Annotated in this window: 427 protein-coding genes, 7 tRNA genes, 3 rRNA genes, 1 pseudogene and 1 riboswitch (2 of these 439 cut by a window edge); of the genes and pseudogenes, 181 read left to right on the top strand and 257 right to left on the bottom strand. The window is 32.8% G+C overall.

Annotated elements, in window-relative coordinates:
- The 4 genes from LPB248_RS15920 to LPB248_RS15905 form a co-directional block, all read left to right on the top strand.
- A protein-coding gene (locus tag LPB248_RS15920) for a phytoene/squalene synthase family protein (protein WP_177212300.1) crosses the window boundary here: on the top strand, window positions 1-103 show its 3' end. The gene continues 737 nt to the left of window position 1, outside the view; the window shows 103 of its 840 coding nt (coding positions 738-840); its start codon lies beyond the left edge, outside the window; the stop codon is at window positions 101-103.
- A gap of 258 nt (window positions 104-361) precedes the next feature.
- Window positions 362-802 carry a sterol desaturase family protein gene (locus LPB248_RS15915; RefSeq protein ID WP_177212299.1) on the top strand — a complete coding sequence of 147 codons (441 nt, stop codon included), beginning with the start codon at window positions 362-364 and terminating at the stop codon, window positions 800-802.
- A gap of 34 nt (window positions 803-836) precedes the next feature.
- On the top strand, window positions 837-1,304 hold the full coding sequence (locus LPB248_RS15910) for an SRPBCC family protein (protein WP_177212298.1): 468 nt from the start codon (window positions 837-839) through the stop codon (window positions 1,302-1,304).
- Window positions 1,305-1,370: 66 nt separating this feature from the next.
- On the top strand, window positions 1,371-2,666 hold the full coding sequence (locus tag LPB248_RS15905; protein ID WP_177212297.1) for a cryptochrome/photolyase family protein: 1,296 nt from the start codon (window positions 1,371-1,373) through the stop codon (window positions 2,664-2,666).
- 259 nt (window positions 2,667-2,925) lie between these two features.
- Here the strand turns inward: LPB248_RS15905 and LPB248_RS15900 are convergent, their stop codons facing one another.
- Both LPB248_RS15900 and LPB248_RS15895 read right to left on the bottom strand, forming a co-directional pair.
- Entirely contained in the window at window positions 2,926-4,230 is a 1,305-nt protein-coding gene (locus LPB248_RS15900) for an ABC1 kinase family protein (RefSeq protein WP_177212296.1), read from the bottom strand.
- Window positions 4,230-4,889, bottom strand: coding sequence for a TetR family transcriptional regulator C-terminal domain-containing protein (locus LPB248_RS15895; RefSeq protein WP_177212295.1), 660 nt, complete (start codon window positions 4,887-4,889; stop codon window positions 4,230-4,232). The genes LPB248_RS15900 and LPB248_RS15895 overlap by 1 nt, the downstream gene beginning before the upstream one ends.
- 98 nt (window positions 4,890-4,987) lie before the next feature.
- On the opposite strand from LPB248_RS15895, the gene LPB248_RS15890 reads away from it, so the two are divergent.
- Window positions 4,988-5,899: a TIGR01777 family oxidoreductase gene (locus LPB248_RS15890; RefSeq protein ID WP_177212294.1), complete on the top strand. Its 912-nt coding sequence runs from the start codon at window positions 4,988-4,990 to the stop codon at window positions 5,897-5,899.
- Between the two features lie 3 nt (window positions 5,900-5,902).
- On the opposite strand, the gene LPB248_RS15885 is transcribed toward LPB248_RS15890, so the two are convergent.
- The 5 genes from LPB248_RS15885 to rmuC form a co-directional block, all read right to left on the bottom strand.
- The gene (locus LPB248_RS15885) at window positions 5,903-6,469 is read right to left on the bottom strand and encodes a YceI family protein (protein WP_177212293.1); all 567 of its coding nucleotides are present in this window, start codon (window positions 6,467-6,469) and stop codon (window positions 5,903-5,905) included.
- Between the two features lie 234 nt (window positions 6,470-6,703).
- Complete coding sequence (locus LPB248_RS15880) at window positions 6,704-6,931, bottom strand: hypothetical protein (RefSeq protein ID WP_177212292.1); 228 nt, start codon at window positions 6,929-6,931, stop codon at window positions 6,704-6,706.
- Between the two features lie 235 nt (window positions 6,932-7,166).
- The gene (locus tag LPB248_RS15875) at window positions 7,167-7,562 is read right to left on the bottom strand and encodes a VOC family protein (RefSeq protein WP_177212291.1); all 396 of its coding nucleotides are present in this window, start codon (window positions 7,560-7,562) and stop codon (window positions 7,167-7,169) included.
- A 42-nt stretch (window positions 7,563-7,604) separates the two neighbouring features.
- On the bottom strand, window positions 7,605-8,153 hold the full coding sequence (locus LPB248_RS15870) for an acyl-CoA thioesterase (RefSeq protein ID WP_177212290.1): 549 nt from the start codon (window positions 8,151-8,153) through the stop codon (window positions 7,605-7,607).
- A gap of 39 nt (window positions 8,154-8,192) precedes the next feature.
- Complete coding sequence (gene rmuC / locus LPB248_RS15865; protein WP_177212289.1) at window positions 8,193-9,566, bottom strand: DNA recombination protein RmuC; 1,374 nt, start codon at window positions 9,564-9,566, stop codon at window positions 8,193-8,195.
- 187 nt (window positions 9,567-9,753) lie between these two features.
- Here rmuC and LPB248_RS15860 point away from each other — a divergent pair, with 187 nt between their 5' ends.
- From LPB248_RS15860 to LPB248_RS15840, 5 genes are all read left to right on the top strand, one after another.
- On the top strand, window positions 9,754-10,629 hold the full coding sequence (locus LPB248_RS15860; RefSeq protein ID WP_177212288.1) for a protease complex subunit PrcB family protein: 876 nt from the start codon (window positions 9,754-9,756) through the stop codon (window positions 10,627-10,629).
- 60 nt (window positions 10,630-10,689) lie between these two features.
- The gene (locus tag LPB248_RS15855) at window positions 10,690-11,040 is read left to right on the top strand and encodes a hypothetical protein (protein ID WP_255462958.1); all 351 of its coding nucleotides are present in this window, start codon (window positions 10,690-10,692) and stop codon (window positions 11,038-11,040) included.
- 87 nt (window positions 11,041-11,127) lie between these two features.
- Window positions 11,128-11,643, top strand: a complete 516-nt coding sequence (locus LPB248_RS15850; RefSeq protein ID WP_239452918.1) for an RNA polymerase sigma factor — start codon at window positions 11,128-11,130, stop codon at window positions 11,641-11,643.
- Entirely contained in the window at window positions 11,640-13,304 is a 1,665-nt protein-coding gene (locus LPB248_RS15845) for a hypothetical protein (RefSeq protein ID WP_177212286.1), read from the top strand. The genes LPB248_RS15850 and LPB248_RS15845 overlap by 4 nt, the downstream gene beginning before the upstream one ends.
- A gap of 44 nt (window positions 13,305-13,348) precedes the next feature.
- Window positions 13,349-13,858 (top strand): MepB family protein, encoded by a 510-nt coding sequence (locus tag LPB248_RS15840; protein WP_177212285.1) that lies wholly within the window; start codon window positions 13,349-13,351, stop codon window positions 13,856-13,858.
- A gap of 47 nt (window positions 13,859-13,905) precedes the next feature.
- Here the strand turns inward: LPB248_RS15840 and LPB248_RS15835 are convergent, their stop codons facing one another.
- From LPB248_RS15835 to LPB248_RS15825, 3 genes are all read right to left on the bottom strand, one after another.
- Window positions 13,906-17,358 (bottom strand): T9SS-dependent choice-of-anchor J family protein, encoded by a 3,453-nt coding sequence (locus LPB248_RS15835; RefSeq protein ID WP_177212284.1) that lies wholly within the window; start codon window positions 17,356-17,358, stop codon window positions 13,906-13,908.
- Between the two features lie 310 nt (window positions 17,359-17,668).
- Window positions 17,669-18,421 carry an SDR family NAD(P)-dependent oxidoreductase gene (locus LPB248_RS15830; RefSeq protein ID WP_111424600.1) on the bottom strand — a complete coding sequence of 251 codons (753 nt, stop codon included), beginning with the start codon at window positions 18,419-18,421 and terminating at the stop codon, window positions 17,669-17,671.
- 154 nt (window positions 18,422-18,575) lie between these two features.
- Window positions 18,576-18,950: a hypothetical protein gene (locus tag LPB248_RS15825; RefSeq protein WP_177212283.1), complete on the bottom strand. Its 375-nt coding sequence runs from the start codon at window positions 18,948-18,950 to the stop codon at window positions 18,576-18,578.
- Window positions 18,951-19,096: 146 nt separating this feature from the next.
- Here LPB248_RS15825 and LPB248_RS15820 point away from each other — a divergent pair, with 146 nt between their 5' ends.
- The 4 genes from LPB248_RS15820 to LPB248_RS15805 are packed head-to-tail and all read left to right on the top strand — an operon-like array spanning window position 19,097 to window position 21,062.
- On the top strand, window positions 19,097-19,306 hold the full coding sequence (locus tag LPB248_RS15820) for a hypothetical protein (RefSeq protein WP_177212282.1): 210 nt from the start codon (window positions 19,097-19,099) through the stop codon (window positions 19,304-19,306).
- Between the two features lie 43 nt (window positions 19,307-19,349).
- Entirely contained in the window at window positions 19,350-19,922 is a 573-nt protein-coding gene (locus LPB248_RS15815) for a pseudouridine synthase (protein WP_177212281.1), read from the top strand.
- Between the two features lie 59 nt (window positions 19,923-19,981).
- A complete protein-coding gene (locus tag LPB248_RS15810; protein WP_177212280.1) occupies window positions 19,982-20,440 on the top strand; it encodes a tRNA (cytidine(34)-2'-O)-methyltransferase in 459 nt (152 codons plus the stop codon).
- Between the two features lie 34 nt (window positions 20,441-20,474).
- Window positions 20,475-21,062, top strand: coding sequence for a hypothetical protein (locus LPB248_RS15805; RefSeq protein WP_177212279.1), 588 nt, complete (start codon window positions 20,475-20,477; stop codon window positions 21,060-21,062).
- Here LPB248_RS15805 and LPB248_RS15800 read toward each other — a convergent pair.
- The 3 genes from LPB248_RS15800 to LPB248_RS15790 form a co-directional block, all read right to left on the bottom strand.
- A complete protein-coding gene (locus LPB248_RS15800; protein ID WP_177212278.1) occupies window positions 21,049-21,825 on the bottom strand; it encodes an ABC transporter ATP-binding protein in 777 nt (258 codons plus the stop codon). The two genes, LPB248_RS15805 and LPB248_RS15800, sit on opposite strands and share 14 nt — an antisense overlap.
- Before the next feature lie 99 nt (window positions 21,826-21,924).
- Entirely contained in the window at window positions 21,925-22,950 is a 1,026-nt protein-coding gene (locus tag LPB248_RS15795; RefSeq protein ID WP_410504072.1) for a FecCD family ABC transporter permease, read from the bottom strand.
- Between the two features lies 1 nt (window position 22,951).
- Window positions 22,952-24,094 (bottom strand): ABC transporter substrate-binding protein, encoded by a 1,143-nt coding sequence (locus tag LPB248_RS15790; RefSeq protein ID WP_177212277.1) that lies wholly within the window; start codon window positions 24,092-24,094, stop codon window positions 22,952-22,954.
- A gap of 94 nt (window positions 24,095-24,188) precedes the next feature.
- Between LPB248_RS15790 and LPB248_RS15785 the strand changes: the two genes are divergently transcribed.
- The 9 genes from LPB248_RS15785 (at window position 24,189) to LPB248_RS15745 (ending at window position 33,061) form a co-directional block, all read left to right on the top strand.
- Complete coding sequence (locus LPB248_RS15785; RefSeq protein WP_177212560.1) at window positions 24,189-24,551, top strand: DUF5522 domain-containing protein; 363 nt, start codon at window positions 24,189-24,191, stop codon at window positions 24,549-24,551.
- A gap of 30 nt (window positions 24,552-24,581) precedes the next feature.
- Window positions 24,582-24,962: a four helix bundle protein gene (locus LPB248_RS15780; protein WP_177212276.1), complete on the top strand. Its 381-nt coding sequence runs from the start codon at window positions 24,582-24,584 to the stop codon at window positions 24,960-24,962.
- Window positions 24,963-24,981: 19 nt separating this feature from the next.
- On the top strand, window positions 24,982-25,491 hold the full coding sequence (gene cobU, locus LPB248_RS15775) for a bifunctional adenosylcobinamide kinase/adenosylcobinamide-phosphate guanylyltransferase (protein WP_177212275.1): 510 nt from the start codon (window positions 24,982-24,984) through the stop codon (window positions 25,489-25,491).
- A 149-nt stretch (window positions 25,492-25,640) separates the two neighbouring features.
- A complete protein-coding gene (cobT, locus tag LPB248_RS15770; protein WP_177212559.1) occupies window positions 25,641-27,320 on the top strand; it encodes a nicotinate-nucleotide--dimethylbenzimidazole phosphoribosyltransferase in 1,680 nt (559 codons plus the stop codon).
- 228 nt (window positions 27,321-27,548) lie between these two features.
- The gene (locus tag LPB248_RS15765) at window positions 27,549-28,523 is read left to right on the top strand and encodes an integrase core domain-containing protein (RefSeq protein ID WP_177212274.1); all 975 of its coding nucleotides are present in this window, start codon (window positions 27,549-27,551) and stop codon (window positions 28,521-28,523) included.
- Window positions 28,524-28,570: 47 nt separating this feature from the next.
- On the top strand, window positions 28,571-29,356 hold the full coding sequence (locus LPB248_RS15760) for an adenosylcobinamide-GDP ribazoletransferase (RefSeq protein ID WP_177212273.1): 786 nt from the start codon (window positions 28,571-28,573) through the stop codon (window positions 29,354-29,356).
- Window positions 29,341-29,874, top strand: coding sequence for an alpha-ribazole phosphatase (gene cobC, locus LPB248_RS15755; protein ID WP_177212272.1), 534 nt, complete (start codon window positions 29,341-29,343; stop codon window positions 29,872-29,874). Before LPB248_RS15760 ends, cobC begins: the two co-directional genes overlap by 16 nt.
- Before the next feature lie 65 nt (window positions 29,875-29,939).
- Window positions 29,940-30,148, top strand: a riboswitch (cobalamin riboswitch).
- A gap of 27 nt (window positions 30,149-30,175) precedes the next feature.
- Window positions 30,176-32,029 carry a TonB-dependent receptor plug domain-containing protein gene (locus LPB248_RS15750; protein WP_177212271.1) on the top strand — a complete coding sequence of 618 codons (1,854 nt, stop codon included), beginning with the start codon at window positions 30,176-30,178 and terminating at the stop codon, window positions 32,027-32,029.
- A gap of 3 nt (window positions 32,030-32,032) precedes the next feature.
- Window positions 32,033-33,061 carry a YncE family protein gene (locus tag LPB248_RS15745; RefSeq protein ID WP_177212270.1) on the top strand — a complete coding sequence of 343 codons (1,029 nt, stop codon included), beginning with the start codon at window positions 32,033-32,035 and terminating at the stop codon, window positions 33,059-33,061.
- A gap of 77 nt (window positions 33,062-33,138) precedes the next feature.
- Here the strand turns inward: LPB248_RS15745 and LPB248_RS15740 are convergent, their stop codons facing one another.
- Window positions 33,139-34,599 carry a S41 family peptidase gene (locus LPB248_RS15740; RefSeq protein WP_177212269.1) on the bottom strand — a complete coding sequence of 487 codons (1,461 nt, stop codon included), beginning with the start codon at window positions 34,597-34,599 and terminating at the stop codon, window positions 33,139-33,141.
- 171 nt (window positions 34,600-34,770) lie between these two features.
- On the opposite strand from LPB248_RS15740, the gene LPB248_RS15735 reads away from it, so the two are divergent.
- The 6 genes from LPB248_RS15735 (at window position 34,771) to LPB248_RS15710 (ending at window position 37,986) form a co-directional block, all read left to right on the top strand.
- The gene (locus LPB248_RS15735; RefSeq protein WP_177212268.1) at window positions 34,771-35,280 is read left to right on the top strand and encodes an RNA polymerase sigma factor; all 510 of its coding nucleotides are present in this window, start codon (window positions 34,771-34,773) and stop codon (window positions 35,278-35,280) included.
- On the top strand, window positions 35,267-35,728 hold the full coding sequence (locus LPB248_RS15730; RefSeq protein WP_177212267.1) for a hypothetical protein: 462 nt from the start codon (window positions 35,267-35,269) through the stop codon (window positions 35,726-35,728). The genes LPB248_RS15735 and LPB248_RS15730 overlap by 14 nt, the downstream gene beginning before the upstream one ends.
- Before the next feature lie 16 nt (window positions 35,729-35,744).
- Window positions 35,745-36,272 (top strand): DUF4252 domain-containing protein, encoded by a 528-nt coding sequence (locus LPB248_RS15725; RefSeq protein ID WP_177212266.1) that lies wholly within the window; start codon window positions 35,745-35,747, stop codon window positions 36,270-36,272.
- Window position 36,273: 1 nt separating this feature from the next.
- A complete protein-coding gene (locus LPB248_RS15720; RefSeq protein ID WP_177212265.1) occupies window positions 36,274-36,813 on the top strand; it encodes a DUF4252 domain-containing protein in 540 nt (179 codons plus the stop codon).
- A gap of 149 nt (window positions 36,814-36,962) precedes the next feature.
- On the top strand, window positions 36,963-37,361 hold the full coding sequence (yiaA, locus tag LPB248_RS15715; RefSeq protein ID WP_095929516.1) for an inner membrane protein YiaA: 399 nt from the start codon (window positions 36,963-36,965) through the stop codon (window positions 37,359-37,361).
- Between the two features lie 103 nt (window positions 37,362-37,464).
- On the top strand, window positions 37,465-37,986 hold the full coding sequence (locus LPB248_RS15710) for a hypothetical protein (RefSeq protein WP_177212264.1): 522 nt from the start codon (window positions 37,465-37,467) through the stop codon (window positions 37,984-37,986).
- 78 nt (window positions 37,987-38,064) lie between these two features.
- Here the strand turns inward: LPB248_RS15710 and carB are convergent, their stop codons facing one another.
- The gene (gene carB, locus LPB248_RS15705) at window positions 38,065-40,920 is read right to left on the bottom strand and encodes a carbamoyl-phosphate synthase large subunit (protein WP_177212263.1); all 2,856 of its coding nucleotides are present in this window, start codon (window positions 40,918-40,920) and stop codon (window positions 38,065-38,067) included.
- A gap of 145 nt (window positions 40,921-41,065) precedes the next feature.
- Window positions 41,066-41,227, bottom strand: a complete 162-nt coding sequence (gene rpmH / locus LPB248_RS15700; RefSeq protein WP_008464848.1) for a 50S ribosomal protein L34 — start codon at window positions 41,225-41,227, stop codon at window positions 41,066-41,068.
- A gap of 169 nt (window positions 41,228-41,396) precedes the next feature.
- Here rpmH and LPB248_RS15695 point away from each other — a divergent pair, with 169 nt between their 5' ends.
- Window positions 41,397-41,912 carry a DUF2892 domain-containing protein gene (locus LPB248_RS15695; protein WP_177212262.1) on the top strand — a complete coding sequence of 172 codons (516 nt, stop codon included), beginning with the start codon at window positions 41,397-41,399 and terminating at the stop codon, window positions 41,910-41,912.
- Window positions 41,913-42,147: 235 nt separating this feature from the next.
- Here the strand turns inward: LPB248_RS15695 and LPB248_RS15690 are convergent, their stop codons facing one another.
- On the bottom strand, window positions 42,148-42,807 hold the full coding sequence (locus tag LPB248_RS15690) for an alpha/beta hydrolase (protein WP_177212261.1): 660 nt from the start codon (window positions 42,805-42,807) through the stop codon (window positions 42,148-42,150).
- 291 nt (window positions 42,808-43,098) lie between these two features.
- On the opposite strand from LPB248_RS15690, the gene LPB248_RS15685 reads away from it, so the two are divergent.
- A complete protein-coding gene (locus LPB248_RS15685) occupies window positions 43,099-43,401 on the top strand; it encodes a GNAT family N-acetyltransferase (protein ID WP_255462957.1) in 303 nt (100 codons plus the stop codon).
- On the opposite strand, the gene LPB248_RS15680 is transcribed toward LPB248_RS15685, so the two are convergent.
- The 3 genes from LPB248_RS15680 to LPB248_RS15670 all read right to left on the bottom strand — a co-directional run bounded on the left by LPB248_RS15680 (window position 43,398) and on the right by LPB248_RS15670 (window position 47,873).
- The gene (locus LPB248_RS15680; protein ID WP_177212260.1) at window positions 43,398-44,828 is read right to left on the bottom strand and encodes an anion permease; all 1,431 of its coding nucleotides are present in this window, start codon (window positions 44,826-44,828) and stop codon (window positions 43,398-43,400) included. The genes LPB248_RS15685 and LPB248_RS15680 overlap by 4 nt on opposite strands.
- Window positions 44,829-44,849: 21 nt before the next feature.
- The gene (locus LPB248_RS15675; protein ID WP_177212259.1) at window positions 44,850-45,998 is read right to left on the bottom strand and encodes a porin; all 1,149 of its coding nucleotides are present in this window, start codon (window positions 45,996-45,998) and stop codon (window positions 44,850-44,852) included.
- Window positions 45,999-46,238: 240 nt separating this feature from the next.
- Window positions 46,239-47,873, bottom strand: coding sequence for an ABC-F family ATP-binding cassette domain-containing protein (locus LPB248_RS15670; protein WP_177212258.1), 1,635 nt, complete (start codon window positions 47,871-47,873; stop codon window positions 46,239-46,241).
- A 245-nt stretch (window positions 47,874-48,118) separates the two neighbouring features.
- On the opposite strand from LPB248_RS15670, the gene LPB248_RS15665 reads away from it, so the two are divergent.
- Window positions 48,119-48,562: a PepSY-like domain-containing protein gene (locus LPB248_RS15665; protein ID WP_177212257.1), complete on the top strand. Its 444-nt coding sequence runs from the start codon at window positions 48,119-48,121 to the stop codon at window positions 48,560-48,562.
- Window positions 48,563-48,685: 123 nt separating this feature from the next.
- Here LPB248_RS15665 and LPB248_RS15660 read toward each other — a convergent pair whose 3' ends face one another.
- Complete coding sequence (locus LPB248_RS15660; protein WP_177212256.1) at window positions 48,686-49,861, bottom strand: GlmU family protein; 1,176 nt, start codon at window positions 49,859-49,861, stop codon at window positions 48,686-48,688.
- Window positions 49,862-50,021: 160 nt separating this feature from the next.
- Window positions 50,022-50,276 (bottom strand): type B 50S ribosomal protein L31, encoded by a 255-nt coding sequence (locus LPB248_RS15655; RefSeq protein WP_008464817.1) that lies wholly within the window; start codon window positions 50,274-50,276, stop codon window positions 50,022-50,024.
- Between the two features lie 248 nt (window positions 50,277-50,524).
- On the opposite strand from LPB248_RS15655, the gene LPB248_RS15650 reads away from it, so the two are divergent.
- The 5 genes from LPB248_RS15650 (at window position 50,525) to LPB248_RS15630 (ending at window position 56,800) form a co-directional block, all read left to right on the top strand.
- The gene (locus LPB248_RS15650; RefSeq protein WP_177212255.1) at window positions 50,525-51,055 is read left to right on the top strand and encodes a DUF4199 domain-containing protein; all 531 of its coding nucleotides are present in this window, start codon (window positions 50,525-50,527) and stop codon (window positions 51,053-51,055) included.
- An 8-nt stretch (window positions 51,056-51,063) separates the two neighbouring features.
- Entirely contained in the window at window positions 51,064-52,020 is a 957-nt protein-coding gene (locus tag LPB248_RS15645) for a glycosyltransferase family 2 protein (RefSeq protein ID WP_111424571.1), read from the top strand.
- 121 nt (window positions 52,021-52,141) lie between these two features.
- Entirely contained in the window at window positions 52,142-53,869 is a 1,728-nt protein-coding gene (locus tag LPB248_RS15640) for a phospho-sugar mutase (protein WP_177212254.1), read from the top strand.
- A gap of 269 nt (window positions 53,870-54,138) precedes the next feature.
- Window positions 54,139-55,968, top strand: coding sequence for an ABC transporter ATP-binding protein (locus tag LPB248_RS15635; protein WP_177212253.1), 1,830 nt, complete (start codon window positions 54,139-54,141; stop codon window positions 55,966-55,968).
- A gap of 130 nt (window positions 55,969-56,098) precedes the next feature.
- The gene (locus LPB248_RS15630) at window positions 56,099-56,800 is read left to right on the top strand and encodes a hypothetical protein (RefSeq protein ID WP_177212252.1); all 702 of its coding nucleotides are present in this window, start codon (window positions 56,099-56,101) and stop codon (window positions 56,798-56,800) included.
- Window positions 56,801-57,244: 444 nt separating this feature from the next.
- On the opposite strand, the gene LPB248_RS15625 is transcribed toward LPB248_RS15630, so the two are convergent.
- The 3 genes from LPB248_RS15625 to LPB248_RS15615 form a co-directional block, all read right to left on the bottom strand.
- Complete coding sequence (locus LPB248_RS15625; protein ID WP_177212251.1) at window positions 57,245-57,964, bottom strand: hypothetical protein; 720 nt, start codon at window positions 57,962-57,964, stop codon at window positions 57,245-57,247.
- A gap of 89 nt (window positions 57,965-58,053) precedes the next feature.
- On the bottom strand, window positions 58,054-60,519 hold the full coding sequence (locus LPB248_RS15620; RefSeq protein ID WP_177212250.1) for a TonB-dependent receptor: 2,466 nt from the start codon (window positions 60,517-60,519) through the stop codon (window positions 58,054-58,056).
- A gap of 12 nt (window positions 60,520-60,531) precedes the next feature.
- Window positions 60,532-62,214, bottom strand: a complete 1,683-nt coding sequence (locus tag LPB248_RS15615; RefSeq protein WP_177212249.1) for a M23 family metallopeptidase — start codon at window positions 62,212-62,214, stop codon at window positions 60,532-60,534.
- 180 nt (window positions 62,215-62,394) lie between these two features.
- Between LPB248_RS15615 and LPB248_RS15610 the strand changes: the two genes are divergently transcribed.
- The 3 genes from LPB248_RS15610 to rny all read left to right on the top strand — a co-directional run bounded on the left by LPB248_RS15610 (window position 62,395) and on the right by rny (window position 64,752).
- Window positions 62,395-62,685 carry a hypothetical protein gene (locus tag LPB248_RS15610; RefSeq protein WP_008464802.1) on the top strand — a complete coding sequence of 97 codons (291 nt, stop codon included), beginning with the start codon at window positions 62,395-62,397 and terminating at the stop codon, window positions 62,683-62,685.
- Between the two features lie 4 nt (window positions 62,686-62,689).
- Entirely contained in the window at window positions 62,690-62,983 is a 294-nt protein-coding gene (locus LPB248_RS15605; RefSeq protein WP_008464801.1) for a cell division protein ZapA, read from the top strand.
- 209 nt (window positions 62,984-63,192) lie between these two features.
- Entirely contained in the window at window positions 63,193-64,752 is a 1,560-nt protein-coding gene (gene rny, locus LPB248_RS15600; RefSeq protein WP_177212248.1) for a ribonuclease Y, read from the top strand.
- A gap of 70 nt (window positions 64,753-64,822) precedes the next feature.
- On the opposite strand, the gene LPB248_RS15595 is transcribed toward rny, so the two are convergent.
- From LPB248_RS15595 to LPB248_RS15580, 4 genes are all read right to left on the bottom strand, one after another.
- Complete coding sequence (locus LPB248_RS15595; protein WP_177212247.1) at window positions 64,823-66,343, bottom strand: sensor histidine kinase; 1,521 nt, start codon at window positions 66,341-66,343, stop codon at window positions 64,823-64,825.
- Between the two features lie 154 nt (window positions 66,344-66,497).
- The gene (gene xerD, locus LPB248_RS15590; RefSeq protein ID WP_177212246.1) at window positions 66,498-67,394 is read right to left on the bottom strand and encodes a site-specific tyrosine recombinase XerD; all 897 of its coding nucleotides are present in this window, start codon (window positions 67,392-67,394) and stop codon (window positions 66,498-66,500) included.
- Window positions 67,395-67,470: 76 nt separating this feature from the next.
- Window positions 67,471-68,049 carry a porin family protein gene (locus LPB248_RS15585; protein WP_177212245.1) on the bottom strand — a complete coding sequence of 193 codons (579 nt, stop codon included), beginning with the start codon at window positions 68,047-68,049 and terminating at the stop codon, window positions 67,471-67,473.
- A 185-nt stretch (window positions 68,050-68,234) separates the two neighbouring features.
- Window positions 68,235-68,744 carry a hypothetical protein gene (locus LPB248_RS15580; protein WP_177212244.1) on the bottom strand — a complete coding sequence of 170 codons (510 nt, stop codon included), beginning with the start codon at window positions 68,742-68,744 and terminating at the stop codon, window positions 68,235-68,237.
- Window positions 68,745-69,034: 290 nt separating this feature from the next.
- Here LPB248_RS15580 and LPB248_RS15575 point away from each other — a divergent pair, with 290 nt between their 5' ends.
- The 3 genes from LPB248_RS15575 (at window position 69,035) to LPB248_RS15565 (ending at window position 72,773) form a co-directional block, all read left to right on the top strand.
- Window positions 69,035-69,601, top strand: a complete 567-nt coding sequence (locus LPB248_RS15575; RefSeq protein WP_177212243.1) for a porin family protein — start codon at window positions 69,035-69,037, stop codon at window positions 69,599-69,601.
- Window positions 69,602-69,722: 121 nt separating this feature from the next.
- Window positions 69,723-70,136 carry a type II 3-dehydroquinate dehydratase gene (gene aroQ, locus LPB248_RS15570; protein WP_177212557.1) on the top strand — a complete coding sequence of 138 codons (414 nt, stop codon included), beginning with the start codon at window positions 69,723-69,725 and terminating at the stop codon, window positions 70,134-70,136.
- 147 nt (window positions 70,137-70,283) lie between these two features.
- Window positions 70,284-72,773 carry a DUF5686 and carboxypeptidase regulatory-like domain-containing protein gene (locus LPB248_RS15565; protein WP_177212242.1) on the top strand — a complete coding sequence of 830 codons (2,490 nt, stop codon included), beginning with the start codon at window positions 70,284-70,286 and terminating at the stop codon, window positions 72,771-72,773.
- A gap of 206 nt (window positions 72,774-72,979) precedes the next feature.
- Here LPB248_RS15565 and LPB248_RS15560 read toward each other — a convergent pair whose 3' ends face one another.
- From LPB248_RS15560 to LPB248_RS15545, 4 genes are all read right to left on the bottom strand, one after another.
- Window positions 72,980-73,855, bottom strand: a complete 876-nt coding sequence (locus LPB248_RS15560) for a cation diffusion facilitator family transporter (RefSeq protein ID WP_177212241.1) — start codon at window positions 73,853-73,855, stop codon at window positions 72,980-72,982.
- Window positions 73,856-74,003: 148 nt separating this feature from the next.
- On the bottom strand, window positions 74,004-75,317 hold the full coding sequence (gene murA / locus LPB248_RS15555) for a UDP-N-acetylglucosamine 1-carboxyvinyltransferase (RefSeq protein WP_144338813.1): 1,314 nt from the start codon (window positions 75,315-75,317) through the stop codon (window positions 74,004-74,006).
- Window positions 75,318-75,518: 201 nt separating this feature from the next.
- Window positions 75,519-76,244 (bottom strand): DUF4290 domain-containing protein, encoded by a 726-nt coding sequence (locus LPB248_RS15550; RefSeq protein WP_177212240.1) that lies wholly within the window; start codon window positions 76,242-76,244, stop codon window positions 75,519-75,521.
- Between the two features lie 4 nt (window positions 76,245-76,248).
- The gene (locus LPB248_RS15545; protein ID WP_066033683.1) at window positions 76,249-76,545 is read right to left on the bottom strand and encodes a DUF493 family protein; all 297 of its coding nucleotides are present in this window, start codon (window positions 76,543-76,545) and stop codon (window positions 76,249-76,251) included.
- 364 nt (window positions 76,546-76,909) lie between these two features.
- Between LPB248_RS15545 and LPB248_RS15540 the strand changes: the two genes are divergently transcribed.
- From LPB248_RS15540 to LPB248_RS15510, 7 genes are all read left to right on the top strand, one after another.
- Window positions 76,910-77,824, top strand: a complete 915-nt coding sequence (locus LPB248_RS15540; RefSeq protein ID WP_177212239.1) for an alpha/beta hydrolase family protein — start codon at window positions 76,910-76,912, stop codon at window positions 77,822-77,824.
- 17 nt (window positions 77,825-77,841) lie between these two features.
- The gene (locus LPB248_RS15535; RefSeq protein ID WP_177212238.1) at window positions 77,842-78,624 is read left to right on the top strand and encodes a hypothetical protein; all 783 of its coding nucleotides are present in this window, start codon (window positions 77,842-77,844) and stop codon (window positions 78,622-78,624) included.
- Window positions 78,625-78,899: 275 nt separating this feature from the next.
- A complete protein-coding gene (locus LPB248_RS15530; protein WP_177212237.1) occupies window positions 78,900-79,433 on the top strand; it encodes an AAA family ATPase in 534 nt (177 codons plus the stop codon).
- 65 nt (window positions 79,434-79,498) lie between these two features.
- On the top strand, window positions 79,499-81,394 hold the full coding sequence (locus LPB248_RS15525) for an ATP-dependent DNA helicase RecQ (protein ID WP_177212236.1): 1,896 nt from the start codon (window positions 79,499-79,501) through the stop codon (window positions 81,392-81,394).
- Complete coding sequence (gene fmt, locus LPB248_RS15520) at window positions 81,394-82,341, top strand: methionyl-tRNA formyltransferase (protein ID WP_177212235.1); 948 nt, start codon at window positions 81,394-81,396, stop codon at window positions 82,339-82,341. Before LPB248_RS15525 ends, fmt begins: the two co-directional genes overlap by 1 nt.
- A 180-nt stretch (window positions 82,342-82,521) precedes the next feature.
- Window positions 82,522-82,794, top strand: a complete 273-nt coding sequence (locus LPB248_RS15515) for an HU family DNA-binding protein (RefSeq protein WP_008464760.1) — start codon at window positions 82,522-82,524, stop codon at window positions 82,792-82,794.
- Window positions 82,795-82,922: 128 nt separating this feature from the next.
- A complete protein-coding gene (locus LPB248_RS15510) occupies window positions 82,923-83,483 on the top strand; it encodes a YqgE/AlgH family protein (protein WP_008464759.1) in 561 nt (186 codons plus the stop codon).
- Here the strand turns inward: LPB248_RS15510 and LPB248_RS15505 are convergent.
- Together LPB248_RS15505 and LPB248_RS15500 are read right to left on the bottom strand one after the other, a co-directional pair.
- Window positions 83,480-84,316, bottom strand: a complete 837-nt coding sequence (locus LPB248_RS15505) for an aminotransferase class IV (protein WP_177212234.1) — start codon at window positions 84,314-84,316, stop codon at window positions 83,480-83,482. The genes LPB248_RS15510 and LPB248_RS15505 overlap by 4 nt on opposite strands.
- A 54-nt stretch (window positions 84,317-84,370) precedes the next feature.
- Window positions 84,371-84,763 (bottom strand): START-like domain-containing protein, encoded by a 393-nt coding sequence (locus LPB248_RS15500; protein WP_095929482.1) that lies wholly within the window; start codon window positions 84,761-84,763, stop codon window positions 84,371-84,373.
- A gap of 150 nt (window positions 84,764-84,913) precedes the next feature.
- Here LPB248_RS15500 and LPB248_RS15495 point away from each other — a divergent pair.
- The 13 genes from LPB248_RS15495 (at window position 84,914) to LPB248_RS15435 (ending at window position 95,149) form a co-directional block, all read left to right on the top strand.
- Window positions 84,914-84,987, top strand: a tRNA-Met gene (locus LPB248_RS15495).
- Window positions 84,988-85,062: 75 nt separating this feature from the next.
- Complete coding sequence (locus LPB248_RS15490) at window positions 85,063-85,473, top strand: ACT domain-containing protein (RefSeq protein WP_177212233.1); 411 nt, start codon at window positions 85,063-85,065, stop codon at window positions 85,471-85,473.
- Window positions 85,474-85,544: 71 nt separating this feature from the next.
- A complete protein-coding gene (locus tag LPB248_RS15485; protein WP_177212232.1) occupies window positions 85,545-85,802 on the top strand; it encodes a hypothetical protein in 258 nt (85 codons plus the stop codon).
- Window positions 85,803-85,869: 67 nt separating this feature from the next.
- Window positions 85,870-86,469, top strand: a complete 600-nt coding sequence (locus LPB248_RS15480) for a DUF6624 domain-containing protein (RefSeq protein WP_177212231.1) — start codon at window positions 85,870-85,872, stop codon at window positions 86,467-86,469.
- A 167-nt stretch (window positions 86,470-86,636) separates the two neighbouring features.
- Window positions 86,637-87,005: a hypothetical protein gene (locus LPB248_RS15475; protein ID WP_177212230.1), complete on the top strand. Its 369-nt coding sequence runs from the start codon at window positions 86,637-86,639 to the stop codon at window positions 87,003-87,005.
- 21 nt (window positions 87,006-87,026) lie between these two features.
- Window positions 87,027-88,445 carry a PLP-dependent aminotransferase family protein gene (locus LPB248_RS15470; RefSeq protein WP_177212229.1) on the top strand — a complete coding sequence of 473 codons (1,419 nt, stop codon included), beginning with the start codon at window positions 87,027-87,029 and terminating at the stop codon, window positions 88,443-88,445.
- Window positions 88,446-88,452: 7 nt separating this feature from the next.
- Window positions 88,453-88,947: a GNAT family N-acetyltransferase gene (locus LPB248_RS15465; RefSeq protein ID WP_177212228.1), complete on the top strand. Its 495-nt coding sequence runs from the start codon at window positions 88,453-88,455 to the stop codon at window positions 88,945-88,947.
- Between the two features lie 69 nt (window positions 88,948-89,016).
- Window positions 89,017-89,733: a type 1 glutamine amidotransferase gene (locus tag LPB248_RS15460; protein WP_177212227.1), complete on the top strand. Its 717-nt coding sequence runs from the start codon at window positions 89,017-89,019 to the stop codon at window positions 89,731-89,733.
- 221 nt (window positions 89,734-89,954) lie between these two features.
- Window positions 89,955-90,476, top strand: coding sequence for an RNA polymerase sigma factor (locus LPB248_RS15455; protein ID WP_177212226.1), 522 nt, complete (start codon window positions 89,955-89,957; stop codon window positions 90,474-90,476).
- A 46-nt stretch (window positions 90,477-90,522) separates the two neighbouring features.
- Window positions 90,523-90,732, top strand: coding sequence for a hypothetical protein (locus LPB248_RS15450; RefSeq protein ID WP_177212225.1), 210 nt, complete (start codon window positions 90,523-90,525; stop codon window positions 90,730-90,732).
- 12 nt (window positions 90,733-90,744) lie between these two features.
- Window positions 90,745-91,587 carry a FecR family protein gene (locus LPB248_RS15445; protein WP_177212224.1) on the top strand — a complete coding sequence of 281 codons (843 nt, stop codon included), beginning with the start codon at window positions 90,745-90,747 and terminating at the stop codon, window positions 91,585-91,587.
- Window positions 91,588-91,686: 99 nt separating this feature from the next.
- Entirely contained in the window at window positions 91,687-94,305 is a 2,619-nt protein-coding gene (locus LPB248_RS15440; protein WP_177212223.1) for a TonB-dependent receptor, read from the top strand.
- Between the two features lie 4 nt (window positions 94,306-94,309).
- Window positions 94,310-95,149, top strand: a complete 840-nt coding sequence (locus LPB248_RS15435) for a DUF4249 domain-containing protein (protein ID WP_177212222.1) — start codon at window positions 94,310-94,312, stop codon at window positions 95,147-95,149.
- A gap of 71 nt (window positions 95,150-95,220) precedes the next feature.
- On the opposite strand, the gene LPB248_RS15430 is transcribed toward LPB248_RS15435, so the two are convergent.
- Window positions 95,221-96,357: an Atu1372/SO_1960 family protein gene (locus tag LPB248_RS15430; RefSeq protein WP_177212221.1), complete on the bottom strand. Its 1,137-nt coding sequence runs from the start codon at window positions 96,355-96,357 to the stop codon at window positions 95,221-95,223.
- A 67-nt stretch (window positions 96,358-96,424) separates the two neighbouring features.
- Here LPB248_RS15430 and LPB248_RS15425 point away from each other — a divergent pair, with 67 nt between their 5' ends.
- Window positions 96,425-97,225 (top strand): AraC family transcriptional regulator, encoded by an 801-nt coding sequence (locus tag LPB248_RS15425; RefSeq protein WP_177212220.1) that lies wholly within the window; start codon window positions 96,425-96,427, stop codon window positions 97,223-97,225.
- Window positions 97,226-97,323: 98 nt separating this feature from the next.
- Here LPB248_RS15425 and LPB248_RS15420 read toward each other — a convergent pair whose 3' ends face one another.
- From LPB248_RS15420 to LPB248_RS15400, 5 genes are all read right to left on the bottom strand, one after another.
- The gene (locus LPB248_RS15420) at window positions 97,324-100,971 is read right to left on the bottom strand and encodes a DUF2339 domain-containing protein (RefSeq protein WP_177212219.1); all 3,648 of its coding nucleotides are present in this window, start codon (window positions 100,969-100,971) and stop codon (window positions 97,324-97,326) included.
- A gap of 124 nt (window positions 100,972-101,095) precedes the next feature.
- Entirely contained in the window at window positions 101,096-101,617 is a 522-nt protein-coding gene (locus LPB248_RS15415) for a GNAT family N-acetyltransferase (RefSeq protein WP_177212218.1), read from the bottom strand.
- Window positions 101,618-101,628: 11 nt separating this feature from the next.
- Window positions 101,629-102,258, bottom strand: coding sequence for an MgtC/SapB family protein (locus LPB248_RS15410; protein WP_177212217.1), 630 nt, complete (start codon window positions 102,256-102,258; stop codon window positions 101,629-101,631).
- A 105-nt stretch (window positions 102,259-102,363) separates the two neighbouring features.
- Window positions 102,364-102,783: a helix-turn-helix domain-containing protein gene (locus LPB248_RS15405; protein ID WP_177212216.1), complete on the bottom strand. Its 420-nt coding sequence runs from the start codon at window positions 102,781-102,783 to the stop codon at window positions 102,364-102,366.
- Window positions 102,784-102,989: 206 nt separating this feature from the next.
- The gene (locus tag LPB248_RS15400; RefSeq protein ID WP_177212215.1) at window positions 102,990-104,792 is read right to left on the bottom strand and encodes a glycoside hydrolase family 2 protein; all 1,803 of its coding nucleotides are present in this window, start codon (window positions 104,790-104,792) and stop codon (window positions 102,990-102,992) included.
- 584 nt (window positions 104,793-105,376) lie between these two features.
- Between LPB248_RS15400 and LPB248_RS15395 the strand changes: the two genes are divergently transcribed.
- The 5 genes from LPB248_RS15395 (at window position 105,377) to LPB248_RS15375 (ending at window position 116,421) form a co-directional block, all read left to right on the top strand.
- A complete protein-coding gene (locus tag LPB248_RS15395) occupies window positions 105,377-108,619 on the top strand; it encodes a hypothetical protein (protein WP_177212214.1) in 3,243 nt (1,080 codons plus the stop codon).
- A gap of 86 nt (window positions 108,620-108,705) precedes the next feature.
- Window positions 108,706-113,673, top strand: a complete 4,968-nt coding sequence (locus LPB248_RS15390) for a DUF6443 domain-containing protein (RefSeq protein WP_177212213.1) — start codon at window positions 108,706-108,708, stop codon at window positions 113,671-113,673.
- Window positions 113,670-114,002, top strand: coding sequence for a hypothetical protein (locus LPB248_RS15385; protein ID WP_177212212.1), 333 nt, complete (start codon window positions 113,670-113,672; stop codon window positions 114,000-114,002). Before LPB248_RS15390 ends, LPB248_RS15385 begins: the two co-directional genes overlap by 4 nt.
- Before the next feature lie 693 nt (window positions 114,003-114,695).
- Complete coding sequence (locus tag LPB248_RS15380) at window positions 114,696-115,526, top strand: SIR2 family NAD-dependent protein deacylase (protein WP_177212211.1); 831 nt, start codon at window positions 114,696-114,698, stop codon at window positions 115,524-115,526.
- A gap of 568 nt (window positions 115,527-116,094) precedes the next feature.
- On the top strand, window positions 116,095-116,421 hold the full coding sequence (locus LPB248_RS15375) for a hypothetical protein (protein ID WP_177212210.1): 327 nt from the start codon (window positions 116,095-116,097) through the stop codon (window positions 116,419-116,421).
- Between the two features lie 44 nt (window positions 116,422-116,465).
- On the opposite strand, the gene LPB248_RS15370 is transcribed toward LPB248_RS15375, so the two are convergent.
- Entirely contained in the window at window positions 116,466-117,071 is a 606-nt protein-coding gene (locus LPB248_RS15370) for a 5'-methylthioadenosine/S-adenosylhomocysteine nucleosidase (RefSeq protein WP_177212209.1), read from the bottom strand.
- 172 nt (window positions 117,072-117,243) lie between these two features.
- Here LPB248_RS15370 and LPB248_RS15365 point away from each other — a divergent pair, with 172 nt between their 5' ends.
- The 3 genes from LPB248_RS15365 (at window position 117,244) to LPB248_RS15355 (ending at window position 119,595) form a co-directional block, all read left to right on the top strand.
- Window positions 117,244-117,807, top strand: a complete 564-nt coding sequence (locus LPB248_RS15365; protein ID WP_177212208.1) for a DUF6642 family protein — start codon at window positions 117,244-117,246, stop codon at window positions 117,805-117,807.
- Window position 117,808: 1 nt separating this feature from the next.
- The gene (locus tag LPB248_RS15360; protein ID WP_255462955.1) at window positions 117,809-118,726 is read left to right on the top strand and encodes a helix-turn-helix domain-containing protein; all 918 of its coding nucleotides are present in this window, start codon (window positions 117,809-117,811) and stop codon (window positions 118,724-118,726) included.
- A 296-nt stretch (window positions 118,727-119,022) separates the two neighbouring features.
- The gene (locus tag LPB248_RS15355; RefSeq protein WP_177212207.1) at window positions 119,023-119,595 is read left to right on the top strand and encodes a pentapeptide repeat-containing protein; all 573 of its coding nucleotides are present in this window, start codon (window positions 119,023-119,025) and stop codon (window positions 119,593-119,595) included.
- A 143-nt stretch (window positions 119,596-119,738) separates the two neighbouring features.
- On the opposite strand, the gene LPB248_RS15350 is transcribed toward LPB248_RS15355, so the two are convergent.
- The 4 genes from LPB248_RS15350 to LPB248_RS15335 all read right to left on the bottom strand — a co-directional run bounded on the left by LPB248_RS15350 (window position 119,739) and on the right by LPB248_RS15335 (window position 128,226).
- The gene (locus LPB248_RS15350; RefSeq protein WP_177212206.1) at window positions 119,739-121,331 is read right to left on the bottom strand and encodes a DUF5123 domain-containing protein; all 1,593 of its coding nucleotides are present in this window, start codon (window positions 121,329-121,331) and stop codon (window positions 119,739-119,741) included.
- A gap of 37 nt (window positions 121,332-121,368) precedes the next feature.
- Window positions 121,369-123,171 (bottom strand): RagB/SusD family nutrient uptake outer membrane protein, encoded by a 1,803-nt coding sequence (locus tag LPB248_RS15345; RefSeq protein WP_177212205.1) that lies wholly within the window; start codon window positions 123,169-123,171, stop codon window positions 121,369-121,371.
- A gap of 18 nt (window positions 123,172-123,189) precedes the next feature.
- A complete protein-coding gene (locus LPB248_RS15340) occupies window positions 123,190-126,432 on the bottom strand; it encodes a SusC/RagA family TonB-linked outer membrane protein (RefSeq protein ID WP_177212204.1) in 3,243 nt (1,080 codons plus the stop codon).
- 627 nt (window positions 126,433-127,059) lie between these two features.
- Window positions 127,060-128,226, bottom strand: a complete 1,167-nt coding sequence (locus LPB248_RS15335) for an MFS transporter (RefSeq protein ID WP_177212203.1) — start codon at window positions 128,224-128,226, stop codon at window positions 127,060-127,062.
- Between the two features lie 103 nt (window positions 128,227-128,329).
- On the opposite strand from LPB248_RS15335, the pseudogene LPB248_RS17110 reads away from it, so the two are divergent.
- The 9 genes and pseudogenes from LPB248_RS17110 to LPB248_RS15295 form a co-directional block, all read left to right on the top strand.
- Window positions 128,330-128,530 (top strand): annotated as a pseudogene (locus LPB248_RS17110) (AraC family ligand binding domain-containing protein); the annotation flags it as partial.
- A 111-nt stretch (window positions 128,531-128,641) separates the two neighbouring features.
- Window positions 128,642-129,163, top strand: a complete 522-nt coding sequence (locus LPB248_RS17105; RefSeq protein ID WP_255462954.1) for a helix-turn-helix domain-containing protein — start codon at window positions 128,642-128,644, stop codon at window positions 129,161-129,163.
- Window positions 129,164-129,687: 524 nt separating this feature from the next.
- Window positions 129,688-130,218, top strand: coding sequence for a DUF3347 domain-containing protein (locus LPB248_RS15325; RefSeq protein ID WP_177212202.1), 531 nt, complete (start codon window positions 129,688-129,690; stop codon window positions 130,216-130,218).
- A 2-nt stretch (window positions 130,219-130,220) separates the two neighbouring features.
- Window positions 130,221-130,781: a helix-turn-helix domain-containing protein gene (locus LPB248_RS15320; RefSeq protein ID WP_177212201.1), complete on the top strand. Its 561-nt coding sequence runs from the start codon at window positions 130,221-130,223 to the stop codon at window positions 130,779-130,781.
- 314 nt (window positions 130,782-131,095) lie between these two features.
- Window positions 131,096-133,642 carry a heavy metal translocating P-type ATPase gene (locus LPB248_RS15315; protein WP_177212200.1) on the top strand — a complete coding sequence of 849 codons (2,547 nt, stop codon included), beginning with the start codon at window positions 131,096-131,098 and terminating at the stop codon, window positions 133,640-133,642.
- Window positions 133,643-133,964: 322 nt separating this feature from the next.
- Window positions 133,965-136,205: a multicopper oxidase family protein gene (locus LPB248_RS15310; protein WP_177212554.1), complete on the top strand. Its 2,241-nt coding sequence runs from the start codon at window positions 133,965-133,967 to the stop codon at window positions 136,203-136,205.
- Between the two features lie 238 nt (window positions 136,206-136,443).
- Window positions 136,444-136,734: a hypothetical protein gene (locus LPB248_RS15305; RefSeq protein ID WP_177212199.1), complete on the top strand. Its 291-nt coding sequence runs from the start codon at window positions 136,444-136,446 to the stop codon at window positions 136,732-136,734.
- A gap of 9 nt (window positions 136,735-136,743) precedes the next feature.
- Complete coding sequence (locus LPB248_RS15300) at window positions 136,744-137,430, top strand: hypothetical protein (protein ID WP_177212198.1); 687 nt, start codon at window positions 136,744-136,746, stop codon at window positions 137,428-137,430.
- A 114-nt stretch (window positions 137,431-137,544) separates the two neighbouring features.
- Entirely contained in the window at window positions 137,545-137,706 is a 162-nt protein-coding gene (locus LPB248_RS15295) for a hypothetical protein (RefSeq protein WP_177212197.1), read from the top strand.
- A gap of 144 nt (window positions 137,707-137,850) precedes the next feature.
- Here LPB248_RS15295 and LPB248_RS15290 read toward each other — a convergent pair whose 3' ends face one another.
- Window positions 137,851-141,246: a polysaccharide deacetylase family protein gene (locus tag LPB248_RS15290; RefSeq protein WP_177212196.1), complete on the bottom strand. Its 3,396-nt coding sequence runs from the start codon at window positions 141,244-141,246 to the stop codon at window positions 137,851-137,853.
- Between the two features lie 307 nt (window positions 141,247-141,553).
- Window positions 141,554-142,006, bottom strand: coding sequence for a DUF4442 domain-containing protein (locus LPB248_RS15285; protein WP_177212195.1), 453 nt, complete (start codon window positions 142,004-142,006; stop codon window positions 141,554-141,556).
- A gap of 254 nt (window positions 142,007-142,260) precedes the next feature.
- Between LPB248_RS15285 and LPB248_RS15280 the strand changes: the two genes are divergently transcribed.
- The 5 genes from LPB248_RS15280 to LPB248_RS15260 all read left to right on the top strand — a co-directional run bounded on the left by LPB248_RS15280 (window position 142,261) and on the right by LPB248_RS15260 (window position 146,613).
- Window positions 142,261-142,716 carry a DUF4870 domain-containing protein gene (locus LPB248_RS15280; RefSeq protein WP_177212194.1) on the top strand — a complete coding sequence of 152 codons (456 nt, stop codon included), beginning with the start codon at window positions 142,261-142,263 and terminating at the stop codon, window positions 142,714-142,716.
- Window positions 142,717-142,855: 139 nt separating this feature from the next.
- Window positions 142,856-143,188, top strand: coding sequence for a PadR family transcriptional regulator (locus LPB248_RS15275; protein ID WP_008464689.1), 333 nt, complete (start codon window positions 142,856-142,858; stop codon window positions 143,186-143,188).
- Window positions 143,189-143,191: 3 nt separating this feature from the next.
- Complete coding sequence (locus tag LPB248_RS15270) at window positions 143,192-144,931, top strand: PspC domain-containing protein (protein ID WP_177212193.1); 1,740 nt, start codon at window positions 143,192-143,194, stop codon at window positions 144,929-144,931.
- Between the two features lie 3 nt (window positions 144,932-144,934).
- Window positions 144,935-145,669 (top strand): head GIN domain-containing protein, encoded by a 735-nt coding sequence (locus LPB248_RS15265; protein ID WP_177212192.1) that lies wholly within the window; start codon window positions 144,935-144,937, stop codon window positions 145,667-145,669.
- 83 nt (window positions 145,670-145,752) lie between these two features.
- The gene (locus LPB248_RS15260) at window positions 145,753-146,613 is read left to right on the top strand and encodes a GIN domain-containing protein (protein WP_255462953.1); all 861 of its coding nucleotides are present in this window, start codon (window positions 145,753-145,755) and stop codon (window positions 146,611-146,613) included.
- A 132-nt stretch (window positions 146,614-146,745) separates the two neighbouring features.
- On the opposite strand, the gene trxB is transcribed toward LPB248_RS15260, so the two are convergent.
- Window positions 146,746-147,693 carry a thioredoxin-disulfide reductase gene (trxB, locus tag LPB248_RS15255; protein ID WP_177212190.1) on the bottom strand — a complete coding sequence of 316 codons (948 nt, stop codon included), beginning with the start codon at window positions 147,691-147,693 and terminating at the stop codon, window positions 146,746-146,748.
- Between the two features lie 177 nt (window positions 147,694-147,870).
- On the opposite strand from trxB, the gene LPB248_RS15250 reads away from it, so the two are divergent.
- Window positions 147,871-147,945, top strand: a tRNA-Pro gene (locus LPB248_RS15250).
- A gap of 375 nt (window positions 147,946-148,320) precedes the next feature.
- Here the strand turns inward: LPB248_RS15250 and LPB248_RS15245 are convergent.
- Window positions 148,321-150,492, bottom strand: coding sequence for a hypothetical protein (locus LPB248_RS15245; protein WP_177212189.1), 2,172 nt, complete (start codon window positions 150,490-150,492; stop codon window positions 148,321-148,323).
- 575 nt (window positions 150,493-151,067) lie between these two features.
- On the opposite strand from LPB248_RS15245, the gene LPB248_RS15240 reads away from it, so the two are divergent.
- The 6 genes from LPB248_RS15240 (at window position 151,068) to LPB248_RS15215 (ending at window position 156,359) form a co-directional block, all read left to right on the top strand.
- Window positions 151,068-151,835 (top strand): ParA family protein, encoded by a 768-nt coding sequence (locus LPB248_RS15240; protein WP_008464569.1) that lies wholly within the window; start codon window positions 151,068-151,070, stop codon window positions 151,833-151,835.
- 5 nt (window positions 151,836-151,840) lie between these two features.
- Window positions 151,841-152,743 (top strand): ParB/RepB/Spo0J family partition protein, encoded by a 903-nt coding sequence (locus tag LPB248_RS15235; protein WP_177212188.1) that lies wholly within the window; start codon window positions 151,841-151,843, stop codon window positions 152,741-152,743.
- Window positions 152,743-153,303: a DUF5683 domain-containing protein gene (locus LPB248_RS15230; RefSeq protein WP_177212187.1), complete on the top strand. Its 561-nt coding sequence runs from the start codon at window positions 152,743-152,745 to the stop codon at window positions 153,301-153,303. Before LPB248_RS15235 ends, LPB248_RS15230 begins: the two co-directional genes overlap by 1 nt.
- 39 nt (window positions 153,304-153,342) lie before the next feature.
- Complete coding sequence (gene dapB / locus LPB248_RS15225; protein ID WP_177212186.1) at window positions 153,343-154,044, top strand: 4-hydroxy-tetrahydrodipicolinate reductase; 702 nt, start codon at window positions 153,343-153,345, stop codon at window positions 154,042-154,044.
- A gap of 57 nt (window positions 154,045-154,101) precedes the next feature.
- Complete coding sequence (lepB, locus tag LPB248_RS15220; RefSeq protein ID WP_177212185.1) at window positions 154,102-155,655, top strand: signal peptidase I; 1,554 nt, start codon at window positions 154,102-154,104, stop codon at window positions 155,653-155,655.
- Window positions 155,656-155,744: 89 nt separating this feature from the next.
- Entirely contained in the window at window positions 155,745-156,359 is a 615-nt protein-coding gene (locus LPB248_RS15215) for a WbqC family protein (RefSeq protein ID WP_177212184.1), read from the top strand.
- Here LPB248_RS15215 and LPB248_RS15210 read toward each other — a convergent pair.
- The 6 genes from LPB248_RS15210 to LPB248_RS15185 all read right to left on the bottom strand — a co-directional run bounded on the left by LPB248_RS15210 (window position 156,356) and on the right by LPB248_RS15185 (window position 162,694).
- The gene (locus LPB248_RS15210) at window positions 156,356-157,408 is read right to left on the bottom strand and encodes an endonuclease/exonuclease/phosphatase family protein (RefSeq protein WP_177212183.1); all 1,053 of its coding nucleotides are present in this window, start codon (window positions 157,406-157,408) and stop codon (window positions 156,356-156,358) included. The two genes, LPB248_RS15215 and LPB248_RS15210, sit on opposite strands and share 4 nt — an antisense overlap.
- Before the next feature lie 18 nt (window positions 157,409-157,426).
- Complete coding sequence (locus LPB248_RS15205; RefSeq protein WP_177212182.1) at window positions 157,427-158,290, bottom strand: rhomboid family intramembrane serine protease; 864 nt, start codon at window positions 158,288-158,290, stop codon at window positions 157,427-157,429.
- Window positions 158,291-158,332: 42 nt separating this feature from the next.
- Window positions 158,333-159,145, bottom strand: a complete 813-nt coding sequence (locus LPB248_RS15200; RefSeq protein ID WP_177212181.1) for a rhomboid family intramembrane serine protease — start codon at window positions 159,143-159,145, stop codon at window positions 158,333-158,335.
- A complete protein-coding gene (mutL, locus tag LPB248_RS15195; RefSeq protein ID WP_177212180.1) occupies window positions 159,142-161,082 on the bottom strand; it encodes a DNA mismatch repair endonuclease MutL in 1,941 nt (646 codons plus the stop codon). Before mutL ends, LPB248_RS15200 begins: the two co-directional genes overlap by 4 nt.
- 166 nt (window positions 161,083-161,248) lie before the next feature.
- Window positions 161,249-161,821 (bottom strand): 6,7-dimethyl-8-ribityllumazine synthase, encoded by a 573-nt coding sequence (gene ribH / locus LPB248_RS15190; RefSeq protein WP_177212179.1) that lies wholly within the window; start codon window positions 161,819-161,821, stop codon window positions 161,249-161,251.
- 93 nt (window positions 161,822-161,914) lie between these two features.
- Window positions 161,915-162,694, bottom strand: coding sequence for a tetratricopeptide repeat protein (locus LPB248_RS15185; protein ID WP_177212178.1), 780 nt, complete (start codon window positions 162,692-162,694; stop codon window positions 161,915-161,917).
- A 242-nt stretch (window positions 162,695-162,936) separates the two neighbouring features.
- Between LPB248_RS15185 and recF the strand changes: the two genes are divergently transcribed.
- From recF to LPB248_RS15170, 3 genes are all read left to right on the top strand, one after another.
- The gene (gene recF, locus LPB248_RS15180; RefSeq protein ID WP_177212177.1) at window positions 162,937-164,016 is read left to right on the top strand and encodes a DNA replication/repair protein RecF; all 1,080 of its coding nucleotides are present in this window, start codon (window positions 162,937-162,939) and stop codon (window positions 164,014-164,016) included.
- 127 nt (window positions 164,017-164,143) lie between these two features.
- A complete protein-coding gene (locus LPB248_RS15175; protein WP_177212176.1) occupies window positions 164,144-164,821 on the top strand; it encodes a DUF2461 domain-containing protein in 678 nt (225 codons plus the stop codon).
- Between the two features lie 74 nt (window positions 164,822-164,895).
- On the top strand, window positions 164,896-165,942 hold the full coding sequence (locus LPB248_RS15170) for a glycosyltransferase (protein ID WP_177212175.1): 1,047 nt from the start codon (window positions 164,896-164,898) through the stop codon (window positions 165,940-165,942).
- A gap of 22 nt (window positions 165,943-165,964) precedes the next feature.
- Here the strand turns inward: LPB248_RS15170 and LPB248_RS15165 are convergent, their stop codons facing one another.
- Window positions 165,965-166,705: a hypothetical protein gene (locus tag LPB248_RS15165; RefSeq protein ID WP_177212174.1), complete on the bottom strand. Its 741-nt coding sequence runs from the start codon at window positions 166,703-166,705 to the stop codon at window positions 165,965-165,967.
- Between the two features lie 164 nt (window positions 166,706-166,869).
- Between LPB248_RS15165 and LPB248_RS15160 the strand changes: the two genes are divergently transcribed.
- From LPB248_RS15160 to LPB248_RS15130, 7 genes are all read left to right on the top strand, one after another.
- On the top strand, window positions 166,870-167,973 hold the full coding sequence (locus LPB248_RS15160; protein WP_177212173.1) for a pyridoxal phosphate-dependent aminotransferase: 1,104 nt from the start codon (window positions 166,870-166,872) through the stop codon (window positions 167,971-167,973).
- 109 nt (window positions 167,974-168,082) lie between these two features.
- A complete protein-coding gene (murB, locus tag LPB248_RS15155) occupies window positions 168,083-169,096 on the top strand; it encodes a UDP-N-acetylmuramate dehydrogenase (protein ID WP_177212172.1) in 1,014 nt (337 codons plus the stop codon).
- A 57-nt stretch (window positions 169,097-169,153) separates the two neighbouring features.
- On the top strand, window positions 169,154-169,768 hold the full coding sequence (locus tag LPB248_RS15150) for an FMN-binding negative transcriptional regulator (RefSeq protein WP_177212171.1): 615 nt from the start codon (window positions 169,154-169,156) through the stop codon (window positions 169,766-169,768).
- 84 nt (window positions 169,769-169,852) lie between these two features.
- Window positions 169,853-170,959 (top strand): glycosyltransferase, encoded by a 1,107-nt coding sequence (locus LPB248_RS15145; RefSeq protein WP_177212170.1) that lies wholly within the window; start codon window positions 169,853-169,855, stop codon window positions 170,957-170,959.
- Window positions 170,950-171,501, top strand: a complete 552-nt coding sequence (locus LPB248_RS15140) for an RNA polymerase sigma factor (RefSeq protein ID WP_177212169.1) — start codon at window positions 170,950-170,952, stop codon at window positions 171,499-171,501. The genes LPB248_RS15145 and LPB248_RS15140 overlap by 10 nt, the downstream gene beginning before the upstream one ends.
- A gap of 159 nt (window positions 171,502-171,660) precedes the next feature.
- Window positions 171,661-172,488, top strand: coding sequence for an energy transducer TonB (locus LPB248_RS15135; protein ID WP_177212168.1), 828 nt, complete (start codon window positions 171,661-171,663; stop codon window positions 172,486-172,488).
- Window positions 172,489-172,614: 126 nt separating this feature from the next.
- Window positions 172,615-172,995 carry a PH domain-containing protein gene (locus LPB248_RS15130; protein WP_095929421.1) on the top strand — a complete coding sequence of 127 codons (381 nt, stop codon included), beginning with the start codon at window positions 172,615-172,617 and terminating at the stop codon, window positions 172,993-172,995.
- 56 nt (window positions 172,996-173,051) lie between these two features.
- Here LPB248_RS15130 and LPB248_RS15125 read toward each other — a convergent pair whose 3' ends face one another.
- Together LPB248_RS15125 and LPB248_RS15120 are read right to left on the bottom strand one after the other, a co-directional pair.
- Window positions 173,052-173,927 carry a M48 family metalloprotease gene (locus LPB248_RS15125; protein WP_177212167.1) on the bottom strand — a complete coding sequence of 292 codons (876 nt, stop codon included), beginning with the start codon at window positions 173,925-173,927 and terminating at the stop codon, window positions 173,052-173,054.
- A 198-nt stretch (window positions 173,928-174,125) separates the two neighbouring features.
- Entirely contained in the window at window positions 174,126-174,998 is an 873-nt protein-coding gene (locus LPB248_RS15120; RefSeq protein ID WP_177212166.1) for a M48 family metalloprotease, read from the bottom strand.
- Between the two features lie 299 nt (window positions 174,999-175,297).
- Between LPB248_RS15120 and lipA the strand changes: the two genes are divergently transcribed.
- The 3 genes from lipA (at window position 175,298) to LPB248_RS15105 (ending at window position 179,436) form a co-directional block, all read left to right on the top strand.
- Window positions 175,298-176,164, top strand: a complete 867-nt coding sequence (gene lipA, locus LPB248_RS15115) for a lipoyl synthase (protein WP_177212165.1) — start codon at window positions 175,298-175,300, stop codon at window positions 176,162-176,164.
- Between the two features lie 75 nt (window positions 176,165-176,239).
- Window positions 176,240-177,238 carry a type I glyceraldehyde-3-phosphate dehydrogenase gene (gene gap / locus LPB248_RS15110; protein WP_177212164.1) on the top strand — a complete coding sequence of 333 codons (999 nt, stop codon included), beginning with the start codon at window positions 176,240-176,242 and terminating at the stop codon, window positions 177,236-177,238.
- Between the two features lie 26 nt (window positions 177,239-177,264).
- Window positions 177,265-179,436 carry an ATP-binding protein gene (locus tag LPB248_RS15105; RefSeq protein ID WP_177212163.1) on the top strand — a complete coding sequence of 724 codons (2,172 nt, stop codon included), beginning with the start codon at window positions 177,265-177,267 and terminating at the stop codon, window positions 179,434-179,436.
- A gap of 24 nt (window positions 179,437-179,460) precedes the next feature.
- Here the strand turns inward: LPB248_RS15105 and lpxK are convergent, their stop codons facing one another.
- Window positions 179,461-180,483: a tetraacyldisaccharide 4'-kinase gene (gene lpxK, locus LPB248_RS15100; RefSeq protein WP_177212162.1), complete on the bottom strand. Its 1,023-nt coding sequence runs from the start codon at window positions 180,481-180,483 to the stop codon at window positions 179,461-179,463.
- 98 nt (window positions 180,484-180,581) lie between these two features.
- On the opposite strand from lpxK, the gene LPB248_RS15095 reads away from it, so the two are divergent.
- The 5 genes from LPB248_RS15095 (at window position 180,582) to rluF (ending at window position 184,982) form a co-directional block, all read left to right on the top strand.
- Window positions 180,582-181,676 (top strand): Nif3-like dinuclear metal center hexameric protein, encoded by a 1,095-nt coding sequence (locus LPB248_RS15095; protein WP_177212161.1) that lies wholly within the window; start codon window positions 180,582-180,584, stop codon window positions 181,674-181,676.
- A gap of 3 nt (window positions 181,677-181,679) precedes the next feature.
- Complete coding sequence (locus tag LPB248_RS15090; RefSeq protein ID WP_177212160.1) at window positions 181,680-182,459, top strand: zinc ribbon domain-containing protein; 780 nt, start codon at window positions 181,680-181,682, stop codon at window positions 182,457-182,459.
- Between the two features lie 172 nt (window positions 182,460-182,631).
- Window positions 182,632-183,492, top strand: a complete 861-nt coding sequence (locus tag LPB248_RS15085; protein ID WP_177212159.1) for an alpha/beta fold hydrolase — start codon at window positions 182,632-182,634, stop codon at window positions 183,490-183,492.
- A gap of 52 nt (window positions 183,493-183,544) precedes the next feature.
- Window positions 183,545-183,889, top strand: coding sequence for an antibiotic biosynthesis monooxygenase family protein (locus tag LPB248_RS15080; RefSeq protein WP_177212158.1), 345 nt, complete (start codon window positions 183,545-183,547; stop codon window positions 183,887-183,889).
- 229 nt (window positions 183,890-184,118) lie between these two features.
- Entirely contained in the window at window positions 184,119-184,982 is an 864-nt protein-coding gene (gene rluF, locus LPB248_RS15075; RefSeq protein ID WP_177212157.1) for a 23S rRNA pseudouridine(2604) synthase RluF, read from the top strand.
- A gap of 41 nt (window positions 184,983-185,023) precedes the next feature.
- On the opposite strand, the gene LPB248_RS15070 is transcribed toward rluF, so the two are convergent.
- The 11 genes from LPB248_RS15070 to LPB248_RS15020 all read right to left on the bottom strand — a co-directional run bounded on the left by LPB248_RS15070 (window position 185,024) and on the right by LPB248_RS15020 (window position 200,066).
- A complete protein-coding gene (locus tag LPB248_RS15070) occupies window positions 185,024-186,415 on the bottom strand; it encodes a DUF4173 domain-containing protein (protein ID WP_177212156.1) in 1,392 nt (463 codons plus the stop codon).
- A 59-nt stretch (window positions 186,416-186,474) separates the two neighbouring features.
- Complete coding sequence (locus tag LPB248_RS15065; RefSeq protein ID WP_177212155.1) at window positions 186,475-186,765, bottom strand: winged helix-turn-helix domain-containing protein; 291 nt, start codon at window positions 186,763-186,765, stop codon at window positions 186,475-186,477.
- Window positions 186,766-186,773: 8 nt separating this feature from the next.
- Window positions 186,774-187,388 carry a hypothetical protein gene (locus LPB248_RS15060; protein WP_177212154.1) on the bottom strand — a complete coding sequence of 205 codons (615 nt, stop codon included), beginning with the start codon at window positions 187,386-187,388 and terminating at the stop codon, window positions 186,774-186,776.
- Window positions 187,389-187,752: 364 nt separating this feature from the next.
- A complete protein-coding gene (locus tag LPB248_RS15055; protein ID WP_177212153.1) occupies window positions 187,753-188,679 on the bottom strand; it encodes a magnesium transporter CorA family protein in 927 nt (308 codons plus the stop codon).
- A 252-nt stretch (window positions 188,680-188,931) separates the two neighbouring features.
- Window positions 188,932-189,819 carry a bifunctional 5,10-methylenetetrahydrofolate dehydrogenase/5,10-methenyltetrahydrofolate cyclohydrolase gene (locus LPB248_RS15050; RefSeq protein ID WP_177212152.1) on the bottom strand — a complete coding sequence of 296 codons (888 nt, stop codon included), beginning with the start codon at window positions 189,817-189,819 and terminating at the stop codon, window positions 188,932-188,934.
- Between the two features lie 125 nt (window positions 189,820-189,944).
- A complete protein-coding gene (gene ffh, locus LPB248_RS15045; protein WP_095929402.1) occupies window positions 189,945-191,309 on the bottom strand; it encodes a signal recognition particle protein in 1,365 nt (454 codons plus the stop codon).
- Window positions 191,310-191,634: 325 nt separating this feature from the next.
- A complete protein-coding gene (locus LPB248_RS15040; protein WP_177212151.1) occupies window positions 191,635-193,317 on the bottom strand; it encodes an MBOAT family O-acyltransferase in 1,683 nt (560 codons plus the stop codon).
- Between the two features lies 1 nt (window position 193,318).
- Entirely contained in the window at window positions 193,319-194,740 is a 1,422-nt protein-coding gene (locus tag LPB248_RS15035) for a GDSL-type esterase/lipase family protein (protein WP_177212150.1), read from the bottom strand.
- Window positions 194,737-196,215 carry an SGNH/GDSL hydrolase family protein gene (locus LPB248_RS15030; protein ID WP_177212149.1) on the bottom strand — a complete coding sequence of 493 codons (1,479 nt, stop codon included), beginning with the start codon at window positions 196,213-196,215 and terminating at the stop codon, window positions 194,737-194,739. The genes LPB248_RS15035 and LPB248_RS15030 overlap by 4 nt, the downstream gene beginning before the upstream one ends.
- A gap of 278 nt (window positions 196,216-196,493) precedes the next feature.
- Entirely contained in the window at window positions 196,494-197,903 is a 1,410-nt protein-coding gene (locus LPB248_RS15025) for an HmuY family protein (RefSeq protein WP_177212148.1), read from the bottom strand.
- Between the two features lie 12 nt (window positions 197,904-197,915).
- Window positions 197,916-200,066 (bottom strand): TonB-dependent receptor plug domain-containing protein, encoded by a 2,151-nt coding sequence (locus LPB248_RS15020; RefSeq protein WP_177212147.1) that lies wholly within the window; start codon window positions 200,064-200,066, stop codon window positions 197,916-197,918.
- A 105-nt stretch (window positions 200,067-200,171) separates the two neighbouring features.
- Between LPB248_RS15020 and LPB248_RS15015 the strand changes: the two genes are divergently transcribed.
- Window positions 200,172-201,074: a DUF6607 family protein gene (locus tag LPB248_RS15015; protein WP_177212146.1), complete on the top strand. Its 903-nt coding sequence runs from the start codon at window positions 200,172-200,174 to the stop codon at window positions 201,072-201,074.
- Window positions 201,075-201,131: 57 nt separating this feature from the next.
- Here LPB248_RS15015 and LPB248_RS15010 read toward each other — a convergent pair whose 3' ends face one another.
- The 5 genes from LPB248_RS15010 to argS form a co-directional block, all read right to left on the bottom strand.
- Window positions 201,132-202,565, bottom strand: a complete 1,434-nt coding sequence (locus LPB248_RS15010) for a RagB/SusD family nutrient uptake outer membrane protein (protein WP_177212145.1) — start codon at window positions 202,563-202,565, stop codon at window positions 201,132-201,134.
- Window positions 202,566-202,576: 11 nt separating this feature from the next.
- Window positions 202,577-205,729 carry a SusC/RagA family TonB-linked outer membrane protein gene (locus LPB248_RS15005; protein WP_177212144.1) on the bottom strand — a complete coding sequence of 1,051 codons (3,153 nt, stop codon included), beginning with the start codon at window positions 205,727-205,729 and terminating at the stop codon, window positions 202,577-202,579.
- Window positions 205,730-206,044: 315 nt separating this feature from the next.
- Entirely contained in the window at window positions 206,045-207,547 is a 1,503-nt protein-coding gene (locus LPB248_RS15000) for a SusD/RagB family nutrient-binding outer membrane lipoprotein (RefSeq protein WP_177212143.1), read from the bottom strand.
- Between the two features lie 9 nt (window positions 207,548-207,556).
- A complete protein-coding gene (locus tag LPB248_RS14995) occupies window positions 207,557-210,763 on the bottom strand; it encodes a SusC/RagA family TonB-linked outer membrane protein (RefSeq protein WP_177212142.1) in 3,207 nt (1,068 codons plus the stop codon).
- Window positions 210,764-211,175: 412 nt separating this feature from the next.
- Window positions 211,176-212,954, bottom strand: a complete 1,779-nt coding sequence (argS, locus tag LPB248_RS14990) for an arginine--tRNA ligase (RefSeq protein WP_177212141.1) — start codon at window positions 212,952-212,954, stop codon at window positions 211,176-211,178.
- A gap of 332 nt (window positions 212,955-213,286) precedes the next feature.
- Between argS and LPB248_RS14985 the strand changes: the two genes are divergently transcribed.
- Complete coding sequence (locus LPB248_RS14985) at window positions 213,287-215,692, top strand: TonB-dependent receptor domain-containing protein (protein ID WP_177212140.1); 2,406 nt, start codon at window positions 213,287-213,289, stop codon at window positions 215,690-215,692.
- A gap of 99 nt (window positions 215,693-215,791) precedes the next feature.
- On the opposite strand, the gene LPB248_RS14980 is transcribed toward LPB248_RS14985, so the two are convergent.
- The 3 genes from LPB248_RS14980 to LPB248_RS14970 form a co-directional block, all read right to left on the bottom strand.
- A complete protein-coding gene (locus LPB248_RS14980; protein ID WP_177212139.1) occupies window positions 215,792-216,463 on the bottom strand; it encodes a copper homeostasis protein CutC in 672 nt (223 codons plus the stop codon).
- A gap of 190 nt (window positions 216,464-216,653) precedes the next feature.
- Complete coding sequence (locus tag LPB248_RS14975) at window positions 216,654-216,977, bottom strand: GIY-YIG nuclease family protein (RefSeq protein WP_177212138.1); 324 nt, start codon at window positions 216,975-216,977, stop codon at window positions 216,654-216,656.
- 278 nt (window positions 216,978-217,255) lie between these two features.
- A complete protein-coding gene (locus tag LPB248_RS14970) occupies window positions 217,256-218,263 on the bottom strand; it encodes a 3-oxoacyl-ACP synthase III family protein (RefSeq protein ID WP_008464493.1) in 1,008 nt (335 codons plus the stop codon).
- Between the two features lie 261 nt (window positions 218,264-218,524).
- Here LPB248_RS14970 and LPB248_RS14965 point away from each other — a divergent pair, with 261 nt between their 5' ends.
- On the top strand, window positions 218,525-220,936 hold the full coding sequence (locus LPB248_RS14965) for an alpha/beta hydrolase family protein (protein ID WP_177212137.1): 2,412 nt from the start codon (window positions 218,525-218,527) through the stop codon (window positions 220,934-220,936).
- 107 nt (window positions 220,937-221,043) lie between these two features.
- Here the strand turns inward: LPB248_RS14965 and LPB248_RS14960 are convergent, their stop codons facing one another.
- On the bottom strand, window positions 221,044-221,994 hold the full coding sequence (locus tag LPB248_RS14960; protein ID WP_177212136.1) for an ABC transporter ATP-binding protein: 951 nt from the start codon (window positions 221,992-221,994) through the stop codon (window positions 221,044-221,046).
- A 234-nt stretch (window positions 221,995-222,228) separates the two neighbouring features.
- On the opposite strand from LPB248_RS14960, the gene LPB248_RS14955 reads away from it, so the two are divergent.
- The 3 genes from LPB248_RS14955 to LPB248_RS14945 are packed head-to-tail and all read left to right on the top strand — an operon-like array spanning window position 222,229 to window position 225,433.
- Window positions 222,229-223,998, top strand: a complete 1,770-nt coding sequence (locus tag LPB248_RS14955; protein WP_177212135.1) for an AHH domain-containing protein — start codon at window positions 222,229-222,231, stop codon at window positions 223,996-223,998.
- Window positions 223,999-224,000: 2 nt separating this feature from the next.
- A complete protein-coding gene (locus LPB248_RS14950) occupies window positions 224,001-224,717 on the top strand; it encodes an imm11 family protein (RefSeq protein WP_177212134.1) in 717 nt (238 codons plus the stop codon).
- Window positions 224,714-225,433: a hypothetical protein gene (locus LPB248_RS14945; protein WP_177212133.1), complete on the top strand. Its 720-nt coding sequence runs from the start codon at window positions 224,714-224,716 to the stop codon at window positions 225,431-225,433. Before LPB248_RS14950 ends, LPB248_RS14945 begins: the two co-directional genes overlap by 4 nt.
- 80 nt (window positions 225,434-225,513) lie before the next feature.
- On the opposite strand, the gene LPB248_RS14940 is transcribed toward LPB248_RS14945, so the two are convergent.
- Together LPB248_RS14940 and LPB248_RS14935 are read right to left on the bottom strand one after the other, a co-directional pair.
- Window positions 225,514-226,209: an OmpA family protein gene (locus LPB248_RS14940; RefSeq protein WP_111424469.1), complete on the bottom strand. Its 696-nt coding sequence runs from the start codon at window positions 226,207-226,209 to the stop codon at window positions 225,514-225,516.
- Between the two features lie 19 nt (window positions 226,210-226,228).
- Window positions 226,229-226,735, bottom strand: a complete 507-nt coding sequence (locus LPB248_RS14935; protein ID WP_177212132.1) for a lipocalin family protein — start codon at window positions 226,733-226,735, stop codon at window positions 226,229-226,231.
- Window positions 226,736-226,937: 202 nt separating this feature from the next.
- On the opposite strand from LPB248_RS14935, the gene htpG reads away from it, so the two are divergent.
- The 4 genes from htpG to LPB248_RS14915 all read left to right on the top strand — a co-directional run bounded on the left by htpG (window position 226,938) and on the right by LPB248_RS14915 (window position 232,128).
- Window positions 226,938-228,818, top strand: coding sequence for a molecular chaperone HtpG (gene htpG, locus LPB248_RS14930; RefSeq protein ID WP_177212131.1), 1,881 nt, complete (start codon window positions 226,938-226,940; stop codon window positions 228,816-228,818).
- Between the two features lie 177 nt (window positions 228,819-228,995).
- Window positions 228,996-230,261 carry a patatin-like phospholipase family protein gene (locus LPB248_RS14925; RefSeq protein ID WP_177212130.1) on the top strand — a complete coding sequence of 422 codons (1,266 nt, stop codon included), beginning with the start codon at window positions 228,996-228,998 and terminating at the stop codon, window positions 230,259-230,261.
- Window positions 230,262-230,409: 148 nt separating this feature from the next.
- Complete coding sequence (locus LPB248_RS14920) at window positions 230,410-231,243, top strand: hypothetical protein (protein ID WP_177212129.1); 834 nt, start codon at window positions 230,410-230,412, stop codon at window positions 231,241-231,243.
- Between the two features lie 132 nt (window positions 231,244-231,375).
- Entirely contained in the window at window positions 231,376-232,128 is a 753-nt protein-coding gene (locus LPB248_RS14915; protein ID WP_177212128.1) for a DUF4369 domain-containing protein, read from the top strand.
- Between the two features lie 248 nt (window positions 232,129-232,376).
- On the opposite strand, the gene LPB248_RS14910 is transcribed toward LPB248_RS14915, so the two are convergent.
- From LPB248_RS14910 to idi, 7 genes are all read right to left on the bottom strand, one after another.
- A tRNA-Thr gene (locus LPB248_RS14910) sits at window positions 232,377-232,450 on the bottom strand.
- A gap of 113 nt (window positions 232,451-232,563) precedes the next feature.
- A tRNA-Thr gene (locus LPB248_RS14905) sits at window positions 232,564-232,637 on the bottom strand.
- A 76-nt stretch (window positions 232,638-232,713) separates the two neighbouring features.
- On the bottom strand, window positions 232,714-232,980 hold the full coding sequence (locus tag LPB248_RS14900; protein WP_012022371.1) for a hypothetical protein: 267 nt from the start codon (window positions 232,978-232,980) through the stop codon (window positions 232,714-232,716).
- A gap of 57 nt (window positions 232,981-233,037) precedes the next feature.
- Window positions 233,038-234,006, bottom strand: coding sequence for a type I phosphomannose isomerase catalytic subunit (locus LPB248_RS14895; protein WP_177212127.1), 969 nt, complete (start codon window positions 234,004-234,006; stop codon window positions 233,038-233,040).
- Between the two features lie 55 nt (window positions 234,007-234,061).
- On the bottom strand, window positions 234,062-234,520 hold the full coding sequence (locus LPB248_RS14890; protein WP_177212126.1) for a peroxiredoxin: 459 nt from the start codon (window positions 234,518-234,520) through the stop codon (window positions 234,062-234,064).
- 3 nt (window positions 234,521-234,523) lie between these two features.
- Complete coding sequence (locus LPB248_RS14885) at window positions 234,524-234,934, bottom strand: 6-carboxytetrahydropterin synthase (RefSeq protein ID WP_177212125.1); 411 nt, start codon at window positions 234,932-234,934, stop codon at window positions 234,524-234,526.
- 20 nt (window positions 234,935-234,954) lie between these two features.
- A complete protein-coding gene (idi, locus tag LPB248_RS14880; protein ID WP_177212124.1) occupies window positions 234,955-235,482 on the bottom strand; it encodes an isopentenyl-diphosphate Delta-isomerase in 528 nt (175 codons plus the stop codon).
- A gap of 294 nt (window positions 235,483-235,776) precedes the next feature.
- On the opposite strand from idi, the gene msrB reads away from it, so the two are divergent.
- The 5 genes from msrB to LPB248_RS14855 all read left to right on the top strand — a co-directional run bounded on the left by msrB (window position 235,777) and on the right by LPB248_RS14855 (window position 239,485).
- Window positions 235,777-236,331 (top strand): peptide-methionine (R)-S-oxide reductase MsrB, encoded by a 555-nt coding sequence (gene msrB / locus LPB248_RS14875; protein ID WP_177212123.1) that lies wholly within the window; start codon window positions 235,777-235,779, stop codon window positions 236,329-236,331.
- Window positions 236,332-236,338: 7 nt separating this feature from the next.
- Window positions 236,339-236,944, top strand: a complete 606-nt coding sequence (gene msrA / locus LPB248_RS14870) for a peptide-methionine (S)-S-oxide reductase MsrA (protein ID WP_177212122.1) — start codon at window positions 236,339-236,341, stop codon at window positions 236,942-236,944.
- Between the two features lie 358 nt (window positions 236,945-237,302).
- Window positions 237,303-237,755 carry a carboxymuconolactone decarboxylase family protein gene (locus LPB248_RS14865; RefSeq protein ID WP_177212121.1) on the top strand — a complete coding sequence of 151 codons (453 nt, stop codon included), beginning with the start codon at window positions 237,303-237,305 and terminating at the stop codon, window positions 237,753-237,755.
- Between the two features lie 82 nt (window positions 237,756-237,837).
- Window positions 237,838-238,176, top strand: coding sequence for a YciI family protein (locus LPB248_RS14860; protein ID WP_177212120.1), 339 nt, complete (start codon window positions 237,838-237,840; stop codon window positions 238,174-238,176).
- A gap of 64 nt (window positions 238,177-238,240) precedes the next feature.
- Window positions 238,241-239,485, top strand: coding sequence for an RNA polymerase sigma factor (locus LPB248_RS14855; protein WP_177212119.1), 1,245 nt, complete (start codon window positions 238,241-238,243; stop codon window positions 239,483-239,485).
- Window positions 239,486-239,550: 65 nt separating this feature from the next.
- On the opposite strand, the gene LPB248_RS14850 is transcribed toward LPB248_RS14855, so the two are convergent.
- Window positions 239,551-239,988, bottom strand: coding sequence for an META domain-containing protein (locus tag LPB248_RS14850; protein WP_177212118.1), 438 nt, complete (start codon window positions 239,986-239,988; stop codon window positions 239,551-239,553).
- A gap of 260 nt (window positions 239,989-240,248) precedes the next feature.
- Between LPB248_RS14850 and LPB248_RS14845 the strand changes: the two genes are divergently transcribed.
- The 3 genes from LPB248_RS14845 (at window position 240,249) to LPB248_RS14835 (ending at window position 243,266) form a co-directional block, all read left to right on the top strand.
- Window positions 240,249-241,661 carry an aminopeptidase P N-terminal domain-containing protein gene (locus LPB248_RS14845; RefSeq protein ID WP_177212117.1) on the top strand — a complete coding sequence of 471 codons (1,413 nt, stop codon included), beginning with the start codon at window positions 240,249-240,251 and terminating at the stop codon, window positions 241,659-241,661.
- A 10-nt stretch (window positions 241,662-241,671) separates the two neighbouring features.
- Window positions 241,672-242,199, top strand: coding sequence for a hypothetical protein (locus tag LPB248_RS14840; RefSeq protein WP_177212116.1), 528 nt, complete (start codon window positions 241,672-241,674; stop codon window positions 242,197-242,199).
- Window positions 242,200-242,306: 107 nt separating this feature from the next.
- Entirely contained in the window at window positions 242,307-243,266 is a 960-nt protein-coding gene (locus tag LPB248_RS14835) for a quinone oxidoreductase family protein (protein WP_177212115.1), read from the top strand.
- A 138-nt stretch (window positions 243,267-243,404) separates the two neighbouring features.
- Here the strand turns inward: LPB248_RS14835 and LPB248_RS14830 are convergent, their stop codons facing one another.
- From LPB248_RS14830 to LPB248_RS14820, 3 genes are all read right to left on the bottom strand, one after another.
- Complete coding sequence (locus tag LPB248_RS14830) at window positions 243,405-244,490, bottom strand: hypothetical protein (RefSeq protein ID WP_177212114.1); 1,086 nt, start codon at window positions 244,488-244,490, stop codon at window positions 243,405-243,407.
- A gap of 23 nt (window positions 244,491-244,513) precedes the next feature.
- The gene (locus LPB248_RS14825; protein ID WP_177212113.1) at window positions 244,514-245,215 is read right to left on the bottom strand and encodes an SMI1/KNR4 family protein; all 702 of its coding nucleotides are present in this window, start codon (window positions 245,213-245,215) and stop codon (window positions 244,514-244,516) included.
- Window positions 245,216-245,291: 76 nt separating this feature from the next.
- The gene (locus LPB248_RS14820; RefSeq protein WP_177212112.1) at window positions 245,292-246,851 is read right to left on the bottom strand and encodes an NAD(P)/FAD-dependent oxidoreductase; all 1,560 of its coding nucleotides are present in this window, start codon (window positions 246,849-246,851) and stop codon (window positions 245,292-245,294) included.
- 331 nt (window positions 246,852-247,182) lie between these two features.
- Between LPB248_RS14820 and LPB248_RS14815 the strand changes: the two genes are divergently transcribed.
- Entirely contained in the window at window positions 247,183-247,422 is a 240-nt protein-coding gene (locus tag LPB248_RS14815; protein WP_177212111.1) for a hypothetical protein, read from the top strand.
- A 71-nt stretch (window positions 247,423-247,493) separates the two neighbouring features.
- Here the strand turns inward: LPB248_RS14815 and recQ are convergent, their stop codons facing one another.
- Window positions 247,494-249,689 carry a DNA helicase RecQ gene (gene recQ / locus LPB248_RS14810; RefSeq protein ID WP_177212110.1) on the bottom strand — a complete coding sequence of 732 codons (2,196 nt, stop codon included), beginning with the start codon at window positions 249,687-249,689 and terminating at the stop codon, window positions 247,494-247,496.
- Between the two features lie 86 nt (window positions 249,690-249,775).
- Here recQ and LPB248_RS14805 point away from each other — a divergent pair, with 86 nt between their 5' ends.
- From LPB248_RS14805 to LPB248_RS14785, 5 genes are all read left to right on the top strand, one after another.
- The gene (locus tag LPB248_RS14805; RefSeq protein ID WP_177212109.1) at window positions 249,776-250,741 is read left to right on the top strand and encodes an SIS domain-containing protein; all 966 of its coding nucleotides are present in this window, start codon (window positions 249,776-249,778) and stop codon (window positions 250,739-250,741) included.
- Window positions 250,741-251,559: a twin-arginine translocase subunit TatC gene (gene tatC, locus LPB248_RS14800; RefSeq protein WP_177212108.1), complete on the top strand. Its 819-nt coding sequence runs from the start codon at window positions 250,741-250,743 to the stop codon at window positions 251,557-251,559. The genes LPB248_RS14805 and tatC overlap by 1 nt, the downstream gene beginning before the upstream one ends.
- Window positions 251,552-251,902 (top strand): carboxymuconolactone decarboxylase family protein, encoded by a 351-nt coding sequence (locus tag LPB248_RS14795; RefSeq protein ID WP_111379891.1) that lies wholly within the window; start codon window positions 251,552-251,554, stop codon window positions 251,900-251,902. The genes tatC and LPB248_RS14795 overlap by 8 nt, the downstream gene beginning before the upstream one ends.
- 231 nt (window positions 251,903-252,133) lie before the next feature.
- Window positions 252,134-252,874 (top strand): LPS export ABC transporter ATP-binding protein, encoded by a 741-nt coding sequence (gene lptB, locus LPB248_RS14790; protein WP_177212107.1) that lies wholly within the window; start codon window positions 252,134-252,136, stop codon window positions 252,872-252,874.
- 77 nt (window positions 252,875-252,951) lie between these two features.
- On the top strand, window positions 252,952-253,173 hold the full coding sequence (locus LPB248_RS14785; protein ID WP_177212106.1) for a DUF5808 domain-containing protein: 222 nt from the start codon (window positions 252,952-252,954) through the stop codon (window positions 253,171-253,173).
- Between the two features lie 24 nt (window positions 253,174-253,197).
- Here the strand turns inward: LPB248_RS14785 and LPB248_RS14780 are convergent, their stop codons facing one another.
- Window positions 253,198-254,052 (bottom strand): glycoside hydrolase family 25 protein, encoded by an 855-nt coding sequence (locus LPB248_RS14780; protein WP_177212105.1) that lies wholly within the window; start codon window positions 254,050-254,052, stop codon window positions 253,198-253,200.
- Between the two features lie 7 nt (window positions 254,053-254,059).
- On the bottom strand, window positions 254,060-254,770 hold the full coding sequence (locus LPB248_RS14775; protein ID WP_177212104.1) for a CDP-alcohol phosphatidyltransferase family protein: 711 nt from the start codon (window positions 254,768-254,770) through the stop codon (window positions 254,060-254,062).
- Window positions 254,771-255,045: 275 nt separating this feature from the next.
- Here LPB248_RS14775 and LPB248_RS14770 point away from each other — a divergent pair, with 275 nt between their 5' ends.
- Together LPB248_RS14770 and LPB248_RS14765 are read left to right on the top strand one after the other, a co-directional pair.
- A complete protein-coding gene (locus LPB248_RS14770) occupies window positions 255,046-256,029 on the top strand; it encodes a PorV/PorQ family protein (RefSeq protein WP_177212553.1) in 984 nt (327 codons plus the stop codon).
- Window positions 256,030-256,067: 38 nt separating this feature from the next.
- Window positions 256,068-257,204 carry a DUF4105 domain-containing protein gene (locus LPB248_RS14765; RefSeq protein ID WP_177212103.1) on the top strand — a complete coding sequence of 379 codons (1,137 nt, stop codon included), beginning with the start codon at window positions 256,068-256,070 and terminating at the stop codon, window positions 257,202-257,204.
- Window positions 257,205-257,207: 3 nt separating this feature from the next.
- On the opposite strand, the gene LPB248_RS14760 is transcribed toward LPB248_RS14765, so the two are convergent.
- The 72 genes from LPB248_RS14760 to LPB248_RS14405 all read right to left on the bottom strand — a co-directional run bounded on the left by LPB248_RS14760 (window position 257,208) and on the right by LPB248_RS14405 (window position 334,406).
- Entirely contained in the window at window positions 257,208-258,602 is a 1,395-nt protein-coding gene (locus LPB248_RS14760; protein WP_177212102.1) for a sugar transferase, read from the bottom strand.
- 57 nt (window positions 258,603-258,659) lie between these two features.
- The gene (locus LPB248_RS14755) at window positions 258,660-260,009 is read right to left on the bottom strand and encodes an O-antigen ligase family protein (RefSeq protein ID WP_177212101.1); all 1,350 of its coding nucleotides are present in this window, start codon (window positions 260,007-260,009) and stop codon (window positions 258,660-258,662) included.
- A gap of 10 nt (window positions 260,010-260,019) precedes the next feature.
- A complete protein-coding gene (locus LPB248_RS14750) occupies window positions 260,020-261,108 on the bottom strand; it encodes a glycosyltransferase (RefSeq protein ID WP_177212100.1) in 1,089 nt (362 codons plus the stop codon).
- Window positions 261,105-262,223, bottom strand: a complete 1,119-nt coding sequence (locus LPB248_RS14745) for a glycosyltransferase (RefSeq protein ID WP_177212099.1) — start codon at window positions 262,221-262,223, stop codon at window positions 261,105-261,107. Before LPB248_RS14745 ends, LPB248_RS14750 begins: the two co-directional genes overlap by 4 nt.
- Window positions 262,224-262,421: 198 nt before the next feature.
- Complete coding sequence (locus tag LPB248_RS14740; protein WP_177212098.1) at window positions 262,422-262,760, bottom strand: hypothetical protein; 339 nt, start codon at window positions 262,758-262,760, stop codon at window positions 262,422-262,424.
- A gap of 224 nt (window positions 262,761-262,984) precedes the next feature.
- Complete coding sequence (locus LPB248_RS14735) at window positions 262,985-263,986, bottom strand: glycosyltransferase family 2 protein (protein WP_177212097.1); 1,002 nt, start codon at window positions 263,984-263,986, stop codon at window positions 262,985-262,987.
- 3 nt (window positions 263,987-263,989) lie between these two features.
- Window positions 263,990-264,859 carry a hypothetical protein gene (locus LPB248_RS14730; RefSeq protein ID WP_177212096.1) on the bottom strand — a complete coding sequence of 290 codons (870 nt, stop codon included), beginning with the start codon at window positions 264,857-264,859 and terminating at the stop codon, window positions 263,990-263,992.
- Window positions 264,860-266,476: a hypothetical protein gene (locus tag LPB248_RS14725; RefSeq protein ID WP_177212095.1), complete on the bottom strand. Its 1,617-nt coding sequence runs from the start codon at window positions 266,474-266,476 to the stop codon at window positions 264,860-264,862.
- Between the two features lie 15 nt (window positions 266,477-266,491).
- Window positions 266,492-268,030: a glycosyltransferase family 2 protein gene (locus tag LPB248_RS14720; protein WP_177212094.1), complete on the bottom strand. Its 1,539-nt coding sequence runs from the start codon at window positions 268,028-268,030 to the stop codon at window positions 266,492-266,494.
- 4 nt (window positions 268,031-268,034) lie between these two features.
- On the bottom strand, window positions 268,035-269,189 hold the full coding sequence (locus LPB248_RS14715) for a glycosyltransferase family 4 protein (protein WP_177212093.1): 1,155 nt from the start codon (window positions 269,187-269,189) through the stop codon (window positions 268,035-268,037).
- A gap of 2 nt (window positions 269,190-269,191) precedes the next feature.
- On the bottom strand, window positions 269,192-270,073 hold the full coding sequence (locus tag LPB248_RS14710) for a hypothetical protein (protein WP_177212092.1): 882 nt from the start codon (window positions 270,071-270,073) through the stop codon (window positions 269,192-269,194).
- Window positions 270,073-271,506, bottom strand: a complete 1,434-nt coding sequence (locus LPB248_RS14705; protein ID WP_177212091.1) for an MBOAT family O-acyltransferase — start codon at window positions 271,504-271,506, stop codon at window positions 270,073-270,075. The genes LPB248_RS14710 and LPB248_RS14705 overlap by 1 nt, the downstream gene beginning before the upstream one ends.
- Window positions 271,507-271,539: 33 nt before the next feature.
- Window positions 271,540-272,937, bottom strand: coding sequence for a UDP-glycosyltransferase (locus tag LPB248_RS14700; protein ID WP_177212090.1), 1,398 nt, complete (start codon window positions 272,935-272,937; stop codon window positions 271,540-271,542).
- Between the two features lie 15 nt (window positions 272,938-272,952).
- Window positions 272,953-273,852 carry an FkbM family methyltransferase gene (locus LPB248_RS14695; protein WP_177212089.1) on the bottom strand — a complete coding sequence of 300 codons (900 nt, stop codon included), beginning with the start codon at window positions 273,850-273,852 and terminating at the stop codon, window positions 272,953-272,955.
- Window positions 273,845-274,630, bottom strand: coding sequence for a glycosyltransferase family 2 protein (locus tag LPB248_RS14690; RefSeq protein WP_177212088.1), 786 nt, complete (start codon window positions 274,628-274,630; stop codon window positions 273,845-273,847). The genes LPB248_RS14695 and LPB248_RS14690 overlap by 8 nt, the downstream gene beginning before the upstream one ends.
- 9 nt (window positions 274,631-274,639) lie before the next feature.
- Window positions 274,640-276,358, bottom strand: a complete 1,719-nt coding sequence (gene asnB / locus LPB248_RS14685) for an asparagine synthase (glutamine-hydrolyzing) (protein ID WP_177212087.1) — start codon at window positions 276,356-276,358, stop codon at window positions 274,640-274,642.
- A gap of 35 nt (window positions 276,359-276,393) precedes the next feature.
- On the bottom strand, window positions 276,394-277,344 hold the full coding sequence (locus LPB248_RS14680; protein WP_177212086.1) for an NAD(P)-dependent oxidoreductase: 951 nt from the start codon (window positions 277,342-277,344) through the stop codon (window positions 276,394-276,396).
- Window positions 277,310-278,008, bottom strand: coding sequence for a cytidylyltransferase domain-containing protein (locus LPB248_RS14675; RefSeq protein ID WP_177212085.1), 699 nt, complete (start codon window positions 278,006-278,008; stop codon window positions 277,310-277,312). Before LPB248_RS14675 ends, LPB248_RS14680 begins: the two co-directional genes overlap by 35 nt.
- A 1-nt stretch (window position 278,009) precedes the next feature.
- Window positions 278,010-279,167 (bottom strand): UDP-N-acetylglucosamine 2-epimerase, encoded by a 1,158-nt coding sequence (gene neuC, locus LPB248_RS14670; protein WP_177212084.1) that lies wholly within the window; start codon window positions 279,165-279,167, stop codon window positions 278,010-278,012.
- A 95-nt stretch (window positions 279,168-279,262) separates the two neighbouring features.
- Window positions 279,263-280,306 carry an N-acetylneuraminate synthase family protein gene (locus LPB248_RS14665; RefSeq protein WP_177212083.1) on the bottom strand — a complete coding sequence of 348 codons (1,044 nt, stop codon included), beginning with the start codon at window positions 280,304-280,306 and terminating at the stop codon, window positions 279,263-279,265.
- A 250-nt stretch (window positions 280,307-280,556) separates the two neighbouring features.
- On the bottom strand, window positions 280,557-281,408 hold the full coding sequence (locus tag LPB248_RS14660) for a glycosyltransferase family 2 protein (RefSeq protein WP_177212082.1): 852 nt from the start codon (window positions 281,406-281,408) through the stop codon (window positions 280,557-280,559).
- Window positions 281,405-282,367: a glycosyltransferase family 2 protein gene (locus LPB248_RS14655; RefSeq protein WP_177212081.1), complete on the bottom strand. Its 963-nt coding sequence runs from the start codon at window positions 282,365-282,367 to the stop codon at window positions 281,405-281,407. The genes LPB248_RS14660 and LPB248_RS14655 overlap by 4 nt, the downstream gene beginning before the upstream one ends.
- A complete protein-coding gene (locus tag LPB248_RS14650) occupies window positions 282,364-283,287 on the bottom strand; it encodes a glycosyltransferase family 2 protein (protein ID WP_177212080.1) in 924 nt (307 codons plus the stop codon). Before LPB248_RS14650 ends, LPB248_RS14655 begins: the two co-directional genes overlap by 4 nt.
- A 5-nt stretch (window positions 283,288-283,292) precedes the next feature.
- Window positions 283,293-284,156, bottom strand: coding sequence for a hypothetical protein (locus tag LPB248_RS14645; protein WP_177212079.1), 864 nt, complete (start codon window positions 284,154-284,156; stop codon window positions 283,293-283,295).
- Entirely contained in the window at window positions 284,153-285,052 is a 900-nt protein-coding gene (locus LPB248_RS14640; protein ID WP_177212078.1) for a glycosyltransferase family 2 protein, read from the bottom strand. Before LPB248_RS14640 ends, LPB248_RS14645 begins: the two co-directional genes overlap by 4 nt.
- A 2-nt stretch (window positions 285,053-285,054) precedes the next feature.
- Complete coding sequence (locus LPB248_RS14635) at window positions 285,055-285,702, bottom strand: acetyltransferase (protein ID WP_177212077.1); 648 nt, start codon at window positions 285,700-285,702, stop codon at window positions 285,055-285,057.
- Window positions 285,696-286,772, bottom strand: coding sequence for a DegT/DnrJ/EryC1/StrS family aminotransferase (locus LPB248_RS14630; protein WP_177212076.1), 1,077 nt, complete (start codon window positions 286,770-286,772; stop codon window positions 285,696-285,698). Before LPB248_RS14630 ends, LPB248_RS14635 begins: the two co-directional genes overlap by 7 nt.
- The gene (locus LPB248_RS14625; protein WP_177212075.1) at window positions 286,772-288,043 is read right to left on the bottom strand and encodes an ABC transporter ATP-binding protein; all 1,272 of its coding nucleotides are present in this window, start codon (window positions 288,041-288,043) and stop codon (window positions 286,772-286,774) included. Before LPB248_RS14625 ends, LPB248_RS14630 begins: the two co-directional genes overlap by 1 nt.
- The gene (locus LPB248_RS14620) at window positions 288,044-288,907 is read right to left on the bottom strand and encodes an ABC transporter permease (protein WP_177212074.1); all 864 of its coding nucleotides are present in this window, start codon (window positions 288,905-288,907) and stop codon (window positions 288,044-288,046) included.
- 131 nt (window positions 288,908-289,038) lie between these two features.
- On the bottom strand, window positions 289,039-291,006 hold the full coding sequence (locus tag LPB248_RS14615; RefSeq protein WP_177212073.1) for a polysaccharide biosynthesis protein: 1,968 nt from the start codon (window positions 291,004-291,006) through the stop codon (window positions 289,039-289,041).
- Between the two features lie 85 nt (window positions 291,007-291,091).
- Window positions 291,092-291,976, bottom strand: coding sequence for a glucose-1-phosphate thymidylyltransferase RfbA (gene rfbA, locus LPB248_RS14610; RefSeq protein WP_177212072.1), 885 nt, complete (start codon window positions 291,974-291,976; stop codon window positions 291,092-291,094).
- 78 nt (window positions 291,977-292,054) lie between these two features.
- A complete protein-coding gene (rfbD, locus tag LPB248_RS14605; RefSeq protein WP_177212071.1) occupies window positions 292,055-292,900 on the bottom strand; it encodes a dTDP-4-dehydrorhamnose reductase in 846 nt (281 codons plus the stop codon).
- Window positions 292,900-293,448 carry a dTDP-4-dehydrorhamnose 3,5-epimerase gene (gene rfbC / locus LPB248_RS14600; protein ID WP_177212070.1) on the bottom strand — a complete coding sequence of 183 codons (549 nt, stop codon included), beginning with the start codon at window positions 293,446-293,448 and terminating at the stop codon, window positions 292,900-292,902. The genes rfbD and rfbC overlap by 1 nt, the downstream gene beginning before the upstream one ends.
- A 332-nt stretch (window positions 293,449-293,780) precedes the next feature.
- Window positions 293,781-294,212, bottom strand: a complete 432-nt coding sequence (locus LPB248_RS14595) for a WxcM-like domain-containing protein (RefSeq protein ID WP_177212069.1) — start codon at window positions 294,210-294,212, stop codon at window positions 293,781-293,783.
- Window positions 294,202-295,173, bottom strand: coding sequence for an MraY family glycosyltransferase (locus LPB248_RS14590; protein WP_177212068.1), 972 nt, complete (start codon window positions 295,171-295,173; stop codon window positions 294,202-294,204). The genes LPB248_RS14595 and LPB248_RS14590 overlap by 11 nt, the downstream gene beginning before the upstream one ends.
- 131 nt (window positions 295,174-295,304) lie before the next feature.
- Window positions 295,305-296,213 carry an NAD-dependent epimerase/dehydratase family protein gene (locus LPB248_RS14585; protein ID WP_255462951.1) on the bottom strand — a complete coding sequence of 303 codons (909 nt, stop codon included), beginning with the start codon at window positions 296,211-296,213 and terminating at the stop codon, window positions 295,305-295,307.
- 2 nt (window positions 296,214-296,215) lie between these two features.
- Window positions 296,216-297,346 carry a glycosyltransferase gene (locus LPB248_RS14580; protein ID WP_177212067.1) on the bottom strand — a complete coding sequence of 377 codons (1,131 nt, stop codon included), beginning with the start codon at window positions 297,344-297,346 and terminating at the stop codon, window positions 296,216-296,218.
- Between the two features lie 3 nt (window positions 297,347-297,349).
- Window positions 297,350-298,438, bottom strand: coding sequence for a glycosyltransferase family 4 protein (locus tag LPB248_RS14575; RefSeq protein ID WP_177212066.1), 1,089 nt, complete (start codon window positions 298,436-298,438; stop codon window positions 297,350-297,352).
- A complete protein-coding gene (locus LPB248_RS14570; RefSeq protein ID WP_177212065.1) occupies window positions 298,413-299,621 on the bottom strand; it encodes a hypothetical protein in 1,209 nt (402 codons plus the stop codon). Before LPB248_RS14570 ends, LPB248_RS14575 begins: the two co-directional genes overlap by 26 nt.
- Before the next feature lie 53 nt (window positions 299,622-299,674).
- Complete coding sequence (locus tag LPB248_RS14565) at window positions 299,675-300,559, bottom strand: glycosyltransferase family 2 protein (RefSeq protein ID WP_177212064.1); 885 nt, start codon at window positions 300,557-300,559, stop codon at window positions 299,675-299,677.
- Window positions 300,552-301,502, bottom strand: coding sequence for an NAD-dependent epimerase/dehydratase family protein (locus LPB248_RS14560; RefSeq protein ID WP_177212063.1), 951 nt, complete (start codon window positions 301,500-301,502; stop codon window positions 300,552-300,554). The genes LPB248_RS14565 and LPB248_RS14560 overlap by 8 nt, the downstream gene beginning before the upstream one ends.
- The gene (locus LPB248_RS14555; protein ID WP_177212062.1) at window positions 301,496-301,939 is read right to left on the bottom strand and encodes a dTDP-4-dehydrorhamnose 3,5-epimerase family protein; all 444 of its coding nucleotides are present in this window, start codon (window positions 301,937-301,939) and stop codon (window positions 301,496-301,498) included. The genes LPB248_RS14560 and LPB248_RS14555 overlap by 7 nt, the downstream gene beginning before the upstream one ends.
- On the bottom strand, window positions 301,927-303,042 hold the full coding sequence (gene rfbG / locus LPB248_RS14550; protein WP_177212061.1) for a CDP-glucose 4,6-dehydratase: 1,116 nt from the start codon (window positions 303,040-303,042) through the stop codon (window positions 301,927-301,929). Before rfbG ends, LPB248_RS14555 begins: the two co-directional genes overlap by 13 nt.
- Window positions 303,027-303,824, bottom strand: coding sequence for a glucose-1-phosphate cytidylyltransferase (gene rfbF, locus LPB248_RS14545; RefSeq protein ID WP_177212060.1), 798 nt, complete (start codon window positions 303,822-303,824; stop codon window positions 303,027-303,029). Before rfbF ends, rfbG begins: the two co-directional genes overlap by 16 nt.
- A gap of 75 nt (window positions 303,825-303,899) precedes the next feature.
- Complete coding sequence (locus tag LPB248_RS14540) at window positions 303,900-305,114, bottom strand: glycosyltransferase family 4 protein (RefSeq protein ID WP_218279830.1); 1,215 nt, start codon at window positions 305,112-305,114, stop codon at window positions 303,900-303,902.
- A gap of 91 nt (window positions 305,115-305,205) precedes the next feature.
- A complete protein-coding gene (locus LPB248_RS14535; protein WP_177212058.1) occupies window positions 305,206-306,663 on the bottom strand; it encodes a polysaccharide biosynthesis protein in 1,458 nt (485 codons plus the stop codon).
- Window positions 306,664-306,740: 77 nt separating this feature from the next.
- Entirely contained in the window at window positions 306,741-307,910 is a 1,170-nt protein-coding gene (locus LPB248_RS14530; RefSeq protein WP_177212057.1) for a hypothetical protein, read from the bottom strand.
- Entirely contained in the window at window positions 307,907-308,461 is a 555-nt protein-coding gene (locus LPB248_RS17130; protein ID WP_177212056.1) for an acyltransferase, read from the bottom strand. Before LPB248_RS17130 ends, LPB248_RS14530 begins: the two co-directional genes overlap by 4 nt.
- 7 nt (window positions 308,462-308,468) lie before the next feature.
- Window positions 308,469-309,698 carry an N-acetyl sugar amidotransferase gene (locus LPB248_RS14520; protein WP_177212055.1) on the bottom strand — a complete coding sequence of 410 codons (1,230 nt, stop codon included), beginning with the start codon at window positions 309,696-309,698 and terminating at the stop codon, window positions 308,469-308,471.
- A complete protein-coding gene (gene hisH / locus LPB248_RS14515) occupies window positions 309,698-310,360 on the bottom strand; it encodes an imidazole glycerol phosphate synthase subunit HisH (RefSeq protein ID WP_177212054.1) in 663 nt (220 codons plus the stop codon). The genes LPB248_RS14520 and hisH overlap by 1 nt, the downstream gene beginning before the upstream one ends.
- Complete coding sequence (hisF, locus tag LPB248_RS14510; RefSeq protein ID WP_177212053.1) at window positions 310,360-311,205, bottom strand: imidazole glycerol phosphate synthase subunit HisF; 846 nt, start codon at window positions 311,203-311,205, stop codon at window positions 310,360-310,362. Before hisF ends, hisH begins: the two co-directional genes overlap by 1 nt.
- A gap of 27 nt (window positions 311,206-311,232) precedes the next feature.
- Window positions 311,233-311,976 (bottom strand): oxidoreductase, encoded by a 744-nt coding sequence (locus LPB248_RS14505; RefSeq protein ID WP_177212052.1) that lies wholly within the window; start codon window positions 311,974-311,976, stop codon window positions 311,233-311,235.
- Window positions 311,969-312,895: a Gfo/Idh/MocA family protein gene (locus LPB248_RS14500; protein ID WP_177212051.1), complete on the bottom strand. Its 927-nt coding sequence runs from the start codon at window positions 312,893-312,895 to the stop codon at window positions 311,969-311,971. The genes LPB248_RS14505 and LPB248_RS14500 overlap by 8 nt, the downstream gene beginning before the upstream one ends.
- A complete protein-coding gene (locus tag LPB248_RS14495) occupies window positions 312,892-313,614 on the bottom strand; it encodes a cytidylyltransferase domain-containing protein (RefSeq protein ID WP_177212050.1) in 723 nt (240 codons plus the stop codon). The genes LPB248_RS14500 and LPB248_RS14495 overlap by 4 nt, the downstream gene beginning before the upstream one ends.
- 1 nt (window position 313,615) lies before the next feature.
- A complete protein-coding gene (locus LPB248_RS14490; protein WP_177212049.1) occupies window positions 313,616-314,662 on the bottom strand; it encodes a nucleotidyltransferase family protein in 1,047 nt (348 codons plus the stop codon).
- A complete protein-coding gene (neuC, locus tag LPB248_RS14485) occupies window positions 314,659-315,762 on the bottom strand; it encodes a UDP-N-acetylglucosamine 2-epimerase (RefSeq protein WP_177212048.1) in 1,104 nt (367 codons plus the stop codon). The genes LPB248_RS14490 and neuC (LPB248_RS14485) overlap by 4 nt, the downstream gene beginning before the upstream one ends.
- Window positions 315,759-316,781: an N-acetylneuraminate synthase gene (gene neuB / locus LPB248_RS14480; RefSeq protein WP_177212047.1), complete on the bottom strand. Its 1,023-nt coding sequence runs from the start codon at window positions 316,779-316,781 to the stop codon at window positions 315,759-315,761. Before neuB ends, neuC (LPB248_RS14485) begins: the two co-directional genes overlap by 4 nt.
- A 2-nt stretch (window positions 316,782-316,783) precedes the next feature.
- Window positions 316,784-317,407 carry an acetyltransferase gene (locus LPB248_RS14475; protein ID WP_218279829.1) on the bottom strand — a complete coding sequence of 208 codons (624 nt, stop codon included), beginning with the start codon at window positions 317,405-317,407 and terminating at the stop codon, window positions 316,784-316,786.
- Window positions 317,397-318,542 (bottom strand): LegC family aminotransferase, encoded by a 1,146-nt coding sequence (locus LPB248_RS14470; protein WP_177212046.1) that lies wholly within the window; start codon window positions 318,540-318,542, stop codon window positions 317,397-317,399. The genes LPB248_RS14475 and LPB248_RS14470 overlap by 11 nt, the downstream gene beginning before the upstream one ends.
- A gap of 2 nt (window positions 318,543-318,544) precedes the next feature.
- Window positions 318,545-319,732 (bottom strand): UDP-N-acetylglucosamine 4,6-dehydratase, encoded by a 1,188-nt coding sequence (locus LPB248_RS14465; protein WP_177212045.1) that lies wholly within the window; start codon window positions 319,730-319,732, stop codon window positions 318,545-318,547.
- A gap of 31 nt (window positions 319,733-319,763) precedes the next feature.
- Window positions 319,764-320,837, bottom strand: coding sequence for a Wzz/FepE/Etk N-terminal domain-containing protein (locus tag LPB248_RS14460; RefSeq protein ID WP_177212044.1), 1,074 nt, complete (start codon window positions 320,835-320,837; stop codon window positions 319,764-319,766).
- Between the two features lie 6 nt (window positions 320,838-320,843).
- A complete protein-coding gene (locus LPB248_RS14455) occupies window positions 320,844-323,327 on the bottom strand; it encodes an SLBB domain-containing protein (protein WP_177212043.1) in 2,484 nt (827 codons plus the stop codon).
- A gap of 45 nt (window positions 323,328-323,372) precedes the next feature.
- Window positions 323,373-324,419 (bottom strand): dTDP-glucose 4,6-dehydratase, encoded by a 1,047-nt coding sequence (gene rfbB / locus LPB248_RS14450; RefSeq protein ID WP_177212042.1) that lies wholly within the window; start codon window positions 324,417-324,419, stop codon window positions 323,373-323,375.
- Between the two features lie 15 nt (window positions 324,420-324,434).
- A complete protein-coding gene (locus LPB248_RS14445; protein ID WP_177212041.1) occupies window positions 324,435-325,442 on the bottom strand; it encodes a mannose-1-phosphate guanylyltransferase in 1,008 nt (335 codons plus the stop codon).
- Window positions 325,443-325,472: 30 nt separating this feature from the next.
- Window positions 325,473-326,759 carry a nucleotide sugar dehydrogenase gene (locus LPB248_RS14440; protein WP_177212040.1) on the bottom strand — a complete coding sequence of 429 codons (1,287 nt, stop codon included), beginning with the start codon at window positions 326,757-326,759 and terminating at the stop codon, window positions 325,473-325,475.
- A 283-nt stretch (window positions 326,760-327,042) separates the two neighbouring features.
- Window positions 327,043-327,507, bottom strand: a complete 465-nt coding sequence (locus tag LPB248_RS14435; RefSeq protein WP_177212039.1) for a UpxY family transcription antiterminator — start codon at window positions 327,505-327,507, stop codon at window positions 327,043-327,045.
- A gap of 83 nt (window positions 327,508-327,590) precedes the next feature.
- A complete protein-coding gene (locus LPB248_RS14430) occupies window positions 327,591-328,982 on the bottom strand; it encodes a UDP-glucose 6-dehydrogenase (protein ID WP_177212038.1) in 1,392 nt (463 codons plus the stop codon).
- A gap of 28 nt (window positions 328,983-329,010) precedes the next feature.
- Window positions 329,011-329,982 carry an SDR family oxidoreductase gene (locus tag LPB248_RS14425; protein ID WP_177212037.1) on the bottom strand — a complete coding sequence of 324 codons (972 nt, stop codon included), beginning with the start codon at window positions 329,980-329,982 and terminating at the stop codon, window positions 329,011-329,013.
- A 22-nt stretch (window positions 329,983-330,004) separates the two neighbouring features.
- Window positions 330,005-332,446, bottom strand: coding sequence for a polysaccharide biosynthesis tyrosine autokinase (locus LPB248_RS14420; protein ID WP_177212036.1), 2,442 nt, complete (start codon window positions 332,444-332,446; stop codon window positions 330,005-330,007).
- Window positions 332,447-332,461: 15 nt separating this feature from the next.
- A complete protein-coding gene (locus LPB248_RS14415; protein ID WP_177212035.1) occupies window positions 332,462-333,253 on the bottom strand; it encodes a polysaccharide biosynthesis/export family protein in 792 nt (263 codons plus the stop codon).
- Window positions 333,254-333,325: 72 nt separating this feature from the next.
- On the bottom strand, window positions 333,326-333,946 hold the full coding sequence (recR, locus tag LPB248_RS14410; RefSeq protein ID WP_177212034.1) for a recombination mediator RecR: 621 nt from the start codon (window positions 333,944-333,946) through the stop codon (window positions 333,326-333,328).
- Window positions 333,947-334,040: 94 nt separating this feature from the next.
- On the bottom strand, window positions 334,041-334,406 hold the full coding sequence (locus LPB248_RS14405) for a CoA-binding protein (protein WP_177212033.1): 366 nt from the start codon (window positions 334,404-334,406) through the stop codon (window positions 334,041-334,043).
- A 152-nt stretch (window positions 334,407-334,558) separates the two neighbouring features.
- Here LPB248_RS14405 and LPB248_RS14400 point away from each other — a divergent pair, with 152 nt between their 5' ends.
- Window positions 334,559-335,185 carry a MarC family NAAT transporter gene (locus LPB248_RS14400; protein WP_177212032.1) on the top strand — a complete coding sequence of 209 codons (627 nt, stop codon included), beginning with the start codon at window positions 334,559-334,561 and terminating at the stop codon, window positions 335,183-335,185.
- 82 nt (window positions 335,186-335,267) lie between these two features.
- On the opposite strand, the gene ctlX is transcribed toward LPB248_RS14400, so the two are convergent.
- The 37 genes from ctlX to rpsL form a co-directional block, all read right to left on the bottom strand.
- Window positions 335,268-336,203, bottom strand: a complete 936-nt coding sequence (ctlX, locus tag LPB248_RS14395; RefSeq protein ID WP_177212031.1) for a citrulline utilization hydrolase CtlX — start codon at window positions 336,201-336,203, stop codon at window positions 335,268-335,270.
- Window positions 336,204-336,272: 69 nt separating this feature from the next.
- Window positions 336,273-337,187 carry a dimethylarginine dimethylaminohydrolase family protein gene (locus LPB248_RS14390; protein ID WP_177212030.1) on the bottom strand — a complete coding sequence of 305 codons (915 nt, stop codon included), beginning with the start codon at window positions 337,185-337,187 and terminating at the stop codon, window positions 336,273-336,275.
- Between the two features lie 62 nt (window positions 337,188-337,249).
- On the bottom strand, window positions 337,250-338,527 hold the full coding sequence (locus LPB248_RS14385; RefSeq protein WP_177212029.1) for a citrate synthase: 1,278 nt from the start codon (window positions 338,525-338,527) through the stop codon (window positions 337,250-337,252).
- 153 nt (window positions 338,528-338,680) lie between these two features.
- Window positions 338,681-339,973 (bottom strand): phosphopyruvate hydratase, encoded by a 1,293-nt coding sequence (gene eno, locus LPB248_RS14380; protein ID WP_177212028.1) that lies wholly within the window; start codon window positions 339,971-339,973, stop codon window positions 338,681-338,683.
- Window positions 339,974-340,084: 111 nt separating this feature from the next.
- Complete coding sequence (gene carA, locus LPB248_RS14375) at window positions 340,085-341,194, bottom strand: glutamine-hydrolyzing carbamoyl-phosphate synthase small subunit (protein ID WP_177212027.1); 1,110 nt, start codon at window positions 341,192-341,194, stop codon at window positions 340,085-340,087.
- Between the two features lie 245 nt (window positions 341,195-341,439).
- Window positions 341,440-341,931: a 50S ribosomal protein L17 gene (gene rplQ / locus LPB248_RS14370; RefSeq protein ID WP_095931493.1), complete on the bottom strand. Its 492-nt coding sequence runs from the start codon at window positions 341,929-341,931 to the stop codon at window positions 341,440-341,442.
- 62 nt (window positions 341,932-341,993) lie between these two features.
- Window positions 341,994-342,986: a DNA-directed RNA polymerase subunit alpha gene (locus LPB248_RS14365; RefSeq protein ID WP_008464329.1), complete on the bottom strand. Its 993-nt coding sequence runs from the start codon at window positions 342,984-342,986 to the stop codon at window positions 341,994-341,996.
- Between the two features lie 21 nt (window positions 342,987-343,007).
- Window positions 343,008-343,613 carry a 30S ribosomal protein S4 gene (gene rpsD / locus LPB248_RS14360; protein ID WP_008464326.1) on the bottom strand — a complete coding sequence of 202 codons (606 nt, stop codon included), beginning with the start codon at window positions 343,611-343,613 and terminating at the stop codon, window positions 343,008-343,010.
- A 92-nt stretch (window positions 343,614-343,705) separates the two neighbouring features.
- Window positions 343,706-344,089 (bottom strand): 30S ribosomal protein S11, encoded by a 384-nt coding sequence (gene rpsK, locus LPB248_RS14355; protein ID WP_026727866.1) that lies wholly within the window; start codon window positions 344,087-344,089, stop codon window positions 343,706-343,708.
- An 8-nt stretch (window positions 344,090-344,097) separates the two neighbouring features.
- Window positions 344,098-344,472, bottom strand: a complete 375-nt coding sequence (gene rpsM / locus LPB248_RS14350; protein ID WP_008464322.1) for a 30S ribosomal protein S13 — start codon at window positions 344,470-344,472, stop codon at window positions 344,098-344,100.
- 2 nt (window positions 344,473-344,474) lie between these two features.
- Window positions 344,475-344,591 carry a type B 50S ribosomal protein L36 gene (gene ykgO / locus LPB248_RS14345; RefSeq protein WP_002987490.1) on the bottom strand — a complete coding sequence of 39 codons (117 nt, stop codon included), beginning with the start codon at window positions 344,589-344,591 and terminating at the stop codon, window positions 344,475-344,477.
- Between the two features lie 12 nt (window positions 344,592-344,603).
- Window positions 344,604-344,819, bottom strand: a complete 216-nt coding sequence (gene infA / locus LPB248_RS14340; protein WP_007136545.1) for a translation initiation factor IF-1 — start codon at window positions 344,817-344,819, stop codon at window positions 344,604-344,606.
- A 7-nt stretch (window positions 344,820-344,826) separates the two neighbouring features.
- Window positions 344,827-346,173 (bottom strand): preprotein translocase subunit SecY, encoded by a 1,347-nt coding sequence (gene secY, locus LPB248_RS14335; protein WP_007803669.1) that lies wholly within the window; start codon window positions 346,171-346,173, stop codon window positions 344,827-344,829.
- 13 nt (window positions 346,174-346,186) lie between these two features.
- Window positions 346,187-346,639 (bottom strand): 50S ribosomal protein L15, encoded by a 453-nt coding sequence (rplO, locus tag LPB248_RS14330; protein WP_109190654.1) that lies wholly within the window; start codon window positions 346,637-346,639, stop codon window positions 346,187-346,189.
- An 11-nt stretch (window positions 346,640-346,650) separates the two neighbouring features.
- Window positions 346,651-346,833, bottom strand: coding sequence for a 50S ribosomal protein L30 (rpmD, locus tag LPB248_RS14325; RefSeq protein WP_008464315.1), 183 nt, complete (start codon window positions 346,831-346,833; stop codon window positions 346,651-346,653).
- An 11-nt stretch (window positions 346,834-346,844) separates the two neighbouring features.
- Window positions 346,845-347,369, bottom strand: a complete 525-nt coding sequence (gene rpsE, locus LPB248_RS14320) for a 30S ribosomal protein S5 (RefSeq protein WP_085949269.1) — start codon at window positions 347,367-347,369, stop codon at window positions 346,845-346,847.
- A 3-nt stretch (window positions 347,370-347,372) separates the two neighbouring features.
- The gene (rplR, locus tag LPB248_RS14315; protein WP_109190655.1) at window positions 347,373-347,723 is read right to left on the bottom strand and encodes a 50S ribosomal protein L18; all 351 of its coding nucleotides are present in this window, start codon (window positions 347,721-347,723) and stop codon (window positions 347,373-347,375) included.
- A gap of 11 nt (window positions 347,724-347,734) precedes the next feature.
- Window positions 347,735-348,277, bottom strand: a complete 543-nt coding sequence (gene rplF / locus LPB248_RS14310) for a 50S ribosomal protein L6 (RefSeq protein WP_177212026.1) — start codon at window positions 348,275-348,277, stop codon at window positions 347,735-347,737.
- Window positions 348,278-348,295: 18 nt separating this feature from the next.
- Complete coding sequence (gene rpsH, locus LPB248_RS14305) at window positions 348,296-348,694, bottom strand: 30S ribosomal protein S8 (RefSeq protein ID WP_008464306.1); 399 nt, start codon at window positions 348,692-348,694, stop codon at window positions 348,296-348,298.
- 104 nt (window positions 348,695-348,798) lie between these two features.
- Window positions 348,799-349,068 (bottom strand): 30S ribosomal protein S14, encoded by a 270-nt coding sequence (gene rpsN, locus LPB248_RS14300; protein ID WP_031456037.1) that lies wholly within the window; start codon window positions 349,066-349,068, stop codon window positions 348,799-348,801.
- A 3-nt stretch (window positions 349,069-349,071) separates the two neighbouring features.
- Entirely contained in the window at window positions 349,072-349,623 is a 552-nt protein-coding gene (rplE, locus tag LPB248_RS14295) for a 50S ribosomal protein L5 (protein WP_017495015.1), read from the bottom strand.
- Between the two features lie 2 nt (window positions 349,624-349,625).
- Window positions 349,626-349,940 carry a 50S ribosomal protein L24 gene (gene rplX, locus LPB248_RS14290; RefSeq protein ID WP_026727873.1) on the bottom strand — a complete coding sequence of 105 codons (315 nt, stop codon included), beginning with the start codon at window positions 349,938-349,940 and terminating at the stop codon, window positions 349,626-349,628.
- A gap of 12 nt (window positions 349,941-349,952) precedes the next feature.
- On the bottom strand, window positions 349,953-350,321 hold the full coding sequence (gene rplN / locus LPB248_RS14285) for a 50S ribosomal protein L14 (RefSeq protein ID WP_007803649.1): 369 nt from the start codon (window positions 350,319-350,321) through the stop codon (window positions 349,953-349,955).
- Window positions 350,322-350,323: 2 nt separating this feature from the next.
- The gene (gene rpsQ / locus LPB248_RS14280; protein WP_012022485.1) at window positions 350,324-350,584 is read right to left on the bottom strand and encodes a 30S ribosomal protein S17; all 261 of its coding nucleotides are present in this window, start codon (window positions 350,582-350,584) and stop codon (window positions 350,324-350,326) included.
- A gap of 17 nt (window positions 350,585-350,601) precedes the next feature.
- Complete coding sequence (gene rpmC, locus LPB248_RS14275) at window positions 350,602-350,793, bottom strand: 50S ribosomal protein L29 (RefSeq protein ID WP_008464297.1); 192 nt, start codon at window positions 350,791-350,793, stop codon at window positions 350,602-350,604.
- A 12-nt stretch (window positions 350,794-350,805) separates the two neighbouring features.
- Window positions 350,806-351,231 carry a 50S ribosomal protein L16 gene (gene rplP / locus LPB248_RS14270; RefSeq protein ID WP_008464295.1) on the bottom strand — a complete coding sequence of 142 codons (426 nt, stop codon included), beginning with the start codon at window positions 351,229-351,231 and terminating at the stop codon, window positions 350,806-350,808.
- A 19-nt stretch (window positions 351,232-351,250) separates the two neighbouring features.
- Window positions 351,251-352,009, bottom strand: a complete 759-nt coding sequence (gene rpsC, locus LPB248_RS14265) for a 30S ribosomal protein S3 (protein WP_177212025.1) — start codon at window positions 352,007-352,009, stop codon at window positions 351,251-351,253.
- A gap of 5 nt (window positions 352,010-352,014) precedes the next feature.
- Window positions 352,015-352,428, bottom strand: coding sequence for a 50S ribosomal protein L22 (rplV, locus tag LPB248_RS14260; protein ID WP_007803631.1), 414 nt, complete (start codon window positions 352,426-352,428; stop codon window positions 352,015-352,017).
- Between the two features lie 6 nt (window positions 352,429-352,434).
- Window positions 352,435-352,713: a 30S ribosomal protein S19 gene (rpsS, locus tag LPB248_RS14255; RefSeq protein WP_008464288.1), complete on the bottom strand. Its 279-nt coding sequence runs from the start codon at window positions 352,711-352,713 to the stop codon at window positions 352,435-352,437.
- 6 nt (window positions 352,714-352,719) lie between these two features.
- Window positions 352,720-353,544, bottom strand: coding sequence for a 50S ribosomal protein L2 (gene rplB, locus LPB248_RS14250; RefSeq protein ID WP_008464287.1), 825 nt, complete (start codon window positions 353,542-353,544; stop codon window positions 352,720-352,722).
- Window positions 353,545-353,553: 9 nt separating this feature from the next.
- Window positions 353,554-353,844: a 50S ribosomal protein L23 gene (rplW, locus tag LPB248_RS14245; RefSeq protein WP_008464286.1), complete on the bottom strand. Its 291-nt coding sequence runs from the start codon at window positions 353,842-353,844 to the stop codon at window positions 353,554-353,556.
- Window positions 353,845-353,851: 7 nt separating this feature from the next.
- Window positions 353,852-354,481, bottom strand: a complete 630-nt coding sequence (gene rplD, locus LPB248_RS14240) for a 50S ribosomal protein L4 (protein ID WP_111379744.1) — start codon at window positions 354,479-354,481, stop codon at window positions 353,852-353,854.
- Complete coding sequence (rplC, locus tag LPB248_RS14235; protein ID WP_111379743.1) at window positions 354,481-355,098, bottom strand: 50S ribosomal protein L3; 618 nt, start codon at window positions 355,096-355,098, stop codon at window positions 354,481-354,483. The genes rplD and rplC overlap by 1 nt, the downstream gene beginning before the upstream one ends.
- 405 nt (window positions 355,099-355,503) lie before the next feature.
- Complete coding sequence (gene rpsJ / locus LPB248_RS14230) at window positions 355,504-355,809, bottom strand: 30S ribosomal protein S10 (RefSeq protein WP_007803605.1); 306 nt, start codon at window positions 355,807-355,809, stop codon at window positions 355,504-355,506.
- A gap of 10 nt (window positions 355,810-355,819) precedes the next feature.
- Window positions 355,820-357,976, bottom strand: a complete 2,157-nt coding sequence (gene fusA / locus LPB248_RS14225; protein WP_111364460.1) for an elongation factor G — start codon at window positions 357,974-357,976, stop codon at window positions 355,820-355,822.
- Between the two features lie 10 nt (window positions 357,977-357,986).
- Complete coding sequence (gene rpsG / locus LPB248_RS14220) at window positions 357,987-358,463, bottom strand: 30S ribosomal protein S7 (protein WP_026727879.1); 477 nt, start codon at window positions 358,461-358,463, stop codon at window positions 357,987-357,989.
- Between the two features lie 24 nt (window positions 358,464-358,487).
- On the bottom strand, window positions 358,488-358,871 hold the full coding sequence (gene rpsL / locus LPB248_RS14215) for a 30S ribosomal protein S12 (RefSeq protein WP_007136570.1): 384 nt from the start codon (window positions 358,869-358,871) through the stop codon (window positions 358,488-358,490).
- A 167-nt stretch (window positions 358,872-359,038) separates the two neighbouring features.
- Here rpsL and LPB248_RS14210 point away from each other — a divergent pair, with 167 nt between their 5' ends.
- The 9 genes from LPB248_RS14210 to LPB248_RS14170 all read left to right on the top strand — a co-directional run bounded on the left by LPB248_RS14210 (window position 359,039) and on the right by LPB248_RS14170 (window position 373,739).
- Window positions 359,039-360,757 carry a hypothetical protein gene (locus LPB248_RS14210; protein ID WP_177212024.1) on the top strand — a complete coding sequence of 573 codons (1,719 nt, stop codon included), beginning with the start codon at window positions 359,039-359,041 and terminating at the stop codon, window positions 360,755-360,757.
- An 87-nt stretch (window positions 360,758-360,844) separates the two neighbouring features.
- The gene (locus LPB248_RS14205; protein ID WP_177212023.1) at window positions 360,845-364,123 is read left to right on the top strand and encodes a SusC/RagA family TonB-linked outer membrane protein; all 3,279 of its coding nucleotides are present in this window, start codon (window positions 360,845-360,847) and stop codon (window positions 364,121-364,123) included.
- An 11-nt stretch (window positions 364,124-364,134) separates the two neighbouring features.
- Complete coding sequence (locus LPB248_RS14200; protein ID WP_177212022.1) at window positions 364,135-365,595, top strand: SusD/RagB family nutrient-binding outer membrane lipoprotein; 1,461 nt, start codon at window positions 364,135-364,137, stop codon at window positions 365,593-365,595.
- Between the two features lie 532 nt (window positions 365,596-366,127).
- On the top strand, window positions 366,128-369,322 hold the full coding sequence (locus LPB248_RS14195) for a SusC/RagA family TonB-linked outer membrane protein (RefSeq protein WP_177212021.1): 3,195 nt from the start codon (window positions 366,128-366,130) through the stop codon (window positions 369,320-369,322).
- A 16-nt stretch (window positions 369,323-369,338) separates the two neighbouring features.
- The gene (locus LPB248_RS14190; protein WP_177212020.1) at window positions 369,339-370,781 is read left to right on the top strand and encodes a SusD/RagB family nutrient-binding outer membrane lipoprotein; all 1,443 of its coding nucleotides are present in this window, start codon (window positions 369,339-369,341) and stop codon (window positions 370,779-370,781) included.
- A gap of 14 nt (window positions 370,782-370,795) precedes the next feature.
- Window positions 370,796-371,554, top strand: a complete 759-nt coding sequence (locus LPB248_RS14185) for an immunoglobulin-like domain-containing protein (protein WP_177212019.1) — start codon at window positions 370,796-370,798, stop codon at window positions 371,552-371,554.
- Window positions 371,555-371,564: 10 nt separating this feature from the next.
- The gene (locus LPB248_RS14180; RefSeq protein WP_177212018.1) at window positions 371,565-372,062 is read left to right on the top strand and encodes a lipid-binding protein; all 498 of its coding nucleotides are present in this window, start codon (window positions 371,565-371,567) and stop codon (window positions 372,060-372,062) included.
- Between the two features lie 87 nt (window positions 372,063-372,149).
- A complete protein-coding gene (rlmB, locus tag LPB248_RS14175; protein ID WP_177212017.1) occupies window positions 372,150-372,884 on the top strand; it encodes a 23S rRNA (guanosine(2251)-2'-O)-methyltransferase RlmB in 735 nt (244 codons plus the stop codon).
- Between the two features lie 51 nt (window positions 372,885-372,935).
- A complete protein-coding gene (locus LPB248_RS14170) occupies window positions 372,936-373,739 on the top strand; it encodes a DUF2490 domain-containing protein (RefSeq protein ID WP_177212016.1) in 804 nt (267 codons plus the stop codon).
- A gap of 1 nt (window position 373,740) precedes the next feature.
- Here the strand turns inward: LPB248_RS14170 and LPB248_RS14165 are convergent, their stop codons facing one another.
- Window positions 373,741-374,247: a hypothetical protein gene (locus LPB248_RS14165; RefSeq protein ID WP_177212015.1), complete on the bottom strand. Its 507-nt coding sequence runs from the start codon at window positions 374,245-374,247 to the stop codon at window positions 373,741-373,743.
- A gap of 57 nt (window positions 374,248-374,304) precedes the next feature.
- The gene (locus LPB248_RS14160) at window positions 374,305-375,069 is read right to left on the bottom strand and encodes a rhomboid family intramembrane serine protease (protein WP_177212014.1); all 765 of its coding nucleotides are present in this window, start codon (window positions 375,067-375,069) and stop codon (window positions 374,305-374,307) included.
- Between the two features lie 174 nt (window positions 375,070-375,243).
- Between LPB248_RS14160 and LPB248_RS14155 the strand changes: the two genes are divergently transcribed.
- Entirely contained in the window at window positions 375,244-376,521 is a 1,278-nt protein-coding gene (locus tag LPB248_RS14155) for a replication-associated recombination protein A (protein WP_177212013.1), read from the top strand.
- A 14-nt stretch (window positions 376,522-376,535) separates the two neighbouring features.
- Here LPB248_RS14155 and LPB248_RS14150 read toward each other — a convergent pair whose 3' ends face one another.
- The 4 genes from LPB248_RS14150 to LPB248_RS14135 all read right to left on the bottom strand — a co-directional run bounded on the left by LPB248_RS14150 (window position 376,536) and on the right by LPB248_RS14135 (window position 380,166).
- Entirely contained in the window at window positions 376,536-377,297 is a 762-nt protein-coding gene (locus LPB248_RS14150) for a hypothetical protein (protein WP_255462949.1), read from the bottom strand.
- On the bottom strand, window positions 377,297-377,983 hold the full coding sequence (locus LPB248_RS14145; protein WP_177212012.1) for a YjjG family noncanonical pyrimidine nucleotidase: 687 nt from the start codon (window positions 377,981-377,983) through the stop codon (window positions 377,297-377,299). Before LPB248_RS14145 ends, LPB248_RS14150 begins: the two co-directional genes overlap by 1 nt.
- A gap of 3 nt (window positions 377,984-377,986) precedes the next feature.
- On the bottom strand, window positions 377,987-378,676 hold the full coding sequence (radC, locus tag LPB248_RS14140; protein ID WP_177212011.1) for a RadC family protein: 690 nt from the start codon (window positions 378,674-378,676) through the stop codon (window positions 377,987-377,989).
- A gap of 134 nt (window positions 378,677-378,810) precedes the next feature.
- Window positions 378,811-380,166: a UDP-N-acetylmuramate--L-alanine ligase gene (locus LPB248_RS14135; protein WP_177212010.1), complete on the bottom strand. Its 1,356-nt coding sequence runs from the start codon at window positions 380,164-380,166 to the stop codon at window positions 378,811-378,813.
- 216 nt (window positions 380,167-380,382) lie between these two features.
- Between LPB248_RS14135 and LPB248_RS14130 the strand changes: the two genes are divergently transcribed.
- Window positions 380,383-386,862, top strand: coding sequence for a carboxypeptidase-like regulatory domain-containing protein (locus LPB248_RS14130; protein ID WP_177212009.1), 6,480 nt, complete (start codon window positions 380,383-380,385; stop codon window positions 386,860-386,862).
- 148 nt (window positions 386,863-387,010) lie between these two features.
- On the opposite strand, the gene LPB248_RS14125 is transcribed toward LPB248_RS14130, so the two are convergent.
- The 5 genes from LPB248_RS14125 to hpt all read right to left on the bottom strand — a co-directional run bounded on the left by LPB248_RS14125 (window position 387,011) and on the right by hpt (window position 393,086).
- Window positions 387,011-389,155 (bottom strand): S46 family peptidase, encoded by a 2,145-nt coding sequence (locus LPB248_RS14125; RefSeq protein ID WP_177212008.1) that lies wholly within the window; start codon window positions 389,153-389,155, stop codon window positions 387,011-387,013.
- Window positions 389,156-389,329: 174 nt separating this feature from the next.
- Complete coding sequence (obgE, locus tag LPB248_RS14120) at window positions 389,330-390,331, bottom strand: GTPase ObgE (RefSeq protein WP_111379712.1); 1,002 nt, start codon at window positions 390,329-390,331, stop codon at window positions 389,330-389,332.
- 103 nt (window positions 390,332-390,434) lie between these two features.
- On the bottom strand, window positions 390,435-391,709 hold the full coding sequence (locus LPB248_RS14115) for a hemolysin family protein (protein WP_177212007.1): 1,275 nt from the start codon (window positions 391,707-391,709) through the stop codon (window positions 390,435-390,437).
- A gap of 205 nt (window positions 391,710-391,914) precedes the next feature.
- Complete coding sequence (locus LPB248_RS14110; protein WP_057114947.1) at window positions 391,915-392,487, bottom strand: adenylate kinase; 573 nt, start codon at window positions 392,485-392,487, stop codon at window positions 391,915-391,917.
- Window positions 392,488-392,555: 68 nt separating this feature from the next.
- Window positions 392,556-393,086, bottom strand: a complete 531-nt coding sequence (gene hpt, locus LPB248_RS14105; protein WP_111379706.1) for a hypoxanthine phosphoribosyltransferase — start codon at window positions 393,084-393,086, stop codon at window positions 392,556-392,558.
- Between the two features lie 186 nt (window positions 393,087-393,272).
- Between hpt and LPB248_RS14100 the strand changes: the two genes are divergently transcribed.
- The 9 genes from LPB248_RS14100 to LPB248_RS14060 all read left to right on the top strand — a co-directional run bounded on the left by LPB248_RS14100 (window position 393,273) and on the right by LPB248_RS14060 (window position 402,986).
- Window positions 393,273-394,556 carry a PQQ-dependent sugar dehydrogenase gene (locus tag LPB248_RS14100; protein ID WP_177212006.1) on the top strand — a complete coding sequence of 428 codons (1,284 nt, stop codon included), beginning with the start codon at window positions 393,273-393,275 and terminating at the stop codon, window positions 394,554-394,556.
- 211 nt (window positions 394,557-394,767) lie between these two features.
- The gene (locus LPB248_RS14095; protein WP_177212005.1) at window positions 394,768-396,867 is read left to right on the top strand and encodes a TonB-dependent receptor; all 2,100 of its coding nucleotides are present in this window, start codon (window positions 394,768-394,770) and stop codon (window positions 396,865-396,867) included.
- A gap of 23 nt (window positions 396,868-396,890) precedes the next feature.
- Window positions 396,891-397,442: a hypothetical protein gene (locus LPB248_RS14090; protein WP_177212004.1), complete on the top strand. Its 552-nt coding sequence runs from the start codon at window positions 396,891-396,893 to the stop codon at window positions 397,440-397,442.
- 233 nt (window positions 397,443-397,675) lie between these two features.
- A complete protein-coding gene (locus LPB248_RS14085; protein ID WP_177212003.1) occupies window positions 397,676-398,836 on the top strand; it encodes a 5-(carboxyamino)imidazole ribonucleotide synthase in 1,161 nt (386 codons plus the stop codon).
- A gap of 109 nt (window positions 398,837-398,945) precedes the next feature.
- Window positions 398,946-399,431: a 5-(carboxyamino)imidazole ribonucleotide mutase gene (gene purE, locus LPB248_RS14080; protein ID WP_177212002.1), complete on the top strand. Its 486-nt coding sequence runs from the start codon at window positions 398,946-398,948 to the stop codon at window positions 399,429-399,431.
- Between the two features lie 159 nt (window positions 399,432-399,590).
- Window positions 399,591-399,818, top strand: a complete 228-nt coding sequence (locus LPB248_RS14075) for a hypothetical protein (protein WP_012022519.1) — start codon at window positions 399,591-399,593, stop codon at window positions 399,816-399,818.
- Complete coding sequence (locus LPB248_RS14070) at window positions 399,818-400,105, top strand: type II toxin-antitoxin system RelE/ParE family toxin (protein WP_149206199.1); 288 nt, start codon at window positions 399,818-399,820, stop codon at window positions 400,103-400,105. Before LPB248_RS14075 ends, LPB248_RS14070 begins: the two co-directional genes overlap by 1 nt.
- Before the next feature lie 36 nt (window positions 400,106-400,141).
- Window positions 400,142-402,169: a M3 family metallopeptidase gene (locus LPB248_RS14065; protein ID WP_177212001.1), complete on the top strand. Its 2,028-nt coding sequence runs from the start codon at window positions 400,142-400,144 to the stop codon at window positions 402,167-402,169.
- A 157-nt stretch (window positions 402,170-402,326) separates the two neighbouring features.
- Window positions 402,327-402,986, top strand: coding sequence for a vancomycin high temperature exclusion protein (locus LPB248_RS14060; RefSeq protein WP_177212000.1), 660 nt, complete (start codon window positions 402,327-402,329; stop codon window positions 402,984-402,986).
- 10 nt (window positions 402,987-402,996) lie between these two features.
- Here the strand turns inward: LPB248_RS14060 and LPB248_RS14055 are convergent, their stop codons facing one another.
- From LPB248_RS14055 to LPB248_RS14025, 8 genes are all read right to left on the bottom strand, one after another.
- Window positions 402,997-403,719: a hypothetical protein gene (locus tag LPB248_RS14055; RefSeq protein ID WP_177211999.1), complete on the bottom strand. Its 723-nt coding sequence runs from the start codon at window positions 403,717-403,719 to the stop codon at window positions 402,997-402,999.
- Between the two features lie 100 nt (window positions 403,720-403,819).
- Window positions 403,820-404,563 (bottom strand): hypothetical protein, encoded by a 744-nt coding sequence (locus LPB248_RS14050; RefSeq protein WP_218279828.1) that lies wholly within the window; start codon window positions 404,561-404,563, stop codon window positions 403,820-403,822.
- An 83-nt stretch (window positions 404,564-404,646) separates the two neighbouring features.
- Entirely contained in the window at window positions 404,647-404,865 is a 219-nt protein-coding gene (locus tag LPB248_RS14045; protein WP_177211997.1) for a hypothetical protein, read from the bottom strand.
- A 379-nt stretch (window positions 404,866-405,244) separates the two neighbouring features.
- On the bottom strand, window positions 405,245-405,892 hold the full coding sequence (locus LPB248_RS14040; protein WP_177211996.1) for a helix-turn-helix transcriptional regulator: 648 nt from the start codon (window positions 405,890-405,892) through the stop codon (window positions 405,245-405,247).
- A gap of 41 nt (window positions 405,893-405,933) precedes the next feature.
- Window positions 405,934-406,065 carry a hypothetical protein gene (locus tag LPB248_RS17095; protein ID WP_255462948.1) on the bottom strand — a complete coding sequence of 44 codons (132 nt, stop codon included), beginning with the start codon at window positions 406,063-406,065 and terminating at the stop codon, window positions 405,934-405,936.
- A 246-nt stretch (window positions 406,066-406,311) separates the two neighbouring features.
- Window positions 406,312-407,574, bottom strand: a complete 1,263-nt coding sequence (locus LPB248_RS14035; RefSeq protein WP_177211995.1) for a cation:proton antiporter — start codon at window positions 407,572-407,574, stop codon at window positions 406,312-406,314.
- Between the two features lie 198 nt (window positions 407,575-407,772).
- On the bottom strand, window positions 407,773-409,260 hold the full coding sequence (locus tag LPB248_RS14030; RefSeq protein ID WP_177211994.1) for a hypothetical protein: 1,488 nt from the start codon (window positions 409,258-409,260) through the stop codon (window positions 407,773-407,775).
- 135 nt (window positions 409,261-409,395) lie between these two features.
- Window positions 409,396-409,809, bottom strand: a complete 414-nt coding sequence (locus LPB248_RS14025) for a DUF1842 domain-containing protein (protein WP_177211993.1) — start codon at window positions 409,807-409,809, stop codon at window positions 409,396-409,398.
- Window positions 409,810-410,138: 329 nt separating this feature from the next.
- On the opposite strand from LPB248_RS14025, the gene LPB248_RS14020 reads away from it, so the two are divergent.
- The 7 genes from LPB248_RS14020 (at window position 410,139) to LPB248_RS13990 (ending at window position 414,291) form a co-directional block, all read left to right on the top strand.
- Entirely contained in the window at window positions 410,139-410,642 is a 504-nt protein-coding gene (locus LPB248_RS14020; protein ID WP_177211992.1) for a GbsR/MarR family transcriptional regulator, read from the top strand.
- Between the two features lie 60 nt (window positions 410,643-410,702).
- Entirely contained in the window at window positions 410,703-411,440 is a 738-nt protein-coding gene (locus LPB248_RS14015) for a YqjF family protein (RefSeq protein ID WP_177211991.1), read from the top strand.
- A 19-nt stretch (window positions 411,441-411,459) separates the two neighbouring features.
- Complete coding sequence (locus tag LPB248_RS14010; RefSeq protein ID WP_177211990.1) at window positions 411,460-411,813, top strand: hypothetical protein; 354 nt, start codon at window positions 411,460-411,462, stop codon at window positions 411,811-411,813.
- A gap of 12 nt (window positions 411,814-411,825) precedes the next feature.
- Entirely contained in the window at window positions 411,826-412,212 is a 387-nt protein-coding gene (locus LPB248_RS14005; RefSeq protein ID WP_177211989.1) for a hypothetical protein, read from the top strand.
- A 109-nt stretch (window positions 412,213-412,321) separates the two neighbouring features.
- Window positions 412,322-413,230, top strand: coding sequence for a TIGR01777 family oxidoreductase (locus LPB248_RS14000; RefSeq protein ID WP_177211988.1), 909 nt, complete (start codon window positions 412,322-412,324; stop codon window positions 413,228-413,230).
- 143 nt (window positions 413,231-413,373) lie between these two features.
- A complete protein-coding gene (locus LPB248_RS13995) occupies window positions 413,374-413,829 on the top strand; it encodes an SRPBCC family protein (RefSeq protein WP_177211987.1) in 456 nt (151 codons plus the stop codon).
- Window positions 413,830-413,895: 66 nt separating this feature from the next.
- Window positions 413,896-414,291 (top strand): DUF1090 family protein, encoded by a 396-nt coding sequence (locus LPB248_RS13990; RefSeq protein ID WP_177211986.1) that lies wholly within the window; start codon window positions 413,896-413,898, stop codon window positions 414,289-414,291.
- Window positions 414,292-414,651: 360 nt separating this feature from the next.
- On the opposite strand, the gene LPB248_RS13985 is transcribed toward LPB248_RS13990, so the two are convergent.
- Window positions 414,652-415,464: a hypothetical protein gene (locus LPB248_RS13985; protein ID WP_177211985.1), complete on the bottom strand. Its 813-nt coding sequence runs from the start codon at window positions 415,462-415,464 to the stop codon at window positions 414,652-414,654.
- Window positions 415,465-415,660: 196 nt separating this feature from the next.
- Here LPB248_RS13985 and gcvP point away from each other — a divergent pair, with 196 nt between their 5' ends.
- The 6 genes from gcvP (at window position 415,661) to LPB248_RS13955 (ending at window position 423,182) form a co-directional block, all read left to right on the top strand.
- Entirely contained in the window at window positions 415,661-418,510 is a 2,850-nt protein-coding gene (gcvP, locus tag LPB248_RS13980; RefSeq protein ID WP_177211984.1) for an aminomethyl-transferring glycine dehydrogenase, read from the top strand.
- Window positions 418,511-418,909: 399 nt separating this feature from the next.
- The gene (locus LPB248_RS13975) at window positions 418,910-419,968 is read left to right on the top strand and encodes a 3-oxoacyl-ACP synthase III family protein (RefSeq protein ID WP_177211983.1); all 1,059 of its coding nucleotides are present in this window, start codon (window positions 418,910-418,912) and stop codon (window positions 419,966-419,968) included.
- Window positions 419,969-420,127: 159 nt separating this feature from the next.
- The gene (locus LPB248_RS13970; protein ID WP_177212549.1) at window positions 420,128-420,655 is read left to right on the top strand and encodes a methyltransferase; all 528 of its coding nucleotides are present in this window, start codon (window positions 420,128-420,130) and stop codon (window positions 420,653-420,655) included.
- An 88-nt stretch (window positions 420,656-420,743) separates the two neighbouring features.
- Complete coding sequence (locus LPB248_RS13965) at window positions 420,744-421,592, top strand: glycosyltransferase (RefSeq protein ID WP_177211982.1); 849 nt, start codon at window positions 420,744-420,746, stop codon at window positions 421,590-421,592.
- 79 nt (window positions 421,593-421,671) lie between these two features.
- Window positions 421,672-422,418: an MlaE family ABC transporter permease gene (locus LPB248_RS13960; RefSeq protein ID WP_012022541.1), complete on the top strand. Its 747-nt coding sequence runs from the start codon at window positions 421,672-421,674 to the stop codon at window positions 422,416-422,418.
- Window positions 422,418-423,182, top strand: coding sequence for an ABC transporter ATP-binding protein (locus LPB248_RS13955; RefSeq protein ID WP_177211981.1), 765 nt, complete (start codon window positions 422,418-422,420; stop codon window positions 423,180-423,182). Before LPB248_RS13960 ends, LPB248_RS13955 begins: the two co-directional genes overlap by 1 nt.
- A gap of 97 nt (window positions 423,183-423,279) precedes the next feature.
- Here the strand turns inward: LPB248_RS13955 and LPB248_RS13950 are convergent, their stop codons facing one another.
- The 5 genes from LPB248_RS13950 to LPB248_RS13930 form a co-directional block, all read right to left on the bottom strand.
- The gene (locus tag LPB248_RS13950) at window positions 423,280-423,894 is read right to left on the bottom strand and encodes a SprT-like domain-containing protein (protein WP_177211980.1); all 615 of its coding nucleotides are present in this window, start codon (window positions 423,892-423,894) and stop codon (window positions 423,280-423,282) included.
- 12 nt (window positions 423,895-423,906) lie between these two features.
- On the bottom strand, window positions 423,907-424,275 hold the full coding sequence (locus LPB248_RS13945) for a four helix bundle protein (protein ID WP_177211979.1): 369 nt from the start codon (window positions 424,273-424,275) through the stop codon (window positions 423,907-423,909).
- Between the two features lie 27 nt (window positions 424,276-424,302).
- Window positions 424,303-424,980 (bottom strand): SDR family NAD(P)-dependent oxidoreductase, encoded by a 678-nt coding sequence (locus LPB248_RS13940; protein WP_177211978.1) that lies wholly within the window; start codon window positions 424,978-424,980, stop codon window positions 424,303-424,305.
- Window positions 424,981-425,015: 35 nt separating this feature from the next.
- Window positions 425,016-425,993 carry a M28 family peptidase gene (locus tag LPB248_RS13935; protein WP_177211977.1) on the bottom strand — a complete coding sequence of 326 codons (978 nt, stop codon included), beginning with the start codon at window positions 425,991-425,993 and terminating at the stop codon, window positions 425,016-425,018.
- Between the two features lie 141 nt (window positions 425,994-426,134).
- The gene (locus LPB248_RS13930) at window positions 426,135-427,277 is read right to left on the bottom strand and encodes an acyl-CoA dehydrogenase (protein WP_177211976.1); all 1,143 of its coding nucleotides are present in this window, start codon (window positions 427,275-427,277) and stop codon (window positions 426,135-426,137) included.
- A gap of 490 nt (window positions 427,278-427,767) precedes the next feature.
- Between LPB248_RS13930 and LPB248_RS13925 the strand changes: the two genes are divergently transcribed.
- The 3 genes from LPB248_RS13925 (at window position 427,768) to LPB248_RS13915 (ending at window position 430,856) form a co-directional block, all read left to right on the top strand.
- The gene (locus LPB248_RS13925; RefSeq protein ID WP_177211975.1) at window positions 427,768-428,343 is read left to right on the top strand and encodes a chalcone isomerase family protein; all 576 of its coding nucleotides are present in this window, start codon (window positions 427,768-427,770) and stop codon (window positions 428,341-428,343) included.
- Window positions 428,344-428,486: 143 nt separating this feature from the next.
- On the top strand, window positions 428,487-429,713 hold the full coding sequence (locus tag LPB248_RS13920; protein WP_177211974.1) for a Glu/Leu/Phe/Val dehydrogenase dimerization domain-containing protein: 1,227 nt from the start codon (window positions 428,487-428,489) through the stop codon (window positions 429,711-429,713).
- A gap of 237 nt (window positions 429,714-429,950) precedes the next feature.
- The gene (locus tag LPB248_RS13915) at window positions 429,951-430,856 is read left to right on the top strand and encodes an energy transducer TonB (protein ID WP_177211973.1); all 906 of its coding nucleotides are present in this window, start codon (window positions 429,951-429,953) and stop codon (window positions 430,854-430,856) included.
- A 341-nt stretch (window positions 430,857-431,197) separates the two neighbouring features.
- Here the strand turns inward: LPB248_RS13915 and LPB248_RS13910 are convergent, their stop codons facing one another.
- Both LPB248_RS13910 and LPB248_RS13905 read right to left on the bottom strand, forming a co-directional pair.
- Window positions 431,198-431,593 (bottom strand): ExbD/TolR family protein, encoded by a 396-nt coding sequence (locus tag LPB248_RS13910; RefSeq protein ID WP_008464192.1) that lies wholly within the window; start codon window positions 431,591-431,593, stop codon window positions 431,198-431,200.
- Between the two features lie 3 nt (window positions 431,594-431,596).
- The gene (locus LPB248_RS13905; protein ID WP_177211972.1) at window positions 431,597-432,292 is read right to left on the bottom strand and encodes a MotA/TolQ/ExbB proton channel family protein; all 696 of its coding nucleotides are present in this window, start codon (window positions 432,290-432,292) and stop codon (window positions 431,597-431,599) included.
- A gap of 130 nt (window positions 432,293-432,422) precedes the next feature.
- Between LPB248_RS13905 and LPB248_RS13900 the strand changes: the two genes are divergently transcribed.
- From LPB248_RS13900 to LPB248_RS13890, 3 genes are all read left to right on the top strand, one after another.
- Window positions 432,423-433,649: a bifunctional folylpolyglutamate synthase/dihydrofolate synthase gene (locus LPB248_RS13900; RefSeq protein ID WP_177211971.1), complete on the top strand. Its 1,227-nt coding sequence runs from the start codon at window positions 432,423-432,425 to the stop codon at window positions 433,647-433,649.
- 179 nt (window positions 433,650-433,828) lie between these two features.
- Window positions 433,829-433,906: transfer RNA gene (locus tag LPB248_RS13895), tRNA-Val, on the top strand.
- A gap of 333 nt (window positions 433,907-434,239) precedes the next feature.
- Window positions 434,240-434,662 (top strand): helix-turn-helix domain-containing protein, encoded by a 423-nt coding sequence (locus tag LPB248_RS13890; protein WP_177211970.1) that lies wholly within the window; start codon window positions 434,240-434,242, stop codon window positions 434,660-434,662.
- Window positions 434,663-434,723: 61 nt separating this feature from the next.
- Here LPB248_RS13890 and LPB248_RS13885 read toward each other — a convergent pair whose 3' ends face one another.
- From LPB248_RS13885 to LPB248_RS13875, 3 genes are all read right to left on the bottom strand, one after another.
- Window positions 434,724-435,431, bottom strand: coding sequence for a DUF6090 family protein (locus tag LPB248_RS13885; protein WP_177211969.1), 708 nt, complete (start codon window positions 435,429-435,431; stop codon window positions 434,724-434,726).
- Window positions 435,432-435,651: 220 nt separating this feature from the next.
- Window positions 435,652-436,014, bottom strand: coding sequence for a MerR family transcriptional regulator (locus tag LPB248_RS13880; RefSeq protein ID WP_177211968.1), 363 nt, complete (start codon window positions 436,012-436,014; stop codon window positions 435,652-435,654).
- 173 nt (window positions 436,015-436,187) lie between these two features.
- Window positions 436,188-437,243, bottom strand: coding sequence for a hypothetical protein (locus LPB248_RS13875; protein ID WP_177211967.1), 1,056 nt, complete (start codon window positions 437,241-437,243; stop codon window positions 436,188-436,190).
- A gap of 267 nt (window positions 437,244-437,510) precedes the next feature.
- Here LPB248_RS13875 and LPB248_RS13870 point away from each other — a divergent pair, with 267 nt between their 5' ends.
- Window positions 437,511-438,074 carry an adenylate kinase family protein gene (locus LPB248_RS13870; protein ID WP_177211966.1) on the top strand — a complete coding sequence of 188 codons (564 nt, stop codon included), beginning with the start codon at window positions 437,511-437,513 and terminating at the stop codon, window positions 438,072-438,074.
- 94 nt (window positions 438,075-438,168) lie between these two features.
- Here the strand turns inward: LPB248_RS13870 and LPB248_RS13865 are convergent, their stop codons facing one another.
- From LPB248_RS13865 to LPB248_RS13855, 3 genes are all read right to left on the bottom strand, one after another.
- Entirely contained in the window at window positions 438,169-439,731 is a 1,563-nt protein-coding gene (locus LPB248_RS13865; protein ID WP_177211965.1) for a serine hydrolase, read from the bottom strand.
- Window positions 439,715-441,103, bottom strand: a complete 1,389-nt coding sequence (locus LPB248_RS13860; RefSeq protein WP_177211964.1) for a hypothetical protein — start codon at window positions 441,101-441,103, stop codon at window positions 439,715-439,717. The genes LPB248_RS13865 and LPB248_RS13860 overlap by 17 nt, the downstream gene beginning before the upstream one ends.
- A gap of 133 nt (window positions 441,104-441,236) precedes the next feature.
- Window positions 441,237-442,337, bottom strand: a complete 1,101-nt coding sequence (locus tag LPB248_RS13855; RefSeq protein WP_177211963.1) for an acyltransferase family protein — start codon at window positions 442,335-442,337, stop codon at window positions 441,237-441,239.
- Between the two features lie 346 nt (window positions 442,338-442,683).
- Here LPB248_RS13855 and LPB248_RS13850 point away from each other — a divergent pair, with 346 nt between their 5' ends.
- Window positions 442,684-443,574 carry a DMT family transporter gene (locus LPB248_RS13850; RefSeq protein WP_177211962.1) on the top strand — a complete coding sequence of 297 codons (891 nt, stop codon included), beginning with the start codon at window positions 442,684-442,686 and terminating at the stop codon, window positions 443,572-443,574.
- A gap of 53 nt (window positions 443,575-443,627) precedes the next feature.
- Here the strand turns inward: LPB248_RS13850 and LPB248_RS13845 are convergent, their stop codons facing one another.
- The 11 genes from LPB248_RS13845 to LPB248_RS13795 form a co-directional block, all read right to left on the bottom strand.
- Complete coding sequence (locus tag LPB248_RS13845) at window positions 443,628-444,221, bottom strand: YdeI/OmpD-associated family protein (protein WP_177211961.1); 594 nt, start codon at window positions 444,219-444,221, stop codon at window positions 443,628-443,630.
- Between the two features lie 45 nt (window positions 444,222-444,266).
- Window positions 444,267-445,040, bottom strand: coding sequence for an acyl-ACP--UDP-N-acetylglucosamine O-acyltransferase (gene lpxA / locus LPB248_RS13840; protein ID WP_177211960.1), 774 nt, complete (start codon window positions 445,038-445,040; stop codon window positions 444,267-444,269).
- A gap of 63 nt (window positions 445,041-445,103) precedes the next feature.
- The gene (locus tag LPB248_RS13835; protein ID WP_177211959.1) at window positions 445,104-445,667 is read right to left on the bottom strand and encodes a Crp/Fnr family transcriptional regulator; all 564 of its coding nucleotides are present in this window, start codon (window positions 445,665-445,667) and stop codon (window positions 445,104-445,106) included.
- Between the two features lie 414 nt (window positions 445,668-446,081).
- A 5S ribosomal RNA gene (gene rrf, locus LPB248_RS13830) occupies window positions 446,082-446,191 on the bottom strand.
- 149 nt (window positions 446,192-446,340) lie between these two features.
- Window positions 446,341-449,221: ribosomal RNA gene (locus LPB248_RS13825) — 23S ribosomal RNA — on the bottom strand.
- A 130-nt stretch (window positions 449,222-449,351) separates the two neighbouring features.
- A tRNA-Ala gene (locus LPB248_RS13820) sits at window positions 449,352-449,425 on the bottom strand.
- 107 nt (window positions 449,426-449,532) lie between these two features.
- Window positions 449,533-449,606 (bottom strand) — tRNA-Ile (locus tag LPB248_RS13815).
- Window positions 449,607-449,733: 127 nt separating this feature from the next.
- Window positions 449,734-451,247 (bottom strand): 16S ribosomal RNA (locus LPB248_RS13810).
- The 16S, 23S and 5S rRNA genes sit together here with 2 tRNA genes alongside, the layout of an rRNA operon.
- A gap of 231 nt (window positions 451,248-451,478) precedes the next feature.
- On the bottom strand, window positions 451,479-451,712 hold the full coding sequence (locus LPB248_RS13805; protein WP_177210601.1) for a hypothetical protein: 234 nt from the start codon (window positions 451,710-451,712) through the stop codon (window positions 451,479-451,481).
- A 410-nt stretch (window positions 451,713-452,122) separates the two neighbouring features.
- Entirely contained in the window at window positions 452,123-453,358 is a 1,236-nt protein-coding gene (locus tag LPB248_RS13800) for an ABC transporter permease (protein WP_177211958.1), read from the bottom strand.
- Window positions 453,359-453,457: 99 nt separating this feature from the next.
- Window positions 453,458-453,952, bottom strand: a complete 495-nt coding sequence (locus LPB248_RS13795; protein WP_177211957.1) for a YkgJ family cysteine cluster protein — start codon at window positions 453,950-453,952, stop codon at window positions 453,458-453,460.
- A 71-nt stretch (window positions 453,953-454,023) separates the two neighbouring features.
- Between LPB248_RS13795 and LPB248_RS13790 the strand changes: the two genes are divergently transcribed.
- Together LPB248_RS13790 and LPB248_RS13785 are read left to right on the top strand one after the other, a co-directional pair.
- Complete coding sequence (locus LPB248_RS13790) at window positions 454,024-454,731, top strand: class I SAM-dependent methyltransferase (protein WP_177211956.1); 708 nt, start codon at window positions 454,024-454,026, stop codon at window positions 454,729-454,731.
- Window positions 454,732-454,747: 16 nt separating this feature from the next.
- Complete coding sequence (locus LPB248_RS13785) at window positions 454,748-455,293, top strand: YfiT family bacillithiol transferase (protein WP_177211955.1); 546 nt, start codon at window positions 454,748-454,750, stop codon at window positions 455,291-455,293.
- A gap of 75 nt (window positions 455,294-455,368) precedes the next feature.
- On the opposite strand, the gene LPB248_RS13780 is transcribed toward LPB248_RS13785, so the two are convergent.
- The 8 genes from LPB248_RS13780 to LPB248_RS13750 form a co-directional block, all read right to left on the bottom strand.
- Window positions 455,369-456,001: a 7-carboxy-7-deazaguanine synthase QueE gene (locus LPB248_RS13780; protein WP_177211954.1), complete on the bottom strand. Its 633-nt coding sequence runs from the start codon at window positions 455,999-456,001 to the stop codon at window positions 455,369-455,371.
- A 101-nt stretch (window positions 456,002-456,102) separates the two neighbouring features.
- Complete coding sequence (locus LPB248_RS13775) at window positions 456,103-457,770, bottom strand: tetratricopeptide repeat protein (RefSeq protein WP_177211953.1); 1,668 nt, start codon at window positions 457,768-457,770, stop codon at window positions 456,103-456,105.
- 16 nt (window positions 457,771-457,786) lie between these two features.
- Window positions 457,787-458,710, bottom strand: coding sequence for a PstS family phosphate ABC transporter substrate-binding protein (locus LPB248_RS13770; RefSeq protein ID WP_177211952.1), 924 nt, complete (start codon window positions 458,708-458,710; stop codon window positions 457,787-457,789).
- A 2-nt stretch (window positions 458,711-458,712) separates the two neighbouring features.
- Window positions 458,713-458,943 carry a hypothetical protein gene (locus tag LPB248_RS17090; protein WP_111365906.1) on the bottom strand — a complete coding sequence of 77 codons (231 nt, stop codon included), beginning with the start codon at window positions 458,941-458,943 and terminating at the stop codon, window positions 458,713-458,715.
- The gene (locus LPB248_RS13765) at window positions 458,943-459,743 is read right to left on the bottom strand and encodes an energy transducer TonB (RefSeq protein WP_177211951.1); all 801 of its coding nucleotides are present in this window, start codon (window positions 459,741-459,743) and stop codon (window positions 458,943-458,945) included. The genes LPB248_RS17090 and LPB248_RS13765 overlap by 1 nt, the downstream gene beginning before the upstream one ends.
- A 38-nt stretch (window positions 459,744-459,781) precedes the next feature.
- Window positions 459,782-460,342, bottom strand: a complete 561-nt coding sequence (locus LPB248_RS13760) for an ExbD/TolR family protein (RefSeq protein ID WP_177211950.1) — start codon at window positions 460,340-460,342, stop codon at window positions 459,782-459,784.
- 19 nt (window positions 460,343-460,361) lie between these two features.
- On the bottom strand, window positions 460,362-460,973 hold the full coding sequence (locus LPB248_RS13755; protein ID WP_177211949.1) for an ExbD/TolR family protein: 612 nt from the start codon (window positions 460,971-460,973) through the stop codon (window positions 460,362-460,364).
- 44 nt (window positions 460,974-461,017) lie between these two features.
- Window positions 461,018-461,373, bottom strand: partial view of a MotA/TolQ/ExbB proton channel family protein gene (locus tag LPB248_RS13750; RefSeq protein WP_177211948.1) — the final stretch only. Its footprint extends 469 nt past the window's final position; 356 of the gene's 825 nt are visible here — the last part of the coding sequence; its start codon lies off the right edge, out of view; the stop codon is at window positions 461,018-461,020.

Raw genomic sequence — 461,373 nt, 5'->3', positions numbered from 1 at the left:
ACCATATTACGAAATTGGAAATGCTCGGATTCGAGTTTCTAATTATACAAAAGCTGGGCTTTTGGCGCAATCTTTTGTAACTTATAAATTGAAGTTGGTATAAAATCATATAGTTTGTCATCCTGAGCGAAGTCGAAGGAGCGCAAGAAACTCTACAAAGATTGGCATACTGTTGAGGAGCTACTTACGAAGATTTGCTTCGCCAGTTCGCTATCGCTCGAGTCTTCTTCGTCGAAATGACAAGATTGAAAGAATCGCAGACTTAAAACCAAATAGTGAATCTTTTTGAGTCAATCTTTTATAATCTAAAGCTAAACTCAAAAACAATAAAACGATAATTTTAAAACATCAACATTACAAAATGATTTCTTTTCTAATCTTTTTAGGCGTTTTTCTATTTATGGAATGTGTGACATGGCTAACGCATAAATATGTTATGCATGGTTTTATGTGGTATTTTCATGCCGATCATCATAAGCCGAAATACGAAAACGCTTTTGAACGCAACGATATTTTCTTCGTCATTTTTGCCACTCCGAGTATTATTTTATTCTACTTTGGCGTCGAGGGCGGATTTAATTATCTGTTTTTTATTGCATGTGGCATTACACTCTATGGCGCTTGTTATTTTTTAATTCACGATGTTTTAATTCATCAGCGATTTAAATGGTTTAAAAACACCAAAAACAAATACCTCATCGGACTTAGAAAAGCTCATAAAATACACCACAAACATTTACAAAAAGAAAAAGGAGAATGTTTCGGAATGTTGTTCGTGCCATTTAAATATTATAAAATGTAGCATCATTTGAGCATTTTTCAAGAACAATTTGATTATGAAATTATACAAAATAGTAACCGTACAACATATCAATGCTAGCGTAGAAGAGTGCTGGGATTTTTTCTCAAGTCCAAAAAACCTTCAAACTATTACACTCGATAATATGAATTTCCAAATTCAGGATTACGACGGAAAGCGTATGTATCACGGACAAATTATTACCTACACTTTAAAACAGCTTTTCGGAATCAAAATTTCTTGGGTTACCGAAATTACAGCTTGTCAAGAAAACGAATATTTTGTAGACATTCAGCAATTCGGGCCTTATAAACTATGGCATCACAAACATTTCTTTGAACCAACACCAGATGGAGGAACCAAAATGACAGACGTTGTTCATTACGCTCTCCCATTTGGAATTCTAGGCAGAATCATGAATCTTTTAGTCGTAAAAAATAAACTGAAAAGTATTTTCGACTATAGATTTAATAAAATTGAAGAATTGTTTAATTCTAAAAAATAAGCCATAGATTTCACAGATTAGAATCTTTTTAATCCTTTAATCTGTGGCAAAAAAATATCCTCAAAAATGACAAAACAAAAAGTTACTTTATTCTGGTTTAGACGCGATTTGCGTTTAGAAGATAACACAGGACTATTTCATGCCTTGCAATCAGATTTCCCTGTTGTTCCTCTTTTTATTTTCGACGATGATATTCTGGAACATCTTCCAAAAAATGATGCTAGAGTAACTTTCATTTATGATTCACTTCAAAAAACAAACGCAGAATTAAACAAACTAGATTCTTCCATCTTAATCAAAAAAGGAAAAACTACAGATGTTTGGAAATCGTTAATTGAAGAATTTGATATTCAAAGCGTTTTCTTTAATAAAGATTATGAACCGTTTGCCATCAAGCGTGATACAATCATAACTGCGTTATTAAAAGAAAACCATATTAAATCTTTTTCTTTTAAAGATCATGTAATTTTCGAAGAAAAAGAGATCACAAAAGCAGACGGACTTCCATATACCGTTTACACGCCTTATAAAAACAAATGGCTAGAGAAATACCATTTTTCGGGTTCTGCTCCTGAATATGATATCAAGCCTTTTCAATCTAATTTTGCAAAAAACCAATTTAACTTTCCTGATTTAAAAGAAATTGGTTTTGACAGAAGTTCCATAAAAGTAAAACCACATAACTTAACACAAATAGCCAATTACAAAGAAACGAGAGATTTTCCAGCTTTGGACAGCACTTCTTATCTTTCACCACATTTACGTTTTGGTACTGTTAGCATTAGAAAATTAGTAAACTGGGCAAACCGAAAAAATCAAACTTTTTTAAGCGAATTAATCTGGAGAGAATTCTTTATTCAGATTCTCTTTAGTTTCCCGAATTGTGTCAATCATAACTTCAAATCCAATTATGACGGAATCCAATGGCGCAATAATGAAGAAGATTTCAAACGCTGGTGTTCTGGAACTACAGGATATCCAATGGTTGATGCTGGAATGCGTCAGCTGAATGAAACGGGTTATATGCATAATCGCGTGCGTATGGTGGTAGCGAGTTTTTTATGCAAACATTTACTCATTAACTGGCAATGGGGCGAAGCTTATTTCGCAGAAAAACTTCTAGATTTCGAATTAGCTTCAAATGTAGGAAACTGGCAATGGGCGGCAGGAACGGGTTGTGATGCTGCGCCTTATTTCAGAGTTTTTAATCCCGAAATTCAGCAGCAAAAATTTGACCCAAAAGGAGAATATATCCGCAAATGGATTCCTGAATTTGATTTTGGTTATAATGAGCCTATGGTTGATCATGCTTTTGCAAGAGATCGTGCGATTGCGACTTACAAGGCTGGGATTTTGAAATAAAGTTTTTGTTTCAAGTTTCAGGTTTCAGGTTTCAGGTTTATACTCATTTTTGTCATCCTGAGGAACGAAGGATCACACTAGAAACTCCGCGCAGAATGTCGCTAACCTTTGTCGATTTGCGAGTGTGATCCTTCGTTCCTCAGGATGACAAACTAAACAAAAAAAAAACTTTGTCAAAGTTTTAAACTTTGACAAAGCTCTATATGTAAAGTTCAGCCAACTTGAAACCTGAAACCTGAAACAAAAAGAAACTAATTAATTAGTATTTCAAATAATTCTCAACCACAATTTTCGCTTTCAAATCGAACATTAAATTATACAAACCAAAGAAAGTACGATTCATATAAATAAAGTGCTTAGAGCCACGATTTCCGTTCATTTTTTTGAGATTTGTATCTTCCGAAAAGCGTTTTCCTAATTGGGCAATTGCGTTAAAGAATTCTTCATCGGCAAAATCGAAAGTTTCGTTTTGAAAAGGTCTTGTAAAGAGAGATAGCAAATCATGAAACATTTCGGTGAAATATTCTATTTCTGCAGGCGTATCGTCTGGACGAAGAATCTCCAATTCGAATAATTTCTGATTGAAAAGCTTCTCGTCTGTAATGACATTTTTATTAATCAACTCAAAATACGGAGTGTAGAAATCATCTGGAATTTGTTTCATACAGCCAAAATCTAAAGCGATTAACTGGTTTTGATCATCAACCAAAAAATTCCCTGGATGCGGATCTGCATGCACTTTTCTTAAAACATGAATTTGATACATATAAAAATCCCAAAGCGCCTGACCTAGTTTATCGCCTGCTTCTTGGTCGGTGTTTTTTGCTGTGAACTCCGAAAGATGAATTCCAGTCATCCAATCCATCGTAATGATTTTCTCTGATGAAAACTCTGGATAGTAATTCGGAAAAGTGATGTTTTCAATCTTACTGCAAGCCTTAACAACTTCTTGGCTTTGTTGTAATTCTAACAAATAGTTAGTTTCTTCAATCAGTTTGTCTTCGACTTCTTTGAAATATTTATCAGAATCTTTTCCCTGCAGATTAAACATTCTAATTGCAATTGGTTTCACCAAAGCCAAATCAGAAGAAATGCTATTGGCAACACCTGGATATTGAATTTTAACAGCCAGTTTTTTGTCGCCTTTTTTTGCCAAATGCACTTGGCCAATACTTGCTGCGTTTACCGAATTCGGATTGAATTCGTCAAAAATTTCATAAGGCGTTTTTCCAAAATTGCTTTTGAATGTTTTTAAAACCAAAGGTGCAGAAAGTGGCGGAACAGAAAATTGCGATAACGAAAACTTTTCTACATAAGCCTGCGGAAGAAAGTTTTTATCCATGCTTAGCATTTGAGCGACTTTAAGCGCACTTCCTTTTAAGCTTTTTAGTCCATCATAAATATCTTCGGCGTTGTTCTCGTTTAGTTTGTCACGGCTCAAATCTGGATTAACCATTTTTTCGGCATAATGTTTTACATAGTTTACACCGATTTTAGCACCCGTTTGAACCAATTTTCCCGCTCTTTCTATTTTTGAGGTTGGAATATAATCGATTGTTTTCATTATCTGCTGTATACTTTTTCTTTAAACAAAAATTTCCCGAAATCAATCAAATGATTCATTGGCGCAACATTCATTAATTCGAATGAAGCATTAACAGATTTTTCAATAAAAATATCTGTCTTTTCGAAAGCCGGAGATTCGTCTTCCATCCAAAATTTGATTGTCATCATTAATTGCACCCAAGAAGATTCCTGAATGGCTTTTTCTTGAAATTTTTGAAATCTTTCCTGTTCCAATCTGTAATCGTCTGTCAGGATTTCAGCAACATATTCTTTAAAACTATTTCGAAGCGTAGTTAACTGAACTAAATTTTTAATCGGATTTTTATCAATCTTAAGCGATTGCAAAACATAGCTTCTGTTGGCAGTCAGGATTTCAAAAAAAGTAAAATAAAAACTCAGCATTTTATTCTTCATGTCATATCCCTGATATTCCTCATTCTTATGAAGAAGATTAACTGTGTTTTCAAAAAACAGTCGGAATATTTCTTTTTCTAAACCTTCTAATGTTCCAAAAAAAGCATAAAATTCGGCTTCTGTAAAATCATTTTCTTTGGCAAAATGATAAACCGATTTTGGTTTTTGACCTTTTTCTAAAACCTCTTCCATATATTTTGAAACGATATCATCTTTGGTAATTACCTTTTTTTTAGTCGCCATTTTATTAAAATTTAGAATTTGCCATAAAGGTAAACATTGTTTAAGTACCTTTACTAATCCTTAAACACTATATACTGTTAAATATATTATAAACTATTATGGCTCAAAATGTTCTATTAACAGGCGGAAGCGGTTTCATTGGAAAACATTTAACAGATGTTCTCATCGAAGCCGGATTTTCTGTGTCTGTTTTGAGCCGATCTGATAGAGAAAATACACCAAGAGTCACTTATTACAAATGGGATATCAAAAAAAATTACATTGATAAAAATGCTATCCTAAATGCCGATTACATTATTCACCTTGCAGGTGAAGGAATAGTAGAAAAAAGATGGACCAAAAGACGAAAAAGAGCTATTCTTGAAAGCCGAATTAGACCTATAGAAATGATTTTTTCGGTTTTGGAAAACAACAATAAAAAACTAGACGCATTTGTTTCTGCATCGGCTGTTGGTATTTATGGTGCTGTAACCAGTCATAAAATCTGTACCGAAGACACGCCTCCAGCAAATGACTTTTTAGGCATTACTTGTCAAAAATGGGAAAATGCTGCTGATAAAATGAATTCTTTAAACATTCGAACTGTCAAAATTCGAACTGGTATCGTTTTTGGAAAAGAAGAAGGTTTTATAAAAAAAATGATTCCGACCTTTAAATCAGGTTTTGGCGCGGTATTGGGTTCGGGTAAACAATATCTCCCTTGGATTCATGCTGAAGATTTATGTCAGATTTACTTAAAAAGTATTGAAGACACAAAACTAGAAGGCGCCTACAACGCTTGTGTAACAGACAACACAACTAATGCCCGATTTTCTAAAACATTCGCTAAATTGTTTGATTATGCTATTTGGCTTCCTAATGTTCCTCCTTTTGTACTAAAGATTTTATTGGGAGAAATGAGCATAGCAGTTTTAACTGGACAACGTGTTTCTTCAGAAAAAATTCAGAAAACAGGTTTCGAATTTCAGTTTACTGATTTAGAAAAAACACTGATCAGCTGTATTAAATAATTTTTATTTTAAAGTAAGCATAGTATCTTCACTTCGAACAATGCCCGTCAGTTCTGTATTAGCTGTTTTTGAAATTTTGGCTGCTATAGGAGTTGGAATCTGAATATTAAAATCGGAGACTTCAATTGGGAAATCTGAAATAACCTGAATTCCTTCCGGCACTCTTTTAATCAAAGCATTCACAATAATTTCTTTTGATTTGCCTCGTAGATTCAATTTTCCCTTTATCTGATATTGCTTTTCAACCTCATTAATATCTTTCAAATCAAACTTTTCAATCTTTCCTTTAAATACTGCTTTAGGATAACGATCGCTTTGCATATAATTTTCATTGAAATGCTCTTGCATGAGATCCAATTTAAAACGAAAATTTTTGATGACAACAGTACAGATAAAAGTACTTGTTTTAGGTTCTAAAAGTATAGCAACTTGTCTATTTACTGCTCTAATCTCCTCAAACATAGGAACGGAGGCTTCAAAATTAATTGTCCCTGTATTAGTAAAAAATTTGTCTTGGGCAATAACAGAAAAAGCAGTAAAAAGTAAAAAAAGTAAGGTAGTTGTTTTCATAATCGTCTACATTTAAACAATTATGTCATTCCATTTCTTCTGACCAACAGAAAATAAAAAATTCAGCTTTTAATTAATCTGAAAAATAGAACGGCAATACTCAGTGAAAAAATTCCGTAACCCAATAATTACACTTAAAGTTACGAAATTTCTCAACGCCGAGTTCTGAGATTAATGCTAAATATTTGTGAATTTTTTTTTGTTGTGAAATGAATTATGTGAAAAGCAAAATGATTAAGATCTTCCTCTTGCCAAAGAATAGATCACATTCACAAAAAACAAAATTTGAACACTTAATAATATCATAATGGAAATCACAATTCCATACCTGATTCTATCATTAAAACGTGCATTATCCAATATAAAAGAGGTATCAATCGGAAAATTTTCTTTCATCAATTGAGGCAAAGTAAAAATTGCAAATAACCCAATTATACTTACCAAAACATGTAAAACAGTCATCCAATTTATTAAATTGAAGTTGAGTTTTATTAATGAAAAATAAATTAAGGTTAATAATCCATAGATGGAAGAAATAAGAATCATTAAAAACTGCCACGAAATGACATAATAAGTGTCGGAAATATTAATATCGAGCGTTTCATCTCCTCTGTAAAAGCCAAAACTTAAAAGAATGACTATTATAGCTAAAAATAAAACATAGGGTTTTCGTTGTATATAATTCATTTCAATAAAATCAACCTTTTACCTCTGTGCAAATTTCAATTAAAAATCCATTCAAATCTCTTGCATAAGCTACAATTTGTCCCCAAGGTTTTTCTACAGGTTCTAAAACTATAACGGCACCAAAAGAAGTTGCTTTCTGTAAAACTTCTGGAACATTATCTGTAATGAAACCAATTTCTATTGCAAAAGGCTTATTTTCTAAACTGCTTTCAATAAAACCGTCTTTCAAACTTTGAGAAGCCAGCTTTTTTGATGCAAATGAAAGTGTCGTTTCTCCTGTGCTTAATTCGCCATAATCGCCATCTGGCGTGATAAATTTTCTCGAGAACCCAAAAGCATTTTCATAAAACGCAATAGATTCTTCGACATTTTCAACATATAAAATTGTATATCCAAACTTGACCATAATTTCTACTATTTAATGTGTATCAAATAAATATAAGAAAATTTAGCTGATTTCTAGAAGGACATTATATTTTTCTAAACTCGCTAGATCTTCAATCGAATTTATATTGGTCAATTTTTCGTGTTCTTCTACTTCTTTTCTAACCTCAATATGTTTTATTGCTTTTCTAAAACGGCGCACTTCTTCTAAATTGGATAAAATCAATCCTGGAACCGGAACGCTTTTTCCGTCTTTATCTTTGGCAACCATTGTAAAATACGAGGAATTACAATGTTTGATTACGCCAGTCTGAATGTTTTCGGCTTCTACGCGAATGCCCACAATCATAGAACTTCTTCCAACATAATTTACAGAAGCTTTCATCGTCACTAACTCTCCTACTTCAATTGGCTTTAAAAAGTTTACCGTATCTACAGAAGCCGTTACGCAATAATTTCCGCTAAATTTTGATGCCGATGCAAACGCAATCTGATCTAATAATAACAAAATATATCCTCCGTGAATTTTTCCACTAAAATTGGTGTGCGAAGGAAGCATTAATTCTGATATACTAACTTTTGATGATGAAACGGGCTTAAAATCTGTACTCATGTTTTTGTTTTTGGAATTATGATTAGTTGTATTCTGTTTTTAGTTTAATAATTCATTTTCATCTGAATTAATCGCTCTTGCAATAATATTGTCTGGAAGCGATTTCTTTGCTTTTGCTCCCATTTTTTTCAATCTTTCTACGCTCGAAATCAGATTTCCTTTTCCGTCAACCAGTTTATTCATGGCGCTTTCGTATTCGGTTTTGGTATCTTTTATTTTATTTCCAATTCGGACTAAATCAGACACAAAACCTTCAAATTTATCATATAAAGCTCCTGCTTGTCTTGCAATCTCTAAAGCATTTTCTTGCTGTTTCTGATTGGCCCACATACTGTCAATAGTTCGTAAAGTAGCCAAAAGTGTGCTTGGTGTTACAATAACAATATTTCGGTCAAAAGCTTTGGTGTATAAAGATGGATCTTCGTTTAAAGCAATAGCAAAAGCAGGTTCCATAGGAATAAAAAGCAACACAAAGTCTGGACTTTCCATTTGGTATAAATCATGGTAATTTTTACTTCCTAACTGCTCCACATGTCTTTTTATAGAAAGAACATGTTCTTTAAGAAATTCTATTTTTAAAAGTTCCGATTCTTCGTTTACCCATTTTTCGTAAGCCGAAAGTGAAACTTTAGAATCGACAATCATTTTTTTACCATCGGGAAGATTAATTACCACATCTGGCAAAACACGGCTTCCTTCACTATTTGTAAAACTCTGCTGCACTTCATATTCTCTTCCTTTTTCAAGTCCTGATTTTTCTAGAACACGCTCCAAAACCAATTCTCCCCAATTTCCCTGCATTTTACTGTCGCCTTTTAATGCTTTGGTAAGATTTAAAGTTTCTTTGCTCATTTGTGCATTCATTTCGCTCAAACCAATAATCTGCTGGCGAAGCGCTGCATGATAATCGATACTTTCCTTATGAGTTTGCTCAACCTTTTGTTCAAAAACAAGAATTTTATCCTGCAAAGGCGTCAGGATATTTTTCATGTTCACTGTGTTTTGTTCGGTAAACTTAGCCGATTTTTCTTCCAGGATTTTGTTGGCTAGATTTTCAAATTCTTTAGTAAATTTTTCTTGAAGCTCGTTGATTTCGCTTTTTTGCTCTTTATGGCGTTCCCATAAATTTTCGAAATCTACTTCTTTTTTAGAAAGCTGAATTGCAAGACTGTCTTTCTCGGTCCTTATATTTTCTTTCTCGGAAATACTCAACTGTAATTGTTTCTGAAAATTATTTTTTTCGTTTTCAAATTGCTCTTTCAACATTTGCAATTGCCCATTTAAAGCATTCAATCTTTCTTCAGAAATAGCCTTTTCAGAATTAAATTTTGACGCAGAAAGCATTCTCCCTACGTAGATTCCAATAAAAAGTGCAACAACAAAGCCCAGTAAAAACGGTAAATAATCAGACATAACTAAGTTAATTTTACGTAAAAGTACGCAATAATACGTAGTGCTTAGTTTTTAAAATAGAAATTTCACTAATTCATTTTCAAATCCAACTAAACCAACATTTTATTTTTTTTGAAAAAAGTTCAACCTCAACGCAACCTTTTTTCAAAACCATAATCTACTAAGATATAAACCTATTAAAATGATTATGAAAAAATTAATGCTTGGCTTGTTTGTAGCCTTTGGATTCAGTGCTTGTTCTCTCAATGACGGAAATAAATATGTAGATTGTGGAGCTAATACAGTTGTAAATTTTACTGGCTTTCCGTTCGCATGTAATTATAATGTAAAATCAATGCCTAATAATCCTGCTGCTGTTGTTATTGTATCTCAAGAAAAAATGGAAGAGTTTTTTACGAAACATGATAACAACTGTCCAGTTGCAAGTGACCCTAATATTGATTTTACAAAAGAATATCTAGTTGGAATTTTTGCAGGCGCTAAACCTACAAGCGGATATGCCATCAAAATTACTTCGATTGTAGAAAACAATTGCGAGATCGTTGTTAATTACTACGAAAAAGCTCCTGCTGAAGGTGAAAACGTAACTCAAGCTCCTACTTATCCTTATGATTTTGTTTTGATTCCGAAAACATCAAAAGGAATGATTTTTAACAAAACAATAGAAATTGCAGACGCGATGATTATTGGAAGTTTCAATAACCAATGTTTAAGTTCTGACTGCCAAAAATTCTATCAGATTAACGATTTTAATACTTTAAAATTCTTAAACGTTGGTGCTAATCAATATGATTTTGGACAATATAGATATACTCCAACAATTAAGAGAGGCGAATATACTTCATTATTAAAAAGCGTTCCTGCTGAAATTTTAGCTTTAAAAGGACAAACAAAAACGTATGGTTCTCCAGATGCTGCAGATCAAGGCGGAATTTATTTTGAGCTTCGTCAAGGTGCAAGTACCACTAAAGTTTATATCGACAATAACGATACTGAAGATCAAAGTTCAGAGGTAAAACTTTTCAAAAAAACAATTCAAGAAAAAATTACAAGTTTAAAATAATTCAATTCTATCATGAAGAAACTCTTTTTATCTTTTATTATTTGCTTTCTTTTTACATCAATGATTTCTGTTAATACTTCTACAGAAGCTGCAGGATCAATTATAAATACTTGGACTTGGGAAAAATCTATTGGGGGTTCCAATAATCCTTATGTAGCTACCCCAAAAACAATCGGATTTACTAAGAAAATTATTTTCACCCAAGACGGAAGGGTTATTACTTATAAAAACAATGTAGAGATTAGAAATAGTGCTTATCAGATAGAAAAAGGAAAAGGATATTTTGATCAGTCAGAACATGATCTAATTACCTTTGAAGGCAAAACCTACATAATAGAAAACCTTGACAATCAAAACCTAACAATTGTAAGCAACAGTCAAGACGGTACTCGAACTATTTTTAAAAGATAGTTTTGTAAGCTATTTAAAACTATTTTTGCAAAATCAAATTTGAACCATTTCTTGAAAGACGAGTTAGAAAAATATATCAAACTGTGCATGAAAAATGACAGAGAGGGACAACTGAAAATCTATCAGTTGTTCTCTCCTGTTTTATATGGTATTTGTTTGAAATATATGAAAAACGAAGATGATGCAAAAGACGTTTTTCAGGAAGCATTTGTAATTGCCTTTCAGAAAATAAGCCAATATAAATTTGAAGGAAGTTTTGAGGGATGGTTAAAACGAATCTTTATAAACAAACTCATTGAAACCTTAAACAAAAAGAAAAAGGAGAGTTTCTTTTTAGATGTTTTTGATCCCGATACAGATTTTATTGAAGAAGAGGAACTGGAAGCTATTCCGATCGAACAGGAAAAGCTTCTGGAGTATATTAGGGATTTACCAGATCAATATCGAACGGTTTTTAACTTGTATGTATTTGAGAAAATGAAACACCGAGAAATCGCCGAACTATTGAAAATCTCCGAAGGAACATCAAAATCAAATTTAAATCGCGCCAAACATATATTACAAAAGCGAATTTTGAGCATAAAAAATTTTAAGATAGCATGAAGAAGCAAAAAATAGAAGATATTTTTTCATCAATGGAAGACTTTTCGAGTGTTCCGCCTCCAGAATTATGGAGTCAGATTGAAGAAAAATTAGATAAACCTAAAAAGAAGAAGAGAGTTGTTCTTTGGTGGTCGGCTGCTGCATGCTTATTATTAGGGTTGCTTCTGCCTTCAATTTTACATTTTACTGCTTCTTCTGAAAACACAAACCTCAACAACGGCAATTTAGAAAACAATACAAACAGCGTTGTTATTGACAAAAAAACAAATAACATTCATACTGGAAAAGATTTAAATCGAAATAAAAATACTGGCAAAGCAATAGATTCATTAAATGAAAATTCTCCAAAGAATCAGTTCAATAGTGAGTCGCAAATTCAAGTTCAAGAAACTTCTGTAGCGGAAATAAACTCTGAGAACAAAACCAGTAAAAGAGATTCTAAATCTAATGTTGTGGTTCCAGCAAATACGGCGAACCAATCTGTTGCTTATCAAAACTCTGGTTCATCAGAAGAAAAATCAATTGTAAAATCTTCTAAAAAATCTATTTTAGAAAATAATACAAGATCTTCAAATAAAGGTATTTCCGAAGAAAGAATTGCTTTTGGAAAACAAAGTAAATTTAATTCGACAGCAAAAAAACAGCTTTCAAATTCTATTTTTGAAGAACAGCTTACTCCTAAAAACAGTAAAAATATAGCTTTCACCAATCAGGGATATGCTGTAAATAATAACCCTTTTACACAAAGTAACGCATCTAACTCAAACAATGCCGTTTTAGGTAAAACTGAGAATAAACGAACTGATAAAGCAGTCATCATAAAAGACGATCTGAAAATCACTAACGGTTTGAGCAAAACAGACTCTATGCAACTTGCTGAACTTCAGAATTTAGAAAAAGGAATTTTAGCTCCAGAAAAGGAAAAAGAAGAAAAAGAGAAAAAAGACAAATTGCTTAATAAACAAGAAAAATGGGCAGTTGCCGTTTTTGCAGGTGTAGCGAGTTCTGAAAACACTAGAAACGAAAAAACTTTAGGTAACGTGAATGATTCTAAGCAGTCTAATTCTTATGGAGTAAAAACAAAATATAGCATCAATAAAAAATGGGCCGTAGGTTCTGGGCTAAAAATTAGTGAATTAGGACAGAGTGTTGCCAATGTATCATATTTAAGCGCCAAAAGCAATGCTTTTTTTAATCCTGGCACTCTAAATGCCGATAGTAATAACAGTCCCGTTGTTTCAGCAGACCCGTCAAGCCAAGGTTATCTTTTTATTTCAAATAGCACAAAAGAAGCTTTGAAAAATGAAAACGTGCAAACTGGTAAATTGGATCAGAATTTAAGATATGTAGAAATGCCGCTTGAGGTTTCGTATTCTGTTTTTAATAAAAATAAAGCCAGCATTAACTTAAATACAGGAGGTTTTGTAGGTAAATTAATTTCTAACAACGTGGCTTTAGATGGACACTCCATTGGAGAGAATATAAATGCCAATGACTATGTTTATGGTTCGACTTTGAGCAGTACGGTTCAATATCGTGTCTACAAAAAGACTAATGTTTTTGTTGAACCTGCGGTAAATTATTACATCAATCCATTAAACAGTCAGTCTTTCAACCAGTTCCAATGGGGATTAAATTTTGGACTGAATGTTAATTTCTAAAGTAAATTTATAGTAATTTTCAAACTATCTTAAAATAGATTTTTATGAATTTTACCATTGGCTCATCTGATTTAGTGTTGAGCAAAGAAAGCATTTTTGATAAAGCAGATTTGCAGATGACTTCTTTAGAAAAGGAAAGCGAAAGTGAAGAATATAGTGCCTATCGATTTCAGATAAACAATAAAAACATTTGTTATCGAGAAGCCAAAATTACCCCAACCAAAACGGGACAATTTGTTACTTTATGGAAACGAAATCAAACGGGAACGATTGAACCTTTTGATTATTCTGACGCTATCGATTTTGTAATTGTAACTGTTCGAAAAGACCAAAATTGGGGACAGTTTATTTTTCCTAAAAAGACATTATTAGAAAAAGGCATTTTTTCTACTCAAAGTAAAGAGGGAATTAGAGCCACAAGAGTTTATCCGCCTTGGGATGAAACTACAAGTAAACAGGCTCAGAAAACACAAAAATGGCAATTGGATTATTTTTTCAGCTTTTCAGATCAAAGTAATATTGATTTAGAAGAATTGAAAAAACTATTTATATAAAAAAAGGCAGTCTTAAAATGACTGCCTTTTCTGTTTTATAATCTATTTTATTTCTTGATGATTTTATCTTTAAAAATCACTTTATTATTTTCTGTAACCGTGTAGAAATAAACTCCAGAAACTAGATTCCCAACAGCAACAACTGCTGTACTAACTTCAGATTCATTTTTAACATTGATTGGATTTCCAATTGCACGACCATTAAAATCATACAATCTGATTTTTAGATCTCTTCCTTGCGTTGCTGTTTTGATATCAAAACTCAAAACATCTGTCGCAGGGTTTGGATAAGCTTTTACGAAATATTTATTTTTCGCTCCAAAATCTGGCGTAGAAAGTACGTCTTGTTTTAATTGGAAACGAGCAATTACTGGTCCGTGATCTGATGTTGTTGTGATATAATTTGCAATATCATTTCTTGGATCGTAAACTGCAATTGAATTAGTGATATAATCATCATTCAATTCATTAGAAATTAAGATATGATCCAAAAATCCTTGTGAACTTAAAAAACTATAAGCTCCAGCCTGACTAATATCCCATGTTAGAGCATTATAATTAGTAGTGTCGTCTACAAATTTCTTATAAGACGAAGCTGTACTTGCATTTCCAACCCAAGCTTTTACGTCATCATTAAAATCTCCAAGAAGAATTAAATTCGCATCTGGATATTCAGCATCTAATGCATCTTTCAGGTAATCAATATCATATTTACGCTGATTGTATTTTGATATATCAGTTCCGCTGTTTGCACGCGCATGAAGATCAATTAAGTTAATTTCTTTTTTAATTCCGCCAATATTAGCTTCAACTTGAACCAAATAAGGAAGACGTCCTGAAGAGAAAAAACTATCATCGTTAAGTTCTGGAGTATCTGTTCCTGGATAACTTGGCAAAACTACAGTATGAGCTAGAATTTGATCGTATAAATCTTTAAATAATACTTTTGTGTTTTTTACAGTAGTCGTTTGTGTATTATAAATTACTACCAATTTTTGAGGTGGAAAATAAGGATCTAAAGGTTTAAATGAGTAAGACCAAGAAGTTGAGATTGTCTTATCAAATGTTTTTCCGTTAATGCTAATTTTTTGAATTAAAGCATCTAGTGCTGGTTCATCAGAAACTTCCTGAACTACATAAACGTCTGCATTTAATTTGTTCATTACTTTGGCTACGTTTTCAATTTGTAACGCATCATTTGTTGGGCCAAATTCTTTACCTGTTCTATCTCTAGCATCAGAACCAAAAAATTCTAAATTATAAGACACTACATCATAAGTATCTGCTTTTAATATAGAAGTTCCTGTAAATGAACCAATTTGTTTACTTAGCGATGTTCCTGTAATGTTCAACACACCAGAAATTGTTGGTTCTTTTGTAGTTGGAGCAAATCTTGCATAAACTGTTTTTCCAGTTAATGCATCTGATGCAGCAATAATAATGCTTGATGAAAATGAAATATTATCTAATGATAATTGGTATGATGTCGGAGCTTCAATAGTGATATCTCCATAGCCTGCCGCTGCAAAAACAAAAGTTTGACTAGCAGAAACCGAATTTGGACTTACATCTGCAAAATCTAAACGCGGGTTAGAATCCACATATTTTGATTCATCAATAATAGCAAAATCATCAAAAGACCATTCCGCAGCATTATCAAGTCCGCCAGAAGTAGTTTCGTAAACCCAAGCCAAATAAGTATGATCTGTTTTATAAGCTGATAAATTTATATATTCAGATTTCACATAACTTCCTGTATCTTGTGGAAATCTTCCGTTTATCGGTGTCCATGTTGCAGTATTTGGGTCGCTAACTCCATCATAATTGGTTGAAACCATTAATTTTAAAGCTGGCCCATCATAATATTGGCGAGAGTAAAAAGATAATAACGGAATTTGTGTAAAACCATCTAAACGTAATCTCGGAGAAATCAGCCAATCTTTGCTTGCTCCATTTTCTGAAAATCCGTTTATTAAAACCGCACCAGTTCCAGAATTAACATTACGTGACAGAATAGTGTGTGACCATTTATTCAAAGGTCCCGCCTCATTGTATTGCGACCATCCGCTATTTGTTAAAACATTTGGATCATTAAAACCTTGTATATATGGATTTGTTCCGCTTCCAGACAGGCTAACTATTTTTGTTGTACCTCCTGTTGTTTCATGAGTTATTGAACCTGTAAAACTTCCAACTGAAGTTGGATTGAATTTTACATAAACTGTTGGTGTTGCATTTGATGCAAAATCGGCTAATGCAAAAGTAATAGAAGATCCAAACGTGGCATTATCTTTAGATATTGTAAAGTTTGCTGATGCAGTTAAGACAACATCTTGTGTTAAATCTGTTGCTCCAACTTGATAACTTAAAACTTTTGAATCATAATTTGCTTCTGATGCTCCTAAATCTAAAGATGCTATTGTCGTCGATAAAACTGGCGCAATAGCAGTAGTTGCATCTAATTTACTTACTGCAATTTGTATATTATTATAAAAATCTTCTGAAACAGAAAAAACAGAGTACGTGGTATTTAAGTTCAATCCGGCAAAGCTCTTTACATATTCTTGAGTAGGATCTGTAATATCTAAAAAACCAGATTGTAAGGCTGAAGTTCCTTCCGCATTCTGTCCTGCCTTTATCTGTGCAATTGTTGGCGTTGCACTACCATTAGGCAATAACACATAATATGTTTTTCCTTTCTCATTTATTTTACTAATAAAGTCAAAACTATCAGCTAAGATATTAGTAACCTTTGGATAGCCTGTAACATTAATTGGCGCATCTAGATCACTAAAAACTTTTACATCAATATTATCAATGGCAAAAGCTGGACGAGAACCTCCTCCAGAAATCTGTTTTGAAATCCATCGTACTTGAACTACAGGTTGATTATTACATTCCGCAGGTAACATTACTGTTATATGACTACTTTGTGGTAACGTAGTTTCATCCATGCGTGGCGTGGTATTATTGCGAAAATAAGTATCAGACAGCGTTACAAAATCTGCCGTAGTACCAACTCGGTATTGTAAAGCAAATTCATTTATACGAGAACTTGTAGTTGAACCACTTACTGTACCGTATGGATTACGAATAACTAAAGCATCATATTGAATTTCAATACTTGCTTTTTGTTCTGTTGAAAAAGCAAGACCAATTGCATAATCATTACTTCCAGAATTTAGAAAACCAATTTTTCCATCATAATTGTAAACATTTCCTGTGCCTGAATTCGCTTTTCCTCCAGCCGTTAAAGGCTTATCTGCTATAATTACACCAGATGTAACATAATCTGTAACACCAGAACCATTTGTATTTCCTGCGGTCCATCCTTGAAAGCCAATTGGATATACTACAGAAGTACCACCATTTAAATCATTAAATTCTTCTCTTATAGGAAGTGAAGTTCTTATCGTAATCTGAGCAAAAAGATTACCAGAAAAAAGGCAAAAAAAACATAAAAGAGCCAAAACATGGCGCGAAAAGTAGAGTTTTTTCATACGTTAAAGAATAGAGTTTTTAGAGTTCAAATTTATCTTCTTTAAAGTTAAGCCAATATTATAAAACTATAAACTTAATGTTTGATATTTTATACACATTATTCATCAAAACTTAACATTACATTAAATATAATAAAATAAAACCAATAAAAAGAATATTTCTTCACACATAATTCAAACAGACATCTATCCAAACAGCATTAAAAAAACTCCGTAATTCCTACAAATACTAGGATTTTTATACAAAAAAAAGCAGTAAACTTTCGCTTACTGCTTTTCACTAATTCAAAATAGTATTCTCTAACAAATATTAAACCGCGGTATAACCACCATCGGCAATAATATAACTTCCTGTAGTAAATGATGATTTATCAGAATTTAGAAAAACTACCAACTCGGCAACTTCTTCTGCTGTTCCTAAACGATTCATTGCAGATTTTGCTGCAACGGCCTGCATCATTTCCTTATTTAAATTATCTTTTAAAAGTGCTGTTTCAATATAACCTGGTCCAACAGCATTACAACGAATATTTTTTTGCGCATATTCTACTGCAATATTTTTTGTCAAACCAACAACACCATGTTTACTTGCTGTATACGCAACACTATTTGGCGCGGCAACTTGTCCGTGGATTGAAGCAATATTTACGATGCTTCCACCACCATTTTTCTCCATTTGCTCCAATTGGTAACGGCAGGCATAAAAAACGCCACTTAAGTTTAAGGCAATAACTTTATCCCAAGCTTCTGGCTCATATTCGCCAGTTGGTTTTGCCGGTCCACCCATTCCTGCATTATTACAAGCAATGTCTAATCGACCGTATTTTGAAACTGTCACCTCAACCATGTGTTTATTGTCGGCTGCACTAGACGAATCTCCTTTTATAAAAAAAGCTTCACCACCTTTTTCCTTTATCATCTTTACGGTTTCTTCACCGTGTTCTACATTTATATCAGCTACTACTACTTTTGCTCCTTCTCGAGCGTACGCTTTTGCAACTGCGCGTCCGATTCCAGATCCTCCGCCAGATACAAAAGCTACTTTATTTTCTAAAAGTGCCATTTTGTATATGTTTTAAATTGATTCCTCTAATTTACGAAGATATCAACCGATACAGAAGCTTTAAAAGGAGTTTACAATAACATTAACGCGAACCGCTAATCTTATGTTATTTGACATTAAATTGACTCTATTTTACTTAAAATTTTGTATTGCCTTATTCGTCTTCGTCTAGTTTCATATTCCCACGATCTTTATGATTATCAGGATGTGAGTTTGGATATCGATTTGGCGTTATATCAGAATTACGATCTTTATTTTCCACTGTTTTCTTTGCCTCCTCCTCTGTTTCTACGCCGCGATTTGCATTTGGGTTATTTGGACTTACTTGATGAAGCGCTTTATTAATATCCTCATTTTCATTTCGAGCGCGTTCTACAATCTTTTTATCGCCGTCTGCATCGGTTACCAATTCTTTATTCAGTTTGGCATCTTTTAATTCTTCATCATGCGAGACGTTTTTACCTTTAGATTCATCAATATTTTTCTGCGTCCCGTTTATCTTTTTTGTTCCTAAATTATTTGTTTCCATGACATTATTCTTTTTACATTGAATTTATAATATTACGAATTCTAAGAGCGAAAAAATTATGACTTGATATTGCTTTTCTTTTATAATTGCCATCTGTTTTTTTATTTATTACCTTTATTCAAAGCAACTTAACAACCTTAATTATTATGAACTTCTTCAAAATCAAAACTAGCTGGTCTAATGCCGAATTTATCCCAATCAAATTATGTATGGCTTCTATTTATATTTTAATCGGAAGTTATTTTCATGAATTTTTAGAAAACTATTATCCTGTTTTAATTGTCATTTTTGCTATAACCGTAATTTGGTTTGTGTACCAATGGCTGAAAAAAATGAAATCTGAAAAACAGTTATAAGATTTAGTTCTAAGAAAGAGACTATCTTTGCAAAAAATTAAAAATGCACCAACACTTCATTCTTTTTAAACCTTACGGCTATTTAAGCCAATTTATTTATGAATTAAAAAGAAAAAAAAAGCTTTTGGGCGAATTGTACGATTTCCCAGAAGGAACAATGGCAATTGGAAGATTGGACGAAGATTCTGAAGGTTTGCTCTTACTGACAACTGACGGAAATATGAGTGAACTTGTACGAAGCAAAAAAGTCGACAAAGAATATTACGTTCAGGTTGACGGATTAATTACTCCCGAAGCGATAGAACAATTGCAAAAAGGTGTAGAAATCGGACTTGACGGTGGAAAATACAGAACAAAACCCTGCAAAGCTTTCATTGTAACTGAAATTCCTGATTTTGGTCCAAGAGCCAAAAAAATAAGAGACGAACGTCATGGTCCTACTTCTTGGGCATCCATCACAGTAAGAGAAGGAAAATTTCGTCAAGTTAGAAAAATGACTGCTGCAGTTGGTTTTCCAACGCTGCGTCTTGTTCGCGTTCGAATAGGAAATGTATATTTGCAAAACTTAAAAGCGGGTGAAGTTTTGGAAGTTTCCGATTTTCAATTAGATAATTAGATAATGTGACAATTAGATAATTTCAAAACTCATAACTCATAATTCATAACTAAAAAAAGATGTTAAACGTTGTTCTTGTAGAACCAGAAATACCGAATAATACCGGAAATATAGGAAGATTGTGCGTAGGTACAGAAAGCCGACTTCATTTAATTCATCCTTTCGGATTTGTGATTAATGACAAAAATCTAAAACGTTCTGGATTGGATTATTGGGTTCATCTTGATGTAACAGAATATCAAAATGTAGAAGAATGGATTGCTCAGATTCCAGATCATTCTCGTGTTTTTTTAATGAGTTCGCATTCTGATAAATCCTATTTAGAAAACGAATTTCAAGATGGTGACTGGCTGGTTTTCGGAAAAGAAAGCGTTGGTTTGAGTGCAGCATTTATGGTAAGATTCGAAAATCATTTAACGATTCCAATGTCTCCGCTTATTCGCAGTTTTAATATAGCCAATTCGGTTGCTTTTGTAGTTGGTGAAGCGAAGAGACAGATTGGGTTAAAAAAGGGTTAATTGTGTAACTGTTTAACCGAGAATAATAAAGTATATGACTGAAAGATTATTGTTTAGCTTGGAATTTATATTAGTAGACTTTTTTTCTACTTATGGAATAATTACTATCATTTGCTTACTTCTTTCAACATTTATTAAAAATCCAATTCTCCAAAAAATTAATAATCAGTCAAATCGTTTCATTTCATTTACTGGAATTGTTTATTTAATTGTCTTTCTCCTAGCAATAATTATTGAATTAAACATTTCAAATCAGGAAAGTAAAAATTATTTATTTAACAGAATGTTTGGTAAATATTGGTTTGGATTTTGGCTTCAACCATTACTTTGGTTTTCTATGAGCCAACTTCTTAGAATTAAATCGATCCAAAAAAGAACTCTTTTAAAGCTAATTTTCAGCTTTTTCTTTATTATATCAATTGAAAAAATAGTAATCATTATTACCTCTTTCCATAGAGACTACTTGCCAAGTTCCTGGACTATGTCTGCATATTATTATTCTTCAAATTTGTTTCTTGAGCTATTAATCAAACTTTCAATCTTTCTGATTTCTGTTAGAATTTTCATGATGATTACTCAAAAAATAGATGATTGGAAAATAATAAAAACTAACTCACAATAAACTTCCCTTTTTCAGCATCAAAAATGATATGCTCATCTTTGAATAAATTGCTGAAGCTTCCGTTTGAAATTAAATTACAAGGCTGATCTTGCACTATACTTTCTGGCGTCATCATAATCATTTCATCACTTAACTGAATAGCCAGATCGATATCATGCGTTGAAAACAAGATACATTTTTGAGTTTCCTGAGTTAGCTTCTTTAATAATTTAAACAAAGAAACTTTATGCAGTAAATCAAGATGTGTTGTAGGTTCGTCTAGAATAATTAATGGCGTATCTTGCGCCAAAGCTCTTGCAATTAAAACTTTCTGCAATTGCCCATCACTAATTTGAAAATGTTTTTTTGAAGCTAAATGCTCGATTTGCGTCAAAGTCATTGCTTCTTGAACTTTTAGAACATCTTCGTCAGACAATTTATCGACCCAATTGGTATAAGGTTGGCGACCTAAAGCCACCAATTCAAAAACGGAAAGATTACTAGGTGGCAATTTTTCGGTCAAAACCAAACTTAGATTTTGTGCCAGTTCTAAAGGTTGATAGTCTGAAATATTTCTTTCATTCAAATATACTTTCCCAGATAAAGGTTTCTGAATTCCTGTAATCGTTCGTAATAAAGTTGACTTTCCAATTCCGTTTGCTCCGATTAAAGTAATTAATTTACCTGCTTCAAGATTAAGATTTAGGTTCTCAGCAATAGTCGTAACTCCTTTCTTGGATTTATATCCAATATTTAGATTCGCAGTTGTTAAGATGTTTTTCATTTTTTTGAGGTTCTAAGTTACTAAGATGCTGAGGTTCTAAGTTTTTCTTTAGATGGGCAAAAATCCTTTTAATTCTTTTAATCTGTGGCTAAATAATCTTTAAAAATTTCTTTTTCGAACTAAGAGCCAAATAACAACCGGCGCACCAATTATAGACGTAACGGCATTTATTGGAAGCGTGACATCAAAACCTGGCATTTGTGATACAATATCACAAAATAACATTATTATGGAACCAAAAAATAAAGTACTCCAAAACAAAATAGTATGATTACTGGTCTGAAAAGTCAATTTTGCAATATGAGGCACTGCTAAACCGACAAAAGCAATTGGTCCCGCGAATGCTGTAATCGCTCCTGATAATATGCTGGTTGCAAATATGATTATTAATCGAGCCCGTTTAAAATTCAATCCCATACTTTTCGCATAATTTTCTCCAAGAAGCAAAGCGTTTAATGGTTTAATACTTTTGGCACTTAAAAGCAATCCGATTCCAACACAGACAGTTAAAATTACAATAGTTGTCCAAGAGAGATTTCCAAGATTTCCCATAGACCAAAAAGTAAATTTCTGAAGCTGTTCTGCCGTACTAAAATATGTTAGGACACTAACGATTGCGGTGGTAAAACTTCCGAACATTAACCCCACAATTAAAATAGCCATTGTATCGCGCAATCGTTGCGAAACGACTAAAACCAAAAATAAAACCAATGTACTTCCTAAAGTAGATGCCAAAACAATTCCGTAAGAAGACAAAGCAATTACACTTAAAAAAGAAGGCAGAAATCCTGCTCCTAAAATCACAAAAGCAACTCCAAGACTCGCTCCAGAACTTAAGCCTAAAACATAAGGTCCTGCAAGCGGATTTCGAAATAAAGTCTGCATTAAAAGTCCGCTCATTGAGAGTCCCGTTCCAACCAAAACTGCCGTAATGGCTTTTGGAAGACGATAATTAATGATAATATATTCCCAAGTTGATTTTGTTGCTTGACCTCCAGTTAAACTTGCAAAAACATCTTTTAGCGGAATTGTAACTGATCCTAAACTAATGCTTGCAAAAAACATTAGTAAAAGTCCAAAAGTCAATACGACAAATAAAATGGTATTTCTTTTTTTATTCGCCAATTTAATTCAGTTTTGATGCAAAAGTAAATTCGTAACCTGTCAATAAATCGGGATGAAATATCTTGATATAATCTTTTAAAACTAAATCGGGACGGCTTGGTGCCAATTCATAGTAAACCGTTCCTCCTGTTGCACCCATCTTTCCTTCAAAATTGTATACACTTTTGTTTTTGAAAGCATCAAATTCTGAGTAATGCGGATTTGCTTTTTGTAATTCATCTAAACTCTTAAAAGATCCTGAAGCAATCCAGATATTAGCCGTTTTCGCTTTATCTAAAACTTTCTCAAACGACAAGCCTTCACTTCCAGTTCCTTTCAAATCGGCCCATAAATAATTAGCTTTTGCATCTTTCATAAACTGCGCTACCCAGCTGTTTCCTTTGGCAACGTACCAAACATCTTCATACATAGAACCATACAACACTTTTGAAGTTGCAGGTTTCTCTTCAACCAGTTTTTTTGCCTGATTGTAGCTTTCTACGATTTTATCAAAAAGTTCTTTTGCTTTTTCTTCTTTTCCAAATAAAGCGCCGTAAAGTTTAATCCATTCTGCTTTTCCTAGCGGAGACTGTTCCATCCAATCGCCTTGAATAAGCACTTTCAAACCGCTTTTTTTCAAATTATCCAACATCGGATTATTATTATCGACACCAAAAGTAACGATCAAATCTGGTGACAATTCTATTAATTGTTCGATGTTCAATTTTTCATTTTGTCCAACGTTTTTCACAGAACCTTTATCAATTAATGCTCGTGTTTTTTCAGAAGAAATATAATCCGTATGCGGAAATCCGACCAATTTATTCTCAACTTCCAGCATTTCTAAAAAAGGAATATTTGTTGTTGAAGTTACCACAACACTTTCTAATGGAACTTTTATAGCTGGATATTTTTTTAAACTGTCTGGAATTTGTACGTCTTTTTCTTCTAAAATGTAAGTAAATTTCTCCTTAGCATTTGGCCACGGATTAATCACATTTACAATCGAATAACCATCTTTTTTTACAATCGAAAGACCAGAAGCATATTCAATACTTTCTGCTGAAACATCAGATTTTACAGTAGTTTGCGTTTCATTTTTTTTACAGCTAATTACTAAAAGAAGTAAAAAAACGACTGGTAATTTATGGAAAAAATATTTCATATTTTATGTTTTGTATGGCAACAAAGGTAAATCAATTTCTATTTTTTTTGTTTACCTTTATTCGTACAAATTTAAACAAATAGCCTTTTATTTGATGAGTGTGCCAAAAACAAAAATCTGCTCCAGTTGTGAGACCGCTTTTTCGTGCGGTGACACTTCACCTGAAAATAAGTGCTGGTGTAATGATTACCCACCTATTTTCAATCTTTCAGACGGAGGCGACTGCCTTTGTCCTGTATGCTTTAAAGAAGCCTGCGAAGATAAAATTGATGCTTATATCGAAACCTTAACTCCAAAAAAAGCGCTTAACAATAAAGCTATGCTATTACCTAAAACTGATAATTTAATTGAGGGAATTGATTATTATATCGAAAATGGCAATTATGTTTTTAAAACCTGGTTTCATCTAAAAAGAGGAACCTGCTGCGGGAATAACTGCCGACATTGCCCGTATTAATTATTAATTATAAATTGTTAATTGTAAATTATGAAAAATAATATTGTTCGAGATAAAAGTTTTGATTTTGCTATAAGAATCGTCAAACTATATCAATATTTAAATAATGATAAAAAAGAGTTTATTCTTGCGAAGCAACTTTTAAGATCTGGCACTAGTGTTGGCGCAATGATTCGAGAAGCTGAACATGCTGAGAGTAAAAGCGATTTTATTCATAAGTTTGCAATTGCTCAAAAAGAAGCTAATGAAACTGTCTATTGGCTAGAATTATTAAAAGCCACTGATTATCTCAACGAAAAAGAATTTAAAAACATTTATAATGATGCTATTACAATACTAAAATTAATAACTAGCATCCTTAAAACTTCCAAAAAACAATCAGAAGTAAAAAAATTAACAACTAACAATTAATAATTAACCATTATACATAATGATTTACTTGGTAACTGGCGGTGAACGTTCGGGAAAAAGCGGTTATGCACAGAAACTTGCTTTAGAACTTTCCAACTCTCCTATATATGTAGCAACTGCACGAAAATGGGATGCTGATTTTCAAAATCGAATTGATCGCCATCAGCAGGAAAGAGATGAACATTGGACAAATATTGAAAAAGAGAAATATTTAAGTGAAATTGATTTTTCTGGTAAAACGGCTTTGATTGATTGCGTTACTCTTTGGCTAACTAATTTTTTTATAGATACTAAAAATGATGTGGCTTTGAGCTTGGAAGAAGCTAAAAGAGAATTTCTTGCTATTGCAAAGCACGAAAATGCTAATATCATTATTGTAACAAATGAAATCGGTATGGGTGTTCATGCAGAAACGCATATCGGAAGAAAATTTGTTGAGCTTCAAGGTTGGATGAATCAATTTCTTGCTGCAAATGCCAACGAAGTTGTGCTGATGGTTTCTGGAATTCCGGTTAAAATAAAAGGATAAATTCCAATACAGAAAATTCCAAATTCCAATAAATTGAGACGAAATTCTAAGTTTTAAACTCCAAATTCCAAAGCTATGCTTTACCTTTACTAGAATCTTTCCATTTTCTGATTTGGAATTTGGAATTTAAAAAATTGGAATTTAAAGAAATGAGTAATTTAGACGATATATTAAAATCACGCCGCGACACACGACATTTTACAGCCGATGAAGTTCCCGATGAAGTGATCCAGAAAGCTTTACAGGCGGGACATTGGGCACCTTCTGTAGGACTAACGGATGCTACTAGATATTATCTCATTAAATCGCATGAAGTTAAAAGCTCAATTAAAAACCTCTTTTTAGATTACAACAAAAAGGCTGAAGAACTTACCGATAATCTTGAGCAGAAAGAACTTTACAAATCGCTAAAACTCGAAGCAATTGAAGAAGCTCCAATCGGACTTGTTATTGCTTATGATCGTTCTGTTCTTAATCAGTTTACGATTGGAACAATTGGCAGCAACGAAGCCGTAAAATTCAGTTCGGTTTGTGCGGCACAGAATATCTGGCTTTCGCTTACAGAACAAGGCTACGGAATGGGCTGGGTTTCGATTCTAAATTATTATCAGTTTAAAAAAATTCTCGATTTACCCGAAAATATAGAACCGCTTGGCTATTTCTGCATCGGGAAACCAGCAACCAATTATAATAATCAGCCAATGCTGCAGCAATTGCATTGGAAACAAAAATCGGAAGCTCCAATCTGTACTGAAATCAACGAAATTAAGTCAATAAATGTTTCTTCTTTCGATTTACAATCAGAAAACAAAATTCAAGATAAATCCGATTTCTATAGTCTTTTACAAGACAAAATAGATTCGAAAACAAAACCGGTTGGTTCTCTGGGAACTTTAGAAGCATTAGCTTTTCAAATGGCAACGGTTTTTGAAACTTTAAATCCGAAAATCGAAAAACCTAATATCGTAGTTTTTGCAGCCGATCACGGAATTGCAAATCATGGCGTAAGTGATTATCCACAAGATGTTACGCGACAGATGGTCAATAATTTTCTAGATGGCGGCGCAGCAATAAACGTTTTTTGCAATCAGAATAATATCGAATTATCAATTGTAGATTCGGGTGTCAATTATGATTTTCCAACCAATGCCAATTTAATCGATGCTAAAATTGCCAAAGGAACACAGTCATTTCTTCACGTTCCTGCAATGAGCGAATCTGAAGTTCATTTGTGTTTTGAGAAAGGAAAATCGATTGTTGAAAATATTGCAAAATCTGGTTCAAATTGTATTGGTTTTGGCGAAATGGGAATTGGAAACACCTCGACAGCTTCTGTTTTAATGAGTCTTTTAACGGGTTTTCCAATTGAAGAATGTATCGGAAAAGGAACTGGAGTTGAAAACGAAAAACTGCTTTTAAAGCAAAATTTACTTAAAAAAGCATTAGATAATTATTCCGGTCAAACCGAATTAATGACACAACTCTCCTATTTTGGCGGTTTTGAGATTCTTCAAATGGCTGGCGGAATGCTGGCTGCTTTTGATCATAAAATGCTAATTCTCGTTGATGGTTTCATTTGTACTGTGGCCTATTTAATTGCTTCCAAAATAAATCCGAACATCAAACAAAATGCTATTTTTTGCCATTGTTCTGCTGAAAAAGCACATTCAGAATTGCTAAATTATTTAGATGCAAAACCAATATTAAATTTAGATTTGCGTTTGGGAGAAGGAACTGGCTGCGCTGTAGCTTTCCCTATTTTAAAATCGGCTGAAGTTTTTTTGAATGAAATGGCTAGTTTTGAAAGTGCAGGGATAAGTAAGAAATAGTTTTGTATTTCTAAAAAACAATTATGTTACATAGTGATTTATTCTCATTTTTGTCATTTCGACGAAGGAGACTCGAGCGATAGCGAATAGACGAAGTAAATCTTCGCAAGTAGCTCCACAATGAAAATCCAATCTTTGTAGAATATCCAACGAAGATTTCTCCTTTGTCGAAATTGTAAAGGTTAGATATTTCGGTAACAAAATTTAACTTTAATAAATTTTGTTGCGATGAGAAATAACAGTCAGGATTCAACATTAGAAAGAAACTATTTAGAGAAGTATCGATTTTTGATAAGAGAATATGAGCAGGTAAAAAGTAAAACTCATCCAGTGCATAAAAAGGCGATGGATTTTTATAAGGCAAATGACACCTGCAGAAAAAGTTTCTTAAAGTATTATAACCGCTATAAGCAGAGCGGTAAGTCTTTAGATTTACTGCCTCAAAAACGTGGTCCAAAATACAAGACAAGACGTCCTGTGCCTTTTATAGAACAAAAAGTAATAGAATTAAGAGAAAAAGGAAACAACAAATATGAAATTGTTAGTATCTTAAAGCCAAAATTAGGAAAGAACACACCTTCATATTCAGGGGTTTATAATATTCTTAAACGTAACCAAATAAACAGGTTAACTCCGAAGATTAAGAAGAATCATCAGAAAATAATCAAGGAAAGAATGGGACAGCTGGGTCATATTGATTGTCATTATTTAAGTAAAAGCATAATTCGGGGAGAAAACAAAAAGCTCTATTTAGTGTGTGTAATTGATGATTACAGCCGGATTGCCTGGGCTGAATTAGTTCCAGACATTACCAGTTTAACAGTTATGTTTGCTGCATTAAAATGCTTAAACATCTTAAGTGATCATTATGAGATAAAATTTGAAGAGATTTTATCTGACAATGGCCCTGAATTTGGAATCAAAACCAGCCAGCAGAAATACAACCATCCTTTTGAGAGAATGCTTATAGAATTAGGAATTGTCCATAGACATACAAAACCTTACAGACCACAGACAAACGGTAAAGTTGAACGTTTCTGGAGAACTCTCGAAGATGATCTGCTTAGAGAAACTGATTTTGATTCTCTGGAAGAACTAAAAGAAGAATTATTACAATATTTATATTACTATAATCACGAAAGACCGCATCAGGGAATTGATGGAAAAAAGCCAATCGAAATGATAAATCCGTTACCGAAATAAGTGACTTTTACAGAAATGACAACCTAAATGGAAAACTAATTATATAAATGAAAAAAGAACTACACATATTCTTCACCTGCTTGATGTTCTACACCAGAATTCCGTGCCCAAAAAACATTACGCATCATCCAGATTATTTAAATAAAGCTACAAGATATTTCCCCTTTATTGGTTGGATTGTAGGGAGTATTTCATTTCTGGCTTTTTATCTTTTTTCATTTTTTCTTTCAACAGAAATTGCTGTTATATTGGCAATTATTACTTCTATATTAACAACCGGAGCCTTTCATGAAGACGGATTTGCCGATGTCTGTGATGGTTTTGGCGGAGGCTGGACCAAAGAAAAAATCTTAATGATTATGAAAGACAGCGCCATTGGTGCTTATGGAGCAATCGGATTGGTTTTGCTTTTTCTCTTAAAATTCAAACTCCTTTCAGAATCCATTTTACTTTTTACTAATAATATTTTACTAATTTTCCTTTTATTCATTTCTGCTCATTCACTAAGTCGTCTCGCAGCAATAAGCATTATTTTTACACACGAATATTCTCGTGATGATGCTTCTAGCAAAAGCAAACCAATTGCGAAACAATATACTTGGAAAGAAGTTTTTGGCTCTTTCTTTTTTGGTTTGATTCCACTAATTGTATTTTCTTATTTCGATTTAAAACTTCTTCTTGCCATAATTCCTGTTTTTATAACGCGATATTTTTTAGCGCGATATTTTCAAAAATGGATTGACGGTTATACTGGAGATTGTCTTGGCGCTACACAACAAGTTTGCGAAGTGGTATTTTACTTAAGCATTTTATTCTTATGGAAATTTATCTAGTTCGCCATACCGAAACGGTCTGTGAAAAAGGAATCTGTTATGGACAATCGGACGTTGATATTGCTGTTCCTTTTAATGAAATCTTTGACAGAATTATTTCTGAACTTCCTTCTGAGGCAATTATTTTTTCGAGTCCACTAAAGCGTTGCGTTACATTAGCAAAACATATTCAAGAAAATATTAAAACCATTTCGTATCAGGAAGACGAACGTTTAAAGGAAATGAATTTTGGCGATTGGGAATTGAAAAGCTGGAACGAAATTCCGTCTGAAGAACTTAATCCTTGGATGGAAGATTTTGTGAATATAAAAGTTTCAAACGGAGAATCCTTTGTTGAATTACACGAAAGAGTTGGTAATTTTTTATCTGATAAAATTTCAAAAATTAACCAGCCAATTGTAATTGTTGCTCATGCCGGAATCATCAGAAGCATTTTATGCCATCAAAGTTCATTACCCTTAAAAGAAGCTTTCAATAATAAAGTTGATTTCGGAGAAGTTATAAAAATCGATTTTTAATGCAAATTATTTATAATTTTTCATGAAACATAAAACAAATTTGAATAATCAATATTTTTAACTTTATCTTTGCAGCAAATTAAGGTTGTGTTTTAAATTTAAAAACACATTAAAAGGGAATCAAGTAAATTCTTGAGCTGTACCCGCAACTGTAAGCTTAGTTCAAAAAAATGAATGCTTGCTGTAACTACATCACCACTGTTCCGCCGAGGCGAATGGGAAGGTAAACAGCAAGACGCAAGCCAGGAGACCTGCCTTTATAACAATTTATCGAACTCTCGGGAAAAAGAGTGAAGGAATTATGACTTTAAAACGACTTTTTGCTTTTTGTTCTTTTGTGATGTGCCAAATTCTTTCGGCGCAAAGCGATTCTATTACCAGTTTGAAAGAAGTATTAGTTTCAGACAAAAATTTAAAAAATTACTCGGTTTCGCAATCTGTTTTAAAATTAAATGATTCGGTAATTAATAAAAACGAAGCTCTTCTAACCGATTTATTAAACTTTAATTCTACGATTTACTTTAAAGAATACGGACGTGGAATGTTATCTACTGTAGCTTTTAGAGGAACGACTGCTTCTCAAACAGCAGTTATCTGGAATGGAATTAACATTAATTCTCAAATGAACGGAAGCACCGATTTTAATACTATTTCGGGTGCAGACTACAACTCTATAAGTGTAAAAGCGGGTGGCGGAAGTGTTATCTACGGAAGTGGCGCAGTTGGAGGAACGGTTCATTTAAATAACGATTTGTTGTTTTCTAATCGTTTTGAGAATAATTTAAGACTAGACTACGGAAGTTTTAATACGATTGGGATTAATTATAAAACTTCCATATCAAATAAAAAATGGAGTGCTCAAATCGGATTATCGAAAAACAGCTCGACAAACGATTATAAATATTTAAATCGATATACTTGGAGAGGTGAACAAAGATGGAATCAGAATGGACAATATGACATTATTACGTTGAGTGCTAATGCTGGATATAAATTCAACGAAAATCATATTTTAAAGCTTTACAGTCAGAGTTCAAACACCGACCGTAATACTTCGTTAGTAGTAGAATCTGAAACCAAAAGCAAATACATAAATGGATTTAACCGAAACTTATTGGAATACGATGGAAGTTTCGGAAAACTTAAAACTAATTTCAAAACCGCTTACATTTTTGAAAACTATCAATATTTTGCTGATAATTCTTTAAAAAATTATAGTTACGGAAAGACTGAAAATTTAATCACGAAGTTAGATATCGATTATCATTTATTTAAAGCAACTCATGTAAACGGAATTGTAGATTACAGTAGAACAAATGGCTACGGAACCAGCTTTGGGAGTCATATTCGCGAAATAAGTTCTGCTGCTTTGTTGATTAGACAAGATTTTGGCACTAATTGGAAAAACGAATTAGGTGTTAGGAAAGAATTTACCAACAATTACAAATCGCCCGTTTTATTCAATTTAGGATCTTCTTATAAATTCAACGATTGGTACAATCTAAAACTGAATGTCTCTAGAAACTTTAGAATTCCAACTTACAACGATTTATATTGGGACGAAGGAGGAAATCCGAACTTAAAACCTGAAAGCTCATATCAAGGAGAAATTAGCAATGTCTTTACATTCAAAAATTGGACCTGGACGCAGAATTTTTATTACATGAAAATTACTGATATGCTGCAATGGGTTCCAGGAGCAAATGGTATTTGGACTCCACAAAATCAAGACAAAGTAAATAGTTATGGTACAGAAACCATACTAGGCTGGAAAAAAAGTTATGGTAAAAACATTTTTGCCTTAAATGCCACTTACGCCTATACAATCTCACAGGACGAAAAAACGAAAAATCAAATATTTTTCGTTCCGTTTAATAAAGCAACAGGAGCATTTTCGTATTCTCGAAATAAAATAAGTGCTTATTATCAAATTCTTTATAATGGTTTTGTTTACACGAGAGCCGATAATAATCCAGATGAAATTATTAATGATTATACGATTTCAAATATCGGAATTGATTATGATCTTAAATTCTTAGATTCTTTCAAAGTAGGTTTTCAGGTCTTAAACCTTTTTAATAAAGACTACGAAAGTCTAGAAAACAGACCAATGCCAGGTCGCAATTTCAATATGTATTTAACCTTAAAATTTTAATATATGAAGTTTAGTAAATTACTTTTAATAGCGTTAAGCATCTCGTTATTTGCTTCTTGTTCAAGCGATGACAACGATGGCCCAAAAGGTGCTTACGACAATGGTTTTTTTATTTTAAATGAAGGAAGCACAGATGCTGGAACGGTATCATTTTCTAGCGATGATTTCAGCATTTTTACTAAAGACGCTTATAAAGCAGAAAATGGATCTGATGTACTTGGGAAATTTGCTCAAAACATCTTTTTCAGCGGAGACAGAGCGTATATAATTGCTGGCGGATCTAATGTAATAAACATTGTAAACCGTTATACTTTTAAGCTAATCGCTAAAGTTGACAGCGGATTGGCTAATCCAAGATATGGTGTTGTAAAAGATGGCAAAGCTTATGTAACAAATGCAAATTCATATGATTCTGTTACAGATGATTATATTGCTATTATTAATTTAGCAACAAATCTTGTTGAATCTAAAATCAACTTAAATACAACTGGAAATAGAATTGTTGAAGAAAGCGGAAAATTATACATTACAGATCCTATCGGTAGTGACAAGCTTTCAATTTACAATATCAACACAAAAGCTTTAGAAGCTCCAATAACAATTGGTTCTGGCTCAGATTCTATTGAGGAAGAAAATGGAACGCTTTTTATCTTACGTCCTTCTTTTACACAAAGCAGCGAAATTATAAAAGTTAAAATCTCTGACAAATCAGTTTCTAAAATTGAAATTCCAGAATCTCAAGGAGTTGCCGGATATTTAGACATCGAAAACAACCAAGTTTATTATACAGTAGGAAACTCAGTATACTCAATTAATACGGCTGCAACAACAGCTTCTGCTAGCCCACTTTTCACAGCTACTTCAGATATTGGATACCTTTACGGATTTGCAGTTAAAGGCAACCGCGTTTTCCTTTCAGATGGAGGAAACTTTAAAACAGACAGCAAAGCATATATTTATAACTTCAGCGGAAGTTTATTAAAAGAATTAACTGTTGGTGTTGGTCCAAACGGATTCTACTTTAACGATTAATTTATACTTAGAATTAGTTTTTGTTTTTTTTATGGAAAAGGCTTTCAGATATGAAAGCCTTTTCTATTTATTGTATTTTAATTTTTTAATGGATTTTGAATGTACATTCCGTGTCTTAATCCGTTAATGATTTTTGAATCTGTCAAATAAGGAGTATCCGGCTCAGAATTATCATTAAGAGTTCTTTTGGCTGTAGACCCTGTAATTTTAGAAATAGCCAGATTAAGCAAAGGCTCAGAGGTATCTCCTAAAACACCATAAGTGCTCACATGTTCAAGCTGCGGATAAGTAGGCTGTAAACCTTGCTGGTAATCACCAAAACCTGCAGAATTTGAGATTTTAAAAACTAGAGGCTGCATCGCATATTTATGATTTGGATTAATTCCTTTTTTAGTAAAAAGAGTTTCAGAATCATAAATTGTATACGAACCAACATTTTTACCTATTGTAGTTTCTCCAACCTGAACTACATTAACATAAGGCTTTAATCCGTTAATAACCAATTCACTCGCAGATGCTGTACTTGCTGTAGTAATAATATAAACCGTAGTTAAATTTAAACTGTTTAATGGTTTACCATCAATATTATTCACAAATCTGTAATTCAAGCTTTCTAAATCATCAGCAGTCATATCTTTCATCCACTTAGCATTAAATTGCGTTTTTGCAAAAACCTGAGTATCAAATTGTCCCGTGATCATACTAGAAAGTCTTATAGCAGAAGGCACCGCTCCTCCACCATTATATCGAAGATCTAAAATCAAATCTGTAACTCCTTGTGATTTTAATTCTCCAAAGGCCTGATTTAATCTATCGTCATAACTTGAATAAAAACCATTATACATCAAATAACCAATTTTATGGCTTCCAGAAGTAATCACTTTATTAATGAAAATAGGATTTTCTTCTAAAACAGTTTTAGTCAAGGCAACTGATTTTCCGTTTAGAACATAACTCGTTCCATTATAATCTGCCAAATCTAAAGTATAACTATCCTGATTTAATAATAGCTGCTGATAATTAGAAATAGTAAGTTTCGTCCCGTTTACACTAGTAAACAAATCGCCACGTTTAATTGCTTTAGTAGAAGCATCAGAATTTGGAATAATGTATCGCACAAAACCCACCACATCATTTGATGTCGAAGAAACTCGGCTTAACCTAAAATCGACACCATTATTTTTAGTAACACCACTTAATTCCTGTTCTAGAACAGTATAATCTTCAACAATCCAGCTAAAACGATCAATAGCATCTCCGTTAGGATATTTACTAACTGGTCTGTTTAATAAATCTTGAAATAAATCTTCGGGATGAGAATATCCTCTTAAAAACTGATTAAAATCTGGTTGCAAATTACGGCCATCAGCTAGATTTGGAACATCTTGCTGCCATAAGTAAACTTCATTTAATCCTCTCCATATAAAATTATTAATCTGCAGGTCAGCTGGAGCAGCTACATCGTCCTGATCTTCACAAGACTGTAAAGAAAAAGCGAATAAAAAGAGAAAAAGAACGCTCTTTAAAGTTGTTTTCATATCGTGTAGGTTATCTATATTCTGAATAAACGTAAAAGTAGTATCTTTAGTTTAAGCTTTATTGTTAAAGCAGTATTTTTTTTACATAAAAAAAATATTTTCTTTTTTGCTGTAACAAATATAATTGTGCCTCGTCTTGAATATATAAGCTAACGATTAACCATCAGATTAATGAACCAAGTTGTATTTATAGAATTAATAAATCCTTTTAAAGACAAAGTTTTTCGTCTGGCAAAAAGATTGCTTACAAGTACTGAAGAAGCAGAAGATGCGACTCAGGAAGTAATGGTAAAATTATGGAACAAAAAAGATAATCTCGAAAGTTACAATAGTGTTGAAGCATTGGCTATGACCATGACCAAAAACTACTGTCTCGATCAGTTAAAATCTAAAAGAGCTAGCAATCTGCAGATTGTCCATAATAATTTTACCGATCGGCAGCCACAATTGGACAAAAAATTAGAGGATCAAGATAGTTTAGAATGGGTCGAAAAAATTATAAACGAGATGCCCGAACAGATGCAGCTATTAATTCAGCTTCGGGATGTTGAACAATATGAATTTGAAGAAATCGCCAAAATTGTAAATATGAATGAAACCGCAATTCGAGTGGCGCTTTCGAGAGCAAGAAAAAAAATTAGAGAATCAATGACAAATACACACCTTTATGGAACTAAATAAAATAGAAGAGATATTAGAAAAATACTTTCAGGGAGAAACTTCTATTGCCGAAGAAAATCAATTAAAAGAATATTTTTCTTCATCAAATGTTGCGCAGCATTTGGAGCAATACAAACCTATGTTTGGCTATTTCTCTCAAGCAAAAGAACAGAAATCGACGTATGAGATTCCACTACAATCTAAAAAACGCAACGTAGCGTGGTTATCGATTGCGGCTTCTGCTGTTGTTATGCTAGGCATCGGAACTTACTTTTTTGTTAGCGAAAAAAATGATACCACTGCAGTAGCTTCGCAAACAGAATTAGGAACTTACGATGATCCCGAAGAAGCCTTAAAAGCAACTCAAAAGGCTTTGGCTTTATTATCAAACAATGTTAATGTAGGTATTGAAAGTGTACAGTACATTAAAGAATACGAACAATCAAAAAACAAAATTTTTAAACAGTAATTAAACAAAAATAATCATGAGAAATTTCATTATAACCTTAGTTTTCGCATTCGTTTCCACCACTTTTTATGCACAAGGTGCTTTTGACAAATTTGATGGTCAGGATGATGTAACTTCAGTAATTGTAAACAAAAAAATGTTCGATTTAATGAGCAAAGTAAAATCTGACCCGTCTGATAAAGAGACACAGCAATATATTGCTTTAATTAAAAAATTGGATTATCTAAAAGTGTTTACCACTAAAAATCCGAAAATCGAAGCAGACATGAAAGCTACTGCTGACAAATATGTAAAAACTGCCGGTCTAGAAGAATTAATGCGAGTAAATGACGGTGGAAAAAACGTTCGAATTATGGTAAAATCTGGTGCTACCGATACACAGATAAAAGAACTTTTAATGTATGTCGATGGTGCCAAAAACGACGAAACTGTTTTATTATCTTTAACTGGTAATTTTGATCTAAACGAAATCTCAGTATTAACAGATAAGATGCAGCTTCCTGGAGGAACAGATTTAAAAAAAGCTTCAAAAGGCAAAAAATAAAATGAGAACAAATATCTTCATCATAGCACTTACAGCTCTACTAACTTTAGGGAGCTGTAATTCTGAACCTTCACTTCAAAAATATTTTGTCGAAAATTCAGAGAAAAAAGATTTTATTTCATTAGATGTTTCACCAACTATTCTAAATGTTGATAAAGCAACATTATCAGCAGAACAAAGTGAAGCTTTAAATTCGTTTGACAAAATGAATATTCTAGCTTTTAAAGCGGATCAAAATAATCAGGCAGAGTTTGAAACAGAAAGAAACAAAGTAAAAGCCATATTAAAAGATCCGAAATATCAAGAATTGATGAAGATTGGATCTGGAAAAGATGGTGCCTCTGTAAGCTATGTTGGAAGTGATGACAATATAAAAGAGTTTGTCATTTTTGCCAACAGAAAAGAAAATGGTTTTGCAGTAGTTCGTGTGTTAGGCGAAGATATGAATCCAAATAACATTATGACTTTAATGTCTGTTTTACAGAAATCTAAAATAGACATGGAGCAACTAAAACCTTTAGAACAATTGCTTAAAAAATAAAAACATCTTACTTTTTAAATGAGAAAAGCTCCGATTACGGAGCTTTTTCTTTTTACTTATTTGAGAGATTTTACTGAACAAAACAGTTACTAATTATTTTGTTCTGAATCTAATTTAATTATATTTGCCACTTACCAAAATAATAAATTATGATACAAAAAACATCAAATGCCTTTATCGCGGCATCTTGGGTTGCTCTTGGAGCAGGAACAGTTGGCTTTATTGTTGGACTTGCCAGAGCTGAAATGCTATTAAACGAAAAAGGATATTATTTCACTGTTTTAATGTTCGGCCTTTTTGCTGTTGTTTCATTACAAAAAAGTGTTAGAGACCGTCTTGAAAAACTTCCTGTAACCGATATATATTACGGAATCTGCTGGTTTGGAACTTTACTTTCAATCGTTCTTTTAGTTGTTGGACTTTGGAATGCAACGATTCTTCCAAGCGAAAAAGGTTTTTATGCTTTTGCTTTTCTATTAGCTTTGTTCGGTGCAATTTCAGTTCAGAAAAATACTAGAGACAATATGAACTTCGGTCAAAGTGAATAAAAATTCATAACCACTTAAAGTACAAAAAGCTCCAATTTTCATTGGAGCTTTTTGTATATTGAAATTATAAAATCAATATCAAAGCTAATAAACAAGAAAATTTATGGGGCAAAAAATTTGCGCAATTGTAACCAACGAAAAGAATAAATACAATAAAAATTTAGTTCATTTTTTTGAAGAGAATATCGTAATTATACCTTTAAATTTAAGCGGGAATACAATTGAATATTTCATTAAAGAAGCTGATAATTTTAATACTATAAAAGAATATTTACAATATTTAAAGACACTCCCAATTTATGATATTCGAACAAATTCGACCGATTATGAAGATAATATTACATCAATAGTTGACATTATTGAAACCTATGAATTAAAAAATTTTTCAATTCGATATTATACAGAATGGGCAGATATTCCTGACGATGATTTTTACATTGCAGTGATAAATGGAGAAATAAAAAAAGATTCGATTGTACTTGAAGATGATAAATATATTGGAAATTATAATAATCGAGAAAAATACAATAATATCATCGGTTTAAATTTTTCATGGATCACAAACGAAAACAGATATTTTAATTATAATAGTGCCAGAGAAGAATATACTAAAAATATGATTTAACTTTCAATATCTTTTTAAGATAAATATAAAAAAGCTCCAATTTTCATTGGAGCTTTTCTTTTATACTAGAATTTGAGATTATTTACTCAAATACATTTTTCTTCTAGAGTACAATTCGTAGAATTGATCGTCTTTCAAGTCATCAATAAACAAGATGCTTTCTCCTGTAGATTTCATTTCTGGTCCTAACGCTTTGTTTACGTTCGGGAATTTGCTGAAAGAGAAAACTGGTTGTTTGATTGCGTATCCTTTTAATTGTGGATTGAAATCAAAGTCAGTTACTTTATTATGACCTAACATTACTTTTGTAGCGTAGTTTACATAAGGCTCTCCGTAAGCTTTCGCAATAAACGGAACCGTTCTAGAAGCTCTTGGGTTTGCTTCGATGATGTAAACCGTATCGTCTTTAATCGCAAACTGAATATTGATTAAACCTACAGTTTTTAAAGCTCTAGCAATTTTATGCGTATGATCTTTAATTTGCTGCATTACAAATTCACCTAAGTTGAAAGGAGGCAATGTTGCGTTACTATCTCCAGAGTGAACTCCACAAGGCTCAATATGCTCCATAATTCCGATGATGTAAACATTTCCGTCAGCATCACAGATCGCATCAGCTTCAGCTTCGATTGCTCCAGCTAAGTAGTGGTCTAGTAACAATTTGTTTCCTGGAATTGCTTTCAACAAATCGATAACGTGCTCTTCAAGCTCTTTTTTGTTGATTACAATTTTCATTCCTTGACCTCCTAGTACATAAGAAGGACGAATTAAAAGTGGGAAATCTAAAGTATCTGCTAATTTCGAAGCTTCATCAGCCGTTTCAGCGATTCCGAATCTTGGGAAAGGAATATTTAATTCAGTCAATAAATCTGAGAATCTTCCTCTGTCTTCCGCTAAGTCAAGTGCATCAAAACTAGTTCCGATAATTTTTACACCGTATTTAGATAATTTATCTGCTAATTTAAGAGCTGTTTGACCACCAAGCTGCACGATTACACCTTCTGGTTTTTCGTGTTGGATAATGTCATAAATGTGCTCCCAGAAAACTGGCTCGAAGTATAATTTATCAGCTGTATCGAAATCTGTAGAAACCGTTTCAGGATTACAGTTAATCATGATCGTTTCATAACCACATTCTTTAGCTGCTAAAACTCCATGTACACAAGAATAATCAAATTCAATTCCTTGTCCAATTCTGTTTGGTCCAGAACCTAGAACGATTACTTTCTTTTTATCTGTCAGGATACTTTCGTTATCTACATAACGCTCTCCATTTGCTTTTTCGATTTCTGCCTCAAAAGTTGAGTAGTAATAAGGTGTTTTAGCTTTAAACTCAGCCGCACAAGTATCAACCAATTTGAACACACGGTTGATGTTCATGTTCATACGTAAAGAATGCACTTCACTTTCTAAACAATTCATCATGTGAGCCAATTGTCTGTCAGCAAAACCTTTTTGTTTCGCTTCAAGCAATAATTCTTTAGGAAGATCAGAAACTTTGTAGTTTGAGATTTCTTTTTCTAAAGTATAAAGCTCTTCGTATTGTTTTAAGAACCACATATCGATTCTTGTAATTTCGTGAATTGTGCTCAACGGAATTCCCATTGCGATTGCATCATAAATTACGAATACACGATCCCAACTTGCGTGAGTCAGTTTATCGATAATCAATTCGTAATCTTTGTATCCTTTTCCATCAGCTCCTAAACCATTTCTCTTTATCTCTAAAGATTGAGTTGCTTTGTGAAGTGCTTCTTGAAAAGAACGTCCGATTCCCATAACCTCACCTACAGATTTCATCTGAAGACCTAAAGTTCTGTCTGAACCTTCAAATTTATCGAAGTTCCAACGTGGTATTTTTACGATTACATAATCTAAAGTTGGTTCGAAAAGAGCTGAAGTCGATTTTGTAATTTGGTTTTGCAACTCATCTAAATTGTATCCTAAAGCTAGTTTAGAAGCAATTTTTGCAATTGGATATCCAGTTGCTTTTGATGCTAAAGCAGAAGAACGAGATACACGAGGGTTAATCTCGATGGCTACGATATCTTCTTTTTCGTCTGGTGAAACTGCAAATTGTACGTTACATCCTCCAGCAAAATTTCCGATACTTCTCATCATTAAGATAGCATAGTCACGTAATTTTTGGAAAGTTGTATCAGACAAAGTCATTGCTGGCGCAACTGTAATCGAATCTCCAGTATGAATTCCCATTGGGTCCATATTTTCGATAGAACAGATAATTACAACATTATCGTTTTTATCTCTCAAAAGCTCTAATTCGTATTCTTTCCATCCCATTAAAGCTTTATCGATCAAAACTTCGTGAATTGGAGAAGCTTCTAGTCCACGAGTTAAAAGCTCATCAAAATCTTCTTTTTTGTAAACCACAGCTGCTCCAGTTCCTCCTAATGTAAACGAAGGACGAATTACAAGCGGGAAACCAAATTCCTGAGCAATTTCTTTTCCTTCAAGGTAAGAAGTAGCTGTTTTTGCAGGTGCAGTTGGCACATTTATTCTTTCTAAAAGCTGCTTAAACTGTTCTCTGTCTTCAGTAATATTAATAGCATTTACATCAACACCGATTAATCTCACTCCGAAATCTTGCCAGATTCCTTTTTCCTCAGCTTCCAAACACAAGTTCAAAGCAGTTTGTCCTCCCATTGTTGGCAAAACTGCATCAATTTGTGGATGTTCCTTAAGAATTTCAATAATCGATTTTGTCGTTAAAGGTTTCAAATAAATATGATCGGCCATAGATGGGTCGGTCATAATCGTCGCTGGATTCGAGTTAATCAAGATAACCTCAATTCCTTCTTCACGAATCGAGCGTGCAGATTGAGATCCCGCATAATCGAATTCGCAAGCTTGGCCAATAACAATAGGTCCTGAACCTATTATTAAAACTGATTTTATTGATGTGTCTTTAGGCATTTTGTATGTATTGTGTAGTTATTTACGATTTAAAAAAACTTTTCTAGTGCACTATAAACTAGAAAGTTGAGAGATTTTTTACCGACAAGGTATAAAAAAAGGCGATACTAAAAAAGTAATCGCCTTATGTATGTTTATACAAACATTATTTTTTGTGTCTAGGCTCGCTAGAAACAGTTAATTTATGTCTTCCTTTTGCTCTTCTACGCGCTAGAACTTTTCTTCCATTCGCAGAAGCCATTCTGTCCATAAATCCGTGCTTATTTCTTCTTTTTCTTTTCGATGGTTGAAACGTTCTTTTGCTCATTGCTTTGTATCTTTAAAAATGGTATCTATTAACTCGTTTATTTGGTTTTGGATATCGTTGTTCAAAAACCGAGTGCAAATATACAAAGACTTTTTTTTCTGGCAAGTACTTTTATAAAAATATTTTTAATTCCTTTTACTATCTTTGCAATCACAAATTTACAATAATTATGTTTCACAAGAATATTAAACTTATTTTGGCCGGACTTCTTGTAGTGGCGGGCATTTGGCAATTTACAGAAAGTAATATTGGGAATGGTATATTCCTTATCTTATTGACTGCAATTCCAATTTTTCTTTATTTTAAAAATGAATTTATCCTTTTAGCCTTCCTTAAATTAAGAAAACAAGACTTTGAAGGTGCTAATAAATGGTTATCATATATCAAAAATCCAGAAGATGCATTAGTAAGAAAACAACAAGGATACTTAAATTATTTACAAGGTATCATGTTATCTCAAACCAATATTAACCAAGCGGAGAAACATTTCAAAAAAGCAATCGAACTTGGATTATCAATGGATATGGATTTGGCTGTAGCTAAATTAAACCTTGCAGGAGTTGCAATGTCACGCAGAAGAAAATTGGAAGCGACTAATTTATTAAACGAAGCTAAAAAATTAGACAAACAAGGTATGCTGAAAGAGCAAATCTCTATGATGAAAGAACAAATGAAGAAAATCTAATTTTCTAAAATACAATATTATAAATCCCAAATTCTAAAAAGAGTTTGGGATTTTTTTATTTTAGATTGTTGAGTTTGGATTTTAGATTTGCCACTGAAGATCCTCTGTCTAGCTAGTCATCCTGAGGAACGAAGCACACTTGTGCTCGACAAAGATTGACGATTCTCTGCATGGAGTTTCTAGTGTGATCCTTCGTTCCTCAGGATGACAAAACTATATGCATAAAAAAAGAATTTTAATCTTCCAATATAATAGAAGGCAAATTCTCATTCAGCCATTTGTACTTATTCAAGATCATAATATGGGTTCCTCCTTTGACTAAAATGCATTTATCAATATATTTAATCGGAAAGACTTCGTCTTGATCTCCGTGAATATGAACTACATTTTCGTCAATTTTATCTCGATCCCATAAAATCACACTTTCTACAGCCCATTGCAAATATCCTAAATCACGTACAGATAAAAATTTCTCATACAATTTAATGCGTTTATTGACCTTTTCGCCAAATGAAAATTTAGCCAGTTTCTCAATATTAAGAATTAACTGCATCGGAATTAGCTTGTAAGCTTTTGTCTTCTTCCCTATTTTCATTCTTTTTGGGAATTCATGATTACTTCTTACACTCGATATAATAATGACTTTTCGTGTTTTTATATGCTTTGAAATTTCCTGTACTAGAATTCCTCCAAAAGAAACCCCAATTAAAACAGGATTTTCGTGTTTTATGTTTTTACTAATTCGAAGTGCATAATCTGACAAAGATTCTTTTTGGTTTGGAATTTCCCATTCCAAAAGATGCATTTCAAAAGTATCTTCATCCAATTTTATTCTTTCAAAAATAGATGAACTTGCCGCCAGACCTGGCATAAAATATACGGGAATTTTACTCATAACATTAAAATGAAATTACCATTAAGACCTTTATTGGAAAAAATAAAGTTACTTTTTTTAATGTCATGATAATCAAATTTCAGACCTATTTTATAGCAATTCAAAAAAAATCCAAGTTCAAAACAAAAACTTAAAGTTTATAGCTGCAAAAAATAATTTAATATTGAAAATCAAATGATTACCTTTGCAATTCGAAATATTTCTTGAATTTAAAACTTATAAAGAATTTTCTTTCAATAAAATTTCGAGTCCCAAATTCACTATTTACCAATAACCTAACAAGAAATTACTATGGAATCTTCTGTAACTATGGAAATCAAAGACAACACTTTTGCACGCCAATTTGAAACTGTCATTCCTGAAGGAATGTTAGCAGTTGAGTATTCATTTCAAGAAAAAAAAATCTTTTTAACCAAGATCAACAAACCAGATTCATACGAAGACGAAGAAACAATTAATACGCTACTTAAAAACATATTAGATTTAAGTTCTGAAAAAAATTATAGAGTAGTTCCTATCCACCCAAAGATTGTTTCATTTTTCAAAAAAAACCCTCGATATAAAGAATTGCTTCCTCCAGGAATTAGAATCTAAAAATATCCAATAATTCGGAGCCATAATCCTCCAATTACCATATAGATTAAGAGCATAACCAAACCGGTTATAAGCCCTTTGACCCACCAGCTCTTTAGGTCAACGTAACCGCTCCCGAAAAATACAGGTGCTGGACCATGACCATAGTGCGTTAAAGTTCCGTAAAGAGATCCGACAAAACCAAGCATAAACGCTAGCAATAACCCCGGAATTCCAAGCGAAACACCAACACCAAGTAAAGCCGCATACATTGCTGCAACGTGTGCGGTTGCACTTGCAAAAAGATAATGGCTAAAGAAATATACCAATATAATAATCGGAAAAGCCATCTGCCAGCTTAATCCGCCAATTTGAGCTTTTACTAAGTCGCTAAACCAAGCAATAAAACCCAATTCGTTAAGCGAACTGGCCATCATTACTAGAACAGAAAACCATACAATAGTATCCCAAGCCCCTTTTTCTGATTTAACATCTTCCCAAGTCAAAACCGAAGTTAAAAGCAAAATTACCAATCCGATAAATGCAGTCGTTGTTGCATCAATAGAAAATAAATCTCCCGTCATCCAGAGAAAAAGCAGAATAAAAAAGGTCAGCAACATCATCCATTCATCTCTCGTGATCGCGCCCATCTCTTTCAATTTCTGTGTTGCAATCTGTGGTGCATCTCCAGTCTTTTTTAACTCTGGCGGATAAATTTTATAAAGCACAAACGGAATCACAATAAAAGCACACAAACCTGGAACAATCGCCGCTGCAGCCCAAGACATCCAGCTGATTTTTATTCCTAAATTAAGCGCAAACTTCTGACACATCGGATTACTTGCCGTTCCCGTTAAAAACATAGAAGAAGCAATCAAATTCATATTATAACTATTCAAAGTTAAATAAGCCCCAAGTTTTCTATGTGTTTCAGGCTTGTCTGGCATGGAACCAAAACTCATCGACATTGATTTCATAATCGGATAAACAATTCCTCCTCCTCTCGCAGTATTACTCGGAACAGCTGGAGCTAGAACCAAATCTGCCAATCCTAAGCCATACGCCAATCCCAAAGAACTTTTTCCAAATATTTTTATGAATAAAAAAGCAATTCTATTCCCTAGACCCGTTTTTATAAACCCTCTTGCTATAAAAAACGAAATTCCAATCAGCCAGATTACTTTGTCTCCAAATCCTCTTAAAGCCAATGTAATCGACTTTCCAGGATCTCCAGGAGCTAAAACCTGAGACATTGCCGTTAAAGCAATTGCAATCATACACATTGTTCCCATTGGAGCCGCTTTTAAGATGATTCCTAAAATCGTAGCTACGAAAATGGCAAATAAATGCCACGCCTCTATCACAACACCTTCTGGAGCTGGAATAAACCAAATGGCAACTAAAACTGCCAGCGTAATTAAAGTCTGAGGAATTTTTACTTCTTTCATAAAAACAAAAATTAAGGTGAATTAAATTCTGAGCTGCAACTGAATTAAAAACAAATCATTATTATAGTTTAATGTATCTGGAATACTTTTATCGAATCTGTCAATTTCAAATCCCATTTCGATACGGCCTGTATACGATTTTCCGAATTCTAAACTAATCATTGGCGTATAAGTGGTGCGTACGTTTGAATTGATTTTATAACTTGGATCGAAAGTCTCATAACGACAAGACAATTCAAGCGCTGTAAGTTTTTTATAATCTACTACATATCTCAAATTCGGAAGAAAATAAATTCCTCTCATCTGGTAATCGGCAACATTATCTGTTCTGCCAGTAACTGGAAGCGAATAGTACAAATTATGGTTTGTTCCCTGCTTATACTCTATCTGTAAATCAAAACTAAATTTATCCGTCAATTTAAAATCACTGGTAATATCTGCGCCGATTGCAAAAACATCTTCTTTAAAAACTTTTCCGAAACCGCCATTTAAACCAAGATTTATTTTATGTTCTTTTGACAAACCAAAAACCCATCTCGAAGAAAATTGCTTTCCGTTGTCTTTGTCCATCTCCTGATTTTTTCCGTTTCCGTTTAAAACTGAAACAGCATAATTCACAGGAATTTTTCCAATATCAAAAGCTCCTGTTGCCGATGCACCAATTTGGAAACTTGTCCATCCGTTTTTTCCGAATTCATAATACTGATTCGAAAAATCAAAAGATTTAATAATATCTACAGGAACAAGCTCCTCGATACCAAATGCAGGGCGAAATTGCCCTCCTGTTAAAGCAATATATTTATTAAAAGTATATTTCCCGTAGGCATTCTCAAGAACCTTCCCTTTTGTATCTGACTTAAAATCTGCTAGATTGACCAGAATTACAATTTCTGTTGTTTCGCTTAATTTGGTATTTAACCCAACACGCATTCTTTTTATATCAAAAGAACTTTGGGTTACATCTCCAGTTGAATGCTGATTTCCTAAAACATCTACATTATCGCCAAAACTTTCCAAATATCTGGCTTGAAGAAGTCCTTTTAATTGAAACTGCGGATATTTTACTTCTTCATTTTCTTTTTTATCAGTTCCTTGACTGACATTATCTTGGGCATGTAAAAAAAATGGGGTTATAATAAAAAGAATTCGTAGGAGTAGACTTTTATTCATAGGCTTAAAATAAATGTAAAATGTTAATCTCTATAGCGATTTTAAAATCGACTTATAGTCTTTAGGCAAAAAAAAATTAACTCTTTATTAGTCAACACGAAATGAGAATACTAAAATAACAAAAAAAGATTCGTTATGTAAATAAAATTGCATTAAAATACTGTTATCAAAATAAACAGCAATAAAAAAAGGGCATAAGAATTAAACTTATACCCTTTAAAATTTTATATTTTAAAATACTTATTTTTCGATTTCTCTCATAGAATCCATTTTCTTATGAGCCAAGAAACCAGCTACATCTTCAAAATGTTCTTTTACTCTTTTATTTCCAAATTCAAAAACTTTAGTAGCCAAACCGTCTAAGAAATCACGATCGTGCGAAACTAAGATTAAAGTACCGTCAAAATCACGCAAGGCATCCTTAATAATATCTTTAGTTTTCATATCCAAGTGATTCGAAGGCTCATCCAGAATCAACAAGTTAACTGGCTCCAACAATAATTTAATCATTGCCAAACGTGTTTTTTCTCCTCCTGAAAGCACTTTTACTTTTTTAGTAATATCATCTCCTTGAAACATAAAAGCTCCTAGAATATTTTTAATCTGAGTTCTGATATCTCCAACAGCAATACTATCAATAGTTTCAAAAATGGTCGCATTTTCATCTAATAGTGCCGCTTGATTTTGAGCAAAATACCCAATTTGAGCATTATGTCCGATTTCAACACTTCCAGAATCAACACCAATTTCTTTCATGATGGCTTTAATCATTGTTGATTTTCCTTCACCATTCTTTCCAACAAAAGCTACTTTCTGACCACGTTCGATTACAATATTTGCGTCTTTAAAAACAACATGATCTCCATAAGCTTTAGACATTTCTTTTACAATAACTGGATATTGACCAGAACGTGCCGCTGGTGGGAATTTTAAACGCAATGCAGATGTATCAACTTCATCAACCTCCACTATTTCTAGTTTTTCAAGCATTTTGACACGAGATTGAACAGCATCTGTTTTAGAAAATGTTCCTCTGAAACGCTCAATAAAAGCACGGTTTTCAGCAATCATTTTCTGTTGTTCATCATACGCTTTCTGCTGATGGATACGGCGGTCTTTTCTTAATTCTAAGTAATGAGAATATTTTGCTTTGTAATCGTAAATCCTTCCCATTGTCACCTCGATCGTACGATTTGTAATATTATCTACAAACGCCCTATCGTGCGAAATTACCACAACTGCTTTTGCTTGAGTCAACAAGAAATCTTCTAACCATTGAATACTTTCAATATCCATGTGGTTAGTAGGCTCATCCAGCAATATCAAATCTGGTTTTCTCAATAAAATCTTCGCTAACTCAATACGCATTCTCCATCCTCCTGAAAATTCTGAAGTTTGACGTGCAAAATCTTCCCTTTCAAAACCTAAACCAACTAATATTTTCTCAACTTCCGCTTCGTAGTTCACTTCTTCGATAGCATAAAATTTCTCGCTTAAGTCAGAAACTCTTTCGATCAATTTCATGTATTCATCACTTTCGTAATCAGTACGAACTGTCAGTTGCTCATTGATCTCATCGATTTCAGATTTCATTTTAAAAATCTCACTGAAAGCTTTTGACGCTTCTTCCATAACGGTAGCACCATCTTCGGTAAGCAAATGCTGAGGCAGATATGCAATTACAGCTTCTTTCGGAGCGGAAATACTTCCTGTTGAAGGTTTGTTTGCCCCTGCAATTATCTTTAAAAGTGTAGATTTTCCCGCACCATTTTTACCCATTAGGGCAATTTTATCATTTTCATTAATAGCAAAAGAAACATCGCTAAAAAGTGTAGTTCCACCAAATTGAACCGAAATATCGTTAACTGTAATCATTTGTGTTTGTGAATTTTGTTTAATCGGTTAATCGTTTGACTGACTACCCATTTTTTTCGTGCTGCAAAGATAGATTTAATTAGATAATGTCCCAATTTGATAATTAGATAATTTTGAAAATGTGTCAATTAGATAATATACCAATTAAATAACACCTAAATCGCAATGAACGAAACCTCAGTTGGTTTTACCATATTTTAAAATTTTAATCTTACCTTGTATAATAATTTAAAAATCAGCAAAATATGAGAACGAAATTAAAACTGACCGTCTACTTAATTGCAGGATTACTCTTTGGACTTACTGCAAATGCTCAAAAAACCGTAATTAAGAAGGAAGCTTTACCAGGAAACGCACAAACCTTTCTAAAAACACATTTCGGATCGAAAAAGCCAAGCTACATATTAGAAGACAAAGAAATTCTTTCTACAGAGTACAAAGTACAATATGACAATAAAATTGAGATTGAATTTGATAAAAAAGGAAATTGGAAAGAAGTGGAAGCTAAAAGTGGTAAAGTTCCAAAGTCTATTGTTCCCAAAAAAATTGCTTCTTATATAAAATCAAATTTTCCCAAAGAAGATGTAACCAAAATCGAACTTGGAAGTTCTGGCTACGAAACAAAATTAACCAATGGTTTAGAATTAAAATTCAATTTAAAAGGAGATTTTATTAAGATTGACAAATAAGTAAAATTAGAAAATGTGTCAATTAGAAAATTCTCAAAACTATAAAATAACAAAACCCGACAGGTTTCAAAAACCTGTCGGGTTGTAAAAATCATCTAATTTTCAAATTGACTAATTACCTAATTAATCTTTTCTCCATTTTTTAGTTTCTTCGAAAATATGCTCCATAATTGCGGCTTCCGTTGCGTCGAACTCTATATTTCTTCGGCTCATTACTAACCTAGCTGTTTCAAAAGCTTTTTTAGTTACATAAGTCGTAAATCCTGCAGCGCCTCCCCAAGAAAAACTTGGAACAAAATTGCGAGGAAATCCACTTCCAAAAATATTAGCACTTACACCAACCACTGTTCCCGTATTAAACATGGTATTGATTCCGCATTTACTATGATCTCCCATCATTAAACCGCAAAACTGAAGTCCCGTTTTAGCAAAACCTTCTGTTTCGTAGCTCCATAATTTGACTTCTTCATAATTGTTTTTAAGGTTCGAATTATTAGAATCTGCTCCAATATTACACCATTCTCCTAAAACAGAATCTCCTAAGAACCCTTCATGTCCTTTATTTGAATTTGCGAAAAGAACTGAGTTTTTAACCTCGCCTCCTATTCTAGATCCAGGTCCAACAGTTGTTGCTCCATAAACTTTGGCTGACATTTTTACCATTGCATTTTCGCATAAAGCGAATGGTCCGCGAATTACGGTTCCTTCCATAATTTCGGCATTTTTACCTATATATATAGGACCAGTTGATGCATTTAAAGTTACAAACTCTAGTTTTGCTCCTTCTTCAATAAAAATATTTTCTGGCGAAATTACGTTTACGCTTTTTGGAATAGGCTGCGATGTGCGATCTTCAGTTAGATATTTAAAATCCTGACGAATCGCTGCATCATTTTTAGAGAAAATATCCCAAGTATGCTCTATTGTAATACAATCTTCATTGTACTGAATAATTTCATAAGAATCAAAATCGACTTCTTCCTGATTCTCGTTCGTAAAAAATGCTATTACATCTTCTCCTTTAAAAATCGCTTGGTTTTCAGTCAAATTAGAAACCATCTCAGCAAGAGTATCATTTGGCAAATACGCTGCGTTGATCATAACGTTTTCTTCCATTTCAACCATTGGAAATTTTTCAGACAAATATTCTTCGGTTATAGTTGTAATTGTAGAACCTAAATATTTTTCCCATTTCTGGCGGATTGTCATAATTCCAACCAAAATATCCGCTACTGGTCTTGTAAAAGTAAAGGGTAATAAAGCATTCCGAACGGGGCCGTCGAAAAGAATGTAGTTCATAAATAATTGAGTGTTTGTTAAAATTTGATTTGGTTACCTGGCTCCAAAGTTACAAATATTTTACCGGTTTAGTAAAAAACCACTTTAACGAAAAGTAATATTTAACGCATAAAAAAAGCCTTCCAGAATTGGAAGGCTTTTGTATAATTTAAAACAGCTATTATTTTTTAGCGTGTTTAGCATATTTAGTTTTGAATTTATCAATACGTCCTGCAGTATCGATAAGTTTAGATTTACCAGTATAAAAAGGGTGAGATGTTCTAGAAATCTCCATTTTTACAACTGGATACTCAACTCCGTCAACTTCAATTGTTTCTTTTGTATCTGCAGTAGATTTAGTGATAAAAACTTCATCATTCGACATGTCTTTAAATGCAACTAATCTGTAATTTTCTGGGTGAATTCCTTTTTTCATCTTTTCTTTTATTTATTGTTTGGAGCACTTTTATTTTGAAGCTTTTTCATGGTTAGAAAAAGGTGTAAACAAATAATACTCTTTTTTGTTTAAAAATTTAATTATTTTTGAGTGTGCAAATTTACAATTCTTTTTTAATAAACAAACAGTTAGCCTACTTTTTTTTAGTTTATTTCGAAAAGCTTTTTTTATATCCGATTATAGTGGGAATTACTATATTTGTGGATTAATTTTAAACATATCGAAATATGATTAATGAAGTTATAAAAAAGAATGGTATTACGTATGGTGCAATGATCGGAATTGCGTCGGCTTTGGTTACTGCTACGATCTATGCTGTTGATTTAAACTTATTTACAGCTTGGTGGATGGGAATAATAGGAATCGTAATAAGTCTTACAATTAGTATTCTTTTACTTTCTAAAACCAAAAGAGATTTAAACGGCGTTTTTCCTTTTAAAGATGCTTTTACTACTTATTTTATAGCGGCAGTAATTGGTATTTTAATATCTACAACTTTTAACATTGTATTGTTTAATGTAATTGATCCAGGTGCAAAAGATACTTTGAGCGAAATTATGATCAAATATACAATTGGTATGATGCAGAAATTCGGCGCACCAGCCGCTTCTATTAATGAAGCTGTTGCCAAAATGAAAGAAAGCAATCCGTATTCTACCTTTGAATTATTAAAAGGATCAGTTTTTGCTATGGTTGTAAGCGCAATTTTCGGATTAATTTTCGCAGCATTTTTTAAAAGCAAATCTACACAAGAATAAAAATATAAATGAATTTATCTATACTTATACCGCTTCTAAACGAGGAGGAATCACTTAAAGAACTCTACACATGGATCATTAAAGTGATGCAGTCTAACAATTACTCTTATGAAATCATTTTTGTAGATGATGGTAGTACAGATAATTCTTGGCAGATTATTGAAGGTTTCTCTAACGAAAATCCAAATGTAAAAGGAATTCGTTTCATGAAAAACTTCGGAAAATCTCAAGCTTTACATGCTGGTTTTGCAAAAGCAAAAGGCGATGTTATTATTACAATGGATGCCGACTTGCAAGATAGTCCAGACGAAATTCCAGAATTGTATGAAATGATTACAGCTCAGAAATACGATTTGGTTTCAGGCTGGAAAAAGAAACGTTACGATTCTGTTGTTGCCAAAAATCTTCCTTCAAAATTATTTAACTGGGCCGCCAGAAAAACTTCGGGTGTTGAATTAAACGATTTTAACTGCGGATTAAAAGCCTACAAAAATGTTGTAGTAAAAAATATTGAAGTTTCTGGCGAAATGCACCGATACATTCCTGTTTTGGCTAAAAACGCCGGATTCGGAAAAATTGGAGAAAAAGTAGTTATTCACCAGGCTAGAAAATATGGTGAGACTAAATTTGGAATGGAGCGTTTTATAAACGGCTTTCTAGATTTAATTACTATCTGGTTTTTATCAAGATTCGGAAAAAGACCAATGCACTTATTTGGCGCTATGGGTTCCTTAATGTTTATCATAGGATTTTTAGCAGCCGGATATATTGGCGTTTCTAAACTATACCATATGTATACTGGAATGAAATACAGTCTGGTTACCAATAATCCATGGTTTTATATTGCTTTAACTACTATGGTTCTTGGAACTCAGTTATTTCTAGCAGGATTCTTGGGTGAAATTATTTTAAGAACAAAAAATAACGAAGCAAGATATAAAGTAGCAAGAGAGGTTAATTTTTAATTTTTTTATCTTTATGCAGTATTTTATAATCCGTTTTTAATTAAGGCATAAAAATATTGTATACAGCACCGTTAACTCTCTGTAAAAATCTATTTTTAAATAAATAAAAACGAAATCAAAAATGAATATAGCACCAAACATACTAAACGCGGTCAATGAATGGTTAACACCAACATTTGACCAAGAAACGCAAGCTGCAGTTAAAGAATTAATGACCACTTCTCCAAAAGAACTGGAAGAGAGTTTTTACAAAAACTTAGAATTCGGAACTGGAGGAATGCGTGGTGTTATGGGTGTTGGTGATAATAGAATCAACAAATATACGCTTGGAAAAAACACTCAAGGATTATCTGATTACCTGCATAAAGTTTTCCCAAACGAGCCTTTAAAAGTGGTTATTGCTTACGATTGTCGCCATAACAGCAATACTTTAGCAAAAGTTGTTGCTGATGTTTTCTCAGCAAACGGAATTCAGGTTTACCTATTCTCTGACTTAAGACCAACACCAGAATTGTCTTTTGCTCTTAAATATTTAAAATGCCAGTGCGGAATTGTTTTAACAGCTTCTCACAATCCACCAGAATATAACGGATACAAAGTTTACTGGCAAGACGGAGGACAAATTGTTCCTCCACAAGACAAAGAAATTGTCAATGTAATTGAAAGCTTAGGTTATGATAAAATCAAATTCAATGCAAACGAAAGTTTGATTGAGTACATTGATACAGAACTTGACAAAGCATTTATAAAATCATCTATCGAAAACGCAAGTTTTAATACTCCGGCTGAAGCTAAAGACAATCTTCATATTGTGTTTACTTCATTGCACGGAACTTCTATAAAATCAGTTCCAGATGTTTTATCGCAAGCTGGATACAAAAATGTTCATATCGTTCCAGAACAAGCTGTTCCAGACGGAGATTTCCCTACAGTAAAATCGCCAAACCCAGAAGAACCAGAAGCTTTGACTATGGCTTTGGCTTTAGCAGATAAAACAAATTCTGACATTGTAGTAGGAACAGATCCTGATTGCGATCGTTTAGGAGTTGCTGTTCGAAACAATGACGGCAAAATGATTTTATTAAACGGAAACCAAACCATGGTTTTAATGACTTCTTTCTTATTGAAACAATGGAAAAAAGCAGGTAAACTTAACGGAAAACAATTCGTTGGCTCTACAATTGTTTCCACTCCAATGATGATGGAATTGGCAACAAGCTATGGCGTAGAGTGTAAAGTTGGATTAACTGGCTTTAAATGGATTGCAAAAATGATTAAAGATTTTCCTGAACTTGAATTTATCGGAGGTGGTGAAGAAAGTTTCGGATTTATGGTTGGTGACGCCGTTAGAGATAAAGACGCGGTAGCTGCTACCTTATTAATCTGCGAAGTTGCAGCTCAAGCTAAAGCAGCAGGAAGCTCAGTTTACAAAGAACTTTTACAGCTTTATGTTGAAAATGGTTTCTATAAAGAATTCTTAGTTTCTTTAACTAAAAAAGGAATGGAAGGATTACAGGAAATCAATCAGATGATGATCGATTTACGAGAAAATCCTCTGAAAGAAATCAATGGCCAACGTGTAATTATGGTTGAAGATTATCAATCTTCTATTGCTTTAAATTTATTGGACGGTTCAGAATCGACAATGGATATTCCGAAATCAAATGTATTAATTTATTACACAGAAGATGGTTCTAAAATTTGCGCAAGACCAAGCGGAACTGAACCAAAAATCAAATTCTATATCAGTGTAAATGCAGAAATAGAATCAGTTTCAGATTTTGATGAAGCAGAAAAATTCTTAGACGGAAAAATTCAGAACATTATCGCAGATATGAAGTTGAATTAAATAAACTCATTTTTTTTAAAGTACAACCATTTACAAATAGCCTTTAAAAAGCAATGAGTTCCAACATTTAAAACTCTGATTTGCATTTATTAAAGATGCAAAATCAGAGTTTTTTTTATAAAAAAAACCTAAAAGAAATTGAAAATAATCCAATTGGATTATTTTTGTGCAGTAAAAATCCACCAAAAAACGGATTCATCATAACAAAAAAAATATTCCCAAAATTCGAAAGAACATTACCACAGCAAAAAAATAACATCCGAAAATAAATGAGTAATTTCAAAAAAATATTTCCTTTTATATACCCATATAAAAGATACGCATTCTTAAATATCTTTTTTAATATTTTATATGCACTTTTCAGCACACTTTCGTTCATGGCATTAATTCCCATGATTCAGGTTTTATTTGACAAAACCAAAAAAAATACAGTGATGCCAACTTATGAAGGAATTGCGCACATAAAAGACTATGGAGAAAATTATTTAAGCTACTACATCACTACAAATACCGACACTCATAACCCAGGTTATGTGCTTTCTATAATGGTGGCCATTATTATTTCGATCTTCTTACTAAAAAACTTAGCTGATTATTTAGCCATGTTTTTTGTCACTTTTTTACGAAATGGCGTTTTAAGAGATATGCGAAATGCGATGTATAAAAAAACACTTGAATTACCTTTATCATTCTATTCTGAAAAGAGAAAAGGAGATGTAATTTCGAGAATTTCAGCAGACGTAAATGAGGTTCAAACTTCATTTTTAGCAATTTTAGAACTTATTGTAAAAGAACCATTAACAATTGTTTTTACCATTATCGCCATGCTGATAATCAGTGCTAAGCTGACTTTATTTGTTTTCATATTTATTCCTGTTTCTGGCTATATCATTTCATTAATTGGAAAACAATTAAAAAAACAGTCCAGTAAAGCTCAAGAAGAACAAGGAACTTTCTTATCGACTATCGAAGAGACTATTGGAGGCTTGAAAGTTGTAAAAGGATACAATGCAGAGAACTATTTTAACAAATTATTTCAAGATTCAACAGATCGTTTCTTTAGTTTATCAAACACAATTGGAAACCGTCAAAACTTAGCTTCTCCTGCCAGCGAATTTATGGGAATTACAGTTATTGCCATTTTGCTTTGGTATGGTGGTCAAATGGTTTTAATTGACAAAACATTAGACGGCGCTTCTTTTATTGCCTATATGGGATTAGCTTATAACATTTTAACTCCTGCAAAAGCAATTTCTAAAGCTTCATACGGAGTAAAAAGAGGAAACGCTGCCGCAGAACGTGTTCTTGAAGTTTTAGACCAAGAAAACACTATTGTTTCTAAAGAAAACGCAATCGAGAAAACAACGTTTGATGATAATATTACTGTTCAAAATATCAATTTCAAATATGAAGAGGAAAATGTTTTAAAAGATTTTTCTCTTGAAATTAAAAAAGGGCAAACTGTTGCACTTGTTGGACAATCTGGAAGTGGAAAAAGTACAATTGCAAATTTATTGACTCGTTTTTACGATGTAACCGAAGGCTCTATTTCTATAGATGGAATCAATATTAAAGACATGAATCTGCAATCGCTTCGCAGTTTAATGGGATTGGTTACTCAAGACAGCATTTTGTTCAATGACACTATCAAAGCCAATATTTCTCTAGGAAAATTAGACGCTACGGATGATGAAATTATCGAAGCTTTAAAAATCGCCAATGCTTATGAATTTGTCAAAGATCTTCCAAAAGGCATTTACACCAATATTGGAGACAGCGGAAACAAACTTTCAGGAGGTCAAAAACAGCGTTTATCTATCGCTCGTGCAGTATTGAAAAACCCGCCGATTATGATTCTAGATGAAGCAACATCGGCATTGGATACAGAAAGCGAAAAATTTGTTCAGGTAGCGCTAGAAAACATGATGCAGAATAGAACATCAATCGTGATTGCGCACCGTCTTTCTACAATTCAAAAAGCAGATGTGATTGTAGTAATGCAGAAAGGAAAAATCGTTGAGCAAGGAACACACGATGAATTAATTGCAAAAAACGGAACTTACAATAAACTGGTAACAATGCAGTCTTTCGAATCGTAAGAAATCATTAATACCAAATTAATAATGCACAGATTAAGGAAATATTAAAACTCAGTTTAATTTCTTTAATCTGTGTTTATTTTTATAACTTTAGGTTAGTTAAAGATTGAAATCATTTAATCTAAAGAAAATGTATCTTAACAACCCCAACATAAAACTTCCCGACGATCCCGATACTATTGTTTGGAAATATCTTGACTTATCTAAATTTCTTGATTTATTACTTTCGAAGAAACTTTTTATGTCGCGTTCGGACAAGTTTGAAGATCAATACGAAGGCACTTTTAGCGAACCGACTTATGAAGAGATAAAAAAACTTGCTGCAGACAATCCAGAGTTTTTAAACTACTACAAAACACATCGCGAAAAAGTAGCCATTAGTAGCTGGCATATTAACGAATACGAATCTTTTGCCATGTGGCAGATTTTTACCAAAAATAATGAAGGTTTAGCTATTCAGTCCACCATTCGAAGACTGCAAAAAGCAGTAAAACCCGAGAATAACTTCGATCAGTATATTGGCGAAGTAAATTACATTGATTACAAAAAAGAATACATTCCGTTTGATGATTTGTTCTTTCCGTTTTTATTCAAAAGAAAAAGTTTTCAATACGAAAGAGAAGTTAGAATTCTGAGTGACACTTCAAAAAGCGATATCAAATTAAACGACGGATTAAAAATCAACGTCGACATCAATCAATTGATCGAAAAAATATACATTCATCCAAAATCTGAAAACTGGTACAAAAAACTAGTCATAGAATTGGTCGAACGCCTTGGTTTTGGTTTTGAAATCGAAAAATCAGATCTAGAAAGTGATATATTGATTTAAAGTTGCTAAGGTTCTTAGATACTAAGATTCTAAGTTTTTTTTCTTGCCACGGACTAAAAGGATTAGATTTTTTTTTCCGTTTCTGATTTGATTATGTTCCGTAAGAACATTTCATTGGTAGAAAAATTATATAGTTACAGTTATTTACGTTCCGTAGGAACGTTTGATTTTTGGTGTATTTTTTTTAAACAATGCAATGCATCAAACGTTCCTACGGAACGTAAATTTGGTCGGACATCATTTTTTTTTACCGACCAGACATTCCTACGGAATGACGAGTTGATATATAAAAATGGGAAAATGCTGTTTTCATTAATGAAAACAATTATAAAAAGAGAGGCTGTTTCAATTTATTGAAACAGCCTCTCTTTTTATAAAAATCTTTCTTATCCTTTTAATCTGTGATAAAACCTTAGATTCTTAGCATCTCAGAACCTTAGCATCTTAGATAGGTTTATAACTCTTCACTTCCCATTTTTTAGAAGCCAAATCTATATAATTGTAATGCAAAACATCATTTTTATCAAATTGACCATTTTGGTTGGTATCTTCAATAGTTCTAAAATACAAACGGTTTTTAGATTCAATTAAACTCCAATCTACCAATTCTTGTAAATCTGCTGAAACTTTCGTGAAATTCTCTCCGCTTATATCACTCAAGTATAAAGTTTTGATATCACTAGTATCTATTTTACCATCTTTATTGGTATCTGAATCTGTAAGCGTGTAAACCATCACATTATTATGCGTTCTATCTGCAACCGTTTTTAAATACGTTGCTGTTAAAATCAAAACTGGTTTGTCTGATAATGGCCGGATAGAATCTGAATCTACTTTTTGGAATTTTAAATTCTGAAGATATCCTGTAATTTCATATTCGCCTAAATTAGAAATTGTAAAACTCACATCATTAACACTCGAAGAACCATAACGAGCTTTTGAGCCTCTTTCATAAACTCTTAAATCTCCAACCGGATGAATCAAATAATTAGTGCCTTCCAACTGAATCGGAAGATCTGCAATTTCAATTTGGGTCGTATCGGTTTTGGTAATACTTACTTTATTTGAAGCACCGTAGCTTACTTTGGGTTTTTGAACTTCTTCTCGGCAGCTTATTACTGTTCCAATAAGTATAAGGGCGATATATTTAAAATACTTTTTCATCTACAATGATTATATACGATTATCAAATATACTATTTTTGATTGTATTTTTGAGTTTTATTGAATTTTACTGAACAATTGCGAAGCAGATTACAACCTCGCATTTATCTTAACGTTAAAAACCCTCGAAGTCATATAATTTGGAATCGCATATTGATTTTTTGAATATACATCACGAACCCAAGTATTCGTAATAGCGTTTTGATTATTGAAAAGATTGAAAATTTCCAATCCAACAGCTAATTCTTTAAAGTTTTTCAGCCAGCCTTTTTTTGTATTTTGCGTACTAGCATCTACAAAAACTTTTGCAAAACCAATATCAGCTCTTCTATAATCATTCAATCGGTTTTGATATAAATACGGATCTGAATATGCTGGCGCACCACCAGGCAAACCGGTATTATAAACCAAATTCAAATATACTTTCACACTTGGAATATTTGGCATATAATCCTGAAACAGCATCGCAAATTTCAAACGCTGATCTGTCGGGCGAGCAATATACCCTTTGTTTTCGTAATTTTCTTCCGTTTTCAAATATCCAAAACTTATCCAAGATTCAGTTCCTGGCACAAATTCACCATTCAATCTAAAATCAAGACCTTGCGCATAGGCTTTTGCATTATTATTGGCGACATATCGAATTCGAACATTATCTATAGAATAAACGTTGACATCTGAAAGTGATTTAAAATACAGTTCTGTTACCCATTTAAAAGGGCGATTCCACATTTTAAAGTTATAATCGTTACTCAGAACCACATGAACTGCTTCCTGAGCTTTTACATTTGGATTTACAACTCCTTCCAAATCTCGTAATTCTCGATAAAATGGCGGCTGATGATATAACCCTCCCGAAATTCTAAAAACCATATCGCTATCCCAATCTGGTTTTATCGCAAATTGCGCACGCGGACTTACTACAAATTGTGTTTTTCCTTCTTCTAGAGCTCCTGCAACATTCCAACCCTGAAAACGCGCTCCCAAATGATACCAGATCTGACTCGAACCAATTTCTGATTGTTTGTTCCATTGCGCGTAACCCGAGAATCGATTTATGGTATTAAAATTGGTCGCTCGAATATTCTGATATGGCAAAAGCGGTCCCGTATAAGGTGTATAAGGCTGATTATTTTTTGGAAGAATAACCAAAGGCGGATTAATAGAAAAACCTGCTGAATCAATAACTTCCCACTCCACTACTCGATCTCGAATAGATTCTCTGGTATATTTTAAACCAAATTCCAATTGGCTTTCTTTCCAATCTTTAATTCCTTTCAATTCTATATTTGCAATTAAAGCATCGAGATCATTTCGAGCATGATTCAGCTGAGAACCAATTCCGCGTGTAAAATCAACTGCAGATGTATTTTCTGGATCTTCGGCATTTACATTTCCTAAACGATATTGTGCCAAAATATCAAAATGCTCTTGTTCTGTAGTATGAAATAAAGAACCAATCAATTTAAGAGTCAGTGAAGGCGATGCTTTATAAGTAGTTTTTAAAGCACCAAAATAAGTATCGTATTGATCCTTTTCTTGTCCATCATAATAAACAGCAAGAGCCATTGGCTGATCTGCTGTTCCAAAATTAGTCTGACGAACCAAAGGCTCATACGAATATTTATTCTGAGAAATATTTCCTAAAAAGCTCATTTGCCATTTCTCAGAAATATCATAATTTATATTGGTCTGAATATCTGCAAAAGTTGGTTTATAGTTCGTTTCTGTATCTTGACTATTTACCAAAAGACTATTGTTTCGATAGCGAACTCCAGTTACGGCTGACCATTTTTTATTTTTAGAAACCAAATCGACAGCTGCACTTCCTCCTAAAAAACTTGCCTCAAAGGCAGCACCAAACTTAGTTGGCTTTCGATAGGTAATATCTAAAACAGAAGATAATTTATCTCCAAATTTCGCCTGAAATCCACCAGCAGAAAATTCAACATTTTGAACCAAATCGGTATTGGTAAAACTTAAACCTTCCTGTTGTCCTGAACGAATTAAAAACGGACGATATACTTCTACCTCATTTACATAAACTAGATTTTCATCATAATTGCCACCACGCACCATATATTGCGTGCTTAATTCATTATTGGAATTTACGCCTGGAAGTGTCTTTAGAATATTTTCGATTCCGGCATTGGCACCTGGAATCTTCTTTATGGTTTCAGTATCAATTGATGTTATTCCCTGAACTCGTTTTCTTCCTCCAGAAGAAACAAAAACTTCACCCATTTGTTCTTCAGAATTGCTCATGATCGGATTAAAAACAAAAACTTCATTTGTTTTTAAACTGACTGTCAAACTCATCATTTTTAAAGAAAGGTGAGTAAAAATCAGAGAAACTTTTTTATTTGATGGAATTGCAATTTCATAAAATCCATTTGCATCAGACTGCATAGAAGTTCCTTGCGACGAAATATTTACGCCTGCAACAGGATGTTTTTCCGTATCCAAAATAAGCCCTTTAATATGGGCATTTTGAGCTAATGCAATACAGCTGAAAAATAAAAATAAAAAAGCGAATGTAAACCTGTTGTAACTCAAAGATTTTGGGTTTTATTTTTGTTGACTTCTAAAAAAATGAGTTTCAAAGATAGTAGTATTTCCTACATTATCAACAACTTCAACTTTTAATACGTTTTCACCCTCTGCTAAATATTGATCATCAAAAGTATGAGTAATTCTTCTGGCTTTATTTTCGTATTCAAACAAAACCCAGCTTCCGTTTAAATAACCGTTATACGATTTTATTCCAGACAGAGAATCGCTTATTGTAAAATCAATTTTCTTTTGATCGCTAATCCATTTTCCTTCAATCGGTTTTGCAATTTTAACAACTGGCGGAATCGTATCGAGAACTAAACCGTACGTTCCCAATATTTTTGCTTTCGCCGTAAAAACATCACCTTTTCTAATGGTTCCATTAAAACTTGTTCCTTTGCCAATATAAAGTTTATCTCGTAGAGACTCTGGATAAGTGTCGTCTTTTATGGAAATAGTAAAATTAGAATGCACAGGAACCGTATCATCGTGAATATAAACTTTGTTATTTTTCACATCAAAATTCATATTAAAATCATCATAAAAAGTTCCAGCTGGAAAGAAAACTGACATATTATCTTTCTCAAAATTAGCATCTCTATTATATTTGATGAAATATTTCCCATTAACCGACTCTGACTCCACAAGAGGTATTGCAGCATCAAACTCAATTGGAACCGTAATCGAATTCATATTCCCAAAATAATCCGAAACTTCAATTTTGTAATTTGAAGTTAAATTAGGCTCTGCTTTTACAATACCGCGAAGAGAATCTGTTTTGATAATGCTTAATGCAAAAGGCGTTTTCATAAAAAGTTTCTGCACGCGCTGTCCCGATTTTTTATAACGAGAATAATCTATCAATGCATTTACATAACGCATTTCATCAAAAGAATAGGTATTAAATTGATAGTTATAATTCTGATTTCCATTTAAAAAAGTCGAAACATTAAAAACCCCATTTTTATTATGCGATACATCATCTGTATCTACCGCATTAATTCCGAAACCAATTTTTCCGTTTGTTTTGACTTTTGAAGCTAGATAAGTTCCGTCTTTTTGAAGCGCCATATTTACGAGCAAAGGCTGTTTAGACTGATTTACTGTAGCATTGTCCAATGGATAAACATACAAACTAGACAAAGTTGGCTTTTTGGTATCTTTAATATTTTGGTCAAAGCCAAAGAAAATCGGATTGATCACAAATTCTGTCTTGGTATCTCGAATTTCAAAATGAAGATGCGGTCCTTCTGACGAACCCGTATTTCCAGAAAGGCCAATTATATCGCCTTTTTTAACAGGAAGCTCATCTGGTTTTGGAAACATTTCGATTTCATACGCTTTTTCCTTGTAGTGTGTTTTTTTTACATAATCCAAAATTGGTCCAACTGGCGTTTGCAAATGTCCGTAAACAGATGTATAACCGTTTGCATGGGTTATGTAAATACATTTTCCGTTCCCGAAAGTCGAAATTTTAATCCTAGAAACATATCCATCAGCTATTGCGTGTACACTTAGCCCCTCTCTTTGATTCGTTTTTAAATCAAAACCAGCATGAAAATGATTCGGCCTTAGTTCTCCAAAATTGCCTGAAAGCTGCATTGGAATATCTAATGGAGGTCGAAAATAGTCTTTAGGATATTGCGCTTGAGCAAATATAAAATTACAAATCAGAAGGGTAAGTACAGAAAATCTCATAAGCAACATTTTTGCTAAGATAAAAAATTAACAGGGCAAAACCGAGGAAAACCCCCATAAAAACACAATAACTTGAATTTCATTTATTTGCCTATTTTTAATGTAAAAAAATCGATAAAAAATTGCATTAATAAAAAGGAATACTAACTTTGTATGATTAAGTAATGAATAGGATGTATAATGAGTGTAATTGCAGAAATAATTGATACTCTTGAATATAAAGTTGAAAAGCTATTTGAGAAATCAAAGGCTTTTGAACAAAACAATCAAGTATTACGATTAGAACTAGCCAAAGCTGCGCAAATTATCCAGAAACAATCTGAGGAAATGGAAGCTTTGAAGAAGCAAAATGAAACACTTAAGATAGCCAATTCGTTGCTTGGCAGCGACAATAACAAGAGAGAGACAAAGCTTAAAATAAATTCATTAATTCGCGAAATTGATTACTGCATAGCGCAACTATCAGATTAATAATATGGACGGAAAGCTTAGAATTAAAATATCAATTGCCGACCGCGTTTACCCACTTACGGTTGAACCGGCTCAGGAAGAAGGACTTAGAAGTGCTTCTAAAAAAATTGATGCCATGATCAAGCAGTTCGAAGAAAATTACGCGGTTCGTGACAAACAAGATGTTCTAGCCATGTGTGCATTGCAATTTGCATCGCAAGTAGAACAAAAACAGATTGATAATGCAATCGATGGAGAAGAAACTATCGAAAGAATTAAAAGATTAAATACGCTTTTAGATCAATATCTCGAAAATTAAACGTTCTTTACAGAAACTAAGATACTGCCTACATTAGTTCACAATTGGTAAACTCAACACTAACAATTTAGAATGAGCAAATCGTCGCTACTATAGTATGCCCTCCTTTTGGCTGGGAAACTTGAACAGTGAGTTAGCTCAAAACTTGTCTTTACGAGTTTATACAAGCAATTAATGTAGGCTTTTTTTATATATAAACCCTAACAAACATGGACATCATAACGATCATCATTGGTATTGTAGGTATTGCAGCAGGATTTGCAATAGCTAAAATTATCGAGAAAAGTAATATTTCAAACCTAATTAAAAACGCTAAAAAAGAAGCAGCTTCTATCTTAAAAGACGCTAATTTAGAGGCAGAAAACATCAAAAAAGATAAAATTCTTCAAGCAAAAGAGCGTTTTATCGAACTAAAATCAGAACATGAACAAGTTATTTTAGCGCGTGACAAAAAAGTGGCTGAAGTAGAAAAACGTGTTCGCGATAAAGAATCTCAAGTTTCTAACGAACTTTCTAAAGCTAAAAAAGTAAACGACGATTTTGAAGCAAGAACAGCTGAATACGAAAACAAAATTGAAGTTTTAGACAAAAAACAAGCTGAAGTTGAAAAGCTTCACAAAAGCCAATTACAGCAATTAGAAGTAATCTCTGGTCTTTCTGCAGAAGAAGCAAAAGAGCAATTAGTAGAGGGCTTAAAAGCTGAGGCTAAAACAAAAGCAATGTCTCATATTCAAGAAACTATTGAAGAGGCGAAGCTTACCGCACAACAAGAAGCTAAAAAAATCATCATCAACACTATTCAAAGAGTTGGAACAGAAGAAGCAGTAGAAAACTGTGTATCTGTTTTCAATATAGAATCTGACGATGTAAAAGGTAGAATTATCGGACGTGAAGGACGTAACATTAGAGCGCTAGAAGCTGCAACTGGAGTTGAAATTATTGTTGACGATACACCAGAAGCAATTATCCTTTCTTGTTTCGATCCTGTTCGTAGAGAAATTGCTCGTTTGTCTCTGCACAAACTTGTAACTGACGGACGTATTCACCCAGCACGTATTGAAGAAGTAGTTGCTAAAACAGCGAAACAAATCGATGATGAAATTATTGAAGTTGGTAAACGTACTGTTATTGACTTAGGAATTCACGGTTTACATCCTGAATTAATCAAAGTTGTAGGTAGAATGAAATACCGTTCTTCTTACGGACAAAACTTATTACAACACTCAAGAGAGGTTTCTAAACTTTGCGGTATTATGGCTGCAGAATTAGGATTGAATGTAAAACTGGCAAAAAGAGCTGGTTTATTACACGATATCGGAAAAGTGCCAGATACAGAAAGTGATTTACCTCACGCACTTTTAGGTATGCAGTGGGCTGAGAAATACGGCGAGAAAGAAGAAGTATGCAACGCAATTGGAGCGCACCACGACGAAATTGAAATGAAATCTTTATTGTCTCCAATTATTCAGGTTTGTGATGCTATTTCTGGAGCTAGACCAGGTGCAAGACGTCAGGTTCTTGATTCTTACATCCAGCGTCTAAAAGATCTTGAAGATGTAGCTTACGGATTCAGCGGAGTTAAAAATGCTTATGCAATCCAAGCTGGTAGAGAATTGCGTGTAATTGTAGAAAGTGAAAAAGTTTCTGATGACAACGCCGCAAACTTATCTTTTGAGATTTCACAAAAAATCCAAACAGAAATGACTTATCCTGGACAGGTAAAAGTTACAGTTATTAGAGAAACAAGAGCTGTAAATATTGCTAAATAATCTAAGAAACAATAAATAAAAATAAAGGCTGTCAATTGACAGCCTTTATTTTTATCCACTATACAAAGCTCTACATATCATTAAAAATGATTTTAAAGCTCGTTCCTACTCCTACTTCACTTTCTACTTCAACAGTTCCTTTCATCGCTTCAATTTGATTTCTTGTAATATATAATCCTATACCACGAGCTTCTTCATGTTTATGAAAAGTTTTATACATACCGAACAACAAATCACCATAGACTTTCAAATCGATTCCAAGTCCATTATCTGTAATCTTAAGTGACTTAAAGCCTTCTGGCTCGATTGCAAAATCAAAAGTAATTTCAGGATCACGATCTGGATGCGCATATTTGATTGCATTTGTGGTAAAATTCAACAAAACGCTCTCCATATAAGCCGGATTAAAATTAATCGTTAAATACTTCGGAACGTTGTTTATAATTGTCACTTTACGCTGTTTATCGTAGCCTTTGATCGTCGAAATAGTTTTTTCGATATACTCGCATAATTTTAACGGAACCACAGCAATATTAATATTGCTCTGCGTTTTAACAATTTGGGTAAGATTTGAAATAGTGTCATTCAAATCGTTAGAAACGGCTCGCAAGTATTCTAGCATTTCCGCTACAGTCTGTTTACTAACATCGGCATCAATAAGGTCTAAAATCGATTTTATATTTCCTGCCTGTGTATTTAAATTGTGAGAAACAATATGTGAGAAATTCAGCAAACGGCTATTCTGATCACTATACAGTTTCATAGTTTTCATAAGCTCAAGTTCTTTTTCTTTCTGAGCCGAGACATCTGTATGTGTTCCAATTACACGCAGAGGTTTTCCATTTTCGTCACGTTTAATCACTTTTCCTCGATCCAAAATCCATTTATAATTACCACTAGAAGTCATTACACGATGATAATTTTCGTAAAACGGAATCTTATTATCAAAATGATCATGAATATCTGAATAATATTTTGGAAGATCATCTGGATGCACAATTTTATCCCATCGCTCAGGATCGTCAAAAATATCCGAAGATTCTAGCTCCAAGATTTTAAGAGACAAAGAAGAATAAAAAACACTATTTGTGACCATATCCCAATCCCAGATTCCAGCAGTAGAAGCATCGAGAGCAAACTGAAAACGCTCTTCAGAAATTCGAAGCTTTTCTTCCTTATCTTTCAATTCGGTAATATCTGAAACATGTCCGTAAAAAATCACACTTCCATTTGCCGAAGATTCTGTTTTTGAAGAAACCCTAAACCAGCGAATTCCTTTTTTAGGAAGAGTCGCTCTAAACTCTATTTCCCAAGGTTTTATTTCTTTTCTAGCTTTGACCAAAGATTGAAAAAAAAATTCACGATCCTGAGGTAAAATTCGATCGTAAACTATAAACTTCATATCGTTATTAAAATCTGCCGCAGAAAGTTCAAATATTTCATCTGCCGATTTACTTACAAGGGGAAATGTGTAATTATTATCCGCATCAATAACAAACTGAAAAAGCAGGTCGGGCATTTCGGCCAACAATTTTTTATAAAAATTATTTACCTCTAAGCAATCGTCATTTCCATATAAATCAAAAACCATATACTACTTCTTTTATGTAAATAAGATATTCAGAACTTATTCGGAAAAAGCAAAGATAAACTACAACGTTTTAGTGCTTTTTATTCAAATTAAGACAAAATTTTAACACAATATATAAATTTTCAAATCAAAAACATATCATACTGCAAAAAAATTATTTTCTTGGATGAAAACTATGCATTACTTCTTTCAAAAAACTGCGATCCAGATGCACATAAATTTCAGTTGTTGTAATTGATTCGTGACCAAGCATCAACTGAATTGACCTTAAATCGGCACCATTTTCCAGTAAATGTGTTGCAAAAGAATGGCGCAGTGTATGCGGACTGATACTTTTTTTTAAACCCACTTTCTGAGCTAGATCTTTAATAATCGTAAATATCATAGCTCGAGTCAATTGACCTCCTCTTCTATTTAGAAATAAGGTATCTTCGGCTCCTTTTTTAATATTAAGATTACAGCGGACAGCATTTCTATACAAATCAATATATTTCTGAGTTAAAGGTCCAATTGGAACAAAACGCTCTTTATTTCCCTTACCTGTAATTTTAATAAAACCTTCATCAAAGTAAAGATCCGAAATTTTGAGTGAAATCAGTTCAGAAACACGAAGTCCGCAACCATAAAGCGTTTCTAGCATTGCACGGTTACGCTCTCCTTCATTGGTACTTAAATCGATTGTTTCAATTAAAGTATCGATTTCCGGAAGCGATAAAGTATCGGGTAATTTGCGACCCGTTTTTGGAGCTTCAATTAATTCTAAAGGATTATCATTTCGATAATCTTCAAAAACCAAATAATTAAAGAAACTTTTGAGTCCAGAAATAATCCTTGCCTGCGATCTTGGATTAACTTCTTTGGCTACCGTATAAATAAATTGCTGTAAAGTTTCGTCGGAAATTTTTATTGGAGAAACATCAATCTGATTGGTTTCTAAGAACAGACATAAACGTTCAATATCAAAGCCGTAGTTTTCGATCGTATTTTTAGACAAACCTCTCTCTATCCTCAAATACGACTGATAATCTTTTATATATCTGCTCCAATTCATATTTACAAAGTAAGTGATTTTTTGGCATAAAAAAACCTTCCGTTATCGGGAAGGTTCTTTTAAATATTTTAATTTCTTAATTAAATTTATATGCTGCCGTTATAGCAAAAACACTGTTTTTTGGGCTATCATAATATTCGTCCCAAGTATCTGCATCATTATCTGCGATATTAGACAAACCTACAGTATAACGAGCTCCAACTGAAAAATTATCTGTGAAGTTGTATCCAAGTCCGAAATTAAATCCAGTATCAACAGATTTGAAACCATTTTTAACATCTCTACCATCACTTTTCGCAGAAACTAAAAATCCCAATTGTGGTCCAGCTTCAGCAGTAAATTGTTTTGTGATATAAAACTTCGCCAAAACAGGAACGTTAATATAATTTAATTTAGTGTCAAAACTATCACCAGCAAATTTCAATTTCGCACCTTGAGTAGAGAACAAAACCTCTGGTTGAATAGCTAATCTTTCAATAACTTTAATCTCAGCAAAACCTCCAACTTGAAAACCTACTAAAGAATTAGCGTCCCAGTAATTTCCACCAGCAAAAGTTGTGATATTAAGACCTCCTTTTATTCCAAATCTTGTTTCTTGAGCATTTGAGAATGCAAATGCCATAAGGGCAATGGCAGATAAAATAATTTTTTTCATTCTAATTTGTTTTGGGTTAAATTAATGCGTCAAATATAAAAATATTCTTCATAAATCTATATTAGGAATTTAACAAATAAAGTAGTAAATAATATACTAATTGTTAAGAGATCATGAATTTATCAAAAGCAAAAGCCTTTCCATTTCTGGAAAGGCTCTCAAAAAAAACACTATTAACTAAATATTTAGAAGTGTAATGCAAAACCGATATTAAACTGGAAAACATCTTTTCCGTAATCTTCATTTAAAGTAATGTTGTAACGAAGACCTGGCTCAATAGATATGTTTTTTCCAACAAACCAAGCATATCCTCCTTGTAATCCTAGATAAGAAGGATTTTCATCTGCATTTTTCGTGCTTGCTCCTGTGTAAGAAGCCTCTAGAGGGAATTTATTTAACAAATAATATTTAGCTCCCACTTTATAAGCAAATGAATTCTGGCTATGGCCAAAATCATTATATCCTAATCCCGCTTTTACAGCTAAATTGTCAGCTACAAAGTAACCTCCTTCAGCACCAATTCCCCATGTTGTTTCACCATCTTCTGTTGATAACTGAAAACCAGTATTACCAACATTTGTTGCTCCAAAAGCAGTATTAGTTTCAATCAACCATTTTCCTTTTGCTGTTTGTTCTTGAGCATTAGCCCATCCAAAAGATAATACTGCAATAGCAGCTAAAACAATTTTTTTCATAATTTTTAAAATATTATTTGATTAATATTCCGCAAAACTAAGATTCTACTTACAAAAAAAACTCCACAATAAGTTTAAAAAGTATTAAAATAAGACAAAAACAAAGTCCGCTTGGACTCATTGAAAATCAAAACTTTAAAAGATAAAAAGAAGGATTTTATAGATTAAAAATCAATTTGAGTGGGAATTTTAGTAATTATTTTATGCAAATTATAAGGCAATAAAATGCTAAATATGTAGTTTTGAACTTTAAATAACATTTTAAAATACCAATTTTTAAAAACCTTTTTATGAAGAAAATACTTTTAGCAGCTGTTATGTTCATTGCAACATCAGCGGCAGTACAAGCACAATTATTGAAATTAGGGGTAAAAGCCGGAGTTAACTTTGCAAGCCAGCCTGGTGATGCAACATTAAACGGTGTAGCGTTTGATAAAGATGGAATCACAAGCTTTCATGCTGGTGTAGTGGCTGAAGTAAAATTATTAGAAAAATTCGCAATTCAGCCAGAGCTTTTGTATTCTACTCAAGGAGCAACTTACAAATTTTCTGATGCTCAAAAAGATTTCGAAAATAAATTAGCTTATTTATCGATTCCTGTAATGGCAAAAATCTATATGACTAAATCATTAAGCTTAGAGGTTGGACCACAAGCTTCATTTTTATTAAGTCAAAAAAATGATGTAAGATTTGATGATGCCAACACATTTGATTTTGCTATTAATGCTGGTTTAGGTTTAAAAATTACAGAAAGCATTTTTGTTCAAGGACGTTACAGCCTAGGATTAACAGATGCCTCTTCAAATGCTGACATTAGAAATTCAGTAGTTCAGCTTTCAGCTGGATTTATGTTCTAAAAGAATATCACATACTTTTATAAAAACCGCTCTAATTATTAGTGCGGTTTTTTTATTTTTACAAAGTTCAATGACAATGGCAAAAATCAATGGCAATGTCAATATCTTAAAACAAAAAAACATGAAAATCTGCATTATCAACGGACCAAATTTGAATCTTTTAGGAAAGCGCGAACCAGAAGTTTACGGAAGTCAGACTTTTGAAGATTATTTTGAAACGTTGAAACAAAAATTCCCAAACATCGAACTTTCATATTACCAAAGCAATATTGAAGGCGAACTGATTGGTAAAATTCAAGAATGCGGTTTTACTTTCGACGGAATTATTCTGAATGCTGGCGCTTACACACACACTTCTATAGGTTTGGGCGATGCTATCAAAGCTGTTACAACTCCCGTAATTGAAGTACACATTTCAAATACTTACGCGCGCGAAAGTTTTAGACATCAATCCTATTTATCTGGAAATGCAAAAGGTGTTATTTTAGGTTTCGGTCTAAAAAGCTACGAATTGGCTATACAATCTTTTCTATAATATAATGTCATCCTGAGCGAAGTCGAAGACCTGTAAGACTAATGCCTTCGACTTCGCTCAATCGGACAAACTCTCTCATTCAATTTAACAAATTATTAATAAGCTCAGATTTAACTTATTATATTTTTGTAAGATAACCACACCTGTATGAGAAACTATACTTTATTTGCCTTTCTTTTTTTTTCGCTTTCTAATTTTGCTCAAATAAGAGGAACTGTAACAGATGATAAGGGAAATCCGCTTCCTTTTGTATCCGTTTTTGAAGAAAATACCTATTCTGGAACTACCACAAACGAACAAGGAAAATATCAGCTGAATGTAAAAGAAGTTGGAGGAAATAAAATCACTTTTCAATATTTAGGCTATAAAACTCAAAAAATAACCGTTTTAGCAGCAACGAAAATTGTCAATTTAGATGTTAAACTTCAGGAAGAAAGTTTCGCATTAAATGAAGTTATCATTGATCCTAAAAACAATCCTGCAAACGCTATCATAAAAAGTGCTATTGCGCATAAGAAAGAAAACCTAGGTAAAACTGGACGTTATACAGCTGATTTTTATTCAAAAGGAATGTTTAAAGTCAAAGATCTTCCTAAAAAAATCCTCGGTAAAAAAGTAGAACTTGGTAATGACATGGGCGCAAATTTAGATTCTACAGGAACAGGTATTCTATATTTGTCTGAAACTGTTTCAAAAGTTGCTCTTGAAAAACCAGACAAACTAAAAGAAAAAATTATTGCTTCTAAAATTTCTGGCAACAATCGCGGCTACAGCTATAACACGGCTGCCCTATCTAATTACGACTTCTACGACAACACTTTAGATTTTGATGTAAAACTCATCTCTCCTATTGCCGATAATGCTTTCAATTATTACAAATACAAACTGGAAAGCACTTTTTATGATGACAATAACCAGCAGATTAATAAAATAAAAGTTATTCCGAAACGAGATAAGGAACCTGTCTTTGAAGGCTACATTTATATTGTAGACGACAGTTTTGCTATTTATGCCGTTGATTTAGATATCAAAGGGTATCGAATGAAAAATGAATTTACAGAGGTGATGAATCTAAAACAGAGCTTTAGCTATAATACTAAAAATAAGATCTGGTCTAAAAATGCTCAGACTCTTTCTTTTAATGCTGGTATTTTTGGAATAAAGTTTTCTGGAAATTTCAATTATGTTTATTCTAATTATGAATTTCCTGATTCTTTCGACAAAAAAACTTTCGGAAATGAACTTGTAGCTTTTGAACTTAATGCCAACAAAAAAGATGATGCTTTTTGGAATGAAATTCGTCCAATTCCGTTAACAATTGAAGAAAGTAATGATTATGCTAAAAAAGACAGTTTGCAAACCATTAGAAAATCAAAAAAATATACCGATTCTATAGATGCCAAAAACAATAGGTTTAAGGTTTGGGATATTTTAATGGGTTACGATTATAAAAATACTTTTAAGAAATATTCTTTTGATTATAAAGGCTTATTGAATGTTGCTTCTTTAAGCTTTAATACTGTGCAAGGTTTTAATCTGGATTCGGGTTTCTCTTTTAGAAAATGGGATGAAGAAAAAGGAACAAACACTTCTATAAGTACAACTTTTAATTATGGTTTTTCAGATGAACGCTTTCGCGTAATTGGCGAATTCAGCCATAGATTCAATACTATAAATTATGCCACAATTTGGGGTTCGGGAGGAACAAAAACGGCTCAGTTTAATAGTGCCGAACCTATTTCTAAACTTATCAATTCTGTAAGTTCCTTATTTTTCAAAGACAATTATATGAAGTTGTATAATTTAGAATATGTTGAAATTAATTATGGGCAAGATATTGCAAATGGAATGAATCTTACCGGAAAAATTGGCTACGAACAACGAAAACCACTTTTCAACACAACTGACTATTCTTTCTTTAAAAAAGATGATGTTTATTCTTCTAATAATCCTTTGGCTCCAGACGATTTTACAACACCCGCTTTTAATCAGCATCATTTATTTAAAGCTCTTATAACAACTAGAATCAATTTTGGCAACAAATACATTTCTAGACCTGACGGAAGATTTAATTTCAAAAACGATAAATACCCGACGGTTTACCTAGCTTTTGAAAAAACATTCGCGGCGAGCGAAAAAAAGTATGAGTATGAAAGAATTGGAGCTTCTGTTCAATATGATTTATCACTTGGAAACAAAGGTCTTTTAGGAACCAATTTTAGAGGTGGAAAATTCTTTAACGCCGAAAACATTTCCTTTATAGATTACAGACATTTTAACGGAAACCAAACTCATATTGGAACAAGTGAACGTTATTTGAATGTTTTTAATATGATGCCATATTATTCAAACAGCACAAACGATAGCTACTTTGAAATGCACACAGAATACAATGACACAGGTTTTATCATGAATAAAATTCCGTTACTAAATCTTTTAAAGTCAACTATGAATATTGGATTTCATTCCCTTGCAATTCCAGATCGAAAACCATACTCTGAAATCACAGTCGGTTTAGATAATTTAGGTTTTGGTAAATTCAAATTATTCCGAGTGGATTATGTGCATTCTTACCAAGGTGGCGCGCAGCAAAACGGCGTTGTGTTTGGATTGAAGATTTTGAATGCGTTAGATTAAGGTGCAAAGGTTCAGAGGGACAAAGGCTCAGAGGTTAAATATTTTGTGAGATTCTCTTCCGAAGCTTCGTGAAGCTCAGACAGACAGACAATAAAAAATCAGTTTATTACTAAGTAATAAACTGATTTTTTTATTTCAATCTTCTATAAGGTTTTAGTAAAAAAACTTTGTCCCTTTGTCCCTCTGAACCTTTGCAACTTTGAACCTTATGAATAATCATCTGGCTCAACATGTATTAAAACATGTCCAAGTTCTGGGATTTCATTTCTTAAAGTATCTTTTAAAAGGTGTGCTAAATCGTGTCCTTCTTTAACTGAAATTTTTGCCGAAACAATAGCATGAAGATCTACGTGATATTTCATTCCCGCTTTACGAATAAAGCACTTTTCTGTTCCAAGAATTCCTGGAACCAATAAAGCTTTTACGCGAATTTCTTCAACTAAATCTTCATGAAGGTTTTCATCCATGATTTCGCCTAGTGCAGGCCTGAATATTTTATAGCTATTATAAAGAATAAAAAAAGCTGCGAAAAGCGCCGCCCAGTCATCTGCAGATTCGTAACCTTTCCCCATAATCAAAGCAATGGAAATTCCGACAAAAGCAGCTACAGAAGTTATAGCATCGCTTCTATGGTGCCACGCATCGGCTGCTAAAGACGAACTATTTGTTTGCTTGCTTCGTTTCATTACTAAACGAAAAGAATATTCTTTCCAGATAATAATTGCACCTAAAACATACAAAGTCCAAGATTTAGGCAAATCGTGCGAAGTGCCAATATTGGCGATACTTTCATAACCAATAATTGTTGCCGAAGTAATTAAGAACCCAACAACCAAAAAGGTAATCAGAGGTTCTGCGCGGCCGTGACCGTAAGGATGATTTTCGTCTGCTGGTTTATTCGAATATTTAATTCCAAACAGAACCAAAAAAGACGCAAATATATCTGTTGTCGATTCTATCGCGTCTGCAATTAAGGCATAAGAATTGCCAAAAAAACCTGCGAGACCTTTTATAAGGGCCAGGCAGGTATTTCCTATTATACTAAAAATAGTAGCTTTTACAGCTTTTTGTTCGTTTGTCATTTAAAGACATTTTTTTTAGCCACGAATTCACGAATTAAACGAAATTTAGAATTTATCTTATTTCTCTAATTTTTAAAATGAAATTCGTTTAATTTGACTTTAAAAATTTTGAATTAGTTTAATTCGTGAATTCGTGGCATATATTTTTTTAAGCTCTTACGATTTTTGCGCCAATTGCTCTTAAACGCTCATCTATACGCTCGTATCCACGATCGATTTGCTCGATATTCTGAATTGTACTTGTTCCTTTTGCTGAAAGTGCTGCAATCAATAATGAGATTCCCGCACGAATATCAGGAGAAGACATTGTTGTTGCTTTCAATTGAGATTCAAAATTATGTCCCATAACCACAGCTCTGTGCGGATCACACAACATGATTTTTGCTCCCATATCAATCAATTTATCCACGAAGAATAAACGGCTTTCGAACATTTTTTGGTGAATTAAAACATCTCCTTTAGCTTGAGTTGCTACAACCAAAACGATACTTAATAAATCAGGCGTAAATCCTGGCCATGGCGCATCAGCAATTGTTAAGATAGAACCGTCGATATCAGTTTTTACTTCGTACCCATCTTTGTGAGCAGGAATATAAATATCATCATTACGTTTTTCAACTGTAATTCCAAGTTTTCTAAACGTATTCGGAATCAAACCTAAGTTTTCCCAGCTAACATTTTTGATTGTAATTTCGCTCTTTGTCATAGCCGCAAGACCAATCCAAGAACCGATTTCGATCATATCAGGAAGAATTCTGTGCTCGCAACCTCCTAGACTTTCAACACCTTCGATAGTCAATAAGTTAGACCCAACTCCTGTGATTTTAGCTCCCATAGAGTTTAGCATTTTACACAACTGCTGTAAGTATGGCTCGCAAGCTGCGTTGTAAACTGTAGTTGTTCCTTTTGCTAAAACAGCCGCCATCACAATATTTGCAGTCCCAGTTACAGAAGCTTCATCCAAAAGCATATCTGTTCCTTTAAGACCTTCCTTTGGAGTTTCTACTCCATAAAAATGATCTTCTCTGTTATATCTAAATTTTGCTCCAAGGTTAATAAAACCTTCAAAGTGAGTATCTAATCTACGACGCCCAATTTTATCTCCTCCTGGTTTTGGGATATATCCTTTTCCGAAACGAGCTAAAAGCGGACCAACAATCATAATCGAACCGCGAAGCGCTCCTCCTTCTTTCTTGAAAGCTTCAGTTTCTAAATATCCAACATTAACTTCATCTGCTTGAAAAGTAATTGAACCTGGTTCGTTACGTTGAATTTTCACCCCTAAATTACCAAGCAAAGTGATTAATTTATTGATGTCTATAATATCAGGAATGTTATTAATTTTTACTTTCTCTCCTGTTAGAAGCACGGCACATAAAATTTGTAATGCCTCATTCTTTGCTCCTTGTGGAGTGATTTCTCCTTTTAAAGGAGTTCCTCCTTCGATTTTAAAAATTCCCATAGATCTTGTTTAGGTTCTTTCAAAGTTTCTAAGATTCTGAGATTCTAAGATTCTAAGTAAAAAAACTCAGCAACTTAGTAGCTTAGCAGCTTAGCAGCTTTTTTTTATTTTTGTTTTTGTTTATTTTTTAAGCATCTGAGTAAAAAAAACTTAGCAACTTAGTCCCGATAGCTATCGGGATAGCCACTTAATAGCTTTTTTTTACTTTTGATTATTATTTTTTTGAAATGTCTTTTTTTGACCGCCTTTGTTGTTGTTATTTTTGTTGTTCTGAATTTTTGGCTGCGCACCAGAAGCTGTTTTATTAGACATGCGTTTGTTTGTACGCATTAAGTCTGTTGTATTTAAAAGCTCTTCTGTACTGTGTAATAAATTGATTTTACCTCCAGATAATTCATATAAATGTTCAAAAATAACATCGTCTTTTACAGTGTCTTTGTTCCAGCTTAAGAAAGATTTTTTCATGTGGTTGGCAATTACCATTACCAGTGCATTTTTCATTTCGCCTTCTTCCCATTTATTGGCAACATCAATCATATATTTGATATTGTTACCATAAAATCTATACTTTGGAAAGTTCTGCGGATACTGCAAAGCATCCGGTTTTAGCTCCAAAACTTCTCTTGACGGAATTGGATACGGAGATTCAACATTCAGTTTAAAATCAGACATAATAAAAAGCTGATCCCAAAGTTTATGCTGAAAATCTGGTACGTCACGCAAATGCGGATTCAGACTTCCCATAACCTGAATGATATATTTTGCGGCTTTATTGCGCGTTTCATCATCTTCGATTGCAGTTGCCTGATCAATCAGTTTTTGTAAATGACGACCATATTCTGGGATAATCAAACGTTGTCTTTCAGAATTGTATTCTAGATTATACACAACGTCGCTTGCTGCTTCTCTTTTATATTTTTCGATCATAAGTTTATAATGAAACTATACCTTCAATTGTAGAAACTTCTTTGTATTTACTAATCACATCGTCTGAGCTGTGCATCGTAACGTCTACAGAAACACTGGTAAATTTACCTGTTTTAGATTTTGTTGTTTTAATTACCGCCCCCATTCGATCAAAAGCTTTTTCGACACGTTCTACATTATCTGCTACAGAAGGCACAATAAATTTGTATAAATATTCTGCTGGCCAAGTATTTGCGTTATCTAGCTCTACTTTTAATCTTTCGTAAAATTCGGCGGTATTTTTTTCTTTATCGTTCTCCATTCGTAATTAAAAATAAACGCAAATATACGGTTTTGATTTTAGACTTTTGAGTTTAGATTTTAGATTTTTTTGGGGCTTAAAACTTTGTTTTAAAGGGACAAAGTTACAAAGGTGCAAAGGTGCAGAGAAAAAAGCAATCGAAGATTATTTCTTTGTAAATTTTACGCTTATATTTGAGAAATAATCTGCTTAAAAATTGCCCGCAAACATTATAGAGTTTGTTTTTGTCATCCTGAGGAACGAAGAATCACACTAGAAACTCGACAAAGATTGGAGAATTTCTATGCAGAGCTACTTGTGCGATCGTTCGTTCCTCAGGATGACAAGTTAACGTTTAAACTCTTCGATATTAAAACACTTCACAATGAAAAAAAACATCTTCTTACTTTTTGCATTTTTTACTTTTTATAATATTCAAGCACAAGAAGTCAAAACGCTAACTTATTTCCAAAACGACACTTTAAAACTAGATTTAGATTTATATCTGCCAAAGAAAAAAGCTGGCGAAAAAATCCCGCTGATTATGTTTGCTTTCGGTGGCGGATTTTCTGGCGGAGAGCGTACAAGCGAAAAAGATTTTGGCTTATTCATGGCAAAAAATGGTTATGCTGTTGCAAGCATTTCATATAGTTTATATATGAAAGGAAAAGATTTTGGATGCAAAGGAACTTTAACCGAAAAAATAAAAGCGATCCAAATTGGTGTAAGCGACATGTGGCAAGCGACAGCTTTCTTAGTTGAGAATGCTGATAAATATAATCTTGATACTTCAAAAATCTTTATTTCTGGAATTAGCGCCGGTGCCGAAATTGGTTTTCATGCTTCATTCTGGGATTATAAATTAATGAACTTATACAAAAGTAATCTGCCTGAAAATTTTAAATACAAAGGCTTCATCGGAGGTTCGGGAGCAATTCAGGATATTAATCTGATTACAAAAGAAAAAGCAATTCCGATGTTATTGGCTCACGGAAGCAATGACGATACAGTTCCATACGCTGCAGGTTCACATCGTTCTTGTCCGACAAATGCTTCTGGCTGGCTGATTCTTTTTGGCTCGTATGCAGTTTACAATCAAATGAATGACTTGCATAAAGATATTGAACTCATCACTTTCTGCGGCGGCGGACATGAATTCTCTGGGTATCTTTTCCACGAAGGACAGCAATATGTTTTAGATTTTGTTAATGATGTTTTGAATGGTAAAAAATTCCAATCGCATTTGATTGTTCCTTCTAAAAGAGGAAAAAATTCTGGAAAGTATTTGTTTTGTGAGTAAATAAACAGACTAGATTTATGAAAACAAACTTTGTATTATCATTCGTCATTTTAGCATTAAATGTGCAATGTCAAAATGAAAATTCTAAAAAATCAGCGCCTAAAATTGAAAAGATTAGAGCTATAAATAATTATAATTTTATACAAAATTCGAGTTTTAAATTTCAATTCTTTTCTGATAGTTCGTACGTTTTCACTATTGACGAAAAAGATTTAAATCATGAAAAACTAGAAAAATTTAATGATTACTGTTATAAAAAAAATGACACTATTTATTTCAGCCAAACACGTTTTCGGTATAACGGAAGCACAAAAGCAGTCATAAAAAATAATTTTATCGAATTCATTGATGGTAATTTTCCACTAAAAATTGAAATCAAAAAAAATCTATATTACACAAAAAACCAATTAGATTTAAAAAATTACAATGATTATGCTTTTTTTAGTTTTGAAGAAAAATTTCACAAAAGATATTTTCAAAACCAACCTGGAAAACTAAAAGCCTCAGATTTAAATCAGAACGAATTAGTGGAGTTGGACAAAATTTTAAGAAAATGCTTTTCGAAAAACAATACTAAACTCAGAAAAATAGATCAATACCTAAAACAGTGCATTGTTGTAGCAAATGAAAAACAAGAAAAAGAAGTTTTAATAAACTGCTATTGCAAAGATTCTGATATTAATGGAAGCTATAAATATAATTTAATAGATATGAGTGATGGTGGAAATTGTAACATTGGTTTAAAAATCAATTTAACAACACACAATTATTCAGATTTAAATATTTCGGGGAGTGCATAAAACTTTTTTTGTTATTTCATTTAGAATTTACTCCAGCGGAACGATATAAAAATCACTCAAAATATATCACTCCGCTGGAGCTTTTGATTTATTGTATTCAATTTTTCTATAAATATGTCGTCCCTATCGGGACTTTTCACTTTGCTAAAACAAAACCATTTCCGTTCCTCAATCAGTAACTTTTGTTTATTAAAATATCAAATCTTTCGTTTCTGATAAATATTCTTTTTAATTATAAATAAGTTTAGGTAAATTTGCGCTTTATTTTTAGAATAGTGCAAAAAGAAATTATAGTCTTGCTTGGCGGACCTGGTACTGGAAAATCAACACTTATTAACGAATTGGTAGCTCGTGGCTTTTGCTGCTATCCAGAAATCTCTAGACAGGTTACCATGAAAGCACAACAGGAAGGCATTGAACAGCTGTTTTTAGAACAGCCTCTTTTATTTAGCCAAATGTTGCTTGAAGGTCGTATTGAACAATACAAAAATGCTCTTGAAGAACCTGACAATGTAGTTTTTATTGACCGAGGAATTCCAGATGTAGTTGCTTATATGGATTATATTGGCGACGAATATCCGGAAAGTTTCGTTAAGGCTTGCGAGGACTATAAATATTCTAAGACTTTTATTCTGCCGCCATGGGAAGAAATTTACCAAAGCGATGCAGAGCGTTATGAAAATTTTGAACAGGCAGTTAAAATTCAGGAACATCTTGTTGAGACCTATAAAAAATACGGTTACGAACTAATTGAGGTTCCAAAAGATACGGTTGAAAACAGAATTCTTTATATCTTAGACAAAATTTAGCAAAAGGTTTTAAAGTTGCAAAACTAGAAGCTGTTTTCTAAATTTTTAACTTTAAAACTTACGCAATGCTCGGAGCGCAGGATATTCTTCTAAAATACTGGAAACACGACAGTTTTAGACCGTTGCAAAAAGAAATTATCGATTCGGTTCTTGAAGGACAGGATACTTTTGCAGTACTTCCGACAGGCGGAGGAAAATCGATTTGTTTTCAGGTTCCGGCCATGATGCAGGAAGGAATCTGTCTTGTTATTTCTCCCTTGATTGCTTTAATGAAAGATCAGGTTGCCAATCTGCAGAAAAGAGATATTAAAGCAATTGCTCTTACGGGCGGAATTCACACCGAAGAATTGATTGATCTTTTGGACAATTGCCAATACGGAAACTATAAATTTCTCTACTTATCGCCAGAGCGTTTGCAGTCAGATTGGATTCTGGAGCGCATTAAAAACCTCCCTATAAATTTAATTGCTATTGACGAAGCGCATTGCGTCTCGCAATGGGGACATGATTTTAGGCCTGCATATCTTAAAATTTCGGAACTTAAAAAGTTCTTCCCTAAAATTCCGTTTTTAGCTCTGACTGCTACAGCAACTCCGAGAGTTATTGAAGATATTAGAACGCAGTTAGAATTAAAAAATCCGAGACATTTTCAGCAGTCGTTTGAGCGAAAAAATATCGCTTACATGGTTTTTGAAGTCGAAGATAAATTATATCGTACCGAACAGATCCTTAAAAAGAATCCGCAACCTTCTATTATATATGTACGAAATCGCAAAGCGTGCTTGAACATGTCTTCTCAATTGCAATCTTTAGGTTTTACATCAACGTATTATCACGGCGGACTTTCGTCTAAAGAAAAAGACAAAAACATGCAGTTATGGATGTCACAACAAGCGCAGGTTATTGTGGCAACAAATGCTTTTGGAATGGGAATCGACAAAGACAACGTTAAAACCGTTATTCATACACAGCTTCCAGAAAACATAGAGAACTATTATCAAGAGTCTGGCAGGGCGGGACGAAATGGAGAAAAAGCTTTTTCGGTTTTGCTTTACAATAATTCAGACATGATTCAGACCGAACAGCAGTTTATAAACATTCTTCCCGACAAGAAGTTTTTAAAAACAATGTACATCAAACTCTGTAATTATTTTCAGATTGCATATGGCGAAGGTCTAGATGAATCCTTTTCATTTAAGCTGAATCACTTTTGCAATAAATACGACTTCCCTACTCTTAAAACATACAATTCTTTACAATTTTTAAATCAGCAGGGAATTATTACGATGTCTCAAGAATTCTCAGAAAAAATTAGCGCTCAATTTTTAATAGAATCTAAAGAAGTCATTCGATACATAAGTTTGAATCCAAATGACGAAGAGATTATGCTGGCTATTTTGCGAACTTATCCTGGAATTTACGACGTAAAATCTAATCTGAATCTTGGTTTAATTGCTAAAAAATCTCATCACTCAGAAGAACAAGTTACCGCACTTTTAGAAAAATTAAAAGAAAAAGAAATTATAGAATACAAGTCTAAAAATAACGATGCTACTATATTATTTAACGAAATCCGCGAAGATGATCTTACTATAAATAGAGTTTCTAAATATTTAGAGAAACAAAACGAGGTTAAAAAAGAACAGCTTTTGTCGGTTCTTCATTATATAAAGGATAACAAAACCTGTAAAAACAGATTGGTTTTGAATTATTTTGGAGAAGAAACAACTGAAAATTGTGGCATATGTTCTTATTGCATTACACAAAAAGGAAAAATTACTGAAGCCGATTCGATTGCTGACAAAATCCTTTCTTTACTCAAAACAGCTTCGTTGACTTCGAGAGAAATTGAAAATCAAATCAAAATGGACACAAAAGACATCATTACGGTTCTTCAAGAATTGCTCGAAAACAATCATATCATTATACAAGCGAATAATAAATACACTTTAAAATCATAATGGAGAAATTGAGAATTATATTTATGGGAACGCCAGAATTTGCCGTTGGCATTTTGGATACCATTATTAAAAATAACTATGACGTTGTTGGCGTAATTACTGCTGCAGACAAACCAGCGGGACGCGGACAAAAAATAAAATATTCGGCTGTAAAAGAATATGCACTTGCCAATAATCTTACTCTGTTACAGCCAACCAATTTAAAAGACGAAAATTTCTTAGCAGAATTAAAAGCGCTAAATGCCAATCTACAAATCGTAGTTGCTTTTAGAATGCTGCCAAAAGTAGTTTGGGAAATGCCAAGCTTGGGAACTTTTAATCTTCATGCTTCTTTATTGCCAAATTACCGTGGAGCCGCTCCTATTAACTGGGCTATTATTAATGGAGAAACTAAAACTGGTGTTACCACATTCTTTATTGATGATAAAATTGATACTGGAGCTATGATTTTAAATTCTGAAATCAATATTGAACCAGAAGAAACGGCAGGACAACTGCATGATCGTTTAATGGAATTAGGAAGCACAACTGTAATTGATACTTTAAAAGTTATAGAAAATGGAAATGTAACCACAACAATCCAAGAAGATAACGACGATATTAAAACAGCTTACAAGTTAAATAAGGAAAACTGTAAAATTGATTGGACAAAATCTGGCGCAGAAATCAACAATTTGATTCGCGGTTTAAGCCCGTATCCAGCTTCTTGGTGTTATCTAAAAGACCAAAATGAAGAACTTAACATCAAAATTTACGAAGCAAAACTACTCTCAGAATCACATTCTTATGAGACTGGAAAGTTAATTAGCAGTAAAAAAGAAATCAAGATTGCAATAAAAGAGGGTTTTATTCAGTTATTAAGTCTACAATTTCCAGGAAAAAAGAGAATGCTTGCTTCAGAATTATTAAATGGAGTGAGTTTTTCAGATGCTGCAAAAGTGTATTAAGGTCAGTAAAACAGGGGTTTGTACTTGTTTTTCATCGATAAACAACACTCTTTATGAACAAAAAAAGCAAGTTATTAACAATTTTTGCTAAAAATAAAGAAAACACTTGCACGCAACGGATTTCCTACTAAATTTGTGTATTAACAATTTTTTTTAACCAACAATTAATAACTAATTATTATGAACAAATCAGAATTAATCGATGCTATCGCTGCTGATGCAGGAATTACAAAAGCTGCGGCTAAATTAGCTTTGGAGTCTTTTTTAGGTAATGTAGGAACTACTTTGAAAAAAGGAGGAAGAGTTTCATTAGTAGGTTTCGGATCATGGTCAGTATCTTCTAGAGCTGCTAGAGACGGTAGAAACCCTCAAACAGGAAAAACTATCAAAATCGCAGCTAAAAACGTTGTAAAATTTAAAGCTGGTGCTGAATTAGAAGGTGCAGTGAACTAAGTAAGAAAGTTCTCTAAACTTATAATATAATTAAAACCTTCCTTCTGGAAGGTTTTTTTATGCGGTTTAACGATTTTTTTTGTGATTTTAATTTTTTTATGATTAAATTTAATAAAAATTGTAACCGTATGATTTCAGAAAAATTAAAAAAAGGACACCTGCTTATTGCCGAGCCTTCAATAATTGGAGATTTATCTTTTAACAGATCGGTAATTTTATTAGCAGACCATAACAAAGAAGGATCAATAGGTTTTATAATTAATAAGCCATTAAAATATACCATTAATGACTTAATCCCTGAGATTGATGCTAACTTTAAGATATATAACGGCGGCCCTGTAGAACAAGACAACCTTTATTTTATTCACAATATTCCTGAGTTGATCCCAAATAGTGTTGAGATTTCAAACGGGATTTATTGGGGTGGTGATTTTGAGTCAACCAAAGACTTAATAAACAACGGATCTATTAGTAAAAATAATATTCGTTTTTTCTTAGGCTACACTGGTTGGGAAGAAAATCAGCTTGAGAATGAGATGCAAGGAAACTCTTGGATTATTGCTGATAATAATTACAAAAATAAAATTATCGGAAAATCGACTACCCATTTTTGGAAAGAGCAGATTATTGAGCTTGGCGGTGATTATCTTATTTGGTCTAATGCACCAGAAAATCCATATCTGAATTAATTTTCAGAAATGGATTCGTTTAGTCGCTGCACTAATAAATGAGCCAGATTTGTTGTAAACTCCTTTTTTCGATATTTAGTTATCGGCTGTATTCCCGTGATTACATTAGTTAGAAATAATTCGTCTGCTTTTTGAAGATCAAAAGGCGAAATTATATCTTCTACAACTTCTATGCCTTCAACTTTTTTAGCCAATGCTAAAATTTGCTTGCGCATAATTCCGTTTAAAGCACCTTCTGAAACTGGAGGTGTAATAAGCTTGTTACCCGTTACCATAAAAATATTCCCCTGAAGTGCTTCTACAACATTTTTACTATCATTCAGTAAAATACAATTTGCAAGATCATTTTCACTCGCATAAATACTTCCTGTAATATTGATCATCTTATTTGTTGTTTTAAGAGATGATAACAATTGTTTTGTCACATAGAAGTCTTTATACAAATCTACTTCGTATTCGTTTGTATTTATACTGTAGGCTTTATTTCCAAGAGAAATCGCGTTGATTAAGAATGAAATATCATTGCTTTTTGGAAGATACAAACCGCCATCATTTCTGAAAACAGTAATCCTTGCACGTGCTGAAGAAGCAATATTTAATTGATTAACCAAATTAAGAATTTGCTCTTCAAAATATTCCATTGTAAAATCCATAGGAATCGTCATTCTAACTACACGCATTGAAGCCATTAATCTAAAATAATGATCTTCAAGGAACAAGATTTTTCCGTTGACAATTTTTACTGTTTCGAATATTCCGTCACCATACAAAAAAGCGCGGTTTAGAGTTAGTATATTATCTTCCTTCGCTATATTTCCGTTAAAATTAATCATAAAAAAACCCTGAATTTTGTTCAGGGCAAATATAAGGTATAAAATAGACTTTTACTAAACAGATCCTATAAGATGTTTTAGATCTGAGATTTGATTCTCCCACAATTGTTTAGCCTCACCCAATTCATCTTTATCGGCAAAATCAACTACCATAAGAGATACATCTTTAGTCAATTCATCAACTAAAATATGAAGTTCAAAAAAGTACTCAGTATCCTTACTGCTGTCATCAACCCATTTAAATTTTACTTTTTCTCCAGATTTTTTTGAAGCCAGACGTGCTTTTTCTTGTGAATCATTCCACATAAAGGTAAAAAACTCACCTCTTGAATTAACATTGTCAGCAAACCATTCTTGTAAACCTGACGGAGTTGATATATATTGATACAATAATTGCGGCGAAGAATTGATCGGAAACTCGATTTCGTAACGTATTTTTGAATCCATGTGCTACTTTTAATTTTTTCGAAATATAAGAATATATGTCCAAAAACAATGCATTTTTAAAAATATTTTTTTTTCTTCATTTTATGCTTGTATGCTTTAATAATATTTATATCTTTGCACCCGCAATCAGGAATTCATGATAGCAGTCCAGGCGAGGTAGCTCAGTTGGTTAGAGCGCAGGATTCATAACCCTGAGGTCACGGGTTCAACTCCCGTCCTCGCTACTAGAAGGTAAAACCCTTAGACAGAAATGTTTAAGGGTTTTTTATTATTTTTAAATAAAAAACAGCCCTAATTTTATGGAAGGAGAAATTAATTTAAGTACTATTTTAAAGAATCTTAATCCTGTTCTTAATGAAGGGAAATATGTTTTTACAAAAGTTGATGCTCTAGATCAGATTCCTTTTTCAAAGATTTTGTTTCTATTTAAAGAAAAAGAAGGAATCACTTTAGTATTAGAAAAACACTTTGCAGAAGAGCTAAATCTTACTTTCTCTTATATTGCTTCTTGGATTACATTGGAAGTTCATTCTTCTTTAGCCGCTGTTGGTTTGACCGCTGCATTTTCTCAAGCATTAGGAAATGCCAATATCAGTTGCAATGTAGTCGCTGCTTATTTACATGACCACATATTTGTTGATGAAAAAGACGCTCTTAAGGCAATGGATGTACTGCTTAAATTAAAAGAAGAAAATAAAAAATCTTTATAATTAAAAAATCTAAAAATAACCATAAAAACTGCTATTAAAATAGTTATTTTGCAGTGGTAATTTTATAACATATGGATATAGTAAAATTTAAGATCACATCTAAAACAATCAAAGTAGAAGTACGTAATTCTAACAATTATGTTTTTAATTTCAACACCGCTTTAGATATTGCCAAAGAAGACAAAGATGTTTTATTAAAGCTTTACAATGCACTCGACCTTCTTTTTAAAAAGGAACAGGTTACAGAAAACAAAAACTACATTTCGCCAAATCAAACTAATATATTAGATCAGATCTCTGCTGCAGATTTGGAAAAGGAGGATAATTAATTTTATCTACAGACCATCTTTTGTAAATTAAAAACCATTTCTAGTTAATTCTTTTAACCAATATCAAATGGATAACAAAATCATTTCCGAAAGAATAATTGAGTTGAAAAATGCTGATCTCAAATTGAGAAACAAGCTTATTGAAAACAAAAAACTTTTTGAAGGATATGATGAAGAAATGGAAAAGCTGCATAAACAAAATGCAATAATCTTAAATGAAATCATAAACACAATCGGCTATCCTACGATTGATAAAGTTGGAAAAGAAGCAAGCGAAGCTGCTTGGCTAATCATACAACATTCTATTGGATCTCCAGATTTCATGAAACGATGTGCAAAGCAATTGCAAAATGCAGTCAAAGAAAACCAAGCAGACCCTATTAATCTTGCCTATTTAAAAGATAGAATAGCCGTCTTGGAAGGAAATCCACAACTCTATGGAACTCAATTTGATTGGGATGAAAAAGGAAATTTAAGTCCAAATTTATTCGATGACTTACAAATGGTAAATCAAAGAAGACAATCTATTGGACTAAACTCTCTGGAAGAACAAACCGAAATTATTCGAAATCGAATACTACAAGAAAATCAATTACCTCCTGAAGATTTCGAAAAACGAAAACAAGAAGCACTTGAATGGAGAAGAAAAACAGGATGGATAAAATAGCTTCAAATCCAACTGTAATTACCAATTAATTTATCCTGCTGTAAAAGCCTGCAGACATTTTTTACCGATTCAAATAAAAACATTACTTTTAATCTGTATCCGTAAAAAAAGCATTTACTGTATCTGTACCCAAATTTTTAATAGCAATAATTTTGCTAAAAAAAGATATGGAATCTAAAGCAGTAACGCAGGAAAGAATAACGTTTAGAGAAGTTTATATATTTGATATGGAGATTTTACAAAACATTTTCATTCAAAATATGCATGAAAAAGCCGAAGATAAAATGCTTTTTGGCATCCCTTTTCTTCTCTGCAAAAAAGACAATAATATAAATGCGTTTGCCAGTTTAATTTTAAATCAAAGCAATGAAATTGAATTTAAAATTTATGATGACGGAAGTTTAACAAATGAAAACATAACAGCATTTAATGACTACATCAAAAAATTTCTAAAGAAAAAAAGAAGTGCCAATTTCTACAATGCGGCACAGCTCAAACAAAGTACTGAGCATTTTGTTCATTGCCTCAGCTTTTAAATACTTAAGAAAAAGTAAAAAATGAAAAACAGAGAAACATTATACCTTAAAATTGCCAAAATCATTGAAGACCAGATTCACACCGAAACTCTGATGCTTGGCGACAAATTGCCTTCAGTACGAAGCGCACAAAAATTGTATAATGTTAGTTTAAACACCATTAAGCAGGCATATTTAGAACTGGAAAGCCGTTCACTCATAGAGTCGCGTCCAAAAACAGGATATTATGTGAGTAAGAGTTCACAGCGCACAAAGGGACTCCCAACAATTGCAAGTATTGACAATCATGAAACAGAAAACACACCCGAGGAGCTTATTGATAAAGTTTTTGGCACCATCAATCAAACCGATGTAACACAATTTGCACTGGGATTACCGGGGAAAAATTTCCTTCCAGTCGCCAAACTTAACAAAGGAATCATCAATGCTGTTCGCAATAGAGGTGATGCAGGCACGGCCTACGAACCTGTTCAGGGATCCGAAGAACTTCGACGTGCAATTGCCAAATGGGCATTGGTCATGGAAGGAAAAATTACAGAAGATGATCTTGTAATTACTTCTGGTGCTATGCACGCCATGTACAATGCGCTTATGGCCACGACATCTCCTGGAGATAGCGTTGCTGTAGAAAGTCCTGCCTATTTTGGAATACTTCAAGCCATTAAGGCATTAGGTTTAAAAGCTGTCGAAATTCCAACCCATCCTTTGTACGGAATAGATCTCGACGCTTTAAAAAAAGTATTGCCAGAGATAAAAGCCTGTTGTTTCGTCACTAATTTTAATAACCCGATGGGTTTTCAAATGCCCGATGAAAACAAACAAGAATTGGTAAGACTAATTACTCAGTACAACATTCCATTAATTGAAGACGATATTTACGGTAATCTTTACTTTGGTTCAGAGCGCCCGAAACCTTGTAAATTTTATGACGAAGCTGGTTTGGTTTTGTGGATCGGATCTGTTTCTAAAACTCTCGCACCAGGTTATCGTGTTGGATGGATTGCTCCTGGAAAATTTAAAGATAAAATTATACGTCAAAAGTTGGTTCAAACGGTTTGTAATTCCTCTTTATATTCAGATGTCATTGCAGATTTCTTAGAACACGGACGTTACGATCATCATCTTAAAACATTTAGAAATAAACTTTATGCTAATTATCTCCAAATTAACAGAGCTGTCGAATCCTATTTTCCGGATAACACTAAAATAGCACAACCAAAAGGCGGTTTTATGTTATGGCTAGAATTAGATGAAAGAATTTCTACAACAGAATTATACAATACTGCCCTAGCCCAAAAAATTGTCTTTGCGCCGGGAAGAATTTTTTCACAGTACAATCAATACAACAACTGCATGCGATTAACCTATGTTTTAGAATGGAATGAACGCGTAGATTCTGATTTGGAGAAATTGGGCAGAATGATAAAAAACAGTATTTAACAGCATTATGAAGAATAAAGATCAAGTAGAAATAACAACTTACAAACCCAAATATCTAAAAAGTTTTAAGGATTTAAATATAGAATGGATTTCAACTTATTTCGAGGTTGAACCTAATGATGTAAAAGCGCTCGATCATGCCGAAGAATATATTATAAACAAAGGCGGTGAAATATTTTCTGCAATCTTAGACAATGAAGTTTTAGGCGTTTGTGCTTTAATTAAAAGTGATGGAAAAAACTACGATTACGAATTGGCAAAAATGGCTGTAAGTCCGAAAGCGCAAGGAAAAGGTGTTGGATTATTATTGGCTAAATCGGCAATAAAATGGGCTACTGAAAAAGGCGCGTCAAAAGTTTATCTGGAAAGCAACACCAAACTGAAACCCGCAATTAAACTGTATGAAAAATTAGGTTTTAAAGAAGTAGAAGGTCTTTCTTCGTCTTACAATAGAGTAGATATTCAGATGATGCTTATACTTAATTCCGAAACTGGACTATGACTTTATAAAAAAAGTGGACTATTGAAACTTTTTTGATCTCAAATAAATTTGCGGTAAATTCCAAAAAGAATGAATATACATATAGTACAGCACGAAACATATGAGGCTCCAGGCGCATATCTAAATTGGGCAGAAAATAGAAATTATAAAATATCTTTTTCGAAAGTTTTTAAAAATGAAACACTCCCCGATTCTGTTGAATTTATCGACATGCTTATTGTAATGGGCGGACCTCAAAGCCCAAATACAACTCTCGAAGAATGTCCGCATTTTAATTCTAAAGCTGAAATTAATTTGATTCAAAAATGTATTTCTGCAGAAAAAGCTGTTGTTGGCGTTTGTTTAGGTTCTCAATTAATTGGTGAAGCTTTAGGAGCAAAATTCGATCATAGTCCAGAGAAAGAAATTGGCGTATTTCCAATAACTTTAACCGAAAACGGATTAAAAGACGAAAAAGTAAATCATTTTGGCAAAAGTCTTAACGTTGGCCACTGGCACAACGACATGCCTGGCTTAACAAAAGAAAGCGAAATCCTTGCTTTTAGCGAAGTCTGTCCCATTCAAATTGTTTCGTATTCCAATCTTGTTTACGGATTTCAATGCCACATGGAATTAACAACCGAAGTAGTTGCTCTTTTAATTGAAAGTGAAACTGATTTGTTGGCTAAAAGTAAAAAACATCCATTTGTTCAGAATCCAAAAGAAATTCTTTCCTATGATTATACCGAAATGAATGAAAAATTATTTCAGTTTCTTGATAAACTTATCGCAGATTATAAAAGCTAGAATTTCTCATTTACAATAAAACAAACCCTTGAATGAAAACATTTAAGGGTTTTTATTTGAATTAAATTGTAACATTTATCAATCAAAAACGTCAAATCTAAAATTAAATTACGGTTCTTTGTAACTTATTACATTCTCACTTGAGTTTACTCAAATTCTGAATACAATAATATTGACTCCAATGAGTTTAGAACTAGGAATCTAGTCACGATATTTTCGTTATGGACAATAAGAAATTTATTTTAAGTTTAAAAAAAGGTAATGAAGCAGCTTTCAAAGAAGTCTACTTCAACTATTACGATAAACTTATAAATATTGCCAAACGATTTAATTCTTCTGTATTTACCCCCGAAGATTTTGTTCAAGAGACTTTCATAAGATTATATAATAAAAGAGAACTGCTTAACGAAGAGGTGCTGTTCGACAAACAGATATTTGTTATCTGCAAAAACATCATTATTAATCACGTCAACAGAGAAAGTAAAATAATACAGCTTAATCCTGCTCAAGTTGATGTGCCTGAGGAAGAAACAGATTTCGGAATTTTTGAAGAAAGACAAGAAAAGCTTCAAAATTTCATTAGTCAGCTTCCAGAACAGCAGCAAAAAATATTTACTTTACATAAACTGGAAAACCTTAGCTATAAGGAGATTGCAGAAATAACGGATCTTTCTGAGAAGACCATTGCCAATCATATTTATCTCGCCAGTAAATTTATTCGAAAAAAAATCGAAAACCATTAGGAACTTTTTAGTTCTCGTTTGTTATATATAAAAACAAGAACTAAAAATGCACATTGAAGCGTATAAAACTAATGTTAGAACAAAAAAAGACGCAAGTTTACTTGTAGCTCTTTTGCAGTTTGTTATTTCTGACTGTATTATAAATTTTGATCGTCAAGGACAGGAAAATATCTTGAAAATCGAAACCAACCGCGACATTAAAGAAATGGTTTACCGTGTTTTTAATAAACACGGATTTCAGTGTCAAATCATTTAATAGCTAAAAAAAATGAATCAAGAAAAATTTGATGAGGAATTTGAAAAGTTATGGAATGAAAAACCTACAGCACATTCAGATAATGAAAAAGAAGCTTCGTGGGAACAATTTCATGCTAAAACATTTTCAGAGAAGAAAAGAAAATTTAAGCCTTGGCGTATTTATGCGGCGGCTTCGGTTTTGCTTTTTGTTCTTATTGGAACTGGAATTTATTTTAACCAAGAACCTACTGCCGAAAACATAGTTCTTGCCGAAAACGTAATTGAAAATACTACCTCAGCAATAAAGTTTATTGTTTTACCAGATAGCTCAAAAGTCGAGTTAAGTCCGAAATCTAAAATTTCTTTCGGGCAAAATTTCGCTTCAAACAGAAAAATAGAAATTGTAGGTCAAGCTTATTTTAAGGTAAAAAAAGACAAACAGCATCCTTTTCAAGTTTTCTGCAACGAAACAACAACTACTGTTTTAGGAACTTCTTTTACAGTTAAAGAATCTGAAAACAGAGAAGTAACTGTTGAACTTTTTGAAGGAAGCGTTCAAATGAATGTGAAAGGCAAAGATCAAAAATGGATCTTGAAACCAGGTGAAAAATTTACTTATGGAAACCAAATTGCTTCAGTAACAGAATTTAGCCGATTTGTAGATTTTGACAACGAAAACCTTTCTGCAGTAAGCCTTTATATTGAAGAAAACTATGGTTACAAGGTGATTCTTCCAAAAGAAAATATGAATCAGAAAATTACGATTCGAATCAATAAAAAAGAAGATTTAAAAACAATTGTACAATTATTATCAGAAATGTATAACCTAAACTTTGAAATAAATGAAGATTTAAAACAGATCACTTTTCAATAAAAACAAGAAAGGATGTAAGCCGCGAAACTACACATCCTCCTAATTTTCAGGATAACACGAGGTTAATCCGTTTAATAATATTCAAAAATACAAAATTTCATGAAGCATATAATTTCAGCGTGCTTTTTTTTATTCAGTTTAGGAATGTCTGCTCAGAGCGTCACAGTAACTGTAGATCAAAATGTAACTTTAAAAGAATTCTTCAAACAAATTGAAAGTCAGACCGACTTTAAATTTGCTTTTACAGATCAGATTGATACCAATAAAAAGTATTTTAATAAAAAAAGCACTTTTAAGAATATCGAAGTTAACAAGCTTATTGCGGAATTAAATCAAACTTCATCTGTACAATTTACGATCGTTGGCAGCAATATTTTTGTAAAGCAGAAATCTCAAGTTCAAAAACCTGCCAAAAAAAAAAGTAAGCTAACCGGTCACATTTATGACGATGAAAGGCAACCTGTTATCGGTGCCAACATTTACATAAAAGAATTAGAGACTGGTGTTGTTACAGATCCCGACGGAAAATATAGCATTGATGTACCAAACGGAAGTTATACTGTTCAGGTTAGTTATGTTGGATTTAAAAATGAGGAAAAACGTGTTTCTGTTTCCGATGACACCAAAGTCAATTTCAACATTGATTCTGACAGCCAGCAATTGGGAGAAGTTATTATCATGAATAATAAGGCGGTTGATATTAAAAATACTCAAATGAGTGTTAATAAGCTTTCGATGCAGGAAATCAAAAAAATTCCTGTTGCAATGGGTGAACCTGATCCGTTAAAATCAATATTAACTTTGCCAGGAGTTACCAATGCTGGAGAAGCTTCTTCGGGATTTAATGTTCGCGGTGGTGCTGCAGATCAGAATTTAATTCTTTTGGATGGCGCTCCTGTTTATGCAGACTCACATATGTTTGGTTTCTTTTCTATTTTTAATGCCGATATTGTTAATGGTTTAGATTTGTATAAAGGAGGAATTCCGTCAAAGTTTGGAGGACGTGTTTCCTCTGTTCTAGATGTTACCCAACAAACGGGAGATTTTGAAGAATATAAAGTAAACGGAGGAATTGGTTTAATCTCTAGCCGATTATTGGTTCAAGGTCCTTTAGAAAAAGAAAAAGGTTCGTTTATTCTTTCTGGACGTGCTTCGTATGCGCATTTGTTTATGAAATTGGCAGACAATAATAACTCTGCCATGTTTTATGATTTGAATGCTAAATTAAATTATCGTTTTAATGCTAAGAATACACTATCTTTTTCTGGTTATTTCGGAAATGATATATTTGATATTAGTGACCGTTTTGCCAGTACTTACGGAAGCACAATGGGAATCTTAAGCTGGAAACATAAATTTTCTGATCGTTTGAACAGCAATTTATCTACTTTCTACAGTGATTATAGATTTAATCTCGAAATTCCGATCGAAAGTTTTAAATGGGATAGCAATATTGCGAGTTACGGATTAAAGTACAATTGGAATTTCCAGCAATCTGAGAAGTTTAAAATCAATTATGGTATTGATGGTTTGTACTACAATTTCAATCCTGGAGTTGTAAAACCGACTTCTCCAGATTCTCAGTTTAATTATATGCAGTTGGATAAAAAATATGCTTTGGAGGCTTCTGCTTTTGTTGATTTTGAAAATCAGATTACAGAGAAACTGAACTTCCGTTACGGACTTCGTTACAGCATGTTTTACCGTTTAGGAGACGAAACTATCAGCACTTACGAAAATGGTCAGGCAGTAGTATACAATCCGTTGTATAAAATCTATGAAGAGGGAACTCCAAACGGAAGCATCTCATACGGAAAAGGAAAAACCATCAGTAAGTTCAATAATTTTGAACCAAGAGCTGCTCTTTCTTATGCTTTTAATGACGAAAACTCGATAAAAGCGAGCTACAACCGAATGGCACAATACATTCATATTTTATCAAACACACAGTCTCCGTTGCCAATGAGCATCTGGACACCAAGCGGACCTTTTACAAAACCTCAACTTTTGGATCAGTATGCGATGGGATATTTTAGAAATTTCAGAGACGGCGACTACTCTTTAGAAACAGAATTATTTTATAAAAATGTTCAAAATCGTATTGATTATATTGACGGCGCTGATGTCTTGGCTAACAACAATATTGAGCAGGTTATTCTAAACGGAAAAGCCAGATCGTATGGTATGGAATTATTGTTTAGAAAAAATACTGGTGTTTTCACAGGATGGATTTCTTATACTTTGTCTAGAGCAGAACAAAAAACTCCCGGAAGAACTCCAGAAGAACCAGGAATTGCAAATGGTGACTGGTATTTATCAGGTTATGATAAACTACATAATTTAAGCATTGTAGGAAGTTACGAACTGAATCCGAAATGGTCTTTTAATGGAAATTTCACTTTACAATCAGGGCAGCCTGTAACGTATGCCAATGGATATTACGAAATGGGAGGTATTCATGTTCCAAATTATTCTTTGAGAAACGAAAATAGATTACCGCTTTTCCATCACTTAGATGTTGCAGCAACTTATACTCCGAAACCAGACAAAAAGAAAGGATGGCAAAGCTATTGGGTATTTAGCCTTTACAATATTTACAACAGAAAAAATGCTGCTTCTATGAGTTTTACAACCAATGAAGATACGGGAGCAAATGAAACTAGAAGACTTTCGATTTTCGGAATTGTACCTGGAGTTTCTTATAATTTTAAATTTTAATGCTATGAATAAATTGAAAAAATATACGATAATGAATAGAGCACTGGCATTAATAAGTCTTCTTTTTGTTTTTTCTTTTGCTTCTTGCGAAGATGTGGTCAATCTTGATCTGGAAACTGGGGAAACCAAATTGGTAATCGATGCCGAAATCATTTGGAAAAAAGGAACAACAGGAAATGAACAAACGATAAAAATAAGTAAAACAGCTCCTTATTATAGTGGTTCTACTCCGAAGGTTTCAGGTGCACAAGTTAGAGTGGAAAATACAAACGGAGATGTTTTTACCTTTAACGAAACTGAAGCAGGAGTTTACAAATGCACTAATTTTGTTCCTGTAATTGATATGGATTACAAATTGTTTATTACTGCTGAAGGACAAAGTTTTACTGCAACAGAAAAGCTAACTTCGGCAACTCCAATCACTAAAATCGAACAAAATATTGTTCCCGATTTTGGCGGGAAAGATGTAATCGAACTGACTTTTTATTATAACGACCCAGCAGATCAGGTCAACTATTATGTTACAGATTATCAAAGTAGCTTTTTGATTTATCCGCAATATGAGATTACTAATGATGAATTTTATAACGGAAACGAAATCAGTACAAGATTTTCTGATGAAGATATGAAAGCTGGAAATACAGTAAAAATTACACATAGAGGTGTTTCTAAAAACTTCTATAATTATTGGAAATTAATTTTGGAAGCTTCAAGTGCAAATCCTTTTCTTGTTCCGCCAGGAAACATTAGAGGAAATATTGTAAACACTTCTGATGCTAATAATTTCGCTTTTGGCTACTTCAGACTTTGCGAAGCAGATCAAGTTGATTATTTAGTGAAATAAAAGTCTCTTATATAAATTAGAAAACCCTTAAACATTGCTGTCTAAGGGTTTTTCTTTTTTAATATTTTGTTTTATTCCACTTCAAAAACGGCTTGTATTTCAACCGAAGAATTAACAGGAATAGATGAAGCTCCAAAAGTTGCCCTAGCATGTTTCCCTTTTTCTCCGAAAATTTCAACGGTAAGATTAGAAGCTACATTCATTAAATCGGCATGTTTAGTATAATCGTCTTTGGTATTGAAAATTCCTGTAAGCTGTACGCAACGCTTCACGCGGTTTAAATCTCCATCAAGAGCTTCATTCAAAACCGAAATCACATTAAGCATTGTTGCTTGAGTTGCTTCTTTTACCTGCTGTTCATCTAGATTTACGCCTAATTTTCCAGGATTTAAAATCTTTCCGTCTTTTAAAGCGACTTGGTTAATAAAGATTAAATTCCCCGTACGCACAAAAGGCTGATAATTTCCTGCTGGTTTTGGCACTTGAGGAAGTACAATATTTTTTTCTTTTAATACATCATTGATTGACGTTTGCTGCTTTTCAGCTATTTCCTTTTTCGAAAAAGTTCCTTTTAGTGCCAATGCAACTTTTGCAAAGTTTTTTCCTTGCAATTCCGCCAAATAACGTTCGTCTTTTGTTGGTCTTGGCACATCTTTTAAAGAAGCCATACTCGTAGTTCCTAAAACCGAATTTCCCTGCGGAATCTTTTTATCTATTTTTTCGTTTCCTCTAATTCCGTTTGAAACCAAAACCATTCCGTGTACAGCTAAACTATTCCAAAAAGATTGCAATGCCAATTCTTTTCCAGCTCCACTCCCAGCCGACATAAATACGGTTGCGGGCATTCCTTCTAGAACATGATTCGTCCATAAATCAACCGTTTTTGAAAGAAACTCACTCATTGCCGTACTAATATTTCCGAAATAAACTGGAGAGCCAAATGCAATTCCGTCATAGGTTTTTAGTTCATCGATTGTAGCAACTGGAACATCTTTTAGTTTTGCGTTTGCAGATACTTTTACTTGCTTAATGACTGCACGAACATTTGGTTCGCTTCCTATTCCTTTTGCTATTTCTTTCGCCAGTTCATACGTTCCTCCGTTATCAGAATGAATAAGCACTAATACATTTGCGGTTTTATTTTGCGCCGTAATTACAGTATTTGTCAGTGCTAAAATTGCTATTAAAAGAAGCTTCAGTTTTTTCATGTCTTTGTAAATTATATTGATTTACAAAAATAGCGATGACGTTTTTATTAACTTTGCCAAAAATTATATGCAAAACGCCAATTTAAAATGTGGTTTATCTGAAAAAAGCAAAGGCCATTATGTAGACGACATAACGACCAATGCCTATGTGTGGTATGATAAAAATTGGAAACACGATGATTATGAACACCAACATCATCGTTCTCAACTCACTTTTGTCGAAGAAGGCTATCAATACTTTCACATGGACGAAAAAGTATATCTTGTTCCTCAGAACCATGTTATCTGGATACCTTCTGCTAAAGAACATCGAATTACTTCAGAATCTAAAACAGTAAATTTGATGATTGTGCTTTTTAAATCGACTCCCGAAAAAGATTTTTATCAAAATGTACATGTTTTTTCTGCACCTTCTGTTTTGAAGGAAATGATATTATATGCTTCTAAATGGGATAAAGAATTAATTGACAATGAAGAAAAGACTAGCTTTTTAAATGCGCTTTTAACCAGTCTTCCTTCATTTTGCAAGGAAAATAATTCCCTGCAAATTCCTGTTCCTGTCGATAGTCGTCTAATTCCAGTCTGCAACGAGATTAACAAAAATTATCAATATGCTTTTGATATTGACGAACTAGCAAAACTGGCACAAATGTCGGTTCGAAGTTTACAGCGTATTTTTAAACAGAATACCAGTATTACAATTCAGAAATACTTGCAGTTAATTCGTATTCTAAAAAGTATTGAACTTTTAGATGCCAAACAATATACTTTAAGTCAGATTGCTCATTTGGTTGGTTATAAAAGTCTATCTGCTTTTAGCGCTTCTTATTTTAATATAATTCAAGAAAAACCAAAACTTAGGAAATGATATTTTAGCTAAAAACAAATTAAATCTGGGTATAAAACAAAAGAACCACAAATTCAAACAAATGAATTTATGGTTCTTTTTATTGGGAAAGATTTATGTTAATCAAATCGTTCTTTGTATTTTTTAAATAGCGTATTCATAATTAAAAGTACTATTCCAACTCCTAATAAAACCATAGCTCTGATTAGGAAATCTGCGTTTGATAAGTCAAAAAACATGAGTCGTATAACACAAATTCCTACCAAAGACAATGATACATATCTAAAATATTTTTCTTTAAGAAGAATACCTAATATAAGCAATCCTAGAGATTCTAATATCCAGAAGAAGGTTAAGATTCCTTTATCGAATGTAAGGAACAAAAATAAACCAATACTAAAAGTGGCTGGATAAATAATAATGCTGTTTTTAAATTCGAAATCTTCGATATATTTATAGACAATAAAAATGTATAGTGCCAGTAACGCAAATATAATAAGGTATACAAATTCGAATCTAGATTCAAAATAATTGAAACTTACAAAAGCCAAATGAAAATTGGCCAGTAAGTAATATACAATACTGATTTCCTTTTTGTTTCCTATTTTTTTATAATAAAGAATACTATTTACAATAGCAGTTGAGGCCCAAAACACAGGAAGCCATTTATGTTCTAATTGCGCAAACATAATTGTAGAAAGCCAAAGATTGATGACAATTTGAAAATCTACTTTCACTTCTTTTATGAAATCTTTTTTCTTGATCAGGATAACTAAGACAATCAATAAAGCCACACTCAATAGCTGTAATCCCCAATCGATCAAATCAAAATCATTAAGTTTTTTGACGCTGTAAAAAGCAGAAACTAAAATGGACAAAAGTGAAATAATTAAAATCGATTCTGGAGCTAAATTTATCCTTCTGTACAAAATCAGACCGAAATTCAAGATGGCCAAAAGCATAAATATAGCTGGCAAATAAGCAATTTCTACCTGAATAAATAATAAAGTTATGATCCATAAGTTTTGAACAATCGGTAAAACTGAAATAAACATTTTACCTGCTTCTCTTGTACTTTTTACTTGCAAATAATAATAAACTACAGATAGCAAAACGCATAAGGCTTGCACACTATAAAGTATAATTCTATTATCAGGATTGGCATCAAAAATCGCCTGATAAATACTTAAAAATATTGTCCCAATTAATAGTACAAACGAATAAATATTGTAACGCTCAAATTTTTCAATTTTCTGAAAAATCCAAAAAATTAATATAGCCAAACTTCCTAAATATATTGGAATATAGGTAAGCTCAATACAAGAAAAACCAAAAATTAAAGCATTAAATAGTATCAGCTCACAATTTAATGTATGGAACCTTCCCCATCCAGAAATAACCTCGTTTGACTTGTTTCTTATTTTATCTGCAAACAAAATATAAACTTCGACAGCAGAAAGTCCCAAAGCAATCAATCCAATTTCGATAGTATTTAAAAATTGAGTGTTATATAAAAACAAAGCATTTCCGAAGATTAAAAAAACCGCACAAAATAGATATAGCAGAATTTGGTTGTCTGAAGAAAGTGTTTTTCGCTTAAATTGAAGCCAAAGAAATTCATGATTTAATAAAGCAATAGCAATCCAAGGCAAAATTTGAACAATATTTCCTAAAAACAGATATTTATAAGAAAGCGAAACAAGTAACGCATTTGTACCCACAATGCTAATTGTTTTAATGATGCTTTTATCTGTATAAAATTCTTTTACAAACCAGTTTGCTATAATTACAGCAATAATTCCTAGAGCATAAAAAATATCTAAATTAGATTTTACTTCTATAGCAATTAATACTACACCTACTACAATAGCAATGTTTAAAAAAGTAAATCTTCCTATATCAAATGTGTTTGTTTTGAATTTGAAGCGCAAAAGACACCACAATAAAGCAATAAATACAAGCGGATAATAGAACGAAACTTCGATTGTATGGTACCAGCTTATGAAAAAGAACAGCGAAAACAGAATAGAGAGAATTCCATTTAAGCTCAAATCTTTCTTTAAAACGAAAACATCTGTTTCTAAAAATTCTTTTCTTGCAACACAAAAAACAGAAACTGACAATGTTGCTACTATCATCACAATTAAGGAAGCAAAGATATTTGTAATGTTGGTTTGTACTGAGGATGGATTGATGTGCAAAATAAAGAATCCTAAAATAAAAATCCCTAAAGCATGATTGAGTCCTAAAAATATTTTATGCAATAAAATTTCCTTGCTTTTGTAAACAATTATTAGGCATGTAACCACTAAGAAGTACAATCCGCATGCGATTATATCATAACCTACTTTCCAATCATTAAGCATAAATATAGTTAAAGCAAAAAGTACAAACGAAACCATTCCGTCAAGATGATACAGCCAAAAAATCTTTTTCTTTCTGGCGAATAGTGTTGCAAAAAGGCAAAGAATACCCGCAACCAGCAAAACAAAAATTTTGATTCTGCTTCCAGTTGAATGTAAAACTAGGCCTAAAGCAAATAAAATCCAATTGGTTAAATGCGTTACAAAGGCAATTTTATCAAATCTTGTATTGGCATAAATACTTCTGTATTGCATATACATACAGCTAACCGAAACCAAAACAATACCGATTATAGCGAAGATATTTTGAGACTTACTTAACGCATTTGTGCCTTGTGTAAACCAAATATCGAATATTATAAAACCAGAAATAACAATTAGCAAATGATACTCCCATTTTTCTTTGTACGATAAAATAATTCCCGCTGTTGCAGTGAGTGACGCTAGTAAAAATGTAATTAATAGTTTTTCGGGAATTACGCAGAGAATTAAAATACTCAAAATAGTATGGAGCGATAAAAAAGTTTGCTGCTTAATAATATATCCCACATACAAATTGATTCCGATTCCGATTCCAATAAGCGAATACGCAAGTGGAATATTATTTATAAATGTAAGAGCCGGAATCTGCGATGCCCCAAAACAACCAAACAAGAATAAACTTGCTCCAGCGCTACGAAGCCAAAGTCCTGTTTTGAACCATTTTTCTTTCTTCTTTAAAAAATAATAAGACCCAGCTAAAATTCCAGCATACAACCAAAGAATTAATACACGGAACATTGGCGAAACTTTCAATGCTGTATAAATACTCAGATAACCAATTCCTAACACCATAATTGCGGTTCCTAGAATTCCGGTCCAGTTTTCGGCAAATTGTTGTTCTAATTTTTTGATTAAAACTGAAAAAGCGCTTTCTACATAAATTTTCTCTTCTTCAATTTCTTTCGAATCATCATTTACAATCTCTTTGTTTACAGGAAGCGTTTCAAAATTTTCTACAAACTGAGAATTTTCGTTTGCTTCAATTTCGTTATAGGAATCATCTGTTAAAATATCTGAAACTAATATTGGACTTTCTGAAATTTCTGCTGCTGCAATATTGTTTTCTTGAGAAATATTGTCAATAACAGAATCAGCATCTGGAATAATTAAAGGTTTATTTTCGGGTATAGGTTCAGAAATTATTTCAATCTCTTCTGTTACAGAAGTCAAGTCTCCAGGTTTAAAATCAGGTTGAATCAGCTGATTTTTTATTTCTTCAATTTCTTTTTTCAAAGATTTATAATCTTCCTTAATCTTTGAATAAGAAGAATCTAAAAATTCATTTTCCTTCTTTAATTTCGAAAAATTATTAAATAAAATGACAACACATGCAATTAATGATAAAAGAATAAAATTCTCCATAGTCCAAATTTTGAATTGGCTAATGTAAGAATTGTAATCTTAATTTAACTTTTTAAATAAAATAGTTTTGTTATAAAACAAAAAATCAAAAGACACCAGTAATTTGCGGTATTAGAACCAGTCTTCAATTTGTTTTTTCGATCTGATAAACAAAATTCAACTTTGGTTTTTCTCCAAAATAAGCGACTTCTTCTTCAGCTATTTTTTTTGCTCCTACTCTCGAAATTGCAATTTGCGAACGAATATTCTCTGAACCAATATGAAATTTCACTTTCGAAACATATTGAAAAAGATAATCCAACATGGTCTTTTTTACGCTTTGATTAACTCCTTTTCCCCAGCAGGAAACAGTATAAAAAGTATACCCAATAAAAATACTATCGTCTTCTGGATTGAAATCGTAAAATCGTGTACTTCCAATAACTTCTCCGGTTTCTTTACTTATAATTTTAAAAGCGCCTTTACTTTTCATGGCACCTTCAAAAAAGTTTTCAAAGACTTCTTTTTTCCATCGGTCTTTGTTTGGATGCTGTTCCCAAATTTTAGGATCGGAAGCTGCTTTATATAAATCATCAAAATCTTTTTCTTCTAAAGGATATAGAATACAAAGATCATTTTCTAATACGGGTTGTAAATTAAAATTCATTATTCTTATTTTTATAAAACTAATTCTTCAAAAATTGGGTCTTGCAAAAGCGCAGCGTACAAAGATTCTATAGTATGTTTAGAACCATGTATCTGCCACTCTAAAATAATATGATCTACAGTACGATGTTGCACCAACAGTTTAGCTTTTATACCATAAGTGGCGAAAAGCTCTTTACACCTTGCATGACCTGCATCTGACCGCTTGAAGGTTATTCGAAGGGTTTTATGTTCATTAACTAAATCAATTTTATCCTGAAGAACAGTTAGCATCGTTAGAATTATAAGAATCATAAGTGCCGCACAAGCCGAAGCAAAGTAATAACCCGCTCCTACTCCCATACTAACCGCCGCAACCGACCATATTGTCGCTGCCGTTGTAATGCCCGAAACATGATTGTCTGATCTAAAGATTACTCCTGCACAAAGAAAACCTAAACCGGTAACAATATTAGAAGCTATACGGTCTGGATTTCCCGCTCCTCCGATCCATTGGGACATTAAGGTAAAGAAACAAGCTCCAACAGAAATCATTATTGTAGTTCGAAGTCCAGCGGCTTTTCCTCTATATTCTCTTTCAGCACCAATTAATGCTCCCCAAAATGCTGCTAAAAGCAATCTTATGATAATTTCTAGTTCCATTAAAATCTTCTATTTTTTCAAATAAAATTACATAAAAAACACAAAAAAACCTTCAAAATCAAAATGACTTTGAAGGTTATCTCTATTTAAGTTTTTATGCAAAAACTATTTTTCTTTCAATAGTTTTTCTAAATATTCGATTTTATCTTTTTCAGCTTGCAGAAGACGTTCGTAAAGCTTTTTATTTTCTTCAACAGATTCTATTAATTTATCTAATGGATTAAATGTGCAATGATGGTTTCCATCATGATTTCCGACACTTCCTTGACTATTATCGTAAAAATTATTGAAATAATTGAATACAGCTTCCTCCGAAAAATTCTTGATAGCTTCAACAGTTACATCTAAAGCTTTTGCAATTTCGATTAATTTTTGTTCATCAACAGTTTCACTATTTTCGATATTTGAAACCGCTTGCTGGCTTATTCCCAAAGCAATTGCCAATGCTTCTTGTTTCATGTCTTTTAGCTCACGAATGCGGCTAATTTTTCTCCCGATGTGATTTGGTTTGGTTAATGTGCTCATAATTCAAAGATAATAATTACGACTTAAAATAAATACGAAATATGTAAACTACATAATTTGTCTTGTTTCATACCAAACAATCTTTTACAGACCACTTAGATATCTTATTTTTTCATCGCATCAAAAATACAACTTTTCAGACAAAAAAGTAATTCAAAAACCTCTAAAATCAAAAATGACTTTGAAGGTTTTCTCTTTTCTTAAACTTACTTATATTCTTCTTCTTTCTGCTTGTACCAATCTTTCATGACATAAAAAGCTTTCTTTTTAATTCCGTTGCTCGAGATTAAACCTTTGCGATTAAAGAAATCTTGAATATCTGCCAGCTGTCTTCTTGGTGATCTAAAGTCAACGAGAATCCAAGGCGAAACTCCAGCCAAACCTTCAATTCTATTAAACATTTGTGTGTTTTGAATGTATAATTCTTCCTGATATTCTTCGTTCCAGCGTTCTTTTTTATCGCCGTGTAAACCTTGCAAAGCTTCGCCACCAAACTCACTTATAATAACGGGCTTGTTGTACGGAATTACCCACTGCATGTCTTTACAAGATTCGTTGGTTCCTCTATACCAGCCCAAATATTGATTGAAACTTACAATATCAACATATTCATTCATATTATCATGAAGTGTATTGATATTATTGGAACTCGAAGTAACTTCCATCGCCATACTGATTAAACGAGAATTATCTTGTGTGCGTGCGTATTTTGCTAATTTGCTTAAAAAGATATCTCTATCATCTCCATGAGGCGTTTCATTGGCAATTGACCAAATTACAATTCCGCAACGGTTTTTATCTCTGTAAATCATATCGTGCAACTGATGTTCGGCATTGGCATACGTATCTGGATTTGTCCATGAAATGGTCCAATAAACTGGAACTTCAGACCAGATCATTAATCCCATTTTTTCGGCTTGTTTAACCATGTTTTCGTTGTGCGGATAATGCGCCAATCGAACATAATTACAGCCCAATTCTTTTGCCCAAGTCAGTAATGTAATCGCATCTTCTTCAGACCAAGCTCTTCCAGATCTAAAAGGCGCTTCTTCATGAATACTGATTCCGCGTAAAAAGACTTTTTTTCCGTTTAAGAGAATTTCCTTGCCTTTCGTTTCAATGGTTCTAAAACCAATTTTATCAGTAATATTTTCATCTGCTTTAGAAATCGTAACATCATATAATTTTGGCTTTTCAGGCGTCCATAAAACAGGATTGGCTTTAATTTCAAAAGAGGCAATTCCCTTAGCATCAGTCGTAACGCTTTTTTTAATTTTCAATTCTGGAATGGAAACCGAAACCGTTTGATTTGCCGATTCGCTGTTTAGTTTTATCCAACCCGAAATTTTTCCTTTTTCTTTTTTATCCAATTGAACCAAATAATCTTCGATATACATATTCGGAACCTGAGCCAAAGTTACGTCTCTTGTAATACCGCCGTAATTCCACCAATCCATGTTTACCGTTGGAACATTGTCTTTATGGCGTTTGTTATCGACTTTTACTACTACGAAGTTGTTTCCATCAACTAATAAATGGGTTACATCAAAATTGAAAGGAGTATAACCGCCAATGTGTGTTCCCGCCAATTTTCCGTTTACATAGACTTTTGCATCATAATTGACTGCCCCGAAATGAAGAATTCCTTTAGTTTTTGCATCTTTCTTATAACTAAAGTCTTTCTGAAACCATACCGTCCCTTCGTAAAAAAACAATCTTTGATCTTTCGAATTCCAATCAGACGGAATATCCATAACCGCTGAGGTCGCAAAATTATATTCGCTCAGTTCTGTAGTGTTCCATTTTTTATTTTCGAAAAAGCCATTGTCTTTAAAAGGCTCTAAACGGTAGTTATAATATCCATTTTCGAGAGGATCTACAATATATCTCCATTTTCCATTTAAAGTAATATTGTTTCGAGCTGAAATATTGGATAGTAGTGGAATTTCCTGCGCCATAGCTTTTCCCATCAGCAAAAAAGCACCGCACAGCATTGCAATTTTCTTCATAATAAAAATCATTTTGGTTTCAATAGTTAATTCGTTTTTCATCAAAAAATGAAAACTATAAAGTTAAAAAGTTTCTCTAATGCAGAGGTAAACTACTGTCTTTTGATTGGTCAAAATAACCCATCAAATACTTATCAGTTTTGTGCTACTAGGTATAATATTGTTACTTTCCTTGCTTTATTACCATCAAACCAAATTCAAAAAACTTAAATAACAATCTTATCAATTGACTTATTTTAAATTTATTTTTACTTTAAAAAATAGCGTCTTCAAAACAAACGACTAAAAATCAACCACTTACAAATACCTGGTTTTTTCTATTATAATTAAACAAAAAACAATTGTAAAAAACACACCTGTAATTTCTTGTACGATAAATTTTAATTATTATTTTAGCAAAAATTAACAAGAAAAAAGATGTTTTTGCAATATGGAAACTTTTGTTACCGCTATCTCGCTATCACGAATATTTTATTGTTCTCCAATTTCTTTTATAAATGGTTAATTACAGCTTACTCCTTTATAATTTAAAATAATTTTTTCAATTCTAACTATCAAAATACACTATCTCAATTACCAAAATTATGACCAAAATTTTACTTTTTTTTATCGGCTTATTATCAGTAGAAAGTTTTTCACAAAGTCAATTTACAGATCCACAAAATTCTACACTTGAAAAAATAAAATCTCCTCAAGTCCATCTTTTAAAACAATTTGCCGATTATCCAGTCGATTTAGCAAGTGGTTTAGTAGATGTTTCGTTGCCACTTTATGAAATCAATTTTGGAGACATTAAAATTCCCTTAAACCTAAAATTCCATGCTTCGGGTCTCAAAGCGAATGTTACCGAAAATGGAGTTTTAGGCCTTAAGTGGGTTATGAATATAGGCGGTTTCATTAGTCGTGAAGTTAGAGGTTATGCTGATGAAAGAAATGATCACAAACAGGGTATTAATGGAGAATGGTATATCCCAGATTGGATGACTTTATATGGAGGCAGCAATGATAATGATTATCTTAATAATAATTTGATTTTTCAAGGTACTCAGGTCCAAGATTTATGGCCAATAGGCATGCCTGGTGTTCAAGGTAAATATGACGATACTGAATACGATATTTTTACCTTTTATTTACCTAATGGAAAAAACGGAAAATTTATATTAAAGGATTTAAATGGCAATAAAACTGCTGCCTTTATGCCCTACCAACCTTATAAAATTAATATTACTACCGAAAATCTCATTGGCGTTCATTCATATACAACCTCTATAGAACTCACTGATGATTCAGGATATATATATGTATTTGGTAAAAAAAATTCAAGTGATTCTTATAAATATTATGAACTGGATCAAGAAGATTATGCTATCAATTGCTGGGTTCTAAATTCAATTACGGCTCCAAACAAAAAGGATGTCATCAAATTTGAATATACCAAAACAGTTATAAATGGAAATAGTCCTTTGCCCCCGCTTATTATCAATGACCAGCTAACCACTGCAGTGAATTATTTTTCAAATGATTTGAACATATGCAGTAATTCTGTCTTATACGATCTTATTGGCTGGGACCTGCATCGAAATTATTTTGTAAAAAATTACAACATGCCACCATATGGCAATAAACAGGCTTGTATCTTATCAAAAATAACATACAACGATTTAACCATTAATCTAAACTATTCGCAAAATGCTCCAGATATCAATGACCTTCTGTTAAATAATATCGAAATTAAAAACAATACTGAAATTTTAAAAAAAGTAAAGTTTGACATTATTAGTCCTGGCAGGGAAAGCATTTATGAACTGCCAAAGCCAAGTTATTTAAATTCTTTTGAAATAAAAGACAAAAATGATCAGATAATAGAAAAATATAAATTTGACTATTATAATTTGAATAAACTTCCACATGCTACAAAATTAACCAATAGTGGTGATTATTGGGGCTATTATAATTCGCAACTTGAAAATTTAATTTCAAAAGACACTGTAAATATTGCATTTACTACTCCTATAGGTAGTTGCATCGGAGGATCTTCAACTCTTTATTTTAAGAACGAAATAGGCGGATATGGTAGTCGTTTTAGTAATCCTGAAGATATGAAAATTGGAATGTTAAAAACAATCACCTATCCAACAGGAGGAAAAAGCGAATTTGAATATGAAGGCAATAAAATTATGGCCTTGTATAATGATGGCGGAAACCCTGTTAAAGAATGTGGCGGACTAAGGATTAAAACCGTAACGGAAAAAGATAAAAATGGTACCGAAATAAAGAAAAAAGAGTATACATATGGTTTAAATGAAGACGGAATAGGTCAAATACCTAGTTACCTTTACCCTGATCGATATTTCAAAAATGAAATGGAGGAAACCGCTACTGATTGGAACGTTATAGACAATTACCTAATTTTTGGTGGTGCTCATGGTACTCCATCTTTTAGAAATCAATCAGCTAATGTTACCTACAAAACCAGAACTTTTAATGGCTATTTCCCTTCTCGTTATTATACTTTTTTAAACAAGCTAGTATACTATAATAAGGTTACCGAATATATAGGTGACTCATCCAATAATATAGGCAAAATTGAAAATTACTATTCAAACAATATCCCTCAGGTCCAGGAGTACATCTTTGATAACCGCAATTTCTCCTTTCAAAGAAACAAATTAGCCATCGATCCATCTAATTTTTGGTCTGGGAATAATTTAAGTCAAAAAATTGAGTACAAAAAGGGAAGCAATAACACTTACGTAAAAGTTAGAAAAACTGACTACGACTATCAGGATTATATCGTCGACGAAATTTACGACACGTCGATTTTTAAATATAAGACTTTTTATGGAATGGAGGCTAACCAAGACAAAGACAGATATAAAAATGAATCAATGGCAATTGCTAAAGAAGAATTAGAACGAATAAAAAATAATCCAGCTGCTTATTTTGGCTATAAAACACAAAAATATACTAGTGGCATAGAAAATTTAAAAACTACAACAGAAGAATTATTTTTTGATGATGGAACAAGCATTGTACAGACTGTTAATAACGAATATGATGTAAATAAACCGTCATTTATGAGACAATCTGCTTCTTCAAATTCCAGAGAAGAAAATCTTGTACAAAAATTTCTTTATCCTTTTAATATCAATACAGGGATTTACAATCAAATGACAAATGCCAATGTTCTTTCTCCTTTAATTGAAAAAACAGCGTTAAAAAATAATAAAATAATTAACAGCACTATACTTACTTACAAAAAAAGCGATGAAAATTTTGTTCCAGAACAAAATTACATCACCCAATTAAACACGCCAATACCTTTATCACAATTTGCAACTTTTAATGGAGCAACGAAAGATTCTCATTACAGTTCAAATCCTGAAGTCACTTATGATCTTTATGATGATAAAGGAAATCCAACACAAATTACTCCAAAAGGAAAAGCGTCTGTATGCTACATCTGGGGATATGATAAAAAATATCTTATTGCTAAAATTGAAAACGCGAGCTTTGTAAGTGGACAATCCAACAGTATATCTTCTGCCCAGCAAACTCTTATAAACAATGCTGTTTCTGCCTCACTTGGAGAAATCAATGCTACTACAGAAAGTAATTTAATCGAAAAATTAAATTTTTTGAGAGCTGGTTTCCCCGATGCTATGGTTACAACCTATACCTATGATTCTTTAATAGGAATTACAAGTATCACCGATCCTAAAGAATTTACTACTTACTATGAGTATGATACTTATGGAAGGTTAAAGCAGGTAAAGGATAATGACAAGAAAATTCTTTCTGCCAATAAATACCATTTCACAAACTAAAAATTATCGTACAAATTTAGCATCTCATTGCTGACAGACATTGTAAGCAAATAGTTAATGCTATCGTAAAATTTAAACTTTTAATTATGATATATAATAAAATAAAAAATACGTTTGTTTTTATGGTTTTGGTGATGATAATTATCCTTAACCCATTCAAAATTCAGGCGCAGGTAACTGGTCAGTTATACTTAACAGGACCCACAACCGTTCATTATGGCGATGTAGTATCTTATTCACTTAAAGACTATATGGATAATTATCCTCCCTCGACATATGCCTACAATAATTTCAACTGGATGATTGTTGATGATGGTACAGTCCTAACTTATATAAATGAAAACTATCAGGCTGATGTAGAGGTCTATTGGGACGGGACACCAAGTCAGGAAAAAGTATATGTTTTATATCAGAGACAAGGAGAGCCTTACTACGCAGAACTCAATGTTACCGTTCTTCCAACACCAGCAACGCCAGATACTCCAACAATAGTAAGCTCTGGTTGTAATCAAGTTGTGCTACAAAGAAACGATCCTCCTGGAAAAATAAGAACTGGCAATCAAGACATCACTTGGTATTGGCAAACCAGCCCAACCGGAACCAGCATGGCCAATTCTTCTCCTTCAATAACAGTGACATCGGGTACTGAATATTATTTAAGAGCTAGAAGTTATAATGGGTACTGGAGTGATGAATCGAGTAGTGTTTCTTATTTTATTGGCGTTCCCGCTCCAACAATACAAAGTGTTGCGCAACCAACTGTTACAACTCCGACCGGAAGTGTAACTTTGACCGGACTTCCAGATTCTGGTACATGGGTGATTAATCCAGGAAATATTTCGGGAACAGGATGGTCAACAACCATAACAGGATTAAATCCTGCTACTACATACAATTTTACAGTTACAAATGCTTCCGGATGTACCTCAAATGCCTCGGCTAATGTAGTCATCAATGCACAATCATCAACACTGGATGCTCCAGTGCTGTCTGATATTATTCAGCCAGACTGTAATAATAGTAAGGGACAATTTACCATAACAAACTATAATTCTTCCTACGCTTATACCGTAACACCATCAACAAATGTAAGCATATTAGGATCAAAAGTATTTGCTCCGCAAGGTAGCTATACAATAAGGGCGACATCTGAATTTAATATTTTATCTCCCGTAACTAATTTCAGTATTAACGCACAACCTGTTACTCCAACTGCACCCATTGTGGGCAACATAACACATCCTACCTTAAGCACTCCAACAGGAAGTGTTACATTGACAGGCCTCTCAGGGAGTTGGACAATAAACCCCGGAAATGTTTTCGGTTCTGGCCCCGTTGCCTACGTTAGTGGATTAAAAGCTGGTGTTGTACATAATTTCACTGTAACAAATTACTGGGGATGCATCTCTCCAGCTTCTGTAGATGTTTTTATTAATTTACAGCCCTTTAATTGTGATGGTATTAGCAGTGAAGAAAGTTATGTTCATACAACTACTCCTTTAATAGAAAGCACAGATGTTGATGCGCTTGCTAACAGCCAAAAACAAGAATCCATAACGTATTATGATGGTATAGGACGATCCAAACAGAAAATTGAGATACGAGCGGGAGGAGTTAACAATAATGACATTATAACTCACTTTGATTATGATGATTATGGCAGACAAGACAAGGAATATCTACCTTATACAGACGGGAACAGCTGTGGCGCTTTTAGAACAGCTGACGTTGATTTAGCAACCAAGACTTATTATAAAAATCATTTCCCTTATGACATCAATGCAGGGACTCCAAACCCATATTCTCAAAAAGATTTAGAACCCTCGCCTCTTAGTCGCGTTCTAAAACAGGCCGCACCAGGTTATGACTGGAGATTGGGAGGAGGCAATGAAGTAAAAATGGATTATAAAACAAATGCATCTGAAGAAGTACAGCTGTTCACAGTAGATCTTGCACTTGAAAATAGTGCATATACACCCAAATTAAAAAAATCAGGATATTATACTCCTACCATGCTATACAAAAACGTTGTTTTTGATGAAAACTCTACGTCAAGTTATATAGAATCAGGAGGCTCTACCATAGAGTTTAAGACCAAAGACGGACAAGTTGTTTTAAAAAGGTCGTACGGAATTGTAGGTAGCGAAACAACAAACAAAAGACATGATACCTATTATGTTTATGATGATTTTGGGAATCTCAGTTTTGTAATTCCTCCTAAAGCCGTAGATCTTCTAGGCTCAATTAATGTTGATGCTAACCTAGAATCATCTGTGGTTTTGGAGCCTGGAAGCCCGGAACTAAATCTAAAGGCATCTAATTCTATTACATTAAAAGAAGGATTTCATGCTAAAGCTGGAAGTACTTTTTCTGCAATTATAGATAATGGTAGCCAAAGCGCTTTAGATAATTTATGTTATCAATACCGTTATGACCAAAGAAACAGATTGATTGAAAAGAAACTGCCAGGAAAAGACTGGGAATATATTGTTTACAACAAACAGGACAAACCTATTTTAACACAAGATGCTAATTTAAGAGCCCAAAACAAATGGCTTTTTACTAAGTATGATGTTTTTGATAGAGTTGTATATACTGGCGAATACAAAAATACGGTAAAAACCACACGCGCTTCAATGCAGTCTTTTGCAGATGAAAATGATACTCTTTTTGAGCAAAAACAAACAGCTAATACAATAAATGGAACAACTGTTTATTACAGTAATAATGCCTTTCCAAACGTAAATGATGACAATATTAATTTATTTACAATAAGTTATTATGACAATTATAATTTCGATACTTTACCAACCAATATTTCTTCTCTGGGTGCGATCACTAATACAAAAGGACTCTCAACAGGAAGTAAAACTCGTATTTTAACCACAGATAGCTGGATTACAAATTGGAATTACTACAATACTAAAAGCAAGCCTTTTTATACCTATACTAAAAATGACTTTTTAAATACAGTAGCTATTGTACAAAGCGAATTTGACTTTTCTGGTAATATAAAACAGACAGCCTCAACACATATTAGAAATAATATTACAACTACTATTGTTGATAAATTTGACTATGATCAGGCAGGCAGGCTTACAAAGCAAACGCAGGCAATAAATGGCGTGACTGATCCGGAAATTATTGTAGCTAACACTTATGATGAATTAGGTCAATTAGTAAACAAAGGCGTTGGAAACAAAGCTTCACAAAATAGATTACAAACGGTAGATTACAAGTACAATATTAGAGGATGGCTTAAAAACATAAATGACATAAATGCTATTGGAAATGATTTGTTTGCTTTTCAAATTAACTATAATGATAGTACCGATCCTACTAAAAAACTATTTAACGGAAACATCAGCCAGACTTTTTGGAAAACGACAAATGACGATACCAGCATTAAAAATTATACCTATACTTATGATAAATTGAACAGGCTAAGAAATGCGGATGATAATCTGAATAAATTCAACGAAAGTCTTACTTATGACATGAACGGCAATATTCTGAAACTAAAGAGAAATGGAGAATTGGTTGATGGAGTTCCTAATATCAACATTCCATCACATTTTGGTTTAATGGATGATCTTACTTACAGTTACGACAATGGCAACAAACTCCAAATTGTTTCTGATTTAGGTAATAAAACCCACGGATTTAAAGATGATTTTACAGGCAATGGCGATGACACAAGTGTTGATTATACCTACGATGCCAATGGAAACATGAAAACTGATACCAATAAAGGAATCACTTCTGTAACTTATAACCATTTGAATCTGCCTGACGAAGTAACGATTCAGGGGCAAACAATCAAATATTATTATGATGCAACAGGTGTTAAGCAACAGAAAATTGCAAATACCTTTACAACCGATTATGCTGGCGCTTTTATTTACGAAAACAACCAGCTACAATTTTTCTCGCAGCCTGAAGGATATGTATCAAATAACTCGGGAACTTTTGATTATATTTACCAATACAAGGATCATCTTGGAAACGTTCGTTTAAGTTATGATAAAGACTTAGTTATTCAAGAAGAAAACAACTATTATCCGTTTGGTTTAAAACATAAAGGGTATAATGCTGTTACTAATATTACGAAAGGAAATAGAGTTGCGCAAAAGTATAAGTATAATGGTAAAGAGCTCCAAGACGAGCTGGGACTTGACTTCTATGACTTTGGAGCTAGAAATTATGATCCTTCTTTAGGCAGATGGATGAACATTGACCCGCTGGCGGAAAAGTCAAGACGTTTCTCTCCTTATGTTTATGCTCTTAATAATCCTGTATTTTTTATTGATTCTGATGGTATGGAGGCTTCTCCTCCTGATTGGTATGTAAACACAACAACTCAAGAAGTACAATGGTTTGAAGGCAATGGAAAAGTAGACGGTTACACACATATTGGCCCTTCAGCTTTTCAAGATAATGGAAATGGTACAACTACAATTTATAATGATGGAGGCACCAAAGATACAGCTATAAATTTGGAAGGAGTAACACTTGATAAATATACACGTTGGGAAGGAACTTATTTTGATAGAAGTAATTACGGGAGAGGTGAAAATCCATATTCTCCTTACATTCCTGATGCAATTGGAATTAGTCTATCAGTAACCGTAAATACAGGAATACTAGGTAGTTTTGGCGGAACAATCGGTGGAGCAATTGATGTTCATAATGATGTCGAAGGATATGTTGGTGGATTTGGAGATATTGGTTACATTGGAAGTTTTGGTATTCCTAAAATAAGTTTTGGACTAAGTATAAATCTTCATGACAGTTATATTGGAAATGATAATTCAGTTCTTGCGAATTCGATCCCTGGTGGTGTACTTCAAAATTTAGGAGGGACTAGTAAAACATATAGCGGTGGTCTTGGATTAACAGGGGGGTATTCATATTCTTCAAATGAAAGAGCGACGGAAAAGTCCGATTACGGCGTTGAAACAAAAAGCATAGGATTAGGCTTGGGAATAAACGCACAAAAAGGTATGTCAAGATCGTGGACTTTTACAGAAATTTATAATAATATGAAAAAATGAAAATAAAAAATCTATTTATACTAGCTCTACTAATTCAATTATCCTGCGAGAGATATGATAGTAATAAATCAGCATCTTATTATCAAAATATGGATTTAAATTTTATTATTCTAGAAAAAAAGCCTCTAAATCATGGTAGAGAAGTGAATTTAAAAATAAAAAATATTAAAAATAATAAAAATGAAATTTATCGTGAGGAGAATACTTTATTTGCTTGGCATTATGAAGATTTTGAGATTGGAGATACAATAGTCAAAAAGCCAGGAGAAGATACTTTTGCAATTCATAAAAAAGATACAACCATGTATTTTTCTTTCGGATACAAATAATAAGTTTGATTGAAAGTAGATTTGTTTTATTAATGCTACTTCATTAGGAGTATTTAATTTACTCGTTGCTAGTGGACAATAAAGATGACAAATAGATTAATGACTCCTGATAGATTATATGTAAGTTTTTCTTATAATGCCCCTTACTGGCGAGCATCTTGCTCGTGAAGGTAAAGAAACTCGACAAAATACATAAAGAAAACCTCGCCGCTTGGCGGGGTTTTCTGCATTTATAAATAGTATTGTTACAGATTTAGGTGTTTTTATAATATATCCACTTAACTAATTGAAAGAGAATATAAAATTTTAATTATTGAATAGAAAAAGAGACGTCCAGTTAACTTCCGCTATAAATGGTGCCAGTGATCCGGAAATTATTGCAGATAACAACTATAATGAATTAGGTTAATTAGCTTCTCTGCTGTTTTAACTAATCGTTTTGAAAAAGCAACTGATAATTATCTTTAAGGCTCTGGTTTTGGAGAGGCGATGGTAAGGAAATATTTTAACGGAATTGTAACCGATGGAGCTAATCAATACCTATAATAATACATTAATACTCATAAAAATAAAAACATCTGCCAAAGACAAGAAAATTTCAAAACCAAGAGCAATTTCATAAAAGAATCAGAATTTCAAGATATTAAATTTTAGTTTATATTTAATCAAAAAAATATCCCTTTTTCATTAAACATGGAACAATTAGAAGACATAATAAAACAAGTTTCCACTAAAAATAAAAGAAACCTTTTTACCTTTTTAACGGGCGCCGGAATTTCTTCTGAAAGTGGAATTCCGACTTATAGAGGTGTTGATGGTATTTGGATCAAGGGAACAAAATTTCATAAACCTGAAGAATTTGGGACTTTTAAATACTTCAAAGAAAATCCCGAAGAAGTTTGGCAATATTCATTGTTTAGAAAAAAAATGTTCGAAAATGCAAAGCCAAATGCAAGCCATTACGAAATGGTCGAAATTGAAAACATTTTAAAAGACAGATTTCATCTAATTACTCAAAACATAGACAACCTACACAGGTTAAGCGGAACAGAAAGAATTTTCGAAATTCATGGAAATAACAGACAAATAAAGTGTTCAAAAGGTTGCAGAGAAATTATAAATCTACCTGAAGAAATAAAAGGAAAAGAGATTGATGAAGATTTAACCGAAAGAGAAATAAAGCTTTTAAAATGCAAAAGTTGCGGAAGTTGGATGAGACCAAATATTCTGTGGTTTGACGAATATTATGACGAACAAACAAATAAAAAATTCAGTTCTCTGAAAATTGCCAAAAATTCAGGAATACTTTTTATTCTGGGAACTTCTGGCGCAACGAATCTACCTGTAGCAATTGCAGAGACCACTTTAAAATACGGAGGAACTATCGTCGATATTAATATAGAAGACAATCAGTTTACGACTTTGATAAAAGATAAAAAGAATAAAATCATCATTCGCAAAACGTCTACTGAAGCTTTAAAATTGATTAAAGAAATGATTAGAAGCAATTATCTACCTCAATAGAATTATACGCAAATCAAAAAAACATTTCAATTAAGAAATGGCTTCCGCTACAAAAGCATTAGATTAAATATGATAGAAAAGAAAAATATTATTCCGTCATTAATCTTATTAGGTCTCTTTATTTTTGTTTTGTACGGTCAATTACGAAGTTATCAGTACGAAAATAAATTAAAATGGGAATATTATATATATTATTTTTTACGATATTAGGTTTCGTTATTTTTAATGTTTTATCTAAACCTATTTTAATATTAAGATTGAAAATTTTATTTTCAATCTTAATATTTGTATTTTGTTTATTACAATTTACTTTATTCTGTAAGTTAGGTTATATGGATAATGAAAAATTCGTTATTCTACTAGTATTTAGTTTTGTCGTTTTTGTCTTTCATTACGGCATTAATTCTCTATTGATTATGTTTTTAAATAAAAATGATACTTTTCAAGATAATTATTTAGCAAACGGTTTTCTTTTTTTTAGAAATTATATTATTTATCTTCTAATTTGGGTTTTTCAGGTATATACAATATTATGGGGTAGTTAGGCCAATTTTTCAATTAAAATAGTATGAAGAAAAAAATAAATCTTTATAGAATTTTACCACTATTCATTATCATTTCTGCAGTAACTGTATTTCTTATATATAATAATCAATGGAATAAAAAATTTATAAAATTAGAAGCAAACAGTATTATTGTAACGCGAAATAATTGGCAATTAAGAACGACTGAATTTTATTTGCAAAATGGATTGAGAATTGACTCTACATTTAAGGATAATTTTGATCTAAAAATAGGAGACTCTATTTCAAAAAAATCAAATACTAATACTTTTAGTGTTTACAGAAAAGAAAATGGCATATATACATTTTACAAAAAAAATGCTATCGATTAAAACAAACATATCTTGAACATAAAAATTTAAAAAAACCATTTCAACTAAGAAATGGCTTCTGATTCTTTTATCAATCCTAAAATTTTCCCGTAAGCAATAGCTGCTTTATGAACTTGAATCGTCCAATCTTCTGCAGCATTGTCATCGGCTCCATCAGAAATATATTTTAGACTTAAAAACGGAATATTTTCTTTCATGGCAATCATGGCTAAAGCGTAACCTTCCATATCAACCACATTGTAAGCGTCTGAACAATGTCCCATTTCAAAATTATCTCCAGTTCCGCAGATTCCTTCTTGAAGATTATCCATTAACAAACCATATTCTAAAAGTGGCGGCAAACCAGAAAGTGGCGTTTCGTATAAAGCAAATCCTAAACCGCGAACGTCCATATCTCTTTGTACAAATTTGGTACAGCAAATTACATCTCCTTTTTGAAAACAGCTGCTTCCCGCCGAACCCAGATTAATAATTACAGAGGGCCTTTTCTTTTGAATGGCTTTTGTTAATTCGTAAGCTGCATTTACTTTTCCGATTCCGGTAATTAAGACATTGTGATCTTTAAAAACTTCTGCCGCTTCAGATTCAAGCGCAAAACAGAATAATATATCTTCAATAGCAAATGATGCCGTTTGATTAATTTGTATCATGTGTAATTTATTTTCGGTTTACAAAAATACGTTTAAAAATTTACGATGCTCTAACCTAAATTTAAAATCCAAAAAAGACGTTAAAGTCTGTTTTAGCTATTGGATTTTATGATATAAAAAATACATTTGCGAGAACCAGTAAAAAAAGTTTAAAACCAGAAAGAATAACTGCATGGATAGTGAAAAATTTATTTTCTGCCTTGAAGGCGTTAAAGATATAGACGATCATACCCAAACCAATGTGGTAAAATGTTTGGAAGAATTGGCCATAGACCAAGGTATTTCGAGCATTCATAAAACTTGCGATACAATCGAAGGTTTAGAAGAAAGTCTGAACATTTTGCTTTACGAAGATCATAATTTCAAAGATTATGAAATCATTTATTTAGCCATGCCAGGTCAGGAAAATAATATCTGTCTTCACGATTATTATTATAGCATTGAAGAAATTGCAGAATTGTTTGAAGGAAAAATGAAAGGAAAAATTATTCATTTTGCCAATCTTAAGGTTTTAGATTTAAACGAAGAAGAAGCGCAATATTTCTTAGACATAACTGGAGCGAGAGCCATTTCTGGCTACGGTTCTACGTATAATAAAATTGCCAGCTGCAGCACGATTGACAAAGCTTTTTTTAGCTTGTATCAGGAAAACGACAATTTGATTGAAGTGGTTGAAGATCTGTATGCTAAACATTACAATCTCTGCAAACTGCTTGATTTTAGATTATATTATTAGAATGAAAAAACAGGCAGAGAAAATAAAAACCTATAATCCAAAAGGGTTTCGAGAAAAGTTTTTAGGAGAAGACAACCCTATTCATTTACTTTTCAAATCGAATTCGGATCATTTTTTCTGTCTTGAAATCGAAGAAATGATGCAGATGCAACATCCTGTTCCGCCTTCTAAACATTCTTGCCATACTTTGATTTTTATTTCGTCAGGTCAGCATGTTATGAAATTAGGTTATCAGGAATATGCCACGACCGATAACGAAATGATTATGGTTCCTGCTGGTCAGATTTTTTCTCTTGATAATGTTAACAATATTCATAAAGGTTATATCTGCCAGTTTCATCCCGATATTTTGATTCGGAAATATGGCAGCCGTGAACTGCTCAATGATTTTGACTTTCTAAAAATTTCAGGAGACCCCAAAGTTAAACTTGCTCCCGAAGATATTGCTCCAATTACCAATATTTTGGAACGATTGAAAAAGGAATATTCTGAAAAAACAGTTACAGATTTAAATATTGTTCAGTCGTATCTGATTACTTTGTTTTATGAAATGAAAAAAAATGCGGTGAAGACTTCTAAAAGTATTTCGGCAGCAGAAGCAATTACGGGGAAATTTAAAGAATTGATTCATGACCATATTAAAACCCATCATCAGGTCAATTATTATTCGTCGATGCTAAATGTTACTCCCAATCATTTAAACAAATGTGTCAAAAATGTAACCGGAAAATCTGCTGTAAAATGGATTGACGAAAACATATTGCTAGAGGCCAAATATTTATTGTTTCAAACCACACTTTCTGTAGGCGAAATCGCAACGCAGGTAGGCTTTGAAGATCAATCTTACTTTAGTCGATTTTTTAAAAAAGCAGAAGGAATCTCTCCTATTCGATACCGAAAAATGATTGATAAGTCCTAATTATTGATTAAAGAATCCTAACAAATATGTAGACGTTTTTCAGAAATTTGCTACCTCAAAAATGCAAATTATGATTTATGTTTTTAAAACTTCCGTTGATAGCGAGGCAAAATTTGAATCGGCTTCTGTACTTCTAAATGAATTATTACCTGATTCTTTGTGGAATTTTGACCTAGAAGATTGCGACAACATTCTGAGAGTCGACAGCGAATTGAATGTAGGAGCCTTACTTGAAAATAACCCTGTATTCGATTGTATCGAATTAGAATAACCCTTACATGCCTTTTTAAATTTATATGGAATCAAAATTATACCAAAACCGAACTTTTGAAACGATTGATTATTCGGATCAAAGTTTAGCCAATACCGAATTTGTAAACTGCGAATTCATAAACTGCAACTTTTCTAAAAGTGATTTAAGCCATAACGACTTTCTAGATTGCACATTTAAAAACTGCAATCTTTCGTTGACAACTTTGCGAAATACGGGATTGAAAAACATCAAATTCATTGGCTGTAAATTAATGGGACTTGACTTTAGTGCCTGCAATAGTTTTTTATTTTCTATGAATTTTGAAGATTGCGTTCTAGACTATTCTACTTTCATTTACAAAAAACTAAAGAAAACCAATTTTACAGATTGCCTTTTAAAAGAAACTGATTTCTCAAATACCGATTTATCTTTTGCCGTTTTTAAAAATTGTGATCTTTCTGGTGCCACTTTCGTAGAATGCATACTAGAAAAAACCGATTTCAGAACTTCTAGAAATTATGCCTTTGATCCGTCAGAAAATAAGATTAAAGGAACAAAAGTTTCGCATACGGCGCTTGCAGGTTTATTAGAAAAATTTGATTTATCTATTGAGTAGTTGTTAGTTTTCAGTCTCAGTCCCAGTTTTCAGCTACCCCTCATTACTGAAGACTGAGACTGAAAACTGAGACTGAAAACTAAAAAAGCGGGATTACAAAGTAAATTGTATCCCGCTTTTCTCTATTTAATCAACCACGATTTTTATTTTAACCAACGAGGGTCACCAATATTGTTATCAATCAATGTTTGGTTTTGCACTTTAAAGTTACCAGCCGCAGCATCCACAAATTGCGGGTTTAATGTTGTGTACGAAGTAGACTTATCAACAGTGATAGCAGCTGCTCCAACTGTGTACAACAAACTCGCATTATAATAATTGTTATTAGAAAATGTTGGCGGTGTTGTAGGTGTACTTGTACCATTTTGGTTTGAATATATCGCAGCCGGTGCATCTGTTATAATAGTGTTTTTGACAGTAGATGCATTACTTGCAAAACGGCTGTACAATAGTCTTTTTGAAGCAGCAGTAGTACAAACCTTGTACAAAGTACAATTGTTAATTAAAACATTAGTTGTTAAACCTGTACCTGTCAAACCTGTAGAAGCATCTAAACGAATAAATTCACGTGAGTCCGAACAAGTGTCAAATGTGCTATTCTGAAGTACAATATTAGTTACAACACCAGATCTTACATCAATAAATTCAGCACCTGCATTAGTGTTTACATTTTTAACAATACAATTATCGATTGTAAATGAATTTATTTTAGCAGCTGCGCCAGTGGCTGTATTAGAAAGGAATGAACGAGTAAAATCATGTACTCTACAACCACTTACTAAAACATCACCAAAAGTTCCTGAAACACCAAATGTGATTACACTTCCATTTGTTATACCTGTTCCGTCTAGATCAAGATCAATTAAAGAAAGGTTTGAAGTTCCTACATTTACCGTAAAAGTATTGTGTAGTTTTGGTTTATCGCCAGGACGTAGACCACGTAGTGTAATTGATTTGTTTAAAGCAATGTCTCCTGTATAAACTTTATAATCTCCAGGCATAAACACTAAAACAGATCCAGCAGGAGCGTCAGTAATTTTCTGAAGCACATCATCTTCTGGCTTAACTAAAATTCCTGTTCCAATATCAATTCCCGTAGTAAAAGTTACTACCCCTCTTTTCTTCGTTCCGTTTAATAATGTTGCAGTATAAGCAGTTTCACCCGTAAGACCTGTTACCGTTGCAACTCCAGCTGTTTTTTCTGCTGCTGTAATTGTATGTGTAATACTTCCTGGCTCAACAGAAATTTGTGTTACTGCACTGTTAGGCGTCCATCTTAAAGTAACCTTAGTTGCTTCAATATCTGCATCTTGAACAGGGAAGAAAATTTGCTCTGTTAATGTTGTTGCTGTGGTAATATACCATTTAGAATCTTCTAATCCTTTACCACTAACTGCTTTTACTCTGATAGAATAAACAGTTTCTCCTTCTAATGCTACTTGCACAGGAAGTTGCGAAGCTGTAACATTTATTGTTTTATAAATAGTCTTGAACTCAGGATCATCGGCACTAAATTCTACTACAAAATGATCTGGAGCTTCATCTTTTTTGACTGACCAATTCAATTCAACAGTAGTTGAATTTCTAATTTTGGCAGTAAGTCCAATTGGAGAAAACTCTCTTGAATTTCCTATGTTGTCTAATAACGCTTCATTATAACTTTCGCAGCTTGAAATTGAAATTGCGAGAAGTAATATCGTTATTAACCCTTTAAATATATATTTTGTTTTCATCATAATAATTTATACTTTATTATTAATTTTTTGAAAGATTTTAATAACCGTAATCATTTTTTAACTGACCATTACTTCCGTCAATAAACACTTGCCATATTGGCCAGAATTGTCTGTTATCAGGATTTACTCCCACCTTATATAATGAAGCTATCTTAGCATCTGCAGATGTTCCTGTCCAAGTCCATGTCGTAGATGAATAGGCTGCACCCGGATTTACATTTTCTCCTCTATTTAGCCCATAAATATCTAAACTTACATTATCTGCTTGATATTTGTAGTATAGCGTTGCTGGCACATCAGCATACTCTCCTGTACGAGCTGATAAATTTGCCATTTTTTGCTTTGCCTTATCTAGATTTGTCTTAAGCAAATTCCAGCGAATAAGCGCTTGTTTACGTTCCATTTCTCCCGTAAATTCAAATTTATTTTCTTCAACAAGAGCATTAAACATTGCTTCTTTACTGGTTAAAGCATTTACATAATTTTCAACTTTCACAGCCTGATCAGCAGAAGAGAATGATCTTCTGCGAACTTCCTTTAAATATGACATCGCTGCACTTGGTCCTTCCAGCTCGTTTGCTGTTTCAGCAGCAATAAGCAATACTTCGGCATAACGCATATACATTTTATTTACTCCATCATCATTAGTAGAGGTCACATAACGTTTCATCCATTCGTAACGATATTTACCAAAATACCATGTGTCTAAAGTTCCTAACTCTTGTTTTGCGATACCATTAACTGCAGCACCATATTTATAAGGTACACAAGTAACATTTCTACGAGCATCGGCTTGATCGTAATCATAGAAAATAAATGGTAATGGTCCTGCTACTCCACCACGGTTAGCACCATTTGCTTGAAATTGATCTAAAGCTGCAGTGTGTTTTACTGCAAACGTAAATAACATTCTACCACGTCCATCAGAAAAAGGAAGTTCCCAAAGAGACTCTCCTCCAGCAGCAGTATTTTCTTCGTTGTATTTTCTCCATAATCCTTCAAAAGTAGATTCTAAATGAGCAGAACCACTTTGAATTACTTCACGAGATTCTTTTAAAGCCAATGCATACATATTAGCAACTGAAAGTTCTGGATCACTGCTTCTTCTTACTCCGTCAGGATATTGCTGGTAACCACTTGCCGCTAAAGCCAAACGAGCTCTGAATGCTTTTACAAAAGTCTTGTTTACATGTTCTACAGTGCTTGTATAAGCTGTTTCATTAGGCCATGCCACCAATGTTGATGCCTCTCCTAAATCTGCAATTAATTGCTTATAAATAATATCTCTGTTTGATTTAGCCAGATATAAAGTAGCACTTGTAATAGGTTCAAAACGAGCAGGAACATCACCCCACGATTTTAGTAAATCGGCATAGTAAATAGCTCTTAGGGTTAAAGCTTCTCCTAATAGTTGCCCCATTTCTGTTCCAGGCAATGGATTTCCATATTGGCGTATTCCTTGAATACAAACATTTGCGCGTTCAATACCAGAATACATCATGGCATAGGCATTATTAGTTGTATTCATCTCGGTATTACTTGGCTTCGCATCGTACACACATAAATCTGATTTATCTCCTGCTGTTTGCGAAGTGTTATACCATTCCACATCTGTATTTAATCCATAGTAAGGTAAAAATCTTCCTCTATAAGAGTTCGTCTCAGCAAATGGCACTTTTATTCCGTCAATAGCTCCTTTTGCAAGTCCCGCTGTAGAGAAAATCACAGAAGCATCTAATGTTGATTGTGCAGGCGCATCTAAATAGTCATCTTCAAATTGCTGGCAAGAACTAAATAGACCCGAAATAATCAATCCCGCTATTATTATTTTATGTTTCATTTTGTGTTGTCTTTTAAATTAGAAATTAAGATTCATTCCAAAAATCATTTGTCTGCTTCTTGGATATGGACTCGAATCAACTCCAGGAGTAAGTGGAGTTTTTCTTTTTGTTGAAACCTCTGGATCAGAACCAGAATAGTTAGTCCAAACAAAAACATTACTTGCTGTCAAATAAAATCTCAATTTAGAAATTGCAAGTTTAGAGGTAAACATCTCAGGCATTGTATATCCTAATGTTAGGGTATTCAATCTTAAGAATGATGCATCTTCAACTGCCCAATCTGTAAATATTGCGCTTCTCATATATGGAGACCACATAGTTGTATTAGCATTAAGATCTGCCAATGCTGTAGGATCTGTTACTAATTGACCTGTAGCAGGATCTAGATTTGTCCATCTTTTTCCATCAGCCATAGTAGAATTTAAGTTTTTATATTTTCCTGAAGCAGTAGCTGTTGAAAACTCAATTTTATCGGCATTATAAACATCATTACCAATACTCCAGTTAAAAGCTGCCATTAAATCAAATCCATAAGCATTCCCGTTGATTATAAAACCACCATAGCTTTTAGGATTAACATTTCCAATAACTGTTTTATCGTTAATATCTACTTTACCATCTCCATTAACATCTTTCAATTTCATGTCTCCTGGTTTAAGAGAACTTCCGTCTCCTACCAAAGAAGTTGAAGTGTTAACTACTCCGCTTTTTAGGACATATTTCCCTCCAACATAATCAAAGTCTGAAACTTCGTATCTTCCATCATTTCTATAACCATACATACTACCTAATGAACCACCAACTGCGATAAGGTAATCATCTCCAATTTGTGAAGAAGCCCAACCTGTTGCCTGTCCAAAATCATTCATAGTACCTAATGAATTAATACGATTTTTGTTTATTCCCATATTGAATGAAAAATTCAATCCGTATTTAGCTTTTTCAATTGCCACAACATTTAAAGTTGCTTCAAAACCTGTGTTTTGTGTTTCTCCCATGTTACGATATTGGAAATCATATCCAGATCCAGCAACTGGGAAATTAATTAATAAGTCGCTTGTAACATTTTTATAGACATCGAAATTACCACTTAAGCGATTTTTGAAGAATGCGAAATCTAAACCAAAATTCTGAGTTACTGTTGTCTCCCATTTCAAATCTGGATTAGGCATTGTTTTTGAAGGTGCCCAAACACTAGTAACGCCATTGATCCATGATGTTGCTGTAGATTGAAAAATTTGAATTTGCTGCCCCACAGGAATATTATTGTTTCCTGCTTCACCATAACTTGCTCTTAGTTTCAAAAGACTTAACCAGCTTTGATTTTTTAACCAGCTTTCTTCTGACATTTTCCATCCTGCTGCAAAAGCTGGGAAATACCCCCAACGATTCTCCGCTAAAAATTTACTAGATCCGTCGGCACGGAATGTAGCAGAAAGGATATAACGATTTTTGTAGTCGTAATTTGCACGCCCGAAGAATGATAATAATTTATCATCTGGGTTATAGTAATTGTCTACAGATTGTGGAGTTCCTTGTGTAGTCAATTTTTTTGCCTGATCAAAATCAAAGAACTTTGGATATCCATGAATAGTGCTAGTTACAGTATTTGAATTGTATTCAATACTTTCTTCTCCAACAAGAACATTCAAATGATGGTCATCTCCCATTAATTTTTTGAAATCGTAAGTCAGCGTATTAGCATTTCTGAAACGTCTGTCTTTAGTATCTGCCATAATCATTGCAGGCATATTCTGCATTGTAGCTAATGGTGCATTAGCCACATAATACGTAGTTAGTCCGTAAAAACGGTAGTCTTGGGTATTAAAATTATCTACACCTAAATCTACATTCAACTTTAAATTATCTACAATCTGCCATCCGAAACTTCCTAACATATTAAAGTTCTTACGCAATTGCTGACGATCATTATCTGAAACAGATTTAAAAGGATTAATCAATACATCAGATCCATCTCCTGCAGTATCATCTGAAGTCAAACCTGACACAGGAAGTGGCGCATAACCCACAATCGTACGCATACGAGAATCTGTTGAAGATTTTTCGTTTTGTTCATTTACACCACCACCATCAATCTCTGTATCTGAGTAACGCATCGTGAAACCAACATCGATCTTGTCGTTTAACTTACTTTTTAAAGCTAAGGCTAAGTTGTTTCTTTTGTAGTTTGAGCCAATCATAATTGCCTTTTCATCGTAATGAGCATAATTAAAATTGTAATTAAGCTTATCTGTTCCTCCTCTAATTCCTAAATCACGGCTTTGTACCTCACCTCTACGTCCAAAAATCTGTTTTTGCCAATCATCTCCCTTCAATCCCTTGTACATATCGTGATCTTGCCAATTTCCAAAATACTTAGTGTATGAATCTGGATCAGAAGCTACTTTTGTTCCACTTTGAGAAAGCAAAGCATATTCATATTGCCATTTAGTATAATCTTCAGGTGACAAAACATCAATATCTTTTGCCATCGTCTTCATACCGTAGAACATATTAAAGTTCACGGCCATTTTTCCGTCTTTCCCTTTTTTTGTTGTAATAAGAATTACCCCATTTGCACCACGTGATCCATAAATTGCAGTTGAAGCAGCATCTTTTAAAACGGTCATTGTATCAATGTCAGAAGAAGAAATATCATTCATATTATTGATAGGGAATCCATCTACAATGATTAAAGGCGAAGCATCTTGAGTAAGCGAACCACCTCCACGAACTCTAATTCTAATATCAGCATCTGGAGAACCTTCTGCTGCAGTTACCTGCACACCCGCTATACGACCTGTTAAAGCTTCAGCAACGTTAGCCACTGGTACTTTTTTCAAATCAGCTCCTGAAATAGTTGACACAGCACCTGTTAAATCAGATTTCTTAGCTGTTCCATATCCGATTACAACAACTTCATTTAAGTTATTCGAATCTTCTACTAGTGTTGCATTTACTTTAGTCTTTCCTTCTGCAGAAATATTAATGCTTTGAAACCCAATAAAAGAAAAACTCAATACGGCTTTTGGGTTGGTTAGTTTTATTTTATAATGCCCGTCAAAATCGGTAGAAGTTCCGTTCTTAGTTCCTTTTTCTAAGACGTTTACCCCAGGAAGAGAAAGTCCCGCGGCATCCTTCACGGTTCCCTCTATCGTTGTGCCCTGAGCGTGTACTTGACTACCGATCAATAAGCACAGTAAGAAAACAAGTTTAAAGCAAAAATTTGCTCCTTTGTTTAATAGTTCTTTAAAGTTCATGGTTGATTGTTTAAGTTATTAAAAGTTTTTTCTTTTTGGTTTAAGTGGTTTTTTGTGGTTACTTTCAATTCATTTTATAGTTAATATTTGTGGTTTTTATTTAATAGTAATTTATTCACCTCTCCCCCAAAGCTTTATTCCTGCTCTGTTTTCCATCATATAACTTAATCGATTTCGAAGATTAAAAATGAAGTTGTAATCGATTACACAAACATAGATATTTTTTTAAAACGAAAAATAAAATTTCATAAAAATTTCATAAAAAAAATTACATATTAAAAAATATATCGACTTTTTCTATGACATATCTAATTTATCTTAAGATAAAATATTAAATATATTTTTATTATTCGTGCATTTGATTCGATTTTTATAAAAAAAACAATCGATTACATCAATAACTATTACGAAATTATTAGGTGTTATTTTTACACTTAAAAAGTTAAAATCAAGCCAAAAAAAATAGCGTGATTTCATTTATATTTTAAAATTTACAATGATTTTACCTATAAATGAAGTCGACAAAATGAAGGAAAAAGTAATTTTGACTATAAGTTTGCGTCTTTATAAGCACAAAAAAAGCCCTTAAACAAAAGTTAAGGGCTAAGAAAATTGAATATTTTAAAATCAGATAGCTTGTACCTGAACTTGCTTTTGATGTAACCTCATCAATATGAATGTAATGATCATTCCGATAACCGACATTACAACTCCAATAAGATTAGGAGAAGAATAACTAAATCCTGCCGCTAAAGGTAAACCGCCTAGAAAAGCACCTAAAGCATTACCAATATTAAAACTTCCTTGAAGAGATGCCGAAGCAATCATCTCTGCTCCTTTTGCAGTTCTAATCATCAACATCTGAATTGGCGCAATTACAGAGAATGAAATGGCACCGGTTAAGAAAGTTAGAAATAAAGAAGCATATTGATTGAATGAGAAGAAATAAACCAAAATCAAATCAGTTGACATAACAAGCAGTAGAGCCAACGTTGTTGGCGCTGGCGAAAAACGATCTGCCAATTTACCACCGACGAAATTACCGACTACCATTCCTAATCCTGCTAAAATCAAGATAGAAGAAACATCTTCTGGCGAAAACTTAGAAACATTAATCAAAAGAGGTGCGATATAACTAATCCAAGCAAATAAACCTCCGAAACCAATTGCTGTAATTCCGATAATTAACCAAGCTTCTGTTTTCTTAAAAAACTGAAGCTGCGTTTTCATATTCACGCTTTCTCCTTTCTCGAGATTTGGCATCCACATATAAATAGCCAAAAATGTCAACAAACCTACAATAGCAATTAATACAAAAGTATAACGCCAAATAAAGTGGTGTCCAATATAAGTTCCAATTGGCACACCAATTAAATTAGCAATAGTCAAACCAGCAAACATTATAGAAATTGCCTGCGCTTCTTTTCCTTTGTCTGCCAAACGGCTTGCGACTACCGCTCCCACTCCAAAGAATGCTCCGTGCGGCAATCCAGATAAAAATCGAGAAGCAAATAGAACATTATAATCAGGAGCTATAATTGATAATGCATTAAAAACTGCCAGCATTAAAGCCAAAATCAAAAGCATTTTTTTTGGCGCATAATTTCTTCCTGCGATTACTAATAAAGGTGCTCCAATAACAACTCCAAGTGCATAAGACGAAATTAAATATCCAGCAACAGGAATTGAAACTTTCATATCTGAAGCAATATCTGGGAGTAATCCCATCATTACAAATTCTGTAATTCCAATAGTTAACCCTCCTAAAGAGAGTGCAATAAGACTTTTTTTCATTTTGATTTAATGTAGAAAGGAATAGATTTCTACGAGGCAAAATTAAGACCATTAAGCGAATTAAAAATTGTATATTTGTGATATAAAATTGTATAATTAAGTTATACCTAAATTAAATCAGTTTAAAACGCTTGTTCTGGATGAGTTTGAAGAAGAAAAATTTCATCTTCCTCCACATACGCATACCTATTACGAAATCATCTATATCAAGAAAGGAAGCGGCATTCATCACATAAATAATAATCTCCTTCATTATAAAGCAGGCGATCTATTTGTAATTTCTCCTGATGACGAACATTACTTCGACATTAAAAAAAGTACTCGTTTTATTTTTATCAAATTCACAGATAATTATTTTAATTCAAAACAAAACTTAACCTGTGACGAATTCTTGATTCATACACCTGAAAGTTTTATGCGCGATAAAATTTTAAAAGAAACGGTTTTAAAATTTGATGAGCCTTGCAAAACTATCCTAAAAAATACTGTCGAGAACATTACAAAATATGGAGAGTATATTGATGTTACCAATTCTCCAATTGTATTCTATCAGATTCTTTCGATTTTTGGACTTATTAAAGAAACCATTCGATGTATGAATCTACAGATGACATCGAAACATTTGGATAATGAACAAATTGCCAATTACATACATCAAAATATTTATCAGCCAAAACTGGTTCAGATAAAAGTAATTGCAGAACATTTTAATATTGCTCAAACGTATTTTAGTGCTTATTTTAAAAGAACTTTCAGCATTAGTTATCGCGAATACATTCATAATTTAAGAATGACTTTAATCGAAAAGAGATTTCACAATAATCAATTGCCCATTAAACAAATTGCCTACGAGTTTGGCTTCACAGATGAAAGTCATTTGACCAACTATTTTAAAAAACGCAGAAACATGAAACCAACCGATTTCAAAAAACTCTAGTTATCGAAATCTTAAAAAATAATTTCTGCGAATATTTTTAACTAAATTTGTATTCATAAAACAATTTCTTTGACCAAAAAAGTCCACATAATAATGCTTTTCCTAACGCTGAGTTTCTTCTTGAATCCCGGTGTTAGTTATGCATGCAACATGGAGCATCATACAGAAATTTCAAAAGAAACTGACAGTTGCTCTAAAAAGTGCTGTGAAAAGAAGACTTCTAAAAAAGAAAAACAAGATTGCGATGGCAAATGCCGTCATTCTAGTTGCAATACCTCTGTACTTCAATTTGTTATTTTAGATTCAAATAATTTTAATTTACAAAACGATGTATTCAATTTTTCTTTAAAAAACACAATTTCCTCTTATAACGAATCCGATATTTCTTCAGGATTCACTTCTATCTGGCTTAAGCCTAAAATATAATTATTGAATTGGTGACAGCCCATATTGGGTCTTATTGAAACGAATTTTTAATTAACTTTAAAGGAAATTTAAAATCCTTTAATCAAATAATATATACAATGAAAAAATCAATTATAGCTTTAGCAACTGCACTAACAGTATTTTTTAGTGCAAATAATATTCAGGCAAATACATTAAGAGCTGAATCAGAAACAACAGAAATCGCAGATGCAAGTCAGCTGCAATCTGTTTATGATGCTTATTTTTCGGTAAAAGATGCGCTTATCAAAAGTGACAGCAAATTAACTTCGGCAAAAGCTGCAACTTTATTGACTGCCATTACTGCCGTAAAAATGGACAAATTAAAAAGCAACGAACATACTGTTTGGATGAAAGTGGTAAAAAAATTAACTGCAGATGCCAAAAGCATTTCAACTACAACAGATCTTAAAAAACAGCGTGAGACTTTTAAATCATTATCTAAAAGCACTTACGATCTTATAAAAGTTTCTAGTCCAGAAGAGCCAATCTATAAACAATATTGCCCAATGGCAGACGCAGATTGGTTAAGCAAAGAAAAAGCAGTTAAAAACCCTTATTACGGTTCTTCGATGCTGACTTGCGGAAATGTGGTAGAAACGATCAAATAAATATGAAGCTTTACATCAAAAATATGGTGTGCAGCCGATGCAAAATGGTAGTGAAGTCTGAGTTCGAAAAACTCGGACTTCAACCTATTTCTGTAGAATTAGGAGAAGTTGAACTACAGGAAGAAATCAACGATTTGCAAAAAGAAATTTTATTAAAAAACCTGCAATCTCTGGGTTTTGATCTACTCGATGATAAAAAAACGAAAACAGTCGAAAGAATAAAAAACCTGATTGTAGATTTGGTTCATCATAAAAACAATGATTTAAAAATCAACCTATCAGAATATCTCGCAGAAAACTTAAATCAAGATTATAATTCGTTAAGCAACTTATTTTCTGAAATCGAAAACACAACAATCGAAAAGTATTTTATCAATCAGAAAATCGAAAAAGTAAAAGAATTATTGATTTATAATGAGCTTTCATTAAGCGAAATTGCCGATATTCTAAATTACAGTAATGTAGCGCATTTGAGCAATCAATTCAAAAAAATTACAGGCTACACTCCTACTTCATTTAAACAATTGAAAGATAATAAGCGTATTCAGATCGAGAATTTGTAGCTTTTTTTAACCGCAAAGACGCTAAGGTTTACGCGAAGTTCGCAAAGTTTTTTAGCCACAGATTAAAGGGATTAGAAGGATTTTTAAAAATCTGTGTTAATCTTTTTAATCTGTGGCTAACTTTTTATGCGCAAAGCTTTGAGAACTCTCTAATCTTTAAACAAACAAAACTTAGTGCTCTTTGCGTAAATTCTTTGCGCTCTCTGCGTTAAAAAACAGCATTTAGTAAATCTTACAAATCATTCCCAAAATTCTACAAATCAAACTCACAGATAGTTCAGAAATTTGCGTTGTAATACTTAAAAACCAATACAATGACTCATCAATATATAATTTCAGGGATGTCTTGCGACGGATGCCGCAAAAAAGTAGAAAAAACTTTAAATGAAGTTGAAGGGGTTCAGGCAGAAGTAATTCTAAATCCGCCGACTGCTACGATCACAATGGACAAACATGTGCCGACAGAAAAATTTCAAGAAGTTTTGTCTGCTGCAGGAAATTATACTATCGAAATGGATTCTCCTAAAAACCATGGAGAAACAGCCGTTAAATCTTGCTGTTCTGGTCATAAAAAAGAACATAACGGTCACAATCACGACCATCATAAAACAGAAACTAAAAAAGTACATGTGCATAGTGCAAATGGCGTTTATTATTGCCCAATGCATTGCGAAGGTGACAAAACGTACAACAAACCTGGAGATTGTCCGGTTTGCGGAATGGATTTAGTGCCTCAAGTTGCCATAACTGCGACACAATTTACGTGTCCCATGCATCCAGAAATTGTTTCGAACGAACCTGGCGACTGTCCGATTTGCGGAATGGATTTAGTTCCAATGCAAGCTTCTGAAAGTGAGGAAAACAAAACCTATTTAGATTTATTGAAGAAAATGAAAATTGCGATTTTGTTTACACTTCCTATTTTCATTATTTCAATGTCAGAAATGATTCCGAATAATCCGCTTTACAATATAATGTCTATCGAAAAATGGAATTGGGTTCAATTTCTATTTTCGCTTCCAGTATTGTTTTATGCAGGATGGATGTTTTTTGTTCGTGCATACAAATCCATTGTGACATGGAATTTAAATATGTTTACTTTAATTGGAATAGGAACTAGTGTTGCTTTCCTTTTCAGTATTGTCGGAATGTTTTTTCCTGATATTTTTCCATCCGAATTCAAATCGCATCACGGAACCATTCATTTGTATTTTGAAGCCGCAACCGTAATTATCACCTTAGTTTTATTAGGACAATTATTGGAAGCCAAAGCGCACGGACAAACTAATGGAGCCATAAAAGAACTATTAAAATTAGCGCCAACTGAGGCGACTTTAATTGAAAACGGAATTGATAAAGTAATTTCTATTCATAACATTAAAAAGGGCGATTTACTTCGTGTAAAACCAGGAGAAAAAATTCCCGTTGACGGAAAAATAACTACTGGCGAAAGCAGTATCGATGAATCGATGATAACCGGAGAACCTATTCCTGTTGATAAAAAAACAGGCGATGCTGTAATTTCTGGAACAATAAATGGAACAAAATCATTTGTTATGATTGCTGAAAAAGTTGGTTCAGAAACGATGCTTTCGCAGATTATCCAAATGGTAAATGACGCTAGCAGATCTCGCGCTCCGATTCAGAAATTAGCCGATCGTGTTTCTAAATATTTTGTTCCAACCGTTGTTATTATTTCGGTTTTAACTTTTTTTGCTTGGGCGAAATTCGGTCCTGAACCTGCTTATGTCTACGGATTAATTAATGCTATTGCTGTTTTAATTATTGCCTGTCCTTGTGCGCTTGGGTTGGCAACTCCCATGTCGGTTATGGTTGGGGTTGGTAAAGGAGCACAAAACGGAATCTTAATCAAAAATGCCGAAGCTCTAGAAAACATGAATAAAATTGATGTTTTAATCACCGACAAAACAGGAACCATCACAGAAGGAAAACCATCTGTAGAAAAAGTCTATTCGATTACTAATGAGGAAGATTTTCTGCTTCAAAATATTGCTTCGCTAAATCAACATAGTGAACATCCACTAGCACAAGCTGTGGTTAATTTTGCGAAAGCAAAAAATAGTGCTTTAAAAGAAGTTCAAGGTTTTGAAACTATTGCTGGAAAAGGAGTTTTAGGAACGATCGAAAACAAAAAAGTAGCTTTAGGAAATAAAAAATTAATGAAAGAAATCGGCGTTTCTGTTTCTAGTGATTTAGAACAAAAAGTAACTGCTGAACAAAATTTAGGAAAAACTATTTCGTACATCGCAATTGAAAATGTTGTTTTAGGTTATGTTGCCATTACTGATGCCATTAAAGAAAACAGTGCAAAAGCGATCAAAGAATTAATCGATCAAGGCGTTGAGGTTATCATGATGACGGGAGATAATCATAACACCGCAAAAGCAGTTGCCGAACATTTGCATTTGAGTTCATTTAAAGCAGATTGTCTTCCACACGATAAATTAAAAGAAATTGAACGTCTTCAAGCTCAAGGAAAAATTGTTGCCATGGCGGGAGACGGAATCAACGATGCGCCTGCTTTAGCACAATCTAACATCGGAATTGCTATGGGAACAGGAACTGATGTTGCAATCGAAAGCGCTAAAATTACTTTGGTTAAAGGCGATTTAAACGGAATTGTAAAAGCTAAAAACCTCAGCCACGCTGTAATGTCAAATATTAAACAGAATTTATTCTTTGCCTTCATTTATAATACTTTGGGCGTTCCAATTGCAGCAGGAATTTTATATCCGTTTTTAGGAATCTTGCTTTCGCCGATGTTGGCTGCAGTAGCAATGAGTTTAAGTTCTGTATCCGTAATCGTAAATGCTTTACGATTGAGAAATCTAAAATTATAAGTTGGAGTTTAATCATTTTAAACATATAGAAACATCCCCGATAACTATACGGAATGTGGTTAAAGGCGTTTCACTAATTTAAATGGCGCTGTGTGAAAAAAAACAGAAAAAAAATACGCTTCGGAGAAGCGAAATATTTATAGAAATAATATTAGTATCGACAGTAAAGCTCCAAGGGAGCGACACCTTTTTTTTATTGAGCTTATATTTCGCTCCGCCGGAGCTCTTTTACATCAACGTAATTGAATTTCTATAAATATTTAGCTCCGCTGGAGCTTAACAAAATTAAATTGTACTCAATTGATTTAAAATTATAATCATGATGAAAATCAAATATATCCTTATCCTTTTTTTAATTGCTTTTCAGCTAAAGGCACAAAAAGTAGTGCGTTATGATTTGCATGTTCGCGATACGATTGTCAATTTTTCGGGTAAAGAAAAACGTGCAATTGTGGTAAACGGACAAATTCCGATGCCGACTTTGACTTTTACTGAAGGTGATATTGCAGAAATCTACGTGCATAATGAACTCAAAAAAGAAAGCACTTCGATGCACTGGCACGGATTATTTCTGCCCAATAAAGAAGATGGTGTTCCGTATCTGACTCAAATGCCAATTGAGCCTGGAACAACTCATAAATATACTTTTCCGATTATTCAGAATGGAACTTATTGGTATCACAGTCATTCGGGTCTACAGGAACAAATTGGTTTATACGGACTTTTTATCATCAACAAGAAAAAAGACGATCCAAGTATTAGAAAAGGTATTGACGATTTGCCAACTATTCCAGTTATTTTAAGTGAATGGTCCGATCTAAAACCAGAGAATATTCAGCGAATGCTGCACAATGCCAATGATTGGTTTGCAATTAAAAAAGGAACAACACAAAGTTATGCCGAGGCTATCAAACAAGGACATTTTTCGACCAAAGTAACCAACGAATGGAAACGAATGAACGCAATGGATGTCAGCGATGTTTATTATGAAAAATTTCTGCTTAATGGTAAAAATGAACAACAATTTTCAGATCTCAAACCTGGCTCAAAAGTTAGATTGCGAATTGCCAACGGAGGTGCTTCCAGTTATTTCTGGCTGACTTACGGCGGAGGCAAAATCACCGTTGTTGCAAGTGACGGAAATGATGTCGAACCAGTAGAAGTGGATCGTTTGATTATTGCCGTTTCTGAAACTTATGATGTTGTCGTTACTGTTCCAGAAGACCATAAATCTTTTGCTTTTTTAGCTACAGCTGAAGACAGAACGGGATCTGCGTCTTTGTTTTTAGGAAGTGGAGAAAAACAGCCTGTTCATCATCTTTCGAAATTAAAATATTTTGAAGGCATGAAAATGATGAACGATATGATGAAAATAAACGGCGAAATGAACGATATGGGTATGAATATGTCTTTGAACAAAATGGACATGAACGCCGTAATGTATCCAGAAATTTCAGGCGAAGATGAAAATTCAAAACCTAAAATGGATCATTCTAATCATAATATGGAAGGTATGAAAATGGAAAGTGACAGTACTGAAACTTCAGAAATTGTGACTTTAAATTACGGAATGCTGAAATCTCCATTTAAAACCAATCTTCCAAAAGATGCTCCTGTTAAAGAATTGCGTTTTACGCTTTCTGGAAATATGAATCGTTATGTCTGGAGTTTGGATAATAAAGTAGTTTCCGAAACGGATAAAATTTTAATTAAAAAAGGAGAAAACGTTCGTATCGTTTTATACAATGGTTCGATGATGCGCCACCCAATGCATTTACATGGACATGATTTTAGAATTTTAAATGAACACGGAGATTATTCTCCACTTAAAAATGTAATTGACATTATGCCAATGGAAACCGATACGATCGAGTTTCAGGCAAATGCTGATGGCGACTGGTTTTTTCATTGTCATATATTATATCACATGATGGCTGGAATGGGACGTATTTTTAGTTATGAAAATTCAGCACCAAATCCATTAATTCACCATCCTGAAATGGCCTTTAAAATGCTAAAAATGGATGATAGAATGTTTCATTTTAGAGCAGAAAATGATTTTGCTACTAACGGAAATGATGGTGAAGCAATGTTTAGCAATACCAGATGGAGTATTGGAACCGAATGGAGATTGGGTTATAATGACAAACATGGTTACGAAACAGAAACTCACATTGGAAGATATATTGGTAAAAATCAGTGGTTAATGCCTTTTATTGGTTTTGACTGGCGATACCGAAAAATGGGAATAGACGAACAGGAACAGAATCTTTTTGGACAGAAAAACACTAAAGACAATCGTTCAGTTTTCAGTTTAGGTGCTGAATATACTTTACCAATGCTCATAAAAGCGCAAGTCGAAGTCTTTACCGATGGAAATGTTCGTTTACAGTTTGAGCGAAAAGATATTCCGTTATCTCAAAGGCTTCGAATGAATTTAATGTGGAATACCGATAAAGAATATATGGCTGGGCTAAAATACATTGTAACCCGAAACATAGGAATTACAACACATTATGACAGCGATATGGGAATTGGATTTGGAATGAACTTGAATTATTAATTTTTCCTTTTACCATATAAGTGAATTAAGTTCATTTAGAAAAGCATCTTTACAGTGAAATAAATTTTATCTTAGTTTTCTAAAATCAATTATCTTGATATCAAGTATGAGAAAACTATATTTTACATTATTTCTTTTTTGTGCAATCACTTTAACTAGTTGCGATCCTTCACAGGGTATTCTTTTTACAAATAAAGGAGAAAGCAATGTCAAAGTAAAATTGATAATAAACTCACAAGTGAAGAACGATCAATTGGATGAAATGAAAAAAGGAGATTCAATTGTTTTTAATTTAATCCCGCATAATCCCGAAGAAGAAGATGGTTATATTTATTTTGGAAGAGGAAGATGGAACGATGAAAATATTAGTGAAATTAGCAAATCCATTAAAAGCATTGAAATTGAAAATGATAATTATAAGATGGTATACAAATCTCAACCTGCAATACGGAATTTACTGAAAGAAAACTATAAGGGCATAATCATGAAATCGTTAAACATTAAAATTGATGACGATTTTTTCAAATAAAAATTAACAATGAAGAAAATATTTGTCTTCTTAATGATGTTTACCAGAATAAATGCATCAGCGCAATTTGCAGTTATAAAAGACAATGACGGATACGTGAACATTAGAACCGAAGCGTCAAAAGGCAACAATATTTCAGACAAATTGAATAACGGTTTTGTAGTGTATTGTTTCGAACCGAAAAACAATTGGATCAACATTGATTATTCCAAAAATGACAAAGATAAGAGTGGTTATCTATACAAAGACAGAGTTCAATATTTGTCCGAATTCACAAAAATCCCTTTAATCAAAGAAACTCAAACTAAAGTTATTTTTGAGAAAGATGGTCTTAGCATTAGTATTGAAAGCAAAAAATTCGAATCAAACACTGCAAAACTCAGCTATTTTAAAGACAGCAAATCGATCGTAAAAAAGATTAATGGAAAGCATTTTTGGGGAACTGACGGAGGAATTCCTAAAACAACTTTTAAATCCATAACGATAGACATGGGATCTCAAACAATTGAACTTCCTAAAAATGCTTTTGAGGATTTATATGAGCCAAGTCTTTTTAATACAAAAATAAATTATGACAAAAACTCGGATATTTTATATATTTCTTCAAGCAATAGTGATGGCGCCGGAAGTTATGAATTGATTTGGATCATAGAAAAAGGACAATATAAAGAACGTAAAGTTGCTTATGGTTTTTAATTTCTAGATCTCTTTTATCAAAACATTAACAATAAAACTATTCTCACAAATACTAAATCAGTTTATATTTGGATTACCAATTATAATCTCTAACACAAAAAATATTTAATTAAAATGACAAAAGTTATCACAGTAATGACAGCTGCTTTATTTTCAATTGGAGTAATGGCTCAAGAAACAAAACCAGCGACAAAAGAAAAAGCAAAAAAAGAATCTTGCTGCAAAAAGACCTCAACTGAGAAAAAAGATAAAAAATCTTGTTGCGTTAAAAAATAAACTGAAATTTATTTCAAGAAAAAGACCTCAACTATCTGAGGTCTTTTTTTGTGCTTATTTGCCACAGATTAAAGGATTAGAAAAGATTTTTTAAAATCTTCATAGAGAAATCTTTTACATCCTTTTAATCTGTGGCTAAAAAAACTATTTAACTGTCGCAACATTTCCGGTTCTTGTAAGTACTCCCCAACTTTGGCTTTCTCCTTTTATAGCTTTTCTTAGTGCTTTAAATAAAATCACATACATCAATTGTCTATAGATAAATCGTTGCGGAATTAACCATATCAATTTAGTAAGTTTTTCTTTTTCGAAAATAAAGGCGACAAAGCTAACCATCATGTCAACTACCATAAATGCTATGTAGTAAATCAATATTTTATGGAGACTATCCGGATCGTTGTGATTCCAGATTAAACTTAAGATCAAAACTAGATCTGCCAAAGGCGCAAAAATTGGCAATACAATCTGAAAAAGCAGAATATTAGGCAAAGCGACCATTCCCAATCCTTTATATCTCGGATTAAAACAAGCATCTCTATTTTTCCAGAATGCCTGCATAATTCCGTAACTCCAACGAAAACGCTGTTTCATAAATTCTTTCAGACTTTCTGGAGCTTCTGTTACAGCAACGGCTTCTATACAATTTATGATGCGATAATCGTTTCTTAAAATACGAATGGTTAAATCGCAGTCTTCTGCCAGTGTATCGGTTGTAAAACCTCCCGCTTTTTCAATTGCTTCTTTTTTGAATGCACCAATTGCACCAGGAACTACAGTGATTCCGTTTATTAAATCAAAAGCTCTTCGGTCAAAATTCTGCGCCGTTGTATATTCAATACTTTGCCATCTGGTAAGCATGGTGTTTTCATTGCCAACTTTTACATTCCCAGCAATAGCACCAATTTCCTGATCATCTTTTAACTGAATTGTAAAACCTTTCATTAATTGTGAAATCGCATCGGTTTTTAGTTGTGTATCGGCATCAATACAAACGACATACTCATTTTCTGTTAATGAAATTCCGCAATTCAATGCCGAAGCTTTTCCTCCATTGGGCTTTGTATTTATTTTCACTTTTGGGTTATTAGCAAAAGCTTCATTAATCATGGCGAAAGTTTTGTCTTTAGATCCATCATCTACAAAAATAATATCAAAATCAGGATAGTCCTGTCCCAATAAATTTTCGATAGTTTTAACTGCATTTATTTCTTCATTATAAGCAGGAACAATAATACTCACTTTTGGAAGACCTCCATTAAAGGTTTTAAAAACGGGCGGATGTTTATGATCTTTCCATTTTTTTATAAAAGCCATAATAGCCATCAGTGCAATACGCAAAAAACCTAGAAAAATAGCTACCCAAAATGTTGCACTAATAAAATGGCCAAACCAATATCCGAAATCAAAAATTAAATTATCAATGGTTATAAAAGGCCCTTTTGCTTCTGGCATAATTTCATCTTTAGTTTTTCCAAGCAAATGAGCAACCGTTGTAAATTGAATTTTTCTGTCTTTAAAGTATTTTATAATTCTAGGAAGCGCTTTAACCGTAGCTTCTCTGTTTCCACCCGCGTCGTGAAGCAGAATAATTCCTTTGTCGGGATTTGCCTCATACTGCTTTATGGTTCTTGTATAAATAGAATCAGCACTTACTCCTTTTTCCCAATCATTCGGATCTATACTTTCTCCAACTGTATAATAATTTTGCGTTTTACTTAATGCAATTGGTTTTAGTTCGGCTTCTGTAGTTGGTTCGGCATCTGCATTATAGGGCGCTCTAAAAAGCACAGTACTTTTCCCTGTAACAGCTTCAATTAACAACCGTGTAGTTTCCATTTCTTTTGCTGCCCTTTCTGCACTGACCAAAGCAATATTAGGATGTGTAAAAGTATGATTCCCTATTTCATGGCCTTCTTCATAAATCCTTTGCAGTAAAGGAATATTATTTTCTCCCTGAATACCGATAACAAAGAAAACAGCTGGTACTTTTTCTTTCTTTAAAATATCTAAAATCTGCGGTGTATAAGTAGGATCTGGCCCATCATCAAAAGTTAAAATGACTTGTTTGTTTACATTTCCAAATTTGCTTATAACGTATTTGGTGGGCAATTCTAGATATTTTTGTTCTGTTATAATAGCTTCATCCTTATCAATTTCTAGCTTTATTTTTCCTGGCGCAGGATCGGCAATAACATTTAATATTTCGCCGTCACCAATATAAGCAGGGCTTTCAATTCGAGTATTTACTCGTTTCATTACTTTAAAATCGAAAGGCTTTTTCTTAATGCTTTCATTAGTTAAGCTTCGGTGATAGTAAGTCCACAAACGCTGATCTTCACTGCCAAGTCGCCACAAAGCCGTTCCTGCCAAACCATATTCATCGCTAAATCTTATAGTATTAAAATTAGTTGCGGCATCTTCAAAATCGACTTCATGTTTTTTACCGTTTATATCTGTATACTTAAAAGAGTTATTATAAGTATTGTTATCAAACTTTATCGTGGCATTATATTGTTTTGCAATGGCTATTGCCTGATCATAAGTTATGGTTTCACCTTCTTTCTTTTCCTGCCAATCGTAACCATAACCAGCAAAACACAGAATTATTTTTTCTGACGAGACTTCTTTTGCCGTTTTGTCGACTATCCTTTCAATCCACTTCTGTCCACTTATTTCTCCTGAGACACTACTAGCATAATGTTCATCATATGCCATTAGAAATATATAATCGTTGTAATTGGCCAATGCTTTCACATTAAAATCATCGTCTCCAGCCATAACATCTTGCGAAACGAGGTATCCTAATGGATCCAGTTTCTCGTATAATACTTTCTGAAAAGCAATTATAGGTTCATCGCTATTTTCTTTAAACTCCTCAAAATCAATATTTATACCTTGTAAATCGTATTTTTTTAATGCTTTTACAATATCATTAATAAGCCTTTCTCTTTTATTATTATCATGAAGAATGCGATGAATAAGATCTCCATCAAAATCACCTTCTCCTAAAGATTCATTTATATTATTGATTAAAGGAAGTATCTTTACTTTTCCTTTTTTCATTGCTTTTAAGGCGGCCGTATCAATCTCAGTTCGCAATAGATCGGTTTTCGGATCAATAAAAAACCATTCTGGAACTACCATATTAAGTTTATCAATATTTTTTTGAAGTGAAAACAAACTTTGCGGATCCCAGTCAACATAAAAAGCAGCTCGAACTTCTGATGCTGTTTTTACATCAGCAGGCTGGTTTTTTAGTTTTTCGATTTTAGTTTTTGCTCTCAAGAAATAATCAAAACCTTTAAATTTTTTAAGCTCTTTTGGACTTAAATCTTTAGGTGTTATTGGATTTTCTAAGCTATGTCCAACTTGACTGTTATTTGCTAAAATCGGTAATACTGGTTTCAATCCTCTTTTTAAAGTGATAAAAAAAATAGGAACCATTAAAATCAGAATAAACAATAGGAGTCTACTTGACCATTGAAAAGTTTTCCAGCGTTTTTGAGTAGTGGTCTGAAAAATTTGTTTTTTACCATCCATAAATCTTACTTGTTTGGGAACGAAAGCTCTTTGACATCTCAATTTCAGAATAAAATTTCAAATCTCTGAGGCTTTCAAATTCAATTTAAACGTAAAACTATTACTATTAAATGAAGATAAAATTAACGCACGTTTTTTTTATGAAAACATTTATGTATTAAAAATACAAAAGAAAAGTGAACAAAAAACAAACCTGTTACAAGACCTTATAAAAAGAAAAAGCATTAGTTATAGAAGTAAGTACATTCCAAAAAAAATGACCTGCTGTTAGGCAGATCATTACTATTTTTATGATTATTGGTAGCATCTATTTCACACGAATACTCCATTCAAAATCCATTTCAGAAACTTGAACACCTTCTTCATTTGTTCCGATAGACTTCATCCAGAACGTTTGTCCTTCTCCGGTTTCTAAAGTTTTTTTAATAGCATCGGCAATCAAATGCCCATCATTGCAGACAAAAGTAATTCGTCCTGTTGCTTTTTTAGTGAAATTTCCTTTGTTATTGGCAACCAGCATAGAGATTTTCCTCCCACTTTGCTGTATCTGTGAAATAACTAGAGCACCTGTTGTAAGCTCTGCCGCCATTGCCTGAACAGCAAAATACATCGAATTAAATGGATTTTGATTGATCCATCTGTGTTTTACTGTTACTGTACAGCTATTCTCATTTATGTCCTTTACGCGAACTCCGCAAAAGTATGCTGAAGGAAGTTTGAAGAAGACAAACTTATTAAGTTTTGATACCGAAAGTGCCATATAATTTATTTTTTTATGTAAAAATACAAAAAAACTATGCACGCACAATAAATTCTTTGCATATCAAAAGAAGTCAATAAACATGGTACTTTCAAATGATTTTCAGTGCTTTGGTCTATATTTAGCGGTTTTTAATTTGTTAAATTTTTGTTAATAATTAGTACTATGCAAAACAAGATACTGTCTTTTAGACATATATTTGCATAAGAAATTACTATATACTTTTAATCATGGAAACAACAACACCACTCATCATGGAAAAAACATCAGAAAAGAATACAGCAGCATTTACTCATTTGAGTACTTTAAGCCAATATATAATTCCGTTTGGGAACTATATTTTTCCCCTAATCATTTGGACAAACTATAAAGACAAGTCTGAATTTGCAGATCATCACGGAAAACAAGCTTTGAACTTTCAATTAAGCATTTTGCTTTATTCATTGATTTTAGCACTTATCGCAATACCGATTTTCGTTACGGTTTTCTTGCAGAATCTTCCATTAGAAGCAGTTTTTAATAGCGACGATTTTGTAATTAGAAACTTTAATTTTCAAGCAAATATTGGAATTCTAAGTGTCGGCATAACAGCTGTTATCCTTTTCGGATTATTAAAATTTGTTGAGTTCTTTTTAGTGATTTATGCTTCAATAAAAGCTTCAAACGGAGAATTATACAAATATCCGATTACGATTCCTTTTATAAAGTGACACAAAAATTAAAAGTTATAGTCGAAACATCAATCAAATCATATAAGTTTCGAAATCAATCATCAATCAAATCATCATCAATCAAATCATCATCAATCAAAAAACGAATTGTTCAATCAAAAAAAAACAAAATGAAATTATGAACATTGAAAACACAAAAGCACAGATGCGCAAAGGTGTTCTTGAGTTTTGCATCTTATCTGTATTAAAAGAAAAAGACGCATATACATCTGAAATATTAGACACTTTAAAAAACGCAAAATTACTAGTTGTAGAAGGAACCGTTTACCCGTTGTTAACTAGATTAAAAAACGATGGTTTACTTAATTATCGCTGGGAAGAATCGACCTCTGGGCCACCACGAAAATATTATGGATTAACCGAAATAGGACAAACATTTTTAAACGAACTTAGCGGTACTTGGACAGAATTATCCGACGCCGTAAATCTAATCACCAATCAAAATCAATAAGTCATGAACAAAACAGTAAATATTAACTTAGGCGGGATGTTTTTTCACATCGATGAAGATGCATACTTAAAATTGACACGCTATTTTGACGCTATAAAACGATCCCTTAACAACTCATCTGGCCAGGATGAAATCATTAAAGATATCGAAATGCGTGTTTCTGAATTACTGACAGAAAAACAAAAAAGCGAAAAACATGTTGTTGGACTGAAAGATGTTGACGAAGTGATTGCAGTGATGGGACAACCAGAAGATTATAGAATTGAAGACGAAGAAAATGCAAATCAATCTTTCAATAACTATACTGCAAGAAAACACAAAAAATTATATCGTGACAAAGAAAATGGTATGATTGGCGGTGTAGCTACAGGTTTAGGACATTACTTTGGAATTGACGCAGTTTGGATTAAAATCGTATTCTTAATCTTCGTTTTTGCAGGTTTTGGAACAGGAATTTTAGCTTACTTCGTTCTTTGGATTGTAACTCCTGAAGCGGTAACAACTTCTGAAAAATTGGAAATGACAGGAGAACCAGTGACTATTTCGAACATCGAAAAAAAAGTTCGCGAAGAAATTGATTCACTTTCTGAAAAATTCAAAAATGCAGATTATGACAAAATGGGAAACCAGGTAAAGTCGGGAGCTGGGAGAATAAGTAGTTCATTTGGAGACTTTGTCATGACGGTTTTTAAAATCTTTGCTAAGTTTTTAGGAGTAATTCTAATTATCTCAGGGATTTCTACCTTAATCATGTTATTGATTGGCGTATTTACTTTAGGAACTAATATTTTTATCGATTTCCCTTGGCAGAATTTTGTAGAAGCTGGAAACTTTACAGAATATCCTCTTTGGTCATTCGGATTGTTAATGTTCTTTGCTGTTGGAATTCCGTTTTTCTTCTTAACATTATTAGGATTTAAATTGTTGTCTCCAAACTTAAAATCAATTGGAAACATTACAAAATATACGCTTTTAGCACTTTGGATTATTTCTATTGCAATTCTTACAAGTATTGGAATCAAACAGGCAACTGAAATTTCATACGACAATAAAATAGTAGAGAAAAAAGTTCTGGCAATCAAACCTACTGATACTTTATTCATAAAGTTTAAGTACAATGATTATTATACAAAAAGCTTGAACCACTATAGAGAATTCGAATTTGTACAAGATTCTGCAAACAACGAATTGATCTATTCTAACGATGTACGTTTACATGTATTACATACAGATGAATCAGCTCCGTTCATTCAGATTGAAAAAAGTGCAAGAGGCAACTCTTTTACAAACGCTAAAAAAAGAGCAGAAAAAATTAATTATAAGTTTCAAATTAGCGGAAATCATTTAATTTTGGATAATTATTTTCTGACAGATGTAAAAAATAAATTTAGAGGGCAAGAAGTTGACATCTACCTTTACTTACCAGAAGGACAACTAGTTAAACCAGATTCTTCTGTAAGAGATTACTATAACTCAGATGACAATTTCTTTGAACTGAATTACAAAGGAGATTACAATTACAAAGTTATCGGATCTAAAGTAAAATGTTTAAACTGTCCTGTTGATGAGGACAATGACAACGATTATGAAAATGACTACGAGAATGACAACGAAAATAATACTGGTAGCTCAAATGACACTATAAAAGAAGTTTCGGTTAAAATTAATGGAAAAGAAGTTTTAAACGGAAAAAAAGGAAAATTAACTATTGATAAAAACGGAGTTGTAATCAAAACTAACTAAACCATGATAAAAATAATCATTCATATTACGAAATTTATAATTGCGACTGTTACAGCCTTATTATTTGCCTCATGTAATTTTAACATGAATGCAATTGAAGGAAGCGGAAATGTTACAACAGAAAAAAGAAATGTTCAAGGAGAATTTAAAAACATTTCTGTAAGTAATGCTATCGATTTGGTTATTGTACAGTCTGATGCTACAGAAATCACAGTTGAGGCTGATGATAATCTTCAAAAAGAAATTGTTACTAAAGTAGAAAACGGAACGCTTATTATTGAATGCAAATACAGCTCTTTCCGTAACATTACATCAAAAAAAGTAACAGTAAAAATGCCTGTTGTTCATAAAATTGAAGCTTCTAGTGCTTCAACTGTTGAAACTGACGGATTTGTTCAAGGTGAAGATGTTACTTTAGAAGCTTCGAGCGCAGCATCGATGGATGTTAAAATCGAATCTGACAGAATTGCAATAGATGCTGGAAGCGGAAGTTCTATAGATATTGAAGGTAAAGCTTTAAGTCTAACGACTTCAGTTTCAAGCGGAGGAAGTATTGATGCTGAAAAATTAATAGCAAATGACATTCATGCAGATGCCTCTAGCGGAGGAACAGTTTCTGTACAACCAATTTTAAGCTTAAAAGCAGACGCTTCTAGTGGAGGAAATATTAATTACAGCGGGAATCCAAAAACGGTTGAAAAATCCTCAAGTTCTGGAGGAAGCGTAAACAAAAGCTAAAAAAGCAACTGTTAAATATAAACGAAATCATTCATCAAAAGTGGATGATTTTTTTATATTTGTCAAAATCAAATCTAGAATTAATGAAAAAAAGTACCGCCCTACTCCTATTATTATTTGTTACGACTCTGACTTTCGCTCAAAAAAGAGAAAAAATTAAAGGTTCTAAAATTGTAACTACCTCAATAAAAGAAGTTGGAAGTTTTGATGCTCTTGAAGTCGATGATAACCTAGAAGTTTATTTGGAACAAGGAGAGAAAAACGAAATTAAAATTGAAGCCGATGACAACCTACACGATATTGTAGGCATGGATTTAAGAGAAAAAACACTTCGTTTATACACTAATAAGGAATCTGCTATTTTTAAGAAACTATCTGTTAAGGTTACTTATACTAAATCTTTGAATAAAGTAATCACTAAAAACGAAGCTATAGTTTATGCTATTCAAGAGCTACAATTAGACGACATTACAATGAATTGCATGGACTTTTCTAAATTGTATTTGAATGTAAATGCAAAGAAATTTACTTTAATTGCCGATGATAAGTCTAGAACAGAATTAAACTTAAAAGCAGAGGACGGAAGTTTGCAATTGAGTAAATATGCTAGCGTTAAAACATTGGTTTCTGCAATAAAATTCAAATGTGATTTATATCAAAAAGCAACTGCGGCCATTGAAGGAATTGCCGAAAAAGCAACTATTCGCTTAGACAATAATTCAGTTTTCACCGGAACAAAATTCACGTTGAAAGATGCAAATGTTACAGCTGAAGGTTCTGCTGTTGCTACAATTTTAGCCGATACCACTATCGCAATAGCAGCTGGAGACAAGTCTGAAATTTCATTATATGGTGATCCAAAAATAGAACTTACACGCTTTAGTGAAGAAGCAAAACTGATAAAAAAGCCAGGCGCAGCAAAACCAAAAGCAGCGACATTGTAAGCTTTTTAAAGTTTAAAAAATCAATATAACGAAAAAGAAAAATCCCAGTCTAAAATTTTAGACTGGGATTTTTTATTAGAAAAGATTTCAGCTTTCCAACAACTTGAAACCTGAAACTTGAAACTTTTTAACTTATTCCTTAGAAGCTAAATATCTTTCAGCATCCAAAGCCGCCATGCATCCTGTTCCAGCAGCAGTAATTGCCTGACGGTATACATGATCTGCAGCATCTCCAGCTACAAATACACCTTCAACATTTGTTTTAGATGTACCAGGAGTATTTACAATATATCCTGTTTCGTCGAGAGTAATATAATCTTTAAAAATATCTGTATTTGGTTTGTGACCAATTGCCACGAAGAAACCAGTTGCAGGAATTTCGATTGTTTCGCCAGTTGTTTTGTTTAAAGCTTTAATAGCATGAACTACATTGTTATCTCCTAAAACTTCAACGGTATCATGATTCATTAAAATCTCGATATTTTCAGTTTTACGAACGCGCTCTTCCATAATTTTAGAAGCTCTGAATTTTTCGCTTCTAACAAGCATTGTTACTTTTTTGCAAAGCTTAGACAAATAATGTGCTTCTTCACAAGCAGAATCTCCCGCTCCAACAATCACAACCTCTTGGTTTCTGTAGAAGAATCCATCACATACAGCACATGCAGAAACTCCACCACCCATATTTAAATAGTGCTGTTCTGATGGCAATCCTAAATATTTAGCCGAAGCACCTGTAGAAATAATTACAGTTTCACAGTGCAATTCGATTGTATCGTTAATCCAAACTTTATGAATATCTCCAGAAAAATCAACTTTTGTAGCCCATCCATCACGAATATCTGCCCCAAAACGTTTTGCTTGTTCCTGTAACTGAATCATCATTTCAGGTCCTGTCACTCCATCAACATAACCAGGAAAGTTTTCAACCTCATTAGTAGTAGTCAATTGACCACCAGGCTGCATTCCTTGATATAATACTGGATTCATGTTAGCTCTAGCCGCATAAATAGCCGCAGTATATCCTGCAGGACCAGAACCTATAATAAGGCATTTAATTTTTTCGATTGTATTTGACATAGTAATAGTTTTTTTTGAGTTGCAAATGTAAACTTTATTATAAAAAATAACGCCGAAAATAAATCTGAAATAGCTATATCAAAATAAGTTTTATTTATTTTCATTTTTTCCTTTTACAAATCAAATTTATTTATATCTTTGCATCCGCTTTCGGGCACTACCACAAAATTACATCTTCGGGGTGTAGCGTAGCCCGGTTATCGCGCCTGCTTTGGGAGCAGGAGGCCGCAGGTTCGAATCCTGCCACCCCGACAAAAGTCTTTTCATTTATTTGGAAAGACTTTTTTTTTGCAATAAGCTAAAATCTATATAATCGAACGGTTATCGCTTCCTGGTTAAAAATCAGGAAGGCCGCAGGTTCTCCTGAAAGCTTTCGGAACTGCCACCCCGACAAAAGTCTTTTCAATTTTGAAAAAACTTTTTTTTGCTTTAAACTCAAATAAAAAACTTTGCGACTTTGTTAGCTATTCGTAAACATACTAGAAACGAAATAAATAGTATTCGCCACGAATTCACGAATTTTCTTTTTAAATACTTTATCTAATATTATTCGAATTAATTCGAATAAATAATCACAAAGATTTGAAAAAACTATTCGTGAATTCGTGGCGAAAAAAATCGGTCTTGCTATTTTTCCATACTTATATAAGAAGGATAGGACTCCTTATTAGGCAAAATAAATTCTTCATCAAAAGGCTGTACGCCTTCTCCGTTATTATATGATGCCAAACGTTTTGCACCAGTTGCTGTGCTTCCACCAGTACCATTAATAACGTTTTGAATATTTCCTGGTCCTGCAAAACGTGTGATACACATTTTTTCCAGTTTTACATTTGGACTATTAGGTGCTTCAAAACCATTTTTCTTATTCACATTTCCATCAGTTCCTGTAAAAACAGCATAAGATCCCATTCCTATAGTATGATGTTCTTTTACAGTATTTGCTACTTTAAATGCAGCATAACCATCAACTCTTCCTCCTTGACTGCTCCAACTTGCTTGATTTGGCGCATCGTATGGTGGCTCATTTTGAAAGAAGAAAGTTCTACCACGTTCTCCTAACCATAATACTTCATATTCCTGATAATGTTCAACAAACAATGCATATAACGTTACATCATTACCAGAAACAATAAGTCCGTTTTTACATCTATCTCTTTTCCAGCGTGCATCGCCACCTTTTTGCGAACCATGATCGGCACGCCATAACCAGAAATGATCCCCTACAACATTATTACTTTTTATTTGCATAGAAGCCTGAATCTGTATATTTTTTGACTGAACTCCACCTACTCGACATGTAATATCACTAAGCAAAATAGGATCTATACTATGATCCGCATTTGCTCCTTCATTACCAATTCTAACTTGATAGGTCGTACTATTTAATGAATCCATTAAAAGTCCAGCAATGATAATTCCGTCTTTATCATCCGCATAAATACATCCCCAAGTATTTTTCTCTGTCGGCTCTAGTGTTACAGAAGCAATACCAGCACCAAGAAGTATAGCATCTTTTCTGTTTACCTGAATCGGAGCATTCAATGCATAATGTCCAGGAGTAAAAAATATATTTTTACCCACTTTTAATGCTGCATTAATCTCAACATCGGTATCTCCTTCTTTAGCAACATACCAATTTGCACTTAAATCTTGAATTTGGCCTTTCCCCATATCTGTTGTCGACCAAGAAACTCCCACTCTATCCTTTTGCCATGCCGGCACAAAAACTTTATATTCTCCATCATTATCAATAAAAAGAAAAGGCTTTTCTCTAATAATAGGCGTTGTCGGAATTGGCGAATTAGCATCATTTGCCTGAGGAGGATTTACACATCCCTGCCAAACCATATTATAAGAACCTCCCATAGCTCCAGAGCCAGAAGGAAAAACAGTATTTCTTGTATACCACTGTTGCTGTCCGCCCCAATTTGGCCTTGATGATGTATAATGAGTATCGGCGATAAAACCTCCACTACCCCAAAAATCAGTGTCTCCAATATCAGAAATATATTTAGAAGTACTTTCAATCAACAATCTTCGTGCACTGGTTGATTGAGAAACCGTCCAAGAAAAATCACGCATTACTTCTACATTTTCTACAGAACGCCAAAATGTACAAGTAGCATTTGCTCCACCCGAAAGATGAGGTCTTGTAAATATAGCGCCTAATTTAACATCTGACGGCACTTTACCCAAACCTCCAATATGAGAATAAAACCCTAATTCTATTGCATTTGCTTCTACAGATGATGCAGAACCCGATCCGCCAACATCATAAGTTTGCCCATTTACGTTTGGTTTAAAATAATAAGCCTGACGTTTTGTTGTCCATTCGCCATTTGCCCCTCCTAAACCAATACTGCCAAATTGCGAATTTATATCATTTTTAGCCGTTTCAGCCTTTTCATATTTTCTGTCATAGAAATACATATTATCGCCAAAAATCTGATTTTCGAGCGAAATTATAATCGTAATATCATTTCGACTTACTTTATAATAGTTCTCGTATTTATTTCTGCTAGGTTTATTATCGGTAAATGCCAATTTAGAAGTTGATCCTACCGGTACAAAATCAGATGCCAAACGACTGCCTCCTCTTGTAATGCTATAATTTCCAGAAGAACCAAAAGCTGACCATGACAACGTAATACTATGTTTCTGCTTATTGTAAACAATTTTACGCTCGATTTTTTTATTTCCCTCTATTTTTTCGCTAGAAGAATAGGGTGAAACAAAACTGCATAAAAGCATCATAAACGTAAATACTGCCAATAATGAGATTGCCTTTTTACTCATAAGAATGTTCATTTTGTGGTTTGATAGATTGTAATAATTGTAATTTTAAGAAAGCCCAAAATAGCAATAATCTCCAACCATCGAGTCCGTTTTGGGACTCAATTTTCTTATCAAAAACACTACAAAATCACTAAATCTTGTCTTTTTCTAACATAAATAAACCTTATTGAACATATATCTTTTTCTTCAACAGCTTTTTTGTCCGCAAATAGAGCGTGAAAATAAAATGAAAAACACCATACTATTTACTGCGTTAGTTTTTTCTAATATTACATGTGCACATCAAAAGAGTATTTATGAATATTGCACCAGATAAAAAAAGCGGTTTGGTTTAGGTTGCTATCGAAATTTTAAAACATAAACTTTTCGCTTCAAAATTAGATTCTTGCATTTTTGAAGCGAGAATATCTCTAAATCATCTAAAAAACTTATTAATAATTTTATTCATAACTAAAATTATTTTCAATCAAACTCCCATAAAACCCCGATTAGGCACACTTTCACAAATGTTAACAAAATAGATTTTCAGAAACCATAAATAATTGTATTTTTACGGTTCAAAATTCAGAAAATAAATGGGCAAAATCATTGCTATTGCTAATCAAAAAGGAGGCGTTGGAAAGACTACTACATCAGTAAATCTTGCTGCCTCATTAGGTGTTTTAGAAAAAAAAGTATTATTGATCGACGCTGATCCACAGGCCAATGCTACATCTGGCCTTGGAATTGACGTAGAAACAGTTGAAACCGGAACTTATCAAATACTTGAGCACACTGTAACACCAAAAGAAGCCGTTTTAAAATGTACAGCTCCAAACGTAGATGTGATCCCAGCTCACATTGACCTTGTTGCTATCGAAATTGAATTGGTTGACAAAGAAAACCGCGAATACATGCTTAAAAAAGCATTGGAAGAAGCAAAAGAAGAATATGATTATATCATTATCGACTGTGCTCCTTCTTTAGGTTTGTTAACATTAAATGCCTTAACAGCAGCAGATTCTGTAGTTATTCCTATTCAGTGTGAATATTTTGCACTTGAAGGATTAGGAAAATTGCTGAACACTATTAAGAGTATTCAAAAAATACACAACCCAGATCTTGACATTGAAGGTTTGCTACTTACAATGTACGATTCAAGATTACGTTTATCTAATCAGGTTGTAGAAGAAGTTCAAAAACACTTTAATGATATGGTTTTTGACACTGTAATTCAGCGAAATGTAAAATTAAGTGAGGCTCCGAGTTTTGGAGAAAGCATTATCAATTATGATGCAACAAGTAAAGGTGCCGTAAACTATATTCATTTAGCACAAGAAATTATAAAGAAAAACAGTAAATAGTTTTTATGACAAAAGTAATTAAAAAACAAGCCTTAGGAAGAGGATTATCTGCCTTATTAAAAGATCCGGAAAACGACATTAAATCAGTAGAAGACAAAAATGCTGATAAGGTTGTTGGAAATATCATTGAACTTGAAATAAGTGCGATTGAAATAAATCCGTTTCAGCCTAGAAGCAATTTTAATGAAGAATCGTTACGCGAATTAGCCACTTCTATTAAAGAACTCGGTGTAATTCAACCTATTACTGTTCGTAAATTAGATTTTAATAAATACCAGTTAATCTCTGGAGAGCGTCGTCTTCGTGCATCTAAATTAGTAGGACTTACTCATGTTCCTGCTTATATTCGTATTGCAAATGACAACGAATCATTGGTTATGGCTTTGGTTGAAAACATCCAACGTCATGACTTAGATCCTATTGAGATTGCTTTATCATACCAGCGTTTAATTGACGAAATTCAATTAACTCAAGAACAAATGAGTGAAAGAGTGGGAAAAAAACGCTCGACAATTGCCAACTATTTACGACTTTTAAAATTAGACCCGATTATCCAGACAGGTATTCGTGACGGTTTTATCAGTATGGGACACGGTAGAGCAATTATCAACATTGAAGATTTAGACGTTCAGACTGATATTTATCAAAAAATCGTTAGTCAAAATTTATCTGTTCGTGAGACAGAAGCTTTAGTTAAAAATTATCATGAAGGCCAGCAGCCAAAAGCAGATGGCAAACCTAAAGCTGATGCTGGATTTATAGTTAAAGAAACACAAAAACACACTTTCAACGATTATTTTGGCTCAAAAGTTGATATAAAAGTCGCTGGTAACGGAAAAGGAAAAATTACAATTCCATTTAATTCTGAAGCTGACTTTAACAGAATTATAAAATTAATAAACGGATAGTGAATAAAATTGTCCCCATTGGTCTATTGTTCTTTCTAACAGGAACCGTTTCTCTTTTTGCCCAAGCAAAAAAAGACACGGTTTTAGTCGTAAAAGACACTACCGCATTACAAGAAATAGACCCGCTTACGCCAGCAAAAGCAGCTTTTTACTCTGCTATTTTACCTGGTTTAGGTCAAGCATACAACAAAAAATACTGGAAAATTCCATTGGTCTACGGAGCAATCGGAACCAGTTTGTATTTCTATATAGATAACAATAAAAAATATCACGATTATCGTGACGCCTACAAACGAAGATTAGAAGGCTACAACGATGACAAATATCAATTTTTGGACGACAGCCGTCTTGTTGACGGACAAAAATTCTACCAAAGAAACAGAGATTTATCAGCTTTGTTTGTTGTCGGATTCTATGTCTTAAATATTATCGATGCCAATGTTGACGCCGCACTGATACAGTTTAATGTAAATGAAAGGCTTTCAATGCGTCCAGAAATTTATCCCGACGATGTAACATTTAAACCAAACGTCGGACTAACCTTTAATTATAAGTTTTAATAGAGCAGCCTCTATTTAAAAAATCAAAAACAAATCATAATGAAAATTGCGCTTTTAGGATACGGAAAAATGGGTAAAGTAATTGAAAGAATTGCTTTAGAAAGAGGTCATGAAATAGTTTTAAAGAAAGATGAATTTAACACCTATGACGGACTTTCAACAGCCGATGTTGCCATTGATTTCAGCGTTCCATCAGCAGCGGTTAGCAATATTTCTGCATCTTTTAATGCCAATGTTCCTGTAGTTTCTGGAACAACTGGCTGGTTAGAACATTATGACGAAATGATTGCACTTTGCAACGAGAAAAAAGGAGGATTCATCTCTAGTTCAAACTTCAGTTTAGGAGTAAATATTTTCTTTGGACTAAACGAATATTTAGCCAAAATCATGAATCAATTTGATTCTTATAAAGTTTCTATGGAAGAAATTCACCACATCCATAAACTAGATGCACCAAGCGGAACCGCTATTTCTTTAGCTCAAGGCGTTATCGAAAACAGTGGTTATGCAAACTGGACAATGGACGAAGCAAAAAAGAATGAAATTCATATTGAAGCAAAAAGAATTGGAGAAGTACCTGGTACACATACTGTAACTTACGACTCTGCAATTGACAGTATCGAAATTAAACATACTGCTCATAACCGCGAAGGATTTGCTCTTGGTGCTGTTATTGCCGCCGAATGGCTTGCAGGAAAACAAGGGATTTTTACAATGAAAGACGTTTTAAACTTACAATAAATCGATACAATTTAGGATTACATTCCCACCTAAATTTGAAACTTAAAATACAATATTATGACTTTATACTCTTGGTTCGTATTTTTTCTAGCTGTTCAGATTATCCATTTTCTTGGTACTTGGAAACTGTATCAGGCAGCGGGAAGAAAAAGCTGGGAAGCAGCAATTCCGGTATACAATTCTATCGTTTTAATGAAGATTATCGGGCGTCCTACTTGGTGGACTATCTTGCTTTTTATTCCGATTATCAACTTAATCATGTTTCCAGTTGTATGGATTGAGACATTAAGAACTTTTGGTAAAAAATCAACTTTAGATACTATTTTAGGGCTTTTCACTTTAGGTTTTTATATCTACGTTGTTAATTACACTCAGAAATTAGAGTATCATAAAGACCGTAAATTAACACCTGAAAACAAAGCGGCAGATACTGTTAGCTCTTTATTGTTTGCTATTATAGTTGCAACATTAGTACACACTTATGTAGTACAGCCTTATACAATTCCAACATCATCTTTAGAGAAATCTTTGCTGATTGGCGATTTCTTATTTGTAAGCAAATTAAACTATGGACCTAGAGTTCCGATGACAACTGTTGCTTTACCAATGGTTCACGACTCTATTCCTATGACAAAAAGCAAGTCGTATTTAAGCTGGCCACAATTGCCATATTTCAGACTTCCAGCATTCGAAAAAATAAACCGATGCGATATTGTCGTCTTTAACTGGCCTGTCGATACGGTTCATTATTTCTTTGAGCCAAAAGGAAGACCTGGTGTTATTAAACCAATTGATAAAAAATCAAACTACGTAAAAAGATGTGTTGGTATTCCTGGAGACAGTTTATCAATAAAAGATGGATATGTTTTCATTAACGGAAAAAAATTAGTTTTACCAGAAAGAGCTAAACCACAGTATTCATACGCTGTAGCTTTAGACGGAAAAACACCTATTGATTTTGAAACAATTTTCAAAGAATTAGACATTACAGATCCTGCAGGTTTTAGAACCGAAAAAAGAGATACTCTTTATTTAGGTGCGCTAACCGAAGCTGGAGCAGAAAGATTTAAAAACACTCCTGGTGTCACTGCAGTAATCCGAAAAATTGACACAGGAAACAACAACGACATTTTCCCTCACATTAATAAATGGAACCAAGACAACATGGGACCAATTTATATTCCGGAGGCAGGAAAAACAGTTGCGCTAACAAATGAATCCCTTCCTTTTTATAAAGAAATTATCACTAATTATGAAGGAAACACATTAGAATTGCAAGGCTCAAAATTCTTAATCAACGGAAAACCGGCAACAACATACACCTTCAAGCAAAATTACTATTGGATGATGGGAGACAACCGTCACAATTCTGAAGATAGCCGTTATTGGGGTTACGTTCCAGAAAATCATATCGTAGGAAAACCAGTTTTCATTTGGATGAGCTGGGATACCAACGGAAAAGGCATCAATAAAATTCGCTGGAACAGAGTATTTACAACTGTTGATGGTGAAGGCCAGCCACACTCTTACTTTAAATACTTCCTAATACTTCTTGCTATCTACTTTGTAGGAGATTTTATTTGGAAAAAAAGAAGAGAGAATAAAGCGTAATTAAAAAAAAGTTATTTTTGTGTCAGGTTTCAAGTTTCACGTTTTTACGTCAACTTGAAACCTGAAACATTTAAACAAGAATTAAAATCATGAATTCCTTAATACTTCCAACTTATTTCCCTTCTATTAGTCATTTTGCTGTAATAGCGCAATCTGACAGTATTACTTTTGAAATGGAAGATAATTTCCAAAAACAGACCAATAGAAATAGAACTTATATTTATAGTCCAAATGGAATTCAATTATTAAATATTCCTGTTAAGCATTCTAAAGCAACGCATCAGAAGACAAAAGACATTTTGATCGAAAATGAATTTGATTGGCAGAAACAGCATTTTAAATCGCTTGAAGCAGCTTATAGAAGTTCTCCGTTCTTTGAGTATTTTGAAGATGATATCGTTCCTATTTTCGAGAAAAAACACCAATTTTTAATGGATTTAAACTTCGAAGTTTTAGACATTGTTACGAAATGCCTTCGAATGAAACTGGAATTTGGAAAAACAACAGAATATTTTCATGAAGTTGCTGATTTTACCGATTTCAGACACTTAGCAAATGGAAAAAAAGACACTAATTCTTTCAAGAAATACACTCAAGTATTTGATGACAAACATGGCTTCATCAACAATTTAAGTGTTTTGGATTTACTTTTTAACGAAGGTAAATTTGCAATGGATTATTTAAAAACACAGAAAATAATCTAAAATTGGTCTATCGAAAGTCTAGTCATAATAGGATAATGATCTGAGTTTTCGAAATCAGGAAAACTTTCAAACTCTTTTACCTTCATTTTAGTATCTGTAAAAATATAGTCAATTCTGGCTGGATAATACTTAAACTTATACGTTGCACCAAAACCTTCTCCAGCCTCTTCAAAAGCATCTTTAAGTTTTCCTTTTATGTTTCTGTAAACATAAGAAAACGGACTATTATTCATGTCTCCACAAATAATTATTGGGTAATTACATTTTTTAATATGCTCTTTAAAAATTTCCGCCTGTTCTTGCTGCTGTGTGAATCCCTTGCTAATTCTAGCATAAATACGCTGTGATTTCTTCTGATTTACATTATCAATATCATCTGAAATTTCACTTACATCTGGAGATATCTTAATGGACTGCAAGTGCATATTATAAACACGAATAATATCCTTTCCACGCTTAATATCAGCATAAACTACATTATTATCTGACTTAGGAAAAATAATCTTCCCCTCGTCTATAATAGGAAATTTAGAAAAAATAGCCTGTCCTGTCTTAATTTTTTTGCCATCAATAAAAATATAACGGTGCGGATATACTTTTAAATCTAAATGCGCCGAATTTGAATATTCTTGAATACATAGAATATCTGGATCTTTTTCGTCTATAAAAGCCTTAATGTTTGACGGAATATCATCTCTATCCAGCCATTTAAAAACATTAAACAGACGCACATTATAACTCATTACAGAGAAATCCTTTTCGTCTTTGATATACTCTTTTCCAGAAAACTTATAAAATTTACTAATAAATGTAATTCCGGTCAGTAAAACCAAACCAGACAAAATAAGACGTTTTTTAAACTGAATTCCCCAATAGACAAAAAACAGTATATTGGCCACAAAAAAAGCAGGCATAAACAAGGTAAGCACCGATAAAAGCGGAAAACTTTTAGGTGCTAAAAAAGGTAAAACATAAATGCTAAATGTAAGCACAGTCAGCACTATGTTCAAAAAGAACATTATTTTATTAAACCAAGAAAGGTTTTTCATATTTAGTCTCCTACAAGTTTATTTTCCAGCTTTAAATAAAAACTCTTTTTCTTCCTTTGTCAGGCAATCATATCCTGACTGGCTTATTTTGTCTAAAATCTCATCGATCTGCTGTTGCGTTTTATCTTTCGTAACAATTCTTGATGTCGTTTTTTCTGTAGGTTTTCTGTAATTTTTATGAACTTTTGTAAATGGGGTCGTAGGAGATTTTTTAAAAAGATTTACAAAGAAATCTAACGTCTTAGAAACAATAACACTTAAATCGGTGCCATTCTGAAGCAATTTAATATAGGCAAATCCGAAAAAAGCGCCAGCAAGATGCGAAATATGTCCGCCCATATTTCCAAGACGAAACTGCATTAAATCTAAAATTATAATAACAGCAGTTATGTGCCAAAGTTTTACATTACCGAAAAGAAACAAACGCACATTCATTAAAGGGGAATACGTAGTTGCGGCCACCAAAATAGCCATAATAGCAGCAGAAGCTCCAACAATGGAACCGCTGATATTAGAAAAATAAAAACTCAGTGCAAAAACTACTCCTGCAAAAAGAGCGCTTAGAAGATATAGTCCTAAATATTGCTTTTGAGTAAAATAAGTCAAGAACAAAGTACTTGCAAAATTAAGCACCATCATATTGAATAACAGATGAAAAAATCCGTCATGAAAGAACGCATACGTTAAAAACGTCCAAGGTTTAAACATAAAAACCTGAGGATCCGACGACAAAGCCAACCAGTTCGGAAAAGCAAACTGACCTACTGAAAATTGATAGAAAAAGATAAGCGATACAATAAAACATGCTATGTTCCAATACATAACTCGCATAGCAATACCACCCAATCTATACTGTAATTTTAAATCGTCTAGAATATTCATAAAAATTCTTCTATTTTAGAATTCGTACTTTAAAGTTAAAAATTAATTCCAACGGTTGTTATTAAACTGATTTTTTTTCCAGTACAACATCATTAAAAAACCAGCAATTGCACCGCCAACGTGCGCGAAATGTGCAATTCCAGTTCCGCCACTTCCAAATAAAGAACTTCCTTTAAAACCTAAAAACAAATCGATTGCTAAAATTCCAGGAACAAAATATTTTGCCTTGATTGGAACAGGAATAAACAATAGCGCCAGCTGAGCATTTGGAAACATAAATGCAAAAGCTGTAAGCAAACCATAAATTGCGCCAGAAGCCCCCAAAACAGGCGATTGCACAATGAAACTTGTTTCTCTCAATATATTAAACTGCTCTTGATTACAATGTGCTTGGCTTAAAATATTCAAAACTTCACCCTGAACCATTTTACCATTTGAATCAAAAAGAGACTGATAATCAGCATTTAATATTACATGAAGATCCGATTTAGACAAATTTAAATTAGACACAGAATCTAAAAGAGAATGTATTTGCAAATAATTTACACCCGTATGAAGCAATGCCGCTCCTAAACCACAAGAGATATAGAAAAACAAGAATTTTTTTCCTCCCCAAAAATGTTCTAAAGCAGAACCAAAGCTGTATAATGCAAACATATTAAACAAAATATGTGCAAAGTTTGGCAATGGCGCATGCATAAACATATGCGTAATAATTTGCCAAATCCTAAAATTATCACTTTCAGGATAATACAACATTAAATAGTCATAAGAAACTGGCACCAACTGAGAGCCAATAAAAAATATAATATTAATAATTAGCAGTTGTTTAACTACTGGCGTAATATTCATCATAAAGCAAACTTTTTATCTATATCTTCAACACGCATGGTAATGAAGGTAGGTTTTTGAAAAGGTGAAATATTTGGATCTTTGCAGGCAAACAAACCGTTTACCAAATTATCTTGTTCTTTTTCGGTTAAATAAGATCCCGTTTTAACCGCTAAACTTTTAGCCATCGACTTGGCAATTGTGTCATTCTGACTGTAGCTGTTTGCAGGAATTCCGTCTTGCAAATCACTCAATAATTGTTCAATCACCTGCGAAACTTCACTTTCTGTAATATTTACCGGGATTCCCGAAATTACAACGTGATCTGTTTTACTTTCGTCAAAAACAAATCCAGTAGTTTCCAAAGAAGGTTTCAATTCTTCTATCAGTTTCATTTCTGAAGCCGAATAAAACAAATCTAAAGGAAAAAGCAACTGCTGGCTAGAAGCTTGATTTACGGTCATATTCAGCAAAAATTGTTCGTACAAAATTCGCTGATGTGCACGCTGCTGATCCACAATAATCATTCCTGATTTTATTGGCGATACAATATATTTCTTATGTATTTGATAGGTCTTCTGCGTTGCTTGTTCTACTTCTTCGTCATCAAATAAAGAAGAAGTCACTTCTTCATTTTCAAATGTAAAAGGCGAACTTTCTATGCTTTCTGGATTTTCAACATCTAACCCAACATACAAACTTTCCCAACTTGCGGTTGGTTCTACTCTCTTAGAAAAACCAGAATACGACGATCCAGAAGATGATGATCCTGATGAAGACGAAAAAGAAGAACCAGAACTATATCCAGATGATCCCAAAGCCGCTTTGCTATAATGCTGATTGGTTTTATCATCTGTAAAAGGATTAAAAGTTCCATCAACCTGAATGGTTGGAATTCCCACTTCTACATCTTTATAGTGATATGGCGTATCTAAATTGGCATCTCTATCAAAATCTAAAACTGGAGCAACATTAAACTGCCCTAAACTATGTTTTATTGACGCTCTTAAAATAGCATAAAGCGCTTGTTCATCGTCAAACTTAATTTCTGTTTTAGTTGGATGAATATTGATATCAATTGTATTTGGTGGAACCTGCAGGTATAAGAAATAACTTGGCTGAGAACCATCTTTCAGCAATCCGTCGTAGGCAGACATTACCGCATGATGCAAGAAACTGCTTTTTATAAATCGATCGTTTACAAAAAAGAATTGCTCTCCTCTATTTTTCTTTGCAAACTCTGGCTTACATACAAATCCTTGAACATTTATAATTTCTGTATCTTCATTTACAGGAACTAATTTTTCATTTGTTTTACCAGACATGATACCCACAATTCTCTGACGGTATCCTGCTGCAGGAAGATTATACATTTCGCTTCCGTTATGGTAAAAACTAAAATGAATATTTGGATGAGCCAATGCCACACGCTGAAACTCATCCATTACGTGACGAAATTCAACTGTATCTGACTTTAAGAAATTACGGCGAGCAGGGATATTAAAAAATAAGTTTTTAACCGCAAACGAAGTTCCTTTTGGCAAAACTGCCACTTCCTGCGAAACAAATTTACTTCCTTCAATTACAATATGTGTTCCAAGTTCGTCCTGATCTTGTTTTGTTTTCATTTCCATATGCGCGATTGCGGCGATAGAAGCTAACGCTTCTCCACGAAAACCTTTTGTACCAAGCGAAAATAAATCTTCGGCCTGACGAATTTTGGAAGTTGCATGGCGCGCAAAACACAAACGTGCATCAGTAACGGTCATTCCGACTCCGTTATCGATAACTTGCACCAGCGATTTACCAGCATCTTTTATTATTAATTTGATATCAGTTGCTTTGGCATCAACAGCATTTTCTAACAATTCTTTTACGACTGAAGCTGGTCTTTGAACCACTTCTCCAGCAGCAATTTGGTTAGCAACGTGATCAGGAAGCAATTGAATAATACTCGACATTAAGCAAAAATAGGTTTTAAAGTTAGATTAGGTTTTTGCAAACCAAGAAGTACAAATTTAATGAATTTTGGTTGGCTTTTAGAATAAGAATAATCATAAAAAAAACAAAAAAACCTATACCGTTATTACACAGTATAGGTTTTAATATTTTTTAAAACAAACGTGCTTATTCGTTTTCTATTTTTTTCGGTGAATCTTCAATTTGAATCGCACCCGACGTCAATAATGGCTGATTAAAAACGTGCGCTATTGAAGCTTGCTGACGAATATAAGCCATTTTGATTGCTGCAATTGCTGCTTCAGTTCCCTTGTTGCCGTGAGCTCCTCCGCTTCTGTCAATTGACTGTTGCATATTATTATCTGTCAATACACAGAAAATAACTGGAATATCGGTTTGAACATTTAAGTCTTTGATTCCTTGCGTAACACCTTCGCAAACAAAATCGAAATGTTTTGTTTCTCCTTGAATTACACATCCGATTACAATAACCGCATCAACATTTTGAGTCTGAAGCATTTTTTTAGCTCCATAAATCAGCTCAAAACTTCCTGGAACATTCCAACGGATAATTTGCTGTGCAGGAACATCGCAATCAACTAAAGCATCAAAAGCACCATTATAAAGTCCTTCTGTTATAGTATCATTCCATTCAGAAACAACAATCCCAAACCGAAAGTCTTTCGCGTTTGGGATTGTGTTTTTATCGTATTCTGATAGATTTTTATTTTCAGTAGCCATCTTTTATATTTTAGATTTTTGTTCCGAATTTTCGGGATTGAATTTAGATTCTTAACTACAAATCTACAATCTTAAATCTAAAGTCTAAAATTTTTATTGTGCTAATCCAATCAAAGCATCAACTGATGCTGCTTCTGGAGTACTGTCGTAATTGTCTTTAATGTCATTAAAATATTTCAATGCATCTTCTTTTTGTCCTAAAGCTAAAGCAGTTTTTCCAGCTTTTAATAAGAAACGAGGCGTTGTAAAATCGTTTTTGTTAGACTCAGCAGCTTTTACATAAAAATCTAAAGCTTCTTTTTGCTGATTTTTTTGAGAGTAAGCATCTCCTGTAGCACCTTTTGCTAAAGCACTTAAGATTACATCTTCAGATTTAAATTCACCTAAATATTTAATTGCCTCATCAAATTTACCAGTATTTAAGTAAGCGATACCAGCATAGTAGTTTGCTAAGTTTCCAGCATCTGTACCAGAATATTCGTCAGCAATTTTAATGAATCCGAATTTACCTTCAGAACCATTCAATGATAATTTGAATAATGAATCGCTAGAAACACCATTTACAGCTTTTTCAAAGTTTTGCTGTGCAACAAACATTTCACTTGCAGCTTCTTCTTGCTTAGGAGTTGCAATGAATTTTTGGTAAGCCAAATATCCAATTGTTGCAACTGCAATACCAGCAACTAAACCAATAATGATTTTTTGATTTTTAGCCACCCAGTCCTCAGTTTTTGAAGCTGTCTCATCTAATTTTGAGAAAACTCCAGCTGTAGTACTGTCTTTTTCGTCAATAATTACTTGTTGTTCTTCAGTAACTTCTTTTACTTCCTTTTCTTTTGGTGTCTTATATCCTCTTTTATTGTAAGTTGCCATTTAAAATTTATTTAGTGAACGGCAAAAATAAAATTTTTATTGAAACTGAGGTAAAAAATTTCAATTTTATCACTATTTTAAAAAAAATATTTTTGTATTTCGCTTGTCCTTTCGCGAAAGCGCTAAAATAAATCAGTTTGAAACACCTCCAAAGCCAATTATATCGATAATTTTCGGTAATTTGCACCCTCAAATTTTTACTGCTCAAAAACAGCAATTTTTATACTTGGAGTCTCTAAAAAATGCATTTAAACAAAATCTCATTATTCAATTACAAAAACTTTTCAGAGGCAAGTTTTGATTTCGATATCAAAATCAACTGTTTTGTTGGAAAAAACGGCATTGGAAAAACCAATGTGCTCGATGCTATTTACCATTTAGCATATGGTAAAAGCTATTTTAATCCGTTGGCAGTACAAAATATCAAACACGGTGAAGAGTTTTTTGTTATCGATGCTGAACTCGAAAAAAATGAGAGAACAGAACAAGTTGTCTGCAGTTTAAAAAAGGGACAAAAAAAAGTACTAAAACGAAACGGAAAAGCGTATGATAAATTTTCGGATCATATTGGTTTTATTCCGCTAGTAATTATTTCGCCTGCAGATCGTGACTTGATTGTTGAAGGAAGCGAAACGCGTCGTAAATTTATGGATAGTGTTATTTCACAATTAGATTCCACTTATCTGCACGAACTCATTCAATATCAAAAAGTGATTACGCAGCGAAATGCTCTTTTAAAATATTTTGCTTTAAATCATGTTTTTGACAATGATACCTTATCTATATATAATGAACAATTAAACGGTTACGGAAAGTCTATTTTTGAAATACGGAAAAATTTTCTGGAACAGTTCATACCTATATTTAATAAGCACCATCAAGTAATAACCGGATCGGAAGAAAGTGTACAACTCGTTTACGAAAGTCATTTGTTTGAAAAAGATCTTTTAGCGCTTTTACAAGAAAACATCAATAAAGACCGTGCACTTCAATATACCAGTGTTGGAATTCATAAGGATGATTTGTCTTTTGAAATCGATTCTCATCCGATAAAAAAATTCGGGTCACAAGGACAGCAAAAATCTTTTTTGATTGCCCTTAAACTGGCGCAATTTGAATTTTTAAAGAAACAAAGTGGCGTAAAGCCTATTTTATTATTTGATGATATTTTTGACAAACTAGACGAAACACGAGTTGCTAAAATTGTCGAAATGGTCAATAGTGAAACGTTTGGACAGCTTTTCATCTCAGATACTCATCCCGAAAGAACTGAGGCGATTGTAAAATCGACGCATCAGACTTATAAGATATTTAATTTGTGATTTTGTCCGATTTCTTAAAAATTGATATAATTTGTATCAGCTTTTAGAATCAATTCCAAAATAGAAATCATTAAATTAGCTTAAACAAAAAACTTAAAAAATAACTGCAATAAAATATATAAGGAATATGTTAGCGAAAGAATCATTGCAATTTTTAGACGATTTAAAAAAGAACAATAACCGAGAATGGTTTCAGGAAAACAAAAAACGCTATGAGGTTTTCAAGAAAGACTACCATCAATTGGTAAACGATTTTCTAGACGCAATGAAACCGCTTGATCCTTCTTTAGAACTATTAGAAGTTAAAAATTGCACTTTTAGAATTAATCGTGATATTCGTTTTTCTAAAGACAAATCTCCTTACAAAGCGCATTTAGGAATCTGGATGTCTGGCGGAACCAAAGGTTTAAACCGCGCTGGATATTATGTGCATATTGAAAAAGGCGCCAGTTTTATAGCAGGCGGATTTTATTCTCCTGAATCTGAAGATTTGAAAAAAGTTCGTAAAGAAATTGCTTTTTTCTATGATGATTTGCAGGAAATCTTAAATGACAAAAATTTCAAAAAAGAATTCGGAAGTTTAGACATCAACGAAAACAATTCGCTTAAAAGCATGCCACGCGGCTATGAAAAAGATCATCCTGCAATTGAGTTCTTAAAACTGAAAAGCTTCACCGCAACTCAAAAATACGACATCTCCGAAGTTACTCAGAAAGACTTCGTAAAAAAGATAAGCCAGAAATTGATTGCTCTAAAACCTTTAAACGAATTTATAAACCGAGCTTTAGATACTGAAGAATTTTAGAGATAAAAAAATCGCCACGAATTCACGAATTATTCAAAATTAATTCGTGAATTCGTGGCGAAAAAACTTTTATAATGAAAAGGAAAATACTTTTTCTTGGAGAATCTTATCGTGCCGATGCCATAACCTGGATGAAAGGTTTAAAGGAATTTGGCGATTTTGAAATTATCACTTGGGAACTTCAAACATCAAACAATTATAGATTCAAACGCATTTTAGAGTATCTTTTCTCTCCTCTTTCTATTCGAAAAACAATTAAAAAAGAAAAACCAGATATGGTAATTGCAGAAAGAACCACCAGTTATGGTTTTCTTGCAGCATTATCTGGATCAAAAACCATTGCGATCGCACAGCAAGGCCGTACCGATTTATGGCCAGAGGAATCTAAATTATATCCTTTTAAAAAATTCATTCAAAAATATGCTTTCAAAAAAGCGCATTTAATTCATGCTTGGGGACCTGTTATGACCATTCACATGAAAAAAGTTGGCGTTGACATGAACAAGATTCTAGTCCTTCCAAAAGGAATTGATTTATCGCTTTTTACTCCTTCAACAAACAACTCAGACAAAATTGAAGCAATTGTAACGCGTTCGCTTATGCCAGAATACAGACACGATTCTATTTTAAGGTCTTTTGGAATTTTACATCAGAAGGGAATTGACTTTACACTTACAATTGTCGGAGACGGAACAAGACTGCAATTTTTGAAAGATTTGGCTAAAGAATTAGATATAGAAAAGAAAGTGATTTTTACAGGAAGAATTCCAAATACAGAGCTTCCAAAATTATTACAGCAATCCAATATTTATATTAGTATGCCAATTACCGAAGGTGTTTCGGCATCTTTGTTTGAAGCAATGGCGTGTAATTGTTACCCTATAGTTTCAGATATTCCAGGCAACCAAAGCTGGATTACGCATCGTAAAAATGGGCAATTGATTGAAATTGACAATACAGAAATGCTGGCCAATGAATTGATTTGGTCTTTTGAGAATTCTGAATCTCGAAATCAGGCTATTATTCGAAATAGAAAATTTGTAGAAGAAAATGCTAATTATGATATCAATATGAAAGTTATCGCTGATCGATATCATAAATTGATTGATTCTAGAAAATAATTTAACCGCAAAGACACAAAACTTATTTTGGATAAGCCAAGGAAACTTTTTTATTTATAGCGTTATAAACTACATAATAAAAACTTTCATTTTCTCTCAAAAGAAATATATCTCCATAACTTTCATTTCTAGAAAACACAATATTACAATTAGATAGATCTATCTGTTTTGTTTTCTCTTTACAATCTTTCAAAATTTCATCTGGCTGATTCCCATCTGTATTTTCCCAAGCAAAATCATAAGATTTCCATTCTTTCGTAAAAAAATCAAGCATTTGACTATAAAGCATTCTATCTTTATCTTCCTGCAAATTACCGCTACTCTGAATTAATCGAATGGAATTTGCATCTTCATAGATATAAAAAATCCCTAAGTCTTTATTCAAATTTGAATCTAAGTGATTTACTTTACCATAACTGCTTGACGATTTCCTTTTTACAATAAAACGAATATGTGAATCTCCGACTTTTACAAAATCACCAGAAACCACTCTAAAAACATCATTTCCACATGGAGCTCTATTTCCGCATAAGAATGTTCCATCTAGATTTAGTGTAAGGATATTTCCCCAAGGATTCCTATCATCTTGTTTAACGATTGAATATTCCTGAAAATCATTTGAATCTAATATCTTATCAATACTCCAATTTCCATACACATTAATTTGTGCAGAAACTACTGATTGCGCAAAGAGCAACAATGCAGTTATAATACACTTACTTAAATTTAGTTCTTTGTTCTTTCTAAGAGTCATCTTTTTCATTTTAGAATTATTAAGTCTTTAAAAATCAATAAAAACCATTCAAATATAAAATTCAATCCAGAATAGTTGTAAATAATCTTACAAACAAAAACCAAGCCGTAACTTTTCTCCAATCTCAACGACATACTACTAAAACAAATTGTCTAATTTAATCTTTGAATAATATGAGCAATAGAAGAAACTGGTTAAAACAAATAGGTTTAGGTGCAGTTGGATTAGGCCTCTGCCAATTTGAAACATTCGCAAATACTCCACCAGAAACATATATTCTTCCAGATTTAGACCAATCGCCCATATTATTACGATCAAATGAAAATCCTTATGGCCCTTCTCCACTTGCTCGCGCTGCTATGCAAAAAAGCATCAATAATAGTAATCGATATGGCTGGAATCTTTCAGACGAATTAATTGCACTTATTGCAACAAAAAACAATGTTTCAAACCAGAATATTTTACTTGGCGCTGGCTCAACAGAAATTCTAGACTTGGTTCTTCAATATACTGCTTTACAAAAAGGCAATTTTATACTGGCCGAGACAACCTTTAATTATTGGGCATTTCCTTCTGAGAAATTAGGTTTAAAAAAAATCACAGTTCCGCTAACTGTCGATAAAAAGCATGATCTACCAGCAATGCTAAAAGCAATCGATTCTGATACAAAAATGATTTATATCTGTAATCCCAATAATCCGACAGGGACAATTTGCGATTACGAGCAACTGGTTTCTTTTGTAAAAGAAGCGTCTAAAAAAGCAATTGTTTTTGTGGATGAAGCGTATCTAGATTTCACAAAAGAAAAATCATTAAGTAATCTCGTAATCGAAAATAAAAATTTAATCATTACAAAAACTTTTTCAAAAATGTATGGTCTGGCCGGCGCTCGTATAGGTTATGCTGTTGCATCTTCGTCAACAATTGAAGAACTTAGCGCTTTAAAATCTTCTCCAAATTTGTCTATCAGTGTAGTGTCAACAGCTGCAGCGATGGCGTCGTTGAATGATAATAAATTCATTCAGCAAGTACACGAGGCAAATGAAGAAGTAAAAAAATATACCATCGACCAGCTTACTAAACTTAATTTAACCTGCATTCCTTCGCACGCAAACTTCATCTATTTTTCTTTAGACAATTATAAAAAAGATTTCTTCAAGCAATTGGAAGCCCACAATATACAAGGAACAAAAATCTATGAAGAAAACGGAAAATGGACGCGAATTACAATTGGCACAATGAAAGAAATGCAGCGATTTATTGAAGCGATAAAATAAAATCTAGAGAAAAGTCTTTTTATAGAAAATCTACTCAAATAAATTATTATCGTTACTTTTGATCTCAGAATTTTTCCGAAGTTTCGGAACTTAAAAAGCCTTTTTATTTATGGAAATCCAATCCAATTTTTCTTTAAAAAAATATAATACTTTCGGCATTGAAGCCAGTGCTAAACAATTTGTTGCAGTTCATTCTATTGATGAATTGAAAACAGTTTTAGCAGCAAACAAAAACGAGAAAAAATTCATTTTGGGCGGCGGCAGCAATATGCTTTTAACAAAAGATATTGACGCTTTGGTAATTCATATCGACTTAAAAGGCAAAAAAATAATTAAAGAAGACGACGATTTTGTTTGGGTCGAAAGTCAGGCTGGAGAAACTTGGCATGATTTTGTACTTTGGACAATCGACAACAATTTTGGCGGATTAGAAAACATGTCTCTAATTCCTGGAAATGTTGGTACAACTCCAGTGCAAAACATTGGCGCTTACGGAACTGAGATAAAAGACACTTTTGTTTCTTGCGAAGCCATGAATATTGCAACTCAGAAAATGAAAACTTTCGAAAATACCGAATGTAATTTTGGTTACCGTGAAAGTATTTTCAAACATGAAGCAAAAGACCAATACATTATTACATCGGTTGTTTTTAAATTGACTAAGCGTAATCATAAAATCAACACCTCTTACGGAGATATTTTGGCTGAATTGGCTAAAAACAATATTACTGAACCTACTTTAAAAGACGTGAGTAATGCTGTAATTGCCATCAGACAAAGCAAATTGCCAGATCCGAAAGAATTAGGAAATAGCGGAAGCTTCTTTAAAAATCCGATTTTATTAAAATCAGATTTTGAGAAAATCCACCAGAAATTTCCAGAAATGAAATTCTATGAAGTTTCAGAAACTGAAGTAAAAGTTCCAGCAGGATGGCTAATTGAACAGGCAGGTTTTAAAGGAAAACGTTTTGGAGACGCGGGAGTTCATAAAAATCAAGCTTTAGTTTTGGTAAATTACGGAAACGCGACAGGACAAGAAATTTTAGCCGTTTCAAAAGAAGTTCAGAAAACCGTTTTTGAAAAATTCGGCATTCAGATTGAAGCGGAAGTGAATGTGATTTAGAGTTTATAGCCTCTGAACCTTTGCCTCTTTGAGCCTTTGGACCTAAAAAAGAAAAAAATGTATACACCAGATTTATACAAAAATGAAAATCAGGACGAGATTAGAGCTTTTTTGAAAGAAAATAGTTTCGGAATCCTGATTAATCAAACTAACGGAAAATTATGCGCAACGCATATTCCGATAGAACTGGAAATAAATGCTGAAGGAAAAGAAATCTTGCAAGGACATATTTCAAAATTAAATCCGCAAGCAGAAGGTTTTTCGGCAAATGACCAAGTTTTGGCTGTTTTTACAGGTCCGCACAGTTACATTTCTTCCTCTTGGTACGATCATGAAAATGTTCCGACTTGGAATTATATAGCCGTACATGTTTATGGAAAAATCAAGATTGTGGATTACGAAACTTCAGTAGAACAGCTGAAAAAACTTGTAGACAAATACGAGGTAAATTCTAAAAACCCTGTACGTGTTGAAGATTTATCTGAAAAAACAATGCGCGAAGCCAGAGGAATATTTGGTTTTGAAATCGAAATTGAAGAAATTCAAGCAACCAAAAAACTCTCTCAAAATCGAGACGATCATAATTACAAAAATATAATTTCGGAATTGGAAAAAACCGAAAACCCTCAGTCTATTGCTGTTGCAAAAGAAATGTCAAAATGCCGAAAGTAAATCGGTTTTAGCTATTGAATTTAGCGAATTGATAAGTACATTTGCAGTCGCAAAACGTGAAATTAATAGAATCAAATAAATCAGATGCTTATATACATATTTTACTTTTTTATTGCTATAGTTGCAGTTCAACTTTTTTATTATCTCGGAGTTTTTGGAAAATTTGCATTTGCCAAGCCTCAGCATGTGAAGCCTAAAAACCTTCCTGTTTCTGTAATTGTATGTGCAAAAAACGAAGAAGAGAATGTAAAAAAATACATTCCGCTTTTGGCACAGCAAGATTATCCTGATTTTGAAATTGTTCTAATAGATGATGCTTCCAGCGATGAAACTCTTGAGGTTTTTGAAGAATTTGAAAAAGAATTTTCTAATATCCGTTTGGTAAAAGTTGAAAATAACGAAGCCTTTTGGGGAAATAAAAAATACGCTTTAACGCTTGGAATAAAAGCTGCCAAAAAAGATTATTTACTTTTCACAGATGCTGATTGTTTTCCGAGTTCTAAAGATTGGATTACTTCTATGACTTCGCAATTTACCATGAATAAAACAATCGTTTTAGGTTATGGAGGTTACGAAAAAGTAGAGCGTTCATTCCTAAACAAAATCATTCGTTTCGAAACAATTTTAACCGCGATTCAATATTTTTCGTGGGCAAAAATGGGTCTTCCATATATGGGAGTCGGCAGAAATCTTGCTTATAAAAAAGAAGAATTCTTTAATGTAAATGGCTTTATTGACCACATTCAGATTCGTTCTGGAGACGACGATTTGTTCATTAATCAAGCTGCCAATAAAACCAACACTACTATTTCTTATACACCTGAGAGTTTTACCTATTCAGAACCTAAGAAAACATATAAAGAATGGTTTACTCAAAAAAGAAGACATATTTCTACTGCAGAGCATTATAAGTTTTTTGATAAAATGCAGCTGGGATTATTCTTCCTTTCACAATTATTCTTCTTTATATTAGTTATTATATTATTAGCATTTCAATTTCAATGGATCGCTGTACTGGCAATTTTAGCAACTCGCTATACTGTTGTATGGATCGTAATTGGATGCTCAGCAGGAAAATTAAAAGAAAAAGATATCAAAATTTGGTTTCCAGTTGTTGAGATAGCGCTTATATTAACGCAAATTAATATCTTTATAACTAATATCTTTTCAAAACCGGTATATTGGAAATAAATTCTAAAATAGAAAAAGCAAAAAAAGGCGATCAGATCGCCTTTACTTTTTTATTAGATCATTATTGGAATGAGGTGTACGCTTTTATGCTCAAACGTACCGAAAACGAAACCACCGCAGAAGATATCACAATAGAAACTTTCTCCAAGGCTTTTGACAAAATAGCTTCTTACAATCCAGAATTTCAGTTTAATACCTGGCTTATTGCCATTGCAAAAAATGTCTATATAGATTTACTTCGAAAAAAGAAAACCAATCTTTTCATAGAAATCACTGACAACGAAGACCAACAGGCATACAACATTGCCGACCCTACTCCATCTGCAGAAGATGCCTTAATTAAAGAACAGAATCTTTCCCGTCTGCTCTTATGCATCAAAGAACTCAAACCACATTATCAAGAAGTAATTCAGCTTCGTTATTTTCAGGAAATGTCTTATCAGGAGATTGCTGCTAAGATTGACGAACCATTAAGCAGCGTTAAAGTAAAACTTTTACGTGCTAAAAAATTATTGGCCGAAATTATCGAACGTAATAGATAATTTATTATCTTTAATCAAAGAATAAATTATTCTCATATTTATTCTTAAAAACAATACATTTTAACAAACATTAAAAACTACAACATTTACGTTGTTAGCTCCAACCTAAACCTTTTCTGCGTATGATTTAAAGTTACTTAACCTTAAAACCCAAAAATTATGTCTAAATTAAGCATTTATGAAAACAAGTGGACCGATCTTGTTTTCGAGAACAAAAACAAAGAATATGGCGCATATCAATTACGCCAGGAGAATTCCAAAAATTCTGTTACAGCTCTCTTTATGGGTTTATTGTTAATAACGGCTTTAGGAAGTGCACCTGTACTTATTAGCAAATTAAAAACTTCGCCTGTTGAAGTCGATCCAGAACCTAGGATTTACGAACCTACAATTGTACACGTTGATCCAACTGTTGTGCCACCACCGCCGGCCCCGCCTGCGCCTATGGTTGAACAAACAGCTACAAGCCAAACAGAAGCGGTTCAATTAACCAATCCTGTAGTCGTAACAACAACAGAAGCTGTTAAGGAAATCGCTCCTAATACAGAAAATGCACCAGTTGTAGAAAATGCTTCTGGAACAGGAACCGCTACTAATGCCTTACCTACAACAGGAGGCGGAGGAGGAAATGGCGAAGTTGCTTCGGTTGCACCGCCAAGTAATGATCCAGTTTCTACTGCGATTTTGGATAAACTTCCAGAATTTCCGGGCGGAATTGCTCAGTTTTACAAATACGTTGGAAACAATTTCCGCAGACCAGAGCTTGATGTAGAAAGAACATTAAAAGTATATGTTTCTTTTGTAGTTGAGAAAGACGGATCGCTTACTGACATCATTGTTAGAAATGATCCTGGTTACGGAGTAGGAAAAGAAGCGATTAGAGTTCTTAAATCATTGAAAACAAAATGGGCTCCAGGAATTCTAGACGGAAAACCAGTGAGAACCGCATATAACCTTCCTATAACAATAAAAACAGAAGTAGAATAATATAAATATTTTGAAAAGTAAAAAGCAGAACTTAGGTTCTGCTTTTTTTGTTACATTTAATTCTAAAATCCACTACATTTACTCCTTCAAAAACGGAAATCATTTTAACTAAATTAAAACAGAATAATGGGAATATTTTCAGCCATTCTTGGCAATGCAGGTTCAGTAAGCCAAGAAGATTTAATTAAAAAATACGGACAGCTTTTAACTGCAAATGAAGAAATCGAAATGGGATTCAAACTTATTCGTGATACCTTCATTTTTACCAATAAAAGATTAATCTTAGTAGATGTACAAGGAATCACAGGAAGTAAAACAGAGTATAAATCTATTGGCTACAAAAGCATTACGAGATTCAGCGTAGAAACTGCAGGAACTTTTGATTTGGATGCTGAACTAAAAATCTGGATTTCAAGCGAACAACACCCGAGCATTGTAAAACAATTCAATAAATCGGTTAATGTTTATGAAGTGCAAAAGATTCTTGCTTTTCATGTATTAGGATAAAAAAATAAACCCAGCAAACAGAAATTTGCTGGGTTTTATAATTTAAGAAACAACTCTTATTTCTTTTTCGTTGTAGTTGTTTTCTTTGTGGTTGTAGTTGCTTTTTTAGCGGTAGTTGCAGGAACTGTATTTACAATTTTCTGCTGTACATACGGCTTATACAAACCATCTTTTTCTGCTCTTTTCTTAGCATCATCTGCTCTTTTTTTAGAATCAGGATGCGAACTCATCATCTGATCTATAAACGAAGCTTCAGATCCTTCACTCATTTTTGCCAAAATTCTAAAAGCCGATTCTTCAGCATTTACATCATAACCATTTTTCTTCATGAAGTTATAAGCAAACAAATCTGCTTCCGACTCTTGTTTACGGCTGTATTTACTATCAATAATTGCGCTTCCAATTTTCCCAAGCTGGCTGTCTGTTACAGTTGCCAAAGTCGCCGATTGAGAAGCTGCTCCATCCATTAAAGCTTCCTTCTGATAAGCTGCACGAATAGCATCTCTAGAATCGTTGTTTGCTACGTGCCCAATCTCATGTCCGATTACTGCAACCAGCTCGTTATCGTCCATAATATCCATTAATCCAGAATAAACACGAACGCTTCCATCTGCGGTTGCAAAAGCATTCACTTCTTTCAATTTATATACTTTATAGTTTAAAGTAAATCCGTCTCCAGAAGCATGTTTTCCAAAAACACGATTCAATCTTAAAGTATAACCATCAGTTGGTCCAGCAATTTCATGCTCTGCATCTAATTTATCAACTGCTTCTTTAGATAATTTTGCCGCATCGGCATTACTAAAAGTAAAACCTGTAACTCCTTTTTGAACTGCCCCAATTGCTTTATCTCCAAAATTAATCTGTGCAGTCATTTTAGTTAAACCAAATGCTGTAAATAAAAGTCCTACTATTATAAATTTCTTTTTCATATTTTTTATAATTACAATTTAACAACAAATGTAGCATAACAAAATGCTATTTTAATTTCACACAAAACTTGTTTTTCAACAAATAAAGATAAAACATTTTTATGAGCTGATAATCAACCTACAGTGGATTTTGATTCTATCGTAAAAAGAAAAAACCGGTAAACTTTTTTGGCTTACCGGTTTTGAATCATGTATTGCTTATTTCTTTTTTGCTGTGCTTTTTTTCTTTGTTGTAGTAGTTGCTTTCTTCGTTTCTGTTACAGGAGCTGTATTATCAATTTTCTGCTGTTCGTAAACATGATACAATCCATCTTTTGTTGCTTTCTTTTTTGCTGTATCTGCTCTTTTTCCAGAATCAGGATGAGAACTCATCATTTTAGTCATAAAAGATGCTTCTGCTCCTTCGCTTAAATTTTGAAGAATTCTAAAAGCCGATTCCACTGCATTCACATCATAACCATTTTTTTTCATAAAATCATAAGAGAAGCTATCTGCCTCCGATTCCTGTTTTCTACTGTGTTTGCTATCAATCATAGCGCTTCCTATTTGCCCCAACTGCGATTTAGTAAAAGTCTCTACTTTTCCCGACTGTGAAGACGCTGCATCTAATAAAGCTTCTTTTTTATAAGCAGCTTTTATAGCATCTCTTGTATCATGATTAACAACATGCCCGATTTCATGACCAATAACAGCTAGCAGCTGGTTATCATCCATAATATTCATTAAACCTGCAAATACACGAACACTTCCGTCGGCACATGCAAAAGCATTTATATCTTTTACTAGATACACTTTATAGTTTAAAGTAACTCCTTCGCTAGTAGTATGTTTTCCAAACAAACGATCTAACCGAATTGAATACCCATCTTTTGGATCGGCAACTGGATTATTTGCATCCAATTCTGCAATAGATTGTTTGGCTAAAGCTGCTGCATCTGCATCACTAAAAGTAAATCCTGAAACACCTTTTCCTAAAGCTCCCATCGTTTTATCTGAAAGTATCTGCGCATTTGTTTTGGTTAAACTTAAAATTGCAAATAAAGCTCCTAATACAATAATTCTCTTTTTCATGGTTTTAAAACTGTTAAATTAACAGCAAAATTACCACTGCACTAATTTTACAAGATCCCAAGAAGCCAAATTTGTAACAGATTAAGGCTGAACTTTTATAATCCATAAAAACGGAACTACAGATTAAAAAATTAAACATAAACCAAAAAACAATTCTCAAATCATACTTAAACCTAAACTATTAACATTTGAGCTGAATTATCTCAAATATTCCCCACAAACAAGATATGCAAACGAAAAGCAAATAAACATCTCAAAATAAACTACATTCCGTATCTTTGTACTTTGAACATTGATATATGGAAACAGTCGCTGAAAATATACCTACCACAAAACCAAAGTGGTTAAAAGTAAAATTACCTATCGGACAAAAATATACTGAACTTAGAGGTTTAGTTGATAAATATAGTTTAAATACCATTTGTACTTCGGGAAGCTGCCCAAATATGGGAGAATGCTGGGGCGAAGGAACAGCGACTTTTATGATTTTAGGAAATGTGTGTACTCGTTCTTGCGGATTCTGTGGCGTAAAAACCGGAAGACCTGAAACGGTAGATTGGGACGAACCTGAAAAAGTAGCTCGTTCTATTAAAATCATGAATATCAAACATGCTGTTATTACTAGTGTTGACAGAGATGATTTGAAAGATGGCGGTTCTATCATCTGGATGGAAACTGTAAGAGCTATCCGTAGAATGAATCCGCAAACTACTCTTGAAACTTTAATTCCAGATTTTCAAGGAATTGAAAGAAATATAGATCGAATTGTTGAAGCAAATCCTGAAGTGGTTTCTCATAATATGGAGACTGTACGCCGTTTAACGCGTGAGGTTCGTATTCAGGCAAAATATGACAGAAGTTTAGAAGTGCTTCGCTATTTGAAAGAAAAAGGAATTAACAGAACTAAGTCTGGAATTATGCTTGGCCTTGGAGAAACAGAAGAAGAAGTTTTCCAGACCATGACCGATCTAAAAAATGCAAATGTTGATGTTGTAACAATTGGACAGTATCTTCAGCCAAGTAAAAAACATCTTCCTGTAAAAGAATTTATCACACCTGAACAATTTGCCAGATATGAAAAATTTGGTCTTGAGTTAGGTTTTAGACACGTAGAAAGCGGACCTCTTGTTCGTTCTTCATACAAAGCACAAAAACATATTTTATAAAAAAAGTTTAACCGTTTAATCGTTTAATTGTAAAACCGATTAAACGGTTAAACAATTAAACGAATAAATAAAACATTGAAAACAAGAATTGCCATTAATGGATTTGGAAGAATCGGGAGAAATTTATTCCGTCTTCTTTTAGATCACCCCGAAATCGAAGTCGTTGCTATAAATGACATTGCAGACAACAAAACCATGTCGCATTTAATTAAATATGACAGTATTCACGGCGTTTTGAAAGCTGAAGTAAGTCACGATGAAAATAGCATTATTGTAGATGGAAGGCATTTTTTCTTTTTTCATGAAAGAAGTATTTCAAACATAGACTGGAAATCGCATTCGATTGATATTGTAATCGAATCGACAGGCAAATATAAAACGCACGAAGAATTAAATGCGCATCTAGAAGCTGGAGCAAAAAAAGTTATTCTTTCTGCTCCATCAGAAGTTGACACCATAAAAACGGTAGTTCTTGGTGTAAACGAACATATTTTGGATGGAAACGAAGATATAGTTTCAAATGCAAGCTGTACTACAAATAACGCAGCCCCAATGATCAAAATCATTGAGGAATTATGCGGAATTGAACAAGCGTATATTACGACTATACATTCTTTCACGACAGACCAAAGTCTTCATGACCAACCACATAAGGATTTACGTCGTGCGAGAGGAGCCAGCCAGTCGATTGTTCCAACAACTACAGGTGCAGCTAAGGCATTAACAAAAATTTTTCCTAAATTGCACAATAAAATGGGTGGCTGTGGCATTAGAGTCCCAGTTCCAGACGGTTCATTAACAGACATAACCTTCAATGTAAAACGAGCTGTAAGCATTGAAGAAATTAATAAAGCATTCAAACAAGCCTCAAAAACAAATTTAAAAGGAATATTGGATTATACCGAAGATCCGATTGTTTCGGTTGATGTAATCGGCAACACACATTCTTGTTTATTTGATGCTCAGCTAACATCGGTTATCGATAAAATGGTAAAAGTAGTAGGCTGGTACGATAATGAGATTGGCTATTCATCAAGGTTGATCGATTTAATTTTACTGATAAGAAAAAAATAAGATTCATTGTAATAGCATTGCCATACATGAAATACTGTCTTTTTATTGTTGTTTGTTTTTTTAACTCGTTTTTGTATTCTCAAACCATAAAGAATACGGATAGCGTGACCTATTATAACAAGCTGGCTAACACCAATCTTAACAATAAAAAATACAATCAGGCGATTTTTTACACAGAGAAGTCAATTAATTTTTGCGAAGAAAACGGCAAAAAAGAAAATTTGGCCAATCAGACTTTTAAACTTGGTAAAATTTATTACAACCAGAAAAAATTTGAAGACGCTTTAAAAAACTTCCACAAAACAGTTTCTTTATTTGACACCCTAAAACCTAGCTGTACAAAAGTTTTAGCTCTGCATTATATTGGGGTAACCAATACCGCCAAGGGAGATTATAAAACAGCTTCTGTCTATTATACAAAAGCTCAAGATTTATTAAAACAGCTTGACATTAAAGACAATGCTGAAGTTTTAAATTATCAAAAGGCTTTAGCTTTTAAGACTAATAACGATCTTAAATCAGCTGTAAAAACTTTTAAAACAATCACCAAAAAACCAGATAATAACGCAATTATAAAAACAAAAATTGATGCGTATTATCAGCTTGGTTTAATTGAAGGCCAACTCAAAAGAAATGATTCGGCCATTATATATTTTGATAAAGCGCTGGATTATAATAATAAAATAAATGACCTTCCTAAAAAATCGAAAATTGTATTAGCAATAAGCCAATACTATAAACAAAATAAAAATTATGATCTCGCTTATTCTTACTTAGACGAACATTATCAGATTGAAAATTATCTTTTAAGATTAAAAAATGCCAAAATTGATTTGAACGAATATGAAAAATTCAAAAAAAATCAATCTTTAAACAATACTATTAAAAGAGAAAGCGAAGAAAAATTTCAGCTTAAAACCTATCGCTATTCTAAACTAGTCAGTATTTTGGCCATTGCCTTAATTTCGATTTTGTCACTTTTGAGTTTGGCTTTGTACAAAAACAACATTATAAGAAACCAGAACAATTTACTGCTTCGCGAAAAAAACAAAGAATTGATTTTAGCCAAAAACAAAGCAGAAAAAGCTTCAAAAGCAAGATCTGAATTTTTATCTACCGTAAGCCATGAACTCCGGACACCGTTGAATGCTATTAACGGAATTACGCATATTTTGCTCGAAGACAAACCAAAGAAAAAACAGCTCAAATATTTAGAATCTTTAAAATTCTCTGGAAACTATTTGACTACTTTTATCAATGAAATCTTAGAAATTAATAAAATTGATTCAACTAAAGTTGAAGTTGAAAACATTAGCTTTAACTTAAAAGAATTACTTTTTAATATTCAAAGTTCATTAAAAGAACTAGCTACAGCCAACAAAAACTACTTCAACTTAGAAATAGACAAAGCAATTCCTGATAATTTAATTGGCGACCCAACAAAACTATCTCAAATCATACTTAATTTAATCAACAATGCTTTAAAATTTACTCAGAACGGACATGTAAATGTTATTGCTAAATTATACTCGCAAGAAGGAGAAGAAGCAACAGTTTATTTTGAAATCGTCGATACTGGAATTGGAATTCCCGAAGACAAACTTCAGTCAGTTTTTGAAAGCTTCTCTCAAGGCTCTATCGAAGTAAACAGAAAATACGGCGGAACAGGTCTTGGCCTTACTATTGTAAAAAAATTAATCGAACTTTTAGGAGGCGAAATAAAATTAAAAAGTGAAGTTGGTAAAGGTTCTACGTTTACCTTCAAATTAAATTTTAAAATCAACAACGAGCCATTGGAAGTAATCGAAGAAGTAAAACCTTATAATGACAAACAATTGAAAAACAAATCTATTTTATTGATTGAGGACAACAAGATCAATCAAATGATCACTCGCAAAATGTTGGAAAACAAAAACATTACCTGCGAGATTGTTGACAATGGAGAAGATGCTGTTGAACTTCTAAAAATCAAACGTTTTGATATGATTTTAATGGACGTTCATCTTCCTGGCATCAACGGAACTACAGCAACTAAACTGATTCGTGAATTTGACAAGACGACACCAATTATAGCTTTAACAGCTATTTCGCTTGATGAAAATCGCGACATGTTGCTTTCTTACGGAATGGATGATGTGATTACAAAACCTTTTGTTCCAGATGAATTCTACAGTACAATTGCTAAGTTTTTTGATTAGCTAAGGTTCTGAGATGCTAAGACACTAAGGTTCTAAGTTTTCTTTTACATACTCTAAAATCGTCGCATCGAAGTCTTGCTGATGATTGATGAATGAACTTTTAATTGGAAGATAATATAATTGCGAAACCAACTTTGAATCTTTTAATCGAACATAATCCTTTTCGGTTGTAACAATTTTTCTTCCGTTTGCTTTATTCTGAATCGCATTTAAATCATTATCCGAAAAATGATGATGATCTGGGAAAGTTAGACATTCGTCATTTTCATTCTTTAAATAATCAAAAAATGGTTTTGGTTTTGCAATTCCTGCCAGCAGCAATTTTGATTCTGGTTTAATTTCGCTTACTGTAATTTTTTCATTTTTACCGTAAATCACATTATCATAATCAATAAAACTAAAAAACAACTGTTGTTTGTAATTGAGCTTTAATCTAGATTTTATTATTGCTTGCTCTTCTTCAGTTAAAATACTAGGGCATTTTGTAACCACTACGATACTGGCTCTTTCTGCTCCACTCCTACTTTCTCTCAAATTCCCTGTTGGCAGCATAAAATCATCTGCATATAAATCTCCGTAAGAAGTAAGCAAAATATAAAAACCTGCTTTTACTTTTCGATGCTGATAAGCATCATCCAGTAAAATAATTTCCGGTTTCTCATTTTGCGAAAGCAATTGTTGAATCCCATTTGTACGATTGGCATCTACAGCCACCATTACATTTGGAAATTTTTGATAAAACTGAAACGGTTCGTCACCCAAAATTTCAGCATTCGAATTTTCATCCGCTAAAACAAAACCTTCTGATTTCCTTTTATAACCGCGGCTTAGAGTCGCCACTTTATATTTATCAGATAATAATCGAATTAAATATTCAATTTGTGGTGTTTTCCCAGTTCCGCCAACGCTTAAATTTCCAACAGCAATAACAGGAAGATCAAATGAAGTCGATTTTAAAACTCCTTTATCAAAAAGAAAATTGCGGATTGAAGTAATGAATCCGTATAAAATAGCAAATGGAAAAAGTAATTTTCGAAGTAAGTTCATTCTACGAAAGTATAATTTTTTTCGTTAATTTGTTTAAGGTTTTGGTACAAGTCATAGAACTTGAAACATGAAACCTAAAACTTGAAACAAATCTTAAAATGAAAATCAAAAATATTATATCGGTTCTTGAAGAGATGGCTCCTTTGGCTTACGCCGAAGATTTTGACAATGTCGGTCTTTTAGTTGGAAATTCTGAAACTGATTGCACAGGAGTATTAGTTTGTCACGACGCGTTAGAAAATGTAATTGACGAAGCCGTATCTAAAAACTGCAACTTAGTTGTTTGTTTTCATCCGATTTTATTTTCTGGCATCAAGAAAATTACGGGTAAAAATTATGTTGAGCGTGCAATTCTAAAAGCAATTAAAAATGATATTGCTATTTATGCCATTCACACCGCTTTAGACAATCATTCAGCTGGAGTGAATAAAATATTTTGTGATGCTTTGGGTTTGACAAATACTAAAATATTAGTTCCTAAAAATAATTTCATCCAAAAATTAGTCACTTATACTGTTCCAGACAATGCAGATAAAGTTCGAAATGCTTTATTTGAAGCAGGTGCAGGAACAATTGGCAATTATGAAAATTGCAGTTTTAACTCTGAAGGAATTGGAACATATAAAGGAAATTCTGAAAGCAATCCTGTTATTGGAGAACGCCACAACTTAACCGAAACGCAAGAAATAAAAATCGAAGTTACGTTTGAAAAGCACTTGCAATCTCGCATTTTAAAAGCGCTTTTTGCGAATCATATTTACGAGGAAGTCGCTTATGAGATTTACAATCTTGAAAATTCACATCAGAATATTGGCTTAGGAATGATTGGCGAATTTGAAACTGAAATGGATGAAAATGATTTCCTGCATTTCGTAAAAGAAAAAATGATTTCCGACGGAATTCGCCATTCTGCTTTTTTAGGCAAAAAAATAAAAAAAGTTGCTGTTTTAGGAGGTTCTGGAAGTTTTGCAATTAGAAACGCAATAAGTGCTGGAGCAGATGCATTTTTGACTGCCGATTTGAAGTATCACCAGTTTTATGAAGCTGAAAACAAGTTACTTTTGGCAGATATTGGTCATTTTGAGAGCGAACGCTATACAAAAAATTATATTGTTGATTATCTTCGAAAAAAAATTCTTAATTTTGCAATCATTTTATCGGAAGAAAATACAAATCCAGTTAAGTACTTATAAAATATGACGAATACGAAAGAATTAAGTGTTGAGGACAAGTTAAGAGCAATATACGATTTACAGCTTATTGACTCTAGAATTGACGAAATCAGAAACGTTAGAGGAGAACTTCCTTTAGAGGTTGAAGATTTAGAAGATGAAGTTGCAGGTTTGAGCACTCGTTCAGAGAAACTGAAAGGTGAACTTGAAGTGATTGAGGAGCAAATCAAAGCAAAGAAAATTGCTATTGAGGAGCATAAAGAGGTTATCAAGAAGTACACAAAACAACAAGAATCAGTACGTAACAACAGAGAATTTAATTCTTTGACAAAAGAGGTTGAATTTCAGGAATTAGAAATTCAATTGGCTGAAAAGCAAATCAAAGAAATGAAAGCTTCTATCGAGCACAAAAAAGAAGTTATTTCTAACTTAAAAGAAAAACTTGATGCTAAAAGCTCTCATTTAAAACATAAAAAATCTGAATTAGATGCTATTATGGCTGAAACTCAGAAAGAAGAAACTTTCTTAACTGAGAAATCTGCTGAATTTGCAGCACAAATCGAAGACAGATTATTGGCTGCTTACAACAGAATCAGAAGCAGTGTTCGTAACGGATTAGCTGTAGTTTCTATCGAAAGAGGAGCTTCTGCTGGATCTTTCTTTACAATTCCACCACAAACTCAGGTTGAAATTGCTTCAAGAAAGAAAATCATTACTGATGAGCACTCTGGAAGAATTTTAGTTGATACGCAATTAGCTGAAGAAGAAAAAGAAAAAATGGAACAATTGTTCGCAAAATTCTAATAGAAAGTCCCGATTAAATCGGGACTTTTTTTTGCGTTTATTCTGCCACGAATTCCACGAATTTTCGCAAATTATTTTTTTTAATCTATTCGTTTGAGAATAAAAAATTCGTGCCCATTTGTGTAATTCGTGGCAGACCTTTTTTTACCTTTAGAAAAAAAAAATTTAAGTTTTGGGAATTAAAAAAGGAATTCGGTTCATCACATTAAAATCAGTTGGATCTTACATTAATTTTTTGAGTTATGTTCGTCCGCAAAAAGCTATGGAACTTTCTTATGCTCTTTTTAGCCAGCCACGAATTGGCCGATTAAAAAAAGAGGAACTTCCAAAAGTTTTGCGACATACAGAAACAGAAATATTTCATCATAATGAACATCATTTTCAAACCTACATCTGGAAAGGAAATGAAACCAAAATTCTATTAGTGCATGGCTGGGAAAGCAATGCTGCTCGATGGAAAAAAACTTTACCACATCTTCAAAAATCTGGAAGTACCATTATTGCAATTGATGCGCCCGCACACGGACAAAGCAGCGGAAAAGAATTTAATGTGCCACTTTACGCTGAATTCATCAATAAAGCTGTAGAAAAATATCAGCCCGAAATTATAATTGGGCATTCTATTGGCGGAGCTGCCTGTGTTTATCATCAATATTTGTTTCCAAACACCAGCATTAACAAAATGGTAGTTCTTGGAGCTCCTTCTGATTTAAAAACTTTGATTAACAATTACATTTCGATGCTTAGTTTGAATAGAAGAATGTTGCCACTTTTGGAAAGCAAATTCATCAATCGTTTCAATTTTAAACTAGAAGATTTTTCGGGACAAAAATTTGCCTCTCAATTTACTATTCCAGGTTTTATTGCTCATGATACGACAGATAAGATTGTAGCTTTTGAAGAAGGAAAAAAAATAGCCAGCAACTGGAAAAACAGCCAGTTTATTGAAACTAGCGGTTTAGGTCACGGAATGCATGATGATGAATTGTATGACAAAGTGATTGAGTTTTTGTTTTCTGCAGGTTCAAAGTAGCAAAGGTTCAAAGGCGCAAAGTTTTTCCAAAAATCTAAAATAAAAAATAAAAATGATCGCTGTAATTTTTGAAGTAATCCCTAACGAAGGAAAAAAAGAAGAATATCTAGACATCGCGGCAAGTCTGCGTCCAGAATTAGATAATATTGAAGGATTTATTTCGATAGAGCGATTTCAAAGTTTTACTGATCCTTCAAAAGTGCTGTCTTTATCTTTTTGGAAAGATGAAGAAAGCATTCAACAATGGAGAAATCTCGAGATGCATCGTGCAGCTCAGGCAAAAGGCAGAAATGAAGTTTTCAAAGATTATCATTTACGAATTGCAACTGTGGTTCGTGATTATGGAATGTTTGATCGAAAAGAAACTCCAAGTGATAGTTCTGAATTTCATTCTTAAGATTCAAGCGTAAAAAGAGACAAAGGTTTTGCACAAACTTGTCATCCTGAGAAACGAAGGATCACACAAGAAACTCCGCAATCAAAATCGCCAATCTTTGTCGAATTATGAGTGTGATCCTTCGTTCCTCAGGATGACAAAACAGCATGAAATTCAAAACAACCCAATAATCTAAGAAGTCTAAAATCTAAAGATCTAACAAGTCCTAAATTTTAGCTATTTTTGCAGTATGGAAGAAAATTTAAAACGTCTCAATAAATTTATTGGTGAAACGGGATATTGTTCTCGTCGTGAAGCTGATAAATTAATTGAAGAAGGACGCGTAACGATAAATGGCGCTGTGGCTGAAATGGGGACTAAAGTTTCGCCAGATGATGAAATACGTATTAATGGTAAATTAATCGTAGAGAAAAATGAAAAATTAGTTTATTTGGCTTTCAATAAACCTGTCGGAATTGAATGCACGACTAACCTTGAAGTTAAAAATAATATTGTTGATTATATTAATTACCCGAAACGTATTTTTCCAATTGGAAGATTGGATAAAGCCAGTGAAGGATTAATTTTTATGACTAATGATGGTGACATTGTAAACAAGATTCTTCGTGCTAGAAATAACCACGAGAAAGAATATACAGTTACAGTAAACAAACCTATTACAGAGCGTTTTATTCAGCGTATGGGAAATGGTGTTCCGATTCTCGATACGGTTACCAAAAAATGTAAAGTCGAACAAATTAGCAAATTCACTTTCAAGATCATTTTAACCCAAGGATTAAACCGTCAGATTAGAAGAATGTCTGAATACTTGGGTTATGAAGTTACGGCCTTAAAACGTATTAGAATCATTAATATTTCTTTGGATGTTCCTGTTGGAAGATATAGAGATTTAACTGATGCTGAGATAAAAGAATTAAACCAATTGATTGAACCTTCTAGCAAAACAGAAGAAGCAAGTCTTCCGAAAGTAGAAAATACAAGTAGGAATTCGAATAGAAGCTCAACTCAAGGTTCGACTCAAAATTCAAGTCGAAGAACAACGTTTATTTCAAAACATGATCCTCGCTTTAAAAAAAGAGGAGATAATAAATAAAAAGAAATCCCATTCAGTTGAATGGGATTTCTCATTTTATCCTATTTCTTTTCTTTATTCAAAAATTCATAATACAACGCTTTAGATAAAAAACTGGCGTCTTGATAATTCCAAATCAATTCTTCTCTTACCGCTTCTGCATATTTTCCGTTTAAATTATTTTTTTCAAAATATTCACGACGTGCATCATCATTAAAATTTAAACCGCTTAAGAAGACAGGTTCTACTCCTTTGTTAACTGAAATATTATAATTCGTAACAAGGTTTCCCCAATTGATATAACTGCATAAAAGAATTGTTCCGTAGAAATACCAAACCATCTGATTGAAAAGATAAGCATTTGTTTTTTGTTTTCTGATTTTCTGAAATGAAACTGCTAATCCGATAATAGCTAAGATTAAAAAAGCATAAACTCCAAGACGTTTGTATGTTAAACCATAAAAAGAAACATATTCTGTATTCTTAATCATAGCACTTACAATTAGAATGACATTTAGCGCAAGCCAAACTTTTGCTAGATTCTTTAAACTTTTAGCTTTTTCATCAAAATTGAATCCACCTTTAAAATAAAACAGAATTACTCCAACCGCCATTAGAATTGAAAAAATTACAGCATTTACACGTTCGTGTGTATCTGCACTTAAATTTGTTTTTTTGACTACTTCAAAAAATTGCTCATAATTGTAAGTTCCAATAAAAACTAAAAGCATAATATTTAAAAGAAATAATGTAATCTCACCGCTTTTTCTTTCGAAATCAAGATCTAAAAAAGAAAAAGTGCTTTGATTTTTTACTTCAGAAACATTGGTAAAATCATTGTTCAATTTCGGATTGTATTCGTAACAAACATCAGGAACCCAATAATTCCAGAAACTGAACGAGATGTAAAATCCTAAAACGCACATTGCAATTAATTGCGGTAAATTGATATCCAGTTCATAATCTGTAAACAATGAAGAGAAATGATCGCTTCCGAAAGAATAAACAATAAAAAACAATCCGAGAAAGATAACCGGAATAAGAACAAAAGCCACTAGTTTTTTCGCAAAATCATTATGGATTTTTCGTTCTGGAAGCCATTGTTTAAAAATGAATATTCTACCAATAGAAGTAAATCCGTTTAAGAATACTAATGGAAAAACCTGAATTATTTTGAGTTCGTCATTTTGCGTTTTGAACTGCAAAAACAGAATTGATAGTGCTAAAGCAAAAAATGATGCTGCATCTCCGTACCAAGCAAAAGCAAAACAAGATAAAATAGAAGTCATTACAAGAACAAGATGTGATCGGTCTACCATCTTTTCCTGAAAGAAGTAACTAATTAAAAGCGTGAGCAAAACGCCAAAAATAGAAATATTGATTCCAACAGATTCGTTGTAAAAAAGCAGTATAAAAACCGCTGTACAAGCTAAGATAATTTGATGTTTTTTCATGATTGATAAATTTAAAAGTACTTTGTAATTCAAAGTTTTTAGATAAAAAAATAGCGTTATTAGGATTTCATTAATTTTTCAAGGTATGACAAGTGCTCTTTGAAGGCAACACGCCCCAAATCGGTAACCTGATAAGAGGTTCTAGGCTTTTTGCCTACAAATTCTTTTTTCACTTCTATATAACCTGCTTTTTCAAGCGCAGAAGAATGACTCGCTAAATTACCATCGGTGATATTTAAAAGCGTTTTCATCTCGGTAAAATCTACCCAGTCGTTAACCATCAGAACGGACATAATGCCCAGTCTGACACGGCTTTCAAAATCTTTATTTAGTTTATCAATAATTCCCATTGGGTTATTTATTTGTATTTTTTGAACATCACTAATCCGTATACGATATGCAGAATTCCGAATCCGATAATCCAGAATATCAATCCATATCCTATATTAAAAAGTGCAATACATCCTAAAATCAGTTCCGAGAAACCAAGATATTTTATATCCGAAAATGTATATTTTTCTGCGTTTACAACAGCAAGTCCGTAAAAAATTAATGTTGCAGGAGCCACTAAACCAAAGTTCCCATAATATATTAAAGCCAGACAAAATATCCCGCCTGTTATAAGTGGTACTGCCAAATGAAACAGCATCTTTTTTGTTGCCGAAGTCCAAATTGGCAAATTGTATTTTCGGCTTTTTCTAATGGTAAAAAAAGCAGCAAATACCAATGCAACAACCATAATTATGATTCCGATCCAAAATAATTCTGAAACCAGATTGGTTGAATATAATCTATGCCCATCGTTTAGATAATCGATGCCGTTTACTTTGAAAAGCTGATATACATAGATTCCGCCAATTAAAGCTGAAAGACCAGCGAAAACTCCTGAAAGTCCGCTTAATGATATAAATCTTGAAGAGCGCTCCATCATGGAACGAATATGTGCTAAATCTTCTTGGTGCTTTTGATTCATAATTAAAGTACTTTGCGCTACAAAGTTATTATTTATTTCGAATTAGCAAATAAAAAAGTGATTTTATTTTTTAAAATTTCACCCCTCTGGGGCTTAAATGAGTGCGCTTATCCATTTCTATAAATATTTCATCCCTCTGGGATTCAACAAACTTTTTTAAAAACGAAACTTTCTTATGAAAATGATTGCGTGAGGGATAGAAGCAGCTACCGAAGTAGCGCGGATAGCCCGACCCCGACCCGTTGAGAGGGCGCATCAGCGTAAAGTATGTTTGCCCTCTCAACGGATCGGGGTCACGCCCAAAATATAAAAATGAAAAAGCCCATTCTTAACGAACAGGCTTTTATTATTACGAGATTTTAAATTAAAACCATCTTCTTCTTTTGAATAAAAAAACTCCAAAAGTGGATAGAATTATTGAAACTAAAAGCAGGATCCAGATTCCGTATTTACTTTCTTCCAATCCGTTTGGCACGTTCATTCCGTACAAACTGGCAATTAGCGTTGGAATCATTAAAATGATCGAAATTGATGTCATCTGTTTCATGATATTATTCATGTTGTTTGAAATTACAGAAGCATAAGCATCCATCATTCCGGTTAAGATGTTATTGTAAATATTGGCTGTGTCTTGTGCCTGATTTAATTCGATTTCAACATCTTCTAATAATTCTGGATCATAACTGGCTTTATGTGCTTTTAAGTTTTTGATTCTTTGAAACAAAACATCGTTTGCTTTTAAAGAGGTTATAAAGAATACAAAGCATTTTTCGATTTGAAGTAGCGCTTGCAATTCTTCATTTTTGATTGATTTCTCTAAGTTATCTTCTGCCAGTTTTATTTTATGATTGATTTGTTTTAGATATTTCAAATACCAAACGCTTGACGACAAAAGTAATCTTAGCACTAAATTGAAATTATCTTCTATTTCGATGTTTTTGCGTTGCGAATAGGCAACAAAATCTTTTATTATTTCTGTTTTATAAAAACTGATGGTAACACAGATGTCGTCTTTAAAAATGATTCCGAGAGGAACGGTATGAAATGGAATTTTAACGTCTCCGCTTTTAATTGGAATACGCATAATGATAAGCGTCCAGCCGTCTTCTATTTCGATACGAGGTCTTTCGTCGATATCTTCGATATCATTGTAAAAGGCTTCTGGAAGTTGAAGTTCTTCGACTAAATAGTTTTTATCTGATTCTGTAGGAGATTCGATGTGAATCCAGCAATTTGAAGTCCATTTTTGGATTTCTACCAATCCGTTGTTGTTTGTGTAAAAGGCTTTCATTTCAAAATACAGGTTTTTAGCGCAGCATTTTGAAATTTTCAAAAGCTGCTTAATTTAATACTAACGAATAATAATAATCGTCCATTTGGAGAAGTGTTTTTTAAGTGGTGCAAAAGTATCCTTTATTTTTAAGAACCAAAACTTTAATCTATTAATAATATATTAAAACGAGACTTTTATATAGTTTTTCTAAGATATACAAATAAAAAAGCCTGCTCTAACGAACAGGCTTTATATTATTTTGATGCAATATTACCGGTTTCTTGCGCTTCTCATTTTTCTTGCTAATAGTGTATTCTTAAGCAACATTGCAATTGTCATTGGTCCTACACCACCTGGAACTGGCGTAATGAAAGATGCTTTTTTGCTTACTCCGTCAAAATCAACATCTCCTTTGATAACATATCCTTTTGCGTTTGATGCGTCTTCTACACGTGTAATTCCAACATCAATAACCGTTACTCCTTCTTTTACCATGTCCGCTTTTAAGAATTCTGGAACTCCTAAAGCTGTAATGATGATATCAGCATTTTTAGTGAATTCTGCTAAATCTTTAGTTCTACTATGAGTTAATGTAACTGTCGAATCTCCAGGATTTCCTTTACGGCTCATTAAAATACTCATTGGTCGTCCTACGATATGGCTTCTTCCAATTACAACAGTATGTTTTCCTGCAGTTTCTACTTTGTAACGTTCTAACAATTCCATAATCCCGAATGGGGTTGCTGGAATGAAACTTTCCATTTCCAAAGCCATTCTACCAAAGTTAGTTGGGTGAAATCCGTCTACGTCTTTGTCTGGATCAATTGCTAATAAGATTTTCTGCTCGTCGATATGTTTTGGCAAAGGCAACTGAACGATGTATCCGTCTAGATTGTCATCTTCGTTTAACTCTTTAATTTTAGCCAATAATTCATCTTCCGTAATGGTTTCTGGTAAAGCAACTAAAGTGGAATCAAAACCAATTTCTTGGCATGATTTTACTTTACTTCCTACGTAAGTTAAACTTGCTCCGTTATTACCCACTAAAACCGCTGCTAAATGAGGCACTTTTCCTCCAGCTGCTTTTATAGATTGAACTTCGATTGCAATTTCGTTTTTAATGTCGTTAGATGTTTTTTTACCGTCTAGTAGCTGCATTGTGTGTTGTTTCAAGTTTAAAGTTTCATGTTTCACGTTACTTGCGAAACTTAATTTTTATTGAATTAAAAAAGTTTCAAGTTTTGGTCTCTTAAATTGAAACCTTAAACTTGAAACTCTTTTTATTATTTCGGCATTCCTCCTGGCATACCACCCGGCATCCCTTTCATACCACCCATCATTTTCATCAGATTTTTTCCGCCTGGGCCTTGCATCATCTTCATCATCTTGCTCATTTGGTCAAACTGCTTCATCAGCTGATTTACTTGCTCGACTTTAGTTCCCGAACCCTTTGCGATTCTGGCTTTTCTTTTTACGTCGATAATCGCTGGTTTGCTTCTTTCTCCTGGAGTCATCGAATAAATGATCGCTTCGATATGTTTGAAAGCGTCGTCTTCGATTTCAACGTCTTTCATCGCTTTTGAAGCACCTGGTATCATTCCAACCAAGTCTTTCATGTTACCCATTTTCTTTACTTGCTGAATCTGCGTTAAGAAGTCATCAAAACCAAATTCGTTTTTAGCGATTTTCTTTTGAAGTTTTCTTGCTTCTTCTTCATCAAATTGTTCTTGAGCTCTTTCAACAAGAGACACAACGTCTCCCATTCCTAAGATACGCTCAGCCATACGTTCTGGATAGAAAACATCAATTGCTTCCATTTTTTCTCCAGTACCAACAAATTTAATTGGTTTGTTTACAATCGATTTAATTGAAAGTGCAGCTCCACCACGAGTATCTCCATCTAATTTCGTTAAGATAACTCCATCAAAGTTTAAGATATCGTTGAAAGCTTTTGCTGTATTAACAGCATCTTGTCCTGTCATAGAGTCTACAACGAACAATGTTTCTTGTGGCTGAATTGCTTTGTGTACACGTGCAATTTCATCCATCATTTCCTGATCTACTGCCAAACGTCCTGCTGTATCGACAATAACAACATTGAATCCGTTTGCTTTAGCGTGTTTAATTGCGTTTTGAGCAATTTCTACAGGATTTTTATTTTCTGGTTCTGAGTAAACCTCAACACCTATTTGATCTCCCACAACATGTAACTGGTTGATCGCCGCTGGACGGTAAATATCACACGCTACAAGAAGTGGTTTTTTATTTTTCTTTGTTTTTAAGAAATTAGCTAATTTCCCTGAGAAAGTTGTTTTACCAGAACCTTGAAGTCCTGACATCAAAATAACAGTTGGATTTCCTGATAAGTTAACACCAGCAACATCTCCACCCATTAATTCTGTCAACTCATCTTTTACCAGTTTTACTAATAATTGTCCTGGCTGTAAGGTTGTCAATACGTCCTGACCAATTGCTTTGTCTTTTACTCTAGCTGTAAAATCTTTAGCAATTTTAAAGTTAACGTCGGCATCAAGCAAAGCACGACGAACTTCTTTTAAAGTATCGGCAACGTTTACTTCTGTAATTTTACCGTGTCCTTTTAATATATGGAACGCTTTATCTAACTTATCACTTAAATTATCAAACATATCATTTTCTTTATATGAAGTGCAAAGATAATCTAATTACATATTTCAGGCAATTTATTTTTTAAGGTTCAAAGTGGCAAAGCAACAAAGGAGCAAAGGTTTTATTCTTTGCTGCTAATTACACCGATTTCACTGATTATTTCTCTCGCAGATTTAGCAGATGATTCAGATTTCTATTTTAAATAATTAAAAATTTAAATCTGCTAATATCTGCAGAATCTCCGTGAAACAATAATCTTCTTAATTCTTTTAATCCGTGACAAAAAAAAGGCGCAAAGAATAAAACCTTTGCGCCTTTGTTACTATGTCTCTTTGAACCTTTATTTTAGAATTGAAAGTAAATAAAAGGTTGCGAACCTGCTACTGCTGTAGCGTAAACAATCCAATATACGAATCCTAAGATTATTGCTTTTATTAATAGTGGAGTTTTGTCAAAAACAGATTTCATTCCGTTTGTGAAAGTTTCTGGTAAGAAATGCCAAACGTAACCGAACAACATTAATCCGAAAACATTTTTATATCCCAAAACAATTGTTTTCCAAAGTTCTGGTTCAAATGTTAATTGACCGATGTTATTAATTACTTGTAATGCTGTTTCAAAATCTCTTGCTCTGAAGAAAATCCAACAGAAAACTACAAAATGGAACGTGATTACTATTGAGAAAAATCTCCATAAGAAATTCGGACTTTTATCTTTCTTCGAAGGAAAAAATTCCATAAATATTTTATGAACTGCTAATGCTAATCCGTGTAAAGCTCCCCAAACAATAAACTGTGCTCCTGCTCCATGCCACAAACCTCCTAAAAGCATTGTAGTAAACAGGTTGAAATTGGTTACTAAAGTCTGTTTTATTTTGCTTGAAAGTAAAAATGACAAAGCGAAAATTAAAATACTGACTCCTGCAATAATAAGCGGAATTACACTCTCATTATAACAAGACATTCCCCAAAGCAATAATCCGAAGAAAAATAAACTTGGGAATAAATATCCCGCAAAAGATCCTTCTCGATTTCCTCCAATCGAAATATATAAAAAGTCTTTTAACCAAGTCGAAAGCGAAATGTGCCATCTTCTCCAGAAATCGGTAATCGAAGTCGATTTATAAGGCGTTCTAAAGTTGACTGGCAATTTAAATCCAAGCAATAATGCAATACCAATTGCCATATCTGAATATCCAGAGAAATCACAGTAAATCTGAATGGCATATCCGTACGAAGCCATTAAGTTTTCGAAAGAAGTATAACTCATCGGCGTATCAAAAACACGATCGACAAAGTTTACCGAGATATAATTTGAGATTACTGTTTTCTTAATCAATCCACCAATAATCAAAAACAAAGCGTTGTTTACATCTTGTTTGGTCAGATTTAATTTTTGATAAATCTGAGGCAAAAAGTCTTTTGCACGAACAATTGGTCCCGCAACTAATTGAGGGAAGAATGATACGAAGAATAAATATTCGATGTAATTTTTAGTTGGTTTAATTTCTTCTCTATAAATCTCAATAATATAACTCATAGATTGGAACGTATAAAACGAAATTCCAACAGGAAGAAAAACATTATGAAGTTCAAAATTACCATGAAACATATCGTTGTACGTCACGATCAAAAAGTTCATGTATTTGAAATAGCCTAAAAGTGCCAAATTCAAAATGACACTAATTACCAAATAAAATTTCTTAACTCCATCTCTACTTTCACGGTAAATAATCTGGCTCAAACCATAATCTACGACTGACGAAAGCAATAACAGCAGAAAATAAATCCCGCTTGATTTATAGTAAAAGAATAATGAGAAGAGAATAACATACGTTAATCTCAAATAAAATGTTTTGCGTAAAAAACCATACACAAAATAGAAAACCAGAAATAAACCTAAGAATAAACCGGTATTGAATAAAAGTTTTTCGTCTTCATTGTAAACAAACCAACTTTTAACTTGTTCTATTGTAATTGCACCAAAGTTTTGAATGAACCAATTATTAATGCTATCTATTGTTGTCAACTTACTTCTTTAATTTAAAATTATCGTATGATCTTAAAAACGCCTGAGCAAACAGATTTCCTTGTTTCTCGTATCCTTTTTTTGAATAATGAACCCAATCTGGCCCAATTAATCCTTGAACTTTCAATTGTTTGATTCCGCTCATGCCTCCAAACTCATCGTACAAATCCCAAACAGCAAAATCATCTTTTTGGGCTATATCAATAATGTGTCGCGTGTAATCATCAATATATGTATTTGGTTTTCTTCTTAGCAAAGATGGCGGTGGTGTCATTACAATTATTGGTGCATCTATTTTCTGTGCTCTTACATTCTGTATAAACTCTCTTAATTCTTTAATATAACCTCCAGCATCCAATTTCTCGTAACTTTCATTTGTTCCTAATGAAAAAACCAATAAATCTGGATGTAACGATTTCAGCTGTTCAAAAAATAAAGGATATTTATTGTAATCTGAATATTTAGCTCCGTTTACTCCAATACTGCTATAAATAACTCCTGGCGCATCTTTTTCTAAGACAATTCCGTTTAACTCGTAATCTTTTGCTTCTTTATTCGGAATCAAGAAAATTCGGCTTAAAGCATTTTCTGAATTATAATAATGTGAGAAAGAATCTGATTCGATTGCCAACGGAACAAATTCAGACATTGAAATGGTCTTTGGCCTTGTTTCGTTTGTTGAGATTCTTAAAGTTCTTCCGGCACGGATATTATTTGACTTTAAACGATTGTCTCTTTTAATCTCGGCAACAGAAACATTGTATTTATCTGCAATACTTCCAAGCACTTCGCCTTTTTTAATTTTATGCGTAATAACTCTTCGTTCTGTTGTCTGAATAGAATTGATCTTAGAAGAAATAGCCAAATCAAACATATTCTGATTTTGAGGCGTAATAATTTTTATTGTATTGAATTTGTACGCTGGATCTTTTATATTCATTTCCATCACAAATCCGCCTGAATCTCTCCAAAGTCCGATCCCGCTTAATCCAATTGGACACTGTTTAAACGGATATATATTTCTATAGCTTTCCCAAGTTCTGTTCGATTTGAATCGCTCATTGTAAGATCCGTTTGTTCTCGCTAATTGATACGGAAAAACCAGACCGCGTCCTGCATTCCCAAATTGCTGTTGCAGTTTTTTTCTGATTTCATTCGTCATCAAATCACTTTGAATATGCGAATCTCCAATATGTACAATATTGATTTTCTGATTTTTCTGATCTTCATTTTTTTCCAGTTTATGAAAAAAATCACTTATCGCTTTTGCGTTATAAATCTGACCATCAGAAGGCGCATCAATTGCTGCGGTATCCACTTTTTGAATCATGCTTTTGGGTATTGGCTGTACGTCTGTTTTTGGAGTTTTTTCATTTGTTGTAAAAAAAAGACAACAAAAGAAGACCATTAGTTTATTTATCATACACTGTCTTTTGTTACTGATACGGAATCGGGTTTGGCTCTTCTTACTGGTTTTGGCTTAGTTCCTTCAGCATCTCTTTTTTCTCTCAGTGCTTTATATTCTTCGTATCCTTTGTTTAATTGTCCATACAGCAAATTACCAATGGCTTTTGCACCACGCTGGTTAAAGTGTGTATAATCTTTATTGGCTTTTGCCGGCGTTTCATCAACCCATTTTATCATAGAACCATCTCCTCCCATCAAAGTATATAGGTTAACAAATCCTGCATGAGTTTCTAATGCATAATGCTTTTGCGCTTTCATTAAAGGAACTACAGCAGAATCGGTTTTCATTTCTAAATCATATTTTGTTGATTTATCAGCTGTTGAAACAATTAAAATTGAAACACCTGGAAATGATTCTTTGATTTTATTAACGGTTTTCGTCATTCCTTTTTCATACCAAGAATAATTTTTTGTTCCGTAATTTAAAACGTTGGTTCCATAGTGCAGAATGATCAAATCGTATCTTAAGCTATTATTAAAAGCTCTCATTACATCGGCATTAAACATCGAAATTGGAAGTCCTGAATTTCCTCGCTGAGAGAAATTATCAACATGAACTCCGCTTCCGTTATCAAAATTAAATCCATAAATCGGAATAGAATCTGCCTGTACAAAATTTGCTTTAAAGGCTTTTAAACTTCCTGATGAAACTTTTAGTGTGTTAACTAAACTATTTGGAGAAAGGCTTTTCTTAAGAGTATCTTTTCCTATAATGAAATTCACTTTTCCTATTTTAGATGAACGCCCATAAAATAATGTTGCATTATCTAAAGAAGTCGAATATTTGTTCAGTCCAGCTTCGTACTGAACCCAAGTTGAATTGGATCTATCATTGGCAAAAAACACATGTCCGTTAACTCCAAAAGGGCTCGTTGGTCTTTTTACATTTAAATAAGACTGCGTTTTCCAGTTTTTAGAATAAGTTGATTTTACAGATCCTCTAGAAGCTGCAGATTCTGAAGTAATAGGCACAAAACCAACACCGTTTCCTCCAAAGCGTTCTTGATAATTGGTACGAACGTCCTGAACGATTAAATCTCCATCGGTCATAGAATCTCCGTAATAAGCGATTCGAACTTTGTTCTGCGGATTTTTTTCTAACTGATACAATTTCTCATAGAAAGAAATCAGATATTGATATCCTTTATAGTTTTCGAATGTTTCAGCAGGAAATTCAATTCCTTCTGTTTCATCAAAAACAATTTTCTGCCCATTTAATGCTTGCTCACTTTTTGCAATACTGTCTTTGTCTAGCGATAATGAATCGTCGGCAACAGATTCTAAAAGCATACTATCTATCAATATATTTTTAGAATCTAACTTAGTCTCAGAAAATATTTTATCTGGAAGGATTTGTTTAAACCCAATAAAAGCAACCAGCGCTAACGCAACGATCGCAAAAGACTGAAAAAAATAAGATTTTGTATTCACCTAATAATTATAAAATATGAAGAACTGCATTCAAAAATTAAACCAATTCAATAAAGGCTAACTTACTGCAGAAAAAATTTGTGCAAAGATAGAATAACATTTTGTTTCTATTTGATTTTAACAAGAAAGTAGAACAAAAAAAAGAGGTTAGAATTTTTCTAACCTCTTTATCAAAAAAAAATAAAAAAAACAAAGCTAATGATTAACTAAATCTTAATGCAAGGCACTATATATTAGAATGAATAATCTTTATATTTTTTAGATTTTTCATTTTAAAATTATTTTAAAAGAGCATATTGGAATTTAGGGAATCCTCTTTCTCCATTTTCTTTTAATCCTCCAGTAAATTTCAATTTGTAGATATTCCCTGCAGGATCTTTAACAACGTAGAAACGATCTGTTCTTAAAACAAACTGAGAAACTGGATCACCATTAGGTCCAATTACACTTGTTCCTCTCCAATTAGAACCAATATTTCTTGGATCTGTATTAAATTTAGTATTATCAACATTTGCTAATGTGAAAGCTTCAAATGTAAATGCACTTGTAAGAACTTGGTAAGCCTGAGCTCCTCCTTTACTGTTATTTACCACATAATCTGCATATAAATAAGGTGCTAATCCGTTTTGTCCAGGAATAACGTTTGTAAATGAAGTAAAGTTAAGATCCCACAGTCCTTTTTGTGGCTCAACACTAACTGTTTTCTTATCTAAAAGACTAAAAAATGTAAAATTAAATGCACTGTTTTTTGAAATTACAACTTCATCATGAGTTGTAGCATCAATATTTGCATATTGAATTTTATAATCATTTCCGCTTTTCAAGATTCTAATTTTTTTCCAACCTCTTGAAGTTCCTGCTACAGCACCTTCTGCTCCCAAAGCAACTGCTGCCGAATTATTCCCCATATTAATTAAGTAAACTTTATTTGCCGAATCGGTTGCAGAAACCTCAGCAATTGTAGTTTTTGTAAGATCTCCTGTTGGATCATCAACTAAAGCAGGATTTCCAGTTCCTTGAGAAAATAACATAGTAGGATCTTCGACCTGAACTTCATCAATATTAGTTGTTGCCAATACTTTAGCTGACATTTTTAAAGATGAATTCAATACTACTCTGAATTCTGATCCAGCGTAGAAACCTAAATCCCAAGAAGCTCTTACTACACTTGTCATTTTTCCGCTGCTTAAATCAACATATACTTGATTTGACTGTGCAGAACCACCAAGTTCAGGAGCTAAAGCTGTTCCTAAAGAAGCTGTTTCATTAAAATTAACTTGGATTGTTTTATTCTCAGCTATTGTAGAGTTTATTGTTGTACTTGCAATTGTAAACACAACATTTTTTACTTCGCCTTCTATAGCATCTTTTAATTTATTAAAAGTAAAACTCACAGAAGATACATTTTTTTCAAAAGGAACTACAACTGTTTTTGCAGATGCAACTGGTGTAGTACTAAAGTCAGCTCCACTTACTACATCTTTCTCAACAAAAGAAACTGTTACACTTCCTGCTGCTGCTGTGGGAGTTGCAAATTTAATTTCAATAGGAGTAGATGCATTTGACAAGTTTACGGATGTTGCAGCAAAAGCAACCGAGTTTACAACTGGCTGTTCGTTATCGTCACTATTACAAGCTGCAAAAGCTAGTAAAACGAAAGACAAGATTAAAATAAAGTTTTTTTTCATTGGATTTATATATTAATTAAAATTTAGGTTATATGTAAGTTTTAGAAAGTAAGAACGTCCGTATCCTAGTAGCAAATCAGGACTTCCTGTAGCATGAACTCCTCCTGTAGACCCTCCACTTTGAGTCGTTTGCACGTTTGTTATATTAAATATGTTTCTAGCTCCCGCTGTAACTTCAAATTGATTTTTGAAAAAGAACTTTCTAACAGAAAAATCCATCCAACTGTAAGGCTCTATTTCGCTTAAGAAAAATTGCGCACCACCTGCAGTATCTGTTCCAGCAACATACTGTTGTTGCTTTCCATTATATTTGTAGTAAAGAGCAAATAGTGTATTCCATTTTGGAACATTGTAAGAAATACTAGAGTTTAAGTTCAAAGAATACAAGAATTTATCATCTGAAGTTAAATTTAAAGCTGCCAAATCTATTTTTCGTGAAATTCCCACCAAAGCAGCACCAACCTTTATGTTCCAGTTTTTATAAGAGTATTGCTCTGTAGTAGACACATTCCACATCTTATATTCATTAATATTTACATATTTATAAACTAGTGGAGTTACTTGTGTCAAGACCATATCAATTCGATCATTTACATTTAAATAAGTAACTGCAAGATTGTTTGCGATTTGAGCTCCTGAGTCAAAAAAACAAGATCTTTTAAAACTCAACTCGTATGACGTACTGTTCTCAGGTACTAACTCAGGATTCCCTTGAAGGTTATGATTTGAATCAACAAAATATGTATAAAGTTCGTCAAAGTTTGGTGTACGATAAGATTTTCCAAGTGAAGCCCTTGCCTCTAATCCTTTTTTGAAAAGATATCTTAATCCTAAAGAACTTGCATATTGATTATCAAACTGTGCCTGAAATGAATATCGAAGACCTGGTCTGATTGAGAATTTTTCATTTAGGTTAATTTCAGCTACAGAAAAAATATCATAGTTTTCGAGCCTTTTTCTAATATCTTTAAATTGCTGCTGATCATCTTTAAAAGTTCCTGCCGCTGCATTATAAAACCCATTTTCATTTGTTATTTCATATCCTAATTGAAAATCAACTTTCTTATTATTAAAAAAATTGCTCAACGTTCCCGTAGAATATAGCACTTCTTTAGACTGATATGTTTGCCTATCATTGGCAAATTCTTGTTCAGTTTCAAGCTGGTAATTAAACTTTTCCAAATCACGTTCTTGCTTCTGATGTGAAACAGAAACATTGTAATTAAGTTTAGAAAAAAGTTTCCCATTAGAGTTTAAATGGTGATAAAAACGGTTTGTCAAAAAACGTTTGTCATTTGTAAAATAGGTATCTGGAAAAGGATAATTATCCTGCGGAATTAAAATCGGACTATAATAATGTACGTTTTCCCCATAATAATCAAACTTGTAAAAAATCCTAAAATCATTCTTTTGATATCCCAACATAGCATTTCCGACTAACTGTTCTTTTGGCAACCAACTGTAGCCTCGTAAACCATCATCTCCTGTATAATCTTTTCCTTTTTTATCATCGTAAAATCCCGCAAAATCATTACGGTTTCCTCCAATATTTACAAACCAGTTTTCATTAAAATTATGAGCTACTTTAACAGCCTGAATATGACGGCCTTTATCAAAAAGTGCATATTCGTTACCAACTGATTCTTCTTGAAGAGTTGCACTTACTTGCCATCTATAACCGCCACCTTTTTTAGTAATAATATTTAAAATACCACTAACCGCATTTGCTCCATGAGTCACCCCCATAGAACCTTCTATAATCTCAATGCGTTCTACATCGTCAAGATTTACCTGCGTTAGGTCAACATTGGTTCCCATACCTGTATCGCTCACCAATGGTATATTATCTATTAAAATTTTAAAATATTGCGAATCTAATCCGAACATTGAAACCGTAGAACGTCCATCGCTCCCACTATTCTGAACTGTAATATTTAAATATTGATTTAAAACATCTGACAAATTATTTGCCGCCAATTGTTTTATGTCTTCCTTAGAAATCACTCGTACATTAAAAACAGACTTCTTTATAGATTGTGGTTCAAACTGTCCTGTAACAACAACTTCGGAAAGTTTTTCCTTAGAGGCAATACTATCTTTCTGCTGAGCAAAAGAATATGTACAAAATAGAAATCCAGCAAAAAGGGTAATTTTAATTTTCATTATTTTTATTCAGTCTTAATAATCTATGCAAATATATAACTATTTTTAATTGTTCTAAATTAAATTTATATATTTGCGAAAAATTTAAAAACAAAACAATAAGTTATGATTTCAAAAAGCCTTTTTTTGTCAGCCGCTATGGCTTTAACATGTGGTCTTGGATTTAGTCAGGACAAGAAACAACAAGACATAAAATCTATTAAATCGATGTGTGGTTGTTATGAGGTGAAGTTCAATTTCACAGAAACTTTCTCTTACCCAAAAGATTCTCTTACTTATAAACCTTCTGAGACTAAACACGAATCTGCTTTAGAATGGGTTGAGTTGTTAGAAGATACTCCAAACAAAATTGTAATGCAGCATTTACTTATTGTAAGTCCTGATATGATTATCAAACACTGGAGACAAGATTGGCTTTACGAAAACACAGACTTATACACTTTTGACAAAGGCAATTCTTGGAAATACAAGAAATTAGACAAAAAGGCTGTTAAAGGTCAGTGGACTCAAAAAGTATATCAAGTAGACGATAGTCCAAGATATGAGGGATCTTCAACTTGGGTACATGTTGACGGACAAGATTATTGGGCAAACGTTGCAGATGCACCACTTCCTAGAAGAGAGCAGACAAAACGTAACGATTATAATGTTTTAAAAAGAAGAAACATCCACGAAATCACTGCTACAGGTTGGAATCATGAGCAAGACAATGACAAATTAGTTCGTGACGATGCTGGAAAAGATGTTTTACTAGCTCAAGAAAAAGGATTTGATGTTTATACTAAAGTAGATAACTCTAAATGTATCGCAGGACAAAAATGGTGGAAGGAAAATAATGCACTTTGGAAAAACGTTCGTGACAAATGGCAAACTCTTTTTGACAGACACCAAGACTTAAACCTAGAAGCTAAAGTTGACAGAAAAGCACTTTACTCTCTTTTATTTGATTTGAAACCAGATGCTTCAAAAGCAGAAACAGATAAAATCATTGACAAATTTGTTAAGTAATTAGAATTAGTTGTTATAAAAAAGCCGGAAGTTTTGAGACTTCCGGCTTTTTTTTATCTATCTATTATTGTTTATATCTTTCGGTATTAATGGGTTTGCATCAATTTCAGCCTGAGGTATTTTTAAGAAAAATTTCTTATCATCAGCTGTTAAACTACCTGCCGCACCAATTCTATGGTTACCTGTTCTCGTAATTCCTCTTCTTAACCGTTTCGCATCAAACCATTCCACACCATTCTCAGCATATAGTTCTTTTCTTCTTTCCATCAAGATTTCATCAATAAGAGCTGCTCCTGTATTAGCAGATTTAACTGCATTCACATCTCTATCTTTCTGTAACGTATAAAGTAAATTATGCCCTGTAACCTCATCACCTAATCTAACCTTAGCTTCTGCTTCGATTAAAATCATCTCAGGAGCTCTTATAATAGGATTATGTCCTGCAAAACTAAATGAAAACTTGCGAGTAATCCAATATCTAAAATCATTTATGTCTGTTATCGAAGCGCTTTTCTTTTGAAAATACCCTCTAACATCCGTTGGAGAAAATAAACTCACAAAATCTTTATTTATATATGTTGCGGCATATGAAGCAACCATATGATCTGTCATTACAGCTGGTGCATTATAATAATAATTAGTTTGATCTGACCTTTGAGGAGTTCCCCAAATCCATTCAACACTAGAATAATTATCGAATCCAGAACGATAGCCTGCAGCATTCAAAACTGCTGCCGGATCACCTCCATAAGCTGCATTAGCAGCATTGGCAGCTCCAGACCAATTACCCATTACTTGGTAAACCTCTGCTAAAATACCATTTGCAACATTTTTATTAATATAAGACTTTCCTAAGCGGTTAGCTGTCAAGCCATCAATAGCTTTTAATAAATCTGATTCTATAAACATATACATCTCTCCTACTGTTGACATTGCATTTCCTTCTTTAGAAACACTAGTATAAATTGGTGGAGCTGGGTAATTGGTATCTACTGAATATGATGGACAAAATTCTAAAACTAATTGATGATAGAAAAACCCTCTAAGTGCATAACCATAAGCAGCAAGTTCTTTTTTATCCTGTGAAGTTAACACAGTACTCTCTTCTACACCAGTGATTAAAGCATTGGCTTGATTAATCATATAATAACAATAATTCCAAGTAAATATAGTCCTCCTATATGTAGGCTCTCTATTTGTATTAGCATAGTCAGATCCAAACCAATTATCCGCTTGAATCAAATCATTCCCTTTCACACTCCTTGCAAAAAATATTGAATTAAGACCAGCAGTATCTGTAGAACTAAACTGTCCTCTAAAACGTCTCATTATTCCAGAAATAAAAGCCTCAACTCCTTCTCTCGAACTAAATATAACTGTTTCAGAAACTCCTGCAGTTGGCTGGGGTTCATCAAGAAAATCTTTGCTACAACTTGCCGTTGTGAGCAATGTCACTATAGCAATGAAAATTTTTAAAATTAAACTCTTCATATATTTTTATTTTAAAATTCTAAATTAAGTCCAAAAGAAACGACTTTTAAGTTATAAGATCTGTTATTTGTAGTACCTGCAAAACTCTGCTCTGGATCGAGACCTTTATGAGATTGGTAAGTCCATAAATTGTCTCCTTGAAAGTACAACCTTACTTTAGAGAGACTCGTTCTATCGAGAACACTTTGAGGAAAATTGTATCCAAAATTTAACGATTTAAGCCTTACATAATCATTTCTAAATAAGAATCTTGTCGATTGAGAATTGAAATCATTATTTGAAGCCAACAATAATGGAACATCTGTTATATCACCAGGCTTTTGCCAGCGATTTTCAATATCTTGACTTGCTGCTTGTCCTGCACTTTTAAAGCCTTCCATCAGACCAATATAACTACTGTCGTAAACATATGATCCAGAACTGAAATTAAACAAAACGTTTAAATCAATATTTTTATATCTAAAAAAGTTCGTGAAACCACCAACAAAATCAGGTAAAGATGACTTACCATTATAGTATCTAGTGGCTTCAGAATATACCTTGGTCGTAACTTTTTCTCCTGTTGGCTTACCGTCGGCACCTAAAACATCTTTATACCACATTCCGTAACCAGTTTCTGAATCTACACCAGCCCACTCTTGAAGGTAAAAATCATACAAAGAGCGACCAACTTCCCATCTTTTAGTTCCATTTATATAACTTTCTTGTGTAAGTTCTGTAATTCTATTTTTATCAAATGATAGATTCACGCCAGATGTCCAATCAAAATTTGGCTTTTTAATATTTTTAGAGTTTAATGCAATCTCCCATCCGTAATTTTTGAGTGCTCCAACATTTGTAGTAATACCAGTGTTTCCTGTTGAGCCTGGAAGAGGTTTTGTATAAATCAGATCAATAGATTTTTTGTTATAGTAATCAACTGTTCCTGTCAATCTATTTTTGAAAATGCCAAAATCAAGTCCAATATCAGTAGAAGCCGTTTTCTCCCATGTCAAATATGGATCAACCGCAGAACCTAAAACTACTCCTGTATTATCTAATTCATTGTATCCTGTCTCAAATAATTGTTTGTAAGGAAAATAATTAGGTCTATAATTACCATCTACCGTTTGGTTAATATCAACTGTTTGATTATTCCCTAGCTCACCATAAGAACCTCTTAATTTTAATTCGCTTATAACAGAATTCTCTTTTAAGAAATTTTCCTGAGATATTAACCACGACCCTCCTATTGAATAAAAATTTCCCCATCTAACATTTGAATTAAATCTCGAAGACCCGTCTCTTCTATAAGAGCCTTCTATAAAATATTTTTCCTCATAATTGTAGGCTAAACGTCCTAGATAACTTGAGATTCTATCCTCTGAGACATACCCTCCAACACTTGCTGGCGTAGTGCTGCCATCTAAAACTTTTACCCCAGGCAAAAAACCTTCCCCTTGAGCCTCCAAAGCATCTATTTTGAAATTATATGACTCTTGTATTAAGTCCGCAGAAAAATTATGACTTCCGAAAGATTTTTTATAGCTCAAACTATTAATTAAATTTGTCGACGTTGTAATATCTCTTTCCTGAGTAACTCTTCCGCCAACACTTGCTGCATAACCTACTTCATTACTTGCATAATTATAATAATCATAGATATATTTATCATATGCTAAATTTGTTTTGAATGTCAAATCTTTAGCTAATGTAAATTCTAAGTAAGCATTTGCGGTATAATTATCTCGTTTGTAACCAACCTTATACATATAGAGAGATCCGTAAGCATTTTCATTATTGTATTTCGGTCTGTTACCATTTAACAATTGTCCAGAGGTTGCACCATAATCAAAGATTTTTTGCCCATTACCATCAAATACTAAATCTCCATTATTATCTCTTTGATAAACTGGATAAATTGACGGAACATTATAAATCCATTGAATTGCACTTTGAAAACTAGTGCCACTTTGAGAAGGAAAATTTTGATTCGAGGTTGAATAAAACATCGTTGCACCAACTTTCATCCAATTGTTCACTTTGGTATCAATGCTAAGACGTGTTGTTGCACGCTCAAATTTAGACGTAGCAACATTTCCTTCTTGCGATAAATAATTAGAAGTAAAAAAGTATCTAGTGTTATCACTACCACCAGATACAGATAAAGTGTTTTCTTTTCGTACTGCCGCCTTATTTAACATTAAATCAGCCCAATTTGTATCCCATTTTTTATCTGTTGTAACTAAATTACCATTGGCATCAACAGGGGTCGAAACAGTATAAGGATTATAACCAAGTCTAGAAATCAGAGAATTTGAAGCATTCAGACCAGCCACATCAGGAGTCTGTTTATTGATGTACTGATTTGTATTTCTGATGGCTTCCCAACTAAGCTTCATGTAATCATCAGTGCTAAGTAATTTATGCAAAGGCACCGCGTTACTAGCAAATCCAACAGAACTAGTAAAATTAACTCTTGGTAGAGAATTTAATTTTCCTCTTTTTGTTGTAATAAGTATTACCCCATTTGCACCTCTTGAACCATATAAAGCTGTTGATGAAGCATCTTTCAATACCGTCATCGATTCAATTTGATCAGAGCTTATTGTGTTCATATTTCCACTAAAAGGAGCACCATCCAAAACAATCAACGGTTCAGCAGAAGCATTAATTGAACCAACTCCTCTTATTCGAATTGTAGGATTTTCGCCAGGCATACCTCCAGAAGAAATAATATTAACACCTGCAACACTTCCTTGCAATGCGTTCAACACATTTACATTTTGTTGCTTTTCCAGTACCTCAGAGCCAACAACGGCCATCGACCCCACAACAGATTTCAATTTTTGCTTACCATAAGCTACAACCACCACCTCATCTAATTCTTTCCCACTTTCTTGCATTTTAATATTCAGAACAGAACTAGATTTAATGGTTAAATTAACATCTTTAAAACCCATGTAAGAAAACGTCAAAACATCTCCAATTTTAGCGTTTATTACATACTTTCCATCAAAACTTGATTGTACTCCTGTTTTAGTCCCTTTGACCATTACATTTACACCTGGAATTGGTCCATTTGCATCTGAAACTACTCCTGTGATTTTTTTCTCCTGAGCAACACCAAACTGCATCGTCAGTACAAAAAAAAGCACCATAAATCCTTTTAATTTATGTTTCATTATTTTGTTTTTTTAATTATAGAGGGCGAACTTAAAAAATTAAAATAATTTTAACAAGATTTTCTGACTATTTAACAATTAAAAAAGTATTATTTATATTACAAAATAACTATGAAACACATTAAAAAGTAATCTAAAACTTATATTTTACTATAAAAAGCAGAACAGGATAAACAATTATGATTAAAACAGCTTTATTGTTATTAAAATCGAAAAAGTCTATATAAACCAACAGCTACCAGAGTTTAATCTGATAGCTGTTGGTTTAGATTAAATTATATGTCAGAAGTAAATTAACTTATTGATCAAGTCTCTTTAGTCTTTATCCCAAAATAATTTGGTTTTTAATTTATCACCACCAATAGATATTGCGGCCTCATTATAATTAGTCGCATTTAAAGTCTGCTCTCTAATAGGATATGTCATTCTTGATGGAATTTGTCCTTCTGCTGCCGCATCGGCATTTAAAGGTGGGCTAAGAATCGGGAAATTTAGTCTTCTTGTAAATGTCCAACCTTCAAATCCTCTATTATACATTGCATACCAGGCCTGCTCTCCAATTTTTTGTTGCCATGTTCCTGTTGCAGTAGTATAATTAACTTCCGCTTGGGCTAAATAGTTATTTGCATCTACAGCACTCAATCCCCAATCTTCCATAGAAGCTTTAATTGCATTGTTGTAATGGCTTTCTGCGGTTCCTCCGATTGCAACACCTCTTTCTACAGCCTCTGTCAATAAAAATTCTACTTCGGCATAATCCAGAAAGGTGCCTGGAAAATCAGGTGCCTGGATTTTATCACTTATATGTGTAAATTTTCCAAAGCTATTTTTTGTTCCTACAACTCCTCCTTTATACGGTAAAGGATTTCCATTATCATCTTCTAAATTTTGAGCAAAATAAGCTTTTACTCTTGGATCATTTTTAGCAACTAATGCATCTACAAAAGGTTTCGCAGGCACAAAATCATGTCTTCCACCAAAGACTAAATCTACATATAGAGGGTTGGTATTGGGAACATTTTTTTCATAATAAATCTTTGCATTGTCGGAATTTGATTCAAAAACTCCTTTTGATGCTGAAATAATAGCATTATCTGCAATTACATCTTCTAATCCTGAAACTTTAAGATTAATCCCCAGTTTTAATTTAACGCTATTGGCAAATTTCACCCATGATATCATATTACCATTATAAATAACATCTGCATTACCAAATGCGTTATAACTTGTATTAATATCTTTGATATCATTATCAAGACGCACGATTAAATCTTTATAAATATCAATCGCTTTATCATACTTTGGAAGGTAATTACCCGAACCTTTTAGCGCTTCAGAATAAGGAAGGTCTCCGAAAGTATCTACCAAAATTTGATAAGAGTAAACAGTCAAAATATCTATCAAGGCAAGTTGATTTTTTTTTGTAGCCGTTTTTGCTTCAAACTCGGGATCAGAAGCTAAAATCACTTCTTTTTCTATAAATTCTTTTGCCTTCATCAAATCGCTTAAAGCCCCATCATTAGTAGTTGTGCCAGCTAAATAAGCCCCCCAATGGTTACCTGAAATATTTCTTGTGGTCCATTGATAAATTGATTCATCAATGTATGTTGTTTCTGTCCATTGCTGATTTACAAGTCTAAAAATATTTTTATTGACACTTGTATTTACAATTTGTTCAGCAATACCTTTTTGTGCACTGGTTAAAAGTGACGAAGCAGGAACTTCAGAAGGATTTTTTTTGTCTACATTTAAGTCCGTCAAATCACTGCATGAACTTGTAAGTGCTAAAACACTAAAAAAGTATATTATTTTTTTCATGATCTTGTATTAAAATTTAAATGTTAAATTGAAGCCTATATCTCTCGTGGTAGGCAATGACCCAACAGAATAACCCCTAGAATTGTTTCCTGAAGACAATCCACTTTCAGGATCTGCATAAGGCAAATGTTTACTTATTATCCACAAATTAGATCCTAATAAACTAAAGGTTGCCGAATTGACAAATGTTCCTTCAAACATACTCTTAGGAAAATTGTAAGAGATTGAAACTTCTCTTAATTTTACATACGAAGCATCATACACAAATGCTTTGGCAGGCTGAGCTAAATAACCATAATTATTAGAATAGGTTCCTGGATTTTGCGACATCACTTTATTTGGCTGACCATCAGGCGCAACTCCTGCATTAAGAATACCTTTTTCACGAATATCTCCTGCTGCAGTTTCTTTGTACAATCCAGTAGCAAGACCATAGTACATATCCAAAGAAAAAATATCTCCTCCTTTCTGGGTATCAATTAAAAAACTGAATGAAACATTTTTATAAGTAAATCGATTTCTTAAACCTCCAATCCAATCTGGAGTGATGTTTCCTATTGTATTATCAGATGTAGTGGTAATCATATATTTACCAGTCTTTTGATCTACAGTCGGCTGCCCATTGGTGTACACATAATCTGTCCCTTTGATACTTCCGTAAGCTTCATTTATTGTTGCATTGGTTGTAACTCCACCTTGAAAACTAGCTAACTGTAAATTTTCGATTCCCCCTGGCAATGAAACAACTTTGCTTTTATTGTTTGACCAGTTTACAGTAACATCCCAACTAAAGTCTTTCATTTTAATAGGAGTACCTGTAATTTGAATTTCTAGACCTTTATTTTCAATATCACCTCCATTTACTACTGCATTTGTAAAACCAGATGCAGAAGACACAGCTGCCGAAACAATTTGATCTACTGAATTTGTCTTATAATAAGTAACATCAAATCCTAAACGGTTATTGAGCATACTTGTTTCTATACCAACTTCAAAAGATTTTGTTCTTTCAGGTTTTAGATTTGGATTTTTATTGATGTTTGGCAAAGTATACATTGATTGATTATCAAAATTAGAACTTCTCACATAGGTGTTATTAAGCTGCAAAGCATCTGCATCATTACCTACCTCAGCATAATTCATTCTAAATTTTCCTAAATTTAGCCACTCTTGTTTCATCAAATTAGAAAATAAAATAGATCCAGAAACAGCAGGGTACACATATGAATTATTGCTGTCTGGAAGTGTTGAAGAAACATCACGTCTAACAGAAGCATCTAGAAAGTAAGTATCTTTAAAACCTAAAGATGCCTGAGCATACACTCCGTTTACTTGTTTTGTATATTTTGTTTCTTTTGGAAAGGGTAAAGCATATCTCGAATTTGATAATGCATATATTCCAGGTGTCACCAAACCGCCAATTGTTGACGAAAGAACACTTTCCTTATCATCTCTTCTTACATTTGCTCCCAATACTCCAGTCAAACTAATATTTTCTCCAATTTTTTTATTGAAATTCAACATGAAATCATAATTGACTTCTTGAAAATTATTATCGTATCTCTGATAACCAGAATTTTCATCGACCGGAGATAATCCAAATCCAGATGCAATAGAACCTACCGCACGTCTTTCCTCTTGCAATTCTTTATAAGTATCTAACGACACACGTCCTAAAGCACTTAACCAATCTGTAATTTTATAATTAAGGGATGCATAACTGAAAAAACGTGTTCTATTATCTGAAGAGTAATTTTGATATCGAGTAAAATATGGATTATCCCAATAAGCGGGCACTAATCCATCTGGTGAACTAGGATCACTCCAGTTCCAAGTAATATTTTTACCTCCCGAAGCATTATAAACATTTTTCAATTCTTCTATATCAGTATTAGTTTGCCACCATTGTCTAAAACTACCTATAATATTATCATTGTATCCTGTCGAGTTTCTACCAATAGTACTTTGTAAAGTAACTGCTGCATATGCATTTGCTGTTAACTTGTCTGTAATGTTTTGACTAAATCTAGCACTTAATTGATTTTTTTTCAATTCACTATTAGGCAAAATACCCGATTGCAGTGTATTTACATAAGACAGAGAAAGATTTGATTTTTCGGTAGCTTTTTCGAGAGACAAACTATTTATGGTTGTTTGCGCTGTTTTGAAAAAAGTAATCGGATCATTTTTAGCGGCCTGCCAAGGTGTAGCTTTTCCATAATTTTTTGAATATGGCGTAAATGCATCCCATTGATAAACTGGCTGTCCAGTAAATGCGTCTCCATAGGAAGCATCATTTGAGGTATCTACTGTAGGAATTTTGCTGTCTGGATCTAAGAAAGAAGTTCCAATTCCGTATCCTGAACCATATTTGTTCTGGTACTTAGGAAATGTAGATTTATCGACAGTACCAACAGTCAAATTACTTGAAAAAGTAAATCCGATTTTTTTATCTTCTTTTTTTCCTTTTTTAGTCGTAACCATTACCACTCCGTTTGCTGCTCGAGATCCATACAAAGCTGTTGCTGCAGCACCCTTAAGAATATTAATACTCTCAATATCTTCTTGATTAATGTCAGATACGCTGTTTCCATAATCATAACCGCCACGTCCAGTTGTTTGAGAAGTGGTATTATTATTTGTATTATCTATCGGAACTCCATCTATTACCCACAGAGCTTGATTATTTCCTGTAAGAGATTTATTTCCACGAATGACAACATTGGTCGATCCTCCAAAATTTGTATTTCTTGAAACTTCTACACCTGCTGCTTTTCCAGATAAAAGATTGGAAACATTTGTATTTCCTGCTCCTCCGTCTAAATCTTTTCCTGAAATTTGCTGCGTTGCATAACCTAAAGACTTCTTCTCTCTTTTGACACCCATCGCTGTCGTTACGACAACACTTTCAAGTTCTTGTGCACCAGCATCTACCATTTTCACATTAATTGTAGAAGAACTTACAGCTACTTCCTGCGTTTTCATCCCAATATAACTAAACACCAAAACTTGATCCGAGCTGGCATTAATTACATATTTTCCATCAAAATCAGTTTGAGTTCCTGATTTAGTTCCTTTAACCAAAACACTAACACCTGGCAAAGGTATTCCTGCATTGTCTGAAACCGTCCCTGTAATTTTTTTTTGTTGGGCAAAAGTAAATTGCAACACAAACACAAAAAAAAGCACTGTTAATCCTTTTAATTTTTGTTTCATTATTTTTCATTTTGAGTTATTAGGGGGCGAACTTAAAAAATTAAAATAATTTTAACAAGAATTAATCACTAATTAACATAATAATTTGAAATATTTTACTTACAAAATAAAAAACCGCATAGATTATGGATCTATACGGTTTTTATTCCTTTATCACTTTTTCCTAAAAGCGTACTAATTCAAAATAGTTAAAAATAATAATAGGAAGAATATCTTAAAAACTCAAAAACAACACATTATACTACTGTTCACCAACAACTTAAACAATAAACTATTTTTGTAATTATTTCTATTGACAAAACTAAAGAAGTATATTCTTACATTTGGTCTCTAAAAGCCAAAAAAACAATAAAAAAAGCCAATAGTCGAAACTATTGGCTTTTTTTGCTATTAACTGTTTAATCTCTTTTTCCTACATTCTTTCCGGAACTTCAATTCCCAATAGTTGAAATGCAGATTTAATTACTTCGCCAACTTTTTGAGAAAGCTGCACTCTGAATATTTTTTTTGTCAAATCAACTTCTCCTAAAATATGTACCGATTGGTAAAAAGAGTTATATTCTTTTACCAAATCGTAAGTATAATTGGCAATTAATGCCGGACTATGATTTTGGGCAGCGTTCTGAATTACTTCTGGGAAAAGTTCGATTTGTTTTACCAATTCTTTCTCTTTTTCATGTAGTTCTTCAATTTCAATTTTGCTAGAGAAATCAAAATCGGCTTTACGGATTATCGATTGAATTCTTGCGTATGTGTATTGAATAAAAGGACCTGTATTTCCAGCAAAATCAACAGATTCTTCTGGGTTAAATAAGATACGTTTTTTAGGATCTACTTTCAAGATGTAATATTTCAAAGCTCCTAAACCAATGGTTTTGTACAACTTCGCTTTTTCTTCGGCAGAATAGCTGTCTAATTTTCCTAAATCTTCTGAGATTTGTTTTGCTGTATCGGTCATGTCCTGCATCAAATCATCAGCATCTACAACGGTTCCTTCACGACTTTTCATTTTTCCAGATGGCAAATCTACCATTCCGTATGATAAGTGATATAAACTTGAAGCCCAGTCAAAACCTAATTTTTTAAGGATTAAGAATAATACTTTAAAGTGATAATCTTGTTCGTTACCAACTGTATAAACCATTCCGCCCACATCTGGCATATCTTTTACACGTTGAATCGCTGTTCCGATATCTTGTGTCATGTAAACCGCTGTTCCGTCAGAACGTAAAACGATTTTTCTGTCAAGACCTTCATCTGTCAAATCAATCCAAACAGAACCGTCTGGATCTTTTTCAAAAACTCCTTTATCTAAACCTACCTGAACAACATCTTTTCCTAAAAGATAAGTGTTGCTTTCGTAGTAATATTTATCAAAATTAACTCCAAGATTGGTATAAGTTGTTGCGAAACCTTCATAAACCCATTCGTTCATTTTTTTCCAAAGCTCAATTACTTTTTCATCTCCAGCTTCCCATTTCTTAAGCATATCCTGCGCTTCGATAATGATTGGTGCTTGTTTTTTAGCTTCTTCTTCTGTTTTACCAGTTTCTATTAAACCATTAATTTCAGCTTTATAAGCTTTATCAAACTCTACATAATATTTACCAACTAGTTTATCTCCTTTTAAACCAGAAGTTTCTGGAGTTTCTCCGTTTCCGAATTTCTCCCAAGCCAGCATCGATTTACAGATATGAATTCCTCTATCGTTGATAATTTGCGTTTTATACACTTTCTTACCCGAAGCTTTTAAAATCTCAGCAACAGAATATCCTAACAAATTGTTACGAACGTGCCCTAAATGCAACGGTTTATTGGTGTTTGGAGAAGAATATTCTACCATTACTGCTTTTTCTTCTGGGTTTGGAGCTACAAAACCGAATTGTTTTTGGTCTTTTATTCCATTAAAGAAATCCAGATAATAACTATCTGAAATCACAATATTCAAGAAACCAGAAACTACATTAAAGCGAGCAACTTCAGAGACATTTTCTACTAGATAATTTCCAATTTTATTTCCCAATTCAGCCGGATTACTTTTAATCACTTTTAGCAAAGGGAAAATTACCATCGTAATATCTCCTTCAAACTCTTTTCTAGTAGTTTGGAACTCGATTTTATCAACAGTAACATCAAATAATGCTTGTATTGCTTTTTGTATAGAAGGTGTAAGAATTTGTGATAATGACATGTAAACTTATTTTAAAGTGAGCAAAGATACTGCTTATTCATCAATTAGAGAAAATCAAAAACATATTAAATTCAAGAAAAGAGTTTCAATTTGACAAAAAAGCCTAAATATTAATTGTTAAAATTATCGAAAAATCAAAAGCGTAATCTCTTACAAAACAGTCCATGAGAAAAAAAATATACTTTTTTCTAGCATTTCTTGTAACATATCAGCTGTAAAAGAGTCTTACTAGAGATTCTAATTTTTTTAAGATCAAGAAAAACAAAAAAAGAAAAACTAACAAAACGAAATCATCATCATCAATCAAATCAAAAATAATCAGTAAAAAAATCATGAAATTAAAATTCTTTCTGTTTGCATTATTAGGGATAATCGCAACTGCACAGGCCCAGAATACTGGAAGTATTTCTGGAAAAATTACAGAAAAGTCGAACAACGCGCCGATTTCTTATGCCACTGTTTCGCTTAAAGAAAATGGAAAAGTGATTTCTGGAGTAAACACAGATGACAACGGAGACTTTTCATTTAAAAACATTGCTTTAAAAAATTACACAATCGAAATTCAATATATCGGATTCAAGAAATATATTGGTTCCGTAATTTTAAGCGAAAATAGAAAAACAGCAACTGTAAATGTTGCTCTTGAAGAAGAAGCGACTCAGTTAAAAGGTGTAAATATAGTTGCTGAACGTTCAACAATTGAACAAAAAATTGATCGTAAAGTAATTACTGTTGGTAAAGATTTAACAACTGCTGGAGCTTCTGCATCTGACATTATGAGTAATATTCCATCTGTAAATGTAGATCAGGACGGAAAGCTTTCTCTTCGCGGAAATGACAATGTACGTGTATTAATTGACGGCCGTCCATCGAACATTGATCCTGCTCAATTATTGAAACAAATTCCATCAACTTCTATCAAAAAAATTGAGTTAATTACAAACCCAAGTGCAAAATACAATCCAGAAGGAATGTCTGGAATCATTAATATTGTATTGCATAAAAGTGCAAACACTGGTTTTAACGGAAGCTATAGCGGAGGTATTACTTTTGGTGAAACTGCAAAATACAATCAATCGCTTGATTTGAACTACAAAACTGGAAAAGTAAACTTCTTTGGAAATGGAGGACAAAACTTTGGAACGTACTATAACAAAGGTAGAATCTTAAGATTGGATCAGGATGTAGAACAAAATTTGAAAATTTCTAACGAAAATGATAATTACTTATACAAGTTAGGAATGGATTATTTAATTAATGACAAAAACACTTTGTCTTTCTATACCAATCAAAATAAATCAACTGGAAACGGAAATGTAATTACTAATATCGATTACAACAATGGCGATCCAGATATTTTAAACATTTACCAAAATTCACTTTACAAAGGGCCAACAAAAACTGGAACTTACAATTTGGCTTACAAACATATTTTCAAAAAAGAAGGACATACTTTAGATTTTGAGGGTAATTACAGTGATACGAAATCAAACCAAAATGCAAGTTTTGATACTAATACAACAAGACCTGACAACACTTCAAATAGTGTAATTTATAGCGATCAAATTGGTGATCAAAGAAAATTGAGCACGATAAATGTTGATTATGTAAATCCATTAAATGATAAAACCACGCTTGAAGCTGGCGCAGAAGCTAGAATTACTAGAACAAATAATGATTACAATACAGGTAATCCTTTAGTTCCTATTGATGAAAGAGTTTCAAATTATACTTACGACACTGATATTTATTCGGCTTATGTGACTTTTGGTCAAAAATTCAAAAAATTTAGTTACCAATTAGGAACTCGTTTTGAGAGCTATAAAGTTCAAGCAAATTTAAACCACGGCCAAGATAAATTTAATGATGATTATATTACTTTATATCCATCAGCTTATTTGACGTATAATTTGAATGAAAAAAATGTTCTTCAATTTAGCTATAGCCGTCGTGTTGACCGTCCAAGTATAGAGCAAACTAAACCAATTCGTGAATTCTCAACTCCATTAGTAACTTCATATGGAAATCCTGAATTAAGACCTCAGTTTACAAATTCGGTGGAGGTTAATTATACTAAAACACTTGAAAAAGGAAGTGTTACTGCAGGTGTTTATGTAAGAAGCATTAATGATCAAATAAGCAGAACATTGAGTCCAGATCCAAATGATCCGTCTGGATACAAACAAATCCTGAGCTATACAAATTATGATCACAACAGTGCTTATGGTTTTGATGTTTCGTTAAATTATAAATTGACAAAATGGTGGGATATTCAACCATCGATTGATTTTTCAAGTATCAAACAACAAGGTGTAGTTTTTGAAATTAATAAACCAACTGGTACTGAACGCAGTGTAACAACTACAGCATTTAATGCTCGTATGAACTCTAACTTCAAACCTACAAAGCGCTTAAGCTTCTTGCTATTTGGTTTTTACAGAGGACCGGTTGAAGATGTACAGCAAAATCGACATGAAATGTACAAAATGGATATTGGTTCACGTTACACATTGCTAGACAACAAAATGAACATTAGTGTACGTTTTAATGATGTTTTCAAGACAATGAAATATGCTTTTGATGGAATTTATCCTTATCCGCAAACTGGTCAGTTTTCTTGGGAAAGCAGAACGGTTTATTTAGGTTTGACTTATAACTTTGGAGGAGGAAAAATCAAAAACTTACAGCGTAAACAAAGAGAAGATAATACTAATAAAGGTGGGGGCGGAATGTTCTAATCTTACCTAAAAAGATTTTTTTTAAATAATTTTTGAATAATTTCTTGTAGAAAAAAAGTCTGGAGATTGCCACCTCCAGACTTTTTTGTTTTATTAAGCTTATAAAAAATTACACAGTTCTTTTATTTCTTCTGGATTTGCAGTTTCAGAATTATCTGTAATTGCTGAAGAATGATAAAAAGTAAGATCTAATTTCTCTTGCAGTAATTTTATATTAGACGATCTTAAACCGCCACCTGGCATAATCTCAATTCTGTCTCCTGCCAATTCCTGAAGTCTTTCTAAAGCGAGAATTCCTTCTTCTACATTTACACCTTGACCTGAAGTCAAAATAGTTTTAAAACCACAGTCTATAACAGATTCTAGTGACTTTTCTGGATTTTTAACCACATCAAAAGCACGATGAAAAGTACATGAAAGCGGATGCGCTAAATGAACCAATTCTTTATTCTGCTTTCTATTTATTTTCCCGTTTTCTTTTAGAATTCCGAAAACAAAACCATCAACACCTAGTTTTTTATATTGTTTTATGTCTTGTTTCATTTCTGTGAGTTCTTCATCAGAATAAACAAAATCTCCGCCACGAGGCCTAATGATAACATGCATTTTTATATTTATGCTTTCGCGAACTTTTACTACCAAAATAGAATTTGGAGTAGTTCCTCCCAGTTTCATATTTTCACATAGCTCAATTCTATCTGCACCGTTTGCCTGAGCAATCAATGCCGATTCATAATTAAAACAAGCTATTTCTAGTTGATTTTTTTTCATTGTTATTACATTAAAAAGAGGCTTTCACTTTACTCAGCCTTACAAACTACAAAATAATTATGCTCAATCTTTGTCTCCCTGAGCGGAGTCGAAGGGCGCTCCTATTGGGAAGTGAACTTCGACTTTACTCATCCTGGCAAACTACAAAACAATTATGTACTGTTGAGCAAAATCGAAGGCTAATTTAATACTAAACATCCTTTTTATTAAAATTTTTATGAGTTGTTTTATTCAGACATTGAGAAAGTTTTTTCAAATCCTCCCATTTCTCTTTTATTATAGCTTCTTTCTTTTTACGGCTCCAGCCTTTTACTTGCTTTTCAAATGCGATAGCTTGGATAACATCATTAAACTCAGTACAAAACACCAACTCTAAAGGCGTTTTATTAAATGTGTAGCTTTCTTTATTTAAACCATAATCATGTTCATTTAATCTTCTATTTATATCATTTGTCATTCCTGTGTAATAACTTCCATCAGAACATTTCAAAATATAGACATAATATATTTTCATTATTTTTTTATTTTAAGCAAAGTAAATGTAAGAAATTTAACTCAAAATAACTAAATAAAAGAGCGTGCTAATAGGAACGGGGCTTCGACTCCGCTCAGCCTGACAAATAGAAATCAAACATATACAATCGTTAAAGTTTTGTATCCCTGAGCGGAGTCGAAGGGCGTTCCTATTGAAACATGGGCTTCGACTCCGCTCAGCCTGACAAATCTGTATAAAAAAACCTGCTCCTAATTAAGAAGCAGGTTTTAAAAAAAATATAATGTAAGATGATTATTTTACCATTTAATAATAGCACTTGCCCAAGTAAATCCACTTCCGAAGGCTGCTAAAACTACAGTGTCTCCAGATTTGATTTTTCCTTGTTCCCAAGCCTCAGTCAAAGCAATCGGAATAGACGCTGCCGTTGTGTTTCCGTATTTCTGAATATTATTGTGAACTTGGTCGTCTGTCAATTTGAATTTATTTTGAATAAACTGCGAAATTCTCAAGTTTGCTTGATGCGGAATTAACATATCGATATCTGAAACCTGAAGACCATTTGCCTCTAATCCTTCATTAATTACTTCTGCAAAACGAACAACAGCATTTTTAAATACAAACTGTCCATTCATATAAGGATAATAACTTTCGTCGTTTGGATCGTTATCTGCAATAATATCAGTTACCCAACGAGCTCCCATTCCTGGTGCTTGTAATGCCAATTCTTCTGCATGTTCTCCTTCAGAGTGCAAATGCGTAGATAAAATTCCTTTTGTCAAATCTTCTTCACGGCTTAAAACTGCCGCTCCTGCTCCATCTCCAAAAATTACGGAAACTCCACGTCCGCGAGTGGTCATGTCTAATCCTGTAGAGTGAACCTCAGAACCAATAACCAAGATATTTTTATACATTCCGGTTTTAATGTATTGATCTGCAACAGATAATGCATAAACAAAACCAGAACATTGATTTCTAACATCTAATGCTCCAACTGTTCTTAAACCTAAATCTCTTTGAACCAAAACTCCAGGTCCTGGAAAATAATAATCTGGACTTAATGTAGCAAAAACTACAAAATCAATATCTTCTTTGGCAACACCAGAACGTTCTATTGCAATTTTAGCTGCTTTTACTCCCATTGAAGTCGTAGTGTCTTCTCCACGAATGATGTGTCTTCTTTCCTGAATTCCAGTTCTTTCCTGAATCCATTCATCATTGGTATCCATTATCTTAGACAAATCATCGTTAGTCACTACATTGGAAGGAACATAATATCCTAAACCAGCTATTTTTGAATGATACATAATCTATTATTATTTATTAAAAAATTGGATTGCAAATTTACGCATACTTTAAAATATACGTACACAAAATACTATTTTTTTCGTTATTAGCAATTTAATATATTTTAATTCTAAAGTGACTTATGATCATTTACTTCTTGAAAAGACAATATTAAGACACAAACATTGAAAAAAATTAAAAATAAGGCTCAAGATGTAACAACATAAAAGTATTTTAGACAAACATTTTGAATACTATTACGAACCCATAAAATTTAAACTATGAAATTAAAGGTTACGCTGTTTTTATTTTTAAATATAAGTTTTTTCTCTTTTGCTCAGGAGAATCTAACTTATCAAAAACCTTCTAAATCCATTTTAGATTTGGCAGATTATCAAAGAGCGCCTTCTGTGTCTATGGATACAAAAAAAGAAAACATGCTTTTAATGTATCGCAATACTTATAAAACGCTCGATGATCTCAATCAAGACGAAGTTCGTTTGGCAGGTTTAAGAATTAATCCTGTTACTAATATTTCAAGCACTGTAACCTACCTAAACAATCTAAAACTAAGAAAAATAAGCGGGAAGGAAGAAATTCAGGTTAAAGGACTGCCTGAAAATCCAAAAATAACAAACATTCTTTGGTCGCCAAACGACAAAAAAATCTTATTCTCTCATACTACAAATTCTGGCGTTGAGCTTTGGGTTTTGGATGTCGTAACAGCACAAGCAACAAAACTTACAGAGGCTAGAGTAAATGCAAATCTTGGAAATCCGTTTAGCTGGTTTTTGGATAGTGAGACTATATTAGTAAAAATGCTTCCTAAAAACAGACAGCCACTTTTGGATTCCAAAAAAGATCTGCCTACTGGCCCAATTATTTCGAATACCTCAGGAGAGAAATCGCAAAACAGAACCTATCCTGATATGTTGAAAAACAAAAATGACGAAGCTAATTTTGAAAACTGCATTACTTCTGAATTATACAAAGTAAAACTAAATGGTGATGCTGTTTTGTATAAAGACGCCGCTATGTTTGCAGGAGAAAGAATCTCACCAGATGGCAATTACATTATGCTTACTACCATTCAAAAACCATTTTCTTATGTAGTTCCATTGAATAGATTTCCATTCAAAACCGTTGTTTATGATTTAAGCGGAAGAGAAATTAAAACGGTAAATGAGGTTCCTTTAAACGAAATTATGCCAAAAGGTTTCATGGCTGTTCGAAAAGGAAAAAGAGAGATGGCGTGGAGAAACGACAAACCTGCAACATTATCTTATGTAGTAGCTTTAGATGAAGGAGATCCTGCTAACAAAGTTGATTTTAGAGATGAAGTTTTTCTTTGGGATGCACCTTTCGACAAAGAAGCTTCCTCATTAGTAAAAACACCACAGCGTTTCAGTGATATTACTTGGGGGAATGACAATCTAGCGGTTCTTTCAGAAGAATGGTACGATACGAGAAACACCAAAACATTTTTAATAAATCCATCAAATCCAGGTCAGCAGCCAAAATTGATTACAGATAGAAATTCTCAGGATGTTTATTCAGATCCTGGAGTTTTCGAAACAAGAAAAAATGCCTATAATAAATATGTTTTAGCTATCGAAAAAAACAACTTGTATAGAATTGGCGAAGGTTACACCAAAGATGGACAATTTCCTTTTGTTGACGAATTCAATCTGGAAACTTTAAAATCAAAGCGTATTTATACTTCTCCATACAAAGATAAAAAAGAGGATATTTTAGAAATTGAAGATTTTAAGTCTGGAAAAGTCTTAGTTCAAATTCAGTCAAAAAGTGAATATCCGAATTATTTTTTCAGAAATATAAAGAAACAAAACAGCCTAACACAAGTTACTGATTTCAAAAATCCATTTGAAAGCATTAAAAACGTTAGTAAAGAAGTTATTAAATACAAACGTAAAGACGGATTAGAACTTTCGGGAACTTTATATCTCCCTGCCGGTTATGATAAAACTAAAAAAGAAAAACTGCCACTATTAATTTGGGCATATCCTGCAGAATATAAAGATCGAAACAGCGCTTCGCAATCGACTCAAAATTCGAACGAATTTACATTCCCGTATTATGGATCGTTTGTATATTGGGTTACAAAAGGCTATGTTGTTTTAGACGATGCTGCTTTTCCAATTATTGGTGAAGGAACTACAGAACCAAACGACAACTTCATTTCGCAATTAGTAGACAATGCGGCAGCGGCTATTGATGCGGTTGATGCTTTAGGCTATATTAACCGTAAAAAAGTCGCTGTTGGAGGACACTCTTACGGAGCATTTATGACGGCAAATTTATTAACTCATTCTAATCTTTTTGCTTGCGGAATTGCCAGAAGTGGTGCTTACAACAGAACTCTAACCCCATTCGGATTCCAATCTGAACAAAGAAATTACTGGGAAGCTCCTGAAGTTTACAATACCATGTCTCCGTTTATGAATGCTGAAAAAATGAAAACTCCTATTTTATTGGTTCACGGAGAAGCAGATAACAATCCTGGAACTTTTACTTTGCAGACAGAACGTTACTTTCAAGCATTAAAAGGTTTAGGAGCGCCTGCAAGAATGGTTATTCTACCAAAAGAATCTCACAGTTATGTAGCTAAAGAAAACATTCTTCATTTGCTTTGGGAACAAGATCAATTTTTAGAAAAATATCTGAAAAACTAAGTTCATAATTTGATTCCAAAAGTAAACCCGACAGATTTTTAAACCTGTCGGGTTTATTATTTTAACAATCAGAAATTATCTAATTTTCTAATTGACACATTCCCTAATTATAAATAATTTAATGCCAGAAAAACTTCCTGTTCGAGTGGCAAATCTATTTCGCTTTCAAAGAAAACCAGCTGTCTTTTATAAACAGTTTCAATTAAATAGTGGCTTCCTCTAAAATAAGTTCTTCTAATTTTTACCATTAATTTTGATTCCGAAACCATTTTAAACTGGTGCGGATAGACTAGCGTTTTATGATTTTCATCTTCATAAGACAGTAATAAATGAGTCGGAATTTCATTTACTTCACCAAACAAAGAAGCGACATATTTAATTTGCGGATCTTCATATATTTTTGCTGGATCATCTTTTACCAAGACTTCTCCATTTCGCATCACGATTGCCTGATCTGCAAAAGACAAAGCATCGGTACTATCGTGAGTTGCAATAATACAAGTGATTCCTTTTTGCTTTAGGTAACGAAATAAATTACGGCGCAACGCATTTTTTCTAAAAGCATCAATCTGGCTAAATGGCTCATCTAGTAAAATTACTTCAGGTTCTAAAGCCAAAACTCTTACCAAGGCAACTCTCTGCTGTTGTCCTCCACTTAAGAATTTCGTCTTTACATTAGAAAACTGGTCCATTTCTACCATCTCTAATAATTCCTGAACACGAAGTTTTTTCATGTTTGCAAAACCATTTGATAGAAATTTACCAACATTTTCTGCAACTGTTTCGTAAGGAGACAAGTCAAAATCCTGCGCCAGATATTTCATATAAGGCATTCCTGGAATCAAATTAAACTTTGGTCCTAAGACTGGTTTATCTCCATAAAAAATCTTTCCCTCGTCTAGATCGTAAAGTCCATATATAAGTTTGAGCAGTGTACTTTTTCCGCAGCCACTCTCACCAATAATGGCTATGTTCTGACCTTTTTCAATAGAAAAAGAGATGTTTTTTATAACAGGGTTTTCGGTGTACGAAAAAGATATATTTTGTATGTCGAGCATGAGTTGTAATATGAGACGTCAAATTTACAATGTTTAATTTCTAAAGTCAAAAAAAAGCTGCCTCAATTATGAAACAGCTTTTTTTAGATTTTATTTTGTCCGGAAATTTCTAAGATGAAAAAACAATTCCAATTTTAGTTATAACTACATTTTAAAAATAGTACAAATATTGTTAAATTTTAAATTTGTAATATTTATTTTACTTTATTTGTGTTAAACCTAAAAACACAAACCATGAAAAATAAACTAAAATTTACTGTATTCTTTCTAGTTACAACATTTATTTTATTGCTTTCTAGCTGTCAAGATGAAGAAATCTCAGTAGGTAACGAAATAAAATCTAGTAGCTACAAACTAAAAGTAGTTACAAAGAGTGAAATTGACCAAAACCAAAAAATAACAACCAAACTTGAAAAATTCACTTCTCCAAAGAACTTATCATCAAAAAATATTTATGTTGATAATCTTGGATTAGTAATACAAACTGACGATGCAACTTATATTGAAAATGGAAATTATCATTCATATACTTTCTCTACAGTGCAAAAAGAAACTGAAAACATCAAAAATGTTCTTTTTTCCTTAAATAAGGATGGCGACTATGACGCATATCTTGTTGAGTACAATTATAATAAACTCGAACTTAAACAATTTAATAGTAAAACAAAACCTTCCCCTGCAACCATAAAACCAATAAATCTTGATTTAAAATCCCTGACTTCAAAATATAAAACACTATGGGTTTGCAAATACGATTATGAGTGGGTAGGATCTGGCGACCTAGTTGGAGCTGAAAATGTTAAATATCAATGGGTATTGGTAGCTACGAGCTGTGCTGCTATAGATGTCAATGTTATTGACGGTTCCGAAGACCATAATTCTGACACAGGGGGTGGAGCAATTCCTTCAAATCCATCAAGCGGTGGAAGCGGTGGTGGAGTTGTAACAGCACCTAAAGAGTCTCATATTGACAATCAAGGTCCTGTTAGATTAAGTTTTGTAAAGGATAAATTAGATGTCGGTGGGCAACAAAGTCGATTCTTAGACAGTCATGATACAATAGTATATGTTTTGTATTACTATCTATTGCAAAATAATTCTTCTCTTGAATCTAGACAATTTGGTAAGGAATTGCTAGAAATAGTACGAACAGACACTTCATTTGATTTAAATGCATTCTATTTTACTCTAAACGCTCAGAGCAACAAGAAAATAAACAATGGATTAGATGAAGCATTCTTACTCGCCATGGATCAATATATGGATGCAGATATAAAAGACATCTATAATAATGATCCAGATTTAATTATATATTTTGGAGCGCATCACATTGTTAAAATGGCACGTTTAAAAAAACTAAATCCACAATGGAGCTATTTAAAATGCTATTGGGAAGCAAGTAAAGAAGTTGTTCATATAACACTTGACGTATTTGGAACCGTACCTGTTATAGGAGAACTAGCTGACGTTACTAATGGTGTATTGTATGTTATTGAAGGTGATGGTCTAAATGCTACAATAAGTATTGCAAGCGCTGTTCCAATAGCGGGATGGGCTGCAGTTTCCACTAAATATGCCATTAAAATAAATGAAGTTTATTCAATAGGAACTAAAGTTAAATTAGTTTGGAAAGTAAGTGGTGATTTAATTACTTTTGGTTCAAGAAGTCAATTAAGAAAAGTGTTAGGTCTTGCAATTGGAGATTTACGACAAGCACATCATATAATTCCTTGGAATAAACAATCAAAAGCCGTCATCCAAAAAGCTTCAAAATCTCAACATGCTTTTCATATGAATGAGGCACTAAATGGAATTCCTTTAGAGAATGCCGTACATAATGGCAGTCATGCTCGCTACGATGATTTAATTCAAGGATATTTAAATCGAATTCCAGATAATGCGACACCTGATCAATGCTATGAAGCTGTAACTGATATAATAAATAAAGTAAGAACTGCTATTGCAAATAACCCTAACACGCATATTAATCAATTAATTTTTTAAGTATGAAATATTATTTCATTAGGCATTCATTGAATAAAAGAATATTAGGGCATTATCCTCAGATTAAAAACATCATTCACTATTATACTACTGAGGAAGCCCCTCTTTTTATTGATCAGTTTAATTTTGGAAAAACTAATCTTAATTTGATCATTTCTAACATTACTTTGCATCCTACTTCTAAAGCAACTGATTATATAGATGTTAAAGGTGAAATTGGTTTTTTATTCAAACTTTTAATCAGTGGTAAATTAAAATCTATATTAGAAAAGAACAAAACTTTAGGCATCCAATTTTTTCCATGCACAGTTTTTAAAAATAATATTGAGTACACTGATTATTGGGTATTAAATTACTATGGAATAAACTATCAATTTCTTGACTTTAAAAACTCAGCATTTTTTGTGACTACAAAATTTGACAAAACGAATAAGTTAGATATTGATAATGAAAATAATTTTATTGAAAAGCAAAAAGAAATTGCTAAAGAAGGATATCCTAAAGGTCTTTTGATTGATAAAATTGAAATAAAAAAAAATAACGCCGAACATTTTTTTATTATACAAAATACAGAGGATGGCATACAATATATTGCTTCCGAAAAACTGAAAAAAGAAATAGAAGAAGCAAATTGCACAGGCATTGAATTTCAACCAATAGAGTTATCATTAAGAGAATGGCTACATGGAGGTGAACGTGAAAAAATTTATGAAAAATGAAAGACACAATAGTTCAACTTTATAATCATCATTTACAGATTGTGAATAGTTATTCATTTGCTGATATTATAAATGAATACATCAAACAAAATAATGAATACTACCTTTCAATAGGAATTACTAATTACTTAGAAGATGAAGAGGTAAGATTTTTAAATAAGCTAAAAAACAGTAAAAAAATCAACAACTCTTTTATAAAAGTAAAAGAATTAAATATTGATGAAAAACAGATTGTTTCAAACTTTCAAGAAGACATTACAAAATCTCTTAATCAATTTAAAAAAATAATAGAAGAAAACAAAAACAATACTACTTATCAGTCTATGTTTATTGAACATGATTTTTTTCCTTATGGCTATATTAAATTATGCAGCAAAAAGAATTTCTCAATAAATAAAAGCACAAATATCTCTGATTTTGATTGTAATGATGGAATTCATGATGAAAGTTGCAAAATTAACTATTCACTAATTTGGAAAAACTTAACTAAGTTTCAAGCGATCTTGGAAGAAATGGAATTAGACAATGATATATATGAAACCTCATTTTACGAATCACTTTTAGAAGTTTATACTTTGAAGACTTTTATATTGTTAAGTGAAGCGTTTGACAAACTTGAAGCTGATATTTTTGAAGGAATTAATATTGTAAAACCATTTTTCATTTTTGCAAACGAGCATGATTGCAAACCATATACTATTTACGTTTACAATTAATGACTATTTAAATACAATTAATAAAAAAAGCTGCTTCAATTATGAAACAGCTTTTTTTAATATTTTATTTTGTTTTGAAATTATTTTCCAGCTTCCGCTTTAGCATCATTTACCATTTTGTCGTTTGCTGTAATTGAGAATTCAACACGACGGTTTTGCGCTCTTCCTTCTGGAGTATCATTTGTTGCAATTGGATCTGCAATACCTAAACCTGAAGTTTTAAAACGGCTTGCTTTTAATCCTTTAGCAACTAAATAAGCTTGAACAGATGCAGCTCTTTGTCCTGAAAGTGTCAAATTATATTCTGGTTTTCCTGTATTGTCAGTATAACCAAAAATTTCAATATTAGTATCTCCGTACTCAGTGAATACAGGAATCAATTTATCTAAATTAGCTTTTGCCTGAGTAGTCAAAGACGATTTGTTAGTATCAAAACGAACCGCATTCTCGTTCAAAGTCAAGTGAATACCTTCACCAACTCTTTCAACATCAGCACCTGGAAGCGCCTGATCGATTTCACGAGCTTGTTTATCCATTTTATTACCAATCAAAGCTCCAGTTCCACCTCCAACAGCAGCTCCAATTACAGCTCCTAATGCAGCGTTACCGCCTCGACCAATATTATTTCCTAAAATACCACCAATAACACCACCTGCTACAGCACCAATTCCTGCTCCTTTTTGTGTGTTATTTGCATTTTTTACTGAATCGCAACTTGTAAAAAAGCTAGCTAACACCAATAAACTACTTAAACCTAAAACCTTTATCTTTCTCATTTTTTATACCTTTAAAATATTAATTAGCTCTTTGAAATTGGTAAGTCACATCTTTTACCTGACCTCCAACATTTATATTATCTACTAACTGAAATGAACTTTCGGTCACCCCAGCAACTTTTAGTAAATATCCATCTCTTACTTTCTTCGCTTTTTCACCTGCATTAAGAATTTTAAGCACAAACAAACCTTGGCTGTTTATACTCCATACAATTGGAGAAGAAAATCCAGTACAACTTGGTGATGTTAAAGCCATATTTCCTTTATTATTATTAGAAATAAAACTCCAAGTACTTCCAATGAAACATTTAGAATCGGCAAGATCAAAAGAATTAACTTTGATATAATCTGAACCTGGATAAGATACATTAGTTAGAACCCAATTCCCTTTTAGAGCTACCTGAGTTTTCTTGTCAAGTTTAGTTGAAAGTGTAGTAGCCTCAGAAGATGAAGCTGCAGTGGACGAAGATGATTTACACGCAAAAAACAGAGCGGCAATCATGCACATTAAAATACTCTTCTTCATTTTGTACAATTTTTTTAGATTAATATTTGTCTTTTTAACAATTATTGTACCACAAATATACGATTCGTTCAGATATTTTTTGTTTTACAATCCATTTATTTTCTTTCAAAATTAACATTTGCGACATTTTGTCACCCAAAAAACAATTGGTATTCTATTTGAACAAATGAAAATCATCAAATTAAATCAAAAATTAAAAAATATGGCAACAGGTAAAATTAATGTTTCAGTAGAAAACATTTTTCCCTTAATTAAAAAGTTCTTATACAGCGACCACGAAATTTTCTTGCGTGAGCTTGTTTCTAATGGTACTGATGCTACTTTAAAATTAAAACACCTAATCAGCATTGGTGAAGCTAAAGTTGAATACGGAAATCCGATTATCGAAGTTAAAGTGGATAAAGAAGGAAAAAAAATCCACATTATCGATCAAGGTTTAGGTATGACTGCTGATGAAGTTGAAAAATATATTAATCAAGTAGCTTTTTCTGGCGCTGAAGAATTCTTAGACAAATACAAAGATTCTGCTAAAGATTCTGGAATTATCGGACATTTTGGTCTTGGTTTCTACTCTGCTTTTATGGTAGCTGAAAAAGTTGAAATCATTACAAAATCATACAAAGATGAGCCAGCTGCACACTGGACATGTGACGGGAGTCCTGAGTTCACATTAGAACCAGCTGACAAAACTTCACGCGGAACAGAAATCATTCTTCATATTGCAGAAGATTCTTTGGAATTCTTAGACGATTCTAAAATCAGTGGCTTATTAAACAAATACAATAAATTCATGCCTATTCCGATTAAATTCGGAACAAGAACTGAAACGCTTCCAAAACCAGAAGATGCTCCAGAAGATTATGTGAATGAAACTGTTGAAATTGACAACATCATCAACAACCCAAATCCTGCTTGGACAAAACAGCCTTCTGAATTAACTGATGAAGATTACAAAAACTTCTACAGAGAATTGTATCCAATGCAGTTTGAAGATCCGTTGTTTAACATTCATTTAAATGTAGATTATCCGTTTAACTTAACTGGTATTTTGTATTTTCCTAAATTAGGAAGCGACATGCAGATCCAGAAAGACAAAATTCAGCTGTACCAAAACCAAGTTTACGTTACAGATAACGTAGAAGGAATTGTACCTGAATTCTTGACGATGTTAAAAGGTGTGATCGATTCTCCAGATATTCCATTAAACGTTTCTCGTTCTGGTTTACAGGCTGACGGTGCGGTTAAGAAAATTTCGAACTACATTACTCGTAAAGTAGCCGATAAATTGAAAGCTTTATTCAATGAAAACCGTGCTGATTTTGAAGCAAAATGGAATGATATTAAAATCGTTTTAGAATACGGAATGCTTTCTGAAGATAAGTTCTACGAAAAAGCAGGTGCATTTGTTTTGTATCCAACTGTAGACGATAAATATTTTACTTTAGAAGAATTAAAAGAAAAACTAAAAGAAAACCAAACTGATAAAGATGGTAAACTTGTAGTTCTTTATGCTGGAAATAAAGATGCACAGCACTCTTATATTGAAGCTGCGAAAGACAAAGGATACGAAGTATTGCTTTTAGATTCTCCAATCATTTCTCATTTGATTCAAAAAATTGAAAACGATAATAAAGATGTAACTTTTGTTCGTGTAGATTCTGACCATATTGATAACTTAATCAAAAAAGAAGAAAATACGATTTCAAAATTATCTGATGACGAAAAAGCAGCTTTAAAAACTTCATTAGAAGCTTATATTCCAAAAGCATACAGCGTTCAGCTAGAAGCTATGGATTCTCAGGCTGCTCCTTTCATTATAACGCAACCAGAATTTATGCGAAGAATGAAAGAAATGAGCCAGACAGGCGGCGGAATGTTCGGAATGGGCAATATGCCAGAAATGTACAATCTGGTTGTAAACACCAATTCTGATTTGGCTTCAAGTATATTAAATACAGAAGACAAAACGCACCAAGAGCATTTGGTTAAACAAGCATTAGATTTGGCTAAATTGTCTCAAAACCTATTAAAAGGTGAAGCGCTTACTGCTTTCGTAAAAAGAAGTTTTGAAATGATTAAGTAATCATTCGAAAATAAATATTTCCAAAATCCTGCAAATTAAGTTTTGCAGGATTTTTTTTTGCCCTAAAATCACCCTTAAAAAAAGGGCTATTCTCCCCTTTTCTCGCAAAACATGATTGCATAATTTTGAAAATCAACAAATTAAAACCAAAACAACAAATCTAAAATTCTAGAAATCATGGATAAAAGAAAGTTTACAGAAAATGGAGAAATTCTAGCAATTATAAAGGATTTAAAAGAACAGATTAAAGGCAAAAAATTCTCTGACATTGTCGACAACAACAATTGCCAATATGTAGATCTTGTACAAGAAGGTGGCGGCGTGCTCGGAATTGCACTTGTTGGATATGTATATGTATTAGAAAAAATGGGAATTCGTTTTTTAAGTCTCGCAGGAACTTCTGCAGGAAGCATCAATACTATGCTGATGGCTGCCGCAGGAACTTGTGATATTGAAAAATCGGAATGGATTCTGGATTGTTTATGCAATAAAAATCTATACGATTTTGTTGATGGCGATCATGATGCACGCGAATTTATTGACGCACTTTTAAGTGATGCTGGAAATCTGAAATTAATAATGAAAGGCTGTCAAGTGGTGGATAATTTTAAAGATGATTTAGGGCTGAATCCTGGAAATAATTTTCACCAATGGATGACAAATCTGCTTTCTCAAAAAGGGATAAAAAATTATGCCGATTTGAAAGCTTTGAGAGAAAAAGGCGTTTCAGACAAAAATCAACTATACCGAATAAACAGATTAAATAACGGAGACAAAGAAGAATATACTCGGGTAGATCATTGGAGCCAAATGGCTATAATTACTGCCGATATTACTACCGAAAGCAAAATCATCTTTCCAAAAATGATCGATTTGTTTTACTCCAACCCAGATGTTCAAAATCCAGCCGATTTTGTTCGCGCTTCTATGTCGATTCCTTTATTTTTTACCCCTTTTAAAATTAAAAATATTCCAAGCGGAATAGATGCTTGGAATAAATGGAATGACGCAACCTGTCTTAGAACATCTGTACCCTCAGAAGTTATGTTTATGGATGGCGGTATTATCTCAAATTTCCCGATAGATATTTTTCATGAAAACATGAATGTTCCCGCTTCTCCAACTTTCGGAATCAAATTGGGTTACGACAAAAACGAAATCAATAAAAATGAAAAATTCTCCAGCTTAATAGGTTCAATGTTTGACACTTCACGCTATGGTTACGATTCTGAATTCCTTCAAAAAAATCCAGATTTTAAAAACCTCATCGGATATATTGATACCGGAAGCCATAATTGGCTAAACTTTAATCTTACCGATGATGCAAAAATTGATCTATTTATTCGTGGCGCTCAAAATGCGGCCGATTTCTTAAACCGATTTAATTGGGAAGAATACAAAAAAATCAGAAAGGCCAAAAGCAATTATTATAAATCTGTTTAATTTATTTCTAATAACACTAACCATAATTTTTTCACCAAAAAACCGTTATAAAATCCTGTAAACTAACCATTGCAGGATTTTTTAATTATAATTCGTTTTTTTATTACTTTTGATTGCCTTATTAATCTAATCCAAAACAACCCCCATTATGAAAAAAACAGCTATTTTACTATCAGCTATTTGTGCTACAGCACTTTTATACGTTTCTTGTTCAAGCGACAATCACGACGACACAGTTTCAACAAACTTAACAAGCATTGGAGCCTCAGTTGCTGTTGATACTTCAAACGAAATGGATCTTAACACTGGTCTTTCAATCTCAACAGCCACCTCAACAACTGGAAAAACTACAGAGACAGCTCCTGGAGTTTGTGCAACGATCACCATTACAACACCAAACGGAGGAAATTATCCTAAAGTCTTTTTAGCAGATTTTGGAACTGCTGGATGTACAGACGGAAACAACCTTACGCGAAAAGGAAAACTAAAAGTAACACTTTCTGGACCAATCAATGAAACGGGAAGCAAAATGACAATCGAGAGAATTGACTACTCTATAAAAGGTATAAAACTGGAAGGCACTATTGAATATACCAATACTACAACTGTTCAAACTGTACCGCAATGGACTAGAAAAGTTACAAATGGTAAATTAACCGATTTGCAAGGAGGAGTTTATACCAACTCTGGAATTTATACTACTAAACAAACTGCAGGCGCAGATACTCCTCTTGTTTTATCTGACAATGTATATGAAATTACAGAAGGCACACATACAGTAACAGCTTCGAATGGCGAAACACTTACTTTGACCGTAAAAGAACCATTAATCAAAAAATATTCTTGCCTATTTATTTCTAAAGGACAATTAAAAGTACAAGGAGGCATTTTAAACGGCATAGTAGATTACGGCAATAATGACTGTGATGCAATTTACACTTACACACACGAAAACGGCTCTTCATTCAATTTATCGATGTAAGACCTTTTATTGCACGACTTTAAAATCCCAATTTAGAAATAGATTGGGATTTATTTTTTTTATAAAAATAAAACATCTGCCTCTTTACATTTAAACTATTTTCTTTATTTTGCACCAAAATCTCAAAAACCAATGAAAAAAACATTAATTGCTTTTGTTACTCTTGCAGTATTAGCATCTTGCAGCAAAAAAGAAACTGCTGCTGATAATTTACACATCACAGGAAACATTAAAGGCTTAAAAACCGGAACTTTATATATCCAAAGAATTGTTGACACTTCCCTTGTTGCTATTGACAGCATAAAAATCGATGGAAACTCTTCTTTTGAAAGAGATATTAAATTAGAATCTCCTGAAATGTTATATTTATATTTAGACAGAGGAGTAACAAATTCATTAGACAATAATATTTTATTCTTTGCTGAACCAGGAAATATTAATATTGAAACCAATTTAGACAACTTCATCGCTAGCGCAAAAATTACTGGATCTAAAAACCAAGATTTATACGAAGAATATCAAAAAATAAATACTCGTTTTAGAGACGAGAACTTATCTATGGTTGAAGCAAAGTTTAAAGCTTTAAAAAGACAAGATCAAAAAGCTCTTGACAGCCTTGAGGCAAAACAAGACTCAAACATTAAAAGAAAATATTTGTACGCTACAAACTTCGCCATTAACAATAAAGATCACGAAGTAGCGCCTTACATTGCTTTAGCAGAGATTTACGATATCAATATCAAATTCTTAGATACGATTCAAAAATCGATGACTCCAAAAGTAGCCCAATCACTTTATGGAAAAAAGCTTACCAAGTATGTAACTGAAATCAAAAAAGAACAAAAAGCTCCGGCAGCCGCAACAACTCCGACTCCAGCTGAATAAAACAAAAAAGACGCCCTGAATTATCAGGGCGTTTTTTTTTATGCTTAAATCGATTAAATTTCCGCAAGACACATAATAATTGCCATTAACAGTTTTCAGTCTTTAAAACGCAAATAAATTACGACAATACCATTTATTCTTGCAATGTGTCTCCCGTGGTCAAAACAACGCTATAATTTTAGAATTTTATTCTTGGGACTTTCAATTTCAGGCATAAAAAAACCACCACATTTCTGTGGTGGTTTTTGAGCCGATAGAGGGACTCGAACCCACGACCTGCTGATTACAAATCAGCTGCTCTAGCCAGCTGAGCTACATCGGCCTATTTTGCGAGTGCAAAGATATAAATGTTTTTTAATATTCCAAAAAAAAAATTCACACCTCTCTCTATAATTAAAAAAACCATCACATTTCTGTGATGGTTTCCGTTTTTTGAGCCGATAGAGGGACTCGAACCCACGACCTGCTGATTACAAATCAGCTGCTCTAGCCAGCTGAGCTACATCGGCGTCATTACGGGTGCAAATATAAAGCGGTTTTTCAATTTCCCAAAATATTTTTGCACTTTTTTACACTTTTTTTTGCTTAAAGCGCGTTGATTTTTTCAATCAATTGATTAGCAGTTTGTTCTAATTCAACATTGATTTGTTTGAAGTGTGCTTTTTTATTTTCAACGTTCTTAGCGTTCACTTTTGTAATCAAAGTATCAAATGCAGCGATAGCTTCATCGATTAAAGCATTCGTTTCTGGAGTTGGATTTCCTGTTGTAGACATCTCAAACAAGTAAACTGCCTCAATAATATCTCCTAATACAAAATTGATGTCTTTCTTTAAATTTTTAACGTTTGCCATTTTTATTTTAATTTTAATTTGCGTCTGCAAAAGTACATATTATCTTTAGAATAAGCGCTAAGAAATGTAAATTTCTAAAATTGAAGCTTTTCCGCTCAAAACAAATGCATTTATCGCAGCTGGAACTAAGACAGTGTCTCCTTTAATGTAAGTATATTTAAAACCGTCATATTCGATTTCAAAGCTTCCTTCAATACACATATAAACTGTAAATGTTTCTCCAGATTTCGAAACTTCTACTTTATCTTCTAACGGAATAAAGTTTGTCGTGAAATAAGGACAATCTACCACAACATTTGATGTATTGGTTTTTGAATCGTATTTCTTTTGTGTATCAACTTTATTGTAGTTTATAGCATCAAGAGCTAAATCTACGTGTAATTCTCTTTTGTTTCCTTGTGCATCTACACGGTCAAAATCGTATAAACGATATGTAATATCAGAAGTTTGCTGAATTTCGGCAACAACCAAACCAGCTCCAATTGCGTGAACTGTTCCAGTTTCTAAAAAGAAAACATCTCCAGCTTTTGCTTTTACGTCATCTAAAATAGAAACTAAGGTATTATCGTGCAAATGTTTTAAGTATTCTTCTTTACTAGAATTTTCTTTAAAACCAACAATAATTCTAGCATCAGCATCTGCTTGCATTACATACCACATTTCGGTTTTACCAAATGAATTGTGACGTTCTTTTGCCAATTTATCATTTGGATGCACTTGAATAGAAAGATCTTCTCTTGCATCTAAGTATTTAAAAAGCAACGGAAATTGTTTTCCAAATCTTTCATAAACTTTAGTCCCTAAAATAGCATCTGGCGTTTCATCTATTAAATCCATTAAAGATTTTCCTTTTAAAACTCCGTTTGCAACCACACTTACATCTCCTTGCACAGTAGACAATTCCCAGCTTTCACCGGTAATTTTAGAAACGATTGGTTTGTTTAAAATTGTTTTAAGTTTTTCTCCTCCCCAGATTCTTTCTTTCAAAATCGGTTCAAATTGCAAAGGGTATAAATTCTGACTCATGTTTTAGGCTAATATATTTGTTTAATTAATTCTATTCTGATACTATTTTGGTAATCTATAATACTAATTCCTTTACGGTTTCTAGTGCTTTTGGTATATGTTTAGCTGCATTTGCACTATCAAATATCGAAATTACCAAACCATTTTTATCTATTATATAGGTAATGCGTGCTGGCAGAAGTCCAAATAAAATATTACGGACACCAAAAAGTTTTCTTAATCTTTTATCCTGATCTGAAAGCAAAATAAAAGGTAATTCATGTTTCGCAGCAAATTTATGATGTGACTTTACACTATCGCTGCTAATACCAATTACCTCAGCTCCCAAATCTTTAAAATCTTCGTATTGATCCCGAAAACTGCAAGCTTCGGTTGTACATCCTGGCGTATTATCTTTTGGGTAAAAATAAATCACCAGTGGCTTTCTTCCTAAAACGCTTTGGCTTTCAAAAAGTTCACCATTGTTGTCTTTCGCAGTAAAATTCGGAACTATATCTCCTATTTTTAATGACATTTTTTATTCTCCTTTATAAGTTACAAAATTTCGGTCCGTTTCGTTCAGCACGACTTCAAGATCAAAGTCGGTATGAATTCGTTGTCTAATTTTATTCCATATCACAACAGCAATATTTTCTGCAGTCGGATTCAAATCTGCAAATTCTGGAACATCCAGATTAAGATTTTTGTGATCAAACGGAATTTCTACTTCTTCTCGTATAATATCCGCCAATACTTTCACATCTAAAACAAAACCAGTTTCCGGGTCAATCTTTCCTGTAACACTAACTGTTAAACCATAATTATGACCATGAAAGTTAGGATTATTGCATTTCCCAAAAACAGCATCGTTTTTTTCAAATGACCAATCTTTTCGATAAAGTCGATGTGCAGCATTAAAATGTGCTTTTCTTGATATGGTTACTCTCATTTATGTTTCTGGTTAGTTGGCTATAATTTATGGTCTTCTAGATAATGATCAAATTCATCAAAAATTATCTTAAACCATACGGTATAAATTTCGGGCTGTTTTTCAATATCTGCTTTAACATCTTCAATACTCATCCATTTCCAGTCTTCTACTTCATCTGGATTTATGTTTGGTTCGTCGTTATAGTAACCAATCATAACATGGTCCAGTTCATGTTCTGTCAAACCGTTATCAAAAGGCGCTTTATAAATAAAATGAAACAACTCTTTCAATTCGGCTTTAAAACCCATTTCCTCAAACAATCTTCGGCTTCCTGCCTCGATGTTTGTTTCTCCTTCTCTCTGATGACTGCAACAAGTGTTGGTCCAAAGCAACGGAGAATGATATTTATGATGAGCACGCTGTTGCAGCATAATTTCGTTTTTACTATTCAAAATAAAAACCGAAAAGGCACGGTGCAAAAGCGCTTTTTCATGTGCTTCTAATTTTGGCATTAAGCCAATCTGTTCATCGTTTTGATTAACTAGTATTACGTTTTCTTCTGTCATAAGGCTTCTTAAGCAAACAAAAATACGAAAAAAGAAATGGCTTAAAAATGCTAATTAAGCTTGCCTAAAACTAAGCTTTTCACCTCGCTTCTATTTTCCTGATTTACAGCATTATAATTTATACTAAATTTTAAAAGCTGTTAAAATTAAGACATAAAAACTACATTGCCTTCTTTTACGTAACTAATAAAAAGTTAAAACACACTTAAAAAAATCTCAATAATAATAAACACTGTAATTTGAAGCTAATTCTCAACGTATCTTTGATATACAGATTAATTTACCTAAGAACTTATGAAATCTAAAAACCTAATTTTCAGCCTTTGTTTTTTGATTCCGCTTTTTATTTTTCAGGCATGCGGACAAAACACAAAAAAACAATCTGCAAAAACAGCCGTTATGGAAAACAAAATCAGTAAACCCGGAAATCCTTATTATTCAAATACCGACACCACAAAACTTAACGTAAGCAACGCCGAATGGAAAAAGGTTTTGCCTGAGGATGTTTATGCTGTAATGCGCGAAGCCGATACTGAAAGACCTTTTACAGGTAAATATTGGAATACCGACGAAAAAGGAACTTATTACTGCGCTTCTTGCGGCAATTTGCTTTTTAGATCTACAGCTAAATTCTCTAGCAGCTGCGGATGGCCAAGTTTTTTTGAACAAGAAAACAAAAAGAGCATTGTTTTTAAAGAAGATAACTCACTTGGAATGGAAAGAACTGAAGCGCTTTGTGGACGCTGTGGCGGACATTTAGGACACATTTTTGATGACGGTCCTGCTCCTACCGGAAAACGCTACTGTATGAATTCGATTGCCCTAGATTTTATTCCTGACAATAAATAATCACAAAATGAAAAATATACTTTTAATATGTCTTTTTGCGCTTTCGCTAAATGGCATTTCGCAAAATAAAAAAGCAAATCTAGAAACTATCACACTTGGCGGAGGTTGCTACTGGTGCGTTGAAGCCGTTTACGAAAATCTGGACGGAGTAAAATCTGTTGTTTCTGGATTTTCTGGCGGAAAAGTCGCAAATCCGACTTACGAAGAAGTTTGCACAGGAGAAACAGGTCACGCCGAAGTAGTTCAAATAACATACGACAAAAACATAACCGATATTAACGAAATTTTCAAAGTCTTTTTTACCGTTCACGATCCCACAACTTTAAATCGCCAAGGAGCTGATGTAGGAACGCAATATCGCTCTGTTATCTTTTATAAAAATGAAGAACAGAAAAAAGCGGCTCAAAGCATTATTGCAGACCTCAACAAAGCAAAAGTGTATAACAGTCCAATTGTAACAAAAGTGGAACCTTTTAAAGTTTTCTATAAAGCCGAAGATTACCATCAAAACTATTATGCCAACAATAAAAATCAGCCGTATTGTAAAATGGTGATTCAGCCTAAAATAGAAAAGTTTGAAAAGGTTTTTAAAGATAAGCTGAAAAAGAAATAAATAGTAACAATTGGTATTGTAAAGCTTCGGAGAAGCGAAATATTTATAGCAAGAATGTTTCTGCCATACAAAGCTCCAGAGGAGCGACATATATTTAGGTTATAAAAATATATGTCGCTCCTCTGGAGCTTTTTTTATTTTTCTTATGAAATTCTATAAATATTTTACCCCGCTGGGGCTTGCTGACAAGATAATTTTATAAATTCTTCGATTTAATCATACTTTTTTTTGCTTACTAACCCTTATAAATATTGGGTTCTCCTATTAATTAAAAAATAATTTTATTTTTTTTCTCTTTTTTGTCCAATCCTAAAAGTTCGATTGTTATTAAGGTATAAACAATTAAAAATTATACATCATGGAAACTAGACTTAATTTATTCGAACAAGGTCAAAAAGCAGTTAGCACATTATTTGGAATCAGTGGTTACTTAAAAAAAGGAACAATTGAAGCATCTCTTATGGAATTAATAAATTTCAGAGTTTCTCAAATCAACAACTGCGGTTATTGTTTAGACATGCATTCAAAAGAAGCTTTAGCCGCTGGAGAAACAGCACAGCGTTTATTTGGATTAAGTGTTTGGAGAGAAACTCCTTATTATACAAAAAGAGAAAGAGTTGCTCTTGCTCTAGCAGAAGCAGTAAACGCATGCGATGTTCCAGACGAAATCTACGAGATTGCAAAAGCTGAATTTACAGAACAAGAATTAATAGATCTTACGCTTGCAGTTGCTGCAATCAACGCTTGGAACCGTCTTAACATCACTTTTTCCAATGTGCCTGGATCTTATAGAGTTGGACAGTTTGGATAAACAATAATTGATTTTTATTTTCTAAAAACAATTAACTTTATACAACTTAAAAGCAAATTATTCAATTATAAAACATAAAAAAATGAATGAGTTTTTATTGATTTTCAGAAGAGATTTTAAAACAAAAGAAACACAACCATCTCCGGAAGAATTACAGCAGCATTTTCAGCAATGGCAAAACTGGTTTGGAAGTCTTGCTGCTCAGGATAAATTAGCAAGACCTTTACAGAAATGGGACGGCCAGGGAAAACTTGTAAATTCAAATAAAGGAATTACTGATGGCCCTTTTGTTGAAATTAAAGAATCTATTGGCGGATTAATAATCATCAAAGCTAAAGATTATGATGAAGCTGCCGAAATTGCACAAGGATGTCCGGTTTTAAATTTTGGCGGAAATGTCGAAATTAGAATGGCTGTTTAAATTTTAAACCAACATATAAAAATGCCTTTGTATCTTTACTTAGGCATTTTTTTTCTAAAAAAATATGGAGCAAAAAGAACTTATACCCAATTTATTTCGAACAGAATATCAAAAAATAGTTTCGGTTCTCTGCAATTTGTTTGGCATTCATCATATCGAAATTGCCGAAGATATTGTAAGCGATACTTTTCTGACTGCCTCAGAAACTTGGGCGATTAAAGGAATTCCCGAAAATCCGACTGCCTGGCTATACACGGTTGCCAAAAACAAAACCAAAAACTATCTGAAAAGAAACAACGTTTTTGAAACCAAAATCGTTACTGAAATAAAACACAATACTCCATTAAATAATCCAGAAATCGATATTGATTTGTCTGATCAAAATATTGCCGATAGCCAGCTGGCGATGATATTTACGGTTTGCAATCCGTGTAATTCCGAAGAAGCTCAAATTGCTCTTGCTTTAAATTTATTATGCGGTTTTGGAGTAAATGAAATCTCTGATGCTTTCTTATCCAACAGAGAAGTTATTTATAAAAGAATTAATCGCGCGAAAGAAAAGCTCAAAGAAGAAAACATTAAAATTCAGCATCCGAACAATTCTGAAATAAAAGATAGAATACAAACAGTTCTCAAAACCATTTATCTGCTTTATTCTGAAGGCTACTATTCTATTTCGCAAAACACCACTTTGCGAAAAGATCTTTGTACCGAAGCCATGCGTCTGACGTATTTATTAATTCAGAACGAAAGCACCAATCTCCCACAAACCAATGCGTTAATGGCGCTGATGTGTTTTCATTCTTCGAGATTTGATGCTAGAACTGGTTTAAATGGTGAAATTATTTTATACGAAGATCAGGATCAATCGCTTTGGAATCAGGAATTAATTGATCGAGGAACTTATTTCCTCAGTCAGTCCTCAACCGGAAATACACTTTCAAAATATCACTTAGAAGCTGGAATTGCCTATTGGCACACCATAAAAACAGAAACTATAGAAAAATGGGAAAATATTCTGGAACTCTACAACAATTTAATCATTTTGGAATATTCGCCAATTGTTGCCTTAAACAGAACTTATGCTTTATCTAAAGTAAAAGGCAAAGAAGAAGCAATCAAAGAAGCCGAAAAATTGAATTTAACTGATAATCATTTTTATTATTCTCTTCTCGGAAATCTCTATTCTGAAATTGACATCAAAAAGGCATTAAAACATTTTGAAACTGCAATAGATCTATCCAAAACAAGTTCTGACAAAAATATTATTCGTAAAAACATTGAGCGCTTGCAATTAAATACAAATTAGATTTGGCATAAAAAAAGTGAAATGATAAATTTCATTTCACTTTCCTTATATATTCACTTTTAAAACTATTGTTTAGCCACTTTTTTAAATCGCATCACTGGCACATTATCATGACTTAAATTTAGCTTTCCATCTTTATCAACAGAATAACTTGTCACCAATTTAATTTGTTTTAAGAATTCTTGCTCTCCGCCACCTTCACAAAACATCATTGTAGTTGGTCCTGCTTCTCCAAAAGTCAAAGACTTTCCTTTTAAAGTATAAGGTGCACTGTAACCGTTGCATCCATTATTTCCATATGCTTTTGTTTCTTTTTGATCGAAAGTAAGTTGTGGTTTTTTATGCGGATATAATCCTTGAAAAGCAATTCTTGGTCCAGAGATATATTCTAATTCCCAAGTTGTACCAAATAAATCATCGGCACTTTTATCTGTTTTTGATGTCTTGCATGAAGCAAATAATAACGTTACAACTGAAAGGACTGCAAATGCGTATTTTTTCATAAAAATGTTTTTTAAAGATTTATAATTTGTTTTGTTTTTTGAACTAAAATAATTCTATAAAATCCTATTCTCAATATTCATGCCCAGTTACAGCATTTCTTAAGTTTAAATCTAACCCGAAGCTGTTATTTTCTATCTCTAAGTTACTACAAATTATTTAAAGTTTTATCAACCAGATGTTTAAAATAAAACAAGCGAGGATATTTTTTTTGTACTTTGCATTGATCAAAAAACCAAAATCATCAATAAAAAACCAAAAAATGAAACAATTTCTATTTTTGTTTGTATTTGCATTGACAACTCCGTTTGTTCAATCACAAGAAAACCTTCCAACAGATTATCTCACAAAAGAATTTCATCAAGGACGTCGCGAAGCTTTTAGAGCTTTAATGCCCGCTAATTCTGTCGCAGTCGTTTTTTCTTATCCCGAAAGAGTTTTCTCTAGAGACATCGATTATAATTACCATGCAAATCCAGACATGTATTATTTATCAGGATACAAAGAACCAGATGCCGTGTTGCTAATTTTTAAAGAAGCACAAGGAACCGAAAAGTATAATGAAGTTCTTTTTGTTAGAGAAAAAAACGCAAATCGTGAAATGTGGACAGGAAGACGTTTAGGAATTGAAGGCGCAAAATCAAAACTTGGTTTTACAACGGTTTATAATGGAAAAGATTTTAATGCCTTTGCCATTGATTTCTCAAAATTTGATAAAGTAATTTACGACAAAATCCCAACAGATGTAGCAGAGAACAATAATCCTGATAATTTATATGCATTATTCAAATCATTTAAATCTAAAGCTGGAATTACACAAGCAAATGAAACTTCAACAGAATTATTCAATAAAATTACAAGTTCACTTCGCGAGATAAAAACTCCTGAAGAACTTGTTTTGATGCGCAAAACGGTCAAACTTTCCTGCATTGCACACAACGAAGTGATGAAAGCTGTAGGTCCAGACATGAGCGAAAACGAAGTTGATGGAATTCATGCTTACATTCATAAACATTACGGTGCAGAAGCCGAAGGTTATGGCCCGATTGTGGGAGCTGGAGCAAATGGATGCATCTTGCATTATTGGGAAAACAACGCTACAAAAATTGACAACCAATTATTACTAATGGATGTGGGTTCTGAATATCATGGTTATTCTGCAGACGTTACAAGAACAATTCCTGCAAACGGAAAATTTACTGAAGAACAAAAAGCAATTTATCAAATCGTTTATGATGCCCAAGAAGCGGTTTTTAAAATATGCAAAGCAGGAACTCCTCTTGTTGCTCTAAATGAAACTGCTAAAGATGTTATCGCAAAAGGTTTAATTAAATTGGGAATTATTACAGATCCGAAAGATGTAAAATTATACTATCCACACTCATGTTCACACTTTCTTGGTTTAGATGTTCATGACAAAGGAACTTACAACGGACCGCAGACTCTTATAAAAGAAAACATGATTCTTACTGTAGAACCTGGAATCTACATTCCAGCAAACAGTAAATGCGATAAAAAATGGTGGAATATCGGTATTCGTATTGAAGATGATATCTTGATGCTTAAAGATTCTTATGAAAATCTGTCTGCAGATTCTCCAAGAAAATGGCAGGATATCGAAGCTTTGGCTAAACAAAAAAGTACTTTTAATGATATGAAATTCCCTAAAATATAATTTATACTTAATGGAAAACGTAACACAATTAAAAAAAGAAATTGAAAATTATGTAAATATTGGATATACCCAATCTGAAACCATTGAACAATTATTAAGTAAAGGATTTTCTTTAGATGAAATTAAAAATGAGATCTTTAATTATTATCCGAAAATTCAGAAAAGCGATATTTTAAAATCTTTACCATTTATATTCTCCTTTTCGATAATATTAATTCTTTCCTTATCACCATTAATGGGATATTTTTATACAATTAAACATGGTTTCGCAATTGGTTCGATATTACTTATTATAACCGCAGTTGGATATTACAAATTGTTTAAAGCGAGTTTCTTTTTATGGATGATTTTCTTTAGTATTCTTATTTTATATATGCTAGTAGCGCTTTACGTAAAAATTTCTGGAGCCTATGTAAATATGACTTTTTCGTATAAAAATATGATTGCCATTTTACTTGCATCAAGTGTTAGCTTGACAAGTATCTTCAAAACATACATAAGTTACCTTCAATACAAAAAACAATACAAATTTGAATAATCTAAAAACCTCGTTTTAAATAAACGAGGTTTTTTTTGAAGTTTAAAAAAAGCTTTCAAAACTGAATGCGATTTTTCCCGAACTTTACATTCTTAAATCAATTAAAAATGAAAGCACTTACCTTCTCTACTTTCGGAGATTCAAATGTTTTAGAATATATAGAAATCCCTAATCCGCAATTAAAAAAAGAGGAGATTTTAGTCGAAATGAAAGCCATCGGGTTAAATTTTGCAGATGTTTACCGCCGAAAAGGAAATTATCATTTAAAAGGAAATCCGCCATTTATTGCTGGTTACGAAGGCGCAGGAATTGTGGTTGATGCCAATAATCATCCGGAATACAAAGTTGGTGATCGCGTTGCTTTTGCCGATGCTCCGTTTGCCAATGCAGAATTGGTTGCCGTAAATGTAAACCACATTATTCCGTTATCTGAAAACATTTCTTTTGAAACTGCAGCTTCTGTTTTACTTCAAGGTCTAACTGCTCATTATCTTGCAACAGATAGCCATAAAACTGCCAAAGGAGAAACCGTTTTAATACATGCGGTTGCGGGCGGAGTTGGACAGATTCTAACTCAAATTAGTAAACTTCTTGGAGCAACCGTGATTGGATTAACCTCATCGGCTGAAAAAGCAAAAATCGGATTTGAACAAGGTGCAGATCATGTTTTTCTTTACAACGACGATTGGAAATCGGAAGTTTTTAAAGTTGTTTCAAACGGTGTCGACGTTGTTTACGATAGTATAGGAAGTACTTTGATGGAAAGTTTTGAAGTCACCAAAGAATGCGGACAAGTAGTTTTCTTTGGAATGGCAGGCGGAGATCCAGCACCTGTAGATCCAAGAATGCTTATGGACGGTTCTAAAACTTTAACTGGAGGCGATTTATGGAGTTATTTAAATTCTAAAGAAGAACGAATTAAAAGAGCTACTCAATTATTCGATTGGATAATCGAAGGAAAAATCAAACTTTCAGATCCAACATCTTTTAAATTATCCGAAGGAAAACTGGCCCATGATTTTCTAGAAAGCAGAAAAAGCACAGGGAAGATTATTTTGATTCCGTAGCGGATCGTCTTTTTTTTGTCATCCTGACGGAGGAAGGATCACACTAGTAATTCGACAAAGATTGGTAATTTTTTTTGTGCGGAGCTTCTTGTGCGATCCTTCCTCCGTCAGGATGACAAACTATACGTTTAAATTAGCTTAAAGCTGAGTAACCTCAATTTTTGTTAGTTCAGAGAATTCTAAAATTCTTTCTACTTCATTTTTATTCGCAACAAAAAACAAATAGCTGTCTCCATAAGTTTCATAAGTCATCAGCTCCAGATTTGATTTTTCTAATTCTGACTGAATGTACGGAAACAAATCATGGCTATAGGTTTCTTCTGGATAATCAAATTTGAAATCTTCGCCAAGCATCTCAGAAATAAAATATTCTGCATCTTCTGGATCAAATTTCCAATCGCTATGCCAAGTATTTATTTCTTCAAAAAAACTAAAATGATCTTCTGTCGTTTCGTAATATTCTTTGGTTTCATCGTTGAAGTTTTCAAAAAGTTTCTCTGCATATTTTTTTAGATCACTTTCTTCAATACTGTTTCTTGAAATCAACTTTATAAATTCTTCAAAATCCTCTACAGTTGCTTTTTCATCCAATAGTAAATTTTCTGAAGATGGAAGCTCTACATCAGCAGGAATTTCAATATTTAAATACTGACAGATTCCCTGTAAAACTTTTTTAAAGTCTTTAATTCCTATTTCTTCGGTTTCATTTCCAGGATTATTAAAATCTAGGTATTCTGAGTCTAGCAAACCTTTCGTGTAATCTGAAAAATGATTGCTAGAATATAATATTCTGAAATCGTTTACTTCTAAACTGTTGGTACAACAAAAGAAAATCATGAAATTATTAATAACACTTTTAAAGTGTTTTTTCAACTCCTGACTTGGCTGTGAGTAAAACTGAACATGAATGAAATCAAATTCTAATTCATCTTGAATTGTTTCTTCTGATAAACCTCCAATATTAAGCTTCTTGTATAATTCATTTAAAACTTCATAAGCATTATTGAATCCTGCTTTTTTAATTTCGGCTCTTCCTTCATCATGACCTAATGAAGAAGGAATAGAATATACATTTACAGTAACCGTATCATGAATTCCTTTAATTCTGAATTCTATACTTTTAGATTCATTGTATAAACCGCTATAAATTGAATCAATAACATCAAAAGAAATGATTGATTTTGGATTATTGTTACGACCTAATAAATTGGAGAAAAAACTCATGAGAAATATTTTGCACTAAAGAATTAATCGTTGGAGTATTTAAAACTCTGATTCATTTTATCAAAAGGAATTACTTCATTAACAATAGATTCCAATTCGAAATCGGTTAATAATCCTCTAGCCGATTCTACTATTTTTGGAGAAACATGTATTTCGTAATCAATGATATCGCGTTCTAAAATTTCGGATAAAATAGCATTTTGGCGATCGGTCAGGTATTTTTTGTGCGATTTAAAAACCGATTCAATATCGCTTCTAAATTCTTCGTCGGTAAGTTCATTGTATACATCTTGTTTCGACATATCGATCAATAAAACTTTGAAGATAAAATCCTGAAGATTTTTTGCCAGATAATTCACTTCATTCATGTCGTGCCAAACAAAAACAATTGGGACATCACCATCATTTTCTTCGTTTAAAAAGAAACAATAATGATCGCCTCCGCCACTTTTGGCAAACGGAATAAATTTAAATTCTGGATTGATATTTCGATAATCCTCAGGATCTCTAAGCTCTTCTATTTCTTCTGCAACCGATTTTAAATTCAACGATTCAAAATCGTAAGAATGCAAAAGCAAAGGCGGATTATCTTTTAAAGTTGGATAAACTTCTGTATACCAATTCGGGCCATATTCTCCGACATCCAACATCCCGTCGGCGTCTAATTGTTTGTATAAAAGAGGAAAATGGAATCCGTATTTTGTTTCTATTTCTTGTACTGTCATCTTTTGGGGCAAATTCTATTACAATCAAACCACTAAGATAGCAATCTTTTTACTACACCAAAAAACCTGAGGTCAATTATTTCAAGGATTCCGCAATCATTAAGGCACATTTTTCACCATCAATTGCTGCTGAAATAATTCCACCTGCATAACCTGCACCTTCTCCGCAAGGATATAAACCTTTGATTTGCAAATGCTCTAATGTCATTGGATCTCTCGGAATTCTAACCGGTGATGAAGTTCTGCTTTCTGGCGCATGCAAGATTGCTTCGTTAGTTAAATAACCTCGCATTGATTTTCCAAAATCCTGAAATCCCTGACGCATAATCTGAGTTAGAAATCCTGGAAAAACCTGTCCCAATTCAACCGAAGTGGTTCCTGGCACATAAGATGTTTTTGGAATATCTGCTGAAACTTTACTTTTAGTAAAATCGATCATTCGCTGTGCAGGAACTTTTTGAGTTTCCCCAGCCAAATGCCAAGCTTTTTGTTCGATGCTTTTTTGAAATTCCATTCCGGCCAAAGCTCCGAATTTTGCAAAAGGTTTAAAATCTTCCAATTTTAATTCGACTACAATTCCAGAATTTGCCGTTGACTGATCACGCTTAGAAGGCGACCAACCATTTGTAACCACTTCTCTCGGACTTGTCGCACATGGCGCGATTACACCTCCTGGACACATACAGAACGAATACATTCCGCGGCCGTTCACTTGTTTTACAATAGAATACGGCGCTGGAGGTAAATGTTCTCCTCGGAAATCACAGCTGTATTGAATACTGTCAATTAATTCTTGAGCATGTTCTGCACGAACTCCCAAAGCAAAAGGTTTTGCTTCTATAAAAATTTTCTTTTTGTCTAATAATTCAAAAATATCACGCGCCGAATGTCCTGTCGCTAAGATTAATTTATTGGCGTGAATTTTATCTCCGTTTTGCGTTACGATTCCTTCAACTTCATTATTCTTTACTAAAATATCGTTGACACGGGTTTCAAACAAAACCTGACCGCCAAACTCCCTAATTTTATTTCGAATATCTTCAATAATTTTTGGAAGTTTATTAGTTCCAATATGCGGATGCGCTTCTACCAAAATATCTTCAGAAGCTCCAAAAGCAACTAAAAGTTCCAAAATTCGGGTTACATCGCCACGTTTTTTAGAACGAGTATATAACTTTCCATCAGAATACGTTCCTGCTCCACCTTCGCCAAAACAATAATTTGAATCTTCGTTTACAATATGTTCACGATTTATCGCTTTTAAGTCACGACGACGGCCACGAACGTCTTTTCCTCTTTCGAGTACAATTGGTTTTAAACCTAATTCAATTAATTGCAATGCTGCGAAAAGTCCTGCTGGACCTGCTCCAACAACTATAACTTCTTGCGCATTGGAAACGTCCTTATATATAGGTAGTTCAATTTTGGTTTCCTGAAAAGGTTCGCCTTTTAAATAAATAAGAACTTTCAAATTAATTTTAATCGCTTTCTGACGTGCATCAATAGAGCGTTTTAAAATTGAAACATGCTGAATTTCTTGAGCAGAAACTTTAATCTGCTTAGACAAATAGTCTTTTAGCAATGATTCGTTTGCAGCAATTTCTGGTGTTACTTGAAGTAAAAGTTCTTTAGGCATTTTATCTTTTTTATTCTATTAGCTTTTCTTTCTATGAAAAGAACATGCAAAAGTACTATTTTGAAATGAGATTTTATATTTACTCTAAATTTTCACGCAGATTTACGCAGATCTAAGCAGATTTTATCCTTAATTTATTTTTCATAAAATCTTTCCGATTTATTTTTAGCCACAGATTATTTGGATTAAAAAGATTTATTTTAAGAGAAGTTAGACGCACTGCAGTATGTCTCTACAGAAAAAACTTAGAACCTTAGCATCTCAGAATCTTAGAACCTTTGAGAAAGACTTTGTACCTTTGCTACTCTGAACCTTTGCACCATTAAATAAAATGTCTAGAAAAATAAAACTAATCTGGGATTTCCGCGGACCAGCTTCTGCAAAAACAGCAGAGCATCACGAAATTCATTTGAAAGAATATATAGTAATTGAAAAGCTACCTTTAAATATTACAGGATTTAAAATCATAGACGAAATGTACGCCATAGCTTTCATGGTTGTAACCGATGAAAATATGATTCAGGTAAGAGATGCTTTGAAACCGCATCGTGGGGAATTGTATGAAGGATAAATAGTCACAGTTTTCGGTCACAGTTTACAGCCTCTTACTAACTGAGACTGTAAACCGAGACTGTAAACTTTTTAATTCGCTACCTCGCTAATAAACTTAATACGCATTAAACGAAGTTCATCAATATCATAGTCGCCATCAAATTCTTTTAAGGCATCTTCGATTTTATCAGATTCAGATTCCATGAAATAATCATGAATTTCTTCCTGCTGATCATCATCTAAAATATCATCTAACCAATATTTGATGTTTAATTTTGTTCCAGAATAAACAATTTGTTCCATTTCTTTGATTAATGCATCCATCGTAAGTCCTTTCGCGGAAGCGATATCATTTAATGAAAGCTTTCTATCAATATTTTGGATAATATATAATTTGTTGGCAGAATTTACTCCTGTAGATTTAACTACTAAATCGTCTGGACGAATAATATCGTTATCCTCAACATAACGGCTGATTAAAGCAACAAATTCACTTCCATATTTTTTAGCTTTTCCTTCACCAACGCCATGAATATTATATAATTCCTGAATTGTTATCGGATATTTTAAAGCCATATCTTCGATTGAAGGATCTTGAAAAACCACAAACGGAGGAACACCCAATTTTTTGGCTACTTTTTTACGAAGTTCACGAAGCATTCCCGTTAGAACTTCGTCTGCAGTTCCAGAAGACTTACCTCCTGTTACAATAGTTTCATCGTCGGCTTCGGTGTATTCATGATCCTCAGACATCATAAATGAAACTGGCTTTTTAATAAAATCTAAACCAGCTTTGGTAATTTTGATTACTCCATACGTTTCAATATCTTTAGACAAATAACCAGAAACCAAAACTTGTCTTAGCAATGCCATCCAGTATTTTTCGTCGTGGTCTGAACCCGAACCAAAATAAGGCTGTGTATCTGTTTTATGCGCTTTAATAACCGCATTAATACGCCCAATTAAAGTAAAGACAATTTCTTTTGACTTATAAATATGTTTGGTATCGCGAACAATTTCCAGCAATTTAACCACTTGTTCTTTGGCTTCAACTTTATGTTTTGGATTACGAACGTTATCATCCATATCGGCTCCTTCACCAGTTTCGCTGTCAAATTCTTCTCCGAAATAATGAAGAAGAAACTTTCTACGTGACATTGAGGTTTCGGCGTAAGCCACAACTTCCTGCAAAAGTGCAAAACCAATCTCTTGTTCGGCAACCGGTTTTCCAGACATAAATTTTTCCAGCTTTTCTACATCTTTATAAGAGTAGTACGCCAGACAATGCCCTTCTCCTCCATCACGTCCAGCACGCCCAGTTTCTTGATAGTAGCTTTCTAATGATTTTGGAATATCGTGGTGAATTACAAAACGAACGTCTGGTTTATCAATTCCCATTCCGAATGCGATTGTTGCCACAACGACATCGACATCTTCCATCAAGAACATATCTTGATGTTTCGCCCGCGTTTTTGCATCTAAACCTGCATGATAAGGAACAGCACTGATTCCGTTTACTTGTAAAACTTCGGCAATCGATTCTACTTTTTTACGGCTTAAGCAGTAAATAATTCCAGATTTGCCTTTATGCTGTTTGATAAATCGAATAATATCCGACTCGATGTTTTTTGTTTTTGTACGAACTTCATAGTACAAGTTCGGTCTATTAAACGATGCTTTAAAAGTATTTGCATCGGCCATATCAAGGTTTTTCAGAATATCTTCCTGAACCTTTGGTGTCGCAGTTGCGGTAAGACCAATAATTGGCACTTTCCCCAACTGCTTAATTATATTTCTAAGATTTCTATACTCTGGTCTAAAGTCATGTCCCCATTCTGAGATACAGTGCGCTTCATCGATTGCAACAAAAGAAATAGGCACACTTTGCAAAAAAGCCACATATTCTTCTTTTGTTAATGATTCGGGGGCGACATACAAAAGTTTGGTCAATCCAGAAGTAATATCTTTTTTGACTTGAGCAATTTCCGTTTTGGTTAGGGAGGAGTTTAATACATGTGCAATTCCATTTTCAGACGAAAGACTTCGAATTGCGTCAACCTGGTTTTTCATCAAAGCAATTAAAGGAGAAACAACAATAGCTGTTCCTTCTTGAATTAAAGCTGGCAGCTGATAACAAAGAGACTTCCCTCCGCCAGTCGGCATTATTACGAATGTATTCTTCTCGTCTAAAATACTCGTAATGACTTGCTCCTGCAAGCCTTTAAATTGGCTAAAGCCGAAATACTTCTTTAATTCTTTATGTATTTCAATTTCATTTGAATTCATTCTCTATATTAATGGTATTTTGTATAAATTTGCAACACATAAAGATACAACTTTCTTTTATACATACAAATTTTAAATATTCTGTTTTGATCACAAAAGAAAATATATTGGCGATCGCCAAGAAAACAATACTCTCTGAAAGTGAAGCAATTACAAAACTAATTGATTTTTTGGACGAAAATTTTTACGAAGCCGTCCAACGCATATACGAATCTAAAGGCCGTCTAATCGTTACAGGAATTGGAAAAAGCGCGATCATTGCTCAAAAAATGGTGGCTACTTTTAACTCAACTGGAACTCCTTCTATGTTTTTGCATGCAGCAGAAGCTATTCACGGTGATTTAGGAATGGTTCAAAATGATGATGTGATTATCTGCATTTCTAAAAGCGGAAATAGTCCAGAAATTAAAGTCCTTGTTCCTTTATTAAAAAGATTCGGAAATACTTTGATTGCCATTACAGGAAACACAACTTCATTTTTAGCAAAAGGCTCTGATCTAGTTTTAAATACAACTGTTGACACAGAAGCCTGCCCTATCAATTTAGCTCCTACAAATAGTACAACAGCACAGCTTGTAATGGGCGATGCATTGGCTGTTTGCTTAATGGAAATGCGTGATTTTAAACCCGAAGATTTTGCGGTTTATCATCCAGGAGGCGCTTTAGGAAAAAAATTACTGCTTCGTGTAAAAGACATGATCGAGCATTCATTAAAACCGGCTGTCACTCCAGAAACTTCTATCAAAAAAGCAATTTTTGAAATCTCTGAAAAAAGATTAGGAGTTACTGCAGTAATTGAAGACAATAAAATTGTTGGAATTATTACTGATGGAGACATCCGAAGAATGCTAAACGACGTAGATAGTATTGCGGACTTAACTGCAAAGGATATTATGTCTAAAAATCCAAAAGTAGTTTCGTCTGAAACTATGGCTGTCGATGCATTAAATATTTTAGAAGACTTTTCGATTACACAATTGATCGTTGCGGATAACGGAGAATATAAAGGAGTTTTACATTTACATGACATTTTAAAAGAAGGAATCGTATAATGGCAAAGAAAAATCTTGGCGAAATGTCATTTTTGGATCATCTTGAAGAACTAAGATGGTTATTGGTTAGAAGTACACTTGCAACAATTATCATGGCAATTGTTACTTATTTTATTAGTGATTATTTATTTGATCAAATTATTTTAGGTCCAATTAGACCAACATTCTTTACGTATGTTTGGTTTTGCGACTTATCTCATTCATTAGGATTTGCAGACAGCATCTGTATTACAGAACTGAACTTCATTATTCAAAATACTGAGATGGAAGGCCAGGTAAATATTTTTGTCTGGATGTGTCTTTTAGCAGGTTTCATCTTAAGTTTCCCTTATATTTTATGGGAAATCTGGAAGTTTATCAGCCCTGCACTTTATGAGAAAGAAAGAAAAAATGCGAAACTATTCATCTTCGTATCTTCCTTACTTTTCTTCTTAGGAGTATTGTTTGGATACTTTGTTGTAATTCCGATGTCGGTAAACTTCGTTGCCACATTCTCTATCAGTGATGTTGTAAAAAACCAGTTCACTCTAGAATCTTACATGGGAATGGTTAAAACAAGTATTCTTGGAAGTGCGATCTTTTTTGAACTTCCAATTGCTATTTATTTCTTAACAAAATTAGGATTAGTAACTCCTCAATTCTTAAGAAAATATTGGAAATATGCCGTCGTAATTATTTTAATTATTGCCGCAATCGTAACGCCACCAGATGTTGTGAGCCAAACTATTGTCGCAATTCCGATGCTGCTTATTTATGAGGTTAGTATTCTAATTTCGAAGATTGTTTATAAAAATAAATTAAAAGAAGAAAATGTCTGATATAGTTCAAGAATTTAACGACTATCGTTCTAAAATGAACGAAAAACTGCTTGCTGACAACAACAAAATTGTAAAGCGAATTTTTAACCTTGACACCAATGCGTATGCAGAAGGTGCGCTTGATGTAAAAACAAAAGAGCTTTTAGGTTTGGTAGCATCAGCAGTTTTAAGATGTGACGACTGTGTAAAATACCATTTAGAAACTAGCTATAAAGAAGGTGTTTCTAAAGAAGAAATGATGGAAGCAATGGGAATTGCCACTCTTGTTGGAGGAACAATTGTAGTTCCTCACTTAAGAAGAGCTTACGAATTCTGGGAAGCACTAGAAGAGCAAGGCAAATAATTAGAAAATGTGTCAATTTGATAATTAGATAATTTCTCTTGAAATGCGCTAATTATTTAATTTTGAAATACAAGTTCTAAATTTTGAAAACGCAATAATTTGTTAATTGATTCATTCTATTGAATATTTTACACTTATTTTGCTTTTCAAATCAAATTATAAAATTGATCATGATTTAGTTTTAAAAAAAATTATCTCATTTTCAAATTATCTAATTTTCACATTAAACAAATGAAGCTAAGAGCCGATAATTTAATCAAAACCTATAAAGGACGAAGCGTTGTAAAAGGAATTTCTGTTGAAGTAAATCAAGGAGAAATCGTAGGGCTTTTGGGGCCAAATGGAGCTGGAAAAACAACGTCTTTTTATATGATTGTTGGATTGGTAAAACCAAATCAAGGAAATATTTTTCTTGATGATTTAAATATTACTGATTATCCAATGTACAAACGTGCTCAACAGGGAATTGGTTATTTGGCACAAGAGGCTTCTGTTTTTAGAAAATTAAGCATTGAAGATAACATCTTGAGCGTTTTACAATTAACTAAACTTTCTAAAGAAGCTCAAATTGCTAAAATGGAAAGTCTTATTGAAGAATTCAGTTTAGAACATATTCGTACTAACCGAGGCGATTTACTTTCTGGAGGTGAGCGTCGTCGTACAGAAATTGCACGCGCATTGGCAACCGACCCTAAATTTATCTTATTGGATGAACCTTTTGCTGGAGTTGACCCTGTCGCGGTTGAAGATATTCAGCGAATTGTAGCGCAATTAAAAAATAAAAACATCGGAATCTTAATTACCGATCACAACGTTCAAGAAACTCTAGCAATTACCGACAAAACATACTTAATGTTTGAAGGAGGAATTCTTAAAGCTGGAATTCCAGAAGAATTAGTGGAAGACGAAATGGTTCGTCGTGTTTATCTTGGACAAAACTTCGAGCTACGTAAAAAGAAACTTGAATTTTAAGAAAGTTATATATGAATGGTAAAAAGTAAATTTCTTTTTACCATTTTTTTTAATCTAAGATTCTTAAAAAGTTGCAAATGAAATCAGAAAAACCAACTCAGCAAGATTACGACAACTGGCACAAAGACCCAAAAAATTGGTATTTCTTTAATAGCTTTTATTATAACCCAAAAGACAAAAGATTACTTCCTCCGAAAAAGATTCAATGGATGGGTTATACTATAAATTTTGCCAATCCATATTCTGTAATGCTTTTATTGCCTTTTGTAATAATTGTTATTTTGGTTTTGTGGAAATAGTTCTCGAAACTAAAACTAAGACTACTACTCAACTGTAATAAAATGCAATTGTTCTAAATCGCCATTGTAAATATTAACATCAACACGATGTTTAATTCCTGGTAAAGAAGCCTTTTCTGTAAACTGCCAAAACAGCCAATCATCTTCAATTTTTTCTCTGTAGAAGTTGTAATTGGCAATCCAGAACAAATAATCTCCAAATTCTTCTTTTAAAAAATCAGAATAATATCTTTCTCCTGAATAAATTATTGGGCGAACTTGATAGTGTTTTTCTACTTTAACGAGCCAACGCTTTAATCCTTTTTTCAAACTGTCTAAAGATTGATTTTTAGGCAATTTTTCGATATCCAAAACAGGCGGAAGATCTCCCTTCTGCAATTTTACTGTTTTGATAAAAAGATCAGCTTGCTCTATTGAATTTTCGTTAGGACGATAATAGTGGTAAGCACCACGCATTATTTTATTCTCTTTTGCACCTTCCCAATTTTTTTTAAATTGCCTGTCTACACGATCATTTCCTGCCGTTGCACGAATAAAAACAAATTGAACGGGATATTTTTCGTCTAAAATTTCAACTTCTTCCCAATCTACTTTTCCTTGAAATTCAGAAACATCAATTCCAATCACTTTTCCTTTATGATTTTCTAAAACTCGAATATTTCGTACATCAGAAAGATGTTTGTCAACCTCATCTTCATCTAAAACTTTTTCTGTTTTAAAACCTAAGTAATAAGCAAGTCCTTTGCGATAATGATAAATTACTGCAATAAATAAAAGTCCGAAAAAAATCAGTAAAAGTCCTCGAAAAAGTCTACTCAGAAAAGATCTTCCTGCTGGTTTTCTTGAATATGTTTTACGATAAGTCGTTTTTCTTGCCAAAACAGAATTACTTTTTCAAAAAAAGATTATTAATGATCGACAGCAATACATAAAAAGCAATAATTAATGGAATTGCCATATACTGAAGAAAAACAATCATTAATACAGAAATAATCAAAAATACAATTTGAAGTGCATTTTCTTTTACACTGAATTTTTTAATTTTTAAAGCAAACAACGGAATTTCAGCATTTAAAATATATGCACTGCATAATGTTATTACTAATAAAACCCATTGATTGGTTAAAATTTCTAAAACCATCAGAGAATCTGAAAACGAAATAACCAAAGGAAGACTTAAAATAAACAAAGCGTTCGCAGGTGTTGGCAGTCCGATGAAAGAATCAGTCTGACGCGTATCGATATTAAAATTAGCCAAACGGTAGCAAGATCCTAAAGTGATAATGAATCCTAAAAACGGAATTGCTGGATGTGTTCCAAATTCATGAGCACTATTAGTAAACATGCTATACATAACATATCCTGGCGTTACACCACTCGTAACCATATCTGCAAGAGAATCTAACTGCAAGCCAAGCGGACTTGACACTTTAAATAATCTAGCAAAAAAGCCATCGAAGAAATCAAAAAAGATTCCCAAACAAACCATATAAAAAGCCATTAAATAATTATTCTGAGAAACATAAACTATTGCGACACAGCCGCAGAAAAGATTTATTAATGTAATTAGATTTGGAATATGCTTTTTAATGTTCATAGCTTTAATTTTTGATAATGGCAGAGAACAAATTTAGTATAATAACTCGATGAAAAACGAGTTTTTTTGAGAGTTTTTTATTTCTAAGTGCGACTTTGGGAATATTTAAGTAAAGGAACTTATTAGATGAGTAAAATATTATATTTTTGATGAAAATTTAAAACAGGCCTCGATCTGCAAAAACATATCAGTTGAAGAAATATTTAGTGTTTTTATTATTTTGGAGTTGTACTTTTCAATATGCACAAAGCGTTCGAAAATATTCGAATGAATTTATGAATATTGGGGTTGATGCTGCTGCTCTTGGAATGGCAAGTGCCGTAACTGCTTCTTCAAATGATGTAAATGCAGTTTACTGGAATCCGGCAGGTTTAACACATCTAGAAGATCATCAGATTGCTTTAATGCATGCCAGTTATTTTGCCAATATTGCACAGTACGATTATATAGGTTATGCAAGTCCGATTGATGATAGAAGTGCGTGGGGAATTTCGATGATTCGTTTTGGAGTAGACGACATCATGGACACGACGCAATTAATCGATAACCAAGGAAATATTGATTACAATAGAATCAGCCTCTTCTCTACTGCAGATTATGGTTTTACTTTTTCTTATGCGCGTAAACTGCCTGTTGACGGATTTCAATATGGAGTAAATGCTAAAGTAATTCGAAGAGTAATTGGAAAATTTGCCAATTCGTGGGGTTTTGGATTTGATATCGGACTTCAGTTTGAAAGAAATGATTGGAAGTTTGGCTTAATGCTTCGCGACATCACTACAACTTATAACGTCTGGAATATTGATGAAGAAGAGTACCAAAAAATTGCAAATGCAATTCCAGGAGAAAACAATACTTTACCAGAAAGTACAGAAATTACATTACCAAAAGCACAATTAGGCGTTTCAAAACGATTTGATTTTCATAATGAATGTAGTTTGGTAACTTCTGCTAATTTAAATATGAGATTCGAACAAACCAATGATATCATCTCCTCAAAAGCTGTAAGTATAGACCCAGCTCTAGGGTTTGAATTTGGCTATACCGATTTGGTTTTTGTAAGAGCTGGTGCAGGAAACTTTCAAAATGTAATGCAGTTGGACAATACCGAAAAAATAAATTTTCAGCCTAATATTGGCGTAGGATTTAGATATAAAGGCATACAAATTGATTATGCACTGACCGATTTAGGAAACCAAAGCACTGCGTTGTATTCTAATATTTTTTCGTTGAAAGTAGATTTGGGTATCTTTAGGTAATGATTAGAAACCCTCATAACAATTAAAATTTTAAAATCATGAAAACTGTCATGTTCAAAAAAGCATTTTTTATTTTATTCTTCTTATCCAGTTTTATTGGCTTTAGCCAAAGTTTAGCTTTATCGAAGGACGCAAAAATAAGCATTTTGACTTGCGGTCTTGGAAATGAAACGTATTCCTACTTTGGACATACCGGAATTAGAGTTTTAGATCCTGTAAACAATTTTGACGTTGTTTACAATTACGGAACTTTTGATTTTAGAACCCCAAATTTTGTTTTGAAGTTTGCTAAAGGAGATTTGCAATATTTTGCGACTGTGCATTCATTTGCTGATTTTTTTAATGAATACACTTACGAAAAAAGAAGTATTTATGAACAGGAGCTACTGATTTCTCAAGATTTAAAACAAAAGCTATTTAACCAATTAAATGCTGTTTTAGATTCCGAAGAGCGTTATTATACTTATAAATTTATCGATAAAAACTGCACTTCGATGGTTGTTGATGTAGTGAATAAAACTTTAGGCGGAAATGTAATTGTAAAAAAAGAAGACACAGACAAAACCTATCGTTCTATCTTATTTCCATACTTTGATGGTCATTTTTACGATCAGTTAGGCACCAGTATTATTTTTGGAACTAAAGTAGATCAAATGGGGTCTCGAATTTTTCTTCCTTTTGAATTAAAAAACAGTTTGGACAAAACTACTTTCCAAAACAGACCTTTATCCGCTAAAAGCAAAACACTATTAGAGTTTACAAAAGAAACCCCTAAATCTTGGTGGAATAACATTTACACGTATCTTTTTATTTTGCTTTTTGTAATTTTTGCCAAAAACAAAACAGTCGATAAAATCTATTTTGTGATTCTATCTTTAATTGGAATATTCTTCGTTATTATGGGATTTTATTCGTTTCACCAAGAACTGGCGATGAATTATAACGTACTGCTTTTTAGTCCGCTTTTATTGATTTTAGTTTTGTTTTCAATTTTCAAAAACAAACTGTGGACTTATAGATTTTCGTTGATCAACTTTGTAATGCTTGTGATTTACTTTTTGTTTTTAATCAACAAGGCACATTTCTTTATCACTTTACCATTAATCATTACAAGCGGAGTGGCTTTAGTGCGAACAGCAATTCGCAACAAAAAACCAATTCCGATTATAATCTAAAGTTTACTGACCTCTGTAAAATAAAACTGTGGTAATGGTTTTAAAAGTAATACTCAGATCTAGAAATATACTTCTGTGCTTGATATAATATAAATCATATTGAAGTTTAATCAAACTTTCGTCGATTGATTCTCCGTACGAATAATTAACCTGCGCCCAACCTGTAAGCCCTGGCTTAATTACATGGCGGGTTTCATAAAAAGGCATTACCGCAGCAATTTCTTCAACAAAAAATGGTCGTTCAGGTCTTGGTCCAATTACGCCCATATCTCCTTTTAAAACATTAATAAACTGAGGAAATTCGTCAATTCTAGACTTTCGCATAAATTTACCAAACGGAGTAACTCTTTTATCATTATGAACGGCAAAAACGGCTCCATTTGTCTCTGAGTTTTCAGTCATTGTTCTAAACTTATAGATCTTAAAAACAGCTCCATTTTTCCCTACTCGTTCCTGAGTGTAGAAAAGACTCCCTTTATTTGCAAAAAAATTACAAACAAAAATTATCGGAATAAAAACTAAACTGATTAAAAGCCCTATAACAGAAAACATAAGTTCTATAAGACGCACGAAAAACAAATAAAGTTTATTGCTATTGCTTCTGCTAAAAGGAAAAAATCTATAGAAATCTCTTTCTATATGGTGAACTGGAATTCGTTGTGTTTTGCTTTCGTAAACTTGAGTATACTCGCGTATACTATTTCCAGATTCTAAAAGATGAAGCAACTGCTGATATAAGTCGGGTGTAATACCATCTGTTTTCTGAGAAGCAATTACAATCTCTGAAACATTATGCGTATACACGAAACGTTCTAAAGCTTCCTTTTTTATTTCACTTACATAATGAAAATCTAAATTTTCATCTGTAATAGAATCAGAGTTAACAAATCCAATAATTTTATAATGTGGATCTACATTCTCCAATCCTAAAACCAATTCTTCAACTTCTCTCTGATCGCAAATCAAGACAACATTTTGAGAAAATCGATGAGATGCTAGGAAATAACAATAAAATAAACGCCATAAAAGCAATGTAATTAATATTGTAAAATAAAATATTGCAATTACCAATCGTTGTTTGGGCAATACAGGAGAAAGAACTGGTGTAAATAAATAAGCCAAAACAGTGGCAGTAGCAGTAAAAATGACATTTTGCAAAATCTGAAGATGATTGCTTGCTACCTGCAAATTATAGATTTCGAAAATTACACCAAAAACATAAAGATAGCTAACGAATAAAAGTATACTGTACGAGCTATTTAAATCGAAGGTGAAATAATGATAATCAAATATCGCGCTTAACAGATATAAAGCAAATAAAATAAAAACAGCATCAAAAGCAAGGAGTAATATCTTCCTCTCCGAAATTTCGAAATGCATTCTAGACTTTGACAACATTATTTTTCAGTTTGTTAGGGGCTTAAACTTGAGGCAAATGTATTATAAAAAAAGAATTTAGCTAGAAGTGCTTTCTGTTTTTTCAGGAATTTTTATTTGAACAGAAAGAAGACACAATGCATATACGAAAGCAGGAGCGGCTGTCCTCATTGCTGCATGGTTTATTGTGAGCAACCAAAAAAGAAAAAAAGAGAAAAAATACAAATGTTGTATATTATTAATATAACCAACAATTGGAGTAGCAAATAATATCAAAAAAGCCAAAATACCAAAGACACCATGTTCTGCAAGTAATCTAGTTATTTCGTTATGCGATGCAACTTCTCCCCCTAACTCTTGTGCTCTTTTATATTTACTAAGCCCAGCACCCACACCCAAAAAAGCATTATCTATAAAAAGCTTAATTTCTGCATCCATAATTTGTTCTCTACCGCCTAAACGATCAGTTTTTTCGCGTCCTCTAGCATCTTTATTAGCATAGCGTTTCTCTATAAGCCCTTTTGTTTGAAAAGAACTATAGGTCCAAATACTTACACTTAAGAGTCCTGTCAAAACAAAAACCAATTTTAATTTGATTTTTCCTCTAGTATTGGAAAAAAAATAGAACAAAAATAAAAGACAAACAATCATTACAACTCCTGTTATAATACCACCTCTTGAAAAAGTAACAATCCCTCTAAAACTAATAAACGCGAACAATACAACATTAATAAATGATTCTAATTTAGATTTTGAAAATAAAATTAACCGTGTAAAGAATATGAACATTCCCAGTCCTAATATCGTCGAAACCTGATTAGGACCAAAGCCACCAGATGTTTCAAAATTAGATTGTGTACCTGTTACAACATCTCTAATGTTTGGCGTATACAAAAATAAATATACTGTTGTAGATATTATTGGAAATCCCATTACCATTAAGATATTTTCTAGCTTATGAAATCCAATCTTTCTTTTGTACATGTAGATCGAACAAATAGCTAAGCAAAATGGTCCTGACAAATTAAAAAATAAAACTTTTTTTATATCAATACTATTTCCCGCTTCTAAAACGGTAACAAAAACAGCCGGAATTAAGAGTAATATAAACACTAAATATATTAATGCAATTCTAGAAAAATTACTATAAATCATTCCATAAATCATAAAAAACATTACCGAAAACTTTACATATTCATTGTTCAAATTCCCTCCTGTCATTCGTAACAAAACTTCTGCCCCTACTAAATACGCACTTACAAAAAGCACCTCATTATTTTTATTTTTGCTTCGATAAACAATTATAAATCCTATAATAAAAATTAGTATAGCATAAATTTTGGATAAAAAAGGAATAAAATAAATGATCAATGCAATAAATGCATGAAAAATTATCATTGCTAAATAACTGACTTTTGTACTCTTCATCCTAAAATATTTATTTTGTAAAAGCAGTTAAAGATTTCAACCACTTGATATACTCTTTTAAAATTGATTTTTCACCAAAATTTTCATTTATAAAAAGATTTAGATTTTGCCCCAACGACCTTCTAAAATACTGATTGTCAATTAATTTCTGAACAGAACTTACAAACTGATCCAAATTATTCGAATCAATTATCATACCTTCTTCAGGTGAAGGAATAACTTTTGAAATTTCACCAACATTAGTAGCTACAACAGGTAAATTTGCCAATCCATATTCTAAAACAGCCAAAGGCAGTCCTTCTGAAAAAGAAGTTAAAACGGCTATTTCGCTCTGTTTTAGTAAATCTTGAACGTTATTTACCGCTCCGTAAAAAAAAACATTCTTACAAAGTCCACTTTCTTTTACTTTTTCTCTTAAATTCTTACTATAAGGATCATCAAAATCTTTCCCGATTAAGTGAAAAGTCCATTCGGGATAACTTTGAACGATTTCTATTGCTCCATTAATAAGCAAATGATGGTTCTTTTGAGGGCGTAAATTTGCAACACAAATTATCCTTTTACCTTCTTTTCCATTTAATTGAATACTACTTAAAGAAACGGTCGACTCAATTATAAAATTTGGAAAGTACGTAATCTCTTTACAGTTCAAATAACCTTCTGCCCATTGTTTTAGAGCATCATTTACAGAAATAACCCCAGAAAACATATAGGAAGAAAGTTTTAACGTCAAATTTTTCCGCGAAGAGAGGTTCTGTGAAATTCCATAATGATCATGCCAGATTACCTTTACTTTAGGCATTGTTAGCTTTACTAAAATAGCTATAAAGAAAGAGGAGCTGTGTGCGTGAATTAAATCGACTTTGTTTCTCTTAATATAATTTTTTAATCTAAAAATTGCATTTAAATCGAGAGCAGATTTTTTTTCTAAAAATAAATAATTGACTTTTTGATCTAAATAGTCTAAAAGTAAACCTTCATTTCTTGTTGCAATTAATCCAGAAAACTCCATTTTGTCAGCAAGAGAATTTGCATAGTTTACAGCCATACGTTCCGCTCCACCAACTTCCAAAGAATCTATAATCTGTACAATTCTCATTTCATTAGTAATTTTGCAATCTCTTTTTCAAAAACATCTGTTGTGAAATTGCGTGACCATTCCATTGCTTTTTGGCTTTTTTTCAAAAAAGTATTTTGATTTACCATTAAATCCTTTATCTGTTCAACATCTTTGGTCAAATCCATTTCAAGCAGGATACCTCTTTTACCAGAGTCTAGCATATAAGGAATGCATGAAACTTTTGTAGCTAACGGCACACATCCCCAAAACATCCCTTCTGCAATAGCCTTTGGCCAGCCTTCGCTTTTTGATGGCAGAATAACAAAATGACTCTTTTGATATGCTTTTTTAATACTGTTCCGATTTTGATTACCATGTAGATAAATAAAATCAGTTAAATTGTTTTTTTCAATGTAATATTGAATTTCTTCTCTTTCAGAACCGTCTCCATATATATTTAAACTAACATTGACTTGTCTTGAGACTAATCCTTCTATAAGCTTTATTGCATAAATTGGTCTTTTACCGGATACTAAACTTCCAACAAACATAAATTCAGCAACAGGGTTTAGTTTCGGTTTATTGATAAGCCCTTTTTCTGATTCTGAGTATGAAGCAGTAAAAAAAGGCTTTATGTTTTTAGAATTATATTTCCAGTTTCCATAAACCAACACTTCCATATTTCGTGTTAAAAAAGTATTACTTAATATCCACTTTTGAATTTTATAGGTAAAAGGCTGTTCACTGTTATGATCCCAATTTCCAGCATATTTCGCCGTCTTTATTTTTTTAGGAAACAAAATTTGAACAAAACAGCCAATTAACCCCATGTTTCCTGGGCATCTTAAATGAATATGATCTGCATTTTTCATTGCGAAAAATATCTTGTAAAAAATTAAAGGCAATTTTAAAACTGAACTCAATGTTCTGCCAAAATTAATAAAGTTAAAATCGGCAACTTTTCTAAAGTCTATTTTATCATGCTTATAGGAGACGTCTATAGCGATTGGCCTTCCATCTTTTAATGGAGCGACAATAATTACTTCATCAACGTACTTAAGCCAGATATTCATTTCGTGAATATATGGGCCATAACCAAAGAATTCCTTGTTTTCCTTGATGTGAATAACGTGAGTAATTATTGCAAATTTCATTTAGCCTAACAAATCTATTTTTCTATTGATAAAAGTATTTTTTTAATATAGTTTTTCGGGTGCAGATAATTTTCACTCCAGATTAAATTATTTTGTGCCATTTCCAAATATCTATTTTTAGATAGCAAAAATTCTATTTTTTCAAGAAGTTCTGAATATGAAATTCGCGACGCTACCTTTTCATAATTTATTCCTTCATCAAAATTTTCTATTTTTACCCCTATTAGGAGTTATAATTACAGCTTTACCAAATAGTAAGCATTCTTTTATTTTCCATCCAAGAGTATCATTTAAGCCATCATCTGCAATTGCTATATCTGAATTTTTCAATTCATTAAAATATTCTTTTTTGGATATTTTTTTAATATCTAAAAGAACATCTGGTGCTACTTTGGAAGAAAATGTATCAGGAAACACGCCAACTATTGTATTCTTGAAATTCTTTTTAATAATTCTACAGGCGTCAATACGAAACTCGTTTTGTAATTCCCTTCTATTCTTTTCCTCTAAATCAGAATTATTATCAGGGTTCCACAATCTAGTTTGAAAAATTATTTTTCCTTACTATTATTTACCTCTTTGGGAAAAAACCTTATGTCCATTCCATTGTGAGACAAATTGAAAAACAAATTGAAAAAATCTTAAAACTCACTTGATTTTCGTGCCTGTAATATAACAATGAATAAATTATCATTTTATGATGCGAATTTCCAATGGGTACTTCTAATTTTCTTTCAATTTTTAATTTTTATCGATATTATCTATCCTTGGCGTGGCTTATTTAAATACAAACTCCACCAACCTACAGTTCTACCAATCGCTTCACTCAAAGGTGCTTTCTTCTTTTTTTCAGTTAGGACATTAGTAAATCGAATTATTGTTAATAAAACCGTAATTGCATTCCATTTGAAATGATCTTTAAAATTTGGCTTCGGATTTTTTATTCTCCAAACATACCATCCATTCCGAACCACCATTTTTCCATACTTATATAGATTTGGTCTTCCGGCAGGATCATGAAAGTGACTCAATTTTGCATTGGTATTAATTACATTTTTACCAAATTGTAATGCGCGAAGACTAAAATCAGCATCTTCATATAAACCATAACCTTCAAAGAATTTTGAAAACTTAATTTTTTCAAAAGTGTTTTTTCTGAATGCCATCGACATTCCTATCAACAAATCTACATCGTATATTTTTCCTGTCAACGGAAATCCGCAAGTTCTTCCATGTGAATATAATGGCATTTTGCCTGGTCCAAGATTAGATGCAAGTCCTAAATAATTTCTAGCTACATTTCTCAGACCTTCCTTGTAAAAATATCCTTCAAACAAATAAAACTGTTTAGGATTGTAATATTGTTTTTTATCCTGAAATTTCCACTTGTTTTCATTAATAGCTACACCGCCAACACCGCCAATATTTGCGTCATTTTGAAATGTTTTAATAATCTCTAAAAAATAATCGGGTTCTAAAATTGTGTCATCATCCAAAAAACAAACTATCTCTGAATCGGAAGCAATTTTAGCAATACCAAAATTACGTTGTTTGGTTAATCCTCTATTTTCTTCTGAAACTTTAAAATATTGAAGGTTTTTAAAATTATTAGCTTTTAAAAGAATACCCGTTTCGTCATCTGAAGATCCATCAATAATTAAAATCTCATTAGGATATAAGTATTGTTCCTGAATCGATTGTAACAATTGCAATAATGATGCAGGACGCATATAAGTACAAATAATTAATGAAAAATGCGTCATTACTTATACTTTTAAAACTACTAAAATATTGCCTGCAGTCAACTCATCATCTGAGTAATTAATAAAATCTTCATGAAGTTTAATTTTTTTAAACAAATCATACTTCTTTGTATTTTTCTGCAAACTTTCGTATTCTAAATAAAGCACTTCAAAATCGTATTTTTTAAAAATCTCTAAAAATTGCGGTAATCTTAGTCGATTATGATAATCAAATTTGGTATGAATTTTTTTCCATTCCCTTTCACTGTATTTTAAAAAATCCTGCATCGATAAATTACTGTCGTTGTGTTGTCTTAAATCACTTGGTGAAATAAAATGAATGATATAGGAGTCTTTTTTAAGTTCTTTTTTTAATTTTTTGTGCAGATCATCAACATCATCTTTGCTCATATGGGATAAAACGTACCTTGAAAAAAACATTTTCATATCTGGCAAATTACTATCCAAGACATTCTTTTTAGGAAAATATTCGATTCCTTCTGGAAGCCCATATTTACTTTCCATGTTAGTTATTACATTAAAAGCATACAAGTTTGAGAACAAGTTATTTAATTTTAGAACTGTTTTTCTTTTAAAATGTTCATTAATATCAACTGTAATTATTTTTTTTACTTGTAGTTTGTATTTAAAGTAATAAGGCATTGCAGGAAACCACCCAGACCCTAATTCAAATACATTTTTATCTTTTAAATCAATATTTAAATCTGTGAGTACTTTTGACAGTCTTAAATATGTAGACTCAGTACGTTTAATACGACTTTCTAAACTTGATTTATCAAAAAAACTCTGTATTTTATGATAAAAATAATCGTCAAGTTTATTTGGCAGTAATGCCAGTGATTTAAACAATACTGTTTTTATTTTGTAATTCATTTAGTATATTTCTCTTATTATTAAGTCTGTATCCGTCTTTAGAAATAAACTCTGATCTGGTTTTATATCTAAAACTATTTTTTCAAATTTCTGCCAATATTCAATTAATTCAGAAAGTGTAGGATTCCAAATTTCATTGTTTTTTATCTTTTCTCCCAAAAATTTAAAATTAGCTGACACATCAGCATTAATTCTTTTATCATCAGAAAACATTCTTCCAATATGATACTCCATAGGAACTGAAAAATAAGTATGAGCTATAAAGACACCTTTTTCATTCATCAAAATATTTAAATTGCTTTTTGATAAAGATTTTTTAAAGTCCAACATCTCCAAAGTTTGAAAAATATAAAACTCTTTTTCAGCAATTATATGTTTGAATAGAATCGGTGAATATTTTGCCAATTTATAAGGCTTATTTTTAACTTTCTTCCAAAATATCAATATTGAAAAAACAGAAAATCCAAGACTCAAAAAATCTCTAAAAAAAGGAAAAATAAATTTAAATTGTCTCTGAATAATGGCTTTTTTAAAATTCCCAGCAGAATTTTTATATTTCAGAATTATGTTTTCATCATTATAAAAATGAAAAATAATATTCTTAATCATCAGCTGCATCTTTTTTATCAAACCAACATCTTTATTTCCGTTTAAAAAACTTCTTAAAGTAAAATGCTTGGTATTTAATTGATTTATTACACCATTAGTAGCTGTACCAGAATCTATATAATTCCAAAGAACATTAATTTTTTTATCAACAAGAATTTTTTCATATTCCTTATGATTTAAAATATTTTTTTCTAAAAGAGAAAAATTGTAAGGTTGAAACCCATGATCGATCCAAACTTTTAAATCGTCAAGTGGCGGTGTAAATTGAATAAAATCTTCATAGCTCTGTTTTTCTGTCTTTATAGATTGAGACAATGAGTGATAACATAATTCGTGTCCATCCAGTTTCCATTTCATTAGTTCATCTCTATCATTTTCAAATGATGCGTTTTCGGTACGTTTTGAAAAATGATTTAAGAAAAACCCTTTTGTAATTTTTATTCTATTTTCTTTAAAAAACATTCTTTGCAACGAAAGATTTTCTGCAGTATCAAAATCACAATGATCTGTAAAACAAGCTATAGCTGTAAACGGATATTTAGATCTACTGAACTCCAAAGCGTGATTTTTAGGAAATAAAAGAGCTGGATGTTCCGGGAAATCAAAATTCTTTTTAGACGATTCCAAAACTTTTCTATTAGAATTTCCTGAATAAACAGTGATTGGTTGCGAAAAATTAGGGTTGAAACGCCAAAGTAAAACATTCTTTCTTTTTTTACTTATTTCCCAAATTCCAAAATGAATATTACTTTGAACCAATTGTCCATTTTGAAGTTTTATTATTTTAGGGCAAAATTCACTTGCAGTTATATCTTTATCACATTTTACCCATTTATAATCATGATTTCTAAATTCGAAAATAGGCTGTTCAAATATAATTTCAATATCAAAAGAGTATTGTTCAGAAAGATTTATTTTGGTGAGGTCAATGCTCAATTTATGTTTTTGATTTTCATCAAAAGCATAAATCTGTTTTATATTACTATTTATTGAAATCGATTTTATCAATTTATTTGAATAAAATTATTGTTTTATTTTTTTTGCCCAAAACAAACTTACTTGCCATTGTTTTCGAAAGTTTAAAAAGTAATTTATTGGATTTTTACTATTTTGATCTTTATAAAATTTAAAAAACAAAACCGTTTGATAACCGTTAAGTTGATTTTGTTTTAAATTTAGAATTTTGTAAAGCATTACTGTTGGTGAAGGTTTCGGCTGAATTTCATCTTGTTGCCAAGTTAAAACTGGTTTTGTCCTAAATCCTCCAATTGGCGCTTTAACATGAATAATTTCTGGTTTAGGCGCATAAATAATATCAAACCCAGAGTTTCTTAACTGAGCTCCAAAATCACTGTCTTCACCGTAACCAAATTCAAAACTGATATTGTAAAAAACAGCTTTAATATTATTTGCTTTTACCACACTGCAACCTGAACCGAAATTGTCCCATTGAATTTTTTGTTTTTCCTTTTTATATTCAGGATAATTAAGTTCATAACACCCAAAAGTTATCTGTTCTGCACCTTCTTTTTTAATTAAACCTAATGCATTTTCTAAAAAATCATTTGCAATTCGAATATCATCGTCTGCCATAAAAATCCATTCACTTGTAACTTCAGACAAAGCTAAATTCCTAGCGTTACAAGCTCCAGCTTGATGTGTAAAAGAATGTTTTATTACAAAAGGCCAGCTTTCATTATTTAAATAATCCAACTCTGAAACACTGTTCACATCAGGATTCTGCTCAATAATAATGACATTTTCTGGTAAATGTGTCTGCTTAGACAAATCCTTCAGAACATCATAAAGATATTTCTTTCTTCCAATTGTTGGAATAATAACATCGATAGTCTTTTTATCTATTACTTTTCTTGTAGATTGAACTTTAATATCATTTAATAAATCTTTATTAAGATGCCTTTGTCTGAAACCAAAACTTGACAAAAATGGAAAGATAGAAAATTTCTTTTCATAGATTAATAAATTTAAAAACAGCAAGAAAACCCAACGCGTTTTATAATGTTGTTTTACAAAGCGAAAAGTTAAGAAATCATTTTTTTTAGTTGCTTCTTCAATTCTTGACGAATCTTTAACCAGTAAAGGTTCAGAATAACACAAAAGCCCGCCAACTAATGCTAATTTTGCCATTGAATGCAAAAAGTAGTTAAAATCTGAATCTTTATTAATGTCATTTTTTAAAGCGTTTAGAACTTCAGCATGAATTCCGCCAACTTCTCCACTCATCTGCCAAGTCGGATAAGCAACATCTTTTTTAACATTTAAAAATAATGATTCATCTACATAACCAATAGTTTCAGACAAAAATGGAGGATTCGATAAACTGTAAGAAGCTACTATTTTTTTGTGATGAAAAATTTCTTCAACTTTTGAAGTATCTAAATTTGGTTTTAAATCTAAACGACACCATATTATAAGCTGTTCAGAATATCTCTCAGCTATTTCAAACAAATTAAAAGCAATATTTTTAGAAGAAAACGGAATACTTTCTCCTTTAAAAACCGCTTCAATTACTTTATTATTTTGATGATAAACAATTATCATTTTACTATTTTTTAGTATTTAAAATAGTTCGATAAAACTCCATATTCTCAAAGGCAAGCTTATTAATATCAAATTTTTCTTCAACTCTCAGTCTGCCAGATTGACCTATTTTTTTTGCTAGAAGATTATCTCCAATAATTTGTTTAATTCTTTCAGCATATAAATCATGATTGGAAGGATGCACCAAAAAACCACTTTCTTCATCAATAATCAATTCTTTAGACCAGCCTATATTACTATTAACAACAGCTTTCTGCATTGCCATTGCTTCTATTGTTACCATTCCGAAAGTTTCTGCATAGGTTGGAAAAACACATACATTTGCTTTTTTTATATGCTCCTGAATCTCATTGTATGGGATTTTCCCAATATAATCCACATAATTTAGATCATCTTTTGTAAATAAATCTTTCATTAAATTCCAAGTCGATTTAGATTTGGTTTTTATATCAAAAGTATCATTTCCAATTAGAACAAGTTTAGTTTCTGGAAAAACATATCTCACTTTATTAAAAATTTCTGGCAATTCTAAAACTCCTTTTTTTCTAATTAAAGTTCCTATGTAAAGAATTGTATTTTTTGCGAACTTTTCTGGAGAATTATTTTCAAATTTCTCAAGATCTAGACCATTATGAATTGTTAAGACTTCTTTTTTCTTTATCTTAAAAAGTTTTTTTGAAACTTCTCCTGCAAATGATGTTGGTGCAATAAATGCATCCGCTTGATTTATTCCTAGTTTTTCAAACCAGAAATTTTTTAGTTTTTGTTTTCTGTTTTCTAAATGGCAAAAATAAGCATCACTCCCATGAAATCTAATTATTAAAGGGATTTTAAAATGCATGAAAGCTGTAATTCCTGTCCAGTCTGGCGCTTCAATTATTGTAATATTCTCTTGCCGTATTATTTGGTTACAATATTTTTCAATATGTTTTCGATATAAATACCATCCGAAAAATTTATATCTTTTCTTTTTTATACGATGAATTATGATTCCATTATCATTTATGATTTCTTGTACAGGCTGATCATAAATAAAAATTGTTATCGCATTTCCATGGTTATACAAAGAGGTTGCCAGATTTTTAATACTCGAACCTATTCCCGCTGATTGTAAAATATCACGATGAGGGTATTCTGGGGTTAGAAACGCAATATGCATAATTACTTATTAAAAAAATCTTTAATAATTCTTGCCGTAAATAATCTCGCACCATTGTTTGTCATATGCCCGCAAGAAGAGAAGTATTTATTTTCTACTACTACATTTTCATAATTGTAAATTTCCGGATATGCTTTTTTTACTTTATCAAAATAATTCATGCCTACAACATTCTCGCACATGGGAGTCATTACAGAAATAAAATTGATATTATTCTTTTTGCATATATCTTTAATCTCTTCGTAGTATTTATTATGTGGCAACGGATTTAAATTGACAATGTTATTTTTCATATTGCCATTTTTGTGTTTTTCTAATGGGTGGTATCCTAAATTTTCTAGACTGTTTGTTTTCCTCTGAATTGCTGTAAAAAACATTTCTCTGAACCCTATCTTGCTATCAAATTTCACATATCTATAAAAAGGAATATAGTATAATTCATAAAAATTACTTTCATTTTTGTAGTGTTTCCTAATAATTTCTGAATTATGAATGTAAGGCAAAAACAGCGCTGCAATTCCTTCCGCTTGATGATCATTAGCTAAATTCAAATCAGCTTCAAGAATTAAATTTTTTATTTCGTATTTTCTTTCAATCATTAATTTCAGCATTAATGAAGCTTCAAACAAATGACCGCCACTCATTCCGTAATTAAACGTTTTTAATCCTTTATCCTCAAACATTTGCGATACAAAATGATTGTTAGCTCTAGAAGAACCTAAAATAACTACGTCATACTTTTTTGCCGTAGAATTAAAAACCGTCTCAATTTTTCCACGGTTTCTAGACTGCATAAAAACATAAGTATACAAACCATCCAGAATCACTGCTATCAAAACTGTTAAAAGAAAAATCCCTAAAATGTATAATAAAAACTTCTTCATTAAAATTGGAAATAAATAAATTCTTTGTAGTCTGAATAAGTCCCAAAAGCAATAATAGCCATAATAGCCAGTGCCATTTTTAGCATGCTTCTTTTCCCTGAAATTGGTTCAACTTTGGTTTTATTATTCCATTCAACTAACACAAATAAACCAATCATCAATAACAGTTCATAATTATATCTTTCGTTATCTAAATACTGCGAATTAAATTCTCCGCTGGTAAATATTCTTTTTAAATATAAAACAGCATCGGTGATTGTACGCGCTCTGAAAAATACCCAAGCTACGCAAGTCAACAAGAAAGTTGTTAAAATACTAAATAGCACTCTAACAGAATCTAAATTCCATTTTAAAATAATAGAATCCATGTTATTCCTATTACTATTGGACAATAATAAAGGAAGAAAATAAACGGCATTTATAAATCCCCAAACAATGTAGGTCCAATTGGCACCATGCCAAAAACCACTTACAATAAAAATGATGAAAGTATTCCTAATTTTCATCATAAGTCCTCCTTTACTTCCTCCTAACGGAATGTATAAATAATCTCTAAACCAAGATGACAACGAGATATGCCAACGACGCCAAAACTCTGCTATGTCTCTTGAAAAATAAGGATAGTTGAAATTTCTCAACAAATCTAGACCAAATAATTTGGAAACACCAAGCGCAATATCTGAATATCCCGAAAAATCTCCATAAATCTGAAATGCGAAATAAACTGCTCCTAAAATCAATGAAAGAGAATTCATTGACTGATAATGGTCAAAAATTGCATTTGCATAAACGGCACAAGTATCTGCAATCACTACTTTTTTTACCAATCCCCAAACGATTTGATAGACTCCTTCTTTTGCTTTTTCAAAATTAAACTCGCGTTTTTCTTTTAACTCTGGCAATAAATGTGTTGCCCTTTCAATTGGCCCAGCAACTAAAAGTGGAAAGTAACTCACAAATAAGGAATAATCTATAAAATTGTATTCTGCTTTAATTCTTTTATAATAAATATCAATCACATAAGACAAGCCGTGAAAAGTGTAAAATGAAATTCCAACAGGAAGAATAACATTCAATAACATTGGACTTACCTTAAATCCTAAAGAAGAAAACATTTCTGCAAATGAAGTTGCAAAGAAGTTATAGTATTTAAAAATCCCTAAAAATCCTAGATTAACTAAAATGCTAAGCCAGAACCAAAATTTTCTGCTTCTATCTGAATTACTTTTTTCAATTTGTATTCCAGTGAAATAATCTAAAAATGTAGAAAATACCAATAAAAATAGAAATCGCCAATCCCAACAAGAATAAAAATAATAACTGGCAACAATTAACAAAGCATTTTGCGTGCTTTTAGTTTTATTGAAGACAAACCAATACAAGAAAAAAACGATTGGTAGAAATACGGCAAAAGCCAAAGAGTTAAAAAACATTAGATTAATTTAATTTTATAACAGATCATAGACCTAATTCGCAAGAATTGTTTGAATTGTTTTGCATATTCTTTTCGAAGAATCTTCTGGTGGATGTTGATTAATAATTTCAAACCAATTTTTCGCGTTTTCAACTGTTTCAAAAGATTCTTGCAATCCTAACTTAATTTTATCTTCTATTTCCTTTGCATTGTTCAACCAAATAACAGTCTTTTTATTTGGCATCGAACGAAAATGAACAAAATTGTAAATCTTACTAACAGACCAATTTTTATCTATCTTATTTGCCACATCATAATTAAGATATACACATGGTTTTTTAAAAGATGCATAATCAAAAATCATGGAAGAACCTAGATTAACCACTAACTCTGTATGTTCAATTGTATTCATTTGCAAATGAATATCTTCCTGAGTTGGCAATATTGTATTCCATTCTTCTTTAATTTTTTCCCAAAGAGGATTAATCGCTTTAATAACATCTTTATAATTGTCAATCACTTTGTCAAAACGACCAGAAAAATCGACAGGACAACGACGAAAAATAATTCCCAGTGAATCTCCTTTTTTATTCAACTCTCTTACCGCAATGGCAACATCCTCCAAATATTTTGGATCATCTGGGCATGTAGTCACATCGTCACCTGAATAACAGATGTATTTTTTATTTTTATCTAAGTCATACTGTTCAAAAAATACTTCTTTTGAAAGTATTTTACTTTTATCAAAATGGGATTCAAATTGTGGAGTTCCAGTAACAAAAACCTGTGTTTCTTTAATATTTGGATAATAAAAAAGTAATTCTTTTTTCATAAAATCACTCCATACAAAATAATAATCAGTTTCTATTACCATAGTAGCCTTAGGTAAATTGTCCCAAGAGAAAATAAATGTTGCTGTTGGAATCCCAAGATCCTGAGCTGCTAAAATTGGGGCAATTGCTAGAACAGGGCGCTGATTAGTACAGAAAACAAACTCGGGTTTTTCTTTTTTGAGTGTTTCAATACAATCTTGATAATAGGCAGTTTTTCTTTCTGCCTTATTCATCTTTTTTCGAATTTTGAGCAATCCATTATCTGAAAAATAAAAAAGGCTCAAACTTTGAACCAATAGGCTTTTTGCCGTCTTTTTAATAGTAGAATAAGAAAAAGGAAAACGATACGAATTATACACATTGTCTTTCGTTCTCTTAATATTTAATTTTATTTCCGTTTGAATCTTTACATTTTTATAGATGTCTGTCCAAGGATTTATTTTGGCATTTTTCATTGGAATTTCACTAAATCCCAAATCCGCTATAGGAAAGGGAGTATTATTCCAGAAAACCACATCAAGTCCTTGCTCACTTGCATGATTATAAAAACCCGAATAAGCGAAATTACGTAAGCCAATTCCATCTGGCAATAATATAAATATTTTATTCTTAGACATTATATTCTTAAAAATTTATTTTATTAACTCTTTTAATAATTTTTGATTGATGCAAATTGTCAATTCACCTTTGTTGAAATAAGAAAAGTCATAATCATCAAGAATTTTATAGATCGCTTCTCTACAATCAAAAAAATCATGAATTTCAATTACAAGACATTTTGTTAATTTTAAAAAATCTAGGTTTGATTTTGATGGGTCAAAAATTTCTTTTTCTGAACCTTCAATATCAATTTTCAATATATCAATATAATTGAACTTATAATCATCAATTAGTTGATTAATTGAAAATGCCTGAATGCAATTTAAATCCTCGGTTTCCTCAACTCTGAAAGACCAATCTAACCTATCGCCAAAATCATTTACGATCTTTAAATTTGTATTTGAACTCCAAATTGCTCCATTAACTTTATTAATAGAATTCCCATTTGCATTCAACAGATTAAACTCTAACACTTTAAAATTCTCCATTTCAGGTTCAATACAAATCGTATTTACTTTCTTGAAATGGTCTATAAAAAATAATGTTGTCAAACCTATATTACTTCCTGCATCAATAATATTTATTACATACTCTTTATCATTGCTGAAGTTTTCTTGGTAAGCTTCAATTACAGGGAGGTACTCCTTAGAAACATAAATCATTCTAAAAACATCGAAATCACTTGATTTTGGTTTTTTTCTAGTTTTTATACATTTATAATAACTATGCGTAAATTTTGATATATATTCATTTTTTGTTTCTTTATGAAAATAACCGTCTGAATTTATCAAATTATTGTAGTAGAAATAGACATTCCTTTCATTTTGTGTCGGTTTTATTTTTAAAGCGATTTTCACCAAATAAAGTAATACAATACTTTTATTCTTAAAATTCAATCTTTTTAAATTGGAAATCTTGTTCGTTTTAATCATTACTTTTTATTCCTTTTCTAATTTCTAAATTAGTTCTCAAAACCTTAACTGCGTATCCAACGGTTTTAAAATAATTGATCGTATTAAAAAAAATAATTTTTTTTAAAAATGACCCAAATATACGAACTAGTGAAGGGGCTTTTTTATTTGTCAACCGAGATGAAGCGATTGTCTCAATTCTATATTTTTTTAAACTTGCATTACTATCTCTATTAATAAAGTAAAAAAAGGTTTCATTCAAATCTATAATATCATAACCTTTCTGCATTACTCTAACTGACCATTCTTTATCTTCTACTGCTAATAGAGTTTCATCAAATTTATTTTCTTTCCAAATTTCTTTATTAATAATGCAGCAGCTTGCTAGCAAACCGCAATATATAGGATTCTGAATTTTAAAATCATTTTGAATCGCTCTATTGTAATTTTCAATACTATTAATATATCTTACCCCTGCAATATTATCAGATTTGCCCAATTCTAACAATGTATTCTTAAAGAAATTATTACCAATAGGAATTGAGTGAGAACTTAGTAATAAAATATACTTACAAGCGGCTTTTTCAATACCAAAATTTATTGCTCGCCCATAAGTAAAATTATCGATGGTTATTATTTTGCAATTAAATTTTTTTGCAACTTCAATACTGTTATCTGTAGAATTATTGTCAACAATTATTATTTCTTCAAAGTCATTTGAATACAATTTAGTTAAAATTGATAACGTATTTTCAAGGGCTCTACCCTCGTTTTTATTTCTAATAACTATTGATATCATATTTTAATTTTAATTACTTATTGGAACAGACAATTCTATTTGACACAAACTTATACATTGCCAAATATGAAAACTGGATTGAATATTACCATTAAAGTAAGAATCAAATTCTCTTTCTAATTCAGCTTTTACGAACCACTCAGAAAAACAGGAATTTTCAATAGTCTTTAAACATCCATTAACCCATTCTTTTAGATCGTCTGCCAACCACTCACGCTGTGGGGTCTGTAAAGGTCTTTTAGGGGCAAAAGCTACATTGTTACTAAGAAATTCTGAAGCAATTTCTCTTAAAATATATTTAGAAATTCCATCTTTAATTTTAAACTCCACAGGCAAGGAAAAAGCAAATTCAACCAATCGATGATCTAAAAAAGGTTCTCGCAGTTCAGTAGAATACATCATTGAAACACGATCGTTAAATCGTAATGCACGAGGAATTTTAGTATAAAATAAATCTCGATATTGCTTATTTAAAATCTCATCATCGAAAATCTTAGGGTATATAGGCTTTTCAGCTTTAGACAAAAAAGAATCTGAAAGCATTTTTATCTTATATGGCGAATTCTCAACTCCTTGAATTGTGGCATCATTTTTTTGAGTATAATAATCATATCCAGCCCATTGTTCATCCATTCCTTGTCCATCCAAAAGAACTAAAACGCCATCTTTTCTAGCTTTTTCGAAAATTTTAGCATAGGCTAAGGTTGGGATCCCTCCAAACGGTTCGTCTTGTTGCAAAGCCATTTTTTTTGTAAAAACAGGAATTTCATCTGCCTGAAGCAATACTTCTGCTAACGGATTATTAGTAGTTGTAATCATTTTTTCAACCCAGGGTAATTCATCATAATCAGAATTATTTGTGTAAAAAGTATAGGCATTAATTCTAGAGTTATTCTCTTGAAGATTAACCAAAGCTAATAAAATAGAACTATCCAATCCGCCACTGATATTAAAACCAACCGAAACATCAGATCTAAATCGTAAATTAATACTATCTTTTAAAAGCGATGTATAATGGTCTTTTGCTTGACTAAAGGTTATTATCTTTGGTTGTTTGGCAACTTCTTCTTCAAAAAGATACCATTTTTTTATAGTTAGATTCTCGTTTTCATATTTCAAAAAATGTCCTCCTGGTAATTGCATGATATCCTCCCAAAAAGTTTCATTCGGCATTCCGTAAGAGCCAAAAGCAAAATAAGAAGCCCAAACTTTTTCATTAGGTTTTTTGGGAATTTCAGCAGCATGCAATGCTTTTATTTCTGAAGAAAAAAATAAAGAATTATTCAATACACTATAATAAAAAGGTTTCACTCCAAATCGATCTCGTGCAGCGAAAAGCTTCTTTTCTTGATTATCCCAAATAGCAAAGGCAAACATCCCGTTGAATTTTTCCAAACAAAATTCTCCATAAATAGTGAATGCAGCTAACAAGACTTCGGTATCAGACTCTGTCTTAAATTTATATTGATTTTTTAAAGCCTCTTTAATTTCAATATAATTATAAATTTCGCCATTAAACACCAAAATATATCGTCCTGAATTATCTATAAATGGCTGATTAGATTGTGAAGATAAATCAATAATTGCCAAACGGTTATGCCCTAAGGTTGCAAAGCAATCATCATTATATTTTTTCGTAGTATCTGGGCCGCGATGATGCTGACTTATAAGCATTGCATCTAGTTGATGCTCTTTATAATCTCCTACAATCCCTGCAATCCCACACATACTTATTTTTTAATTAATTATATAATACCCTACTTTTAGATCTGATCTAAAAATTTGTGCACAATGAATTCTTCTGTCATTTCCATAGATTCTTTAGATGCTCCAGCAACGTGAGGAGTAATAATCACATTAAAATCTTGATTTGCCAGAAGCACTAATGGATTTGATGAAATAGATTTTAGACTTAATTCATTCTTCAAAACGTCTGTCGCAACACCACTAATGATACCTTTTTCAATTAAAAAAGCGATTTCTTCCTCATCCCAAATACCACCTCTCGAAGTATTAATAATTACCGAATTACTTTTCAAATATGAAAGTAATTCTTTATCAACAAAATTTTTATTTGTCTCAGTGTAAGGAATATGTATACTAATTATGTCTGCCCAAGCAAACAATTCTTGCGAAGTTTTGAATTTATCAAACTGACTTTCAACATCCTTTATGTCAAAAAAACCAACCTCCATATCAAAGGTTTTTGCAAAATTTGCTACTTGCAGCCCTACTCTGCCTAACCCTAAAATACCGATTTTTTTACATTTCAGATTTGTATTAATGTATAAATTCCTATTCCATTCACCCTTTTTTACATGATCAAATGAACTTGGAATTTTTTTTAGCAATGCTAACAATAATGCCCATGTATGTTCTGCTGTAGAAGGAATACTTTTAAGGAAATCCAACTCGTTTCTAAGTGAAATGACTTTCCCGCCAACATTTTCAAAATAAGTTACATCTATATGGTCCAGACCAGTTGTAGCGGTTAAAATGAATTTTAAATTGGGTGCGCTATCAATAATTTCTTTATCAATTACAAATCCTAATCTAACAAAAATTATATCTATATCAGCAATTTCTATCTTCAACTCATCTCGACTCTCTATTCTTCCCTGTTTTACCTGAAAAAAATCATTCAAAGTTGTCAAAGCATTTTCACTAAAATTATTAGATTCAGTTATTAATAACCTCTTTTTTCCAATCGTCATATAAAAGTGTTGCTAATTTAAAATCTCTAATTGTATCAATATTCACCAACCAATCGGGGTTCATTATATAGGCCATCTTTTTTTTGACCATAAACGTTTTTTGGTCTGAAAAAGCTTTAAGTCTTACAGCATAAAAACATCCATTTCTATAGTACACAGGTTCTATATCTTGTCTTCTAGAAGTCTCACTACTATGATCTAACGGAATCAATTTATTATCATCCATTAAATTATACATTCTAGCCGGATTAACATCGTTCATTGGCACGACACTAATCACGCCATCAATTTCCGTTTTCTCAGCCAATAAATTAATAATATTATTCAAGTCATGATATGTACGCAGAGGCGATGTTGGCTGTAATAGAATGACAATGTCAAAATCTTCCTGGCATTGTTCAATAACAAGCTCAACAGTATCAACAACATTGCTCGTATCATCTGCCAAATAATCTGGTCTTTTTAAAACATCTACATCATATAGATTGGCTACCGCAGCAATATCATCATCATCCGTTGATACAACAATTTTAGATACCAAATTAGACTCTAAAGCACATTCTATTGCATGCGATATTAAAGGCTTTCCTCCCAAATCTTTAATATTCTTACCTGGCACTCCTTTGGAACCACCACGTGCAGGAACTATAGCCAGTACTTTCATATTAATAAACAATTGTCTTATGAAATTGTAAAGGTACTTCCGTCAACAATTTAGCTATTTTCACTCCTGCTTTTCCATCACCATAAATAGGAGATGAATCAACTTTTCCTTTTTTCACCATTTTATTAATCGCCAAACCAATTTCTTCTTCTGAATAATCTGTATCTATACTATTTCCTCCTCGATCTCTTCTATTCTGACGCGAACCAATGTTAACAACTGGAACGCCCAGAAAAGCACATTCACGTATACCTACACTTGAATTCCCAATTAAACAATCGCTATGTTTCAACAATTGCAGAAAATCTTTGCCTTCCATGTTCTTGAAAAAATGAACATTTGGTAATAAATGTTGCTCTCTAAAAGCACGTATTCCCGTAGAAGTTCCATCTGCTCCAGCATCTACATTTGGCCAAAACCAAAGTGTTGGCTTATTTAATTTATAGATTGCTTCAAGTGTAACTTCGATATGTTTTCTTGAGTCTTGATACTCTGTTGTAACTGGATGCTGCATTACAACCAGATAGCCTTTAGATAAATCTGGTTTTGTTCCTACACCTCCATATTTTTCATAAGGATTAAAAGGAAGTTTTTCAGTCTCTAATATTTCTGAGGCCAAATCGATAGAAGGACATCCCGTATTGAAAACCATTTTAGAATCTTCTCCTAGTTTTATTACTCTTTCTTTTGCACTTTCAGAGGCAACAAAATGATAATCTGCTAACTTTGTAATTGCATGACGAACCTTTTCATCAATGTTACCAGTAACTTCTCCACCTTGAATATGCGCCAAAGGAATATTCATATATGAAGCGGCAATAGCGGTTGCCATTGTCTCAAACCTATCTGCAACAGTTACCACAATATCTGGTTTCAAATTATCAAAAACTGTAGATAATTCAAGAATACCAATTCCAGTAGTTTTTGCAGCTGCAGTTAGATTTTCTCCTTCTAATACATTAAAAACCTTTGCTGCAATATGAAAACCATCTTTTTCAATATAATTTACGGCTGAACCATAACGATCCAATAATGCAGAAGCAGCAATAATTAATTGCAATTCTAAATCTAGATGTTCCTGAATGGCTGATAATACCGTCTTTACTCGACTATATGAAGGACGAGCTGTTATTACTACAGCTATTTTTCTTTTTGGCATTTTAATTATATTAAACTCGGGTTAAAAGTAGTCAAAAAAAAACATGCTGAAAAAAGATTAATTTTAACTTTCTTTTTAAACTGTCGAAACTAGATTTATATCAAATCTGTCTCATTTAAAAAATCCCACTTTTTCAAATCTTTGTTTAATGTCTTCCCGATAATTTCATGAAATCGAAACGCGTCAATTCCAAAACCTTTTGGTTTTTTAGATTCTAAGTCATCGAAAGTCAGAACATGGTCTTTACATAGATCTTTATTAATTGCCAATGATTTTTCAAAAATTTGTTTTAGTGAAGAAAATGCTTCATTATTATTTTTATCTATTGGACTTGATAATGAAGTTTTTATATTTCTAACCGCTTTTACAAGCTCTTTGGTTTCAAAAATGGTCAATGAAGATTTTGAATCTGGCCCAAACATTTGTCTGTCAAATACCACATGAAATTCTAAAATATCAGCACCTAAAGCTGTTGCTGCTATGCAAGTTTCGACCTTTGCAGAATGATCAGAAAATCCAACTTTAACATTATAACGATCTTTTAATTCTTGGATAACGTTTAAACCATACTGCTCTGGCTGAGTCGGGTAAGCTGTTGTACATTGCAAAATAGAGAATTCAACATTTCTTTCTTTTAAAAATTCAGCTGTTTTATTTAATTCCTCGTATGAACTCATTCCTGACGACAAAATCACTGGCTTTCCAGTTCGAGCGATTTTTTCTAAAATCAAAAAATTGTTAACTTCTCCAGAACCTATTTTGTATTGCTCTACTCCTAATTCTTCTAGCCAATCAACTGCCAAATTACTAAACGGAGAGCAAATAAATCTTAAACCTGCCTCATCACAATACTTTTTTATAGCTTTCCATTGCTCTAAAGAAAATCCCATTCGTTTCCAATAATCAAATCTTGTTTTGTCCTCCAATGAAAACTTTACACGAAAGGGTTCATGCATACTGCTTTCAGCTTCAGCAATATGCATTTGAAACTTCACAGCATCTACACCAGTTTGGGCAAGAGCATCAATATATGAATACAAAACTCCAAGACTACCATCATGTGCCTGACCAATTTCGGCAATAATAAATGGCAAATTTGATTCATTTTTTTTATCAGCTGTTTTCAAAAAAGTGTCCATAAAGTTAAATTAAGTTTTCTTCGGATTTTCAATCATTATATTCATTTCATAGTTCTAGTTTTTCATCAAATTTAAGGTTTCTTAAATGTTGCCATGATCCGTTTCATTCCCTTCTAAAATGATTTTATATCATTACATAACTTTTCTATAAATTAGATTTCTCAACGAGTTTGCACTTTTACAATAATCCAAAACTTTATTTTGAATCTATCTTACGGCAAAATTTAGTTATATTGTAGTATCGATCTGATTAAAAAATTGACATTTTTGATGCCGCTTTATGAGCTTTCAGTAAAATTCTAATGTTTGATAATTCTCCTGCTGAAAAAAGAAGTTTAATAGCCTGAATAAACTTTACAAAAAATTGATGTTTGACTACAGTCTTGGAAAAATGTTTTTTTAAAAAGTAAAAATATAATGTCTCCTTTTCTAATTTCATATTTAACGATGTCCATTTATCTCTTTGCCCTCCAACCGAAGCCGACAAATGTTCTACTAAAATTTTTGGTTGAAAATAAATATTTGCTCCTGCTTGAAGCAAGCGCATTCCATAATCCCAATCGTCTCCCCAAATTGTAAAATTTTCATCAAATAAAAAACCTGCTTCCTTAAAAATTTCTCTTTTTGCAACATTTAGACCTGAACAAACTTGAAGTCTAAATCGAGGCTTTGAAAAATTACTAGGTTTAGAGATAGTATCTAAAATAGTATGGTACTTAAATTCTGTAGTTTCCATTCCCTCAAATTGAATTCCAGGTATTAGAACATCAATAACATTAGGTTTTAATATTTCAACAATCTGCTCAAATGCGGCACTTGAGATTCTTAAATCATCATCTAGAAAAAATAACCATTCCTCTTCTTTATAAAACTTTAAAGCCTGATTTCTAGAATGATTTACTGAATTTTCTCTTGCGTTCTTTACAAAAGTAAATTTATAATTCAGCGGTAATTTATTTATATCTGCCTCTATATCCTGTTGACTTTGATCTACAATGACAACTTGAGAAATATATTTTTCGAATGCATTTAAGTCTATAAGTAAATTAGACAAATAGGATAATCTATCTCTTGTTGGAATAACTAAAAAAAAGCTTTTCATTTATTTAGTAATTTGGCATATATCGCATAAATGCCATTAAAAATTTTAAGTTTTTGTAAGATCAAAATCATACGATATTTTATTAAAAGCAACTGAAAGTTTATAGCAGACCAAAACCCGATTTGTTCAAAATAATAGCTTGTTATTTTTTGATACGTTTTAAAAGATGGAATGTTTAAAAAAGCAACTTCCAGTTTTTTTAAAATTATTTTCTTTTGAAATTTTGTAAAAAGTAAATTATGGTCTTTAAACAAAATTTCGCAAAATTCGAAAGTAGCCCAGTTCTTTTGATTTTTTGAACTAGAGTCGCCAGTGATACTTAAATTTGAAACTCGGACTAATACTTGAGCTTCATTGATTGAATAAATAAAATTTGGAATAGAGAATTCTAAAACCGCCAAATCATCTGAATGCCAAGCCAATGGCAATTCCTTAAATTTTATATTTTCTATTTTATTTCTTTTAAAAACATATTCACTTAACGAGCTCCTTGTTCTTTTTGAAAATTTCCTAGTCAAAAAGTCCTGTCCAGATTCTAAAACTGGATGCTTATATTTTTGGGAAATAGTCTCTTCTTTTTCATTTATAACTTTCGTCGCAAAACGAACTACATTTATTTCATTCTTGTTTATATCTTCTAAATTTCTATAAAAAGAGGCTACCACATTTTCATTAAGAACATCGTCATCTCCGAGAATCATGATCCATTCTTCGTTTTCTACTAAATTTAAACATCTTTCCCATTGTTTTACTAATGAAATTCCGCCTAGATTCTGGTCAAAATAATGATATTTAAAACTAAAGTCATTTTTATATTTTTCTAATAAAAAGACTGGATTTTCTGGACTTGAATCATTTCCTATGTAAACCTTAAATCTTTTATCAATTTGTCTTTTTAAGGACTCTAAAGTCTTCTCAAAAAACTCAAGTTTGTAATATGGTATTACTATAGCTATCACTTTTTAACCTTTTTAAGTATCCAATTTGCAAATGAAAGCAAATGTAAATTGACTAGGATATTTTTAACCTTATATCCTAATCTATATGACCCAGAATTTTTATATTTCTTTACTTCAATTCCTCTTTCTCTTGATTGCTGATAATATTTCTCAATTAAAAAAATTAAAAATTTCTCAAAATCATTGTCTGCCAATAATGTTTTTAGAATTGGAAAAGAATAAAAGAAATTACTTTTCATATGAATAAAATCTTTGGTCATATTTTTTTCGTGGTATCTGTAATATGCCAAAGGGAGATCTAAAAAAATAACGTCTGGATTATTTTTGAAAATTTTCAACCACATAACCCAATCTTCTTTTGCTCCCAATTCTGCCGAAAATTTGAAATCTTTAAAAATACTTTTATGAAAAAAACCGCAATGAATTGGTATATTAAACTCAAAATCCCAATCGTAAAGAACTTTTTCAAAAGTAAATTTAGATAAAGATAATTTACAAAAAGGGCCCTCAATAATTTTTAAATTACCACGAAACATCATAAAATTGGAAATAACCACTTTATTATTCAATTCTTGATCTGTTATTATTTCCAATGATTTTACAAATTTATTTTCGTCCAATAAATCATCCGAATCTAAAAACTGAATAAACTCTCCTGAAATTTTACTTAAAGCATAATTCCGAGCAGAACTTACCCCTTTATGTCCTAAACAATATAATGAAAATCTAGAATCTTTTTTTATAAATTCTTTAACAACATCTACTGTCTTATCTGATGAACCATCATCGACAATAATACATTCCCAGTTTGAATAAGTTTGTATTATTATTGATTGCAATGTTTCTTTTATTAGATTTTCTCTGTTAAAAGTTGGTATTACAATTGAGATTAATGGAAAATTTAGATGATCAGTATTCATTCTCTTTATTTTCTGCCAATTATTTTTTTTATACCTTTCTTAAAGATAATCTTTAATGGCAAATCCATTAAATTTTGGTGGTTTCTCTCAGAGAATTCATCAATAAATCCATCAATTGATTCTGCTGGTAAAAAATCAAGTTTGTCCCAAACCCGTGGCACCATGGGATGAATATCTGTAAAATTTTTATAATTTAAACTGGACAGTGATTTCCAAAACTGAAAATATTTTTGAGTATCAAAATCATCTCTATGTCCCCAATTCGTAATTTTTTGTATTATTTCACTTTCACTTCTTGCCCAAGATTGGTGAATAACATTTATGTTTGAATAGTAATTCCTCACATTATCATTTCTTCTTGTGTGAGAATTCGATAATTGATTTGTTATAAAAGGAAACTGTTCTTTATTATTTATAAATAGGTATCCATCATTTAATTGTTTATATAAAGTAACTAATTTTCCTTGAATACATATTGGAGTTAAATTAGGAAAAATATTTAGATACCAGTACTTATTTAAGTATATAAACAATTTTTCAAAATCATATATATACTCATCAACATCTAACTGTAATTTCCATCCTTTACCCAATTTTTTCAAAATCATATTCCTTTCTCTTGATTCGCACTGAATTGGAGTTAAAGAAGGAATATAAAAATTATCAAAATAAAATTCTATTATATTTTTGGTATCGAAGATTTTAACCTCCTGAAAAAAAGAATCTGGAATCTCGAAAGAATTCCCACTCCATGTTTTATATTCACAATCAATGCCAATAACAATTTTATTGACATATGGATACAATTGCTTCATCGAGGTTAGAAGCATTTGATAGTCATAAGAAACAAGATAACCTACTTTAATCAAAATATTGTTTTTATTTTTTTTATAATTGTGCTTAATAAAAATGTACAATAATAAAACTTGAATTCATTAAAATTATAGACAATATTTCTTAATCGTAAATCAGCTTTAAAATCTTTCAAAAAACTTTTATTAAGACTGTTTTTATAAAACTTATACACTTCGATTTCACGATTTTTATAAAATTTGCACAAATATATGTAATCGGAAATCAATTTTTTTGTTTTAAAACTTTCATCCACTCCACTCCACGCCCCTCCGGCATGCTCTCGATAAGAAGCTCCATTAAAATCTAAATACTTTGCTTTACCATAATCCCCTAAAAAAGAGGTCAAGAATAAATCTCCACAGTTAACTCTGTCAAAAAAAACTGGATATTCTTTTATTACATTTCTAAAACACCTTGTTAATGTAGGCAGCCACGCTCCTTTTTTTAAGTCTTTTTCATTATAATCCTTTTTAGAATTTCCTAAAAATGATGGTACCTTTAGATTATTAAATTGATCAACCACAGAACAATCATGGTAGCATACTACATAATTCGAATTATTTTCTAAAAAATCAACTTGTTTCTGTAATTTTAAAGAATCAGTCCAATAATCATCGCCTTCACACAAAGCTATATAAGTCCCTAAACATTGTTTCATAGCAAAAATAAAATTAGGCATCATTCCAATATTATTCTCATGTCTAAAATATTTTATCTTTGAAGCTTTTGGGTGACTCTTTAAAATTTCTGTAATAATTGAATCTGTCTTATCTGGAGAACAGTCATTAGCCAAGATAAGTTCTATTTCAAAATCGCACTCTTGCATCAATACCCCCTCAATAGCCTGCTTGATGAATTTTTCATGACCATAAGTGATCATACAGATGCTAACTATTAAATAAGAATTCATTTTTAAAAATTAAGTTGGGGCAACACTTTAATGATTTTACCGGGAATGCCAACAACTAAACTATTATCAGGGATATCTTTTGTAACTACAGCTCCGGCTCCTACAATAACATTTTTACCAATCGTTACCTTTGGAAGAACAGTTGAATTAGTTCCTAAAACAGTATAATCGCCAAGTTTACAATTTCCAGAAATACTAACTCCCGGCGATAATTCTACAAATTCGCCTATTATAGAATCATGTCCAATTGTACAGTTTAAATTAATTAAAGCGCCTTTTTTTATTTTAATGTCAGATGTAATAATGGTTCCTGTCATTATATTACAACCCAATTCTATTTCATTGCCAAAATTACCAATGTGCGCTAATGGGCTTACTGTAGAAGAAAATTCGCCTCCTATTAAAGTAAATTTATCATATAATTTTTTTCGCAATATTGGGTTGCCTATTCCTATTGTAAATTTCTTATCTACTGTCCTGAAGTAATTTGAAGCATCTTCAACGGTTTTTAATACAGGAAATATACCAAATAAAGGTTCGTTTATCTCACCATTAACATCATCATAAAATCTCAAATTTTCCAGCTGATTTAATTGATAAACAATTTCTAAAACTTCTTTTGCAAAACCTTTAGCGCCAATAATTAACATAAACTTGAATTAATTAATACTACAATTTTTTCTAATTGCTGTAATTGTAACTCTACATACAGAGGCAAACACATTATACGAGATGAAATGCTTTCTGAAATTGGCATTTCTGAGCCTCTTGTATATTCAATTGTATTCAAAGAAGGATAAAAATAACGTCTTGGAAAAATTTGATTTCTGTTTAATTCCTTTTGAACTTTTAGCAATTGTTCTTCTGTATCAAAAATTATTGGATAATAGCTATAATTCCAATTCGTATTTTCCCTTAATTTTAAACATTGCAACTTCGAAAAATCTAGATTATCATTATAAAATTCAACTATTTTTTTTCTTTCCCTTAGTATTTTATTCATATAAGGAAAAACAGCCAAACCCAGTGCTGCTTGTAGCTCTGAAATTTTACCATTAATCCCTAATCCATGAAAAGCAAGAGTGCCATTATGTCCAAAGTTATGAGAATAAAACAATTTATCCCTCAAATCTGCATCATTGGTAAACATGGCACCACCTTCTCCAGTATGAAATAACTTTGTTGCATGAAAACTGCATGTACTTACATCTCCGTAATCAAAAATAGATTTATTATTGAATTCCACACCAAAACAATGTGCGGCATCATAGATAACCTTTAAATTATACTTTTTTGCAATCAACTCAATATCAACAACATTACATGGATTTCCAAAAACATGAGTAGCTAATATGGCTTTAGTTCTGGACGTAATCGCTACTTCTATTTTAGTTTCATCGATAGTCAAATATTCTGGATGGATATCCACGAAAACTGGGCTACAATTTTCCCAAACTATTGATGCAGTAGTTGCTACATAACTAAAAGGAGTAGTTATAATTTCACCTTGATTTCCTAATAACTTCAATGCTATTTGTAATGGTACAGTACCATTGTTAGTCACAATAATATTAGATACATTTAAATATGCCTTTAACTTCTCTTCTAATTCCAATACAAGCTCTCCTCTATTTGTGAGCCATTCCATATCCCAAGCCCGTTTAAGATAAGAATTATATTCTTCTATAGGAGGAAGAAAAGTTTTGGTAACATTTATCATTAGTTCTTTTTTAATATCCAATTAAATTTAGGCTTAATGTAACCTGGTTCTCTCCCCATATATACTCCTAAATCTCGTCCGCCATCAATAATAGTAAAACATAGAATATCATTTTCAACAAAAAGAGCTTCACGTCTGTCTTTTATAAAAAAGAATGATAAAAAATATTGACCAGACTGAAAAAATGAGGAAGGAAAAAAACATGTTAATTCATTTTTACCATATTGTAATTTTTCCTCTTCCTCTCCATTTGAAAAAGAGAAAAGAGACTCTCCCATCTCGTTATATAAATGATAAGTTACACAATAATTCCCCAAATATCTATCTTTCAGATTTATTACAGTTTTTAATTCAATTTCACTATTTTCTATTAGCGGTTCATATATACTTTTACCTAAACAATTAATTGAAATTTCTTCTAATTTGAACTCATCCGTTTCATAATCTAGACCAAATGTTTTTTGATTGATAACTTCCGAATCTCCGCTTAGGTAATAACTAACTGCTTTTTCAATATTACTAATAAGTTTCACCTTACCATGCTCTAAAACAATTCCTCTTGTACACAAACTTTTTACAGCAGCCATATTATGGCTTACAAAAAGAACTGTCCTACCTTCACTTTTAGAAATATCCTGCATTTTTCCAATTGCCTTCTTTTGAAATTCAGCATCACCAACTGCCAAAACCTCATCTATAACCAAAATTTCAGGTTCAAGAAAAGCGGCAACAGCAAATGCCAAACGAACTGTCATTCCAGAACTATATCTTTTCACAGGAGTATCTATATAACGTTCGCAACCTGAAAATTCTATAATTTCATCTAGCTTTGATGCAATTTCTTTTTTGGTCATCCCTAAAATGGCTCCGTTTAGAAATATATTTTCTTTTCCAGTCATTTCACCATTAAAACCTGTACCTACTTCTAACAAAGATGCTATTCTTCCGCGCGATTTTATACTTCCGGTTGTCGGAGCTGTTACTTTCGAAAGTATTTTTAAAAGTGTAGATTTTCCTGCTCCGTTTTTTCCAATAATACCTAAAACTTCTCCACGTTCAACTTCAAAATTAACATCCTGCAATGCCCAAACATAATCTGAAGTACCTTTTGTGGAACGATCATTTGTGTCCCCAATCTTTAAATATGGATCTTCTTTTCCTCTAATTATATGCCACCATCTATTTAAATCGTGACTTAAAGTTCCTGTGCCAACTTGCCCTAAACGGTATTGCTTCGAAATATTTTCAGCTTTTAATATTATATCTTTCATCTATACGGTATCTATAAAGCTTTTCTCTGTTTTATTAAAAACCAATAATCCAGCAAAGAAAACAACCAATGTAACTACTGCTGTATATAATAGACCAAAAACTGAAATGCTACCAATATTTAAAATCATATAACGAGAAGTTTCTATTATATATGCTAAAGGATTATACTGCACTATCCATCCAAATTTCGGAAGTTTTTCTTTTATTAATTCCATTGGGTACATTACCGCCGATACATACATTAATAATTGAACTCCAAATCCAACCAAATTATTTAGATCCCTATACTTCGTAACCATTGAAGAAATCATCATTCCTAAACCCAGTCCCAAAATCCCCATAAATACTATTAAGACTGGAAAAAATACCAATGATACATTTAAACTTAAATCTGCGCCTTGAAAAAAAAAGAAAATATAAAAAACAATAAATATGCAAAATTGAATTCCAACTTTAATCAAGTTAGAAATCACGATCGATAGTGGAGTAATGATTCTTGGAAAATATACTTTACCGAATATAGCCGCGTTAGATTTAAATGTATCTGAAGTTCCATTTAAACAAGAAGTAAAATAATTCCAAACCATGATTCCGGCAAGATTAAATAAAAATGGCGGAATTGTCCCAGTCTGAATTCCAGCAACATTATTAAATATAATAGTAAAGGTTATAGAAGTAAATAAAGGTTGAATTAGATACCAAAGTGGTCCCAAGACAGTCTGTTTGTAAACTGTAATTATATCACGTTTTACAAAAAGCATTAATAAATCTCGATACTGCCAAATTTCTTTAAAATTCAGCGAGAAAAATTTATTCTTAGGTGTTATTTCAAACAGCCAGTCATTTGTGTTTTTAGAATCCATTTAAAAGAACTAAAAAATCCTGTCTTAAAAATTAACAAGATTTTTAACATTTTAGAATTTGTTTAAAAATGTCAAAAGGTGTTTTAAAAAAACACCTTTTGATTTATATTTCTGAATATTATATATGTATACTATTTATCTAAAACTTCAAAAGTAGAATTCATACTTTTAAATTCTGGAACAATTTTTTTCATCTTAGCAACGATATCATCATTTTCATAAAAATCAGCGATACCAATTAATTCATCAACATCATTATGAAGAGTTTCATATTCGTCTTGAATTTCTTGGGCTATCATAATCTTATTATGATATGTCGGAAGAGTTTTAGAGGTATCGTTTAGCAATTCTTCATAAAGTTTCTCTCCAGGTCTTAGACCAACAATTTTTATCTTAATTTCTTTATCTGGTATAAAACCTGCTAACTTAATCATTTTTCGAGCTAAATCAATAATTCTAACTGGTTTACCCATGTCAAAAATATAGATTTCACCACCATTCCCCATAGCTCCTGCCTCTAATACTAGCTGGCAAGCTTCTGGAATTGTCATAAAATAGCGAATGATATCCTGATGTGTAATAGTTACTGGCCCTCCCTCGGCAATTTGCTTGGTAAACAATGGAACAACAGAACCATTTGAACCTAAAACATTTCCAAAACGAGTGGTAATAAATTTTGTACCACCTTCCACATTCTCTTGTTGATTTTTCAAGAATAAAGATTGAACATATTTTTCAGCAATACGTTTACTGGCCCCCATTACATTACTTGGGTTAACAGCTTTATCTGTAGAAACCATTACAAATTTCTTTACCTGATATTTACAAGCTAAATCAGCAAGATTTTTAGTTCCTTTTATATTAGTTTGAATTGCCTGAGCAGGATTTTCTTCCATTAAAGGCACATGTTTGTATGCAGCAGCATGGAAAACTACATGTGGGTTATAATTTTTAAAAACTTTTTCCAATGCTTTTTTACTTCTCACATCTGCGATTACAGCAACAATCTTAGTGCTAAAACTCATTGTTTGAGTTTCTAAACACAAATTATGTAATGGTGTCTCAGCATGATCTAGAACTATAACATTTTTTGGACCAAAATTCAGGACCTGTCTTACAATCTCGCTTCCAATTGAACCAGCAGCTCCAGTAATTAAAATTGTTTTATCTTTTAATTGTTTAGAAATTGATTTACTATCTAAAACTATAGGTTTTCTTTCTAATAAATCTTCGATCTGTATATTTTTTACTTTCTGAGAAATTTCTTTTTGATTTTCCCAATCTGAAATCAAAGGAACTGTATATACTCTATAATTAAATTCTAAACATTGATCTACAATAATAAGCTGTTCATCTTTTGTCAAGCTTTTATCAGCAATAATCACTCCTTCCGCTGCAACAGATCGCATTAAGGCTGGAAGTTTTTTTCTTAAGATCAAAATTGGAAGATCCAGCATACGCTTAGATGCATTCTGGTTATTTTTATCAACAAAACCAACTATTTTAAATCGTGAAGGTGTTTCAAATTTTAAAGCATTGGCTACAGAAATGGCATTTGCATCAGTACCATAAATTACTGTTCTAACAAGCTTAGTCGTCGCTTTTTCAGAAAAATACATTTCAAATGTCTGTTTTACAACTACACGATATAAAAACAATCCACAAAATGATAAAACTAAATTGATAAAAAGCGCAGTATTTAAAAAGGCTTTATGCCCCGTATATAACTCAAAAATTAAATTTATAAACAAAAAGAAAACCAAAACTGACATTTGAGAAAAAAGTAGTTTTATGGCATCAATATAGGATGAATGTCTAATAATTCCGGAATAAGTACGAAACAGCCAAAAGAAAAACACATTCACTGTTATAAGACTTGCTACAAAATAAAAATCGTGTGATGTTATAATATACCCTATAGCTGTCCCATCAAAAAGCAAATAGGTAAAAGAAAAAGAAAAAAACAAAACCATTACATCAATGGCGATGATAATCCACCTAGGCAGATAACTCAAATTATTGATATTTGCCCTAAGATTTCTTGGAGAAAAGGTTTTATACAATAAAGAGGTAACATTATTTGGTTTTTCAGTATTCAATTTAGCTTTTTTTAAGTCAGTAAAATTTGAACTTTTATACAAAAATACAAATTAAAGGTTTTAAATAATTACTTGGTGAAGCAAATTAAACTTTAACACCTTTTCTCTTTTGTTTTAAAAATTCTAAAAGATAGGTTCCATAACCTGATTTAAGTAAGGGTTGGGCCAATTCTTCAAGCTGCTCATCGCTAATAAAACCTTGTCTCCAAGCAATTTCTTCAATACAACCTACTTTTAAACCTTGTCTCTCTTCAAGAACTTGCACAAATTGCCCTGCTTGCATTAAACTATTAAAAGTTCCTGTATCCAACCAAGCCGTTCCTCTACTTAATATGCCTACTTTTAATTTTCCTTTTTCAAGATATACTTTATTTACGTCCGTGATTTCATATTCTCCACGGGCACTAGGTTTTATATTTTTTGCAATCTCTACAACAGAATTATCGTAAAAGTATAAACCTGGAACAGCATAATTAGATTTTGGTTTTAATGGTTTTTCTTCAATTGAAATGGCTTTAAAATTTAAATCAAACTCAACTACGCCATATCGTTCAGGATCTGACACATGATAAGCAAAAACGACTCCACCATTTGGTTTTGTATTAGATTTTAGAAGTTCCTGCATATTAGAACCAAAAAATATATTATCACCAAGAATTAAAGCTACGTCATCATTGCCTATAAATTCTTCACCAATGACAAACGCTTGTGCTAAGCCATTAGGAATTGCTTGTTCTGCATAACTGAATTTACATCCTAAACTTGAGCCATCGTCTAATAATTTTTTAAAATTTGGCAAATCATACGGAGTAGAAATAATTAATACTTCATTAATCCCTGACATCATTAAAGTTGATAATGGATAATAAATCATTGGCTTATCATAAACAGGCATCATTTGTTTACTCATTGCAAGAGTTAAAGGATGCAAACGAGTACCTGAACCTCCTGCTAGTATAATTCCTTTCATATATTTCTAATTTTAGATCTTAGATTTTGAATTTTAGACTTCTTTAAAATCAAGCTTAAATAAAAATCTAGCAATGATTTAAATAAACATTTTTTTTAAACTTTCCCTATATTCGGGAATATTCAAGCAGTAAGTCTCTTTAATTTTTTTTTTATCTAATAGTGAAAATTTTGGACGTTTTGCTGGAGTTGGATAAGAAGTAGAAGAAATCCCTCCAACATTACAATTGTATCCTCCAAATTCTTTAATGCTCAACGCAAAATCATACCAACTTATTTCACCTTCATTTGAATAATTATATATTCCCGGAATCCATTTTGAAAATTCAAGAATATCAATCATTGCTTGCGCCAAATCAGCCGCATAAGTCGGTGAGCCAATTTGGTCATTAACAACATTAATAATATTTCTTTCCTGCATTAATCGTTTCATGGTTTTTACAAAATTGTTTCCAAATTTACTATAGACCCATGAAGTTCTAATAATAATAGAGTCTGGATTCTCTTTTAAGCAGGCAATTTCTCCAGCTAATTTGCTCTCTCCATAAACATTTACAGGGTTTGTATTTGCTTCTTCATTTAAGGCCACAGAAGAAGTTCCATCAAAAACATAATCAGTAGAAACGTGAATTAATTTAGCTTTATTTTCTGAAGCAAATTTTGCAATTATTTCAACAGCTAAATGGTTTACGACAAAGGCAAGTTCTTTCTCACTTTCTGCTTTATCAACTGAGGTGTATGCGCCGCAATTAAAAATTACATCTGGATCCATCGTATTTAATTGTGTTTTTAGTAACTCTAAATTATCTAATGGCATTTTGTTTCTATCAGCAAAAATCCATTTGTAGTTTTTATAATTTTCAGATAAACCACGAAGTTCTGACCCTAACTGTCCATTTGCTCCTGTTACAAGAATTTTTTTCATTAAAATAAACTGTTACAATTTTCAATAAATGGAAGAATCTGATCTTTCTCGGAAACAATTGCATCATTTAAATCCATACCCCAATCAATATATAATGAAGGATCATTATATTTAATTCCGCCTTCTGAATCTTTATTATAAAATCGATCACATTTATACATTACAGAAGCCGTTTCACTAATAACAGAAAATCCGTGAGCAAATCCCTGAGGCACCAATAATTGTTTTTTATTTTCTGCTGATAACAAAATACTAAATGATTTTCCATATGTTGGAGAGTCTTTTCTTAAATCTACTGCTACATCAATAATTTCACCTTCCAATACTCGAACCAATTTTGTTTGAGCAAAAGGAGGATTCTGATAATGCAACCCTCTTAGAGTTCCCTTCTTCGAAAACGACTGATTATCTTGTACAAATTCAATACTAATTCCTAAATCATCAAATTTAATTTTACTGTACGATTCAAAAAAATAACCTCTTTCATCTCCAAATATAGTTGGCTCTATAATTATCAAATCTTTAATAAATGTTTTTTCAATTCGCATATTTTAACTCGTATTTCATAAAGAAATTAATAATTTATTTTATTCTCCTTTTATCTTCATTAGTTAAATTTGAATCTGACGGCAAACACAGTTCTTTCAAACAGCATTTCAGCTTTTTTTTTGCTCCTATAATAAAACATTCTTAAATCTTACCAATACAATTATTATTAAACAAACATATCAGATTTAATAAAATTTAATGTTGGAACAATGTTTTCGTTTTCAAACTAATCTATGTTCAATCTACAAGAAATCAATTTGATTCTAGACCTTTATCAATATATTAGTTCTCAATTTGACTTTTTCTTAATACTAATGATGACCAGATTTTCTTATTGCCCATTAGTTAACTGCCAATAATCTAATGGAAATCTAACATCGTCCTCTCCCACATTAATTAGTGGTAATGTAGAAAAGGATATCAACTTTGAATTTTCTTCAAGAGATTCTATAGCATTCACATAACCAGATGGAATGTGTACAATTTTACTATCAGATTCAGACACATAAATAGTCTTAATAATTAATTCCTTTGAAGGATTCTCCCAATTATCAATTTTTGTAAAATGAATATTAAACGAGCCTGAAACGCAATAAAAATTTTTAGAATCTAATTTATGTCCCTGCCAAGCTCGAATTGGATTTTCGTGAGAATTACTAATAATATAAAACCTTTCAATATTCTCAAAACTAAAATCGTTCACATACGATATAATCCCTCGATGATCTGAAAATTTTCCGCCTTGAATTATTCTAGATTCCATGATTCAGTCGTAAACAGCTTTTATTTAACAAATAAAATTTTACTGAATAAATTAGTAGTAAAGGAAAAATGACAATTAAAAATATAATTGCATCTTGAACTTTTTGGTAAAGGAGAATAACCAATAAGGAAACTCCAGCCTGAACTAAAGCATAAAGGAAAGATACCAACCTATGTTGCAACTTATATTCATTACTTAGCACTTGATATAAATGTAACCTATGAGCTTCGAAAATATTTTGCTTAAGATAAAGTCTATGCAAAATTGTACAAACTGTGTCAACTCCATATATTGCTAAAAATAATATCCAAATAAGCGATTTTGTTACTAGAATAAGTTTTATTTCTAAATAAATTATCCAAAAAGCTATGGTAATACTTCCAACATCGCCAGCAAAACATTTTGCTTTTTTTCTATAATTAAAAAAGAGAAAAACTAAACTGGCAATTATTGCATATTTTATAAGCATGTCATCAGTAAAAAGCTGGATTTTAGCATTTACATACAATAAAGAGGACATTATTACAATTGTATACAACCCCGTAATACCATTAATTCCATCCATAAAATTATAGGCATTTATTAAACCAATAGCTAAAATATATGCCAATATTACACCTAAGATTGAAACTAAATTAAATAATTCAAAATCAATGAATATTAAAGTAATTGCAATAAAATGAATCAAAATCCTCATTTTATTAGACAAACTTTGAATATCATCCCAAAAGCTTACTAGACTAACTAATGTAATTCCTGTAAAAAAATAGTAATTATCCGGAATATGTTGCACAAAATAAAGTAGTGATGCAAACCAGAAAATTATTCCTCCACCTCGTAAAGTTATTTCTGTATGTGAACTTCTTTCATTAGGCCTATCAATAATGTTAAAACGATCTGCGACTTTAAAATAAAGTAACATTATGATCATTAGTATAATTCCTAAAATTATATGTCCCATTCTACAAGATTATTGTTAGTTAGTTAATTTTGTTTCATCATAAACTTTTTTGATAGTCTTTCTAGAATTATTTTGCTTTCCAGCAATAAATAATAACTTATTTTCTATCTTAAAATTTATATTAGCTTTATCTATAAATTATTGTTATTTAAATACTCCAAAACTGATCCTGGCTCCCATCCCAATAATTCTCTAGCTTTTGAATCATCGAAAGTCAAATCCGAAATTATTTTTTTTACTTTCAATGAATTAATAGGAGCTTTTTTACCAAATATATCACCACTATATCCTATTAATTTTGCAATGAATAAAGGCAAGTTCAAAGGAGATTTCTTTTTCTTCTTCTGCTTTGAAATAGCACTGCTTAATTCACTAAAATTTGGGTGAACTCCATCTGTAAGATTAAAAATACCTCCTACAGCCGCAACCTTTGGAATAAATCCAGCAACATCTTCTGCCAACACCATACTTTTTCGTGCCTTACCGCCACCAATATTAAAATAGTATCCTCTATCTATAGCTTTTAACATCGCCCCTAAATTACCTGGAGGACATTTCCCTACCAAAAGAGGCAAACGCAAAATAGTACAAACAACATTATTTTTTCTACACCATTGAGCCACTATTGCTTCCGCTTCAATTTTACTTCTCCCATATGGATCTTTTGCTAGTAAAGCATCTTCTTCTTTAATATTGATTCCATTTTCCAAACCATAAACTGAAACAGAACTAATAAAAACAAATTGCTTAGGCACTCCCATTTTCTCAAGTCCTTTCAATAAATTTTTAGTTCCGACTACATTTACTTTATAAAACTCTTTTTTCTCTAATTCGTTTTTGGGAATAACATGAGCCTTTCCAGCAGAATGAATTACTAATGAAAAAACCTTATTAAAAACAGGAATATCATTTTCTAATTCAATATTATAATATCCAGAAGATCTAGATAATCCAAATAAATTAAAACATTTTTTTTGTTTTTCACTAATTGCCTTTCCTAAAAAACCATTCATTCCAGTAATCAAAACATCACTCATCATAACTACTTTTTTAGCACTTCATTATATTTAGATACGACTTGATTAATCATTTTCTCTTTAGTAAATAACGTTTCATATCGTTTTTTTGCTCCTTCCGAAATATCCATTAAAAACTCAGGATTTGAAAAAACTTTATCTATTGCTTTCGCAATCTCTTTACTTTTACCTGGCGTGACTATTACTCCTGATTCCGAATCTTTATTAACCCAATCAACACCAGACCCTTCAATTTTTGTCGAAAGTACTGGTACACCTAATGCCATTGCTTCAACTTGTACAATTCCATACGCCTCAGTTTTAAACAACGATGGTAAAACTAACATATCACTGGACTTAATATAGCTAAACTTATAAGAATCATCTACTTCTCCTAAAAAAATTACTTTATCAGAAATCTTTAATTCACTTACTAAATTCTCCATCTGAATCTTCATTTCCCCATCACCAATAAGAAACAAAACACAATCAGATTCTATTAAGCTCATTGCTTGTATAAGAAACTCTATTCCTTTATAATAAACAAATCTACCAACATATATCAATTTCTTCTTTGTTTGGTAATTTTCATTAATCTTGGACTCAGTCTGAGAACTAAATAATGATTTATCAATATCTAATCCAATTACTACATATGATACCTTATTAATAAAAGATTTAAGCACTTTATTATTTATAGAGTAATTTGGTGTCGTACATAATATTAAGTCACTTTTTTTTAAAACCCAAGTTTCAAAATACTTAATTATTAAATAAGCATACTTCTGTTTTAAAATATTGCTATGCCAGTGAACTATTATTTTCGATTTTGGTCGAGTAAGAAACAATGCTAATAAAGCCATTGGGTCAGGTAAATGGACATGAATGATATCATACTCGTCCTTAATCTTCCATAGTCGAAAAATTAATGAAATGGAAAAAAAAGTAGATTTCGCTTTAAACAATAAAGATTCCCTATATACTAATCCTTCTTCACAGTACTTATCTATTTTTCTACTATTTTTATCATTAGCTCCTAAAACGTCACATTTAATTCCAGATTCATTGAGCCCATAATAGAAATATTCCATTACTTTTTCAACACCTCCTAGCTTTTTAATTGGTGGGAATGCTTTTCCCAATTGTAGTATTTTCATTTTTTAAATAACTATTTTTTGCAATTTTTTATTAAAAATTGATATATCGAAATCCTTTACACTTGACAAAGCGTTACAAGAAAAAGTTTTATAAAGATCAGGAGAATTACACAAAAAAGTGACTTTTTCAGCAATTTCTTGAGCACATTTTATGGAAACATGCAATCCATTATAACCATCTTTAACAAGTTCACTTTGACCACCAATATTAGTCGTAATTACCGGCACACCACTTGAAAAAGCCTCAATAATTACCATCCCAAATGATTCTTCAATTATGGAAGGAAAACATAAAATATGTACAAACTGCGAAAGCTCACCAACCACATCATCACAAAATCCTTTAAAAAATACTTTATTACAAGCAGACTCTATAAGATTCTTTTTTTCAGGTCCTTCACCAAATATCCAATATTCAACATCTACATTCGTATTTAAGTATTGATAACTTTCAATAAAATAATTAATTCCTTTAACATCAATTAAAGTTGAAAAAGTTGCTACAATAACTTTCTTTTGAAAAACTTTAGGAAAATTTGATCTTATAATTAAATCAATTGGATTAGAAATCAAAACTACATTTTTCAAACCAATATTTCTTTTAACTATATCCGATACGGCTATAACATATTTAGCCTTTTTCAAAGTTTTTAAATAAAAAAATCTAACAATTCGTTTTTTTTCTACTAAATGGGCATGATATACAAAATTATATTTCCACAAAACATTAAGAAAATAAGCATAAATTAATACTTTCTTAGTTGTAGCAAATAAAATAACTTCTGTACTCTTATCAAGAGTATTCTTTATTTTTATTATATTTAGAAAAATAAAGAACGGAAAAATACAGGCTTCAATAATTTTCAGAAAAACACCGTATTTACCTGATTTAACTTTGCTAAAATTCGATAACTGATAAGATTTGGACACATATTGAGACGCTTCAATATTAAACCTTGAGTCTAATGAAGTATCAAACAATGTTATAAAATACTTTGTTGACAACTCCTTCAATACGATCAAGCTAATTCTCTGACCACCTCCAAATTGTGATTTTGATGAATCTTCAAGAAATACTATTTCTTTTTTCATTTTTAAATTCGTTATTGTAATAAAAAAGGAAACAGATAATATTTGTAAAAAAATAAACATTAATCACAGCGTAATGCAATATCATAAAAAATATCACAACTACAAGCAGAATATTTATCTTATCGATTTTTTTTATTATTGATAAAGCAAAAAAACATATATAAAAAATAAAAAAAACAACACCTATCTGCACTGCAAACCTGATTAAAAAACTTTCTCCCGTAAATCCATAACTTAGAAAATCGTAAGTATTAATAAAACCAATTCCAAATAACTTTGAAAACAATGGTAATTGTACAAATGTAGCCAGTTCTATAGACATTGCGCTGGCACTGCCATGGCCTGATTGACTAAAAGACCATATCCCCACTCCACCAAAAACAAACAAGAATAAAGATATCGTTAAAAACCAAAATTGCTTTAAAGACATTCTAACTTTCAAAAAATCAATTTTAATTATATAGACAATAAAAATAGAAGCAATCAAAGCTGTCTTTGCTCCAGACAATATACAGGAAACAATGAACAAAACATACCAAAAATTGGTATAAACTTTTTTATCAAAGTCTTTAGAATAAACGTACTCAACTATAATTGCGAGTGGAAAAACGAATGCAGATTTTTGAGGTTGTAACCATAGCCCAAAAGGTCTTATAAAAGGAATTCCAAATTCTCCTTGAGGCAAAAAATAATCAGAAGTGTCTACATCATTAAAAAAACCATAAATAGCATTTCCCAATAATGAGTTTTTTATGCCACCTGGATCAATCAAATTTATATATATAACTTCATATAAGTTAAATAAAATACAAAATCTGCATAGCAATAAAATTAAATAAAATATTTTTTTATAGTCAGGATCAATAAAATAAAAAGGTAACATCATAAATGGGATAAATAAAAATCTATAAGATTCTTTAACTAAACCATCTAATTCATTTTTTGGCAATAAACTTCCATAGAAGAAAATTATTAGTGAAAAAAAAGAAAGCATTAGAGCCGAAAAAAAATGTTTATGAATAGCTTTTGCTTTGCCCTTAATAACGCCTCTAATAACAACAAAAAAAACAAAAATCTCAGTTATTAAAAACGTTGGAAACAAATAATAATTAATAATAGATGAAAAAAAAAACAACAAAACAAAAAGTTTCATCACTCTTGTATCTTTATAATCTTCATGCATAATTTAACATCTAATAAAATTTACTATTATCATTTTTAAAAGTCTTTACTTAATTACATTTTAAAATGTATAGTACTAAAAAACAATCCAACAAAGGATTTAAGCTTCAACTCTAATTGCTTTGATTTTATTGATTTTAAATATTCTTTATTTGCTTCTTTATACATGCCAAAACAATGGTATTTCCTTGCAGAACTAAAATAGAATCTAAAAAAGGCCTCTTTTTTATCTTCTTGCTTTAAATAACCGATATATTTATTCAATAAATTTTCTTCTTTTTGAATATGCTTAATAGAATAAGAAAGATTTCCACCACCAATCCAATATCCCCCTAAACTAATATTAATTAGTTTAAACTTATTGGTAACCAAACCTGTTCGTATCCAATAATCTGCATCTTCGATGGCTACTAATTCCTTATCCTCGCTCAGATAGCCAACTTGATCCACAATTGATTTTCTAATTACAACACTTGAATTTGAAATTCTATTACCTCTCAAAAGCACATCCCTAACTATATCTTCATCTAATTCCCTACCAATCATTTTACCATTTGGTTTATTATAGTCATAATATCTATCCAAATTATGATATAAAAAATCATAATTGTTTAAAAAAGGTAAGATGGATTCTAATTTATTTGAATACCACCAATCATCAGAGTCCAAAAAACATATCCAATCACCTTTTGCCTCAGCAATTCCTTTATTTCTTGAGACTGCAATTATACCATTATTCGCATTATTAATCAACCGAATGCGTGAATCTTCATAACTTTCCACTATTTCAATAGTTGTATCTTCTGAAAAATTATTTACAATAATTGCTTCCCAATTTTGATAAGATTGACTCAATAGGCTATCTAAACACTTTTTAATAAAATGGGCATGATTATACGTAGGAATAATAATTGAAAAAAAAGGAGATATATTATTCATTCTTTTGCTCTAAATAATCAAAAAGTTCATTAATTCCGTCTTCAAGCGACCATTTTGGTCTAAAACCTATACCTAGAATTTGAGAGTTGTCTAAGACATACTTAACTGTCATATCTGTATTCTTTCTTTCAGCAGCACTGATGGTCAATTCAATTCCATATCTATCTGCATAAACACTTTTTATTTTTTTTGCAAGTTCCATTATTGAAAATGTAGCTCCTGAGTTCAAGTTATATGTCACATATGGCATTGTAGTCTCTATTACTGCTTGCACCCCATTACAAACATCCCATCCGTGTATGAAATCACGCAACTGAGTACCATCCGATTGCAAAACAATTTCCTTTTTAGCAAAAGCCATACTGCACAAATCATTTACCACTAACCACCAGCAATTATTTTCGCTAAAAACAGGTGCTCCATAGCTATTTGAAAGCCTAATAATCCGACAATCAACAGTTGAACTTCTATTATAATATTCACAAATCACTTCTCCAATATGATGAGTTAAACCGTAAGCATTTTGAGTTACTAATCTGTAATCTTCTCTCACAATTTCATCTAGTAAAGAACCATAAACCTGGGCTGTAGAAAAATAAATAAACTTCTTTAACCCATGCTTAGAAAAAATATCCAACATAGACCAAACTGGAATAATGTTTACCGAGCCAACAAACGAAGGAATTCCATTTGATTGTTTATGGTCAAGCGAAACCAAATGTATAACTATATCGAAATTATTCTGAGCTAAGTCCTGTAAAAAAACTTCATCCCTAATGTCGCCAATTAACACATGTTCCATTTTTGAAATCCAATTTTCATCTTGAGGTAATTTGGAATGACAAAGCGCTGTCACTAAATATCCCTCACTAGCCAAATGTAAACAAAGACGTGCACCTATATAACCACTGCCACCCGTTACTAAAACTTTTTTTCCTACCATTGATAATTTATATCGGATAAGTTTTCTTTACGTTCAATTTCATTTGAATCATGCTCTAGATTGGCTAAATTCAATAATAAATTGTATTTCGAACCAACTCCATTAAATGACACCCACACTCCTGGAGGTATCGTAATCCTTTGATAGTTATTCTCTCCCAAGGTAATATCCATAAAATTACCATTTGTTGGACTACCCTCCCTATCATCATATATCACAAATCTTATTTCACCTACTGGTACGACAAAATTCAATGTCATTTCAAAGTGTTTTTTCCAAGGCTTGGTATCTTGATAATTAATTGTAGAAAAATATGCCTCGCCAAATCCTAAAAAACCTGGGTCAGTTTTTTTCATACCATGAAATACATCACCCTTAGGATGATGTATTCTTTTCAATGGGGTCAACAAAACCTGATCAACTGTTATCTTGTCCATGCAATATTTTCACGTTTAGCTAAATTTTCGTATCCTTTAATTTGAGAAACTGTATAGTTGAACATATTCTCTTTATTTTTATAAAACTCATAATACCAATCACTAGTATATTCTATTAATGTTTGATAATCAAGTGTTGGTTTCCATTGAAAATGAAATAACGCTTTATCGCAATTCAATTTCAACAAGCCAGCCTCATAAAATTTAATATTCCCTGTTACTCGATAAGCATCCTTTGAATTTTCAAAATGCCATCTAAGACTCATATCTTCTAATATTTCTTGAACTGTATGATTATATTCGGGTTTTGGTCCAAAATTAAAACTTTCTCCATTCAAACTATGATCCTTATATAAACGCTCTCCTAATTGTAAATATCCACTCAAGGGCTCCAAAACATGTTGCCAAGGACGAGTTGCTTTAGGACTTCTAATCTCTACTACTTTACCTTCACTCCATGAACGCATGCAATCTGGAATTATTCTATCCAATGCCCAATCACCACCACCGATTACATTTCCAGCTCGCGCTGAGGCAATTTGGACTAAACCATCTTCTTTTTTAAAGAATGAATGATAATACGACTTAAAAACTAATTCTGCTGCACCCTTACTACCACTATAAATATCTTTACCTCCTACAGCGTCCGTTTCTTTATATCCATAAATCCATTCTACATTATCATAACATTTATCACTTGTGATTATTATAGAAGTACATGGTTTTGGATATTTACGCAATACCTCAAGAACATTTGCTGTACCCATCACATTTATTGAAATTGTATCAATTGGTTCACTGTACGACAAAGAAACAATCGGCTGTGCTGCTAAATGAAACAAAAAATGTGGCTCCACATCATTAATGATTTGACTGATCGATTCTAAATCGCGAACATCCGCAAAATAGTGTGTCATTTTATTGGTTAGCCCCAATTCATCGAACATTGATGGATTCGTAGGTATTTCATTAGAAATTCCATAAACATCTGCGCCAAGTGAAATAAGCCAAGTGCATAACCAAGATCCTTTAAATCCGGTATTACCAGTAACCAAAACCTTTTTATCCCGATAGATATCTCCAAAAACTATTTTATTTTCCATTTTACCCAAGGTGCCTTCTTGTTATTATAAAGTTCATTTAATAAAGAATACTCTCTAGAAGTATCCATTGGTTGCCAAAATCCATCGTGTTCAAAAACTTTTAATTCTCTCAATTCTACAAGTTTTTTCATAGGTTCTTGCTCCAATACCAAATCTTCAGCATCACTAAGTAAATCTAAAAACTCTCTATTACAAACAAAATACCCACCGTTAATGCGACCACCACTTGCTTGAGGCTTTTCATTAAATCCAGTTATGGTAGTTCCATCTTCATCTATACCTAACTCACCAAATCTTCCTGGTGGTCTCACTCCTGTAAGAGTAACCATTTTTCCATGTGACTTATGAAATTTTACTAAAGCATCTATGTCAATATCACCAACTCCATCTCCATATGTCAACATAAAATGTGAATCTTCACCTATATATTTCTTTATCTTTTTAACCCTAGCTCCTGTCATCGATTTAAGTCCTGTTTCTGCTAGACTAATACGCCAACCATCTTCATCATGATTAGCTTCAGAAATAACTTGCTCTGATTTTTTGCCTAACTGAATTGTAACATCTGCACTTCGCAATTCATAATTAATAAAAAAATCTTTTATCACTTCACTTTTATAACCCATACATAAAACAAAATTTGTATATCCATAGTATGCATAAGTTTTCATTATATGCCAAATTATTGGCTTCCCACCTATTGGGATCATTGGCTTTGGTATATCTTCAGCTACATCTCGAATTCGAGTACCATATCCACCACAAAGTATCACTGTTTTCATATATTTATAGGAATTTTAATTTAAAATTTCAAAGAAAATTAATCGAATTAATTATAAGTATTTAAATAAACCATTTTAGACATTATTACTATTCATCAAATCCCTGTATGATTTTGCCATTTTATTAGCTGTAAAATAATTAACAAATCTTTCACGTCCTAATTTTCCTTGATCTATTCGTTTAGAATTGTCACGTAATAATTCTTTTACTTTTCCAGAAAAGCCATCAACATCTCCATAATCAAATAAAAAACCGCCTTCTCCATCCGCAATTACCTCTTTTAATCCTCCAGTATTAGTGCTAATAACTGCAATACTATGTTTCATTCCCTCAATAGCAGTTAATCCAAAGGATTCAAATTCCTTGGATGAAATAACTAATAAATCTGAATCTGCCAAAATGCTAGCTGCATCCTCTCGATAATCTAATAAAAAAATGTTTTTTGCGAGACCTAAAGAATTAATATAATTCTGTATGGATAGCCTTTCTTCTTTACTACCATAACCGCAACAAACTAAAAAAGCGTTATATTCAGTCTTAAAAACTTCTTGAAAAACATCAATTAAAAATTTGTGCCCTTTTCGTTTTTCAAATGTCGCCAATAGCAAACAAATCTTTGATTCTCGATCTAAACCTAATTCTTTCCTAATATTGACAGGCAAAACCAAACTTTTTTCACCTATACCATTGTAAATAAATTGAATATTCTTATTCTGTTTAATACTTTCTCGTTTTTTTAAGGAATCCATGCAGACTTTTGAAACGGTTACAAAAAAGCTAGTATATTTATTAACTAACGAATCAATAAAGTTTTCAAACATTTTTACGATTAACCTTGGTGGTTCAGCAAAATTATGGAAATTATGAATCGACTTTTTCTTCTTTTTTAATCCCCAAAAAATAGTAGCCGCTCTACAAGACCATCCACCAGGATATCCACCATTAATTATCATCAATTCATCATAATAATCAACATTAAAGACCTTGTCTAATTTTATAATATAATATATAAAAAAGAAATATCTTAAAATAAAAAAAAACGGTTTAAATAGAAACTTAAATCTAGCATTAAACTTAGATTCTACATCATTAAACATTAACAACTTATGCCTTTTATAAAAAACATTAGGCCTTACAATTTTTTTTTCAATTATGCTATTACCAGGATGTGAAAAATTACAAATAATAGTAATTTTATCAGAGTTATTTGGCCAATGGTTAATTAGATTTATAATGAATGTATCAAGTCCTCCTATATAATAGTTTTCTGTAAAAAAACAAATATTCATATTGTCAAAATAAAAAATTTAAGTATGATAACTATAGTTCCACGTATCAAAATTATTTACAGATGTAAAATATTAAGAAAGCTTTTCCATTCTAACTAACCTTTACTGCTTTAATTATTTTTCTCAAAATTTCTCTCCATGTAATAGAAACAAAATATTGAATAATAAAAGTTAGAACCAACAAAATTCCTGACACCATTACCACTTCAATAAAATTAATTTTTGACTTAACAACAGGTAAAAAATCTTTAGCCACCATAGTAGTAAGAATTAAAAAAAATAAAGGAATCACCATTGGTAAAAAAATTATTTTAAATGATTCAATTAAAGTTAAGCTCAAATAATCTACCATCATTTTATACAAAATACAGGCAGAAACCACAAAAGCTACTAGTTTAAAAACTGCAAAAGAATTAACACCAAAAAAATTAAATGTAAAAACAATTCCTCCCCAATAAATAAAAGGCAGTAACGTATTTACTAAATACAACGCCTTTTGATGTTCTTTGGCAACTAACATAAAATTTGTTGGATAAGTAATAAAAGCAAAAATATTACAGAAAACTAAAACTTGAACTACAGATATGGAGTCAGAATAGTCTACACCTACCCATGTGAGCACAAATGGTCTTGCCATCATTGCTATAGTAATTATAGGGAAAACTATGACAGGAGCTAAAATTGCAACTATTTGCAAATAGAATAATCTTAAACTACTCTCGTCTCCCATTCCAATAAAATGATTAAATCTCACATTGAAGGGAGAAAATAGTATCCCAAATATATTTCTGAAAAACGATAGCAAAGTTAAGCCAATAGCAAAAATTGCAACTTGTTGAGCTCCTAAAAATTTACCAATGACTATCGTATCAAGTTCATAATATAAAATCCAAGAAATAATAGCAAATAAACTCGTATATGCCAGTCCCTTTGTTTTATTAAATACTTCTCTATTAAATCGAATACATTTAATGAGGAATCTAAAATCATAATCATATCGCTTTTTTGCAATAAACAAAGCACAAATTGCAGATAGAAAGTTTATTATTTGAGTAAATAAAAAATAACCAACAATATCATATTTACCAATCTTAAAAAACCATAAAATAGAGGATATCTTTATGATACTCCCAATAATATTAATACGTTGTACAATAAAATCTTCCATCCTGATTCCAAAAATCATTTGCAATAAACGTTGCAAAATAGTTGTTGGAGTAAAAGCCGCTAGAGTTAAGACTAATGATGATGCAATATTCCCCTTTTCAATGCTATCAATTCCTTTCACAATAAGGTTCGGATGAAAGCTTAAAATAAAAAATGTTATACCAAAAAAAAGTAGAAAACACAATAAAACAAAATTAGTAAATCCTATTATTTTAACCTCCTCCTCCCTATTACCTTGGGCATAACTTTCTGCTGCAAACTTTTGTCCTGCCCCAACAAATCCTAAATCAGCATAAGAAAGAAAAATTGAAAATGATATACATATTGTATATATACCATAAATTTCCGGATCAGAAGTAAGATATGGTATTACTATAAACATTGAAAGAAAATTTAAAATTAGAGAGACGATCTGCCAAAGATAAATTTTTAGATAATTTTTTGTATAAGATTTTTGCATTATAGCGAAAGTAGAGTTTTAATAAATATATCCGATGTTAATTGACTTTCACTCTCTTTTGATGTCAAAAACTTATACTTATAATTATTATAAATTTCAAGGTTCACATTTAAATTTAACTCTTTGTTATCTTCAAAATTATTCAGGTCAACAACCTCTGTATTTAAGTAATTAGCAAGGAAATTAGTTAAATCATAAAGAAAAGGCATTGCTCTTTTTATTTCTAAACTATTTAAAAAAATAATTGGTTTTTTAAACAAAATAGGAAAACTAATTGCAGTACTATGATGTGTCATAACAAATTCTGCATCTTTTACTAATTCACAAGTTTTATTAAAAACTATTTTTCTACCGAAAAAAGGATTACTAGTAATATAATCTACAGCTTTGGGGTGTGCTGCAATAACGACAGTTACTCTATACTTTAATTCAATATAATCAAAATAGTTATTCAATTCAAAGTAATATTGTTTAGGATTTACATTTTCTAATCCACAAATTGCAATATCAGGATGAGATGCTAAATATTGATCAATAAAAAGACAATATTTGCCTTCAATAAGAAGCTCAGAATTATCTATAGTTTGATATTTGTCATAGTCAAAATAATTAATCTCCCTAATTTTCCCAAATCCTAAATCATAATCGCTCCCATATCCAATTGTCAAACCACCAGAAGAGCCAGCCCTAAAAATATAATCGTATGGCTTTACTAAATTAACTTTCTTCATTAGTAATGCAATTCTATTTTCTATTACTACTAATAATTTTCGAAAATTAAAGGATAAAATAATTTTACTCAGTTTCCTACTTTTAGCCGTTTCAGGAAGAGGATGCATACCGCGTGCAAAAAATGCTTTTTTACAATTAAGTGAAGAAAGATCCAAAAATAATTTTATTGCTCTAAATTCATAAGTAATGTTAGTAACAAAAAATGTAGATCCTAAGACTTGAATCGATAATTGTTTCTTAAATTCTTTTGAAGATTTAATATAGATAATATTCTTAAAATCAAAATCAGAATTAAATACAACCTCTGGAAAATACCATTTAGAAACATCCCAATACTCAACATCAATTCCATTTTCGATACATTTGTCAATATAATAGTCGGAATAATACTTTGAAGTAATTGGTTGATAATTTATATATATTACTTTATTAATCATTCATTCCCAATTGATTTAATAATTCTTGCTGGATTTCCAGCCACAACAACTCCTGCAGACACATCTTTTGTAACCACTGAACCTGCACCAACAACTGAATTCTCACCAATAGTAACTCCAGGCAATATTATTACATTTGCACCTATCCAACATCCTTTTTTTAATATTACTTTACGAGCTTCCGTATGCCCTTGATCAATTATTGGCAAATCCAGTTTGATAAAACGATGATTTTCAACATATATATGTACACCACACCCCACTAATACATCATCTTCAATTACAATTGAATCTTTTAATGTATCAGTTTCGCCATGTAACATTGTTCCTGGACGAATAACAACTCTTCGCCCAATTGAGATTTGAGAACAGCCAATAGCATATGCTCCTGGTCTAAAATCAGCATCATCAGCAAAATGACCAAACTTTTTTTTACAAAGTTTAATCATTTTGCTTTTAAAAAATAGCCTCCAATATGTACCTAAAATATCAGGTCCAATTCGATCAGTATTCTTCCAAAATTTTATTTTATTTCTTACTTCAGAAATCATCTATTTTTTAATCATCTAATCCAGTATTTGCAACATTGTGCCTCAATTTCCAATTACCATCTTGATCTTTACCCCATAAGTGAGGAGATCTAAATTTATCAACTAATTCATGAAAATAATTAGGGTCCATATCCAGATAAGTCATTACATCATTAAAATAACGATCAGGAAATTCTCCATCAAAACGACTAACTAATGCTACACCTTCTTCTCTAGTTAAATGCTTATTTCTTATTTCTTGTGATGCATCATAAGACGCTCTTCCTATTCCAAATTTAATAAAGGTAGTATAAAAATGTAAGTCATCAATTTTATCATCAATACCACTATATTTACTATAAGTACCTTGCGTTCTATGAGGTCTCGCTTTAAAACCAGTGTTTTCAACTGCATAATAGTATACTTCTTGAGGTGTCCATTTTAAATAATAGCCAAGATAATGTACTTCTATATTTGCTTTTTCAAGATCTTCTACTTTTGGAGGAAGGTACGCCATTAGATCACTTAATCTTACATCATATTTTTCCATTAACTCTTTTATAGAGACTCCAGCAAGATAAATTTCATCTAGATTATCAAAACTATAATATGATTTATCCCTCAAAGAGCTCATGTTATCAGCCAAAGGATTACCATATTCTGCTTCATTTTCACCATAAAAAATCAAGTTAATTCCATGCTTGGCAGCAATTTTAGGTGCTAAATTTTTTTGCCCCAAAATAAAGGTTTGAAATGGGTGCATTAAATTCTCAATAGATAATTTAGTCAATAATTTCATTACTTTACCATTACGATAAAATGAAATATTATCAAAACCACTATCTAACCAATTTCTCCAATTTTGCAAACCATAATCGGTGTAAAGAATCGGAGGCCAAGTAACCGTAAGTGGATTCATCCCATATTTATATTTAAGCACATGGGCTTGATAAGCACTATCTTTTCCACCGCTTCCAGGCACTAAGCAGTCATAAGAACCATCGTTTTTTCTATGCTTATCAAGTAACTTTACAAGCTCCTCTTCTCGCATTCCCCAATCAATATTATCTTTAATTTCTGCCGTTCTGCAAGCATCGCAAACACCTTCTTCATCAAAGTTCATTGTAGTTTTTTTACTATCTGCGGTATGCTTAAATTCTATTGCAGAAGCAGGTCTCTGATTAGACATTATACATTTTGTACAAAACTTTACTTCATTAGGTAGGCCATAAAAAGCCTCAAATTTTTTCTCTGACATTATAATAAGTTGTTAATTAAAGCCCAATTTTTATAGATTGTAATTCCTTTTTCAGCACTTTTTTCAGGATGGAACTGTGTCGAAAATATATTATTAGATGATACTGCTGAACAAAATTCTATGCCATCGTAATTAGTCTTTGTTATTACGCAAGATTCATTAGAAGGCTTAACATAATAAGAATGAATAAAATAAACAAACTCATTACTTTCTAAATCTTTAAGCGGAGTATTTTCCCAAGTTATAGTATCAGTTTTGTAAATTTTGTTCCAAGCAATATGTGGAACTTTAATTTTTCTATCCTCATACTGTTCTGGAAATCTTTTAATCACACCAGGCAGCAAATCCAGACCGTTACCTGCTCCAAATTCTTCACTTTCTGTGAACAATAACTGCTGTCCTAAACAGATGCCAAAAATTGGTTTTTTTTCGTTTATCACTTTTTCTTTAATAGCTTCGACTAAACCTAAATTATTAAGATTTGTCATTGCTTCATTAAAAGCTCCTACACCTGGCAATATTAAAGCATCAGCGTTTAAAACATCATTCTTATCCGAACTTAAAATCGCGTTCATGCCAACTGCATCACAAGCTTGTTTAACACTAAATAAATTACCTAATTGATAATCAATAATTACCACTTTTTTATTTATCTGATCCATTATATTCTACATTCTATTTGATTAGTAGTAAGTTCTTTTTTAACGTCAAATATACTGCATGGCTCAAAAGTGTGGAAACTTCTCTTTTGTTTCAAAAACTCTATATTGCCTTCGTCATCTGAAGCTTTAGATTCGTTATTTTTGATAAAATCGTAATGAAATAATGAAGATATCATAGCCGCGTCAGCATGGCCTTCTTTTAATCCTTTCACCACATCCTGCTTATTTCCAGGACCACCATGAGCTATCACAGGGATACTCACTAAACTACTAACTTTAGAAATAAGTTCCATATCATATCCCTGACCTGTTCCTTCTCTGTCAACCGAAGTAATTACAATTTCACCTGCGCCTAACTCATCAATTTTTTGAGCCCATTCAAAAACATCAACTCCTGTATATTCCCTTCCGTTATCAGTATAAGCTAAATATTTCCCGTTCCCTTCTTTTATTGCCTCGATAGCTACGACAATTGTCGAAGATCCAAACATTCTCGATGAATCCTTAATTAACTGTGGATTTTTTATAACCGCAGTATTTAAACATACTTTATCTGCTCCAACTCTTAGAACTTCTTTAATGTCTGAAATTGTTCTTAAGCCTCCACCAACTGTAATTGGTATAAAAATCTTCTTAGCTGTTTCCGATATTATGTCATGCAAACTATTTCGTTCATATAAGGATGCAACTACATCCATAAACATTAATTCATCAGCTCCTTGCTCATAATAATATTTTGCAAAATCAGCTGGTTTTCCTAAAACTCTCAATCCTTCTAAATGAATCCCCTTTACCAAATTTGGCCCCTTTATATCTAATCTTGGGATTATCCTAACTGTCTTCATATCTTAATTATACTTTAAAAAACGTCCTTAAATAGATGTCCAACCTCCATCAACAATTAAATTTTGTCCTGTGATATATTGCGAATCGTCTGAAAGCAGAAAAGCAACTGTTGGTGCAATATCTTCTGGCGTCCCCAATCTTCGCATTGGCACTTTCTTGCAATAATTATTTACAAAAATCTCATTCTGATTATCAAAAATTCCGCCAGGCGAAACTGTATTTACTCTAACTTGCTGCGGACCAAAATAAGAAGCTACATATCTCGTGAAATTTACAAGTGCTCCCTTTATTGCTGAATATGCGGCAGGCATTGTCATTGCTGTTCCTTCATAAACATTGAAATCAGCACCAACAACTCCATAAATAGAAGCCATATTGATGATACTTCCCTTTTTTTGGGTTGCCATTTGGGAGGCAACTTTTTGCGTTAAATAGAAATAACTATTTAATTGCCAATCAATATTTTGTTTCCATGATTCAAAAATAATATCTTCAAATTTATTTCCCCAGTCTTTTGTTCTTGGGTAGGCATTATTTACAAGTCCGTCAATCCTATTATACTTTTTTATAACTATTTCCAATGCTTTATCAATGGACACAGAATCAGTTATATCACAATATACATTGGATAAATCTTCATTTGTTGCATGATTAATTTCAAAATTAATACAAAACGCTCCTTCAGAAATCAGTCGTTTTATAATCGCTTTTCCCAAAAGTCCATTCCCTCCGGTAATTATAATTATTTTGTTTTCTAATCTGTTATTCATCTTTAAGGATAATCTTTAATATTTCTATAGACTCTTTAAAAGAGTTCATTGGAAGTATATTATTTCTCAAACAACTTATAAAATAATCTAATTGAAAACCATAAGTATCTTTAACCTCAAAAGCAGGAGCCTTAAAAACTATATTATTCTCATCGTCTAAAATTTGATTATTTATTAAATCTAATTCTAAAATTTCATTATCAAAAACAACTTCGATAAGTCTTTTAGATTTTTTTCTATAGTAGTTTAATATAATATTTGCTGTAAATGTTTCATACTCTAACACATAATTTGCATAGTCAATTGCATCAATATTTAAGCTAGAAACACATCTTAATGTTGATTTGCTTTTATTGGGAATTCCAAATAACCAACCAGTATAATCTAGTTCATGAAATAAATCTAAATGAACACCTCCTCCCATGGATGCATTAGCACTATACACCTTTCTAAAATCTACATTAGGTCTCCAATCTGGTAAATTTGAGCCACAATATACATTTACTTCATTAATTTTTAAATATTCATTAGTTAATTTATTTTTCAAATACTCGATACAAGGATGAAATCTCAAATTGCAAGCGACATAAGTAATAAGTTGTTTACTCTCAATTAACTCTATTAACTTATCAACATCTTTTAATGTATGTACTGCAGGTTTTTCAATAAGTAAAGGAATATTTAATTTGGCTAATTTTTCAATAAATTCAAAATGCAAATGAGTTGGATTTGAGATAATAGCAAAGTCAAAAGAAACTTCTAAATTTTCAAGATCATAAATATTTTCAATTCCTTTTTCAATTTGTGAATTTAAATTTGATCTTAATGCATAAATATTAATATCCTCTATATTCAAACTTTGTAAAGCATTAATATGTTTTCTAGCAATTGAACCTAAACCTATAATCAATACTTTCATAGTTCAAAATCAAGTTTATTATTTTGAAGTAGATATTCCATAAATAGAAAATCAACTGGATGATCTAAGTCAAAACATATATGATTCATCTCATAAATTAAGGATTTGTCTGTAATTGCGCTTTTTAGTCCTTTGTCAAAAAAAGATCTCCTATACCAATAAAATGATGCATTTAACTCATATACTTTTGGAGCAGATTGACGTGTCATAATACTTCCATCAGGATTAGTTTTAACTAGCGAATAAAACCCTTCGGTATTTTTTTCAACCATATTAAAATATGGACTTCTAGCAGCTGGGTTTACAGAAAATAAGTTTAATGCTTCCGTATTTTCAAGAATAATATGTAATGCATTTTCAATATCTTCTAAAGTTCGTAAAGGCGAAGTTACATCCAGATCTAAAATAAAATCATATTTATCATCTGCGATTGATTCTTCATAAAGCAACAAATCTCTTATAGTATCTATTTTTCCTGCAGCATCTGTTGCTAAGTAGTCTGGTCGAGAGTAACTAGTCTTTAAACCAAAGGACTCCGCTTTTTCTTTTATGGCTTGATCATCTGTTGATAAAGCTACTTTTATATCAAATTTTTCTTTTAGTTTTTTTGTTAAATCAATCGAATATCCAATCAATGACTTCCCGTTTATTTCTTTTATATTTTTGCCTGGTATCCCTTTAGACCCACCTCTAGCACAAATAGTTATTAATATTTTCATTTTAAAATTTTATGTTGTGGATATCTATATGGGCTTTTTCAAAATCTTCGTGTTTTCCAACATCTAACCAATAACCAGAAAAAGGAAATGAAATAACTTTTAGATTTTTGCTAATTAATTCTTCCATCAGGTCAGTTGCATTAAAAAATGTTTCTTTTGGAATGAAATCTAACATTTTCTTTTTAATCAAATATATTCCACCATTAGAATAATAGGTATAAGTTGGTTTCTCTTTAAAGCTTTTTACTTCTCCTTTATTTGTCTCCAAAACGGCATAGGGAATATTAACTTGATATGGAATAGTTAAAACAGCTAGATCAGCATCTTGTCTCATAAATTCAAGAAAAAATTGCTCATAATCTATATTGGTTAATAGATCAGAATTAGTAACAAGAATATAGTCATGCTCAAAATTTTTAATTTGAGATACAGCACCAATGGTTCCTAAGGGCTCATTTTCCCAAACATATTCAATTTTTACATTTTTATTTTCACCTTTTCCAAAATGTTGCTCAATTTGTTCACCAAGATATTTTACAGAAACCCAAAAATCATCAATTCCAAACAAGGCTAATCGATCTAAATTATGCTCCATTATAGGTTTATTACCAACTTTTAAAAGCGGTTTAGGCACAGTATCAGTTAATGGTTGCAGTCTTTGTCCTCTTCCCCCAGCCATAATAACTGCATCAATAGGTAAATATGATCTTATTTTTCTAAAATTGATAACATTTACAACTTTATGATTTTCATCAACAACTGGTACAATTCTAAAATCACCTTCACGATATTCTATGACTTTTTTAAGATTATTTTCTCCCTTGACAATATATCTAGGGTTATCCTGAATTATCTCATCAACATCACATTCTATTGTGAATCCTTTAAGTAAACCTCTTCTTACATCTCCATCTGTTAATGCCCCAATCAATTTATCTTGATTATCAACAACAAAAAGTATTGCATCTTGCGATAATTCATTGAACTGGAGTAAAGCTTGTTTTATTTTACTTCCTGAAAGAATTAAGTGGTCGGTATAAATTCTCATGAGAATTGCTTAATAATTTTAATTATACTATCCGCTGCATTTATTTTAAAGTAAATATTTTCGCCTGTATAAACATTTGATTCAATTGCTTTTCTAAAAGAAGAAACGATTACCTTTTCTTCAAATTTACAATTAATAATATTATCGCTTTGTGCACGGCCTTTTTGTCTATCTCCAACATTGACAACATATTTTCCAAATGAAGCGGCCTCTAAGATTCCACTGGAAGTATTTCCTAATAAAATTGAAGCGTAATACATTGCTGAAAAATAATTTATCTTTCCAAAATTTTCAATTAGTAAAATTCTATTGGGAATCTCTACTTTTAACTTTTCAATAGCCTCTCTGTAAATTGATCCTTGCGTATCAGCATTTGGCATTGTAATAACAACAAATTTATTTTCTGATATTTTTCTTAATGCATTTTTCATTTCCTCCGCATATTGAAAATTATCTTGCGAAGACATCGTTTCTGGATGAAAAGTTACTAGAATGTAATCCTCCTCAGATATTCCAAACTTCTCAAAAAAAGTTTGCTTTTCTAATGGTACAAAACTTTTAATATCATTTAAACTCAAAGATCCCGTTGTGAAAACATTTTTTGAGGAATCTATAAGATTAGAGACTTTTTCTGAAAAAATATCAGCCGCTGCAAAATGAAGAGTTGAAGCTAAGGAAATTTGATGACGATATATATTATCAATCGCTCCTAATGTTGTTTCACCTCCGTGGAGATGCGCAAAATTAACTCCAAAAGGAATTCCTGCCTGAACTGCGGCACTCATTTCGAAACGATCTCCCAAACAAAAGACTAAATCATATTTATGAGCTCGCCAAAATTCTGCAAATTTTAAAACGGTCAAACCATAGGATGAAGCAATAGATTCTTCACTGTCATTTGAAATCAGAGATGATATTGTATGAATACAATTATAGCCATCCTTCTCTATATCTTTTAGTGTAAAACCATGACTTCTGGATAAATGTGTGCCAAAAGCAATAATTTCCAGCTCAAAAAATTGATCTTCTTTAATTTTATTGAGTAGAGGAAGATATATTCCATAATCTGCACGTGAACTTGTTAAAACACCTATTTTCATTGAATATCAGAAAATGAAAGTTTATCAAATTCAATCTTATCTTGAATTAGTTTCTTTCCAATAATTTTTTCCCATTCCATTGGTGAAATTCCATCGCCTGGACGCAATGATATAAGATCATTATCGGTTAAAATATGTCCTTTTTTCAAATTCTTATTTAAATGAATGCTTTTTCTTGCAATAGCTATATTTTTTGTTTCGCTTTCACTTGGCACTTTCTCCCCGTCTCCGCTTGTAGCCAATTCGATATTACGAATTGCTAGAACCATGTCTTTCAATTCATGCGGTTCTAATGACGCAACATGATCTGGTCCTGGCAAAGTCTTATCTAAAGTAAAATGTTTTTCTATAATTTGAGCTCCTAAAGCAACGGCAGCCACAGGAACTTCAATACCGAGTGTATGATCTGAATACCCTACTTGAGTTTGAAATTTTTCTTTAATAGAAAGCATCGCTTTAAGATTAACATCCTTCATCGGAGTTGGATATTCTGTATTACAATGCAAAATTGAAACCATTTCTTTCGCCAGTCCAAATTTAACTAATACTTCCAAAGCATTTTCAATATCTTTTTCAGAACACATTCCCGTAGACATAATAACCGGCTTTTTGCAAAGAGCCACAGCTTTTAGGTATGGATAATTGGTTATTTCTCCACTTGGAATTTTAAAAAATGTAAGGCCTAAATCATTTAAATATTTTACTCCTTCAACATCAAATGCTGTAGAAAAAAAATTAATGTTTCTTTCTGAACAATAAGACATTAATTCCAAATGATCTTCATGGCTTAACTCCAAATTTTTCAACATCGTATACTGAGAATCATCACCATCATTAATATTTACAGTTTGATAAGTTGCTTTTTTTGCCGATTTACTTACCAAATTATCAGCTTTAAAAGTTTGAAATTTAACATAATCAACTCCAGCTTCTACAGCGGCATCTATTAATTTCTTTGCTATTTGGATATCACCATTATGATTGACTCCTGCTTCAGCTATAATAATTACTTTGCTCATTTTTAAATTATTCTTCCTGGATTACCTACAACCTTTTTCCCATCAGGAATATCAGAAATAATAACAGATCCTGCTCCTATCATTACATCTTTTCCAACATTAACACCTTGTTTCACAACAGAATTTGCTCCCACAAAACTTCTTTCTCCAATTGTAACATTTCCTGCTAAGACTGCCCCTGGTGCAATATGTGCCGCATCTTGTAAAATACATTCATGTTCAATAATACATCCAGTATTCAAAATTACATTTTTTCCAATTCTCGCAAGAGCATTTACAGTTACATTTTTATTAATAAAAGTCCCAGATTCAATTGAAACATTTTTAGAAATAACTGCAGTTTTATCTATAATAGTTTGAACTACTTTTCCTTTTTCTTCAATCAAATTTGAAACACTTTGCCTTAGTTTGTTATCACCAATACCAAGTGCAAAGGGAATGTCTTTAAGCCATCCTACAAAATCTATTTCTTTCTCGAATCCTAAATAAGTTAGGCCATATGGATCTAAACTTGCTTTTTGTTTATCTGAATATCCAACAATGCAATAACCATTAGCCAAAATTGCATCAGCAACAACATATGCATGTCCTGAATATCCCACAAGAATAATTTCCTTATCTGACACTACTAGGTATATTTACAATTCTTTCTTCTAAAAACTCTGCATTAATTTGTTTATCTCTTTGACAGTTACAATACATTGGTAAACGATACATTAGCTGCCAAATAGGTCGTGTCATTACATTATTATCGTTTGTTGCCTTCAAAAACAAATCACGATCTCTCTTATTTTCAAGTTCTACACACATTAGCCAATAGTTAGCCTTTGTATCTGGGGTTTCAGTTCTAAATTTCACACTATTAGATGCAAAAAAAGATTCATACTCCTTTGCCAATTGCCTTTTGTTCTCAAGAAAATCCCCTAACTGCTCCAATTGCGCACATGCCAAAGCTGCATTTAGATTAGGCATTCTAAAATTGTATCCCATTTCATCGTGAACATATTCATAAGGATGTGGAATCTTAGCTGTAGTAGTCAAATATTTACCCTTTTCTCCTAATTTAGGATCATTTGTAACGATTGCACCACCTCCGCCACACGTTACTATTTTATTTCCATTGAACGAAAATGCACTAACTTTTCCGAAGCTACCTGTTGATTTCCCCTTATATTGACTACCTAAAGATTCCGCTGCATCTTCTAATACAGGAATTTTCCACTTATCACAAATATCAATTAATTCATCTAAATGTACAGGAAAACCAAACGTATGCATAGGCAAACAAGCACTTATCTTTTTTCCTGTTTTTTTATTATAACAGCCATCCTCTCGTAAATCTCCAAATTCTTCCAAGAAAAGAGCAACAGATTTTGGCGATAACCCCATTGTATCTAAATCAACATCTAGAAAAACAGGAGTTGCATTTTGATATGCAATTGCATTGGCTGTAGCCACAAAAGTTAAAGCTTGTGTTAAAACTTCATCACCTGCCTTCACACCAATTAAACGCAAAGCGATCTGAATGGCTGCTGTACCATTTACAACTGCGACTGCTCTTTTGGTATTAGTAATATCTTGCATCATTACTTCAAATTGATCTACATAAGCCCCAACTGAAGAAACGAAAGTTGAATCTATGGTTTCTAATAAATATTTCTTTTCATTACCATCAAAGCGAGGCACATGAAGAGGTATAAAATTTTCTGTTTTGTACTGTTCCTTTATAAAAGAAATTGTAGCGTTAATAGCATTATTCATAATTACATTTTTGAATCTAAATACTTTCCAGTTTCCTTATGACCAAAATTAGGAATCATTGTATGAAATAAATCAACTATTTCTTCCTTTTTCCATGCTTTATTAAATTTCATATTCGCTATTTTTTCTGAAAAATTCTCCAGTTTATCTTGTTCGAAAATAGCATCATTCTTTATAACGCCCAAGTTATCAAAACGTTGCATATCAAGTATTTCATTCTCTGTAAAAAACTCTTCAAAATCTTTTTCGCCAGTAGTATCACTAGCAGTAAAGAGACATGGCCATTTTTTCTCTTTGATTAATGCTTCCGAATTATTTCTAGCTTCCTCTTCACAAGCGCAAGGATAAGCTTCATAACCTAAATCTGCTAAATATTTTACTGCAATATCTGCGAATGTTATTAAATGCAAGTTTTCACTCAATTTAGGAAAGAATACATCTCTATTTTCTCCAAAAATACAAGACATTAAACATAACTCTCCAGATTCTTTTGGTGTAACAAAATATCTTTTGATATCATTCGGAGCTACAATTGGTTGTTTTTTAATAATTCTTTGATTAAAACCGTGTAATAAAGATCCATCTGAAAAAGCAACATTTGCAAAACGAGCAGTCGAAATTTTAATCTGTTCGCTCTTACGCATCAAATACATTTCCATGATTCTTTTTGAAGCCCCCATCATATTTACTGGATTAGCGGCCTTATCGGTAGATACGCAAAAATATTTTTTCGTGCCATTTTCTATCGACTGCTGTAATGTTTTTTCAGTATTAAAAACATTCACATCAATCATTCGCATTAAAGTAAAAGGATCTTTTTCACTTCGAACATGCTTTAACGCTGAGAGATTTAAAACGTAATCATATTGACCATCAGATTTAATAAAGGCATCATATTCAATTGATCCAATATCTAAAGCAAAAGTTTGAAAATCACCATCAATATAACCAAAAGAACTTCTAATATCTCTTACAAGCTCCACCATATTATTCTCACTAATATCAACCACATGTAATTTAGCTGGATTTCTTTTAAATATTTCTCTAGTTACAGCTTGACCTATTGAACCAGCACCACCAATAACTAAGAATGAAGAAGCTTTAATTATTTTTTTCAGTTCACTTTCATATTTTAAAATATCATTGCCAAATATTTCTTCTTTTCTCCCAATTAAATCTAAAATGTTCATTTATAATTAATTTACTTTAAATCTTATAATTTTATTTCATAATTGAATTAAACAACAATCTAGCCGCTAAAACAATTATAACTATAAAACCTCCTAAAAAACCTCCTAAAATTAATCCTTTTAATTTGCCAAAACGCTCTTTAGGCAAAGGTAAAATTGGTCTATCTATAACCTGAATTAGAGGGGTTTCTTTTCTTAATGTCACTTTTGCTAATTCACTTTGTTTAACCAATTCCGTAAGTATCGCTGTATTTGCCTGGACATCAACCTGTCTTTTAACAGACGGAGCACGACGAACATTTAGAGCAGGGTTTAAATTAAATGCATTGTCATTTGCTACAGCTACGCCAGTAATTGCACCGTTTAGCTCCCTTCTAATAGAGTCGACTTGACGTTGTAAAATAGCCATGTTTAATCTAGCTTTTTTACTTTTAGTTTCAACATAAAACATGCCAACCTGTTTAGCTAAAGCTTCACAAAAATATTTTGAAAATAATTCATTTGTTGATGTAACATCAATGCTTATTATACCATTTTTTTTATCTTTTTGTCCAACAGACAAACTCAATTTCGATAAATCTTTATAAATTTCTCCTAATATACTATCTTGTACTCTTGTAAAGGCTTTACGATTAGATTGAGGTAAAAATTCTATTTTAGCTAATTTTGCATTTCCTAACCATTTTTCTCTCCATTTGTTATTTTGTATATACATTTCTGCTAAGGAAACTTGGTTTCCATCTTCGTATACAGGAGATAATAAAGTTTTTTCAACCATTGACCTTGATTTAAATAGCCCCGGTAAATTTGAACCAGTAAAAATTCCTCCCCCGCCACTTCCTAAATCTAATCCAAATGAACTAGCTAATCCTAAAGCTCCTCCTAAACCACCTCCTCCTTCTTTCTCGTCTTCCAAAACAAATGATAATGATGCGGTATAGATAGGTTTTTTAATAAAAGAATACGTTAGACCTAAAGCCGATCCAATTACTCCTGCTAATAAAATTATTTTCCATTGTGCTAAAAAATAAAAACACAATTCTTTTAGTTTTATAATAAGTTCCTTTAACGAAATTTCGCCAGTATCAACACTTTTATTGTCCATTAAAAATTATTTAAAAGCCGTTACTATTAATAATGCTAAACTAGAAATTACGCTACCAATTCCAACCCATTCTCCTGCAGTCATTTTTTTCTTTTCTGGCTTCTCAGGCACAACAATTTGTGAGTCTGGTTCAACTTTAGGATAAGATCTAAAAAACAAAAATGAAGTTGTTACTGCTGCTTTTCCATTAGGATAGATTATATATGCTTTCCTTTTCCATCCTTTATTATCAACCCCTCCTACAGAGTTAATATAGTATTTAAATCCTTTTCCACTTCTATAAGGTATCTCAGATGTTAACAACACATTACCTGTAACTTTTACTCCTTCATTATAAACTGCAACTTCAATTTCATCACCAGGAAATAATGTAACATTCGAATAGTGATTTTTATCTTTTACAATTTTCTCCCAATTAACAGGAATAGTTGTGTATTTTAATTCGTCTCTTAATTTCTTTGATAATTTAGATTTGAGTGTATCTTTAGTTTTAAGATTTGATTCCTCTAAAGTTCCTTCCTTTTTCTCCAAAGTTTCTTTTTTCTCCAAGTTAAGATTAATACTTTCCAATTGCTCTATTTGCTCTTCTTTGATCGGCCTTTTAATTTTCATCCCATCTAAATTAGCTATAGAGGTTAATCCTCCTGCTCTCATCACAACATTATAAACTCTTTCTTTTTTATTAGCTAAAACATATTTCCCCGGATAAGTCACGGCTCCACTAACTTTAACCATTTCTGGTTTCTCATAAACCGCCATTCGACGAACATTAATGACATCAAAAGGTTTTAAAACGAAATTTTTAATTTGTTCATTATTATCAGCTGTTATCTCTAATTCGACTAATTCAATGCGTTTAGGATCTGCATCATCAATAGCATCAGATTTAATCATTCTAGCAATCTCGACTCTTTTTGAGGCTGAACCTGTTAATCCACCTACCTGAACCACTAAATCGTTTAATGTTAAATTTTCGAAATACTCATATTCTCCAGGATTTTTTACCTCGCCGTCAATAGTTACTTTGTACTCTTCTCTAAAATCTAAAATAGAATAAACTGTAACCACATCTTCTCTTTTTAATTCAATATCTGCATTCAGATCTCCTGACAAGGCAGAACCCAAATCAACATTAACAATTTCTGTTGTCAAATCAGTTTTTAAACGAATAATTCTTGCTCGTTTACTATAAGCATCTTCTTTCAATCCCTCTGCTCTTGTAATAAGATCAGAAATTCTCATTCCTTCTGTAAAAGAATAATAATCTGGTCTGAAAACAGCTCCTTCAATTTTAATACGATTTTCAAATCTATTTAAAATCTTTGTAACTTTAAAAACATCTCCTGATTGTGGCTGATAATTATTATATTCACTCTCATTAATATCATGTACTTTAAATTCTTTCCCTGTCTTTTGTAGTACATTTACTGAAGCTGTGTAAGCAAATTCGTTAAATCCTGACGCGAAATTTAATAAATCTGAGAACCTCTCACCTTTTTTCATTTCAAAAATACCAGGACGCTTAACTTCTCCTTCAATGGTAACTCTTTGACTATAAGAAGGAATTCTAATTACATCATTTTCCTTTAAAGTAACATTATCAGATTGATCTCCTTTAACTAAGAATCTATAGACATCAATATTTTTATAAACTTTATTATTTCTAATTAATTCAATATTTCTATAACTTCCATTTTTTCCAGGTCCACCAGCTAAATGTAGTGCATTGTAAACAGTTGCCAAAGAAGAAATTGAATAATTGCCTGGTTGTTTACCTCCGACAATTGTTACTTTTATAGTACGTATTTTTCCTAAACTAATGCTTACCTGAGATTGTCCAGAACGGACTGTACTGTAAACTCTCGAAATTGCAGCTTTTATTTTTTGTGTTGCTGCCTCAATAGACATTCCTGAAACAGAAATTTGTCCTACGTAATCGATAGTAACTTTCCCTTCAACGCTTACTGGTATATTGGCATTATATTCTTGAACACCATAAACACTTACTTGTAGTTCATCCCCAGGCCCAAGAACATAGTTCATAGGAGTTGCCAAATTCAAATCAGGCTCAAAATTTAAAGTAGGATTATCAAATAACTCTGAACCAAAAATCAAAGCATTTACTGAGTCTTTTACTTTATCATTATTAATTTTATCCTGTTTTCTTCCGAACTCTGAATCCTTTCCTTTCGTATTTACTTTACTATCTTTATTTTTATCTTTAACATTTTTCTTTTCATAGCCATTAAGCTTGACCTTAAGTTTATTAAACTCCGTTTGACTCATTCCTTTTGAAAGTGCCATTGATTCAACTTGATCAATAGTCGTATTATTACTTTTTAATTGCGCACTAATTTTTGCCAAATCATCATCCGACAAGTAGTCTACTTTTACTGTGCTTAGATCTTTAGATTTCATTATATCTTGTGCAGTTGCATTAAATGTCGTTAATGCTAAAAATAGAGTAAGAACGTATATTATTTTTTTCATATTTATGGGAAAAATTATCTTAATATATTTATTATATCTTTCTTTTTATGAGTATTGTTTCTGATAATAATCTTTATAAGCTCCTGAAGTAACATTTTTAAGCCATTCCTCATTATTTAGATACCAATTTATAGTTTTTTCCAAACCTTCTTCAAACGTTACAGAAGGCTTCCACCCTAAATCCACATTTATTTTTGAAGCATCAATAGCGTAACGTAGATCATGGCCTGGTCTATCTTTCACATAGGTAATTAAATTTTGGGAAGTTCCTTTTTCTCTTCCTAATTTTTGATCCATTATTTCACATAACAGTCTAACTAAGTCAATATTTTTCCATTCATTAAATCCTCCAATATTATAAGTTTCATGATTTTTTCCTTCATGAAAAACTAAATCTATTGCAATAGCATGATCTTCAACAAAAAGCCAATCACGAGTATAATTACCATCTCCATAAACTGGCAATTGCTTGTTATTAATAATATTATTAATGAAAAGTGGAATTAATTTTTCAGGAAAATGGTATGATCCGTAATTATTTGAACAATTGGTTAAAACGTATGGTAAGCCATAAGTTTCACCATAAGCTCGCACAAAATGATCTGAACTTGCTTTAGAAGCTGAATAGGGAGAATTTGGATTATAAGGAGTATCTTCTGTAAACAATCCCTTAGTCCCTAAAGAACCGTAAACTTCATCTGTACTGATATGATAAAACCTCTTTTTTTCAAAGTTCTCTTTCCATTGATTCTTAGCCGCATTTAGCAAATTCATAGTACCTATAACATTTGTCTTAACAAAAGCAAGAGGATCTTCAATAGAACGATCAACATGAGATTCTGCAGCTAAATGTAAAACTCCGTCAAAATCGTATTGCTTGAAAAGTTCATTAACAAAATTATCATCAACAATATCTCCTTTAACAAAAGTGTAATTTGATTTATCTTCGATATCTTTTATATTCTCTAGATTTCCAGCATAAGTTAACGCATCTAAATTAAAAACCTGGTATTCTGGATATTTGTTCACAAAACGTCTTACTACATGAGAACCAATAAAACCAGCACCACCAGTTATTAGAATTTTTTTCATTTTTAAATGCTTTTATTAATTTAATAAATCCGAATTTTGTCTTTCCAATTCGTTATATATATCTTTTACATCTTGCGAATTTTCCTTTTGTAAAATTAGATTAGCTGTTTCTGTGTAAACAAAAATAGTATTTTTCAAGCCAAGGAAAGTGGTGTGCTTATCACATCCGATAACCATATTACCATTAGAATCTGTTGAATGGCCTTTTAAGTATAAATAATCATAAACTGATTCAAATGAACCTAAATCCGACCAAGAGAAAGAAGCAGGAACAACTTTAATTTTTTTACTACGTTCCATCACCGCATAATCTATACTTATTGAAGGAATTTGCATAGATAAGTCTAAATCTAAAAAACCGTCTTTACTCGCCTCCCAAACTGCTTTTGATTTTTCATACACATCAGGTTGAAATTTCTTCAATTCTTCTAAAAGAACATTTGCTTTAAAACAAAACATTCCACTATTCCACAAGAAATTGCCTTTTGCAATAAATTCTTTTGCTGTAGTTTCGTTTGGTTTTTCGCGGAAAGAAATCACATTGTCATTCTCTGCTTCAATATACCCATATCCTGTTTCTGGTTTAGTTGGAATAACACCAAATGTTACTATAAATCCTTCATTAGCTTTTTGTACAGCCTCGCTTATAGCTTGATTATAATTCTCCATTTGATCTATTATATGATCCGAAGGAGTAATAATTAAAATATCATCTGGTTGGGATGCGAATGCTGCGAAAGCTATAGCTGCAGCGGTATTTCTTGGTGTTGCCTCAATAATATTTACATAAGAAGTACTTGTTTTCTCCATTACTTTTCCACTTAGTTGATGATTATCAACATTCCCTACTACCATTACTTTATTTGCTAAATGACTATTTCGTTCAACAGTCATTTCAAATAAAGACTTTCCATCAAATATTTCAAGATATTGTTTTGGACGGCTTTTACGAGAAAGTGGCCATAATCGACTTCCTACTCCTCCAGTAAGGATAACATGTGTAATGCTTTTGTCTGAATTCATATTTTCTTAAAATAAAAAAGAAGTTAAAATTTAAAGCCTATTATCAGCTAAAGATCCTAAAACTCCCTTTACATCATAAATTAAACTTTTTTCTTTCTGCAAATTTGAAAATTGCAATTCTAAAAATTCAGCGTGTGAAACTCCAAGAACTATTGCATCAAATCTATTATCGGGAATAGAGTTTAATGTTGCTAAATTATATTCTTTTTTCACATCATAAACGTTTGCTAGTGGATCAAATATTGTTACTACAATTCCATAATCTTTTAATGCTTTAACAACATCAACAATCTTAGTGTTTCGAACATCTGGGCAATTCTCTTTGAAAGTAATTCCTAGCATCAATAGTTCAGCACCATTAACTGAAATGCCTTTTTTAATCATTAACTTCACTATTTGTGAAGCCACATATTCTCCCATGCTATCATTTAATCTTCTTCCAGCTAATATAATTTCAGGATGATATCCAAATTCTTGTGCTCTTTGGGCTAAATAGTAAGGATCTACGCCAATACAATGTCCACCAACAAGACCAGGTTTAAATGGTAAAAAATTCCATTTTGTTGAAGCTGCAGCCAATACTTCTTGGGTATCAATATTCATTAAGTTGAATATTTTAGCCAATTCATTTACAAAGGCAATATTAATATCTCGCTGTGAGTTTTCAATAACTTTTGCTGCTTCTGCAACTTTAATTGTTGGAGCTAAATGAGTCCCTGCTGTAATAACAGATTTGTATAAAGCATCGACTTTTAATCCTATTTGGGGAGTTGAACCAGAAGTGACTTTTAGTATTTTTTCAACAGTATGTTCTTTATCTCCTGGATTGATTCTTTCCGGTGAATATCCCGCAAAAAAATCCTCATTGAATTTTAAGGCAGAAACTCGCTCCAAAACAGGAACGCATTGCTCTTCTGTAACACCTGGATATACCGTAGACTCATAGATCACAATATCTCCTTTTTTCAATACTTTACCAACTGTCTCACTCGATTTATATAACGGAGTCAGATCAGGTCTATTATTTTTATCGACTGGAGTAGGAACCGTAACAATATAATAATTACAACTTGCAATATCATCTACTGAAGTTGTGCAATACAATCCTTTTTTGTTAGGTTTTTCAACTAAAACCTTTTGCAGAATATCATCTTCAACTTCTAAAGTTGAATCTGTTCCAGATTTTAATGACGTAACTCTTGCTTCGTTTATGTCAAAACCTACAACCACATATTTTGTCGCGAATAATCGCGCTAAAGGCAGGCCTACATATCCTAAACCAATAACCGCAATTTTCACATTTTTTTCTAATTCCATTTCTTCAATTTATTTAGGTCATTACAATTCACGGCTTCGCCGTTCCAAGTCACAAATCTCTGACTCAGCTACCTAAATTAATCATTTTCGGCAAATATAGCACAATAAGTCTACTTATTCAATACGGTTTCCCGTAATACTTAAAAACTAATTGTTAATAAAAAAACACTTAATTACAATACCTTATTAATCAGGATGTAAATAATTACTTTATAAAAAAAACAGAAGAAAAAAAATCTAAAAAAAGACTTTCTCTTCTGTTAATTTTACTAGGATAACGCTATTATTTATATTTTATTTTCAAAATACATCCTAAACTTTCTAAAACCAAAGTATAATAATTATTTGAAACTTCTTGAACCACCCCACTTTGATTGCTGAATACACCCGATTCTAATTTAATTTTATCTCCAACTTGAATAGCAGAAACTGAAACATCACTAATATTAGAAGCTTTAAGACTTTTCTTTATTGTTTCTATTTCTTCATTTTTCACAATTGCGGGTTTTCCTAGCCAAAACAAATACCTAACAACCCCTGCCACATTAAAAACAGAACTTCGCTCTGAGTCTGGCAATTGAACAAAAACGTAAGAGTTAAAAAGTGGCACTTCTATCTTCTTCTTTCTGTCAGACCATTGTCTAACCTGAGTAATAAGCGGACAATAACATTCTACTCCCAATTGACTAAGTTTATCGGCTACTTTTTTTTCCCATTTAGGTTTTGTATAAACTACGTACCAATTCATTTTTTTATTTATTAAAGAAGCAAAACTCAAAATACTACTTCACATTTTTAAATCATTTCACTTCACTTAATACAAAAAGAAATTCAAGACCCTATTCCTCTATATACAAAGCCAATAGACTCAAGCAACTTCACATCTAAAATATTTCTTCCATCAAAAATAAAAGCTGGCTTATGCATAGAGTCATAAATTTTTTGCCAGTCATAAGTCGTAAATTCGTCCCACTCTGTTAAGACTGCAATTGCATGAGCATCTTTACATGCTTCATAAGCATTTTCAAACACATTTAATGCTTTTGCATTTTCTTGACTTGATCTTGTTTCCAAATAATTTAAATCACTCAACATTTTATTTTCAGAAACTTTAGGGTCGTAAACTGAAATTTTAGCTTGTTCGTTTATTAAATCATCAGCCACATAAATTGCTGGTGATTCTCTGGTATCGTTTGTATCTTTCTTGAAAGCCCAGCCTAAAAATGTTATTTTTTTATCAGCTACCGTATTATACAAAGTCTGAACGATTTTATTTGAAAATCTTCTCTTTTGGTGATCATTCATAATAATAACCTGTTCCCAATAATCTGCCACTTCATTCAATCCGTAGGACTTTGCTATGTAAACTAAGTTTAGAATATCTTTCTGAAAACAAGAACCGCCAAATCCTACTGAAGCTTTTAAGAATTTAGGCCCAATTCTACTGTCCATTCCAATTGCTCTCGCTACTTCACTTACATCTGCCCCCGTTTGTTCACATAATTCCGACATTGCATTAATTGAAGAAATACGTTGCGCTAAAAATGCATTTGCTGTAAGCTTCGATAATTCTGATGACCAAACATTTGTTGTCAAAATTCGATCTTTACTTACCCAATTTGAATAAACATCTACCAATAAATTAATTGCCTCTTCTCCTTCTGGAGTTGTATCACCACCAATTAAAATTCTGTCTGGATTTAATAAATCTGTAACTGCTGTTCCTTCTGCTAAAAATTCTGGATTTGAAAGAATCTGAAACTGAACACCATTTCCCGTATTATCTAAAATACTTTTAATTGCTTCAGCTGTTCTAACTGGCAAAGTTGATTTCTCTACTACAATTTTATTTTGTTTTGCTACTCTTGCTATTTGTCTCGCACATAATTCAATATACTTTAAGTCAGCCGCCATGCCTTTACCTTTTCCATAAGTTTTGGTAGGAGTATTAACTGAGATAAATATCATTTGAGCATCGTCTATTGCTTCATCAACATTTGTAGAAAAAAACAAATTTCTTCCTCGTGCTTCTGCCACAATTTCTGAAAGACCTGGTTCATATATAGGAATATTTTCAGGATTTGGATCATTCCAATCAGCTATTCTTTGTTCATTTAAATCAACAACAGTAACTTGAATGTGTGGGCATTTTTGAGCAATAACCGCCATTGTTGGTCCTCCGACATATCCTGCACCAATGCAGCAAATTTTTGTAATTTTCATTTGATCTCTTTTATCTTGATCTTAAATTTTATTTTAAATTATTCCAATACCATCCAACAGCTTCTTTCAATCCTTCTTGCAAAGAATACTTTGGATTATAGCCCAACATTCTTTTTGCCTTTTCAATACTTGCTAATGAATGTGGAATGTCACCAGCTCTATTTTCACCATAAACGACTGGAATATCTTTTATTTTTGAATCAAACTCAGACAAGTATTCTTTTAAATATTTAACTAAGTCATTCAATGTATTCCTATCTCCAAATGCAGTATTATAAACAGAATTAATCGCTTCTGGATTTTGTGAGGTCATTGCTAACTCATTCATCTGAATAACATTATCAATATAGGTGAAATCACGAGAATAATTTCCATCTCCATTGATCACTGGACTTTCATGATTCATAAATTGTTTTACAAATTTCGGTATTACCGCCGCGTAAGCTCCATTTGGATCTTGTTTTCTTCCAAAAACATTAAAATAACGCAAACCTATTGTCTCTAAGCCATAAGTTTTACTAAAAATTTCTGCATATAACTCATTTACATATTTAGTAATTGCATAAGGCGACAATGGCTTTCCAATAACATCTTCTACTTTTGGCAGTCCTTGAGAATCTCCATAAGTTGATGAACTTGCCGCATATACAAATCGCTTTACTTTAGCATCGCGTGCTGCTGTAAGCATATTTAAAAAACCAGAAATATTTACATCATTAGTTGTAATTGGATCTTTAATTGATCTAGGAACAGAACCTAAGGCAGCTTGATGCAAAACATAATCTGCTCCTTCAACAGCTAGATTACAATCAGCTAAATCTCGGATATCACCTTCAATTAATTTAAAATCTGGATTATCCAAAAAATCTTTCAAATTATGACGATGTCCAGTAGCGAAATTGTCCAAACAAATAACCTTGTAACCAAAGCCTAAAAAATACTCCGTCAAATTCGAACCTATAAAACCAGCTCCTCCTGTAATCAAAATTGTGCCTTTCATTTTATTTCTAATTTATTCAAATTTAGCTCTTTTTAAACCGACTCATAAATGCTTTCCAAAAACCAGCTTTGACTTCTTCTTCATGATAACCGTTTGAGTAAGCGCCATAACCATATCCGTAGCCAGTACCATATTTTGCTTTATTTTCATAACCATTCAACACAATACTCACATTGTTTAGCTCTCCACGTTTAAGTCTGGTATTTAACAACGTTATCATATCTTTCTTAGTATAATTCTGTCTTACTATATACAATGTTACATCTGCAAACTGAACTAATTCTAATGAATCTGCCACTAAACCTACTGGTGGAGTATCTAAAATAATATAATCATATTTCTTTTTCAGTTCATCAATCATTTCTTTCATCGTGTCGCTTAAAATTAACTCTGAAGGATTTGGAGGAATAGGTCCTGAAAGAATTACATCTAAATTTGGAATTGGAGTTGAATTAGTTATCTCTTCTAAATTATTTTGTTTAATTAAATAATTGACAACTCCCAAAGACGACTTTATTTGAAATTCATCTGCCAATCTTGGCTTTCGTAAATCTAAACCAACAATTACTGTTTTCTTTTCACTTAAAGCAAATACAGTAGCAATATTTATGGAACAGAATGTTTTACCTTCACCGCTAATTGAAGAGGTAATCATTAGTGTCTTTGATCCGCTAACCTGCTGTTTTTTATACAGAAACTGAAGAGAAGAACGTATACCTCTAAATGCTTCTGAAAGTGCTGATTTTGGCTTATCAAAAACAGCTAAATTACCAGAATCCTTATTAAACCCAATAACTCCAAGCAGTGGAATCTGAGTTAGCTTACTAATATCTTCACTATTTTGAATTGAATTATTAATAAAAAAAAATACCAATACAAATAATAAAGGAATTAAAACTCCTAAAAACAAAGCCATTATATAATTTACAGAGGTTTTGGGACCAATTAAACCTTCTCCAATATCTTTTGCAGGATCAATAAAATGAATATCTGATAAATTAGACGCTCTTACAATTTCTGCTTCATTTCTCTTTTGAAGAAATTCTGTATAAATATTATCATTAAGATCGTATTTCCTTTTAATTTTCAATAATTCTTGCTGTTCTGCTGGGAGTCTTCTTACTGTACTTTCCGCCTGACCAATTTTTGCATTTATCAAAGATAAATCATACAATAAAGATGCTTTTGCAGTAATGATATTCTCTTGAAGAACATTCTTTACTGCTGCCATTTGATTGTCAAAATCTTTAAATATTTTTTCACTTTTTACAGCATAAGCCATTTCTGATCTTTGGGTTGAAAGCGCTATAAGTTTAGAAACATTCGCTACAATATTTGGATCTTCAATTCCAGCAACAGAAGGCGCTGGTAATCTAGAATAATCGACGCTATTATTTAAATATGATTTTAGCGAATTATAGTACGCAATTTTCCTCGTTAGCTGGTCTTTTTCGACATCGAAATCCATTATTTTCTCTGAAACTTTAGAACCACCCCCTTCTATTTCGTAAACATTTTTATCTTTTTGAAAAGATTTTAATTCATTACCTGTCTGCTTGAGCTGAGATTCCATTGCCACAAGTGTGCTATCAATAAATCTAATAGTATTTGTCGCAAATTGATTTTTACCATCAAGCTGAATTTTAATAAGCATTTTTACAGTAGAGTTCAAATAATCAACCATCCTTGCCTTATTTGTTCCTTGCAACGATAAAGTTAATATTGACCCCCCACTTCTTCCGGTATCAACATTTATACTTTTATATCGAGATACAGTTCCATCAAAATCATTAAATCTAACAAAGTATTCATTTCCTTTATAAAATCCTGGATTGTCATTTATTTGAAGTTTCCAATTCAAAAATGGAAGATTAACACTCTCACCTACTTTGTATTTCTTTATAAAAGTTACAGGTTGTACAGAAGTATTACTATAAGAATTATTGCCATAAGTAATCAGTGAAACTGAGCTATTTTCAAATGGAATCTCGATTTGATATTCATTTCCACTTAAAAACTTTATGCCAATTAATGTATTTGCAAGCTGTCCTTTTGTTTTATCAATGTCAACATAAAATGGTACGGCTCCGTATGAATCTATTAAATTATACTTTCCTTGTTCTAAATAATCAGTATAAAATTGAAGCTTGTCTACTACCAATTCATTATGAGATCGCGATTGTAAGATTGTCGAAATACCATTTACTTGATCAGAAATCCCTCCCCAATTGAAGACCAAACTTGTATTTGCAGTAAAAAAAGGATTATTTTCTTCTTTAATAGAAACCAAGGTCTGCATTTCATAAATTTTCTCTTTACGAACGTTTATTTGATAAGCGATAGTGAATGCAATAATCAAACTTACAAGAAACCATTTCCAATAGCCTACAATTTTTAACAAAAACCCTTTAAAATCAAAATGTAAATGATTTTCAAAAATGGCAAAGTCTTTAATATCTAACATTTTAAAAATCTATTTTTACTTTATAATTAGGTAAACTGTAGTAGCTAAAGACAATAGTGTAATTATTGTTCCTATTGACTGTATTCCCGTCTGACCTGTTCCCCAAGTTTTTTGTCTCAGCGGTTTTACATAGATATAATCATTTGGCTGTAAATAATAATAAGGCGACTTCATTACATTCACATCCGTAAGATCAAGATCGTGCATTTGCACACCAGTTGGAGTCTGACGAATTACTGTTACTTCTTTTCTATTTCCAACAGTCGTGATATCTCCTGCATTTGCAACAGCTTCCAAAATGGTTACATTATCTTTAAACAATGTTTTCGTTCCCGTACTTGCAACCTCCCCATTAATAGTATATCTAAAACCTGCCAACTTTACTGTAACAAAGACATTAGCTTCGCTTTTAAAATATTCTTCTAATAATTTCTTTTCAATTTTTAAACGAACTTCTTCAAGAGTATATCCAATTACATTTATTTCTCCTAAAATTGGCATTCTAATATTTCCATGATCATCAACTGTAAATCCATCAAAATACAAACTAGATTCAGTTTTACCTGTTTGAGTTGATTGGTTTTCTGTTGTATTAAAAATAGAAACTAATTTTGGATCAATTGCTTTTATATTAATACTCAAAACATCATTTACCTGTAATCTATATGGTTTTGCCTCTACCGCTGCAATCGCTGATTGCTCACCAGAATCATTTTTATCCTGAAGATAGACCAAATCTTTAATCGGAATACATGATGTAAACAACATTAAAATTAATAGAAACAGAAAAAAGCTTTTTTTTGTCATTCGTTCAATTTTATCGCAAACATAGCCTTTCCTTACAGTGTTCAGGAAAATCAAGTTATTATTTGGAGTTGGTTAATTATTTTTAAATGTTTTTTCGAAAGGTATTCTGTGCAAAATACTTCGTCCTAATGTTATTTCATCTGCATATTCCAATTCATCACCAACCGATATTCCTCTCGCAATTGTGGAGATTAAAATCTCAGAATCTGCAATTTGTTTATAAATATAAAAATTTGTCGTATCCCCTTCCATTGTTGAGCTTAATGCAAAAATAATCTCCGTAACATTTCCTGATTTTACTTTTGTCACTAAACTAGAAATATTTAGCTGATTGGGCCCAACTCCTTCAATAGGCGAAATTTTTCCACCAAGAACGTGATATATTCCTTTAAATTGTCCCGTGTTTTCAATTGCCATGACATCTCTGATATCCTCTACGACACATATCGTTTCATGATTTCTAACAGGATTAGCACAAATTTCACAAACTTTAGTATCAGAAATATTATGGCAACTTTCACAAAACTTTATATCCTCACGCATATTTAATAATGCCTGAGATAAAAAGGCCGTCTGTTCTTTAGGTTGTTTCAACAAATGAAGAACCAATCGAAGTGCTGTGCGCTTGCCAATTCCTGGCAATTGCGACATTTCGTTTACTGCTTTTTCGATTAATTTTGATGAAAATTCCATGACGACAAAAGTAATACTTTTAATGGTTTAGCCTACATTACAACCATTAAATTCAAGTCTTAACAATAGTAAGAAATCACTATCAAATATTTTATTAATATTGATTTGTAGTTAGCAAAACTAATGTACAAGCCTCTTCAATTTGAATATCGTTTAATTCCAATAATTGATACAATTCTGGATTTTCAGTTCCAGGATTAAAAATTACACGCTTAGGATGTGCTTCAATAATGTAATTATAATAATCTCTTTGACGACCAGGATTTAAATACAATGTAATCGTATCAATATTTTTAACTGGTATTGCTTTAGTCTGAATTTTCACTCCAGCAACTTCACCTGCTTTTTGCCCTATTGCTAGCACTGAGTGCCCTTTTCCTACAAGCATATTAACAGCTCTGAATGAATAACGTTCTGGATTTGTTGAAGCTCCTATAACTAATGTTTTTTTGCTTTTCATAGTTTTTATTTAGATTGCAAAAGTAATCAAAAAAGAACGATTAAGCCTTATGTATTTGATTCAGAATCGATAGTAATAAAAACAAAATCATAACATAATTTCGCACAAAAGCATCAAAAAATAACTACATTTACTTCACTAACCAATATTTTATGGAATTATTTATTTACTTATTTGCTGCCTTATTCTCGGTACTGAACCCAATTGGAACTGTACCCATTTTTGTTGGTTTAACCCAGCACGATTCTCAGAAAGAAAGATCTCGAATCTCTCTTTGGACTGCGATTAATGTTTTTATCATTTTATTGGTTTCTTATTTTATTGGCCAATATGTTCTAACTTTTTTCGGTATTAGCATAGATGCTTTAAGAATTGCTGGAGGAATCGTGATCGTAAATTCTGGATTCTCTTTATTGTCTGGAAAATTCAACAAGAAACGAGGAATCAATAAAAAAATTGAAAACGAAGCACAGCATAGAAATGATATTGCACTTACACCTCTCGCAATACCTATGCTTGCAGGCCCTGGATCTATGTCACTTTTAATTGCTTTTTATCAGGAACACCATGAAATAAATGAAGTTATAATTTCAACTCTTGCAATCCTTGCAATCGCAATCGCCATCTTTGCTATTCTAAAAAGCGCACATTATTTAGCTAGAATATTGGGAGCCTCCGGCATTGTTGCAATTTCTAGAATTGTTGGCTTTATAGTTATTTCAATCGGAATTCAATATATAGTAAGTGCCATAATCAATATTATTAAAGGAAATTTTTAACTAATACGCTCTACTATCCAAAAGAAAAAGGGATGAAATTATTTAAATTTCATCCCTTTTTCTTTTCATCTATTCATTTAATTTAAGCCCTTGGCAAGAAAACTTCTGCCATCATACATCTGGCACTTCCTCCACCGCAAGCTTCAATTGTATCCAAACTTGAACTTAAAATTTCAGCGTGGTTTTCTAATTGCGAAATTTGTTTCGGACTTAAGCTTTGATGTGCCGACGCACTCATTACAATATATCTCTTATCATCTTTCCCCCTAACTTCCAGCATATTTCCAGCAAAGTTATTCACTTGATCTTCCGTTATTAGAATTACTTCTTTCTGATCTTGTTTAAGATTATCCAGAACCATTTTGCGTTCTTTTTTATCGTCAATAGAATCTGCGCAAATAACTGCAAAAGTTTCACCTAAACACATCATCACATTGGTATGATAAATTAATTTACGCTCACCATCAACAGTTTGAAAAGCTTCAAAAATTACAGGAGCATAATCAAAATCTTCACAGAATTCTATAAACAATTCTTCATCTGCTCTTGGCGATAATGCGCAATACGCTTTTCCGTTTGCTCTATCTAATAATAAACTTCCTGTTCCTTCTAAGAAAATGCCATCTTCTTCTGCAGAAGTATAATCCATGATATTTGCAATTTCGAATCCTTTTTCTTCCAAAGTATCCAAAATATCTTCACGACGTTCTTGACGGCGATTTTCAGCAAACATCGGATAAAGTGCAACGTCTCCATTTTCATGAAATGAAACCCAATTGTTTGGAAAAATACTATCTGGAGTATCAGTCTCTAAATTGTCATCGACAACCGTTACATCTACTCCAACCACTCTAAGTTTTTCTACAAAAGCATCAAATTCTTGTTGCGCTTTTGCATTTACGGTACTTGGTAAAAGTCCGTCTAATACTTTTTGATAATAATTATTTACAGCCGTTTGTTCATTCATTCTGAATGCAACTGGACGAATCATCACGATCGCATTAGTAGTCTGTCTCATTCTTTATTTTTTTGCTTCAAGTTTCAGGTTTCAAGCTTTTCTAGAAGCCTGAAATTTAAAATTGTTTTTTTAGTCTCTAATTAATGGAAGCGTCGAACATCTCAACAAACCTTCTTGCTTTGAAATTTCAGCATATGGAATTTCTTCAACGATAAAACCATTTTCACGAAGCCAGTTGTTTAATCTTGTGAAATTCTTTTCAGAAACCACCACATTTTCATCAATTGAAAATACATTCGAAAACATATTATACATTTCGTTTCTTTCAATATGAAATAGATTCTCTTTCCCAAAAAGTTTCACTAAATAAAGATAATCTGCTTCTTCACGGAAACCTCTTTTATAGATAATTCCTTTGTTTTTTCCAACCGGCTGAAAACAACAATCTAAATGCAACGCATTATCTCTTGCCTCCAATTTAGATTTTACTAAATCAAATTCCTTTACAATCTTATTAGGAAATAATGACTTAATATAGTTTACACCATGCATATTGGTTCTTGCAGTAATATAATCTTTGTAATCGCTTCCTTTATAAGTTCCGATAAAAATATGATCATTCCAAAGCATCACATCTCCTCCTTCGATATGAACTTCTTCTGGAGGACGAACTACTTTTAATGGATCAATCTGATCAATTACATATTGAATAGCATCTAATTCACGTTCTCTATCTGGAAGAATATTCGATTTTACAAAGATATCATCAATAACAAACCCAATATCCCTAGCAAAAATCTGATTGTAATTTTCAATCATTTCCGGACGATAAACAGTTACATCGTATTTCTGAAAAACAGCATTAAAAGCTTCCATTTCAGCAACCATATCTTTTTCTACAGGGTAAGTTCCTGCTTTAATATGTTCCAATGATTTAGGATCATAAGCCTCTTCTATAGTTGGAGTTGGTCCATTATGAACAGCAGAACCAAGAACTACAGCACGAAGTCGAGACGTTTCATTCTTTACATTTAATTGCAACATAACTTTATTGTATTTTGAGCAAATATAAAAAAAGCTTCACAGTTAAGTGAAGCTTTCGTTTTTTATTTATTAGACTTAAACTCTCGTAAAGGATGTCCTGTATAAATTTGTCTTGGTCTTCCGATTGGCTCTTTATTTTCACGCATCTCTTTCCATTGCGCAATCCAACCTGGTAATCTTCCAATTGCAAACATAACTGTAAACATATCTGTTGGAATTCCTAAAGCTCTGTAAATAATTCCAGAATAGAAATCAACGTTTGGATATAAGTTTCTTAATTTGAAGTACTCATCTTCAAGAGCCGCTTTTTCTAATTTTCTTGCAATATCTAAAATTGGATCTTCAACACCTAAAGTTTCTAATACTTCCGTTGCTGCTTTTTTGATAATTTTAGCTCTTGGATCAAAGTTTTTGTACACTCTGTGTCCGAATCCCATTAAACGGAATGGATCATTTTTATCTTTCGCTTTCGCTAAGAATTTATCTGTATCACCACCGTCTTTATTGATTTCTTCAAGCATTTCAAGTACTGCTTGATTAGCTCCACCATGAAGTGGCCCCCATAAAGCAGAAACTCCTGCAGAAACTGAAGCAAACAAACCTGCGTGAGAAGAACCTACCATTCTAACCGTAGAAGTAGAACAATTTTGTTCGTGATCAGCATGAAGAATAAACAATTTATCTAAAGCATTTACAATTACAGGATTTGCAGCGTAAGGCCCTGTAGGCAATTTAAACATTAATTGCATGAAGCTTTCTACATAACCTTTTGTGTTATCATAGTAATTTAAAGGATAACCCATAGATTTTCTGTAAGTCCATGTAGCAATCACTAAAAATTTGGCCATTGTTTTACAAATAGCTTCGTACATTTCTTTTTCATTATCAACGTTAACTGCTTTAGGATTAAAAGCCGTTAAAGCACTAGTCAAAGCAGATAACACTCCCATCGGGTGAGCTGTTTTAGGGAAACCGTCAATGATATTTTTCATTTCTTCGTTTACCAAAGAATGTTTTTTTATACCATTTTCAAAATCCTCTAATTGTGAAGCCGTAGGCAATTCACCAAAAATCAAAAGATATGAAACTTCCAAGAAACTTGCTTGTTCAGCAAGATCTTCAATAGAATATCCTCTGTAACGTAAAATTCCTTCTTCTCCATCTAGGAAAGTGATTTCACTTGTACAAGATCCTGAATTTTTATACCCTGGATCAAGAGTAATATAACCTGTTAAATCACGTAATTTGTTGATATCGATAGCTGATTCGTTTTCACTCCCTGTGATTACTGGAAGCTCAATCTTTTTACCATCTATTTCTAATGTAGCTATTTTTGACATAATATACTGGAAATAATTCTTTAAATAATAATTTATCAAATCTAATGAATTTAAGACTAATTAAAAAAAGAATACTGCTATGAATTTGTTAAAACTCCAAAAAAAAACCATCTGCACAAACAGATGGTTTTTTCCAATATATAATTTGTTCAATTATTTGATTTTAAAAGCATTTAAACCAGGGAAATAAGCAGTACTTCCTAATTCTTCTTCAATTCTCAATAATTGGTTGTATTTAGCCATACGATCTGAACGAGAAGCAGAACCAGTTTTAATTTGACCACAGTTTAAAGCAACAGCTAAGTCAGCAATTGTGTTATCTTCAGTTTCTCCAGAACGGTGAGACATTACAGATGTATAACCAGCGTTTTTCGCCATGTTTACAGCAGCAATTGTTTCAGTTAACGTTCCAATTTGGTTTACTTTTACTAAGATTGAGTTAGCAATTCCTTTTTCGATACCTGTTGACAAACGAGCAACATTAGTTACGAACAAATCATCTCCAACTAATTGTACTTTATCTCCGATTTTTTCAGTTAAAGCTTTCCATCCATCCCAGTCATCTTCGTACATACCGTCTTCGATAGAAATGATTGGGTACTTAGAAGCAAGTTCAGCTAAGTATTCAGCTTGCTCAGCAGAAGTTCTGATTTTTCCAGTTTCACCTTCAAATTTAGTATAATCGTATTTTCCGTTTACATAAAACTCAGAAGCAGCACAGTCAAGAGCAATCATAATTTCGTCACCGAAAGAATATCCTGCTTTTTCAACAGCTAATTTAATTGTATCAAGAGCATCTTCAGTTCCTCCAGCTAAGTTTGGAGCAAAACCTCCTTCATCACCTACAGCAGTACTCAAACCTCTATCGTGTAATACCTTTTTCAAGTTGTGAAAAATTTCAGTTCCCATTTGCATTGCATGTGTAAAAGAAGTTGCTTTTACAGGGAAAATCATAAACTCTTGGAATGCAATAGGCGCATCAGAGTGAGAACCTCCATTAATGATGTTCATCATTGGAACAGGAAGTGTATTAGCAGAAACTCCACCTACGTATCTGTATAATGGCAAACCAAGTTCATTTGCAGCAGCTTTTGCAGCAGCTAAAGAAACTCCTAAAATAGCATTAGCTCCTAATTTAGATTTATTTGGAGTACCATCTAAATCAATCATTAATTGGTCAATTGTATTTTGTTCGAAAACAGAAGTACCAACTAATTCTTCAGCAATAATAGTATTTACATTATTCACTGCATTCAAAACACCTTTTCCTAGGTAAGCTTTACCTCCATCACGTAATTCAACAGCTTCGTGCTCTCCAGTTGATGCTCCAGATGGAACAGCAGCTCTACCTAAAACTCCATTTTCAGTTACTACATCAACTTCAATAGTAGGATTACCTCTAGAATCAAGAATTTGTCTTGCGTGAACTTTAATTATAATACTCATTATTTTTGTTTTTTATTAATAAATTATATTTTTTTTTCGAAATTATAAAAATATTTAATACTATAAACGCACTCTCGTCATTAAACACGTTTATTTATTAACTACATCGTTTTAGGCTTTTGCAGTTTTTATGTTCTCCACAAATTGATCAAATAAATATGATGAATCGTGTGGTCCAGGACTCGCCTCTGGGTGATATTGAACCGAGAAACAATTCTTATTCTTCATTCTCATTCCAGCCACTGTTCCATCATTTAAATGTACGTGTGTAATTTCTAAATCAGGATGATTATCTAACTGTTCTTTTTTAACAGCAAAACCGTGATTTTGTGAAGTTATTTCACCTTTACCTGTAATAATATTTTTTACAGGATGATTAATTCCACGGTGCCCATTAAACATTTTATAAGTTTCAACTCCATTCGCAAGACCAATTACCTGATGTCCCAAACAGATTCCAAACAAAGGCTTGTTATCTGCTAATATATCTTTAGCAACTTGAATAGCCCCAAACAAAGGATCTGGATCTCCAGGCCCGTTTGACAAGAAATAGCCATCTGGGTTAAATTCAGACATATCTTTGTAAGTAGAATTAAAAGGATACACTTTAATGTAGCAATCTCTTTTAGCAAGGTTTCTTAAAATGTTCTTTTTAATTCCAAGATCTAAAGCTGAGATTTTATAAGTAGCATTTTCATCACCAAAAAAATATGGCTCTTTAGTAGATACTTTAGAAGCTAATTCAAGTCCTTCCATATTCGGAACGTTAGCCAATTCTTTTTTCAAATCTTCTATTGAAGTACCATCTGTACAGATAACAGCGTTCATTGCACCATTGTCACGAATATAACTAACAAGTGCACGAGTATCTACATCAGAAATACATATTAAATTTTGTTTAGTAAAATAATCCTCTAAACTTCCAGAAGCATTTTCTCTAGAATAATTAAAACTAAAGTTTTTACAAACTAAACCGGCAATTTTAATACTATCAGATTCCACCTCAGAATCATTAACACCATAGTTTCCGATATGTGTATTTGTAGCAACCATTATTTGTCCAAAATAAGAAGGATCAGTAAAAATTTCCTGATACCCAGTCATTCCCGTATTAAAACAAACTTCACCAAAAGTTTTACCGCTAATTCCGATAGATTTTCCGTGAAAGATTGTTCCGTCACTAAGTAATAAAATGGCGCTTTGTCGTGTTGTGTATTTCATTATTTAATTTGTATTGTTTTTTAATCAAGTTATAAAACCAAAATATAGGTTTTAAGTGTAATTAGAATTTTGCAAATTTACTTCTTTAAAATAGCCCTTCCAAGATTTTTTAAAACTTTCATTCGTAAAAATAAAACCTATCATTTTAAATAAGTTACATTTCTTCCGTTTCAAAAAAATCAAAAAAAAAGGATAAACTAAAAATTAGTTTATCCTTGATTTCTATAGAATGATTACTTTCATAATTATTCAGAAGCTTCAGTAGTCGTTTCTGTTTCAGCAGCAGGAGCTTCTGGAGCAGCAGTTTCAGCTTTTTTAGCTTTACCACCACGACGGCTTTTCGCTTTTTTAACTTCTTTTTTACCTCCGTTGTAAAGTTCATTGAAGTCAACAAGTTCGATCATCGCCATATCAGCGTTATCTCCCAAACGATTTCCAACTTTAATGATACGAGTGTATCCTCCTGGACGGTCTCCAACTTTAGCAGCTACATCTCTGAACAAATCAGTTACTGCATATTTACTGCGCAAGTAAGCAAAAACAATACGACGATTATGAGTCGTATCCTCTTTTGATTTTGTGATTAAAGGCTCAACGAATTGTTTAAGCGCTTTAGCTTTAGCAACAGTAGTGTTAATACGTTTGTGCTCAATAAGAGAACAAGCCATATTAGCCAACATAGCTTTTCTATGTCCAGTCTGTCTGCTTAAGTGGTTGAATTTTTTTCCGTGTCTCATGACGTGTTTTTTTTATCTTCATCTTGCTACGATCCACTATGGAGAGCAAAATATGAAGTAAATTATTCTTTATCTAATTTGTATTTAGCTAAATCCATTCCGAAAGTTAAATTCTTCACTGCAACAAGTTCATCAAGTTCAGTTAAAGATTTTTTACCAAAATTACGGAATTTCATTAGGTCATTTTTATTGAACGATACTAAATCACCAAGTGTATCAACTTCAGCCGCTTTCAAGCAATTTAATGCTCTCACAGATAAATCCATATCAACAAGCTTAGTTTTAAGCAATTGTCTCATATGCAATGACTCTTCATCATACGATTCTGTTTGTGCAATTTCGTCAGCCTCAAGTGTAATTCTTTCGTCAGAGAATAACATGAAATGGTGAATTAAAACTTTAGCAGCTTCAGTAAGAGCATCTTTTGGATTAATAGATCCATCAGTTTTGATTTCAAAAACTAATTTTTCGTAATCTGTTTTTTGCTCTACACGGAAATTTTCGATTGCATATTTTACATTTTTTACCGGAGTAAAAATAGAATCTGTAAAAATTGTTCCAATTGCAGCATTCTGTTTTTTGTTCTCTTCAGCAGGAACGTATCCTCTACCTTTCTCGATTGTTAAATCGAAGTTCAATTTGATTTTAGAATCTAAATTACAGATAACAAGGTCTGGATTCAAAACTTGAAAACCTGAGATAAATTTTTGAAAATCACCTGCTGTTAATTGATCTTTACCAGAAACAGAAATAGTAACTGATTCATTATCGATATCTTCAATCTGACGTTTGAAACGTACTTGTTTTAGATTAAGGATAATTTCGGTAACATCCTCAACAACACCTGAAATAGTAGAAAACTCATGATCTACACCTTCGATACGAACAGATGTAATTGCATAACCTTCTAACGCTGAAAGCAAAACTCTTCTAAGTGCATTACCAACTGTCAATCCGTAACCAGGTTCTAAAGGTCTAAACTCAAATTTACCTTCAAAATCGGTTGAATCGATCATGATAACTTTATCGGGCTTTTGAAAATTAAATATTGCCATAAATTTCGACTAAGTCAATTATTATTTGTTGTACAACTCTACGATTAATTGTTCTTTAATGTTTTCTGGAATTTGAAGTCTCGCAGGTACAGAAACGAAAGTTCCTTCTTTAAGATCATTATTCCAAGTAATCCATTCATAAACATGACTTGAATTTGATAAAGAACGTTCGATAGCTTCTAAAGATTTAGATTTTTCACGAACTGCAACTTTATCACCAGGCTTAAGGTGGTAAGAAGGAATATTAACAACCTCTCCATTTACAGTAATGTGTCTGTGAGAAACGATTTGACGCGCACCTCTTCTAGATGGAGCAATTCCCATTCTAAAAACAACATTATCCAATCTTGCTTCGCATAATTGTAATAAAACTTCACCAGTAACTCCTTTAGTAGCTGATGCTTTTTCGAATAAATTTCTGAATTGTTTTTCTAAAATTCCGTAAGAATATTTAGCTTTTTGCTTTTCCATTAACTGGACAGCATACTCAGATTTTTTTCCTCTTTTTTTAGCCATCCCGTGTTGTCCAGGTGGGTAATTTCTTTTTTCGAAAGATTTATCATCTCCGAAGATTGCCTCGCCAAATTTACGAGCGATTTTGGTTTTAGGACCAGTATATCTTGCCATTTTAAAAAAAATTTTAAGGTAGAAATTATGAATTCAGGTCTAATCCTTCGATAATCTATGTTCTACCTTGTTTATACTATAAAAATAAAAAATTAAACTCTACGTCTTTTTGGAGGACGACATCCGTTGTGTGGCATTGGAGTAACATCGATAATCTCTGTAACTTCGATTCCACCGTTATGAATAGAACGGATAGCAGACTCACGTCCGTTACCTGGCCCTTTTACATAAACTTTCACTTTTTTAAGTCCTGCCTCAAGTGCTACTTTAGCGCAATCTTCTGCTGCCATTTGAGCTGCATAAGGAGTATTCTTTTTAGAACCTCTGAAACCCATTTTACCAGCTGAAGACCAAGAGATTACTTCACCTTTCTTATTAGTCAAAGAAATAATAATGTTATTAAAAGTGGCAGAAATATGAGCCTCACCCGTTGATTCAACGATAACTTTACGTTTTTTTGCAGTTGCTTTAGCCATATTACTTATTATTTAGTTGCTTTTTTCTTGTTAGCAACAGTTTTTCTTTTACCTTTTCTTGTTCTTGAGTTGTTTTTAGTTCTCTGCCCTCTTAATGGAAGACCAGATCTATGACGAATACCTCTGTAACATCCGATATCCATTAAACGTTTAATGTTTAAAGAAATTTCAGAACGTAATTCTCCTTCAATTTTGTAAAATGAAACAGCTTCACGAATCGCTCCGATTTCATCATCATTCCAATCTTGAACTTTTTTATCTTGGCTAACTTGAGCTTTTTCTAAAATCTCAATAGCTCTACTTTTTCCTAATCCAAAGATATAGGTAAGTGCGATAACACCTCTTTTGTTTTTTGGGATATCTACCCCTGCTATTCTTGCCATAATTATCCTTGTCTTTGTTTAAATCTAGGATTCTTTTTGTTTATTACGTACAGTCTCCCTTTTCTACGCACGATAATGCACTCGGCACTTCTCTTTTTTACTGATGCTCTAACTTTCATAGTGAATATCCTTTAATATCGATAAGTAATTCTTGCTTTTGACAAATCGTAAGGACTCATTTCTAGTTTCACTTTATCACCAGGTAATAACTTGATATAATGCATTCGCATTTTTCCAGAAATATGAGCAATTACAATATGTCCATTTTCTAACTCCACACGGAACATCGCATTTGATAATGCTTCAATGATTGATCCGTCTTGTTCTATTGCTGATTGTTTTGCCATAAATATATTAAGCTACCGCTTTTCTATTTTTACCAGTCTTCATTAAACCATCATAATGTTTGTTTAACAAGTATGAATTGATTTGTTGAATAGTATCTATTGCAACTCCAACCATAATTATTAATGAGGTACCTCCAAAAAACATTGCCCAAGATTGTTGTACATCCATAATACTTACAACAATAGCTGGGAACACAGCAATCAAAGCAAGGAATAAAGATCCTGGGAAAGTTATTAAAGACATCACTTTATCTAGGAAATCAGAAGTTTCTGCTCCAGGACGTACGCCTGGAATAAAACCACCGCTTCTCTTTAAATCATCAGCCATTTTATTAGTAGGTACAGTGATTGCAGTATAAAAGAATGTAAATACAATAATTAAAGTTGCAAAAACAAAATTATACCAGAAACCAAACATATTACTAAATGCACCAACAATAGATTGTGATGTATCTGATTTAGACAATCCAGCTACAGCAGCAGGAATAAACATAATTGCCTGAGCAAAAATGATTGGCATAACCCCAGAAGCATTAAGCTTAAGAGGAATCCATTGTCTATTACCTCCAGCCAAATCTTGTTCGTAATCTCCTGTAGTTGTACGACGAGCATACTGTACAGGGATTCTACGTACTGCCATTGTAAGCAACACACAAGATATAATAACTAATAACCACACAATAATTTCAATAACTAATAACATTGGACCTCCATTGTTATTGGTAACACGAGTTGTAAACTCTTGGATAAAAGCTTGTGGTAAACGAGCTAAAATACCAACCATAATTAACAATGAAATACCATTTCCAATACCTTTATCTGTAATCTTCTCACCAAGCCACATAGCAAAAATTGTACCAGTAACCAAAATGATAACAGACGAGAACAAAAATTCAGGAGAATTAAAGCCTAGCAAAAATGCATTACTAGGCAATGTTCTGTATAAATTATAGATATAAGTTGGACCTTGAACCAATGTGATAGCGATTGTCAACCAACGAGTGATTTGATTAATCTTTTTTCTACCACTTTCCCCATCATTTTGAAGTTTTTGTAAATATGGAATCGCAATCCCCATCAACTGAACAACAATAGACGCAGAAATATAAGGCATGATACCTAAAGCAAAAACTGAAGCCTTAGAGAAAGCACCCCCGGTGAACATGTCTAGAATAGATCCTAGACCATTTTTAGTTTGTCCCGCTAAACCAGTCAATTGCGTTGCGTCAATTCCAGGAAGCGTAACGTGTGCTCCAAAACGATATACTAAAAGTAAACCTAATGTAATTAAGATTCTATTTTTTAGTTCTTCGATTTTCCAAACATTACTTATTGATTCAATAAATTTCTTCATCTTAATAGATAAGTTATATAGTTACAGCTTCTCCACCAGCAGCTTCAATCGCAGCTTTTGCAGTAGCAGTAAATTTGTGGGCAGTTACTTTTAATTTTGCTTTCAATTCTCCTCTACCTAAAATCTTAACGATTTCATTTTTAGTAGCTAGACGATTTGCTACGAAATCTGTCATAGAAACAGAATCAGTAATTACACCGTTATCAACTAATAATTGAAGAGTATCTAAATTAACACCTTCGTATTCTTTACGATTGATGTTTTTGAAACCAAACTTAGGTACACGTCTTTGAAGTGGCATCTGCCCTCCTTCAAAACCAATCTTTTTAGAATAACCAGAACGAGATTTTGCTCCTTTGTGTCCACGTGCAGCGGTACCACCTTTTCCAGAACCTTCTCCTCTACCTAATCTTTTATTTTGATTGTGTGTAGATCCCTCAGCAGGTTGTAAGTTACTTAAATTCATAACAGTATTTGTTATTTAGCTTCTTCTACAGAAACTAAGTGTTTAACTTTGTTTATCATCCCAAGGATAGCAGGATTTGACTCATGCTCCACAACTTGTCCAATTTTACGTAGACCTAAAGCTTCCAACCCTCTCTTTTGAGAAAGAGGACAGTTGATTTTGCTTCTTACTTGTTTTACTAATAATTTAGCCATAATTTCCTGAATTAACCTTTAAAAACTTTCTCTAAAGAAACACCTCTCTGTTTTGCAACAGTATGAGCGCTTCTCATTTGCAATAAAGCATCAAAAGTTGCTTTTACTACGTTATGTGGATTTGACGATCCTTGAGATTTAGACAATACATCGTGAATACCCACTGACTCAAGAACTGAACGAACAGCTCCACCAGCAATAACTCCAGTACCATGAGACGCTGGAATTAAGAATACACGTGCACCACCAAATTTACCTTTTTGTTCGTGAGGAACAGATTGTCCATTTAAAGGAATTCTAACTAAGTTTTTCTTAGCATCTTCTACTGCTTTCGCAATTGCTTCCGAAACGTCTTTAGATTTTCCTAATCCATGACCAACTACTCCATTTTCATCACCTACAACTACAATAGCAGAAAAACCAAAAGCTCTACCACCTTTTGTAACTTTAGTAACACGATTAACACTAACTAGACGATCTTTAAGTTCAAGACCACTAGGTTTTACCAATTCTACATTTTTGTATTTAGACATAATATATTAGAATTTAAGTCCAGCGGCTCTTGCGCCTTCTGCTAATGATTTAATACGACCGTGATATAAATATCCACCTCTATCAAAAGTGATGGTATCAATCCCAGCTTTTAACGCTTTCTCTGCAACTAATTTTCCAACAGCAGCAGCGATTTCAACGTTAGTACCTTTTCCTATTTCTTTTTCTCTCGAAGATGCAGCTAATATAGTAACTCCATTTACATCATCAATGATTTGAGCATAAATTTCTTTGTTACTTCTAAAAACAGAAAGTCTAGGTCTTGCAGCTGAACCACTAACCGATTTTCTAATTCTGAATTTAATTCTCTGTCTTCTTTCAGATTTTGTTAATGACATAATCTTATATTTTAAGCTGATTTACCTGCTTTTCTTCTTAATACTTCACCCACAAATTTAACACCTTTTCCTTTGTACGGCTCTGGCTTACGGAAACCTCTGATTTTCGCAGCAACTTGCCCTAAAAGTTGTTTATCAAATGATGTTAATTTTACGATTGGGTTCTTACCTTTTTCAGATACTGTTTCTAAAGATACTTCAGGAGCAATCTCTAAAACAATATTGTGAGAATATCCAAGAGCTAAATCTAATTTTTGACCTTGGTTTGAAGCTCTATAACCAACTCCAACTAATTCTAGTTCTTTTGTGAAACCTTCAGAAACACCAACAACCATATTACTGATCAAAGATCTGAATAATCCGTGTTTTGCTCTGTGGTCTTTATGATCAGACGATCTTTCAACTAAAACTTGATCGCCTTCAACAGTTACATTTACGTCCGAAAACTCTTGAACTAGTTGACCTCTTTTTCCTTTTACTGTAATAATACCGTCTTTAACTTCTACAGTTACACCAGCAGGGATTACAATTGGGCTTTTACCTATTCTTGACATCTTATCTAGTGTTTAAAATTAGTATACGTAACAAATTACTTCACCACCTACATTTAATTGCTTAGCTTGTTTTCCAGTCATCAAACCTTTTGATGTAGAAACAATAGCAATTCCCAATCCGTTAAGGATTCTAGGTAATTTGGCAGCACCTGCGTACTTACGTAAACCAGGTTTACTAATTCTTTGGATATCTTTAATTACAGGCTCTTTAGTATCTTTATCATACTTTAAAGCAATTTTGATAGAACCTTGAACTGTGTTCTGCTCAAATTTGTAACTTAAGATGTAACCTTGATCAAATAAGATCTTAGTTATCTCTTTTTTAAGATTAGAAGCTGGAATTTCAACAACTTTGTGGTTTGCAGCCACAGCGTTACGAACTCTAGTCAAATAATCTGCAATAGGATCTGTATACATATGTATTTGATTGCGATTATGGTTTTCGGGAGACACCCGTCTCCCGAACCTTTAATCAATTAAAATTATTTTTTGGTTTGCAAAAGTAATAACTTATTGCGAGATTACCAAGATGCCTTTTTAACACCAGGAATTAATCCATTATTAGCCATTTCACGGAAAGTTACACGAGAAATACCAAATTGACGAATATAACCTCTTGGTCTACCTGTTAATTTACAACGGTTATGCAAACGAACTGGTGAAGCATTTTTAGGTAATTTTTGTAGGCCTTCATAATCTCCAGCTTCTAATAAAGCTTTTCTTTTTTCAGCATACTTAGCTACCGTTTTCTCTCTTTTAACCTCACGGGCTTTCATTGATTCTTTAGCCATGTCTTAATTCTTTTTAAAAGGTAATCCTAATTCAGCCAATAATGACTTTGCTTCCTTGTCTGTTTTTGCAGTAGTAACAAAAGTAATATCCATTCCTGAAATTTTGTTTACTTTGTCAATATCAATTTCTGGGAAAATGATTTGCTCTAAAACTCCAAGATTATAGTTACCTCTTCCGTCGAAACCTGTAGCTTTAATACCACTGAAATCTCTAACACGTGGCAAAGCAGAAGTAATAAGTCTATCTAAAAACTCATACATTCTTTCTCCACGTAAAGTAACTTTTGCTCCAATAGGCATTCCTTTTCTCAATTTGAAAGACGCAACGTCTTTCTTAGAGATTGTAGAAACTGCTTTTTGTCCAGTGATCTTTGTTAACTCATCAACAGCATAGTCAATAAGTTTTTTATCAGATACAGCTGCACCAACTCCACGGCTCAAAACGATTTTTTCAAGTTTAGGAACTTGCATTACGTTTGTATATCCGAACTCCTCTTTAAGAGCAGAGATTACTCTACTCTTATATTCTTCTTTTAGTCTAGGTGTATATGCCATTACTATAGTACTTGATTAGATTTTTTTGAAAATCTTACTTTCTTATCTCCTTCTACTCTAATACCTACTCTAGTTGTTTCCTTAGTTTTAGGATCAATTAAAGCAATGTTAGAAATTTGAATAGAAGCTTCTTTCTTAACGATACCACCTTGAGGGTTTTTAGCACTTGGTTTTGTATGTTTTGAAACCATGTTTACACCTTCAACTATCGCTTTATTTTTCTCACGGTAAACACGTAAAACTTTACCTTCAGCACCTTTATGGTCCCCAGCAATAACTCTTACGATATCTCCTGATTTTATTTTTAGCTTTATCATCTTAAAAACGAATTAAAGCACTTCTGGTGCTAATGATACAATTTTCATGAATTGTTTTTCACGAAGTTCTCTTGCTACCGGACCAAAAACACGAGTTCCTCTCATTTCACCTGCAGCATTCAAAAGAACACATGCATTGTCATCGAAACGGATATAAGAACCATCAGCTCTTCTCACTTCTTTTTTAGTACGTACAACAACTGCAGTTGAAACAGCTCCTTTTTTCACGTTTCCGTTTGGAGTTGCATCTTTGATAGAAACTACAATTTTGTCACCAACAGAGGCATATCTTCTTTTAGTACCTCCTAAAACACGAATAGTTAAAACTTCTTTAGCTCCCGTGTTATCTGCTACTTTTAGTCTTGATTCTTGTTGTACCATAATTATTTAGCTCTTTCTAAGATTTCAACTAATCTCCAACATTTTGTTTTACTTAAAGGACGCGTTTCGCTAATTCTTACAGTATCACCAATGTTACAGTCGTTTGTTTCGTCGTGTGCAACATATTTCTTAGTTTTCAACACGAACTTACCGTATAATGGGTGTTTTACTTTTCTTACTTCAGAAATCACGATAGACTTATCCATCTTGTTTGAAGTAACAACACCTATTCTTTCTTTTCTTAAATTTCTTTTTTCTTCCATCTTTCAGCAGAATACAATTATTGTAACTCTCTTTTAGTTAACTCTGTAGCTAATCTTGCAACTGTTCTTCTAACGCTTCTAATTTGAAGTGGGTTAGCAATTGGAGAGATTGCGTGAGCCATTTTTAGGTCAGCATATACTTTCTTAGTTTGACTAAGCTTTTCTTGCAACTCCGCTGCAGAAAGATCTTTTATTTCTGATTGTTTCATAATAAATATAAATTATGCTTCGAAATCTCTAGCAACGACGAACTTAGTTTTTACTGGAAGTTTTTGAGCTGCAAGACGTAAAGCCTCTTTTGCAACTGACAATGGAACTCCTCCAACTTCAAACATAATTCTTCCTGGTTTAACAACAGCAGCCCAATACTCAACTGCTCCTTTACCTTTACCCATACGTACTTCAAGAGGTTTCTTAGTAATAGGTTTGTCTGGAAAAATTTTAATCCATAATTGTCCCTCTCTTTTCATGTAACGAGTTGCAGCGATACGTGCAGCTTCGATTTGACGAGAAGTTAAGAACATTCCATCTTCATGTACAGATTTAATACCAAACATTCCATTTGAAAGCTCATGCCCTCTTTGAGAGTTACCTTTCATTCTACCTTTTTGTACCTTACGGTATTTTGTTCTTTTAGGCTGTAACATTTTTCTTTAGTTTAAAAATTTACTTTCTTTTACGAGCGTCTGGTTTTCCACCTTTGTTAAAGTTAGATTTGCCTCTAGGAGCATCTCCACCTTTTCCACCACCTGCACCAGATTGTTTTTTGTCCATTCCAGCAAGTGGAGAAAGTTCTCTCTTACCATAAACTTCACCTTTCATGATCCATACTTTAATTCCCATTCTACCGTAAGTAGTATGAGCTTCAGCAAGAGCATAATCAATGTCAGCTCTGAAAGTTGATAGAGGAATTCTACCTTCTTTGAAACCTTCCGAACGCGCCATCTCAGCTCCATTCAAACGACCAGAAATCAAAACTTTGATACCCTCAGCGTTCATACGCATAGAAGCAGCAATAGCCATTTTGATTGCACGTCTGTAAGAAATACGGCTTTCGATTTGACGAGCGATGCTTGTCGCCACAAGATAAGCATCTAACTCAGGTCTTTTAATTTCAAAGATATTGATTTGAACCTCTTTGTCAGTAACTTTCTTAAGTTCTTCTTTTAACTTGTCTACCTCTTGTCCACCTTTTCCGATAATGATACCAGGTCTAGCAGTAGTGATAGTAACGGTTACAAGTTTCAAAGTTCTCTCGATGATTACTTTTGATACACTAGCTTTTGATAAACGAGCATGGATATACTTTCTGATTTTGTGATCTTCGGCTAATTTATCACCGTAATCATTTCCACCATACCAGTTTGAGTCCCATCCTCTGATGATACCAAGTCTATTTCCAATTGGATTTGTCTTTTGTCCCATGCTGCTTAAGAATTGCTTTGTGTGTTATTGATAGCTCCAAGCACGATTGTAACGTGATTAGAACGTTTTCTTATTCTGTGTGCACGACCTTGTGGAGCTGGACGAAGTCTTTTTAACATCATTCCACCATCTACTCTGATCTCTTTAACAAATAATCCAGCCTCTTCTAAATTACCTTCACTATTTTTTTGCTCCCAGTTATTGATTGCAGACAATAATAGTTTTTCTAATTTTCTTGAAGCTTCTTTAGAACTGAATCTTAAAATGTTAAGTGCTCTTTCCACCTTCTGACCTCTTACCAAGTCCGCTACTAAGCGCATTTTTCTAGGTGAAGTAGGGCAGTTATTCAATTTTGCGAAAGCAATAGACTTATTAGCCTCTTTTCTCGCATCTGCTGTTTCTCTTTTACGAACTCCCATTGCTTCTTATTTTTTACCTTTATTTTTTGCTCCAGCATGACCTCTAAAAGATCTAGTTGGTGAAAACTCTCCTAATTTGTGACCTACCATGTTTTCTGTTACGTAAACTGGTACAAATTGACGACCGTTATGAACTGCGATAGTTTGTCCAACGAAATCTGGAGTAATCATTGAAGCTCTAGACCAAGTCTTAACAACTGCATTTTTACCACTTTCTACGTTTTCTTGAACTTTCTTGTCTAATTTATAATGAACGAAAGGTCCTTTTTTTAATGAACGTGCCATATCTTATTATTTCTTTCTACGTTCTACGATATACTTGTTACTCGGGTTTTTCTTAGAACGAGTTCTGTAACCTTTAGCTGGCAATCCGTTTCTTGAACGTGGGTGCCCTCCAGAAGAACGTCCTTCACCACCTCCCATAGGGTGATCAACAGGGTTCATCGCTACTGGTCTAGTTCTAGGTCTTCTTCCTAACCATCTTGTTCTACCCGCTTTTCCAGATACAACTAATTGGTGGTCAGAGTTAGAAACAGCTCCAATTGTAGCCGAACAAGTTAACAAGATTAATCTTGTCTCACCAGATGGCATTTTAATTGTTGCATATTTCCCGTCTCTTGCCATTAACTGAGCAAAAGTTCCAGCTGAACGAGCAATAACAGCTCCTTGTCCTGGACGTAACTCAATACAAGATATAACAGTTCCAAGAGGAATTCTGCTTAAAGGTAATGTATTACCGATTTCTGGCTGAGACTCTGGACCAGAAACTAATTTCTGACCAACTTTCAATCCATTTTGAGCGATAATATAAGTTTTCTCTCCATCAGCGTAAGCTAATAAAGCGATAAATGCAGTACGATTTGGATCATACTCGATTGATTTCACTGTAGCTGGAATTCCATCTTTAGTTCTTTTGAAATCAATGATACGATATCTCTGCTTGTGACCACCACCCGTATAACGCATGGTCATCTTTCCTTGACTATTTCTACCTCCTGAGTTTTTTATCGGTGCTATCAAAGAGCGTTCCGGCTTATCAGTTGTAATAGCGTCATAACCATTCACAACTCTAAATCGCTGACCCGGGGTAATAGGTTTTAATTTTCTTACTGACATTTTTCTATCTTAGATATTGTTGTAAAAATCAATTGTTTCTCCTTCTTGTACTTGAACAATTGCTTTTTTATATGCATTTGTCTTTCCACTGATTAAACCACTTTTAGTGTATTTAGTAGATCTATCTGGTCTCACATTCATTGTGTTAACAGAAACGATAGTTACTCCATAAGCAGCCTCAACAGCTTTCTTAATCTCAACTTTGTTTGCTTTTTTGTTAACAACGAATCCGAAGCGGTTTAGAACTTCACTTTCTTTGGTTACTTTTTCCGTTACTATAGGTCTAATAATGATGCTCATATTCCTATTATTTACTTAAATTTTCTTCAATTAACTCTAAAGAACCTTCCAAAAGCACTAAATTATTAGCGTTTAATATTGCGTAAGTGCTTAATTCTGAGCTAGTTACGACATTTGAAGCCTTTAAATTGCGTGACGACAAATATACGTTTTTATTCGACTCACCCAACACAAATAGAGATTTTTTATTTTCTAACCCTAAAGCTTTCAAAACGTTAATGAAATTTTTAGTGTTTGGCGCTTCAAAATTAAAGTCTTCTAAAACCACAATATTTGACTCTTTTGCTTTGATTGAGAAAGCTGATTTTCTAGCTAATCTCTTCAAGCCTTTATTCAATTTGAATGAATAACTTCTTGGTCTTGGTCCGAAAACTGTTCCACCACCTTTAAACAAAGGATTCTTAACACTTCCTGCACGAGCAGTACCAGTTCCTTTTTGTTTTTTAATCTTACGCGTACTTCCAGTTACTTCAGCTCTTTCTTTAGCTTTGTGAGTACCTTGTCTTTGATTAGCAAGATATTGCTTAACATCAAGATATACAGCGTGATTGTTTGGTTCAATTGCGAATACTGAATCAGAAAGTTGAACTTTTCTTCCAGTATCTTTTCCGTTGAAATCTAATACTTTTACTTCCATTACTTCTGAATGATTACATAAGAGTTTTTGTGCCCAGGAACACATCCTTTAACAACAAGTAGATTCTTATCAGCAACTACTTTTAAAACTCTAAGGTTTTGAACTTTTACATTTTCTCCTCCCATTCTTCCAGCCATACGCATTCCTTTGAATACTCTAGATGGATAAGAAGAAGCTCCTACAGAACCTGGCGCTCTTAAACGGTTGTGCTGACCATGAGTAGCTTGTCCAACACCACCAAAACCGTGACGTTTAACAACACCCTGGAAACCTTTACCTTTAGACACACCTTGTACATCTACAAATTCTCCTTCTTCAAAAATAGTAACATCAATAAGATCTCCTAATTTTTGTTCAGTTGCAAAATCTTGGAATTCAACGACTTTTTTCTTAGCAACAGTTCCAGCTTTTTTAAAGTGACCTAAAGCCGCTTTAGTAGAATGTTTCTCGTTTTTGTCATCGAAACCAAGTTGCAACGCTTCATACCCGTCAACCTCGTTGGTTCTGACTTGGGTAACAACACATGGTCCAGCTTCGATTACTGTACAAGGAATATTTTTCCCGTTTTCGTCGAAGATACTAGTCATGCCGATTTTCTTACCAATTAACCCAGACATAAATATTAATTATTAATTACTAAAATTCCCTTCAATTTGAAAATAACAGAAATTTCCAAACAGGGAGTGCAAAAGTAGATATTAAAATTGAATAAACCAAACAGTTAGAAAAATTAAATCGCTCATTATCAAAATCCAAGCCTCAAAATACCAACAAAAGAAACTTTTTTACCACAAAAACCCAAGCTCTTATTCACCACATAAAAAGACTTTTTACTTAACAATTAAATAATACAATCGCGACACCAAACACCCGCACTACCTTTAAACAAAGGCTTTTACAAAAACATCCAAGATTTAAAAAAAATAAAAAAATCACAAAACACACATCTCAAAATCATATTTCACAAACAAAAAAAGCGAGGCATTACTACCTCGCTTTTTATATAAAAAAATATAATAAAATTATACTTTAATTTCAACTTCAACTCCACTTGGCAATTCAAGTTTCATTAAAGCATCAATAGTTTTAGATGAAGATGAATAAATATCAATCAATCTCTTGTATGACATTACTTCAAATTGCTCTCTCGCTTTTTTGTTAACGTGCGGAGAACGCAATACAGTGAAAAGTTTTTTGTGAGTTGGCAACGGAATTGGACCTGTTACAACCGCTCCAGTAGTTTTTACTGTTTTTACGATCTTTTCAGCAGATTTATCTACCAACATGTGATCGTAAGATTTTAGTTTTATTCTGATTTTTTGACTCATTTTCTTAAAATTAAGCGTTACCTTTTGCTTTTTTGATTACCTCTTCTGAAATATTAGAAGGTGTTTCTGCATAGTGAGAAAACTCCATTGTTGAAGTTGCTCTACCAGAAGATAATGTTCTTAATGTAGTAACATAACCAAACATTTCTGATAAAGGCACATCAGCTTTAATAGTTTTAGCACCATTTCTATCACCCATGTCATTAACCTGACCTCTACGACGGTTCAAATCACCTACGATATCACCCATATTTTCTTCAGGAGTAATAACTTCGATTTTCATGATTGGCTCAAGAATAACAGCTCCAGCAGCACGTCCAGATTCTTTATAACCCATTCTAGCAGCTAATTCAAAAGAAAGAGCATCAGAATCCACAGGGTGGAAAGATCCATCTAATAAAGTTACTTTTAAACTATCAACAGCATATCCAGCTAATGGACCTGTTTTCATCGCTTCACGGAAACCTTTTTCAACAGCAGGGATATATTCTTTAGGAACGTTACCACCTTTTACCTCATTTACGAACTGTAATCCAACCGGAACTTTACCATCAACTTCATCAGCAGGCTCGATTCTAAATACGATATCACCGAATTTACCACGACCTCCAGATTGTTTTTTGTAAGTTTCTCTATGTTGAGCAGATTTAGTAAACGCCTCTTTGTACTCTACTTGTGGCTCACCTTGGTTAACCTCTACTTTAAACTCACGTTTCATACGATCAACTAAGATATCTAAGTGAAGCTCACCCATACCAGAAATAATAGTTTGACCAGAAGCCTCGTCAGTTCTTACAGTAAATGTTGGATCCTCTTCAGCTAATTTAGCCAAAGCCATACCCATTTTATCAACGTCAGCTTTAGTTTTAGGTTCGATAGCAATACCAATTACCGGCTCTGGGAATTTCATAGATTCCAAGATAATTGGACTCTTTTCATCACACAAAGTATCCCCAGTTTTAATATCTTTAAATCCTACAGCAGCTCCAATATCTCCAGCCTCAATAAATTCGATTGGATTTTGTTTGTTAGCGTGCATTTGGTAAATACGAGAGATTCTCTCTTTGTTACCAGAACGAGTATTTAAAACATAAGAACCAGCATCTAAACGTCCAGAGTAAGCACGGAAGAAAGCTAAACGACCTACGAATGGATCAGTAGCAATTTTAAATGCTAAAGCAGCAAACGGCTCTTTTACATCTGGGCGACGTAAGATTTTAGTTTGATCTTCTTCTAACAATTCAGCATCGTCAGGGTGAATTCCTTCAATACCTTCTTTATCTAATGGAGATGGTAAATACTTACAAACAGCATCTAACATAAATTGAACTCCTTTGTTTTTGAAAGAAGAACCAGCAAGCATAGGAATGATTGCCATATCGATAGTTGCAGCTCTTAACGCATTGTTGATTTCTTCCTCTGTAATAGAGTTTTCATCTTCCATGTATTTATCCAAAAGATTCTCGTCGTAAGTTGCAATCTCTTCGATAAGAATAGAACGGTAGTGTTTTACATCATCAACCATATCAGCTGGGATATCAACGATATCAAAAGTAGCTCCTTGAGTCTCATCATGCCATACAATAGCTTGATTTTTCACTAAGTCAACAATACCTTTAAAATCTGCTTCATCACCAATAGGCAAAGTAATTGCAACCGCATTCGATTTCAACATATCTTTAACCTGTCCACATACAGCTAAAAAGTTAGCACCTTGACGGTCCATTTTATTTACGAATCCCATACGAGGAACTCTATATTGATCAGCAAGTCTCCAGTTAGTTTCTGATTGAGGCTCAACACCATCAACAGCACTAAATAAGAAAACTAAACCATCAAGTACACGTAAAGAACGGTTTACCTCTACAGTAAAATCAACGTGTCCAGGAGTATCAATAATATTAAAGTGGTATGGTAATGATTCTGGAATAACTTTACCTTGTACAGTTGGAAAGTTCCAAGTACAAGTTGTAGCAGCAGAAGTAATTGTAATACCTCTTTCCTGCTCTTGAGCCATCCAGTCCATTGTTGCAGCACCATCGTGCACCTCACCAATTTTATGTGACTTTCCAGTATAAAAAAGAATACGCTCAGTTGTTGTTGTTTTACCAGCATCAATGTGAGCAGCGATTCCGATATTTCTTGTATATTTTAAATCTCTAGCCATTTCTTACGAATTAAAATCTAAAGTGAGAGAATGCTTTATTAGCTTCTGCCATTTTGTGAGTATCCATTCTTTTCTTAACCGCAGCACCTTCTTCTTTAGCAGCAGCTAAACACTCAGAAGCTAAACGTTGTGCCATAGATTTTTCATTTCTTCTTCTAGAATAAAGTATTAACCACTTCATTGCCATAGAAATTTTTCTGTCTGGACGAATCTGCATTGGAATTTGGAATGTAGCTCCACCAACTCTACGGCTACGTACTTCTACGTGAGGCATAACGTTTGTTAAAGCATCTTTCCAGATCTCTAATGAAGTTTTCTCATCATTTTGCTTTTTAGTTTCAATGATATCAATTGCATCATAAAATACTTTAAAAGCTGTAGATTTCTTACCATCCCACATTAAGTTGTTCACAAAACGTGTAACTAATTGGTCATTAAACCTTGGATCCGGTAAAAGTGGTCTTTTCTTTGCCGCTCTTTTTCTCATGTCTTTTTCTTAAAAGTTTTTAAATTACTTTTTTGCTTCTTTTGGGCGTTTAGCACCGTACTTAGATCTTCTTTGCGTTCTTCCTGCAACACCTGACGTATCAAGAGCTCCACGAACGATATGATATCTAACACCTGGTAAATCTTTTACCCTTCCACCTCGCACTAATACTATCGAGTGCTCTTGTAGATTATGTCCTTCTCCAGGGATGTAAGCATTCACCTCATTACCATTTGTCAAACGTACACGCGCAACTTTACGCATTGCAGAGTTTGGTTTTTTTGGTGTAGTAGTGTAAACACGCGTACAAACCCCTCTTCTTTGAGGACAAGAATCTAAAGCAACCGATTTACTCTTCTTAGTGATCTGAGTTCTTCCTGTTCTTACTAATTGTTGAATTGTTGGCATAATTAATACTAAAAATTATTATGTTTATTAAATTCCCGCTTTTTACGGGGTTGCAAATGTATAAAATATTTTTCACTATACAAACGTTAAACCATTAATTTTCAATAAGATTATTTAGCCTTATGATTTTACAAACAAACAATAGATATTTGCAATATTTTTAATAAATGAAACAGCTGCCCTTGAAACACTTAATACAAATATTTCTTTTTCTATTTTTAAGCATTTCTGGTTATGGCCAAAATTTTTACCTAAAAATAAATGGAACCAACAATACCGAGGACAAAATCATCGATTCATTAAACTACAATCACCTACATCCAAATCTAAAGTCACTACTAAATGAAACAAAAAACACTACCGAAAAGCTTTCTAAAATTGGATACATCAACAGCAAAATACTAAAAACCGACAAAATAAACGACAGTTCCTATACAGCCACTATATTATTAAATAAAAAAACAAAATACATACATATATATATAGGAACAAACAATCCTCTTTTCAAAACTGAAAAAATAAAAAATGACAGTCTAATAATTCCATATACTGAAGTAGAAAACTACTTAAATCAGAAAATACTAGAGGCTGAGAAATCTGGTTTTGCACTGAGTAAGATTAAACTCGAAAATATTCAGAAAAAAGACACCATCCTTTATGCCGATTTAAGCTTTAAAACCGAAAAAAAACGTAGTGTAAATTCAATTATTCTAAATTATGGAAATCAAAATGAGAGGAACTTTTTTCCAGATAGCCATCTAAAACAACTTCGTAAAAAATATTTAAACAAAACCTTTAATCAAGAAATTACAAAAGAGCTTTATCAAGACATCAACAATTATGAATTTGTAAATCAGTTAAAATATCCAGAAATTTTATTCACAAACGACTCAACTAAAATCTATGTTTATATAGAAAAAAGGAAAGCCAATACTTTTGACGGCTACATAGGTTTTTCAAATGATGATAGTAAAAAAATACGACTTAATGGATATTTAGATATTTCATTAATAAATACGCTCCATGCAGGCGAACAGTTTTCTCTATATTGGAAAAGTGACGGCAACAAACAAACAACCTTTAATACAAAACTTGAAATTCCTTACATTTTCAAAACCGCACTAGGAATAAAAGCTCAGTTAAATATTTTCAAGCAGGACAGCACATTTCAAAACACAAAAACAGCAATCGATCTCGGCTATTATTTAAATTACAATTCTAAAATATATATTGGATACCAATCAACAGAATCAAGTGACATCCAAAACATAAACAATGCCACACTTAGTGATTTCAAAAACTCCTATATTACTGGCACTTTAGAATATAAAAAAAACAATTACTCCAACTATCTATTCCCAAGAAAATCGTATGCAAATCTATTATTTGGTTATGGAAAAAGAAGCACAAACAACTCTCCCGAAACTACAGAAACAACTAATCAATTTTACACTAACCTAAATCTTTCTTACACTTTCGAATTAAATAAAAAAAACTTTGTCTTCATCAACCCTCAAATTCTATATCTAAAAAGTGACAATTATATAACAAATGAACTTTTTAGATTTGGAGGATTAAATTCAATTCGAGGTTTCTCAGAAAATAGCTTGCAAGGAAATATTGCCAATTTATTTATTACCGAATACAGATATTTACTTACCTCAAATTTATACATACACACCATTCTTGATTACGGAATTTACCAAGATCAAACTGCAGTAAAAAATAGCAAACAATTCAACAATTTAATCAGCGCTGGTGTAGGTTTAGGACTACTAACAAAAAGCGGTTTATTGAAAGTAATAGTAGCCAATGGAAGCACAAATGAATCAGAAATAAAATTTTATAACAGTATCCTCACAATCTGTTATAATGTTAAATTTTAACTTATTACAAAAATACGTTAACAAAATATTAGGAATTTCAGTAATTTATTACGAATATTACACAACTAATCCAAAATATTTGTTAATATGAAATCAAAACTAAACAGATTCTTAGTGCTTTTATTAGCACTAATCGCGCAGCTAACCTTTGCGCAAGAAAGAACTGTTTCAGGTATTGTTACCGATGATGCAAGCATGCCTTTGCCGGGTGTGAGCGTATTAGTTAAGGGAACGAAAACTGGAACACAAACCGATTTTGATGGAAAGTATTCTATCAAAGCAACACCTAGTCAAATTTTAGTTTTTAGCTACATTGGGATGAAATCTCAAGAATTTCCAGCTAGCTCAACAAAGGTCAATGCTAAATTATCAAGCGACGCACAACAACTAGAAGGAGTTGTTGTTACAGCTTTAGGATTATCAAGAGAGAAAAAATCTTTAGGCTATGCAACTCAAGAAGTTAAAGGAGAAAATCTAGCAGCAGTTAAAAGCGACAACTTCGTAAATGCCATTTCAGGAAAAGTTTCTGGTGTACAAGTAAAAAGAACAACAAATTTTGGAGGTTCTACCAACATTGTAATTAGAGGTAACTCTTCTCTAACAGGAAACAATCAAGCTTTATTTGTTATCGATGGAGTTCCTGTAAGTAACAACAATTCAAACACAAGGGACCAGGAACAATCTGGAGCAGGTTACGACTACGGAAGTGCCGCATCAGACATTAACCCTGAAGACATTGAATCTATCAACGTTCTAAAAGGATCTGCAGCAAGTGCTCTTTATGGATCAAGAGCTGCTAACGGTGTTGTTGTTATAACAACAAAAAAAGGAAATAAAAAAGCAAAAGGATACTCTATTACTGTTAATTCAGGTGTAACAGTTGGCTCTGTTGACAAAAGCACCTTTATAAAATATCAAAAACAGTATGGTGCTGGATACGGACCTTATTATGGCCCTGACGAAGATTCCTATCTAGATCATATTGATATAAACGGAGATGGAATTCTAGACAATGTAACTCCATTAACAGAAGACGCTTCCTACGGACAAGCTTTTAACCCTAATTTATTAGTTTATCAATGGGACGCATTTTATCCTGAGTCTCCGAATTACATGAAAGCTACACCTTGGGTAGCCGCAAAAAATGGCCCTATTACTTTTTTCCAAAAACCAGTAGCTCTTACCAATTCTATTTCAATCGATAAAGGCTTAGAAAATGGCTATCTAAGATTAGGAGCCAACAACCTTGATCAAACTGGTTTATTGCCAAACAGCAGTTTAAAGAGAAATACTTTCACACTGAATGCATCAACTCTTATCAACGACAGATTAACTGTAGCCGGATATGGAAACTTTACAAAAACAAACACAATTGGTAGAAACAGCACTGGATACAATGACAACATCGCTGGTAATTTCAGACAATGGTGGCAAACCAATGTTGACATAAAAAGCTTAAGACAAGCTTATGAACTTACAGGGCGCAATGTCTCATGGAACCCAAATTCTTACACTAATCCAACTCCAATATTTTGGGATAACCCATATTTTCAGCGATATGAAAATTATGAATCTGATAGCAGAAGTAGATTTATTGGAAACGCCTCGTTAAACTATAAAATCGCAAGCTGGCTAGATGCTTTTGGCCGAATTTCTGTTGACACCTATGATGAACTACAAGAAGAAAGAAGAGCTATTGGAAGTGTACCCGTTAACTTTGGTATTGGAACCGGAGGTGGCGATGGCTCCCTTAATAGAAATCCAGCATCATCAGGTTATTCTAGAAAAAACATAGGCTTCAGTGAATACAACTATGACTTCATGTTAAACTACAACACAGACATTACAGAAAAATTAAACCTAAAAGGTGTTGTCGGAGTAAACATTAGAAGAAGCTACTACAACTCGATATTCGCAGCAACAAACGGCGGACTTGCTATTCCAAAATTATATTCTTTACAAAACACCGCAAGCCCTTTATTAGCACCTATTGAAAGAGATGAAGCTATAGGTGTAGACGGTATTTACGGAAGCGCGTCTTTTGGTTATGAGGATTATTTATTTCTTGAGGGGACAATTAGAAGAGACCACTCTTCAACTCTTCCAGAAGCAAATAGCACTTACTACTACCCTTCCGTTTCTTCAAGTTTTGTATTTTCCAAATTTGTAAAAGCAGACTGGCTATCCTTTGGAAAAGTAAGACTAAATTATGCCGAAGTTGGAAACAGTCCAGGTTTCGATAGAATTCTAGACACCTATGCAGTCAACACAGCATTTGGAGCAGCGTCGGCATCAGTAAAAGACACCAAAAACAATCCGAACCTAAAACCCGAACGCACAAAAAGTTATGAAGCAGGTTTAGAGCTTTCTTTCTTTAAAAAAAGACTAGGATTTGATTTCTCATACTACAAATCCAATTCAATTGATCAGATAATCCCATTAAGACTTACTTCCTCTACAGGATATCTATATGAATTAATTAATGCTGGAGAAATTGAAAATAAAGGAATCGAAATAACATTAAATGGTACTCCTGTAAAAACAGATACTTTTTCATGGGAGGTTAATCTTAACTTTGCCAGAAACAGAAACAAAGTTCTAAACCTTTTAGAAGGCATTGACAACCTACAATTAGGGTCTTTTCAAGGAGGCGTAACTATAAATGCAGCCGTGGGACAACCATACGGTGTAATATATGGCACAAAATACACCTACTTAAACGGACAACCAATTGTTGACCCAAGCAATGGTCAATATATAAAAACTTCAACATCTGACAATGCTATTGGAAATGCAAACCCGGATTATACAGGTGGTTTAAACAACAAATTCGTCTACAAAAACTTTTCATTTGAATTCTTAATCGATATGCAAAAAGGTGGACAAATATTTTCACTTGACCGTTACTATGGCTTAGCAACTGGTTTGCCAGATGACACTGCATTTATAAATGAATTAGGAAACCCGATTAGAAACCCATTAACTTCAGGTTCTGATAGCGGAGGTTTTATAAACCCTGGAGTAAATCCTGATGGCAAAGTAAATACCACTAGAATTGAGGCAAGCCGATTTGGAGCTCAAGGCTACAGAAGAGGTTTACCTGACGAAGCATTTGTATATGATGCTAGCTACATCAAACTAAGACAAGCAGCAATTACATATTCTTTGCCGGAAAAAATATTAAAAAACACATTCATGAATGGAATGACTTTTAGTATCGTTGGAACAAATCTTTGGATTATACACAAAAACTTACCAGATGCAGATCCTGAATCAGGATTAGGAGCTGGTAACTTACAAGGTTACTCAACTGGATCCTTACCATCTACAAGAGATGTTAGTTTCAACATTAAAATTCAATTTTAAATCAAGAAATCATGAAAAAAATATTTATAATCATACTCACCGCGGTAACATTCTCGTCCTGCTCTGATGATATAGAAAAATTAAATGTGAACGTAAAAGATCCATCTAATGTGCCAGGAGAAGCTTTATTTACAAGTGCTCAAAAAAGCTTGGTAGATCAAATGACAAATACAAATGTCAACAATAATATCATTAGATTAATTAACCAATATTTTACAGAAACAGTTTATACAGACGAAAGCAACTATGACTTAGTTACGAGAACGATCCCAGAACAACACTGGCAATTTTTATACAAAGATGTATTAAAAGACTTGGATCAAAGTGCAAAAAACATTACCAATACCCCACTGGGCTTAACAGAAAACCCTTTAGACAAACAAAACAAACTTGCAATTATAGAAGTTTTAAATGTTTACACTTACGCAGTATTAGTTGAAACATTCGGAAATATTCCATATTCACAAGCCATAAATCTTAACTACAAAACACCAAAGTATGATGATGGCTTAACAATTTACAAAGATTTAATTAGCCGATTAAACAAAGCAATAGCCAAACTAAACACTGGCGGTAAGAGCTTCGGGGATAACGACCGGATCTATGGCGGAGATATACCAAAATGGATTAAGTTCGCAAACACCTTAAAACTCCGAATGGGTATAACAATCTCTGATATTCCAGCCGAAAGTGCATTGGCTCAAGCAACTGTATCGAGCGCCGCCCCATTTGTATTCACATCAAATCTTGATAACGCAGATTTAAAGTATCTAACGGCCACACCAAATACTAATCCGTTATATGTAGATCTTGTCGCCAGTGGCCGTTCTGACTTCGTCCCAACTAGTACTATAATAGACAAAATGAACCTTTTGAATGATCCAAGACGTTCAAAATATTTTGACAATAATATGGACGATCCATCTACTCCAGAAATCGAATACATTGGAGGTGAAAATGGAGCAAGTAATTCATTTGCACAAAAAACCCACATTACACCAACAATTCAAGTACCAGACTTTCCCGGAACAATCTTAGACTATGCTGAAGCTGAATTTCTATTGGCAGAAGCAGCCGAAAGATCTTTATACGGAACACCATCAGATGCAGAAGCGCATTATAATGCGGCAATAACTGCTTCCATATTAGACTGGGGAGGAACAGAAGCTGACGCTACAACATACTTAGCAAATCCAGATGTTGCATACACAACCGCCACAGGAACATGGAAACAAAAAATAGGAACGCAAAGCTGGATTGCCTTTTATAACAATGCATTTGAGGGTTGGTCATTTTACAGAAGGTTAGATTTTCCTGTTTTAGTAGCACCACCTGATGCCGTTTCTGGCATACCAATGCGCTATACTTATCCAATTATCGAACAATCTCTCAACAAAGCCAGCTATACAGAAGCAAGCGCTGCAATTGGTGGCGATGCAGTAGAAACTAAACTGTTTTGGGATAAATACTAATTTACAACATTGCGATAAACAGAAAGCGGTTACAGAATATTTGTAACCGCTTTTTATTTTTAGAAATCAATAACTTTAATTTTACATTTAACTTACTTAGCAGAATCTTAAAATAATTAAAAACACTAAATTTTCACTCCTTTTAACTAACAGAAAACTTTGCTTAATTTTCATGAGCAACATCATAACATAAATACTTTATACAGCTATTAACACTGGCTATTAAAGATTCATGACCATTTTAACAAAATTTAGCACTTCAAGTAACATTTTTTTTTAAGAGAAAAGTTATAAAAAAAACAATTAAACACCCTTCATCTATAAATTTAACATTTAGTCGATTGATAAAATTTTTAATTATCCTCAAATTTAACACTAAAAATTGCGGATTTGTAATTTTAAGAAGGTTTTAATCTATAAAAATACAAAATCATACCCTAAATTTATTATTTAACTAAAAAAAAAGCTTTTTAAATTAGGTAGATTAACAAATTATTAAGATTTTTGTCGGACTAATTCAAAATATTTAAAAATGAAACTAAAGTTCAATGGATTCTTAGTGCTTTTACTAGTACTAGTTGCGCAACTTTCTTTTGCGCAAGAAAGAGCTGTTTCTGGAACAGTTTCTGACAATGCAGGGATGCCTTTACCAGGTGTTAGTGTATTAGTTAAAGGAACTAAAACGGGAACACAAACTGACTTTGATGGTAAATTTTCGATCAAAGTATCACCAAGCCAAGTTTTGGTATTTAGCTACATTGGAATGAAAACTCAAGAAGTAGCTGCAACATCTGCAACTGTTAATGTAAAACTAGCAGATGCTGGTGCACAAGAACTAGAAGGTGTTGTTGTAACTGCCTTTGGTATTAAGAGAGAGAAAAAATCTCTTGGTTATGCAACAACAACTTTAAAAGCAGATGCACTTACACAAGTAGTTAATGCTAACCCATTCGAAACACTTTCTGGTAAAATTGCTGGGGTTGACATCACTTCTCCATCACAACCAGGAGCTGCTACTAAAGTCGTTATCCGTGGATTGAATACAATTACAGGAAATAATGGCCCTCTTTATGTAATTGACGGAACACCAATTAACAATACTGCAACCGGTACAGGAAATAACGGAGTAGGAACTTCTACTAGATCATATGATGCTGGAAACGGTATTAGTGACCTTGACCCTAACAACATTGAAAGCATGACTGTTCTTAAAGGTGCTGCTGCTTCGGCGTTATACGGATCAAGAGCAGGAGGTGGTGTTATCATCATCACAACTAAAAAAGGTAAAGCAAACTCAGGAATTAAAGTTGACATGTTAGCTTCTACTGAGTTAAGTGAAGTAGCTAGAGTTCCACATAACCAAACTCAATTTGGGCAAGGCTGGAATGGAGTAAGCTACTCAGGATCTAACTCTTACAGTAATGAAAACGGTTCTTGGGGACCAGCATTTAACGGAGAAATTAGACCATGGGGATCTGTTTATAATAACAGTCAACAAATCAAGCCTTATGTAGCTTTAAAAGACAATGTTAGAGATTTCTATAACACAGGGTTTATGGCTACACAATCTGTAAACTTAAGCGGTGGTGGAGACACATCAGATTTCTCATTAGTATTTTCTAATGTAAACAGTGATGGAGTTGTACCTACAGATGTTGATGGTTACAAAAAACAATCTATTGGTTTCAACGGAGGATTAAAAGGTAAAAGATTTACTTTAAGAACTTCGATAAACTATATCTACAAAAACCAGAGTGTTGTTAACACTGGTCAAGGTGATTCTGCGGGACAAGGTTCAACATTACAACAAGATTTATTACAAATTCCTACAGACATAAGCATCGTAGATTTGAGAGATTACAAAAACAATCCTTTCAACTCTCCTTCTTACTACTTTACTCCTTACGCTACAAATCCATACTTCTCAATCAATGAGAACAGTACAAAAATTTACGGTGGTAACATTTTTGGAAATGCAAACTTAAGCTACAAAATAACAGATAAATTAACAGCTACATGGCAAGTTGGAGGTAACGTTAGAAGTGAAAGACTTAAAAGCTACGGAGCTATTGTAGATTATTTACCAGGAAGCCCTCAAGATATTGCTGGAACCTTAACAGTAGGAGGAGTTACTGAATCAAGATCTGAATTCTCTGAATTTGATACATTCTTTAACCTTAACTACAACACTAATTTAGGTGACGACTGGACTTTAAATCTTTTAGGAGGTGTTAACTTCAACAAAAGAGAGTCTGATCAATTAATCAATACGATTACTAACTTAGGTATCCCTGGATACTACGAACTTTCTAACTCTGCTGTTAGACCAACTATCACTCAATCTAATAGTGTTAGAAAAACTGGAGCAGTTTATGCTTCTGCAGAATTTGCTTTCAAAAACAGATATTTTGCAACAATTACAGGTAGAGAAGATATTACTTCTACATTGCCAATTGGAAACAATGCATACTTCTACCCATCGTTATCTTTAGGTGCAATTGTAATCGACAGCGGAGATACTTTCTTAAAATTAAGAGCTGCTGCTTCTAAAATTGCAAATGACACTGCCCCTTATGCTACTGCAAACTCATATATTCCTGGAAGTGCTGCAGCTAATTTTGGTATTATTGCATCTCCAATTGGAGGAGTTAGTTTTTACGAGTCTAACGGAAGACTTGGAAATCCAGATTTAAAACCAGAAACTACTGTTGAATATGAAGTTGGTGCTGAAGGATCATTCTTGAAAAACAGAATTAGTTATGACGTGGCTTTATACCACAAAACAACATCTGATTTAATTGTTAATTTACCTTTAGATCCATCTACTGGTTACACACAAAAAACAATTAATGCTGCTACTATCCAAAATAAAGGTATTGAGCTTTCTATTACTGCAAGCCCAATTAAAAACCAAAACTTTAGCTGGAATTTAACTTACACATTCACTAAAAACTGGAATGAGGTAACTGAATTAAACGGTGGACTTCCTTACATTGATATAACATCTGCTTATGGTGTATTCTACAGAGCAACAGTAGGGCAACCAATTGGTTCATACTATTCACTAGTTCCAAAAACTAATGCTGCTGGCCAACCAATTGTTAGTGCTACAAACGGTATTAATGTAGTTAGTACAGAAGCTCAAAACGTTGGAAATTCTCAACGTGATTTCGTTATGGGATTACAAAATACTTTCAAATACAAAAACTTCAATTTAGGTGTATCTTTAGATTGGAAACAAGGAGGAGAAATGTATTCTTACACGAAAAGATTGGCTCATTTCGTAGGAAATGGTATCGAAACTACTTACAACGATAGAAACCCATTCATCGTACCAAACTCTGTAAATGAAGTTGTTGCCCCTGATGGTTCTGTAACTTATAAAGAAAATACAACTCCAGTTTCTTTTGCTAATATAAGTAACTACTACAATACACAAACTAACATTGGATACGAAAAAAATCACGTAATCGACAAAACATTTGTACGTTTAAGAGAGGTAAATTTAAACTACGACTTCCCTTCTGCACTTAGTAAAAACATGGGATTAAACAAAATCACATTAGGAATCTACGCAAGAAACTTGTTCATGTGGACTCCTGGCGATAATCCATATGTTGATCCTGAGGTAGGAACTTACGGAACTGGTGTACTTTCAGATTTAGGAGAATTTGGAGCTAACCCATCACAAAGATCAGTAGGTGGAGTTTTAAAATTATCATTCTAAAAAAAAATATAGTAAAATGAAAAAGATAGCAACAATAATAACAGCTCTTTTCTTATTGGTGTCATGTGATGAAACATTTGACATTAATAGAGATCCGGATTTATTACCTCCGGGGCAAGCAAATAGCACCATTTTCCCTGCGGGAATCGCAGGTCTTGCAGGTGCACAAGGATCATACTACGCTCTAATTGGCGGATTTTGGTCTCAATTTTGGACACAAAACAATACCTCTAATCAATACAAAGATATTGACCAGTACAGTATTGGAACTAATGATTATCAACTAGCATATACTGCTATGTATGATGCGCTAAATGATATTAGAACTGTAAAGCAACAAGCAGCTGAGCAAGGAAATACAAAATATTTCTTAATGGCTACTATATTAGAAGTTGAAGCTTCACAAGTTTTAACAGACTTATACGATGCAATTCCTTATACAGAAGCTAATAATCCAAGCTTTCTATATCCTAAATTTAACACAGGTAAAGAAACATACAATTTAATGATTGCTGATTTAAAATTAGCTTTATCAAAAGATTTAGATGCTTCTGTTGGTGATAATCCAGGTAAAGATGATTTCATTTTTGGAGGAAACATGACAAAATGGACTAAATTTGGTAATACATTATTATTAAAATTATATACTAGATTAACAGAAGCAGATCCTACATTAGCTCAAACAGGCATTACATCGTTAATTAATTCAGGAGCTGAATTTTTGGATGTTGATGCTGCAATGACTCAATTTGAAGATGCTGCAGATAGAAGTAATCCATTATATGAGACAGACAGAAGACAATTAAATACCACAAATAATCTTAGAGCTAGTAAAACACTTTATTCATATTTGCAAGAAAATGCAGATCCTCGTAAAGACCAATACTACGGACCAGGAAATCCTAATAACCAAGGAGACTTCTTAAACAATGCGACTGATCTTTCTTTGGTTACATTAAAACCAACTACTCCTTTCTATTTTATTAGTGCAGAAGAGAGCTACTTCTTACAAGCGGAGGCTCTTGTAAGATATTATGGCGGAACTGGAGCTCAAGCTAAATATGATTTAGGAGTTGCTGCAAACTTTACTAAATATTTCGGTGCTACTGGCGCTGCGACTGCTGCACCTTTTACCGCTGCTGGAGGAAAATATGCTTTCCCAGCGACTGGAGTAGCAACTCAAATTGAAGCTATTATCACTCAAAAATGGATAGCAAGCTTCCCAGGAAACGGATACGAGTCATTTATGGAGCAAAACAGAACAGGATATCCAAAAGTATCTGCTGTGCCTCAAAGTAGTGAATCATATATTCCAGGACAATTTGCAATTTCAGTAAACAGTCAGACTGGAGATTTATTCCCAAAAAGAATTGTTTTACCTAATAACGTAAAAACAAGAAACCCAAATGCACCTGCGTTAAAGAAAATCACAGATCCAGTTTGGTGGGATGTTAACTAATTAAAATTAAACAAATGAAAAATATATTCATAAAACTGATGACAGTAGTAGTTGGTGGTTTGCTACTTACTTCTTGCGATGCTGATTCAAGCGCAAACGTGTCTAGGGTTACAAATTACCCTGTATTTGAACTTAATGGCGATAGTACAGAATTTGTTGAACTAGGTTCGACATATAATGAGCCAGGAGCTACTGTTACTGAAAACGGCCAAAATATCCCTTTTACTATAAGTTTTGCTGGAAAATACAGAGGCGCTAAGACTCTTGACACCAGTAAAATTGACGAGTACACCGAAACTTACAGCGCTACAAACGCAGATGGTTTTCCAGGTAATAGTACAAGAAAAGTAATTGTATACAAAACTGGAGATCTTGTTAACAGTATTGAAGGTGTCTATATTGCGACAACAACAAGAAATGGGCAACTAATGGCTGCGTCTCAAGGAAGTTCAGAAAATGTTAAATACATTTATATCTGGAAAAACGCTGATGGATCTTTCCAAGTATCTGATGCTTTTGGAGGATGGTACGATATTTCAAGAAAAATTGGTGTAACTTCTGCTGCTGTAGGAGGAACAATTACAGGTAATATTTCTACTAATACATTTACTTTTCCTGGAATTCCAGTATGTGATTATTTTGGAGGAGATGCAGTTATATCAGGCTTAACTGTTGATCCTGCTACAAAAACACTTGTACTAACAACTGATTGGGCTGCCGATCCAAAAACAAATTATAAGTTTGTTGCAACATTAACTCAAGTACAACTTTAAAATTATTACAATGAAAAAATTAAAATTAAATATAACACGCGTACTTGTAGCAATGCTTGTACTAACGTCATTTGTAGCTTGTGACGAAGTTGGAGATACTGATCCAGGAGGAACTTCTGTTGAATCAATGGCAGGAGACTGGTACATTACATTAACTGATTCTGAGGGACATGTAGTAGTTGAACATGCATTACACTCAACTTATAATACTGCAGCAAACGATAACACTATGTGGATCGATGATGCTAAAAAAGGGTATTGGATTAAATGTAAAGTAAATGTTGATCCTAAAACTGGAACATTTAGCGCTACAACATCTGACAATTTACTAGATGGTTCTAAAGTAACAATTACTGAAGGAAAAATCGAAAAAGGAGCAGGTGTTTCTAAAGGCGGTCACAAAGTAGACAAAATCTCATTCAGAGCTCATTTTGATTATGATAAAGCTGGATATGATATCCTTTACGAAGGTCACAAAAGAACTGGTTTCTACGAAGACGAATACTAGGATTTTAATTCAAGTAGTCTAAATATTAAACCATCCCATTAATTTGGGGTGGTTTTTTTATATAAACATATTACCTATATTTGCCTAATGGAAAAAGAACATCAAATATTTGGCATTAGAGCCATAATAGAAGCAATTCAAGCAGGAAAAGAAGTGGACAAAGTTTTCATACAGAAAGAGATTTCTAGTGAGCTTATGAAAGATTTAATGAAGGTAATGAAACGTGCGAACGTTAACTTCTCTTATGTCCCTGTAGAAAAACTGAATCGGCTTACTCCAAACAATCACCAAGGTGCTGTAGCTACCATCTCTCCTATTGGCTTTATCGATTTAGAACATTTAGTTGAATCTACAATGGAGTCAGGCAAAAGCCCCCTTTTTCTTATTTTGGATCAAATATCAGATGCTAGAAATTTTGGTGCTATTATTAGAACGGCAGAATGTACTGGTGTGAACGGAATCATTATACAAAAAGCAGGCTCTGCCCCAGTAAATGGCGATACAGTTAAGACTTCTGCTGGAGCTGTTTTTAATGTGCCTATTTGCAAAGTTGAACACATCAAAGATGCTATCTTTTATCTGCAAGGTTCTGGAATAAAAACGGTTGCCGCGACCGAAAAAACAGATCAAACCATATATGATGTATCACTTTCAGAACCATTAGCCATTATTATGGGGTCCGAAGATCGCGGAATAAATCCTTCCGTTTTAAAAATAGTTGATGAAAAAGCAAAACTGCCAATGTTTGGATCAATCGGATCTTTAAATGTGTCTGTTGCCTGCGGTGCTTTCCTATATGAAGCTGTTCGACAAAGAACCTAAAATACATTGAGAAATTAAGATGCGAATGAAATAATTAAATACCTTTAATTAATGCTTTCAAAATCTAATTCAAAATCAAAAGCTATAATATTCCGATGTCTGTTTGTTATCTTATTTATTACAAACAGCTTCGGACAAAGTACTACGTATAATCAGTTCTGGAATGAAATTCAGTTCAACCAAACTTTAAGTAAAAAGTGGGCAACTGAAATAGATTTTGCGACTGCTTACAGTAGTACCGAATCATCACCAAACTTACTCGAAAATACTATACAGAGATCGATTAGAGGCTGGGGCCATTATTACTTTTCGCCAAGATGGAAATTCTCTGCTTTTATAGCATATTTCAACAATAGAGATGTTCCCGAAATAGGTCAATTTGAGTCTCCCGAAACACGATTTGCTCTTCAAGGAATTTACTATTTTCATAAAACTGGATATACTTTAAGTACAAGAATGCGTACTGAATTCCGGCATATGAAAAATAAAGATGATGATTATGAAAATGTTTTTAGATATCGTCAACAAATTAAGTATATACAACCTATCAATAGTAAGATATTAAGAGGCGGTGTTGTATATGCAATTGCTTCAGACGAGGTTTATTTTAAATCTGGAGCAAATGTTACGGGCGAAAGTTTCTTTGATAGGAATCGATTCAATATTGGAGCCGGTTATTTGTTTTCAGATGACTTTCAAGTAGAATTAACTTATTGCAACGAATATCTTCCACGAAACAGTGGAAATCAAACAACCAATGCTGCGTCACTTACCGTAACTTTCAACAATCTCCTTCGAAACCTTCAAAAGAAAATAAAAGACAAAAAACATCCTGAAATAAAGGATGAAGAATAATTTAATTTTCGTCTTTTTTTAAAAAACACTTAAGCTGTTCGACAATAGCATTTTTATGGAGCTTAAAATTATAGCTTCTAACAAATTCAGTGCCCTGCATATTGATTTCTGCACTAACAGCTTCGTAATTAGAAAATGCATCAAGATCTTTATCATCAATCAAATAAAGAACTTGCATTATAGAATCGTTGCGTCGATATTGTGTATCGTAATGCGCCAAAGTGTAGGTTTTGTTATCGGCAAGATGCATTACTAGATCTTCCTTTATCTTTTTCCCTACTTTCTTCTCGGGAAATGGCGTAGGCTGCAATGCAACAAAATAATGCTCTTTGTCGGTAACAATATTAATTTTTAATGATTTTGATTTCGTAGTATAAAATACGGCAGGCTCAAAAAAGTATATCATACTGCCGTCCGCCTGTACCCTATTTTTTATTTCACATTGAGCAATACTTTTTGCATTAAATACAAAACACAAGAACAAAACTAAAAAACTGATTTTCTTCATAATGCCCAAAAATTAGAATGTTACCTAACAAATTTAATCTTTTTATCTTAAAGAAAATTACTGAGTGACATCTTCTTCAGGAGCTTCTTTTTTGGTCACAATGTAATTTACTGGATGACTAGACAAAAAATATCCCAAATCTTCCTCTTCTTCATTCGAAAAAACGACAAAATTTCCATTTTCGTCAAAATGCTTCATAAAGGGATCGCTGTTGGGATCAAAATCGGGACGTTGCCAATCGTACACAATTGGCTTTGCATATTCGGGCGCTTTATAGAATAAGCTCAAAACAAAACCTGTAATAAGTCCAGCCAAATGTCCTTCCCAAGAAATAGATTGATCAACATCTGGAAAAACATACCATATCATTCCACCATAAAGTAAAATAACTGTCAATGAAAGAGCTACTAATCTATAATATTTAGTTTGAATTCCTTTAAAAAAAATAAAGCTAACCAAAACATAAATCAACCCACTCGCACCGATATGGAAATTTTCTCTTCCAACAATCCAAGTAATTAATCCTGAAAATAAAATTCCATATCCAATGACACCCAAAGTCTGTTTCGGATAAAAGAACTGCATAGCAGCCAATAGTATTAACAGTGGAATACTATTATTATATAAATGATCTAAATTTTCATGAATAAATGGGCTAAACAAGACACCTCGCAAACCAACTAAGTCTCTTGGATAAATTCCGTATCGATAAAAATCAAAATCAAATCGGATTTGAAGCCAATATACGACCCATAAAAAAAGGACAAAAAATAATGGGAGTCCAATAACCGAATTTGAAAACTTAAAATTAGTATCACTCATATCTTTACAAAATAACTTTTAGAAGAACTCAAAAAACTATCCAAAAAAATTTTACTGATATTTTGTCATACCAAGTTAAGAAAATGTCTCAAATCATAACAATCCTTATCTCTTCAAACTGTTTTAACTTTTGAATGAACGATATTTAAATCTTAAAATATTATTTTTGTAATTATGGAAGCACCTTTAGCAGAGCGTATTCGTCCGCAGAAATTAGAAGATTATATAAGCCAAGAGCATTTGGTTGGGCCAACTGGTTCGTTAACACAGCAGATCTCAAAAGGAATAATTCCTTCATTGATTTTCTGGGGACCTCCTGGCACGGGAAAAACAACTTTAGCCCAAATTATTGCTCAAGAATCAAAAAGACCTTTTTATATTCTGAGTGCAATAAATTCTGGTGTAAAAGACATTCGTGATGTTATTGATAAAGCCAAACAAAGCGGTGGGCTTTTTACTGCTAAAAACCCAATTCTGTTTATAGATGAGATTCATCGATTTAGTAAGTCGCAACAAGATTCACTTTTAGCTGCGGTTGAAAAAGGGTGGATAACTTTGGTTGGTGCCACAACCGAAAACCCAAGTTTTGAAGTGATTCCTGCATTATTGTCACGTTGCCAGGTCTATATACTAAATGCATTTACAAAAGCCGATTTAGAAGCTCTTTTAGAACGTGCAATGAAAACTGACAACTACTTATTAACAAAAAAAATAAATTTAAAAGAAACAGAAGCTTTAATACGCATTTCAGGCGGTGATGGCAGAAAACTTCTAAATGTATTTGAACTTGTTATTAACGCTTCCGCAGGTGACGAAATTACAATTACAAACGATCGCGTTTTAAAACTTGTACAACAAAACACTGTTCTGTATGACAAAACTGGTGAGCAGCATTACGATATTGTTTCTGCATTTATCAAATCTATTCGTGGCAGCGATCCAAACGGAGCTGTTTATTGGTTGGCAAGAATGATTGAAGGCGGTGAAGATGTAAAATTCATTGCTAGAAGAATGCTGATTCTTGCAAGCGAAGACATTGGCAATGCCAATCCAACTGCACTTATAATGGCCAATAATACTTTTCAAGCCGTTACCACTATTGGATACCCGGAAAGTCGCATTATATTAAGCCAATGCGCAATCTATCTAGCGACTTCGCCAAAAAGCAATGCGTCTTATATGGCCATTGGCACTGCACAACAATTAGTAAAGCAAACTGGCGATTTGCCTGTTCCGCTCCATTTGCGAAATGCTCCTACTAAATTAATGAAAGAACTGGGATATGGAGATGAATACAAATACTCGCATGATTATGCAAATAATTTTGCTGAACAAGAGTTTTTACCAGATGCCATAAAAAAAACGGTTCTTTACAATCCTGGAAACAATTCTAGAGAGAACAGTACCCGCGAATTTTTAAAGAACCGTTGGAAAGATAAATACGGTTATTAAACCCTATTTTATATTTAGAATTTAACTACAATTTTTTCTGAAACTAATTTATCATTCTGATAAGATTCAAAATACCATTGTCCGTCTTCTTTTAAGATTAAAGAGCCCTGAACATTATCTTTGTTCGCAATGTAAACATTTGGTTGCGAAGTTTTGAAAAGCTTCATTACCACTTTTGGAGTTTTATCGATCAATTGATAACCTGATTCTGTTGGCTGAGCATACAATAAATTTGGATCTTTCAAATCTGGCGAAGATGCGGCAACAATCTGTGTCGCTGCAACCGTAGTAACTGCCGTTGCTGCAACAGTTTTTGCAGAAGCTGGTGTTTTTGAAGTTGCAACTGGATTACCGCTATATTTATAATGTAAAGCAGTAACTGACTTAAAAGCATTATCCAATGCTTCTTTATAAGCCACTTCATAGTCCTTTTCTTTACTTCTTCCTACTTCTGAAGTATAAACAACCTGACCAAAACAATCTTTGAAGTTTACTATAAGCTTAGTTACCAAGAAAGCATTATCTTTTACAACATCAATATACAAAACCTGACAACGATCTGTATAACCATCAGGAAGCTGCTCATTTGAATAAAAAGCTTCAAAACCCGCTTTAGTCAAATTTTGTTTACTCAAAGTTGCCAAACGATATTGATTATCAGTCTTCATAAACTCATATTTCAAAGGAATAATTACAGCTTTGTAATCATTGACAGACTGCGCAAATCCAACAACTGAACATAAAATTGCAGCAAGTAAAAATTTAATTCTCATCATTATAAATATTTTTTTAGTTCTAATAAATGGTTAATTTGTTTATATTCTTCCGAAACTTCGAGTTTTTTTTCATTGAAGAAAATAGCATCCAAACCAGCGTTCAAAGCTCCGTTTACATCTGCTTCAAAATCGTCGCCGATCATAATACTGTTTTCTTTTGAAGTTTTTGCCAAATTTAATGCATAATCAAATATAATACTATTTGGCTTTTTAACACCCGCTAATTCCGAATTTGTAATCGTACTGAAATAACCTCCAAGCGAAGCATTATTAATTTTCTTTTCCTGTACTTGAGCAAATCCGTTTGTAATAATATGAAGTTTATATTTTGGCTTTAAATACTCCAAAACTTCGATCGCACCATCAAAGAGATAATTATTATCGGTAAGGAACTCAATGTAATCATTGGCAATTTCAAGAATATTTTCTTCTGAAATACTATAATTTAAAGCATCAAAAGAATACTTCAAACGATTAAACCGTAATTCCTGATGTGTAATTTTATCATTCTGATACAATCTCCAGCATTCTTGATTGATCGGAATATATTCTTTAATAAAATCCTGAGTAGCGATTTCTTGATATTTGCTTTTAAAAATACGATCAAATGCCATTTCTGAGTTTTTATCAAAATCCCAAAGCGTATGATCTAAATCAAAAAAGATGTCGGTAATATTGGTGTTCATGTATTAAAAAATTCCTTCATCTACAAAACTATAATATTTTGATTCAGTAATAATAACATGATCTAAAACTTTAACATCTAATATTTCTCCCGCAGTTTTAATTTTCTTTGTAATTTGTTTATCAGCAGTACTTGGATTTAAACTACCCGAAGGGTGATTATGACACAAAATCAAGGCTGTAGCTCCATTTTCTAGTGCTAATTTAAAAACTAATCGTGTATCAACCACAGTACCAGCAATACCTCCTTTACTTAATTGAGATTTAGAAATCACTTTATTTGAATTATTAAGAAAAAGTACCCAAAACTCTTCATGCGGAAGTTCTCCAATAATGGGTTGCATAATATCAAAAACAGCTTTACTTGAAGTTATTTTTTTTAATTTTAAAACATCTTCTATTCTTTGCCTCCTACCCAACTCTAAAGCCGATACAATCGAAACAGCTTTTGCTTCGCCTATACCTTTAAATTGCATTAACTGAGAAATCGTCATTTTTCCCAAGGCAGTTAGATTTTTAGTTGCTGCCAAAATTCGCTTACTTAAAGCAACGGCAGATTCATTACGACTTCCTGAACCAATTAAAATCGCCAATAATTCGGCGTCACTTAAAGCATCTTTTCCTTTGAGAATTAATTTTTCGCGAGGTTTGTCATCATCTGACCAATTTTTTATAGCAAAATGCCCACCTTCCATACTTATAATTTTAAGATGCGAAGATATTTAAAAAAGAAGAAAAATCTTTCAAAATTACATATTGATTATTTACAATAATTTAAAAAAAAGCCGACTGCATACACAGTCGGCAACTTATCTCATTGACTAATTTTCTAATTAATCAACCCTTTTACCTCATCAAAATTCAAACCTCCGTAGTTTCCTGAACTCATTAATAAAAGTGCAGAATTATCTAAATTTAAATTGAATAAATATTCTTTAAATTCAGCCGGATTGGTATAAATAATTAAATCTTTTCTATTGAATGCAGTCGCTATTTGTTCATAAGTCACTTCCTCCAATTGCTTAATTTTCACAGCATCTGGCGAATAGAAAACAACCGCAACATCAGCATATTCTAAAGCACCTTCGTATTCTTTTAAAAACTCAGCATTTAGACTACTATAAGTATGCAATTCTAAACAGGCCACCAAAGTTCTGTTCGGATATTGTTCTTTCACAGCTTTTGTTGTTGCAGCTACTTTACTTGGTGAATGCGCAAAATCCTTGTAAGCTACTTTTCCTTTTCCCTCCGCAATTTTTTCTAAACGTTTAGATGCACCTTTAAAACTTGCAATTGCCTCGTAGAAATCTTCTTCATCAACACCCATATTTTGGCAGATCCATTTCGCACCTGCAAGATTATTTAAGTTGTGCGCCCCAAAAACTTCAATTGGCATATCGCCTTCTGGAGTTTTTAATAAGGTTACTCCATCGCTTACAGAATATTCTGGAGTTGAATAAGCAATTTTTCTAATCGGATTTGTTGCTGCTTCAGAAACGCGTTTTACTTCAGGGTCATTTTCGTTGTAAACCAAAATTCCGCCGTTAGTAATTTTCTCGATAAAAATCTCAAACTGCTCCACATAGTTTTCATAAGTAGGAAAAACATTGATATGATCCCAAGCAATTCCAGAAATTAAAGCAATATTTGGCTGGTATAAATGAAATTTCGGACGTCTGTCAATTGGTGAAGATAAATACTCATCTCCTTCCAAAACCATAAAATCATTTTCTTCGGTCAGATGCACCATAGTATCAAAACCTTCCAACTGCGCACCAACCATATAATCAACGGCAATATTATGATAATGCATTACATGAAGAATCATCGAGGTAATTGTTGTTTTCCCGTGAGAACCACCAATTACAACACGCGTTTTATTTTTAGATTGCTCGTATAAAAATTCAGGATAAGAGTAGATTTTTAATCCTAATTCTTGCGCTTTTAACAATTCAGGATTATCTGCTTTGGCGTGCATTCCTAAAATAATCGCATCAATATCCGAAGTGATTTTTTCTGGAAACCAACCCATTTCTGCAGGAAGAATTCCTTTTTTCTCTAATCTTGATTTTGAAGGTTCAAAAATAGCATCGTCACTTCCTGTAACTTGATATCCTTTATTATGTAATGCTAATGCTAGATTGTGCATTGCGCTTCCGCCAATTGCGATGAAATGTGTTTTCATTTAAAATGTTTAATCGTTAAACTGTTTAATCGGTTAATCGAAATAGGAAATAACTAATAAAACGGTGTAATTATTTTTCAAAAATAAGGAAATATAGAATGCTCTATTTGGTTTTAAAAATAAATTATTAATTTGTACGAAAACCATTTTTAAAAATAATTTTAAATCTTTCCAACCATTTTTAAAATTTAATCCTCTTTAGATTAAAACTCTCTTATGAAAAATATAGTATTTGTACTCTTATTAATCTCTTCGGTAATTTTTGGTCAGAAAAATGATAAAAAGTGGGACGTTGTAATCGCTTTTGAAAATGAAGGTCGCGCGAAGTCTGCAAGTGAAATGGTCGATAAAATCTACAAAAAGGCAATAAGTCAAAAAGACGAAGTTCAAATGATAAAATGTTTTTTTTATCATTCTAAATATTTACAGGTTGTCGATGAAAATGCACAAACTAAAATTTTAAATAATCTTAAAGCTGATATTAATCGCGTTTCTGTTCCATCAAAAGCGATTTTGAATTTGGTGTACGCTAAATGTTTAACAGATTACTTTTTAAAAAACAGATATCAAATTCAAAGAAGAACAAATACTATAGAACTTGACAACGATTTCCTTACATGGACTGAAAAAAATTTTAACACGCAAATTAATCTCGCATTAAAAAGCTCAATGGAAGATGAAACAGTTTTAAGAAATACTTCATTAACTAAATACGATGCTATTTTTGATTATCCAACAATCGAGAAATTCAAAAAAATGAATTTATTGAATTATGTAATTGCTGAAAATATCTCACTTCAAGCACAAAAAATACGTTCTTGGGAAATTCAAAGAAGGGACTTTTTATTATCTAAAAAAGAGCTTTTAGATGATTCAGCCGATTTTATAAAATTAAATTTTGATTCTGTTTCAAATGAAAATCTTAAAATCACTTTAAAATTATATCAGAAACAAGAAATAAACAGTGCAACAGCCGAAAATGTTTGGGACAGAATTCAGTTTCTTAAAAGAAATGTAATTGATGTTGATGAAAATTATATTCAAGCTTTAACTGCACTTCAAAAAAAGACAGACAATATACTTTTAATACAAAATATACAATTAGAGAAAGCTTCTTTCTTATCTGAAAATGCTTCAAAAACAGTTAATCCAGATAATAATATAAAAGCGATTGCGGTTTTAGACAGTATATTGCAAATCAATAATAGATCAAATGCATATAAACTTGCAATTCAGAAAAAAGAAAATATATTATACAAAAGCTTAAATGTTCAACTCGAGAAATACATTTACAGCAATCAAAATACACGCGCTTTTATTGAATACAAAAATGTCGAAAAGCTAAAGATTTCTTTCTTCAAAATTACAAATGCTCAAGCTATAGCATTAAACAAATCTTATATTACCAAAGGCGAAATTAGAGATACAATTGTTAAGACTACAGAACCTATTGTTTATCAATCATATACACTTACCAATAAAAAAGATTATCTGAGTTATTCAACAGAAGTTTTGTTACCGCAACTTCAAACAGGTTCTTATTTGGTATATTTTGAAAGTGAATCCGATTCTAAAGACAAAAAAGCTACTGCTTTTGAAACTATTACTGTTTCTAATTTTATTGTTTTAGGAACTCAAAATGACAAATCTGAAAGCTATCAAGTTTTAGATCGAAAAACCGGAAAACCTTTAGAAAATGTAAATGTTACAACGCAATCTTTTACATCTCAAACCAACAAAAATGGAATTGCCGTTTTTGAAAAAACAACAGACAAATATTACGGTTATCAGCCTATTACATTAGTAACTGCAAAAGACACGCTTCATATCGATAAAAATTATCTTTCGTACAATTCGCTATATAAAGACAAAGATGAAAACGACATTGATTTTAAAGGGAAAGTGCAGTTTTATTTAGATCGCGCCATTTACCGTCCAGGGCAAACTGTTTATTATAAAGGAATTGCAATGCAGAAAATCAATCAAAAATCTTCTGTAGTGCCATTTACAACTTTTAAAGTTTTAATCGAAGATACAAATGGAACTGAGATAAAAGAATTTGATGTTACAACAAATGAGTTTGGTTCATTTTCTGGTGAATTTATTTTGCCTAAAACTGGTTTAAATGGACAATTTAACATTAAAGCAGAAGAACCTGATGATTACGAAAAAGATAAAGATTACGATAAAGAAAAAGACAAACATCCGTTTTGGGATGGCGTTGATTTTGAAAACTCAGAAAGTCGTTTTTCTGTTGAAGAATATAAGCGCCCAAAATTTGAAGTAACTTTTAAACCGAAAAAAGAAAGTTTTCAGATAAACCAATTGGTTAAAGTAAAAGGAATTGCAAAAGCTTTTGCCGGAAGCAGTATTTCTGATGCAAAAGTAACTTACACTGTTACTAGGGGCACCACGTTTGCTAGAAGTTTTTACACTCAACCTGAAGACAATGAAGTATTAACAACAGGAGAAACTAAAACAGATGCTTCAGGGAAATTTGAAATCGATTTTACTGCAATTCCTTCTAAAAACTCAAGCAAAAAACTACTGCCAATTTATAACTATCAGATAAAAGCAACTGTTATCGATATTAACGGGGAAACGCACGATGCCAGCACTTCTGTAAAAGTTGGTTATCATGATTTGGAACTTAACGCTTCTATTGCGAATGAAATTTCGACAAAAAAGAAAAACGAAGTTCAACTCACAAGCACGAATTTAAATGGCGAATTTGCGGCTATTAAAGGCGAAATAAAAATATATTATATCAATCCTTTTTCTACAAAATTCAAATCACGTGTTTTTCCTAAACCTGATTTTGGAGCTATTTCAGATGCAGATTTTGAAAAATTATTCCCTTATGAAAACAATGAAAATGACAAAGAGAAAATGGTCGAAACATTATTGTTCTCTAAAAATATCGACACTCAAAAAGATAAAACTCTTCCTTTAGATTTTATTTCAGATTATAAATCTGGAAACTATAAAATTGTTTTTTCTGCAAAAGACAGTTTTGGAAATTTAATAGAAAAGACTTCCAATTTTAAACTTTTTCAAAGCAAAGATAAATTTGACACAAGTCGTTTATTTTCTGTAACACAAACCAATTTAGATCCTGCAAGAGACGGTTTCATATCAATAAAAATTACATCTGCAATTCCAGAATTATATATCATTGCAACGGCTAATTATGAAAACAGAACATATTCTGAAGAAATATATCCACTTCAGAATCACGAAGCATTGATTAAAATTCCGGTAAAAAAGGAATTTCAAAACGGATTAACAATTGATTTCACAACCTTATTTGAAAATCAAAAATTTGATAATAATGTTCTTGTCATGTTAAAAACTCAAAAACCAGAATTTAAATTCGATGTAGAAACATTTAGAACTAAAATTCAACCTGGAACGAACGAAAACTGGTCCTTCAAATTAACAGGAACTGCAGCCCAAAAGGAATCTGAAGTTCTGGCATCTATGTATGACAGTTCCTTAGATCAATTTACTACCAAAAACTGGGAAAGTTTAAGTCTGGATCAATATCAATTCGGACATAATTTCAAATCTCTTTTGGGCAGCGAAAAAACATATAGCGCGATAAACAATTTAAATACTCCGTCTAAACGAGTTGAACTTAAAAATGAAACCACAAAATTAATCTGGTTCGGATTTGATTTTGCTAACAATAGTAGTAATGTGCTTTATCTGCAAAGAGAATATCAAAGACAGTTAACGAAGAAAGTAAAAAAACCTTTAGATGCAAAATTGATTTCGGGCATTGTAACAGATTTGGTCAATATCCCAATTCCTGGGGTCACAGTTACAATAAAAGATACGCAACGAACTACAACAACAGATTTTGACGGCTATTATGAAATTGAAGCCAAAGAAAACGAAGAACTTGTTTTCTCTTTCATTGGATTTAAGAGCCAATCTGTAAAAGTTTCTAAAGACAAAACGATTGATTTTACTTTAAAAGAGGAGCCAAACAATTTGCAAGAAGTTGTTGTGATGGGTTATGGTGTTCAAAAAAAGATGTCACTAACTGGTGCAGTTACCAAAGTGGTTAGCTCAGAATTTGTTCAAGAAGACAATTCGGTTTATAGCTTAAGCGATACATTAGCTGGAAAAGCACAAGGTGTGCAAATTAGAGGTGCGGCATCTATTCCTGGAAAAAATCCTCTGTATGTTGTTGATGGCAAAATTGTTACCGAAATAAATTCCATAAATCCGAATGACATTCTTGATATTTCGGTTTTAAAAGATAAAAATATGATGGCTCTTTATGGAAGCAGAGCCGAAAATGGAGTTATTATTATCACAACCAAAGCTGCAATGGAAGAATTAACTCAGGTAAAAGCCAGAAAAAATCTTTCTGAAACTGCTTTCTTTTTTCCGAGTTTAAAAACCGATTCAAAAGGAAAAGTAAGTTTCAACTTTACTTCTCCTGAAGCTTTAACAGCTTGGAAACTTCGCCTGTTTGCACATAATAAAAATGCAGTCTCTGGTTATCTGGAAAAAAGTGTTGTCACTCAGAAAGAATTAATGGTGATGCCAAATTTCCCAAGATTCTTTAGGGAAAAAGACACCATTGTAATTAGCGCCAAAATTTCGAATGTTACCACTGAAGCGAAAACTGGAATCGCAAGTTTGCAGTTTTTTGATGCAGTAACCATGCAGCCAATTGATGCCAAAATGCTAAACGCGAAAAACGTTAAAAACTTTACCATTTCGGCTTACGGAAATACAACAGTAAATTGGACGATTACAATTCCTGAAGGTTTACAAGGTGTACAATATCGAATTGTTGCTAAAGCTGGAAATTTTTCAGATGGAGAAGAAAATATTCTTCCTGTCTTAACAAATAATATGTTGGCAACTGAAAGTATTCCGATTTGGGTTCGTGAAAACTCTACAAAAGAATATACTTTCGAAAACTTAAAAAATAACAATTCAACGACATTAAAAAATCATCAGTTTACTTTAGAATATACTTCAAACCCAACTTGGATTGCAATTCAATCTCTGCCCTATTTAATGGAATATGAACACGAATGTGCAGAACAAACTTTTGCAAGATATTATGCAAATGCTTTAGCAACAGAAATCATTTCGAGTAATCCGAAAATCGCGAATGTTTTTGAAGATTGGAGAAAAAACGGAAAACCTACTTCAAAACTAGAAGAAAACGAAGAATTAAAATCACTCATTTTAGCTGAAACTCCTTGGCTAAATGATGCTCAAAATGAAGATGAAAAGAAAAAAAATCTAGCTCTTTTATTTGATTTAGAAAAAATGAAAATTTCTCAAGAGGCGACTTTCGAAAAATTAAAACAAAAACAAAAACCTTCTGGAGGATTTTCTTGGTTTGATGGCGGTTTAGAAAGTGAATATATTACCAGACATATTCTGGCTGGTTTAGGTCATTTAGAAAAATTAAGTAAAACAAATACAACCAAAATAAATGAAATTACTAAAACAGGAATTCCTTTTTTAGACAATAAATTTTTGGATTATTACCGAGCAACAACTAAAAATTTAAAAGCAAACGAAAAACTAATATGGGTCAATCCATATTCAGATCTTCATTATTTGTATACAAGAAGTTTTTATTTAGAGAAATATCCGTTTTCTGATACACTTAAAAAAGCAACAAAATTATATCTTGAAACTACTAAAAAAGATTGGCTGAATTATTCTTTATATGAAAAAGGGTTGGCTGCTTTAACACTAAATCGTTTCGGAGAAAAAGAAAGCGCTAAAAAAATCATTGAAAGTTTGAAAGAAACGGCATCAAACAATGAAGATTGGGGAATGTATTGGATTTCAAATAAAGCTGGTTGGTATTGGTATCAGGCGCCAATAGAAACCCAGGCTTTATTGATCGAGGCTTTCGAAGAAATAAATAATGACAAAAAATCTGTTGATGCCATGAAGGTTTGGTTATTGAAAAACAAACAAGCCAAAAATTGGCCAACTACAAAATCTACAAGCGAAGCCATTTATGCTTTATTAATGCAAGGAACCGATTGGCTTTTTATAAAAAATAATACTATCATAAAATTGGGTGACGAAAAAATCTTGACCAAAAAAATAGCCGAAAATGAAAAAGAAGCTGGAACGGGTTACATCAAATTAAACTGGAAGGCCGAAGAAATAAAGAAAGAAATGGCTACTATTAAAATCCAAAACAAATCTAATGTTCCTGCTTTTGGCGGTATTTATTGGCAGTACTTTGAAGATTTAGATAAAATTAAAAATAACACTGGAGCAATTTTATCTGTTTCAAAAGAATTGTATTTAAAGAAAAACACTTTAAAAGGTGATGAACTCGAAAAAATCACATCAAAAAATCCTTTAAAAACTGGCGATTTAGTTACGGTTCGATTAATTATTACTGCGAAAGAAGATACAGAATATGTTCATTTAAAAGATATGAGAGCTTCTTGTTTTGAGCCTGTAAGTGTTCTTTCAGAATATAAATATAAGGATCGTTTAGGATTTTATATGAGCACAAAAGATGCTGCAACACATTTCTTCTTTGATCAAATCAATAAAGGAACTTATGTTTTAGAATATGATATTCGAGTAAATAATAGCGGAGAATTCTCAAACGGAATTACAACAATTCAAAGTATGTATGCGCCAGAATTTACAAGTCATACAAAAGGAATTCGAGTAAAAGTAGAATGAGTTTATTATCCTGAGTAAAGTCGAAAACCCGCTCCAATTGGCAAGCCTTTGACTTTACTCAGGATAACATTTGATTTCAAAAACAAAAAACCCGACAAGCTTTTAAAACTTGTCGGGTTTGATATTTATAATCGAAACTGAATAAAGATTATTTAGCAATCGTCAATTCGTCGATAATGTTTTTAGCTCCAGCATATTTATCAATAATCCAAAGTACATAACGAATATCAACGTTGATAGTTCTTTGTAATTTAGAATCGAAAATAACGTCTCCAGCCATTGCTTCGATGTTACCGTCAAAAGCAATTCCAATTAATTCTCCTTTTCCGTTAAGAACTGGCGAACCTGAGTTTCCTCCAGTAATATCGTTATCAGTTAAGAAGTTTACTGGCATGTAACCTGCTTTATCAGCATATTGTCCGAAATCTTTTTTCTTGTTCAACTCTAATAAACGAGCTGGCAAATCAAATTCCTGATCTCCTGCTTTATATTTTTTAACCATACTTTCCATTGTCGTATAGTTATTGATTTTAGCATCATTACGAGGATCTGCAGGTAAAGCGCGAACTTTTCCGTAAGTCAATCTCAAAGTAGAGTTTGCATCTGGATATTTAATTGCATTCAATTTAGACTCTCTCAAACCTTCAACTAATTTGCGGTAAGCGGCAGCAAAACCATCATCAGCTTTCGCTTGATCATCTGTTTTAGCGCGATATTTTGTCAATAAATCATTAGAAATAATATACAACGGATCGTGTACAATCGCTAATGGTTTTGGATCAGCCAAGAAAGCCAATACTTTTTCTTTGCTTGTAAAGTAGCTAATCTCAGTTGCTTTTGCTACATCTGCAGTAAAATCACCATTATTAGCTGTTTTCATTTTTGCGATTTCTGGAGCAAGTCCATATTCAGCAGCTTTAGAAGCATATAAATTCAACTGAGCTGTCAAAATATCTTTTTCTAATGGCGCATAAAACTCACCATAAATATTCTCAACCATTGCGTTGATTTTAGGAAGCATTTCTGCTTTCTTAGCATCATTTTCTTTATAGTAAGCAATTAATGCATTTCCTAAATTAGCAGGTCCAGTTGCATAACTAGAAGTACGTAAAAGTTGCGTCAAATAATTATCATGACGTGCTTTTAAGTTTGTTTCTCTGTAATAATCGTTGATAGTCGGAATTACATTTTCGTACTTTTCTTTGTTTGCTGGTTTAGTAGCCCACTCATAGAATTTATCTTCTTGTTCTGTTTTAGCATCAACTGTACCCGCTTTTGTTAAAGCATCAATCATACCTTGACGGTTTTTCCAGTAATTTGCAGTCGAAGCATATTTAGAAGCATACTGTAAACGAACAGTTGCATCTTTATCCATATACTTTTTCATTACATCCATTCCTGTTTTTGCACCTTCAACCCATGCAGGATAAGCATATTTAATGTTTTGCTCAATTCCTCCAGCTGGCATCCAACGGTTTGTTCTTCCTGGATAACCTAAGATCATTGCAAAGTCATTTTCTTTTACCCCTTTTAAACTTACAGGTAAATGGTGTTTTGGCTGTAATGGCACATTGTCTTTAGAATATGCTGCCGGATTTCCATCTTTATCTGCATAAACTCTAAACATAGAGAAATCTCCAGTTTGACGAGGCCATTCCCAGTTATCTGTATCTCCACCAAATTTACCAACACTTTCAGGAGGAGTTCCAACTAAACGTACGTCTGTGTAATCTTGGTAAACAAAATAGTAATATTCATTTCCTTGAAAGAAAGGACGAACAGAAACAGTGTATTTTCCATTTTCGCTATTTTCTTTTTCGATCAAAGCGATTTCTTGCTGAATGATTTTGTTTCTTTCAGTTTCTGTCATTTGATCGTTTACTTTAGATAAGATTCTTTTAGAAACATCATCCATACGAACGAAGAAACGAACAAATAAAGATTTAGGCTTTAACTCTTCAGAACGACTTTTTGCCCAAAAACCATTTTTCAAATGATTTTGTTCTGCAGTCGAAAGTTCTGCAATCGCGCTATATCCACAGTGGTGATTTGTAAGAACCAATCCGCTGTTTGAAACAATTTCTGCAGTACAACCTCCATTGAACTGTACAATTGCATCTTTTAAGCTATGATGATTAATACTGTAAATTTCTTCGGCTGTCAATTGCAAGCCCATTTTTTCCATATCTCTATGGTTCAATCTTTCGATAAACATCAAAAACCACATCCCTTCATCGGCTCTCATTGGGAAAGCCATAAGGCACATGGTCAAGAATAAAATTACTTTTTTCATGTTATTTTGTTTAAGTGATGCGAATATAAGTCATTTTAGCAATTATCTCAACCTAAGCAATCTTAAAATTAAAAATGACATTAGATTTTTAGCAGTTTATTACGAATTTAACATTATAAAACAAAAAAGGTGTCCTTAAAACAGAACACCTTTTTAATATCTAAGTAAGCTTTATTATTCGTTAAGCATTTTCCAAAGTCTATCTTTCAAATCTGTCAGACCTTGCTGCGCAACAGAAGATATAAACATGTATGGAACATCTTTGAAAGAAACATCTAATTCTGCTTTCAGCTCGGCTTTCAATTCATCATCAAGCATATCACATTTTGAAATCACTACAAGACGCTCTTTATCCAGCATTTCAGGATTGTATTTCGTTAATTCATTAACTAAAATATCGTACTCTCCTTTTATGTCTGCTGTATCAACTGGTATTAAAAACAACAAAGTTGAATTACGCTCAATGTGACGCAAGAAATAATGCCCTAAACCTTTTCCTTCCGCAGCACCTTCAATAATTCCAGGAATATCGGCAATTACAAAAGATTGAAAATCTCTGTAAGCAACAATTCCTAAATTTGGTTTTAAAGTCGTAAACGGGTAATCTGCAATTTTTGGTTTTGCTGAAGTTAATACAGACAATAAAGTAGATTTTCCAGCATTTGGAAAACCAACTAAACCAACATCGGCCAAAACTTTAAGTTCTAGAATAACATCCATTTCTACACCAAGCAAACCTGGCTGTGCGTAACGAGGTGTTTGATTTGTCGAACTTCTAAAATGCCAGTTTCCTAAACCTCCCTTTCCTCCTCTAGCTAGAATTTGTTTTTCTCCGTGCTCTGTAATTTCAAAAAGTGTTTCTCCTGTTTCCTTGTCTTTTACAACAGTTCCTAATGGCACTTCAATGATTTTATCTTCTCCATCTGCACCAGTACTGCGATCGCCTCCACCATCTCCACCGTGTCCAGCTTTAATGTGACGTGCAAACTTTAAATGAAATAATGTCCAAAGCCCTTTATTTCCAACTAAATACACATGACCTCCACGGCCTCCATCTCCACCATCGGGACCTCCTTTTTCAATAAATTTCTCTCTATGTAAATGCGTAGACCCTTTCCCTCCTTTTCCGGAAGAAACATATATCTTAACGTAATCTACAAAATTTCCTTCTGTCATTTTCTTTGTTTATGTAAAGTTTCATGTTTCATGTTTCATGTTCCAAGTTGCGTAATGCAATAACCTGAAACTTGAAACCTGAAACTTGAAACAAATTTTCTCTTTACTCTTTTAAAGCTTTTACCAAAACTTTATCAATCTTAACGCCGTCCATGTCTATAACTTCCAGGACGAATTTCTGCCAAACTAATTTTTCTCCTTCTTTTGGAATATGAGAAAGCTCGGTCATAATCATTCCGCTTACAGTGTTTACTTCATAATCGTTTGTTAATTCGTCTAACTCAAAATAAGTTAAGAAATCGTGTAATGAATAATGTCCGTCAACCAACCAGGAACCATCTTCTCTTTCTATTAGTTGAAATTCATCTTTATAGAATTCTGCAGCATCGCCAACTAAAGCTTCCAAAATATCATTAAGAGTAATCATTCCCTGAAAAACTCCATATTCATCTGAAACTAAAGCATAGTGGACACCCGTTTTTTTGAAATTCTCTAAAGCTTTGTATGCCGTTGTTTGCTCCATTAAATAGGGCGCGTCAGACATAATTGCCGCTAAATCAAAATTATCGCTTTCGATGTTAGCAAAAATATTTTTAAGTGTTACGACTCCAACAATATCATCGTAATTATCATTGTAAACAGGATAAACCGCATGCAAATCCTGAACTACTAGTTCTTTGATTTTTTCTTTATCTGCTTTTAATGGCAACATATCTACCGACTTGCGGTGCGTCATTAAAGAATTTACTTTTCTATCTCCGATATGAAAAACACGTTCCACAATATCTTGCTCAATTTCCTGAACCTCTCCTACTTCTGTTCCTTCTTTGATAATGGCTTTAATTTCTTCTTCGGTCACTTTTCCGTCAGCAGTTGGTTTTATCTGAAGAACATTCAGTAAAAAATCTGTTGAAGAGGTTAATAGCCAAATAAATGGTGCCGTAATAATCGAAATCACTTTCATTGGCATTGCAACCATTTTAGCAATAGCTTCTGGATAATTTAATCCAATTCGTTTTGGAAGTAATTCTCCCAAAACCAATGAGAAAAAAGTTAAAACTACCACTACAATTCCTACCGCAATTGAATGCGCGTAAGGTTTAAAAACTGCAATTCCTGCAACAAAAAGCTCAACATCTGCCGTGATTTTGTCACCAGAATAAATACCAGTCAAAATTCCGATTAAGGTAATTCCGATTTGAACTGTCGATAAAAACTTATTTGGGGAATTGGCTAAATCGAGCGCTGTTTTAGCACTTTTGTTGCCTTTTTTCGCTGCTGTTTCGAGCCTGTTTTTACGGGCCGAAATCAAGGCGATTTCAGACATGGAGAAAACTCCGTTTAATAGAATTAGAAAAAATATTATTAGTATTTCCAATTGATAGGGGATTCGTTATAAAATAGTCTAGTTAAATGTAATTTGTAATCTTAAATATTAATGGCTGTCAATTAAAAAACTAATTTTTCTAACCCAAAAACTTTGATTGTCAAAAACATTTGAAAAGCCCGTTTTAGAGTTAGAAAAATAGTTTTTTTTGCATCCCAATAATTATCAGGTTGTAACGTACAGCTTAAAAAAGCTTCTACAAATTATCTATAACTGACGTTAAGCGCTCTGTAATTTGTTCAATAGTTCCGATACCGTCTACGGCATGAAATTTATTTTGTTCTTTGTAATATCCAATAAGCGGAGCTGTTTTCTCATTGTATTCCTGATATCTTACACGAATTTTTTCTTCGTCCTGATCGTCAGCTCTTCCACTTGTTTTTCCTCTTTCAAGTAAACGCGCAACCAAAATTTCATCATCAGCTTCTAAAGCGATTGTTGCTGTCACGCTTGATCCAATTGTTGGCAAAAATTTATCTAAAGCTTCAGCCTGATTGATTGTTCTTGGATAACCGTCAAACAAAAATCCTGCTGTATCTGGGTGTTTTTTTACCTCATCAATTAACATTGCAGTTGTTACTTCGCAAGGAACCAATTCTCCATTGTCCATAAAAACTCTTGCTTTTTTTCCTAGTTCAGTATCATTTTTTAAATTGAAACGAAAAATATCTCCTGTTGAAAGGTGTGTTAAATTGTATTTTTCTTTTAAAAATTCTGCCTGAGTTCCTTTTCCTGCACCAGGCTTTCCAAATAAAACGATGTTAATCATAATTGAAATGAGTGTTGTTACTTCTTATTTTTTCAGAAGTCTTTAAATGAATATATAGTTGTGTTTTGTTATTCTGCTAATTTGTAAATTTCGGTTAAGTTTCTTCCTAAACCATCATAGTCTAACCCGTAACCAACAATAAACTTGTTCGGAATTCTAATTCCGATATAATCTATTTTTATATCTTTTTTATAAGCTTCTGGTTTAAAAAACAATGTCGCAATTTTAAAATGCTTTACATTCTGCGCTTTAAACAAGTGCTTTAATTCTTCGATTGTGTTTCCGGTATCAATAATATCTTCGATGATAATTACTGTTCTTCCAGACAAATCTTGGTTAATTCCAATTAGTTCCTTAACGGCATTGGTTGTTTCAGTTCCTTCATACGATGCCATTTTGATAAACGAAACCTCGCATGGTTTTTTATATTTTTTCAGAAAATCTGACACCACCATAAAAGCACCATTCAAAACTCCAATAAAAATTGGTGTATCATCTCCAAAATCGTCTTCTACCTGAGCAACTATTTTAGTTAAAGCAAAATCAATTTCTTTAGCCGAAATAAACGGAACAAATTGTTTATCGTGAAGTTGTATCATTATTTTTCTTTTTAAAATAATGGACAAAGATACAGAATTACAACTTAACTGCTTCTATCAAAATAAACTGTATCGAGATATTTTTTGTGAATGTTAAATATCAGTTAATGTTTACAAATCATTTTTTGACACTATGGGAATTTTAAGTAAATTGTTGTGATATAATTATTTAACTCCAAAAAACCAATGAAAAAATCCTTAACCCTGTTTTCTATACCACTATTAGCCTTAATGACTGCCTGTAACGGACAAGTTAAAAAAGAAGAAAAAGAAGCCCTTGCCAAACAGCCAGCAAATGTTGTAAAAACTGCCATTGGAGACATTACGCTTCCTCCACCCTACGCAACCGAATCTAAAACCAAAAACAGTAAAGTAATTGGCTGGCCAGAAGGCAAAACGCCAAAAGCGCCTGAAGGTTTTACAGTAACTAAATTTGCTGACGGATTTGAGAATCCACGATGGAGTTATATAGGTCCAAACAATGATATTTTTGTTGTTGAAAGTGGCACCAGAACAAGCAAAAACCAAATTATAGTTTTGCGTGACAATGATAAAGACGGAAAATATGAAACTCGCGAAGTTTTTATTTCTGGTTTAAACAGGCCTTTAGGGATGTTAATCCTAAAAGACTTTTTTTATATTGCCAATAGTGACGGACTTTACCGTTATCCTTATAAAAATGCACCATTAAAATTAGAAACTCAAGGAACTAAAATTGTTGAACTGCCAGCTGGCGGATACAACAATCACTGGACAAGAAGTTTGCTTGCTAATCCCGAAGGAACAAAAATTTACATTGGTGTTGGTTCTGGAAGCAATGTTGGAGAAAACGGAATGGATAAAGAAGTTCGCCGTGCAGCAATTTTAGAAATTAACCCTGATGGAACTGGCGAAAAAATCTACGCTGACGGACTTAGAAATCCAATGGGAATGGATTGGAATCCAGCCAACAAAAAAGAACTTTGGACAGCGGTAAATGAAAGAGATGAACTTGGAGATGATTTAGTTCCAGATTATATTACAAGTGTAAAAAGAGGCGGTTTTTATGGATGGCCTTACTCCTATTTTGGAAGTATTCCTGATCCAAGATGGGAAGGCAAAGGCGAACGAAAAGATTTGATAAAAAAAGCTATTGTTCCCGATGTTCCTGTTGGCGCTCATACTGCTTCTTTGGGATTGGCATTTTACACGAAAGATGCTTTTCCTGCAAAATACAGAAATGGCGCTTTCGTAGGTCAGCATGGTTCTTGGAATCGATCTATAATTTCAGGCTATAAAGTTTTATTTGTTCCTTTTAAAGACGGAAAACCTTCAGGAAAACCAGAAGATTTTTTAACCGGATTTATTTCTAATAATGATAAAGCAGAAGTTTACGGGCGTCCAGTTGCTGTAACAGTCATGAATGATGGATCGCTTTTGGTAAATGATGATAGTGGAAATACTATTTGGAAGGTTACAGCAAAGAAATAAATTCCAATTCCGTAAATTATCGGAACAAATTATAAAAAGAAAATTTTAAACACATAGAGACATAGATTTTTGTTTAAAAAGATGTTATTAAGAAAATTAGTTTTCGCACATAGTTACTATGTGCTTTTGACAAGTAAAACGCCTTTTTTGCCTCAATCAATGCTGTGTTTCTATGTGTTAAAATAAAACTGCCTTTTAATCAGCTCATTTTATGCCTTTTCAAAAATATTTTCTTATTCTCTTTATTCTTTTTATTTCTAAAAGCATCTCAGCACAAGAAAAAATTCAAAATATTGATTCAGTTAAAACTCAAAAACTGAATGAAGTTTTAATAAGTCCACTACACATTAATCGTGATTTACAAAATAGTCCCGCTTCAATTGGTATTTTATCTGAGAAAGAATTACTTCGAAATAATACTACCGACATAAGCAATGTGATTAACACAATTCCTGGTGTTTTTATGCAATCATCAAACATTACTACAACCCGAATTTCTATTCGCGGAATTGGTGCTAGAACTCCATACGGAACCAATAAAATCAGAGCTTTTTACGGAAGCATTCCATTAACTTCTGGAAACAGTGAAACCGTAATTGACGATATTGATCTTCAAAATATCAATCAAATTGAAATCATAAAAGGACCGCTTTCGAGTATTTACGGCGCAGGTTTAGGCGGTGCGATTTTGATTTCGCCAGAAACATTTAATAACGGAAAATATCAAACTGAAGTAAGTTCTGTTTTTGGCTCTTTTGGCTTATTGAAAAACAGAGTTGGTTTTAATTTGAATGAAAAAAGTACTTCTTTAAATCTGAGTTATCATAATTTGAAGACAGATGGTTGGCGTGAAAACAGCGCTTACAATCGTGAAGGAATTACGCTTGGCGGAGAATTATTCCGAAAGAAAAACAGCAAACTGACTTACTTTTCAAACTATACTTATTTAAAGGCTTTTATTCCGAGTTCAATCAACAAAACCACTTTCGAAAATAATCCACAAGCAGGTGCACCGACTTGGGTTGCTTCAAAAGGTTTTAAAGAATACAAATCGACTTTGGGCGGATTGGCTTATGATTTTAAAATTAATGATCATTTAAATAATTCAACTTCAGTTTTCATTAATTACAAAGACAGCAATGAACCGCGTCCTTTTGATATTTTACGTCAATATACTTTTGCTTCGGGCGTACGAACACAATTTTCGGGCGATTTTAAAATTGGGAAAATCACTAATCAATTTATTGGAGGAATTGAATATTTCGCAGACAATTATAGTGGCAATACTTTTCAAAATCTCTATCAGCAAAATAACGGAAACGGAAGTTTGCAAGGCGATCAACTTACAGCAACCAATCAAAAAAGGCATTTTTATAATGTTTTTTCACAAATCAGAACTTTACTTTCTGACCGATTTGAACTTCAGGCAGGTTTAAATTATAATAAGACCAAATTTGAACTTCAGAATGATTTTCCCGCTTCCGAAAATAATCCAGTGGAGCATTATAGTTATGATGGCATTTTTTCGCCACAACTTTCATTTTTATTTAAGCCGAATGAAATCCGAACCTTTTATTTTTCTGTGAGCCGAGGATTTTCTCTTCCTGCAACCGAAGAAACTTTAACTTCAACAGGAAATATCAATCAAAACATAAAACCTGAAACAGGTTATAATTTTGAATTAGGTAGCAAACTTCATCTTCTCAGCAAAAAACTATATGCTGAAATTGCCATTTACCGAATGGAAATTAAAGATTTATTGGTTGCCAAAAGAATTGGAGACGATCAATATGAAGGCGTAAATGCTGGAAAAACATTTCATGAAGGAATCGAAATTGCATTAAAACACAATTGGACAATCAATAGAACTTTCAATTTAAACTCTTATACTGGCGCTTCTATCGGAAATTATGAATTTAAAGAATTTGTCGATAACGGAAATGATTATTCTGGTAACAAACTAACTGGAGTTCCTGCCAATACTGCAAGTGCTGGTTTTAATTTGAATACCAATTCAGGTTTTTATTTTTCAGCAGATTTTCAATTCACAGATAAAATTCCGATGAATGATTCAAACGCCAATTTTTCAGATTCTTATTCTTTACTAAATTTAAAAACAGGTTATCAATTTGAAATTTTGTCTGGATTAAAAGCGCATCTCGATGCAGGAATTAATAATGTTACAAACGAAAAATACGCTTCCATGATTTTGACCAATGCAACCGGAGTTGGAAATGCACAACCACGATTCTATTATCCAGGATTGCCTATAAACTATTACGGAATTATCTCATTAAATTACTTATTTTAGCATTGTACTAAATACAAAAAACAATGCCGTCTGAATTGCAAAAAAAATTGGATTATGTTAATGCTTATAGAGAAAATCGTCTAAAAGCAGCGCAGGATGTTTTAGAAAACCCATCGCTTTTTAGTGAATTGGTTTCGATTTGCTTTTCACCAGAAGATAAAAACAATCATAAAGCCTGCTGGATTTTAGAATTTGTTTCGTACGAAGAATTGCATTGGCTCCAGCCTCATTTAGATTTTTTCTGTTTGAATCTAAAAATTTTAAAAGACGAAAGTTCCATGCGTCCAATCGCAAAAGTAGTTCAGCTTTTGGTAAAATCTCATTACAAGAAAAACGAAAATAGTATTTCTCTTTCCGAAAACAACTTACAAGATATTATTGAAGCTTCTTTTGATTGGTTGATAAACGATGTCAAAGTGGCAACAAAAGCCTATTCTATAAGAACTTTATATGTTTTAGGAAATCATTACGACTGGATTCACCCCGAACTAAAAGTGATTATTGATAAAGATTTCGGAGATCATTCAGCAGCATATAAAGCCGTTGCCAAAGAAGTTTTGAAGAAAATAAAATAGTTTTTTTGATAGCCACGACTCGAGCGATAGCGACTGGCGAAGCAATTCACGAATTATTATTAAATCTACCGTGAAAAATAATTCGTGAATTCGTGGCGTAAAACAAAAAGTAAAAAATCCTTTTAATCTGTGGCAAAAATTTAAAAAATATAATTCGTGAATTCGTGGCGAAAAAAACTAAATTTTGGCTGAAAAAAGATTAAAAGGTATCTTTGCAAAAACAACAACACAAAATGAATTATTTTTCTTCTGATTTTAAATTAGGAATATTAGGTGGCGGACAATTAGGTAAAATGCTTTTGTTCGATACTCGAAAATTTGACATACAAACTTACGTTCTTGATCCAAGCGACGAAGCGCCCAGTAAAATTGCTTGCAACAAATTCTTTCAAGGCGATTTAATGGACTATGAAACGGTTTATAATTTTGGGAAACAAGTCGATGTTTTGACTTTTGAAATCGAATTGGTAAACCTGGAAGCTTTAACGCAATTAGAAAACGAAGGTTTAAAAATATATCCATCTCCAAAAACCTTAAAAGGAATTCAGAATAAAGGTGTTCAAAAAGATTTTTACGCTAAAAATAATATCCCAACCGCACCATTCGAAAGATTTGAAAATTTAGAAAATCTAAAATCTGCACTCGTTAATCAACAATCAACAATCAAATTGCCTTTTGTATGGAAATGTACCGAATTTGGTTATGATGGAAATGGTGTCAAAATAGTTCGCCAGGCTTCCGATTTAGACACATTGCCAAATGTAGAATGCATTGCAGAAACTATGGTTCCATTTAAAAACGAATTGGCGGTAATTGTGGTACGAAATCCATCAGGAGAAATGAAAACGTATCCAGTTGTAGAAATGGAATTTCACCCAGAAGCCAACCAAGTTGAATATGTAATCTGCCCAGCAAGAATCGATGATAAGGTTGCAGAAAAAGCTAGAGCAGTTGCTTTACAAGTTTCGGAGAATTTCAATCACGTTGGACTTTTGGCAGTTGAAATGTTCCAGACTCAGGACGATGAAATTTTAGTAAATGAAGTAGCACCTCGTCCGCATAATTCAGGACATTATTCTATCGAAGCAAGTTATACTTCACAATTCGAAAATCATTTACGTGCTATTTTAGATCTTCCGTTAGGAAACACAGACAGTAAAGTTGCCGGAATTATGGTCAATTTAGTGGGTGCCGAAGGTCATTCTGGAAATGTAGTTTATAAAAACATCGAAACCATTTTAGGATGGGACGGTGTTACTCCTCATATTTACGGTAAAAAACAAACTCGCCCTTTCAGAAAAATGGGTCACGTTACAATTGTAAATGAAGATATGGCTGAAGCGAGAAGAATTGCACAGGAAGTTAAGGAAACTATTAAAGTAATTAGCGCTTAAATTAGTTTTCAGTCGCAGTTACAGTATTCCGTTAAAACTAAACAAACAGTGTTTACAGTTTCCAAAAACTTGAAACTTTAAACCTGAAACAAACACACAAACAAAAAACATGAGCAAAGTAGCTATTATAATGGGAAGCATCTCAGACATGCCAGTTATGCAAGATGCAATCGACATATTAAAACAATTTAATGTAGAAGTTGAAGTTGATATCGTTTCGGCACACAGAACGCCGGAGAAATTATTCGATTTCAGCAAAAATGCACATAACCGCGGTATTTCGGTAATTATTGCCGGTGCGGGCGGTGCAGCACATTTACCAGGAATGGTGGCTTCAATGTCTCCGCTTCCTGTAATTGGAGTTCCAGTAAAATCAAGCAATTCTATCGACGGCTGGGATTCGGTATTATCAATTCTACAAATGCCAGGCGGCGTTCCAGTTGCAACTGTAGCTTTAAACGGAGCAAAAAATGCCGGAATTTTAGCCGCACAAATCATCGGAAGCCACGATAAAAAAGTTTTAGAAACTATTATTTCTTATAAAGAAGAATTGAAAGCGGCGGTTAATAAAGCAGCTGAAGGTTTAAAGAAGTAATTTCACAGAGATACACAAAGAAGACACAGAGACACACAATTTTTTTGTGTATCTCTGTGTTTTTTCTTTGAGATTCTTTACGGAATAGACCATTAGAATTATTAACGATTCATTATAAAAATTTCTAAAAGAAAAACTTAACTTTGAGAAAAAAGTAAAATGAACATTCAAACTTCTAAAATAGAGCTCGCTAAAATTGTTTTAGACATTGATAATCCTGATTTAATTCAGGAAATTGTAGAGTTCATTCAATCTAAAGAAAGCCTTTCTGAAAAATTAAAAAACAATATAAGTGAGGCTATTTATTCTTTAGATAATAATGAAGGAATTTCGCATGATGTTGTTATGGAAGAAACCAAAAATCGTTATTCAAAATATTTTAAATAATGAATGTAATTTGGGCTCCACAAGCTAAACAAGACTTTTGGAACAACATCGATTATTTGGAAACCGAATGGTCTGAAAAAGCTGCTCAAAATTTCATTGACAAAGTAAATACCACAATAGAACTTTTAAAAAATGACAATGTTTTATTTATAAAAACAAACTACAAAAGTGTTTATAAAATTGTCATTACCAAACACATTTCACTTTATTATCGTATCGAAAACACTAATTTAGAGTTACTTCGATTTTGGAATACTTTTCAGGATACAGAGAAATTCAAATTATGATTTTCTAATTTTATATTTTTAAATAGCATAAACAATATGAACGTTTTAACACAATACTTTAACACCAAACATAATACCGCACCTTTTTCGCAAATTAAAATCGAAGATTATGTTCCGGCTTTCAATGAAGGAATTGCTTTGGCTAAAGCCGAAATTGATGCGATTGTAAATAATCCAGATGCACCGACTTTTGAAAACACAATTGTTGCGATGGATTTTTCGGGTGATATTTTAGATCGTCTTTCTAGTATTTTCTTCAATTTGAATTCAGCTGAAACGAATGACGAAATGCAGAAAATTGCTCAAGAAGTTTCGCCTTTGCTTTCAGAATTTGGAAATGACATTCGCTTAAATGCTGATTTATTTGCGAGAGTAAAAGCAGTTTATGATCAAAAAGAAAGTTTGAATCTGAATCCAGAGCAAACAACTTTACTAGATAAAAAATACAAAAGCTTTTCGAGAAACGGAGCCAATCTGCCAGAAGACAAGAAAAACCAGTTAAGAGAAATCGACAAAGAATTATCGAAATTGAGTTTACAATTTGGCGAAAATGTTTTAGCAGAAACCAACAACTTCGAATTGCATTTAACTGATGAAAAAGATTTATCTGGTTTGCCAGAAGGAACAATTGAAGCAGCTAGATTATTAGCAAAAAATCAGGAAAAAGAAGGCTGGATTTTCACTTTAGATCATCCAAGTTATATTCCGTTTTTAACTTATGCTGATAATCGCGAACTGCGTAAAAAAATGGCGATTGCTTTTGGAGCAAAAGCATTTCAGAATAACGAATTTAACAATGAAGAAAACGTTTTGAAAATTGCTAAACTTCGTCATGAAAGAGCCAATTTATTAGGTTATAAAACACACGCGCATTTTGTTCTGGAAGAAAGAATGGCTGAAAGTCCAGAGAAAGTTTTCTCTTTCTTAAATGATTTATTGGCAAAAGCTAAACCAGCGGCTCAAAAAGAATTTGCTGAATTAACTGCTTTCGCGAAAGAACTAGACGGAATTGAGCAATTAGAAAAATGGGACGGCGCTTATTATTCTGAAAAATTAAAACAACAGCTTTTTAATTTAGATGATGAAAAGCTTAAACCATATTTTCAATTAGAAAAAGTTTTAGATGGCGCATTTACAGTTGCCAAAAAATTATATGGTTTAACTTTTACTGAAGTTTTTGATATCGATAAATACCACGAAGAAGTTACCACTTATGAAGTAAAAGATGCTGATAACAATTTAGTTTCCATTTTCTATGCTGATTTCTTTCCGAGAAAAGGAAAAAGAAATGGCGCATGGATGACTTCATTCAAATCGCAATATGTGAAAGACGGCGTAAACGAAAGACCACATATTTCTAACGTTTGTAATTTCACGAAACCAACAGAAACAAAAACTTCGTTATTGACTTTTAATGAAGTAACAACTTTATTCCACGAATTCGGACACGGATTACACGGAATGTTGGCTGACACGGTTTATCCAAGTTTATCTGGAACTTCTGTTTATTGGGATTTCGTAGAATTGCCAAGTCAGATTATGGAAAACTGGTGCTACGAACCGGAAGCTTTGGCTTTGTTTGCGAATCACTATGAAACGGGAGAAATTATTCCGATTGAGTACGTTCAGAAAATTAAAGAAAGTGCGAGTTTCCAAGAAGGTTTGGCAACGTTACGCCAATTAAGTTTTGGATTATTAGATATGGCTTGGCACGGACAAGATCCTTCTTCTATCACTGACTTAAAAGCTTTCGAAACAGAACAATTTGCCAGCACACAATTGTATCCCGATGTTAAAGAAAATGCGATGAGTACAGCATTCTCTCATATTTTCCAGGGCGGATATTCTTCTGGATATTACAGCTACAAATGGGCTGAAGTTCTAGATGCAGATGCTTTTGAGTATTTCCATGAAAATGGAATTTTCAACGAAGAAATTGCAAAAAAATTCAAAGACAACGTTCTTTCTAAAGGAGGAACAGAACATCCAATGGTTTTATACAAACGCTTTAGAGGTCAAGAACCGAGACCAGAAGCTTTATTGAAAAGAGCGGGATTATTATAGAGTCTCTAAGATACTATCCCGATAGCTATCGGGACTAAGTTGCTAAGTTTCCTAGAGAATTAAATTTTAAAACCGAAGTAGAAATGCTTCGGTTTTTTATTTGGTTTTACTTTAACTATCTTAGCATTTTTAAATCTTAATCTTACAAATACCAGCCGTGAAAAAATATTTTAAAATAGTGCTTTATCTTGCAATTATTGGATTGATTGCTATTGTTTCGGTAAACTATTATGTTAAATCTTCGACTAAAAAGAACATTTATTATTCCATAAAAAAGTTCCCTAAGAATGATGTCGGAATTATTTTTGGCGCAGGAATTAATGGAAATCAGCCAAGCAAATATTTAAAAGATCGTTTAGATGCCGGAATTATGCTTTGGAAAGCAAAACGCATCAATAAAATTCTGCTTTCTGGAGATAATGGTCGTGACGAATACGATGAATTGACAGTAATGAAAAATTACTGTTACAATCATGGCGTTGACACCACAAAAATCTTTATTGATTACGCGGGATTTGATACGTATTCAACCATGTATCGCGCCAAACATATTTTTAAGATTAAAAAAGCAACTTTAATTTCACAGGAATATCATTTAAATCGCGCCATTTATATTGGGCAAAAACTAGGCATTAAATCTTCTGGATATTCTGCCAATAAAGGAGAATATCTTGGATATAATTATGTTCGTTTTAGAGAATATGGTTCGGTTTTTAAATCTTTTTTCGATGTTTTAAGAAATCGCGAACCCCGTTTTTTAGGCGAAGAAATTAATATTAATGGAGAATCAAATTACTCTAAAGAAGATAAGCGATAAAATACTAAAATCAAGAAAGCAGCAAAGTTTTTAAATTTGTACCGCTTGGGTATTTTTTTGCCCAAGTTTGTCCATTTGAACTCCAGCCATTATTCATATCATAAGATACAGTTCTGGAGTTATCTGCACTTGCAGTCAAATCAACCATTATTCCTGGGTTTTCGGCAATTAAAACAACTGTATTGCTTTCAATGTTATTATTCGTAAACATTAAAAATGCTTTATTAACAGGTGCAACTTTAATATTCTGTCCGTAATAGGAGTTAAAAGCACAATTTCCATAATACTTCTCTTCACTATTATTGTAAATAGAAATTCCTGTTGAATATTTATCATTTGAGTTATTTTGGATTAATACATTATCGAAAGCATTTAAAGAATCAATCGAAACCTTTCCTGAATTTTCAATAAGCATACGTTGTTTTAATTCGATTTGATAACTTGAACCTGATACAGAACTTCTATTTGTGGCACTTCCTTTCTGTGGTCCCAATTGAGGTATGTATATCACACTATTTTCTTTAATCGTACTTGTGGATAAATAACTGCAAAGATTATCTTCCCATTCAATCAAAACAGATTGCAAAAAATCTTTAGTTATACTCCAGCATAAAGGCACAAATAACGAAGGGTTATCGGTTTTACTGGCAAGAAAGCAACATAAAGTGTAATTTCCTTGGTTTAATATTTCTACCGTATCTTGAGAAAACGTAGTTATTAATGAATATTTCATCAGCTTTTTCTTTTAATGTTGAAACGAATCCTGTATACTAGATATAAAAATTACTCTTCACCAAATAATGATGAAGAGTAATAAAACTTATCAATACAAATTATTTGTTTTTATCACTTAGAGCTTTTTCATCTCTACTTGTGTTTTCAATTAACAGTTTTTTTAAATCTGTAAAAGCATCGAAACTTTTTAGCCACGTTCCTCCGCCAGCATCCCAGCCTGAGTCTATCGAATAACTAGTTTCTCGTGAAGTTACTCCTGTAAGATTAATAAAAGCTCCAGCCGACATTGCTTTAGTGATTACCGTTGCTGTTACAATTTGCTCTGTAGAAAAAATCAATGCAATTTTAGTAATTGGCGTTATCACTCTTGAAGATCCAGCTCCTAAAATTGGAAAAGCACATAAAATATTTGATTTGCCATTTACCAATTGATTAATTCCAACTGTAAATTGCTGTGTATCTTTATTAAGAAAAGATACAGCACCATCATATCCGTCTGTACTAGATTCAATATTTCCAGAACCTTTTTCTATCGTTACTAATTGTCCTAAATCAGTTGCAATTGTGTTGCTTGCTTCAATTTTAGTTTTAGGCGCAATTGTAGTGGTCGAATTGTATGCTTGAAACTCTTCTTCCCAAGTAATTTTTGTTTTCCCCAATAATTTTTCTGTTGGTAGATTAAACCAAACAGTAGGAGAACCATCACCAGTAGCCGCTACAGATTTAAATCCGTATAAAGAATATCCCTGATCTTTTAAAATTTTTACATCAGCCGCACTAATATTAATTGTTGTGGTAAAAGTTGCCATAATTTTCATATTTGTTTGTATGTCCCTACTCATGGGCTTTTCGGGTTCCGCCCTGCATTATTTCCTGAATGCAAACAGTTCGTTTTTTAAAGTGGGTATTGCTCCGCTAAAATGTATTAAGCACTTTTCTTTCCAAACTTTGCAGTACCATCTTTCGTAGCTCCAGTAGTACACGGATAACTGTCTCCACTAACTCTTGTTCCACTTCTAACTTCATAGGTATATCCTGATTTAACTTCTCCCCATGATAGAACGGCAGAAAAACCTTCTTTATCTAAAGTTCCGTCTCCGTCAGCGTCTTTGACACTATTTCTGTAAAAATGTAATTTGCTCATAATTTTCTTATTTGATTACTAATTTTAATTTAAGCTATCGGCTTTTTTCTTTGCCAATAACATCTTTCATATCTACTTTATTCGGGTTTCAATACGTCTATTTATAACCTTTTAAAGCAAATTTGTAGCACTGAAATAAAAATCTAAACTCAAACAAAATTTTGATGTAACAGTAATGTCTCTCTTGTAACTTATTGGATATATTATATACCAGGTATTTCTGTTATCTTTTTTTATTTGAATTTGGACTCTTATCTTTCTTATCTGCAGAATAAGTCAACAAGCTTCTTAGATTCAATTTGTACAAATCCTGAATTCTAATAAGTCAAAATTACAAGTCAACCACTCATTTAACTTGTACAAAATCAGCTACTTATTATCAATTTGATTCATATTCCTTTTTTAATAAATTAATAAAGGGAAACAAAGTAGTTCTGCTTTCATATTTACTGGGACTGCAATTAAAATTTTTCTTGAAGACACGAGATAAATGGGCAACATCAAAAAAACCAGCAAGAAAAGCGGCTTCAGTTATTGATTTGTTTTGTAGCACTATTAATTCGGTAGCGTATTGAAGACGTATATCGCGAAGGAGGCGAACTGGTGAGAACTCAAATAAGGATTTCACTTTCCGATTGAGATTTGAGGAACTCATAAAAAGTTTGTCTGATAGCATTTCTATAGAAAATGCTTCATTATCAAGATTATCAATAATAGTAATTAGCAATTTTGCAAACCATTTATTTTCATCCTTTAATTGAATTAGTTTATTAAAACATTCATCGTTAAGGGGAATTTCCCAATCATGAGGATTAAAAACAATCATAAGTCCGTTTTTACGGTATGCCAATGGAGAAATCCCAAATTCCTGCTTGAACTTACGGCTGAAATGAGTTACACCACTAAAACCACAATAAAATGCTGTTTCTTCTATAGAATATCTGTTTTGACTCAGAATATGCTTTGCTAGATCCATTTTATAATGCAAAATGAGTTTCTTGGGCGAGAAACTCATTTCTTTTTTCATCTTACGGTTAAGTTGAGATTTGCTAATTTTTAATTGATTTGCTAATTGGTAAACGCCAAAAGATGCATCTGTTTTTTTTCTTGTATTATAACATGCACTTGGCTTAAAAAAGGCTCATTTAAAAAATAACTACTTAAATCAAATGCACTTTTCTTTCTTTCGAATTCTTTCATGATTAATTTGTTTTTGGATAATATTTAGTGGTTATTTCTTTATTTGCTTAAAAAAGCGCAAACAAAAAATGTGTCTTATATCTTTCAAAAAAAATATAATACATGCGAATTTACATATAAAAGATTGCAAAAAATCACAAAAAGTAATCTAAAACTTTCAAATTAGATAAAACTAAATAATAGAGAAACAAAAAAGACCTACAAAGAATATTCTTTGTAGGTCTTTTATTTTTTGTAACTCAATTTTTACTCTTTCTCTAAAACTCTTTTTGCCAACTTTCCAACAGTTAATCCTTGAACTACAATTGAGAATAAAACAACGATATAAGTTACCTCAAGCAACAAGTTTTTATATTCACTTTCTGGCATTGAAAGAACTAACGCAATAGAAACCCCTCCGCGAATTCCTCCCCAAACCAAAACCATCAAAGAACCTTTATTGTAAGCCGATTTAATTCCGAAGAACTTAAAGATATCGAAGAATTTCCAAGGTAAAACAATCGAAGTTAATCGTGAAAACAGTACAATAAAAATAGCAACAATACCTGTCAATAACTGTTTGTCTAAATTTGGAAGCAATAATAATTCGAAACCAATAAATAAGAACAAAACGGCATTTAGAATCTCATCAATAAGTTCCCAGAATTTCCCTAAATAATCTTTGGTCACTTCGCTCATGGCCACTTTTTTACCATAATTTCCAATAATCAATCCGGCAACAACCATTGCAAGCGGACTAGAAACGTGTAAAGCCTGTGCCACCAAAAATCCTCCTGTTACTATGGAAAGTGTTATAAGAACAGAAACTTTATAATCGTCAATTTTTTTCATGACTCTTGAAGCTGTAAATCCGAAGACAGCTCCCAATAAAAGTCCGCCGATTCCTTCTTCTATAAATAACAAAGAGATTGAGCTAAAAGTTGCATCAAATGTTGGATCGGTTGCCATTTTTAGAACAACAGCAAACATTACTACTGCTACTCCATCATTAAACAATGACTCACCAACAATTTTAGTTTCTATTCTTTTTGGAACTTTTGCTTCTTTTAAAACTCCTAAGACCACAATTGGATCAGTTGGAGAAATTAGAGTTCCAAAAACTAAACAAAATATGTAAGGTATTTTTATTCCTAAAAGTGGCGCGATATAAAAAAGAAGCATCGAAATTATCAAAGCCGATAAAACAACACTTACTGTAGAATAAATCATAATAGGCACTTTTTGTTCTTTCAGATCAGCCATATTTACGTGCAATGCTCCAGCGAATAAAAGAAAATTCAACATGGCTCCCATTAGGATTTCGTTGAAGTCGAATTCTTTTATCAGATCAAAAAAATGCTTAGTAGTTGCAGGAAAATAAGAATCTCCCAAAAGGCGAATTCCAACCGAAACCAACATGGCAATAATCATGATTCCGATGGTTCCTGGAAGCTTTAAAAATCTTAAATTCAAATAGGCGAAGAAAGATGCCAATACAATTAGCACCGAAAATGTGTAGTATAATTCCATAAATTGTGATTTTTACAAAAATAGCTGTACCATTATTTAATCAAAAATTTCTTGCGTTGAATTAACATAACTTTATTATTCGTTAAATAACTTCGAACCATTACTATAAATAAACAAAAGCCAAAGTAGAATTAAATCTACTTTGGCTTTATAAAATCGAAATAGTATAATTTAGTTTCTAATATGAAAATTATTTTTTTACTTTTTCTCTTTAATAAATTTCTCTAACTGTTTAGCTTTCAAGGCCTCTATTTCTTCTATACGTTTTGCTCTTGAGCTAGCAGAATTAGTAGCATTTTTACCAGTAAGTGCAACTGCAGGTTTAGTAAATAGCAAATAATCTCCAAATAAATGACTTAAGAATAATGGAGATTTACCTGGCCTTTTGTCGTCAAAGTTTTCAGATTGATGGCAATAAAAACAACTAATTAAATTTGTATTATTAATTTGGTGTATATCATTTTGGAAAGTCTGCGTATAGGTTTCCATTGTAATATTTGCCAAATTAACCGAACCTCTTGCTAATGAATCTGGAAGTGCACTTGAAATATCTCTAGTGACAATTGCTTTGATTTGATCTTGAGAAGAAAATCCATCAAAATCTAACCAAATAGAACCATTATAAAAATAATTATTAAAAACATCTTTCAGATTAGAAGCGACGCACTTATTAATATTATCAATATTATTAAAGTTAACTGGTTCTGTCTGACTTGTTGCCATAAATGAACCCGTGCCTAAATCTTTTGGAATACCATACTCATAAAGAATAAATGCCTTATTTGGAGTAATCGGCGAGGCTGTACTTTTTTGCCATTTAATCCCATTTATACCAGTACTTGTTCCTTTTTCATAAAACAACATTTCATTTGCAGCTGTTACAGAATTGTTTTTCTTATCGTAGACAGGTGCCATATCTTTATGCTCAAAAGTAGCCCAGATAAATTCAGGATGATTTTTTACAATCCCCACCACGTGCATACCTAATAATGCCACAGTTCTTGCAACATATTTCCCTTTACTGTTTAAAACAGCAGCTTTTGTTGTAAAATAATTTTTTTGCTGCTCTTTTGCAATTGCATCTATGTTAATCCAGGAAACTTTTAATTCTAATGCCCCAACAGGAAATGTTTCTGAATTCGAAACCGGTAATTTTCCGCTGTTGATCAACGCAGCAGTCGTAACAGCCTTGTCTTTTAGCAGATTGTTAACGTGAATTGAATAATAAACGGTATCTGCAGCATTGTTAAATTTTGGATTAGATCGCAAAACGCCACGGGAACCAGCCTGATTAATAGAACTCAGTGCTAATTTTATACCTAACTGTGGTACTACATCTTCCATTTGAGGACTCACCAAAGTTAAAGAATCTAAAAAGAAAGGATTTCCGCTAGGCAAAGGTTTTGTTACCCACAAAAACTTTTGCCATGACCATTGATGAAAATCACAGTTTGTAGTCGTCTTGCTATCAAACGGACTTCCATCACCTTCTGCTGGAGCTGGAGTCTGCTCATGAGGAAACCAGCTAGACTCACATTCGCATGGTGCCGAAGATGCCGATGCATTAGCATATCCAGAAGATGAATCGTATTTGTTTATTATTTTTTCCTTATTTAGAAAAAAGAGTGTAACAGCTGCTATCAAAACAACAACTACTAAACCAATTATAACTTGTTTTCTTTTCATTTGTTTTTTTGATTAAGTTTTTTTTTAGGGAATTGAATGTAAAAGAGCCGCCTGTTACAGACGGCTCCTCTGAATCCAAATTGTAAATAACACACGAAAATTTAATTCATCCGAGTTACTCACCTTTTGTTTTTTTTAAACCAACTCAGACTTTAATTCTTTTGCAGCTGTAACTGACACATTTTCAACAGCATGATTCCAATATCCGAAACCGCCTTTACCATTCCAAGCATTATCAATTGCTAAATGAGCATTAAATTCTGCTAAGAAAGAACCAATCCCTGGAGGCGGAACAGATTGAACGTATTGTCCTTGTAAACTCACTACCTGCGTAAATTCGCCAAACCCAGTAGAAAATATCTTTCCTTTTACTTGAACTACAATGTGGCTGTCTGCTCCTTTAACAGCTTGTGTAATTACTACTGTCCCTGAAACAGAATGTTGCGATGGAACAACGACTAAACTAAATGCTGCAATTGGAGCACCTAGTGTTCCTACATTTCCGATTGTGCCTTTTGCTAAATAAGCACCTGCTAATAATTCTGACATAATTTGTTGTTTTTGGTTTCCTACTCATAAGGCTTTTCGGATCCGCCCCGTTTTTTATAGTGGGTTCTGCTCCACACTTTTGTTAAAAAAACAGCTCAGAATTCATTTCAGATAAGTACTTAGGTTTATTTTATCAAATCAAAAGTGCAGATTCGAATAGTAGGCTTAAGATGAGAAATGAGACAGAGGCTTTTCTTACAGTAAACAAAGTAAAGAAGATTGTAAGAAAAAGAAATAAGTATAAATACCTGATTTTAAGAATATTCCTCTTTTTAAAATATCTTTCAATTATTTTTGAAAGTTTAAAAACTTTTACATACATTTGTTTCATGGAATTCAAAGAAGCAAAAAATAAGTTCGTACAAACCTGGGGAGCATTAGGTTCTCAGTGGGGAATTAATAAAACGATGGCACAGATCCACGCTTTATTGATGGTTTCAAACGAACCTATTTCTATGGAAGACATTATGGAAGAATTGCAAATTTCTCGCGGAAACGCAAGCATGAATTTAAGAAGTTTAATGGATTGGGGAATTGTCTATAAAGAATTTAAAGCTGGAGAAAGAAAAGAATTCTTTACAGCTGAAAAAGATTTAGACGAATTAGCAGTTAAAATTTCCAGAGAAAGAAGTAAAAGAGAAATTAAACCAACGCTAAAAATCTTAAAAGAAGTTTCGACTATTGAAGCAAAAGATTCAGCAGAAGAAAAACACTTTGTAGATCAAACCACCAAATTATACGATTTTGTTTTGAAAGCAGATAATATGTTAGACAAAATGACCGAGTTTAATGATAACTGGCTAGGAAAATTGGTTATGAAAATGATGAAGTAAAAAAATTTAATTCAAACTTTCATTTTTTTCTGAAAGTTTAAAACTTTAAAAACAATTGATATGAACTTCTTAAAAGCAGAATGGAAAAATTTAGCACTTTTCAATTATGAAATTGATGCTGAAATCTTAGAGAAATATCTTCCTGCAGGAACTCAAATTGACATTTGGAACAACAAATGTTACGTAAGCTTGGTCGGATTTATGTTTAAAAATACCAAAGTTTTAGGATTGAAAGTTCCGTTTCATATCGATTTTGAAGAAGTGAATCTGAGATTTTATGTAAAACGTTTTGAAAACGGTGTATGGAAACGTGGTGTAGTTTTCATTAAAGAAATTGTTCCTAAAAAAGCCATCACTTTTATCGCCAATACTTTGTATCAAGAACATTATGAAACTCAGAAAATGAGATATGAAATAATAGAAAATCAAAACACGAATACTTTTATCTATCAATGGAAGAATGACAAAGAATGGAACACAATTGAAATTGAAACCCAAAAAGATTTAAGTAAAATCGAAATCGATTCTGAAGCTGAATTCATTACAGAACATTACTTCGGATATACAAAAATCGATGAAGAAACCACTTTTGAATATGAAGTGACACACCCGAGATGGGAACAATTTGAAGTTGTAAATCATAGAATTGATATTGATTTCGAAAAAAATTATGGAAACGATTTTGGATTTCTTCAAACTCAAAAACCAACTTCTATTTTCTTAGCTCAAGGTTCAAAAATTACAGTGAAGAACAAAAGGAAATTGCAAATGCTACCTGTTCTGAAAGAGATGTATTAACCTCATAAATTGGGAAATCATGAATTTTAATATCATTGGGTATTTTGTTTACCTCAGCATAACCATTTTCATTATCCTAAAAGTTGGGAAAATCTGCTACAAAAACGGGAATATTTTTGTTTTAGAACTAATTCCAAATCACGCCGATCTCTGCCAAAAAATTAATCAGGTTTTACTTCTAGCCTATTACCTTTTAAATATTGGCTATTGTGCAATGACTTTAATTTCCTGGCAAAAAATTATTTCTTCGTCTCAATTGGTCGAAATACTCTGCATCAAAACAGCTGTCATAATTTTTATTATCTCAATACTGCATTACCTCAACATTTTGGTTATAACCAAATACGCTAAAAAAATAATTAACAACAACTAAAATTCAAATATTATGGAAACTACAAAAATCTTAATTGGTTACGGAATTTATTTACCAGTCGCTTTATTTTTAACTTATTATGTTTCTAAAACCCTTTTCAAAAATGGAAAAATCTTTATGTTAGATATATTTAAAGGCCACGAGGAAATTGCCGAAGCAACGAACAAACTTTTTGAAACTGGATTCTATCTTTTAAATATTGGTTTTGCATTAATGATTCTAGAACTGCAATTAAACCAAGACAGTTATCAGGAATTAATTGAAAGACTGAGTTATAAAATTGGTGGATTTTCTATTTATCTTGGCATCATGTTGTTCTTTAATCTGTATTTCTTTTTTAGAGGAAAAAGAAAAGCTAAAGAAGCTCAAAGAGAAGAAAGATTAGTTTTTAAAGCTTAAAACTATTTGCCACGAATTTCACTAATTTTCACTAATTAATTTTCAAATTGCCTTTATGCTTTTTTAAATTCGTGAAAATTTGTGCGATTCGTGGCTAAAAAAAACTCAAATGAAAAAACTTATAATTGCAGCCGGAACAGGTTTTCTCGGACAAGTTTTAATCCATCATTTCAAAGATAAATTTGAAGAAATTGTAATTCTCACCCGAGAAAAATCTAAAACAATTAACGGAATTAAGTATGTAAACTGGAATGCCAGAACTTTTACTGGCTGGGAAAAGGAATTAGAAAATGCTTCAGTCTTAATTAATCTTGCTGGAAAATCTGTTGATTGCCGCTATACGAAAGAGAACAAAAAAGAGATTCTTTGGTCACGAATTGACAGTACAAAAGCCTTAAACAAAGCGGTTTTGAATTGTAAAAATCCACCTAAACATTGGCTGAATTCTTCAACTGCAACTATTTACCGCTTTTCACTTGACAAACAAATGGATGAAATAGACGGCGAAATTGGAAATGATTTTTCTATAAATGTGGCGCTTTCTTGGGAAAAAGCATTCTTTAAAACCGAAACTCCAAAGACTTTAAAAACCGCTTTGCGAACTTCAATTGTTTTAGGCAAAAATGGCGGTGCTTTTGTTCCGTTAAAGACTTTGGCAAAAATAGGTTTTGGAGGAAAACAAGGAAGCGGCAATCAATTTGTAAGCTGGATTCATGAAGAAGATTTTGCCAATGCGGTTGGTTTTATTATTGAAAAAGAAATGTCTGGTGTGATCAATATTGTTTCTCCTACTCCAATTCGAAATGTTGATTTTATGGAAAAACTTCGAAAAGCTGTTGGTTTTCCTTTTGGAATTCCGTTGAATAAATTCTTTTTGGAAATCGGATCTTTTTTCATTCGAACTGAAACCGAATTGGTTTTGAAAAGCAGGAATGTAATTCCGAAACGGCTTTGGGAAAATGGTTTTCAATTTAAGTTTGGGGATATTGATGAGGCATTTAAAAATTTATTGCGATAAAACAATGTGCATTTTTGTCATCCTGACGGAGGAAGGATCACACACGAAGCTCGACAAAGAATTGTCGATATAAATTGCGGAGTTCCTAGTGTGATCCCTCGTTCCTCGGGATGACAAGATTACACAAAGAAAAACTTAAACCAATGACAACAATAAATCTCATAAGTAAAATAAACGCTTCAAAACAAATCGTTTTTGATGTCTCAAGGAATATCGATATTCACCAACAATCTGCTAGTCCTTCAAAAGAAAAAGCGATTGCTGGAATAACATCTGGTTTAATAAATTTAAACGAAACGGTAACTTGGCGCGGTAAACATTTTGGATTTTATATCACTCACAAAAGCCGAATTACTGCAATGAATTTTTATGATTCTTTTGTAGATGAAATGGAAAAAGGCAAATTCAAAACCTTCAAACATGAACATTTTTTTGAAGAAGAAAATGGCATTACAATCATGAAAGATAAATTGCAATATGAAACTCCGTTTGGGATATTTGGAAAATTATTTGATGATTTACTTTTGAAAAAACATTTGACGAATTTTCTTTTGGAAAGAAATAAAATTTTAAAAGTGGTTTCAGAGAAGTACGTTTAGATAATTTATTTAACTTTATAAGTATTACTCTTAAAACGAATTAATTACAAATCAAAAAATATACTTATGAAATTGAAAACGATATTAACTATACTTCTTTTTACCATTTCTTTTGTTGGATTTTCTCAAAGTAATTGCACCACTTTAAAAGGATGCGAAAGAAAATTATGTGAATTAAACACAAAACTAGCTGCCGCAAAAAAAGCTGGAAATCAAAATCAGATAAAAGGTATTGAAGAGGCTATTGCGCAAACCAAGAAAAACTGCACCACTAAAACAGTAAATAAAGATCTTGACAAAAAGGTTAAAGAGAAACAGCAAGAAGTAAATGAAAGAACAGCCGATTTGAACAAGGCTATTAAAGACAATGAAAGCAAAGAAAAAATCGACAAAAAAAGGAAAAAACTAAATGAGGCTAAGGCTGATTTGAATAAGGCTTTGGCGGAACAGAAAACGAAATAATTTTATCTCATAGATTTAGCAGATTTGAGCAGATTTAAAAAAAACATTTTAATTGCCTACAGCTTTAGCTGGAGGATAAATTATGACAGATTGTTTCTTGGCTTTAGCCGAACTTTGCCATTTGGCTAAAGCCCTTATTGAAGAGTTCTTTTACCTCCAGCTAAAGCTGTAGGCAACCCAAAATTTAATAATTCATAAAATTTTCTTTTGAAAATGAATCTTCTCGTTTTACGGTTGCGTGAGGGATAGGAGCTGGCTACCGGAGTAGCGCGGATAGCCCGACCCCGATAATGCAGGCGGGCGAATAAGCGCAAAGTAATTTTGCCCGCTTGTATTATCGGGGGCACGCCCTAGATATTTTTATAGAAAAAGAATCATCAGCCACCAAAAAATTGGTACACTTTCTACCCAAAAAGAAGTATAATATTTGGAACGATTTGGATTGGCAAATGCAATAAACAACATCAGCATAATAACCATGATAAGATTTATAATTGCATCGTGATAATTGAATGTTGAAATAAAAACTTCTAAAAACCAAAACGGAATCAATAATAGAAATCCTAAAAGTTTGGTTTTCTTAACGCCAATTGTCTGTGGAACGGTTTGAAGGTGCGGATCATCATTTGCAAGATCCAGAATCTCAAAAACCAAAATCAACACAAAAACCAATATAAATCGCTGAATACATTTGATAAAGAAATCTGTTGTAAATGGAATTTCGGCATTTATGAGAGGCAAAACCAAAGTTGCACCAACCCAACAAAGCGCTACAATATAAATTTTTACGCCAGCCCAATTTCTGGCATTTTTTCGGTTTGGAAAAAATGGTAATGTATAAAGTGCTGTTATGGCAAAAATTCCAACGGAGACAATTTGGGTAATTCGCTTTAAATGGAAAAAATAATACCCAACCAAAATCAGCGAAATAAAACTCAAAACAGCTATAATTTTTAGCTGCGTTCCTATTTGATTTTTCTTTACACGAACCAGCGCATCATATTTTACGAAATTATATCCTACAATTGTGCCAAAAAAAACAAAAAGTGCCATCGGCTCATCATATTGAATATGAAATACATGAAACGTAATTCGCACAAGAGCGTAACACGATAAAGCCACATGAATACTGCTATTTAGATAAAAATCTAAGATTCGTTTTGATACTATCATACCTCAAATCTAATATTTTATTAACAAACCAAGTCTTTGATTATAAATTTGATAAAAAATGAAGTTAAAAATACCTATTAAATTAGTAATAATACTTAATTTTGCGCCACAAAAAAACAACACATTTACTTTTAAATGTGATTCGCACTATAAAATGGTGTACGAACACATTAATTAAAAAAACTTAGATAGCTACATGAAAACAGATGCTTTTGCTTTAAGACACATTGGTCCAAGAGAAACTGATCTTCAGCATATGCTGAAAACTATTGGAGTTGACTCAATCGAGCGACTTGTTTATGAAACCCTTCCAGATGACATTCGTTTAAAAGCACCTTTGAATTTAGATCCTGCAATGACCGAGTACGAATTTGCAAATCACATTCAAGAGTTAGGAAGAAAAAACAAAGTATTCAAATCTTATATTGGATTGGGTTATCACCCAACTATTGTTCCTGCTCCAATTCAAAGAAACATCTTTGAAAACCCAGGATGGTACACAGCTTACACACCTTACCAAGCAGAAATTGCTCAAGGTCGTTTAGAAGCAATTTTAAATTTCCAGACTACTGTTATCGAATTAACAGGAATGGAGATTGCAAATGCTTCTTTATTAGATGAAGGAACTGCAGCTGCAGAAGCTATGGCGTTATTATTTGATGTTCGTACAAGAGATCAAAAGAAAAACAATACACATAAATTCTTCGTTTCTGAAGAAATTTTACCACAAACTTTATCTGTACTTCAAACACGTTCCACTCCAATTGGAATTGAATTAGTTGTTGGAAACCACGAAACATTTGATTTTTCAAATGAGTTCTTTGGAGCAATTTTACAATATCCAGGCAAATACGGGCAAGTAAACGATTACAGCGCTTTTGTTGCTAAAGCAAAAGAAAACGAAATTAAAGTTGCCTTTGCTGCTGATATTTTATCATTAGCCGCTTTAACTTCTCCAGGAGAAATGGGTGCTGCAGTTGTGGTTGGAACTACTCAACGTTTTGGTGTACCAATGGGTTACGGTGGTCCTCACGCAGCTTACTTTGCAACTAAAGACGAATACAAACGTTCTATGCCGGGTCGTATCATTGGAGTTTCTGTTGATACAAATGGAAACCGTGCTTTACGTATGGCTTTAGGAACTCGCGAGCAGCACATCAAACGTGAAAAAGCAACTTCAAATATTTGTACTGCACAAGTTTTATTGGCAGTTATGGCTGGAATGTACGCGGTTTACCACGGACCAGAAGGATTAAAATATATTGCAAACAAAGTTCACGCATCGGCGGTTACTGCTGCTGAAGCTTTAAATAAATTAGGAGTTTACCAAACTAATACGGCTTACTTTGATACTATTTCAGTAAAAGCAGACGCTCAAAAAGTAAAAGCTGTTGCAGAGAAAAACGAAGTAAACTTCTTCTATGTTGATGCTGATACGATTTCTATTTCATTTAACGAAACAACTTCAATCGCTAACATCAACCAAATCATTGCGATTTTTGCTGAAGCTTTAGGAAAAGAGGCTTTCACAGTTTCTGAACTAACTGAAGCTAGTCAATTACCAGCTTCATTAGAAAGAACTTCTTCTTTCTTAACGCATGATGTTTTCAACAATCATCATTCAGAAAGCCAATTGATGCGTTACATCAAAAAATTAGAGCGTAAAGATTTATCATTAAATCATTCGATGATTTCTTTAGGTTCTTGTACAATGAAATTAAACGCGGCTTCAGAAATGCTCCCTTTATCAATGCCAAACTGGAACAGCATTCACCCGTTTGCACCAGTAGAGCAAGCTGAAGGTTACATCACGATGCTTAAAAAATTAGAGCAGCAATTAAATGTAATTACTGGATTTGCTGGAACAACTTTACAGCCAAACTCAGGAGCTCAAGGAGAGTATGCTGGTTTAATGGCGATTCGTGCTTACCATATGTCAAGAAACGAAGGTCACCGTAATGTTTGTTTAATTCCTTCATCGGCTCACGGAACAAATCCTGCTTCTGCAGCGATGGCTGGAATGAAAATCATTGTTACTAAAACGACTCCAGAAGGAAATATTGACGTAGAAGATTTAAGAGAAAAAGCGATTGAGCACAAAGATGATTTATCTTGCTTAATGGTAACGTACCCTTCTACTCATGGAGTTTTCGAATCTTCAATTATTGAAATCACTAAATTAATCCATGATAATGGCGGATTAGTATATATGGATGGTGCAAACATGAACGCACAAGTTGGGTTAACAAATCCTGCTACAATTGGCGCTGACGTTTGTCACTTAAACTTACACAAAACATTCGCTATTCCTCACGGTGGCGGTGGACCTGGAGTTGGACCAATCTGTGTGAACGAAAAATTAGTTCCGTTCTTGCCAACAAATCCAATCTTAAAAGTTGGTGGCGAACAAGCAATTACTGCTATTTCATCTGCTCCTTACGGATCTGCTTTAGTATGTTTAATCTCTTACGGTTACATCACAATGATGGGAGCTGAAGGATTAAAAAGTGCTACAGAACACGCAATCTTGAATGCGAACTATATGAAATCTCGTTTTGAAGGTCACTACCCAATTCTTTACACTGGAGAATGTGGAAGAGCGGCTCACGAAATGATTTTAGATTGCCGTTCATTTAAAGAAAACGGAATTGAAGTGGGTGATATCGCAAAACGATTAATGGATTACGGTTTCCACGCTCCAACGGTTTCTTTCCCAGTGGCTGGAACTTTAATGATTGAGCCAACAGAATCTGAAGATTTAGCTGAATTAGATCGTTTTTGTGATGCCCTTATCTCAATCAGAAAAGAGATTGAAGCAGCAACTGCTGATGACAAAAACAATGTATTGAAAAATGCACCTCATACATTAGCAATGTTAACTTCTGATTCTTGGGATTTCCCTTATTCAAGAGAAAAAGCGGCATATCCATTAGAATACATTGCAGATAATAAATTCTGGCCATCTGTTCGTCGTGTAGATGATGCTTATGGTGACAGAAACTTAGTATGCAGCTGTGCTCCTATTGAAGCTTACATGGAAAGCTAAAATTTAGTTTTCTTATAAATATCCAAACCCGACAGTTTTAAAAACTTGTCGGGTTTATTTTTTTTGTTTCAGGTTTCAAGTTTCAGCATAACTTGAAAACTGAAACTTTTTTAAACCAAACAACAAAGAAGAAATCTGATTTAAAGAAACATAACTTTCTGCTAATCTTTTGTGAAATTATTTGAATAAAATCGAAATAATAGTCAAAAAACATTGACCTTCAAATCGTCTTCAATCGTTTGAAATATAGGAAATATTAAAAAATCATTAGAAAAAAAACAATATATCAACCGAAAAATCGTTTTTTCATAATTATATGCATGCATAGTATTTTTTATGATAGTTATCATAATATTATTTATACATTAGCGCTAAATTTATAGGATAATCACGGGCAAAATGAAAATAAAAATTATAGGTATTGGGAGCTACATTCCTAATCTAGAAGTAAAAAACACAGATTTTGATAAACATGTTTTTTTAAATGAGGATGGAACTCCTTTTGGTTATCCGAACGAAGTTGTTATTAAAAAATTTAAAGGTATTACGGGAATTGAAAATCGCCGTTATGCTGAACCACAATACAATGCTTCTGATTTAGCTTTCTTTGCTGCTGAAAAAGCCATTGCAAATGCTGCCATTGATGCAGAAACTTTAGACTATATTATCATCGCTCATAATTTTGGAGATGTAAAACCAGGAACTACTCAATCAGATATTTTACCGAGTTTAGCAACACGTGTTAAAAACAAATTAGGCATTAAAAATCCTAAATGCGTGGCTTACGATATTATTTTTGGATGTCCTGGATGGATCGAAGGTGTTTTACAAGCCAATGCTTTCATCAAATCTGGAATGGCAAAAAGAGTAATGGTAATTGGAGCCGAAACGCTATCAAGAGTTGTTGATGATCACGATCGTGATTCAATGATTTATTCTGATGGTGCAGGTGCTTCAATTTTAGAAGCCTCAACTGATGAAGCTGGCTTATTAGCTTACGAAAGCGCTACTTATGCAACTGATGAAGCTGGTTACCTTTTCTTCGGAAAATCATACAATAAAGATTTAGATCCAGATACAAAATACATTAAGATGTATGGACGTAAAATCTACGAATTTGCTTTAAGCAATGTACCATGCGCGATGAAAAGCTGTTTAGATAAAAGCGGAATTGCAATAGATGAAGTGAAAAAAATCCTTATTCATCAAGCAAACGAAAAAATGGACGAAGCAATCATCGAACGTTTCTACAAACTATACGACAAAACGGCTCCTAAAGATATCATGCCAATGAGTATTCACGATTTAGGAAATAGTAGTGTTGCAACTGTTCCCACATTGTATGATTTAATCCTTCAGGGAAAAGTTGAAAATCATGAAATCAATAAAGGTGATGTTCTTATTTTTGCTTCAGTTGGAGCAGGAATGAATATTAATGCTTTTGTTTACCGATACTAGTCGCAGTTTACAGTCACAGTATTCAGTTTCTTAGACTGAATACTGTGACTGAGACTGAAAACTTAAAAAAGTCCGCAATCTTATAGTGCGGACTTTTTTAGTATATTTGCGACCTAATTAACAAATCATGAACGAGAGATTAATTCGTTCACAATGAATATGTACGAAAAAACGTTTCCGAATAAAAGATTCAAACTTACTTTAGAGTTTTTAAAAAAGCACGTTAGCACATCTGAAACCATTTTTGATTTTGGTGTTCCAAATCCATTTTCAAAAATAATGGAAGAAAACGGTTATACTGTAAAAAATACAAAAGGAGAAGATTTAGACAACGACCAAACGGCTTTACAAACAGAAGATTATACCGTTTTTACAGCTTTTGAAATTTTCGAACATTTACTAAATCCGTACACTATTTTGCAAAATGTAAAGTGTGATAAATTGTTAATTTCAATTCCGTTACGTTTATGGTTTTCGCCTGCTTATCGTTCTAAAACAGATATGTGGGACAGACATTATCATGAATTTGAAGATTGGCAATTGGACTGGCTTTTAGAAAAAACAGGATGGAAAATCACAGATCGCCTTCAATTTACACATCCAGTAAAAAAACTTGGAATCAGACCATTATTAAGATACTTCACTCCGAGATATTATATTGTTGTCGCGGAAAAAGTTAAGAACTAAGATTGCAGATTAACGATTTTTGATTTTTGATTTTTAGATGATTTCCACACAATCTAAAATCTAAAATCTAAAATCTAAAATTCTTAAAATGAAATATTACATCGTCATTCCCGCACATAACGAAGAAAATCTAATTGGCTTAACATTACAGTCTCTAGTTACTCAAACTGTTCTGCCTACAAAAGTTGTGGTTGTAAATGACAATTCTACAGATAAAACAGAAGAAGTTGTACTGGGTTTTGCAAAAGAAAACCCATACATTTCTGTTGTAAACAAAACTTCAGATGCGATTCATTTACCAGGAAGTAAAGTAATTCAGGCTTTTCAGAAAGGCTTTGAAACTCTGGATTCTGATTATGATATTATTGTAAAAATAGACGGCGACTTAATTTTTCCTTCAAACTATTTTGAAACCATAATCAAACATTTTGAATCTGATCCTAAAATCGGAATGGCTGGCGGATTCTGCTATATTGATAAAAACGGCGAATGGGTTTTAGAAAATCTAACAGATAAAGATCATATTCGTGGTGCTTTGAAAGCGTATCGAAAAGAAACTTTCCAACAAATTGGTGGTTTACGACCAGCAATGGGATGGGATACTGTAGACGAATTGCTTTGCAAGTATTACGATTGGAAAATAGTTACCGACGAATCTTTACATGTAAAACATCTAAAACCGACAGGTGCAAACTACAACAAAACAGCTCGTTACAAACAAGGCGAAGCTTTTTATACTTTAGGTTATGGTTTTTGGATCACAGCGATTGCTTCGGCAAAACTGGCAATGATGAAGAAAAAACCTTTTCTATTTTTAGATTACATTAAAGGATTTATGAAAGCCAAAAGCGCCAAAACTCCTTTATTAGTAACTCCCGAACAAGCTAAGTTTATTAGAAATTATCGTTTAAAAAAAATGAAAGAAAAGTTAATTTGATCAGTAAAACACTCGAAAAAACTGAACTCATAACTCATAACTCATAACTTCTTTTTACCTTAGCCAATATTTAAAACTTATGATGCTAATTCGTTATTTATCCCAAATAGGAAAATATTTTTTAATGCTGAAAGAAATTTTCAATAAACAGACTAAATGGCCTGTTATGAAAAATTTAATTTTCAAAGAAATCGATGATTTGATTATTGACTCCCTTGGAATTGTTTGCTTTATATCTTTTTTCATTGGAGGAGTTGTTGCCATTCAAACAGCTTTAAACTTAACTAACCCATTAATTCCTAAATATCTTATTGGTTTTGCTACACGTCAATCTGTAGTTTTGGAGTTTGCCCCTACTTTTATTTCGGTAATTATGGCCGGTAAAATGGGATCTTACATCACTTCAAGTATCGGGACAATGCGAGTTACAGAGCAAATAGATGCTTTAGAAGTTATGGGAGTTAATTCTGTTAACTATCTTGTTTTCCCAAAAATTATAGCTTTATTAATGTACCCTTTTGTTATTGGAATTAGTATGTTTTTAGGAATTTTTGGAGGATGGCTTGCTTGTGCTTATGGAGGATTTTCAACTGGTGCAGATTTTATTATGGGAGCTCAAAAAGATTTCATACCGTTTCATATTACTTATGCATTTATCAAGACTTTAATATTTGCGATGTTATTGGCAACAATTCCATCTTTTCATGGTTATTATATGAAAGGTGGTGCATTAGAAGTTGGTAAGGCGAGTACAACATCGTTTGTATGGACATCTGTTACTATTATCCTTCTAAATTATATATTAACTCAATTATTATTAGGATAATGATAGAAGTAAAAAATATAGAAAAATCATTTGGCGACAGTAAAGTTTTAAAAGGCGTTTCGACGGTATTTGAAACTGGAAAAACCAACTTGATTATTGGACAAAGTGGATCTGGAAAAACAGTTTTATTAAAAACGTTATTGGGAATTCATACACCAGATTCAGGAACAATCGAATTTGACGGAAGAGTTTATTCTGATTTAGATAAAGATGAAAAACGTGAATTAAGAACTGAAATCGGAATGGTATTTCAGGGTTCTGCTTTATTTGACTCGATGACAGTTGAAGAAAATGTAGCTTTCCCCCTAAAAATGTTCACCAATAATAGCAAAGCACAAATTAAAGAAAGAGTTGACTTTGTTTTAGAAAGAGTAAATCTTGTTGACGCTCACAAAAAATTGCCTTCTGAGATTTCTGGAGGTATGCAAAAACGTGTGGCTATTGCGAGAGCTATTGTAAACAATCCGAAATATTTGTTTTGTGATGAACCAAACTCTGGATTAGATCCAAATACTTCGACTTTGATTGATAACCTGATTCAGGAAATTACAAAAGAATATAATATTACAACCGTAATCAACACGCACGATATGAACTCCGTGATGGAAATCGGTGAAAATATTGTTTTTCTAAAGAAAGGCTTAAAAGCTTGGCAGGGAACTAAAGAAGAAATCTTTAAAACCGATAATGAAGCAATAGTTAAATTCGTATATTCTTCAAACTTATTTAAGAAAGTACGAGAAGCTTATTTAAAAGGACTATAGAATTTAAAACCCAAAATAATAAAAATCCCAAACTCCAAGTTGCTTATTGGAATTTGGGATTTTTTTATTGACTTCTCCAGTAATTGAAATTTGGAATTTAGGTACTAGAATTTTTTAAAGTGATTAATTCAACCTCAGCATTCGGATTAAAAAGATATGTTTTTCCAGAGCTGATTTCTAAACACTCAAAACGCTTTGTTCTAACGGCAATTTTTTTAAAGACCTTGCCATTCTTAATTCTAAAAATACTTCCGTAAGGAATCTCGAAAACGTAATTTTTATCATTTTCTTTATCGTATTGCTTTAAAGCCAAAGACAAAGTAGTATCTGTATCGCTACTTGCAGATGGGTTCTTGAAATGTCTTGCTAGCAAAGGTAAAATCTGCCCCGGAAATATTTCTGGCCGAATAAACGGAACCATTAAACGCTGAAAAGTATACTTCCATTCATTTCCATGCGGTTTTATATTTCGTCCAAACTTTTCAAAAGCTACTAAATGCGCAATTTCGTGAATCAGTGTAATTAAAAATCTGTATTTATTTAAACTTGCATTGACCGTAATCTCATGCTTACCGCTTGGTCCGCGTCTATAATCTCCATGGCGCGTCTGACGTTCGTTTACAATCTTCAAATGAACTTGATTGGCCACTATCAAATCGAAAACGGGTTTTACCGCATGTTCTGGGATATATTTCGCTAAAGTATCGCTCAATTTAATTATGAATTATGAGTTTTGAGTTATGAGTTTTTTCTTTGTTGTTAAAATTATACTTTTTATGATTTTTAACACTTCTTCACATTGCTTGTGCATTGATTCAAATTCCGCATTAGAAATATAATTCGTAGCAATCAATATTTCCAACCAATACATTGATTCATCACATTCTTTTTGAGAAATCGATAATTTATGAATAAAATCAGGTTTGCTTTGAGCATTCACAGCTTCCCGAACATTGGCACCAACTGAAGTAACCGAACGCAAAAATTGCTTACTCATTACAAATTCTTTCCTTTCTGCAACTAGCCATTTATAAAAATTAACTCCTCTTACAGCTAACTCAAAACTTTTAGTTTTCACAATACTCTCACTCATAATTCAAAACTCATAATTCATAACTATTTACGGATTCGTTGATGAAACTTCAAGTACCTTTCCGTTAAAATATTTATTTCCGTTAAGCGTAAAATCATAAATATAAGTTGCCATTCCTTCCGCCGAAATTGGCGCTTGATATCCTGGAAAAGCTTCATTCAGCATTTCAGTTTGAACAGATCCTAAAGCCAAAACATTAAATGAGATTCCTTGCTCTTTGTATTCTTCTGCCAATAGTTCACTTAAAGTAATAACCGCTCCTTTACTAGAACTGTAAGCTGCCAATCCAGCAAACTTCAAACTTCCGCGAACTCCGCCAATAGAACTGATTGTTACAACATGACTTCCTTTTCCTAAATACGGAAGACAAATTCTAGTTAGATTAGCAACAGCAAAAACGTTCACTTTATAAATGCTTTCAAAATCTGCTTGTGTAGTTTCTGCAAAAGGTTTTAAAAGTAATGCTCCTGCATTATGAACTACTGCATCTACTTTTTTCCATGTTGAAGAAAGAAAACTTTCTACTTCATGCAAAGCAGTTTCGTCTGCCAAATCAACCGACAGACAAGTTACATTTTGATGTTCTAAAAGTGTTTTTGGTATTTTTCTCGAAATGGCCAATACTTGATTTCCTGCATTTGCAAACTGCAATGCCAATTCATAGCCAATTCCTCTACTCGTTCCGGTAACAATAATATTTTTCATGGAGCAAAAATAATCAAATGGTGTAAAACAGCCTCTTATTTGTTCATGGTTATTTCTTGTGTTGGAGAAACGGCAATTTTTGTTACCGCTGGCAATAATTCTTGTGTGAATCTAGTAATATGAGGAATGTCCATTAATTTGAATTCATCTGAAACATGATGATAAAAATCAAAATTTTCAAAATCAAAAGTACTTAAAGATTGACATGGTTTTCCGAAAGCCTGAAAAAACGAATAATTATCAGATCTATAAAACAGTTTATATTCTGCTTCTTTAGGTAAAAATCCGATGGTGTTTTTTCCTGTGTATTCATTTATTTTTTGCGCCATGTTCGATTTATCAAAACCTGTTATATAAGCTAGATAATCGCGTTTCATTGGCACACCAATCATTTCGATATTTAATTGTGTGTAAAGATTGAAATTTTGCTTTTTTAATTTCTCTACTAAACTTTTAGATCCTAATAATCCTTTTTCTTCTCCCGCAAAAAATACAATTAATATACTTCGTTTATTAGCTTTAGTGGTGCTAAAATATTTTGCCATTGCCGCTACAGAAGTTACTCCCGAAGCATCATCATTGGCACCATTATTAATTTTATCAGCCTGATCTTTTGTCTCCAAACCAATATGATCGTAATGCGCGCTCAATACAACAAATTCTTTTTTTAGTTCGGGATCTGTTCCCTCAATAACTCCAACAATATTAAACGCTGGCTTTTCGAAATTGGTTAAAGTATCACGATAAGTTTTAAAATACGGTTTAATTTTATTTTTCTTTAAAAAGTCTTCCAAGAAAACGGCCGCTTTTTCAATTCCTTTCGTTCCAGTCTCACGTCCTTCCAATTCATCTGAAGAAAGATATTTTAGAAAATCTGAAATTTCAGATTCCTTTACTTTATAACTGATTTCTATGGGTTTTGAAACTCCTTTTATTTCATTCTCTTTTGTTGTTGAAGTTCCCGATTTGCATGCTAGAAAAACAAGTGGAAGCAGAAAGTATAGCTTTTTCATAATGTTTGGTTTGATTTAATACTGAGTAAGAAACAAAAATTTACTTTAAGGCATAAACTTATGAAAAGTAATAGAATATTCATAAAAAAACCCTTTCAAACTAAAAGCTGAAAGGGTTTTAAAATTTATTTAGAAATTTATTTATCCTGCAATAACTGCTCTAGAAATTACAATTTTTTGAATTTCAGAAGTTCCTTCGTAGATCTGAGTGATTTTAGCATCACGCATTAAACGCTCTACATGGTATTCTTTCACATATCCATTTCCTCCGTGAATTTGGACAGCTTCAACAGATGTATCCATTGCAACTTGCGAAGCAAATAATTTTGCCATTGCACCACTCACATCGTAATTTTTATGATTGTCTTTATCCCAAGCTGCTTTCATACATAAATGACGCGCTGCTTCAATATTCACTGCCATATCTGCCAATTTAAAAGCAATTGCCTGATGATTGCAGATTTCAGTTCCAAAAGCTTTACGCTCTTTAGAATATTTCAAAGCCATTTCGTAAGCTCCAGAAGCAATCCCTAATGCTTGAGATGCAATTCCGATTCTACCTCCCGCAAGAGTTTTCATAGCAAATTTAAATCCGAAACCATCTTCACCAATTCTGTTTTCTTTTGGAACTTTCACATCAGTAAACATTAAAGAATGCGTATCCGAACCACGGATTCCCATTTTTTGCTCTTTCGGACCAACTGAGAAACCTGGCATATCTTTCGTCATAATCAAAGCATTGATTCCTTTGTGCTTTAATTCTGGATGAGTTTGTGCAATTACTAAATATACAGAAGCTGTGTTTCCATTTGTAATCCAGTTTTTAGTTCCGTTTACTAAATAGTGATCTCCCATATCAACCGCTGTTGTTTTTTGAGAAGTAGCATCACTTCCTGCTTCAGGCTCACTTAAACAGAATGCTCCGTGAATTTCTCCAGAAGCTAAACCTGGCAAGTATTTTTGTTTTTGCTCTTCAGTACCATATTCTTGTAATCCCCAGCAAACTAGCGAATTGTTTACCGACATTACAACAGAAGCAGAAGCATCTACTTTAGAAATTTCTTCCATTGCAATAACGTAAGAAATGGCGTCTAAACCGCTTCCTCCATATTTAGGATCAACCATCATTCCCATAAATCCAAGCTCGCCCATTTTTTTGACTTGCTCAGTTGGAAAAATTTGTTTTTCGTCTCGTTCAATAACTCCCGGCAATAATTCATTTTGAGCAAAATCTCTTGCTGCCTGCTGAATCATTAAATGTTCTTCGGTAAGATTAAAATCCATAGTAGTATTCTTTAAAGTTTTTTCAACCAAATTTCAAACAGAGCTTTTTAGTTGATGGTTTTTTATGTTTTTGTTTTTTTCAGTGCCTAAACTTTTCAGTTCAAAGGCTTCCAAAGATACTTTTTAAATGTGTAAATTACAATGCGCGCATATAAAATTAGTAGATCAGCAAAGATTACGATAACGTTTTCGCTATTATTTAGCTTTTTTTTCAAAAGAGCGTCAATTTAGCAACAAATTTTCTAAAATTTAAGATTCAAATTAGCTTGAATTTTCATTATTAATTAAAAAAATGAAGGCAATTAAATCGAAGAAAAATTAAACAATTCTTAAAATGAGTAAAACTACGTAAACTTAGTCTTACTAAAGTGATTTCTAATGTAATACAAAAATTAAACATCAAATTGAGAAGAAAAAAACATTGCCAATATGAGCTAAATATTAAGAAATTAACATTATTTTTGACCAAAAAATAAATAATTGATAGAACATGAAAAAGATTTTACTTTTGCTGACAATGCTTTTAAGCTTGCAATTTTCGACTGTTTCAGCGCAAACCCAAATTGATGTTAATGGTGTAACCGTACCTAGAAAAATAGATTTTCAAGGCAAATCATTACAATTAAATGGAGCAGGTGGAAGATCAAAAATGTGGTTGGAAGTTTATGTTCAGGCATTGTATTTATCTCAATTGACTCAAGACCCACAATTCATTATTGACAGTGATACTGAAATGGCGGTTCGAATCGAAATTACTTCTTCTATGGTTTCTTCAAACAAATTGACAAAAGCTATGAACACAGGTTTTGAAAAATCTGCGGGTGCAAATCTTGAGCAATTACGTCCAAGAATTGAGCAGTTAAAAAGTTATCTAAGCGATGCCATTACAGAAAAAGATGTTTTCATTTTAGCATACAACCCATTAGACCAAAATGTTTACATAAGTAAAAATGAAGTTTTAAAAGGAAAAATTCCTGGATTCGATTTCAAAAAAGCATTATTCGGAATCTGGCTTTCTGACAAACCAGTAGACGAAACTTTGAAAAAACACTTATTAGGACAATAGTTCTTAATTTTTTAAATATTCAAAAAGCCGTCCCGAAAATTTCGGGACGGCTTTTCTTTTATGTTTTATAAATTTGCTGCAAAATACATTATTCGCATTATTCTATTTTATACATTTACGCAAAATAAACATATCACAACAAAATGAAAGATTTATTACAACAATTTGAAAACAAAGCACCTGAAATTGTTTTCAATTGGAAAGATTCAGAAACAGAAGCCGAAGGGTGGACTGTTATTAATTCACTTCGTGGAGGAGCTGCGGGTGGAGGAACAAGAATGAGAAAAGGTCTAGACATGAACGAAGTTTTGTCTTTGGCTAAAACTATGGAAGTTAAATTCTCAGTTTCTGGTCCTGCAATTGGAGGAGCTAAATCTGGAATAAATTTTGATCCGAACGATCCTCGCAAAAAAGGTGTTTTGCAACGTTGGTACAAAGCCGTTTCTCCTTTATTGAAAAGCTACTATGGAACTGGAGGAGATTTAAATGTTGATGAGATTCACGAAGTAATTCCAATGACAGAAGAATGTGGTGTTTGGCATCCGCAGGAAGGTGTTTTCAACGGACACTTTAAACCAACCGAAGCTGATAAAATCAATAGAATTGGACAATTGCGTCAAGGTGTAATTAAAGTAATTGAAAACCCTAAATTCTCTCCAGACGTAACTAGAAAATATACAGTTGCCGACATGATTACTGGTTTTGGTGTTGCAGAGGCAGTTCGTCATTTTTACGCAACTTACGGTGGAGACATTAAAGGTAAAAAAGCAATCGTTCAAGGTTTTGGAAACGTAGGTTCGGCAGCAGCTTTTTATTTAGCTGAAATGGGAGCAAAAGTTATCGGAATTATTGATCGCGATGGCGGATTAATAAAAGAAGAAGGTTTTTCTTTTGAAGAAATCAGAAGCTTGTTTTTAAATAAAGACGGAAATAAATTAGTTGCTGACAATATGATTCCGTTTGAAGAAATCAATTCTAAAATCTGGACTATTGGTGCTGAAATTTTCACTCCTTGTGCGGCTTCAAGATTGGTTACTCAAGCGCAAATTGACAGCTTAATCACAAACGGATTAGAAGTAATTTCTTGTGGAGCCAATGTTCCTTTTGCTGACAAAGAAATTTTCTTCGGTTCTATCATGGAAGAAGTAGACAGCAAAGTAAGTTTGATTCCTGATTTTATTTCAAACTGCGGAATGGCAAGAGTTTTTGCTTATTTCATGGAGAAAAAAGTTCAAATGACAGACGAGGCTATTTTTAATGACACATCAGATACAATTAAAAATGCGATTGTTAAAGCTCACGCTTTGAATTCGTCAAAAACAAATATTAGTGCAACTGCTTTTGAGATTGCATTGAAACAGTTGGTATAATAAAGATATATTCTACTTTATTACAAAAGGATCAAATTTAAATTTGGTCCTTTTTTTGTTTCCCGCAGATTTGGCAGATTATGCAGATTTTTTTTGTGCTTTACATTTAATCTGTTCAATCTGCCAAATCTGCGAGAAAAACATTCGATGCAAAATAGATCGGAGACTTCCATTCTAAACAATTTTTACTACTTTTAAACGTTTTTAAAATAATACATTTCAAAATTCAGAATTTAAATGAGTTCCTCTATTTCTTCAGATCAAAAGAAATCATTACTATTCACAATCGCTATTTATGCGGTCGTTATTGCGTTGCTGTTTTTTATACGTTTTTGGCCTCCATATAATCCTGAAAATAATGTTGCCCTTGCAGATGGTGGCGGCGGAGGCGGAGGTGTTACAGTAAATTTCGGAGATAGCGATTTAGGTTCTGGAGCCAATTATAAAAGTGAAGTTCTGGATGTAAAAAACAATGTAAAACAAGCTCCTGCAAAAGCAACTCCTGAAGAAGAATCGATCATTACGCAGGAAAACACGACAACAGAAAATGACGTTGTAATTCCGACAAAAGAAAAACCGAAAAAACCCGTTCCTGTCGAGAAACCTGTACAAAAACCTGTACCGGAAAAACCAAAAGTTTCTAACTCAACCAACGACGCCTTGGCAAGTATTATGAAAGGCTCAAACAAAGGCGGTGACGGAGATGATAAAGCAGCTGGAAATAAAGGAAAAGCAAACGGAAGTTTAAACTCTAACGGTTACTACGGAAGTGGTGGTTCTGGTGGAGGAACAGGAGGCGGTAACGGAACTGGAAATGGCATTGGCACCGGAAGCGGTTACGGAGCAGGAACTGGTGGCGGTTCTGGCGGAGGATCTGGATATTCTCTAGGAAACAGAAAAGCTTTATCTAAACCAGCACCAAAATATACTTGTAACGAAGAAGGAAAAGTAGTTGTTGAAGTAAGTGTTGACCAAAACGGAAAAACAATAAGTGCAACTCCAGGAATTAAAGGAACAACCAATACGGCAAAATGCTTATTAGATCAAGCAAGAATTGCAGCAATGAATACCAAATGGGAATCTGACAGTGATGCTCCTGCAAAACAAGTTGGGAAAATTATTTATAATTTTAGTTTGGATTAAAAAACACGAATTTAACAGATTTACACTAAATCTGCTATTATAGAAAAAGGCTTTCAGAAATTCTGAAAGCCTTTTTGTTTCCGTCCAGTTTGTCATTCTGAGGAACGAAGAATCACACTAGAAACTCGACAAAGCTTGAAGACTTTGTTTGCGGAATAACTTGTGTGATTCTTCGTTCCTCAGAATGACAAAACTGAGTCCTGTTCGCGTGAGGGATAGAAGCTAGCTACCGAAGTAGCGCTCCCGATAGCTATCGGGACGACCGCAATAAAAAAATGGGCGAATCGACGTTATGCTGATTAGCCCATTTTTTTATTGTGGTCACGCCCTTATAATTATTTTTACTTCGGACTAGTTGCAATTACAAACTTCAAATTGTTCTTCACTCCTATCTGTAAAACATCTACTAAGTCTTGAACTTGCAGATTAAACGGAATTCGAACTACAACAGTTTGTTCTTTGTCTGTTCCTATTTTTGACATTAAACTCGTTTCTAGATTTTCGAAATCTACTTCCTGTTTGTCAATGTAGAACTTTTTATCTTCGGTAACCGATAAACTGATTAATTGCTTATTGGTCTTTTCATTCGCTTTAGCTTTTGGCAATGTCATCTTAATCACGTTCGGATTTGCCAGTGTTGAGATAATTAAGAAAAACAACAGCAGGAAAAACATGATATCGCTCAAAGATGAAGTCGCAACTTCGGCGTGAAATCTTCTTTTTCTTTTAATAGACATGGCTTATGCTCTTTGAATTATATTGACAAATTCTAAAATCTGTTTCTGAATTTTTAAAGCAAAATTATCAATCTTTCCGTTTAATAAATGGTAAGCACTATAAGCAATAATTCCCACAATTAATCCAGAACCAGAACTGATCATTTTTTCGTACAAACCTCCAGAAATATTTCCGATACTAATATTTTCAGTAACCGAAATGCTGTAGAAAATCTTGATAACCCCAGAAATCGTTCCAATGAAACCTAAAGTTGGCGCGATACCAGCAATAAGTCCAAGGTGACCTAAATGTCTTTCCATTTCACCAATCTCGATATCGGCAGCACGATCCATGTTAGATTCAATTTCGGCAATTGGTCTCCCTATTACTAGAACGCCTTCTTTTAAGATATTTCCAGCTGCGGTATTATTTCTTTCTACAATTGTTCTTGCCAATTCAATATTTCCAGAATGTAATTTTTCGCCAATATCTTGCATTAATCTGCTATCAATTCTAGAAGCACGGCTAATGTACATATAACGTTCAAAAATCAGGTAGATCGTATAAAACAATAAAATCGCGATTGGAATTAAGAACACTCCCCCTTTCATGATGAAACCAAACATTGAAATTTCATTTTGTGGCGCTGCAACCTTCTCGATCACTACATTTGAAGCATTTGCGATTGTATCTGTTTGTAACTGAATAAAACTAAACATATATTAATTCTGGTTTTTAATAATTAATTCTAAAAAATATTTGAAATTTGCAATAAAGATAATTTTCGCTGTAATATTAAACTACAAAAATCGAAATTTATTTCAATCAACAACCATTTTATCTAAACAAATGAACTATCAAGAAACTACCAATTGGATGTTTAATCAGCTTCCAATGTACCAATTGCAAGGTGCTTCTGCGTATAAAGAAGATTTAACGAATATCAAATTGTTGGCAGCTCATCTTGATAATCCGCAAGACAGATTACGATGCATTCATGTTGCGGGAACAAACGGTAAAGGTTCTACATCGCATATGCTTTCTTCTGTTCTTCAAGAAGCGGGTTACAAAGTGGGTTTGTATACTTCTCCGCACTTGAAAGATTTTAGAGAAAGAATTAAAATAAACGGAAAAGAAATCTCCGAAGAATTCGTAATTGAATTTATCGCAAAACACAAAGATTTTTTTGAAGCCAATGATATGAGTTTCTTCGAAATGTCGGTTGGCTTGGCATTTGATTATTTTGCCGCAGAAAAAGTGGATATTGCTATAATCGAAGTGGGTCTTGGCGGAAGATTGGATGCTACTAATATCATTACGCCTTTGGTTTCGGTGATTACTAATATTGGTTTAGATCATACTCAGTTTTTAGGAAATACTTTGGAAGCGATTGCTGGCGAAAAAGCTGGAATTATAAAACCGAATGTTCCTGTGGTTATTGGCGAATATACCGATGAAACTAAGCCTGTATTTTTGGCTAAAGCCGAAGAGAACAATGCGCCGATTTATTTTGCTTCAGATTTGATTGATCAGATTTATTTGTCGGACTTGATTGGAGATTATCAGTTTCATAATAAAAAAACGGTTCAGCAGACGATTTCGATTTTGAATAACGAAACCAATTTTAAAATCTCGACCGAACAATTAAAAGAAGGTTTATTGCATGTTGTAAAAAATACGGGTTTGCAAGGCAGATGGCAGCAATTGGGAGAAAACCCAAAAATTATTTGCGATACGGCACACAACAAACACGGATTATCGGTTGTAATGAATCAGCTGAAAAACGAAAAATACGAGAAACTTCATATTATTTTGGGTGTTGTAAATGATAAAGATCTGGATTCTATTTTGCCACTTTTCCCAAAAGATGCACAATATTATTTCTGTAATCCAGATTCGTCACGAGCTTTGCCAGCCGAAACTTTAAAAAATGCAGCCGAAAAATTCAGTTTAATAGGAGAAAAATACGATTCTGTTGCCCTCGCTTTTGCGGAAGCAAAGAAAAATGCGTTGGAAAATGATTTTATTTACGTTGGCGGAAGCACTTTTGTGGTTGCCGAACTGCCTTTGAGCTAAAATATACTTTTGATGTAGAAAAAACTTCAAAAAAATCATTTTAATAACAAATTCATAAACAAGGAGATATAAACTATTTTTAAAAAAGTTTTATTTTTTATTCGAATTTCTTTGCAGAACTCAAAAACTAGCGTATATTTGCACTCGCAATCACGAAATGATAGCAACCTAGTAAAATAGGGCGATTAGCTCAGCTGGTTCAGAGCACCTCGTTTACACCGAGGGGGTCGGGGGTTCGAACCCCTCATCGCCCACCAAGAAACTCCTTAATTTCTTAAGGAGTTTTTTTTATGTCTATTTTTATCATCATAACTTTTTATAAACGTAAAGTATTGTCATCCTGAGGAACGAAGGATCACATTCGGTAATCGACAAAGATTGGCGATATACTTTACGGAATTTCTAGTGCGATCCTTCGTTCCTCAGGATGACAAATCTTTGTCTAAAATTTAAACCTGAGAAACAGAATTCCAAATCCTGACCATAAAAATTGTATTTTTGTTTACCGCTCCCCAAGAAAATCTGTAACATACATTTAAAATCTGTTTTTTACAGTTCTGGTTTATTCACTTAATTATTATCTTTGAATTATGAGCACACTATCAAGACCAAAACATATCGGAAGAAACATTAGCCGTATTCGTGAACTTCGCGACATGAAACAGGAAGCTTTGGCGCAAGCTTTAGGCATTAGTCAGCAAACAATTTCTGCTATTGAAAACAGCGAAACTATAGACGACACAAGACTAGCTGAAGTTGCAAAAGCACTTGGAGTAACTGCAGAGGCTATTAAAAATTATTGTGATGATATGGTATTGAATATCATGAACAATACTTTTACCAATACTAGCCACGATAGTTCAACAATTAATTCAATTAATGTTCAACCTACTTTTAATCCGCTTGATAAAATTGTAGAACTTTACGGAGAAAAAGAAAAACTTTATGAACGCTTAATCCAAGCCGAAAAAGACAAAGTTGAGTATCTCGAAAAAATAGTAAAAGGAAAATAACCTTTTAAAGCATAAAAAAACTCCATTATTTCTAATGGAGTTTTTTTATGCTTTAACTTTTTTATTTGTCTAACTTTTTTTCAATTTCTTTAATAAGTTCAACTGCAAGTGGTTTTGTGTTTTCTTTATAAACCCTTATGTTATTTTTACCTAGTTTAACAAGATATGAAAGTGTCTTTTTATACTTTGGATCAGAATATAATTCTTTTTCTGGCTTATCAGCATTTTCTATTTCTTTATCGAAACACTTAAACAAAAATTCAGTGTACATTTTATCAACTTCGTTAGCAGCTGGAACAAATATTTGATAATAGTTTAAGATTTTCTGTTTTAATTTTTCGTCTTCAATGTAGCCAAGTTTACCGCTTGATTTAAAACCTTCGTAATTACCTATTGTCAATGTTTGTCCGTGCGAATGAATTGGAAAGTTTACTTTGCCTTTAGATTTATAAATACTATCTAGTTGAGAAGGCGTTAATGCTAAAATTTTTTCGTAATCTGCGTTTGTCTTTTGGTACATTCCCACTTCTCTGTCAATACTCTCTATATCATTCTTTAAATCATTTTTTAAGTTACCAAGAAACACTGCTACTTCTTCTTGTTGGTGTCTATGTTCGCTCCAACCGTGAAGCCATATTGAAAGCGTTACAGCAAAAACGATAATGCATATTTCTATAATGATTTCTTTTACTTTCTCACCTACTGTGTGTTCTGGTTTTTTGACAGCTTTGTAAATTTTGTTTGAATGCTTGGTTATCTCTTCTTGCATAATTTAGTTTTGTAATTTTAATTCTAGTTGTTATTTGTAGTTTATTTTAGTCTGCTATTCAGTTTTACGAGTTCAAAAGCGAATATAACACTATTTGCAAAATCTTATATTAATTTCTTAAATTCCACATAAAACTTTTCTTAGATAATTAAAATAAGAACCATAAAAAAACTCCTTAATTTCTTAAGGAGTTCTCTACATGCTTTTTAAACTTTAAAAATCAATCATTATTACTTTGTATTTTCTCGCATACTTTTTCAAGAAGACTTTTGGTTTGTTTAAAATATTTCATTTTATCGTCGATCTCTTTTATTTTGGCTTGAAAAAGTTCTAGTGTTTCTGGTTTCGAGTCTGTTGTTTCGAACCAGCTTATCAATATTTTTTTTATTTCTGCTAAAGTAAATCCGACTTCTCTTGCTTCTATAATAATTTCTAAACGCTCAATAGTATTAGCATCGTAATGTTTATAGTTATTAGAGGTCACTTTTTCATCAGTCAATCCTTTGATCATTCCTAAATTCTCATAATATCTAATAGTGTGGATTGACAATCCGGTTCTTTTTGACAATTCGTTTACAAGCATAATTTTACTTTTTTGATGAAAAAACAATAAAGCATAGAGTATAGTCTATACTTTTCAGTTGCAAATATACTAATTGTTTTTACTTCTAAAATTTTAAAACACGAGAAATGAGATTTTACATAAAAAAAACTCCATTATTTCTAATGGAGTTTTTAAAAATTAAAGAGAAATCTTTATTTCAATTTCGTCAGCGCTTTAGAATTTCTCAACAAAAACACATATTGAAAATAATCAGCCGTAACAGCATCTTTAAGCGGCACAATATTTTCTCCAAAAACTCTCGATTTTACTGTTATCAGATTTTGCGATTTCAAGTAAGGCGAATTTTTTGAGTTAAGTTTAAAAAGTGTGATTGATTCTGGTTTGCTCAATTCTTTCAAATCATTAATTCCTTTTACAAGCATTAATGGTCCGTCGGCATTTATCCAATCTACTTTTTCATTTTCAGGAGTTGGAAACTGAGGGTTTTTAGGAAGATACATTTCGCTATCAATTGTATAACTTACAAAACTTGTCACTTTTACTCCCGAGTCTTTTAATCCTGCAGCAAAAGTTGCTCTGCCCGATTCTGTTTTCTTTTGCAGTGTATGAAAATATCCGAAAAGTCCATAGAATTTTTCATTTTCAAGATGCTCCTTCTGAATTGCATTTTTAAAATTACTCACCATTGCTTCATCTCTAGAACCTTTAGATTCATCATCGAAATTTTTATCAATTCCGATTACGGTAATTTTTAGAGAATCAGCCAAATTTTGATTGTAATCGTAAACAGCATTCCATTTATCAAATAATTCCTGGCTAGCTTGCTGCGGAATTCTTCTCTTAATAGACTCAACAACTTCTTTCAAAATTGCTTTATTCTTTTGTTTCTCAGACAAAAAAGCATTCAACTTTTTAGCTGTCAAACTATCCATTTCGGCAATATAATATTTGATTCCCACTTTCTTATTCAAGAAAAAAAGCATTTCTTGATCTATTTTCTGATTATCTGCATAACCATGAATTTCACCTAATAAGAAAACTTGCGATTTATAAAACTCATCATCAAATAGTTTTTCGTCAATAGAAGTTCCTATCTGAACATTATTTTTTGATAAATAGCTGATATTATCATCATTTTTAGATTCTAAAAATAATTTATTGCTGATAAATAAATAGGCCATAAAAAGCAAAATAATACTCAAAAGGCTAATAAACGTGATTTTGATGAATTTTAAAATTTTCTTCATGGTTTTGAATTATGGTTGTTTTGATTTTGATGTAAAAGTATTTTTATTCAATAAAACATTCAATTTTTATTGACCGAATTGTTGTTTCTAGAAGATGAATTGTTCCAGTCTTCTACGATTTATTTATCCACATCCCAGCTAGAGAAGTTTTTAGCTGGTTTTTACAAAGAAGATGTTTTTTCCTTATAAATAAAGATTCCTTGTTAGGCCAGAATAAATCATTCGTACCTTTAAAGAATCAAAAAAATAAAAACTTCACAACTTAAAATGGAAATATTAATAATTACTGGCCCTCCTTATTCTGGAAAAGGCACTCAATGCGAGATTTTAAAAGACGAACTTAAATTTGAGCATATTTCAACTGGAGACAGATGCCGTTTGGAAAAACAAAATGAAACGGAAATTGGAAAAATAATGTCTCAATATGAAGAAAAAGGAGATTTAGTTCCTGATTCTATAATGAAAGATCTTTTTAGTAAAATATTAGATGAAAACAGAAATGCTAAAGGAATTATTTTAGATGGTTACCCAAGAACTGAACCACAAGTAAATGATCTATTGGAACTCGTAAAATCTAAAAATCTGGAAATTGGAAAAGTAATCAATATTGATGTTCCCAAAGAAGAACTTTTAAAAAGAGCACAAAAAAGAGCCGAAACTTCTAACAGAAAAGACGACAAAGATGTCAGCATCCATCTTAAAAGAATCGAAGTTTTTGAAAGTTCAACTAGACCAGCAATTGAATATATGAAGTCAAAAATCAAAGTCTTGACTTTTGATGGAATGGGTACAATTGAAGAAATAACAAAACGTATTAAGGATAATTTGTAAAATAGTGTAATTAACTTATTGAATTACAACTTTATGAAACCCAATAAAAAAAACTCCATTATAAATAATGGAGTTTTTTTTATTACACTAATTGTTATCTCACTCTTACTAAATCTAAGTCCTGAAAATCAAAACTAAAATCAATGTTTGGAGAGATGCCTTTCATTTTAATAGATTGAGCTTTGCCATTTTCATCCAAAGAAAACATCGCTAATGCATCGCAATTCATCGCTTGATATTCCCATTTTATGGCAAATGTATTGGCGTTGTAAAAAGCCATTGGACCATTTAATTTTGGCGAACGGTACGATTTAAACCATAATTGTTTATTTTTTTCAAATACTTCAATTTCACCAAACCATTTATCAGCATAAATACCAATAAAATCTTCATTCTTTATTTTTACATTTTTTGACAGCTTTACCTTTTCCCAGACTTTTTTGGTTACATCATCACCAGAATTTCTATCTTCATTCATCCACTGCACCAATTTATCGGTCCATCCAAAATCATCTAAACCTAAATAACTATCAGAAATGGTATTGCTAACTGCTGTAAAAAGTCCTCCTCCTCCATTTTCAGTATTAGTTAAAATTACAATCCCCAAATTCAAATCTGGATACATGGTTACAATAGAAAGCATTCCAGGCAAACCTCCAGTATGAGATACTTTTAAATTTCCTTTTTCGTCTGATAATTGCCAGCCTAAACCATAACCATTAAAATGAGAATTGTATCTTGGGTTTTGATCTGTTTCCTGAACAGTATGTATTCTCCACATTTCATTGTGGTTTTTTAAGGAAAAAAGCGTCGTTTTCAAATCTGGTCCGTACTGGCCTTTATTCAAACGAACTATCATCCATTTCGCCATATCTTGAGCATTAGAAAAAATACCACCCGCAGCAGCATTAATTTGATCATTAAACCCTTCTATTTTCTTTATCGTTCCAGATTCAGACGAATGCGAAACTGCAAAATTAGATGTATCTTTTATTAAACTGCTTCCAACAAAAGTATTGTTCATTTGTAAAGGGGCAATGATTCTTTTTTGTACAAATTCCTCATAACTCATACCGCTTACTCTTGCAATTACTTCACCGGCTACTATATAAAGTAAATTATCATAATCCCATTTCGTTCGAAAAGCTGAAACAGGTTTAAAATACTGAAAACTTGTCAAGACATCTTTAATGGTAAAATTAGTGCCATCAGGAAAAAACATCAAATCACCTACTCCCAATCCTAATCCGCTACGATGAGTAAGCAAATCCTGTATATTAAAATTCTCCGTCACATAATCATTATACATTTTAAATTCAGGAGCGTAATCTTTTACCTTATCAGTCCATTTTAATTTTCCTTCATCTTCCAAAATAGAAAGCGCTGCTGTTGTAAATGCTTTACTATTTGAGGCAATTTGAAAATTAGTATTTTCATTTACAGCTTTTTTTGTCTCTATAGAACTAACTCCGTAACCTTTTAAATGAATTATTTTTCCATCTTTAACAACTGCAATTGATGCTCCTGCTACTTTAAATTTCGCCAAGGCAGATTCCATCAATACATCAATATTTTGTGATGTTATTTGACCAAAAGCGGTTGCTGACGAAAAGCAGATACAAATAACTAATACTAAATAACTATTTACTTTTTTCATTTATAGATTTAATTAATGTTTCTAATTCCGTTTTTTTCTGATTTAAAATTATCAATTGACTTTTATCTTCTAAAAGAATCATCTCTGCAAATTCTTTATCAGGATTTACTTTCCAGTTTTTCAACTCTTTAAACTTACTTTTTACGAGTTTAATTTTTTCTTTGCTGTCTTTTGAAATAATTACCATTTTGGTCAATGATGTCTGCTTCATTTTTTCAATGCTACTTTCTGAAATTTGATTTTCATATTCTGTTCTGGAACGATAACGGAATATTTTATTTATAGTTTTAAAATCTTTTTCATTTTCAGTAATCACATAACGATACGTCATAATATTATTTAATTCATTTATCCAATCTGGAAAATTGGTTTCGTAAAGCTGAATATAACTATCTATAAAATTTTTATCAATCGGCTTCTTTTGTTCGATGTATTCTATGGTTAACGGATAAATCTGCTTTGCCATCAAATTGATATACTTATTATTATACCATTCTCCAACGTCAACTTTTCCGTCCAATTTTTCATAAACATATCCGTTTCCTAATACTGTTGCCAAAACTTCGTTCAATAATTGATAAGCATAGTTGCTGCATTTTGATTTATTCTCTTTAAAATAAGTGTCAATTTCAGTTTTTACTTCCAACGATTGTTCGTCGTAAATGATATGATACGTTTCATGCATCATTACACTAAATAAATCTTTATGCGATTTTAAATCGGTTTGAATAGCACTAACAAAATTATTGCAAAATGCAGAAGCAGTAAAGCCTTTTGAATTAGGTAGCGGATAAAAAGCAGCCACAAACGGGATCGAATTATCCCAACTGGAATTATAAAATATTAATCCTGTTTTAAAATAATTTTCGATCTCGTGATCGTTAGAATATTTTTTAATTTCATCTAACTGTTTTTCAAACTTTTCTTTATTCGGATTATAGATCAAGTCATTGTAAATAGGAGTAAACTCTGAAATACATTCTCCTAAATCACTCAGCGTTTTATTGGGAATCATTCCTGCAGAACGAATTTTGAAATCAGTTAAATTGTCGGTTTCAATCAAATTCTTTTTCAAAATATCCTGTGTCTGCATTGTTTTCTTTGATCCATACGGAAAATCTTCGAAGCGAAAACTATAAGAAATAGACAATTGATCAAATTTTGAGATTATATTTTTATACTTCTCAATATTGTATTTTGAGTTTTGAAACTCTGTTTTAAAAACATTGTCTGGATAATATTCGGATAGATTTTCTAAAAAAACAAAAACCGCCAGCTGCTCCGAATATTTAATTTTGAAAGAGGCATTTTGTCCAAATGTCTGCAAGGTTAAAAAGAGAAACAGATACTTTATTACAATACTAATTTTCAAGTTTATTCATTTTAAGTTACTAAAACATTTGTAAGATTATAAAGCTAATATACTATGTTTTTCCACAGGATAGCAGTTTTAATATTTTAACACAAAAAATAAATACCGAAGACCTTTTATCGAAAGTTCTTATTTAAGAATTTGTCGCTATGTTTTTCTTTCTTTTATCATTAAGATAATTTCGTACTGGAATATCATAAATCACCATTACTAAATATGCAAAACCAACAAGTAGAACTACAGAAGTAATTACAATCAAAGTCAATTGTGTTGTATCGGGTTTATAATTGGTATAATAATTTCCAAACATCCATAAAACGGCATAATGTGTCATGTACAACGGATAAGATATTTTTCCAGAAAAAATGCAGGCTTTTTTTAATCTTGGTTTTAAAACAGCACCAGCTCCTAAAGAAATCAGCAATGGAAAATACAATAAAACTACTAAAGGTTCAGAAATCCAGTTCCATTCTGAAAATGGCATAATAAAAGCTAAAAGTAATAAAAAGGTTAATCCGCCAAAACCAAGTTTATTTTTTATAATCCAGTTAGAACGGTAAATAAGCAATCCTGCTAAAAAAGAATACGAAATTCTAGCACATCCATCCCAAAAAGTCGGACCGCTCCAACCTCCTAATAAATTTCCTGAATTATATCCGACATAACAAATCGCAATTGCTGCCAATATAGTTAGCAATAATAAAAAGCTCCTGCTAATTCTATAAAGAACAAATGCATAAACAATATTAGCAATATATTCCCAAAACAATGACCAAGCAGGCGCATTAAAACTAAACAGGTTAAATCCGCGATCGGCGATAACTGGAAGTGGAATAAGAAACAGAGAACAGATAAATGTCAAAATAATTTTTCCTGTACTGTATAATTCCAAATGACCGCCAAACGGATCGAATAAAAATGCCAACAATCCTAATATCGATCCAGCAATTACTAAAGGATGCAATCTTATAATTCTTGATATAAAGAAATTGCGAAGTCCCATTTTTGCAATACGGTCATCATAAGCATATCCAATCACGAATCCTGACAGGCAAAAGAAAAAATCGACAGCTAAAAATCCGTGTCCAATAAAGTTTTGACTTGGATCGGTAAAAATCCATTCCATAAAATGAAAAACAACAACAGCAAAAGCTGCGATGCCTCTTAATCCGTCTAAAATTTCAAAATGCTGTTTGGTTTCAAGAACTGCTGTAGTGGACTGGCTTGTACTCATTAGATTGTAATAAACTTATAATTTAGGTAATTGGGTATCGTTGCAAGTTCTACAAATTAATATTCAAATCAAAATCAGATTTATTCAATTCAGCTGTTAAATTGTTTGAAGTTTCACATTTAAATAACTTTTTCAACTTTTTCACAGAATACTTTTTTCTTAATTTTGCTCAAAATCAAATTTCATCATGAGTTTTAAAGGTTGTCTTCCTCCTCCAATAAATTAATATTGCTTCTTTAGTATTGGCACTTGACTGAATGCTTTCAGTCCGATTTCTTGTGTCTTTACTCCAATCAAACAATTATTAATTTCAATATATATCCTCAAAAAGGATAGACAACTTCTTATGAAAAAATCTTATTTGATACTGCATGCTGCAGTTTTACTTGCTGGTTTTACTGGCGTTTTCGGAAAACTTATTTCTCTTAATGAAATCACTTTAGTTTGGTATAGAGTATTATTTGCTTCGATTATTCTCTTTTTCATTTTAAAAATTTATAATCTTAAAATGCTGAAGTCATTTTCTGAAACCGTAAAAATTTCCAAAGCCGGAGTATTGATTACCATTCACTGGATTTTCTTCTATGCCAGCATTAAATATTCTAACATCTCAATTGGCGTAGTTTGTTATTGTCTGACTAGCTTTTTTACTGCTTTTTTTGAACCTATACTCAATAAAAAAAGATTCAATCTTGTTCAAGTTTTATTAAGCATGCTGACCTTATTAGGAATAAGTCTGATTTTTCATTTTGATTCTTCCTATCAACTTGGAATTTTACTTGGAGTAATTTCATCTGCCTTTGCTGCCTTGTACACTATTTACAATGAAAGGCTGGTACAATTTTATGATAGCAAACTCATTAATTTTTATCAGATGCTTGGTGGAACTTTAGTATTAGGGCTTGCTCTGCCATTTTATTTTTATAATTTTCCAGACCAAGCTTTTATCCCAAACTTGAAAGACATTTTCTATTTATTGGTTCTAGCTTCATGCTGTACCGTTGCTCTTTATGTAATGTTTGCAGAATCACTTAAAAAGATTCCTGCGTTTACCATCAATCTAACATTTAACCTAGAACCAATTTATTCCATAATATTAGCCTTTTTATTTTTTAATGAAGGCCAATCGGTTAATTTCTCTTTTTACATAGGAATAAGTTTGGTAATGACTTCCGTTTTATTCCAATCGATAATTTCTATTCGAAAGAAAAATGCCCTCAAAGAACAAATCTCTTAAAACCAAAAAAAACTCCTTTGCATAAAAGGAGTTTTTATTTTTATTTATTTTTTCTAATCATTCAATCCTTTTCCGTCTAAAATACGCGGAATATTTTTTTCTACTCTAGCTTCTCTAGTTTTAGATTGTTTAGGTTGAGAAAAATGGAGCAAATACGCTCGCTGTCTTCCAGGAGTTAAAGCATAGAAAGCTTTTTTAAAATCAACATCAGAATCAAATTTGTGCTGAAGTTCTTCTGCAATTTCAAACTCAGAAACTTTTTTCAGCTCTACTTTTTGTCCAGATTTTTCAATTTCGGCCGCTTCAAAAATATACTTTTTCAGAATTTCTTTTTTAGCTAAAATATCTTCAACATTTGTAAATCGAACTTGACGCGCCGCCTGAACATTATCTGATTGTTGAATCAAGATATTATCTGGATCTTTCATTAAAGCGCCTTTGAAAAACAAAAAAGCACAATATTCCTTAAAATAATGAATCAAAACAATGTTTGCTTTTTCGAAAGTATAACAAGGAGATCCCCATTTCAATTCTTCAGACAAATGACAGTCTAAAACAATCTCTCTCATTTGTTCAATTTCAGCTTTCCATTTTTCAGCTTTTTCAAAATAAAAATCAACTTTAGAATTGGTACTATATTTTGTCATGACGAGTTAATTTATTAAATATATAAATTTAGCATTTTTATATATTTAAATGTCAAAGCCTCTAATAATTCCCCTTTTAGATCGACGAACAAAATTTAGAATCTTATCCCGTTCAACTGTTTTCACAAATTCTTCATTAATTATTTCCAAAGCAAATTTTGTATTTCTCTTTTGCTGGAATAAAATTCTATAAATTGACCGAAGTTCATCAATTTTTTGAGAATCAAATCCTCTTCTTTTTAGACCAACCGCATTTAATCCTGCAAATCTTAAAGGTTCATGAGCAACAACAACATAAGGAGGAACATCCTTAACAACTCGGCTTAAGCCACTAATCATAGCATGCTCGCCAATAATTGAAAATTGATGTATAGCTGTGAGCCCGCTAATATTTACCCAATCTTCAACAGTTACTTCACCAGCCATTCCAACACTAAAACCTATAATGCAATTATTTCCAATAATGCAATCATGACCAATATGTGCATTGGACATAATTAAATTAGAATTACCAATACATGTTTTTCCTTTAGAAATTGTCCCTTTATTAATTGTTACAAATTCCCTGATTATATTGTTATCGCCAATTTCCAAAAGAGTATATTCTCCTTTGTACTTCAAATCTTGAGGAATACCACCTAAAACTGCGTTCGAATGAATTTCACAATTTTCTCCAATTCTTGATCCATTTAAAATTGTTACATGATTTCCTATTCGAGTATTAGCGCCAATTACAACATCCTCTTCAATAGTTACACCATTTCCTATGCAAATGTTATTACCTAAAACAGCATTTTTGTTAATAAAAGTATCTTTCAATTTTTATGTCATTAATTAGTCACAAAAATTAAAAAAGTTTAAATACTTTTTATTGATGTAATATCAAATAATTGATGCCCTAATCCTGCTCAACGTTTCCTGGCTTACGCCGATTAATGACGCAATATGTTTCAATTTGGATTTTTTAATAATTTGAGGAAATGACCCTAAAAGAAATAAGTATTTTTTCTCTGCAGTCATTAAACGAAATAAATGATTAAATTCATTTATTTGAGAAAGATAATACCGAAGCTGTTTTATGTGAAATTTTATAAATAACGGATATTCCAATAAAGTCTGCTCATCAAAATAAGACAGCGAATAGGCAATTGTTTTTTCACAAGTTTGAAAATTCTCAAATGATGATTTCTGCTCAAAGAAACTACTCATTGAAGTTACAAATTGATTATCCGTATAAATCCACTTCGTAACTTCTTCTCCATCTTCGATGCAAAACCTTCGAACTGCACCCGATTTTATAAAATAGATATTATTACAAACTTTACCCTCTTTAATAATAAATTCGTCTTTCTTAAAAGTTACTTCAACAAAACTTTCTTTTATAGCAAGCTCTGTCTCCGAATCTAATTTCTCAAAACTATTTATAATCTGAATTAGCTCTTCCATGTATTTTTTATTTCATTATAGCCAAATTTAAAACGAATTTAAGACAAAAGCTAAACCCAAATTAACAAACCATTGTTTTAATAGATTTTAAGAGCTTTAAAGGCCTAACAATTAAGGTTTGACAATCTAACCTTTATAGATAAATTTTAAAGGAATTAAAACAGAAAACTTAGCTTAAAATAGCAGACAATTATATTTTTATGGCGTTTCCCTCCGGGCCGCGCTGTCCGCTGTATCTTTTGCGGGGGAAAAATTAGAAGGAAAGAGCTTTTAGGTGTCCCGCAAAAGGATGCCGCTTCCATCGCTAACGCGGCATACGGCCTATATGCGGCTATTGTCCTCTGCCGGCAGGCATCTTTTCCAAAACAGTCCAAAAACAGAAAACCCTATCCGATTTGGATAGGGTTTTCAAAAGAAAGGCGACGACATACTCTCCCACAATGATGCAGTACCATCTGCGCAGGCGGGCTTAACTTCTCTGTTCGGGATGGGAAGAGGTGAGCCCCGCCGCAATAACCACCTTAAGAAGTTACAATTGCTTTGGGCAATCTTTTCAATTAATAATTGACAATTTACAATTAATAATTAAAATAATATTTTAACATACTGAGATAAAGAAAAGAAGAATATTTTAGAAAGTTTCCTCCCCCGATTTTCATCGGGGGAAAAGGGCGTACATAAGCTTACGGATTATTAGTACTACTCGACTATGACATTACTGCCTTTACATCTGTAGCCTATCAACGTGGTCATCTTCCACGATCCTTAAAAGAAATCTCATCTTGTGGTGGGTTTCGCGCTTATATGCTTTCAGCGCTTATCCCTTCCCAACGTAGCTACTCTGCGGTGCCCCTGGCGGGACAACAGATACACTAGAGGTTAGTCCAATTCGGTCCTCTCGTACTAGAATCAGATCCACTCAAATTTCTAACGCCCGCAGTAGATAGAGACCGAACTGTCTCACGACGTTCTGAACCCAGCTCGCGTGCCACTTTAATGGGCGAACAGCCCAACCCTTGGGACCTTCTCCAGCCCCAGGATGTGACGAGCCGACATCGAGGTGCCAAACCCCCCCGTCGATATGAGCTCTTGGGGGAGATCAGCCTGTTATCCCCGGCGTACCTTTTATCCTTTGAGCGATGGCCCTTCCATGCGGAACCACCGGATCACTATGCTCTACTTTCGTACCTGATCGACCTGTATGTCTCTCAGTCAAGCTCCCTTATGCCATTGCACTCTACGCACGGTTACCAAGCGTACTGAGGGAACCTTTAGAAGCCTCCGTTACTCTTTTGGAGGCGACCACCCCAGTCAAACTACCCACCAAGCACTGTCCCCCACATTGCGGGGTTAGGCCTCAGATAAACAAAGGGTTGTATTTCAACAATGACTCCACAGCGCCTGGCGACGCCACTTCACAGTCTCCAACCTATCCTACACATCATTTATCCAAGGTCAATACTAAGCTATAGTAAAGGTGCACAGGGTCTTTTCGTCCCACTGCGGGTAAACGGCATCTTCACCGTTACTACAATTTCACCGAGCTCATGGCTGAGACAGTGTCCAGATCGTTACACCATTCGTGCAGGTCGGAACTTACCCGACAAGGAATTTCGCTACCTTAGGACCGTTATAGTTACGGCCGCCGTTTACTGGGGCTTCAATTCAATGCTTCTCCGAAGATAACATCTCCTCTTAACCTTCCAGCACCGGGCAGGTGTCAGGCCCTATACTTCATCTTACGATTTTGCAGAGCCCTGTGTTTTTGATAAACAGTCGCCTGGACCTCTTCACTGCGGCCCCGATTGCTCGGGGCGACCTTTCTCCCGAAGTTACAGGTCTATTTTGCCTAATTCCTTAGCCATGAATCTCTCGAGCACCTTAGGATTCTCTCCTCAACTACCTGTGTCGGTTTACGGTACTGGTTCTTATTGCCTGAAGTTTAGAGGTTTTTCTTGGAAGCCCTTAGGCGCACTATCTCTTTGTCCGAAGACTCCGAGTACTATCGCATTTCACCAGTCTCTACGGATTTGCCTATAGAGCCTATAGCTAGGTGCTTTAACGAACTATTCCGTCAGTTCGCGGCGCTTTCATCACTCCGTCACCCCATCACAGCAATAAGAAGTACGGGAATATTAACCCGTTGGCCATCGACTGTCCCTTTCGGGTTCGCCTTAGGTCCAGACTAACCCACAGCTGATTAGCATAGCTGTGGAAACCTTAGTTTTTCGGTGTGCGGGTTTCTCGCCCGCATTATCGTTACTTATGCCTACATTTTCTTTTCTGACCGGTCCAGCACCCCTTACGAGATACCTTCAGCCCTGTCAGAATGCTCCCCTACCACTTGCAGTTGCCTGCAAATCCATAGCTTCGGTAATATGCTTATGCCCGATTATTATCCATGCTCGTCCGCTCGACTAGTGAGCTGTTACGCACTCTTTAAATGAATGGCTGCTTCCAAGCCAACATCCTAGCTGTCTGGGCAGACAAACCTCGTTCTTTCAACTTAGCATATATTTGGGGACCTTAGCTGATGGTCTGGGTTCTTTCCCTCTCGGACTTGGACCTTAGCACCCAAGCCCTCACTGTTATCAATCATTATACAGCATTCGGAGTTTGTCAGGAATTGGTAGGCGGTGAAGCCCCCGCATCCAATCAGTAGCTCTACCTCTGTATAACTAAAATAACGCTGCACCTAAATGCATTTCGGGGAGTACGAGCTATTTCCGAGTTTGATTGGCCTTTCACCCCTACCCACAGGTCATCCGAAGACTTTTCAACGTCAACCGGTTCGGTCCTCCACTGTGTGTTACCACAGCTTCAACCTGCCCATGGGTAGATCACACGGTTTCGCGTCTAACACTACTGACTAAAGCGCCCTATTCAGACTCGCTTTCGCTGCGGATCCATGGCTTAACCACTTATCCTTGCCAGCAGCGTTAACTCGTAGGCTCATTATGCAAAAGGCACGCCGTCACCCCACTAAAGGGCTCCGACCGCTTGTAGGCGTATGGTTTCAGGATCTATTTCACTCCGTTATTCACGGTTCTTTTCACCTTTCCCTCACGGTACTGGTTCACTATCGGTCTCTCAGGAGTATTTAGCCTTAGCGGATGGTCCCGCCGAATTCAGACAGGGTTTCACGTGCCCCGCCCTACTCAGGATACCGCTATCCTTTACATTCATTACTTATACGAGGCTATCACTCTCTATGGCCCTGCTTTCCAGCAGATTCTAATTCTTCATGCAAGAAATCTCGCGGTCCTACAACCCCAGCAATGCCGTAACAATCCTGGTTTGGGCTAATCCGCGTTCGCTCGCCACTACTTACGGAATCACTTTTGTTTTCTTCTCCTCCGCCTACTTAGATGTTTCAGTTCAGCGGGTTTGCCCACCTATCGGTGTGCTATATCTTCAATATAGCGGGTTGCCCCATTCGGATATCTGCGGATCAATCTGTGTGTGCCAGTCCCCGCAGCTTTTCGCAGCTTATCACGTCCTTCATCGCCTCTGAGAGCCTAGGCATTCCCCATACGCCCTTATTTTGCTTATTGTACCAATCTTGTTACTTAAAACAAGACCGTTTTGTTTTGTTTTTTACAATAGAATTGTAAAAAACGCTTTCTACTTTCTTATTATTTTCTTATCTCAATATGTCAATGAACTTTTAAGCTTTCGCTTTCGTGGAGAATAACGGAGTCGAACCGTTGACCTCCTGCGTGCAAGGCAGGCGCTCTAGCCAGCTGAGCTAATCCCCCATTTTTCAATCTTAGATTGCAGAATTCAGATTTTAGATTTCTTAATTCTTCTCTAATTTCTTTTGGTGAATTCCAACTTCCAGAATTTCCTTTCTCAAGTCAAATAGTAGTCCCGGGCAGACTCGAACTGCCGACCCCTACATTATCAGTGTAGTACTCTAACCAGCTGAGCTACGAGACTCTGTTTTACTTAAGTTTTATCATTTTTTTTAAATTAACAGCAAGAGCAATACAATCTTCAATCCCAAACCTTTAGTCAGGCATCTTATTTCCCAAGCGTGCTTTTCAGCTAACACTTTGGGCTCTAGAAAGGAGGTGTTCCAGCCGCACCTTCCGGTACGGCTACCTTGTTACGACTTAGCCCTAGTTACCAGTTTTACCCTAGGCAGCTCCTTGCGGTCACCGACTTCAGGCACCCCCAGCTTCCATGGCTTGACGGGCGGTGTGTACAAGGCCCGGGAACGTATTCACCGGATCATGGCTGATATCCGATTACTAGCGATTCCAGCTTCACGGAGTCGAGTTGCAGACTCCGATCCGAACTGTGACCGGCTTTATAGATTCGCTCCCCCTCGCGAGGTGGCTGCTCTCTGTACCGGCCATTGTAGCACGTGTGTAGCCCAAGGCGTAAGGGCCGTGATGATTTGACGTCATCCCCACCTTCCTCACAGTTTGCACTGGCAGTCTTGTTAGAGTTCCCGACACTACTCGCTGGCAACTAACAACAGGGGTTGCGCTCGTTATAGGACTTAACCTGACACCTCACGGCACGAGCTGACGACAACCATGCAGCACCTTGTAAACTGTCTTGCGAAAGATCTGTTTCCAAATCGGTCAGTCTGCATTTAAGCCTTGGTAAGGTTCCTCGCGTATCATCGAATTAAACCACATGCTCCACCGCTTGTGCGGGCCCCCGTCAATTCCTTTGAGTTTCATTCTTGCGAACGTACTCCCCAGGTGGGATACTTATCACTTTCGCTTAGCCACTGAGATTGCTCCCAACAGCTAGTATCCATCGTTTACGGCGTGGACTACCAGGGTATCTAATCCTGTTCGCTACCCACGCTTTCGTCCATCAGCGTCAATCCACTGGTAGCAACCTGCCTTCGCAATTGGTATTCCATGTAATCTCTAAGCATTTCACCGCTACACTACATATTCTAGTTGCTTCCCAGTAATTCAAGTCCAGCAGTATCAATGGCCGTTCCACCGTTGAGCGATGGGCTTTCACCACTGACTTACCAGACCGCCTACGGACCCTTTAAACCCAATGATTCCGGATAACGCTTGGATCCTCCGTATTACCGCGGCTGCTGGCACGGAGTTAGCCGATCCTTATTCTTACGGTACCGTCAAGCTCCGACACGTCGGAGTGTTTCTTCCCGTACAAAAGCAGTTTACAATCCATAGGACCGTCATCCTGCACGCGGCATGGCTGGTTCAGGCTTGCGCCCATTGACCAATATTCCTCACTGCTGCCTCCCGTAGGAGTCTGGTCCGTGTCTCAGTACCAGTGTGGGGGATCTCCCTCTCAGGACCCCTACCCATCGTTGCCTTGGTAAGCCGTTACCTTACCAACTAGCTAATGGGACGCATGCTCATCTTTCACCGTTGTGACTTTAATTATAAAGTGATGCCACTCTATAATACTATGAGGTATTAATCCAAATTTCTCTGGGCTATCCCTCTGTGAAAGGCAGATTGCATACGCGTTACGCACCCGTGCGCCGGTCTCAAGCACCGAAGTGCTCTACCCCTCGACTTGCATGTGTTAAGCCTGCCGCTAGCGTTCATCCTGAGCCAGGATCAAACTCTTCATCGTATATTTTAATATTATTATTCGATGCTATTCCTATCGGTTCTTTTTCGAATCTCACGATTCTACTGCTCTTATTCTTCTGTCTCGTTTTAAACGAGACGGCTGTCAATTCAATATGTCTACGAACGTAATTTCTTTGTCTTTCGCTTATCTCTCAAAGCGGGTGCAAAACTAAAACTTCTTTTTGTTTCCTGCAAGAAAAACTTAAAAAAAATTTGAAGCTTTTTTTTCGCCTCATTCTCTCAATTCCTCTTCCAATCTTTCAATGAACTTTCCGTGTTTTGCGGGGTGCAAATGTAAAAAGCATTTTCTAATCTCGCAAGCTTTTCCGAATCTTTTTTTCTGAAAATTTCTTTCCTTCAGATCCTTCCTTCCTGCCAGTATTTCGAAGAGCGCCTTTCGCTGTTGCGGGTGCAAAAGTAGAACCTTTTTCCGCTTTTCCAACACTTTTGCCCAGCTTTTTTCCATCTTTTTTCGCCTTTTTTCTTAACACTCTGATAACGGATGGTTTACATCTCAAAGTTTTTTCAATACGTGTAAGTTTTTACTGATTATGTTGTGATTTTCATATTCTACGCGAAGTTTTCCTTCTACATTTTACAGAGTTTTCAGGCTTCAGCTCTGTTTTTATATGATTTTTCAATTTTTAAAACTCCTCTATCCCCGAAAGCCTCTTTATGAAAACAGGTTTAATTAGCCCCGATAGGAGTGAAAATCCTTTTGTGCCGGGGTTCGGCACAAAAGATTGTAACGAATAGCGGGATTAAGCTCCTTAAAAATCATAATATTCAAATCATACTTATATATATGCATAAAAAAAACAAACCCGACAGCTTCTCAAAAACTGTCGGGTTAGATATTAGGATTTTACTTTTTACTTAGTCGAAGCGAATTGCTTTTACTGGAGATATTTTGGTTATTATATAAGATGGGATTAACAACACTAAAAAACAAACTCCAATAGTTAGCAAGTTTAACAGTAGTACATAGATCCAATTTAGATATACTGGAGCTTGGTTTACGTAATAGTTTTCAGGGTTCAGCTGAATTATTCCAAACTGTTGCTGAATTAACAGAATTGAAATCCCAATCAAATTCCCCCAGAACAGTCCTCGAAGAATTAAGTAGAAGGCATTATATAAAAATATCTTACGAACCGACCAGTTATTTGCTCCCATTGATTTTAGAATTCCAATCATTTGGGTTCTTTCTAAAATAAGAACTAAGAGCGCTACTATCATATTAATAGTAGCAACCATTATCATGACTCCTAAAATGATTATGATATTAAAATCAAACAACTGAAGCCAGTCAAAAATATAACTGTATTTCTCTATAATTGTTTTCGTATCCAGGTTAGACGAAGTTGCTTCGTACACTTTATTCCCAACTGCTTTAATTTCGCCAAAGTCATTGACAAAAATCTCAAATGCGCCAACTTGATCTTCGTTCCATTTATTGATCCTTTGGATGTGTCGAATATCGCCAATAATATATGTAGCATCAAAATCTTGAAAACCGGAATTAAATATTCCAGCAATTTTAAATCGTCGGCTGTTTGGGAGTTTTCCTTGTTCCTCTTTTATAAAAAAGGTGTTGAATTGATCTCCAATTTTTAAGTTCAAACGATCCGCAAGGAATCTTGAGATAATAACATCTTCGTTTAGTGATTTTGTAAAATCAGACAATTTACCTTCTACAATATATTCTTTAATATTATTCCAATCATAATCGGATCCTACTCCTTTAAATATAATTCCTTCAAACGCATTTTCTGTTCTTATAATTCCCGCTTTACTTGCCACTGCTTGAATATGGCTAACTTCTGGAACGGATTTAAAGTTAGGATAGAAATCTTGTTTTTTCGAAATTGGAACTGTCGTAACTTCCGAATTGTTATTGTCATAATTAGAGATTATAATCTGCCCATTGAAAGCCGAAACTTTGTCACGGATTTTTTTCTGCAAACCTATTCCAGTTGCTACAGAAACAATCATCATAATTATTCCGATTGCAATTGCAGAAATAGCAATTTTTATAATGGGTGCCGAAATACTGCTCTTATAATCTTTTGCAGTAATAAGTCTTTTGGCTATAAAATATTCTAAATTCAAATTATAAGTCTTCTTTGGGTTCTTTAATTATTCCTTTCTCAAAAGTACATTTTAAAAAGAGAAATTGAGATATTCTTGCAAACAATTGCCAATTTTCATTTATAGCAGCAATTTCTTTTTCATTTCTTCTACTATATTATATGCTGCTGGACAAATTTCGACGTTCTTCAAAGTCAAATTTGAAATCTGGTAAAATTTATTTCGATCTGTATGAGGAAACTCCCGACAGGCTTTTGGACGAACATCATAAATCATACAATAGTTTTCATTATCCAAAAACGTACAAGGAACACTTTTCAAAACATAATCTTTATCCTCATCAATTCTTAAATACTGATCTATAAATTGCTGTGGCTTTTGCCTAAAATGTTTTGAAATTCGCTCGATGTCCGCCAAAGTAAATAATGGCCCTGTTGTTTTACAGCAATTAGCACACTTCAAACAATCCGTTCTTTTAAATTCTGCATCGTGCAGGTCTTGCATAATGTAATCTAAATTCTTTGGAGGTTTCTTTTTAAGCTTATCGAAATACTTTTTATTTTCGTTATGCTTATCTTTGGCTAACTTACTTAAGTTATTTAAAATCTGTTTCAAGTTTAAAATTTAAAGTTGATGTGCAAAATTAAACAACTTTGAACTTGAAACCTTAATCTTTGAACTAAAACATGAAAGATCTTTTTGGAAAAGCAATATTTGATTTTTACACCAAAAATTCACCTGAGGACATCATTACCGAAACTTCGATTTCTGAAGAAGACGAAATGAGTGTTGAATACCTTTTCCGTACTTATAACGAAATGCCAAAAATAGAACAAAAGGCTTTACAATTGGCTAAAGGAAAAATACTAGATGTGGGATGCGGAGCTGGAAGTCATGCGTTATCACTACAAAATGAGCGCAATCTAGAAGTAAGCGCTATTGATATTTCAGAAAAAGCAATTGAAACTTGTCTTCTTAGAGGAATTAAAAACGCTAAAGTTGAAAATATTTTAGGTTTTGAAGGAGAAAAATTTGACACAATCCTTCTTTTAATGAATGGAACAGGTATTTTTGGTAAATTAAAAAACTGCAATTCTTACTTAACTAAATTAAAATCACTTCTAAATCCAGGAGGCCAAATTTTAATTGACAGCTCTGATATCATTTATATGTTTGATGAAGATGAAGACGGCGGCAAATGGATTCCGTCTGAAAATGACTATTATGGTGAACTTGTTTTTAATATTAGCTATAAAGGAGAAAAAGAAGAACCTTTTGATTGGTTATATTTGGATTATAATACACTTCAAAATGCTGCAATTGCCAATGGTCTAAATTGTGAACTTATTCTTGAAGGTGAACATTATGATTATTTAGCTAGACTTTCCATTTAAAACAAACTAAAAAACAATGAACGAACTAGATTTAGAGAAATTAAAATACCCTATCGGAAAATTTATTGAACCAGAACATTATTCTTTGGAATATCTTTCTGAAAAAATTAGAGAAATTGAAACGCTTCCAGAAAAATTAGCAAAAGAAACCATTCATTTAACTGATGAAGAATTGAATACTCCTTATCGCCCGAACGGATGGACCGTGAGACAGGTTATTCATCATTGTGCTGAAAGTCATATGAATTGTTACATTCGCCTTAAATGGGCTTTAACTGAAAATAATCCTGTCATTAAACCATATGATGAAGTTCTTTGGTCTGAATTAAACGATAATTTAACAATGCCTATTCAGCCGACCCTAGATTTATTAAAGGGACTTCATTTTCGATTGGGGTACATTATGAGAAATTTATCTGAATCTGATTTGGAAAAAACTTTTGTACATCCAGTCGACAATTCAGAAATTAAACTCAAAAGAATGATTGGAATGTATGCTTGGCATGGGAACCATCATTTAGCACATATTACCACATTAAAAGAATACAAAAAATGGGATTAACAAATGTTCCCTTTTTACACAGTTACACACTCCTAGTAAACAAAAAATCTCTTCAAACGAAGAGATTTTTTGTTTTTATGGAATATTAAGATATTTATGCGTTTGTAATGAAACTCTCCATTTTGGATTATTCATAACATAATCAACAATAAGCGGAGTCATTTCTTCTTTTTTGCTCCATTCTGGCTGAAGGAACAAAATCGCATTATCGTTCACTAATTCTGCTTGTTCTTCGGCAAAAATAAAATCATGTTTGTTATAGATGATCACTTTTAATTCGTGCGCATTGTCATATACTGTTTGTGTTGGCAGTTTATTCTTTTTTGGCGAAAGACAAATCCAGTCCCACGTTCCAGATAATGGAAAAGCTCCAGAAGTTTCAATATGCACTTTTAAATTCTTCTCTTTTAATTGATTTGTTAAAAATGTCATATCCCAAGACAAAGGTTCGCCTCCAGTTACAACAACTGTATCAGCGTACTTTGCAGCATTTTCAACAATTAAATCCACGCTTGTCGGCGGATGAAGCTCGGCATTCCAGCTCTCTTTCACATCACACCAATGACAACCTACATCACATCCTCCAATCCTAATAAAATAAGCAGCTCGCCCTGTATGCGCGCCTTCTCCTTGGATGGTATAAAATTCTTCCATCAAAGGAAGCATAGCTCCTTTATTTACTTCTAATTGTATTTCTTTTGGTAACATTATAATATTTTAAGAGTGCAAAGATAGTCAATAAAATACGTAACAAAAAAACCGATAGTTTTTTGAACTATCGGTTTTCTATTCTTTTTTAAAATCTTTATTTATTTTAAAGCTTTTATAGATTGTGTAGCATATGAATTAGCTGGATCTAAAACTAAAGTTTTATTAAAATACTCAATAGCCTTAGCTTTATCTGTATTAGCATAAGCAGCACCAATACCATTGTAAGCTTCTACAAATTTCTTAGTTACAGCTGGCTTAGCTACTTCTTCTGCACCTTTTGCTGAAATTTTAGCAACATACTCTTCGTAATTTTTAATGATCATATCATCTTTATCTAATAAAGAGTTGATTCTAGCTTTATACAAGTATGCTTCATCATAGCTAGGAGCAGTAGTTAAAATTTTATCAAAAACAGCATCAGCTTTCCCTAGAGCAACAGCATCACGACTTTCTTTTGGTTTGCTAGCATTACCATAGTATAAAGAGATACCATAATAAACACTGTCATCCAAATAGTTTTTAGATTCTGGATTACTTGCACCAAGTTCAAAAATAGAAGCTGCTTGCGCATATTGTTTTTTACTGAATAATTCTTTTCCAAAATCTGCAAATTCTTCAACTACTAGAGGCTCTAATTCAATCGCTTTTTTGATATCCGCTAAACCAGAGTCAAAAGCAGCTTGATCTACTGTACCATCAGCTCCAGTTCCTTTTTTAATTTTAGAAAGTCCTAAATAGTAGTAATCTCTACCAATTACTTTGTTAGATGGTGTATTGATATAATCTTGAAGAGATTTAATCGCTACATCAACATTTCCATTTTCGTAAGCTGCATATCCTAAATATCTGAAAATTCTAGGATTTACTTTATCTTGAGCAATCATTTTGTTTGCTACAGTTTCTAACTGTTTATAATCTTTAACTAAGATCAAGAAGTCTGCGTGACGCATTTTAGAATCAAGAGAGTAATCTGTCAAACTTAAATACTTCTCGTAGTTTGTAATTGCATTCTGCAAATTAACTTTAGCAGTAGAAGGTTTGTTTCTTGCCCATTTGTAATACGTTTCAGCTAACTCTCTGTAAACTGGTCCGTAATTAGCATCTATAGCGATAACTTCATTGAAAGATTTAATTGCTTCATCGTAAGATTTAGCTCCTTTCAACAAAACTCCTAATTGCATTTTCGCTCTCAACAAAGTATTATCAGCTGTAAAAGCATCACGGTATGCTTTGTAAGCATCATTTTGATTGTTTGCTCCATAATAAGCATCACCAATTGCTAAAAGTGCTTGTGCATTTTGTGGATCAACCAATAAAGCACGTTTCAAAATATCTGTAGCGCTTTTATAATCAGGATTTTCAGAATTCATGTACGCTCTAGCGATGTAAATAAATTCATTTACATCTTTTTTCTTCATGTCTTTAGTTGCTAAAGCGAAGTTAGCTTGAGCTGCTGCTGCATTTTTTGCATCAAGATCTAACTGACCTAAACCAATATAGCTTAAGTTTTTCTTGTCTGAAGCTTGTAATCCATTATTGTAATAGATTTTAGCAGAATCAACAACAGATTGGTTTAAATAAACATTCCCTAGCACAAAATTAGCTTCACCATCTGATGGTTTTGCTTTAATAATTGATTTAAGAAGTGATTTTGCTTTATCAAATTGTTCAGCATCTATTGCCTTCTTTGCTTGGTTGATATCTTGCGCTTTTGCTGCAGTGGCTGAGGCAACTAACGCAAGACTAAAAATTTTAAATTTATTCATCTTTATCGTAATTAATTTATTCTTTATCTTTTATAATTTCACTTCTAATTTTAAGTTTTCGTCCTGGAGTTTTATACGGTAGCAATCCAGATTTTAAAACGATACGCTGTCCAATATCTCCCGCTATAAATGAAGCAAACCCCATTCCAAGCCCAGAATAACCTTGACAATTGATAATAAACAAATCACGTGCCAAAGGATATTTTCCAATTTCTAAGTCATTTTGAGTAGGACTGTAATATTCATTACTATCCAAACCTTTAACATAAAGGACATTAATCTTATTAATAGTTTCAGTCATATCAGGTGTTGGTTGATAAAACCAATTAATACCAATCACACCAATCATTCCTTCATTTTCAGAAACAAATTTGATAACTTCATTATTCATTTTAAAAGAGAAAACTCCCGACTTAGGTATTTCACCAACCTTTGCTAAATCTTTCATATAACGAACGGTACTCGAATTAGGATTATCGAAAACAAGACCTTTAATTTTACCATCTGGTTTTCCTTGCATAAAATCGATTACACTTTTCAACGCAATTAGAGTATCATTATTGCTTTTGTTTGAAATAAAAGCAATCGCATCGTGTGCAAAAGGAGTTACCCTAGGATTAATTTTGCTTTTATCGAAACGCGCTTTTTCTTCTTTAGTTAAATCTCGAGTTGTAATTACAACTTTAGCTTTTTGATTTAATAAATCATTAATTACTTCAGCTTCTGATTTTGGTTTTACCGTAATTTTTGCATCATAGTAAGTTCCCTCAAAAACAGCTACCTGATCGTCTACAATTTGCTTTACTGTTTCATCAACCGTAATATCAAGTGATCCTTTTAAAATGGTTTCTTTATTAGTTTCATTATTGCTTTTTTGGTTGCACATGACAAACAAAAAGACAAAAACGATCAAACCTAGAGCCTTACTATATTTCAACATAATTATTCTTCCTTTGAATTAATTAATCTTAAAAATCTTATTCCCGAATATACAATCAGTAAACCTCCAAAAGCATATCTATATTTCCATTCCATGTTTAGCGGAAGTTTCTCCCAAAACATAATCATTAAACCGAGTACAAGATATATTAAAAAAAACAGTATTCCTAAAACAAGAAGAAATCGCTCTTTGAGCGATTTCTTCTGAATATTATTAAGCATATCTTTTAACATTATTCTGCAGATTGAATAGTAATAGGAAGAGAGTACAATACCCTAACTTTTTTACCATTTTGCTCGCCGGGAGTCCATTTTGGACATTTTTTAAGAACTCGAATTGCTTCTGCTCCTGTACCATAACCGATATCTCTTAAAACTTTAATATCTGTTAATGACCCGTCTTTTTCAACTACAAACGTAACGTAAACTTTACCTTTTAAACCTTCTTCTTCTGGAGTCTTGTAATTGTTTCCTACGAATTTGTAGAATTTATCAATACCTCCTGGGAAGTCTGGTTTTACTTCGATACCAGCTGTGTTATATACAGTGTTATCTTCTTGTACCACCTCTGCTACTGGTCCTTTTCCAACTGGCTCATCAACAGTTAAAACTGCATCTGGATCTCCTTTGATAGTCTCAGCACCAACTTTTTTGTCTTTTAAATCAACAATTTTTGGTGGGTCTTCAGTTACTTCTTCTGCCTTAGCAACCACAGGTTTAACGAATTTTACCTGATCCACTTTTGGTGGTGGTGGCGGTGGCGGTGGCGTATTTGGCTTAATTTCCTCTTTTTTTGGAGGCAATTTTACCGTAGCCATCTTAACCTCTTTAACCTCTTCTTCTTCTGCAGAATCTGGTAAGAAACTTGCAATAAGAGGAGCAGCGATAGCCGCACTAAAGATAAGAGAACCAATAACAAGTGCTTTCACAGTTGTTTTTCCGTTTGATTTTCTCAACTCATATGCACCATATATCTTATTACGACCTTCGAATACGATATCAAGCCACTGATTTTTTATAATATCTAATTTCATACTTCTTGATTTTTAAGTCGATAAAACTAAGATTGCTCTTATTTTTTATCTATCACTTTTGTTTCTTCTGGTGTAAACTCAGGAACAATCGCATACGTATCAACTCCAGTGATAGCCATTTCGTCCAAGATATCAACCAAATTACGGTAATTTGATTTTTTCGTTGGTTTAATGATCACAATGATTCCGTTTTTAGGTTTCCCTAAAGCTGCAGAATACGCTAAAACATTTTTCTTTTGTTTTAACAATTCTCTACGAATACCATCTTTACCATATGCAATATCTTTTGGTCCCACTTTTGGTGTTGCCAATAACCCCATATAGTAAACCATTTTATTATCAGCACCCAACATTACTGTCATGGTACGATTTTCGTCTACTTTGGTATCCTCAGTTTTCTTATTTGGATCATCATCTTTATTCGGCAAAGACAAATCCATCGATTGAGGTTTTGACAACGAAGTAGTTAACATAAAGAACGTGATCAATAAGAATGCCAAATCCACCATCGCCGTTAAATCGACTTTCGAATTTTGCTTTTTACTTCTTACTTTACCACCTTTACCACCACCGCCGTCGCCGGTATTTAATTCAGCCATCTTAGTGTATATTTTTTAATTAAAAGTCTCTTCCTCTCTTACCAGTAACTAAGTTAAAGGAATTGATTTTCTGATCTTGCAAAATATCCATAATTTTTTTAATTTTTGGATATTGCTCTTTAGCATCTCCTTTAATCGCAATCTGCAATTCTTTGTCATCTAAATCAATTGTAGCTCTTCTAGAAATTAGAAGCCAGTCTTTTAATTGATTATCTAACGAATCCAAAGGAATTCCAGGTTGGTTAGCTTTAGTTCTGTCTGCCGCTTTCATATCAATGATTTGCTTAAGACCTGTAATTGGCACACCAAAATCATCCATCAATGCAAATTTGGTTTTATCTTCTTCTGAAAATTCAATACCATATTTTGCACCCATACCTTCAAGAGTTCTTTTACGAACTTCTCTTCCTTTGATGTCAAAAAATACTTTCCCTTTTCCTACTGTAATAATAGCCAAATCAGTATCTGGCAATTTAGTTATAGCAACAGAAGCAGGCATATCTACAGGCAATGCCTCAGGCACTTTAGCAGTAGCGGTCAAAATAAAGAACGTTAGCAAAAGGAACGCTACATCACACATCGCAGTCATATCTGTCGATGTAGACTTTTTTTTCATTTTTATTTTAGCCATTATCTTTTATTTTATTTTTTTGATTATAAAAAATCAAAAATTAATTATTGTCTTAAACTTCCTCTGAATTTTCTGTAAGTATTAACGATAGTAGTACCAGCCTCATCGATAGAGTAAGTTAAATCGTCAATTTTAGCAGTAAAGAAGTTGTAAGAAACAATTGCTAAGATAGAAGTAGAGATACCTGTAGCAGTGTTGATAAGTGCCTCAGAGATACCTGTTGCAAGAGCAGCTTGGTCAGGAGTACCAGCAGAAGCTAACGCACCAAACGCTTTAATCATACCAGATACAGTTCCTAATAATCCTCCTAATGTACCTAAAGATACTAAAGTAGAGATGATAGTCATGTTTTTCTCTAACATTGGCATTTCTAATGAAGTTGCCTCTTCAATTTCTTTGT

Source organism: Flavobacterium sp. LPB0248, from assembly GCF_013388355.1.
Taxonomy (GTDB): domain Bacteria; phylum Bacteroidota; class Bacteroidia; order Flavobacteriales; family Flavobacteriaceae; genus Flavobacterium.
The sequence above is the reverse complement of the archived record's forward strand: the minus strand, read 5'-3'. Positions and strand labels throughout refer to the sequence as shown.

What these genes read in the sequence shown, in the direction of transcription:
- LPB248_RS15915 (WP_177212299.1), top strand. Translation starts at nt 362, where the DNA reads ATGATTTCTTTTCTAATCTTTTTAGGCGTTTTTCTATTTATGGAATGT.
- LPB248_RS15910 (WP_177212298.1), top strand. Translation starts at nt 837, where the DNA reads ATGAAATTATACAAAATAGTAACCGTACAACATATCAATGCTAGCGTA.
- LPB248_RS15905 (WP_177212297.1), top strand. Translation starts at nt 1,371, where the DNA reads ATGACAAAACAAAAAGTTACTTTATTCTGGTTTAGACGCGATTTGCGT.
- LPB248_RS15900 (WP_177212296.1), bottom strand. Translation starts at nt 4,230, where the DNA reads ATGAAAACAATCGATTATATTCCAACCTCAAAAATAGAAAGAGCGGGA.
- LPB248_RS15895 (WP_177212295.1), bottom strand. Translation starts at nt 4,889, where the DNA reads ATGGCGACTAAAAAAAAGGTAATTACCAAAGATGATATCGTTTCAAAA.
- LPB248_RS15890 (WP_177212294.1), top strand. Translation starts at nt 4,988, where the DNA reads ATGGCTCAAAATGTTCTATTAACAGGCGGAAGCGGTTTCATTGGAAAA.
- LPB248_RS15885 (WP_177212293.1), bottom strand. Translation starts at nt 6,469, where the DNA reads ATGAAAACAACTACCTTACTTTTTTTACTTTTTACTGCTTTTTCTGTT.
- LPB248_RS15880 (WP_177212292.1), bottom strand. Translation starts at nt 6,931, where the DNA reads ATGACTGTTTTACATGTTTTGGTAAGTATAATTGGGTTATTTGCAATT.
- LPB248_RS15875 (WP_177212291.1), bottom strand. Translation starts at nt 7,562, where the DNA reads ATGGTCAAGTTTGGATATACAATTTTATATGTTGAAAATGTCGAAGAA.
- LPB248_RS15870 (WP_177212290.1), bottom strand. Translation starts at nt 8,153, where the DNA reads ATGAGTACAGATTTTAAGCCCGTTTCATCATCAAAAGTTAGTATATCA.
- rmuC (WP_177212289.1), bottom strand. Translation starts at nt 9,566, where the DNA reads ATGTCTGATTATTTACCGTTTTTACTGGGCTTTGTTGTTGCACTTTTT.
- LPB248_RS15860 (WP_177212288.1), top strand. Translation starts at nt 9,754, where the DNA reads ATGAAAAAATTAATGCTTGGCTTGTTTGTAGCCTTTGGATTCAGTGCT.
- LPB248_RS15855 (WP_255462958.1), top strand. Translation starts at nt 10,690, where the DNA reads ATGATTTCTGTTAATACTTCTACAGAAGCTGCAGGATCAATTATAAAT.
- LPB248_RS15850 (WP_239452918.1), top strand. Translation starts at nt 11,128, where the DNA reads ATGAAAAATGACAGAGAGGGACAACTGAAAATCTATCAGTTGTTCTCT.
- LPB248_RS15845 (WP_177212286.1), top strand. Translation starts at nt 11,640, where the DNA reads ATGAAGAAGCAAAAAATAGAAGATATTTTTTCATCAATGGAAGACTTT.
- LPB248_RS15840 (WP_177212285.1), top strand. Translation starts at nt 13,349, where the DNA reads ATGAATTTTACCATTGGCTCATCTGATTTAGTGTTGAGCAAAGAAAGC.
- LPB248_RS15835 (WP_177212284.1), bottom strand. Translation starts at nt 17,358, where the DNA reads ATGAAAAAACTCTACTTTTCGCGCCATGTTTTGGCTCTTTTATGTTTT.
- LPB248_RS15830 (WP_111424600.1), bottom strand. Translation starts at nt 18,421, where the DNA reads ATGGCACTTTTAGAAAATAAAGTAGCTTTTGTATCTGGCGGAGGATCT.
- LPB248_RS15825 (WP_177212283.1), bottom strand. Translation starts at nt 18,950, where the DNA reads ATGGAAACAAATAATTTAGGAACAAAAAAGATAAACGGGACGCAGAAA.
- LPB248_RS15820 (WP_177212282.1), top strand. Translation starts at nt 19,097, where the DNA reads ATGAACTTCTTCAAAATCAAAACTAGCTGGTCTAATGCCGAATTTATC.
- LPB248_RS15815 (WP_177212281.1), top strand. Translation starts at nt 19,350, where the DNA reads ATGCACCAACACTTCATTCTTTTTAAACCTTACGGCTATTTAAGCCAA.
- LPB248_RS15810 (WP_177212280.1), top strand. Translation starts at nt 19,982, where the DNA reads ATGTTAAACGTTGTTCTTGTAGAACCAGAAATACCGAATAATACCGGA.
- LPB248_RS15805 (WP_177212279.1), top strand. Translation starts at nt 20,475, where the DNA reads ATGACTGAAAGATTATTGTTTAGCTTGGAATTTATATTAGTAGACTTT.
- LPB248_RS15800 (WP_177212278.1), bottom strand. Translation starts at nt 21,825, where the DNA reads ATGAAAAACATCTTAACAACTGCGAATCTAAATATTGGATATAAATCC.
- LPB248_RS15790 (WP_177212277.1), bottom strand. Translation starts at nt 24,094, where the DNA reads ATGAAATATTTTTTCCATAAATTACCAGTCGTTTTTTTACTTCTTTTA.
- LPB248_RS15785 (WP_177212560.1), top strand. Translation starts at nt 24,189, where the DNA reads ATGAGTGTGCCAAAAACAAAAATCTGCTCCAGTTGTGAGACCGCTTTT.
- LPB248_RS15780 (WP_177212276.1), top strand. Translation starts at nt 24,582, where the DNA reads ATGAAAAATAATATTGTTCGAGATAAAAGTTTTGATTTTGCTATAAGA.
- cobU (WP_177212275.1), top strand. Translation starts at nt 24,982, where the DNA reads ATGATTTACTTGGTAACTGGCGGTGAACGTTCGGGAAAAAGCGGTTAT.
- cobT (WP_177212559.1), top strand. Translation starts at nt 25,641, where the DNA reads ATGAGTAATTTAGACGATATATTAAAATCACGCCGCGACACACGACAT.
- LPB248_RS15765 (WP_177212274.1), top strand. Translation starts at nt 27,549, where the DNA reads ATGAGAAATAACAGTCAGGATTCAACATTAGAAAGAAACTATTTAGAG.
- LPB248_RS15760 (WP_177212273.1), top strand. Translation starts at nt 28,571, where the DNA reads ATGAAAAAAGAACTACACATATTCTTCACCTGCTTGATGTTCTACACC.
- cobC (WP_177212272.1), top strand. Translation starts at nt 29,341, where the DNA reads ATGGAAATTTATCTAGTTCGCCATACCGAAACGGTCTGTGAAAAAGGA.
- LPB248_RS15750 (WP_177212271.1), top strand. Translation starts at nt 30,176, where the DNA reads ATGACTTTAAAACGACTTTTTGCTTTTTGTTCTTTTGTGATGTGCCAA.
- LPB248_RS15745 (WP_177212270.1), top strand. Translation starts at nt 32,033, where the DNA reads ATGAAGTTTAGTAAATTACTTTTAATAGCGTTAAGCATCTCGTTATTT.
- LPB248_RS15740 (WP_177212269.1), bottom strand. Translation starts at nt 34,599, where the DNA reads ATGAAAACAACTTTAAAGAGCGTTCTTTTTCTCTTTTTATTCGCTTTT.
- LPB248_RS15735 (WP_177212268.1), top strand. Translation starts at nt 34,771, where the DNA reads ATGAACCAAGTTGTATTTATAGAATTAATAAATCCTTTTAAAGACAAA.
- LPB248_RS15730 (WP_177212267.1), top strand. Translation starts at nt 35,267, where the DNA reads ATGGAACTAAATAAAATAGAAGAGATATTAGAAAAATACTTTCAGGGA.
- LPB248_RS15725 (WP_177212266.1), top strand. Translation starts at nt 35,745, where the DNA reads ATGAGAAATTTCATTATAACCTTAGTTTTCGCATTCGTTTCCACCACT.
- LPB248_RS15720 (WP_177212265.1), top strand. Translation starts at nt 36,274, where the DNA reads ATGAGAACAAATATCTTCATCATAGCACTTACAGCTCTACTAACTTTA.
- yiaA (WP_095929516.1), top strand. Translation starts at nt 36,963, where the DNA reads ATGATACAAAAAACATCAAATGCCTTTATCGCGGCATCTTGGGTTGCT.
- LPB248_RS15710 (WP_177212264.1), top strand. Translation starts at nt 37,465, where the DNA reads ATGGGGCAAAAAATTTGCGCAATTGTAACCAACGAAAAGAATAAATAC.
- carB (WP_177212263.1), bottom strand. Translation starts at nt 40,920, where the DNA reads ATGCCTAAAGACACATCAATAAAATCAGTTTTAATAATAGGTTCAGGA.
- rpmH (WP_008464848.1), bottom strand. Translation starts at nt 41,227, where the DNA reads ATGAGCAAAAGAACGTTTCAACCATCGAAAAGAAAAAGAAGAAATAAG.
- LPB248_RS15695 (WP_177212262.1), top strand. Translation starts at nt 41,397, where the DNA reads ATGTTTCACAAGAATATTAAACTTATTTTGGCCGGACTTCTTGTAGTG.
- LPB248_RS15690 (WP_177212261.1), bottom strand. Translation starts at nt 42,807, where the DNA reads ATGAGTAAAATTCCCGTATATTTTATGCCAGGTCTGGCGGCAAGTTCA.
- LPB248_RS15685 (WP_255462957.1), top strand. Translation starts at nt 43,099, where the DNA reads ATGGAATCTTCTGTAACTATGGAAATCAAAGACAACACTTTTGCACGC.
- LPB248_RS15680 (WP_177212260.1), bottom strand. Translation starts at nt 44,828, where the DNA reads ATGAAAGAAGTAAAAATTCCTCAGACTTTAATTACGCTGGCAGTTTTA.
- LPB248_RS15675 (WP_177212259.1), bottom strand. Translation starts at nt 45,998, where the DNA reads ATGAATAAAAGTCTACTCCTACGAATTCTTTTTATTATAACCCCATTT.
- LPB248_RS15670 (WP_177212258.1), bottom strand. Translation starts at nt 47,873, where the DNA reads ATGATTACAGTTAACGATATTTCGGTTCAATTTGGTGGAACTACACTT.
- LPB248_RS15665 (WP_177212257.1), top strand. Translation starts at nt 48,119, where the DNA reads ATGAGAACGAAATTAAAACTGACCGTCTACTTAATTGCAGGATTACTC.
- LPB248_RS15660 (WP_177212256.1), bottom strand. Translation starts at nt 49,861, where the DNA reads ATGAACTACATTCTTTTCGACGGCCCCGTTCGGAATGCTTTATTACCC.
- LPB248_RS15655 (WP_008464817.1), bottom strand. Translation starts at nt 50,276, where the DNA reads ATGAAAAAAGGAATTCACCCAGAAAATTACAGATTAGTTGCATTTAAA.
- LPB248_RS15650 (WP_177212255.1), top strand. Translation starts at nt 50,525, where the DNA reads ATGATTAATGAAGTTATAAAAAAGAATGGTATTACGTATGGTGCAATG.
- LPB248_RS15645 (WP_111424571.1), top strand. Translation starts at nt 51,064, where the DNA reads ATGAATTTATCTATACTTATACCGCTTCTAAACGAGGAGGAATCACTT.
- LPB248_RS15640 (WP_177212254.1), top strand. Translation starts at nt 52,142, where the DNA reads ATGAATATAGCACCAAACATACTAAACGCGGTCAATGAATGGTTAACA.
- LPB248_RS15635 (WP_177212253.1), top strand. Translation starts at nt 54,139, where the DNA reads ATGAGTAATTTCAAAAAAATATTTCCTTTTATATACCCATATAAAAGA.
- LPB248_RS15630 (WP_177212252.1), top strand. Translation starts at nt 56,099, where the DNA reads ATGTATCTTAACAACCCCAACATAAAACTTCCCGACGATCCCGATACT.
- LPB248_RS15625 (WP_177212251.1), bottom strand. Translation starts at nt 57,964, where the DNA reads ATGAAAAAGTATTTTAAATATATCGCCCTTATACTTATTGGAACAGTA.
- LPB248_RS15615 (WP_177212249.1), bottom strand. Translation starts at nt 62,214, where the DNA reads ATGAGATTTTCTGTACTTACCCTTCTGATTTGTAATTTTATATTTGCT.
- LPB248_RS15610 (WP_008464802.1), top strand. Translation starts at nt 62,395, where the DNA reads ATGAGTGTAATTGCAGAAATAATTGATACTCTTGAATATAAAGTTGAA.
- LPB248_RS15605 (WP_008464801.1), top strand. Translation starts at nt 62,690, where the DNA reads ATGGACGGAAAGCTTAGAATTAAAATATCAATTGCCGACCGCGTTTAC.
- rny (WP_177212248.1), top strand. Translation starts at nt 63,193, where the DNA reads ATGGACATCATAACGATCATCATTGGTATTGTAGGTATTGCAGCAGGA.
- LPB248_RS15595 (WP_177212247.1), bottom strand. Translation starts at nt 66,343, where the DNA reads ATGGTTTTTGATTTATATGGAAATGACGATTGCTTAGAGGTAAATAAT.
- xerD (WP_177212246.1), bottom strand. Translation starts at nt 67,394, where the DNA reads ATGAATTGGAGCAGATATATAAAAGATTATCAGTCGTATTTGAGGATA.
- LPB248_RS15585 (WP_177212245.1), bottom strand. Translation starts at nt 68,049, where the DNA reads ATGAAAAAAATTATTTTATCTGCCATTGCCCTTATGGCATTTGCATTC.
- LPB248_RS15580 (WP_177212244.1), bottom strand. Translation starts at nt 68,744, where the DNA reads ATGAAAAAAATTGTTTTAGCTGCTATTGCAGTATTATCTTTTGGATGG.
- LPB248_RS15575 (WP_177212243.1), top strand. Translation starts at nt 69,035, where the DNA reads ATGAAGAAAATACTTTTAGCAGCTGTTATGTTCATTGCAACATCAGCG.
- aroQ (WP_177212557.1), top strand. Translation starts at nt 69,723, where the DNA reads ATGAAAATCTGCATTATCAACGGACCAAATTTGAATCTTTTAGGAAAG.
- LPB248_RS15565 (WP_177212242.1), top strand. Translation starts at nt 70,284, where the DNA reads ATGAGAAACTATACTTTATTTGCCTTTCTTTTTTTTTCGCTTTCTAAT.
- LPB248_RS15560 (WP_177212241.1), bottom strand. Translation starts at nt 73,855, where the DNA reads ATGACAAACGAACAAAAAGCTGTAAAAGCTACTATTTTTAGTATAATA.
- murA (WP_144338813.1), bottom strand. Translation starts at nt 75,317, where the DNA reads ATGGGAATTTTTAAAATCGAAGGAGGAACTCCTTTAAAAGGAGAAATC.
- LPB248_RS15550 (WP_177212240.1), bottom strand. Translation starts at nt 76,244, where the DNA reads ATGATCGAAAAATATAAAAGAGAAGCAGCAAGCGACGTTGTGTATAAT.
- LPB248_RS15545 (WP_066033683.1), bottom strand. Translation starts at nt 76,545, where the DNA reads ATGGAGAACGATAAAGAAAAAAATACCGCCGAATTTTACGAAAGATTA.
- LPB248_RS15540 (WP_177212239.1), top strand. Translation starts at nt 76,910, where the DNA reads ATGAAAAAAAACATCTTCTTACTTTTTGCATTTTTTACTTTTTATAAT.
- LPB248_RS15535 (WP_177212238.1), top strand. Translation starts at nt 77,842, where the DNA reads ATGAAAACAAACTTTGTATTATCATTCGTCATTTTAGCATTAAATGTG.
- LPB248_RS15525 (WP_177212236.1), top strand. Translation starts at nt 79,499, where the DNA reads ATGCTCGGAGCGCAGGATATTCTTCTAAAATACTGGAAACACGACAGT.
- fmt (WP_177212235.1), top strand. Translation starts at nt 81,394, where the DNA reads ATGGAGAAATTGAGAATTATATTTATGGGAACGCCAGAATTTGCCGTT.
- LPB248_RS15515 (WP_008464760.1), top strand. Translation starts at nt 82,522, where the DNA reads ATGAACAAATCAGAATTAATCGATGCTATCGCTGCTGATGCAGGAATT.
- LPB248_RS15510 (WP_008464759.1), top strand. Translation starts at nt 82,923, where the DNA reads ATGATTTCAGAAAAATTAAAAAAAGGACACCTGCTTATTGCCGAGCCT.
- LPB248_RS15505 (WP_177212234.1), bottom strand. Translation starts at nt 84,316, where the DNA reads ATGATTAATTTTAACGGAAATATAGCGAAGGAAGATAATATACTAACT.
- LPB248_RS15500 (WP_095929482.1), bottom strand. Translation starts at nt 84,763, where the DNA reads ATGGATTCAAAAATACGTTACGAAATCGAGTTTCCGATCAATTCTTCG.
- LPB248_RS15490 (WP_177212233.1), top strand. Translation starts at nt 85,063, where the DNA reads ATGGAAGGAGAAATTAATTTAAGTACTATTTTAAAGAATCTTAATCCT.
- LPB248_RS15485 (WP_177212232.1), top strand. Translation starts at nt 85,545, where the DNA reads ATGGATATAGTAAAATTTAAGATCACATCTAAAACAATCAAAGTAGAA.
- LPB248_RS15480 (WP_177212231.1), top strand. Translation starts at nt 85,870, where the DNA reads ATGGATAACAAAATCATTTCCGAAAGAATAATTGAGTTGAAAAATGCT.
- LPB248_RS15475 (WP_177212230.1), top strand. Translation starts at nt 86,637, where the DNA reads ATGGAATCTAAAGCAGTAACGCAGGAAAGAATAACGTTTAGAGAAGTT.
- LPB248_RS15470 (WP_177212229.1), top strand. Translation starts at nt 87,027, where the DNA reads ATGAAAAACAGAGAAACATTATACCTTAAAATTGCCAAAATCATTGAA.
- LPB248_RS15465 (WP_177212228.1), top strand. Translation starts at nt 88,453, where the DNA reads ATGAAGAATAAAGATCAAGTAGAAATAACAACTTACAAACCCAAATAT.
- LPB248_RS15460 (WP_177212227.1), top strand. Translation starts at nt 89,017, where the DNA reads ATGAATATACATATAGTACAGCACGAAACATATGAGGCTCCAGGCGCA.
- LPB248_RS15455 (WP_177212226.1), top strand. Translation starts at nt 89,955, where the DNA reads ATGGACAATAAGAAATTTATTTTAAGTTTAAAAAAAGGTAATGAAGCA.
- LPB248_RS15450 (WP_177212225.1), top strand. Translation starts at nt 90,523, where the DNA reads ATGCACATTGAAGCGTATAAAACTAATGTTAGAACAAAAAAAGACGCA.
- LPB248_RS15445 (WP_177212224.1), top strand. Translation starts at nt 90,745, where the DNA reads ATGAATCAAGAAAAATTTGATGAGGAATTTGAAAAGTTATGGAATGAA.
- LPB248_RS15440 (WP_177212223.1), top strand. Translation starts at nt 91,687, where the DNA reads ATGAAGCATATAATTTCAGCGTGCTTTTTTTTATTCAGTTTAGGAATG.
- LPB248_RS15435 (WP_177212222.1), top strand. Translation starts at nt 94,310, where the DNA reads ATGAATAAATTGAAAAAATATACGATAATGAATAGAGCACTGGCATTA.
- LPB248_RS15430 (WP_177212221.1), bottom strand. Translation starts at nt 96,357, where the DNA reads ATGAAAAAACTGAAGCTTCTTTTAATAGCAATTTTAGCACTGACAAAT.
- LPB248_RS15425 (WP_177212220.1), top strand. Translation starts at nt 96,425, where the DNA reads ATGCAAAACGCCAATTTAAAATGTGGTTTATCTGAAAAAAGCAAAGGC.
- LPB248_RS15420 (WP_177212219.1), bottom strand. Translation starts at nt 100,971, where the DNA reads ATGGAGAATTTTATTCTTTTATCATTAATTGCATGTGTTGTCATTTTA.
- LPB248_RS15415 (WP_177212218.1), bottom strand. Translation starts at nt 101,617, where the DNA reads ATGAATTTTAATTTACAACCCGTATTAGAAAATGATCTTTGTATTCTA.
- LPB248_RS15410 (WP_177212217.1), bottom strand. Translation starts at nt 102,258, where the DNA reads ATGGAACTAGAAATTATCATAAGATTGCTTTTAGCAGCATTTTGGGGA.
- LPB248_RS15405 (WP_177212216.1), bottom strand. Translation starts at nt 102,783, where the DNA reads ATGAGCACATTAACCAAACCAAATCACATCGGGAGAAAAATTAGCCGC.
- LPB248_RS15400 (WP_177212215.1), bottom strand. Translation starts at nt 104,792, where the DNA reads ATGAAGAAAATTGCAATGCTGTGCGGTGCTTTTTTGCTGATGGGAAAA.
- LPB248_RS15395 (WP_177212214.1), top strand. Translation starts at nt 105,377, where the DNA reads ATGACCAAAATTTTACTTTTTTTTATCGGCTTATTATCAGTAGAAAGT.
- LPB248_RS15390 (WP_177212213.1), top strand. Translation starts at nt 108,706, where the DNA reads ATGATATATAATAAAATAAAAAATACGTTTGTTTTTATGGTTTTGGTG.
- LPB248_RS15385 (WP_177212212.1), top strand. Translation starts at nt 113,670, where the DNA reads ATGAAAATAAAAAATCTATTTATACTAGCTCTACTAATTCAATTATCC.
- LPB248_RS15380 (WP_177212211.1), top strand. Translation starts at nt 114,696, where the DNA reads ATGGAACAATTAGAAGACATAATAAAACAAGTTTCCACTAAAAATAAA.
- LPB248_RS15375 (WP_177212210.1), top strand. Translation starts at nt 116,095, where the DNA reads ATGAAGAAAAAAATAAATCTTTATAGAATTTTACCACTATTCATTATC.
- LPB248_RS15370 (WP_177212209.1), bottom strand. Translation starts at nt 117,071, where the DNA reads ATGATACAAATTAATCAAACGGCATCATTTGCTATTGAAGATATATTA.
- LPB248_RS15365 (WP_177212208.1), top strand. Translation starts at nt 117,244, where the DNA reads ATGGATAGTGAAAAATTTATTTTCTGCCTTGAAGGCGTTAAAGATATA.
- LPB248_RS15360 (WP_255462955.1), top strand. Translation starts at nt 117,809, where the DNA reads ATGAAAAAACAGGCAGAGAAAATAAAAACCTATAATCCAAAAGGGTTT.
- LPB248_RS15355 (WP_177212207.1), top strand. Translation starts at nt 119,023, where the DNA reads ATGGAATCAAAATTATACCAAAACCGAACTTTTGAAACGATTGATTAT.
- LPB248_RS15350 (WP_177212206.1), bottom strand. Translation starts at nt 121,331, where the DNA reads ATGATGAAAACAAAATATATATTTAAAGGGTTAATAACGATATTACTT.
- LPB248_RS15345 (WP_177212205.1), bottom strand. Translation starts at nt 123,171, where the DNA reads ATGAAACATAAAATAATAATAGCGGGATTGATTATTTCGGGTCTATTT.
- LPB248_RS15340 (WP_177212204.1), bottom strand. Translation starts at nt 126,432, where the DNA reads ATGAACTTTAAAGAACTATTAAACAAAGGAGCAAATTTTTGCTTTAAA.
- LPB248_RS15335 (WP_177212203.1), bottom strand. Translation starts at nt 128,226, where the DNA reads ATGAAAAAAAGTCTTATTGCACTCTCTTTAGGAGGGTTAACTATTGGA.
- LPB248_RS17105 (WP_255462954.1), top strand. Translation starts at nt 128,642, where the DNA reads ATGCGCGATAAAATTTTAAAAGAAACGGTTTTAAAATTTGATGAGCCT.
- LPB248_RS15325 (WP_177212202.1), top strand. Translation starts at nt 129,688, where the DNA reads ATGAAAAAATCAATTATAGCTTTAGCAACTGCACTAACAGTATTTTTT.
- LPB248_RS15320 (WP_177212201.1), top strand. Translation starts at nt 130,221, where the DNA reads ATGAAGCTTTACATCAAAAATATGGTGTGCAGCCGATGCAAAATGGTA.
- LPB248_RS15315 (WP_177212200.1), top strand. Translation starts at nt 131,096, where the DNA reads ATGACTCATCAATATATAATTTCAGGGATGTCTTGCGACGGATGCCGC.
- LPB248_RS15310 (WP_177212554.1), top strand. Translation starts at nt 133,965, where the DNA reads ATGAAAATCAAATATATCCTTATCCTTTTTTTAATTGCTTTTCAGCTA.
- LPB248_RS15300 (WP_177212198.1), top strand. Translation starts at nt 136,744, where the DNA reads ATGAAGAAAATATTTGTCTTCTTAATGATGTTTACCAGAATAAATGCA.
- LPB248_RS15295 (WP_177212197.1), top strand. Translation starts at nt 137,545, where the DNA reads ATGACAAAAGTTATCACAGTAATGACAGCTGCTTTATTTTCAATTGGA.
- LPB248_RS15290 (WP_177212196.1), bottom strand. Translation starts at nt 141,246, where the DNA reads ATGGATGGTAAAAAACAAATTTTTCAGACCACTACTCAAAAACGCTGG.
- LPB248_RS15285 (WP_177212195.1), bottom strand. Translation starts at nt 142,006, where the DNA reads ATGGCACTTTCGGTATCAAAACTTAATAAGTTTGTCTTCTTCAAACTT.
- LPB248_RS15280 (WP_177212194.1), top strand. Translation starts at nt 142,261, where the DNA reads ATGGAAAAAACATCAGAAAAGAATACAGCAGCATTTACTCATTTGAGT.
- LPB248_RS15275 (WP_008464689.1), top strand. Translation starts at nt 142,856, where the DNA reads ATGAACATTGAAAACACAAAAGCACAGATGCGCAAAGGTGTTCTTGAG.
- LPB248_RS15270 (WP_177212193.1), top strand. Translation starts at nt 143,192, where the DNA reads ATGAACAAAACAGTAAATATTAACTTAGGCGGGATGTTTTTTCACATC.
- LPB248_RS15265 (WP_177212192.1), top strand. Translation starts at nt 144,935, where the DNA reads ATGATAAAAATAATCATTCATATTACGAAATTTATAATTGCGACTGTT.
- LPB248_RS15260 (WP_255462953.1), top strand. Translation starts at nt 145,753, where the DNA reads ATGAAAAAAAGTACCGCCCTACTCCTATTATTATTTGTTACGACTCTG.
- trxB (WP_177212190.1), bottom strand. Translation starts at nt 147,693, where the DNA reads ATGTCAAATACAATCGAAAAAATTAAATGCCTTATTATAGGTTCTGGT.
- LPB248_RS15245 (WP_177212189.1), bottom strand. Translation starts at nt 150,492, where the DNA reads ATGAGTAAAAAGGCAATCTCATTATTGGCAGTATTTACGTTTATGATG.
- LPB248_RS15240 (WP_008464569.1), top strand. Translation starts at nt 151,068, where the DNA reads ATGGGCAAAATCATTGCTATTGCTAATCAAAAAGGAGGCGTTGGAAAG.
- LPB248_RS15235 (WP_177212188.1), top strand. Translation starts at nt 151,841, where the DNA reads ATGACAAAAGTAATTAAAAAACAAGCCTTAGGAAGAGGATTATCTGCC.
- dapB (WP_177212186.1), top strand. Translation starts at nt 153,343, where the DNA reads ATGAAAATTGCGCTTTTAGGATACGGAAAAATGGGTAAAGTAATTGAA.
- lepB (WP_177212185.1), top strand. Translation starts at nt 154,102, where the DNA reads ATGACTTTATACTCTTGGTTCGTATTTTTTCTAGCTGTTCAGATTATC.
- LPB248_RS15215 (WP_177212184.1), top strand. Translation starts at nt 155,745, where the DNA reads ATGAATTCCTTAATACTTCCAACTTATTTCCCTTCTATTAGTCATTTT.
- LPB248_RS15210 (WP_177212183.1), bottom strand. Translation starts at nt 157,408, where the DNA reads ATGAAAAACCTTTCTTGGTTTAATAAAATAATGTTCTTTTTGAACATA.
- LPB248_RS15205 (WP_177212182.1), bottom strand. Translation starts at nt 158,290, where the DNA reads ATGAATATTCTAGACGATTTAAAATTACAGTATAGATTGGGTGGTATT.
- LPB248_RS15200 (WP_177212181.1), bottom strand. Translation starts at nt 159,145, where the DNA reads ATGATGAATATTACGCCAGTAGTTAAACAACTGCTAATTATTAATATT.
- mutL (WP_177212180.1), bottom strand. Translation starts at nt 161,082, where the DNA reads ATGTCGAGTATTATTCAATTGCTTCCTGATCACGTTGCTAACCAAATT.
- ribH (WP_177212179.1), bottom strand. Translation starts at nt 161,821, where the DNA reads ATGGCTACTGAAAATAAAAATCTATCAGAATACGATAAAAACACAATC.
- LPB248_RS15185 (WP_177212178.1), bottom strand. Translation starts at nt 162,694, where the DNA reads ATGGCAACTTACAATAAAAGAGGATATAAGACACCAAAAGAAAAGGAA.
- recF (WP_177212177.1), top strand. Translation starts at nt 162,937, where the DNA reads ATGCATTTAAACAAAATCTCATTATTCAATTACAAAAACTTTTCAGAG.
- LPB248_RS15175 (WP_177212176.1), top strand. Translation starts at nt 164,144, where the DNA reads ATGTTAGCGAAAGAATCATTGCAATTTTTAGACGATTTAAAAAAGAAC.
- LPB248_RS15170 (WP_177212175.1), top strand. Translation starts at nt 164,896, where the DNA reads ATGAAAAGGAAAATACTTTTTCTTGGAGAATCTTATCGTGCCGATGCC.
- LPB248_RS15165 (WP_177212174.1), bottom strand. Translation starts at nt 166,705, where the DNA reads ATGAAAAAGATGACTCTTAGAAAGAACAAAGAACTAAATTTAAGTAAG.
- LPB248_RS15160 (WP_177212173.1), top strand. Translation starts at nt 166,870, where the DNA reads ATGAGCAATAGAAGAAACTGGTTAAAACAAATAGGTTTAGGTGCAGTT.
- murB (WP_177212172.1), top strand. Translation starts at nt 168,083, where the DNA reads ATGGAAATCCAATCCAATTTTTCTTTAAAAAAATATAATACTTTCGGC.
- LPB248_RS15150 (WP_177212171.1), top strand. Translation starts at nt 169,154, where the DNA reads ATGTATACACCAGATTTATACAAAAATGAAAATCAGGACGAGATTAGA.
- LPB248_RS15145 (WP_177212170.1), top strand. Translation starts at nt 169,853, where the DNA reads ATGCTTATATACATATTTTACTTTTTTATTGCTATAGTTGCAGTTCAA.
- LPB248_RS15135 (WP_177212168.1), top strand. Translation starts at nt 171,661, where the DNA reads ATGTCTAAATTAAGCATTTATGAAAACAAGTGGACCGATCTTGTTTTC.
- LPB248_RS15130 (WP_095929421.1), top strand. Translation starts at nt 172,615, where the DNA reads ATGGGAATATTTTCAGCCATTCTTGGCAATGCAGGTTCAGTAAGCCAA.
- LPB248_RS15125 (WP_177212167.1), bottom strand. Translation starts at nt 173,927, where the DNA reads ATGAAAAAGAAATTTATAATAGTAGGACTTTTATTTACAGCATTTGGT.
- LPB248_RS15120 (WP_177212166.1), bottom strand. Translation starts at nt 174,998, where the DNA reads ATGAAAAAGAGAATTATTGTATTAGGAGCTTTATTTGCAATTTTAAGT.
- lipA (WP_177212165.1), top strand. Translation starts at nt 175,298, where the DNA reads ATGGAAACAGTCGCTGAAAATATACCTACCACAAAACCAAAGTGGTTA.
- LPB248_RS15105 (WP_177212163.1), top strand. Translation starts at nt 177,265, where the DNA reads ATGAAATACTGTCTTTTTATTGTTGTTTGTTTTTTTAACTCGTTTTTG.
- lpxK (WP_177212162.1), bottom strand. Translation starts at nt 180,483, where the DNA reads ATGAACTTACTTCGAAAATTACTTTTTCCATTTGCTATTTTATACGGA.
- LPB248_RS15095 (WP_177212161.1), top strand. Translation starts at nt 180,582, where the DNA reads ATGAAAATCAAAAATATTATATCGGTTCTTGAAGAGATGGCTCCTTTG.
- LPB248_RS15090 (WP_177212160.1), top strand. Translation starts at nt 181,680, where the DNA reads ATGACGAATACGAAAGAATTAAGTGTTGAGGACAAGTTAAGAGCAATA.
- LPB248_RS15080 (WP_177212158.1), top strand. Translation starts at nt 183,545, where the DNA reads ATGATCGCTGTAATTTTTGAAGTAATCCCTAACGAAGGAAAAAAAGAA.
- rluF (WP_177212157.1), top strand. Translation starts at nt 184,119, where the DNA reads ATGGAAGAAAATTTAAAACGTCTCAATAAATTTATTGGTGAAACGGGA.
- LPB248_RS15070 (WP_177212156.1), bottom strand. Translation starts at nt 186,415, where the DNA reads ATGAAAAAACATCAAATTATCTTAGCTTGTACAGCGGTTTTTATACTG.
- LPB248_RS15065 (WP_177212155.1), bottom strand. Translation starts at nt 186,765, where the DNA reads ATGGGAATTATTGATAAACTAAATAAAGATTTTGAAAGCCGTGTCAGA.
- LPB248_RS15060 (WP_177212154.1), bottom strand. Translation starts at nt 187,388, where the DNA reads ATGAATCAAAAGCACCAAGAAGATTTAGCACATATTCGTTCCATGATG.
- LPB248_RS15055 (WP_177212153.1), bottom strand. Translation starts at nt 188,679, where the DNA reads ATGAAAGCCTTTTACACAAACAACAACGGATTGGTAGAAATCCAAAAA.
- LPB248_RS15050 (WP_177212152.1), bottom strand. Translation starts at nt 189,819, where the DNA reads ATGCAGCTACTAGACGGTAAAAAAACATCTAACGACATTAAAAACGAA.
- ffh (WP_095929402.1), bottom strand. Translation starts at nt 191,309, where the DNA reads ATGTTTGATAATTTAAGTGATAAGTTAGATAAAGCGTTCCATATATTA.
- LPB248_RS15035 (WP_177212150.1), bottom strand. Translation starts at nt 194,740, where the DNA reads ATGATAAATAAACTAATGGTCTTCTTTTGTTGTCTTTTTTTTACAACA.
- LPB248_RS15025 (WP_177212148.1), bottom strand. Translation starts at nt 197,903, where the DNA reads ATGAAAAAAAACTTTATTTTAATCTTGTCTTTCGTTTTACTAGCTTTT.
- LPB248_RS15020 (WP_177212147.1), bottom strand. Translation starts at nt 200,066, where the DNA reads ATGAAAATTAAAATTACCCTTTTTGCTGGATTTCTATTTTGTACATAT.
- LPB248_RS15015 (WP_177212146.1), top strand. Translation starts at nt 200,172, where the DNA reads ATGATTTCAAAAAGCCTTTTTTTGTCAGCCGCTATGGCTTTAACATGT.
- LPB248_RS15010 (WP_177212145.1), bottom strand. Translation starts at nt 202,565, where the DNA reads ATGAAGAGTTTAATTTTAAAAATTTTCATTGCTATAGTGACATTGCTC.
- LPB248_RS15005 (WP_177212144.1), bottom strand. Translation starts at nt 205,729, where the DNA reads ATGAAACATAAATTAAAAGGATTTATGGTGCTTTTTTTTGTACTGACG.
- LPB248_RS15000 (WP_177212143.1), bottom strand. Translation starts at nt 207,547, where the DNA reads ATGAAAAAAATAATATACTTTTTTAGTGTTTTAGCACTTACAAGTTCA.
- LPB248_RS14995 (WP_177212142.1), bottom strand. Translation starts at nt 210,763, where the DNA reads ATGAAACAAAAATTAAAAGGATTAACAGTGCTTTTTTTTGTGTTTGTG.
- argS (WP_177212141.1), bottom strand. Translation starts at nt 212,954, where the DNA reads ATGTCATTATCACAAATTCTTACACCTTCTATACAAAAAGCAATACAA.
- LPB248_RS14985 (WP_177212140.1), top strand. Translation starts at nt 213,287, where the DNA reads ATGAAATTAAAATTCTTTCTGTTTGCATTATTAGGGATAATCGCAACT.
- LPB248_RS14980 (WP_177212139.1), bottom strand. Translation starts at nt 216,463, where the DNA reads ATGAAAAAAAATCAACTAGAAATAGCTTGTTTTAATTATGAATCGGCA.
- LPB248_RS14975 (WP_177212138.1), bottom strand. Translation starts at nt 216,977, where the DNA reads ATGAAAATATATTATGTCTATATTTTGAAATGTTCTGATGGAAGTTAT.
- LPB248_RS14970 (WP_008464493.1), bottom strand. Translation starts at nt 218,263, where the DNA reads ATGTATCATTCAAAAATAGCTGGTTTAGGATATTATGTTCCTTCCAAT.
- LPB248_RS14965 (WP_177212137.1), top strand. Translation starts at nt 218,525, where the DNA reads ATGAAATTAAAGGTTACGCTGTTTTTATTTTTAAATATAAGTTTTTTC.
- LPB248_RS14960 (WP_177212136.1), bottom strand. Translation starts at nt 221,994, where the DNA reads ATGCTCGACATACAAAATATATCTTTTTCGTACACCGAAAACCCTGTT.
- LPB248_RS14955 (WP_177212135.1), top strand. Translation starts at nt 222,229, where the DNA reads ATGAAAAATAAACTAAAATTTACTGTATTCTTTCTAGTTACAACATTT.
- LPB248_RS14950 (WP_177212134.1), top strand. Translation starts at nt 224,001, where the DNA reads ATGAAATATTATTTCATTAGGCATTCATTGAATAAAAGAATATTAGGG.
- LPB248_RS14945 (WP_177212133.1), top strand. Translation starts at nt 224,714, where the DNA reads ATGAAAGACACAATAGTTCAACTTTATAATCATCATTTACAGATTGTG.
- LPB248_RS14940 (WP_111424469.1), bottom strand. Translation starts at nt 226,209, where the DNA reads ATGAGAAAGATAAAGGTTTTAGGTTTAAGTAGTTTATTGGTGTTAGCT.
- LPB248_RS14935 (WP_177212132.1), bottom strand. Translation starts at nt 226,735, where the DNA reads ATGAAGAAGAGTATTTTAATGTGCATGATTGCCGCTCTGTTTTTTGCG.
- htpG (WP_177212131.1), top strand. Translation starts at nt 226,938, where the DNA reads ATGGCAACAGGTAAAATTAATGTTTCAGTAGAAAACATTTTTCCCTTA.
- LPB248_RS14925 (WP_177212130.1), top strand. Translation starts at nt 228,996, where the DNA reads ATGGATAAAAGAAAGTTTACAGAAAATGGAGAAATTCTAGCAATTATA.
- LPB248_RS14920 (WP_177212129.1), top strand. Translation starts at nt 230,410, where the DNA reads ATGAAAAAAACAGCTATTTTACTATCAGCTATTTGTGCTACAGCACTT.
- LPB248_RS14915 (WP_177212128.1), top strand. Translation starts at nt 231,376, where the DNA reads ATGAAAAAAACATTAATTGCTTTTGTTACTCTTGCAGTATTAGCATCT.
- LPB248_RS14900 (WP_012022371.1), bottom strand. Translation starts at nt 232,980, where the DNA reads ATGGCAAACGTTAAAAATTTAAAGAAAGACATCAATTTTGTATTAGGA.
- LPB248_RS14895 (WP_177212127.1), bottom strand. Translation starts at nt 234,006, where the DNA reads ATGAGTCAGAATTTATACCCTTTGCAATTTGAACCGATTTTGAAAGAA.
- LPB248_RS14890 (WP_177212126.1), bottom strand. Translation starts at nt 234,520, where the DNA reads ATGTCATTAAAAATAGGAGATATAGTTCCGAATTTTACTGCGAAAGAC.
- LPB248_RS14885 (WP_177212125.1), bottom strand. Translation starts at nt 234,934, where the DNA reads ATGAGAGTAACCATATCAAGAAAAGCACATTTTAATGCTGCACATCGA.
- idi (WP_177212124.1), bottom strand. Translation starts at nt 235,482, where the DNA reads ATGACAGAAGAAAACGTAATACTAGTTAATCAAAACGATGAACAGATT.
- msrB (WP_177212123.1), top strand. Translation starts at nt 235,777, where the DNA reads ATGAAATCTAAAAACCTAATTTTCAGCCTTTGTTTTTTGATTCCGCTT.
- msrA (WP_177212122.1), top strand. Translation starts at nt 236,339, where the DNA reads ATGAAAAATATACTTTTAATATGTCTTTTTGCGCTTTCGCTAAATGGC.
- LPB248_RS14865 (WP_177212121.1), top strand. Translation starts at nt 237,303, where the DNA reads ATGGAAACTAGACTTAATTTATTCGAACAAGGTCAAAAAGCAGTTAGC.
- LPB248_RS14860 (WP_177212120.1), top strand. Translation starts at nt 237,838, where the DNA reads ATGAATGAGTTTTTATTGATTTTCAGAAGAGATTTTAAAACAAAAGAA.
- LPB248_RS14855 (WP_177212119.1), top strand. Translation starts at nt 238,241, where the DNA reads ATGGAGCAAAAAGAACTTATACCCAATTTATTTCGAACAGAATATCAA.
- LPB248_RS14850 (WP_177212118.1), bottom strand. Translation starts at nt 239,988, where the DNA reads ATGAAAAAATACGCATTTGCAGTCCTTTCAGTTGTAACGTTATTATTT.
- LPB248_RS14845 (WP_177212117.1), top strand. Translation starts at nt 240,249, where the DNA reads ATGAAACAATTTCTATTTTTGTTTGTATTTGCATTGACAACTCCGTTT.
- LPB248_RS14840 (WP_177212116.1), top strand. Translation starts at nt 241,672, where the DNA reads ATGGAAAACGTAACACAATTAAAAAAAGAAATTGAAAATTATGTAAAT.
- LPB248_RS14835 (WP_177212115.1), top strand. Translation starts at nt 242,307, where the DNA reads ATGAAAGCACTTACCTTCTCTACTTTCGGAGATTCAAATGTTTTAGAA.
- LPB248_RS14830 (WP_177212114.1), bottom strand. Translation starts at nt 244,490, where the DNA reads ATGAGTTTTTTCTCCAATTTATTAGGTCGTAACAATAATCCAAAATCA.
- LPB248_RS14825 (WP_177212113.1), bottom strand. Translation starts at nt 245,215, where the DNA reads ATGACAGTACAAGAAATAGAAACAAAATACGGATTCCATTTTCCTCTT.
- LPB248_RS14820 (WP_177212112.1), bottom strand. Translation starts at nt 246,851, where the DNA reads ATGCCTAAAGAACTTTTACTTCAAGTAACACCAGAAATTGCTGCAAAC.
- LPB248_RS14815 (WP_177212111.1), top strand. Translation starts at nt 247,183, where the DNA reads ATGTCTAGAAAAATAAAACTAATCTGGGATTTCCGCGGACCAGCTTCT.
- recQ (WP_177212110.1), bottom strand. Translation starts at nt 249,689, where the DNA reads ATGAATTCAAATGAAATTGAAATACATAAAGAATTAAAGAAGTATTTC.
- tatC (WP_177212108.1), top strand. Translation starts at nt 250,741, where the DNA reads ATGGCAAAGAAAAATCTTGGCGAAATGTCATTTTTGGATCATCTTGAA.
- LPB248_RS14795 (WP_111379891.1), top strand. Translation starts at nt 251,552, where the DNA reads ATGTCTGATATAGTTCAAGAATTTAACGACTATCGTTCTAAAATGAAC.
- lptB (WP_177212107.1), top strand. Translation starts at nt 252,134, where the DNA reads ATGAAGCTAAGAGCCGATAATTTAATCAAAACCTATAAAGGACGAAGC.
- LPB248_RS14785 (WP_177212106.1), top strand. Translation starts at nt 252,952, where the DNA reads ATGAAATCAGAAAAACCAACTCAGCAAGATTACGACAACTGGCACAAA.
- LPB248_RS14775 (WP_177212104.1), bottom strand. Translation starts at nt 254,770, where the DNA reads ATGAACATTAAAAAGCATATTCCAAATCTAATTACATTAATAAATCTT.
- LPB248_RS14770 (WP_177212553.1), top strand. Translation starts at nt 255,046, where the DNA reads ATGAATATTGGGGTTGATGCTGCTGCTCTTGGAATGGCAAGTGCCGTA.
- LPB248_RS14765 (WP_177212103.1), top strand. Translation starts at nt 256,068, where the DNA reads ATGAAAACTGTCATGTTCAAAAAAGCATTTTTTATTTTATTCTTCTTA.
- LPB248_RS14760 (WP_177212102.1), bottom strand. Translation starts at nt 258,602, where the DNA reads ATGTTGTCAAAGTCTAGAATGCATTTCGAAATTTCGGAGAGGAAGATA.
- LPB248_RS14755 (WP_177212101.1), bottom strand. Translation starts at nt 260,009, where the DNA reads ATGAAGAGTACAAAAGTCAGTTATTTAGCAATGATAATTTTTCATGCA.
- LPB248_RS14750 (WP_177212100.1), bottom strand. Translation starts at nt 261,108, where the DNA reads ATGAGAATTGTACAGATTATAGATTCTTTGGAAGTTGGTGGAGCGGAA.
- LPB248_RS14745 (WP_177212099.1), bottom strand. Translation starts at nt 262,223, where the DNA reads ATGAAATTTGCAATAATTACTCACGTTATTCACATCAAGGAAAACAAG.
- LPB248_RS14735 (WP_177212097.1), bottom strand. Translation starts at nt 263,986, where the DNA reads ATGACGCATTTTTCATTAATTATTTGTACTTATATGCGTCCTGCATCA.
- LPB248_RS14730 (WP_177212096.1), bottom strand. Translation starts at nt 264,859, where the DNA reads ATGAATTACAAAATAAAAACAGTATTGTTTAAATCACTGGCATTACTG.
- LPB248_RS14720 (WP_177212094.1), bottom strand. Translation starts at nt 268,030, where the DNA reads ATGATAATTGTTTATCATCAAAATAATAAAGTAATTGAAGCGGTTTTT.
- LPB248_RS14715 (WP_177212093.1), bottom strand. Translation starts at nt 269,189, where the DNA reads ATGCATATTGCGTTTCTAACCCCAGAATACCCTCATCGTGATATTTTA.
- LPB248_RS14710 (WP_177212092.1), bottom strand. Translation starts at nt 270,073, where the DNA reads ATGAAGAAGTTTTTATTATACATTTTAGGGATTTTTCTTTTAACAGTT.
- LPB248_RS14705 (WP_177212091.1), bottom strand. Translation starts at nt 271,506, where the DNA reads ATGTTTTTTAACTCTTTGGCTTTTGCCGTATTTCTACCAATCGTTTTT.
- LPB248_RS14700 (WP_177212090.1), bottom strand. Translation starts at nt 272,937, where the DNA reads ATGTCTAAGAATAAAATATTTATATTATTGCCAGATGGAATTGGCTTA.
- LPB248_RS14695 (WP_177212089.1), bottom strand. Translation starts at nt 273,852, where the DNA reads ATGATTAAAACGAACAAGATTTCCAATTTAAAAAGATTGAATTTTAAG.
- LPB248_RS14690 (WP_177212088.1), bottom strand. Translation starts at nt 274,630, where the DNA reads ATGATATCAATAGTTATTAGAAATAAAAACGAGGGTAGAGCCCTTGAA.
- asnB (WP_177212087.1), bottom strand. Translation starts at nt 276,358, where the DNA reads ATGTGTGGGATTGCAGGGATTGTAGGAGATTATAAAGAGCATCAACTA.
- LPB248_RS14680 (WP_177212086.1), bottom strand. Translation starts at nt 277,344, where the DNA reads ATGACGATTGGAAAAAAGAGGTTATTAATAACTGAATCTAATAATTTT.
- LPB248_RS14675 (WP_177212085.1), bottom strand. Translation starts at nt 278,008, where the DNA reads ATGAAAGTACTGGCTATAGTTCCTGCACGTGGTGGTTCCAAAGGAGTG.
- neuC (WP_177212084.1), bottom strand. Translation starts at nt 279,167, where the DNA reads ATGCCAAAAAGAAAAATAGCTGTAGTAATAACAGCTCGTCCTTCATAT.
- LPB248_RS14665 (WP_177212083.1), bottom strand. Translation starts at nt 280,306, where the DNA reads ATGGACACTTTTTTGAAAACAGCTGATAAAAAAAATGAATCAAATTTG.
- LPB248_RS14660 (WP_177212082.1), bottom strand. Translation starts at nt 281,408, where the DNA reads ATGAAAAGCTTTTTTTTAGTTATTCCAACAAGAGATAGATTATCCTAT.
- LPB248_RS14650 (WP_177212080.1), bottom strand. Translation starts at nt 283,287, where the DNA reads ATGAATACTGATCATCTAAATTTTCCATTAATCTCAATTGTAATACCA.
- LPB248_RS14640 (WP_177212078.1), bottom strand. Translation starts at nt 285,052, where the DNA reads ATGAATTCTTATTTAATAGTTAGCATCTGTATGATCACTTATGGTCAT.
- LPB248_RS14635 (WP_177212077.1), bottom strand. Translation starts at nt 285,702, where the DNA reads ATGTTAATTATTGGCGCTAAAGGTTTTGCAAAAGAAGTTTTAGAAATT.
- LPB248_RS14630 (WP_177212076.1), bottom strand. Translation starts at nt 286,772, where the DNA reads ATGATAAATGTTACCAAAACTTTTCTTCCTCCTATAGAAGAATATAAT.
- LPB248_RS14625 (WP_177212075.1), bottom strand. Translation starts at nt 288,043, where the DNA reads ATGAAAGATATAATATTAAAAGCTGAAAATATTTCGAAGCAATACCGT.
- LPB248_RS14620 (WP_177212074.1), bottom strand. Translation starts at nt 288,907, where the DNA reads ATGGATTCTAAAAACACAAATGACTGGCTGTTTGAAATAACACCTAAG.
- rfbA (WP_177212072.1), bottom strand. Translation starts at nt 291,976, where the DNA reads ATGAAAGGAATTATACTAGCAGGAGGTTCAGGTACTCGTTTGCATCCT.
- rfbD (WP_177212071.1), bottom strand. Translation starts at nt 292,900, where the DNA reads ATGAAAAAAATTCTTGTAACAGGAGCAAATGGACAGTTAGGGTCAGAA.
- rfbC (WP_177212070.1), bottom strand. Translation starts at nt 293,448, where the DNA reads ATGCGAATTGAAAAAACATTTATTAAAGATTTGATAATTATAGAGCCA.
- LPB248_RS14595 (WP_177212069.1), bottom strand. Translation starts at nt 294,212, where the DNA reads ATGGAATCTAGAATAATTCAAGGCGGAAAATTTTCAGATCATCGAGGG.
- LPB248_RS14590 (WP_177212068.1), bottom strand. Translation starts at nt 295,173, where the DNA reads ATGGGACATATAATTTTAGGAATTATACTAATGATCATAATGTTACTT.
- LPB248_RS14585 (WP_255462951.1), bottom strand. Translation starts at nt 296,213, where the DNA reads ATGATGAGTGATGTTTTGATTACTGGAATGAATGGTTTTTTAGGAAAG.
- LPB248_RS14580 (WP_177212067.1), bottom strand. Translation starts at nt 297,346, where the DNA reads ATGAAAATACTACAATTGGGAAAAGCATTCCCACCAATTAAAAAGCTA.
- LPB248_RS14575 (WP_177212066.1), bottom strand. Translation starts at nt 298,438, where the DNA reads ATGAAAAAAGAAATAGTATTTCTTGAAGATTCATCAAAATCACAATTT.
- LPB248_RS14570 (WP_177212065.1), bottom strand. Translation starts at nt 299,621, where the DNA reads ATGCATGAAGATTATAAAGATACAAGAGTGATGAAACTTTTTGTTTTG.
- LPB248_RS14565 (WP_177212064.1), bottom strand. Translation starts at nt 300,559, where the DNA reads ATGAATAATATATCTCCTTTTTTTTCAATTATTATTCCTACGTATAAT.
- LPB248_RS14560 (WP_177212063.1), bottom strand. Translation starts at nt 301,502, where the DNA reads ATGGTAGGAAAAAAAGTTTTAGTAACGGGTGGCAGTGGTTATATAGGT.
- LPB248_RS14555 (WP_177212062.1), bottom strand. Translation starts at nt 301,939, where the DNA reads ATGGACAAGATAACAGTTGATCAGGTTTTGTTGACCCCATTGAAAAGA.
- rfbG (WP_177212061.1), bottom strand. Translation starts at nt 303,042, where the DNA reads ATGGAAAATAAAATAGTTTTTGGAGATATCTATCGGGATAAAAAGGTT.
- rfbF (WP_177212060.1), bottom strand. Translation starts at nt 303,824, where the DNA reads ATGAAAACAGTGATACTTTGTGGTGGATATGGTACTCGAATTCGAGAT.
- LPB248_RS14540 (WP_218279830.1), bottom strand. Translation starts at nt 305,114, where the DNA reads ATGAATATTTGTTTTTTTACAGAAAACTATTATATAGGAGGACTTGAT.
- LPB248_RS14535 (WP_177212058.1), bottom strand. Translation starts at nt 306,663, where the DNA reads ATGTTTATAGTAATACCATATCTTACTTCTGATCCGGAAATTTATGGT.
- LPB248_RS14530 (WP_177212057.1), bottom strand. Translation starts at nt 307,910, where the DNA reads ATGATTAATAAAGTAATATATATAAATTATCAACCAATTACTTCAAAG.
- LPB248_RS17130 (WP_177212056.1), bottom strand. Translation starts at nt 308,461, where the DNA reads ATGATTTCTGAAGTAAGAAATAAAATAAAATTTTGGAAGAATACTGAT.
- LPB248_RS14520 (WP_177212055.1), bottom strand. Translation starts at nt 309,698, where the DNA reads ATGTCAGAGAAAAAATTTGAGGCTTTTTATGGCCTACCTAATGAAGTA.
- hisH (WP_177212054.1), bottom strand. Translation starts at nt 310,360, where the DNA reads ATGGATCAGATAAATAAAAAAGTGGTAATTATTGATTATCAATTAGGT.
- hisF (WP_177212053.1), bottom strand. Translation starts at nt 311,205, where the DNA reads ATGAAGACAGTTAGGATAATCCCAAGATTAGATATAAAGGGGCCAAAT.
- LPB248_RS14505 (WP_177212052.1), bottom strand. Translation starts at nt 311,976, where the DNA reads ATGAATAACAGATTAGAAAACAAAATAATTATAATTACCGGAGGGAAT.
- LPB248_RS14500 (WP_177212051.1), bottom strand. Translation starts at nt 312,895, where the DNA reads ATGAAAGTATTGATTATAGGTTTAGGTTCAATTGCTAGAAAACATATT.
- LPB248_RS14495 (WP_177212050.1), bottom strand. Translation starts at nt 313,614, where the DNA reads ATGAAAATATTAATAACTATTTGTGCTAGAGGTGGGTCTAAAGGGATA.
- LPB248_RS14490 (WP_177212049.1), bottom strand. Translation starts at nt 314,662, where the DNA reads ATGAGAATTTATACCGACCACTTAATTCTTTCAGGAAGTAAAATAAAA.
- neuC (WP_177212048.1), bottom strand. Translation starts at nt 315,762, where the DNA reads ATGAAAATAGGTGTTTTAACAAGTTCACGTGCAGATTATGGAATATAT.
- neuB (WP_177212047.1), bottom strand. Translation starts at nt 316,781, where the DNA reads ATGAGCAAAGTAATTATTATAGCTGAAGCAGGAGTCAATCATAATGGT.
- LPB248_RS14470 (WP_177212046.1), bottom strand. Translation starts at nt 318,542, where the DNA reads ATGAATAATGCTATTAACGCTACAATTTCTTTTATAAAGGAACAGTAC.
- LPB248_RS14465 (WP_177212045.1), bottom strand. Translation starts at nt 319,732, where the DNA reads ATGAACATTTTAGATTTAATTGGGAGAAAAGAAGAAATATTTGGCAAT.
- LPB248_RS14460 (WP_177212044.1), bottom strand. Translation starts at nt 320,837, where the DNA reads ATGGACAATAAAAGTGTTGATACTGGCGAAATTTCGTTAAAGGAACTT.
- LPB248_RS14455 (WP_177212043.1), bottom strand. Translation starts at nt 323,327, where the DNA reads ATGAAAAAAATAATATACGTTCTTACTCTATTTTTAGCATTAACGACA.
- rfbB (WP_177212042.1), bottom strand. Translation starts at nt 324,419, where the DNA reads ATGAAAAAAATTCTAATAACTGGTGGTGCTGGTTTTATTGGTTCTCAT.
- LPB248_RS14445 (WP_177212041.1), bottom strand. Translation starts at nt 325,442, where the DNA reads ATGAATTCAGACAAAAGCATTACACATGTTATCCTTACTGGAGGAGTA.
- LPB248_RS14440 (WP_177212040.1), bottom strand. Translation starts at nt 326,759, where the DNA reads ATGGAATTAGAAAAAAATGTGAAAATTGCGGTTATTGGTTTAGGATAT.
- LPB248_RS14435 (WP_177212039.1), bottom strand. Translation starts at nt 327,507, where the DNA reads ATGAATTGGTACGTAGTTTATACAAAACCTAAATGGGAAAAAAAAGTA.
- LPB248_RS14430 (WP_177212038.1), bottom strand. Translation starts at nt 328,982, where the DNA reads ATGAAAATTACAAAAATTTGCTGCATTGGTGCAGGATATGTCGGAGGA.
- LPB248_RS14425 (WP_177212037.1), bottom strand. Translation starts at nt 329,982, where the DNA reads ATGAAAGGCACAATTTTGATTACAGGAGGAGCTGGTTTTATAGGTTCG.
- LPB248_RS14420 (WP_177212036.1), bottom strand. Translation starts at nt 332,446, where the DNA reads ATGTTAGATATTAAAGACTTTGCCATTTTTGAAAATCATTTACATTTT.
- LPB248_RS14415 (WP_177212035.1), bottom strand. Translation starts at nt 333,253, where the DNA reads ATGACAAAAAAAAGCTTTTTTCTGTTTCTATTAATTTTAATGTTGTTT.
- recR (WP_177212034.1), bottom strand. Translation starts at nt 333,946, where the DNA reads ATGGAATTTTCATCAAAATTAATCGAAAAAGCAGTAAACGAAATGTCG.
- LPB248_RS14405 (WP_177212033.1), bottom strand. Translation starts at nt 334,406, where the DNA reads ATGAAAAGCAAAAAAACATTAGTTATAGGAGCTTCAACAAATCCAGAA.
- LPB248_RS14400 (WP_177212032.1), top strand. Translation starts at nt 334,559, where the DNA reads ATGGAATTATTTATTTACTTATTTGCTGCCTTATTCTCGGTACTGAAC.
- ctlX (WP_177212031.1), bottom strand. Translation starts at nt 336,203, where the DNA reads ATGAGACAGACTACTAATGCGATCGTGATGATTCGTCCAGTTGCATTC.
- LPB248_RS14390 (WP_177212030.1), bottom strand. Translation starts at nt 337,187, where the DNA reads ATGTTGCAATTAAATGTAAAGAATGAAACGTCTCGACTTCGTGCTGTA.
- LPB248_RS14385 (WP_177212029.1), bottom strand. Translation starts at nt 338,527, where the DNA reads ATGTCAAAAATAGCTACATTAGAAATAGATGGTAAAAAGATTGAGCTT.
- eno (WP_177212028.1), bottom strand. Translation starts at nt 339,973, where the DNA reads ATGAGTATTATAATTAAAGTTCACGCAAGACAAATTCTTGATTCTAGA.
- carA (WP_177212027.1), bottom strand. Translation starts at nt 341,194, where the DNA reads ATGAAATACACAACACGACAAAGCGCCATTTTATTACTTAGTGACGGA.
- rplQ (WP_095931493.1), bottom strand. Translation starts at nt 341,931, where the DNA reads ATGAGACACGGAAAAAAATTCAACCACTTAAGCAGACAGACTGGACAT.
- LPB248_RS14365 (WP_008464329.1), bottom strand. Translation starts at nt 342,986, where the DNA reads ATGGCAATATTTAATTTTCAAAAGCCCGATAAAGTTATCATGATCGAT.
- rpsD (WP_008464326.1), bottom strand. Translation starts at nt 343,613, where the DNA reads ATGGCAAGATATACTGGTCCTAAAACCAAAATCGCTCGTAAATTTGGC.
- rpsK (WP_026727866.1), bottom strand. Translation starts at nt 344,089, where the DNA reads ATGGCTAAAGCAACTGCAAAAAAACGTAAAGTTATCGTTGAATCAACG.
- rpsM (WP_008464322.1), bottom strand. Translation starts at nt 344,472, where the DNA reads ATGGCAAGAATAGCAGGGGTAGATATCCCAAAAAACAAAAGAGGTGTT.
- ykgO (WP_002987490.1), bottom strand. Translation starts at nt 344,591, where the DNA reads ATGAAAGTTAGAGCATCAGTAAAAAAGAGAAGTGCCGAGTGCATTATC.
- infA (WP_007136545.1), bottom strand. Translation starts at nt 344,819, where the DNA reads ATGGCAAAACAATCAGCAATAGAACAAGACGGATCAATCATTGAAGCA.
- secY (WP_007803669.1), bottom strand. Translation starts at nt 346,173, where the DNA reads ATGAAGAAATTTATTGAATCAATAAGTAATGTTTGGAAAATCGAAGAA.
- rplO (WP_109190654.1), bottom strand. Translation starts at nt 346,639, where the DNA reads ATGAATTTAAGTAACTTACAACCTGCTGAGGGATCTACACACAATCAA.
- rpmD (WP_008464315.1), bottom strand. Translation starts at nt 346,833, where the DNA reads ATGGCTAAATTATTAGTAAAACAAGTAAGAAGCAAAATCAACTGTCCT.
- rplR (WP_109190655.1), bottom strand. Translation starts at nt 347,723, where the DNA reads ATGTCATTAACAAAATCTGAAAGAAGACAGAGAATTAAATTCAGAATT.
- rplF (WP_177212026.1), bottom strand. Translation starts at nt 348,277, where the DNA reads ATGTCAAGAATAGGTAAAAGCCCAATTGTAATCCCTGCTGGTGTAACT.
- rpsH (WP_008464306.1), bottom strand. Translation starts at nt 348,694, where the DNA reads ATGTATACAGATCCTATTGCAGATTATTTGACTAGAGTTCGTAACGCT.
- rpsN (WP_031456037.1), bottom strand. Translation starts at nt 349,068, where the DNA reads ATGGCTAAAGAATCAATGAAAGCCCGTGAGGTTAAAAGAGAGAAAACG.
- rplE (WP_017495015.1), bottom strand. Translation starts at nt 349,623, where the DNA reads ATGGCATATACACCTAGACTAAAAGAAGAATATAAGAGTAGAGTAATC.
- rplX (WP_026727873.1), bottom strand. Translation starts at nt 349,940, where the DNA reads ATGATAAAGCTAAAAATAAAATCAGGAGATATCGTAAGAGTTATTGCT.
- rplN (WP_007803649.1), bottom strand. Translation starts at nt 350,321, where the DNA reads ATGGTACAACAAGAATCAAGACTAAAAGTAGCAGATAACACGGGAGCT.
- rpsQ (WP_012022485.1), bottom strand. Translation starts at nt 350,584, where the DNA reads ATGGAAGAAAAAAGAAATTTAAGAAAAGAAAGAATAGGTGTTGTTACT.
- rpmC (WP_008464297.1), bottom strand. Translation starts at nt 350,793, where the DNA reads ATGAAACAATCAGAAATAAAAGATCTTTCTGCAGCGGAGTTGCAAGAA.
- rplP (WP_008464295.1), bottom strand. Translation starts at nt 351,231, where the DNA reads ATGTTACAGCCTAAAAGAACAAAATACCGTAAGGTACAAAAAGGTAGA.
- rpsC (WP_177212025.1), bottom strand. Translation starts at nt 352,009, where the DNA reads ATGGGACAAAAGACAAATCCAATTGGAAATAGACTTGGTATCATCAGA.
- rplV (WP_007803631.1), bottom strand. Translation starts at nt 352,428, where the DNA reads ATGGGAGTTCGTAAAAGAGAAACAGCAGATGCGAGAAAAGAGGCTAAT.
- rpsS (WP_008464288.1), bottom strand. Translation starts at nt 352,713, where the DNA reads ATGGCACGTTCATTAAAAAAAGGACCTTTCGTTCATTATAAATTAGAC.
- rplB (WP_008464287.1), bottom strand. Translation starts at nt 353,544, where the DNA reads ATGTCAGTAAGAAAATTAAAACCTATTACCCCGGGTCAGCGATTTAGA.
- rplW (WP_008464286.1), bottom strand. Translation starts at nt 353,844, where the DNA reads ATGAGCATCATTATTAGACCTATAGTAACGGAAAAAGTAACCAAAGAA.
- rplD (WP_111379744.1), bottom strand. Translation starts at nt 354,481, where the DNA reads ATGGAAGTAAAAGTATTAGATTTCAACGGAAAAGATACTGGAAGAAAA.
- rplC (WP_111379743.1), bottom strand. Translation starts at nt 355,098, where the DNA reads ATGTCTGGGTTAATTGGTAAGAAAATCGGCATGACTAGTATCTTCGAC.
- rpsJ (WP_007803605.1), bottom strand. Translation starts at nt 355,809, where the DNA reads ATGAGTCAAAAAATCAGAATAAAACTAAAATCTTACGATCACATGTTG.
- fusA (WP_111364460.1), bottom strand. Translation starts at nt 357,976, where the DNA reads ATGGCTAGAGATTTAAAATATACAAGAAATATCGGAATCGCTGCTCAC.
- rpsG (WP_026727879.1), bottom strand. Translation starts at nt 358,463, where the DNA reads ATGAGAAAAAGAGCGGCAAAGAAAAGACCACTTTTACCGGATCCAAGG.
- rpsL (WP_007136570.1), bottom strand. Translation starts at nt 358,871, where the DNA reads ATGCCAACAATTCAACAATTAGTAAGAACAGGAAGAACTCAGATCACT.
- LPB248_RS14210 (WP_177212024.1), top strand. Translation starts at nt 359,039, where the DNA reads ATGAAACAGCTGCCCTTGAAACACTTAATACAAATATTTCTTTTTCTA.
- LPB248_RS14205 (WP_177212023.1), top strand. Translation starts at nt 360,845, where the DNA reads ATGAAATCAAAACTAAACAGATTCTTAGTGCTTTTATTAGCACTAATC.
- LPB248_RS14200 (WP_177212022.1), top strand. Translation starts at nt 364,135, where the DNA reads ATGAAAAAAATATTTATAATCATACTCACCGCGGTAACATTCTCGTCC.
- LPB248_RS14195 (WP_177212021.1), top strand. Translation starts at nt 366,128, where the DNA reads ATGAAACTAAAGTTCAATGGATTCTTAGTGCTTTTACTAGTACTAGTT.
- LPB248_RS14190 (WP_177212020.1), top strand. Translation starts at nt 369,339, where the DNA reads ATGAAAAAGATAGCAACAATAATAACAGCTCTTTTCTTATTGGTGTCA.
- LPB248_RS14185 (WP_177212019.1), top strand. Translation starts at nt 370,796, where the DNA reads ATGAAAAATATATTCATAAAACTGATGACAGTAGTAGTTGGTGGTTTG.
- LPB248_RS14180 (WP_177212018.1), top strand. Translation starts at nt 371,565, where the DNA reads ATGAAAAAATTAAAATTAAATATAACACGCGTACTTGTAGCAATGCTT.
- rlmB (WP_177212017.1), top strand. Translation starts at nt 372,150, where the DNA reads ATGGAAAAAGAACATCAAATATTTGGCATTAGAGCCATAATAGAAGCA.
- LPB248_RS14170 (WP_177212016.1), top strand. Translation starts at nt 372,936, where the DNA reads ATGCTTTCAAAATCTAATTCAAAATCAAAAGCTATAATATTCCGATGT.
- LPB248_RS14165 (WP_177212015.1), bottom strand. Translation starts at nt 374,247, where the DNA reads ATGAAGAAAATCAGTTTTTTAGTTTTGTTCTTGTGTTTTGTATTTAAT.
- LPB248_RS14160 (WP_177212014.1), bottom strand. Translation starts at nt 375,069, where the DNA reads ATGAGTGATACTAATTTTAAGTTTTCAAATTCGGTTATTGGACTCCCA.
- LPB248_RS14155 (WP_177212013.1), top strand. Translation starts at nt 375,244, where the DNA reads ATGGAAGCACCTTTAGCAGAGCGTATTCGTCCGCAGAAATTAGAAGAT.
- LPB248_RS14150 (WP_255462949.1), bottom strand. Translation starts at nt 377,297, where the DNA reads ATGATGAGAATTAAATTTTTACTTGCTGCAATTTTATGTTCAGTTGTT.
- LPB248_RS14145 (WP_177212012.1), bottom strand. Translation starts at nt 377,983, where the DNA reads ATGAACACCAATATTACCGACATCTTTTTTGATTTAGATCATACGCTT.
- radC (WP_177212011.1), bottom strand. Translation starts at nt 378,676, where the DNA reads ATGGAAGGTGGGCATTTTGCTATAAAAAATTGGTCAGATGATGACAAA.
- LPB248_RS14135 (WP_177212010.1), bottom strand. Translation starts at nt 380,166, where the DNA reads ATGAAAACACATTTCATCGCAATTGGCGGAAGCGCAATGCACAATCTA.
- LPB248_RS14130 (WP_177212009.1), top strand. Translation starts at nt 380,383, where the DNA reads ATGAAAAATATAGTATTTGTACTCTTATTAATCTCTTCGGTAATTTTT.
- LPB248_RS14125 (WP_177212008.1), bottom strand. Translation starts at nt 389,155, where the DNA reads ATGAAAAAAGTAATTTTATTCTTGACCATGTGCCTTATGGCTTTCCCA.
- obgE (WP_111379712.1), bottom strand. Translation starts at nt 390,331, where the DNA reads ATGACAGAAGGAAATTTTGTAGATTACGTTAAGATATATGTTTCTTCC.
- LPB248_RS14110 (WP_057114947.1), bottom strand. Translation starts at nt 392,487, where the DNA reads ATGATTAACATCGTTTTATTTGGAAAGCCTGGTGCAGGAAAAGGAACT.
- hpt (WP_111379706.1), bottom strand. Translation starts at nt 393,086, where the DNA reads ATGATACAACTTCACGATAAACAATTTGTTCCGTTTATTTCGGCTAAA.
- LPB248_RS14100 (WP_177212006.1), top strand. Translation starts at nt 393,273, where the DNA reads ATGAAAAAATCCTTAACCCTGTTTTCTATACCACTATTAGCCTTAATG.
- LPB248_RS14095 (WP_177212005.1), top strand. Translation starts at nt 394,768, where the DNA reads ATGCCTTTTCAAAAATATTTTCTTATTCTCTTTATTCTTTTTATTTCT.
- LPB248_RS14090 (WP_177212004.1), top strand. Translation starts at nt 396,891, where the DNA reads ATGCCGTCTGAATTGCAAAAAAAATTGGATTATGTTAATGCTTATAGA.
- LPB248_RS14085 (WP_177212003.1), top strand. Translation starts at nt 397,676, where the DNA reads ATGAATTATTTTTCTTCTGATTTTAAATTAGGAATATTAGGTGGCGGA.
- purE (WP_177212002.1), top strand. Translation starts at nt 398,946, where the DNA reads ATGAGCAAAGTAGCTATTATAATGGGAAGCATCTCAGACATGCCAGTT.
- LPB248_RS14075 (WP_012022519.1), top strand. Translation starts at nt 399,591, where the DNA reads ATGAACATTCAAACTTCTAAAATAGAGCTCGCTAAAATTGTTTTAGAC.
- LPB248_RS14070 (WP_149206199.1), top strand. Translation starts at nt 399,818, where the DNA reads ATGAATGTAATTTGGGCTCCACAAGCTAAACAAGACTTTTGGAACAAC.
- LPB248_RS14065 (WP_177212001.1), top strand. Translation starts at nt 400,142, where the DNA reads ATGAACGTTTTAACACAATACTTTAACACCAAACATAATACCGCACCT.
- LPB248_RS14055 (WP_177211999.1), bottom strand. Translation starts at nt 403,719, where the DNA reads ATGAAATATTCATTAATAACTACGTTTTCTCAAGATACGGTAGAAATA.
- LPB248_RS14050 (WP_218279828.1), bottom strand. Translation starts at nt 404,563, where the DNA reads ATGAGTAGGGACATACAAACAAATATGAAAATTATGGCAACTTTTACC.
- LPB248_RS14045 (WP_177211997.1), bottom strand. Translation starts at nt 404,865, where the DNA reads ATGAGCAAATTACATTTTTACAGAAATAGTGTCAAAGACGCTGACGGA.
- LPB248_RS14040 (WP_177211996.1), bottom strand. Translation starts at nt 405,892, where the DNA reads ATGAAAAAAGAAATGAGTTTCTCGCCCAAGAAACTCATTTTGCATTAT.
- LPB248_RS17095 (WP_255462948.1), bottom strand. Translation starts at nt 406,065, where the DNA reads ATGAAAGAATTCGAAAGAAAGAAAAGTGCATTTGATTTAAGTAGTTAT.
- LPB248_RS14035 (WP_177211995.1), bottom strand. Translation starts at nt 407,574, where the DNA reads ATGGAATTATACTACACATTTTCGGTGCTAATTGTATTGGCATCTTTC.
- LPB248_RS14030 (WP_177211994.1), bottom strand. Translation starts at nt 409,260, where the DNA reads ATGAAAAGAAAACAAGTTATAATTGGTTTAGTAGTTGTTGTTTTGATA.
- LPB248_RS14025 (WP_177211993.1), bottom strand. Translation starts at nt 409,809, where the DNA reads ATGTCAGAATTATTAGCAGGTGCTTATTTAGCAAAAGGCACAATCGGA.
- LPB248_RS14020 (WP_177211992.1), top strand. Translation starts at nt 410,139, where the DNA reads ATGGAATTCAAAGAAGCAAAAAATAAGTTCGTACAAACCTGGGGAGCA.
- LPB248_RS14015 (WP_177211991.1), top strand. Translation starts at nt 410,703, where the DNA reads ATGAACTTCTTAAAAGCAGAATGGAAAAATTTAGCACTTTTCAATTAT.
- LPB248_RS14010 (WP_177211990.1), top strand. Translation starts at nt 411,460, where the DNA reads ATGAATTTTAATATCATTGGGTATTTTGTTTACCTCAGCATAACCATT.
- LPB248_RS14005 (WP_177211989.1), top strand. Translation starts at nt 411,826, where the DNA reads ATGGAAACTACAAAAATCTTAATTGGTTACGGAATTTATTTACCAGTC.
- LPB248_RS14000 (WP_177211988.1), top strand. Translation starts at nt 412,322, where the DNA reads ATGAAAAAACTTATAATTGCAGCCGGAACAGGTTTTCTCGGACAAGTT.
- LPB248_RS13995 (WP_177211987.1), top strand. Translation starts at nt 413,374, where the DNA reads ATGACAACAATAAATCTCATAAGTAAAATAAACGCTTCAAAACAAATC.
- LPB248_RS13990 (WP_177211986.1), top strand. Translation starts at nt 413,896, where the DNA reads ATGAAATTGAAAACGATATTAACTATACTTCTTTTTACCATTTCTTTT.
- LPB248_RS13985 (WP_177211985.1), bottom strand. Translation starts at nt 415,464, where the DNA reads ATGATAGTATCAAAACGAATCTTAGATTTTTATCTAAATAGCAGTATT.
- gcvP (WP_177211984.1), top strand. Translation starts at nt 415,661, where the DNA reads ATGAAAACAGATGCTTTTGCTTTAAGACACATTGGTCCAAGAGAAACT.
- LPB248_RS13975 (WP_177211983.1), top strand. Translation starts at nt 418,910, where the DNA reads ATGAAAATAAAAATTATAGGTATTGGGAGCTACATTCCTAATCTAGAA.
- LPB248_RS13970 (WP_177212549.1), top strand. Translation starts at nt 420,128, where the DNA reads ATGTACGAAAAAACGTTTCCGAATAAAAGATTCAAACTTACTTTAGAG.
- LPB248_RS13965 (WP_177211982.1), top strand. Translation starts at nt 420,744, where the DNA reads ATGAAATATTACATCGTCATTCCCGCACATAACGAAGAAAATCTAATT.
- LPB248_RS13960 (WP_012022541.1), top strand. Translation starts at nt 421,672, where the DNA reads ATGATGCTAATTCGTTATTTATCCCAAATAGGAAAATATTTTTTAATG.
- LPB248_RS13955 (WP_177211981.1), top strand. Translation starts at nt 422,418, where the DNA reads ATGATAGAAGTAAAAAATATAGAAAAATCATTTGGCGACAGTAAAGTT.
- LPB248_RS13945 (WP_177211979.1), bottom strand. Translation starts at nt 424,275, where the DNA reads ATGAGTGAGAGTATTGTGAAAACTAAAAGTTTTGAGTTAGCTGTAAGA.
- LPB248_RS13940 (WP_177211978.1), bottom strand. Translation starts at nt 424,980, where the DNA reads ATGAAAAATATTATTGTTACCGGAACGAGTAGAGGAATTGGCTATGAA.
- LPB248_RS13935 (WP_177211977.1), bottom strand. Translation starts at nt 425,993, where the DNA reads ATGAAAAAGCTATACTTTCTGCTTCCACTTGTTTTTCTAGCATGCAAA.
- LPB248_RS13930 (WP_177211976.1), bottom strand. Translation starts at nt 427,277, where the DNA reads ATGGATTTTAATCTTACCGAAGAACATTTAATGATTCAGCAGGCAGCA.
- LPB248_RS13925 (WP_177211975.1), top strand. Translation starts at nt 427,768, where the DNA reads ATGAAAAAGATTTTACTTTTGCTGACAATGCTTTTAAGCTTGCAATTT.
- LPB248_RS13920 (WP_177211974.1), top strand. Translation starts at nt 428,487, where the DNA reads ATGAAAGATTTATTACAACAATTTGAAAACAAAGCACCTGAAATTGTT.
- LPB248_RS13915 (WP_177211973.1), top strand. Translation starts at nt 429,951, where the DNA reads ATGAGTTCCTCTATTTCTTCAGATCAAAAGAAATCATTACTATTCACA.
- LPB248_RS13910 (WP_008464192.1), bottom strand. Translation starts at nt 431,593, where the DNA reads ATGTCTATTAAAAGAAAAAGAAGATTTCACGCCGAAGTTGCGACTTCA.
- LPB248_RS13905 (WP_177211972.1), bottom strand. Translation starts at nt 432,292, where the DNA reads ATGTTTAGTTTTATTCAGTTACAAACAGATACAATCGCAAATGCTTCA.
- LPB248_RS13900 (WP_177211971.1), top strand. Translation starts at nt 432,423, where the DNA reads ATGAACTATCAAGAAACTACCAATTGGATGTTTAATCAGCTTCCAATG.
- LPB248_RS13890 (WP_177211970.1), top strand. Translation starts at nt 434,240, where the DNA reads ATGAGCACACTATCAAGACCAAAACATATCGGAAGAAACATTAGCCGT.
- LPB248_RS13885 (WP_177211969.1), bottom strand. Translation starts at nt 435,431, where the DNA reads ATGCAAGAAGAGATAACCAAGCATTCAAACAAAATTTACAAAGCTGTC.
- LPB248_RS13880 (WP_177211968.1), bottom strand. Translation starts at nt 436,014, where the DNA reads ATGCTTGTAAACGAATTGTCAAAAAGAACCGGATTGTCAATCCACACT.
- LPB248_RS13875 (WP_177211967.1), bottom strand. Translation starts at nt 437,243, where the DNA reads ATGAAGAAAATTTTAAAATTCATCAAAATCACGTTTATTAGCCTTTTG.
- LPB248_RS13870 (WP_177211966.1), top strand. Translation starts at nt 437,511, where the DNA reads ATGGAAATATTAATAATTACTGGCCCTCCTTATTCTGGAAAAGGCACT.
- LPB248_RS13865 (WP_177211965.1), bottom strand. Translation starts at nt 439,731, where the DNA reads ATGAAAAAAGTAAATAGTTATTTAGTATTAGTTATTTGTATCTGCTTT.
- LPB248_RS13855 (WP_177211963.1), bottom strand. Translation starts at nt 442,337, where the DNA reads ATGAGTACAAGCCAGTCCACTACAGCAGTTCTTGAAACCAAACAGCAT.
- LPB248_RS13850 (WP_177211962.1), top strand. Translation starts at nt 442,684, where the DNA reads ATGAAAAAATCTTATTTGATACTGCATGCTGCAGTTTTACTTGCTGGT.
- LPB248_RS13845 (WP_177211961.1), bottom strand. Translation starts at nt 444,221, where the DNA reads ATGACAAAATATAGTACCAATTCTAAAGTTGATTTTTATTTTGAAAAA.
- LPB248_RS13835 (WP_177211959.1), bottom strand. Translation starts at nt 445,667, where the DNA reads ATGGAAGAGCTAATTCAGATTATAAATAGTTTTGAGAAATTAGATTCG.
- LPB248_RS13805 (WP_177210601.1), bottom strand. Translation starts at nt 451,712, where the DNA reads ATGGAAAAAAGCTGGGCAAAAGTGTTGGAAAAGCGGAAAAAGGTTCTA.
- LPB248_RS13790 (WP_177211956.1), top strand. Translation starts at nt 454,024, where the DNA reads ATGAAAGATCTTTTTGGAAAAGCAATATTTGATTTTTACACCAAAAAT.
- LPB248_RS13785 (WP_177211955.1), top strand. Translation starts at nt 454,748, where the DNA reads ATGAACGAACTAGATTTAGAGAAATTAAAATACCCTATCGGAAAATTT.
- LPB248_RS13780 (WP_177211954.1), bottom strand. Translation starts at nt 456,001, where the DNA reads ATGTTACCAAAAGAAATACAATTAGAAGTAAATAAAGGAGCTATGCTT.
- LPB248_RS13775 (WP_177211953.1), bottom strand. Translation starts at nt 457,770, where the DNA reads ATGAATAAATTTAAAATTTTTAGTCTTGCGTTAGTTGCCTCAGCCACT.
- LPB248_RS13770 (WP_177211952.1), bottom strand. Translation starts at nt 458,710, where the DNA reads ATGTTGAAATATAGTAAGGCTCTAGGTTTGATCGTTTTTGTCTTTTTG.
- LPB248_RS17090 (WP_111365906.1), bottom strand. Translation starts at nt 458,943, where the DNA reads ATGTTAAAAGATATGCTTAATAATATTCAGAAGAAATCGCTCAAAGAG.
- LPB248_RS13765 (WP_177211951.1), bottom strand. Translation starts at nt 459,743, where the DNA reads ATGAAATTAGATATTATAAAAAATCAGTGGCTTGATATCGTATTCGAA.
- LPB248_RS13760 (WP_177211950.1), bottom strand. Translation starts at nt 460,342, where the DNA reads ATGGCTGAATTAAATACCGGCGACGGCGGTGGTGGTAAAGGTGGTAAA.
- LPB248_RS13755 (WP_177211949.1), bottom strand. Translation starts at nt 460,973, where the DNA reads ATGGCTAAAATAAAAATGAAAAAAAAGTCTACATCGACAGATATGACT.